The sequence below is a fragment of the Mesorhizobium kowhaii genome, from assembly GCF_042431665.1.
GTDB lineage: Bacteria > Pseudomonadota > Alphaproteobacteria > Rhizobiales > Rhizobiaceae > Mesorhizobium > Mesorhizobium kowhaii.
On sequence record NZ_JBHLYT010000006.1, the window covers coordinates 1 to 448,574 of the forward strand.

The 448,574-nt window shown below is 61.6% G+C and carries 439 protein-coding genes, 2 tRNA genes, 18 pseudogenes and 1 riboswitch (1 of these 460 running past the window's edge); of the genes and pseudogenes, 225 read left to right on the plus strand and 234 right to left on the minus strand.

The features are described 5' to 3' along the window. From ACFFNA_RS05775 to ACFFNA_RS05800, 6 genes and pseudogenes are all read left to right on the plus strand, one after another. A pseudogene (locus ACFFNA_RS05775) lies at positions 1 to 1,380 on the plus strand (calcium-binding protein); the annotation flags it as partial. Between the two features lie 197 nt (positions 1,381 to 1,577). Next, a complete protein-coding gene (locus ACFFNA_RS05780) occupies positions 1,578 to 3,671 on the plus strand; it encodes a CAP domain-containing protein (protein WP_378916419.1) in 2,094 nt (697 codons plus the stop codon). A 167-nt stretch (positions 3,672 to 3,838) separates the two neighbouring features. Further along, entirely contained in the window at positions 3,839 to 5,329 is a 1,491-nt protein-coding gene (locus tag ACFFNA_RS05785; RefSeq protein ID WP_378916424.1) for a beta strand repeat-containing protein, read from the plus strand. A gap of 441 nt (positions 5,330 to 5,770) precedes the next feature. Beyond that, the gene (locus tag ACFFNA_RS05790) at positions 5,771 to 7,261 is read left to right on the plus strand and encodes a beta strand repeat-containing protein (protein WP_378917320.1); all 1,491 of its coding nucleotides are present in this window, start codon (positions 5,771 to 5,773) and stop codon (positions 7,259 to 7,261) included. 17 nt (positions 7,262 to 7,278) lie between these two features. Further along, positions 7,279 to 9,072, plus strand: a complete 1,794-nt coding sequence (locus tag ACFFNA_RS05795) for a type I secretion system permease/ATPase (RefSeq protein ID WP_378916427.1) — start codon at positions 7,279 to 7,281, stop codon at positions 9,070 to 9,072. Then, the gene (locus ACFFNA_RS05800; protein WP_378916429.1) at positions 9,072 to 10,436 is read left to right on the plus strand and encodes an HlyD family type I secretion periplasmic adaptor subunit; all 1,365 of its coding nucleotides are present in this window, start codon (positions 9,072 to 9,074) and stop codon (positions 10,434 to 10,436) included. The genes ACFFNA_RS05795 and ACFFNA_RS05800 overlap by 1 nt, the downstream gene beginning before the upstream one ends. 98 nt (positions 10,437 to 10,534) lie before the next feature. Here the strand turns inward: ACFFNA_RS05800 and ACFFNA_RS05805 are convergent, their stop codons facing one another. The 4 genes and pseudogenes from ACFFNA_RS05805 to ACFFNA_RS05820 all read right to left on the minus strand — a co-directional run bounded on the left by ACFFNA_RS05805 (position 10,535) and on the right by ACFFNA_RS05820 (position 14,075). Beyond that, a complete protein-coding gene (locus ACFFNA_RS05805; protein WP_378916432.1) occupies positions 10,535 to 11,185 on the minus strand; it encodes a class I SAM-dependent methyltransferase in 651 nt (216 codons plus the stop codon). After that, positions 11,185 to 12,930 carry a class I SAM-dependent methyltransferase gene (locus tag ACFFNA_RS05810; RefSeq protein ID WP_378917322.1) on the minus strand — a complete coding sequence of 582 codons (1,746 nt, stop codon included), beginning with the start codon at positions 12,928 to 12,930 and terminating at the stop codon, positions 11,185 to 11,187. Before ACFFNA_RS05810 ends, ACFFNA_RS05805 begins: the two co-directional genes overlap by 1 nt. Before the next feature lie 9 nt (positions 12,931 to 12,939). Further along, a pseudogene (locus ACFFNA_RS05815) lies at positions 12,940 to 13,212 on the minus strand (glycosyltransferase family 2 protein); the annotation flags it as partial. A gap of 14 nt (positions 13,213 to 13,226) precedes the next feature. Continuing rightward, positions 13,227 to 14,075, minus strand: coding sequence for a TylF/MycF/NovP-related O-methyltransferase (locus ACFFNA_RS05820; protein ID WP_378916434.1), 849 nt, complete (start codon positions 14,073 to 14,075; stop codon positions 13,227 to 13,229). Positions 14,076 to 14,128: 53 nt separating this feature from the next. On the opposite strand from ACFFNA_RS05820, the gene ACFFNA_RS05825 reads away from it, so the two are divergent. The 6 genes from ACFFNA_RS05825 to rimO all read left to right on the plus strand — a co-directional run bounded on the left by ACFFNA_RS05825 (position 14,129) and on the right by rimO (position 19,597). After that, positions 14,129 to 15,052 carry a class I SAM-dependent methyltransferase gene (locus ACFFNA_RS05825; RefSeq protein ID WP_378916436.1) on the plus strand — a complete coding sequence of 308 codons (924 nt, stop codon included), beginning with the start codon at positions 14,129 to 14,131 and terminating at the stop codon, positions 15,050 to 15,052. Positions 15,053 to 15,194: 142 nt separating this feature from the next. Beyond that, entirely contained in the window at positions 15,195 to 15,998 is an 804-nt protein-coding gene (locus ACFFNA_RS05830) for a sterol desaturase family protein (protein ID WP_378916439.1), read from the plus strand. A gap of 129 nt (positions 15,999 to 16,127) precedes the next feature. Next, positions 16,128 to 16,826 carry a DUF2161 domain-containing phosphodiesterase gene (locus ACFFNA_RS05835; RefSeq protein ID WP_378916441.1) on the plus strand — a complete coding sequence of 233 codons (699 nt, stop codon included), beginning with the start codon at positions 16,128 to 16,130 and terminating at the stop codon, positions 16,824 to 16,826. A 56-nt stretch (positions 16,827 to 16,882) separates the two neighbouring features. Beyond that, positions 16,883 to 17,290 (plus strand): DUF930 domain-containing protein, encoded by a 408-nt coding sequence (locus ACFFNA_RS05840; protein ID WP_167458769.1) that lies wholly within the window; start codon positions 16,883 to 16,885, stop codon positions 17,288 to 17,290. A gap of 186 nt (positions 17,291 to 17,476) precedes the next feature. After that, entirely contained in the window at positions 17,477 to 18,136 is a 660-nt protein-coding gene (locus ACFFNA_RS05845; RefSeq protein ID WP_111548177.1) for a TerC family protein, read from the plus strand. A gap of 147 nt (positions 18,137 to 18,283) precedes the next feature. After that, positions 18,284 to 19,597, plus strand: a complete 1,314-nt coding sequence (rimO, locus tag ACFFNA_RS05850) for a 30S ribosomal protein S12 methylthiotransferase RimO (RefSeq protein WP_378916444.1) — start codon at positions 18,284 to 18,286, stop codon at positions 19,595 to 19,597. 14 nt (positions 19,598 to 19,611) lie between these two features. Here the strand turns inward: rimO and ACFFNA_RS05855 are convergent, their stop codons facing one another. Continuing rightward, positions 19,612 to 19,950 (minus strand): hypothetical protein, encoded by a 339-nt coding sequence (locus tag ACFFNA_RS05855; protein WP_378917348.1) that lies wholly within the window; start codon positions 19,948 to 19,950, stop codon positions 19,612 to 19,614. On the opposite strand from ACFFNA_RS05855, the gene ACFFNA_RS05860 reads away from it, so the two are divergent. Continuing rightward, entirely contained in the window at positions 19,911 to 20,798 is an 888-nt protein-coding gene (locus ACFFNA_RS05860) for an acyltransferase family protein (protein ID WP_378916447.1), read from the plus strand. The genes ACFFNA_RS05855 and ACFFNA_RS05860 overlap by 40 nt on opposite strands. A 46-nt stretch (positions 20,799 to 20,844) precedes the next feature. On the opposite strand, the gene ACFFNA_RS05865 is transcribed toward ACFFNA_RS05860, so the two are convergent. From ACFFNA_RS05865 to ACFFNA_RS05900, 8 genes are all read right to left on the minus strand, one after another. After that, positions 20,845 to 21,912, minus strand: a complete 1,068-nt coding sequence (locus ACFFNA_RS05865; protein ID WP_111548180.1) for a BMP family ABC transporter substrate-binding protein — start codon at positions 21,910 to 21,912, stop codon at positions 20,845 to 20,847. A 50-nt stretch (positions 21,913 to 21,962) separates the two neighbouring features. Then, complete coding sequence (locus tag ACFFNA_RS05870; RefSeq protein WP_111548181.1) at positions 21,963 to 22,883, minus strand: ABC transporter permease; 921 nt, start codon at positions 22,881 to 22,883, stop codon at positions 21,963 to 21,965. Then, entirely contained in the window at positions 22,883 to 24,013 is a 1,131-nt protein-coding gene (locus ACFFNA_RS05875; RefSeq protein WP_378916451.1) for an ABC transporter permease, read from the minus strand. Before ACFFNA_RS05875 ends, ACFFNA_RS05870 begins: the two co-directional genes overlap by 1 nt. Then, entirely contained in the window at positions 24,010 to 25,587 is a 1,578-nt protein-coding gene (locus ACFFNA_RS05880; RefSeq protein ID WP_167458770.1) for an ABC transporter ATP-binding protein, read from the minus strand. The genes ACFFNA_RS05875 and ACFFNA_RS05880 overlap by 4 nt, the downstream gene beginning before the upstream one ends. 187 nt (positions 25,588 to 25,774) lie before the next feature. Then, a complete protein-coding gene (locus tag ACFFNA_RS05885; RefSeq protein ID WP_378916454.1) occupies positions 25,775 to 26,752 on the minus strand; it encodes a quinone oxidoreductase family protein in 978 nt (325 codons plus the stop codon). Positions 26,753 to 26,775: 23 nt separating this feature from the next. Beyond that, positions 26,776 to 27,597, minus strand: a complete 822-nt coding sequence (pcsA, locus tag ACFFNA_RS05890) for a phosphatidylcholine synthase (RefSeq protein ID WP_111548249.1) — start codon at positions 27,595 to 27,597, stop codon at positions 26,776 to 26,778. Beyond that, positions 27,594 to 28,208, minus strand: coding sequence for a DUF1326 domain-containing protein (locus tag ACFFNA_RS05895; protein ID WP_111548184.1), 615 nt, complete (start codon positions 28,206 to 28,208; stop codon positions 27,594 to 27,596). The genes pcsA and ACFFNA_RS05895 overlap by 4 nt, the downstream gene beginning before the upstream one ends. A 14-nt stretch (positions 28,209 to 28,222) precedes the next feature. After that, positions 28,223 to 29,161, minus strand: coding sequence for a DUF2182 domain-containing protein (locus ACFFNA_RS05900; RefSeq protein WP_378916458.1), 939 nt, complete (start codon positions 29,159 to 29,161; stop codon positions 28,223 to 28,225). 70 nt (positions 29,162 to 29,231) lie between these two features. On the opposite strand from ACFFNA_RS05900, the gene ACFFNA_RS05905 reads away from it, so the two are divergent. Then, positions 29,232 to 30,440 carry a UbiH/UbiF family hydroxylase gene (locus ACFFNA_RS05905; RefSeq protein ID WP_378916460.1) on the plus strand — a complete coding sequence of 403 codons (1,209 nt, stop codon included), beginning with the start codon at positions 29,232 to 29,234 and terminating at the stop codon, positions 30,438 to 30,440. Positions 30,441 to 30,603: 163 nt separating this feature from the next. Further along, a complete protein-coding gene (gene hspQ / locus ACFFNA_RS05910; RefSeq protein WP_027027770.1) occupies positions 30,604 to 30,927 on the plus strand; it encodes a heat shock protein HspQ in 324 nt (107 codons plus the stop codon). Positions 30,928 to 30,997: 70 nt separating this feature from the next. On the opposite strand, the gene ACFFNA_RS05915 is transcribed toward hspQ, so the two are convergent. Continuing rightward, positions 30,998 to 31,627 carry an invasion associated locus B family protein gene (locus tag ACFFNA_RS05915; protein ID WP_378916462.1) on the minus strand — a complete coding sequence of 210 codons (630 nt, stop codon included), beginning with the start codon at positions 31,625 to 31,627 and terminating at the stop codon, positions 30,998 to 31,000. Positions 31,628 to 31,859: 232 nt separating this feature from the next. Here ACFFNA_RS05915 and ACFFNA_RS05920 point away from each other — a divergent pair, with 232 nt between their 5' ends. Both ACFFNA_RS05920 and ACFFNA_RS05925 read left to right on the plus strand, forming a co-directional pair. Beyond that, positions 31,860 to 33,680: an extracellular solute-binding protein gene (locus ACFFNA_RS05920; RefSeq protein WP_378916465.1), complete on the plus strand. Its 1,821-nt coding sequence runs from the start codon at positions 31,860 to 31,862 to the stop codon at positions 33,678 to 33,680. 17 nt (positions 33,681 to 33,697) lie between these two features. Next, on the plus strand, positions 33,698 to 34,381 hold the full coding sequence (locus ACFFNA_RS05925; RefSeq protein ID WP_378916467.1) for a DsbA family oxidoreductase: 684 nt from the start codon (positions 33,698 to 33,700) through the stop codon (positions 34,379 to 34,381). Between the two features lie 38 nt (positions 34,382 to 34,419). Here ACFFNA_RS05925 and ACFFNA_RS05930 read toward each other — a convergent pair whose 3' ends face one another. Beyond that, positions 34,420 to 34,848 (minus strand): hypothetical protein, encoded by a 429-nt coding sequence (locus ACFFNA_RS05930; protein WP_378916469.1) that lies wholly within the window; start codon positions 34,846 to 34,848, stop codon positions 34,420 to 34,422. A 575-nt stretch (positions 34,849 to 35,423) separates the two neighbouring features. Here ACFFNA_RS05930 and ACFFNA_RS05935 point away from each other — a divergent pair. After that, a complete protein-coding gene (locus tag ACFFNA_RS05935) occupies positions 35,424 to 37,316 on the plus strand; it encodes an ABC transporter ATP-binding protein/permease (protein WP_378916471.1) in 1,893 nt (630 codons plus the stop codon). 272 nt (positions 37,317 to 37,588) lie between these two features. Next, the gene (gene mgtE / locus ACFFNA_RS05940) at positions 37,589 to 38,953 is read left to right on the plus strand and encodes a magnesium transporter (protein WP_378916474.1); all 1,365 of its coding nucleotides are present in this window, start codon (positions 37,589 to 37,591) and stop codon (positions 38,951 to 38,953) included. A 72-nt stretch (positions 38,954 to 39,025) separates the two neighbouring features. Here the strand turns inward: mgtE and gor are convergent, their stop codons facing one another. The 3 genes from gor to rpiA all read right to left on the minus strand — a co-directional run bounded on the left by gor (position 39,026) and on the right by rpiA (position 41,868). After that, positions 39,026 to 40,417, minus strand: coding sequence for a glutathione-disulfide reductase (gene gor, locus ACFFNA_RS05945; RefSeq protein ID WP_378916476.1), 1,392 nt, complete (start codon positions 40,415 to 40,417; stop codon positions 39,026 to 39,028). Positions 40,418 to 40,535: 118 nt separating this feature from the next. Continuing rightward, entirely contained in the window at positions 40,536 to 41,150 is a 615-nt protein-coding gene (locus tag ACFFNA_RS05950; protein WP_111548193.1) for a DUF2059 domain-containing protein, read from the minus strand. Continuing rightward, a complete protein-coding gene (gene rpiA / locus ACFFNA_RS05955; RefSeq protein WP_111548194.1) occupies positions 41,137 to 41,868 on the minus strand; it encodes a ribose-5-phosphate isomerase RpiA in 732 nt (243 codons plus the stop codon). The genes ACFFNA_RS05950 and rpiA overlap by 14 nt, the downstream gene beginning before the upstream one ends. A 367-nt stretch (positions 41,869 to 42,235) precedes the next feature. Here rpiA and ACFFNA_RS05960 point away from each other — a divergent pair, with 367 nt between their 5' ends. After that, positions 42,236 to 42,916: a phosphoglycolate phosphatase gene (locus ACFFNA_RS05960; protein ID WP_378916479.1), complete on the plus strand. Its 681-nt coding sequence runs from the start codon at positions 42,236 to 42,238 to the stop codon at positions 42,914 to 42,916. A gap of 143 nt (positions 42,917 to 43,059) precedes the next feature. Then, positions 43,060 to 43,134, plus strand: a tRNA-Val gene (locus ACFFNA_RS05965). A gap of 159 nt (positions 43,135 to 43,293) precedes the next feature. Here ACFFNA_RS05965 and ACFFNA_RS05970 read toward each other — a convergent pair. The 3 genes from ACFFNA_RS05970 to ACFFNA_RS05980 all read right to left on the minus strand — a co-directional run bounded on the left by ACFFNA_RS05970 (position 43,294) and on the right by ACFFNA_RS05980 (position 45,801). After that, positions 43,294 to 44,610: an AIPR family protein gene (locus ACFFNA_RS05970; protein ID WP_378916481.1), complete on the minus strand. Its 1,317-nt coding sequence runs from the start codon at positions 44,608 to 44,610 to the stop codon at positions 43,294 to 43,296. Between the two features lie 20 nt (positions 44,611 to 44,630). Then, the gene (locus tag ACFFNA_RS05975; protein ID WP_378916483.1) at positions 44,631 to 44,957 is read right to left on the minus strand and encodes a hypothetical protein; all 327 of its coding nucleotides are present in this window, start codon (positions 44,955 to 44,957) and stop codon (positions 44,631 to 44,633) included. 490 nt (positions 44,958 to 45,447) lie between these two features. After that, positions 45,448 to 45,801, minus strand: a complete 354-nt coding sequence (locus tag ACFFNA_RS05980) for a hypothetical protein (RefSeq protein WP_378916486.1) — start codon at positions 45,799 to 45,801, stop codon at positions 45,448 to 45,450. 482 nt (positions 45,802 to 46,283) lie between these two features. Here ACFFNA_RS05980 and ACFFNA_RS05985 point away from each other — a divergent pair, with 482 nt between their 5' ends. Then, positions 46,284 to 46,517, plus strand: coding sequence for a GcrA family cell cycle regulator (locus ACFFNA_RS05985; protein ID WP_378916488.1), 234 nt, complete (start codon positions 46,284 to 46,286; stop codon positions 46,515 to 46,517). A 156-nt stretch (positions 46,518 to 46,673) separates the two neighbouring features. Here ACFFNA_RS05985 and ACFFNA_RS05990 read toward each other — a convergent pair whose 3' ends face one another. Together ACFFNA_RS05990 and ACFFNA_RS05995 are read right to left on the minus strand one after the other, a co-directional pair. After that, complete coding sequence (locus ACFFNA_RS05990) at positions 46,674 to 47,249, minus strand: shikimate kinase (protein WP_378916489.1); 576 nt, start codon at positions 47,247 to 47,249, stop codon at positions 46,674 to 46,676. Positions 47,250 to 47,467: 218 nt separating this feature from the next. Next, positions 47,468 to 47,836 (minus strand): annotated as a pseudogene (locus ACFFNA_RS05995) (transposase); the annotation flags it as partial. Between the two features lie 605 nt (positions 47,837 to 48,441). On the opposite strand from ACFFNA_RS05995, the gene ACFFNA_RS06000 reads away from it, so the two are divergent. After that, entirely contained in the window at positions 48,442 to 49,116 is a 675-nt protein-coding gene (locus ACFFNA_RS06000; protein ID WP_111548204.1) for a peroxiredoxin-like family protein, read from the plus strand. Positions 49,117 to 49,166: 50 nt separating this feature from the next. On the opposite strand, the gene ACFFNA_RS06005 is transcribed toward ACFFNA_RS06000, so the two are convergent. Together ACFFNA_RS06005 and ACFFNA_RS06010 are read right to left on the minus strand one after the other, a co-directional pair. After that, positions 49,167 to 49,301 (minus strand): hypothetical protein, encoded by a 135-nt coding sequence (locus ACFFNA_RS06005; protein ID WP_281005005.1) that lies wholly within the window; start codon positions 49,299 to 49,301, stop codon positions 49,167 to 49,169. Beyond that, positions 49,298 to 49,729 (minus strand): hypothetical protein, encoded by a 432-nt coding sequence (locus ACFFNA_RS06010; RefSeq protein ID WP_378916492.1) that lies wholly within the window; start codon positions 49,727 to 49,729, stop codon positions 49,298 to 49,300. The genes ACFFNA_RS06005 and ACFFNA_RS06010 overlap by 4 nt, the downstream gene beginning before the upstream one ends. 96 nt (positions 49,730 to 49,825) lie before the next feature. On the opposite strand from ACFFNA_RS06010, the gene ACFFNA_RS06015 reads away from it, so the two are divergent. After that, complete coding sequence (locus ACFFNA_RS06015) at positions 49,826 to 51,490, plus strand: winged helix-turn-helix domain-containing tetratricopeptide repeat protein (RefSeq protein ID WP_378916494.1); 1,665 nt, start codon at positions 49,826 to 49,828, stop codon at positions 51,488 to 51,490. A 322-nt stretch (positions 51,491 to 51,812) separates the two neighbouring features. On the opposite strand, the gene ACFFNA_RS06020 is transcribed toward ACFFNA_RS06015, so the two are convergent. Next, on the minus strand, positions 51,813 to 53,978 hold the full coding sequence (locus ACFFNA_RS06020) for an adenylate/guanylate cyclase domain-containing protein (RefSeq protein ID WP_378916497.1): 2,166 nt from the start codon (positions 53,976 to 53,978) through the stop codon (positions 51,813 to 51,815). 303 nt (positions 53,979 to 54,281) lie between these two features. Between ACFFNA_RS06020 and ACFFNA_RS06025 the strand changes: the two genes are divergently transcribed. The 3 genes from ACFFNA_RS06025 (at position 54,282) to ACFFNA_RS06035 (ending at position 56,026) form a co-directional block, all read left to right on the plus strand. Continuing rightward, positions 54,282 to 54,539 carry a PepSY domain-containing protein gene (locus tag ACFFNA_RS06025; protein ID WP_378916499.1) on the plus strand — a complete coding sequence of 86 codons (258 nt, stop codon included), beginning with the start codon at positions 54,282 to 54,284 and terminating at the stop codon, positions 54,537 to 54,539. A gap of 159 nt (positions 54,540 to 54,698) precedes the next feature. Continuing rightward, positions 54,699 to 55,439 (plus strand): lysozyme inhibitor LprI family protein, encoded by a 741-nt coding sequence (locus ACFFNA_RS06030; RefSeq protein ID WP_378916502.1) that lies wholly within the window; start codon positions 54,699 to 54,701, stop codon positions 55,437 to 55,439. 104 nt (positions 55,440 to 55,543) lie between these two features. Further along, positions 55,544 to 56,026 carry a hypothetical protein gene (locus ACFFNA_RS06035; RefSeq protein WP_378917323.1) on the plus strand — a complete coding sequence of 161 codons (483 nt, stop codon included), beginning with the start codon at positions 55,544 to 55,546 and terminating at the stop codon, positions 56,024 to 56,026. Between the two features lie 17 nt (positions 56,027 to 56,043). Here the strand turns inward: ACFFNA_RS06035 and ACFFNA_RS06040 are convergent, their stop codons facing one another. Next, entirely contained in the window at positions 56,044 to 57,933 is a 1,890-nt protein-coding gene (locus ACFFNA_RS06040) for a L,D-transpeptidase family protein (protein ID WP_378916504.1), read from the minus strand. A gap of 210 nt (positions 57,934 to 58,143) precedes the next feature. Further along, on the minus strand, positions 58,144 to 58,890 hold the full coding sequence (locus ACFFNA_RS06045) for a 3-oxoacyl-ACP reductase family protein (RefSeq protein ID WP_378916506.1): 747 nt from the start codon (positions 58,888 to 58,890) through the stop codon (positions 58,144 to 58,146). A 100-nt stretch (positions 58,891 to 58,990) separates the two neighbouring features. Between ACFFNA_RS06045 and ACFFNA_RS06050 the strand changes: the two genes are divergently transcribed. Both ACFFNA_RS06050 and ACFFNA_RS06055 read left to right on the plus strand, forming a co-directional pair. Then, a complete protein-coding gene (locus tag ACFFNA_RS06050) occupies positions 58,991 to 59,599 on the plus strand; it encodes a TetR/AcrR family transcriptional regulator (RefSeq protein ID WP_378916508.1) in 609 nt (202 codons plus the stop codon). Positions 59,600 to 59,772: 173 nt separating this feature from the next. Beyond that, positions 59,773 to 60,168: a rhodanese-like domain-containing protein gene (locus ACFFNA_RS06055; protein WP_378916511.1), complete on the plus strand. Its 396-nt coding sequence runs from the start codon at positions 59,773 to 59,775 to the stop codon at positions 60,166 to 60,168. Positions 60,169 to 60,181: 13 nt separating this feature from the next. Here the strand turns inward: ACFFNA_RS06055 and ACFFNA_RS06060 are convergent, their stop codons facing one another. Then, on the minus strand, positions 60,182 to 61,093 hold the full coding sequence (locus tag ACFFNA_RS06060) for an alpha/beta hydrolase (protein WP_378916513.1): 912 nt from the start codon (positions 61,091 to 61,093) through the stop codon (positions 60,182 to 60,184). Positions 61,094 to 61,140: 47 nt separating this feature from the next. Between ACFFNA_RS06060 and ACFFNA_RS06065 the strand changes: the two genes are divergently transcribed. Next, positions 61,141 to 61,593, plus strand: coding sequence for a MarR family winged helix-turn-helix transcriptional regulator (locus tag ACFFNA_RS06065; protein WP_378916515.1), 453 nt, complete (start codon positions 61,141 to 61,143; stop codon positions 61,591 to 61,593). A gap of 20 nt (positions 61,594 to 61,613) precedes the next feature. Here ACFFNA_RS06065 and ACFFNA_RS06070 read toward each other — a convergent pair whose 3' ends face one another. Together ACFFNA_RS06070 and ACFFNA_RS06075 are read right to left on the minus strand one after the other, a co-directional pair. Continuing rightward, a complete protein-coding gene (locus ACFFNA_RS06070; protein WP_378916517.1) occupies positions 61,614 to 62,225 on the minus strand; it encodes a pyridoxamine 5'-phosphate oxidase family protein in 612 nt (203 codons plus the stop codon). A 72-nt stretch (positions 62,226 to 62,297) separates the two neighbouring features. Continuing rightward, on the minus strand, positions 62,298 to 62,651 hold the full coding sequence (locus ACFFNA_RS06075) for a gamma-butyrobetaine hydroxylase family protein (RefSeq protein ID WP_378916520.1): 354 nt from the start codon (positions 62,649 to 62,651) through the stop codon (positions 62,298 to 62,300). 200 nt (positions 62,652 to 62,851) lie between these two features. On the opposite strand from ACFFNA_RS06075, the gene moaA reads away from it, so the two are divergent. The 13 genes from moaA to ACFFNA_RS06140 all read left to right on the plus strand — a co-directional run bounded on the left by moaA (position 62,852) and on the right by ACFFNA_RS06140 (position 72,531). Continuing rightward, positions 62,852 to 63,847: a GTP 3',8-cyclase MoaA gene (gene moaA, locus ACFFNA_RS06080; RefSeq protein WP_378916522.1), complete on the plus strand. Its 996-nt coding sequence runs from the start codon at positions 62,852 to 62,854 to the stop codon at positions 63,845 to 63,847. Between the two features lie 56 nt (positions 63,848 to 63,903). Next, positions 63,904 to 64,377 (plus strand): hypothetical protein, encoded by a 474-nt coding sequence (locus tag ACFFNA_RS06085; protein WP_378916524.1) that lies wholly within the window; start codon positions 63,904 to 63,906, stop codon positions 64,375 to 64,377. A gap of 115 nt (positions 64,378 to 64,492) precedes the next feature. After that, positions 64,493 to 64,852: a hypothetical protein gene (locus ACFFNA_RS06090; RefSeq protein WP_378916526.1), complete on the plus strand. Its 360-nt coding sequence runs from the start codon at positions 64,493 to 64,495 to the stop codon at positions 64,850 to 64,852. A gap of 121 nt (positions 64,853 to 64,973) precedes the next feature. Continuing rightward, positions 64,974 to 65,894, plus strand: a complete 921-nt coding sequence (locus ACFFNA_RS06095) for a DMT family transporter (RefSeq protein WP_378916528.1) — start codon at positions 64,974 to 64,976, stop codon at positions 65,892 to 65,894. A gap of 44 nt (positions 65,895 to 65,938) precedes the next feature. Further along, positions 65,939 to 66,571, plus strand: a complete 633-nt coding sequence (gene mobA / locus ACFFNA_RS06100) for a molybdenum cofactor guanylyltransferase MobA (RefSeq protein ID WP_378916531.1) — start codon at positions 65,939 to 65,941, stop codon at positions 66,569 to 66,571. Further along, entirely contained in the window at positions 66,568 to 67,077 is a 510-nt protein-coding gene (gene mobB / locus ACFFNA_RS06105) for a molybdopterin-guanine dinucleotide biosynthesis protein B (RefSeq protein ID WP_378916533.1), read from the plus strand. The genes mobA and mobB overlap by 4 nt, the downstream gene beginning before the upstream one ends. Positions 67,078 to 67,234: 157 nt before the next feature. After that, a complete protein-coding gene (locus ACFFNA_RS06110; RefSeq protein ID WP_111548219.1) occupies positions 67,235 to 68,020 on the plus strand; it encodes an ABC transporter substrate-binding protein in 786 nt (261 codons plus the stop codon). A gap of 75 nt (positions 68,021 to 68,095) precedes the next feature. Beyond that, on the plus strand, positions 68,096 to 68,815 hold the full coding sequence (locus ACFFNA_RS06115) for an ABC transporter permease (RefSeq protein ID WP_378916536.1): 720 nt from the start codon (positions 68,096 to 68,098) through the stop codon (positions 68,813 to 68,815). Continuing rightward, positions 68,812 to 69,681, plus strand: coding sequence for an ABC transporter permease (locus ACFFNA_RS06120; protein ID WP_378916538.1), 870 nt, complete (start codon positions 68,812 to 68,814; stop codon positions 69,679 to 69,681). The genes ACFFNA_RS06115 and ACFFNA_RS06120 overlap by 4 nt, the downstream gene beginning before the upstream one ends. A gap of 110 nt (positions 69,682 to 69,791) precedes the next feature. Next, positions 69,792 to 70,661, plus strand: coding sequence for an NAD(P)-dependent oxidoreductase (locus ACFFNA_RS06125; RefSeq protein WP_378916540.1), 870 nt, complete (start codon positions 69,792 to 69,794; stop codon positions 70,659 to 70,661). 8 nt (positions 70,662 to 70,669) lie between these two features. Next, complete coding sequence (locus ACFFNA_RS06130; RefSeq protein ID WP_111548223.1) at positions 70,670 to 71,374, plus strand: DNA alkylation repair protein; 705 nt, start codon at positions 70,670 to 70,672, stop codon at positions 71,372 to 71,374. Then, positions 71,334 to 71,915 (plus strand): GNAT family N-acetyltransferase, encoded by a 582-nt coding sequence (locus ACFFNA_RS06135; protein ID WP_378916542.1) that lies wholly within the window; start codon positions 71,334 to 71,336, stop codon positions 71,913 to 71,915. Before ACFFNA_RS06130 ends, ACFFNA_RS06135 begins: the two co-directional genes overlap by 41 nt. A 46-nt stretch (positions 71,916 to 71,961) precedes the next feature. Next, positions 71,962 to 72,531, plus strand: a complete 570-nt coding sequence (locus tag ACFFNA_RS06140; RefSeq protein WP_111548225.1) for a DUF3299 domain-containing protein — start codon at positions 71,962 to 71,964, stop codon at positions 72,529 to 72,531. A 14-nt stretch (positions 72,532 to 72,545) separates the two neighbouring features. On the opposite strand, the gene ACFFNA_RS06145 is transcribed toward ACFFNA_RS06140, so the two are convergent. From ACFFNA_RS06145 to ACFFNA_RS06160, 4 genes are all read right to left on the minus strand, one after another. Beyond that, positions 72,546 to 73,037 carry an Lrp/AsnC family transcriptional regulator gene (locus ACFFNA_RS06145; protein ID WP_006205209.1) on the minus strand — a complete coding sequence of 164 codons (492 nt, stop codon included), beginning with the start codon at positions 73,035 to 73,037 and terminating at the stop codon, positions 72,546 to 72,548. A gap of 109 nt (positions 73,038 to 73,146) precedes the next feature. Then, a complete protein-coding gene (locus ACFFNA_RS06150; protein ID WP_378916552.1) occupies positions 73,147 to 73,872 on the minus strand; it encodes a uracil-DNA glycosylase family protein in 726 nt (241 codons plus the stop codon). Further along, positions 73,812 to 74,423, minus strand: a complete 612-nt coding sequence (locus tag ACFFNA_RS06155) for a glutathione S-transferase (protein WP_378916555.1) — start codon at positions 74,421 to 74,423, stop codon at positions 73,812 to 73,814. The genes ACFFNA_RS06150 and ACFFNA_RS06155 overlap by 61 nt, the downstream gene beginning before the upstream one ends. A 51-nt stretch (positions 74,424 to 74,474) precedes the next feature. Next, on the minus strand, positions 74,475 to 75,095 hold the full coding sequence (locus ACFFNA_RS06160) for a thermonuclease family protein (protein ID WP_111548228.1): 621 nt from the start codon (positions 75,093 to 75,095) through the stop codon (positions 74,475 to 74,477). A gap of 74 nt (positions 75,096 to 75,169) precedes the next feature. On the opposite strand from ACFFNA_RS06160, the gene ACFFNA_RS06165 reads away from it, so the two are divergent. Beyond that, positions 75,170 to 76,690 carry a sensor histidine kinase gene (locus ACFFNA_RS06165; RefSeq protein WP_111548229.1) on the plus strand — a complete coding sequence of 507 codons (1,521 nt, stop codon included), beginning with the start codon at positions 75,170 to 75,172 and terminating at the stop codon, positions 76,688 to 76,690. 32 nt (positions 76,691 to 76,722) lie between these two features. Here ACFFNA_RS06165 and ACFFNA_RS06170 read toward each other — a convergent pair whose 3' ends face one another. After that, positions 76,723 to 77,721, minus strand: a complete 999-nt coding sequence (locus ACFFNA_RS06170) for a nicotinate-nucleotide--dimethylbenzimidazole phosphoribosyltransferase (protein ID WP_378917325.1) — start codon at positions 77,719 to 77,721, stop codon at positions 76,723 to 76,725. Between the two features lie 199 nt (positions 77,722 to 77,920). Between ACFFNA_RS06170 and ACFFNA_RS06175 the strand changes: the two genes are divergently transcribed. Both ACFFNA_RS06175 and ACFFNA_RS06180 read left to right on the plus strand, forming a co-directional pair. After that, positions 77,921 to 78,154, plus strand: coding sequence for a DUF1289 domain-containing protein (locus ACFFNA_RS06175; RefSeq protein ID WP_378916559.1), 234 nt, complete (start codon positions 77,921 to 77,923; stop codon positions 78,152 to 78,154). A 13-nt stretch (positions 78,155 to 78,167) separates the two neighbouring features. Next, positions 78,168 to 78,872: a TIGR02281 family clan AA aspartic protease gene (locus ACFFNA_RS06180; protein ID WP_111548231.1), complete on the plus strand. Its 705-nt coding sequence runs from the start codon at positions 78,168 to 78,170 to the stop codon at positions 78,870 to 78,872. Between the two features lie 16 nt (positions 78,873 to 78,888). Here the strand turns inward: ACFFNA_RS06180 and dusA are convergent, their stop codons facing one another. After that, on the minus strand, positions 78,889 to 79,887 hold the full coding sequence (gene dusA / locus ACFFNA_RS06185; RefSeq protein WP_378916561.1) for a tRNA dihydrouridine(20/20a) synthase DusA: 999 nt from the start codon (positions 79,885 to 79,887) through the stop codon (positions 78,889 to 78,891). A 115-nt stretch (positions 79,888 to 80,002) separates the two neighbouring features. On the opposite strand from dusA, the gene ACFFNA_RS06190 reads away from it, so the two are divergent. After that, the gene (locus ACFFNA_RS06190; RefSeq protein ID WP_378916563.1) at positions 80,003 to 80,437 is read left to right on the plus strand and encodes a hypothetical protein; all 435 of its coding nucleotides are present in this window, start codon (positions 80,003 to 80,005) and stop codon (positions 80,435 to 80,437) included. A gap of 1,048 nt (positions 80,438 to 81,485) precedes the next feature. Here ACFFNA_RS06190 and ACFFNA_RS06195 read toward each other — a convergent pair. Together ACFFNA_RS06195 and ACFFNA_RS06200 are read right to left on the minus strand one after the other, a co-directional pair. Beyond that, positions 81,486 to 81,701, minus strand: coding sequence for a hypothetical protein (locus ACFFNA_RS06195; RefSeq protein WP_378916565.1), 216 nt, complete (start codon positions 81,699 to 81,701; stop codon positions 81,486 to 81,488). A gap of 95 nt (positions 81,702 to 81,796) precedes the next feature. Then, positions 81,797 to 82,000: a hypothetical protein gene (locus ACFFNA_RS06200; RefSeq protein WP_378916568.1), complete on the minus strand. Its 204-nt coding sequence runs from the start codon at positions 81,998 to 82,000 to the stop codon at positions 81,797 to 81,799. Positions 82,001 to 82,441: 441 nt separating this feature from the next. Here ACFFNA_RS06200 and ACFFNA_RS06205 point away from each other — a divergent pair, with 441 nt between their 5' ends. After that, a complete protein-coding gene (locus tag ACFFNA_RS06205; protein ID WP_378916570.1) occupies positions 82,442 to 82,744 on the plus strand; it encodes a hypothetical protein in 303 nt (100 codons plus the stop codon). Between the two features lie 78 nt (positions 82,745 to 82,822). Here the strand turns inward: ACFFNA_RS06205 and ACFFNA_RS06210 are convergent, their stop codons facing one another. Continuing rightward, positions 82,823 to 83,326 carry a hypothetical protein gene (locus ACFFNA_RS06210; RefSeq protein WP_378916573.1) on the minus strand — a complete coding sequence of 168 codons (504 nt, stop codon included), beginning with the start codon at positions 83,324 to 83,326 and terminating at the stop codon, positions 82,823 to 82,825. 83 nt (positions 83,327 to 83,409) lie between these two features. Then, positions 83,410 to 83,814, minus strand: a pseudogene (locus ACFFNA_RS06215) (host attachment family protein). Positions 83,815 to 84,105: 291 nt separating this feature from the next. Between ACFFNA_RS06215 and ACFFNA_RS06220 the strand changes: the two are divergent. The 3 genes from ACFFNA_RS06220 (at position 84,106) to ACFFNA_RS06230 (ending at position 87,459) form a co-directional block, all read left to right on the plus strand. Continuing rightward, positions 84,106 to 84,588 carry a DUF982 domain-containing protein gene (locus tag ACFFNA_RS06220; RefSeq protein WP_378916575.1) on the plus strand — a complete coding sequence of 161 codons (483 nt, stop codon included), beginning with the start codon at positions 84,106 to 84,108 and terminating at the stop codon, positions 84,586 to 84,588. Positions 84,589 to 85,100: 512 nt separating this feature from the next. Continuing rightward, the gene (locus ACFFNA_RS06225) at positions 85,101 to 86,111 is read left to right on the plus strand and encodes a sensor histidine kinase (protein WP_378916578.1); all 1,011 of its coding nucleotides are present in this window, start codon (positions 85,101 to 85,103) and stop codon (positions 86,109 to 86,111) included. Positions 86,112 to 86,469: 358 nt separating this feature from the next. After that, the gene (locus tag ACFFNA_RS06230) at positions 86,470 to 87,459 is read left to right on the plus strand and encodes a methyltransferase (protein ID WP_378916581.1); all 990 of its coding nucleotides are present in this window, start codon (positions 86,470 to 86,472) and stop codon (positions 87,457 to 87,459) included. Between the two features lie 99 nt (positions 87,460 to 87,558). Here ACFFNA_RS06230 and ACFFNA_RS06235 read toward each other — a convergent pair. Further along, positions 87,559 to 87,703: pseudogene (locus tag ACFFNA_RS06235) on the minus strand (FluC/FEX family fluoride channel); the annotation flags it as partial. 92 nt (positions 87,704 to 87,795) lie between these two features. Beyond that, positions 87,796 to 87,857: riboswitch (Fluoride riboswitch) on the minus strand. Between the two features lie 2 nt (positions 87,858 to 87,859). Between ACFFNA_RS06235 and ACFFNA_RS06240 the strand changes: the two are divergent. From ACFFNA_RS06240 to ACFFNA_RS06250, 3 genes are read left to right on the plus strand one after another with little or no spacing between them, the layout of a single operon-like run. Next, on the plus strand, positions 87,860 to 88,081 hold the full coding sequence (locus ACFFNA_RS06240) for a hypothetical protein (protein ID WP_378916584.1): 222 nt from the start codon (positions 87,860 to 87,862) through the stop codon (positions 88,079 to 88,081). 57 nt (positions 88,082 to 88,138) lie between these two features. Then, positions 88,139 to 88,447, plus strand: coding sequence for a hypothetical protein (locus ACFFNA_RS06245; RefSeq protein WP_378916587.1), 309 nt, complete (start codon positions 88,139 to 88,141; stop codon positions 88,445 to 88,447). Positions 88,448 to 88,494: 47 nt separating this feature from the next. Beyond that, a complete protein-coding gene (locus tag ACFFNA_RS06250) occupies positions 88,495 to 88,941 on the plus strand; it encodes a MerR family transcriptional regulator (protein WP_378916590.1) in 447 nt (148 codons plus the stop codon). A 25-nt stretch (positions 88,942 to 88,966) separates the two neighbouring features. Here ACFFNA_RS06250 and ACFFNA_RS06255 read toward each other — a convergent pair whose 3' ends face one another. Further along, complete coding sequence (locus ACFFNA_RS06255; protein ID WP_378916593.1) at positions 88,967 to 89,749, minus strand: sulfite exporter TauE/SafE family protein; 783 nt, start codon at positions 89,747 to 89,749, stop codon at positions 88,967 to 88,969. A gap of 277 nt (positions 89,750 to 90,026) precedes the next feature. Between ACFFNA_RS06255 and ACFFNA_RS06260 the strand changes: the two genes are divergently transcribed. The 8 genes from ACFFNA_RS06260 to ACFFNA_RS06295 all read left to right on the plus strand — a co-directional run bounded on the left by ACFFNA_RS06260 (position 90,027) and on the right by ACFFNA_RS06295 (position 97,807). Continuing rightward, positions 90,027 to 90,569, plus strand: a complete 543-nt coding sequence (locus tag ACFFNA_RS06260; protein WP_378916596.1) for a Chromate resistance protein ChrB — start codon at positions 90,027 to 90,029, stop codon at positions 90,567 to 90,569. 11 nt (positions 90,570 to 90,580) lie between these two features. Beyond that, positions 90,581 to 91,813 (plus strand): MFS transporter, encoded by a 1,233-nt coding sequence (locus ACFFNA_RS06265; RefSeq protein WP_378916599.1) that lies wholly within the window; start codon positions 90,581 to 90,583, stop codon positions 91,811 to 91,813. A gap of 130 nt (positions 91,814 to 91,943) precedes the next feature. Further along, on the plus strand, positions 91,944 to 92,495 hold the full coding sequence (locus ACFFNA_RS06270) for a phosphatase PAP2 family protein (protein ID WP_378916602.1): 552 nt from the start codon (positions 91,944 to 91,946) through the stop codon (positions 92,493 to 92,495). A gap of 66 nt (positions 92,496 to 92,561) precedes the next feature. Next, positions 92,562 to 93,224, plus strand: coding sequence for a flagellar basal body-associated protein FliL (locus tag ACFFNA_RS06275; protein WP_378916605.1), 663 nt, complete (start codon positions 92,562 to 92,564; stop codon positions 93,222 to 93,224). A gap of 125 nt (positions 93,225 to 93,349) precedes the next feature. Then, a complete protein-coding gene (locus ACFFNA_RS06280) occupies positions 93,350 to 95,425 on the plus strand; it encodes a bifunctional DedA family/phosphatase PAP2 family protein (protein WP_378916608.1) in 2,076 nt (691 codons plus the stop codon). A gap of 86 nt (positions 95,426 to 95,511) precedes the next feature. Further along, positions 95,512 to 96,441, plus strand: a complete 930-nt coding sequence (locus ACFFNA_RS06285; RefSeq protein ID WP_378916611.1) for a diacylglycerol/lipid kinase family protein — start codon at positions 95,512 to 95,514, stop codon at positions 96,439 to 96,441. Positions 96,442 to 96,462: 21 nt separating this feature from the next. Beyond that, positions 96,463 to 97,347, plus strand: coding sequence for a metallophosphoesterase family protein (locus ACFFNA_RS06290; RefSeq protein WP_378916614.1), 885 nt, complete (start codon positions 96,463 to 96,465; stop codon positions 97,345 to 97,347). Between the two features lie 160 nt (positions 97,348 to 97,507). After that, on the plus strand, positions 97,508 to 97,807 hold the full coding sequence (locus ACFFNA_RS06295) for a hypothetical protein (protein WP_378916617.1): 300 nt from the start codon (positions 97,508 to 97,510) through the stop codon (positions 97,805 to 97,807). A gap of 95 nt (positions 97,808 to 97,902) precedes the next feature. Here the strand turns inward: ACFFNA_RS06295 and ACFFNA_RS06300 are convergent. Beyond that, a pseudogene (locus tag ACFFNA_RS06300) lies at positions 97,903 to 99,235 on the minus strand (chloride channel protein). 199 nt (positions 99,236 to 99,434) lie between these two features. Next, positions 99,435 to 100,709, minus strand: coding sequence for an MFS transporter (locus ACFFNA_RS06305; RefSeq protein ID WP_378916620.1), 1,275 nt, complete (start codon positions 100,707 to 100,709; stop codon positions 99,435 to 99,437). Positions 100,710 to 100,822: 113 nt separating this feature from the next. On the opposite strand from ACFFNA_RS06305, the gene ACFFNA_RS06310 reads away from it, so the two are divergent. After that, a complete protein-coding gene (locus ACFFNA_RS06310; protein WP_378916623.1) occupies positions 100,823 to 101,143 on the plus strand; it encodes a hypothetical protein in 321 nt (106 codons plus the stop codon). 272 nt (positions 101,144 to 101,415) lie between these two features. Here the strand turns inward: ACFFNA_RS06310 and ACFFNA_RS06315 are convergent, their stop codons facing one another. Then, positions 101,416 to 102,963 (minus strand): winged helix-turn-helix domain-containing protein, encoded by a 1,548-nt coding sequence (locus ACFFNA_RS06315; RefSeq protein WP_378916626.1) that lies wholly within the window; start codon positions 102,961 to 102,963, stop codon positions 101,416 to 101,418. 132 nt (positions 102,964 to 103,095) lie between these two features. Here ACFFNA_RS06315 and ACFFNA_RS06320 point away from each other — a divergent pair, with 132 nt between their 5' ends. Further along, entirely contained in the window at positions 103,096 to 103,560 is a 465-nt protein-coding gene (locus ACFFNA_RS06320) for a cupin domain-containing protein (protein ID WP_378916629.1), read from the plus strand. Positions 103,561 to 103,720: 160 nt separating this feature from the next. Further along, positions 103,721 to 103,925: pseudogene (locus ACFFNA_RS06325) on the plus strand (transposase); the annotation flags it as partial. Here ACFFNA_RS06325 and ACFFNA_RS06330 read toward each other — a convergent pair. The 9 genes from ACFFNA_RS06330 to ACFFNA_RS06370 all read right to left on the minus strand — a co-directional run bounded on the left by ACFFNA_RS06330 (position 103,912) and on the right by ACFFNA_RS06370 (position 111,338). Then, entirely contained in the window at positions 103,912 to 104,274 is a 363-nt protein-coding gene (locus ACFFNA_RS06330; RefSeq protein WP_378917350.1) for a hypothetical protein, read from the minus strand. The pseudogene ACFFNA_RS06325 and the gene ACFFNA_RS06330 overlap by 14 nt on opposite strands. Before the next feature lie 145 nt (positions 104,275 to 104,419). Next, positions 104,420 to 104,653, minus strand: coding sequence for a hypothetical protein (locus ACFFNA_RS06335; protein WP_378916632.1), 234 nt, complete (start codon positions 104,651 to 104,653; stop codon positions 104,420 to 104,422). Between the two features lie 326 nt (positions 104,654 to 104,979). Next, the gene (locus ACFFNA_RS06340) at positions 104,980 to 105,237 is read right to left on the minus strand and encodes a hypothetical protein (protein ID WP_378916635.1); all 258 of its coding nucleotides are present in this window, start codon (positions 105,235 to 105,237) and stop codon (positions 104,980 to 104,982) included. A gap of 150 nt (positions 105,238 to 105,387) precedes the next feature. Further along, positions 105,388 to 106,902, minus strand: a complete 1,515-nt coding sequence (locus ACFFNA_RS06345) for an amino acid permease (protein WP_378916638.1) — start codon at positions 106,900 to 106,902, stop codon at positions 105,388 to 105,390. An 88-nt stretch (positions 106,903 to 106,990) separates the two neighbouring features. Further along, positions 106,991 to 107,854 carry a DUF4118 domain-containing protein gene (locus ACFFNA_RS06350; RefSeq protein WP_378916640.1) on the minus strand — a complete coding sequence of 288 codons (864 nt, stop codon included), beginning with the start codon at positions 107,852 to 107,854 and terminating at the stop codon, positions 106,991 to 106,993. A gap of 4 nt (positions 107,855 to 107,858) precedes the next feature. Next, the gene (locus ACFFNA_RS06355; protein WP_378916643.1) at positions 107,859 to 108,131 is read right to left on the minus strand and encodes a hypothetical protein; all 273 of its coding nucleotides are present in this window, start codon (positions 108,129 to 108,131) and stop codon (positions 107,859 to 107,861) included. 398 nt (positions 108,132 to 108,529) lie between these two features. Then, positions 108,530 to 108,811: a hypothetical protein gene (locus ACFFNA_RS06360; RefSeq protein ID WP_378916646.1), complete on the minus strand. Its 282-nt coding sequence runs from the start codon at positions 108,809 to 108,811 to the stop codon at positions 108,530 to 108,532. Between the two features lie 174 nt (positions 108,812 to 108,985). Further along, the gene (locus tag ACFFNA_RS06365) at positions 108,986 to 110,899 is read right to left on the minus strand and encodes a potassium transporter Kup (RefSeq protein ID WP_378916649.1); all 1,914 of its coding nucleotides are present in this window, start codon (positions 110,897 to 110,899) and stop codon (positions 108,986 to 108,988) included. A 226-nt stretch (positions 110,900 to 111,125) separates the two neighbouring features. Next, positions 111,126 to 111,338, minus strand: a complete 213-nt coding sequence (locus ACFFNA_RS06370) for a hypothetical protein (protein ID WP_378916651.1) — start codon at positions 111,336 to 111,338, stop codon at positions 111,126 to 111,128. A 723-nt stretch (positions 111,339 to 112,061) separates the two neighbouring features. Here ACFFNA_RS06370 and ACFFNA_RS06375 point away from each other — a divergent pair. After that, on the plus strand, positions 112,062 to 112,967 hold the full coding sequence (locus ACFFNA_RS06375) for a LysR family transcriptional regulator (protein ID WP_378916654.1): 906 nt from the start codon (positions 112,062 to 112,064) through the stop codon (positions 112,965 to 112,967). Here the strand turns inward: ACFFNA_RS06375 and ACFFNA_RS06380 are convergent. The 5 genes from ACFFNA_RS06380 to ACFFNA_RS06400 all read right to left on the minus strand — a co-directional run bounded on the left by ACFFNA_RS06380 (position 112,951) and on the right by ACFFNA_RS06400 (position 118,570). Further along, on the minus strand, positions 112,951 to 113,634 hold the full coding sequence (locus tag ACFFNA_RS06380) for a peroxiredoxin-like family protein (RefSeq protein ID WP_378916656.1): 684 nt from the start codon (positions 113,632 to 113,634) through the stop codon (positions 112,951 to 112,953). The genes ACFFNA_RS06375 and ACFFNA_RS06380 overlap by 17 nt on opposite strands. Positions 113,635 to 113,795: 161 nt before the next feature. Then, on the minus strand, positions 113,796 to 115,142 hold the full coding sequence (locus tag ACFFNA_RS06385) for a dihydrolipoyl dehydrogenase family protein (protein ID WP_378916658.1): 1,347 nt from the start codon (positions 115,140 to 115,142) through the stop codon (positions 113,796 to 113,798). Positions 115,143 to 115,161: 19 nt separating this feature from the next. Continuing rightward, positions 115,162 to 116,556: an NAD(P)/FAD-dependent oxidoreductase gene (locus ACFFNA_RS06390; RefSeq protein ID WP_378916661.1), complete on the minus strand. Its 1,395-nt coding sequence runs from the start codon at positions 116,554 to 116,556 to the stop codon at positions 115,162 to 115,164. A gap of 46 nt (positions 116,557 to 116,602) precedes the next feature. Continuing rightward, entirely contained in the window at positions 116,603 to 117,760 is a 1,158-nt protein-coding gene (locus ACFFNA_RS06395) for a patatin-like phospholipase family protein (protein ID WP_378916663.1), read from the minus strand. Between the two features lie 27 nt (positions 117,761 to 117,787). Next, the gene (locus ACFFNA_RS06400) at positions 117,788 to 118,570 is read right to left on the minus strand and encodes a 3-hydroxybutyrate dehydrogenase (protein ID WP_378916666.1); all 783 of its coding nucleotides are present in this window, start codon (positions 118,568 to 118,570) and stop codon (positions 117,788 to 117,790) included. A gap of 258 nt (positions 118,571 to 118,828) precedes the next feature. Here ACFFNA_RS06400 and ACFFNA_RS06405 point away from each other — a divergent pair, with 258 nt between their 5' ends. Further along, entirely contained in the window at positions 118,829 to 119,746 is a 918-nt protein-coding gene (locus ACFFNA_RS06405) for a LysR family transcriptional regulator (RefSeq protein ID WP_378916669.1), read from the plus strand. A 34-nt stretch (positions 119,747 to 119,780) separates the two neighbouring features. Here ACFFNA_RS06405 and ACFFNA_RS06410 read toward each other — a convergent pair whose 3' ends face one another. The 6 genes from ACFFNA_RS06410 to ACFFNA_RS06435 form a co-directional block, all read right to left on the minus strand. Next, positions 119,781 to 120,245, minus strand: coding sequence for a DUF302 domain-containing protein (locus ACFFNA_RS06410; RefSeq protein WP_378916671.1), 465 nt, complete (start codon positions 120,243 to 120,245; stop codon positions 119,781 to 119,783). A 99-nt stretch (positions 120,246 to 120,344) separates the two neighbouring features. After that, positions 120,345 to 121,547 (minus strand): MFS transporter, encoded by a 1,203-nt coding sequence (locus ACFFNA_RS06415; RefSeq protein ID WP_378916672.1) that lies wholly within the window; start codon positions 121,545 to 121,547, stop codon positions 120,345 to 120,347. Between the two features lie 92 nt (positions 121,548 to 121,639). Beyond that, positions 121,640 to 122,119: a cupin gene (locus ACFFNA_RS06420; RefSeq protein WP_378916674.1), complete on the minus strand. Its 480-nt coding sequence runs from the start codon at positions 122,117 to 122,119 to the stop codon at positions 121,640 to 121,642. 192 nt (positions 122,120 to 122,311) lie between these two features. Continuing rightward, a complete protein-coding gene (locus ACFFNA_RS06425; RefSeq protein WP_378916677.1) occupies positions 122,312 to 123,226 on the minus strand; it encodes a LysR family transcriptional regulator in 915 nt (304 codons plus the stop codon). A gap of 232 nt (positions 123,227 to 123,458) precedes the next feature. Next, positions 123,459 to 123,734, minus strand: a complete 276-nt coding sequence (locus tag ACFFNA_RS06430; RefSeq protein WP_378916679.1) for a hypothetical protein — start codon at positions 123,732 to 123,734, stop codon at positions 123,459 to 123,461. Between the two features lie 101 nt (positions 123,735 to 123,835). Beyond that, entirely contained in the window at positions 123,836 to 124,156 is a 321-nt protein-coding gene (locus tag ACFFNA_RS06435) for a hypothetical protein (protein ID WP_378916681.1), read from the minus strand. Between the two features lie 190 nt (positions 124,157 to 124,346). Here ACFFNA_RS06435 and ACFFNA_RS06440 point away from each other — a divergent pair, with 190 nt between their 5' ends. From ACFFNA_RS06440 to ACFFNA_RS06465, 6 genes are all read left to right on the plus strand, one after another. Then, positions 124,347 to 125,231: a patatin-like phospholipase family protein gene (locus tag ACFFNA_RS06440; protein ID WP_378916683.1), complete on the plus strand. Its 885-nt coding sequence runs from the start codon at positions 124,347 to 124,349 to the stop codon at positions 125,229 to 125,231. Positions 125,232 to 125,459: 228 nt separating this feature from the next. After that, a complete protein-coding gene (locus ACFFNA_RS06445; RefSeq protein ID WP_378916685.1) occupies positions 125,460 to 125,729 on the plus strand; it encodes a BufA1 family periplasmic bufferin-type metallophore in 270 nt (89 codons plus the stop codon). A 41-nt stretch (positions 125,730 to 125,770) separates the two neighbouring features. Further along, positions 125,771 to 126,796: an MNIO family bufferin maturase gene (gene bufB / locus ACFFNA_RS06450; RefSeq protein ID WP_378916688.1), complete on the plus strand. Its 1,026-nt coding sequence runs from the start codon at positions 125,771 to 125,773 to the stop codon at positions 126,794 to 126,796. After that, positions 126,783 to 127,568, plus strand: a complete 786-nt coding sequence (locus ACFFNA_RS06455) for an HvfC/BufC family peptide modification chaperone (protein ID WP_378916690.1) — start codon at positions 126,783 to 126,785, stop codon at positions 127,566 to 127,568. Before bufB ends, ACFFNA_RS06455 begins: the two co-directional genes overlap by 14 nt. 11 nt (positions 127,569 to 127,579) lie before the next feature. Continuing rightward, positions 127,580 to 128,056 carry a DoxX family protein gene (locus tag ACFFNA_RS06460; protein ID WP_378916693.1) on the plus strand — a complete coding sequence of 159 codons (477 nt, stop codon included), beginning with the start codon at positions 127,580 to 127,582 and terminating at the stop codon, positions 128,054 to 128,056. A 26-nt stretch (positions 128,057 to 128,082) separates the two neighbouring features. Then, a complete protein-coding gene (locus ACFFNA_RS06465) occupies positions 128,083 to 128,790 on the plus strand; it encodes an NAD(P)H-dependent oxidoreductase (protein WP_378916695.1) in 708 nt (235 codons plus the stop codon). 80 nt (positions 128,791 to 128,870) lie between these two features. On the opposite strand, the gene ACFFNA_RS06470 is transcribed toward ACFFNA_RS06465, so the two are convergent. Then, on the minus strand, positions 128,871 to 129,785 hold the full coding sequence (locus tag ACFFNA_RS06470; protein WP_378916698.1) for a LysR family transcriptional regulator: 915 nt from the start codon (positions 129,783 to 129,785) through the stop codon (positions 128,871 to 128,873). Between the two features lie 119 nt (positions 129,786 to 129,904). Between ACFFNA_RS06470 and ACFFNA_RS06475 the strand changes: the two genes are divergently transcribed. The 9 genes from ACFFNA_RS06475 (at position 129,905) to ACFFNA_RS06515 (ending at position 136,957) form a co-directional block, all read left to right on the plus strand. Beyond that, positions 129,905 to 130,450: a carboxymuconolactone decarboxylase family protein gene (locus tag ACFFNA_RS06475; protein ID WP_378916701.1), complete on the plus strand. Its 546-nt coding sequence runs from the start codon at positions 129,905 to 129,907 to the stop codon at positions 130,448 to 130,450. 222 nt (positions 130,451 to 130,672) lie between these two features. Then, positions 130,673 to 131,182 carry a DoxX family protein gene (locus ACFFNA_RS06480; protein WP_378916704.1) on the plus strand — a complete coding sequence of 170 codons (510 nt, stop codon included), beginning with the start codon at positions 130,673 to 130,675 and terminating at the stop codon, positions 131,180 to 131,182. After that, positions 131,179 to 131,619 (plus strand): GNAT family N-acetyltransferase, encoded by a 441-nt coding sequence (locus tag ACFFNA_RS06485; RefSeq protein ID WP_378916706.1) that lies wholly within the window; start codon positions 131,179 to 131,181, stop codon positions 131,617 to 131,619. The genes ACFFNA_RS06480 and ACFFNA_RS06485 overlap by 4 nt, the downstream gene beginning before the upstream one ends. 38 nt (positions 131,620 to 131,657) lie before the next feature. Beyond that, positions 131,658 to 132,143: a GNAT family N-acetyltransferase gene (locus ACFFNA_RS06490; RefSeq protein WP_378916709.1), complete on the plus strand. Its 486-nt coding sequence runs from the start codon at positions 131,658 to 131,660 to the stop codon at positions 132,141 to 132,143. A gap of 320 nt (positions 132,144 to 132,463) precedes the next feature. Then, positions 132,464 to 133,579 carry a Fic family protein gene (locus ACFFNA_RS06495; RefSeq protein ID WP_378916711.1) on the plus strand — a complete coding sequence of 372 codons (1,116 nt, stop codon included), beginning with the start codon at positions 132,464 to 132,466 and terminating at the stop codon, positions 133,577 to 133,579. Between the two features lie 418 nt (positions 133,580 to 133,997). Next, positions 133,998 to 134,540, plus strand: a complete 543-nt coding sequence (locus ACFFNA_RS06500; RefSeq protein WP_378916713.1) for a cytochrome b — start codon at positions 133,998 to 134,000, stop codon at positions 134,538 to 134,540. A gap of 82 nt (positions 134,541 to 134,622) precedes the next feature. Next, positions 134,623 to 134,949, plus strand: a complete 327-nt coding sequence (locus ACFFNA_RS06505; RefSeq protein WP_378916715.1) for a PepSY domain-containing protein — start codon at positions 134,623 to 134,625, stop codon at positions 134,947 to 134,949. Beyond that, positions 134,949 to 135,614: a response regulator transcription factor gene (locus tag ACFFNA_RS06510; protein ID WP_378916717.1), complete on the plus strand. Its 666-nt coding sequence runs from the start codon at positions 134,949 to 134,951 to the stop codon at positions 135,612 to 135,614. The genes ACFFNA_RS06505 and ACFFNA_RS06510 overlap by 1 nt, the downstream gene beginning before the upstream one ends. Further along, a complete protein-coding gene (locus tag ACFFNA_RS06515) occupies positions 135,614 to 136,957 on the plus strand; it encodes a sensor histidine kinase (protein ID WP_378916720.1) in 1,344 nt (447 codons plus the stop codon). The genes ACFFNA_RS06510 and ACFFNA_RS06515 overlap by 1 nt, the downstream gene beginning before the upstream one ends. A gap of 7 nt (positions 136,958 to 136,964) precedes the next feature. On the opposite strand, the gene ACFFNA_RS06520 is transcribed toward ACFFNA_RS06515, so the two are convergent. From ACFFNA_RS06520 to ACFFNA_RS06530, 3 genes are read right to left on the minus strand one after another with little or no spacing between them, the layout of a single operon-like run. Next, positions 136,965 to 138,476, minus strand: coding sequence for an RnfABCDGE type electron transport complex subunit D (locus tag ACFFNA_RS06520; protein WP_378916721.1), 1,512 nt, complete (start codon positions 138,474 to 138,476; stop codon positions 136,965 to 136,967). Next, on the minus strand, positions 138,473 to 139,189 hold the full coding sequence (locus ACFFNA_RS06525) for an FAD:protein FMN transferase (protein ID WP_378916724.1): 717 nt from the start codon (positions 139,187 to 139,189) through the stop codon (positions 138,473 to 138,475). Before ACFFNA_RS06525 ends, ACFFNA_RS06520 begins: the two co-directional genes overlap by 4 nt. A 31-nt stretch (positions 139,190 to 139,220) precedes the next feature. Beyond that, on the minus strand, positions 139,221 to 140,036 hold the full coding sequence (locus ACFFNA_RS06530) for an FMN-binding protein (RefSeq protein ID WP_378916726.1): 816 nt from the start codon (positions 140,034 to 140,036) through the stop codon (positions 139,221 to 139,223). A gap of 297 nt (positions 140,037 to 140,333) precedes the next feature. On the opposite strand from ACFFNA_RS06530, the pseudogene blh reads away from it, so the two are divergent. The 4 genes and pseudogenes from blh to ACFFNA_RS06550 form a co-directional block, all read left to right on the plus strand. Further along, positions 140,334 to 141,630 (plus strand): annotated as a pseudogene (blh, locus tag ACFFNA_RS06535) (bifunctional sulfur transferase/dioxygenase Blh). Then, entirely contained in the window at positions 141,624 to 141,962 is a 339-nt protein-coding gene (bigR, locus tag ACFFNA_RS06540; protein WP_378916728.1) for a sulfite-sensing transcriptional repressor BigR, read from the plus strand. Before blh ends, bigR begins: the two are co-directional and overlap by 7 nt. A gap of 181 nt (positions 141,963 to 142,143) precedes the next feature. After that, a pseudogene (locus tag ACFFNA_RS06545) lies at positions 142,144 to 142,308 on the plus strand (ABC transporter ATP-binding protein); the annotation flags it as partial. A 284-nt stretch (positions 142,309 to 142,592) separates the two neighbouring features. Continuing rightward, positions 142,593 to 142,692, plus strand: a pseudogene (locus ACFFNA_RS06550) (ribonuclease); the annotation flags it as partial. Positions 142,693 to 142,822: 130 nt separating this feature from the next. Here the strand turns inward: ACFFNA_RS06550 and ACFFNA_RS06555 are convergent. Together ACFFNA_RS06555 and ACFFNA_RS06560 are read right to left on the minus strand one after the other, a co-directional pair. Then, complete coding sequence (locus tag ACFFNA_RS06555) at positions 142,823 to 143,986, minus strand: sugar ABC transporter substrate-binding protein (protein ID WP_378916731.1); 1,164 nt, start codon at positions 143,984 to 143,986, stop codon at positions 142,823 to 142,825. Positions 143,987 to 144,090: 104 nt separating this feature from the next. Continuing rightward, a complete protein-coding gene (locus ACFFNA_RS06560) occupies positions 144,091 to 145,449 on the minus strand; it encodes a sensor histidine kinase (RefSeq protein WP_378916734.1) in 1,359 nt (452 codons plus the stop codon). Positions 145,450 to 145,777: 328 nt separating this feature from the next. On the opposite strand from ACFFNA_RS06560, the gene ACFFNA_RS06565 reads away from it, so the two are divergent. After that, positions 145,778 to 147,277: a sensor histidine kinase gene (locus ACFFNA_RS06565; RefSeq protein WP_378916736.1), complete on the plus strand. Its 1,500-nt coding sequence runs from the start codon at positions 145,778 to 145,780 to the stop codon at positions 147,275 to 147,277. Between the two features lie 107 nt (positions 147,278 to 147,384). Next, positions 147,385 to 147,803 (plus strand): annotated as a pseudogene (locus tag ACFFNA_RS06570) (RraA family protein); the annotation flags it as partial. 774 nt (positions 147,804 to 148,577) lie between these two features. Here ACFFNA_RS06570 and ACFFNA_RS06575 read toward each other — a convergent pair. The 3 genes from ACFFNA_RS06575 to ACFFNA_RS06585 all read right to left on the minus strand — a co-directional run bounded on the left by ACFFNA_RS06575 (position 148,578) and on the right by ACFFNA_RS06585 (position 149,510). After that, complete coding sequence (locus tag ACFFNA_RS06575; RefSeq protein ID WP_378916739.1) at positions 148,578 to 148,820, minus strand: LysR family transcriptional regulator; 243 nt, start codon at positions 148,818 to 148,820, stop codon at positions 148,578 to 148,580. 137 nt (positions 148,821 to 148,957) lie between these two features. Next, positions 148,958 to 149,200 carry a glutathione S-transferase C-terminal domain-containing protein gene (locus ACFFNA_RS06580; protein ID WP_378916741.1) on the minus strand — a complete coding sequence of 81 codons (243 nt, stop codon included), beginning with the start codon at positions 149,198 to 149,200 and terminating at the stop codon, positions 148,958 to 148,960. After that, positions 149,163 to 149,510, minus strand: a complete 348-nt coding sequence (locus tag ACFFNA_RS06585) for a glutathione binding-like protein (RefSeq protein ID WP_378916743.1) — start codon at positions 149,508 to 149,510, stop codon at positions 149,163 to 149,165. The genes ACFFNA_RS06580 and ACFFNA_RS06585 overlap by 38 nt, the downstream gene beginning before the upstream one ends. Between ACFFNA_RS06585 and ACFFNA_RS06590 the strand changes: the two are divergent. After that, a pseudogene (locus ACFFNA_RS06590) lies at positions 149,497 to 149,601 on the plus strand (ribonuclease activity regulator RraA); the annotation flags it as partial. The gene ACFFNA_RS06585 and the pseudogene ACFFNA_RS06590 overlap by 14 nt on opposite strands. A gap of 30 nt (positions 149,602 to 149,631) precedes the next feature. On the opposite strand, the gene ACFFNA_RS06595 reads toward ACFFNA_RS06590, so the two are convergent. The 4 genes from ACFFNA_RS06595 to ACFFNA_RS06610 form a co-directional block, all read right to left on the minus strand. Continuing rightward, positions 149,632 to 150,687, minus strand: a complete 1,056-nt coding sequence (locus tag ACFFNA_RS06595; protein ID WP_378916745.1) for an ABC transporter permease — start codon at positions 150,685 to 150,687, stop codon at positions 149,632 to 149,634. Positions 150,688 to 150,795: 108 nt separating this feature from the next. Then, on the minus strand, positions 150,796 to 152,346 hold the full coding sequence (locus tag ACFFNA_RS06600) for a sugar ABC transporter ATP-binding protein (RefSeq protein ID WP_378916748.1): 1,551 nt from the start codon (positions 152,344 to 152,346) through the stop codon (positions 150,796 to 150,798). Positions 152,347 to 152,449: 103 nt separating this feature from the next. Further along, positions 152,450 to 153,403 carry a sugar-binding protein gene (locus tag ACFFNA_RS06605; protein ID WP_378916751.1) on the minus strand — a complete coding sequence of 318 codons (954 nt, stop codon included), beginning with the start codon at positions 153,401 to 153,403 and terminating at the stop codon, positions 152,450 to 152,452. An 89-nt stretch (positions 153,404 to 153,492) separates the two neighbouring features. Continuing rightward, on the minus strand, positions 153,493 to 154,227 hold the full coding sequence (locus tag ACFFNA_RS06610) for an SDR family oxidoreductase (protein ID WP_378916753.1): 735 nt from the start codon (positions 154,225 to 154,227) through the stop codon (positions 153,493 to 153,495). Between the two features lie 30 nt (positions 154,228 to 154,257). On the opposite strand from ACFFNA_RS06610, the gene ACFFNA_RS06615 reads away from it, so the two are divergent. Beyond that, positions 154,258 to 155,274, plus strand: coding sequence for a LysR family transcriptional regulator (locus tag ACFFNA_RS06615; RefSeq protein ID WP_378916755.1), 1,017 nt, complete (start codon positions 154,258 to 154,260; stop codon positions 155,272 to 155,274). 49 nt (positions 155,275 to 155,323) lie between these two features. Here ACFFNA_RS06615 and ACFFNA_RS06620 read toward each other — a convergent pair whose 3' ends face one another. From ACFFNA_RS06620 to ACFFNA_RS06635, 4 genes are all read right to left on the minus strand, one after another. Next, on the minus strand, positions 155,324 to 156,337 hold the full coding sequence (locus ACFFNA_RS06620) for a zinc-binding alcohol dehydrogenase family protein (protein WP_378916757.1): 1,014 nt from the start codon (positions 156,335 to 156,337) through the stop codon (positions 155,324 to 155,326). Between the two features lie 73 nt (positions 156,338 to 156,410). After that, on the minus strand, positions 156,411 to 157,331 hold the full coding sequence (locus ACFFNA_RS06625) for a sugar ABC transporter substrate-binding protein (protein ID WP_378916759.1): 921 nt from the start codon (positions 157,329 to 157,331) through the stop codon (positions 156,411 to 156,413). A gap of 88 nt (positions 157,332 to 157,419) precedes the next feature. Next, positions 157,420 to 158,205 (minus strand): ATP-binding cassette domain-containing protein, encoded by a 786-nt coding sequence (locus ACFFNA_RS06630; protein ID WP_378916762.1) that lies wholly within the window; start codon positions 158,203 to 158,205, stop codon positions 157,420 to 157,422. Further along, positions 158,202 to 159,254 carry an ABC transporter permease gene (locus tag ACFFNA_RS06635; protein ID WP_378916764.1) on the minus strand — a complete coding sequence of 351 codons (1,053 nt, stop codon included), beginning with the start codon at positions 159,252 to 159,254 and terminating at the stop codon, positions 158,202 to 158,204. Before ACFFNA_RS06635 ends, ACFFNA_RS06630 begins: the two co-directional genes overlap by 4 nt. Positions 159,255 to 159,421: 167 nt before the next feature. Here ACFFNA_RS06635 and ACFFNA_RS06640 point away from each other — a divergent pair, with 167 nt between their 5' ends. Then, on the plus strand, positions 159,422 to 160,306 hold the full coding sequence (locus ACFFNA_RS06640) for a GntR family transcriptional regulator (RefSeq protein ID WP_378916766.1): 885 nt from the start codon (positions 159,422 to 159,424) through the stop codon (positions 160,304 to 160,306). Between the two features lie 70 nt (positions 160,307 to 160,376). On the opposite strand, the gene ACFFNA_RS06645 is transcribed toward ACFFNA_RS06640, so the two are convergent. Then, complete coding sequence (locus tag ACFFNA_RS06645) at positions 160,377 to 160,970, minus strand: DJ-1/PfpI family protein (RefSeq protein WP_378916769.1); 594 nt, start codon at positions 160,968 to 160,970, stop codon at positions 160,377 to 160,379. 166 nt (positions 160,971 to 161,136) lie between these two features. Beyond that, complete coding sequence (locus tag ACFFNA_RS06650; RefSeq protein WP_378916771.1) at positions 161,137 to 161,835, minus strand: GntR family transcriptional regulator; 699 nt, start codon at positions 161,833 to 161,835, stop codon at positions 161,137 to 161,139. A gap of 173 nt (positions 161,836 to 162,008) precedes the next feature. Here ACFFNA_RS06650 and ACFFNA_RS06655 point away from each other — a divergent pair, with 173 nt between their 5' ends. The 10 genes and pseudogenes from ACFFNA_RS06655 (at position 162,009) to ACFFNA_RS06700 (ending at position 170,874) form a co-directional block, all read left to right on the plus strand. Next, complete coding sequence (locus ACFFNA_RS06655) at positions 162,009 to 163,238, plus strand: iron-containing alcohol dehydrogenase (protein ID WP_378916773.1); 1,230 nt, start codon at positions 162,009 to 162,011, stop codon at positions 163,236 to 163,238. Positions 163,239 to 163,296: 58 nt separating this feature from the next. Continuing rightward, positions 163,297 to 164,745: an NAD-dependent succinate-semialdehyde dehydrogenase gene (locus ACFFNA_RS06660; RefSeq protein ID WP_378917327.1), complete on the plus strand. Its 1,449-nt coding sequence runs from the start codon at positions 163,297 to 163,299 to the stop codon at positions 164,743 to 164,745. Next, positions 164,742 to 165,569, plus strand: a complete 828-nt coding sequence (locus ACFFNA_RS06665) for an alpha/beta hydrolase (protein WP_378916776.1) — start codon at positions 164,742 to 164,744, stop codon at positions 165,567 to 165,569. The genes ACFFNA_RS06660 and ACFFNA_RS06665 overlap by 4 nt, the downstream gene beginning before the upstream one ends. A gap of 430 nt (positions 165,570 to 165,999) precedes the next feature. Continuing rightward, positions 166,000 to 166,647 (plus strand): annotated as a pseudogene (locus ACFFNA_RS06670) (NADPH-dependent F420 reductase); the annotation flags it as partial. Then, positions 166,640 to 168,118 carry an aldehyde dehydrogenase family protein gene (locus ACFFNA_RS06675; protein WP_378916779.1) on the plus strand — a complete coding sequence of 493 codons (1,479 nt, stop codon included), beginning with the start codon at positions 166,640 to 166,642 and terminating at the stop codon, positions 168,116 to 168,118. The pseudogene ACFFNA_RS06670 and the gene ACFFNA_RS06675, both read left to right, overlap by 8 nt. 34 nt (positions 168,119 to 168,152) lie before the next feature. Then, entirely contained in the window at positions 168,153 to 168,497 is a 345-nt protein-coding gene (locus ACFFNA_RS06680) for an antibiotic biosynthesis monooxygenase family protein (protein WP_378916781.1), read from the plus strand. Positions 168,498 to 168,504: 7 nt separating this feature from the next. Further along, positions 168,505 to 169,275 (plus strand): type 1 glutamine amidotransferase domain-containing protein, encoded by a 771-nt coding sequence (locus ACFFNA_RS06685; RefSeq protein WP_378916783.1) that lies wholly within the window; start codon positions 168,505 to 168,507, stop codon positions 169,273 to 169,275. 132 nt (positions 169,276 to 169,407) lie between these two features. Further along, a complete protein-coding gene (locus tag ACFFNA_RS06690; protein ID WP_378916786.1) occupies positions 169,408 to 169,752 on the plus strand; it encodes a hypothetical protein in 345 nt (114 codons plus the stop codon). A gap of 82 nt (positions 169,753 to 169,834) precedes the next feature. Continuing rightward, positions 169,835 to 170,623, plus strand: coding sequence for a helix-turn-helix domain-containing protein (locus ACFFNA_RS06695; RefSeq protein WP_378916787.1), 789 nt, complete (start codon positions 169,835 to 169,837; stop codon positions 170,621 to 170,623). Continuing rightward, positions 170,620 to 170,874 (plus strand): YdeI/OmpD-associated family protein, encoded by a 255-nt coding sequence (locus ACFFNA_RS06700; RefSeq protein WP_378916789.1) that lies wholly within the window; start codon positions 170,620 to 170,622, stop codon positions 170,872 to 170,874. The genes ACFFNA_RS06695 and ACFFNA_RS06700 overlap by 4 nt, the downstream gene beginning before the upstream one ends. Before the next feature lie 466 nt (positions 170,875 to 171,340). On the opposite strand, the gene ACFFNA_RS06705 is transcribed toward ACFFNA_RS06700, so the two are convergent. From ACFFNA_RS06705 to ACFFNA_RS06725, 5 genes are all read right to left on the minus strand, one after another. Next, positions 171,341 to 172,396: an ABC transporter ATP-binding protein gene (locus ACFFNA_RS06705; protein WP_378916791.1), complete on the minus strand. Its 1,056-nt coding sequence runs from the start codon at positions 172,394 to 172,396 to the stop codon at positions 171,341 to 171,343. A 2-nt stretch (positions 172,397 to 172,398) separates the two neighbouring features. Then, positions 172,399 to 173,232, minus strand: a complete 834-nt coding sequence (locus tag ACFFNA_RS06710) for a carbohydrate ABC transporter permease (RefSeq protein WP_378916793.1) — start codon at positions 173,230 to 173,232, stop codon at positions 172,399 to 172,401. A 9-nt stretch (positions 173,233 to 173,241) separates the two neighbouring features. Further along, complete coding sequence (locus tag ACFFNA_RS06715; protein ID WP_378916795.1) at positions 173,242 to 174,168, minus strand: carbohydrate ABC transporter permease; 927 nt, start codon at positions 174,166 to 174,168, stop codon at positions 173,242 to 173,244. A 62-nt stretch (positions 174,169 to 174,230) separates the two neighbouring features. Beyond that, on the minus strand, positions 174,231 to 175,493 hold the full coding sequence (locus ACFFNA_RS06720; protein ID WP_378916798.1) for an ABC transporter substrate-binding protein: 1,263 nt from the start codon (positions 175,491 to 175,493) through the stop codon (positions 174,231 to 174,233). A 33-nt stretch (positions 175,494 to 175,526) separates the two neighbouring features. Continuing rightward, positions 175,527 to 176,690 carry a mandelate racemase/muconate lactonizing enzyme family protein gene (locus ACFFNA_RS06725; protein ID WP_378916800.1) on the minus strand — a complete coding sequence of 388 codons (1,164 nt, stop codon included), beginning with the start codon at positions 176,688 to 176,690 and terminating at the stop codon, positions 175,527 to 175,529. A gap of 76 nt (positions 176,691 to 176,766) precedes the next feature. On the opposite strand from ACFFNA_RS06725, the gene ACFFNA_RS06730 reads away from it, so the two are divergent. Further along, positions 176,767 to 177,456: a GntR family transcriptional regulator gene (locus tag ACFFNA_RS06730; protein WP_378916803.1), complete on the plus strand. Its 690-nt coding sequence runs from the start codon at positions 176,767 to 176,769 to the stop codon at positions 177,454 to 177,456. A gap of 145 nt (positions 177,457 to 177,601) precedes the next feature. Then, positions 177,602 to 177,736: pseudogene (locus tag ACFFNA_RS06735) on the plus strand (nucleotidyl transferase AbiEii/AbiGii toxin family protein); the annotation flags it as partial. 6 nt (positions 177,737 to 177,742) lie between these two features. On the opposite strand, the gene ACFFNA_RS06740 reads toward ACFFNA_RS06735, so the two are convergent. Genes ACFFNA_RS06740 through ACFFNA_RS06750 form a run of 3 tightly spaced genes read right to left on the minus strand, consistent with a single transcriptional unit; the run spans position 177,743 to position 180,236 of the window. Then, positions 177,743 to 178,372 (minus strand): SDR family oxidoreductase, encoded by a 630-nt coding sequence (locus ACFFNA_RS06740; protein ID WP_378916806.1) that lies wholly within the window; start codon positions 178,370 to 178,372, stop codon positions 177,743 to 177,745. Between the two features lies 1 nt (position 178,373). Beyond that, on the minus strand, positions 178,374 to 179,321 hold the full coding sequence (locus ACFFNA_RS06745; RefSeq protein WP_378916809.1) for an alpha/beta hydrolase: 948 nt from the start codon (positions 179,319 to 179,321) through the stop codon (positions 178,374 to 178,376). A 36-nt stretch (positions 179,322 to 179,357) separates the two neighbouring features. After that, a complete protein-coding gene (locus tag ACFFNA_RS06750) occupies positions 179,358 to 180,236 on the minus strand; it encodes an NmrA/HSCARG family protein (RefSeq protein ID WP_378916810.1) in 879 nt (292 codons plus the stop codon). Positions 180,237 to 180,345: 109 nt separating this feature from the next. Between ACFFNA_RS06750 and ACFFNA_RS06755 the strand changes: the two genes are divergently transcribed. The 8 genes and pseudogenes from ACFFNA_RS06755 to ACFFNA_RS06790 all read left to right on the plus strand — a co-directional run bounded on the left by ACFFNA_RS06755 (position 180,346) and on the right by ACFFNA_RS06790 (position 190,041). Beyond that, positions 180,346 to 181,242, plus strand: coding sequence for a LysR family transcriptional regulator (locus tag ACFFNA_RS06755; protein ID WP_378917329.1), 897 nt, complete (start codon positions 180,346 to 180,348; stop codon positions 181,240 to 181,242). A gap of 336 nt (positions 181,243 to 181,578) precedes the next feature. After that, positions 181,579 to 182,661, plus strand: coding sequence for a substrate-binding domain-containing protein (locus ACFFNA_RS06760; RefSeq protein ID WP_378916813.1), 1,083 nt, complete (start codon positions 181,579 to 181,581; stop codon positions 182,659 to 182,661). 549 nt (positions 182,662 to 183,210) lie between these two features. Next, positions 183,211 to 184,200, plus strand: a complete 990-nt coding sequence (locus tag ACFFNA_RS06765; protein ID WP_378916815.1) for a substrate-binding domain-containing protein — start codon at positions 183,211 to 183,213, stop codon at positions 184,198 to 184,200. Positions 184,201 to 184,271: 71 nt separating this feature from the next. Then, positions 184,272 to 185,786, plus strand: coding sequence for a sugar ABC transporter ATP-binding protein (locus tag ACFFNA_RS06770; RefSeq protein WP_378916817.1), 1,515 nt, complete (start codon positions 184,272 to 184,274; stop codon positions 185,784 to 185,786). Between the two features lie 7 nt (positions 185,787 to 185,793). Beyond that, on the plus strand, positions 185,794 to 186,792 hold the full coding sequence (locus ACFFNA_RS06775) for an ABC transporter permease (protein WP_378917331.1): 999 nt from the start codon (positions 185,794 to 185,796) through the stop codon (positions 186,790 to 186,792). Further along, the gene (locus tag ACFFNA_RS06780) at positions 186,789 to 187,814 is read left to right on the plus strand and encodes an ABC transporter permease (RefSeq protein ID WP_378916819.1); all 1,026 of its coding nucleotides are present in this window, start codon (positions 186,789 to 186,791) and stop codon (positions 187,812 to 187,814) included. Before ACFFNA_RS06775 ends, ACFFNA_RS06780 begins: the two co-directional genes overlap by 4 nt. Further along, complete coding sequence (locus ACFFNA_RS06785) at positions 187,811 to 188,662, plus strand: sugar phosphate isomerase/epimerase family protein (RefSeq protein ID WP_378916821.1); 852 nt, start codon at positions 187,811 to 187,813, stop codon at positions 188,660 to 188,662. Before ACFFNA_RS06780 ends, ACFFNA_RS06785 begins: the two co-directional genes overlap by 4 nt. Positions 188,663 to 189,160: 498 nt before the next feature. After that, positions 189,161 to 190,041: pseudogene (locus ACFFNA_RS06790) on the plus strand (LysR family transcriptional regulator). A 212-nt stretch (positions 190,042 to 190,253) separates the two neighbouring features. On the opposite strand, the gene ACFFNA_RS06795 reads toward ACFFNA_RS06790, so the two are convergent. Continuing rightward, positions 190,254 to 190,985: a GntR family transcriptional regulator gene (locus ACFFNA_RS06795; protein ID WP_378916823.1), complete on the minus strand. Its 732-nt coding sequence runs from the start codon at positions 190,983 to 190,985 to the stop codon at positions 190,254 to 190,256. A gap of 131 nt (positions 190,986 to 191,116) precedes the next feature. Between ACFFNA_RS06795 and ACFFNA_RS06800 the strand changes: the two genes are divergently transcribed. The 6 genes from ACFFNA_RS06800 (at position 191,117) to ACFFNA_RS06825 (ending at position 197,426) form a co-directional block, all read left to right on the plus strand. Continuing rightward, positions 191,117 to 192,775, plus strand: a complete 1,659-nt coding sequence (locus tag ACFFNA_RS06800) for an amidohydrolase (RefSeq protein WP_378916826.1) — start codon at positions 191,117 to 191,119, stop codon at positions 192,773 to 192,775. A gap of 1 nt (position 192,776) precedes the next feature. Continuing rightward, the gene (locus tag ACFFNA_RS06805) at positions 192,777 to 193,922 is read left to right on the plus strand and encodes an ABC transporter ATP-binding protein (RefSeq protein ID WP_378916828.1); all 1,146 of its coding nucleotides are present in this window, start codon (positions 192,777 to 192,779) and stop codon (positions 193,920 to 193,922) included. Beyond that, positions 193,906 to 194,832, plus strand: coding sequence for an ABC transporter permease (locus ACFFNA_RS06810; protein ID WP_378916830.1), 927 nt, complete (start codon positions 193,906 to 193,908; stop codon positions 194,830 to 194,832). Before ACFFNA_RS06805 ends, ACFFNA_RS06810 begins: the two co-directional genes overlap by 17 nt. Then, the gene (locus tag ACFFNA_RS06815; RefSeq protein WP_378916833.1) at positions 194,822 to 195,628 is read left to right on the plus strand and encodes an ABC transporter permease; all 807 of its coding nucleotides are present in this window, start codon (positions 194,822 to 194,824) and stop codon (positions 195,626 to 195,628) included. The genes ACFFNA_RS06810 and ACFFNA_RS06815 overlap by 11 nt, the downstream gene beginning before the upstream one ends. A gap of 25 nt (positions 195,629 to 195,653) precedes the next feature. Then, positions 195,654 to 196,685 carry an extracellular solute-binding protein gene (locus tag ACFFNA_RS06820; RefSeq protein ID WP_378916836.1) on the plus strand — a complete coding sequence of 344 codons (1,032 nt, stop codon included), beginning with the start codon at positions 195,654 to 195,656 and terminating at the stop codon, positions 196,683 to 196,685. Positions 196,686 to 196,835: 150 nt separating this feature from the next. Beyond that, positions 196,836 to 197,426, plus strand: coding sequence for a cysteine hydrolase family protein (locus ACFFNA_RS06825; protein ID WP_378916838.1), 591 nt, complete (start codon positions 196,836 to 196,838; stop codon positions 197,424 to 197,426). On the opposite strand, the gene ACFFNA_RS06830 is transcribed toward ACFFNA_RS06825, so the two are convergent. Then, complete coding sequence (locus ACFFNA_RS06830; protein ID WP_378917352.1) at positions 197,415 to 197,624, minus strand: hypothetical protein; 210 nt, start codon at positions 197,622 to 197,624, stop codon at positions 197,415 to 197,417. The two genes, ACFFNA_RS06825 and ACFFNA_RS06830, sit on opposite strands and share 12 nt — an antisense overlap. On the opposite strand from ACFFNA_RS06830, the pseudogene ACFFNA_RS06835 reads away from it, so the two are divergent. The 5 genes and pseudogenes from ACFFNA_RS06835 to ACFFNA_RS06855 all read left to right on the plus strand — a co-directional run bounded on the left by ACFFNA_RS06835 (position 197,544) and on the right by ACFFNA_RS06855 (position 203,536). Further along, a pseudogene (locus ACFFNA_RS06835) lies at positions 197,544 to 198,442 on the plus strand (aldo/keto reductase). The gene ACFFNA_RS06830 and the pseudogene ACFFNA_RS06835 overlap by 81 nt on opposite strands. 56 nt (positions 198,443 to 198,498) lie before the next feature. Beyond that, complete coding sequence (locus ACFFNA_RS06840) at positions 198,499 to 199,476, plus strand: bile acid:sodium symporter family protein (protein ID WP_378916840.1); 978 nt, start codon at positions 198,499 to 198,501, stop codon at positions 199,474 to 199,476. Between the two features lie 368 nt (positions 199,477 to 199,844). Further along, positions 199,845 to 200,708 (plus strand): GntR family transcriptional regulator, encoded by an 864-nt coding sequence (locus ACFFNA_RS06845; protein ID WP_378916843.1) that lies wholly within the window; start codon positions 199,845 to 199,847, stop codon positions 200,706 to 200,708. Between the two features lie 72 nt (positions 200,709 to 200,780). Beyond that, a complete protein-coding gene (locus tag ACFFNA_RS06850; RefSeq protein ID WP_378917333.1) occupies positions 200,781 to 202,133 on the plus strand; it encodes a transaminase in 1,353 nt (450 codons plus the stop codon). Next, positions 202,133 to 203,536 carry a glutamine synthetase family protein gene (locus ACFFNA_RS06855; RefSeq protein ID WP_378916845.1) on the plus strand — a complete coding sequence of 468 codons (1,404 nt, stop codon included), beginning with the start codon at positions 202,133 to 202,135 and terminating at the stop codon, positions 203,534 to 203,536. Before ACFFNA_RS06850 ends, ACFFNA_RS06855 begins: the two co-directional genes overlap by 1 nt. A gap of 234 nt (positions 203,537 to 203,770) precedes the next feature. Here ACFFNA_RS06855 and ACFFNA_RS06860 read toward each other — a convergent pair whose 3' ends face one another. From ACFFNA_RS06860 to ACFFNA_RS06885, 6 genes are all read right to left on the minus strand, one after another. Continuing rightward, positions 203,771 to 204,529 (minus strand): SDR family NAD(P)-dependent oxidoreductase, encoded by a 759-nt coding sequence (locus ACFFNA_RS06860; protein ID WP_378916847.1) that lies wholly within the window; start codon positions 204,527 to 204,529, stop codon positions 203,771 to 203,773. A gap of 261 nt (positions 204,530 to 204,790) precedes the next feature. Beyond that, positions 204,791 to 206,383: a gamma-glutamyltransferase gene (ggt, locus tag ACFFNA_RS06865; protein WP_378916849.1), complete on the minus strand. Its 1,593-nt coding sequence runs from the start codon at positions 206,381 to 206,383 to the stop codon at positions 204,791 to 204,793. 44 nt (positions 206,384 to 206,427) lie between these two features. Further along, positions 206,428 to 207,141, minus strand: a complete 714-nt coding sequence (locus ACFFNA_RS06870) for an ABC transporter permease (RefSeq protein WP_378916852.1) — start codon at positions 207,139 to 207,141, stop codon at positions 206,428 to 206,430. After that, entirely contained in the window at positions 207,141 to 207,854 is a 714-nt protein-coding gene (locus tag ACFFNA_RS06875; protein ID WP_378916855.1) for an ABC transporter permease, read from the minus strand. The genes ACFFNA_RS06870 and ACFFNA_RS06875 overlap by 1 nt, the downstream gene beginning before the upstream one ends. 29 nt (positions 207,855 to 207,883) lie before the next feature. Further along, complete coding sequence (locus ACFFNA_RS06880; RefSeq protein WP_378916858.1) at positions 207,884 to 208,732, minus strand: transporter substrate-binding domain-containing protein; 849 nt, start codon at positions 208,730 to 208,732, stop codon at positions 207,884 to 207,886. Positions 208,733 to 208,803: 71 nt separating this feature from the next. After that, the gene (locus tag ACFFNA_RS06885) at positions 208,804 to 209,478 is read right to left on the minus strand and encodes a GntR family transcriptional regulator (protein ID WP_378916860.1); all 675 of its coding nucleotides are present in this window, start codon (positions 209,476 to 209,478) and stop codon (positions 208,804 to 208,806) included. A 435-nt stretch (positions 209,479 to 209,913) separates the two neighbouring features. Here ACFFNA_RS06885 and ACFFNA_RS06890 point away from each other — a divergent pair, with 435 nt between their 5' ends. Then, positions 209,914 to 210,237 carry a hypothetical protein gene (locus tag ACFFNA_RS06890; RefSeq protein ID WP_378916863.1) on the plus strand — a complete coding sequence of 108 codons (324 nt, stop codon included), beginning with the start codon at positions 209,914 to 209,916 and terminating at the stop codon, positions 210,235 to 210,237. A 622-nt stretch (positions 210,238 to 210,859) separates the two neighbouring features. Here ACFFNA_RS06890 and ACFFNA_RS06895 read toward each other — a convergent pair. After that, positions 210,860 to 211,555 (minus strand): NADPH-dependent F420 reductase, encoded by a 696-nt coding sequence (locus ACFFNA_RS06895; protein ID WP_378916866.1) that lies wholly within the window; start codon positions 211,553 to 211,555, stop codon positions 210,860 to 210,862. Between the two features lie 111 nt (positions 211,556 to 211,666). Here ACFFNA_RS06895 and ACFFNA_RS06900 point away from each other — a divergent pair, with 111 nt between their 5' ends. Then, a complete protein-coding gene (locus ACFFNA_RS06900) occupies positions 211,667 to 212,587 on the plus strand; it encodes a LysR substrate-binding domain-containing protein (RefSeq protein ID WP_378916869.1) in 921 nt (306 codons plus the stop codon). A gap of 1,114 nt (positions 212,588 to 213,701) precedes the next feature. On the opposite strand, the gene ACFFNA_RS06905 is transcribed toward ACFFNA_RS06900, so the two are convergent. The 8 genes from ACFFNA_RS06905 to tpiA form a co-directional block, all read right to left on the minus strand. Next, positions 213,702 to 214,430, minus strand: coding sequence for an ABC transporter ATP-binding protein (locus tag ACFFNA_RS06905; RefSeq protein WP_378916872.1), 729 nt, complete (start codon positions 214,428 to 214,430; stop codon positions 213,702 to 213,704). Then, positions 214,430 to 214,987, minus strand: coding sequence for an ABC transporter ATP-binding protein (locus ACFFNA_RS06910; protein WP_378916874.1), 558 nt, complete (start codon positions 214,985 to 214,987; stop codon positions 214,430 to 214,432). Before ACFFNA_RS06910 ends, ACFFNA_RS06905 begins: the two co-directional genes overlap by 1 nt. Positions 214,988 to 215,162: 175 nt before the next feature. Next, positions 215,163 to 215,465, minus strand: a complete 303-nt coding sequence (locus tag ACFFNA_RS06915) for a DUF982 domain-containing protein (RefSeq protein WP_378917335.1) — start codon at positions 215,463 to 215,465, stop codon at positions 215,163 to 215,165. A 254-nt stretch (positions 215,466 to 215,719) separates the two neighbouring features. Beyond that, positions 215,720 to 216,259: a DUF1697 domain-containing protein gene (locus ACFFNA_RS06920; RefSeq protein ID WP_378916877.1), complete on the minus strand. Its 540-nt coding sequence runs from the start codon at positions 216,257 to 216,259 to the stop codon at positions 215,720 to 215,722. A 21-nt stretch (positions 216,260 to 216,280) separates the two neighbouring features. Continuing rightward, the gene (gene pyrG, locus ACFFNA_RS06925) at positions 216,281 to 217,918 is read right to left on the minus strand and encodes a CTP synthase (protein ID WP_111546553.1); all 1,638 of its coding nucleotides are present in this window, start codon (positions 217,916 to 217,918) and stop codon (positions 216,281 to 216,283) included. A gap of 140 nt (positions 217,919 to 218,058) precedes the next feature. Beyond that, positions 218,059 to 219,177, minus strand: a complete 1,119-nt coding sequence (locus tag ACFFNA_RS06930) for a L,D-transpeptidase (RefSeq protein ID WP_378916880.1) — start codon at positions 219,175 to 219,177, stop codon at positions 218,059 to 218,061. A gap of 211 nt (positions 219,178 to 219,388) precedes the next feature. After that, complete coding sequence (secG, locus tag ACFFNA_RS06935; RefSeq protein WP_378916883.1) at positions 219,389 to 219,853, minus strand: preprotein translocase subunit SecG; 465 nt, start codon at positions 219,851 to 219,853, stop codon at positions 219,389 to 219,391. A gap of 171 nt (positions 219,854 to 220,024) precedes the next feature. Continuing rightward, positions 220,025 to 220,792 carry a triose-phosphate isomerase gene (gene tpiA, locus ACFFNA_RS06940; RefSeq protein WP_378916885.1) on the minus strand — a complete coding sequence of 256 codons (768 nt, stop codon included), beginning with the start codon at positions 220,790 to 220,792 and terminating at the stop codon, positions 220,025 to 220,027. 144 nt (positions 220,793 to 220,936) lie between these two features. On the opposite strand from tpiA, the gene ACFFNA_RS06945 reads away from it, so the two are divergent. From ACFFNA_RS06945 to ACFFNA_RS06965, 5 genes are read left to right on the plus strand one after another with little or no spacing between them, the layout of a single operon-like run. Further along, complete coding sequence (locus tag ACFFNA_RS06945; RefSeq protein ID WP_111546549.1) at positions 220,937 to 222,829, plus strand: SurA N-terminal domain-containing protein; 1,893 nt, start codon at positions 220,937 to 220,939, stop codon at positions 222,827 to 222,829. Beyond that, complete coding sequence (gene trpD, locus ACFFNA_RS06950; RefSeq protein WP_378916888.1) at positions 222,826 to 223,836, plus strand: anthranilate phosphoribosyltransferase; 1,011 nt, start codon at positions 222,826 to 222,828, stop codon at positions 223,834 to 223,836. Before ACFFNA_RS06945 ends, trpD begins: the two co-directional genes overlap by 4 nt. Before the next feature lie 3 nt (positions 223,837 to 223,839). After that, complete coding sequence (trpC, locus tag ACFFNA_RS06955) at positions 223,840 to 224,652, plus strand: indole-3-glycerol phosphate synthase TrpC (RefSeq protein ID WP_378916890.1); 813 nt, start codon at positions 223,840 to 223,842, stop codon at positions 224,650 to 224,652. A 2-nt stretch (positions 224,653 to 224,654) separates the two neighbouring features. Continuing rightward, complete coding sequence (moaC, locus tag ACFFNA_RS06960; protein ID WP_378916893.1) at positions 224,655 to 225,137, plus strand: cyclic pyranopterin monophosphate synthase MoaC; 483 nt, start codon at positions 224,655 to 224,657, stop codon at positions 225,135 to 225,137. After that, on the plus strand, positions 225,137 to 226,342 hold the full coding sequence (locus tag ACFFNA_RS06965; RefSeq protein ID WP_378916896.1) for a molybdopterin molybdotransferase MoeA: 1,206 nt from the start codon (positions 225,137 to 225,139) through the stop codon (positions 226,340 to 226,342). The genes moaC and ACFFNA_RS06965 overlap by 1 nt, the downstream gene beginning before the upstream one ends. A 47-nt stretch (positions 226,343 to 226,389) precedes the next feature. On the opposite strand, the gene ACFFNA_RS06970 is transcribed toward ACFFNA_RS06965, so the two are convergent. After that, positions 226,390 to 227,220: a hormone-sensitive lipase gene (locus ACFFNA_RS06970; RefSeq protein WP_378916899.1), complete on the minus strand. Its 831-nt coding sequence runs from the start codon at positions 227,218 to 227,220 to the stop codon at positions 226,390 to 226,392. Positions 227,221 to 227,533: 313 nt separating this feature from the next. On the opposite strand from ACFFNA_RS06970, the gene ACFFNA_RS06975 reads away from it, so the two are divergent. Then, positions 227,534 to 229,159, plus strand: a complete 1,626-nt coding sequence (locus tag ACFFNA_RS06975) for an AMP-binding protein (protein ID WP_378916901.1) — start codon at positions 227,534 to 227,536, stop codon at positions 229,157 to 229,159. Further along, positions 229,156 to 229,992, plus strand: coding sequence for a tryptophan 2,3-dioxygenase (gene kynA / locus ACFFNA_RS06980; protein ID WP_111546544.1), 837 nt, complete (start codon positions 229,156 to 229,158; stop codon positions 229,990 to 229,992). Before ACFFNA_RS06975 ends, kynA begins: the two co-directional genes overlap by 4 nt. Before the next feature lie 63 nt (positions 229,993 to 230,055). Here the strand turns inward: kynA and kynU are convergent, their stop codons facing one another. After that, positions 230,056 to 231,303, minus strand: coding sequence for a kynureninase (gene kynU, locus ACFFNA_RS06985; protein ID WP_378916904.1), 1,248 nt, complete (start codon positions 231,301 to 231,303; stop codon positions 230,056 to 230,058). A gap of 155 nt (positions 231,304 to 231,458) precedes the next feature. Between kynU and ACFFNA_RS06990 the strand changes: the two genes are divergently transcribed. Beyond that, complete coding sequence (locus ACFFNA_RS06990) at positions 231,459 to 232,196, plus strand: GntR family transcriptional regulator (protein ID WP_378916907.1); 738 nt, start codon at positions 231,459 to 231,461, stop codon at positions 232,194 to 232,196. A gap of 379 nt (positions 232,197 to 232,575) precedes the next feature. Then, the gene (lexA, locus tag ACFFNA_RS06995) at positions 232,576 to 233,313 is read left to right on the plus strand and encodes a transcriptional repressor LexA (protein WP_378916910.1); all 738 of its coding nucleotides are present in this window, start codon (positions 232,576 to 232,578) and stop codon (positions 233,311 to 233,313) included. Here the strand turns inward: lexA and ACFFNA_RS07000 are convergent. Next, positions 233,307 to 235,766 carry a ComEC/Rec2 family competence protein gene (locus tag ACFFNA_RS07000; RefSeq protein WP_378916913.1) on the minus strand — a complete coding sequence of 820 codons (2,460 nt, stop codon included), beginning with the start codon at positions 235,764 to 235,766 and terminating at the stop codon, positions 233,307 to 233,309. The genes lexA and ACFFNA_RS07000 overlap by 7 nt on opposite strands. Before the next feature lie 102 nt (positions 235,767 to 235,868). Between ACFFNA_RS07000 and gltX (ACFFNA_RS07005) the strand changes: the two genes are divergently transcribed. After that, positions 235,869 to 237,293 carry a glutamate--tRNA ligase gene (gene gltX / locus ACFFNA_RS07005; protein ID WP_378916916.1) on the plus strand — a complete coding sequence of 475 codons (1,425 nt, stop codon included), beginning with the start codon at positions 235,869 to 235,871 and terminating at the stop codon, positions 237,291 to 237,293. Positions 237,294 to 237,476: 183 nt separating this feature from the next. Then, complete coding sequence (gene gltA / locus ACFFNA_RS07010; protein ID WP_111546539.1) at positions 237,477 to 238,805, plus strand: citrate synthase; 1,329 nt, start codon at positions 237,477 to 237,479, stop codon at positions 238,803 to 238,805. Positions 238,806 to 238,837: 32 nt separating this feature from the next. Here gltA and lpxB read toward each other — a convergent pair whose 3' ends face one another. The 14 genes from lpxB to ACFFNA_RS07080 form a co-directional block, all read right to left on the minus strand. Continuing rightward, positions 238,838 to 240,013 (minus strand): lipid-A-disaccharide synthase, encoded by a 1,176-nt coding sequence (lpxB, locus tag ACFFNA_RS07015; RefSeq protein ID WP_378916919.1) that lies wholly within the window; start codon positions 240,011 to 240,013, stop codon positions 238,838 to 238,840. Beyond that, positions 240,006 to 240,908, minus strand: a complete 903-nt coding sequence (locus ACFFNA_RS07020) for an LpxI family protein (RefSeq protein WP_378916922.1) — start codon at positions 240,906 to 240,908, stop codon at positions 240,006 to 240,008. Before ACFFNA_RS07020 ends, lpxB begins: the two co-directional genes overlap by 8 nt. Then, positions 240,895 to 241,728: an acyl-ACP--UDP-N-acetylglucosamine O-acyltransferase gene (lpxA, locus tag ACFFNA_RS07025; RefSeq protein WP_111546676.1), complete on the minus strand. Its 834-nt coding sequence runs from the start codon at positions 241,726 to 241,728 to the stop codon at positions 240,895 to 240,897. Before lpxA ends, ACFFNA_RS07020 begins: the two co-directional genes overlap by 14 nt. A gap of 13 nt (positions 241,729 to 241,741) precedes the next feature. Beyond that, positions 241,742 to 242,209: a 3-hydroxyacyl-ACP dehydratase FabZ gene (fabZ, locus tag ACFFNA_RS07030; protein WP_111546537.1), complete on the minus strand. Its 468-nt coding sequence runs from the start codon at positions 242,207 to 242,209 to the stop codon at positions 241,742 to 241,744. Further along, positions 242,202 to 243,260, minus strand: a complete 1,059-nt coding sequence (gene lpxD / locus ACFFNA_RS07035; RefSeq protein ID WP_378916926.1) for a UDP-3-O-(3-hydroxymyristoyl)glucosamine N-acyltransferase — start codon at positions 243,258 to 243,260, stop codon at positions 242,202 to 242,204. The genes fabZ and lpxD overlap by 8 nt, the downstream gene beginning before the upstream one ends. A 76-nt stretch (positions 243,261 to 243,336) precedes the next feature. Further along, on the minus strand, positions 243,337 to 245,703 hold the full coding sequence (bamA, locus tag ACFFNA_RS07040) for an outer membrane protein assembly factor BamA (protein ID WP_111546535.1): 2,367 nt from the start codon (positions 245,701 to 245,703) through the stop codon (positions 243,337 to 243,339). Between the two features lie 217 nt (positions 245,704 to 245,920). After that, positions 245,921 to 247,063, minus strand: coding sequence for an RIP metalloprotease RseP (gene rseP, locus ACFFNA_RS07045; protein WP_111546534.1), 1,143 nt, complete (start codon positions 247,061 to 247,063; stop codon positions 245,921 to 245,923). Positions 247,064 to 247,166: 103 nt separating this feature from the next. Next, positions 247,167 to 247,982: a phosphatidate cytidylyltransferase gene (locus tag ACFFNA_RS07050; RefSeq protein WP_378916931.1), complete on the minus strand. Its 816-nt coding sequence runs from the start codon at positions 247,980 to 247,982 to the stop codon at positions 247,167 to 247,169. Continuing rightward, entirely contained in the window at positions 247,979 to 248,713 is a 735-nt protein-coding gene (locus tag ACFFNA_RS07055; protein WP_111546532.1) for an isoprenyl transferase, read from the minus strand. Before ACFFNA_RS07055 ends, ACFFNA_RS07050 begins: the two co-directional genes overlap by 4 nt. 34 nt (positions 248,714 to 248,747) lie before the next feature. Continuing rightward, positions 248,748 to 249,302: a ribosome recycling factor gene (frr, locus tag ACFFNA_RS07060; protein WP_111546531.1), complete on the minus strand. Its 555-nt coding sequence runs from the start codon at positions 249,300 to 249,302 to the stop codon at positions 248,748 to 248,750. Positions 249,303 to 249,412: 110 nt separating this feature from the next. Next, positions 249,413 to 250,135 carry a UMP kinase gene (gene pyrH, locus ACFFNA_RS07065; protein ID WP_111546675.1) on the minus strand — a complete coding sequence of 241 codons (723 nt, stop codon included), beginning with the start codon at positions 250,133 to 250,135 and terminating at the stop codon, positions 249,413 to 249,415. A gap of 162 nt (positions 250,136 to 250,297) precedes the next feature. Then, positions 250,298 to 251,404 carry an aldo/keto reductase gene (locus ACFFNA_RS07070; protein WP_378916936.1) on the minus strand — a complete coding sequence of 369 codons (1,107 nt, stop codon included), beginning with the start codon at positions 251,402 to 251,404 and terminating at the stop codon, positions 250,298 to 250,300. Between the two features lie 20 nt (positions 251,405 to 251,424). Next, a complete protein-coding gene (locus ACFFNA_RS07075; protein WP_378916939.1) occupies positions 251,425 to 251,799 on the minus strand; it encodes a nuclear transport factor 2 family protein in 375 nt (124 codons plus the stop codon). Beyond that, positions 251,709 to 251,954 (minus strand): hypothetical protein, encoded by a 246-nt coding sequence (locus tag ACFFNA_RS07080; protein ID WP_378916942.1) that lies wholly within the window; start codon positions 251,952 to 251,954, stop codon positions 251,709 to 251,711. The genes ACFFNA_RS07075 and ACFFNA_RS07080 overlap by 91 nt, the downstream gene beginning before the upstream one ends. Positions 251,955 to 252,069: 115 nt before the next feature. Here ACFFNA_RS07080 and ACFFNA_RS07085 point away from each other — a divergent pair, with 115 nt between their 5' ends. Beyond that, positions 252,070 to 252,990 (plus strand): LysR family transcriptional regulator, encoded by a 921-nt coding sequence (locus ACFFNA_RS07085; protein ID WP_378916945.1) that lies wholly within the window; start codon positions 252,070 to 252,072, stop codon positions 252,988 to 252,990. A 31-nt stretch (positions 252,991 to 253,021) separates the two neighbouring features. Here the strand turns inward: ACFFNA_RS07085 and tsf are convergent, their stop codons facing one another. The 6 genes from tsf to ACFFNA_RS07115 form a co-directional block, all read right to left on the minus strand. Beyond that, positions 253,022 to 253,945, minus strand: a complete 924-nt coding sequence (tsf, locus tag ACFFNA_RS07090) for a translation elongation factor Ts (protein ID WP_378916948.1) — start codon at positions 253,943 to 253,945, stop codon at positions 253,022 to 253,024. A 109-nt stretch (positions 253,946 to 254,054) separates the two neighbouring features. After that, positions 254,055 to 254,837 (minus strand): 30S ribosomal protein S2, encoded by a 783-nt coding sequence (gene rpsB / locus ACFFNA_RS07095; protein ID WP_023777441.1) that lies wholly within the window; start codon positions 254,835 to 254,837, stop codon positions 254,055 to 254,057. Positions 254,838 to 255,013: 176 nt separating this feature from the next. Further along, positions 255,014 to 255,625, minus strand: a complete 612-nt coding sequence (locus ACFFNA_RS07100) for a LysE family translocator (RefSeq protein ID WP_111546527.1) — start codon at positions 255,623 to 255,625, stop codon at positions 255,014 to 255,016. After that, positions 255,622 to 255,900: a DUF4031 domain-containing protein gene (locus ACFFNA_RS07105; protein WP_378917336.1), complete on the minus strand. Its 279-nt coding sequence runs from the start codon at positions 255,898 to 255,900 to the stop codon at positions 255,622 to 255,624. The genes ACFFNA_RS07100 and ACFFNA_RS07105 overlap by 4 nt, the downstream gene beginning before the upstream one ends. A gap of 59 nt (positions 255,901 to 255,959) precedes the next feature. Further along, complete coding sequence (locus tag ACFFNA_RS07110; RefSeq protein WP_378916952.1) at positions 255,960 to 257,252, minus strand: lysophospholipid acyltransferase family protein; 1,293 nt, start codon at positions 257,250 to 257,252, stop codon at positions 255,960 to 255,962. Between the two features lie 117 nt (positions 257,253 to 257,369). After that, positions 257,370 to 258,197: a cell envelope integrity EipB family protein gene (locus tag ACFFNA_RS07115; RefSeq protein ID WP_378916954.1), complete on the minus strand. Its 828-nt coding sequence runs from the start codon at positions 258,195 to 258,197 to the stop codon at positions 257,370 to 257,372. 139 nt (positions 258,198 to 258,336) lie between these two features. On the opposite strand from ACFFNA_RS07115, the gene ACFFNA_RS07120 reads away from it, so the two are divergent. The 4 genes from ACFFNA_RS07120 to ACFFNA_RS07135 all read left to right on the plus strand — a co-directional run bounded on the left by ACFFNA_RS07120 (position 258,337) and on the right by ACFFNA_RS07135 (position 261,338). After that, positions 258,337 to 258,801 (plus strand): RidA family protein, encoded by a 465-nt coding sequence (locus tag ACFFNA_RS07120; RefSeq protein WP_378916957.1) that lies wholly within the window; start codon positions 258,337 to 258,339, stop codon positions 258,799 to 258,801. Positions 258,802 to 258,815: 14 nt separating this feature from the next. Continuing rightward, positions 258,816 to 259,544, plus strand: coding sequence for a glycerophosphodiester phosphodiesterase (locus ACFFNA_RS07125; protein ID WP_378916959.1), 729 nt, complete (start codon positions 258,816 to 258,818; stop codon positions 259,542 to 259,544). 55 nt (positions 259,545 to 259,599) lie between these two features. Beyond that, positions 259,600 to 260,814 carry a GNAT family N-acetyltransferase gene (locus ACFFNA_RS07130; protein ID WP_378916962.1) on the plus strand — a complete coding sequence of 405 codons (1,215 nt, stop codon included), beginning with the start codon at positions 259,600 to 259,602 and terminating at the stop codon, positions 260,812 to 260,814. Between the two features lie 92 nt (positions 260,815 to 260,906). Next, positions 260,907 to 261,338, plus strand: coding sequence for an HIT family protein (locus tag ACFFNA_RS07135; protein WP_378916964.1), 432 nt, complete (start codon positions 260,907 to 260,909; stop codon positions 261,336 to 261,338). A gap of 83 nt (positions 261,339 to 261,421) precedes the next feature. Here the strand turns inward: ACFFNA_RS07135 and clpA are convergent, their stop codons facing one another. The 3 genes from clpA to ACFFNA_RS07150 form a co-directional block, all read right to left on the minus strand. Beyond that, complete coding sequence (gene clpA / locus ACFFNA_RS07140) at positions 261,422 to 263,890, minus strand: ATP-dependent Clp protease ATP-binding subunit ClpA (RefSeq protein WP_111546520.1); 2,469 nt, start codon at positions 263,888 to 263,890, stop codon at positions 261,422 to 261,424. A gap of 6 nt (positions 263,891 to 263,896) precedes the next feature. Further along, complete coding sequence (gene clpS, locus ACFFNA_RS07145; protein WP_010909565.1) at positions 263,897 to 264,226, minus strand: ATP-dependent Clp protease adapter ClpS; 330 nt, start codon at positions 264,224 to 264,226, stop codon at positions 263,897 to 263,899. Positions 264,227 to 264,523: 297 nt separating this feature from the next. Then, entirely contained in the window at positions 264,524 to 264,853 is a 330-nt protein-coding gene (locus ACFFNA_RS07150) for a phasin family protein (RefSeq protein ID WP_111546519.1), read from the minus strand. A gap of 285 nt (positions 264,854 to 265,138) precedes the next feature. Between ACFFNA_RS07150 and ACFFNA_RS07155 the strand changes: the two genes are divergently transcribed. Further along, the gene (locus ACFFNA_RS07155; protein ID WP_378916969.1) at positions 265,139 to 266,581 is read left to right on the plus strand and encodes a D-alanyl-D-alanine carboxypeptidase; all 1,443 of its coding nucleotides are present in this window, start codon (positions 265,139 to 265,141) and stop codon (positions 266,579 to 266,581) included. Positions 266,582 to 266,628: 47 nt separating this feature from the next. Here the strand turns inward: ACFFNA_RS07155 and ACFFNA_RS07160 are convergent, their stop codons facing one another. The 4 genes from ACFFNA_RS07160 to ACFFNA_RS07175 all read right to left on the minus strand — a co-directional run bounded on the left by ACFFNA_RS07160 (position 266,629) and on the right by ACFFNA_RS07175 (position 270,082). Continuing rightward, entirely contained in the window at positions 266,629 to 267,327 is a 699-nt protein-coding gene (locus ACFFNA_RS07160; protein WP_378916971.1) for a DnaJ domain-containing protein, read from the minus strand. Further along, positions 267,327 to 268,058 (minus strand): vWA domain-containing protein, encoded by a 732-nt coding sequence (locus ACFFNA_RS07165; protein ID WP_378916974.1) that lies wholly within the window; start codon positions 268,056 to 268,058, stop codon positions 267,327 to 267,329. Before ACFFNA_RS07165 ends, ACFFNA_RS07160 begins: the two co-directional genes overlap by 1 nt. 83 nt (positions 268,059 to 268,141) lie before the next feature. Next, entirely contained in the window at positions 268,142 to 268,579 is a 438-nt protein-coding gene (locus ACFFNA_RS07170; RefSeq protein WP_111546515.1) for a DUF1489 family protein, read from the minus strand. Positions 268,580 to 268,678: 99 nt separating this feature from the next. Beyond that, the gene (locus ACFFNA_RS07175) at positions 268,679 to 270,082 is read right to left on the minus strand and encodes an L-serine ammonia-lyase (protein WP_378916977.1); all 1,404 of its coding nucleotides are present in this window, start codon (positions 270,080 to 270,082) and stop codon (positions 268,679 to 268,681) included. Between the two features lie 181 nt (positions 270,083 to 270,263). Between ACFFNA_RS07175 and ACFFNA_RS07180 the strand changes: the two genes are divergently transcribed. Then, positions 270,264 to 270,983 carry a DUF599 domain-containing protein gene (locus ACFFNA_RS07180; protein ID WP_378916979.1) on the plus strand — a complete coding sequence of 240 codons (720 nt, stop codon included), beginning with the start codon at positions 270,264 to 270,266 and terminating at the stop codon, positions 270,981 to 270,983. On the opposite strand, the gene ACFFNA_RS07185 is transcribed toward ACFFNA_RS07180, so the two are convergent. The 6 genes from ACFFNA_RS07185 to ACFFNA_RS07210 form a co-directional block, all read right to left on the minus strand. Then, positions 270,956 to 271,753: a YdcF family protein gene (locus ACFFNA_RS07185; RefSeq protein WP_378916982.1), complete on the minus strand. Its 798-nt coding sequence runs from the start codon at positions 271,751 to 271,753 to the stop codon at positions 270,956 to 270,958. The genes ACFFNA_RS07180 and ACFFNA_RS07185 overlap by 28 nt on opposite strands. Positions 271,754 to 271,782: 29 nt before the next feature. Then, the gene (locus tag ACFFNA_RS07190) at positions 271,783 to 273,348 is read right to left on the minus strand and encodes an amidase (protein ID WP_378916984.1); all 1,566 of its coding nucleotides are present in this window, start codon (positions 273,346 to 273,348) and stop codon (positions 271,783 to 271,785) included. Continuing rightward, the gene (locus ACFFNA_RS07195) at positions 273,348 to 273,803 is read right to left on the minus strand and encodes a GNAT family N-acetyltransferase (protein ID WP_111546510.1); all 456 of its coding nucleotides are present in this window, start codon (positions 273,801 to 273,803) and stop codon (positions 273,348 to 273,350) included. Before ACFFNA_RS07195 ends, ACFFNA_RS07190 begins: the two co-directional genes overlap by 1 nt. A gap of 7 nt (positions 273,804 to 273,810) precedes the next feature. Continuing rightward, complete coding sequence (gene gatC, locus ACFFNA_RS07200) at positions 273,811 to 274,098, minus strand: Asp-tRNA(Asn)/Glu-tRNA(Gln) amidotransferase subunit GatC (protein WP_027029060.1); 288 nt, start codon at positions 274,096 to 274,098, stop codon at positions 273,811 to 273,813. 123 nt (positions 274,099 to 274,221) lie between these two features. After that, positions 274,222 to 274,638, minus strand: coding sequence for a hypothetical protein (locus ACFFNA_RS07205; RefSeq protein ID WP_111546509.1), 417 nt, complete (start codon positions 274,636 to 274,638; stop codon positions 274,222 to 274,224). Positions 274,639 to 274,663: 25 nt separating this feature from the next. Continuing rightward, entirely contained in the window at positions 274,664 to 275,371 is a 708-nt protein-coding gene (locus tag ACFFNA_RS07210; RefSeq protein WP_378916989.1) for a metal-dependent hydrolase, read from the minus strand. A 123-nt stretch (positions 275,372 to 275,494) separates the two neighbouring features. On the opposite strand from ACFFNA_RS07210, the gene ruvX reads away from it, so the two are divergent. Continuing rightward, complete coding sequence (gene ruvX, locus ACFFNA_RS07215; RefSeq protein WP_111546507.1) at positions 275,495 to 276,001, plus strand: Holliday junction resolvase RuvX; 507 nt, start codon at positions 275,495 to 275,497, stop codon at positions 275,999 to 276,001. Here the strand turns inward: ruvX and ACFFNA_RS07220 are convergent. The 3 genes from ACFFNA_RS07220 to ACFFNA_RS07230 all read right to left on the minus strand — a co-directional run bounded on the left by ACFFNA_RS07220 (position 275,919) and on the right by ACFFNA_RS07230 (position 278,639). After that, entirely contained in the window at positions 275,919 to 276,260 is a 342-nt protein-coding gene (locus ACFFNA_RS07220) for a DUF6105 family protein (protein ID WP_378916991.1), read from the minus strand. The genes ruvX and ACFFNA_RS07220 overlap by 83 nt on opposite strands. After that, positions 276,260 to 276,814 carry a hypothetical protein gene (locus ACFFNA_RS07225; RefSeq protein WP_378916994.1) on the minus strand — a complete coding sequence of 185 codons (555 nt, stop codon included), beginning with the start codon at positions 276,812 to 276,814 and terminating at the stop codon, positions 276,260 to 276,262. The genes ACFFNA_RS07220 and ACFFNA_RS07225 overlap by 1 nt, the downstream gene beginning before the upstream one ends. A 196-nt stretch (positions 276,815 to 277,010) precedes the next feature. Then, complete coding sequence (locus ACFFNA_RS07230) at positions 277,011 to 278,639, minus strand: DNA alkylation response protein (protein WP_378916996.1); 1,629 nt, start codon at positions 278,637 to 278,639, stop codon at positions 277,011 to 277,013. A gap of 178 nt (positions 278,640 to 278,817) precedes the next feature. Here ACFFNA_RS07230 and ACFFNA_RS07235 point away from each other — a divergent pair, with 178 nt between their 5' ends. Genes ACFFNA_RS07235 through dprA form a run of 4 tightly spaced genes read left to right on the plus strand, consistent with a single transcriptional unit; the run spans position 278,818 to position 282,842 of the window. Beyond that, complete coding sequence (locus ACFFNA_RS07235; protein ID WP_378916999.1) at positions 278,818 to 279,783, plus strand: aspartate carbamoyltransferase catalytic subunit; 966 nt, start codon at positions 278,818 to 278,820, stop codon at positions 279,781 to 279,783. Continuing rightward, a complete protein-coding gene (locus ACFFNA_RS07240) occupies positions 279,780 to 281,066 on the plus strand; it encodes a dihydroorotase (RefSeq protein ID WP_378917002.1) in 1,287 nt (428 codons plus the stop codon). Before ACFFNA_RS07235 ends, ACFFNA_RS07240 begins: the two co-directional genes overlap by 4 nt. Before the next feature lie 58 nt (positions 281,067 to 281,124). Beyond that, a complete protein-coding gene (plsY, locus tag ACFFNA_RS07245; protein ID WP_111546503.1) occupies positions 281,125 to 281,712 on the plus strand; it encodes a glycerol-3-phosphate 1-O-acyltransferase PlsY in 588 nt (195 codons plus the stop codon). Continuing rightward, the gene (dprA, locus tag ACFFNA_RS07250) at positions 281,709 to 282,842 is read left to right on the plus strand and encodes a DNA-processing protein DprA (RefSeq protein ID WP_111546502.1); all 1,134 of its coding nucleotides are present in this window, start codon (positions 281,709 to 281,711) and stop codon (positions 282,840 to 282,842) included. Before plsY ends, dprA begins: the two co-directional genes overlap by 4 nt. A 39-nt stretch (positions 282,843 to 282,881) precedes the next feature. Here the strand turns inward: dprA and ACFFNA_RS07255 are convergent, their stop codons facing one another. Then, the gene (locus ACFFNA_RS07255) at positions 282,882 to 284,228 is read right to left on the minus strand and encodes a glycosyltransferase (protein ID WP_378917006.1); all 1,347 of its coding nucleotides are present in this window, start codon (positions 284,226 to 284,228) and stop codon (positions 282,882 to 282,884) included. A gap of 308 nt (positions 284,229 to 284,536) precedes the next feature. Here ACFFNA_RS07255 and ACFFNA_RS07260 point away from each other — a divergent pair, with 308 nt between their 5' ends. The 23 genes from ACFFNA_RS07260 to ACFFNA_RS07370 all read left to right on the plus strand — a co-directional run bounded on the left by ACFFNA_RS07260 (position 284,537) and on the right by ACFFNA_RS07370 (position 303,378). Further along, positions 284,537 to 285,220 (plus strand): hypothetical protein, encoded by a 684-nt coding sequence (locus ACFFNA_RS07260; RefSeq protein ID WP_378917008.1) that lies wholly within the window; start codon positions 284,537 to 284,539, stop codon positions 285,218 to 285,220. Positions 285,221 to 285,551: 331 nt separating this feature from the next. Then, a complete protein-coding gene (locus ACFFNA_RS07265; protein WP_378917010.1) occupies positions 285,552 to 286,433 on the plus strand; it encodes a dihydrodipicolinate synthase family protein in 882 nt (293 codons plus the stop codon). 22 nt (positions 286,434 to 286,455) lie between these two features. Then, the gene (locus tag ACFFNA_RS07270) at positions 286,456 to 287,115 is read left to right on the plus strand and encodes a GntR family transcriptional regulator (RefSeq protein WP_378917012.1); all 660 of its coding nucleotides are present in this window, start codon (positions 286,456 to 286,458) and stop codon (positions 287,113 to 287,115) included. Between the two features lie 62 nt (positions 287,116 to 287,177). Then, positions 287,178 to 288,515 carry an ABC transporter substrate-binding protein gene (locus tag ACFFNA_RS07275; RefSeq protein ID WP_378917014.1) on the plus strand — a complete coding sequence of 446 codons (1,338 nt, stop codon included), beginning with the start codon at positions 287,178 to 287,180 and terminating at the stop codon, positions 288,513 to 288,515. After that, entirely contained in the window at positions 288,515 to 289,453 is a 939-nt protein-coding gene (locus ACFFNA_RS07280) for a carbohydrate ABC transporter permease (protein ID WP_378917016.1), read from the plus strand. Before ACFFNA_RS07275 ends, ACFFNA_RS07280 begins: the two co-directional genes overlap by 1 nt. Beyond that, a complete protein-coding gene (locus ACFFNA_RS07285) occupies positions 289,454 to 290,275 on the plus strand; it encodes a carbohydrate ABC transporter permease (RefSeq protein WP_056587473.1) in 822 nt (273 codons plus the stop codon). 39 nt (positions 290,276 to 290,314) lie between these two features. Further along, entirely contained in the window at positions 290,315 to 291,373 is a 1,059-nt protein-coding gene (locus ACFFNA_RS07290; RefSeq protein ID WP_378917018.1) for an ABC transporter ATP-binding protein, read from the plus strand. A gap of 238 nt (positions 291,374 to 291,611) precedes the next feature. Next, positions 291,612 to 292,844, plus strand: coding sequence for a tyrosine-type recombinase/integrase (locus tag ACFFNA_RS07295; RefSeq protein WP_378917020.1), 1,233 nt, complete (start codon positions 291,612 to 291,614; stop codon positions 292,842 to 292,844). A 517-nt stretch (positions 292,845 to 293,361) separates the two neighbouring features. After that, complete coding sequence (locus ACFFNA_RS07300) at positions 293,362 to 293,547, plus strand: hypothetical protein (RefSeq protein ID WP_378917022.1); 186 nt, start codon at positions 293,362 to 293,364, stop codon at positions 293,545 to 293,547. After that, positions 293,544 to 293,765: a hypothetical protein gene (locus ACFFNA_RS07305; RefSeq protein ID WP_378917024.1), complete on the plus strand. Its 222-nt coding sequence runs from the start codon at positions 293,544 to 293,546 to the stop codon at positions 293,763 to 293,765. Before ACFFNA_RS07300 ends, ACFFNA_RS07305 begins: the two co-directional genes overlap by 4 nt. Next, positions 293,752 to 293,958, plus strand: coding sequence for a hypothetical protein (locus ACFFNA_RS07310; RefSeq protein ID WP_378917025.1), 207 nt, complete (start codon positions 293,752 to 293,754; stop codon positions 293,956 to 293,958). Before ACFFNA_RS07305 ends, ACFFNA_RS07310 begins: the two co-directional genes overlap by 14 nt. Then, positions 293,955 to 294,227: a hypothetical protein gene (locus ACFFNA_RS07315; RefSeq protein ID WP_378917026.1), complete on the plus strand. Its 273-nt coding sequence runs from the start codon at positions 293,955 to 293,957 to the stop codon at positions 294,225 to 294,227. Before ACFFNA_RS07310 ends, ACFFNA_RS07315 begins: the two co-directional genes overlap by 4 nt. Continuing rightward, positions 294,227 to 294,403, plus strand: a complete 177-nt coding sequence (locus ACFFNA_RS07320) for a hypothetical protein (protein WP_378917027.1) — start codon at positions 294,227 to 294,229, stop codon at positions 294,401 to 294,403. The genes ACFFNA_RS07315 and ACFFNA_RS07320 overlap by 1 nt, the downstream gene beginning before the upstream one ends. After that, positions 294,400 to 295,680 (plus strand): virulence-associated E family protein, encoded by a 1,281-nt coding sequence (locus ACFFNA_RS07325; RefSeq protein WP_378917028.1) that lies wholly within the window; start codon positions 294,400 to 294,402, stop codon positions 295,678 to 295,680. The genes ACFFNA_RS07320 and ACFFNA_RS07325 overlap by 4 nt, the downstream gene beginning before the upstream one ends. Before the next feature lie 340 nt (positions 295,681 to 296,020). Continuing rightward, positions 296,021 to 296,398 carry a hypothetical protein gene (locus ACFFNA_RS07330; RefSeq protein ID WP_378917030.1) on the plus strand — a complete coding sequence of 126 codons (378 nt, stop codon included), beginning with the start codon at positions 296,021 to 296,023 and terminating at the stop codon, positions 296,396 to 296,398. Beyond that, a complete protein-coding gene (locus ACFFNA_RS07335) occupies positions 296,395 to 297,894 on the plus strand; it encodes a terminase large subunit domain-containing protein (RefSeq protein WP_378917032.1) in 1,500 nt (499 codons plus the stop codon). The genes ACFFNA_RS07330 and ACFFNA_RS07335 overlap by 4 nt, the downstream gene beginning before the upstream one ends. 11 nt (positions 297,895 to 297,905) lie before the next feature. Then, positions 297,906 to 298,196: a hypothetical protein gene (locus ACFFNA_RS07340; RefSeq protein WP_378917033.1), complete on the plus strand. Its 291-nt coding sequence runs from the start codon at positions 297,906 to 297,908 to the stop codon at positions 298,194 to 298,196. Positions 298,197 to 298,207: 11 nt separating this feature from the next. Continuing rightward, positions 298,208 to 299,038 (plus strand): hypothetical protein, encoded by an 831-nt coding sequence (locus ACFFNA_RS07345; RefSeq protein WP_378917035.1) that lies wholly within the window; start codon positions 298,208 to 298,210, stop codon positions 299,036 to 299,038. An 11-nt stretch (positions 299,039 to 299,049) separates the two neighbouring features. Next, complete coding sequence (locus tag ACFFNA_RS07350; RefSeq protein WP_378917037.1) at positions 299,050 to 299,406, plus strand: phage upper tail fiber protein; 357 nt, start codon at positions 299,050 to 299,052, stop codon at positions 299,404 to 299,406. A 122-nt stretch (positions 299,407 to 299,528) separates the two neighbouring features. Then, the gene (locus ACFFNA_RS07355; RefSeq protein ID WP_378917039.1) at positions 299,529 to 301,238 is read left to right on the plus strand and encodes a hypothetical protein; all 1,710 of its coding nucleotides are present in this window, start codon (positions 299,529 to 299,531) and stop codon (positions 301,236 to 301,238) included. Next, complete coding sequence (locus ACFFNA_RS07360) at positions 301,235 to 301,648, plus strand: hypothetical protein (RefSeq protein ID WP_378917041.1); 414 nt, start codon at positions 301,235 to 301,237, stop codon at positions 301,646 to 301,648. The genes ACFFNA_RS07355 and ACFFNA_RS07360 overlap by 4 nt, the downstream gene beginning before the upstream one ends. Then, on the plus strand, positions 301,632 to 302,315 hold the full coding sequence (locus tag ACFFNA_RS07365; protein WP_378917042.1) for a hypothetical protein: 684 nt from the start codon (positions 301,632 to 301,634) through the stop codon (positions 302,313 to 302,315). Before ACFFNA_RS07360 ends, ACFFNA_RS07365 begins: the two co-directional genes overlap by 17 nt. Positions 302,316 to 303,072: 757 nt before the next feature. Continuing rightward, positions 303,073 to 303,378: a hypothetical protein gene (locus ACFFNA_RS07370; protein WP_095081959.1), complete on the plus strand. Its 306-nt coding sequence runs from the start codon at positions 303,073 to 303,075 to the stop codon at positions 303,376 to 303,378. A gap of 152 nt (positions 303,379 to 303,530) precedes the next feature. Here the strand turns inward: ACFFNA_RS07370 and ACFFNA_RS07375 are convergent, their stop codons facing one another. Next, positions 303,531 to 303,773 (minus strand): helix-turn-helix transcriptional regulator, encoded by a 243-nt coding sequence (locus ACFFNA_RS07375; RefSeq protein WP_378917044.1) that lies wholly within the window; start codon positions 303,771 to 303,773, stop codon positions 303,531 to 303,533. Positions 303,774 to 303,862: 89 nt separating this feature from the next. On the opposite strand from ACFFNA_RS07375, the gene ACFFNA_RS07380 reads away from it, so the two are divergent. Further along, positions 303,863 to 304,597: a hypothetical protein gene (locus tag ACFFNA_RS07380; RefSeq protein ID WP_378917046.1), complete on the plus strand. Its 735-nt coding sequence runs from the start codon at positions 303,863 to 303,865 to the stop codon at positions 304,595 to 304,597. Further along, positions 304,594 to 305,004: a hypothetical protein gene (locus tag ACFFNA_RS07385; RefSeq protein ID WP_378917048.1), complete on the plus strand. Its 411-nt coding sequence runs from the start codon at positions 304,594 to 304,596 to the stop codon at positions 305,002 to 305,004. Before ACFFNA_RS07380 ends, ACFFNA_RS07385 begins: the two co-directional genes overlap by 4 nt. 48 nt (positions 305,005 to 305,052) lie before the next feature. Here ACFFNA_RS07385 and ACFFNA_RS07390 read toward each other — a convergent pair whose 3' ends face one another. Continuing rightward, the gene (locus ACFFNA_RS07390) at positions 305,053 to 305,370 is read right to left on the minus strand and encodes a hypothetical protein (protein ID WP_378917050.1); all 318 of its coding nucleotides are present in this window, start codon (positions 305,368 to 305,370) and stop codon (positions 305,053 to 305,055) included. 123 nt (positions 305,371 to 305,493) lie between these two features. Between ACFFNA_RS07390 and ACFFNA_RS07395 the strand changes: the two genes are divergently transcribed. Beyond that, positions 305,494 to 305,766 carry a hypothetical protein gene (locus tag ACFFNA_RS07395; RefSeq protein WP_378917052.1) on the plus strand — a complete coding sequence of 91 codons (273 nt, stop codon included), beginning with the start codon at positions 305,494 to 305,496 and terminating at the stop codon, positions 305,764 to 305,766. Positions 305,767 to 305,948: 182 nt separating this feature from the next. Here ACFFNA_RS07395 and ACFFNA_RS07400 read toward each other — a convergent pair whose 3' ends face one another. Beyond that, positions 305,949 to 306,422: a hypothetical protein gene (locus ACFFNA_RS07400; protein WP_378917054.1), complete on the minus strand. Its 474-nt coding sequence runs from the start codon at positions 306,420 to 306,422 to the stop codon at positions 305,949 to 305,951. Between the two features lie 22 nt (positions 306,423 to 306,444). After that, positions 306,445 to 306,520, minus strand: a tRNA-Lys gene (locus tag ACFFNA_RS07405). Positions 306,521 to 306,824: 304 nt separating this feature from the next. Here ACFFNA_RS07405 and ACFFNA_RS07410 point away from each other — a divergent pair. Next, positions 306,825 to 307,316 carry a BA14K family protein gene (locus ACFFNA_RS07410; protein WP_378917056.1) on the plus strand — a complete coding sequence of 164 codons (492 nt, stop codon included), beginning with the start codon at positions 306,825 to 306,827 and terminating at the stop codon, positions 307,314 to 307,316. A 138-nt stretch (positions 307,317 to 307,454) separates the two neighbouring features. Here ACFFNA_RS07410 and ACFFNA_RS07415 read toward each other — a convergent pair whose 3' ends face one another. The 16 genes from ACFFNA_RS07415 to ACFFNA_RS07490 all read right to left on the minus strand — a co-directional run bounded on the left by ACFFNA_RS07415 (position 307,455) and on the right by ACFFNA_RS07490 (position 324,066). Further along, positions 307,455 to 307,880: a DUF6882 domain-containing protein gene (locus ACFFNA_RS07415; protein WP_378917058.1), complete on the minus strand. Its 426-nt coding sequence runs from the start codon at positions 307,878 to 307,880 to the stop codon at positions 307,455 to 307,457. 30 nt (positions 307,881 to 307,910) lie between these two features. Continuing rightward, positions 307,911 to 309,404: a glycerol kinase GlpK gene (gene glpK, locus ACFFNA_RS07420; protein ID WP_378917060.1), complete on the minus strand. Its 1,494-nt coding sequence runs from the start codon at positions 309,402 to 309,404 to the stop codon at positions 307,911 to 307,913. Between the two features lie 92 nt (positions 309,405 to 309,496). Then, positions 309,497 to 311,224, minus strand: a complete 1,728-nt coding sequence (locus ACFFNA_RS07425; protein WP_378917062.1) for an ABC transporter substrate-binding protein — start codon at positions 311,222 to 311,224, stop codon at positions 309,497 to 309,499. Positions 311,225 to 311,302: 78 nt separating this feature from the next. Then, positions 311,303 to 311,590: a DUF2160 domain-containing protein gene (locus ACFFNA_RS07430; RefSeq protein WP_095085033.1), complete on the minus strand. Its 288-nt coding sequence runs from the start codon at positions 311,588 to 311,590 to the stop codon at positions 311,303 to 311,305. 2 nt (positions 311,591 to 311,592) lie between these two features. After that, complete coding sequence (locus tag ACFFNA_RS07435; RefSeq protein WP_111546477.1) at positions 311,593 to 312,507, minus strand: carbohydrate ABC transporter permease; 915 nt, start codon at positions 312,505 to 312,507, stop codon at positions 311,593 to 311,595. Position 312,508: 1 nt separating this feature from the next. Then, on the minus strand, positions 312,509 to 313,375 hold the full coding sequence (locus ACFFNA_RS07440) for a carbohydrate ABC transporter permease (protein WP_378917065.1): 867 nt from the start codon (positions 313,373 to 313,375) through the stop codon (positions 312,509 to 312,511). Beyond that, the gene (locus ACFFNA_RS07445; protein ID WP_111546475.1) at positions 313,376 to 314,443 is read right to left on the minus strand and encodes an ABC transporter ATP-binding protein; all 1,068 of its coding nucleotides are present in this window, start codon (positions 314,441 to 314,443) and stop codon (positions 313,376 to 313,378) included. Between the two features lie 9 nt (positions 314,444 to 314,452). Continuing rightward, a complete protein-coding gene (locus ACFFNA_RS07450) occupies positions 314,453 to 315,532 on the minus strand; it encodes an ABC transporter ATP-binding protein (protein WP_378917067.1) in 1,080 nt (359 codons plus the stop codon). Positions 315,533 to 315,574: 42 nt separating this feature from the next. Beyond that, positions 315,575 to 317,095 (minus strand): glycerol-3-phosphate dehydrogenase, encoded by a 1,521-nt coding sequence (glpD, locus tag ACFFNA_RS07455; protein WP_378917069.1) that lies wholly within the window; start codon positions 317,093 to 317,095, stop codon positions 315,575 to 315,577. 126 nt (positions 317,096 to 317,221) lie between these two features. Further along, positions 317,222 to 317,989 carry a DeoR/GlpR family DNA-binding transcription regulator gene (locus ACFFNA_RS07460; protein WP_111546472.1) on the minus strand — a complete coding sequence of 256 codons (768 nt, stop codon included), beginning with the start codon at positions 317,987 to 317,989 and terminating at the stop codon, positions 317,222 to 317,224. A 127-nt stretch (positions 317,990 to 318,116) separates the two neighbouring features. Further along, positions 318,117 to 319,529: a pyridoxal phosphate-dependent decarboxylase family protein gene (locus tag ACFFNA_RS07465; protein WP_378917071.1), complete on the minus strand. Its 1,413-nt coding sequence runs from the start codon at positions 319,527 to 319,529 to the stop codon at positions 318,117 to 318,119. Positions 319,530 to 319,639: 110 nt separating this feature from the next. Next, positions 319,640 to 320,371, minus strand: coding sequence for a proteasome-type protease (locus ACFFNA_RS07470; RefSeq protein WP_111546470.1), 732 nt, complete (start codon positions 320,369 to 320,371; stop codon positions 319,640 to 319,642). A 31-nt stretch (positions 320,372 to 320,402) separates the two neighbouring features. Then, positions 320,403 to 321,197 (minus strand): transglutaminase family protein, encoded by a 795-nt coding sequence (locus tag ACFFNA_RS07475; RefSeq protein ID WP_111546469.1) that lies wholly within the window; start codon positions 321,195 to 321,197, stop codon positions 320,403 to 320,405. A gap of 85 nt (positions 321,198 to 321,282) precedes the next feature. Next, positions 321,283 to 322,224 carry an alpha-E domain-containing protein gene (locus tag ACFFNA_RS07480; protein ID WP_111546468.1) on the minus strand — a complete coding sequence of 314 codons (942 nt, stop codon included), beginning with the start codon at positions 322,222 to 322,224 and terminating at the stop codon, positions 321,283 to 321,285. A gap of 21 nt (positions 322,225 to 322,245) precedes the next feature. Beyond that, positions 322,246 to 323,658: a circularly permuted type 2 ATP-grasp protein gene (locus ACFFNA_RS07485; RefSeq protein ID WP_167458630.1), complete on the minus strand. Its 1,413-nt coding sequence runs from the start codon at positions 323,656 to 323,658 to the stop codon at positions 322,246 to 322,248. 171 nt (positions 323,659 to 323,829) lie between these two features. Continuing rightward, complete coding sequence (locus ACFFNA_RS07490; protein WP_095085044.1) at positions 323,830 to 324,066, minus strand: Lrp/AsnC family transcriptional regulator; 237 nt, start codon at positions 324,064 to 324,066, stop codon at positions 323,830 to 323,832. A gap of 264 nt (positions 324,067 to 324,330) precedes the next feature. On the opposite strand from ACFFNA_RS07490, the gene ACFFNA_RS07495 reads away from it, so the two are divergent. Beyond that, the gene (locus ACFFNA_RS07495; protein ID WP_378917074.1) at positions 324,331 to 324,750 is read left to right on the plus strand and encodes a DUF4864 domain-containing protein; all 420 of its coding nucleotides are present in this window, start codon (positions 324,331 to 324,333) and stop codon (positions 324,748 to 324,750) included. A 12-nt stretch (positions 324,751 to 324,762) separates the two neighbouring features. On the opposite strand, the gene ACFFNA_RS07500 is transcribed toward ACFFNA_RS07495, so the two are convergent. From ACFFNA_RS07500 to coaD, 8 genes are all read right to left on the minus strand, one after another. Then, positions 324,763 to 325,488: an SDR family NAD(P)-dependent oxidoreductase gene (locus ACFFNA_RS07500; RefSeq protein WP_378917076.1), complete on the minus strand. Its 726-nt coding sequence runs from the start codon at positions 325,486 to 325,488 to the stop codon at positions 324,763 to 324,765. A gap of 72 nt (positions 325,489 to 325,560) precedes the next feature. Then, complete coding sequence (tgt, locus tag ACFFNA_RS07505; RefSeq protein ID WP_378917078.1) at positions 325,561 to 326,691, minus strand: tRNA guanosine(34) transglycosylase Tgt; 1,131 nt, start codon at positions 326,689 to 326,691, stop codon at positions 325,561 to 325,563. Then, on the minus strand, positions 326,684 to 326,953 hold the full coding sequence (locus ACFFNA_RS07510) for a hypothetical protein (protein ID WP_378917080.1): 270 nt from the start codon (positions 326,951 to 326,953) through the stop codon (positions 326,684 to 326,686). The genes tgt and ACFFNA_RS07510 overlap by 8 nt, the downstream gene beginning before the upstream one ends. After that, the gene (gene queA / locus ACFFNA_RS07515) at positions 326,943 to 328,031 is read right to left on the minus strand and encodes a tRNA preQ1(34) S-adenosylmethionine ribosyltransferase-isomerase QueA (protein WP_378917082.1); all 1,089 of its coding nucleotides are present in this window, start codon (positions 328,029 to 328,031) and stop codon (positions 326,943 to 326,945) included. The genes ACFFNA_RS07510 and queA overlap by 11 nt, the downstream gene beginning before the upstream one ends. Then, positions 328,031 to 328,480 (minus strand): DMT family transporter, encoded by a 450-nt coding sequence (locus tag ACFFNA_RS07520; RefSeq protein WP_378917084.1) that lies wholly within the window; start codon positions 328,478 to 328,480, stop codon positions 328,031 to 328,033. Before ACFFNA_RS07520 ends, queA begins: the two co-directional genes overlap by 1 nt. A 12-nt stretch (positions 328,481 to 328,492) precedes the next feature. Beyond that, a complete protein-coding gene (locus ACFFNA_RS07525; RefSeq protein ID WP_378917086.1) occupies positions 328,493 to 329,005 on the minus strand; it encodes a peptidylprolyl isomerase in 513 nt (170 codons plus the stop codon). 27 nt (positions 329,006 to 329,032) lie between these two features. Then, positions 329,033 to 329,527, minus strand: coding sequence for a peptidylprolyl isomerase (locus ACFFNA_RS07530; protein ID WP_378917337.1), 495 nt, complete (start codon positions 329,525 to 329,527; stop codon positions 329,033 to 329,035). Positions 329,528 to 329,639: 112 nt separating this feature from the next. Continuing rightward, positions 329,640 to 330,140, minus strand: coding sequence for a pantetheine-phosphate adenylyltransferase (coaD, locus tag ACFFNA_RS07535; protein ID WP_378917088.1), 501 nt, complete (start codon positions 330,138 to 330,140; stop codon positions 329,640 to 329,642). A 194-nt stretch (positions 330,141 to 330,334) separates the two neighbouring features. Between coaD and ACFFNA_RS07540 the strand changes: the two genes are divergently transcribed. Continuing rightward, positions 330,335 to 330,487, plus strand: a complete 153-nt coding sequence (locus ACFFNA_RS07540; protein WP_111546456.1) for a hypothetical protein — start codon at positions 330,335 to 330,337, stop codon at positions 330,485 to 330,487. 56 nt (positions 330,488 to 330,543) lie between these two features. Here ACFFNA_RS07540 and gyrA read toward each other — a convergent pair whose 3' ends face one another. Continuing rightward, complete coding sequence (gene gyrA, locus ACFFNA_RS07545) at positions 330,544 to 333,348, minus strand: DNA gyrase subunit A (protein WP_378917090.1); 2,805 nt, start codon at positions 333,346 to 333,348, stop codon at positions 330,544 to 330,546. A gap of 210 nt (positions 333,349 to 333,558) precedes the next feature. Here gyrA and ACFFNA_RS07550 point away from each other — a divergent pair, with 210 nt between their 5' ends. Both ACFFNA_RS07550 and ACFFNA_RS07555 read left to right on the plus strand, forming a co-directional pair. After that, the gene (locus ACFFNA_RS07550) at positions 333,559 to 335,259 is read left to right on the plus strand and encodes a SulP family inorganic anion transporter (RefSeq protein WP_378917092.1); all 1,701 of its coding nucleotides are present in this window, start codon (positions 333,559 to 333,561) and stop codon (positions 335,257 to 335,259) included. Beyond that, positions 335,256 to 335,876, plus strand: a complete 621-nt coding sequence (locus ACFFNA_RS07555) for a ParB-like protein (RefSeq protein WP_378917094.1) — start codon at positions 335,256 to 335,258, stop codon at positions 335,874 to 335,876. The genes ACFFNA_RS07550 and ACFFNA_RS07555 overlap by 4 nt, the downstream gene beginning before the upstream one ends. A 154-nt stretch (positions 335,877 to 336,030) precedes the next feature. On the opposite strand, the gene ACFFNA_RS07560 is transcribed toward ACFFNA_RS07555, so the two are convergent. After that, complete coding sequence (locus ACFFNA_RS07560) at positions 336,031 to 336,861, minus strand: helix-turn-helix transcriptional regulator (protein WP_378917096.1); 831 nt, start codon at positions 336,859 to 336,861, stop codon at positions 336,031 to 336,033. An 85-nt stretch (positions 336,862 to 336,946) separates the two neighbouring features. Between ACFFNA_RS07560 and ACFFNA_RS07565 the strand changes: the two genes are divergently transcribed. The 3 genes from ACFFNA_RS07565 (at position 336,947) to ACFFNA_RS07575 (ending at position 338,766) form a co-directional block, all read left to right on the plus strand. Beyond that, positions 336,947 to 337,483, plus strand: a complete 537-nt coding sequence (locus ACFFNA_RS07565) for a hypothetical protein (RefSeq protein ID WP_111546452.1) — start codon at positions 336,947 to 336,949, stop codon at positions 337,481 to 337,483. 32 nt (positions 337,484 to 337,515) lie between these two features. Beyond that, the gene (locus tag ACFFNA_RS07570) at positions 337,516 to 337,893 is read left to right on the plus strand and encodes a VOC family protein (protein WP_378917098.1); all 378 of its coding nucleotides are present in this window, start codon (positions 337,516 to 337,518) and stop codon (positions 337,891 to 337,893) included. A 243-nt stretch (positions 337,894 to 338,136) separates the two neighbouring features. Next, complete coding sequence (locus ACFFNA_RS07575) at positions 338,137 to 338,766, plus strand: MarC family protein (protein ID WP_013531832.1); 630 nt, start codon at positions 338,137 to 338,139, stop codon at positions 338,764 to 338,766. A gap of 26 nt (positions 338,767 to 338,792) precedes the next feature. On the opposite strand, the gene ACFFNA_RS07580 is transcribed toward ACFFNA_RS07575, so the two are convergent. Genes ACFFNA_RS07580 through ACFFNA_RS07590 form a run of 3 tightly spaced genes read right to left on the minus strand, consistent with a single transcriptional unit; the run spans position 338,793 to position 340,221 of the window. Then, entirely contained in the window at positions 338,793 to 339,218 is a 426-nt protein-coding gene (locus tag ACFFNA_RS07580) for an OsmC family protein (RefSeq protein WP_111546450.1), read from the minus strand. Positions 339,219 to 339,267: 49 nt separating this feature from the next. After that, complete coding sequence (locus ACFFNA_RS07585) at positions 339,268 to 339,672, minus strand: DUF2306 domain-containing protein (protein WP_378917102.1); 405 nt, start codon at positions 339,670 to 339,672, stop codon at positions 339,268 to 339,270. 27 nt (positions 339,673 to 339,699) lie between these two features. Further along, on the minus strand, positions 339,700 to 340,221 hold the full coding sequence (locus ACFFNA_RS07590; protein ID WP_111546448.1) for a single-stranded DNA-binding protein: 522 nt from the start codon (positions 340,219 to 340,221) through the stop codon (positions 339,700 to 339,702). 213 nt (positions 340,222 to 340,434) lie between these two features. Between ACFFNA_RS07590 and ACFFNA_RS07595 the strand changes: the two genes are divergently transcribed. From ACFFNA_RS07595 to ACFFNA_RS07635, 9 genes are all read left to right on the plus strand, one after another. Continuing rightward, positions 340,435 to 340,824 carry a cupin domain-containing protein gene (locus ACFFNA_RS07595; protein ID WP_111546447.1) on the plus strand — a complete coding sequence of 130 codons (390 nt, stop codon included), beginning with the start codon at positions 340,435 to 340,437 and terminating at the stop codon, positions 340,822 to 340,824. Positions 340,825 to 340,868: 44 nt separating this feature from the next. Beyond that, positions 340,869 to 341,183: an ArsR/SmtB family transcription factor gene (locus ACFFNA_RS07600; protein WP_111546446.1), complete on the plus strand. Its 315-nt coding sequence runs from the start codon at positions 340,869 to 340,871 to the stop codon at positions 341,181 to 341,183. A 32-nt stretch (positions 341,184 to 341,215) separates the two neighbouring features. Beyond that, positions 341,216 to 341,716, plus strand: a complete 501-nt coding sequence (locus tag ACFFNA_RS07605) for an SRPBCC family protein (RefSeq protein ID WP_378917105.1) — start codon at positions 341,216 to 341,218, stop codon at positions 341,714 to 341,716. A 24-nt stretch (positions 341,717 to 341,740) separates the two neighbouring features. Further along, on the plus strand, positions 341,741 to 342,346 hold the full coding sequence (locus ACFFNA_RS07610; protein ID WP_378917107.1) for an ATP-dependent Clp protease proteolytic subunit: 606 nt from the start codon (positions 341,741 to 341,743) through the stop codon (positions 342,344 to 342,346). A 192-nt stretch (positions 342,347 to 342,538) separates the two neighbouring features. Further along, entirely contained in the window at positions 342,539 to 342,859 is a 321-nt protein-coding gene (locus ACFFNA_RS07615; protein ID WP_378917109.1) for a hypothetical protein, read from the plus strand. Positions 342,860 to 343,564: 705 nt separating this feature from the next. Next, positions 343,565 to 346,486: an excinuclease ABC subunit UvrA gene (gene uvrA, locus ACFFNA_RS07620; protein ID WP_378917111.1), complete on the plus strand. Its 2,922-nt coding sequence runs from the start codon at positions 343,565 to 343,567 to the stop codon at positions 346,484 to 346,486. A 34-nt stretch (positions 346,487 to 346,520) separates the two neighbouring features. Continuing rightward, positions 346,521 to 346,991, plus strand: coding sequence for a GNAT family N-acetyltransferase (locus ACFFNA_RS07625; RefSeq protein ID WP_378917113.1), 471 nt, complete (start codon positions 346,521 to 346,523; stop codon positions 346,989 to 346,991). Positions 346,992 to 347,015: 24 nt separating this feature from the next. Further along, the gene (locus ACFFNA_RS07630; protein ID WP_378917115.1) at positions 347,016 to 347,822 is read left to right on the plus strand and encodes a DUF72 domain-containing protein; all 807 of its coding nucleotides are present in this window, start codon (positions 347,016 to 347,018) and stop codon (positions 347,820 to 347,822) included. Between the two features lie 179 nt (positions 347,823 to 348,001). Next, positions 348,002 to 349,150, plus strand: a complete 1,149-nt coding sequence (locus ACFFNA_RS07635; protein WP_378917117.1) for a GGDEF domain-containing protein — start codon at positions 348,002 to 348,004, stop codon at positions 349,148 to 349,150. Positions 349,151 to 349,201: 51 nt separating this feature from the next. On the opposite strand, the gene ACFFNA_RS07640 is transcribed toward ACFFNA_RS07635, so the two are convergent. The 6 genes from ACFFNA_RS07640 to urtA form a co-directional block, all read right to left on the minus strand. After that, positions 349,202 to 349,378 carry a hypothetical protein gene (locus ACFFNA_RS07640; RefSeq protein ID WP_111546440.1) on the minus strand — a complete coding sequence of 59 codons (177 nt, stop codon included), beginning with the start codon at positions 349,376 to 349,378 and terminating at the stop codon, positions 349,202 to 349,204. Between the two features lie 375 nt (positions 349,379 to 349,753). After that, a complete protein-coding gene (urtE, locus tag ACFFNA_RS07645) occupies positions 349,754 to 350,449 on the minus strand; it encodes an urea ABC transporter ATP-binding subunit UrtE (RefSeq protein WP_378917119.1) in 696 nt (231 codons plus the stop codon). Positions 350,450 to 350,518: 69 nt separating this feature from the next. Continuing rightward, entirely contained in the window at positions 350,519 to 351,265 is a 747-nt protein-coding gene (urtD, locus tag ACFFNA_RS07650; RefSeq protein ID WP_378917121.1) for an urea ABC transporter ATP-binding protein UrtD, read from the minus strand. A gap of 6 nt (positions 351,266 to 351,271) precedes the next feature. Continuing rightward, entirely contained in the window at positions 351,272 to 352,504 is a 1,233-nt protein-coding gene (urtC, locus tag ACFFNA_RS07655) for an urea ABC transporter permease subunit UrtC (protein WP_378917123.1), read from the minus strand. Beyond that, a complete protein-coding gene (gene urtB, locus ACFFNA_RS07660) occupies positions 352,501 to 354,117 on the minus strand; it encodes an urea ABC transporter permease subunit UrtB (protein WP_378917125.1) in 1,617 nt (538 codons plus the stop codon). The genes urtC and urtB overlap by 4 nt, the downstream gene beginning before the upstream one ends. A 115-nt stretch (positions 354,118 to 354,232) precedes the next feature. Further along, positions 354,233 to 355,543: an urea ABC transporter substrate-binding protein gene (gene urtA / locus ACFFNA_RS07665; protein ID WP_111546437.1), complete on the minus strand. Its 1,311-nt coding sequence runs from the start codon at positions 355,541 to 355,543 to the stop codon at positions 354,233 to 354,235. A gap of 313 nt (positions 355,544 to 355,856) precedes the next feature. Here urtA and ACFFNA_RS07670 point away from each other — a divergent pair, with 313 nt between their 5' ends. Beyond that, positions 355,857 to 356,264 carry a hypothetical protein gene (locus tag ACFFNA_RS07670; protein ID WP_378917127.1) on the plus strand — a complete coding sequence of 136 codons (408 nt, stop codon included), beginning with the start codon at positions 355,857 to 355,859 and terminating at the stop codon, positions 356,262 to 356,264. 121 nt (positions 356,265 to 356,385) lie between these two features. Next, positions 356,386 to 358,246 (plus strand): annotated as a pseudogene (locus ACFFNA_RS07675) (PhoX family protein). 155 nt (positions 358,247 to 358,401) lie between these two features. On the opposite strand, the gene ACFFNA_RS07680 reads toward ACFFNA_RS07675, so the two are convergent. The 3 genes from ACFFNA_RS07680 to ACFFNA_RS07690 form a co-directional block, all read right to left on the minus strand. Then, positions 358,402 to 359,973, minus strand: coding sequence for a GMC family oxidoreductase (locus tag ACFFNA_RS07680; protein WP_378917129.1), 1,572 nt, complete (start codon positions 359,971 to 359,973; stop codon positions 358,402 to 358,404). Positions 359,974 to 360,020: 47 nt separating this feature from the next. After that, on the minus strand, positions 360,021 to 360,551 hold the full coding sequence (locus tag ACFFNA_RS07685) for a gluconate 2-dehydrogenase subunit 3 family protein (protein WP_111546433.1): 531 nt from the start codon (positions 360,549 to 360,551) through the stop codon (positions 360,021 to 360,023). Positions 360,552 to 360,719: 168 nt separating this feature from the next. After that, entirely contained in the window at positions 360,720 to 361,115 is a 396-nt protein-coding gene (locus tag ACFFNA_RS07690) for a VOC family protein (RefSeq protein WP_111546432.1), read from the minus strand. 329 nt (positions 361,116 to 361,444) lie between these two features. Between ACFFNA_RS07690 and ACFFNA_RS07695 the strand changes: the two genes are divergently transcribed. Further along, positions 361,445 to 361,750 carry a ribbon-helix-helix domain-containing protein gene (locus tag ACFFNA_RS07695; protein ID WP_111546431.1) on the plus strand — a complete coding sequence of 102 codons (306 nt, stop codon included), beginning with the start codon at positions 361,445 to 361,447 and terminating at the stop codon, positions 361,748 to 361,750. A gap of 93 nt (positions 361,751 to 361,843) precedes the next feature. Here ACFFNA_RS07695 and ACFFNA_RS07700 read toward each other — a convergent pair whose 3' ends face one another. Beyond that, on the minus strand, positions 361,844 to 362,557 hold the full coding sequence (locus ACFFNA_RS07700; RefSeq protein ID WP_378917132.1) for a purine-nucleoside phosphorylase: 714 nt from the start codon (positions 362,555 to 362,557) through the stop codon (positions 361,844 to 361,846). Between the two features lie 87 nt (positions 362,558 to 362,644). After that, a complete protein-coding gene (gene cckA, locus ACFFNA_RS07705) occupies positions 362,645 to 365,218 on the minus strand; it encodes a cell cycle histidine kinase CckA (protein WP_111546429.1) in 2,574 nt (857 codons plus the stop codon). 223 nt (positions 365,219 to 365,441) lie between these two features. On the opposite strand from cckA, the gene ACFFNA_RS07710 reads away from it, so the two are divergent. Then, complete coding sequence (locus tag ACFFNA_RS07710) at positions 365,442 to 366,191, plus strand: hypothetical protein (protein ID WP_378917134.1); 750 nt, start codon at positions 365,442 to 365,444, stop codon at positions 366,189 to 366,191. Positions 366,192 to 366,362: 171 nt separating this feature from the next. Here ACFFNA_RS07710 and dksA read toward each other — a convergent pair whose 3' ends face one another. Further along, positions 366,363 to 366,779, minus strand: a complete 417-nt coding sequence (gene dksA / locus ACFFNA_RS07715; protein WP_095085082.1) for an RNA polymerase-binding protein DksA — start codon at positions 366,777 to 366,779, stop codon at positions 366,363 to 366,365. Between the two features lie 342 nt (positions 366,780 to 367,121). Here dksA and ACFFNA_RS07720 point away from each other — a divergent pair, with 342 nt between their 5' ends. The 4 genes from ACFFNA_RS07720 to ACFFNA_RS07735 all read left to right on the plus strand — a co-directional run bounded on the left by ACFFNA_RS07720 (position 367,122) and on the right by ACFFNA_RS07735 (position 370,963). Continuing rightward, positions 367,122 to 367,625, plus strand: coding sequence for a SixA phosphatase family protein (locus tag ACFFNA_RS07720; RefSeq protein ID WP_378917136.1), 504 nt, complete (start codon positions 367,122 to 367,124; stop codon positions 367,623 to 367,625). A gap of 63 nt (positions 367,626 to 367,688) precedes the next feature. Beyond that, a complete protein-coding gene (locus ACFFNA_RS07725) occupies positions 367,689 to 369,167 on the plus strand; it encodes a YcjX family GTP-binding protein (protein WP_378917138.1) in 1,479 nt (492 codons plus the stop codon). Next, positions 369,164 to 370,273 (plus strand): YcjF family protein, encoded by a 1,110-nt coding sequence (locus ACFFNA_RS07730; RefSeq protein WP_378917139.1) that lies wholly within the window; start codon positions 369,164 to 369,166, stop codon positions 370,271 to 370,273. Before ACFFNA_RS07725 ends, ACFFNA_RS07730 begins: the two co-directional genes overlap by 4 nt. A 135-nt stretch (positions 370,274 to 370,408) precedes the next feature. Further along, complete coding sequence (locus tag ACFFNA_RS07735) at positions 370,409 to 370,963, plus strand: hypothetical protein (RefSeq protein WP_111546424.1); 555 nt, start codon at positions 370,409 to 370,411, stop codon at positions 370,961 to 370,963. Positions 370,964 to 371,095: 132 nt separating this feature from the next. On the opposite strand, the gene ACFFNA_RS07740 is transcribed toward ACFFNA_RS07735, so the two are convergent. After that, positions 371,096 to 371,362, minus strand: coding sequence for a hypothetical protein (locus ACFFNA_RS07740; RefSeq protein WP_056582264.1), 267 nt, complete (start codon positions 371,360 to 371,362; stop codon positions 371,096 to 371,098). Positions 371,363 to 371,608: 246 nt separating this feature from the next. Here ACFFNA_RS07740 and ACFFNA_RS07745 point away from each other — a divergent pair, with 246 nt between their 5' ends. Both ACFFNA_RS07745 and ACFFNA_RS07750 read left to right on the plus strand, forming a co-directional pair. Next, positions 371,609 to 373,444, plus strand: coding sequence for a monovalent cation:proton antiporter-2 (CPA2) family protein (locus ACFFNA_RS07745; protein ID WP_378917141.1), 1,836 nt, complete (start codon positions 371,609 to 371,611; stop codon positions 373,442 to 373,444). 14 nt (positions 373,445 to 373,458) lie between these two features. Continuing rightward, positions 373,459 to 374,004: a DUF924 family protein gene (locus tag ACFFNA_RS07750; RefSeq protein WP_111546422.1), complete on the plus strand. Its 546-nt coding sequence runs from the start codon at positions 373,459 to 373,461 to the stop codon at positions 374,002 to 374,004. Positions 374,005 to 374,031: 27 nt separating this feature from the next. Here ACFFNA_RS07750 and folK read toward each other — a convergent pair whose 3' ends face one another. The 3 genes from folK to folP are packed head-to-tail and all read right to left on the minus strand — an operon-like array spanning position 374,032 to position 375,742. After that, complete coding sequence (gene folK, locus ACFFNA_RS07755) at positions 374,032 to 374,544, minus strand: 2-amino-4-hydroxy-6-hydroxymethyldihydropteridine diphosphokinase (RefSeq protein WP_378917143.1); 513 nt, start codon at positions 374,542 to 374,544, stop codon at positions 374,032 to 374,034. Continuing rightward, complete coding sequence (folB, locus tag ACFFNA_RS07760; protein WP_056582260.1) at positions 374,528 to 374,887, minus strand: dihydroneopterin aldolase; 360 nt, start codon at positions 374,885 to 374,887, stop codon at positions 374,528 to 374,530. The genes folK and folB overlap by 17 nt, the downstream gene beginning before the upstream one ends. 3 nt (positions 374,888 to 374,890) lie before the next feature. Next, positions 374,891 to 375,742: a dihydropteroate synthase gene (gene folP, locus ACFFNA_RS07765; RefSeq protein WP_378917145.1), complete on the minus strand. Its 852-nt coding sequence runs from the start codon at positions 375,740 to 375,742 to the stop codon at positions 374,891 to 374,893. Between the two features lie 139 nt (positions 375,743 to 375,881). Here folP and ACFFNA_RS07770 point away from each other — a divergent pair, with 139 nt between their 5' ends. Both ACFFNA_RS07770 and ACFFNA_RS07775 read left to right on the plus strand, forming a co-directional pair. Further along, the gene (locus tag ACFFNA_RS07770; protein WP_167458647.1) at positions 375,882 to 376,499 is read left to right on the plus strand and encodes a DUF922 domain-containing Zn-dependent protease; all 618 of its coding nucleotides are present in this window, start codon (positions 375,882 to 375,884) and stop codon (positions 376,497 to 376,499) included. A gap of 230 nt (positions 376,500 to 376,729) precedes the next feature. Beyond that, positions 376,730 to 378,181, plus strand: a complete 1,452-nt coding sequence (locus tag ACFFNA_RS07775) for an MDR family MFS transporter (RefSeq protein ID WP_378917147.1) — start codon at positions 376,730 to 376,732, stop codon at positions 378,179 to 378,181. Positions 378,182 to 378,253: 72 nt separating this feature from the next. Here ACFFNA_RS07775 and ACFFNA_RS07780 read toward each other — a convergent pair whose 3' ends face one another. From ACFFNA_RS07780 to ACFFNA_RS07790, 3 genes are all read right to left on the minus strand, one after another. Then, on the minus strand, positions 378,254 to 379,282 hold the full coding sequence (locus ACFFNA_RS07780) for an NAD(P)/FAD-dependent oxidoreductase (protein WP_378917149.1): 1,029 nt from the start codon (positions 379,280 to 379,282) through the stop codon (positions 378,254 to 378,256). A 186-nt stretch (positions 379,283 to 379,468) separates the two neighbouring features. Beyond that, positions 379,469 to 379,789: a 2Fe-2S iron-sulfur cluster-binding protein gene (locus ACFFNA_RS07785; RefSeq protein WP_111546418.1), complete on the minus strand. Its 321-nt coding sequence runs from the start codon at positions 379,787 to 379,789 to the stop codon at positions 379,469 to 379,471. Between the two features lie 98 nt (positions 379,790 to 379,887). Continuing rightward, positions 379,888 to 380,256 carry an Hpt domain-containing protein gene (locus tag ACFFNA_RS07790; protein ID WP_111546417.1) on the minus strand — a complete coding sequence of 123 codons (369 nt, stop codon included), beginning with the start codon at positions 380,254 to 380,256 and terminating at the stop codon, positions 379,888 to 379,890. A gap of 269 nt (positions 380,257 to 380,525) precedes the next feature. Here ACFFNA_RS07790 and ACFFNA_RS07795 point away from each other — a divergent pair, with 269 nt between their 5' ends. Continuing rightward, entirely contained in the window at positions 380,526 to 386,888 is a 6,363-nt protein-coding gene (locus ACFFNA_RS07795) for a kinesin (RefSeq protein WP_378917151.1), read from the plus strand. Positions 386,889 to 387,059: 171 nt separating this feature from the next. On the opposite strand, the gene ACFFNA_RS07800 is transcribed toward ACFFNA_RS07795, so the two are convergent. The 4 genes from ACFFNA_RS07800 to ACFFNA_RS07815 all read right to left on the minus strand — a co-directional run bounded on the left by ACFFNA_RS07800 (position 387,060) and on the right by ACFFNA_RS07815 (position 391,139). Then, positions 387,060 to 387,668, minus strand: coding sequence for an ABC-type transport auxiliary lipoprotein family protein (locus ACFFNA_RS07800; protein ID WP_378917153.1), 609 nt, complete (start codon positions 387,666 to 387,668; stop codon positions 387,060 to 387,062). Between the two features lie 77 nt (positions 387,669 to 387,745). Beyond that, positions 387,746 to 389,119, minus strand: coding sequence for an MlaD family protein (locus tag ACFFNA_RS07805; protein WP_378917155.1), 1,374 nt, complete (start codon positions 389,117 to 389,119; stop codon positions 387,746 to 387,748). A gap of 14 nt (positions 389,120 to 389,133) precedes the next feature. After that, positions 389,134 to 389,949, minus strand: coding sequence for an ABC transporter ATP-binding protein (locus ACFFNA_RS07810; protein WP_378917157.1), 816 nt, complete (start codon positions 389,947 to 389,949; stop codon positions 389,134 to 389,136). A 2-nt stretch (positions 389,950 to 389,951) separates the two neighbouring features. Further along, positions 389,952 to 391,139, minus strand: a complete 1,188-nt coding sequence (locus ACFFNA_RS07815) for an MlaE family ABC transporter permease (protein WP_378917158.1) — start codon at positions 391,137 to 391,139, stop codon at positions 389,952 to 389,954. Positions 391,140 to 391,217: 78 nt separating this feature from the next. Here ACFFNA_RS07815 and dgcA point away from each other — a divergent pair, with 78 nt between their 5' ends. Continuing rightward, positions 391,218 to 392,201, plus strand: a complete 984-nt coding sequence (gene dgcA / locus ACFFNA_RS07820) for an N-acetyl-D-Glu racemase DgcA (protein WP_378917160.1) — start codon at positions 391,218 to 391,220, stop codon at positions 392,199 to 392,201. On the opposite strand, the gene ACFFNA_RS07825 is transcribed toward dgcA, so the two are convergent. Together ACFFNA_RS07825 and ACFFNA_RS07830 are read right to left on the minus strand one after the other, a co-directional pair. Further along, positions 392,172 to 393,386, minus strand: coding sequence for an MFS transporter (locus ACFFNA_RS07825; protein ID WP_378917162.1), 1,215 nt, complete (start codon positions 393,384 to 393,386; stop codon positions 392,172 to 392,174). The genes dgcA and ACFFNA_RS07825 overlap by 30 nt on opposite strands. A 125-nt stretch (positions 393,387 to 393,511) precedes the next feature. Next, positions 393,512 to 394,327: a UDP-2,3-diacylglucosamine diphosphatase gene (locus ACFFNA_RS07830; RefSeq protein WP_111546660.1), complete on the minus strand. Its 816-nt coding sequence runs from the start codon at positions 394,325 to 394,327 to the stop codon at positions 393,512 to 393,514. Positions 394,328 to 394,447: 120 nt separating this feature from the next. Between ACFFNA_RS07830 and ACFFNA_RS07835 the strand changes: the two genes are divergently transcribed. The 3 genes from ACFFNA_RS07835 to ACFFNA_RS07845 all read left to right on the plus strand — a co-directional run bounded on the left by ACFFNA_RS07835 (position 394,448) and on the right by ACFFNA_RS07845 (position 399,002). Beyond that, on the plus strand, positions 394,448 to 395,227 hold the full coding sequence (locus ACFFNA_RS07835; protein WP_111546659.1) for an SDR family oxidoreductase: 780 nt from the start codon (positions 394,448 to 394,450) through the stop codon (positions 395,225 to 395,227). 175 nt (positions 395,228 to 395,402) lie between these two features. After that, positions 395,403 to 397,727: an NADP-dependent malic enzyme gene (locus tag ACFFNA_RS07840; protein ID WP_378917164.1), complete on the plus strand. Its 2,325-nt coding sequence runs from the start codon at positions 395,403 to 395,405 to the stop codon at positions 397,725 to 397,727. Between the two features lie 75 nt (positions 397,728 to 397,802). Beyond that, complete coding sequence (locus ACFFNA_RS07845) at positions 397,803 to 399,002, plus strand: DUF2865 domain-containing protein (protein WP_378917166.1); 1,200 nt, start codon at positions 397,803 to 397,805, stop codon at positions 399,000 to 399,002. Here ACFFNA_RS07845 and gltX (ACFFNA_RS07850) read toward each other — a convergent pair. The 5 genes and pseudogenes from gltX (ACFFNA_RS07850) to ACFFNA_RS07870 form a co-directional block, all read right to left on the minus strand. Continuing rightward, complete coding sequence (gltX, locus tag ACFFNA_RS07850; protein ID WP_378917168.1) at positions 398,920 to 400,293, minus strand: glutamate--tRNA ligase; 1,374 nt, start codon at positions 400,291 to 400,293, stop codon at positions 398,920 to 398,922. The two genes, ACFFNA_RS07845 and gltX (ACFFNA_RS07850), sit on opposite strands and share 83 nt — an antisense overlap. 285 nt (positions 400,294 to 400,578) lie before the next feature. Then, on the minus strand, positions 400,579 to 401,760 hold the full coding sequence (locus tag ACFFNA_RS07855) for a hypothetical protein (RefSeq protein ID WP_378917170.1): 1,182 nt from the start codon (positions 401,758 to 401,760) through the stop codon (positions 400,579 to 400,581). Positions 401,761 to 402,056: 296 nt separating this feature from the next. Beyond that, positions 402,057 to 403,862, minus strand: coding sequence for an ABC transporter ATP-binding protein (locus ACFFNA_RS07860; RefSeq protein WP_378917172.1), 1,806 nt, complete (start codon positions 403,860 to 403,862; stop codon positions 402,057 to 402,059). Between the two features lie 432 nt (positions 403,863 to 404,294). Continuing rightward, on the minus strand, positions 404,295 to 405,971 hold the full coding sequence (locus ACFFNA_RS07865) for an NAD+ synthase (RefSeq protein WP_378917174.1): 1,677 nt from the start codon (positions 405,969 to 405,971) through the stop codon (positions 404,295 to 404,297). A gap of 122 nt (positions 405,972 to 406,093) precedes the next feature. Beyond that, a pseudogene (locus ACFFNA_RS07870) lies at positions 406,094 to 406,810 on the minus strand (DNA-3-methyladenine glycosylase I). Positions 406,811 to 406,900: 90 nt separating this feature from the next. Here ACFFNA_RS07870 and ACFFNA_RS07875 point away from each other — a divergent pair. Next, positions 406,901 to 407,464 (plus strand): DUF1003 domain-containing protein, encoded by a 564-nt coding sequence (locus ACFFNA_RS07875; protein WP_378917176.1) that lies wholly within the window; start codon positions 406,901 to 406,903, stop codon positions 407,462 to 407,464. Beyond that, the gene (locus ACFFNA_RS07880; protein ID WP_378917178.1) at positions 407,461 to 408,048 is read left to right on the plus strand and encodes a DedA family protein; all 588 of its coding nucleotides are present in this window, start codon (positions 407,461 to 407,463) and stop codon (positions 408,046 to 408,048) included. Before ACFFNA_RS07875 ends, ACFFNA_RS07880 begins: the two co-directional genes overlap by 4 nt. Positions 408,049 to 408,212: 164 nt before the next feature. On the opposite strand, the gene ACFFNA_RS07885 is transcribed toward ACFFNA_RS07880, so the two are convergent. The 3 genes from ACFFNA_RS07885 to ACFFNA_RS07895 all read right to left on the minus strand — a co-directional run bounded on the left by ACFFNA_RS07885 (position 408,213) and on the right by ACFFNA_RS07895 (position 409,697). Beyond that, entirely contained in the window at positions 408,213 to 408,800 is a 588-nt protein-coding gene (locus tag ACFFNA_RS07885) for a hemerythrin domain-containing protein (RefSeq protein WP_378917180.1), read from the minus strand. 40 nt (positions 408,801 to 408,840) lie between these two features. Continuing rightward, complete coding sequence (locus tag ACFFNA_RS07890) at positions 408,841 to 409,200, minus strand: diacylglycerol kinase (RefSeq protein ID WP_111546402.1); 360 nt, start codon at positions 409,198 to 409,200, stop codon at positions 408,841 to 408,843. A gap of 80 nt (positions 409,201 to 409,280) precedes the next feature. Next, positions 409,281 to 409,697 carry a GFA family protein gene (locus tag ACFFNA_RS07895; protein ID WP_111546401.1) on the minus strand — a complete coding sequence of 139 codons (417 nt, stop codon included), beginning with the start codon at positions 409,695 to 409,697 and terminating at the stop codon, positions 409,281 to 409,283. Positions 409,698 to 410,111: 414 nt separating this feature from the next. On the opposite strand from ACFFNA_RS07895, the gene ACFFNA_RS07900 reads away from it, so the two are divergent. From ACFFNA_RS07900 to ACFFNA_RS07910, 3 genes are read left to right on the plus strand one after another with little or no spacing between them, the layout of a single operon-like run. Beyond that, positions 410,112 to 410,639, plus strand: coding sequence for a hypothetical protein (locus tag ACFFNA_RS07900; protein WP_378917182.1), 528 nt, complete (start codon positions 410,112 to 410,114; stop codon positions 410,637 to 410,639). Continuing rightward, positions 410,636 to 411,163: a GGDEF domain-containing protein gene (locus ACFFNA_RS07905; protein WP_378917184.1), complete on the plus strand. Its 528-nt coding sequence runs from the start codon at positions 410,636 to 410,638 to the stop codon at positions 411,161 to 411,163. Before ACFFNA_RS07900 ends, ACFFNA_RS07905 begins: the two co-directional genes overlap by 4 nt. Positions 411,164 to 411,219: 56 nt before the next feature. Then, a complete protein-coding gene (locus ACFFNA_RS07910; RefSeq protein ID WP_342633876.1) occupies positions 411,220 to 411,453 on the plus strand; it encodes a hypothetical protein in 234 nt (77 codons plus the stop codon). A 64-nt stretch (positions 411,454 to 411,517) separates the two neighbouring features. Here ACFFNA_RS07910 and ACFFNA_RS07915 read toward each other — a convergent pair whose 3' ends face one another. After that, positions 411,518 to 412,891, minus strand: coding sequence for a class II 3-deoxy-7-phosphoheptulonate synthase (locus ACFFNA_RS07915; RefSeq protein WP_378917186.1), 1,374 nt, complete (start codon positions 412,889 to 412,891; stop codon positions 411,518 to 411,520). Between ACFFNA_RS07915 and ACFFNA_RS07920 the strand changes: the two genes are divergently transcribed. After that, positions 412,848 to 413,087 carry a hypothetical protein gene (locus tag ACFFNA_RS07920; protein ID WP_378917353.1) on the plus strand — a complete coding sequence of 80 codons (240 nt, stop codon included), beginning with the start codon at positions 412,848 to 412,850 and terminating at the stop codon, positions 413,085 to 413,087. The genes ACFFNA_RS07915 and ACFFNA_RS07920 overlap by 44 nt on opposite strands. 75 nt (positions 413,088 to 413,162) lie before the next feature. Here ACFFNA_RS07920 and mfd read toward each other — a convergent pair whose 3' ends face one another. Together mfd and ACFFNA_RS07930 are read right to left on the minus strand one after the other, a co-directional pair. Next, on the minus strand, positions 413,163 to 416,660 hold the full coding sequence (gene mfd / locus ACFFNA_RS07925; RefSeq protein ID WP_378917188.1) for a transcription-repair coupling factor: 3,498 nt from the start codon (positions 416,658 to 416,660) through the stop codon (positions 413,163 to 413,165). A 71-nt stretch (positions 416,661 to 416,731) separates the two neighbouring features. After that, on the minus strand, positions 416,732 to 417,019 hold the full coding sequence (locus ACFFNA_RS07930; protein ID WP_095085128.1) for a succinate dehydrogenase assembly factor 2: 288 nt from the start codon (positions 417,017 to 417,019) through the stop codon (positions 416,732 to 416,734). A 92-nt stretch (positions 417,020 to 417,111) separates the two neighbouring features. Between ACFFNA_RS07930 and recG the strand changes: the two genes are divergently transcribed. Continuing rightward, positions 417,112 to 419,220 (plus strand): ATP-dependent DNA helicase RecG, encoded by a 2,109-nt coding sequence (gene recG / locus ACFFNA_RS07935; protein WP_378917190.1) that lies wholly within the window; start codon positions 417,112 to 417,114, stop codon positions 419,218 to 419,220. Here the strand turns inward: recG and ACFFNA_RS07940 are convergent. From ACFFNA_RS07940 to ACFFNA_RS07955, 4 genes are all read right to left on the minus strand, one after another. After that, positions 419,172 to 419,927 carry a DUF502 domain-containing protein gene (locus ACFFNA_RS07940; protein WP_378917192.1) on the minus strand — a complete coding sequence of 252 codons (756 nt, stop codon included), beginning with the start codon at positions 419,925 to 419,927 and terminating at the stop codon, positions 419,172 to 419,174. The genes recG and ACFFNA_RS07940 overlap by 49 nt on opposite strands. Positions 419,928 to 420,102: 175 nt before the next feature. Further along, entirely contained in the window at positions 420,103 to 421,926 is a 1,824-nt protein-coding gene (gene glmS, locus ACFFNA_RS07945; RefSeq protein ID WP_378917194.1) for a glutamine--fructose-6-phosphate transaminase (isomerizing), read from the minus strand. A gap of 175 nt (positions 421,927 to 422,101) precedes the next feature. After that, positions 422,102 to 423,460, minus strand: coding sequence for a bifunctional UDP-N-acetylglucosamine diphosphorylase/glucosamine-1-phosphate N-acetyltransferase GlmU (gene glmU / locus ACFFNA_RS07950; RefSeq protein ID WP_378917196.1), 1,359 nt, complete (start codon positions 423,458 to 423,460; stop codon positions 422,102 to 422,104). Between the two features lie 147 nt (positions 423,461 to 423,607). Further along, a complete protein-coding gene (locus tag ACFFNA_RS07955; protein WP_378917198.1) occupies positions 423,608 to 424,354 on the minus strand; it encodes a cytochrome c biogenesis CcdA family protein in 747 nt (248 codons plus the stop codon). A 176-nt stretch (positions 424,355 to 424,530) separates the two neighbouring features. Between ACFFNA_RS07955 and ACFFNA_RS07960 the strand changes: the two genes are divergently transcribed. From ACFFNA_RS07960 to rpmG, 8 genes are all read left to right on the plus strand, one after another. After that, the gene (locus ACFFNA_RS07960; RefSeq protein ID WP_378917200.1) at positions 424,531 to 424,908 is read left to right on the plus strand and encodes a COG4315 family predicted lipoprotein; all 378 of its coding nucleotides are present in this window, start codon (positions 424,531 to 424,533) and stop codon (positions 424,906 to 424,908) included. Between the two features lie 369 nt (positions 424,909 to 425,277). After that, entirely contained in the window at positions 425,278 to 427,914 is a 2,637-nt protein-coding gene (gene topA / locus ACFFNA_RS07965; protein WP_378917202.1) for a type I DNA topoisomerase, read from the plus strand. Between the two features lie 6 nt (positions 427,915 to 427,920). Beyond that, positions 427,921 to 430,227 (plus strand): ribonuclease R, encoded by a 2,307-nt coding sequence (gene rnr / locus ACFFNA_RS07970; protein WP_378917204.1) that lies wholly within the window; start codon positions 427,921 to 427,923, stop codon positions 430,225 to 430,227. An 11-nt stretch (positions 430,228 to 430,238) separates the two neighbouring features. Further along, on the plus strand, positions 430,239 to 430,673 hold the full coding sequence (locus ACFFNA_RS07975) for a DUF983 domain-containing protein (protein WP_208647134.1): 435 nt from the start codon (positions 430,239 to 430,241) through the stop codon (positions 430,671 to 430,673). Between the two features lie 85 nt (positions 430,674 to 430,758). Beyond that, positions 430,759 to 431,499 carry an NUDIX hydrolase gene (locus ACFFNA_RS07980; RefSeq protein ID WP_111546389.1) on the plus strand — a complete coding sequence of 247 codons (741 nt, stop codon included), beginning with the start codon at positions 430,759 to 430,761 and terminating at the stop codon, positions 431,497 to 431,499. A 23-nt stretch (positions 431,500 to 431,522) separates the two neighbouring features. Continuing rightward, complete coding sequence (locus ACFFNA_RS07985) at positions 431,523 to 432,695, plus strand: MFS transporter (protein ID WP_378917206.1); 1,173 nt, start codon at positions 431,523 to 431,525, stop codon at positions 432,693 to 432,695. Between the two features lie 117 nt (positions 432,696 to 432,812). Then, positions 432,813 to 433,271, plus strand: coding sequence for a YqfO family protein (locus tag ACFFNA_RS07990; protein ID WP_378917208.1), 459 nt, complete (start codon positions 432,813 to 432,815; stop codon positions 433,269 to 433,271). 154 nt (positions 433,272 to 433,425) lie between these two features. Continuing rightward, a complete protein-coding gene (rpmG, locus tag ACFFNA_RS07995) occupies positions 433,426 to 433,593 on the plus strand; it encodes a 50S ribosomal protein L33 (protein WP_006201775.1) in 168 nt (55 codons plus the stop codon). 71 nt (positions 433,594 to 433,664) lie between these two features. On the opposite strand, the gene ACFFNA_RS08000 is transcribed toward rpmG, so the two are convergent. The 9 genes from ACFFNA_RS08000 to ACFFNA_RS08040 all read right to left on the minus strand — a co-directional run bounded on the left by ACFFNA_RS08000 (position 433,665) and on the right by ACFFNA_RS08040 (position 443,815). Next, positions 433,665 to 434,732 (minus strand): ABC transporter ATP-binding protein, encoded by a 1,068-nt coding sequence (locus tag ACFFNA_RS08000; RefSeq protein WP_378917210.1) that lies wholly within the window; start codon positions 434,730 to 434,732, stop codon positions 433,665 to 433,667. 4 nt (positions 434,733 to 434,736) lie between these two features. Beyond that, entirely contained in the window at positions 434,737 to 435,585 is an 849-nt protein-coding gene (locus ACFFNA_RS08005) for a carbohydrate ABC transporter permease (protein ID WP_013895215.1), read from the minus strand. Continuing rightward, positions 435,585 to 436,508, minus strand: coding sequence for a carbohydrate ABC transporter permease (locus ACFFNA_RS08010; RefSeq protein WP_111546385.1), 924 nt, complete (start codon positions 436,506 to 436,508; stop codon positions 435,585 to 435,587). Before ACFFNA_RS08010 ends, ACFFNA_RS08005 begins: the two co-directional genes overlap by 1 nt. 238 nt (positions 436,509 to 436,746) lie before the next feature. Continuing rightward, the gene (locus ACFFNA_RS08015; RefSeq protein WP_111546384.1) at positions 436,747 to 438,024 is read right to left on the minus strand and encodes an ABC transporter substrate-binding protein; all 1,278 of its coding nucleotides are present in this window, start codon (positions 438,022 to 438,024) and stop codon (positions 436,747 to 436,749) included. Between the two features lie 29 nt (positions 438,025 to 438,053). After that, positions 438,054 to 439,241 (minus strand): PLP-dependent transferase, encoded by a 1,188-nt coding sequence (locus ACFFNA_RS08020; protein ID WP_378917213.1) that lies wholly within the window; start codon positions 439,239 to 439,241, stop codon positions 438,054 to 438,056. Further along, positions 439,238 to 439,972, minus strand: coding sequence for a FadR/GntR family transcriptional regulator (locus tag ACFFNA_RS08025; RefSeq protein WP_378917215.1), 735 nt, complete (start codon positions 439,970 to 439,972; stop codon positions 439,238 to 439,240). The genes ACFFNA_RS08020 and ACFFNA_RS08025 overlap by 4 nt, the downstream gene beginning before the upstream one ends. 128 nt (positions 439,973 to 440,100) lie before the next feature. After that, positions 440,101 to 441,579 (minus strand): FAD-dependent monooxygenase, encoded by a 1,479-nt coding sequence (locus tag ACFFNA_RS08030; protein ID WP_378917217.1) that lies wholly within the window; start codon positions 441,577 to 441,579, stop codon positions 440,101 to 440,103. Positions 441,580 to 441,991: 412 nt separating this feature from the next. After that, positions 441,992 to 443,365 (minus strand): PleD family two-component system response regulator, encoded by a 1,374-nt coding sequence (locus ACFFNA_RS08035; RefSeq protein WP_378917219.1) that lies wholly within the window; start codon positions 443,363 to 443,365, stop codon positions 441,992 to 441,994. 33 nt (positions 443,366 to 443,398) lie between these two features. Continuing rightward, positions 443,399 to 443,815 carry a response regulator gene (locus ACFFNA_RS08040; protein WP_281004968.1) on the minus strand — a complete coding sequence of 139 codons (417 nt, stop codon included), beginning with the start codon at positions 443,813 to 443,815 and terminating at the stop codon, positions 443,399 to 443,401. Between the two features lie 179 nt (positions 443,816 to 443,994). Here ACFFNA_RS08040 and ACFFNA_RS08045 point away from each other — a divergent pair, with 179 nt between their 5' ends. Both ACFFNA_RS08045 and ACFFNA_RS08050 read left to right on the plus strand, forming a co-directional pair. After that, positions 443,995 to 444,294 carry a DUF3572 domain-containing protein gene (locus ACFFNA_RS08045; RefSeq protein WP_378917221.1) on the plus strand — a complete coding sequence of 100 codons (300 nt, stop codon included), beginning with the start codon at positions 443,995 to 443,997 and terminating at the stop codon, positions 444,292 to 444,294. Next, a complete protein-coding gene (locus ACFFNA_RS08050) occupies positions 444,291 to 444,944 on the plus strand; it encodes a hypothetical protein (RefSeq protein ID WP_378917223.1) in 654 nt (217 codons plus the stop codon). The genes ACFFNA_RS08045 and ACFFNA_RS08050 overlap by 4 nt, the downstream gene beginning before the upstream one ends. Positions 444,945 to 444,955: 11 nt before the next feature. On the opposite strand, the gene ACFFNA_RS08055 is transcribed toward ACFFNA_RS08050, so the two are convergent. Together ACFFNA_RS08055 and ACFFNA_RS08060 are read right to left on the minus strand one after the other, a co-directional pair. Then, positions 444,956 to 446,494: a hypothetical protein gene (locus ACFFNA_RS08055; RefSeq protein WP_378917225.1), complete on the minus strand. Its 1,539-nt coding sequence runs from the start codon at positions 446,492 to 446,494 to the stop codon at positions 444,956 to 444,958. A gap of 186 nt (positions 446,495 to 446,680) precedes the next feature. Beyond that, positions 446,681 to 447,256, minus strand: a complete 576-nt coding sequence (locus ACFFNA_RS08060) for a GNAT family N-acetyltransferase (RefSeq protein WP_378917227.1) — start codon at positions 447,254 to 447,256, stop codon at positions 446,681 to 446,683. Between the two features lie 65 nt (positions 447,257 to 447,321). On the opposite strand from ACFFNA_RS08060, the gene ACFFNA_RS08065 reads away from it, so the two are divergent. Continuing rightward, on the plus strand, positions 447,322 to 448,574 hold the 5' portion of the coding sequence (locus ACFFNA_RS08065) for a DNA polymerase IV (RefSeq protein ID WP_378917229.1). 76 nt of this gene lie beyond the right edge of the window; the window shows 1,253 of its 1,329 coding nt (coding positions 1-1,253); the start codon lies at positions 447,322 to 447,324; the stop codon falls past the right edge of the window.

The following is a 448,574-nucleotide window of genomic DNA, read 5'->3' on the forward strand; positions in this document are numbered from 1 at the left end:
ATCATCAATGGCAACAGTGGCAACAACATCATCGATGGCCTTCTCGGCGCCGACACGATGAGCGGCGCGCAAGGCAACGACACCTATTATGTCGACAATGCCGGCGATCATGTCATCGAGGCCAATGGTAGCGGCACCGACAATGTGCAGGCCTACGTCTCCTTCAGCCTCTCCGGTCAGGAACTGGAGAATCTGGCGCTGCGCAGCGCGGCTTCCATCAACGGCACCGGCAACTCCATCGCCAACATCATCACTGGCAACAGCGGCAACAACATCATCAACGGTCTTCTCGGCGCCGATACGATGAGCGGCAGCACCGGCAGCGACACCTACTATGTCGACAATGCCGGCGATCATGTCATCGAGGCCAATGGTGGCGGCACCGACAATGTGCAGGCCTACGTCTCCTTCAGCCTCTCCGGCCAGGAGCTGGAGAACCTGGCGCTGAGAGGTGGCGCCTCCATCGATGGCACTGGCAATTCCATTGCCAACATCATCACCGGCAACAGCGGCAACAACATCATCAATGGCCTTCTCGGCGCTGATACGATGAGTGGCAGCACTGGCAGCGACACCTACTATGTCGACAATGCCGGTGACCATGTCATCGAGGCCAATGGCGGCGGCACCGACAACGTGCAGGCCTATGTCTCCTTCAAACTCTCCGGTCAGGAGCTGGAGAACCTGGCGCTGCGCAGCGCGGCCTCCATCAACGGCACCGGCAACTCGATCGCCAACATCATCACCGGCAATACCGGCAACAACATCATCGACGGCCTTCTCGGTGCAGATACAATGAGCGGCGCGCAAGGCAATGACACTTACTATGTCGACAATGCCGGCGACCATGTCATCGAACTCAATGGCCAGGGCACCGACAATGTGCAGGCCTATGTCTCCTTCAACCTCTCCGGTCAGGAGCTGGAGAATCTGGCGCTGCGCAGCGCGGCCTCCATCAACGGCACCGGCAACTCGATCGCCAATGTGATTACCGGTAACAGTGGCAACAACATCATCAACGGTCTCCTCGGCAACGACACGCTATCCGGCAGCACCGGCAACGATACCTTCGTCTTCACCTCGGCGCTCGACGCATCGACCAATGTCGACCACATCACCGACTTCTCGGTGGTCGAGGACGCCATCCAGGTCGACAATGCCATCTTCGCAGCGCTTGGCGGCAACGGCACGCTGACGGCGGACCAGTTCATCAAGAACACCACCGGCCTTGCTGGTGACGGCAACGATCACATCATCTACGAGACCGACACCGGCTGGCTCACCTATGACAGCAACGGCAGCACCGCAGGCGGCTCAACCCACTTCGCCACGCTGGCCGCCAATTTGGCGCTGACCAATGCCGATTTCGTCGTGGTGTGATCCGCTCGAAAGATAGAGCTCCCCACGCAATCGCAGGCGCCCGATCACGGCGCCTGCGATTGCATGGGCATGTCTCCTGCGCCTGCGGTTCAAGCGTTGAACGGCACCGGTTTTTGAACAGTCTCGCTCCGAGCCGACTGGCGTTTCGGCAGTATTTTGACTAATAATACTCGGACAATACCAAATGGAGAAAGGCAGTGGCCAATCAGAGTGCTGTCGAGCAGGCAATCCTGGAATTGGTCAATCGAGCGCGGCTCGATCCCGCCGCGGAGGCCGCACGATACGGCATAAGCCTCAATGAGGGGGTCCCGTCCGACGAGACCATCTCCACAGCGATGAAGCAGCCGCTGGCAATGAACGACACGCTGCTCAGCGTGGCGCGTGCTCATAGCCAGGAGATGATCGACAACGACTATTTCGGGCATAACGATCTGGGCGGCCACGATCCATTCTACCGGATGACGCACGCTGGCTATAACTGGGACACCGCAGGCGAAAACATCGCGTTTCGATCTACTTCCGGCTCCGTCACACCGGCGATGTCTCTGCAGCTTCATCAGGATCTGTTTGTCGATTCGGGCATCACTGGCCGTGGCCACCGCGTCAATTTGATGGATCCGGACTTCCAGGAAGTTGGTGTCGGTCAGGCCCAGGGCATCTATCAGGGCCTCAACGCGACGATGCTGACCGAAGATTTCGGCCGGCCAGGCGCCAACCACCAGTTTCTCACCGGTGTCGCCTTCAACGACACCGTGACTGCCGACCAGTTCTATTCGATCGGCGAAGGGCGCGCCAACATAACGGTTTCCGTCAGCGGTGGTCCAAGCACGATCGGCGGCAGCGCCGGCGGCTATTCCGAGGAGTTGACGGCCGGTCTCAAGACCATCACGTTTTCGGGCGGCGATCAGGTGACAGCTGCGGTTCTCACCGCGACGATCGCGGCCGGCTTCAACGCCAAGATCGACCTGATGGGTCAGTCGACAATCCGCACGTCGGTATCGGTGACGGCGGTGAGCGGCATTTCATCTATCGTCGGACTTGGCACGAATGCCTTGACGCTGACCGGCGCTGACGGCACCCAAGCCATCTATGGCGCCTCGGGAGGCGACCACTTGGACGGCAAAGGCGGCAATGACACGCTGGATGGCAAGGGTGGCGCCGACACCATGTATGGCGGGGCGGGCAACGACGCCTACTATGTCGACAATGCCGGCGATATCGTCAGTGAAAGCACTGCCGGCGCCAACGGCTCCGATACCGTCAACGGCTACATCTCGATCAATCTCAGCGACGGCAACCACTTCACGGGCAATATTGAGAACGTCGCACTGCGCAGTGCGGCCTCGATCAACGCCACTGGCAACAGCCTGGCCAACGCGTTGAACGGCAATTCGGGCGTCAACACGCTGACCGGCCTTGGCGGCAACGATACGCTGGACGGCAAGGAAGGTGCCGACACCATGCAGGGCGGCATCGGCAACGACACCTACTATGTCGACAACGCCGGGGATCATGTCATTGAGGTCAACGGCCAGGGCGCCGACAATGTGCAGGCCTATGTCAGCTTCAATCTGTCCGGCCAGGAGTTGGAGAGCCTGCAACTGCGCAGCGCCGCGTCCATCAACGGCACCGGTAACTCGATTGCCAACATCATCAATGGCAACAGTGGCAACAACATCATCGATGGTCTTCTCGGCGCCGATACGATGAGCGGCGCGCAAGGCAACGACACCTATTATGTCGACAATGCTGGTGATCATGTCATCGAGGTCAACGGCCAGGGCACCGACAATGTGCAGGCCTATGTCAGCTTCAACCTTTCCGGCCAGGAGCTCGAAAACCTGCAGCTGCGCAGCGCGGCTTCCATCAACGGCACCGGCAATTCGATTGCCAACATCATCGCCGGCAACAGTGGCGCCAACGTTATCAACGGTCTCCTTGGCAACGACACGCTGTCCGGCAGCACCGGCAACGACACCTTCGTCTTCACCACGGCGCTCAACGCCTCCACCAATGTCGACCACATCACCGACTTCTCGGTGGTCGACGACACCCTCCAGGTCGACAATGCCATCTTTGCAGCGCTTGGCGCCAACGGCACGCTGACGGCCGCACAGTTCATCAAGAACACCACCGGCCTTGCCGGCGATGGCAACGACCACATCATCTACGAGACCGACACCGGCTGGCTCTACTACGACAGCGACGGCAATGCGGCGGGCGGCTCGACCCACTTCGCCACGCTTGCCGCAAACCTCGCGCTGACAAACGCCGATTTCGTCGTGGTGTAAGGAGGTGTGCCGGTCCGTCCCAAGCGGACCTGGCCGCGGCCAAAGTCCATCGCAACGATTCCGTCCCTACCCTCGCCGGCTAACTGCAAGTAAAAACGGTCAGTTGTACTGCTTCAGGAAACCTCGTAAGTATACGGTGGGGTATTAATCTTGGGTGGGAGAACGTCATGGCTGTGGTCAGCGGTGGTACGGTTTTTGGACTGAATTTCGATACGCTGCAGGTGGGAGCACTGCTCGACTACGACTTCGAGGACCCGCAGCCTCTATATGCAAGGTTTTTTGACGACGCGTCGAATTACACGCTCTTTCAGGGCTCTGGATTCACTTATAACGCCGGCGTCCCTACTGGTGGAACGGTCACATCCGTCCGGTATGTGGTGGCTGGCGGCACGGTGCTGCAGATCACGGGCCTGAACGTAGCAGCCGCCGACGTTGTGGGCTTCGTCCTGACCAATGACACGATGGGCCTGCTCGATCTTGCGCTGGGTGGCAATGATACGCTGAACGGAACGCCGCTGCACGACGTGCTCTATGGGTTCGGCGGCGCCGACACCATCAATGCCGGCGCCGGCGCCGACACGATGAGCGGTGGCACCGGCAGCGATACGTATTGGGTCGACAATGCCAGCGATCTTGTGATCGAGGCCAATGGCCAGGGCACCGATACAGTCAACAGCACGATTTCCTTCAATCTCTCCGGTCAGGAGCTGGAGAACCTGACGCTGAGAGGTGCCGCCTCGATCAATGGCACCGGCAACTCGATCGCCAACATCATCACCGGCAATTCCGGCAACAACATCATCAACGGGCTCGGCGGCATCGACACGATGAGCGGCGCTCAGGGTAGCGACACCTACTACGTCGACAATGCCGGCGACCATGTCATCGAGGCCAACGGCGGCGGCACTGACAATGTCCAGAGCTATGTTTCTTTCAACCTCTCCGGTCAGGAGCTGGAGAATCTGGCGCTGAGAGGTGGCGCCTCGATCAATGGCACCGGCAATTCGATCGCCAACATCATCACCGGCAACAGTGGCAATAACATCATCAATGGTCTCGGCGGCGCCGACACAATGAGCGGCAGCACCGGCAACGACACCTACTATGTCGACAATGCCGGCGATCATGTCATCGAAGCCAACGGCGGGGGCACCGACAACGTGCAGGCCTATGTCTCCTTCAACCTCTCCGGTCAGGAGATCGAGAACCTGGCGCTGAGAAGCGCGGCCTCGATCAACGGCACCGGCAATTCCATTGCCAATGTCATCACCGGCAATTCCGGCAACAACGTCATCAACGGCCTCCTCGGCAACGACACGCTGTCCGGCAGCACCGGCCATGACAGCTTCGTCTTCACCACGGCGCTCAACGCTTCGACCAATGTCGACCGCATCACCGACTTCTCGGTGGTCGACGATACCATCCAGGTCGACAATGCGATCTTCGCAGCGCTTGGCGGCAACGGCACGCTGACGGCGGAACAGTTCGTTAAGAACACCACCGGCCTTGCTGCTGACGGCACCGATCACATTATCTACGAGACCGACACCGGCTGGCTCTACTATGACAGCAACGGCAGTGCGGCGGGCGGCTCAACCCACTTTGCCACGCTGGCTGCCAACCTCGCGTTGACAAACGCCGATTTCGTCGTGGTGTGAGGGGAAGGATTACTTGGCTCGATGCGAGTATGGCACTCAATATAAACGAGCATCTGGCTTTGAATATTAAGATGAATGGCCGAAAATGAGCTCAATCAACGTTGATCTAAATTTAGATGCCGCCAATCAGCTATTGACGATAGACGCATATATATTTGTGATCCGTACATTGATCCAGGGAACGGGGGATCGTACGGCGAATTATATTGGACATTTTCTGCAGCTGGTCACTCTGACGGCGGTAATGGCTTTGAGCAGGTAAGTATCCACGAACCAGATATTGCGATAACTTTCGGATACCAATCCATCGAAATTCGAGCGAACAACTTTTTAGGCGGCGGCGTAAGTTGGTCAGCCGATCTTCAAAATTACACTCAAGCTGAGTTCGGCGCCGCAATATTTGGCTATGACGGTGACGCTCCGTTTTCCACCAGAATTGACATCGCATATGGAAGCGCCTTTGCGGATTTCTTCAGCCTCGGCCAGAATGATGATATCGCCTATGGTGCTGCCGGCAACGACATTATCGACGGCGGCGCGGGCGCCGATACCATGCAGGGCGGCATCGGCAACGACACCTACTGGGTCGACAATGCTGGAGACCGGGTGACCGAGCTCAACGGCCAGGGTGCCGATACAGTCAACAGCACGGTTTCCTTCAATCTCTCAGGCCAAGAGCTGGAGAATCTGGCGCTGCGCAGCGCGGCCTCGATCAACGGCACCGGCAATTCCATTGCCAACGTCATCACCGGCAATTCGGGTGTCAACATCCTGATCGGCCTCGGCGGCGATGACACGCTGGACGGCAAGGAAGGTGCCGACACCATGCAAGGCGGTATCGGCAACGACACGTACTTCGTCGACAACATCAGCGATCATGTCATCGAGGCCAATGGCCAGGGCATCGATACAGTCAACAGTACGATTTCCTTCAATCTCTCCGGTCAGGAATTGGAGAACCTGTCGCTGATAGGCGCGGTTTCTATCAACGGCACCGGCAATTCCATCGCCAACGTTCTCAATGGCAACGCTGGCGCTAATACACTTGACGGCCTCGGCGGCAACGACACGCTGGACGGCAAGGAAGGTGCCGACATCATGCAAGGCGGCGTCGGCAACGACACGTACTTTGTTGACAATGCCAGCGATCATGTGGTTGAGGCCAACGGCCAGGGCATCGATACAGTCAACAGCACGATTTCCTTCAATCTGTCCGGTCAAGAGTTGGAGAAGCTGACGCTGACAGGTTGGGCTTTCTTCATCAACGGCACCGGCAATTCCATTGCCAACGTCATCACTGGCAACAGCGGCAACAACATCATCGACGGCCTTGGCGGTGCCGACACGATGAGCGGCGCTCAGGGCAGCGACACCTACTACGTCGACAATGCTGGTGATCATGTGGTTGAAGCCAACGACCAGGGCGTGGACAATGTGCAGGCCTATGTCTCCTTCAACCTTTCGGGTCAGGAGTTGGAGAACCTGGCGCTGCGCAGCGCGGCCTCGATCAACGGCACCGGCAATTCCACTGCCAACATCATCACCGGCAATTCGGGTGCGAATGTCATCAACGGCCTCGGCGGTAACGACACGCTGTCCGGCAGCACCGGGCATGACACCTTCGTCTTCACCACGGCGCTCAACGCCTCGACCAATGTCGACCGCATCACCGACTTCTCGGTCGTCGACGACACCATCCAGGTCGACAACGCCATCTTCGCAGCGCTTGGCGGCAACGGCACGCTGACGGCCGACCAGTTCATTAAGAATACCACCGGCCTTGCCAGTGACGGCAACGATCACATCATTTATGAAACGGATACCGGCTGGCTCTACTATGACAGCAACGGCAGTGCGGCGGGCGGCTCGACCCATTTCGCCACGCTGGCCGCAAACCTGGCGATGACGAATGCCGATTTCGTCGTAGTCTGAACGTTAAGCGGGGGCACGTGGCAATTCAGATACAGAACCGTGGCGGCTCCGGTGCCGGCCCAGCGGGATTGTCCGCGCCCAGCCGCGCGCTAAGGTCGTGCGCCGCGGCATTGGTTTGCGTTGCCGTTTTCTCGGGAATGATCAATCTGCTTGGTCTGACCGGCTCGCTCTACATGCTTCAGGTCTATGACCGCGTCCTGCCTTCGCACAGCATTCCAACCCTGACAGTGCTCTCGATCGCCATGGCGGGTCTTTATATCGCCTATGGTTTGCTTGACCTCCTGCGGCTCAGGCTCCTTGCACGGATCGGCAGGCGTTTCGACACAAGCCTGCAACCCGCCGTCTTTGCTCTCTCGGTCTCGCTCCCTCTCAGGTCCGGTCAGGAAGGCACACGGCTTCAGCCGATCGGCGATCTCGACCAGATACGCAGCTTCATCTCGGGATCGGGACCGACAGCATTCTTCGATTTACCCTGGCTGCCCTTCTATCTGATCGGCATCTTTTTCCTCCACCCGCTGCTTGGAGCACTTGCGACGGCCGGCGCGATCGTGAGCGTATTGCTGACCCTGGTTGCCGAAGGGCTGAGCCGCGGACCCGCCAAACGAGCGATGGAATCGTCCATTTCCCGCAAGCAGCTTTCCGATGCCGGCCGCCGGAATGCGGAGGTGGTCCGCGCGCTCGGCATGGGACGTCGCATCGGCAGTCTCTGGCAGGACCGGAGCGAAGCGTATCTTGCCAATCAGTTGCGCATTTCCGATGTCGTCGGCGCGACAGGGACCGTCTCGCGTACGTGGCGAATGATCCTGCAATCGCTGATGCTCGGACTTGGCGCTTACCTGGTGATCGAAGGTGAGGCATCGCCTGGCATCATGATCGCGACGTCGATCATGCTCGCCAGGGCACTGTCGCCCGTCGATCTCGTCATTGCCAACTGGCGCTCATGGGTTTCCACCAGACAGAGCTATGGCCGGCTCAAACAGATGCTGCGCAATGCCGATGCGCAAGAAGCGCCTCTTACGCTTCCGCGGCCTCGGGAGACGCTGTCGGTCGAGGCTATTTCGGTCGGTGCTCCCGGCCAGCAAAAGCCAATCATCCAGAATGTGGCGTTCTCCTTGCAGGCGGGAGCCGGGCTAGGCGTCATCGGAGCAAGCGCGTCAGGCAAATCCACGCTGGCACGTGCGCTCGTCGGTGCATGGACCCCTCTTCGCGGCACTGTGCGTCTTGATGCGGCCGCACTTGACCAATTCGATGAAGAAGCACTTGGACGCGACATCGGATACCTGCCGCAGGACATCGAGTTGTTCGAGGGTACAGTTGCCGAGAACATCAACCGTTTCAACGCCAATGCGAGCGCGGATGCCGTCGTTGCGGCGGCCGAAGCTGCCGGGGTCAAACAGATGATCCTCCGGCTGAGCGACGGTTTCCAGACGCGTATCGGCGAAGGCGGCTCCGCGCTTTCCGGAGGCCAGCGTCAGATGGTCGGCCTGGCGAGGGCATTGTATGGCGATCCGTTCCTCGTCGTACTGGACGAACCGAATTCCAATCTGGACGGCGAAGGCGACATCGCCTTGGGCACCGCCATAAGGGGCGTGCGCGATCGAGGTGGCATCATCGTCGTCATCGCACATCGCCCCGCAGCGCTGGCGAATATCGATAACGTGCTGGTCATGGCCGGCGGAACGGTACAGGCGATGGGACCGCGGGACGAAGTGCTGGCAAAGATGACGCGCCCAGCCAATGTTCGGCCGGAACAGAGCCCGGGCGGCGAACGTGCACCAACTGTCGTGACCTTGCATGACAGGCGGCCATGATGAGCCACTCGCCCATGCAAACGGCCGACACGGCGCTATCGCACGCAGCAACCCTGCCCGCATTGCGACGCCCGTCGATGCGCCACGACGGAGTTCGATCGACCATTGGATCCGGCCTTATCGTTGTCGCGGCCCTTGTTGGCGGCATCGGCATCTGGGCCGGGACCACATCCCTTGCCGGTGCGGTTATCGCCAACGGAACTGTGGTGGTGGAATCGAATGTGAAGAAGGTGCAGGAGCAGACTGGCGGAACCGTCAGCAAAATCCTTGTGCGAAATGGCGACAAGGTTACGGCCGGCCAGGTCCTGGTTCGCTTCGACGATACGGTGGCACGCGCAAATCTCGGCATTGTCGGCCAACAGCTGGACCGCGCACGGCTGCAAATGGCCCGCCTGGAGGCAGAGACCATTGGCCGCGATGAGATGATCATCCCGGACGATCTGTCCGCCCGGGCCAGCGATCCCGCAATGGCAATCCTCATCGCGGGTGAAAACGCGCTGCACCAAAGCAACATGACGCTTCTGGAAAGCCAGAAGGCGCAGCTTGGAACCCGCAACGATCAATATCGCGAACAGATCGAAGGCCTCAAAGCCCAGCGCGCCGCAGCCCTGGAAGCTCTTGACCTGGCAACCAACGACCTCGCCATCATCCAGGATCTCTATGCCAAGAGGTTCGCGTCGTTGGATCGCCTGACCGCTTTGAAGACGCAGACGATCCAGCAAAAGGGCGAGGCCGGAAGACTCCTGGCCGCGATCGCCGAAGTAGAAGGGCGCATCAGCGAGAACGCGCTGGCCAGGATCCAGCTCGACAACGACTTTCGCAAAAGCGCCAATGCCGACTTGCGAGAGGCCGAAGGCAAGGAGGCCGAACTGGTGGAGCGCAAGCAGGTGGCCATAGATCAACTGGGCCATATGACGATAAAGGCCCCGCAATCAGGCGTCGTGCAGGAACTTGCGATCCACACGGTTGGCGGCGTTGTCGCGTCCGGCGAGACCATGATGCTGATCGTGCCGCAGACGGACGATCTGGTGATCGATGCCCAGGTTCCGCCCTTGCGCATCGACGATGTCAGCCTTGGCCAGGCAGTCGTCATCCGCTTCTCGGCCTTCGATCGCAACACCACACCGGAGTGTCATGGAACGGTGGATCGTATCTCCCCCGATCTGGTCAAGGACGCAGCCAACAAGACTGCCTACTACGAGGCCCGCATCAACATTACAGACGAGGCGATCTGCCTGAAAACGGCAACCCGGCTCATTCCGGGCATGCCTGCCGAATTGCATATCCAGACCGGTGACCGCACTGTCTGGTCTTATCTGATGAAACCCATCACCGATCAGCTTTCCCGGGCCTTCAAGGAATAATTGGCCCAAGATCGTCGGCGCGATTACTTCCGTTCGGACCCCACCTTAAGCGCGAAGCACCGAGAGCCAACGGTTTCAGACCAGCCCGTGAACGGATTCTAACCCTGTCCTGTCAAGAGGGACTGACGTTTGCCCTGCGGCCGTTTTTCAAAGACGACAATGCTGTCATAAACACAGATCGAGTCTGTTGCATTGGTGAAGGCGCTCGGCGGCAAGGCGCCGCGCGCGTGATGCGCGTTGATCTCGTCGAGCTTTGCCTTGGCGAATTCCATGAACGATCCCGGCTTGCGCAGCCCGCCGCCATAGTCATCCCAATAACTCGTATGCGTGTCCTCGACGAAGTACACCCCGTTCGGCTGCACGTGATTGTAGAGATGCTCGAATGTCGCGATGACATGATCCATCATGTGGCTACCATCATCGATGACGATGTCGATGGGACCATACTTCTCGACGATCCGATCGAGCAGTTGAGGGTCGTCCTGACTTCCGATGAAGACCTCAACCCCTTCGGACTCATGCGCCTTGCATGCAGGATCGATGTCTATTCCGACGATTCGCGCGCCCTCGCCGAAATAGGCACGCCACATCTCAAGCGATCCTCCCTTGTAGACGCCGATTTCAACGACGACCGGCCTCCGGTTTCGGAACCGTTCGAAGTGGCGCTCGTAAACGTCGAAATAGTGCAGCCACTTGTACATCTCCTTGCCGCTGTTGTTCAAAAAGTACTGATGCAGGAACCCGCCCATCATAGCCTCTTCACCAGCTTCGCAATTTGCCGCCGCCAGCTGCGTTGATTGTGATTGCCACCTGCTTTGCCGACGAGGTTGGCTCTGAGCCGCGCAAACACCGGCTCCCATTCGTTTGCAACCAGGCTAAGCGCCTCGCCAAGGTTTGCCTCGATCGCGGCAAACTCCATCTTTGCAAAGCGTTGGCCCGCATCGACCATCCATGAACGATCGTATCCGCCCTTGCCGAAGCCGGATATGACGGTGAGCCCGGTCCACGGCGTGGCAATGGTGAACACGTCGAGGTCCGGCCGCAGCGACTTGAGCGCCGGTACCAATTTCCAGACATCGCCGGTGTGGAATTGCGTCGTCGGCGGAACCCTTTGCGTCGCTTCGTCCAGGGCGGCGGTGTCGTGCACGAGCAGAACCGAGCCGGCGTCGCAATAGCGTTCGAGGTTCGCAAAATCGCGCAGCACCTGGTCGAAAGTGTGTAGACCGTCGATGAACCCGACGCCGACCGGGCGGCCGGCAAGCAAGGCGTCCGCTCCACCGCGATCAAAGAAGGCGTCACTCGTCTCCGGAAAAATGTGCGTCTCCGCGCCGAGCGCCACGGTGGCGCGTGGGTTGGGATCGATGCCTATTGCAAGGGTTGGTGCCTTGATCTTGGAAAGCGATACACCGTCAAAGACGCCTATCTCCACCACGACAGCGGGCTTCAGCTCTGCGTAAAGACGCTCCAGCCAGTCGTAATAGGAAGGCCCCGACATCCGCATACTGGCCAGGCCGGTATGGGCACCCACGCTGTCAGCGGCAAGCGCCAGTGCCTTGCGGTATTGACTATCAGCCGTTTCGTTCTCGCCGATGACACGGTGCGCATCGCCGATCGCCGTAAAATAGGCGGCATCCCGATCCTCACTGTACCGCGAAAGAAGGCCGGCGGACAAAAGCAGGCGTGACGTTGCAAGCTCGGCGGGTGCATGGCTGCTTGCCATGCGAGCGATGTCTGCCGCCGCCTTGTAATTCCCGCGCTCGAACTGGGCCTTGGCCAACTCGACGAGTGTCGCGGCTGCCTGGTTCGTCGGCGCGGGTTCTTCCGATGCCTTCAATGGCGCCCTGAAGCCCGCCGCCGTGGCTGGCCCGACGCCGTGCGGGGACGCAATCAGGGCGCGGGCAAGGTGCGGTGCAAGCGCTGGAGGCAGCGATCCCACGAACGCCGAGGGGGCGTGAAAGGTAAAGTCCTCGCGACCCCTCAATGCATCCCTTTCGGCCTTCCAGAGGAGCCAGTGTTTGGGCTGTTCGACGCTTGCGTTGGTGGCGACGCCCCCGTGCAACTGGTGAAATGTTGCCTCCCCCAGAGTGAGGATGAGCTGTGCCCGCGGCATCTCCATCGCTCGTTCGAGCGTATCGATGTTGACGAAGCCGCCTCCCGGATAGCTGAAGCGCTCATCCATGCCATCGATCGCCTGCCAGTTCTCCCGGCTCATGAACAGAGCATTGGCTTCGGATATCGGCGTGAACCACGGATCGACCGACGACTCATCCATCGTCCCGATCTCGAACAACCGATATCCATCTTCCGGCCATCGGATCGATTGCAAAAGCGAATCCTCTATGGCCTTCGTATAGCCATTGCCACGCGCATGCACCTGGGAGTCGCTGCCAAGATACCAACCAGGCGCGGCCACGACTGCCGTCGGAGCCATGCCCAGGCCGATGCGAGCGAAATGCACCAACCCGGGCGTCACGATCCGCGCGCCGTCGATCATCACGCCGATCTTGTCACCCCTCGCCTCGCTTATCCCGCGATTGACGGCAGCCGCCGGCGATGGCAATGCGTCATCGATGCGCAGCAGGCGAAAGTTCGGCCCATAGTCCGCGACCAGGCCCTCGCCAACGGCCGGTGATGATCCGTTATCGACGACGATGACCTCGTAATCGTCCGTCGTCACGCCTTGCTGATAGGGCGATGCGAGCGAAAGCAAGGTTCGCGGCAGTTCTCGGGGAATGTTGTAGGCGACAACGACGACGGACAGGTAGTTCGTTTTCATCGCGCTTCCGTGGCTCAGTTGTCAGCCATTGGCTTCTGCCACCAACCGCCTGTCCAGTCTATCTCGTGGAGCTCGGCTTTGATGCCGTTGCGCGCGCGGTAGTCCTCGACCGCCTGCCGGCATGGCGGAAGCGCAAGGTCGTCGATGATCGCGAAACCGCCGGGCGACAGTCTTGGATAGAGCGCTTCGAGGCTGTCGGTGGTCGATTCGTACATATCGCCGTCCAGTCGAATCAGGGCGAATGGACCGGCTTTCAGGCCAGGCAAGGTGTCCCCGAACAGGCCTTTGACGAAGACCACCTGGTCGTCCAGCAGGTCATAGGCGGCAAAGTTGGATTCGACCTGTGCCTGATCAATCGCCAGCTGGCGGAATTCGTGCAGCCTGTCACCCTGGTCGGCCGGAAAATTCTCGGGATCCGGCGGTGGCAAACCGTCAAATGAGTCCGCAACGTACACCTTCCTGTCCTTGATCCCGTTGGCGGCCAGCACGCCTCTCATGAGGATACAGCAGCCGCCGCGCCAGACGCCGGTCTCAATGAAATCCCCAGGCACGTTCTCATCGATGGCGCGCTGGACGAGATCGCGCACATTTGTCAGACGCCTGACGCCCGCCATCGAATGAGCAACCGTCGGCCAATCGCGACCCACGAGGCGATCCTCGCGATTGAAGGGGGTCGACTCTCCCATTTTCGAGGGATCGATCACCTGCGAACCAGAGCCGTAGATTGTATTGGCGATGATCTTGATCAGGAGATCTGTATAGAGGCGATTCATCGTCGACCTTTCAAGGCGCGTAACAGTTCCATATCGAAATACGCTGTTGCGGATATCCAAACGAAGTGCAACAGGATTTGCACGATCCAACCAGTCGCGCCATGCAAGCGAGCTGCGAATAACTGTCTAACGGAGCCCCCTGGATGCTAACCGCCAATCAAGCGATGGGCATGATCGAGACGCTCGACATTGCTGTTTTCCAGGTCAATACCGGAAGCACGCTCAGTGACCGCACAAGTTTCCTGCGCGTGCAGAATTTTGCTCGATCGATGCTCGGCCGCTACGTCTATCTCGAGGTTGGCTCGGATATCGGCGGCAGCCTGTTACCGCACCTGATCGATCCGGCCTGTGAGGCGGCGATATCGGTCGATCTGCGGCCAGCGACCCAGCCCGACGAACGTGCCGAGGTTTTTCACTACCCCGACAACACGGCGGCCCGGATGATCGCCTTGCTGTCGGACAGGCTCCCGCCCGCCGCAATGGCCAAACTGACCACCATTGATAGCGACGTCTCCGCGGTGCCTCCCGAGTCGATCGAGCCCAAGGCGACGCTCGCGCTGATCGACGCAGAGCACACCAACACGGCCTGTTTTTCGGACTTTGTCGGCGTTCTGTCGCTTATGAAACCGGACTGCATCGTTTCCTTCCACGACGCCAACCTGATCGCGGACGCGATTGTCAATGCGGAGCGCTTTCTCGATCGTCTCGGCATTACGCACGAGACGGTTTTCCTTCCAGACACCGTGGCCGTGATGGGCCTCGGCAGGCTCGCATCCGCGGTCCGGGATCAGCTCCAGCCTCACGCATTGGACCGGGAGACTTCCCTGGACCGATGGCAACGGCAGCTATGGTCTCATATAGCCAGCGTGCACTCGCGCCAAAACGATGCCGAGTTGGAGCACCTGCGCTCGGACAATTCGCGGCTGGTCGAGGAGATTAAACGTGCGCGAAAGGCGAGCCAGGAGGCGCAGGCTCGCCAGGACGCCATAACGTCCAGCACGACCTGGCGTGCATCCGCCCCAGTAAGGGCGGTGGTCGATCGCATCAAGCGCGGCTTGGCGCGGTAGAGCAATTCCAGGAAAAGTGTGAAGCGGTTTTCCCGGGATGCTGAAAGACCGCTTCAGCCTTTGGAAAGGGAGATGTGGTTCTGATCAGGAGCTGGAGCGCAAGCGGCGCTCTGGCGAAAGACAGGGCAATAGAGGCGGGTGAATGGATATCTTTGGTATCAAGGCGCTGTTGATCTGCGCGCTGATCTTCATTCCGTTCGAAAATCTGTTTGCCGAGCGGCCGCAGAAGATCTTCCGTCAGGGCCTGGCTGTCGATGTGATCTATGTGCTGTTCAACAGCTTCATCATAAAGGCAGCCGTCGTCATGATGGCCGCCAGTATCCTCGGCGTCGCTGCAATCCTTGTCCCGCAATCGATAACGCAGGCCGTCGGAGGCCAGCCCATCTGGCTGCAGGTTGCGGAAATCATCCTGATCACCGATACCGGCGTCTATTGGGCACATCGCGCCTTCCATAAAATCCCTGCGCTTTGGAAGTTCCATGCCGTTCACCACGGCATCAAGGAGTTGGACTGGCTCGGCGCTTTCCACTCTCACCCGATCGACATCATAGTCACGAAGGCAATATCGCTAACGCCGATCTTTTTCCTTGGGTTCTCCGAAGCCTCGATCGCCGTCTTTTCATTGATCTATTTTTGGCACACGATGCTTGTCCATTCAAACATGCGGATCACGTTCGGCCCTCTGAAGTGGCTGATCGCCAGCCCGCAGTTCCATCGCTGGCACCATGCCAACCAGCGTGAAGCATATGACAAGAACTTCGCCGGGCAGTTGCCCTTCCTCGACGTGATGTTCGGTACCTATAATGCCACCGGCAACAAGGTGCCGGAGAAGTACGGCGTCGATGATCCGGTCCCTTCCACCTATTTTGGTCAGATCGGCTATCCGCTCCTGCCCCGCGGGCAGCTATCGAATCCAGCAGCACCGAGCACCGAAGCTGACGCCTGACATCGTATGGCATCGGGACAGGTTTGCTTCCACCAATCGGGCGACTTCAATCGGATTGCTGGGCGCGCTCCCTCCGGCTGTGTGCTGGCAGGAAGGCTTTTTGCGCCGAATCGGCTAAGCCTCTTGGGTATGAACGAGACCTCACTTTATGCGCCGGTGAAGCGGTTCCTCGAAAGCCTCGACTTCGTCGTGAAGGGTGAGATCGGTGGCTGCGACATCGTTGCGCTGCGCGACGGAGAGCCGCCCATCGTTGTCATCTGCGAGCTGAAGCTGCAGTTCAATCTTGAACTTGTGCTGCAGGGCGTGGACCGTGCGACAGCCTGCGACGAGGTGTGGCTGGCCGCGCGCCTATCGGCCCGGGGCAAGGGACGCGAAGGCGATGCCCGGTTTCGCAATCTCTGCCGCCGGCTTGGCTTCGGCCTGCTTGGCGTGACCGCGGCTGACCGGGTCGAGGTGCTTCTCAGCCCGATCGCCATGGCGCCGCGCAAGAATGCGCGCCGGCGCTCTCGCCTGGTCGACGAGCATCAGCGCCGTCGCGGCGATCCCGTTGCGGGAGGAGGATCGCGCAATCCGATCATGACCGCCTATCGCCAAAGCGCCCTCGCCTGCGCCGCCGCCATGGCGAATGGACCCAAGCGCCCGCGTGATCTGAAGGCGCTGACGCCCATTGCGCCGAAAATTCTGCGGCACAATGTCTATGGCTGGTTCGCGCGCGTCGATCGCGGCCTCTACGATCTCACGGATGCCGGCCGTGCCTCGTTGGTCCGTTGGCCGCAGCCGTCGCACGATGAATCTCGACACGCAATTTTGAACGCATCGACCATCTGATTGATGATTCCTGGAGGGTTCGAGGCCCTCCCCTTGGTTGATTTTTCCGACAAAATATGATGCTTGTCCCGCCCATGAAGAAGCTCTGCATGACGGCCCTGGCGTCCGTGACACTGGGTTTTCCGGCCAACGCAATGGACAATGCCTTGCGCGCCGGCCTGTTAAAACTCGATCCCCAAACCCGTCTTGAACAGCGTTGTGACGCCGAAGTGCTCGACCGGATCACCCATGACGATCGCAAGTTCAAGGCGGATCGCGTCGTCGCCTACGCCTTCGCGACGCCCGAGATGGGCGCTGATGCAATCAGAAGCCCGGGTGCCGCGTTTCGCAGCAAGGGACAATGGTACCGGCTGAAATTCAAGTGCCAGACGGCGCCCGACCATATGCAGGTTTTGCAGCTCCGCTATCGGATCGGCGACGAGATTCCGGAAGCCGATTGGGCAAAGTATAATCTCTACGATTGATTTGTGGTCGGCCATGGTGGTTCTGCCCGGCTGTCGGCGAGCGCCACGGATCCTCTAATGCGGCTTCGGCACAAGATAGTTTGGTCAGGTCGTCGCGAGTGGTCCCTTGACGCCAAGGGACCACCAAGTTAGGGCCGGTCTGGATAATCGACGAACACTCGGCGAACCAGCAAGGGCTTCCGGTCGATGGACATTTTCAGCGCTGCCAGCCTGACGGCCCTGCTCCAGGTCATCGCCATCGACCTGGTGCTGGCTGGCGACAATGCGATCGTCATTGGCCTTGCTGCTGCCGGCCTGCCGGCCGAACAACGCAAGAAGGCGATCCTCATCGGCGTGCTGGCGGCAACGGTGCTGCGCATCGGCTTTGCCGCTGTTACCGTCAAGCTGCTGGCGATCGTCGGCCTGCTGCTGGCCGGCGGTATTTTGCTGCTGTGGGTCTGCTGGAAGATGTACCGCGAGCTGCGCACGTCCCATGCCGATGAGCTGGAAGCGACCGAGGCGCTGTCGAACTCCGATCTCAACAGCGACAACAGAGTGGCCGGCAAGACGAAGCGCAAGACGCTCGGCCAGGCAGCATTGCAGATCGTCGTCGCTGACGTGTCGATGTCGCTCGACAACGTGCTGGCGGTCGCAGGTGCTGCGCGCGATCATTTCCCGGTGCTGGTCATCGGCCTCGTGCTGTCGATCGCGCTGATGGGGCTCGCCGCGACTTTCATCGCCAAGCTGCTGCATCGCCACCGCTGGATCGCCTATATCGGCCTGCTCATCATTCTCTATGTGGCGGTGGACATGGTTTATCGTGGTGCGATGGAAGTCTGGCCGCATGTAAACAACGTGGTCAGCTGAGGCGCCTGCCCGCCGCTTCTTCGATCCGGAAAAGCATGTTCCGCGGCGCAATCGCTGTGCGTTTTGCCGCATCGAAGGCGTGCCCATACCAATGCCGCAATAAGTGTGGTACTGCGCCGGCAATCCTGAAAAGCCCGGAAACCCTATATGTCCGCTCCTCGCGTGAGTTTTGTCAGTCTTGGATGCCCGAAGGCCCTTGTGGATTCGGAACGCATCATCACGCGCCTGCGCGCCGAGGGCTACGAGATCGCACGCAAGCATGATGGTGCCGATCTTGTCGTGGTCAACACCTGCGGCTTTCTCGATTCCGCCCGCGACGAGTCGCTCAACGCTATCGGCTCCGCGCTTTCGGAAAACGGCAGGGTCATCGTCACCGGCTGCCTTGGTGCAGAGCCGGACGTCATTCGCGAGAGGCATCCCAATGTGCTGGCGATCACCGGGCCGCAGGCCTATGAGAGCGTGATGGCTGCCGTGCATGAGGCGGCGCCACCTTCGCACGATCCCTATATCGACCTGCTGCCGCCACAAGGCGTCAAGCTGACCCCGCGCCACTACGCCTATCTCAAGATTTCCGAAGGCTGCAACAACCGCTGCACCTTCTGCATTATCCCGGCGCTGCGTGGCGACCTCGTCTCGCGGCCCGCGGCCGATGTGCTGCGCGAAGCCGAGAAACTGGCCAAGGCCGGCGTCAAGGAGATCCTCGTCATCTCGCAGGACACCAGCGCCTACGGCATCGACATCAAGTACCAGACCAGCATGTTCGGCGACCGCGAAGTGCGGGCGAAATTCCTCGATCTTTCCGAGGAGTTGGGCAAGCTCGGCATCTGGGTGCGCATGCACTATGTCTACCCCTACCCGCATGTTGCTGACGTCATCCCGCTGATGGCCGAAGGCAAGATCCTTCCTTATCTGGACATCCCGTTCCAGCATGCTTCGCCGCAGGTGCTGAAGAACATGCGTCGGCCCGCCCATGGCGAAAAGACGCTTGAGCGCATCCGCGGCTGGCGCGAGGTCTGCCCGGATCTCGCCATCCGCTCGACCTTCATCGTCGGCTTTCCCGGCGAAACGGATGATGATTTCGAAATGCTGCTCGACTGGCTCGACGAGGCCAAGATCGATCGCGCCGGCTGCTTCAAATACGAGCCGGTCCGGGGCGCCCGCTCCAACGATCTCGGTCTCGAACAGGTTCCGCAGGAGATCAAGGAAGCGCGCTGGCACCGCTTCATGCAGCGCCAGCAGAAGATCTCGGCGACGCAGCTGGCCAAGAAGGTCGGCAAGCGCCTGCCGGTGCTGATCGACGAAGCGCACGGCACATCGGCAAAGGGCCGCACCAAATACGACGCGCCCGAAATCGACGGCTCAGTGCATATCCAGTCACGCCGTCCGCTGCGTGCCGGCGACATCGTCACCGTCAAGATTGACCGCGCCGATGCCTATGATCTCTATGGTTCGGCGGTCTGACGGGGCCGTATTTACTACATCTGGCGATAGTTCAGCCCTCCTAACTCGTTCAGCCGCGATCCGCAGTATGGTTTCCAGACCATAAATGCGGAAATTCGGATGGACGTCAGACCTGCCAGGCAGGATACATTGCGACGCTGGACCTGCTCAGGCTGGCGGCGGCGCTGGCTGTCGTGGTCTTTCACTATTTCTTTCGCGGCGCCGCCGCCGAAGGCTTCCTCGGCGAGGGGTATCCACTTGCCGCACCGTTCGCCATTCATGGCTACCTCGGCGTCAATCTGTTCTTTCTGATCAGCGGTTTCGTCATTGCCTGGTGGCGGAAAACCGTCGCTGGGACCAGTTTGCGATCGCACGTTTCGTTCGCCTCTATCCGGGCTTCCTGCTCTGCATGACGATCACCTTAGCGATTGTCGTCTTTGCCGATACACCGCTGCTTCCGGCCTCTTTCGTCCAGTATGCCGCCAATCTGTCGATGTTCGCGCCAGCCTTCGGCCAGCCCTTCGTGGATGGCGTCTACTGGTCGATCGTTCTTGAACTGGTTTTCTACGGTTGGGTGACGCTGGCCCTGTTCACCGGGCTCTTCCAGAGACGCAAGCTGGAATTGATCTTCATCTGGCTGGCGATCTCGGCCTTGAACGAATTCTTCCTCGGCAGCGGCGCGGCAAGGCTGCTGTTCATCACCGAGTTCGGGCCGTTCTTCGCCGCAGGCGTGCTGGTCCACCACCTCCACGCACATGGACGTTCCCTGCCTGCCTTGCTGCTGCTTGCAGCATCGTTCCTGATCTCATGCGGCACACTATCCGTGACGCAGCACTGGATGCAGGACCACTATGGCATTGCCGTTTCGTCGGCCAATCTCGTCGTCGCCAATGTCGTCATGCATGGCGCGCTGATCGGCGCGGTCCTGCGCCATCGTGTCCGGTCATCGGCCCTCACTCTGGCGCTCGGCGGGCTGACCTATCCGCTCTATCTCCTGCACCAGAACATCGGTTATCTCGCCATCAACGCCGCGGTACCGCTGGTCGGCAAATGGTTTGCCGCCGTTGGCTGCATCCCACTCATGCTCATTGTCTCGTGGGCGATCTGGCGCACCTGCGAACGACCGGCGCAGCGGCTGCTCAGGATTTGGCTCGGCCGCGCGGTCGATGTCGGGTTGGCGAGATTTCGTCGCACCCAAGCCGGGACGCAACCTGCCGAATGAAAAGGGCGCCACGCGGCGCCCTTTCCTCTTGGTCTCTCGCGCCGCTTTACTGCGGCAGCTTGTCGTCGACGCCCTTCACATAGAAATTCATGCCGAGCAGCGTGCCGTCATCGGCGACCTCGCCATCCTTCAGCCACGGCGTGCCGTCCTGCTTGGCGATCGGTCCGGTGAAGGGATTCCAGCCGCCGGCAATCTTCTTTGCGGTGGCTTCCGCCATCGCCTTCACGTCGTCGGGCATGTTGGTGAAAGGCGCGAGCTTGACCGCGCCGTCCTTGATGCCAAGCCAGACATTGTCCGGCTTCCAGGTGCCGTCGAGGGCTGCCTGGACCCGGCTGATGTAATAGGGACCCCATTCGTCGGTGAGCGAGGTCAGCGCTGCGTTCGGCGCGAACTTGATCATGTCGGAGGACTGGCCGAAGCCGTGCAGCTTGCGCTCTTCGGCCACCTGCAGGGCAGCGGTCGAATCGGTGTGCTGGACGACGATGTCGGCGCCCTGGTCGAACAGCGCCTTGGCGGCGTCGGCTTCCTTGCCCGGATCGAACCACGAGTTCACCCAGACGATCTTGGCCTTGAAGTTCGGGTTGATCGACTGTGCGCCGAGCATGAAGGAATTGATGCCCATCACCACTTCGGGGATCGGGAAGGAAACGATGTAGCCGGCGACGCCAGCCTTCGATTCCTTGGCGGCGATCTGGCCGAGCACATAGCGGCCTTCATAGAAACGCGCATTGTAGATGCCGAGATTGTCACCGGTCTTGTAGCCGGTTGCGTGCTCGAACATCACTTTGGGGAATTTCTTGGCGACCTTCACTTCCGGGTCCATGAAGCCGAAGGAAGTGCCGAAGATGATCTTGCAGCCCTCGCGTGCCAGACGCTCGAAAGCACGGTCGGCATCGGGGCCCTCGGAGACGTTTTCGAGATAGGCGGTTTCGACCTTGTCGCCGAGCGCCTTCTCCACCTCGAGACGGCCCTGGTCGTGCTGGTAGGAATAGCCGAAATCACCGATCGGGCCGGTGTAGACCCAGCAAGCTTTCAATTTGTCGGCTGCCTCTGCGGACGCTGCCAGCGAAAATGCCGCTGTCGTGGTCATCAGGGCAATAAGCAGTTTTTTCATTGTGTTACCTCTCTGTGTTAAGCCTTGGAGCTTCCCGTCTGTTTTTATTGTCAACGATCCGGAACGAATGGCTGCCCCAAGGAAGCCGGCGTGTTCATCATCGTCAGACGCTTGTTGCGCGAGATTAGAACGAGAACCACGACGGTTGCCAGATAGGGTAGCGAAGAAAGAAACTGTGACGGAACTGGAATGCCAAAAGCCTGTGCATGAAGCTGGCCGATCCACACCGCGCCGAAGATGTAGGCGCCGGCCAGCACCCGCCATGGCCGCCACGACGCGAACACCACCAGTGCCAGCGCGATCCAGCCGCGGCCGGCCGTCATGTTCTCGACCCATTGCGGCGTGTAGACCAGCGACAGATGGCCGCCGGCGAGACCGGCACAGGCGCCGCCGAAGATCACCGCGAGATAACGATAGCGGATGACGTGGATGCCCAGTGCATGGGCTGACGTATGGCTGTCGCCGATCGAACGCAGCGTCAGCCCTGTGCGGGTCTTGAACAGGAACCACATGACGGCGGCCGTCAGCGCGATCGAAATGTAGAAGATCGGGTCCTGCCCGAACAGCAATCTGCCAATGACGGGGATCGAGGTCAGGCCGGGAATATCGAGGTTGGGCAGCCGCTCGCCGGGCTGGCCGACAAAGCTCGTCCCCATCATGCCGGAGAGGCCGAGGCCGAGCAGCGTCAGCGACAGGCCGGTCGCCACCTGGTTGGTGGCCAGCGACAGCGTCATCACGGCAAACAGCAGCGAGAACACCGCGCCCATGGCGATCGCCGCCAGAAGGCCGATCCAGGGTGATCCCGTTAGATAGGTGGCGCCGAAGCCGCCGACGGCGCCCATGATCATCATGCCTTCGACTCCGAGATTGAGCACGCCGGAGCGCTCGACCACCAGTTCGCCGATCGCCGCGATCAGCAGGGGAGTCGCAGCGGTAGCGATGGTCAGAAGGATGTTTACGGTGATGTCCATCAACGGGCTTCCTTCAACTTTGGCGCGGCTTCGAGTTTCGCAGCACTTTCCGGTTTGGTCAGCGCCAGGCCGATCAGACGAATGCGGTAGTGAATGAGCGTGTCGCAGCCGAGCACGAAGAACAGCAGCATGCCCTGGAACACCCGCGCCACCTTGTCGGAGATGCCGAGCGCGCTTTGCACTGCTTCACCGCCGAGATAGGTCAGCGCCAGCACCAGGCCGGCGGCAACGATGCCGAGTGGGTTGAGGCGGCCAAGGAACGCCACGATGATGGCGGTGAAGCCGTAGCCTGGCGAAATGACGGGCTGCAGCTGGCCGATAGCGCCCGAAACTTCCGAGATTCCGGCAAGGCCGGCCAAGGCACCCGACAGCAGGAAGGCGAAGAACACCATGCGGTTGAGGCCGAAGCCGGCGAAGCGCCCTGCCCGTGGGCTTGAGCCCAGCACGCGCACCTCAAAACCCTTCAGCATGCGGCTCATCAGGATCCAGATCAGCACGGCAGCGATCAGCGCAAAGACAAATCCCCAGTTTGCCCGTCCGGCATCCGGCATCAGTTCCGGCAGGACGGCCGAGTCGTTGAACTGAATGGTCTGCGGGAAACCATGGCCCTGCGGATCGCGCCACGGTCCGCGCACCAGCCAGTCGAGGAAGAGCTGGGCGACATAGACCAGCATCAGGCTGGTCAGGATCTCGTTGGTGCCGAAGCGCGTCTTGAGCAGAGCCGGGATCGCCGCATAGGCAGCGCCGCCGACCATGCCGAGCAACAGCATCAGCGGCAGCACCAGCGGGCCTTCGAACTGCGGAAACAGCACCGGGATGATCGAGCCGGCGATGCCGCCCAGGATGAACTGGCCTTCGGCGCCGATGTTCCAGATGTTGGCCTTGTAGCAAACCGACAGGCCGACAGCGATCAGGATGAGCGGCGCCGCCTTGATCGCCAGTTCATGCAACTGCCAGACCTGGCTGACCGGCTCGATGAAGTAGATCCGGAACGCGGTCAAAGGGTTGACTCCGAGCAGCGCGAACATGATGGCGCCGGCGATGATCGTCAGCGCGAAGGCGATGAACGGCGACAGGGCCGAAAACAGCACGGAGCGCTGCGGGCGTTTGACGAGTTCGAGGCGCATCATGCCGTCTCCAGCGTATGTTCGGCGTGGCCTGGTTCGGCGCCGCCCATCAGCAAGCCAACCTTCTCGAAGGTCGCCTCGGCGATCGGCAACGGCTTGGACAACTCGCCATTGTGCATGACCGCGATCGCATCCGATATCTCGAACAGCTCGTCGAGATCCTGGCTGATCACCAGCACCGCCGATCCGCTGCGCGACAGTTCGATCAGGGCCTGCCGGATGTGGGCGGCAGCACCCGCGTCGACACCCCAGGTCGGCTGGTTGACCACCATGACGCTAGGCCGGCGGTCGAGTTCACGTCCGACGATGAATTTCTGCAGATTGCCGCCCGAAAGTGCCGCGGCCTCCGGATCCGGCGCGCTCTTGCGCACATCCATCGCCTCGATGATGCGTTGGGCAGCGGCGTAGATGGCGCCGCTCTTGACCATTCCACCGGTGCCGACAAAGGCCTTGCCGTCGGTGGCATGGCGCGACAGCAGCAGGTTTTCGGAAAGCTTCATGCGCGGCGCGGCACCATGGCCGAGGCGCTCTTCCGGCACGAAGGCAGCCCCCAACAAGCGGCGTCCGGTGATGGTGAGGCCGCCCGCATCCTTGCCGCGAATGCGCACGGAGGCGGCATCCTGCTGCAACACCTCGCCGGAGACGGATTCGAAGAATTCGCCCTGGCCGTTGCCGGCGACGCCCGCGATGCCGATCACCTCGCCGGCGCGGACGTTCAGGCTGATGCCCTTGAGCGGTATCGAGAACGGCGTTGCCGGCTTGCGGCTGAGGTTGCGGATTTCGAGCAGCGGCTGCGCGGTTTCGATCCCATCGACCGGCGCACGCACCACGGCCTGCACTTCGTTGCCGACCATCATGCGGGCCAGCGACGAGGCTGTTTCCTCCCGCGGATTGCAGTGGCCGACCACCTTGCCATGTCGCAACACGGTGGCGCGGTCGCAGATGCGTTTGACCTCTTCAAGCCGGTGCGAAATGTAGAGGATGGATTTGCCTTCCGAGCGCAGACGCTCCAGCGTCTGGAACAGCTTGTCGGCTTCCTGCGGCGTCAGCACCGAGGTCGGCTCGTCCAAAATGATGAGCTGTGGCGTTTGCAGAAGGCAGCGGATGATTTCGATGCGCTGGCGCTCGCCGACCGACAGGTCGCCGACCAGAGATTCTGGATCGAGCGGCAGGCCGTAGCTGTAGGAAAGCGCTCTCGCCTTCGCCGCGATGCTGCTGATCGGCGAACCGTCATCCAGCGACAGCGCGATGTTCTCGGCCGCGGTCAGCGCCTCGAACAGCGAAAAATGCTGGAACACCATGCCGATGCCGAGCTTTTTCGCCACGCCCGGGCTGGAAATCCTGACGGCCTGGCCGTTCCAGAAAATCTCGCCGGAATTGGGCTCAAGCGAGCCGAACAGCATCTTGACCAGCGTCGACTTGCCGGCGCCGTTTTCGCCGAGCAAAGCGTGGATTTCACCCCTGGCGATGTCGAGATCGATATGATCGCACGCCGTCAGCGTGCCGAATATCTTGGTAAGGCCACGGACCTCGAGCAGGTTCGTGGCATCCTGATTTGCACTCACAGTGCCTCCCATCTGGTTAGCCAGATATGTTCTGTGTTCCCGCAAGCATGGTAGGCGCGGCCTGCTCTCATCGGAAAGCGGCACGCGTCTTGAAAGAGCTTCAAGAATTTCAGCGGAAATTCAAGGGATAGCAAGGCAGAAGGGACCAGGGTGTGTTGATATTCAGGGCAGGCCGGCATCACCTGAATAGCTACACACCCTAAGGGATGAGAATGGTGGTCCCTGTCGTCCTGCGGCCTTCAAGGTCGGAATGCGCCTTGCCGACGTCCTTGAGCGCATAGCGCTGGTTGATCTTGACCTTGACGGCACCACTGAGCACGACCTCGAACAAGGCGGCGGCTGAAGCATCGAGATCCTCGCGTTTTGCGTTGTAGACGAACAAGGTCGGCCTTGTGGCGAACAGTGAGCCCTTCTGGGCCAGCAACGACATGCTGAACGGCGGGATCGGTCCCGAGGACTGGCCGAAGCTGACGAACATGCCGAGCGGCCTCAGGCAGTCGAGCGAAGCCGGAAACGTGTCGTTGCCGACCGAATCGTAGACGACGTCGCATTTGCGGTCGCCGGTGATAGCGGCGACGCCGGCGACGAAATCCTGTTCCTTGTAGTTGATGACATGGTCGAAGCCATGCGCCTTGGCGAGCTCGATCTTGTCGGTTGAGCTGGCGGTGCCGATGACGGTCGCGCCGAGATGTTTCGCCCATTGCCCGAGGATAAGCCCGACGCCGCCGGCCGCGGCGTGAAACAGGATCGTGTCGCCTGCCTTCACTTTGAAAGTCCGGCGCAGCAGGTATTCAGCGGTCATGCCTTTCAGCATCATTGCGGCCGCCTGTTCGTCGCTTATGCCGTCCGGAATCTTCACCACCCGGTCGGCGGCAATCACGCGTTGTTCGGCATAGGCGCCGACATTCGTCGAATAGGCGATCCGGTCGCCCGGCTTCAGCCAGTCGACGCTTTGGCCGACCTCCAGCACGACGCCGGCAGCCTCGCTGCCCGGAATCAGCGGAAATCCGCCCGGCGGCGGATAAAGGCCCGTGCGGTGATAGACATCGATGAAATTGAGGCCGATCGCAGTATGCCGGATCAGGATCTGCCCTGATCCCGGCCGGCCGGGATCGGCGTCCTCATAGGTCAGGACTTCCGGGCCACCATTGGCGTGGATGCGGATCGCTTTGGACATGGGCTGGGCTTCCTTGGGGCTAGTCAGGCTTTTTTGGCACCGAGATTTGGAAAGAACTGCATGACGCCACCGATGCAGGCAAGGTAGAGCCCGGTAATGGTGATGCCGATCTTGGTGAAGGTGCTGACCTGCTCGCCCAGCACGCCGATCTGATCGTAGAAGGCAGCCAGTGCCGCCTGCGCCAGCGCCAGTGCGCCAAAAGCGCACCACAAAAGTGTCATCGCGAGATTGATGCGCCGCAGCCGCACCACCCGCACCGGATGGATGAAGTTGATCGGCACGAAAGTCAGAATGCCGGCCACCACCACCACCGCGAACGAAACCCATTGTCCCGGCTCGATGACGAACAGCGTGAACACCACCATGTTCCAGACCACAGGGAATCCCTTGAAGAAATTCTCCTTCGTCTTCATGCCGGTGTCGGCATAGTAGATGGCGCTTGAGACGACGATGATCGCCGCCGACAGGAATGACAGTCCCTCGCCCATGAAGCCGCGCTGGTAAAGCGCGAAGGCCGGGATCAGGACGTAGGTCACGTAGTCGATGATGTTGTCGAGCACTTCGCCCGACCAGGTCGGCAGGATCTCCTTGACCTCGAGCTTTCTGGCGATCGGCCCGTCGATGCCGTCGACGAACAATGCCAGCCCCAGCCACCAGAACATCGCGGTCCAGCGCTCTTCGCTCGCCGCCACCAGCGACAGGAAGGCCAGAAACGAGCCCGAGGCGGTCAGCAAATGGACGGAGAACGCCCTCGCCTGCGGCCAGGTGACTTTCTTCTTCGGTCGCGGAATACGATCAGTCAACTTCTTGGCCGTGATCTTCCTGGCCGTTGTGTTCTTGCTCACGGGCCCCGCCAATCCAGCTTGCAGATTTCGGCCGAACGGCCAGCGAAATTCCAGTTGCGGCCGAAAGCCCGCATCTTGCTCTTGTCGGACCTGGCAACGATGATCTCAGGCGCAATCCAATATTCCGAATTGCTGATCACCGTATCCTTGTCGCGGTCCTTGCCGGGGATCGGTGTCACCGCCCCGTCGATGATCTTCGGTATCTGGAAGATGCGTGTCCTGTCACGCGTCTCATAGGTGATCGGCACTTGTTCGACACCGAGGAATTTGCCGACAAGGATGGAGAGCAACGATGTGGTCCCGCCCGCCTTGCCGGTGAAAATCTTCGTCAACGCCTTGACCGCGTAGACCGAGGCGCGCTTGTCGATGAACAGGCCGGCGGTCCAGTTGCCGCGGCTCATATAGCCGGGGATTTCCATGATCAGTCCGAGATTGAGCCCCGACAGGTCGACGTCGCCGAAATGGCCGGCATCGATGCGAAACCCCGCCCAGGTCTGGCAATAGCCTTCGGTCGGTGGATGATTGCCGAGCGACAGCACGCAAGGGCAAAAGACCGTGCAATTGCAGGAGAGTACGAGCTCTCCTTTCATCGCCCAGCTCTGATCTGCCATCGATTTCCCCCCACTCATAGCGAGACTACTAGCAGCGCTGCTGCCCAGACAAGCAGTATCGCACCGGCCAGCCGGGTTGGAACCCTGCTCGCCGTTTGTTTTTCGATCAGGGTGAACAGCCCGATCAACGCCATCCAGAAGACGTTCATCACCCCGACGTCGAACATCACCAGCATCAACGCCCAGCAGCAGCCGAGGCACCACAGGCCTTGCGCGACGCCAAGCCGGAAGACGCGGATGGGCCTCGCGCTCCAGTTCGCGAACAGGATCGAGAACGGGTTCTTGCATTTCTTCAGACAGGCCTCCTTCAGGCCGCTGAACTGGTAGAGGCCCGCAATCAGCAGAGCGAGCGCGCCGGCAATGCCGACGACCGGGCCGAGCATCTCACTGGGCGAGGCGAACGCGTGACTGGCAAGGGTCAGCGTTGCGAACATCGCGGAGGCAGCGAGCCAGACACTGAGGTAACCGGCAACCAGCACCAGCGGATGAACCACCGGCTCGCCCTTGATTCGAGCCGTGTCGGCGATCTCGCAATAGGTGCGGATCATCGGGGCGGCCGAAGGCAGCATGGTCGCGATCGCCATCAGGAACCACATCAAGACGAGTGCGCCTGCCTGCACGCCGGCACTTCCGTCCAGCGGCGCGGGCGAGAGGCAGAGCGCAAAGAACCGCTCCAGGAAATCCGGTAACGGCAGTCGCGGCAGGTTGCGCAGGAGAGCGTCGCCAGGGCCGCCGACGCCCGCAATCCGCCCCTGGGCGCCGCGGATTGCCATCGCGGCAAGGAACAGCCAGGCAAGCAGGATACAAGCGCCGACAGCGACGTTTACCGTCAAACGGGGACTGCGCGCGATGTTCGCCATGGCGCGGCCGGCGCGATCGAGATGGTTGAAATCGTCTTGCTGGCCGGTCATGACATCCGAATGGGCCGAATCGCCGCGTTGATCAAGCGGCATGAATTGACCTATATGCTCATCGACTGGCAGGTCGGGTGGACCGCCTCGCATTGCAAGCCGGAAGCCGATCTTGGAGCATCAGGAAACTGCGCGGATACTGGTTGCTGGCACGGGGCCGGCAGGGCTGATCGCGGCACTCGCTTTCGCCGATGCCGGTTTCCCGGTGACGCTTGTCGGGCCCGAAGCTTCTGCCCCTGATGGCCGCACGACAGCCCTGATGAACCCCGCCTTGCAGGTGCTTGCGCGGCTGGGCGTGCTCGAAGACATCAAGCCCAAGGCGGCGCCTCTGAAAGTGATGCGCATCGTCGACGCGACCAGCCGGCTGATCCGTAGCCCCGTCGTCACCTTCCGTGCCAGCGAGATTGGCGAGGACCAGTTCGGGCTGAACCTGCCCAACAGCGTCCTCAATCCCGCACTCGCCGGCACAGTTGCCACGCATACCGGCATCGAATGGCGACGGTCGATGGTGGCGAACTGGCATCTCGATGCCGAATATGCCCGTGCCGTCCTGGCCGATGGCAGCACGGTGGATGCTTCCCTGGCGGTCGCCGCCGACGGACGGCTGTCGCCGGCGCGCCAGGCCGCCGGCATCTCGACCTCGGCTCGCCCTTACCCGCAGGCAGCTTTTGTCCTCAATTTCCGTCACAGCGGCGATCATGCGTTCACCTCGACCGAATTCCACACCGAGACCGGTCCGTTCACGCAGGTTCCGCTGCCCGGCAATCGCTCGAGCCTTGTATGGGTGGTGAAGCCCGAGACCGCAACGGAACTCGCCGCATTGGACGATGCAACGCTTTCGCTGCGGGTCGAACAGCAGATGCAGTCGATGCTGGGCCGGGTGACGGTCGAGCCGGGCCGGCAGATCTATCCGCTTTCGGCGGTGACGCCGCTGCGTTTCGCACGGGAGCGCGTGGCGCTTGTCGGCGAAGCCGCCCACGTGTTTCCGCCGATCGGCGCGCAAGGCCTCAATCTCGGTATCAGGGATATCGACGATCTCGTTGGTATTGCAGGTGAAAATCGTACTGACCCCGGCGCTGCCAAGGCCCTTGCAGCCTACGATTTCAAACGCCGCCCCGATATTCTGGCGCGCAGCAGTGCGGTCAATCTGCTCAACATGTCGCTGCTTTCCGACCTGCTGCCGGCACAGATGGCCCGTGTTGCCGGGCTCGGCGTGCTCGGCGGCTTCGCGCCGCTTCGCGCCTTTTTCATGCGCGAGGGGCTTCGTCCCGGCAGCGGCTTCGCGGCGCTGGCCGGCGGCCTGCGAAGGCCGGCGCGCTGATAGCCATTCTCTGGACATCCCGGCAGTCTGCCTCATCGGCGATCGTCGACATCAACCTTTGCGCCGCGCCCTGCGTAGCTTCAAGGCGCGCTCAAAACGCTTCGGGATTGAATTGACGCCCGGTCTGCGCCAAATAAGTCTAGGGAATTCAGTGGTGAGTATGATGAAAACAGCCAAATTCGCGATCGGACAGGTGGTTCGCCACCGGCTGTTTCCCTTCAGGGGCATCATTTTCGACGTCGATCCGCAATTCGCCAACACCGACGAATGGTACGAAGCCATCCCCGCCGACGTGCGCCCGCGCAAGGATCAACCCTTCTATCATCTGCTCGCCGAGAATTCGGAAACCGAATACATCGCCTATGTCTCCGAGCAGAATCTGCTCGAGGATCAGTCGGGCGAGCCGGTCCGGCATCCGCAGATCAAGGAGATGTTCGACAAGAAGCCGGACGGTCGTTACGAGCCGAAACGGCAGTCCAGGCACTGACCGGCCAAACGACAGGTGCAAAAAAAGCGGGGCATGACCCCGCTTTTTTAGGCCGGCAAAAATCGGCCGATCAGTTGGCGGTCTTCGCCTTATCCTGCTCGTCCTTGAGCTTCTTGGCGAAATCCTGGTTGTTCTTGGCGACGAAGTCCTGGAGCTTCTTCTGCCGGTCCTCGATGTCGGACTGCTTCAGCGGCGGGCCGTCATAGGCGCCGCTGAAGCCCTGCAGGGCGACCTTGATCGGATTCGGCTGATTCTGGAAATTGACCGAGGTCAACGTGATTGCCTGGCCCTTCTTGAACGCGGCGACAAGCTGGTCCGTCAGCGGCACTTCCGCCACGCAACGATCGGGGAAGCAGATCACATAGTCGAGCTTCTGCGCCTTGCCGGTGTCGATCTGCAGGCCGATGCCGGGAGGCACCAGACGACCGGTCGGGACCGTCACCTGGAACACCTTGCGGTTCACCTTGCCCTTCAGCTCGATCAGGCTGACGCCGGTGATCAGCTGGCCGTTGCCGGCGGTGGTGATGTTCTGGACGTTGCAGATGTCGACGTCTTCCTGCTTGGTGCAAGCCTTGAACCAGCCTTGCGGAATCTGCTGTTGCTGCTGTGCGGAAGCAGCGGGAAGCCCTGCGCCCAGAAAGCCGACCACGCCAGCGGCCATGACCGACAGGCGGTACGCGTTGCTGTTCAGGCTCGTCATGTCGTGCACTTCCTCTCAAATGATCCCAGGACCGGCTTCTTCGCGCCGTGTGGTCCAGCTACCTGTTGCCAAAATGAGGCAACAGAATGACTTCGGGGGGCGTGTTACACTGCAAGCGATGTCGAATCCAGCCCGCCACTTGTAATTCTTGATGACGCCATTGGCCGGCACGCAGCTGCCTCATGCTAGGGTGCGCACCGAATCATCAAGCCGACCCAGTAAGGAGACGGTCATGGGCCGCGTTCTTGTTTGGCTGATCACCGCGATATCGTTTCTCGCCCTTTCGCATCAGCCGGCCGCGTCGGAGCCGAAGCACGCCATCGCCATGCAGGGCGAACCGGCCCTGCCACCCGACTACACGCATTTCAACTACGTCAATCCGGATGCGCCGAAGGGTGGCTCGATCACCTATTGCGTCGTCGGCAGTTTCGACAATCTCAACCCCTTCATCCTCAAGAGCCTGCGCACGACGGCGCGCGGCATGATGGACCAAAACTACGGCAATCTCGTCTTTGAGCCGCTGATGCAGCGCAACTACGATGAGCCCTTCAGTCTGTACGGCTTGCTTGCGGACACCGCCGACATGGATCCCGAGCGCAAGAGCATCGAATTCCATCTCAACCCGAAAGCCAAATGGTCCGACGGCCAGCCGGTGACGCCGGAGGATGTGCTGTTCACCTACGATGTCTATACCGACAAGGGCCGTCCACCCTACAGCGCCCGGATGAGCCTGATCGCCAAGCTCGAAAAGACCGGCGACCACAGCGTCCGCTTCACCTTGAACGACAAGGCCAATCGTGAGACGCCTTTGATCATCGCGCTGACGCCGATCCTGCCGAAACATGCCTTCGACAAGGAGACGTTCGACAAGACGACGCTGAAGCCGTTGATCGGCAGTGGCCCCTACACCGTTGCGCAGGTACAGCCTGGCCAACGCATCGTCTTCAAGCGCAACCCCGATTACTGGGGCAAGGACGTCCCGGCCAAGCGCGGTTTCGACAATTACGACCAGATCACCATCGAGTATTTCCTCAATGCCAACGCCAAGCTCGAAGCGTTCAAGAAGGGCCTTTGCGCCATCGACGACGACAGCGATCCGGTCAAGCGCGAGCGCGATCTCGATTTTCCAGCCTTCCACAAGGGCGATGTGGTTGCCGAAACCTTCGACACCGGCATTCCGCCCGTGGTGACCGGTTTCCTGTTCAACATGCGGCTGCAGAAGTTCGCCAACCCGGTCGTGCGGCGTGCACTCGGCATGCTCTACGACTTTGAATGGGCCAACAAGAACCTGTTCGGCGGCAAATATGCGCGCGCGATGAGTTACTGGCAGAATTCCGAGCTTTCCGCGCTCGGTCATCCGGCCGACGACAGGGAAAAGGCACTTCTGGCGCCCTACCCCGGCCGCGTGCCGGCCGATGTCATGGATGGCACGTACCGGCCACCGGTCACCGACGGATCAGGTCAGGATCGCAAGGTGCTGAAGGCGGCCTTCGAGCTGCTGAAAAGCGTCGGTTACCACGTGCAGGACGGGACAATGCTCGATCCCGACGGCAAACCCTTCGGCTTCGAGATTCTGGTCGCTTCGCAGGACGAGGAGCGCCTTGCCGGCATCTACCAGCGCACACTGGAGAAGATCGGGATCGATGTGACGATTCGCAGCCTCGACGGCGACCAGATCCAGTCGCGCAAGCAGCGCTTTGACTTCGAGGCTCTGATTGGATCAAGCGGCTTCAACAACTCGTTGTCGCCGGGCATCGAACAGCTCGGACGCTGGGGATCCGAGGCGGCCAAGGCCGAAGGCTCGTTCAACCTGGCCGGGGTCGCCGATCCGGCGGTGGACGCTGCGATTGACGCGATGCTGCGAGCCCGGTCGAAGGAAGATTACGTCGCCGCGGTCCGCGTTCTCGACCGGCTGCTGATCTCCGGCAATTACATGGTGCCGACGCAGTACAACACGCAGCAATGGATTGCCTATTGGAACTATCTGGACCATCCGCAAAAGACGCCCATATTTGGGTATCAACTGCCAAGCTGGTGGCGCAAGCCGAACTGAGGATTCAGGAGATCGAGATGAGCGAACTGAACGCCATCACCGTCGATGTGGTGTCCGACGTCGTCTGTCCATGGTGCTTCATCGGCCAGAAGCGGCTCGACAAGGCGATCGCCGCTGTTGGCGACGGCACCGAGGTGCATGTCCGCTGGCGGCCGTTCCAGCTCGATCCGACCATTCCGCCGCAAGGCAAGGATCGCCACGAGTATATGCTGGCCAAGTTCGGTAGCGACGAGCGTATTCGCGAAATTCATGCCCGCATCGAGCCGCTGGGCGAAGCCGAAGGCATTTCCTTCGCGTTCGACGCCATCAAGGTGGCGCCGAACACGCTCGACGCGCACCGCCTGATCCGCTGGGCCGGTGCCGCCGGCGAAGCCGCGCAGAACCGGCTGGTGCGCCGTCTGTTCCAGCTCAATTTCGAGGAAGGCGCTGACATCGGCGACCATACCGTGCTGATCGAAGCCGCGCGCGGGGCCGGCATGGACGCATCCGTGGTTGCCACGCTTTTGCCGACCGAGGCCGACGTCGAGGCGGTTCGCACCGAGATCGCCACCGCGTCGCGCATGGGTATATCAGGCGTGCCGTGCTTCCTGCTCGAGGGCAAATACGCGGTCATGGGCGCACAGGACGCCGACACCCTGGCCGATGCCATCCGTCAGGTGGCGGCTGCCAAGGCGCGCGGCGAACTGGAAAAGGTCGGCTGAGACCGGCCACGCTCCCATTCAGTGGCAAGAACAGGTTGTCATTTCACCGCCACCTTGGCCTTGCTGATAAAAAATCCATGGCCGTTTGTGGCCGTGCAGGTCAGGCCCTTGGTCGACGATTCGCACGAGAACGGACCAGCGCTCCAGCTTTTGCCGTAAGCGAGCCTGGTGACATCGCTGCAGCAAGGCTGCTCGCCGGGGTTCTTGATCAAAGTGGCCGGCCCTTTGGGACCCAGGATGATGGTGACATAGCTCGGTTCGACGCGGGAGCAGCTGAGTTCCGGGCCGCCGTCCTGCGGCTCATAGGTGCTGGTGCCGCCCTTCGGGGTGTAGATGCAGCCAATATTGCCGGACGGCGTGTTGAACTCGATCTGGCCCTCAGCGCCCGCCGGAATGCTCTGCTCGGCGGCATGCGCCAGGGGCAGCCAGGCGAAGAGGGACAGGACAGCGGCCGCGCGTACAAGCATTGGAGAGCTTCCTTGTTGGAGAACCGGACATGCATGGGTGCCGACAGTGCCCGGCAAGGTTCAATCCCGAACGAGGGAATTGTCAAACGATGCCGCCGCAACGACCATTTCCAGTCACTTTTCAGCCTCCGGCAAGGTTAGACGGCAAGCCTGGCGAGGTCACGAACGGCACATTTTCGGAGATCCCGGTCAGTCCGCAGTGAGAAAAAAGACCGGTCCATTCGATTTTCGAGTTCACAAACCCGTGTGAAAACCTTCCCTAAGGGAAACCTCGCCCTCGACCGCCCGCCTCCATCAACAATTTGAAATCAATAGCGATATTCCGCTTTTTCCGATCGGTTTGACGGCGTTTCAGCGCCGCAACCTGTTGCCTCATGGCAACGGCCGCCAGGGTAATCCCTTTGGCCAGCTTTAAAAATTAATAGAAAATGATCAATTGGTGTTACCATCCGTAACAAAACAAAAAAGGTTTAGGCGGGATCGTGATTCGGGTCGGTAGACCATCGCAAGAGTCAGTACCGGAAAAAACACCTCGTGATGGCGCAAGGCCATCGCTTCTGACGCCGGTATCGTCGATGCGCAGCTTCTGGGGACTGATGCGGGCCTACTGGGTCTCGGACCGGTGGAAGGAAGCTTGGACGCTGACGCTGGTGATCGCGCTGCTCACGGCGCTGTCCAGCAAGGCCGGTGTCTGGTTCGCCGAAGCCTCCGGCGAGCTGGTCAACTCGATCGCGTTCTTCCACGACGCCGCCAACACCACGCCGCTTCGCACGTTGCTGGTCAATGCCGGCATCCTCGTTCTGCTGGTCTTGCTCAAGGACGCCGGCTTTACCGGCATCCGCAATCTTGTCTCGGCGACATTGCACCGCAAATGGCGTGGCTGGCTGGACAGCCGCTTCAACGAAGCATTGCTGGACACCAATCATACGCATTTCCATGCCCAGCATGCATCGACCGGCAGCGGCACGCCGGCCCCCGACAACATCGACCAGCGCGTCCAGGAATCCATCAAGGACATGACCGGCGGCGCCATCGGGCTGGCCATGGGCGTGCTGGGCGTCGCCACCTCGCTCTATTTCGTCGGCCAGAAGCTGCTCGAAAACTCCGTCGAGGTGAAGGGGCTGGAGTTCCTCGGCAGCTATGGCAGTGCCATCCTCGCCTTCCTGGCAGTCGCCACCTATGTGCCGCTGAACACATGGATCGCGGTCAAGCTCGGCGGCCTGCTCGAGCGCCTCAACGTCAGGATGCAGCAGGCCGAAGGCAGCTATCGCGGCGAGCTGACGACGTTCCTGCGCCGTAGCTTCCATGTCGCGGCGTCTCAGGGCGAAGGCGTGCAGAGGACCATGCATGGCCGGCTGTATGTCGACATCGACGGCACATGGACGCGGCTGAACATCGTCAACACCGTCTACATGTCGTTCGAGCTGATCTACAATTTCATCGGCGCCCGCATTGTCGCCTACGGACCCGGCCTGGTGCCGTTCATCCACAACGGTCTCGATCTCAAGGGCTACATAACCGGCTCCGAGCTGGTCAATTCGCTGATTGGCCAATGTTCGTGGTTCATCCACGTCATGCCGGCCATCGCCACGCTGCGTGCCAACAGCCAGCGTGTCACAGAGCTCGCCAATGCGATCGAGAATGTGCAGCATCCGCAGGAGTTCTACAGCCAGACAGGTCGCTCCGACTTCCACTATGCCGCACAGAACCCGGTTTTCGGCCTGACCATCCAGAAGCTCGAACTGGCGCATCAGGGCGAAGACGCCTCGCCGTTCCTCAGTGCCGCCAATTTGCGCTTCCGGCGCGGCGAATGGACGTTTCTGAAAGGCGAATCCGGTTGCGGCAAGACTTCGCTGATCAAGGCGATCAACGGCCTGTGGCCCTATGGCCATGGCACCATCGTCTTCCCCGAGGGGGTGAAGAGTTTCTATGCCGCCCAGGAGGTCAAGCTGCAGCCGGTATCGCTGAAGCAGCTGGTCTGCCTGCCGGGCTCCGAACACGACCACAGCGACGCGCAGGTCGCGGCGGCGCTGTACAAGGCCGGCCTTGGCGACTTCATCTCGCATTTGGCCGAAGGAAGCCGTGACGGCAAAAGCTGGGACCAGGTTCTGTCGGGCGGCCAGAAACAGAAGCTGGTGGTGGCACGCATCGTGCTGCAGCAGCCAGGGCTGCTGTTCCTCGACGAGGCGACCGGCGCGCTCGACCCGGAGGGCAAGATTGCTTTCCATCAGGCCATCAAGGACAACTGCCCCGATGTCACGGTGATCAGCGTCATGCACGAGGCGGTGGCGCCGAGATCGATGACCGGCAGCGAATTCTATCACAGCATCGTGGCGATCGCCGACGGCGTCGCCACCAAGAAGCCGCTGGTTCCGACCCTGCCTGTCGAACTCACCACCATTCTCGCCCAGCCAAGGCCGGTCGAGGACAAATGGCTGCGCTTCTCGCGCCGGCTGAAGCAGAAGTAACGACGCTTTGATCTCGGCCGGCCGTGTCATGCGGCGGCCGGTGATCACAGTCTCGCGATTGGTGCCGTTCGGCACCGTTTTCCATCCTCACTGCGATTGACTCGGCAAGGCGCGCTCCTATGTTGCGCCCGCTTGCAGATAGTCAAACGCGAACCCGCAAGCGGAAAGGTCACCGCGCCATGCCTGGCGACAGTCACAGTCGAACGCAACCGCCGTCCGCCTAGACGTGACCTCACATGGTTCATGTCCTGCCGGACGGCAAGGAGTGAACCATGAACGAATTTGCCCCGGTGGCGAGCGACGAAGCCGTCGCGATCGCCCGTATCCTAGCCAACGATCACGTTGCCGACATTGTCGAGGCCCTGAACGGGGAGCCGCGAGCAACCGCGACGGAACTGCTGTGTGAAGTGACGTTCGAGAGGTTGGTCGAGATCTTCGACCAGCCTGAACTCGACGGCGCGCCCGAACTCATGGAGGCGCTGCCGCGCGCCAAGGCGGGCAAGCTGCTCACCGCCATGTCGGTCGACCGCGCCGCCGACATCCTGCGCGAGCTGGAGGAACCGGCCCGTTCCGAGCTGCTCGGCGGGCTTGCGCCACCGCTGCGCGCCACGCTGCTTGCCATTCTCGGCTATCCCGAAGGCAGTGCCGCGTCGATCATGACGACGGAGTTCGTCAGCGTGCCCTCGGACTGGACCGTAGGCCGCACGCTCGACTACATCCGCAAAGTCGAGCGGACGCGCGAAACCGTCTACGCGATCTATATCGTCGATCCGGAAACGCACCTCCTGGTGCGGTCGACCGGCCTGCGCCGGTTGATCACCGGTGAGCCGGAGGACTCGATCATGACGGTGGCGCCGGATCGTGCGCCGGTGACGGTCACCCCACTGACCGATCGCGAAACCCTGGCGCAGACGATCTCGAAATACGATCTGCTCGCCGTCCCGGTCGTCGACCACGGCAAGATCCTCGGCATCGTCACCATCGACGACATTATCGATACGATGATCGAGGAGACGACCGAGGACGTGCACCGTTTCGGCGGCATGGAGGCGCTGGACGAGCCGTACATGAAGATGAGCTTCCTTGCGATGATCAAGAAGCGCGGCGGCTGGCTGTGCGCGCTGTTCATCAGCGAGATGCTGACGGCCAACGCCATGCAGAGCTATGAGGGCGAGCTGGAAAAGGCGATCGTGCTGACGCTGTTCATCCCGCTGATCATGAGCTCGGGTGGCAATTCCGGCTCGCAGGCGACCTCGCTGGTCATCCGGGCGCTGGCGCTGCGCGAGATCGGGCTTGGCGACTGGTGGCGGGTGGCGCTGCGCGAGCTGCCCACCGGTCTCGTGCTCGGCGCCATGCTCGGCGTGGTCGGCATCTGCCGCATCGCGCTCTGGCAATATATGGGCTTCTACGACTATGGGCCGCACTGGCCGCTGATCGCCACGACGGTCGGCGCGGCACTGGTCGGCATCGTCACCTTCGGCTCGCTGTCGGGGTCAATGCTGCCGTTCGCCCTGAAACGCATCGGCTTCGATCCAGCCAGCGCGTCGGCCCCGTTCGTCGCCACGCTGGTCGATGTCACCGGGCTGGTGATCTATTTCGAGGTGGCGCTGGTGATCCTGCGCGGCACGCTCCTCTGAGCAGTTCCTCTTATCTCCGCCGTGGCAAGGAGGACCTTGCCGCGGCGGAGATCTGTGGTCCGGCGTTTGCCGCTAATCCACGCGCTGGCCGTCCTTCACCCGATAAGTCGGCTTGTACATGGTGACGAGTTCTTCCGCCGCCGTCGGATGCACCGCCATTGTGCGGTCGAAATCATCCTTGGTCAGCCCGGCCTTCAGCGGAATGCCGAGAAGCTGCGCCATCTCGCCGGCATCCGGCCCCAGGATGTGGCCGCCGAGCACTCTCTTCGAAGCACCGTCGACCACCAGCTTGATCAGCATCTTCTCGTCGCGGCCGGACAGCGTGTGCCGCATCGGCCGGAATGTCGCGCGGTAGATCTCGATGTCGGGGAAGCGTTTGACCGCATCATCCTCCGACAGGCCGACCGTGCCGATTTCGGGCTGTGAAAAGACGGCGGTCGCAATCGTGTCGTGGTCGGGCGCCGTCGGATTTCCCTTGAAGGCGGTTTCGATGAAACACATCGCCTCGTGGATCGCCACCGGCGTCAGCTGCACGCGGTTGGTGACGTCGCCGATCGCCCAGATGTTGTCGATGTTGGTGCGGGAGTATTGGTCGACCGCGATCGCACCGGTCTTGGTCATCTCCAGGCCGATGCCTTCCAGACCCATATTCTCGGTGTTGGGGATGCGGCCGATGGCCAGCATCACCTGGTCGACCGTCAGCACCTTGCCGCCGGTGACGAGCGCGTCGAGCCGGCCGTCCGGCCGCTTGCGCACCCATTCGGACACGGAATGGCAGAGGATCTTTATCCCCTTCTTTTCCATCGTCTCGTGCAGCATGCGCCGCAGGTCCATGTCGAAGCGGCTGAGGATCTCCTTGCCGCGATAAACCAGCGTGGTGTCGACGCCGAGGCCGTGGAAGATGTTGGCGAACTCGACGGCGATGTAGCCGCCGCCCTCGATCATGATCGCCTTGGGCAGCTTCTTGAGATCGAAAGCCTCGTTGGAGAAGATGCAGAGTTCATGGCCGGGTAGCGCCGGATGCGGCGCCGGGCGGCCACCGGTGGCGATCAGGATCTGGTCGGCGGTGACGGTGCGATCGTCGCCCAGGAGATGCACGACATGCGGGTCTATGATCATGGCGCGCGAGTGAAAGGCCTCGCCGCCGGCGCCCTCGACATTCCTCTGGTAGATCGCCTCCAGCCGGCTGATCTCGCGATCCTTGTTGGCGACCAGCGTCTGCCAGTCGAAACTGGCCTCCGGCACCGTCCAACCGTAACCGGCGGCGTCAGTGAAATGTTCGGGAAATTGCGAGGCATAGACGTAGAGCTTTTTCGGCACGCAGCCCCTGATAACGCAGGTGCCGCCATAGCGGTACTCCTCGGCGATGCCGACGCGCTTGCCGAGTGCCGCCGCGACACGCGCCGCTCTCACCCCGCCCGAGCCGCCGCCGATGACGAAAAGATCGTAGTCGTAACCGGCCATGTAGCGGCTCCTCAAAGCTTCAGAAATCCACAGACAGGTAGGCTGCCAAACACCAAAAGAAAAGCCCGGACAAGCCGGGCTTCATCGATGGCTGCGAGGCCGTTTTAAAAACGCAGGATCAGTTCTGCGTGTCGTCTGCCGGGGCCGAACCATCGGCGGGTGCGGCGCCATCCGCAGGCGCAGCACCGTCCGCGGGCGCTGCGGCATCGGCAGGGGCTGCCGGCGCCTTGGCCTTGGCGGCCGCGGCCAGCGTTTCGCCAACCTGCTGGGCGAGATCGCGGGCGACGCCGTTCTGCCAGATGTCGGCTGCCTTGACCAGGTCGCGGGTCACCGTTGGGCCGCTATCGAGCAGCTTCTTGCCCGCATCGGAATTGTAGAAGGCGGCGATGTCGGTCAGGTCCTTTTCGGAGAACACTTTTGCGTAGGCGAGTGCGGCTTCCTTTTCGAGGTCGGCGCGGCGCGAGGCCAGCGCCAGCGCCTTCTCGTTGATCGTCTTGCCGATCAGTTCCTGCATGTCCGGGTTCTTCTGGATGAGCTGCGATTCGAGCGCGGCCGCGGCCTGCGGCAGGATGTTGTCGAACGGGTCGGTCGCGTGGATCGCCGCGACCGCAGCGCGGGCGGCCTTCAGGTGCGAGTCCGTGACATCCTGAGAAAACGCCGGCGAAGAGAAGGCCAAAACAGCCGAAGCCGCCAGAACGGCGCAAAGGCTGCGAACCCGGTTATGCAACATCATGATCGATAGAACTCCCTGGTTTTCGGGCGGCATGGACAGTTTGGATACCGTCGCCGCCGGCGATGATGGCCGCTGACGCCAGCCCGATGAAAAGACCATGCTCGACCACGCCCGGAATGGCGTGGAGAGCATTCGAAAGCGCTCTTGTATCCGGAATGCGGCCAAAAGATGCATCGAGGATAAAATGGCCGCCGTCTGTAACAAAAGCCTGGCCCCCCGTCATCCTCAATATGACCGGACCGGAAAGGCCGAGCTTCTCAGCCGCGGCGCCAATCGCGATTTCGGTTGCGCGCAGGCCAAACCGGTTGACTTCGATCGGCAGTGGAAAACGGCCGAGCGTCTCGACCATCTTCGACCGATCGGCAATCACGATCATGCGTTGGGAAGCGGCTGCGACGATCTTCTCGCGCAGCAGCGCGCCGCCGCCGCCCTTGATCAGGGTCAACTCCGGATCGACCTCGTCGGCGCCATCGACGGTGAGATCGAGCTCAGGCGTTTCCTCCAGCGTCGACAGCGGCACGCCAAGCTCGCGGCACAGCAACGCGGTGCGCTCCGACGTCGGCACGCCGATGACGGTCATGCCAGTGGCAACCTTGCTCGCAAGCAGCCGCACGAACTCTTCGGCGGTGGTGCCCGTGCCGATGCCGAGCCGCATGCCGTCGCTCACATAAGCGAGTGCTGCCCGTGCGGCTTCAACCTTCAACTGTCTTGCATCCATGCCGCTTGCTGCCCCGGAAACCTAGCGTTTCGGGCTCCTAGCATTTTTGCCGGTCCGGTCAAAGCCTTTGGCCGCGGCCTACTGCTGTTGGCGAGTTGCATGTTGTGCACGCGCAGTCAGGGGCAATGCGTGGGCAGCTCCGATAGGAATTTTTTCTTGACCTGGTGACGGCAGCTATACTACATATCTGTCCATGGTGCTGATTTGCGCCAACGACCCGCCGCCGTGGCGGGTTTTTCATTTCTGGCGGCTCGCCGCGAAATGCCCGGTGGGCCTGCTTGCTCTCGCGAGCTTGCCCAGCACGCTTGCCTTGACGCGCCGCAGCCGCTATCGCCTGCCCCATGCAAAAACCTGCGCAGGACAGACCATGACTCGCCCGATCATCGTGTTCGACCTCGATGGTACGCTGATCGATACAGCGCCGGACCTGCTCGACAGCCTGAACCACAGCCTTGCCGCCAGCCAGATCACGGCGGTCGACGAAGCCGGCTTCAGGCGCTTTGTCGGTCACGGTGGCCGGGTGATGATCGAACGGGCGCATGCAGCCCAGCAGCGATCGCTCGATGTCGAGGAACACGACCGGCTGCTGAAACTCTTCCTCGACCATTACACCGACAACATCCCCGGCAAATCGCGCCCCTACCCCGGTGTGATCGAGGCGATCGCACGCTTCGAGAACGCCGGCTATCTCCTGGCCATCTGCACCAACAAATACGAAGCCAACTCGCTGGCGCTGATCGAGGCGCTCGGCCTGACGAAGCATTTCGCCGCGATCGCCGGCCAGGATACGTTCGCGTTCCGCAAGCCCGATCCGCGCCATCTGACTGAAACCATCAAGCTCGCCGGCGGCGACCCGCATCGCGCCCTGATGGTCGGCGATTCGCAGACCGACATTGACACCGCCAAGGCCGCCGGCATTCCAGTGGTGGCGGTCGATTTCGGCTACACCGACCGCCATGTGCGCGAATTCGAGCCCTCGGCGGTGATCTCGCATTTCGACGCGCTGACCCTCGATCTGGCGCAAAGGCTGATTGCCGCCGCTGGATAGTGAGGGGAAAGCGGCCGGGCGTCACATCGGAAACAGGCCCGAAAGGGCGACAATCCGATCTGTGTCGGATCGCCGGACACCGTCTTGACTTCCCGCACCCGCCTCCCTTATATCGCGGCTCGCTTGGCCTTAGGGCAACGAGCGGGCGATTAGCTCAGCGGGAGAGCACACCCTTCACACGGGTGGGGTCGCAGGTTCAATCCCTGCATCGCCCACCATCTGCTTTCATGGAATTGGCATCGATCCCACCCGATCTTCACGGCGCCTCCGAATGCCGTGTGTTCGTCGGCAGCTGCTACCCGTAAGAATATCTGGTATTCCGCTTCAAAGGGACTGATGGCGGCGGATGGGAAAAGTGACGGAAGAAAACGCTGAGGTTACGGCCACAACTCCTTGAAAGGCTTGATAAATTTTCGCGCAATAAACTTCATGTGGGATGCAACCAGAGTCTTTTTGATTTGGGCAACCCACGCCGAATCGCGGAGCTTGTCGCGATAGTCGAAATCGTCGCCGACGTCCTTCAGTTCCTCATTCAAGTCACTGATAACGTCGGAAACGATGGCTTCAATTATTTTACGAAACACACCTCTATGGTTCTCGTCGCGAACTAGATTTTCAGGCTTTGAAAGCAGGCCGACCGCCAATTCGTCTCGATCAAGAATTTCTCTAACAATGTAGAGAAGGATGTATTGGGTCAGGACGTATCGTGCAAAAAGCTGATTCTCAAGCTGAGGAAGGTGCTCTCTGATCACCTCAATTATCACTTGGCAAACGACGATTCTATCTGCAGAGACCTCGGGGCGGCCGAACAGGTCACTGTGCTTGTCTTCGAAAACCTCATACTTTCGGTGCGTTGCCCATGGCTCTTTCAGGTCGAACGCCATAAGGTAGAGACCGGCATTTTCGTTTGAAACAATAGTACCCACTCCGAGGGCCTCGCCTCTCTTAATCTCGTAGACATATTGACCAGCGTATTTAGCCTTAAACTCATTCTGGAGACGAATCTGGGGCTGTGTGTTGGCTTTAAAATCGCGGGCGCGCACCCCGTTCTGGTTGTTTGAAAACGCGGTAATCATGCTCGCTTCGGTTGAGGCGGGTTTCATCTGAATGAATTTTGCCAGGATGCGAAGGTCGTCGGTCAGAGCGTTGCTATTGTTGTAGAGCGCGCTAAGGCTTTGACAGCCGTTGACGACGTAATAATCTGATACCTTGATGCTATCATTATCAGTTTGCAATTTTCCTGCGATAACTGTGATACCGTTGTGGAACAGAGGAAACAGCTTATGCCTCGCGCTATCGCGGATGCTGCTGACGATTTCCTTATTAATCTTCGTCCGGCCCAATGGGCCGCGCACGTTGTAGGCAAATAGAGACTGATCATCGATTCCTTGCAACTTAATCAACTCCGTAGCTTTTACGGGCGCAATGACTGCCTTGCGGTCGGCGTCGACCACATATTCCGTTACATTGTAACCGAATATGTCGAAAGCCGCCTCAGCGTGGACTGGTAGGTCTCTCTTATCCGAGATGTAGCTTGAGACCAGCTTTCCCTTTCCCACAAAGGAGATACCTTCTTCGGCGTCCAAGAACGCCTGCCCATTTGCGTCAATGTCTAGGTTGGCCAGGAATTCTCCCCGCAGTTCATGGGTGGAGAGCTTGTTCACAAGGTCAAGCCGCTTGATAAGCTTGGCCACTTGAGCTTCACCCGCCGCAGCTAGTAAGCTCTGGATTTTTTTTCGATCGTGTCGAATTGCCCAAGCGTTCCCGCGAATGTCTTGAGGGCCGCATCGCCAACAGTTGAATTTGATTTTTGCGAGATCTTCGACTGAAAGATTGTGATCGTCTGATCGTTGTCGTTGACATAAATCCCATCAACTCCCTTGTCGTTAGACTGGTCGCATACGGCGTCAACCGCCTCCAGGGAATCGAGACGGTAATAGTTTTGTAAATACCAAATCAGGAAGGATGCGCTCTCTGAGCGATTAGGGTCTAGATGCTCAGGGAAGAGATCAAGCAGCTTGGGATAGTCGACATCAATCATTTTCAACTCCGGCCAAGTTGCTTGGCTTGCCTCGATCCAGCGGCCTTATACGACAAAACATGGGGCAGCATAACTGTAGTTCGGCATGTTTCCGATATTTGGCTGTTGACGACCAAGATACGTAGTTTCAGCATTCGGATATGGATGCCGCCAATCGTGCCACCTTGACCGCTTAGCATCCCTTGGCTGTGTCATGGTGTTCCCTGATACTGGGAACGGTTCTGCTTCCTGGCCTAAATCCACTATCCTCGCGACGGGCTTGGGGACGGGCCAACGGCGTCGAGTGTCGACTAGTACTTCAAATTGCCCGACGGTCACTGGCGCGTAGACTGCCGCGGAGTACCCATTATGAGTTGCCCCAGCCGGTGGACGCTGCAACCCGCCGAAAATCCAGGATTTTTGTGATGTAGGCTCCCCACGCACGGGTGGGGTCGCAGGTTCAATCCCTGCATCGCCCACCAAATTCGTATATGCGCCGGTCGAGCCGTGATCAGTGCTTCATCGAGTGCAGGATGGCCTGCATGTGCTCTTCCAGGTCGAGTTCACCCCGAGCCTCAGCGGTCAACAGGTACTCGGCCTTGGCCCGGCGGTCGCCTCGACTGATCGCCGGATAGGAGCAGATGGCCAGCAATGCGTCCTGTTCAATCCGGTCTGCCCTCTTGCGTTCGTGGCTGCTGCTGCCGGCTTGATGAACAACCCTGTGAAGCCCGACATAGCTGGCTTCATGGGCTCCGATCAGCGCCCGCAATTCGGGTGAGGCACCTTCCCCTTCAGCAAACGTCGGTTCAACGACCGAGGCCACGGCGGCGAACGCAAGAAGTGTACGGCGGGTGATTTCGGGCATGCCTCATATCCCTGCTGTCTGATCATGAAGGCACACCGTAGCACCAGCGCAACGGTTCGGAGAGATGCGCTGGGACGCGACCACGCTGTCTGCTGACAAAACTGTCTGCTGACAAAATGTATTCGCTCCCGCAGCGCGCCCTCCTGGGGCTGGCCGGTTGAGGGCCCTGAAAACCGAAAGCACGCAGCGCGTTGGGCCAGCCACCCCTCACCCCGCCTGCCGGATTAAGCCGGGGGCGGAGCGATCAGTGGGACGACAACATCGCCCGCCGGGGGCCTTCGCGCTGGCAACCGCACCCCAGCGGCAAGTGTGTCCTTAAGTCGCAACAACCGGCTTCCGAATGCAGGCCCCGGGGCTTCATTGACGCTGCAACCAACACCATATGATGGTCCATAGCCCTCCGAAACGAGAGAAGCTCGCCCTGACGCTGTCGCACTGCGGCCGTCAGCCGGCAATGGCCATGAACCAGGAACCAGAAAACCATGCCTGAAAATATCAGACCAACTTCGAGAGACGTCCCCCTCATTCAGCTAGGCGTCTATCAGTGCCGCTTCCCGGTGAGCGAAGACCCGTCAGTACCCGGCGGTTACCGTTTTTGTGCCGGGCCAACTTCGCCGGATCGCGTCTATTGCGATCACCACCACAGCATCGTGACCGCCGTCGACCCTCGTCGAACCCGTTCAGGTCTCCAGCCCGCTCAACGACGCGCCGCATAGGTTACGTTTTGGTGGGTTAAGTCCTCCGCACGCTGGCGGGGGTCTATTACGTCGGCCCCTCAACCAGCATTCGCCCTGAAGGCCGAGCCAGGTACAGGACGCATGTCGGCTCTGCCTTTATAACTTGTGATGTCCCGGTTCGATAGGTGCAAGCGATTAACTCACCGGCGGCGCTTGGCTGTCGAGTATGCGGGCAATCTGCTCACAGGTCTCATCGACACTGTAGCCGTCGGTGTAGAACGTTGCCGTCGCCAGTGACGCGTTTGACGGGTGCTCCAGGAACGGCCGGTTTAATGCGACAAAATCCGCCCTTTCGTCTTCCGGTACCTCAGCCCTAGCGCATAAGATGTCCAGCGAGCGCTCGATATCTGGCGAGGGCAGCAGATAAACGACATGTGAAGCGCGCTTGACCGCGGTCTGGACGCGCGCCAGAAGCACGTCGTCCTCATAGACCGAGTGACCTGCGCCGAAGTCGATGATCGTATCCGGATAGTCGAGAAGCACCTGCTCCACCGCATACGCCTCGAACGGTTTCCAGTAGTCGAAACGTGCACGCCGGCCCATTGCCTTGACACGCCGCCTCTCTTCCCGCCGGTCATAGCCGATCTGGTAATAGTATCCCCAACGTACGAGATCGAGCGGGATGTTGCGCAGTGACAAACGGTCGGAGAGGCGCTCCGCAATCGTGGACTTGCCGGAGCAGATCGGCCCTATCAGCACCAAACGTGTCATTCTAAACCGGCATCCACCCGATGATCGGCTTGTTGCTGTGAAATTGCCACCATGTGCGTGCATTGGCAAGCCCAGACCGTCGCCACCTCGTCGCCACCGGGGCCGCCTTGCGACGACGTGGGTGGCTACGGTGCTTTCCATGCCAGGGATGTCGATTTCGTCTTCACAAGGCGTACCTGCCCCGTGGTTTCCGCTGGTAGGCATGACAACCGGGCGGCTCACGCCGGCGCTGGATCAGGGCGCGGCCGCAGTTCGGCGATCAGTCGCAGGATCTCGGCGAACAGCATCCTCGGCACGGCGACCTCGCCCATCTGGAAGGCGACATAGCGGCCGTGGCTGACGAGCTTGGCGCCGATCTTGATCAGCTTCTCCCTCAGGCTGGTCAGCGACCAGTCGTCTATCGGCTCCGGCGTTGCCAGCGTGCGCAGGAAGTTGCCGAGATTGTAGGCGAGCGCATGAAGCTGAAGCCGCACGGCATTGGCAGTGAACGTCCGGCACGACAACCGTGTCCAGTTGATCGCGCCTTTGCCTTCCTTGATCCACTGCTCGCAGGTGCCGCGCTGATTGTAGAAGGCGACAACCCGCTCGGCCGGGCGAGACAGTAGCCCGACCAGCGCATGTCGCCCGTTCTTGCCCGTGCGTGTGTCGGCGAGCCTGTCGCCCGCCATCGCACTGAGACCGAGAGCGTCGTCGAGTTCGCGATAGGCCAGCAATCCAGCATTGGAGGTGATCCGAGAACGATGGAACTCAAGCTTCACACGGCGGTCGAAATCGAGCCTGAGAGGCCCGTCGGCTGATTCACCCGTTGGGTTCTCCATGACGGCCTCGCACGATCCAGATTAAAGTATTGATATTATATCTGAATCGCTGCCGGGCCGCAGTAATTACCCGCTCATCCGGCGAATGCGGGCCTTGCGCCGGCGAGTTCGCGATGATCCCGGCACGGTAAACCGGCAGCCCGACAGCCTCGATTCCGACAACATCGCGGACGAGGCCGTCCGTGATGAAGACGCGAAAATGGCCGGAAATCAAGCTCGGAAAGTGCCGACACCAAGGTAGCGCCGCAACGTCCGCCCATCTCTGTGCTATATTGCAATTTCAACACGCACAGGAAGTGTGTGCCGAACACGGGCTGGAGCCGTAAGTACCGCCGCGCTTTCGTTACTGGATTGACCCGCGAGGAGGATAAAGCATGTCTGACCGCGCCGACGTAGGCCCTCTGCAACTGGGCGAACGAGCGCCCAATTTCGTACTCGACGCAATTACTCGCGAGGGCAAGGTAGCTATCGACGATTTCCGCGGCGAGAAGCCAGTGCTGGTTGGGCTGTATCGAGGTCTGCATTGTCCGTTTTGCAGGCGTCATATCGCGACGGTTTCGCTGCTCACACCAGCCCTTAACGCAAAGGGCATCGAAAGCCTCACGGTGGTGAACACGCCCATCGAGCGGGCGCGCCTTTATCTCCGGTACCATCCGATGGTTGGTTTGCTTGCTGCATCCGATCCGGAGCGCGTTTCACACCGCGCCTTTGGATTGCCCAATATGCAAATAACTGAGGGCGAGAGCGCATTGCCGCACAAGGTCTCAATGAGCGATGTGAAGGCGATGCGGCTCAACGTGCCAGGCGAAATGCCTGAGCCGATGGATCCGTTTGCCACGCTCGAATATCTGAACAAAAAAGACAATTACGATATCACTGAAGCGGACCAGCAAATGATGGCGACCGGCGTGGGCCAGCTCATGGGCCAGTTCCTGCTCGACCGCAACGGCGTCGTTCGCTGGACGTTCTCCGAGGTTTTCGATGGCGGCTTGGGCGCCCACCCGAACTCTGAGGCGATGATGTCGGTCGCGTCGCATATTGGTCAGTAGCGGCGCAGTGCGCTGAGCGGGTGCACGGATAGCAGGTGTTATGCAACCCGTTAGTTCGAGCCGGGGTCGACGCGCTTCGGCGCGAAGCGTTTCACCCACTCGTCGATGGTGATTTGGCTATCATCGGCCCAGCCGCATGGAATTTTCTGTTTTGCAGCTATGTTGCCAGTGGGGACGGGCTTCATCGAGCACTCGTCTCACCGGCCATTTGCCTGACAGGTCGCTGACCGCTTCGTACGTTAGCCACTGATGCGTAGTCGCAGTAATGGAAGGTGGCGAGATAGCCGGGGAGTGCGGGCATGAACTCCTGTTGATGGGTCCAAGCTCTGCATTCGGCCATGGAAGTCATGGGTTTCACGTGGGGGAGCCTGATTAGCTTCCCCTGGTTGGTCAGATGGATTGTGACAGCGATGGCGGTGAACATGGCGCGGTCATCCATCGACTTAAGGCTGGCGACATAATAACCGCCGGGGTTGGGACGCACGTCATCCCTTGAGGCGGCCTCGTTGACATGGTCAGAGCCGCAGAGTTTCGCGATGCGGGAATCCGCTTCCGCAGCCGTTTGCGCTGCCAAAGGAAGAGCGAGAGCGATGATGAGCTTGGTGCGTTTCATGTTATCCTTCTTTCCAATCCGGTGCTGCTAGGATCGCTTGGAAGCGAAGGCCGAAGGCCGAATTGGCTAGGCTAGGAAGCGCGCCAGGAGGGTGAAATGTCCCGAACGGCTCCTGAAATTGAGGCGAAATCTGCTGAAACGATCACGTTTCGCGGTTTTGTCTTCCTGACGAAAAGCAAAGAACTCCGAACCGTCGAAGGCAAAGCGGTCAATCTTCGCAGCCAGTCCGCCGAGGTGCTCTCTGTGCTCGCTTCGCGACCGGGCGAAATCGTGTCCAAGGATGCGCTGATGCAGGCGGTTTGGGCCGATACCTTCGTGACCGACGACAGCCTCACCCAATGCATTGCCGACATTCGCCGCGCGTTGGGGGACGACACGCACGTGATCGTTGAAACCCTCCCAAAGAGAGGCTATCGGCTGAATACCGATCCATCCGACGCGGCGGACCCAAACGCCGGCACGGCACGTGCCAAGACACGATTCTCGCAGCGCGGCTTCATTCTGGTCGCAGTCGTTCTCGTTGCGGCATTGATCGGCGCATACTACGGCGCGGAAATATGGCGAGCCGCTCCGGCTCGTTCGAGCGACATGCCCAGGATTGCGATCCTTCCCTTCGACGACTTCAGTGCAGGTGGGGACAAGGGATATCTCAGCGATGCCGTCGCCGAGGGGATCATCACCGAGCTTGCGCGGAGCAAGAGTTATGCCGTCATCGCCCGGAACTCGAGCTTCAGGTACCGCGGCCAGCCGGTCGACATCAGGCAGATCGGAGATGAACTCGGCGTCGACTACGTGCTCGAAGGCAGCCAGCAGAAGATCGGAGACCGGCTGAAAGTGACCGCCCAGTTGCTGAATGCGCATGACGGATCGCATGTCTGGGCCAACAGCTACAACCGGGAGATTGGCGACTTTTTCGTCGTCCAGGAGGAAATCATCCGCACGCTTGCGGATCGGGTCGGGTCGAGCATCCAACGCCCCCTGCCAACGAGCGACGCCGCCCGGGTCAGCGCGCTCAGCTATGTCCAGATGGGGTTTGCCGAGAACGAGCATTTCTCTGCCGCGGGGAACGAGTTGCTGCGGCAGTTCAGCCTCAAGGCGATCGAAGCGGATCCGAACGCCCAGTTCGGCTATATCGGGCTGGCCTGGTCCTATCGCAATGACGGGCTATTCTGGCACAAGCAGGAAAATAACCCCGACGAGGCGTTGAAGCGCGGCGCTGAGTACGCCGACAAGGCCATCCTGCTCGCTCCGGACGATGCCGAGGCGCATCATATCCGCGCCCAAATCCATACCGAAGCCGGAGAGATGGAGGAGGCCATTGCGCAGTACGATCAGGCGATCGCCCTGAACCCCAGCGCCTCGAATATCCTCGAGGGCAGTGCGGCCCCGCTGCTCTTTGCCGGCCGCACCGACGAAGCGATCGATCGGATCAAGCAGGCTATGGGCATCGATCCTTTCTACCCTGACTGGTTCAACTGGGACATGGGCTGGGCGCTCTATGAAAAGAACGATTGCGGGGCTGCGCTGACGGCGATGCGGAAAATGTCCAGAATCACGAGCGCCGCACACCGAATGCTTGCGGGGATCTACGCTTGTCTGGGAAACCAGCGGGAGGCAAAGGAAGCACTTGCGGTTTTCCTTAAGGACTCGCCCGGCGACTCCATCAGCAAACAACGCAAGCAGTGGGAGAAGAATTACACCGTCCCCGGAGCCCTCGACCGCTGGATCGGACACATGCGGTTCGCGGGCTTGCCGGAGTAGCGGCCGACCGTATGCCGCCCGGCAGAGGCCAATTGGCCGCAAAAACCGTTGAAGCCTTTGTTTTGTGGGCGGTGGTTGCCCTCAAAGCAAGATCATCCTTCACAGGAATATTGGATGCGGGAAAGTCGGCAATGGGGCCGACTTGCGCCATAGTGCGCTCGCCCTCCCCGCGGGCACAACAGGCCGCAGACAACCAGAAGGTCGCGCCGGACTTAACCTTGGGGGCTGGGGAACTTCGGGCGTGGGCCGGCGCGACCGGAGCCCCAAAGGCTCACTTGTGCATTGGCCACAGCTAATACTCTCCGGCAGGTCCCGGGTGGTCTTATTTGACGGTCGAAAACTCAAAACGATCGAAACGGAAGACTGCCGTATACTCGTTGCGTCGCTCCGGCGTCCCGGCAGGATTGCGGAAGATCGCGCCGCAGGTTGTCTGAACTTTCGGAAAGGCGTCGCACAGGAAGTTCTGCTGCACCCAGCTGGTTCCTTTATCTATCCATGCGCCTCCCCCGCGCAGGTCACGACCGAGGATGAGCGACCTGATCTCCGAACCGGTAAGCCGGTCCTTTGCATCCAGATCGACCCCTTCCGGCAACTCCGGCAAACCGGCCTTGTCCAGGCCGTCCAGCAGACGCCCGATGTCAGCCGGGTTCTTGAACACAAAATACCTCTGCGTGACCAGCTGATTTGCCCCTCCATCCTTTCGTTCCAACATGACGTTCCTTAGCCTGTCACTATAGGCCGCGACCTGGTCACTGCGCCCGAGATGTGCGTAGGCCGAAACCAGCACCTGCAGGCCGTAGAATTTCGGCCATGGATCGGGCGATTGGAGATCGATCCTTTCAAGGTAGTCGACAGCTTCCTCGAAACGACCCTGGCCAAATTCAGCCAGCCCAGCCTGGTAGTACCGATGGTCATTGCCGCCTGGGTCGACACGGTTGGCCGCGACGAGATAGTCGCGCGCCTCGTTCGGCCTGCCATTGAAATTCAGGGCTTCTGCCAGCCCGACATAGTTCAGGGGATCGCTCGGGTCGAGCGCCACTGCCTTGAACATAACCGCGACTGCCTCGTCGGACCGGTGCTCGCGAACCAGCAAACTGGCGACGAGCTGATAGTAGGAGGGCGAAGGATGCTTGGCCGCCTCCTTCAGGTACTTGTAGACGTTGTAAAACGCCACAGATTCCGAATAGGCCAAAGCCTTGACCCGTGGCCCGTCCATGTCCCAATAGGCCCACGCGAGCGAGGCTGCCGCCGCGCCGAAATTCGGATCGAGTTCCAGCGCTTGCTGGAAAAACCTCACCGCCTGCGCAAACTCGTCTGGAGTATTGCGACGATTGTAGATTTCCATGCCCTGGAGGTAAGCTTCGTAGGCTGCAGGATTGCGCGTGCCGCCCGCGACATCTGCCTTGCCTTGGTCGCTGACGAGACGGAGCTTGAGCGCGCCTGCGATGCTGACGACGACCTTGTCCTGCAGCGCAAACACATCCGTCCACTGGCCGTCGAAACGTTCTGCCCAGAGATGACCGGTGGTCGAGCCGTCGATCAATTGCGCGTTGATACGCATGTCGTCGCCGACCCGACGTATCGAGCCCTCCAGTATGTACCGGACACCAAGCGCTGCGGCGACCTCAGCGGGTTTAGTCTCCTTGTCCTTGTAGGGGGAAGCCGCGTTTCGCGATACGACGAACAGGCCGGGCACGCGTGCAAGTTCTGTGGTCAGGTCCTCGGTGAAACCGTCAGCCAGATAACCTTGCGCCTTGTCGTCGCTGAGATTGTCAAATGGAAGCACGACGAGGGATGGCCGGGTGTCGGCTTTCGCATTGGCCGTCAGAGCGGTGGGCGGAAGCGGTGGCTCCCACGGTCGCCACCACGCTGCTGCAAGGCCGACTGCGACAACAAGGACCCCAATAGCGACGGCCAGATTGCGCCTGAAGCGTGGGTGTCGATTGACAGCCATGGGCTTTCCCGCCACCGTGGGATCGAGCAGCACCCGGTACGCCTGCACCGGTTCGGCGATGTTCTTCAGCTTCTGTTGGCCCATCGGCTCAAAGCCGAAAGCCAACTTCTTCTCAACCTCTTTTGCGACCTTTGCCGAGACACAGATGCCGCCAGGTTCCGCTAGTTGTTGGAGCCTGGCAGCGACGTTGACGCCCTCGCCATATCGGTCCTCGCCCTCGACAATCACCTCGCCGAGATTGATCCCGATCCTGACGCGAATCCGATGATCCTCGGAAACGGCGGCGTTGCGTTCCGCCAGGGCGTGCTGCAACGACACGGCACATTCGACCGCGTCCACGACGCTGCCGAATTCGGCCAGCAGTCCATCGCCCATCAGCTTGAAGATGTGGCCGTGGTGGCGGGCAATCTCAGGCTCGAACAGTTCCTTGCGTCGAGCACGAAGGCGCTCGAACGTGCCGGCCTCGTCGCGTTCCATCTGGGCGGAATAGCCCACAACATCGGCAGCGAGAATGGCAGAAAGCTTACGGTCCATCGATCTGGCCTGTCCCACGTGGAGTATAGACCTGGTCACACTGAAATGAAACGACCGACCTCTCTAGCGTCCGTCGCCGGTGTCTCGGGATCATCCAGCAAAAAGCCTGGATGAAACGCGCAGTTCGGGATGGAAAGCACCGGGCAGCCCGCAAACCGGTGGACTAAGATCCGTCGATATTCAGCCGGCCTGCAAACGGTAGCTGCCTGCGCTTCCGACAGACCTAGAATCGTCATGCATTCCAGCTGCGGAACAAACCGGCATGGCAGCGAGTTTCTGTCCGACGAAAGTTGAGGGAAAGCCATGTCCAGATTTTTGCTGGCGACAAGCGTCGCCGTTCTTCTCGCCGGCGGGCCGGCCCTTGCCGCGGATGAGAGCCGGCTGCCGCCGCCCAATGCCAAGAAGCTGTCGGAGATCCTCGCCAAGGTCGAACAGCGCGACGGCTTTCGCTATGTGAAGGAGGTCGACTGGGACAGCGGCGCCTACGTCGTCACCTACTACACATCGGACAAGGCGAAGGTCGAAATCACCTACGATCCCGTGACCGCCGAGCCAAAATAGGACGGCTGCAGGCGTCGTACCCGACGCGAATGCGCCGACCCGTTCTCGCGCATTCTCATTGGCCAGCGGGCCCTCGCCTAAAATTGTCCATTCTTGGCGTATGATGTGGAAGCCAGGGCGTGGGCTGCGCCTTGGGCAATCCTTGGCTTGGGGGCACTGATGCGATCTTCCGTTCGAACCTATCGCCTGCTTGTGCTCGCCACCATCCTGGCCGGCGGCATCCTTGGAACCGCTCCGGCGCGGGCCGACGGACCATCTTTCGACTGCCGCAAGGCAAGCCTGCCGGCGGAAAAGGCGATCTGCGCCGATCCGCAGCTGTCGGCCATCGATCTGCTGGTTTCCAGGGCATTCAAGGATTTCGAGCCGGCGTTCGGCGGCGACAAGCGCATGATCGCCCGCGGGCTGATTGCCGACCGCAATGCCTGCGGGGGCGATACCGCCTGCATCGTCAGCGCGCTGAACAACGCGCTGCAAACCTATGGCAATGGGCCGTCATGGGTGCAGGACTACAACACCGCCTTGATCGGCAAGAAGGCGCTGGAAGCCGCCGCGCGGAACCCGAATGGGGCTGACCAGCCCCTGCCCTCGACAATCGGGCAATGCGCGTCCACCCATATCGAAACGCTGACCACGCGGCTTGGCGACGATCCGCTGGCAACAGCCAGTCCCGAGGCAGGCAGTGCCGCGACATTCACCAACGGCGGCACCGCCGTCTCCTATGATCGCGAGCCTGGTCTGGCCGCGTCGAAGGTCGGCGACGCTGCCGTGATGTGCCTGATCTCGATTCCCAGGGATTGCCCCAAGGACGATGAACGCGGCCGCGTCTACTACGGCATCGATCTCGCCATCAAAGGATCGTGGGCGCTGCCGGACTCGCAACACATGTGCGGCGGCGCCTGAATTAAACCTGCTTCATGTTCGGCGACAGCTTGCCAAGGGGGCGCCTCCCCTTGCGTCAGCCTCGCTTTGATGGCTGACTGCGGCTCATGGGCGCCGCATGGGGGATGGGCATGGCGACGGCGAAGCATGTGCTGAAGCGCATATTGATGATGTTGGCCGGCTACCTTGTGTCGGTGCTGGTCGGCTTGATCGCCGTCGTGGCGATCTACGCCGCGCTCAGTTCCTTGCCCAACGCGCCCGCCTATTTCGACGTCATGGGTGTCACGCCGATCGCGGCCTTGGTGGTGCCGCCGCTCGGCATGTTCATCTATTTCCTGACCATTGTTGTGACCGCGCTGCAGACGCTCATCTTCGCGCTGATTGCCGAGCTCTTCTCATTGCGCAATGTCCTGCTGCACATGGTATTCGGTGCCGCGGCCGCCGCCGGCGGCTTCTTCCTGATCTGGCCAAGTTCAGCGGAGGACATGGACCCCGAGCGCTGGGCCGACATCGGCATCATCGCCGCTGCCGGCCTTGTCGCCGGATTGGTCTATTGGCTGATCGCCGGGCGGGACGCCGGTTTTCGGCGACCGCTGTTGGAGCGTTAAAAACCGAAGGCCCTTGCTCAACTCGACGGTGAGCGAACCGCCTCGGTGGCGTCCAATGCCTGTTTCAGCCGCGAGTCGCGATCGTAGACGTCGCCGAAATATTCAACCTTGCCGGACATATCAGGCCAGGCGGTGAAATAGGCGACATAGACCGGGATCTTGCGCGTCACATCCTCGGTCGAGTGTCCGTGCTTCAGCTTCTCGGCGATATAGTCGACCGAGGTGCCGAGCACCGCCGCCGCCATGCCGCGCGGATCCTGCAGCCGCACACAGCCATGGCTGAGCGCACGCATGTCCTGCTTGAAGAACGATTTCTGCGGCGTGTCATGCATGTAGATCGCATGCTTGTTGGGGAACAGGATCTTCAGTTCGCCCAGCGCATTGGCCTCGCTCGGCTGCTGGCGCACACTGTAGGGAATGTTGGCGCCATAGGCGCCCCAGTTGACCGCCGACGAAGGGATGCGCTTGCCGCGCGTGTCGGTCACTTCGTAGCCGGCCCGGTCGAGATAGCCGGGATCGCTGCGCAATCTGGGCAGCATCTCGTTGACGATGATCGACTGCGGCACGCCCCAATAGGGATGGAAGTCGACCTGCTTGATCTGGTCGAAAAAGAAAGCGGTCTGGTTGGTGACCCGGCCGACGACAACGCGCGTCTTCAGCTTTTCCTCGCCATTGTCGATGTAGCTCGCGGTGAAGGCCGGCTGGTTGATGAAGACCCGCGGGCTGCCGAGATCGGAAGGCAGCCAGCGCAGTTCCTCCAACGCCACCTCTACCTTCAGCAGCCTGTCGGCCTTGGACGTGCCAGCCAACAGGGCAACAGTGCGCGGACCGATGACGCCGTCACCCTTCATGCCCTCTTTCTGCTGCACAGCCTTGATCAGCGGCACCAGTTCGGGAACATAGACCTCGCTGGTCGCCAGCCGTGACAGGATCTCGCCATAGGCGCCGCCCATCTCGTCATCGAGATTGCGTGCGATCAGGGTCAGCAGCTTCGGCAGCTCGGGGCTGGTTTCGCCCGGCTTCAGCAGCAGCTTGGGGTCGACGACGATTTCGTTCTCGGCGCTGGCCTGCAGGGACTCCAGTTCGACGCGCAGCGCCTGGTATTCCGCATTCTGCGGATGCCGCGATTCGAGATAGGTGCGCACTTCCTGGGTATGCGCCAGCGTTTTCAGCACGGCTTGCAAGTCGAGCGGCTTGGCCGGGAAATCATAGTAGCCGGTCATGCGGTTGGGCTCGACGCGGCCGTTCTGGGCATCATGGGCATAACGCAGCACGCGCGCCGACAGCGCCATCTCGAAGCGGACAAGCTCTTTCAGTTGTGCATTGGCGTCGGCCGGCGACGCGCTGGTGGCGGGCACGTCGACCGTGTAGTCGGCGGGTTCAAGGCCGTAGCTCGCTGCCTCGCCGAGCACCCGCACCGCATCCTGCGCGCGGCTGTTGAGGCTGGTTCCGGTCACCCAGATGAAATCCGGATTGGCCGAGTAGTAGGCGATCAGCGCCTTGGCGATGTCCGGCTCGGCATAGAGTTCGTAGTCGCTCAAGCCGGCAACCGCTTCACGAAAAGCAGCGCCCGTGGCTGACGGCACGAAAGCGGCGTCCTGCGCGGCCGCCGGCAGTGGTGCCGCGGCCAGCGCCGAAAAGTCGATGCGCACCAGCCGATCGGCCTTGTAGGTGTAATAGGACGGGCCGCTGATTTTCACACCGCCACCGCCGCCACCAACACCCGGTGCTTTCGGCTTGTGCTTGGGTGGTGGGGGCGGAAACTCGCCTTGCGGCTCATGCCTGATGCCGCCGCCGAAAAGCATTTCGAAGAGCCCCTGCGCGCCTGCCTGAGGCACGCCGAAAGCGAGCGTCGCCGTGATCGCCATCAGCGGCATCACGGTTGCTTTTTTTCCGAGGAATTTCATGGATAACCCGCTCCGGTTGTAACCGGCTCCCGTTCCGCACCGCTAGACGATCTCGCGCACCGCATGGCGGATGTAAGGCGCGACTATACTGATTCATACTGATTTCGTTAAGCTTTCATAAATTTCCGAACGCCTGTTGCAGAACGGTTTCACAACATCGTGACGGCTGGAGCGGATGTCTCCGCTCCAGCCGGGGAAATCCAATGCGGATCAGGCATTGGCGCCGCCGTCGATGGTCAGTGCCGCGCCAGTGACAAAGCGGCCTTCCGGACCTGCGAGCCAGGCGACCATGCTGGCGATGTCCTCGGCCTTGCCAAAGCGCGGCGTCGCCATCTTCTGGCGCTGGTGCTCGGCATGCGGGCCATCAGCCGGGTTCATGTCGGTATCGGTCGAACCGGGGTGAACGACATTGGCGGTGATGCCGCGCGGGCCGAGGTCGCGCGCCAGCGCCTTGGTCAGGCCGACCAGCGCCGCCTTGCTGGCCGAATAGGCGCCAAGACTGGTGTCGGTCACCCGCTCGGCAAGATTGCTGCCGATCGAGATGATCCTGCCGCCCTCGCCCATATGCGCGGCCGCCGCCTTCGAGGCGATGAACGGGGCTCTGACATTGACCGACATGGTCTCGTCGAAATCGGCGAGCGACAGGGTGTCGATGGGTGCGGCGCGCCAGATGCCGGCGCTGTTGACCAGGATGTCGAGCCGACCGAATACGGTCACGGCGTCATCGACGGCCTTCTCTATCGCCACGGCATCGCGGTTGTCGGCCTTGATGGCGATGGCGCGCCCACCCTTGGCCTCTATCTCGGCAACAACCGAGCGGGCCTGCTCCTCGCCATGCACATACGTCAGCGCGACACTGGCGCCATCGGCCGCCAGCCTTCGCGCAATCGCCGCACCGATGCCGCGACTGCCGCCGGTGACGAGTGCGGCCTTGCCGTTCAAGCTGCTGGATGACATTTGTTTCTCCATTTGTGTAATGATCGATACATAAATAACTGTCAGCCTTGCCCGGCTGCGTCAACTGATTTATGTATCGATCGACACAGAAAAGAGCGTCATGTCGGAACGAGGCCGCCCCCGCACCTTCGATCGAACCGCAGCCCTGCGCTGCGCGATGGAGGTTTTTTGGGCCCGCGGTTACGAAGGCGCATCGATGAGTGATCTGACCGCCGCCATGGGCATCAACTCGCCCAGCCTCTACGCCGCCTTCGGCAGCAAGGAGGCGCTGTTCCTCGAGGCGACGGATTTTTATTCGCGCACCGAGGGTGCCGACATCTGGCTGGCGCTTGAGGAAGCACCGACCGCGCGGCTGGCGATCGAACAATTTTTATGCTTGACGGCGAAAGCCTATGCGCAGACGGATCGCCCGCAGGGCTGCCTGATAACGCTCGGCGCGCTGCACCAGGACTCCAGCCGCGGCGCCATCTGCGACGATCTGCGCCGTCGTCGCGCCGAGAATCATGCCGCGCTGCGGAAGCGTCTCGAACGCGGCGTTGCCGAAGGCGAACTGCCGGTGAGCTTGGACTGCAGCGCGGCTGCCACCTTCTACGCCACGGTTCAGCACGGCATGTCGATCCAGGCCCGCGACGGCGCCTCGCATTCGGCTCTCCTGGCAACCGTGGCCGGCGCGATGGCGGCGTGGCGCACGATGGCCGGCACGGACTGAGCGTGACAAACGCCGGCCATTGTGCTGCAAATCTAAGCAGGTTCCGCAAAAGTGTCCCACGGTTTTGCGATCAGACCCTGCGAAAAACAAGGGAATCTAAGCAGACTTCGTGGGGCATCCCACGAATGCCTGCTTAGACAGCCAGCCAAATGCGCGGTCGGGAGGACAAGCCTGTGAAAAAGGGGTATCGCGAACTGCTGGATGAGGCGAACGCCGAGATCGAGGTGGTGTCGCCGGAGGAAGCGGCCGGGCTGCTTGACGATGAAGACACCATCTTCGTCGACCTGCGCGATCCGCGCGAGGTCGAACGCGACGGCAGGGTCCCCGGCGCCAAGCATGTCACCCGCGGCATGCTGGAATTCTGGATCGACCCCGAAAGCCCCTATCACAAGCCGTTCTTCGCTTCGGGAAAGAGCTTCGTCTTCTTCTGCGCCGGCGGCTGGCGTTCGGCGCTGGCCACCAAGACGGCACAGGATATGGGCCTGTCGCCGGTCAAGCACATCCTTGGCGGCTACACCGCCTGGAAGGCCGCCGGATTGCCGGTCGAGCCGGGCGAGAAGAAGAAATAGCTTCGATCGCCGCTCAATGCAGCAGCGACGGCTCCCGATGCTCCGCCACAAAGCCGACCGCGCGTCCGACCACGCCCTTGTCTGCCAGAATGCGGCGGTGACCGAGCCCATCGGCCCAGTAAACCCGCACATGGCCGCCGGCGCCGGCATAGCGTGTTGCATGATCGGCCGGAACTTCACGGTCGTCCGGTGCGTGGATGACCAGGGTCGGCACCGGCGCGTGGGCGAGCTGGCGGTCGCCGGTGAATTCGTGCAACGGCCGGCCGGAAAGATGTTCGACACGGTCCGCCATGGCGGCCTGCGAGCGTGGGCCGACATTGAGCATGCGGCTGAAATCGGCGAAGATCGCCGGCAGGGAACTGGGCGCTGCGATCAGCACCAGGCGTCCGGCCACCAGCGGCGGGATGTTCTTGACCGAACCGGCGATGGCATTGGCGGCGACGGCACCTCCGAAGGAATGGCCGACCGCTGCCACGAACGGGCCGAACCATTCGCCGGCAACCCGCATTGCATCCACGGCGTTGACCATGGTCAGCCGTCGGCCCTGCGACTGGCCGTGGCCCGGCAGGTCAAGCGAAACCACCCTGTAGCCGGCGGCGCGATAGCCTTCGATCAGCGCACGCATATATTCGGTGCGCGAACGCCAGCCATGGACGACAAGCACCGTGCCGGCGGCCGTCCTGCCCGGCTCCGGACGGAATTCGTGCACCATGACGCAGCCGGTCGCCGTCTTCAGCCGGTGATGGCGCGCCTCCGTCATGAACTCTGCCGCGCGGTCGACGGCGCGGCGCTCGCCATCGCTGAGTGCCTTCACGTTCGGCGTACGGCAGAACAGTTCGAAAGCCGCGCGCCCGGTCAGGCGCGGCGCAATACGTTCGGCCGCACCAAACACGCCCCGGATGACCTTCAGCCCGATTGATGCCATAGTGAGAATCCATCCATACGTTCAAGCATGAACATAATAGTTCAAAGATGAACAATAAACAAGAGTTACCTTGGGACAACCCACGTTTTCGCAACTGGGTCGCGGTGGCGCGCGCCTGCCATGTGCTTGAGCGCACGCTGGCGACAAAACTCGCGCCGCTCGACCTGAAGCCGGCGCAGCTCGACGTGCTGATGAACCTCTATCGCCACCCCGGCATGTCGCAGCACGACCTTGCCCGCAAGCTGCTCGTCGGCCGCTCCAACATCACCATGCTCTTGCCGCAGCTGGAGGCGCGTGGCCTGCTGCGCCGCGAAGGCGACGAGAAGGACAAGCGCATCCTGCGGCTTGCCCTGACCGAGGCCGGCGAGGCGCTGCTGATGCAGGCGCTGAAAGTGCACATGGCGTTGATCGAGAAGGCGATGAGCCAGTCGACACCGGAACAGTGCGACATGATCGGCGAGCAGATGCGCAAGATTTATGATGTGCTGAAAGACGCCTAGCCGCCCTTTCAGCCCTGAGCTTACCACATCGTCTTCTTCGCCCGCTCCGGCCATTCCTTGTCGTAGGTTTCGCCGTCGATGTTCTTGCGGCTGGTGACTTCCAGAATCTGTCCGGGCGTCGGCAGCGACTTGGGGTCGACATGCCTCGCCGGGTTCCAGAGCTCGGAGCGGACAATGGCGCGGGCGCATTGGAAATAGACCGAATCGACATCGACGACTGTAACCGAGCGCGCCGCCTTGCCGTCCACAGTGAATGACGCGCACAGCGTTGTATCCGTCGTGATATGGGCGCGGCCGTTGATGCGCAGCGTCGTGCCGGAACCCGGCACGAGAAACAAAAGACCGACGCGCGGATCGCGGATGATGTTCCTGAGCGAGTCGGCGCGGTTGTTGCCGCGACGGTCCGGCATCATCAGCGTTTTCGGATCAACGATGCGCACGAAGCCGGCGAGATCGCCGCGCGGCGAACAGTCCAGCCCCTCCGGTCCACTGGTTGCCAGCGCGACAAAGGGCGAGGCCTGGATGAAGGCTGCGTATTCCGGAATGACGTGGTCGAGTTCCTTGACCAGTGAGGCTTCGCCCGGAACGCCATAGAGCGCCTCGATCTGCTCGACCGTGGTGATGACGGACATTGTCTTCGTCTCCAAACCTTTGCCGGCGCTACCCCACTTCGATGACGTTTTGACGACAGCGACGGGATCAGTCTAGCGGTCCCGGCTCAAGCCTTTTTCCGCAAGCTCGGCGAGATAGGCATTCCAGCGCTCGTCCTTCTCGTGGCCGAGCGTGTGCAGGTAATTCCAGGTGAAGATGCCGGTATCGTGGAAATCATCGAAGGTGATGCGCACTGCGTAGTTGCCGACCGGCTCGATCTTCAGGATCGCCACATTGCGCTTGCCGGGAACCGTCACCCGCTGGTCCGGCGAATGGCCCTGCACTTCGGCCGATGGCGAAGCGACACGCAACAGCTCCGCCGGCAGTTCGAACGGCCGATGATCTGGAAAGGTGACGGACAGCAGTTTGCGGTCCTTCGAGACGCGGAGTTCCTTGGGTGCGGTCATGGTGTTCGATCCCGTAGCAATCCACCCTTCCCTACGCTGCTTCGCCAGAAGGGAAAAGGCCGTTTGGGGTGAGCCGACATGCGATGTCGGCCAGGGAATGTTACCAAAGATCGAGACGCGGTATCTTGAATGGCCGGCCGGATCGTATCACATAGCGGTATATAACGATGCCGCTCAGGGCCAAGGGAATTGCTTGCAGCATGAACATGATCGATCCTTTTGGTCGCACGATCAGCTATCTCAGAGTGTCGGTCACCGACCGCTGCGATTTCCGTTGCACCTATTGCATGGCCGAGGACATGGCCTTCCTGCCGAAGAAGGACCTGCTGTCGCTGGAAGAACTCGACCGGCTGTGCACGGTCTTCATCGAAAAAGGCGTCAGGAAATTGCGCCTCACCGGCGGCGAGCCGCTGGTTCGCAAGAACATCATGCACCTCGTGCGCCAGCTGTCGCGGCATCTCGACAGCGGCGCGCTGGAAGAATTGGCGCTGACCACCAACGGCTCGCAGCTGTCGCGCTTCGCCGCCGAGCTTGCCGATTGCGGGGTCAAGCGCATCAACGTCTCGCTCGACACGCTCGATGCCGACAAGTTCCACAAGATCACCCGCTGGGGCCATCTCGACAAGGTCATGCAAGGCATCGATGCCGCACAGGCTGCCGGGCTGAAGGTCAAGCTCAACGCTGTGGCATTGAGGGATTTCAACGACGTCGAACTGCCAGAGATGATGCGCTGGGCGCATGGCCGCGGCATGGACCTGACGGTCATCGAAACCATGCCGATGGGCGAGATCGAGGGCGACCGCACCGATCAATACCTGCCGCTGTCGCTGCTGCGCGCGTCGCTGGAACGCCAGTTCACGCTGACTGACATTCCCTTCAAGACCGGCGGCCCGGCTCGCTACGTGCATGTCGCCGAGACCGGCGGACGGCTCGGCTTCATCACGCCGATGACGCATAATTTCTGCGAAAGCTGCAACCGCGTCCGGCTGACCTGCACCGGCACGCTCTATATGTGCCTCGGCCAGGAGGATGCCGCCGACCTGCGCGCGCCCTTGCGTGCGTCCGAAGGCAATGAACTGGTCGCCGCGGCAATAGACGAAGCGATCGGCCGCAAGCCCAAAGGCCATGACTTCATCATCGACCGCCGCACCAGCCGCCCTTCCGTTTCGCGGCATATGAGCGTCACCGGCGGCTGACCTTTTCGCAAAATTCATGCAGGATCGCCTCCGGGTCATTGGCTTCGAGGCGAGATATGCTGAGTCGTTCCTCATTTCTGGCGGTTATCGCAACAATTGCAGCGACCAACGCCGTTGCCGCGCCATTCACCTATGTGAATGAACGCTTCGGCACCGTCTGCACCTTTCCCGACGACATCTTCACCGACCGCCAGCCTGAACCGGACAATGGTGACGGCCAGCAATGGCTGAGTGCCGATGGCGCCAGCCTGATCTGCTCGGGCATCCTCAACATCGACGATGACACGCCCAAGGGTTTCGTGGCGGCCGAGAAAGCCAGCAGTGAACCCGGCTACAAGGTCACCTACAGCAAGGCCGGCAAGGACTGGGCGGTGCTGTCGGGCTTGAAGGATGGGAACATTTTCTACGAGCGACGCCTGTTCGGCCGGGATGGCGTCATCCGCACGGTCTGGATCGAATATCCGCTCGCCTCGAAATCGAAATACGATCCGCTTGTCGGCGCCATCGCCGGCAGCCTCAAGGCACGGTGAGCATTTCCGCCACACAACGACAATATTGCTGAGCGCAGGCGCCGGCCGGATTTACCGTTGGCTTGTTGCGCCCTAGCCTGCACATCGCGATTTTCGCTCCGTGGGGGATTAAAACATGCGCAAACTCGTTCTTGCTCTTGCATTGCTCGGCATCACGGCCCTGCCCACCGCGGCCCAGTCGATCGGCGGCACCTATACCGTCGCCGGCACCAACTTCGACGGCTCGGCTTATGGTGGCGAGGCAACCATCACGCTGACCAGCGCAACGACCTGCACGATCCACTGGGAGACGGGCGGCTCATCTTCCGACGGCATCTGCATGCGCAACGATGACGCCTTCTCCACCGGCTATGTCATGGACAAGGACATCGGCCTCGTCGTCTACAAGGTGATGGACGACGGTTCGCTGCACGGCCTGTGGACGATCGCCGGCAAGGAAGGCAACGGCACCGAGGTGCTGACACCGAAGAAATAAGGTCTGCCGCTGTTGCCGGCGATAGTCTGGGCCACGGACGATCCTGTGGCCCAGCCCTTTGCTGTTGCTGTTTCATGCCCGACTGCTACAGGCTTGATGCAAAGCAGAACCGGTAGTCGTCTTGCCCCTCTCTCCAAATCTTCGCGGCGCGTTGTTCATGGTGGTGGCGATGGCCGGCTTCACCCTCAACGACGCCATCACCAAATACTCGTCGCAATCGATGAACATGGCGCAAGTCATGCTGATCAGGGGAGCGTTTGCGACCCTGTTCGTTGGCTCGCTTGCCTGGCAGCGCGGTGCTCTTGTCCGGCTACGCTCGATGCTGGACCCAATGGTGGCGCTGCGCGTCCTCGGCGAAGCCGGCGGCACGGTGACGTTCCTGATCGCGCTCGCCCATTTGCCGATCGCCAGTGTCTCGGCTGTCCTCCAGGCGCTGCCGCTGGCGGTCACGATGGGCGCGGCACTGGTCTTCAATGAGGGCGTTGGTTGGCGGCGCTGGCTGGCCATCGCCATCGGATTTGCCGGTGTGCTGGTCATCGTGCGGCCAGGTTTTGAGGGGTTCAGCGTCTACTCGCTGGTGGCGCTGGCCTGCGTTGTATGTTGTGCGGTACGCGATCTCGCCACCAAGCGGATTCCCAAGGCCATTCCGACGCTGCTGGTGTCGACCGCCACCGCGCTTGCCATGACAGTCCTGGGAGCCGCGTTGCTTTCGCCGATGGGGGGCTGGACGCCGATGACGGGGAACAGCACGGCCCTGCTGGCGCTGGCCGCTGTGCTGGTGCTCATCGGCTACCAATTCATCATCATGGCGATGCGAGCGGGCGACATCTCCTTCATCGCGCCGTTCCGCTACACGGCCCTGATCTGGTCGATCCTGCTTGGCCTGTTCGTCTTCGCCGACGTCCCCGATCTGCCGATGATCGTCGGCGCCACGATCATCATCGGCTCCGGCCTCTATGCGCTCTACCGTGAGCGGGTCGTCGGCCGGCGGAAGATCGTCGCCGAAAGCACCGGGCCAACCATGGTCCCGGACGGAATCTAGCCGGCTCTTGTGATTTCCGACGGCTGGCGTACACGCTCGATGGCATGAAGCGAGATGTTGCGGGGATCATTCTGGCCGGCGGCCAGTCAAGACGAATGGGCGGTGGCGACAAAAGCCTGTTGCCGCTTGGCGGCGGTTGTGTGCTTGACCAAGTCGTGTCGCGCTTTGGCCCACAGATCGACCGTCTGGCGCTCAGCGCCAACGGCGATCCGGCGAGGTTTTCCCGCTTTGGACTGCCGGTGCTTGCCGACACCGTCACGGGCTTTGCCGGACCGCTTGCCGGAATCCTGACCGGCCTCGAATGGGCAGCCGCCAACACGGCTTGCACGGCAATCGTCACCGCTGCCGGCGACACGCCCTTCCTGCCGCTGGATCTTGTCGAACGGCTGGCGGCCGCCGCCGATCAACGTTCCGGTTCGATTGCCGTGGCTTGCTCGGCCGGCAAGCGGCACCCGACCTTCGCGCTGTGGCCGATGGACTGTCGCGGCGCCTTGCGGCACTTTCTGGTCGATGAGGATATCAGGCGGGTTTCGGCCTTCATCGACCGGCATGATTTTGTCGAGGTGGAATTTCCGGTTCCGCTATCCGCAGGCCAACCAGTCGACCCTTTCTTCAACATAAACGAGCCTGACGATCTTGTTCAGGCCGAACGTCTGTTGCAAAGCATGAAGCCATGAACAGACGCGCCTTCGGCATCACCGGCTGGAAGAATTCCGGCAAGACGACACTGACTGAAAAGCTGGTCACCGAACTTGTCCGGCGCGGCTGGAAGGTGTCGACGGTGAAACACGCCCATCATGACTTCGACATCGACAAACCGGGCGCCGACAGCTTCCGCCATCGGCAGGCCGGCGCCACCGAAGTCGCGATCGTGTCCGGCAATCGTTGGGCGCTGATGCACGAACTGCGCGGTGAGGATGAGCCGAAACTTGAGGCGATTCTGTCACGGCTTGCCCCTTGCGATCTGGTGCTGGTCGAAGGCTACAAGCGCGAAGCCCACCGCAAGATCGAAACCCGCCGGCTGGACGCGAAGGACCGCACGCCGCTTTCAGCAACGGATCCGAACATCGTCGCCGTCGCCGCCGATTTTGCGGCCGAACGCGAGCCCCTGCCGGTGTTCGATCTCAACGACGTCGAATCAATAGCCGACTTCATTGAGCGGGCCACCGGGCTCGTTGCTTGAGAGCTAACGCAGCGGCAGAATAGTCTTGCCCATTTTTGTGGTTTTGCAGTTGCTTTTTTCTTGGAAAGAGTGGGAGTATCGCGCCAGCGGGCGGTCAAAAGCACCGCCCCACAGAGCCGTTAGGAACGACGGCCGGGACCGTAAAGAGAGGACTATCATGCGTATTGCACTGCGTATCGCGCTTGCCGCATCGGCTGCGCTGCTGACGCTCGGCGTAGCCCAGGCCCAGGAAAAGACCCTGAGGATCGGCACCGAAGGCGCCTACCCACCCTTCAACAACCTCACCGCCGATGGCCAGCTCGTCGGTTTCGACATCGACATCGCCAAGGCGCTTTGTGACCAGATGAAGGTCAAGTGCACCTTCGTCGCCCAGGATTGGGACGGCATCATCCCCGCTCTTCAGGCCGGCAAGTTCGACGCCATCGTCGCCTCGATGTCGATCACGCCGGAGCGTAAGGAGAAGGTCGACTTCACCAACAAATATTACAACACGCCGTCGGCCCTGGCCGTGCCTAAAGACAGCACGCTGAAAGGCGTGACCAAGGCAGATCTCGCCGGCAAGACCATTGGTGTCGCCACCACGACCACGCATTTCAACTATGCCTCGAAGACTTACACCGACAGCACCATCAAGGGCTATCCGAGCAGCCCCGAGGAGCAGGCCGATCTTGCCAATGGTCGTCTCGACGCCATCGAGGACGATATTGTTGTGCTTCAGCAGTGGCTGGATTCGCCTGATGGCGCATGCTGCAAGATTCTCGGCCAGCCGTCGCCGCAACCGGTCGACATCTTCGGACCGGGCGCCGGCATTGCCGTACGCAAGGGCGAGACCGATCTCGTCAACAAGTTCAATGCGGCCATCGATGCTATTCGCGCCAACGGAAAGTACAAGGAAATCAACGACAAGTACTTCAAGTTCGACGTCTTCGGCGCCGAATCCTGATAATATGACAAAGGCGGCGGGGGTCTCCCGCCGCCTTCCGGTCTTCTGTGATCGCCGTGGAGACAAGACCAGTCAATGCCAGCCCAGAGCTTATGGACACTTCTCAGTTGGGGACCCGATGGCTGGCTTGATGATATCGCTTATGGCGCACTGGTCACCGTGGCGCTTGCGCTCGCAACACTGCCGATTGGGCTGACGATCGGTTTTTTCATAGCACTGGCCAAACAGTCCGAAGAACCTTCGCTGCGCCTTGCCGCCAACATCTACACCACGGTCTTCCGTGGCCTGCCGGAACTGGTGACGCTTTTCCTGTTTTTCTTCGGCATGCCAATTCTGCTGCAGCACCTCATCCGATATTTCCGGCCCGAAGCGACCATCGATGTCAACAGCTTCGTCGCCGGCATGATCGTGCTTGCGCTGATCTTCTCGTCCTATGCCAGCGAGGTTTTCCTGTCGGCCTTCCGCGCCATACCGAAAGGCCAGTATGAGGGTGGCTATGCCATCGGCCTTTCCAACTGGCTGACCATGCGCAAGGTGATCTTGCCGCAGCTGCTCCGCATCGCATTTCCCGGGCTCGAAAACTGCTGGCTTAGTCTGCTCAAGGACACGTCGCTCGTGTCGGTCGTCGGTCTCGCCGAGACGTTGCGCAATGCCGGTGTGGCGGCTCGCGTCACCAAGCACTCGTTCATGTTTTACAGTGTGGCGGCCCTGGTCTTTCTCGGCCTGGCAGTCGTGTCGTCCTTCGCCACCAGCGCCATCCTGCGCTCGCTCGGTCGACGGGAGGCGCAACGATGAGCGCCACAGCCACCATGGTCGAACGGCCACCGCCCCGGGCGCGGGGCTGGCCGCGTCCCCGCATCGCAGGCTATGCGCTCGTCTGCATGTGGATGGCCTTCGGGCTGGGCATCGTTGCCTATCTGGTTCTTGCCTGGAATCCCGCCTTCTTTGCCAAGTATGCGCCGGCCTATCTGAAAGGGCTTGGGGTCACCCTGTCGCTGGTCGCCATAGCGATGGTGCTTGGTGCGATACTGTCGGTCCCCGTCGCTTACGGCCGAATGTCCAGCAACCGGATCCTGTCCGGCCTCGCCTATTGCTATGTCTACTTTTTCCGTGGCACGCCGCTGCTGGTCCAGACTTTTCTCGTCTATTACGGCGTCGGCTCTTTCCGGCCGCAACTCAGCGAGTACGGCATCTACCTTCCGGTCTTCAGCGATGGGCTGACTCTCGCCCGATTCACGCTTTGGGATTTTTTCAAGGACGCATTCAACTGCGGCGTCTTTGCCTTTGCGCTCAACACCGCCGCCTACCAGGCCGAAATCCTGCGCGGCGCCATCGAGAGCGTGCCCAGGGGCCAGTGGGAAGGTGCTGCTTCCCTTGGCCTGCACAAATTGCAGACGCTGCGCAAGATCATCCTGCCGCAAGCATTGATTGTCGCCTTGCGGCCTTATGGCAACGAACTCATCCTGATGATCAAGGCTTCGGCCATCGTCGCCATCATCACCGTCTACGACCTGATGGGCAACGCAAAGCTCGCCTTCGCCAACTCCTTCGACATTCAGGCGTATATCTGGGTCGCCGTCGTCTACCTCGTCATGGTCGAGATATTGCGCCATGGCGTTGAATGGATCGAGCGCCGGATCACCATCCACCTGAAACGCTGACTGATTCCATCTGCCTGCACCAGTCGATCAGCCCACAGGCGTCTTGACGAATTGGGCGTAGGGCCTAGAGCTTTCGCAGCAAATTCCGTTTCCGTCTGAAGGGCAAGCTCATGGCATCTGTGGCATTTCTCGGTCTTGGCGTGATGGGCTATCCAATGGCCGGGCACCTCAGGAACAAGGGGGGCCATGACGTCACCGTCTACAACCGCACCAAGGCCAAGGCCGAGCAATGGGTTGGCCAGCATGGCGGCAGCCTGGCGCTGACACCGGCGGAAGCGGCCATGGGCAAGGATTTCGTCTTCTCTTGCGTCGGCAATGATGACGATCTGCGTTCGGTGACGACAGGTCCCGAAGGTGCCTTCAAATCGATGAAGAAAGGTTCGGTCTTCATCGACAATACCACGGCCTCGGCCGAGGTCGCACGCGAACTGGCCGCGGCCGCGGAAGCGGGTGGCTTTTCGTTTCTCGATGCGCCGGTCTCCGGCGGCCAGGCCGGCGCCGAGAATGGCGTGCTGACCGTCATGGTCGGCGGCGAGCAGGAAGCTTTCGACAGGGCGAGGCCCGTTATCGATGCCTATGCCCGCATGGTCGGCTTGATGGGATCGGCAGGTGCTGGCCAGCTCACCAAGATGATCAACCAGATCACCATCGCCGGCCTCGTCCAGGGTCTGGCCGAAGGCATTCATTTCGGCAAGAGGGCCGGGCTCGACATCGAGAAGGTGATCGAGGTGATTTCCAAGGGTGCTGCCGGTTCCTGGCAGATGGAGAACCGGCACAAGACGATGAATGCCGGCAAATATGATTTCGGCTTCGCTGTCGACTGGATGCGCAAGGATCTCGGTATCTGCCTGACCGAGGCCGACCGCAACGGCGCCAAGCTGCCGGTGACCGCACTTGTCGATCAATTCTACAAGGATGTGCAGGCGATGGGCGGCAAGCGCTGGGATACGTCCTCGCTGCTGGCGCGCCTGGAAAAATAGGGGTCGCGATGGCCGAGCTTTCGCCCCAGTCCAGTGCCGACGAAATCGTCGCGCATCTGCGCTCGATCGGCTCGGAGGAAAATCGCCGTGGCATGCTGCGCTATGGCATCAAGATCGAACGTGCGCTCGGCATCCCGCACGGCGTGCAGCGGCAGATTGCCAGGAAAATCAAGCGCAACCATGAGCGCGCTTTCGCGCTGTGGCAGACAGGTATCATGGAGGCGCAGTTCATCGCTTCCGTCACGGCCGACCCGAAGCGGTTTTCTGCCGCGGACGCAAGGCAATGGGCGTCGAGTTTCGACTCCTGGGACATCGTCGATGGCGTCTCCGATCTCTTCGTCGACACCGACGCCTGGAAAGAACTGATCGGCGAGTTCGCGGCCGATGAACGGGAATTCGTTCGACGCACGGCCTTTGCCATGATGGCCTGGTCTGTCGTCCACCGGAAGAAAGAGCCGGAGGCGACCTTTCTCGCCTTCCTGCCGATCATCGAAGCGCATGCCACCGACGGCCGCAACTTCGTCAAGAAGGGCGTGAACTGGGCCCTTCGTTCGATCGGCAAACGATCGATGGAAATGCACGGTGCTGTCCTTGCTGTCGCCGAAAGGCTCGCGCAATCGACCGACAAGACGGCGCGCTGGATCGGCAAGGATGCTGTGAAGGAACTATCGGATGCCAGGACGCTCGAGCGCCTCGCCGCCAGGAAAAGCTGACGGACGTGAAATCCGCTTCACGGAAGTGACGCGCTCGACACGCGCCGATTTCGAAAACCTGTTCGAACAGCCGGGCGCACCGAAATATTGCTGGTGCATGGCCTGGCGCCATCTGCCCAGCCGCGAGCATGTCCACAACGACGAGAAAAAGCGGGCCATGATGGCGATTGTCGATGCCGGCACGCCGGTCGGCATCCTCGCCCATCTTGACGGCAAGACCGTCGGTTGGTGCTCGGTCGCGCCACGCCAGGCCTATCGCAGGCTTTCACGCCAACAGGACGACAGCGAGGCCGATATCTGGTCGATCGTTTGTTTTTACGTGCCAAGCGCCTTGCGCGGCGCCGGGTTGGCCGCCGCACTGCTAGACGCGGCCATCAACCACGCCTTCGCCAAAGGGGCCAGCACGATCGAGGCCTATCCGGTCGACCAGGCATCGCCGAGCTACAGCTTCATGGGTTTTCGCGACATGTTTGCGGCGCGCGGGTTCCACGAGATTGGCATGGCCGGTTCTCGCCGACATGTGATGCGGCTCGAGCGTTGACGTCATTGGTAGCGGCGTCTTTACTCCAGACCAAAGGAAGCGGCCAATGAACAACCATATCGGATCAACCATAGCGCTCGCAGCCGCGCTGTTTGTGTCCATTGCCACCGATGCCTCGGCCGAGACCGCACACATATTCTGGAAGGATCTGCGCCCGGCGACACAAACCGCCGCCGAAAACGTCGGGCTGCCGATGATCGCGGCCAAATTGCCCGACCATGGCGAGACGCTGTCTCTTGATCTGCAGGACAAGACCATTCAGCTGGCCGGCTATGCACTGCCGGTCGACCGCGACGGCGACCTTGTCTATCAGTTCCTGCTGGTGCCGTGGACCGGCGCCTGCAGCCACATGCCGACGCCGCCGCCCAACCAGATCGTGCTGGTCACGCCGGCTCGCCCCTACAAGATGTCGGAAGCCTACCAGCCGGTCTCGGTTACCGGTGCGCTGAAGCCGGATATGGAGAAAAGCCAGCTGTTCATTCTCGATGGCGTCAGCGTCATCCAGTCCGGTTACACCGTGCGCAAGGCCGATGTGGTGAGCGTCGACAGCGTGCCTGACACGATCACGCTGCCGGTGAACTCACCCTGGAGTTTCCTCAACAAGAAAAAGAACTGATCGGTCCCGTCAGCTCAAGCGGCGTTGGCGCCCGATTCCTTGTCCAGCACCATGTAATCGAGCGGGATTTCGGTCGTGTATTTGATCTGCTCCATGGCGAAGGACGACGACACGTCGCGAATCTCGATCTTGGCGATCAGCCGCTTGTAGAAGGCATCGTAGGCGGCGATGTCGGGCACCACGACGCGCAGGAGATAGTCGACATCGCCGCTCATGCGGTAGAACTCGACCACTTCGGGAAATTCCTGGATGACCTCGGAAAACCGCCGCAGCCATTCATGGCTGTGCGAATTGGTGCGGATCGACACGAAGACGGTGACCCGCACATTGACCTTTTCATGGTCGAGGATGGCGACGCGCCGCTTGATGACGCCCTCTTCCTCAAGCTTCTGGATGCGCCGCCAGCAAGGTGTCGTCGACAGCCCGACTTTCTTGGCAACGTCAGCGACCGCGAGTGTCGCGTCCTCCTGCAAAAGGCGGAGAATTTTTCTATCGAGGCGGTCCATCTTTTTCTCTCCGGGGGAATAGATTGGCTATATTCCGCCTTATCAGGACCTTTCACAAGAAAGAAATTCTGCCAATTGAGCAAAAAGCGAGTGATTTCTTGCTGAAAGGTCAATCGAGACGATAGCGGATTTCCGATCTCAGGAATGGCAGCAAATCCATTTCAAACCATGGATTCTTCTTCAGCCAGCCGCTGTTGCGCCACGACGGATGCGGCAGTGGCAGCACTTTGTGACCGCCGGGCGCATTCCAGATGGCTCGCCAGTCCATCACCGTTTCCGTCAGCGAGGGCCGGCGCGCCGCACCCATGTGCCAGGACTGCGCATAGATGCCGATCGTCAGCACCAGATCGATCCGTGGCATCAAGGCCATCAAGGGCGCGCGCCAGGCCGGCGCGCATTCGCGCCTTGGCGGCAAGTCGCCACCCTTGGCATCCTGGCCGGGAAAGCAAAAGCCCATCGGCACGATGGCGAATTTCTCGATGTCGTAGAATTCCTCGCTTGTCACCCCGAGCCAGCTGCGCAAGCGGTCGCCGGAGGCATCGGTGAACGGCATGCCTGTGATATGCACCTTGGTTCCCGGCGCCTGGCTGGCGATCAGGATGCGGGCGCTGGACGATGGTCGCAGCACCGGTCGCGGTTCGTGCGGCAATCGCTTGCCGATCGGATTTTCGACGCAGATGCGGCAAGCGCGAACCGTCGCGGCGAAGCTTTCGAGCGCATCCTCGTTGACCATGATCTCGTCCGAAAACCGGCTTCCATTTTTCGGGATCATGGCTAGGCGGCGGCGCTCGGTCGGCTGGAAACTGCCTGATGCCAGCGCAACGCATTGGCGCATTCGTCCGGCACCTTGATGCGTGCCGGCTTCATGAAGTCGATGGCGATCAGGCCAGTGATGTCGGCAATCGAGTAGCTGTCACCGGCGATGAATTCCCGGTTGCCCAGCTCATCGTCCAGCAGCCTGAGGAATTCTACGGCCTTGGGCTTGTTGGCCTCGCCCCATTCGGGAATCTGCGGAATTTCCCATTCCTTCATCGCCGGATGGATGTGACGGAAGGCCTGGGCGACGCAACTGAGCAGGTTGAATTCCATCCGTCTCTGCCACATCTCGACTTGCGCCTTGCCGAGCGCGCCACGCCCGAACAGGGCCGGCTCGGGATGCAACTCCTCGAAATAGCGACAGATGGCAACGGATTCGGTGAGGATGGTGCCGTCGTCGAGTTCAAGCACCGGCAGGCGTTGCAAAGGGTTGCGCGAACTGACCGACTGCTTCCTGTGCTCCAGCGCGCCCATGTCGATGGGCACCAGCGGAACCGCGATGCCTTTCTCGGCCAGGAAAACGCGGACCCGCCTCGGGTTGGGTGCGCGGCCGCCATCGAACAACTTCATTCCCATCCTCCCGGTTTCCCAATAACTATAGGGTTCAGCCCCTTACGGGCTTCACCAGAACCGAAAAATCTCGCGCACGGCATCGCCGATCGACGCCAGCGTGCCGTGTTTTCTCTCAACGACTTCGCCGTGATGGCTGTCGCGCCAGTCCTGCGGCTGGTCGAACGTACCCGCCCAGATGCCAGCCTTTCCTGCGCGGGCGACGGCCTCCTCGCTCTTGAAGTCGCCAAAGGCAACCGCCCAGCCCGCCTCCACCTGCGCACGGTTGAGGTCCTTGCCGCCGGCGGTGCAGTCGCCAAGCAGCCGGCCGTAGCGATCACGCTGCCAGCCGGTACAGGAGACGGGTCTGCCGGCGATCAGCCGCACCAGCGACTGGCGCGCCAGCGTGCCGCAGGAATAGTCGGCGCCATTCCTGCGGCAGGTCTGCGTATACTCAGGGGCATCGATGCCGCGCATGCGGATGCGCTCGGCGCCAAGCGTGATCGAATCGCCATCGTTGACGATTGCCGCACCCTCGGTCTTGCGTGTCTCCACCCTGTCGAGACGGGCCGCCAGCAGGATCAGCAGCCCGAGAATGATGACGGTAAGCCCGTAATCCAGCAGCCGGCGCCACAGGCTTCGGGGTGGCGCAACGTATCGCCGGCGCGGCCCCGGGCCCCATGAACGTCTCATATGGCAAACGGTTGGTTAATCATTCGAACGTAGCTTAACACTTGGAAACCGCTGCTCGCATAAATTGAAGTTTCATGCCCTTGCAACGCTCGAACACAGCGGACAAGTTCATTGTGGACCGCCGGAAACCTCATCGCAACAGCGATGTCGCGCGCGCGGTGCGCAAGACGCGCGACCGTCTTTCGCAGCAGGCCGGCAATCCTGATTTCGATCGCGAACTGCTGAAGCTCCATGCCCGCGCGATGACCAGCGGCGCCATCGCCATCCCGCTGCTCGTCCTGGCGATCGCGGCAGCCGGCCGGTTCACCGGCGTCGGCAATGAAATCGGGCTCTGGGCACTGTTCACGCTCGCCTGCTACACCATCGTTACCTTCATGGCACGGCGCATTGAGCGTACTGAAGCTTCCGATCTCAACCCCTTGCGAACACAAAGAGAATTGCTGATCGGCCACTTCCTGTGCGGGCTCGGCTGGGGTTGGTTCGTTTGGCTTGGCTGCAGCACTTGCCAGGTCGACCAGTTCCATGTCGTCAAGGCGGTGGTGCTGCTGGTCGCCATGGCGGCGACCGCGGTGATGACCTCATCCTTGAGCGGCGCCTTGCTGGCGACCTTTGCCGTTCCGGTGGCGCTCTACGCCTATGCCGGCGTCAAGCTGTGGATGCCGGTCGGGGCGATCATGGCTGGGCTGCTGGTCGTGTCGCTGCCCTTCTTCGTCTATGTGGCTCGCCACCTCAACCGCGCGTCCCTGATGCTGCTGTCATTCCGCTCGGAAAAGGATGCGCTGGTCGCCGAACTGGAGACGGCGAAATCGATGTCGGACGAGGCACGGCGGCGGGCGGAAGACGCCAATCTCGCGAAATCGCGGTTCCTCGCTTCGATGAGTCACGAACTGCGCACGCCACTCAACGCCATTCTTGGCTTCTCCGAGGTGATGTCGAACGAAGTGCTCGGACCAATGAGCAATCCCACCTATCGCGACTATGCCCATGATGTGCACGAATCCGGCCAGCATCTGCTCGACCTCATCAACGAGATCCTCGACCTGTCGCGCATCGAGGCCGGCCGCTACCAGCTCAACGAGGAGCCGGTGATGCTGCTCAACATCGTCGAGGATTGCTGTCACATGATGGAATTGAGGGCGCGCAACAAGGATATCCGCGTCGTCCAGGATTTCGAGCATGAGTTGCTGCGCCTGTTCGCCGACGAGCGGGCAGTGCGGCAAATCACGCTCAACCTTCTGTCGAATGCTATCAAGTTCACCGCCACCGGCGGTGAAATCCGCGTTCGCGTCGGTTGGACGGCCGGTGGCGGACAGTACATTTCGATCAAGGACAATGGTCCCGGCATCCCCGAAGACGAAATCCCGGTGGTGCTGTCGGCCTTCGGCCAGGGCTCGATCGCCATCAAGAGCGCCGAGCAAGGCACCGGGCTCGGCCTGCCGATCGTGCAAGGGCTGCTGGCCATGCATGGCGGCGAGTTCGAACTCCATTCCAAGCTGCGCGAAGGCACCGAGGCGATCGCCATCTTCCCGCTGAGCCGGGTGATGGAGGAATTGCCCGCGCTGCCGACCGCGGCGGTGGCGGCGCGGCGGCGGTAGCAGACGTCGCCCGGATACGGCGTGCCTGGCGCCTAACCCCGAACAGCCGCCGCCATGCCCGAACTGGTCAGCGCCGCCGCCTTGACCAGACCTGCGGCAAGAGCGGCCCCTGTCCCTTCGGCGTGGCTGATGCCCAGATCGAGCAACGGCTGAAGACCGAGGCGTTCGGCGGCGCGGGCGTGCGCGGGCTCTGGCGACAGGCTGGCAAGAAGGCAATGGTCGAGCGCTGCGGGGTTGGCGGCATGGAGCACCGCCGCAGCGGCCGTTGCCGCAGATCCGTCGAGCAGCACCGGAATCTTCTGCATCCGTGCGGCGAGGATGGCGCCGGCAATCGCCGCGAACTCACGGCCACCGACCCGGCGCAGCGCCTCAAACGGGTCGCCGAGATGGCCACCATGAAAGGCCATCGCCGCATCGACCACCTCCGCCTTGCGTGCCTGCATCGCCGCATCGGCGCCCGACCCCGGGCCGACCCAGTCGGCGCCCCTGCCCCCGAACAGCGCCGCAAACAAGGCAGCAGCAACGGTGGAGTTGCCGACGCCTAGATCGCCGAGGCAAAGCAGGTCGGTGCCGCCGGCGATCGCTTCCATGCCGAAGGCCATGGTGGCGGCGCAGCCGCGCTCGTCGAGAGCGGCATCCTCGGTGATGTCGGCGGTCGGGATGTGCAGGGCAAGATCGAAAACCTTCAGCCCGAGATCATTGGCGATGCAGATCTGGTTGATCGCAGCGCCACCGGCGGCACAAAGCTCGACCGCGTTGGCGGTCGCCGCCACCAGCCGTGGCGAAATGCCATGCCTGATAACGCCATGGTTGCCGGCAAAGACCGCCATCAGCGGTCTTGTCACCGCGGGTGGAGCACGGCCACTCCATGCGGCCAGCCAGGCGGCGATGTCCTCGATACGGCCAAGCGAATTGCTGGGCTTGTCGGCCTTGGCAAACAGCGTGCGCACACGGGCTTCGGCTGTTGTGTCGGCTGCTGGCAAATTGGCCAAGAGGTTGCGAAAATCATCGAAAGGCAGCGCGCTGGTCATGTCGTCGGCGATCATTCCCTGGAGTTGGTGAGCGGCATAGCCGCCTTGCGCGGTTGGCACAACCTCTTGGATCATGCTCCTGCATTTGCCGCAAAGGTCGCCCAGAAGGGCGCAATCGCGAGGGCTTGCATTGGCTTTGCGGTTGCACCATGTGGAGATGGAACAAGGGATTCCGGATGGAAACCCTCAAGAGAAAGACGTGACGGCCATCGAATCCCCGTGCATCCTGGTCTGTTCGATCGACATGAAAACCGGCTTCTGTTTCGGTTGCGGCCGCACGCGCGAGGAAATCGGCGCCTGGATCGCAATGACGCCGGAAACGCGCAGCTCCGTCATGGCTGAATTGCCTGCCCGGCTGGACACGGTCGAGCGTCGGCCGCGCCGGGAAACGCGCCGCACCCGCATGGCGCGCGAACGCGACGTGCTTTCGTGAGGCGAGCACACAGATGAACCGGCTGTTCTGGATACTGATTGCCATGATCGGGGTGGGAGCAGTCCTGCTCATGCTCAACGATTCCGGCGGCAGCACGCTCGGCGTCGAGAATTACGACTTTGGCCGGCTGATCTGGCTTGGCGCCTTCGGCGCCCTGATCGGCGCCGGCCTGCTTCGCTCGGGCAGGCCCTTGGGCGCCATGGCCCGCAACCTCGGCGCCTGGGCGGCCATCGCGCTCGCGCTGATCGCCGGCTATCAGTATCGCTACGAGCTGCAGGATGTCGCCAGCCGGGTGACCGCGGGCCTCGTTCCTGGCAGCCCGCTGGCTCTGGGCGTCGAGGACGGCCACGCCACGGTGACGCTCGACAAGGCGGATAATGGCCATTTCGAAGCGCGCATCCTGGTCAACGGCAACCCGGTGCGGGCCGTGGTCGACACTGGCGCGACCAGCACGGTGCTGACCTCCGAGGACGCCCAGGCATCCGGATTCAATCCAGCGGCGCTCAACTACACCATACCGGTTTCGACCGCCAACGGCATGGCGCGCGCTGCGGCCGTGAAGACCGATCAACTGGCGATCGGCGGCATCGTGCGCAGGGACATGCCGGTGATGATCGCGGCACCCGGCATGCTCAGTCAGAGCCTGCTCGGCATGAACTTCATCGGCTCGTTGTCGGGCTTCGATGTGCGCGGCGACCGCATGATCCTCAGGGATTGACCCCGACCCGAACGCCTCAGGCCGCTTCGGCCGCCGCTCCACCGAACTCGACGGCGGCGAAAGCCGTCTTCAGCACGTCCGGTCCGGCGCCGGGCCGAGTCGCGTCGGTGGACAGGATCTGGCGGTAACGGCGCGCGCCGGGCAAGCCATGGAACAGACCGACCATATGGCGGGTGACATGGCCAAGTCGCCCGCCCTGCTCGATATGGTGGGCCGCGTAGTCTGCCATGGCATCGATCAGCACGCCGAAATCGAACGCGTCGGACTTGACGCCGTAGAAGGCGGCGTCGACGCCTGCCAGAATGCCGGGCGTGTGGTAGGCGGCGCGGCCAAGCATGGCACCGTCGACATGGTCGAGATGCGCCCGCGCCTCTTCGATCGACTGAATGCCGCCATTGATCCCAATGAATTCGTTCTGTTTTCTGGCCTTCAACCGATAGACGCGGCCATAGTCAAGCGGTGGGATGTCACGGTTTTCCTTGGGGCTCAGCCCTTCCAGCCACGCCTTGCGCGCATGCACCCATAGCGCGTCGGCGCCGGCTTCGAAAACACCGTCCGCCAGCGCATCGAGCGCCGGCTCCGGATCCTGCTCGTCGACACCGATGCGGCATTTGACGGTGACGGGAATCGTCACCGCCGCTTTCATCGCGGCGACGCAGCCGGCGACGAGATCAGGCACTTTCATCAGGCAGGCGCCGAAGGTGCCCGACTGGACGCGGTCGGACGGGCAGCCGACATTGAGGTTGATCTCGTCATAGCCAAAGGCCTCGCCGATGCGCGCCGCCTCGGAAAGCTTGCGTGGATCCGAGCCACCGAGTTGCAGCGCGACCGGATGTTCCGCCGCATCGAAGCCAAGCAGTCGCTCGCGGGCGCCCTGGATGACCGCATCGGCCACCACCATCTCGGTGTAGAGCAGCGCACGGCTCGTCAACTGGCGATGCAAGAACCGGCAGTGCCGGTCCGTCCAGTCCATCATAGGTGCAATAGCCAGGCTATGGTCTTGATTTTTCAGCATTTTTTCTTTAACATCAAATTGTTAGAACCTGCCGAGTGCACACGAATTTACGCCAGAATACGACCCGTTTCGCCACGTTTCGATCTCTCAGTGCACACGGAGCGCACACGAGAAAATGGCCACCTACACAAAACTCTCGTCCGGTTCATGGCGTGTCCAAGTCCGTCGCAAGGGTCGCTACGTCAGTGAGACCTTCCTGCGCCGAGACGACGCACGACGTTGGGCAACCGATGCCGAACGGCAAGTCGATCGTGGCGAGACGCCGACAACGTCCCGTGTAGCGCGCCTGAAGACCTTCGGCGAACTCATCGACCTTCATATCGACGACATGTGCGATGTAGGCAAGTCCCCTCTCCGCTCCAAGGCCGCGACACTCGACATGCTGCGAAGACATCTTGGGAAGTGCAATATGGCAGCTCTCGATCGCGAGCGGCTCATTCGTTTCGGCCGCGAGCGCGCCGCTCAAGGTGCCGGACCGGTGACGCTCGTCGGCTGGCTTGCCACTGCGGTCATGGCCGTGGCTGCGGTGGGCCTCTTTGCGACGTGGTAATATGGGGCCCCGCCTCGCTGTTCGAAGTCTTGCGCGCGTTGCGTGGCCATTTTTTGTTCAGCGGAATGAATACCTCCGTGCCGCCCTCGCCAGTTGCGGCCATCCCACTCGTTTCATTGATCGTCATGGTTCTATTTCTTTCCCGTTACATGCCGAAGGCATGCCGCTCGGCATGCCTTCCAGGGGCGCGTGAGCGCGCAGAAGAGAGGGGGTGAATGCCCGGCGAGCGGAGCTGAGCTGCGCGTCGAGCGGGGCGGATGGGATCAGTTCAGAAGATGACGGGCCAATGCCCCCTTGCGAGCGGGGCGGCCCCGCTCTGAAGTAGGCGGCAATCAGGGGCGAAGGTCGCCCCAGCACAACTATTCGTCATGTCCGGCGTCGGTTCGCCGACGCCGCAGGCGATGAAAAATGGGAGAACTCTGAAGATCCCGATGTGCTGTGACGGCCAGCAGAACGGCGAACAACAAAACCAGCGCAAACGCTAGCCCAAAAACGCCCATCGCGATCTCTCCTTAGAACCCACAGAACGCTCTGCCGGTCGTAAGGTTCATCTTGAAAGCGCCTCGCCTGTTACTTCGCGAAGGATTTTCCGCGCCACGTATTCGGCGGAGGCGCCATTTCATGGCACTGAGCAAGCGTTTCCAGGATCCTGCCAAGATCACGGGGATTGGCTCGACGCCCACTGCCCCGGCATCTACCAGATGGACATCGCACCGCAGAGCGGCTGGCAAAGCTGTGTTTCGTCCAGCGAATGGTTGATAGGCATTCATTTAACTGCATGAAGTCGCAGTGCCGTGTGTCGCCGAGTGTTCTACGTCTATGAAGGCTTCCGCTTGTTTCCAGCGGCTGAAGTTGCAAGAGCCTGGCAGACTCTTGATGGCTGACAGAGACGTTGATGCGTCGTCATTCCACAGCCCATAGGGCTGCCGTCAGCTACTCTCTGGACCAAGCTCAGACCATGGTCACTTGATGCATTTGCGCTGTGAGGCACGCATCGGCGCGCTCGCCGCGGCAAATTCGACCAGAAGCGAAAATACGTCCGATGGGACTACTTCTTCACGATATTGCCGTGGTTCAGGTCGAAGGCCTGCGTGTCTCGGGCCTGCTTGTGAAAATCATCCTGCAGTTCTCCCCATTCCCCGAGATAAGCGCCACACTGGCTACAATGAATGGCCGTGTGCTCCTCTGCGTTGTTCGGGATGTCCATCAGGATCGTCCCGCACGCTTTGCAGTCCAGTTTGTGGTCGAGCCGCTTGCTGTCCATCGGTGCTGCATATCCTGTCGGTCAACAGCATTTTATCCGCAGGCTTGCACACCGTCCAGCCGTTCCAAGAGTTTTGGCCATAAGAGGCGTAACGCCTAAGCTTGGCGACGTTCTCCCGTCTCAAGCGCCGCCCACAGTTCCTCAAGGCTATTCGCGCCGTTCGCAAATGCTGACATGACCAGCCAAGCGGCATCGTCACGGCCCTGCTCGTCCGAAATACCATGGGTGAGGCAATACTCCTCCAGAGCTTGGCGAAGCATGCTAAGCTGTTCCGGTTCCGCTATTCCCGTGAATGGCATGGCCAACTCCCCTTTTGCGCTAGGGCGAAAGCGATCGACTCTTTCAATCGCCCCTATGCCGTTCGAAAGCAGGCGACGGCCCATTAGACAAAATCGGCCAGACGCGTCTATTAACAAAGACGTATGAACCGACCCCTTGTGGTAGGGCCACCCGATGGCTGACGAACCCGTTTCGCAAAAGAGCGAGGGACGGCCCGTAGTTCCCCGTCTTGTCAAAGGAACAGGCATTACTGAAGCGGAAGCTCGCGAGCTTGTCAGCTTCCGGGTCGCGCAAATTGGTCATCGCTCATGCGAGAAACCCGGCTGTTAATCCGCAAGCCTTGAATTTAGAACTGACCAGTACGGGAAGCCCGCCATTGTTGACTCGGCCTGTGCCAAACGCGTAAGTCCCGGATTGCGCATCACGTCCAAGGCGCAGCTTTTCAAATTGAAGGTATCAAAATGGACGATAAATATGCCAATGCGCGAGAGCACTTTTTCGCGGCAATTCGCACGCTAGCAGCCTCTGCCGACGCCATACAAACGCGATTGATCGACGCAAATGTGAACATTTTGCACGTCACTATCGATGAATTCGATGGTGACCGGGAGCTCAAGATCAAGTTTGCAAAGATACTGGATCTTCTGGCGATCGATCAGGATGATATGGAGGCCGTGGCTGTCGAGACAGCCGCGCATATGACTGACTTTGAAGCGGTGAAAGTCGCGGATCTGATTTGCGATTTTTATTACGAGCTCACATAATAGTCGGCGCGTTGGGCAGACCGGCGTCAGTCCCGTCTTCCCACTACCGAGGCGACGGGGCTTGGCCAGCCAAACACGCTAGGAGCGGCTGAGATCAATCCGACTGATTACAATGGTCTTGCCGGTCGATGGGTCTTTATCGATCGTCGTCAAGCGCATCCCATTCTCGCCAACTTTTTCCAGCGTCAGCTGGGCGGCACGGTCGCCATTGACTTCTTTTGCCCCATGGATGCCGAGAACCAGTGCGTTGCCTGAGCGATTGCCACTGAGGCCAGCCGGACCCGCGCTCGATCCGGTGTATATGCCCGTATAGGTTTTGCCATCCGTCTTCACGTTGGCGCCGATCGCCCGCGAGAAGACCACATAACCTGTACACTTGCCGTTAAGCGCCAAAGAGCTTTCCGTTGCGTCAGATGCAAATTTGCAGTTGATTTTGATGGGTTGGGAATCGGCGTCGACCTTGACCGTGCCCTTGCCAGCCCAGCTTCCGGCAAACGATTTCAGAAAGGCGCCGTCAGCGGCCTGAGCAGGCGCTCCAATGCAAAGCACTGCTGCGGCCAGCCATCCAATGGATTTTGTCATGATAAAGTCCTTCAATTCGGCGCAGGCGCGAGGACGATCATAGCGCAGGCGCGATGCAGATTTGAGTTCTGTCGATTATGCGTCTAGGCGCTGGCAACTGCCTTCTCTACCTCCTGGGCCGAATGGCCCGTGAGATCCTTGGCGATTTCGCCAATCAGCACGTCCGATAGTTTCTGATGATAGTGCTTGCGCAGTTCGCCAAGTGTTCGAGGAGCCGCGACGATGATCAGGCTGGCGATTTGTCCGCCGAGGACCTGTCGGTTGAGCAGCTCGGCGGTTCCGGCTGCGAAACTGTCCTCTTCGATCTGACTGTTGTCTGGGTTCGCGGCGCTGCTCTAATGGCGCGCGCCGGATCCCTTGTTCTCGTTTGCCACGTCGTCGACCACCGAGGCCGTCAGCTTTGGATTGGCCTCGTCTCCTGTGTTGCGAAATAAGTTCAACCGTTCGCCATCAGCGACTGCAACGGTCACGCCCTTGGGAATATCCATGTGAAATGCTCTCCGAAAATTGCGTCAGTCCTTTGGCTAATTGGTTTGGAGGCCTGCTGCCGTCACTCTTAACGCCCAAGCCGCCAGTGGATGCTTGGGTCTGGGCCTTTCGTCGATGCCCGGCCGACTAGGGGCCCCGCCGACCGGCCGCAAGCCCCCAAACAGCATGGGGCTTCATTGTGAGATCGGGCATCAGCTGCCTGATGTCGGATAGGCCGCATTACAGGTTGCGTTGGAACGAATGTTGTCGCGCACCGTTCGCTGAGAGATGGTGGGGACAGGGGTGACGCGATGCACGATGCTTTTTTCAGGGTCCCAGTGACCGTTGAGTTGCCAAATGGGGAACTTCGCAAGCTGTCCAGTGCGTCCGAGGCTGCGATCTTACTGATGGAGAAGTGGCCGGAAGAGCACGGCTCGATATACCGAGATGCGTTGCAGGCATGCACAGGCTCACTGGCTTCGGAGGACGATGTTGAAAATGCCCGGCAGGCGTTTTTGGCGGCTGCGGAGGAGGCAGGGCTGACCGTGCAAGGCGTGCATCACAATGAGGACGCTCCATCGCCGCGTTCGGTAGAACAGCCAAAATCCTCATACATCGCCGACGAGAAACGACGGGATCGTGGGCACAGGGAGGAGCAAGAAGACTTTCTCATCCGTTTCCTGGCGCGCGAAACCGGGATTACGGAAGCACAGGCGCGCGAGCTGATCGATATGGTCGGTACTGATCGTGGATCACTGCTGCGAGAGGCCAAAATATTGAAGGCTCAGCGCTGAAACGCCGGAATCTGGCAATCTTCCGGAAGGAACGCGCCGGTTAGGCTGATGATGAGGATGCTGGACAGCCCCACAACTTAGGTAGGTTGGCGTTCAGTGCCTGATGATGTCGTCGTGCAGTGACTTAGCCGTTTGATTGTTGAACGCCGAGGTTCCCTCGGCCGGGTCGAAACGCGTTGCGCTCGCAGTCACGTCAGGTGCCTCAACGACCGCCAGGAAAGCCGTTCATTGACTGACCAAGTATACCGGCAGTGAATTTTCATCGCCCTTGTTAAGGGTGCGCCGGCTTTCGCTCAAGCAGGCGTGACCGGACCCGCATCGCCACCTTGGCGCGAGCACCAAGTTTGATTTGAGACTGCGGGCGAACCCGCCGTGCATATGTCGGGATCGCGGCGCTAACACTCGGCATATGATCTGCGATTTTTCTCATATGCTGGATGAATTAAGCTAATGGAACCGCCAGTTCTGGTTTGCAGCATCAGAGTTTGTCCTTCGACCCTTTGCGAGTTTCCATGACGACAACCGCGGAACATCTAAAACCCCTCCTTTGGGAACCCAAGAACCTGATCCGAGCCGTCGAAGCGGCAGGCGTGACCCTGTGGTCTTGGAACGTGGACACCGATGCGTTGGCCATGGATGACCGCGCTTATGACCTCTGGGGCATACCGCGCACGACAGACGTCAAGTTTGAAGACCTTTCTGCCCACATCCATCCTGCCGACCGCGACCGAGTGCGGGCGGCCTTCAACGCCACGCGAGCGATTGTCGGCCCCTATGAGATCGACTTCCGGATCATGATCGGCGACGAACTCAAATGGATTTCGGCGCGCGGTCAAGGCGACGACGAAGGGATCGTCCAGCGGCTGATGTTCGGCATCTTCATTGATGTGACCGGCCGCAAACAGGCGGAAGAAAGCCGCGAGCTTCTGGCCGGCGAAATGAGCCATCGCGTCAAGAACCTGCTCACCATAGCCTCCGGCCTTACTGCCATTACCTCGCGTTCGACGACCACCACCAATGACATGGCGCGCGAGCTTACACAGCGGCTGACTGCCTTGGGACGGGCCCATGATCTGGTGCGGCCGGTTCCCGGACAGACCGAGGCCGCCTCGGCGCTGCTTGGCGACCTGCTCACGGTCCTGCTTGCGCCTTATGACGATCTGGGAGCGTTCAGCGGCCGCATCAGGGTGTCGGTACCAAGGATGAGCGTCGGGGAATCATCGGCAACTATCCTGGCGCTTATCATCCATGAACTTGCAACCAATTCGCTCAAATACGGTGCCTTGTCGGCTGAGGAAGGGACGCTGGATGTATCGTGCTCGGCGCAGGATGACGCCGTCACCGTCGTCTGGACAGAAAGTGGCGGACCGCTCGTTGAGACACCTGCAGGTCCGCCTGGCTACGGCAGCAGGTTGGTCGAGCGCAGCGTAACGGGGCATCTGCGCGGCTCGATCGCTTATGACTGGTCAAAACAGGGCTTGGTCGTCACGCTGAAAGTCCAGCCGCAGCGCCTCGCGCAATAACTGCGCGCTCGCCTTCAAAGGCCGAAGCTGGGTGATCGAGACCGACCTGCCCACGACGCCATGGAGGCGGAAGAACTGGCTGCTGGCCATTTCAAGTTGAGACCAGGTCGCGTAAACTTGCCGCTATGGCTGCGTTGTCATACGGCTTGGCATAAAACAGGCTCCCTTTCGGAAGGTCCGGGGCAATCCTGGGCGCAATTGGCACCGAAATAACGGGGCCAGGGGTTTTGTTTCAATTGGGCTTTTGCAAGATAAGGGCCCGCCCAGAGCGACCTAGGGGCTACCCGGCATTCAAGCAGGGCATGCAGGACTCATCATTCGGGGCCTGCTAAACTTCCGCGCATAGCGGAGAGATGTCATGCTCAACCCATCACAACAGATCATGAGGCTTGGATTCGGATTCGCCGTGTCACAGGCGCTGCGCGTCATTATCGAACTCGGCATCCCCGATCTCCTTGCTGTCAACGAGCAATCGGTGGATGAACTAGCTGCTGCCACTCAGTCAGATGCTGACGCGCTTTATCGTGTAATGCGACTTCTCGCGCCTGAAGGGGTCTTTAGGGAGGTACTGCCTCGTCATTTCGAGTTGACGGAGGTTGGTGCCGTGCTGCGCTCCGATCGGCCGGGTCCCCGAGACTTCGTCCGCATGATCAACAGCGAGGCCTATCTTGCCTTCGAGCAGCTCCTGCATTCTGTCCGCACCGGAAAGCCAGCCTTCGACAAGGTGTTCAGGAGCCCAAGGTTTGACTGGCTGTCGGAACACCCGGAGCAGGCTGCCTTGTTTCAGCGTGCCATGGTCGCCTTGAGCCAAGGCAGCAACGAGGCCGTTGCCGAAGCTTATGACTTCAAGCCGTTCACGCGCGTCGTCGACATTGGCGGCGGGCATGGCCAGCTTCTCTCGGCGATCCTGACCCGCAACCTTCATTTGAGCGGCGTACTTTTCGATCTGCCTTCGGGCGTCGCGGCAGCACGCCAGGGTGCCGGGGGCAACCTGCCGCGCACCGAATTTGTCGCCGGTGATTTCTTTGAGAGCGTTCCTGCTGGTGACGTGTATGTCATCAAGAAGGTCATTCACGATTGGGATGAAGGGCGTGCCGCGGTGATCTTGCAAAATTGCCGCAAGGCAATGCTGCCGAATGGGAAGGTGCTTGTGGCCGAGACGCTCGTGCCGCCGGGTGACGAACCGAACCAGATCAAGGGTATCGACGTGGTCATGCTCGCCGTCACTGGCGGCCTGGAGAGAACGCAGGCCCAATATGCGAACTTGTTCGACGCCGCTGGGCTGCGCCTTGAACGAGTGATTCAGACCCAAGGACCTATTTCCATCCTCGAGGCGTGCCCAGCCTAATCAAAGAAAGCCCTTCCCGGCTGCTCTCACACGACGTCCGGTTCCGCCCAATAGGCCGGCCGGGTCTTGGCCAAAGGAGACCCGACCAACACCATACTGGAATCGATCGTTGGCCAAGTCAGCGTTCCGAAAGAAGCCGATTAGAAGCGGTCCCGTGATATTGATGATGATCGTGCCCCAAGGCAGTTGGCCCCCCGATCGGCAGCGCCAGGACCGAAATAACATAGCGCGCGAGCGTTCCCAGCGCGCCAACGGCCCCTACCGCAAGATCCGCTTGTTGGCGCGAGCTGCAGCCCGCCGGTGCGGCGGGATGAGGGCGGATCCCCCTCCGCGATTGTCGCGGTAGGAGTCATCGGCCTTGTCGGCGGTTTCGGGAGAACTCCATTGCCGGGGAAGCGGAATGCCAGGCCAGCACGGCCAGGATGACGACCGCAGCGTGAGCAAGCGCCGTCAGCGAGGCCAGGCCTGCGACGCTTGCGTTCAACCGAGCGAGTTGCAGGAACACCTCGCGGCCATCGAGAATGGCCGCGACACCCGCCAGCAGAATGGCCAGCAAGAGCGTCGCGTTGCCAAGCCGCACAACGGCACGAAAGCGCATGACAGCGGCGGCGAGCAAGATTGAAATGCCGGCGAACCCCCATGTCAGCCAGGGGTTTTCGAGATTGAAGCCAAGGACCGTTTGCTCGGCGTGACCGCCCGTTTCGCCCGCCTCGATGTGACTGAGGGTTTCGCCGGCCTTGGCGCTGTCACCACCTTGTCTGGCATTCGAGCTTTCGGCTGCTTCATCATGGCCGCCCTGCTCCTGGGACCCGGCAGTTTCGTTATGCGCCGCCATGCTCGCAGGCTCCCGATGCCCGCTCCCTTCCGTGAAGACGGCGGCAGTGAAGAGAAGTGCCGAGATCGCCAGCATTGCCGACGTCCAACGGACGAGGACGACTCGATTTTCGAAAAAATCCATCAACAAGATTCCCCTTTCACACCACCATGAAGGAGCGTACTCCTTCAAGTAACTTGAGGTTCAAGGGATATTTTGCGATGAACCTTCACGTCCGCGTACTCACCATCGGCGCCCTTGCAAAGGCCGCCGGCGTCACGACGCCCACCATCCGCTACTACGAGGAGATCGGCTTGCTGCCTCCTGCCCATCGCACGGCGGGCGGTCAGCGTACCTATGACGACGACGATCTGGCCCGGCTGACTTTCATCAAACAGTGCCGGGACTTCGGCTTCGGCATCGATCAGGTGCGCATCCTCCTGGAGCTATCGATCAGCACTAGCCGCGATTGCGTCGAGACGCGCGACATTGCCCAGGTGCATCTTCACGAGGTGCGACAGAAGCTCGCCGAACTGCGCTTGCTCGAACGTCGGTTGGAGAGCTTCGTGACCCGCTGCACCGTCGCCTGTGCCGGCGGTGCCGGGCAGGACTGCGTGATCTTCAAGGATATGGCGGCGCCCTCCAAAGCCGGCGGCTGTTGCGGCTGATAAGCCAGTTGTCCGCAGGGACTGGCTAGCCATGCTTCCAAACCTTCACGGCCGAAATCACCAGGATCACAGCAAGGGCCGGCAGCAGGAATGGGCTCGGCACCACACCAAGCAGTAGGCCGCCGATGAGCGTGCCGACGATGGAGCCCGCCGCCATGACAAGCAAGAACGTCTTGTTCCGGCCGAGGACGGAAAAGCTCTGGTCTCGACTGTACCGGGTGAAGCCTACGAGCATGGTCGGCAGGCTTACCGCAAGGGAGAGGCTCCCAGCCAGTTTGATATCGGCGCCGAACAGCAGCACCAATGTCGGGATAAGCAATTCACCTCCGGCCACCCCAAGCAGTGATGCCACGACGCCGATGACGAACCCGGCGGCAATGCCAGCCACGGCCTGCGCAACCCCGTTCAAAAGGGGTGCGCCCGACCTCGCATCGTGGCCGAACATCAGAATCGTGGCGATAACGACGAGAAGAACGGCTATCACGCGATAGAGATTTTCCGACTTGAGGCGTGTTGCCCAGCCTGCCCCGAGCCACGCCCCGAGCAGGCTTCCAGCTAGCAAGTTCAGAATTATGGTCCAATGCACAGCGATTTCGGTGAACGGCACGGTGCCGGCGCGAAAGGGCAGCGCAGATGCCACAACCACAAGGCTCATCGCCTTGTTGAGGATCACGGCTTCCAGCGCGGCAAACCGAAACGCCCCGATCAGGAGCGGCAAACGAAACTCTGCGCCGCCAAGGCCGATCAATCCGCCCAGTGCGCCAATGATTGTCCCGCCACCGAAGGCCAGCGCCTTGTTTTGTGCCACGCCCAATTCCCAACCGTTCTGGGCAACATGGCATAGGCCGCAATATTCGACCATACATATCGGTTGAGGCATTAGACCGAGAACCTTCGCGGCGGAACAATTTGGCGATACCCGATCGAGCCGCCTGGGTGCGCCGTCTTTCGTCCGGCTCGACAAGGGTGACCTCGTAACCGGCGATCCGGCACTGGTGCGCCGCGTCATCTGCAAGCTTCCAAAGGTAGCGCGAATGCCATCGGTTTCCGTTGATTTGTTACGGTCGTTGCGTTAACTTGAAGCAATGATTGTTCCTACTTGGCTTCTTCTCACGTACAAAGTACCGCCGGAGCCGGCCACAAAGCGCGTTGCCCTGTGGCGGCGGCTAAAGAGCATGGGCGCGATCTATCTACAGAACGGCGTGTGCCTGCTGCCGAAGACCGACGATCACGTCCGCCGGTTGAAGATGCTTGAGAACGACGTTTCCGAGATGGGTGGCGAATCCGTCATCTTGGAGACCATCGCCCTCGACAGGGCCCAAGAGGACAAAGTGGTGTCCCGCTTCAAAGCGGATCGTGACGACCAGTATCGTGAGTTCCTCGGTCGGTGTGCCGATTTCGAAACCGAGATCGCCAAGGAGATCGCGATCAACAAATTCACCTACGCCGAGCTCGAAGAGGAGGACACCGATCTGAAGAAGCTCCAAGGCTGGCTGGCGAAGATCAAAAAGCTCGATTTTTACGACGCAACCTTAGCCAGCGAAGCCACCGAGCGGCTAAGAGGCTGCGAGGTGCTGCTCGACAGCTATGCTCAGCGCGTTTTCGACGCCCATGACGAGAACCGATAAGGACCTCGGCTGTGACGACGGGATTCGAAACGGACAGGATATCAAGGCGCAAAGCGATCTGGCGAGAAATCCCGGCAGGAATATGGGCGCTCGGTTTCGTATCGCTGCTGATGGACGTCTCCTCGGAGATGATCCATGCCCTGCTCCCCGTCTATATGGTGACAGTGCTCGGCACCTCTGCCCTCACTGTCGGCATGATCGAGGGCGTCGCCGAAGCGACGGCCTCGATCACCAAGATGTTCTCGGGAGCGCTGAGCGATTGGCTCGGCAAGCGTAAACTTCTAGCCGCACTCGGGTATGGTCTGGCGGCCTTCACGAAGCCGATCTTTCCGCTCGCTCCTTCGGTCGGATGGCTGATCGCGGCGCGCTTCATCGATCGTATTGGCAAGGGCATCCGGGGTGCACCGCGCGATGCACTCGTCGCCGATATCAGCCCGGCTCATCTGCGCGGCGCGAGCTTCGGCCTGCGCCAATCCCTCGACACAATCGGTGCGTTCTTCGGTCCGCTTCTCGCCATCGCCCTGATGTGGCTGACCGCCAATCAGTTCTCAGCGGTGTTCTGGATTGCGGTCATTCCGGGCTTCCTCTCCTTCGTCCTGATCCTTGTTGCGGTCCGGGAACCAAAACGACCCGAAGGCTTACGTCGGATCCGCATGCCCTTCAGCCGCAGCGAACTCGGCCGCCTCGGCGCGGCATATTGGTGGGTAGTGGCCGTCGCGGCCGTCTTCACCCTGGCGCGCTTCAGCGAGGCCTTTCTTGTGCTCCGCGCGCAGTCGATCGGCCTGCCGCTGATGCTGGTTCCGGCTGTGCTGGTGATAATGAACATTGCGTACGCGATTTCCGCCTATCCCGTTGGCGTTCTGTCTGATCGCATAGACCGCGTGACGGTTCTGATCGTTGGCCTGTTTCTACTCCTCGCAGCCGATCTGCTTCTCGCCTTCGCGCCGGGAGCAATCGGACTTGTCCTCGGAGTGGTCCTCTGGGGGCTGCACATGGGCTTCACTCAAGGATTGCTGGCAACGTTGATCGCCGATGCCGCTCCGGCGGAATTGCGTGGAACCGCCTTTGGCATGTTCAACCTCGTCACTGGGCTGGCGCTCCTCATTGCCAGCGTGACCGCAGGGGCCCTCTGGGATGCGACGGGGCCGCAAGGCACTTTCCTCGCAGGCGCTGTCTTTACCTTGCTGACCTTGATCGGCCTGCTCCCTGTTCAAACGCGGTTGGGTAAGCGGGAGGCGTCATGAGAATGCGCTGTCTCGCGGCTTCAAGGGTGCGCGTCACGGTTCTTGAGCCTGACGAGCCGCAGAATCGCGAGGCGATGAACCTCAAAGTGACAGGTACTAAGTCGGGACTCATTTTCGGAATGGAATGGTAATGGAGAATTTGGATGCGCAGGTCACGGGCTGGATCAACAGCCTTTCAGGGCACAGCAATCTGATCGATCTATTCATGGTCGTTGTCACGCAGGCCGGCGTTCCCTTGTTGATCCTTGCCGTTGTCGCGTCTTGGTGGTGGGGTGGCAGCGTACGATCCGAAAGGCACGTAGCGGTCGCCTGCGGCCTGTCGTTCCTGGTCGGATTGGCCCTCAACCAGATCATTCTGCTCCTTGTCCATCGCATGCGCCCCTATGATGCCGGTGTTTCACACCTCCTGATAGCGCCCAGCGCCGATCCGTCGTTTCCATCGGACCACGCCACCGCCAGCTTTGCCATTGTCTTCAGCTACGTGTTCAACGCACGTATCCGCAAGGCACTGTGGTTCTTCGCTGCCGCCCTGCTCCTTGTGATTTCCCGTGTCTATGTCGGGACCCATTATGTCGGCGACATCCTGGGCGGTATCGCGACCGCGCTTGTCGCCGCCGGACTGGTCCGGATCGCTTATCGGGAGGGCACCCGCATCGATCGATGGGTGACCGGAATTCTGTAAATGAGCGTCAGCGAAATTCGCCATGTCATGGCAAATGCCGCAGCCCAAAGTTGAGAAGGCCCAAAAATGTCGCGCGAATCCTTTTCACGGAACCTGTTTAACCGCTCCAGCGTGCTTGGCCGTATCTTTGCGCTATTGATCCCGTCGCTCGTGACGCCGGTTTCCACCAGTGCCGCTCTCGAAACGACGTCACTGGGGCTCGCAGATGCGACGGTGCTGATCATACGCCATGGCGAAAAGCCTGATAGCGGGACGGGGCTGTCTCCTGCGGGCGAGGCACGCGCACAGGCCTATGTGGGTTATTTTCAGCATCTCATGCTCAATGGTGTCGCGTTTCGCCCCGACACGCTGATAGCGACCGCCGATTCCCCAAACAGTGCGCGCGAGCGTCTGACACTGACGCCCTTGAGCCAGACGCTTGGAATTCCCATCGATCTGAGATTCAGCAACAAGGACCTTGCAGGCCTTGTTCATGTGTTGACGAGCGAAGCCCACGGAAAGTCCGTGCTGATTGCCTGGCATCACGGCACGTTGCCACAGATCATAGAAGCGTTGGGTGGTGACCCTCACATGCTGCTACCCGACGGTTACTGGCCTGACAACGTTTTCGACACTGTCGTTGTGCTTCGCTACGACCATGACGGGAAATTCATTCCTGGCTCCGAGCAGCTCATTCACGAAGATTTCGCAAATCCGCCGGGGCTGATCAGTGGTGCAAACTCCCAATGAACACCTGCACCATCAAAAGCGCCCGCCGCTGTGGTGCCCCATTCAGTAGACCGTCCCGGCAACAATCGGATACGATCGAAAGAACAGCGTGGCTGCGGAGTTTCGGCCAGAATGAGGGACCATGAATGTCCTTTTTCTCGGCGCTCACGGATTACATCGCTTCGCACCCGCATCTCGCGTACACGGCGATCTTTCTGCTGGCTCTGTCGGAGTCCATTCCCATCATCGGCGCCGTGGTTCCTGGAACGGCCATCATTGTCGGTCTTGCCGCTCTTGTCCCGAGCGGCGTGCTGACGCTCTGGCCGATGTTGATCGCAGCCTTTCTAGGCGCGATCGTCGGCGACGGCCTGTCTTTCTGGCTGGGCCATCGCTACCACCGTGAAATCCTGCTGCGGTGGCCGCTCAACCGATATCCCGAACTCATCGCGCGCAGCGAGGCGTTCTTCGAACGGCACGGCGGCAAGAGCGTCTTTCTGGCGCGCTTCACGCCTGGCGTCCGCGCTTTTATTCCGCTCGTGGCAGGCATGTTGCAAATGCCGGTCCGCCGGTTTTACTACGCCAACATCCTCTCGGCGCTTGCTTGGGCGCCTTCGCACATCCTGCCTGGGGTGTTCGTTGGCGCATATTTCAGCGTTGCCGGCGCCGCCGCAGGCCGGCTCGCGGTGCTCCTTGTCGCGGTGATCGTTGTCCTGTGGGTCATCGTTTGGGTTGTGCGTCACGCGGTACGCCGGGGTATTCCCATCCTTCTGGCCAATCTGGAGCGGCTGCGAGGCTGGGCGGGTGCCCGCGACACCTGGACGAGCCGTCAAATCCGCTCCTTGCTCGATCCGGCCCAGAAGGAAACGAAGATCCTCGCGGCGCTGGCACTACTACTCGTCGCCGCCGCCTGGACCTTCTTCGGCATCCTCGAGGATGTCGTGAGCGGCGATCCATTGGTACGCACCGATGCCGCAGTCTATCGCATCCTTCAGGACCTGCGAACGCCCTGGGGCGATTCCTTGATGGTGGGGTTCACGGAACTGGGCGACACTGTGGTGGTGACCGCGATTGCCGTTGTCGTCTTCCTGTGGCTGGCCTGGAAACGCGCCTGGCGCACGGCCGCTTACTGGGCGGCAGCCATTGGCGGAGCCGCGGCCATCAACACGGGCATCAAGGTGGCCCTCCATCGTGCGCGTCCCAGCGAGAACCTGTATTCCGGTTGGAGTGATTTTTCCTTTCCCAGCGGCCACAGCACCGAGAACGCCGTCATGTACGGCTTCCTGGCCTTCCTGATCGCTCGGCGCGTCCGACCGGCTTGGGGTCTCCCGGTAGCCCTCGCGGCGGCCGTTTTCGTGGGTTTGATCGCCTTCTCCCGGCTCTACCTCGGCGCGCATTGGTTTTCCGACGTGGCGGGCGGGCTGGCATTCGCGACGGCATGGCTGGCACTGCTCAGCATTGCCTACTTGCATCATCAGCCGTCCGAAAAGGGCGGCGGAGGCCTCTTGATCGTGGCTTGCGCCGGCCTGGTCGTCGCAGGCGGTGCCAATGTCTATCGCCGTCACGCTGCAGACATGGAGCGCTACGCAGTCCAATATGAGGCACCGTCGATCCTCGTGGCCGAATGGTGGACGCAGGATTGGCAGCAATTGCCCGTGCAGCGGATCGATCTCGCAGGCGAGGCCGAGGAACCGTTGACATTCCAATGGGCAGGCAGCCTGGAACGCCTCGAAGCCGATCTGGCGCAAAAGGGCTGGCGCTCGCCGGCTCCGTGGACGTTGACCGGCGCTCTCGCTTGGTTCACGCCGCGCCCCGATCCGATGGCCCTGCCAACGTCGCCCTATATGGAGCGCGGGCGCTTGCCGAGCCTGACGCTGGTCCATCCGCGCGGCGAGATGGGCGGGACCGGTTCGCGCTTTGTGCTTCGCGTGTGGGCGACCGACATTGACCTGCGAAACGGACATCTGACGGAACTCTGGATCGGGTCCGTTGTCGACGAGAGGCTGGGCAATCGCTTCCCGCTCTTCACGCTGGCACAGGCGCAGCCCGACGCGAACGGGCCTCGCGACCTTCTTGCTGCGTCTCTCGAAACCGGCCGCCTGGTAACTCGGCCCGATCGAAGTTCAACCCCCGTTTGGGATGGCCAAGTTCTGCTGGCACGCGACGAAAGTAATCCGACCAATCCAGGAACGGGAGCTTTGCAGGGAGGCGCTGCAAGCCGCTAACCCAGAGGACTCCTGGAAGTGACACCTCGCAATTATCAGATGCATGACTAGCAGATACCAGTTTCACCCCTTTGCAAGTGGCACATATGACAGTTTTGGTTCTCCTCAATGCAGGGGCTGGCTCGATCAAGGGCGCAGACAGCGGTGACTTGGAAAAACGCCTTCGTAGTGGATTCCAAGCGCGAGGGATCGAGACTGAGGTGCGCCTTGCGGAGGGCCGCGAGATCGCGGAGATGGCCCGGAAGTTCGCAGTCTCGAAGTCTCGTGGCAAGAAGTCGCGGATGCTCGTGGTCGGTGGCGGCGATGGCACTATCGGTTCCGTGGCTTCGGCAATTTCGGGGACGAATGTTGTGATTGGCATCCTGCCACTAGGCACCCTCAATCATTTCGCCAGGGATCTTGGTTTGTCGAACGATCTGGAGGCGGCCATGGACGCCATCGCGGCGGGCCACGTGCAGAAAATCGATGTTGCGGAGGTGAACGGCCGGGTCTTCATCAACAACTCGTCCATCGGCATCTATCCGTTTCTTGTCGCCGAACGATCCGCAGAGCAAAAGCGGAGAGGGATGGGAAAGCTTGCAGCTCTCGGCCCGGCGCTGCTCTTGACGCTCAAGGCATCATCCTGGCAAAGGGTCAGAATCTCAATCGACGGCAAGGGGCGAGAACAGCGGACCCTCTGCGTGTTCGTTGGCAACAATTTCTACGATTTGAGCAATCTCGGCCACCGCAGTAGTCTCGCGTCTGGTGAACTGTGCGTCTACGTCGTGAAGCGACAGTCCTGGTGGGGACTTGCGCTACTACCCTTCAAGGTCGCCTTCGGTTTGATCGACCCAGTCCACGATGTGGAACTATTCCGGTTGCAAAGTCTTGAGATCAGGGCGCGCCGAGGACACATGCGAATTGCGATGGACGGTGAAACCGTCGAGGCGACAACTCCGGTGCATTATCGGATACGGCCTGGTGCACTGCGGGTTCTCGCACCCGTCTTGACGAAGGCCACCTCTCGAAACGCCTGATGCTGGTGAGGTCTCGGCTTGATGAAGACGATTGCCCATCTTTCCGACCTGCATTTTGGTAGGATTGACCAGGCAGTATCCGATGCACTCGCTGCCGAGGTTCGCGCAGCCGACCCTGATATTGTTGTCGTCTCGGGAGACATGACGCAGCGCGCTCGCAAGAAAGAATTCGTGCAGGCACGGGCATTTCTCGACACATTGCCATACCCGCAGCTCGTCGTGCCAGGTAACCATGATGTCCCGCTCTACAACCTGTTCGCGCGCGCCTTCACGCCGCTGTCGCGTTACAAGCGCTATATCACGGCGGATACCGACCCGTTCTATGCCGATCCGGAGTTGGCCGTCGCTGGGATAAACACCGCTCGGTCGTTAACGATCAAGGGAGGCCGTATCAACGGCGAGCAGCTCGCGTGGGTGAGACGAAGTTTTGCCGATCAGCCGGATGAGACGACACGGATCGTGGTGACACACCATCCCTTCGAAGGGGCCAGTGCGAATGACGATGACGGTATCGTAGGGCGGGCGAGGATGGCGATGGGAGTATTTTCACAAAGCCGCGTCGATGTGATCCTGTCGGGGCATCTGCATCTGAACCGCATGGGTTCGAGTGCGGTCCGATGCGATATCGAAGGCTACTCCGCCCTATTGATCCAAGCGGGCACAGCGATTTCCTCGCGCCGCCGGCAAGAAGCAAATTCTTTCAATCTCATTCGCATCGAGCGGCCAGAGATCCATTTGGAGTGTCGGGCATGGGACCTCGACAAAGTGAAATTCGTCAGATCGACGAGCAAAAGCTTCCGGCTCGGACGGTCAGGCTGGGCGCCAACAGGTGGGACAACTACCCCTACGCTCGTACAAAACGTTGACGACGGGATTGTACGGGCCGACTATCGGAAACACGGATAGCCGCGCGCAAATGTGAATTTCTTCGAGTCAGGCACGGCTAGCGACCTAGCGGGTTTCCAACCTCACCATCACGATCTCGTGTGAGCGAAACTTTCCTGCTTGTCGGTGCGAACCAGAAAAGGGGCTCACCGCGCCGCTGGTGCAATTTATGGAGGACGCAATGCACTCACTCAAACTGGTCGCAATAGCCGGTCTCGTCGGCCTATTCACATCTCAAGCCTTCGCCGAGGACGCGATGGGGACGATGACAATGATGAAAGGCGGTGAAGTGATGGCCATCATGCCCGACGGGCATATGGGCACCATGATGCCCGACGCAAAGATGGGCGCCGAAATGATGAAGATGGCGAAGCCGATCAAGCACTGCATGATGATGATGACGGACGCCAAGGGCAAGGCATTCATGATCGATACGTCTTCGAAGAAGGCTCAGGCCGAATGTGAAAAAATGGCGATGTGACAACGGAAGTTGCAACGAGCTAACCGCCGGCTTCTGCCGGCGGTTAGTACTTAGCGAACCATGATTGATGGGCGCGATGCACCTCGCTGTAGCGTCTACGTCTTGGCGACAGCGGTCGGGTCTGCTCGCCGTCGCCTGATCGCTTCGGCGATGAAGACCCGCGACAATGCGTGATAGAGCGGCTCGTGCGAGATCATGCGCGCCGTGCCGTAGCCCAGCATCGACGCGCACATCAGCGCGATGACGTTGTCGTGGTTGCCTGTCATCTCGAGGATGATGACGAACGCCGTCATAGGCGCCTGAACCACACCGGCGAAATACCCGGCCATCCCGAGCAGCGCCGCGACACCTGTGCTGGCGCCGAATATCAGGGCGAGCGAACTGCCGATGCCGGCGCCCACCGCGAGGGACGGCGCGAAGATACCACCGGGAATGCCTGATATCATCGAGAGCAGCCCGGCCAGGAATTTCACGCCAAAGAAGAACCAGGGCAGCGGCGTGCCCTCCACAGCACTACGCGCCTGGGCGTAACCAGTGCCGAAGGTCAGGCCGCCCGAGGCGATTCCGATGATCGCAACCGCCAGCCCACAAACGGCAGCGACCAGCAGCGCACGCCACAAAGGCTGCAATGCGTTCCAGCGCCGGATCTGCCGTGTCACCTTTAGCGCCAGCAGCGAGAACAGCGCACCGAAACCGCCTCCGATGACGCCGCAGGCAATCACCAGGGGCCAGTCGGCGGCAAAGGAGATCGTCTCCTTCGACACGCCGAAGTAGGTGTAGTTGCCGAGCAGTCCGAGCGAAGCGAGACCGGCCAGGATCACAGCTGTCAGCACCAGCCCGTTGGTGCGCGCCTCGTAGGTGCGGCCCATCTCCTCGATGGCGAAGACGATGCCGGCAAGCGGCGTGTTGAAGGCGGCCGCGATGCCGGCTGCCGAACCGGCGAGGATCAGGCCGCGCGCCTGTGCCATGCCACCCCAGCGCGCCACCTGCAGCATCAGCGACGCGCCGACCTGCACGGTCGGGCCCTCGCGCCCGATGGAGGCGCCGCAGAACAGGCCGACGATGGTAAGCGCGATCTTGCCGACGACCAGCCGCAGCGAGAGAATGTGGCTGCGGTCGTCGTCGTCGCGCAGATGCCGGGCGGCGATCGCCTGCGGAATGCCGCTGCCTTGGGGCCAACCATGCGCAGACGACGAAACCGAGCGGCGTGATGGCGAGCGGCAGGTAGCTGCGCCAGCCGCCGTGATTGCCGATGATGACGTGGAAAAGGCTTTGCGCCTTGTCGGCCATCACCGCGAACAGCACGCTGATCAAGCCAATGGCAATCGCACCGGCCCAGAACACCAGGCGGGGCTGCCAGACGCGTCGTGAGCCCCACATCGCGCGCGAACGCCGCAGCATGGGATATTTTCGCGATGTTCCGGCCATATCGGTCCCTACAATGTGGTGCTCGACCTAACACACGCACGAGGTCGATCAAGTCTGCATCTCAGACCGTCGTGCGGGGCTGGCTGCGCATCACGCAGAAACGTGCGTGTTCGTCACGCGCGCGTCCAGCAGGCTGAAGGGCATGAAACGGATGCGTCGGCTATGATCCTATTCTTGCAAGCCGGCAAGGCGCATAGAGTTACCGCTTGCCGCCAGCCATTTTTGCGGCGACGGGCAGGCGCCTCAAGGCAAGCATTGCTGCAGCACCGGTCAATGGTCCAGGAACCAGAAGCAGGAACGCCCAACGCCACCCGCCAAGCAACGCCGCGACATGCGGAACCAGCCAGATGACCAGCACGGTGAGGGCAAAGCCAAGCCCAAGCTGGACCGACAGCGCGGTGCCGACAAAGCGCCGGTCGCCAAGCTCGGTGACCGCCGCCGAAAACTGTGCGGAATCGCCAATGATCGACACGCCCCAGACGACAATGACCAGGACGAACAGCCAGAGAGGTCCGTCGAAGACAAAGCCGATGGCCAGCGCGCAAAGCCCTGACACGATCATCAACCCGGCCGTGGTCAGGCTGCGGCCGAAGCGATCGGACAACACGCCACCGAGCAGGCAGCCGCCCACGCCGGCGGCAATTGCGCAGAACGTCAGCAGCGACGCCAGAGCCGACGAAGCATGCTGCTGCGCCTCAAGCGCCGCGCGGGCATAGGCGAGCAGCCAGGCCCACATGGCATAGAGTTCCCACATGTGGCCGAGATAGCCGATATTGACCAGCACCAGCGGCCTGTCACGGAAGATCGCGCCGATCTGGCGAGGATCGAAGACCGTCTTGCCGAACGGATACGGCCCTTCGCTGGCGAAGAACCAGAATATCGCGGCACCGATGAGGGTCGCAACGGTTGCGGCCAGCACCACCAGTTGCCAGTCGAGCGAACCGCTGAGCGCCCGGAACAGATGTGGCAGCGAGGAACCCAGCGTCAGCGCGCCGATGACGGCGCCGAGTGCCAAGCCCCTGCTCCGCACGAACCATGTCGAGACAAGCTTCAACGCTGGCGGATAGACGCCGGCAAGCGCGATGCCGGTAAGGATACGCGCGGCGACGAGCCCGACCGGCCCCGGCTGCAACAGCAGGCAGGCATTGGCGGCAGCGGCCAGCAAGGCGGATACCGCCATCAGCCGATTCAGCCTGACGACATCGGGCAGATTGACGAGGCTGGACGCCAGCGCGCCGGTTACGAAGCCGATCTGCACGCCATTGGTCAGCCAGGCCTCCATTGCTCCGGTCAGGTGCCATGCAGCCTCCAGTTCGGGCGTGATCGCGGTCGCCGAAAACCACGTGGTCAGCGACAGGACAACAGCGATGCAAAGAAGGCCAAGCACTCTCCAGCGGTGCGCGTCTTCGGCAAAGGTCGCCTGGGTCGTGCCATGAGAACTCCGCCAGAGCATCATTTTCAGGCGTTCAGACATGGGATACTTTCGTGATGTGCCGGCCATGTAACCTCCAAGTCGCGAACCATCCCAACTTGCATGCGTCCTTGGGGTGCGCGATGCTAACAGGTATGGTCAGAAGGAAGTCAGTCTTGAAGCGCCTCGTCGCAACCTGCGTGATAGGGTTGTTGGCCTATCCTGCGTTAGCCCAGCATCAGATGAGCAGGGAAGAGACGATCGCGCAAGTTGCGACCGACGTTGCATTTATCGAGGAGACGCTCCCGTCGTATCAGATTTCTAATGGCGAAGTCGCTCCAGAGGAGCTCCGTGAGAACCTCCAAAAGGCCGTTACGAGGGCGATGGACCTTCGCGATAGACTGGCTTCCAATCCTTTCGTTCGGGTCTCGGGAATTTCGGTAGGATTCCCTGCTGGCTTGACCATCCAATTGTCATTTCCGGATCAAGCTCCCTGATTTCGCAGCCGCAAAAAGCCTGATTAGGGCCGGCCTCTCGGTAGAGCGGAAGGCAATCTGTGGTTGGAGACCCGTCTGGTGCCGCTTCCAGTCGCGCTGCAGTTCAGGCAGCCAGGCGCGAGTTCACAAATCCCACTAATCCGTAGATCAACCCTGGCTCAACAATCCATTCATCCATTGCAGTCAATTGTGCGATCGCTGAGCAGGCGGCCGGCAACGCTTGGTAAAAAAACTTTCGGGACCGCCAAGGCCGGAATACGGCAATTGAATCCTTACTCCGGCAGCCCAGCGGCGCTGAGTGCCTCAGCCATGGAGGCCGCCAGAGCTGGCGCACAGTTGACGCCGGAGAATTGCCGACTGTAGCGGAACGTGGGGTGCAATTCGAGAACCCGCCCCGCGGCCGCCCTCGCCTCTGCCAGGCGCCCAAGTTTGGCAAGCGCTGCGGCCAATTGCACGTAGGTGATGCTGTGGACCGGATTGGCCCGGATGGATTTATGGGCCGCGCCGGCCGCATCCTCGTATCGACCAGCACGAAAGTAGCCAAGCGCCTGCGCGTCGTAGGCTGCAAAGGCCCACGGATCGAATGGGCTGAGGCGGATGCCTCGCTCGCTCCAATCGATCGCACGCTCCGCCTCGCCGGCCCAGCCAGCGACAACACTTCCGAGAATGTAGGTGAGCGCGCAGGAGGGGCTCAACGCCAATGCTGCCTCGAAGGCCGCGAATGCGCCACCGCGGTCGTGGCCGTCCATGCCGACGGAAAAGCCGGCCAGTGTCAGGGCTCGAGCATCGTCTTGGCCAAATGTCATGGCGGCGTCGGCATGACGCAACGAGGCTGCCCGATTTTCTTCCCTAAGGCCGACACGCAGAAAGAGGCAATGGTGGCACATGGCGGCGTTCGCGTGTGCCAGCGCGTAAGTCGGGAGCAGAATTAGCGAGCGCTCAAGGCATATTAATGCGCGCGTGACCTGCTCCGGCATACCAGAGTCGACGTCAGGTTGCGCCTTGAGCACGAGCTCGTATGCGTCGAGGCTATCCGGCCGCCTACGCCTGACGCGCTCGATCTCCGCACGCTGAAGCCCTGGCTCCATCGCGGCAACGACCGAGGAGGCGATCTCGTCCTGCAGTGCGAATACATCACCGAGCTTGCGATCGTAGCGCTCCGACCAGACCTGAGCGGCGCTCGTCGCGTCGACGAGCTGGCAGTTGATGCGCACGTGATCGGCGATCTTGCGCACGCTTCCCTCCAGCACGTATCTCACGCCGAGTTCCTGGCCTACCTGTCTGGGGGCAACCATGCGCCCTTTGTAGGAGAAGGTCGTGCCGCGCCCGATCACGAACATCCATTTGACCCGCGACAAGCCGGTGATGATGTCGTCGACCATGCCGTCAGTAAAATGGGCTTGCTCGGGTTCATCGCCCAGATTGGCAAAGGGAAGCACCACGATGGAGGGTTTGACCGGCAACGCCAGAGATGGAGGAGGCTCTTCGGTGCCAACGTCAGGTTGGCGGGATACGACCGGCGGGCCGACGTACCTGTAGCCCCGACGCGGCAAGGTCTCGATCCACCCTGCGCCGCCGGCTTCTTCCAGGACTTTGCGGATTGCGGCGATTTGGACCGTCAGGTTGCTGTCCTCGACCGCGAGTCCCGGCCAAGCGGTCTGAAACAGCAGCTCCTTCGCGACCGGCTGGTTGGCCCGAGCAAGTAGCAACTGAAGCAAGGCGGCGGCACGATGGCCGATTCCAGTGGACTCTGATCCACGCATCAAGATCCCGAAACCTGAGTCGAGATGAAACGGGCCGAACTCGTAGATCGCTGACATGGATCGAACAACTGTCATTCGGAAACGTTTCGCAACATTTTCGCAGGCCTTTCACGACATGTCGAGCTGGCAGGATGCACTCTACGGGCGACTCCTCGATGACGGAGCTCACAGCAAGCAGGGAGTTGCGCCATGCCCGCAAATGCAGTGATCCGGCGGCCAAATGATTTTACGGGCGTAACGCTCGCCGGCCAGCCGATGGCCTTCCTCGTGACCGGAAAGCACACCAAGCACACGAGCATGTTCGACTGGACGATACCCGCACGGTTCTCCACCGGCCGTCACGTCCACCGCGTGCAGGAGGAAACTTTCTATGTTGTCGATGGCGAGTGCGAATGGCAGATCGGCGATGAGACCGTCCAAGCGGTTCCCGGCACATTCGTGTCCATCCCGCCGGGCGTGCCCCATGACATCGCCAATGCGACGGACAAGCCGGCGCGGGTGATCATGACGGTCTCGCCACCTGGGCATGAGCATTATTTCGAGGAGCTTGCCGAGATGGTCTCGCGATCTGGGCCACCGGATCCGAAAGCGATCGGAGAGCTTCGCCGTCGCTACGATACCGAGCAAATCTCGGCACTTCAGACCCATAAGTGAACGATGAGTTGCAGAGCAAATACGTGAGGCACGTTAAACCATGTCCGCTTAGGGCTCCAGAGCGAAAGTAATCTGAGCGCATTACCGGCTCCGCGACGGGTCGTTGCGGGTTGATGGTGCGACAATGGACGTGATTCAAGCTCCGAAACTGGGGCTTCGAATCGTGCGCTATGAACTCAGCGACTATGAATGGACCGCCGTAAAGCCGGTGCTGCCTAACAGGCCGCGTGGCGTGCCGCCTGTAGATGACCGTCGCCAACTCAATGGCATCTTCTGGTCCCGCGTTCGTGTGCACCGTGGCGCGGCCTGCCAGCGAACTATGGCCATACACGACCTGTTACAATCGCTTGCCTAGAAATCGGAGAAGGTCCCGTCGTCAAATTCAACCGAACGTGTGCAGATTTTCGCGATCACATTTTCCGATGCAGTTGCTTCCAAGAGGTCGCCTGCAATCATCGCATCTTTCATGGTTTTCGTCTCACCAGCGGCAATCTTGATATCGGGATCGAGCTTGAGGTTGGCAAGCTCGCTTCCTTCAACACCTTCAAAGACCAGCGTGGCATCGATCGACCGGGTCGATTTCGACATATCGCTTCGGAAAGCAAATTCGATGTAGGGACCCAGCTTGCCGGGTTTTGAAGACCAGCTGATTAAGACAAGCTTATCCGGATGCCCGATCTTGCAGTCCTTGGCAGCAGCCGGAAGCGCACTCAATGAAAGTACGGAACCGATGACCCCCAAACATGCCAAACTGTGACAGACCGGACGGTATGAGACATCGTTTCACCTCTCAGCCGAGACCGCGAAGCAAGAGGTCACGATGGGTCGGCGTAACAAAGCTATGGACCCCCGCACGGTACTATTGATATTGCTGCGCTGCGAAATCGATGGACGGGGAGACCGTTGGCTCGATGCCCTGATACCATTCAATGCCGAGCACGACGATGGTTACGACAAGGATGCGAGCGAAGATAATGGCATTTCTGCGAAAGTCGGCGGACCTGCCAGAAGGACGTCGGTTAAAGCCAGAAATTTGAAAGAAGTTGTCGTTGGCATACGAGATCGGTTCTTTTTGCGTGAACGTATCAATCATTCTCCCCTTCGACCGGTTTTTGATAGCTTCGCCAGTTCGACACACTGGCCCTGTCCAGCCACGGGCCTGCTGCCGATTTGTACGATTTCTAGCCACTTAAGAACTGGCTAGCCAAAAACCATGTACAGGGCAATCAAAGACGCTATCAAAAGGACAAGAACCGCATCGATACCTAGTCCCCGGTCTTGCTCCTGGTTGGTTCTACTCATGGCACCCGACCATTCGTTGTTGCCTGGAGGTCGATTGTACCGCAAACGATCCTGCATCGCTACCATGTAGGCATTCACCGGTTTGGCTCTATCCGGCGGTAGATAGCTGCAAACCGGTTAATCCCCGTAATCACTGCAGAAATCAGGTGCCTCACCTTGCATCAAGTCGCAGCCGCTTACGATTTTCTCGATGATGGTTTGACAGGAATCCTCGGGATTGCAGGGCGGGTGGGCATCTGGCGACGCTTGGAGGCACTGGTCGACGTAGGCTTGCGCCTGCTCCTCTCCTGCATCTTTCCGGCAGCTTTGCGCCATCGCCGTACCCACCCCAAAAAAGATGAAAGCAGATGCCACCCCAAGCTTAAGAGCGTGCATGGAAAGCTCCTTTCGGGCGAAACTCTGCCGTGGGTTCGACCAACTGCGGGCTCCGATAGGGCCGGCCCTCAAAAAAAGCGGGGAGTTCGTGTAGGTACCCCCGCGCGGGTTCATGTCCGCGCGAGCGCGGTTTTTTCTCGATTGGCACCGCTACATGGAGGCAGCACCCTCGCGCTGCTTGACGGCGAACTCCTCCTCCGGCGAATAGACCAGAGTCTTGCGGCCATAGGCGCCAAAATAGACAATCGCCAGCGCGTACCAGACCGCGACGCCGATGATGCCCTGCCGGTAGAGTGGGTCGGTGAGTTGGAAGGCGATGGTGATCAAGGCGATGATCACGGTGAGCCATGCGCCGAGTACGCCGAAGGGGCTTTTATAGGGCCGTTCGATATGCGGGAAGCGGCGGCGCAATTGCAGGAATGTCAGCCCCTGCAGCAGGTATGAGAACATGGCGCCAAACACAGCCATGTTCAAAAGCGTGCCGCCAATATAGGTGCCGGCTGCCTCGCCGCCCTGGGCGAACCAGATCACCGCCATCACCAGGAAGCCCACTAGTGAGCCCGCGGCAAGCGCAACGTTGGGCGTCTTGTGCTCGCCATGGGTCACCGACAGGAAGTGCGGGAAATAGCCGGCGCGGCTGAGCGAATATATCTGTCGCCCATAGGCGAAGATGATTGAATGAAAGCTCGCCACCAGCCCTGCGACAGCGAACAGCGCGAGGATCTTCGCCCAGCCCGTTCCGTAGATCGCCCTGAAGCCATCGAGGATAGGCTCGCCGGAGGTTCCGTAGGCAAACGCCCCATCAGGCAGTGCCGGGTTGATAATCAGGATCAGGAAGCCCGTCGCCAGGAGGGTGAACATGCCGAGCATGATGCCTTTCGGCATATCGCGCTTGGGGTCGATTGATTCCTCCGAGGCAAGTGGCAATTGCTCGATGGCGAGGAACAGCCAGACCGCGAAAGGCAAGGCTGCGAAAATGCCCCTGAGACCGAACGGCAGAAACGGTCCGTGCCCGTCCGGCAGCGCCATAGCGGTTCCGTCGGGTGCAATCCCGATGTTCATCGCATTCTTGGCGAAGTTGAAGTCACCGGATGCCAGCGCGCTGATGAAGAAGAACACCAGGATTGCCAACGCGATGAGCGTGACGATGACCGTTACCCCGAAGGAAAGTGCAACACCCCGCACGTTCAGCCCAACGAAGACCAAGTAACCGATGAGCCACCAGATCGGCTGCCAGGCATCCGGGGTGCCAGTGATGGCCGTCATGTAGGTGCCGATGAAATAGACCACGACCGCCGGCGTGAGCACATATTCGATGTTCTCAGCAATGCCGGTGATAAAACCGCCCCACGGACCGAACGCCGTGCGCGCAAAGGAATAGGCGCCGCCTGTGTGCGGCAGCGCGGGGCTCATTTCGGCAATCGAATAAGTCAGGCCGAGATACATGATGGCGATCAGCACAGTCCCAATGAACATGCCGCCCCAGCCGCCGACGGCGAAACCAAGGTTCCATCCTGAAAAGTCGCCCGAGATGACGGCTCCGACGCCAAGTGCCCACAGCGAGAACACGCCGGCATGGCGCTTCAGCCCGCGTTTTTCGAAATATTCAGCACCAGGGGTGTGATAGGAGACACCACCTTCATGCTTCTTGGTTTCTCCAGCCATCGGTTGTCCCCCTTGTCAATTCACCGGCTGTTCCAGCAGGCGGTTGGTTCGCGGACCTTTGCTATGTTTCGTTCCCCTGGGTTTAGCTTTACGGCCGAACATTCGCTCCGTCCCGGAAATGCTGACGGTCAAGGGCCAGGGCTAAAAAACGCCCCACGATATCGACCAACGTGGCAGGCGCCGACGGACGTTCATCGGGGTCGAATGCGAGTCCAATGGCGGCGCCCTGGCCCTCCGCCGTTGCTACAGGCCAAAAGTCAAAGCGCGACGCCAACGCCGGGTAGACTCCGGCGGGCGAGAAAAGTCCCGTGGCCAACGACGATCGCACGGCCTCGATCTCTGCCTCCTGAGGCTCGATATCGCCGACTCTTTCGACGGAAGCGTCTTTGCCCTCAACGACGAGAATGACCACGACTGGGACTTGGAAGAGCGCTGCAAGGGCTTGGGCAGTAATCGAGACGATCGCCTTCGTATTGTCGGCGGCCACGACGTCACGACTATAGCCTTGCAGCACGGTCGCCTGCCTTCTCAGGAGCGCCGCGTCGGTTGCCCTGCGCCGGGAGGTAAAGGCAACGGCACTCACGATAAGTCCGACGACAAAAAGCAGTCCGATCGCCCAGACATTTGCCGGGTCGTCGACGATCAGCGTATAGCGAGGCTCGGTCAGAAAGAAATTGTAGGCGAGAGCCCCAAGTATCGCCGAACAGAGGGAGGGGCCTAAGCCTAAGCTAATGGCAGCCACGATCACCGGCACCACAAATACGAGGGAGATGTTCGGGATCGCCACGCGGCTGTCGACGCCGACAGCCACGACCGCCGCGACGGCTGTCATCGCAAACGAAGCAAGGTATCGTACCGTGGCCGCAACCTCCCATAGTGCGGAGCCCAAAAGCGGATTGGCATCCGGCAACAGCGCGATGTCTCCTCGCAGCTTCGATGTCGCGCCGGCCATTGCTTCAACGCTCCCCGTCCTTTGATCTGTAGATCAATCCTGGCTCGACAATCCATTCGCCGGGAGAAAGCGTTTCGACATCGTAGCGCCCATCTCCAAGGCGCGGCGCAAGTCCGACGTAGTGATAGTGGTCGCCGAAGGTGTCTATGACAGCCGAAAAGATTGGTCTGTCAGCAAGGTATCCGACGACTTGGCTTTCACCAGGTCGCTCGGCAGCGGGTGCGGCGATCCTGAGTATATAGTATTCGATCGGAACGCTTCTTGCACCGAGACGCATCGGCCTATTCCTCATTAAAGGAACGCAATGAGGCAGTATGCTCGCGTGGGCCCGATAAATCCACCCCACATAAATGGGGCGTTGATAGCTATGGCTTTGCCATCTGGTCCTACGTCAACTGATCCAGAGTAGGTTTCCTTGAACACGTGATTGGCTGATCTGCCTCGAGAGCGAGAAGCTCAGGATTGGGTCTGCCCCCCTCAGAGGTGCCACTGGTACTCGAAAGGAACGGACAGGACGATCGCGTCAACGGACCAAATACCGCACGTCTGGGCAGATTCCGACACCAATCACAATGAGGGGGCAGCACCCTTAAACGCCAAGAGGTCACAGACATTGCGCTCCAACGACGCAGCTTGCCTCACATGATTTGCGAAAAACCAATGCTTCAAGGCAAATCAACCAAGAGCGATTACCTTGTAGATCAGCAGGGCCACGACCGTCGATATCGTCACCACGAGGCCGGTTTTGTCGAGATGCAGAAAATGAAGAGTAACAACAGCGAGTGCCGCAACTGCAGCGACGAGAGCCCCGATCACAAATGGGCCAACCTGTACGTCGGTCAGGCGATCACCGACAGCATAGTGAAGACGAAGCACCTCGCCGAGTGAACGGATTACGATAACGAGCAGGAGTCCGACAGAAATTTGGGTCATTCGTCGAATGGATGGCATGGTCATGACTCACCTCAACGCCAGGAGGATCAAAAGGATTCCGATTACTGCAACACCCCAGCCAAGCGATCTGACGCGCTAGACGCCCGACACGCTTGAAAACGACATAGGCGGGTCTAGCATAGATGTAGAGCTGCGCGTGCTCGTGCTCCAGCGATAGACGCGGATGCGGCGACTGAACTAGACCGCCATTTGCGTACCGATCTCCACGACGCGACCCGTCGGAATCTGAAAGTACTCAGTTGCGTCGGCAGCCGTGCGCGCAAGATTGATGAAAATCTTGTCCTGCCACAGCGGCATGCCGGAATTGGGCGAGGCCTTGAGCGAACGCCGCGACAAGAAGAAGGACGTCGTCATGATATCGAACTTCCATCCCTGTTTGCGGCAGATCGCCAGTGCGCGCGGGATGTTGGGCTGTTCCATGTAGCCGAAGGTCAGCGTCACCCGCATGAACAGTTCGTTGATCGTTTCCATCTTGACGCGGTCGCTGTCAGGGACGACCGGCTGCGGCGCCGTGACCACTGAAAGAATGACGTTCTGCTCGTGCAGCACCTTGTAGTGCTTCAGGCTGTGCAGCAGCGCCGTCGGCGCGCTTGTCGGATCGCTGGTCAGGAATACTGCAGTGCCTGGAACGAGATGGGGCTTCTTCTTCAGAAGGTTGCCGGCCAGCAAATCGAGCGGGATCTCGTTCCTGCGGGTTTTTTCGAACAGATAGCGGCTACCGCGGATCCAAGTTGCCATGATCAGTCCCATGATCCCGGCAGCCGTAATCGATACCCAGCCGCCTTCTAGGATCTTGACGACATTGGCGAGGAAAAACCCCGTATCAATCGTGCCGAACACAATGACCAGTGCTACCGCAACCCTGAGCTGCCAGTTCCACATCCATCGCATCACGACGAACAGCAGGATCGTCGTCATCAGCATCTCACCCGTTACGGATATCCCGTAGGCCGAAGCCAGTGAGCTGGAACTGCCAAAGCCAACCACCAAAACCATAACCGCCATGGCGATAAGCAAGTTGACGCGTGGCATGTAAATCTGACCCGACTGCATTTCCGACGTATGCTGAACCTCAATTCTGGGCAGAAGGTTGAGCTGTACGGCCTGCCTGGTCAACGAAAAAGCGCCAGAAATCACCGCCTGGCTGGCGATCACGGTGGCAGCTGTTGCCAACCCGACCATTGGTATCAGCGCCCATTCCGGCAGCATCTGGAAGAACGGATTGTGCGGGTTCCCGCCATTGGCCAGAACGAATGCACCTTGCCCGAAATAGTTCAGCAAAAGGCATGGAAACACTATGGAGAACCAGGCAAGTACGATAGGCCGGCGCCCAAAATGGCCAAGATCGACATAGAGGGCTTCCGCGCCCGTGACTGCCAGGAAAACTGCGCCGACCGTCACGAATACACCGGCCGGCTCGCCGGCGAGATAGGCTATCGCATAGTATGGATTGATTGCGAGTAGCACCGATGGGTCATCGATCAGATGCGAAAGCCCGGCAATACCAAGAGCAATAAACCAAACTGCGGTCACCGGACCGAACACGGCTGCCACTTTGCCGGTTCCGAGGCGTTGAACTGAAAACAGGACGGCCAGGATGACCAGTGTTACCGGAACGACGTAAGGGGTCATCGCAGGCGTTATTACCTCGAGCCCCTCCACCGCAGAGAGAACCGAGATTGCTGGTGTTATGATGGAATCGCCGAAGAAAAGAGCCGCACCGCAGATGCCGATCACGAGGATTATCCGTGCACCTTTCGGATAGGCGGTTCGGGCGAGCGACATGAGCGATAGCGTGCCGCCTTCACCCTTGTTGTCGGCCCGCAGCACGAAGGCGACATATTTGATTGTCACAATGATCGTCAACGCCCAAACGATGAGGGACAACACACCGAGCACGTCGGCACGCGATACCGGTCCCTCAGTCGCATGCAGCGCTTCGCGAAATGCATAGATAGGGCTGGTGCCGATATCTCCATAGACAACGCCAAGGGCTCCAAGCATCAACAGCTTGGTACTTTGTGCCTCAGGTTTGGGGGGATCGGCGTTTTCTTCTGGCCCCGCGCCGTGACCAGTGTTGGCAAAATCCATGAAATGTCGTCCCCTGGCGCTTTGCTCTGCGTTTGCCCACGCGAGCAGCCGGCCCAAAAACACTGCTACCTCTTGCGGGCATGCGACACGCTGGACTCTTCGCTGTCAACCCATTCTGCGACAGTCGCTTCGGCCTAGAGTCGCCGTCTTCGACCAAACGCTTGCCAGGATGAACGGGCTGCGGCGGCGCGACCGTCCAAGTCTTAGTTCACCTTCCGATCAGTCCCTAAAGGCTGAGGTCCTTATGCTTGTTCTCAGCGATAAGTTTGAGGATTTGCCTTCTGACCAGCTCGCGTGCTTCTGACCGGACGAACGGCATCAGGAGTTCAACCGTCTCCTCCAGCTTCTCTCGATCGTCTGCATGAGGATCGGTCAGGTAGTGACCGTGCTCGTAGATGTTATCCGATAGCCTTTTGTTCAGGTCAGAGAAAAATCCCATCGCCCTGTTCTCCATATTCCGCTTTACCTCAGGTGGTGATCCAGATGGATATCTTCCACACGGTCCAGCCGACTGTCCGACATCAGCGCTTCTTGAGGTCACGCTCACCGCAAGGGCGGGCCGCCTGTCCAAATCGGTAGGCCGTAGGCTGACCAGCCTCCGCGCCGACTATATCATCTTGGACGATCCTTTGAAGGCAGAGGCTAGCTGGCCGTGTCTGGGCGTGCCTTCGGAGGGCACTGCCTTTCCCAGATTCGTTTAGCGCTCTCCCGCTACCAATACGGTCATCTAACGAACTGATATTGTTACGGATTTTTTGACGAGAGAGTTCAGGACGGCGCCCTAGGCAATCTTGATTTCTCTCAACTCATTGATAATAAATACGTTTCGCCTCGGGGGTTCAAAACCCCGCCGCTACCATACGGCTTACTTGCAATCACGACTGACTTTGCAGGCCCCAGCCTGCCTTGAAAGGAGGTCTCGATGTCACGAGGCATCTGCACAGCTGAGCACGACCTTCGGGACCTCAAAGTTGGAATCCAGGCGAGGATGTGACAAGAGTCACCGACAACCCGCTGGCCAAAGCCGGCGGCACTTCAGAGCCCGATTGCCCCGTTTCGCCTCCGCAAGCCCTCCGCCTTTGCCTTAGCGTCCTGTTGCGTTAGCATAGATAAAAGCTAGCTATGCCTGACGAATCGGATTTCGCTGAGGGGGCGAAAGTTCATGGAGATGCAGCAGGTCCGCTATTTTCTGGCCCTGTCCAGCACACTGAACTTCACCAGAGCGGCTGAAGAGTGCAACGTCACCCAGCCTGCGCTGACACGCGCCATCAAGACGCTTGAAGACGAACTCGGCGGCGAGCTTCTTCGGCGCGAGCGCCAGCATTCCCACCTGACCGAACTTGGGCGACGCATGCTGCCATTGCTGCAGCAATGCTACGACGCAGCTAGTTCCGCCAAATCGCTTGCCAAAGCTGTGCAAAGCAGCGACGTGGCGCCTCTCAACGTCACCATCTCCAACAGCGTCAACATAGCGCTTCTGGTTTCGCCATTCAGCGAGCTTTTCCGCGCCTATCCGGGAGTGCACCTCAAGATCAGCCGCGGCTCGCCGACGACGGTGGTCGAAGCGCTGAAGAATGGCGACGTCGAACTGGCGGTGGCTGGCCCACTCGGGCCGGCCTGGGATCGGCTCGACACCTGGCCGCTTTTTCAGGAGGAAATCGAGCTGGTGGTGAATTCCGATCACCCGCTTGCCCGTCGCAACGAATCCGACGTTGCCCTCAGCCAGCTTACTGCAGAGCCGTTCCTCAGCCGGATCGATTGGGAGACAAGCGAAGAACTGTCGCACTGCCTCGCTGCGAAAGGGCTGACGCCACGGACCGCGCATGAAGTCGAGACCGACCACGATCTGCTGGCGCTGCTGGAGGCCAACGCCGGTGTGGGCTTCGTCTCGGCGACAGCGCCTCGGTCGGCAAATATCCGCAGGCTCAAGCTGCGGGACGTCGAAATTTCGCGGATCGTCTCGATCTATGCGGTCGCCGGTCGTCACCGTTCGCCGGTCGCCACGACACTGCTCAATCTGTTGCGCTCGACGGACTGGTCACCCTTTGGCGTCAGCGAGCCCGCCTGAGCGCCGCAATCAGATCGTCGATATCCATGCGCCGACGGTAGTCGGGGTCGACGAACCGATCTGTGATCAACCCGTCCGTGCCAACAATGAACGTCGCCGGGATCGGCAGGAACCAGCTGGCATTGCCCTGGTAATTTGGCAGATCATAGGCAACGCCCATCAACCGCTCCATCTCTGCCCCGATCCAGATCGCGAGATTGAGCGAAAGGGCATAGCCATTGTCCATGTCGGTCAGGAATGGAAACTCGGCGCCGACGGCCGCTTTCATGGCCTTCGCGAATTTGCGCCGTTCGGGCATGATTGCGACCACCTGGCCGCCCAGCGCTGCGATCTCCTGATGGGCTTCGACGATGCCGATCGCGTTCAACCGGCAATAGGGGCACCAGTGACCACGCTGGAAGGTTATGACGGCCGGGCCCTGTTGCAGGATGCTCGCGAGACTGATCAGTTTGCCGTTGTCGTCAGGCAGCAGGAACGCCGGCATCGGGTCGCCGGGGGCTGGCGAGATCGCCCCTGCCCCCTGGTCCTGCAAGCGTGCTACCAGACGGTCGACCGCATCGGCAAAATCGGCATTGAGGCGGCGGACGGCCCTTGCGATCACGTTCAGCCGTTCGTTCAACGGCGCATCAAGCTCAATGGCCGCCTGGACGGATTGTTCGAACGTCATATTCTCGCCATCGGCAGCCATTCGGGCACTTTCGCATTTCGCAGCTAGCCTATCATCGAAAACACCCGGCCGCGGCCATGCCCTTTGTGCATGATTTCGATAAGCTGCATGCATTCTCGCATCCGACGGTCGTTGTTTGTTCGCATCTCGTCCCGAATTCGTTACATCATGTTCCTGATGTCGGCGGAAAATGTCGGGAAACTGTAGACCGCATCGGACAATTGCGACGCCGTAATGCCGTGCTTCATCGCGAGCGCAAACAAATGGATCAGCTCCTCACCCGCGTGCCCCACCATATGGGCACCGAGGATCTTGTCTGTCGTCGTCTCCACGATGATCTTCGACCACGCCGCAGTCTCGGCATGGGTTCTGGCTGACAGCCAGTCCTGCATGTCATTCGCGTAAACCTTGACGGCGAACCCCTGCTCCCACGCCTTGGCTTCGGTCAGCCCGACGCTGGCGACGGCCGGGATCGTGTAGACGGACGCCGGTATCTGGGCGTAGTCCGGCCGGTGGATGGGCCCGTCGACAATATTGCGACCGACGAGTGTTCCTTCATAGGTCGCTACGGGTGACAGTTGTGGTGAATTCCACACGGCGTCACCGCAGACATAGACATCCGGATTGGAGCGCGAGCGCAGGTGCTCGTCGATTTCAATGCGCCCTTCCCGCTGCACGACAACGCCCGCGCCAAGATCGAGTTCATCGACATTGGCAACCCGCCCTGCGCCGTTCACCACCCGATCGGCGTCTATCGTGGACTCGCTGCCGTCGATCGCGAAGGTCACGCGCAAGCGTCCGTTGATGCTGTCGATCCGCTTGACCAAGGCACGAGTGAACAGCCGAATGCCGATGCGCTCGCTCTCATTGCGGATCTGCGTGACAGCGTCGGCGTCGAGGCTGCCGAGCAGATGCGGCAGCGCCTCGAGGATCGTCACCTTGACGCCGGCACGCGCATAAACGTGACCGAGCTCGAAGGCGATGACGCCACCGCCAACAAACACGACATCGCGAGGCAGCACAGGATCATTCAGGACATCGTCCGAGGTGGTCATATGTTCGGCCCCCGAGATAGGCAACGATCGGGGCTTCGAGCCGGTTGCGATCACGATCTTCTTCGCTTCGAGCCTGCGTCCGTCGACACTGATTACATGGCTGCCAATGAACGCAGCCTTGCCGAAAATGACATCGACGCCACGCTTGGCCATCACCGCGGCGAGACGATCCGGAATGTTGCGTATGATGTCCTTCTCGCAGGCAATCAACGCCGCCCAGTCAAGCTCCGGTTTGCCGACAGCGATCCGATGCTGGCCGGCGCGCTCGATATCGTGCAGTGCATGCGCGGCTGCAACGAGAACCTTCTTCGGCGTGCATCCACGATTGGGGCAAGTGCCGCCGAGATCGCGCGCCTCGACCATCGCCACCGACAGGCCGGCCGCGCGTGTCGCAACCGTCACGCCCATGCCGGCATTGCCGCCGCCGAGGATCACGACATCGTAGTTTTCCACCGTCTTGCCCTCACGAGATTCAATGCAGCTTGACCCGAGGCTTGGTGCGGCGCGCGAGGATCGCGGCGATCGTGTCCAGCGCGGTCTTAAACGTCCCGTGCACAGCCTTCAGATGCATCTTGTAGAGAGAGCGATACATCAGTCGGGCAAGCAGACCTTCGATCTTCAATCCGCCGATCAGGCTGCCGAATGCACCATAGTCTGCGAGCGAAACCAGTGAGCCGTAGTCGCGGTAGCGGAACGCCGGCGAGTGTTGTCCCTTGACGCGCGCGGCTATGACCTTGACGAGGTGGTCGGCCTGCTGATGGGCGGTCTGCGCGCGTGGTGGCAACGGGCTATCGTCGCCAGGGAGAACGCAGTTGGCACAGTCGCCAATGGCAAATACATTCTCGTCGCCCTTGGCCCGTAGCGTATCATCGACAATCAGACGATTGATGCGGTCGGTCTCGAGACCGTCCAGATGGTTGAGGAAATCCGGTGCCTTGATTCCGGCGGACCAGACGACAAGCTCGGCGGCGACAAAAATCCTGTCGCCGAGCCTGACACCATCGGCCGTCACTTCGGTGACCTTGATCCCACAGCGTATCTGGACTCCGAGGTCGCGAAGCAGACGCGCGGAAGCACGCGCCATGTGCTCTGGCAAGGCCGGCAGGATGCGCGGCCCCGCCTCGATGATCGTGATGCGGATCAGCTTGTCGAAATCGATGTTGTCGAGGTTGTGCGAAGCGATCTCCCGCATCGACTTGTGCAACTCGGCCGCCAGTTCGACGCCTGTGGCTCCAGCGCCGACGATCACGCAATGAAGCTGCCCTGGCGACAACTGATCGTATTGCGCGTTGGCCCGCAGGCAGGCGTCAATCATGCGCCGGTTAAAGCGGGCGGCCTGGCTCGCTGTATCGAGCGCAATTGCGTTCCGGAGTGCACCCGGCGTGCCGAAGTCATTGCAGACGCTGCCGACGGCCATTACAAGCGTATCGTAGCCGAGCACCCGCGGCGGGATGATCTGTCGGCCATCGTCGTCGAAACTGGGTGCGACGAAGACCTGGCGCTTGGCACGGTCGATGCCGACGACCTCGCCAATCCGGTATCGATACTGGTGGCGGCTGGCATGCGCGATGTATTCTATCGCGTCCGTCGATGCGTTCAGGGTGCCCGAGGCAACCTCGTGTAGCAGTGGCTTCCACACATGCGTGCGGTTGCGGTCGACCAGGGTGACCGAGAGCTGCCGCTTGCCGAACTTGCGGCCGAGACGTGTCGCAAGCTCCAGTCCGCCGGCGCCGCCTCCGACGATCACCACGCGATGCAGCGACCGATCCGTATGCGATGGCGTTTCCGCGATTTTGCGGAAAAGCGCAGCGTCGTTGGCGAGCACCGCTTCTGGAACAAGCCGCATCCCGGGAGTGATGATTTGCATCGGGGTCTCCGTAACTTTGTCCAGCGCGACTGCGCGCTGGAACAATTCACTCTTGCGACTCGTGGATCACGATGCCCTGCAGCATGTCGACGTCGCATTCCCACGGCTTTTCCGAGAGGACGCGCTGCCCGTGCTCGTATCCAGCCTGCCAGCGCGTGCGGATACCTGCCCGAGTGAAGTCGATGTCCTTGGTGTGGTCCTCGCCATCGAGACGCGGCGAAAGCAGCCTGACCAGGTGCATGACGGATGGGCAGCCATAGGAGGCCAATTCCTTGAACATCGGGTCTTCGCGCCGTTCGTCGGGGACGAGCTTCCCTAATTCGCGCACGACGTGTCGCAGACGATGCAATTGCTCCTGCCGGGCCACATGGCTTTTGCCGCGGCTGGCGTATTGAAGGTCCTTCTGCCGCCCCATCACCTGCCAGATCGACTTCGGCTCGGTGCCGCGGGGTTGCCACATGTTGACCGCGAAGATCAGGGCGTCCCGGCGCGGACGTTCGTCCAGAACGACCTCGATCGGCGTGTTCGAATAGATACCGCCGTCCCAATAGGGCTCGCCGTCGATACAGACCGCCGGAAAGGCCGGCGGCAGGGCGCCTGAAGCCATGACATGCGCGGATGAGAGGCTCATCTCGCGCGTGTCGAAGTATTTGAGTTCGCTGGTGTTGACGTTGACCGCGCCAACAGTGAGCCGCGTTTGACGCCGATTGAGGTAGTCGAAGTCGATCAGGTCATTCAGCGTCCGCTTGAGCGGATCAGTGGTGTAGTAGGAGGCGTTCTCCACACCCACTTCGCGGTTGACCGCGAACATGGCGCTTGGGTTCGGCTCGAAGAAGCCCGGTATGCCGCGCATCACCGTGCCCATATTGGCAAAGATGTTGCTTGGAACCATCATCGCGAAAAACTCGTCGAGCGGGCTGCTGCGGCTGACGCCGTCCCAGAATTCCCGGAGCTTCGGCAGCCGATCCGTCGGCTCGTTTCCCGCGATCAGCGCGGCGTTGATGGCGCCGATCGACGTGCCGATAACCCAATCCGGTTCGATGCCGCCCTCGACGAGCGCCTGGTAGACGCCTGCCTGATAGGCGCCCAGCGCGCCGCCGCCCTGAAGGACAAGCACTGTCTGGCGCTTGGCAGGATTGTCCGCCTGGCGGCTGGCCTCTGTAACTGCTTCGGATATAGGCGGATTTCGGGAGATCTTGTTCATGAGCTTTTCGCTCCTCATTTTCGGGGTTCAGTGCGCCGTCCAGCCGCCCTCGATCGGCATGATGGCGCCGGTGATCGAGGCCGCATCGTCGGAAGCCAGGAACACGCAGAGTGCTGCAACCTGGGCAACGGTCACGAACTGCTTGGTCGGCTGTGCCGCCAGAAGCACGTCCTTGATCACCTGTTCCTCGGTAATCCCCCGCGCCTTGGCGGTGTCCGGGATCTGCTTTTCGACCAGCGGGGTGAGAACGTAACCGGGACAGACAGCGTTGACGGTGATGCCCTGCTCGGCGACTTCCAGCGCGACCGTCTTGGTTAGCCCGGCAACACCATGCTTGGCGGCGACATAGGCTGACTTGTAGGGCGAGGCGACGAGAGCGTGTGCTGAGGCGACATTGATGATGCGGCCCCATTTTCGCTCTTTCATCGCGCGGAGCGCACGGCGGATCGTGTAGAAGGACGACATCAGGTCGATGGCGACCACCGCCTCCCATTTTTCGATCGGAAACTCATCGATCGGCGCGACATGCTGGATACCGGCGTTGTTGACCAGGATGTCGACCGCACCGAACTCGGCGATCGCCTTGTCCATCATCGCGGTGATTGCGTCGCCCTTGCTCATGTCGGCGCCGTCATAACGAACGGTCACGCCATGCTCGGCGGCAATCCTTGCCCGCAGTTTCTCGATCTCCTTGGCATCGCCGAAACCGTTGAGGACGATGTTGCAGCCTTTAGCGGCAAACGCTTCGGCGATCCCTTGGCCGATGCCGCTGGTGGACCCTGTGATAAGCGCGGTTTTTCCTTTGAGCATGAAGGTGTCCTTCGATCTGGGCGATAGCGGGCCATGACTGCCCGCCGCCGTGTCGTTTCGGAGTGCTTTCTGTTGATGAAAAGTATGACCGCTCGTCCGAAGCATCGGAAATGCCGTTGGAACATGGATTCGATAGCCGCCAATCAGAGCCGGCCTCGTTCCCTTGGCGGAGCAGGTTGCCTTGTTTGACGCAACGGCAACCGGTATGCTGCGCCATTAAGGCAGGGACGCTGCGATGCGCGTGTGTGGGAGCGTGCAGTGGAGATCAGCCAAGTCAGGTATTTTCTGGCCGTTGCCCGGGAACTGAATTTCACCCGGGCCGCCGAGTTGTGCAATGTCACCCAGCCGGCACTTTCGCGCGCCATCAAGCTGCTTGAAGACGAGTTCGGTGGCGAGCTTTTCCATCGCGAGCGGCGCAACACCCACCTGACCGAGCTCGGCCGTATGGTCGAAACCTATCTTGAGGGCGTGTTCGAGAATTCACAGCTCGCCAAGCAGATCGCCGACCAATACGTGCACATGAAGAAAGCGCCCCTCAAGGTGGGCATCATGAGCACGATCGCACCGGACGAAATTGTCGAACTGATCTCGTCCGTGCGCACCCGCCATCCCGGGGTGGAACTGCACCTTTGCGACGCCGACGCCACCAGCTTGCGCCGAAGGCTCGTGGCGGGAGATCTCGAAGTGGCGATTTACGCGTTGCCTTCAAACACTCCAGACGACGAGGTGCATACCTTGCCCCTTTTCCGCGAACAGATGGTGATGGCCATCCATCCCGAGCACCGGCTGGCCAACCAGCAATGCGTTCGTGTGAGGGACATGAACAGCGAAAGCTACATTCACCGCAACAATTGCGAATTCGCCGGCTACGCCGATGCCATACTGTCGGAACAGGGTGTGACGGTCAGTCCGGTCTATTGGAGTGACCGGGATGACTGGACGCTGTCGATGATTGCGGCCGGACTGGGCTTCGGTTTCATGCCACAGCATTCCGTCAACCATCCAGGTGTCGTCGGCCTACCCATCACCGAGCCGGAATTCTGGCGCGAGGTCAATCTCGTCACCGTGCGCGGCCGCAGGCATTCTCCGGCGGTCGGCGCACTCGTTCGAGAGGCAGTGCAGAAGAAATGGTTCGGGGAGCCGGCGAGCACCTTGCCCGCCGCTGCCGCCGAATAACCCCGACACTGAAACCGGCTGACATCTTGGCCGCTCAGTTCTTCTTGATCGTCGATGTCACCGACTGGATGACTTCAGTGGCCATCTTGAACTGAGAGACGCGATCCGTAATGCCGTGGCGCTTGGCGATCCAGTCGAAATCGGTATAGGCGGCATAAACTCCGCCGTCGGCCGTCTGATAGACGAGCACGCGCACCGGCCAGTCGAGTCCGGCTTCGGGATTGGCCGTGATGAAGGTCGTGCCGAGGGCCGGATTGCCGAACATCACCAGCCGCGACGGTTTGACATCGTTGCCTGCTTTCTTGCCAAGCTGCGCCTGGTCGATGACCCCGAAGAACATGATTCCTTTCTTGAGGACATCCTTCTTGATGCGGGCAACAGTTTCAGCGACGGAATAGTCGCTCTTCACGGTGACGACGCCATCCGAGGCGGCGGCAGGGACGATGATCGCCACCAGCATGGCAGCGCCGGCGATCAGGGTTTTCAGATAGATGGTCATGTCAGTCTCCTTCGGTTTGTTGTGATGTTCAGTTGAGCATTGGAATTCACGGCGCCTTGCTCGTTGGCGCGAATTTCTTCCGCCCGCCGTTCGTGCCGGTCAGACTGTCGGCGTCTTCAGCACCTGCGCGACAGCAATCGCACAGGCAAGCACCGCGACAAGCACCGCCACACATGCGGTCCAGCCAACCCGGTCATAGATCTGGCCGAGCACGAAACTGCCGGCTAACCCGCCCGCATAGTAGGACGCGAGGTAAATGCCGCTTGCCGCGGTACGATCACGCGATGCGGTCCGGCTTACGTGGCCGGTGGCTATCGCTTGCGCCAGGAAGGTGCCCACGGCGATCAACGTCATGCCAAGAAGAACAACCGGCAGACTGGTCGTGAGCAGCAGAAACAGGCCGGCAATTGCCACCGCAAGCGTGGTGCCAATCCCCACCCTGGGGCCCAGGCCGGCAGCAACGCGTCCGGCCAGCGGCGTGGTCAGCATGGATGGCAGGAAGACGAAATAGACCAGGCCCAGCGCCATTGGCGACAAGGAGAGCGGCGCGGCAACCAGCTGGAAATTGACGTAGGTGAAGGTGCCGATGAAGACGAACAGAATGAGAAAGCCGACGGCAAAACAGGCGCGCAATTCGGCATGCATCAACTGGCCTTTCCAGGCCGAGCGCGAGGCTCCGCCGGCAGCGTCCGCGGGCATCATTTCAGACGTCTTTTGTAGCGTGAACCAGACCAGCGCAGCGCCAATCAGGTTGAGAGCTGCGAAGGTGAGGAAGTTGGTCGAGATGCCGAACGTGTCGGCGACGGCGGCCGACATCAGCCGCCCGAAGAAATTGCTGGCGACATTGCCAGTCACGTAAGCCGCGAGCGCGCTGGTCGTCTGTCGCGCTGAAAAGTGTTCAGCCAGGTATGCCATCGTCAGCGTAAAAGCAGTCGACATGCACAGGCCCTGCGCAACCCGCAGCAAGGCAAACACGATGATGCTGTCGGTCTGCGAAAGCAGCGTCGTTGGTATCGCCAGGACGGCCAGACTGATCCAGATGCCGTTGCGGCGATCGATGCCGCGCCCGAAAAGAGCGACAGCGATGCCGGCCACGGCCATGCCGAATGTGCTGGCATTGACCGCGAAGCCCATCGTGGCACGGCTGACGCCGAACTTGATGACCAGCGACGGCAATATGGCCTGGGTGGCGAAGAGATCGACAAGCGTCAGGAACGCAATCAGCGCAACCAAGCCGAAACGCCGGCTGTCTGCAGCAACCATTCGGAGCCGCGTTGGTTCAGTCAATTCACTGGTCGTCATGACAGGGCTCCGTGGCCACACGTCCTCAGGCGGCTGCCCAAGGACGTGCTTTCAATTGTCGGTAAAGGGAGGACGTCGCCAAAAAGTGCGGCTTACATCATATGGTCTTCGTGCATCGCCGGCGGCAGGACGTCGGCCGAATAGAGCACCGCGGGCACCTTGCCATTGTTCTTCCACCAGTGGGCGAGCTGACCGAACTCGGCGGTCACGTCGCCGGCCGGGTGCTCGATCCCAACCTTGCAGGTGCTGCGATATTCGGTGATCGAGCCCTCGACCACCAGGATGTTGGCCGGGCGGACGTTGTGCTCATGCCACGGCACGACACCGCCGGGCTGAACGACGAGCTTGCGAAGACGCAGCATGTTGCCCTTCCAGGCCTCGCCCTTTGGGCTGAGATCGATTGCCGAAAGCACATCGTCGGTCACGCCAACCGGCTTGCTGGGATGCTCCTGTATGTCCGTGGTCGCGGTCTGGCCGGCCGGGCAGTCTCCGGCGAAGGCCGGCGCAGCGGATGCCGCGGTCGCCGAGAGCAGCCCCAGCGCAAATACCAGATTGAGTTTCTTGGTAGCCATTTCGTATTTCTCCTTTGTCGGTGCCCAAACGCGGGAGGCGGGGCATGACAGGGAGAGTGACCGGCTCATGGACGAAAGAGAAATGCTGCCTGGCTTTCAATTCGATACCTGAAAACTATCGTGGCCATCCGCACAGGCATGCAAAGGAGCCACGGCAACGGGTCCCGAGTATGAAAAATCTTCGGCTATGTTTCACGCAGCGGTTTTACGCATTGCCAGTGGTATGGCGCTGGTCGTCCAGCCATGCGCCTTGACACTGCTGACGAAGGCCGAGGCAGCCGGCGAGAACCTGCGCCCTGCGACGACCACCAGCGATACCTCCCGCCAGACCTCGGGATCGACAACCGGTCGCACCTGCAAGCCGGGGATCACCGCGCTGAACTCGGGGATGAAGCAGATACCCAGTCCTCCGGAAACCATGTTCTGGATCCAGTCCTCGCGCTCGCTGGAGTAGGAGATCCTGAGCTTGACGCCGCGATCGTTGCAGAGACCGGCAAGATGATCGCGATACTCGCAATTCAGGCGCCTCAGATAATTTTCGCCGTCGAGCTCGGAAATGGCAACATTGTCGTTGCGGGCCAGTCGATGGCCGTTGGGAAACGCCAGCACGAACCGCTCCCGATAGAGCGGGGTAACATCGAACCGATCCGGAAAACTGTCGCTTGACGCCATGATGGCGACGTCGATCTCACCGGATTCGAGAAGTTGAGAAAGCGAGGCCGGAACACCCTCCACCAGCTGGAGCTGGATGCCCTGCTGGCGCCTGTTGAAGTCGGCCAGCAGGCCGGTGAAGCGACGCGGACCGATGGTGCACATAACGCCGACCTTGAGGTTCGCATTTTCCAGGCAGAGGAAGCGGGATGCCTCTTGCCGCACGCCGGTCAGTTCGTCGAGTATCTGTTGGAAGCGGGGCCGCAGCAGCACGCCCAGATCGGTGAGATGGGTCAGGTTTCGCTCGCGGCGAAAAAGCAAGCCGCCGACCTCGTCCTCAAGCTGCTGAATTGCGCGCGACAGCGCTGGTTGGGTGACATTGCATTTCTCGCCCGCGCGCGTGAAATTTCGTGTCTCGCACACGGCGAGGAAATATCGGATGTGGTGAATGTCCATGCCGGCTCGTCCCTCAACTGCATATGATGCATTTGCTGACTATGGACCGTGCCGCAAACCATTCCGCCGCGCCAATGCAGGGCGGCTATGAAGTCGATAGCGTCCCGTCATGGCAGGGTAATCGTGCCTGCGGACTTCGGTTGGAGCGCACCCTCCAGTAACGATGATGGCGAGCAATTTGTTCGCCATCATGTCGACGCCTGGCGAAGCCTTAGACGGCCCAGCGGGCAGCTCAGTTGGCGCCGCCGAGCGCCTGCAGATTGGCGCAGAATTCGGCGTGAGGCTTGCTCATCGCGGCATCCTGGCATTCCTTCATCATCGCGCCCTGCTTGTCCTTGTCCATCGCATCCCAGGCGGCCTTGAATTCGGCCTTGGGCTTCATCGTCTTCATGCCGGCGTCGGTGAAGAACGGCTGCATATTCGACGGTTCATCGAGCGCGCCGGCAAACGCGACGCCGCTCAGAACGGACAGAGCAAAGGCGCCGAGGCAAATAGCTTTGATATTCATGGTAGGATCCTTGTCTGGAGTTGAGCAATCGTCCCATCGACGACTGCGGCAATGATCGGGAGGAATTAGAAACTCTGCGGACGCTGTCCGGCGCGTTGCAGCTAGTTGGTGCCGCCGAGCGCCAGCACGTTTGCGCAGAACGGCGCATGCGCCTTGCTCATCGCCGGGTCGTTGCACGCCTTCTTCATTGCGGTCCGATCGCTCTTTGGCATGGCAAGCCAGGCCATCTTGAAATCAGCCATCGGCTTCATCTTTTTCATCCCGGCATCTGTGTAGAAGGTCGGGAATGACGCCAAATCACTGAGCGGGTCGGCAGCAGCGGCCCCGGAAGAAAGACCGAGAGCAACTACCGCCAGACAGACAGTTCTAATTCTCATGACACGATCCTCTATGCGCTGAACAGTTGCCCAAGCGACCGTCAAGGCGCTGGCTCAAAGCAATCAAAATCGCGTTGTTTTGTTTGCCTTGGCGAACCTTGCCGCCCACGCGCGATTGCAGCCAATGCAATCTGCCTATGGAGTTCATGCCACCTTGGCATTTCGCAACAAAAGACAGGTAGGGCAGTCTCTTCATCAATCGCCGTCGCTTGGCGTTTTGGGATGGAGACCAGAGATGCATGTCAGAGCCAGAACCGAAATCGGGCACAACATCGCCGTCATGGCTGATGCCAACCCCTTGCTGAACGGGATCGCCAGTGCGCGCAGCACACAGTCCATCGACATTGTCCTGACGAGTGAAACACACGGCGCCTTTGTCTGGGGCGTGCTCGACCGCTTTCTGGACGAGCCCGGCCTCTCCTTCGGCAACATCACCGCGTCCGGCTTCGGCGCGATTGAAGCAGCGGTTCTGGCCTATGGCCTGGCCCTTGGCGGGCAACGTGGCGCTCGGACGGCGCTCACCAATTTCTGGCGACGCGTCAGTCACGCATCGATGTTGACAGCCAATATGGCCAATCCCCTGAGATCGATACTGGAGCAGTCCATCGACATTACGGAGATCCGCAAGAAGGGCTGCCCTGTGAAACTCAGTATCCTGGCTTCGAATGCGCTCACCGATGCCGCAAAGGTGTTCACCAGCGATCAATTGTCGATCGACGTGATCCTGGCGGCGGCCACAATCCCATTCCTCTTCCCGGCCGTGGAGATCGACGGCGAAACCTATTGGGGGGACAGCGACCGTTCGACTTTGCCATCGGTTCAGTCGGTTGAGGCAGACCGTCTGCTGATTATCGCCGGCCGGCCCTCAGGATTTCTGACACCGTGCGCGGATCGCCGCCCCGCTGCCAATCATGGTCTGCTGAAGTCCACGCTGATCCAGTATATCTTCGACAGTCAGTATCGACCCGGCGCCCCGCTATTCACAAGACCCTGGATCGACTGGGGTGAACTGACCGACATCCGTGACAGAGGACGGCAACGAGCCGAGGACTGGCTTCTCGCCGATCAAGTCCTCGTGGGTGACCGCTCGGCCCTCGACAGCAAAAGCCAATACGCCTAGGCGCCTCCCCCCGCCTAGCCGCGCCTGCCTGCCCCTTCTCCAACGCAGGCGCCAAGCCCTCCGGTTCCCCGCCGGAGGGCTTTTTGCTTGGTGCCGCTTCAACATAGTGGCGGCGTATCAAATCCATGCCGAGACAGCATTTCAGCTTGGGCGGCCGATCGAGGACACTGCTTGCAGACAGGCCGCAAGGTCAGTCTTTCCCTCGAAACGCAACCAGGAGACACGTCTGTGATCAACACCAAAACCCTCATCGGATCGGCTCTCGCAGCCGCCACGTCGCTCGCCGCTACGGCCGCCTATAGCGGTCCCGCCGCCCAGCCTAACTTCTCGTTCGAGAAGTGCTACGGCGTCGTCAAGGCTGGCCAGAACGATTGCCAGACCGCGACGCATTCCTGCGCCGGCACTTCCACCGCCGACAACCAGCCGGATTCCTGGCTTTACGTGCCTGCCGGCAGTTGCGCCAAGATCACCGGCGGCAGCGACAAGCCGAAAGCCTGAGCGATCCAGAACTTCGAGCCAACCCTGGAAGGAGCCGACCGATGTCCCGTGCATTTCAGTCTCTTGCGATCCCCGCCACAGCGGGCATCGGTCTGCGATCTCCCCACATCGGCGAGATGCTGACCCGGCGGCCTTCTGCAGGCTGGCTCGAAGTTCATGCCGAAAACTACATGGGCGACGGCGCCGCCGTCGAAGCGCTGGAACGACTGCGCCAAGCCTATCCGCTGTCGGTGCATGGCGTTGGCTTGTCGCTGGGCAGCGCTGGAGGAGTTGACCGTGATCATCTGGAGCGACTGCGCAGGGTCTGTGAGCGCTTCCAGCCCGATCTCGTTTCCGAGCATCTTGCCTGGAGTGTCGCAGACGGTGCCTATCTGAACGATTTGCTGCCACTACGCTATGACGAAGACGCGCTGGGGATCGTGGCACGTAATGTCGCGACCGTCCAGGACACGCTAAAGCGGCAGGTGCTGATCGAAAATCTGTCCGCCTATCTCGCCTTTGCGGACTCCTCGATGAACGAGGCTGAATTCCTGACCGAGCTCGTGGCGCGGAGCGGCTGCGGTCTGCTGCTGGACGTCAACAACGTCCAGGTCTCGGCGCACAATTTGCAATATGACGCCAAAGCTTTCATCGATTCGCTGCCAGCCGCGGCAATCGGCGAGATCCATCTTGCCGGTCACGCGACCAATCAGGTCGGGGCCGACACTGTGCTCATCGACGATCATGGCTCGCGCGTGCCACCTGTCGTCTGGGCGCTCTATCAGCATGCCATAAGCCGGCTCGGACCACGCCCCACGCTGATCGAATGGGACACCGATGTCCCGGTTCTCGATGTGCTCCTTGGCGAAGCCATGTGGGCCGACATGCTCACCGCTTCGATCATGTTCAACCGCAAGCAGGCTGCGAGACAAGCCGAGGCAGCCAAACCCCGACCGATGTCCCTCACCCCCTTCGAAAGCGTGGGGACCAGCATGCCAGTGCTAGCAGCATTCGCTGCCGCCAAGGCCGGAGCAGCCATACCGGTAGCGTTGACGCCAATGGAAGGAGGATACGATGTTGCCGCTTGAAAACCTGCAGACCACCATCGCGCGCTCGGTGCTTGCCATCGAACCAATGGTATCCGTGAAAATGCTGACCGCCGGCAAAGCCGATCCACTGGCCCGCCTGCGCATCTACCAGAACAACACGCGCAGTTCCCTCACCGCGGCGCTGATGGCGGTGTTTCCCGTCACCGTCCGCCTGATAGACGAACGTTTCTTCCGTTACGTGGCGAGCGAGTTCATTCGACGGTATCCGCCGGTTGAATCGCGTCTTTCGCGCTATGGAGCCGGCTTCCCGCGCTTCCTGAAGACGATCGACACGCTGTCCGACATGCCTATCGTCGCGGAAACGGCGCGGCTCGAATGGGCCATAGCGGAGGCGCTCGATACAGCGTCGCTGCCGCCCCGCAGCCTCGCAGAATACGACAACACCGACCTTGGGCTGTCACCGGATATCCTGCTCCAGCCCTCACTGCGACTGATCGTCTCGCACTGGTCGATCCTGTCGGTATGGATGGCGCATCAACAGGAGACGGCGGTCGACGAAAACATCACCTGGACAAGACGCCCCGAACGCGTGGCGTTGTGGCGATCGGGGAACTACGTGCGGCTTTTTCTGCTCGACCGCGCTAGCTTCGCCTTCTGGCATTCGCTGAAGCACTGTTTCGGCCTCGAGCATGCCACTGGCCGTGCCTTGGCGCTCGACCCGGCCTTCGACCTAGTTTCAGCCCTTCTGCGGCTGTTCCGCGACAGGCTCGTCACCAACGTGCGGGTCGCCGCGAATTCCCCCTCAAACTGACGGAGACAGTCATGACCGCAATTTCAGATCATTCCTCGACTAACCCAGGCGGCCTTGTTGGCGTCTACAGGCGCATCATCAAGTTGCCCGAACGCATTCCATTCTCGCTGATCCAGCTCGCGGCCCGGGTCGCGGTCGCACATGTGTTCTGGCAATCCGCGCAGACCAAGCTGGCATCCTGGCCAGTGACACTGCAGCTGTTCGCCAACGAATACAATCTGCCGTTCGTCGACCCTTCGATCGCAGCGCCACTGGCGACTGCCGCCGAACTTACAGGCTCGGTATTGATTTTCTTAGGGCTGTTTTCGCGTCTCGGCGCGCTGATGCTGCTGGGTGTCGTGTCGGTAATCCAGATCTTCGTTTTCCCGGAGAACTGGGCCGAGCATTTGCTGTGGGCCTCGCTGCTGCTTCTCGTGCTGACGCGTGGCGCTGGTGTGTTCTCGCTCGACTATGTCGCAGAGCGGACCTTTTCGGCATCTAGGGAATGAACATCTCGACCGAGTAGGAAAGCGCGGTGCGCATCTTCATCGTTCATGCCCACCCCGAGCCCAACAGCTTCAACGGCGCCCTAACGCGCGCGGCGCAGGGGGCGCTGTCTTCGGCGGGGCACGAGGTCGTTATTTCCGATCTCTACGCAATGGGCTTCAATCCAGTATCAGATCGCCGCAACTTCACGACCATAGGCGACGCGAGCTACTACCGCCAGCAGTCTGAAGAGGCGAATGCGGCTGGCCATGACGGATTCTCTCCGGATATCCAGGCCGAGATGGACAAGCTTTTCTGGTGCGACGCCTTAATCTTTCAGTTTCCGCTCTGGTGGTTCGGGCTGCCGGCGATCCTCAAGGGCTGGGTTGACCGCGTGTTCGCATCGGGTGGCCGCATCTATGGCGGCGGCAAATGGTATGATCGCGGCGTCCTGGCAGGAAAGCGCGCGATGTGTTCCGTCACGATCGGCGGACCGCCGCCGATCTATTCCGGCCGCGGACTGAACGGCCCAATCGCTGAAATCCTGTTCCCAATCAACCACGGGATGCTCTACTTCGTCGGCTTCACGGTGATCGAGCCATTCCTCGTGCATGCACCAGCGCGCATCAGCGATGGCGAGCGCCAGGCGTGCCTCGCTCGTTATCGCGAACGCGTCCTCAGCCTCGTGTATGCCCCCACGATCGCCTATCCGAAGCTCGCGGACTTCGACGACACCTATGTCTTGAAATCGATGTGAATGAAGCCTCCTGCAGTTGAGCGGGACACGTGGAGCCTTCACCCGCGGGATTACCTCGTGCATCGATTGCGGATCGGCCATCAGACATGCTTTGGCGGCAGAAGGGCCTTGCGCAAACGCGGGGCCACAAAATCAAGAAAGGATCGCATCTTGAGTGGCAAAAGCCCCTGACCTGCATGGACGAGGCTGACGCCGAGGGGTTCCGGCTCGAACTCTTCGAGAACGGCCACCAGCTTTCCCTGTTCGATCGCCTTTGCCGCCTGATAGGAGAGCACCCTGGTGACGCCTACCCCAGCCACGGCCGCGTCGATCGCGGCCTCGGCGGTATTCACGGAAAGGCGTGAGCGGATGGCAACGGTCTGCTCAGCATTCGAACCTGGTGTGGAAAAACTCCAGGATGTAGCGGACCCCAGAACATCGAACGTGACGCAAGTGATTGTGGAAAGATCGCCCGGCGCCTTCGGCAAGCCATGGCCAGAAAAATAGGCCGGGCTGCCGTAAACCACACTGCGCACGGATCCTACGCGCGTCGCCACCATGCTGCTGTCTGGCAAAGGGCCAATTCGTACGGCCATATCGACATGATCGTCGATGAGATTCACATTGCGATCTGACAGCACCAACCGCACATTGATGTCCGGAAAGTGCGAGAGGAAATCATTTATCTCCGGTAGCACATGCAGCCGTCCGAATACTACCGGTGCGGTAATGATCAGATCGCCCTTTGGCGCATTGTATTCGCCGGATGCGGTTCGTTCCGCCTCGCCCACCTGCTCCAGGATTCGCTTGCAGGCGGCGACATAGGCGGCTCCGCTGTCGGTCAGGATAAGTCGGCGTGTCGATCGCACGAGCAATCGGGTGTGCAGATAGGCCTCCAACTCCGCAACTTTGCGACTGATCGTTGGAAGGGGTGTTCCAAGTTTGCGCCCCGCCGCAGAGAGACTGCCGGTTTCGACGGCGGCAATCAAAATTGACATGGCTTCGAGACGGTCCATGTGCCAGCCCTTCCACATATTGAGAGGTCATATCTCTTAGGTATCCAATACTCTCACCTTCTGGAAGATCATAGGTAGCTCCCTGTCGCACCGACATCATCGAACAGGAGAGATATGAAATGTCCCGCATTGCCATCCCAACCCGCGAAGCAGCCCCGGTCGCCTCGCAACCCATTCTCGACGCCGTGAACAAGCAGCTTGGAGTCGTTCCCGGCCTTTTCCGCCTCGTTTCGATAAGCCCTGCTGCTCTGGCGGGCATGACCAGCTTGTCCGGCGCGCTCACCAGAGCATTGGACGTGAAAACCCGCGAGCGCATTGCGTTGGCCGTTGCCCAGGTGAACGGCTGCGACTACTGCCTGTCAGCTCATACCTATCTCGGCCTCAACCTGGCAAAGATCAGCCCCGAGGAGATCGCGCTCAACCGCAAGGGCACGTCGAGCGATCCGAAGGCTGACGCGGCGGTGCGTTTCGCGGCCAGGGTAGCCGAGACCCGCGGCAAGGTAAAAGACGCCGACATTGCCGCCGTGAAACTGGCGGGCTTTACCGAGGCGCAAGTCATCGAGATTGTCGCCGTCGTCGCCGAAAACTTCCTGACCAACCTCATCAACAACGTGGCCGAGACCGATATCGACTTTCCTGTCGTTCGCGCCGCCGAAGCCGCCTGACCGACCACGCTTTCCACTTATGCGTCCGGCCCGCCGCTCGAGGCTGGTCGGGCGATTTTCGGTTCTGCTCTCGCCGAGCCATTACCGAGGCACCGGTAACGTTGCTGTGAGGCCGTAACGATCAGTCACTGCGGGGCGAATGACAGACTGTCAGCCTAGTCCGTCATCTCGGGCTTTTCCAGGTGGCGCCGAACTTCAGGCACCCCGCGCACAGAAGAAAGTATGCCGGCAATGCATCTCCGTGGACATGTCGCAAAGATCACTCTCTCCTCCTCCAGCGCTGCTGCCGGATGGGCGCCATTGCCGATAAGGTTGATCGTGGGCTTTGGCTTTCTGGCTCATGGCTACGCGAAACTCAGCAGGGGTCCGGAAAACTTTGGCGTCGTGCTTCAAACGCTGGGGGTTCCGGTACCGCAATTGCTGGCCTGGCTGACGACGCTGGTTGAGCTTGTTGGCGGAACTGCTATCCTCGTGGGCGCATTTATTCCGCTCGTCAGCGTGCCGATGGCGATCGTGCTGCTGACCGCATTGTTCACCGTCCATTCCCAATATGGATTCTTCTCGGTGAAGTTTGCCGAAGTAACGGCTGCCGGGGTCCGGTTCGGGCCAGTCGGCTACGAAATCATTCTCCTCTACCTGGCCGGCCTTGCAACACTTGCAGTCGGCGGTCCTGGCCGCTTGTCGCTTGAGACGGTCTTGCTAGGAGCCAAGGGAATCGAACGCTCAAGATGACCATCCTCGCCCAACCCCAGCACGATCTTTCGGCGATAGAAATTGATGTCATTGAAGGCAATATCTACGCCTATAACCGGCATGCAGTAGGGCGCGATGATGCCCGGGGCCTTGGCTTTGTGATCCGAGACGAGGCGGGACGCATCGTCGGCGTTGCTACCGGATATTCCTGGGCGGGCACCTCCGAACTCAAGCAGATGTGGGTCGATGAGGCATATCGTGGACGCGGCTATGCGCGAGAATTGTTGAACGCCTTCGCCGCCGAGGCTGCCATTCGAGGTGTTCGGCGGATCTGGGTACAGAGCCACGATTTCCAGGCGCCAGGAATGTACGAAAAGGTTGGCTTCGTGCGTGTAGCTGAGTTGGCAGAATGGCCCGAGGGACATTCCAATGTCGTTCTCTGCAAAATACTAAAAGCCACGCCTGTAACCGCATGACTACCCTTCGAATTGCGCAAGAGGTTGACTCGGAAGCCTTGCCCGACATCGAACAGTCGGCCGGTGAGGCCTATCGCGGGATTGCGGAGCTGGCGTGGATTGCCGATGACGAAAACCAGACCGTCGAGCGGCACCGCGAGTTGATCGCCAAGGGCACATGCTGGGTCGCAGTGGAACATGAGGACCGGCCGGTCGCATTCCTGAGCGCGGAGATCCAGGACGATACATTGCACATCTGGGAGCTTGCCGTCCGCCTTGATCGACAGCGGTCGGGTATCGGACGCGCCTTGATCGAGAAAGCAATCGCGGATGCGAGGGAGCGCCGCCTTGTTGCGCTCACGCTGACGACGTTCCGGGATGTGATCTGGAACGCGCCGTTCTACCAGAAGCTGGGATTTCAGGCGCTGGACGATGCGCGGGCCGGAGAAAGGCTTCGTCAAATACTGCGTCGGGAGATTGAACACGGTATGCCGGCAAGCCAACGTTGTGCCATGCGCCTCGTTCTGAGCGAGGTTGCGCACTAAATCAGCCTTAGTTGTTCTCTCTGCCCATTACATGTCCAACATGTCCCAAGCGCGTTGCGGACCATGCAATCCGCTTCGGCTCAAACCTTCACATTCGAAGTGGGTAGTGGCGCCCCGAGATTGGTGCAGTCATGCCCAACACCGTAGAAAATATCGCGGGCTTTCCGAATGGGGGGAAAGGCGGTAGCGCTCTTCCGACTCGAACCCGCTGACACTTTTGCGAATTGGTTGCGTATCAGACAGGACTCCGAGGCATAGCGAAGATTGCTATAGCTCACCACACATGGCATCATGAGTTATAGAAAGGTGCTCTATAACTCATGCTATGGAATTGGGAGCAGGCTGACTGGCCGCATTTTACTTACGATAAGAAGGCATTGGAACCGCTGGAAAGCGAGTTCCTGCTGCGATCGGGCGAGTTCCTGGGCGTCTTTCGTCATGTCGATGCCAACGACCGCGACCAGATCCGCATCGACCTTATCAGCGAAGAGGCCTTGAAGACATCCGCGATTGAAGGCGAGTACCTCAACCGCGAGAGCTTGCAATCATCCCTGCGCCAGCAGCTTGGACTCGGCAGCGAGGCCAGGCGCATCCCGCCTGCCGAGCGCGGCATCGCTGAAATGATGGCCGATGTGTATTTGCATTTTGCAGAACCGCTCTCGCATCGCGTCCTCTACGCATGGCACAAGATGGTGATGTCGGGTGAGCGGCGTGTCGAGACCATCGGCAACTATCGCCAGCATGCCGACGCCATGCAGATCGTTTCCAATCGGCTGGATAAGCCTAAAGTGCATTTCGAGGCGCCGCCCTCGGCGCGGATGAAACCCGAAATGGACGCGTTTGCTGCTTGGTTCAACAATACATCGCCCAAAGGCAAGACACCGCTTCCTGCATTGACGCGTGCCGGTATCGCGCACCTTTATTTCGAGAGCATTCACCCATTCGAGGATGGCAACGGCCGCATAGGGCGTGCCCTCTGCGAAAAGGCGCTGGCGCAAAACCTGGGCGAGCCCAGCCTCATCGCTTTGGCGTACACGATCGAACGCCACCGCAAGGCCTATTACGACGGCCTGGAGGCCAGCAACAAGAGGAATGCGGTTACGGATTGGCTGCTCTACTTCGCCAACACGATCCTTGAAGCGCAGCGCGTAACACTCGCCCGTGTCGAATTTTCCGTCACCAAGGCCAAGTTTTACGAACGCTACCGGGGTCAGTTCAACGAGCGGCAGGAAAAGGTCATCGCCCGGATGTTCCGCGAAGGTATCGACGGCTTCAAGGGTGGTCTCAGTGCCGAAAACTACATCGCCATCACACAGGCATCACGCGCGACCGCGACAAGGGACTTGCAGGATCTGGTTGCCAAAGGCGCGCTAACAAAAACCGGGGAGCGTAGGCACACGCGCTACGCACTCCAGGTTTCGGATCCTGCTAGATAGATAACGACAATGGTGGCCCGGATGGCGCCGTCTTTTCAAGAAAAACAATCCGTCAGCGTGCGGATCAATCTTCAAGTGTCGTGTTTTGGGCCAATAACAGACCGTCCGGTTCTGGAACGAACTAGCCGGAAAGGTGCCAATCCGCTGGCCGAACCTCATCTTGGCCGTTGCAAATCTTGCATAGACGAGGAGAAGCGTAGGCGCGTGGTGTTGAGCCAGAAACGGAAGCGCTCCAGTCGTGCGGAGCTTCCACTGTCAGCGTACTGACAGGTCGCCTGATGCACTCAGGCTGTCTCGCTGTCAAACCGGGGAATGTCACCTGCGCGTATGGCGGGAGGACTCCTTCATCGCCGCATCTTGAACAAAGGTTTGACACGATCGCCGCTAGTTTCAAAATGACAATGACTGGAATGTTCGGATGAACCCTGCCTACGCCAACTCCCAGAAAGCCATTCACTGGGTCGTGTTTCTGCTGGTCGTCGGCCTTTATGGCCTGACCTACGTCGCCGATATCTTCCCACGCGGTGATCCCGGTCGCGCGTTCGTCTGGTGGCTTCACATTTCTTTTGGGCTGCTGCTTTTCGCGCTGGTTGTCGTTCGCGTCGGCCTGCGGCTGGCGCTGGGAACGCCGGGTCTGCCGCTGGAAATGTCACAGCTTGAACGACGGGTGGCCAAGGTCGCTCACCTTGCCCTCTACGCTCTGCTCGTGGCTATCCCTGTTCTCGGCACCCTGCTGACCTGGTACCGGGGCGATGCCTTGAGCTTTTTCGGCCTTTTCACCATCCCGACCCCCGTTTCTGCGAACCGTTCCACGGCCGGTTTCATCAGGGAACTGCACAGCCTTTGCGCCAATCTGATTCTTATCCTAGCCGGATTGCATGCCGTTGCCGCCCTTTGGCATCATTATGTCTGGAAGGACGATGTGCTCAAGCGAATGCTGCCGGGGACAAGTGGCTCCTGATCGCGGTTCGGTCTACACCGGTCAAATGCAAGCAGCGTTGTGGCGTTTGCAGTGGTTCCGGACTCGGACGCATGATCCCTGGATGAAATCGACACTGAAGTTGCTGGCGATAGTGGGCCTGTACGGGCTCGTCGTGGCTTGGCCGCACGCCGCGCGCGCAGATGTCGATGATGACGGCGATCATGATCGGGCGCGCGACCTTTACGAACGCGGAGAAATAAAGGGCCTGTCTGACCTCTTGGAGCTCGTTCACGCCGAGGCTCCCGGCGACATCGTGGCCATCGATTTTATCCGGTTAGGCGACAGGTGGGTCTATCGGTTCCAAATCGTTGCCGCCGACGGCCACCGCAGGGTCGTCGATGTCGACGCTGGCGCCGGGGTACTGATGCACAGCAGGGGCGGCGGCTGATGAAGGTTCTTCTCGCCGAGGACGAACCCCGTATTGCCGGCGACATCGCAGCGGTCCTCAGGACGGCTGGAATGGCAGTCGACATCGTGCGCGATGGGGAGGCCGCCTGGTTCGCGGGCGACGTCGAAAATTACGACGCGGCGATTCTGGATCTCGGATTGCCGAAGCTTGATGGCCTGACGGTGCTGAAGCGCTGGCGGCTCAATTCGCGCCGTTTTCCAGTCCTGATACTGACGGCTAGAGGGCTGTGGACTGAGCGCGTTGAAGGCATCAATGCAGGCGCTGATGACTACCTGCCGAAGCCGTTTGAAATGGAAGAGTTGCTGGCGCGGCTCCGCGCGATCTTGCGCCGCTCAGCCGGCCAGGCGGCGCCAGTGCTGAAATCCGGGCCTTTGGTCCTGGACACGCGCCAGATGCGTATTTCGTTGCGCGGCGTCCCCGTCGCGCTATCGCCGCTGGAATATCGGCTGACGGCGTTCCTGATGCATCATGCCGGGCGCGTGGTGGCGCCGACCGAACTCGCCGAGCATCTCTATGATTCGGGCAATGATCGCGATCCCAATGCAATCGAGGTCATCGTCGCGCGCCTGCGCCGCAAGCTTGGCAACGATGTTATCGAAACGCGGCGCGGGTTCGGATATTTCATGCCCGACGTGCCGTTCTGATGGGCAACTCGATCCGTTTCAGGCTCTGGTCGGCTGCAACCATATCGATCCTCATCGCCCTTGCCGTCGCCGGGGTCGGGCTGCGCTATCTGTTCGAACTGAATGTCGAACGGCGCATCGTCAGCGAGCTGACCATCGATCTCAACGAGCTGATCGGCGCGACCAGCTTCGCGGCCGACGCCCGGCTGTCGGTCGAGCCGGGCCTGACCGACCCGCGCTTCGCCAACCCGCTGTCCGGTCATTACTGGCAGGTGGAAGACCTGGCCAGCCACACTCTGGTCCGCTCACGTTCCCTGTGGGATGCAACGCTTGTTTTTCCCAATCAGGGGACCAGCGGCGAGCTGAGAAAGATCGAGGAGCTCAAAGGTCCGGGCGGCGAACTGACCATTGCCGTCGAGCGCACTATCACCGATGCCGACGGCCGGTCCTTTCGCGCCATCGTTGCGGAAGACCACCACAGCGTCGAAGTGTCGGTGCGCGAATATGTCCGCGATCTTGTGCCGGCACTCATCATGCTCGCCGCCGCTCTCATGGCAGCCTTCTTCGTCCAGATCACCGTTGGCCTTGCGCCGCTGGAGAACCTGAGGGTCGCGGTTCGAAATGTGATCGCACAGCGAACCGCGAGGCTTGACGTTGCGGCGCCGAGCGAGGTGCAGCCGCTCGCCGACGAAATAGACCGCCTTCTCGATGCGCAGGAGAAGGCGCTCGCACGAGCCCGATCTCGCGCCACCGACCTGGCACACGGCCTGAAGACGCCGCTGCAGGTGCTGTCGGCTGACATTCGGGCCTTGCGCAAGAAGGGCGAAACCGAGCTCGCCGACGAGATCGAGAAGAGCACCGGAGCGATCCGTCGCCATGTCGAGCGGGAACTGGCTCGCGCCCGGCTCGCGCCCGGCGTTTCCAGCAAGGCATCGTGTCGGGTCAAGGAAGCCACGGCGGGCGTCATCGCTGTCGTCAAGCGCACACCGGGCGGCAGGCAGCTCGCGTTCGTAATCGACGTCGCGGATGATTTCACGGCGCCGGTCGATGAAGGCGATCTGTCGGAGATCCTGGGCAACCTGGTGGAGAATGCGGCTCGCTTCGCAAGATCCTCGGTACACGTCAGCGCATTTGCAACGGTCGGCGAGGTGAGCATCGCCGTCGCCGATGACGGCCCGGGCATTCCCGATGCGGACCGGGAATCCGCCCTGTCGCGTGGCGTGCAACTGGACAGCAAGGGCGGCAGCAGCGGGCTCGGCCTGGCAATTGTTACAGATATTGTCGAAGCCTATGGCGGTCGCCTGACAATGGCCAATGCCGATCCCGGCCTGGTCGTGACCATGGCCTTGCCTCGGCACGGCTAAGCGGTTCTCAGCCAAAGCCGGGGAAGTAGTCGACCTTTATCCTGGAGCGACGAACGCCCATGGCTAGCAGCTTCTTGCGCAACGCCTTGACCATGGCCTGCGGGCCGGAAATGTAGAATATCCGCTCCATGTAGTCCGGGATGGCGAGGCGCACCAGCCGCGAGTCGATGTAGCCAGGATACTGCCCGCGCTCGGCTCCCTGGGCAACGGCGAGCACCGTCCTGACGCCCAGTTCTCTCTTTGCTGTGTCGAGGACGTCGCGATAGGCGATGTCCTGCTGGGTCTCAGCTCCGTAGAGGACGACGATCGGTCGCTTTTCGTGGACGTCGACGAGATATTGCAGCATCGAGCGGAATGGCGTGATGCCGATGCCGCCGGCCAGGAAGGCAATCTTGGTTTCGGGATCGGCCGGCAGGGTGAAGTCGCCGGCGAGCTGAGAGGCGTGGATCGTGCTGCCCGGCTTCATCGCGCCCAGCGCCTGCTTGAAGGCGCTCGATCGCGGATAGAACTTGACGCCAAGTCGTACGGATTGCTCCGTGGGGGCCGATGCGACCGTGAAATAGCGACGGTTGCCGCGATTGTCTGAACGGCCGAGACCAAGTGTCCATTCAAGATACTGGCCTGCCTCGAAGGCGAGCTTACGCGGTGAGCTGAAGATGAAGTCGTAGCTGTCGACGGCCGATTGTTCTATGCGTTCGAGCGTTAGCACGAAGCGTCCCTTAGGGCTCACGGCGTATGCAAAGAGATTGCCCGTCAGAAGCGCCAACTCCGGCGTGAAGTAGAACGAACCGACATGGATGTTGGGCGCAAACAGGAAACCGACGATCGCGGCGAAGGCGATGCGCGGTAAGCGCGTCGTCGGCGCCGTCATCGGCTCGGTCAGCATCACGAAGGCGAAGACCAGCAGCGGCGACGAGCCTAGCGTCTCAGTCAGTGCGGTCGCGTATTGCGACGGCTCGGTCGTCGAGAGGGTCATCGCCAGCGCGACGGCCACGAACGTGACGACGAGATCAAGCCGGCGCAGCTTGCGCACGATGAGCAGGCCGCCGCCGAGTATGACGGGAAGCAACGGCAAATTGCCTCCAACCCACCAAGTGGCCGACTGGTCAAGAAGCAACGCGGTCAGCGCCACGCCCAGTGCCGCCGGATTGAACAGGTGCTTCCTGCCGATGGCGAGGATGAACTTGGATGAGATCGCCCAGACGCAGGCGAACACAACCGCGCCGATCCCCTTGAGGTCGGTGGCTGCCACAGGATCAAGGATGAGCGCCAGGATGAGGGCGGTGATGTAGACAGATTCGTTGTTGGCCGGAACCTGAAATACAACAGCGAAAACCCTGTTGGTGATCCAGCAGGCGGCCAGCATCAATCCTGTCGTGAAGGTCAGCGCGACCGGATCATGCGGCACGAGCTTGAAGAAGCCGAGCACAAGGGCCGTACCCAGCAAGGCGATCAAATAGTAGAGGACCAGCCGGTACATGGTCTGGTGGTCGAGAAACCGATCGATGGCCGTGATCATGATTGGCAAAAGGCTCCGAAGCCGCTTGTCGGTGTGGCGCGGCCGTTATCGGCCACGACGTAACCCTCGAGGCCCGGCGTCTGTTCGAGAAAAAGAATGCCATCCAGGCCCATGGCGAAAGCGGCGGTGGCGAAACGGTCGGCCTCGAACACATCCGACCCGATGACGGTCAGGCTGACGATTTCGGTGATCGGGCCGCCAATCCCATGCGGATTGTAGATGTGCTGTCCGCGTACATAGGTGCCTGACGTGGCGACGCCGTGCCCGCGCGGATAGACGATCTTGATGATCTCGTCGGCATTGAACGGGTTGCGGATGCCGACGCTCCAGTCGAGGCCCGACGAATTCCTGCCGCAGGACTCGATGTCGCCGCCCGCCTCGATGAAGAAATCGCCAACACCAGCCCTGCGAACGATCCCGGCGGCATTGCGGATGGCCCAGCCCTTGACGATGCCGGACGGGTCCAGCGAACCGTCAGGCTTGCGGATATCGAAAAACCCGTCCGTCTGGTTTTTCGTCTGCGCCGCGAGAGCCATCACTTCCATCATCTCGCCGCTCCAATCGCGGACCGGAAGGTCGCCACGGTTGATGGCCGAAATCTCGCTGTCTGTCCTGTAGGTGCTGAAGCGTTGGTCGATGCGCTCGAAGTAGTCGAAGACCGTGTCGACAAATGCTCCGCCCGAGGCGCCGCCGATGTCGACGGTGATGGGCATGCCCATCAAGATCCTGGTGTCGCGCATGGAACTAGGACGATGCTTGCTTCAATGCGCCAGCGAGCGACTGCCTGAAGGCCCTGCTGGTCAACGTTGCGCCCGAAATGATGTCGACATTGGCGCTCTGCGCGGTGACCGCTTCGTCACGCAGCATGGGCAGTGCTTGTCTGTTGATGTTGATCGAGGTGCGGCGGTCACTCGGGTATTTAAGTACCTTCAGGGATATGAGACGGCCGCCTTGGATGGATGCCTGAATCTGGATGAGGCCGTAATAGGCATCGGTTACAGGGCCGGTATAGGTGCCATCAGCAAAGCTGTGCACCAGCTTCATGCCTGCCTTAATGACGAGGGTTGGCGCTTGCGGATAGTTTGGCCTTGGCTGGGCAACGGGAATGTAGACCGCTGGCGTTATGGCAAAAGAGGCTGCCTGAAGGGGGGCATCGTCGACAAATTGGGGCGGCGTCAGCTTTGGCGGCGGAATGGGCGTCTCCGAAGCCCGGGGACCGCTGACGGCAAGCGTATGAACTTCGGCGACAGGCGACTTCGAGGCTTCGGGGATGGGCGTGGCGATCGCAGTCTTGGGTTCACTTCCAGACGGGCCTGGTCGGGTTGCGTGCGGCTCGATCCGCTCGCCCGGCTGATTAATCGCGGGCGCGGACCAGGCAGGCAACACAGCGGCTGCTGCCGCAGCAGGCACCGGACCGCCGGGATGCAACAAGTTGATCTCGGCGGTATTAGCCGAACCCGCCGTATCAATAATCTCGCCGGCGGGGCCGTCGCCAGGTTTGTCCAAGACATAGGCGCCTGAAGACGCGATCACGAAAAGTGACAAAGCGATCTGTTTCATTGGCTTCGTTTCCAATTTTGTCCGTCGCAGGCGAGCCAGCTTCCCGGAAATTCGGCACAATGTCTCACGGCGCAGCTGACAATTGGCTGTCAGTCCTTGGGTTTCTTCACTTCTGGAATCGGGAGAGCAGAATTGGCACTCTGATAGGCCACTTTTTGCTGACTTGGGGGCCGTTTGAAGCTCCTCTGGAGCCATTGCAGGCGATTGAGGTTGGATTCGCACAAAGCGTACCTGTTGACACGGCAATCATTATACATTATATGCAACTATATATTAATGTAGATGCAGGCGACCAATATGAATATGATGCGTGTAAATGACATGCTGGCCGTGGGCCCCCAACCCTCGAATCTGCGAGGTCCGGTCGCTTGCCGACCATGGGTTAGTGGGGCTGATCAACGCTCGCCCTGACAGGGAAGAGCCCGCCCAGCCTGGACACGACGCGGAGCGGGAGGCTGCCGGTCATGCCGGTGTTTCCTACACCTTCATACCCGTCACAATGGCGACCATCACAGAGGCGGACGTCCGGGCCTTCCAGGCGGCTATGGTCGATGCCGGCGGCGCGGTCTTTGCACATTGCAAAACCGGCGCACGTGCTCTGACCCTGCATGTACTGGGCGAGGCACTCGATGGCCGTATGTCGTCCGTGGAAATCACGAATCTTGGGCAACGGCTGGGAATCGACCTGGGCGCTGCGTCCCGATGGCTCGAAGCGCACAGGCAACTCCGACCGGAAGTTAAGGGGTTCTTCGACCCCCGAACATGGAGCGTGCAATATGTGGTTTCAGATCCTGATACCCGGAAATGCGCCATTATCGATCCGGTTCTTGATTTCGACGAGAAGTCCGGAGCGACCACGACGCGTAGCGCCGACGCGGTCCTGTCCTATGTCGCGGAGAACGGGCTGAGCGTTGAATGGATCCTCGACACTCATCCTCATGCCGACCACTTTTCGGCCGCGCACTACCTCAAGCAGAAGACGGGCGCGCCGACCGCGATAGGAGCGCGGGTGGTCGATGTCCAGCGCTTGTGGCAAGGCATCTACAACTGGCCAGAACTTCGTACCGACGGTTCGCAGTGGGACAGGCTGTTTTCGGATGGCGACACTTTCAAGGTCGGTTCCATCGCGGCGCGCGCGATGTTTTCGCCCGGCCACACCCTGGCGTCGATCACCTACCTGATCGGCGATGCGGCTTTCGTCCATGACACCATCTTCATGCCCGACAGCGGCACGGCCCGCGCCGATTTTCCCGGTGGGGACGCTCGTGCCTTGTGGAAATCGATCCAGAACATTCTGGAGCTTCCAGACGAAACCCGCCTGTTTGCGGGCCACGACTACCAGCCGGGTGGACGCGAGCCGAAGTGGGAGAGCACGGTCGGCGAGCAGAAGCGCGCCAATGCACACCTGGCCGGCGTCAGCGAAGAGACCTTTGCCGGACTGCGCGTGGCGCGTGACCGTACGCTGCCGATGCCGAAACTGATCTTGCATGCCTTGCAGGTCAACATCCAGGCGGGGCGTCTGCCGGAGCCGGAAGCAAACGGTGGGCGTTATCTGAAATTTCCCCTGGACGCACTGGAAGGAGCAGCATGGTGAGCGAGATCCAGCCTGATGCCGTGGACATGTCGCCTGCCGCCATGGAATCCCGCGCCGGCGAAGTCGCGGCCTTGTTGAAGACGCTGGCGCATCCGATGCGGCTGATGCTCGTCTGCACCCTTGTCGAAGGGGAGCAGTCGGTCGGTCGGCTGGAAGAAATGCTCGACATCCATCAACCGAGCCTTTCCCAGCAGCTGACGGTGTTGCGTGACGCCAAGATTGTAGAGACGCGGCGCGACGGGAAACAGATCTTCTACCGGCTGACCGCCGAGAAGGCCGCTCAATTGGTCGCGGCGCTTTACACGATCTTCTGTTCGGAAGGTCGGCCGTGACCTCTTATCTCGTTTCCCTCGTGGGTGGGGCTCGGATCGGCCTTTCATCGGTGATGCTGCTGGTCCTGAACGGCAGAACCGCCGGCATAAGCGGTACCGTCGGCAGGCCTGGCGACGGACCAGATCATGCGCTTCCTCGGTCGGCATTTCTTCAAATACGAGAGAAAGTCCTGACATGCAGATGCATCCCAAGCTGAAGATCTCGCATCTGCACAAGTCGTTTACGAACGGACGCTCAACAATCAAGGTGCCCGACGACATAAACATCGGAGTCGGCGACAACGAGTTCGTCTCGCTGGTAGACGCCTCGGGCTGCGGCAAGAGCACGCTGCTGTCGATCATCGCCGTCACTTGATCGGCCAGTTGGAAAGATCAGCGAAGTCTGCCATTGGCGCCGAGATACCATTCTGGTCCGCGAGGCCGCTCTCGATCATTGCGAGGATACTGGACTTTCCCGCACCCCAATCGCTATGAACGCCTAAGTGCCAGTTCAAAATGAGACCTCATCCAAGACAACGCAGGCGGAAACGGCAGTCGAATTGGTGATGGGTAAGGCGGCTAGGTCCCGGCTTGCGCCGGGCAAGAGCGAAGCGCCAGTGCCGAACTAATCATCGTCATTTCGGCAACCCGATGGAGCACCAGACGGCGATCGACTCGACCACGGGTCCGGCGCTTCCCATGGGAGAGCGTGGTGCAGTCGTCGCTGACATTGGGAAAAGTTGCGGACTGATACTGCGCATCTGCCCGATCCACCATCGTTCAAAAGATGCAGCGCTCGAATGAGCAGGCTCGATTCACAACCGCAACGTTCGAAGCGTGCTTGAATTTAATGCGACAATGATAGCGTTAAAACGGCAAGGCTACTTCTGCTCAGACGACCAAGGGAAGTTCACGTATTGGTCGCGCGTGTCGTAGCAAATGTTTCCGTACATCTTGAGGTATGCGTCCCGACGCATCTGGTCGGCATAAACGGGCGCCGGGTCAGCCAGATCAGCCTCGTACTGGCCAATGTTGCCGCTGGTGAGCGCGATGGGGAGGATGTCCATCGCTTGCGGGATACTTTTGCCTTCGAGCCAGTCGGCGGCAAACTCTCCCATGGCATAGCCGAAGACTGGCGAGGAAAGCGAGATGCTTGCCTTGTAAGGGCTATCGACTTTCTTGATTTCGGATACAGCCTCGGGCTCGCCGTCGATCCCGCCGAGGAATTGATCGGGTCGATCCTTTCCGGCCTCGCGGAGGGCTTGCAGAGCGCCCAACACCACTGCGTCGCCGCCGAGAACGACGTCGATCTTTTGGTTAGCAAGAAGAATGGTTTTCATAGTGGCCAGACCGCCTTCTTTTGTGACGGGCTTGGGAGCAATATCGGCGATGATTGTCACCCCGGGAAGTTGGTTGAGACCATCGCGCATGGCTTCGAACCGCGGTGCCAAGAACTCCATCGTGTCCTGGGTCAGCAAGACCACATTGGCCTTGCCACCGAGCTTGGCGTTGATATGGGCGATAGCTGCATCCGTCAGCACCTTGCCCGTTGCATATTGCGGGGCATTGAGCAGCAACGTAGCCGGTGGCGGCACGATGGTGCCAATAAAGGCTCCCGACCAGATCGCCTTCTGAAGCGGTTTGGTAAGGGCTGCCGGGTCCGGCGATGTGGCAACAAGCCCGCCAATTTTGGCGGTGAGAAAGGATTGTATGTGCTCAACGGCCTTCGCTGCATCGTTTTCCGCTAAGACTCTGCGATACTCCAATCCGCGATCTTTCGCAGCCATCGCGAGACCGTGGTCGACTCCTTGCAGGAAGTCGCGCTCATTTTCCTGCACATACGCGAGGGTCTTGGTAAGGCCGGGCGGCGGGTTGCATGCGTGCGCCTTGGGATCGAAGGACGGGAACACGGTCCGCTGCGTAATGCCCGGTCCGCCTTCCTGCGCGTTCGCAAGGGTAAGGCCGCCCGCCATTACCGTCATCACGAGGGCAATGCGCGACGCGACCAGCCAATCCCATGGGACCCTGGCTCGATCGGATGGCATTACAGCTCCCTCCCTTGGTTGCCGACTGACACGAGTCGTGGAATCAGCCAAGCCACGCTCCACATGTCAACGCATTCAAGTGTTCCACCTTGTGCGCTCGCGGTCTACTGTACTGACGCGGTTCGCCTTGGTTTCGTCGAGAATACCAAGTGGGCAGCGGTGCCGGGTTGAAGCTGTCGATAGTCGATCTTGGCGCCTAGGCTGATGCACATGGCATTGACAATTTTACTGCCGACGCCCGTGCCTTTTGCGGGTGCGCCATCAGCCCGGCCAACTCCGTCGTCCTCGACCACTAACTCCGCCCGCTGCCCGGCCAGCTTTTGAAGCCGGACACGGATTTCTCCAACGCCGTCCGGATAGGCATATTTGAAGGCATTGGTGACGAGTTCGGTTACCACCACGCCGAGGTTGATACTGGCATCGGTTTCGAGCTCGACCGGCTCAATCTCAAATAGCAGATTCACGCCGTGACTTTGGCTGCGCAAGGAGGTGCGGAGGTGATCCAGTAGCCCAGTGAGATACTCGTCCAGTGCAACTGAGCGCACGTCGCTGGAGCCGTAGAGCCGCCGGTGTACAAGCGAGATCGCAAAGATGCGATCCTGCGTTTCGGCGAGCGCGTCCTTGGATGCACGATCCCCCAGAGCCTTTGACTGCAGGTTCACCAACGAAGACACCAGAGCCAGGCTATTGGCGACCCTGTGATTGACCTCGGACAGCAGGACTTCGGCACGATCGCGGGCTTGTGCCAAATCCGTTGTACGAGCGGCAACGCGCTGTTCAAGTTCGCTGTTGAACAAGTTGACCTCGTCGCCAGTCCTACGCAGTTCCTGTGTGTAGCGGGCGACACCATAAGCTGCTCCAGCAACCACGGCGACGATGACAAGCGCGCCGATCGCTGAAACCAGCCGAAGCAATCCGGTATTGGCGCGTTGTTCAGCGACGCCGGACGTCAGGCGGTCGTCCGCACTTCCAATGATCCCAGAAAAAAAGACATTGGCTTCGTCAGTAAGGGCTTTCCCTTTGTTCGTACGGACAATCGCCAAGACTTCGTCGTCACGCTGGTCTCGTTTGAGGGCTATCGTCCTATCGAACTCGTCGAACTTGGTGGTGAGAATTGATGACAGTCGCTTGAGTGCCAAATCCGAATTTGGGTAAGAGAGCAGCAGGGTCTGCAACGCCTGCAGATGACGTTGCGCCTGGGTCTTTGCGGACTGATAGGGTGCGAGATAGATCTCGTTTCCGGTGATAATGAAGCCCCGTTGACTAGACTCTGCCGTCTGCATGGCATTTCTCAATTCGACGGCCGCCACCCGCGTGTCGCGGGCAGCGATAGCATCGTCAAAATAGGATTGCGCCCTCTCGCCCAGCCAAAAGTTCATCGCGACAATAGCCATCAGGGCCAGAAAGCCGACTAATAACGCAGTCGAGGTGAATCGTACGAGGTGGCGGCCGGAAATGGGCATTGGGACTACTCCTGCCCGATTTCTGCACGATGCGCCATCATGTAGTGAGTGCTAATCAACCGTCTCGAATGACGCCCGTCCGGCGATTGGGACCAAACTTTTTAAGCGCCCCACCAGCAGCAGCCCGATTGCCGTGGAGATCAACTGCCTTGATCGTGTGCAGCGAAGCTTTCGTTAACATGGATGTCGTGGGCGCGTTCATAGCTCGGGAACGCTTAGCGGCCTTCTGAAGTCCCATCGCGAACGCGAGGACATCGCTGCCATAGACATATCTGCCTCACGCGCTACTTGCTTTGTAGAGCTGGGCCTTAGGGGCGAGAACGCTTTCATGCACGACGACAGCGGCGCTGATTTCCTAAGAGGCGGTGGGGAAATGGGAGCCTACATGCGCTCTCACGACTGGGCGTCCAGTCCAGTTGGAATCCCGGAACAATGGCCTCAGAGCCTGCGAACTGCTGTTAGAATCCTCCTTAACACCGGTCATCCGATGTATATTTTCTGGGGAGACTCAGGGATCTGTTTTTACAACGACGCCTATCGGCTATCGATAGGGACTGAACGCCATCCTTCGTCGCTTGGGCGGCCCGCTCGCGAGGTATGGGAAGAAATCTGGCCGATCATCGGGCCTCAGATTGCACAAGTAATGGAGGGGCGGGGTGCGACCTGGCACGAAAATGCCCTCGTTCCAATCACCCGCAACGGCATTCGGGAGAATGTCTATTGGACTTATAGCTTTGGCCCCATCGATGACGTCGACGCCAGGAACGGCATCGGGGGCGTTTTGGTCATCTGCTCGGAGACAACTCCGCAGATCGTTGCGGCAGAGAGGTTGGCTGCCAGCGCCAAGCGGCTACAGATGGCTCTGTCAGCCGGCCGTGGTATCGGAACTTGGGATTGGGATGTCCAGAAAGATCGAGTGGTGGCGGATGAGCGATTTGCCCGGCTGTATGGCGTAGACCCCGTCAAGGCTGAGGCTGGGGCGCCGATCGCGGAGTTCTTCCGCGCGATCCATCCAGCGGATTTGCCGCGTGTTCAGGAGCGTGTGGGTCATGCCTTGAGATCTGGCGGCTTGTTTAGCGAAGAATACCGATTGTTGCAGGCGGGTGGCACCGAGCGCTGGGTGCTCGCCGAGGGGAGTTGTTCGCTTGACGCTGATGGGGAGCCGCTATTGTTTTCTGGCGTGAGCTTCGACATAACCGACCGTAAAGAGGCAGAGCAGCGAATTCGTCTCTTGATGCGGGAAGTCAACCACAGGGTCAAAAACCAATTCTCAGTCATCCTGTCGATGATCCGTGAAACGACAAAGAGAGCATCATCCGCAAAAGACTTTGAAGCCCAAATTCGCCGGCGCATTACCGCTTTGTCCGAGTCCCATGACCTTCTGGTGATGGGCGATTGGCGAGGGTCGGAGATCAACGAATTGCTCGCAGCGCAGATACGGCCTTTTGGTGCGCGAGACCAGGTTCAATTCTCAGGGCCATCTGTCGTGTTGTCCGCGAGCGCTACGCAATATCTGGGTATAGCGTTTCACGAACTCGCCACCAATTCCGCCATCCACGGCGCACTGGCACGGTCTACAGGCAAGGTCATGGTAACCTGGGACGTGGGCTCGACATCCGGTTGCGCCCCGCAGTTGACGCTATTGTGGAAAGAGACCGGCTATGCTGTTGAGACAAAGCCGGTTCACAAGGGTTTTGGAACTGTGGTGCTGGAGCGGGTAACACCGCAGGCTGTTAGCGGCAGTGGGTCTCTCGACTATTCGGACGGCTTGACCTGGACGTTGGTCGCGCCGCTCGCCGCCATCGGTTCCACAGTCCACACAGTCTAAACCGGCGGTGGCCATCCTCGCTTTTGCTCAAATGCTTGACCAACGACCGAGTATCCCATCGAATTCATTGGTCGGCCGGCGCAGCTTCGTCGGAGCCGTTGGAAGCCGTCGCCCTCGCACACCCGACCTCGCCGTGCGAGGACGGCTATTTCGGCGACCTGCTGGCCGAGTCAGCCAAGGCACAAGGCATCAGAGGCGTGATCATCGACGCCGGCTTGCCGGTCCGGTCGAAGGCAATCAGCGCGCAGGGCACCGCCAAGGAGACGCTCGGCAACGTCCAGGTGACGATCGTCTGCGCCGGTGCCCACATCAGGCCGGGCGACGTGATCGTGGCCGATGACGACCGCGTGTGCGTGGTTCCGCGCGAAACCGGTCCATCGAAATCGCCCCCAAGCGCGAGGCGATGGAAGAAGAAAAGCGAAGCCTCTACGCCACGAGCAAAATGAGTCTCGATGTCAACGACATGCGCGAGCGTTTGCAGCGCAAGTGCCTCATCTACGAACAGGGACCGCCTTGCCGGTTCTGATCGCTCAGCCCGTGCAGCGAAGCCTAAACTGGCCGTTTGATGAGTCGGGGGGTAAGGCGGTAGTGCTCTACCGACTCGAACCCCAGATGAAGTGTCTCGATCAGGTTTGCGCCGCAGCTGATTCAGACACTCCAACTTCCTTCATAAGCCCGCGCAGTTCGGCTGGAGGGGCAAGGCAGAAAGTTCGAAAAGATTCCAGGAACCCAAGGCAACTGGACGCCGCGGCGGACAATGAGGTTCACGGATATCTCGGCGAACATCCGCATTGGAACGGTCAATATCGTCGGCAGAAAAGCGTCCGAAAAGGGCTGTCGGCGACTCTGTCGTGGGAACGAAAAAAGAAGAGAAGCAGAACTTTCGTGTGCGATTTTTGCACACAACATCGTGTAACTAGCTGATTATATTTAACTATCCGCCCCATCCATCATAGGTGCAATGGCAATTATTCGCTCTATCTTATTCATTTCATTATCTTTTTTAAGTCTCAGTCCGTCCAATGCCCGGTTGGAAGGATTGGCAATTTGGCTTGATACACCCGCCCAAACATAGCCCAATTTACGATTATTCCGCAGCAACGGAAGGCCACCCGGCTTTATCTAAGGTCTCATTGCACACATAGCGCACACGAAAGCGGTTGGTCTAGGATCACTCCAGAGCAACCAGCGACACTACACAAAGTTTGAAGCTAGATTGTCGACTGGGTCGGGATAGGAGACAAGGCACAGGCACAGGCACAGGCACAGGCACAGGATCGCCCTCCCCGCCTTTGAATATCTATTGAGCGAGCGTCTTGAGGCGACCTACGTCATCAGCGGCCTCGGCCGGCAGCCAGTCGTGGAACTTCGTGATTTTGGGTAGCATCGACGTCGCCTTGGGGCAGACGATCCAGTAGGTCTTGGACAATCGCAGAGCCGTGGCGAATGGTCTTACGAGGCGCCCGTTGATGAGGTCCCAAGCCTCCAGCTTGGTGCGGGCGAGTGCGACACCCTGGCCGTCGACAGCGGCGTCTATGACCATGCTGGCGCGGTTCTCGGGATCAATGACGTTTTCCAGGAGTCGCCCATCCTACGATTGCACTGGCACCGAATTGCCGGCCACTTTTGTGGATGACTTTCTCACCGCACATTTAAGGTGCGCGGCCCGAACTTTCGCAATCATGTCTTTACCGCTTCCGGATGGGCCGCGCGAAAGGCTGGCAGTTCCGCACAACTGGAATCGATCGCCCGAATGCGGGGCATGTCCTTGAGATCGACACCCCAGCGCTCAGCATTGTAGACCTGCGGCACAAGGCAGAAATCCGCCATGGTCGGGCTGTCTCCATGACAGAATCTGCCAGTCGAGGGATGCGTGAGCAGGGTTTCAAACGCGCGAAGCCCCTCCGTGATGAACTTCAGCATCCAGGCACTGCGGACTGCGTCGCCGCCTCTGGAGGTGCTGAAGACTGTCAAAGCGAATTTGCGCGTTCTCGTACGACTTCAGCCAGGGCGCCTGACCCCAACCAGTCAACGCAAACAAATACGTGTCCGCGACCGTGAATGTGTCGCCCATAAGAAACGGCTTGTTTGCGAGATGTTCATTAATCCACGCGTAGCGCTTCTCCAGCTTCGGCCTGGCGATCTCGAGGTAGTCGCCTGCAGCGTAGAAGAGCGGAATGAAGCCCTTGTGGATTTCCGTTGAGAGGAAGGCGAGCATCAGGGTGAAGCTCATGGAGGGCGGATCGTTGCAACGCTACTATCCGCTGCACCCAAGTGCGAGCGATGAGTACGAGGCTTGGCGGAAAGCCAACCCCAAATCGTGAAACGGAATACCAGTACTCTTCCGCGAGCATCTATTTCACGGGATGGGGCATCGCGGCTCTACCTTCGGCGGCAGCGAGCCTGCTCCGCATCACTTCGCGGCGCTTTCGGAACTCTGTGTATTCCTGGTCGGCAAGCACCCCGACAAGGATCACCGAGCCACTCACCGCAAAATTGAGCGAGGAGGGAATGCCCAGAAGATTGACCAGGTTCTGCAGCACCTGCAGCAGGATCGTTCCGAGCACCACACCAATGATCGAGCCCTCGCCGCCACGTAGCGAGAACCCTCCAAGGACGGCGGCAGCTATCGCGTAGAGCTCGTAGAAATTGCCGTGCGAGCTCGGCAGGATCGAGCGTGTGTACATGGCGAGAAAGATGGAAGACAGCGCCGTCAGCCCGGCGCAGATAACATAGGCGCAGATGATAACCCGGCCCGTACGGATTCCGGAGAACCGCGCGGCCTCTTCGTTTTTCCCGACAGCGTAGAGATACCGTCCGAAGGCGGTGCGGTGCAGAACCACCCACATCACCGCCGCCAGCACGAGCAGAAAGACAAAGGAATGCGGAATGGCAATGGACGTGTAGGCGTTGTTGGTAAGAACCGCGACCAGGTCGGTGCGGCCGGTAGTGAGATATTCCAGATCCTCGAACCGGGTTTCGTAGGCAAAACCGGCCGTCGCATCCTGGGTGTAGAAGCGGGCGATCCCGCGATAGATCAGAAGCCCACACAGCGTCACGATGAAGGGCTGCAGGTGTTTCTTGGTAATGAGCAACCCATTAATCAGACCTACCAGGAGCCCGATGCACACCACGATCAGCACCGCCAGCGGCCACGGCACCCCGCGATTGGCTATGAGGTCTACGAATATGACGCCAAGCAGCGCAATGACCGAGCCTGCGGACAAATCGATGCCGCCGGTAATGATCACCAATCCCTCGGCAATTGAAAACACACCAAAGAGGCCGACAAGATTGGCTGTGTTGGCGATGTTGATTGGCGAAAGAAAGCGTGGGTTTATGACAGCCACGACCGTACCCACCACCATGATGAGGACAAAAAGCCCTGCGTCTTTTTTGAGATTCAGCATTGATCGTCCCCACGAATTGTCCCGGAAGCGCTTTTGCGAGCGCCATGATTGTGGCTGTTGGCGAGATCTTCCGTTGGAGGCTGCAACGAAAGCCAGATTGGCTTGCTGTCAGCGTTGCCAGTCTCCAACCGCGAGCCTGAGGATGTTTTCCTCGCTGCACTGGTCCCGAGCGAGAATGCCCGAGATACCACCCTGGTGCATGACCGCCACGCGATCGGAAACCCCGATCACTTCCTCCATGTCCGAAGAGATCATCACGACGGCAACGCCGGCATCGGCAAGCGAACGCATCAGCCGATAGATTTCAGATTTGGCACCGATGTCGATGCCGCGAGTCGGCTCGTCAAATATGATGACCCGCGGCTTCATCCCCAGCCATTTGGCAAGGACAACTTTTTGCTGGTTCCCCCCAGAGAGCGAGCTGGTGAGCACCCCGACATTCGGTGCGCGAATGTCGAGTTCGCTGCGGCTTCGCTCGGCCTGTTCCCGCTCTGCGGCGTTTGATACCGTGATACCTCGCACATAGGCGCCAAGGTTCGGCAGCGTGATATTCTGGGTAATCGCGAGATCGAGCAGCAGGCCCGTCCGCTTGCGATCCTCGGGAACAAGATAGACGCCGGCCTTCACCGCTTCGGCGGAAGATGCAAAGCGCACCGGCACGCCGTCGAGGAAAACGGTGCCGCCTTCGTTGCGATCGACACCGAACAGCGCATGCGCAAGTTCGGTTCTGCCCGCGCCAACCAGCCCGGCTAGGCCGAGGATTTCGCCGCGGTGGAAATCAACACTCACTTGCGAGAAAGGGAAAGTGTTGGTCCTGAGGTTCTGGACGGAGAGTGCCACCTCGCCGCGTACCTTCGCCGGCGCGTCATAACCGACCTTCAGGTCGCGGCCAACCATCAGCTTGACCATCGCATCATGGGTGATGGCCTTGCCTTCGAGGTGGCCTACGAGATGGCCATCACGCAGCACGATCACACGGTCGCTGGCCTGCACCACCTCATTGAGCCGGTGCGAGACAAACATCACCGCGATGCCATTGGCCTTCAGCCCGGAAATCACCTTGAGCAGCTTCTCGGTCTCGGCGACAGGCAGGCTCGATGTCGGCTCGTCAAGGATCACCAGCCTGGCGTTCAGGCTCAGCGCCTTGGCGATTTCGACCAGTTGTCGCTGGGCCAGAGAAAGGCTGGAGACCGGAGCGGATGAGGGGAAGTTGGCGCCCAGCCGGTCAAGGTAGGGCCGAACCATCGCATGCAGTTTTGCATTATCGATGATGTTGAGGAATCCGTGGGTCCGAGGCTCCCGGCCCACAAAGACATTGGCGGCGACGTCAAGATTCTCGAACAGGTTCAGCTCTTGGTGGACGAAGGCGATGCCCGCATCCATCGACGCTGAAATCGCCAACGCCGGGTGGGTTACCCCGTCAATTTCGATGAAACCACGATCGGGCGCAACAATGCCGCCCAGAATCTTCATCAGGGTGGATTTGCCAGCCCCGTTTTCGCCAACGAGACCTATAACCTCTCCAGGCCGCACCTCCATCGAAAAGTCGGACAGCGCCAGGACGCCGGGATACGATTTCGAAATCCCGGCGAGCCTCAGGAACGGTTCGTCCAATTGCGTGGCCTCAGGCGAAACGGGTGTCGGGAACGCATCGTTCAAGATGGAGTGCCCGCAGTCCCGGGAGGTCCTGATACTGCCGAAGCGCAAAGACGTATCAGAGCTTTGTTGGACTGCGGGCCCCAGATTCGCTGGCATTTCAGCTTCACTGGGAACTCAACTTCGCCTTGAGATCGGCCTTGAACTCATCAACATTGTCCTTGGTGATGATCTTTCCAGGGATGATGTCGACGCCGTTGGCCGGTACAACCGACTTGTCGCCGTTCAGGTAGGCCGCAAACATTTTGCTGCCTTGGTATGCCCATTCGAAGGGCTGCTGCACGACCGTGCCGGCGAAGGAGCCATCCTTGACCGCGCCGAGCGTAATCGGATCTTCGTCGAACGCGATAACGGTAATCTGGCCCAGCTTGCCGTTGTCGCGCAGCGACTCGTAAATCTTCGGCGGGTTGTAGGAATAGAAGCCAACCATGCAGTCGATTTCCCCATGCGCGACCAAAGTGTCGTCTACATTGGCGCGGGCGCGGGTCTGATCGTGGTCGTCGGTTCGAACGTCGACCAGTTCGATATTGTGCGGGCCGGCTACGGCTTTGAAACCCTCGATGCGCTCACGGGCATTGTCAGCACCGGTGTTGCCGACGAAGCCCATGCACTTGCCGCCTTTGGGCATTGCCTTGACCGCGACTTCGCCGGCATTCTTGCCGAGCTCGGTGTTGGACGAACCGATATAGAAAACGCGCTTGGAATCCGCTGCGTCGCTGTCGAACGTGAAGAGCGGCAGTTGCGAGCCGATCTTGTTGAACGCATCGGTCTGTGTCTTCGGGTTGAGTGGCGACACGGCAATCGCGTCGGCACCTGCCGCGGCCAGATCCTCGATCAGGCGCTGCTGGATAGCAGCGTCCGCGCGTTCGGGATATTTCCATTCGAGATCGAAATCAGGCAGTTCCGTCTGCGCCTTGCGCATACCGGCTTCCGCAAGCTTCCAGAAATCCGATGCCCCGTTCGGGACCCAGACAATCATCTTCTTGTCTCCAGCCCAAGCTGCACTGGAAAACAACAGGGCAACCGCTGCGCCCGCAGCGACGAGACTCTTGTATTTCATGTCATGCTCTCCCCTTTTATAGAACCGGCTTAAGTGCCGGCGCTTCCTCCAAATCGGTCCGGCGTGTACCCGGTTGGCATAGGCTCACGTCAAGTGAGCGCCTCCGCCATCGTGCGCATCTGAACCTGAATGATGCGCGAGCCCGCCGGTTGAGTGCAGGCGAAGAGCACGGCTGACGCGACGTCGTCCGCTTCCAGCATCTGCGATTCCCGGACGCTTGCGTCCGTACGCCCCTTGCCGATCGCGAATTCTGTCTTCACGCCGCCGGGACAGATCGTGCCCACCTTGATTCCATGGGGCCGCAACTCCTTGTCCAGTCCCTGCGCGAGGCCGACCTGGGCAAACTTCGTGGCGCAATAGACGGCCTCACCGGGGAAGCCGTAGACGCCTGCCATCGAGGAAATCATCAGGACGATACCTCCGCGCAGTTCGATCATGACGGGCACGACATGGCGGGTAAAAAGGAATGTGGAGCGGACATTCACGTCCATCATCTCGACGTAGTCCTCAAGACTGGTGTCGATCAGCGGCTTGTAGTTGCCGACGCCAACATTGTTGATGAGGATATCGATGCGGCCGAACGCCTTTTTGGCTGCCGCTACAGTGTTGACCGCCGTCGCCTCGTCACGCGCGTCGCCGATGACTGCGAACGCGTCACTGCCGAGCGCACGGATTTCCTCGATTAGGGCATCGAGCCGCTCGCGCCGGCGCGCGGAAAGAACGAGGCGAGCTCCTTCGCGTGCCAAGCTACGCGCGCTTGCCTGCCCGATGCCAGAACTGGCACCCGATATGATGGCAACCTTGCCTGCAAGTTTCCCCGGCACAACAGCTCCTCTTCTTGATCTGAATTCGCGGTGCGCGACATCGGCTTGCCAGAGATTTATCTCAAGCTCAAAAGAAGCATGATCTACCGTTGTTTATGCGTCCAACAGATAGTACAGATCGCATCGATCTACTGCGTAGATAAATGGAGAGACAGGATGGAGTTGCGACAGCTCCAGCATTTCATCGCCGTCGCCGAGGAGCGGAGTTTCACGCGCGCGGCAGAGCGGATCCACATCGTCCAGTCGGCCCTGTCGACCTCGATTCGAACACTCGAGGAAGATCTCCAGGCGCGGCTTTTTGTGCGCAGCACGCGACAGATTCAGTTGACGCCTGCGGGGCAGGTTTTCCTGGAAAAGGCGCGCGAGGTCCTGAGGGTGATCGATGTCGGTCGCGAATCCGTCGCGGATATCGAAGGCCTGCGAAGCGGCTCGCTTTCTATTGGCACCGTCCACAGCCTGCCGGCTTTTCTCGATTTGCCATCCCTCATCTCGCGCTTTCACGGCACGAACTCCGGAATAGAAGTCCGCCTGAGGCAAGGTGATCCTGCAGGGCTGATGGGACAGCTTCGAGCCGGACAGTTGGACCTTGCCTTCCTGCCGCTGCTTGATCCGCCCGACGACATTGTCACCAGGATGGTCGCCTGCGAGGACATGGTTGTCGCCGCACCTCCGAACCATCCGCTCGCCGGACGGCGTGAGGTGAGCCTTGACGAACTGGTTGGTTACCCCTTCGTGGATTTCGAGATTGGCTGGGGCACTCGACCTCTGATCGATAGAGCGTTCGGCCTGGCTGGCTTCCAAAGGCGAACCGTTTTCGACGTCACGGATGTCGAGACGATCATCGACCTGGTCAGCAAAGGTCTTGGTATCGCCCTCTTGCCCGAAACGATTGCCGAGATGCGCACACCCAGGATCGCCATTTCGGAGATGGCCGAGCCCGTCATCTGCTGGGAACTGGTGGTGGCTCACTTGCGCGGTGAAGGGTCGGCTCCAGTCAACGGCGCTGCACGGGCCTTTCTCGAGCTTCTCACTTTCTTCGAGACGTAACGCCAAGCAGGCGTGCTGGCGCCAGGCTAGGGTCCGAACTTTTGGTCGGCTAGAAGGCAATCACGGCCTTGATAAGCCCCGACTTCTCATGTGCCCAACGCGAAATATCGTGCGGACTGTTCTGAAGGGTCGTGTGGTGCGTTATGAGCTTGGCCACGGGAATGGCGCCGTCGTGCATCGCCGCCATGACGTGGTCAAAGTCGACGCGAAGCGCGTTGCGGCTGCCGATCAACATCATCTCGCGTTTGTGGAATTCGGGGTCGGAGAAGCTGATCTCGTCCTTGATGACGCTTACCATTATCAAGGCGCCGCCATGGGCCACGTAGCCGAACGCGGCTTGTATCGAGGCCTTGCTGCCGGTCGCATCGAAGACAAGGTCGAAGCAATCGTTATCGGTTCGCTCCAGCACCATGTCGGCGGGTGATGCCGAAGCAGCATCCATGACGGGAAAGCCGAGTTGACCTTCGGCGAAGTCGAGCCGTTCCCTGCTCATGTCCATGATCGTCACCGCTTGGCCGGCAATACGCGCAAACAATGCCGTACCCAGTCCGATAGGCCCGGCGCCGATGACCAGCGTACGCACTCCAGCAGCAAGCCTGGAGCGCCTCACCGCGTGGGCGCCGATCGCCAGGAATTCGACAGCTGCCGCGTCAACGAGCGACAGACCCGCGACCGGATAGAGGTTGCCCGCCGGTACCAGCAATTCTTCACACATGCCGCCGTCGCGATGAACGCCCAACACTTCGATCGATACGCAGCAATTCGGCTTGTCGTGACGGCACGCAATGCATTTGCCGCAGGCAAAATAGGGATTTACGACGACCCGCTCGCCAACCTCGATGGCGACGCCTTCGCCTACCGAGGTAACGGTGCCAGAGAGTTCGTGGCCCATGATGCGCGGATAGGCAAGGTAGGGATGCTTGCCTTCGAAAATGTGGTAGTCGGTGCCACAGATGCCGACATGGCTGATGCTGACCAGCGCCCATCCGACGACCGGCCGGCCGGGCGCGGCGCGATCTTCGAAGATCAATTCGCCGGGCTTTCGGCATACGAGCGCTTTCATGCGGACCATCTTCCTGAAATATTCCAAAAAAGGACCCGGCGGCTGGGATGACCGCCGGGCCAAGGTGTGGGGCCTATTCGAAGTCCTTGACGTTCTGCAGCGTCACGAGGCCGGCGCCGGTATCCACATTGGCCTCGACAGCCTCCCCGCGGATCGCCTTGACGACAGTGTCGATGCCAAGCTCGCCCATCTTTGCCGGAAATTGCGCAACGCTGGCATCTTCCGCGCCCGACTTGATCGCTTCGATCTCACCGCAGCAGGCGTCGAAGCCGACCAGGATGATCTTGTCGTTGGCAATGCCGGCATTGCTGATCGATTTGACGGCGCCCGGGATTGGCGGGCCACAAGCCGAGTAGATCGCCTTGAGATCGGGATTGGCGGTCAGGATGTCTTCGGTCACTGACGTACCGAGTTCGAGCGTGCAATTGGTTGCGCCCTTGCCGACGACCTCGACCTTGACGTCGCCAAGGCCCTCCATCATGCCGGTGACACGGTCGTCCAGCGCCGGCACACCGGGGACACCCTGCAGGATGCCGATCTTGTCGCCGCTCTTGAGCACGGTCTTCAGGTACTCTCCGGCGATCTTGCCGCCATTGAGATTGTTGGTCGAAACCAGTGCTGTCTGACCTTTCCAGTCAGGAATGCTGTTGTCGACCAGAACCACCTTGATGCCGGCAGCGACCGCCTTGTCGAGTGCCGGCGCAACGGTCGGATCGACCGGAGTGATCGCCAGTCCCTTGACGCCTTGGGTGATCATGGATTCGATCAGCGCGATCTGGCCTTCGATGTCGGTAGCCGCCTGGCCCTGGCCGGTGACCAGCTCGATCTCGGGATGAGCGGCCGCGTATTTCTTGGCGGCATCCTCCATGGTCGAGTAGAACGGCACCGGGAATTTCGTAATCAGGCCGACCTTGATCTTGTCGGCGGCCGAAGCCGGCATCGCAAACGCAACGGCGATCGCCAGCCCAGCGAACAGTTTTGAGTTCATTGGCATTCCATTCCTCCCTTGGAATTGAGGCGTCTTCCGGCGGAAGCCGCTTCAGGCATTTGCGAACCGGAACGGCTCCCAAATTTCGAACGGATCAGGCTCCAACGATCATGGAAACCAGCTCCTGCTTGTTGTCCTTGGTCGGCACAAGTTCACCAACCTTGCGGCCCTGGCGAAGCACCACGGCGCGATCGGCAAGCTCGACGACATGTTCCATATTGTGGGTGATCAGGATGACGGCGTTGCCCTGGTCGCGGAGCGCTGCGACCAGGTTGAGCACTTGGCGTGATTCACGCAGGCCAAGGGCGGCGGTCGGCTCGTCCAGAATGACAACCTTTCGGGCGAACACGGTCGACCGGGCCACGGCGATGGCCTGCCTTTGACCGCCCGACATCATGGCGACGACGGCGTCCAGCCGCGGCAGCGTAACCTTGAGGTTTGTCAATAAAACGCGGGTCTCGGCGTCCATCTTGCGCTGTTGAAGAAATCGCAGGCCGCGTGGAAGCCATTGCGGCCAGGCCAGTTCGCGACCGGCAAAGAAGTTCTGTCCCGGCGTCAGATTGTCGAACAGCGCCAGATCCTGGTAGACGGTCTCGATGCCGGCAAAGCGCGCATCCGCCGGCGAGCGGATCTGCGTTTGCACACCGTCGAGAACGATGGCGCCGGTGTCGAGTTGATGGACGCCGCTGATACACTTGGTCAACGTCGACTTGCCGGCCCCGTTGTCGCCGAGAAGCCCGAGGATCTCGCCGCGTCCGACCTCGATGCTGACATCGTCCAGCGCCACAACCGAGCCGAAGCGCTTGGTGGCACCACGCACCGCCAGCACTGGATAGTCAGCGGTGGCCGCATGATCGACGTTGGCCGCAACAGCGCTCATGACTGCCTCCCGGCCTGCATGACACGCACACGCCCTTCGAGATAGTTGCGCAGCACGTCGGACTCGACGGCTATGACGATGACGACGCCGATGACGATGAGCTGGAAAAAGACGTTGACGTTGAGCAGGTTGAGCGCGTTGCGGATGACGCCGATCATGATGGCGCCGATCAAGGCATGGCCGAGATGGCCGCGGCCGCCGAGGAAACTGGCACCGCCGATGATCACCGCCGCAATCGTATCCAGTTCAAGCAGATTGCCGAACAAGGGCGACCCGGCGTCGGTACGGCCGGTAAGAATGACGGCACCAATGCCAGCGCACAGCCCCGAGATCACATAGACCGAGACCAGGACCCAGGACACGGGAATGCCCATGCGCACGGCGGCGTCGGGTCGACCGCCGACGGCGTAAATCCACCGCCCCCAGACCATGGTCTTGGCCATGACCAAAAGGACTGCGGCAACGCCTGCAACGACAAAGACCGATCCAGGCAGACCCCAGACCGCCTCGCGGCCAAGCGCATCGATGGCAGGCGGCATTCCCGGGATGGCGCGCCCATCGGCCAATTGGAGCGCCAGGCCCTTGGCGATGCTCAACGTCGCCAGCGTGATGATGAAAGGGTGCGGTAGCCGGCCGAAGACATAGAAGAGCCCGTTGATGGCGCCCACCGCCGCACCGCAGCTAACCATGACCGCGATCACCACGAAGGCGGGAGCGCCGGCATGAAAGCTGAGCGCGCCGACGACGGAAGCCAATGCAAGGTTCGAGCCGACGGAGAGATCGATCCCGCGTGTCAGGATGACCAGATGCTGGCCCATCGCCACAACCGAGATGACGGCGGTCTGGGCGAGGATGTTGCTGAGGTTGCGCCCTGTCAGGAAATAGGGCGACAGAAAACTGAGAACGATGATCAGCAACAACAGGATGACGACCGGACCAGCGCTCAGCAAGGCCAGACCAAGAGCAAGGCCGGGAACGGCTTCCTGCTTCCTGGGCGCTGTCAATGCGGCCTCGCCGACAGTGGTGCCGGTGGTTCCCGTTTCAGGCAAAGATCCCCTCCCCGCCGAGGCCCTGTGCGAGCCGCGTCGTTAAAAATTCAGATCGTACTTGGTTCTCTTCTTATCGATAAAAAACAACGAGCGCGTCTGGGTCAAGTTGTTTTTTATGGATAAAGTTCATGCTAGAAAGGACAAGGTATTGTTTGGAGGAAGGTGGGATGAGAACCGACACCGTCTACAAGAAGGCCTTCAATCGAACTGCGATTATGCTGCGCGATGGACAACTGGCCGGGGAACTCCCCTCCGAGAATGAGTTGAGACGGCTGATCGGCGTCAGCCGCACCACCATCCGAAAGGTTCTGCAAGAACTTGGTCGCCGCGAACTCGTTACTGTGCGCAACGGCATCCGGGTGGCAGGACAGGCGGTCGACGAAATTGACTGCTATCCCGACGACGAAACCACCCCGCGTGCCAAGCATGTCGAACAGCAATTCATGGAGTGGATGCTGCGGGGTGACACCAGACCCGGCACCAGCATCAACGAGCTTGAGTTGGCGCGGCAATTCGGCGTGGCGACCAACGGTATCAGGGAGTTCCTGATCCGCTTCAGCCGGTTTGGGCTGATCGAGAAGAGGCCGAATACGGGCTGGCTTTTCAAGGGCTTCACCGAGGATTTCGCACTTGAGCTGTTCGAGATCCGGGTGATGTTTGAGCTGCGCTCGGCGCATCTGTTTTCACGGCAGCCCGACACGTCTCCCCTGTGGGACAAGCTCGCCGTGCTCAAGATTGCACATACCGAACTGCTGAAGCGAATTGAAATCCGCTTCCACGACTTTTCCGGCCTCGACAACCGCTTTCATCGGCTCGTAAACGAGGCTTCGCCGAACCGCTTCATCGACGATTTCTACGATATCATCAGCTTCATTTTTCACTACCACTACCAGTGGAACAAGCAGGATGAAAAGCAGCGCAACCAGGCTGCAATCCTCGAGCATGTTGCCTATATCGATGCGCTCGAAAGCCGCGATTCCGAGCGTATCAAGCAGGCCTGCCAGGCACATCTCGCTTCGGCAAAGGCAACGCTGATGCGTTCCCTGATTTGATGAACGCGGAAGTAGCCGCGCCATTGGGGGAACCGACGCATCCCGTCAGGAATGCGTCGGGACAAAAGGCTCAAGCGTGGCGGATTTCCGTCCCCAGCACCTTGAGGCATTCGCGGATGAATGCCGCCAGCGCCGTCCAACCTTTGGCGGAAACCATCGTCCCATCCACATAGGCATCGGTGGGAGACAGATCGACGTAGGTGCCGCCAGCAAGCGTCACCTCCGGCTCGCAGGCGGCGAGCGCTGCAACCTTCTTGCCACGGACGACGCCGTCGACCGCGATCAGAATCTGGACGCCATGGCAGATCGTGAAGATCGGTTTCTTGGCCTCGTGGAAATGACGCACCATTGCCTGTATCCGCTTGTCGGTGCGGATGTATTCAGGGCCACGACCGCCGGCGCAATAGACAGCGTCGTACTGGCTAAGCTGCTTCTCAGCGTCGGCAAAGGTCTTGTTGATCAGCGCGTTGTGACCGGGCTTTTCGGTGTAGGTCTGATCGCCTTCGAAATCGTGCAGCGACGTCTTGATCATGTCTCCGGCGCTTTTGTCTGGGCACACGACATGAACGGTGTGCCCCACCGCTTCCATCGCCTGCTGATAGACAAAGATTTCATACTCCTCGGTGAACTCACCGGTCAGCATCAGGATTTTTTTGGCAGGCATGGGTCTTCCTCTCGGCTTGCTTCAGGGCGAGGTGCACTTCGCGCCTCGCTCCCTGGGGATCGAAATCGGGTCAGAACGGAGTCAGGGAAACATTCCTTGGCATTGGCCTGGGTGATCAGCGGCGCGTCGGACCTGACGGTGCCCCGGACAAGCGACATCGCGATGGCTACTCGAACGCAGGCAGGAGCCGGTCCCGCGAATTCTCGATGTGCACACGCATGGCTTTCTCGGCAGCGTCCGGATCGCCCGCGGAGAAGGCAGCGAGAATGGCCTCGTGCTCGTCGAGCGCCTCTTCGGTCACCCGCGAGTGATACATCAAGCGGAAGATGTGGAAGTGGGTGTGCTGGTGGTTCAGCGTCTCGCGAATGAGCTCGTTTTGAGCGAACTCGACGATCTTGTCGTGGAAGATCGCATCCTGACGGGCGAAGTTCGAATAGCGCAGGCGTTCGTCTTTCCCCACCCGGCGGGCCATGACGCCAGCCGCCTCCTGCAGCACGGAAAGGCGCTCATCGTCCAGTGTAGCGGTGGCTTTGGCCGCCGATGCAGGTTCAAGCAGAAGACGCAGCTCGTATAGCTCGTCAAAGCGCCGGCGGGTGATTTGCGGGGCGGCCCGATAGCCGATCAGGTGGGTCTTCACCACCAGGCCCTCCCCCTCCAACCGGCCAAGCGCTTCGCGAATGGGGGTATGCGAGACGTTGAATTCCTTCACGAGATTGTCGACGGTGATGCGCGATCCCGGAGCAATTCTCAAAGACATCAGTTGCGCGAAGATTGCCTCGTAGACATCGCCAGCCAGGCTGTTGGCGCGCTGGATGCGCCCCGTCGCACGGGCTTCATTGTCAACCGTCAGGTCGGTGTTCTGCATCGTTAGCCTCTTGACAGAAGCACCCACTAACACGATGCTCCGCGCAATTCAATCCTATATCCTATACGATTTAATAAGGGTATCCAGATGAGAATGACCCGGAGCGCCGAAGCCGGCCTTTGGAACGAAGCTAATCCTCTTGGCTCCCAATTCGTCTTCGAAGGATCCTGTGCATGAGCTTGTTTGCTGCCGCACGCCTGCCGCGCGAGATTCTGTTCGGCAAAGGTCAGCGCCATGCCCTGCCTACGGTTGCCGCCAAATATGGGCGCCGCGCGTTCGTCTGTACCGATGAGCGCTTCGCGGCGACATCGCAGTTCGCGGAAATTCTTGCTGGCTTGCGGGCGGCCTCGATTGACACGCTGGTCTACGACCGAACACTGCCTGATGTGCCCCGCGACAGCGTCGCCGCCTGCATCGCACAGGCGAAGGATTTCAAGCCGGATATGGTGATCGGAATCGGCGGCGGCAGCTGCCTCGACATGGCCAAATGCGCAGCACTTCTGCTCAGCCATAGCGGCAAGATCGAGGACTACTACGGCGAGTTCAAGGTACCAGGCCCAACCCTTCCCGTGATCGCAGTGCCAACAACGGCCGGGACAGGCTCCGAGGTAACCCCCGTCGCCGTGATCTCCGACCCGGATCGGACGCTGAAAGTGGGTATTGCGAGTCCTCATCTCATCGCCGTTGTGGCGCTTTGCGACCCGGATCTGACGGCGACCTGTCCACCGTCCTTGACGGCGATCGCCGGCGCCGACGCGCTGACGCACGCAATCGAGGCCTTCACAGCGGTCAGACGTGGCGCCGATCCTCATTTGCCGCAGCAGCATGTCTTCGTCGGCAAGAGCGCTCTGACCGACCATTTCGCGCTTCTGGCCATCAGGCTGCTGGGCCGCAGTCTCGAAAAGGCTTATCGTGACGGATCGGACGAGACGGCGCGCGCCGACGTCATGATGGGAGCGCTGGCCGCCGGTTGCGCCTTCGGCACGGCGGGAACGGCCGCCGCCCATGCGGTGCAGTATCCCGTCGGCGCGCTTACCCACACTCCGCATGGTCTGGGCGTCGCCACCATGCTGCCCTATGTGATGAACTACAACCTTGCCGCCGCGGCCGCGGAGATTGCCGAAGTCGGCACCGCTCTCGGCCTTTCCCCCCAGAGCGGCGGCGACGCCGATGCATTGGCGCACGCCACCATCCGGGAGGTGAGCCGGCTGTTTGGCGCCATCGGCATCACACCGACATTGGCCGAACTGGGTCTCCCCGAAGACAAGATCGACTGGACGGCTGAGCAGGCCCTCGGCATCGACCGGTTGATCAAGAACAATCCCCGTCCCTTCGACCTCGCCGAGATGCGACGGCTGGTCAGGGCTGCTTATGACGGTGACATGTCCGCCACCATGATGTGATCGACCAGGAGCTCATCCAATGAACATTGCCGCAGGCATATCCGACGAGGATCAAGACATGTTCGACTACGCCACGGTCTCGCCCGGCCTCTACATTGGCGGACGCTGGCGGCCCGCATCGGAGGGCCGCGTGATCGAAGTGGTCGATCCATCGACCGAAGCTGTGATCGCCGCAGTTCCCGATGCCACGCTCGACGACGCCGCCGCCGCAGTCGACGCCGCCGCGAAGGCAGCGGCCGGCTGGCGCGAGACCCCGCCGCGCAAGCGTTCGGAAATCCTGCGGCGCTGCTTCGAACTGATGACCGAACGGGCGGAGACGTTGGCTGCACTGATCTCGCTGGAGAACGGCAAGGCGCTGCGCGATGCGCGCGGTGAAGTCGCCTATGCCGCGGAGTTTTTTCGCTGGAACGCCGAGGAGGCGGTCCGCATCAGCGGCGAGTTTGGCCTTGCGCCCTCGGGCGCAAACCGGATCATTGTCGACTACCAGCCCATCGGTATTTGCGTGCTCGTCACGCCATGGAATTTCCCGGCCGCCATGGCGACACGCAAAATCGCCCCGGCGCTCGCAGCCGGCTGCACGGTGATCCTGAAGCCCGCCAGCGAGACGCCGCTGACGGCCTATGCGCTTGCAGCGCTCTACGAGGAAGCCGGCGTGCCGCCTGGCGTCGTCAACGTCCTGACGACCTCGACCCCCGGGCCGGTGACGGCGGCCATGCTGGCCGATCCACGCGTGCGAAAACTGTCCTTCACCGGCTCGACCGGCGTCGGCCGCGTGCTCCTTGCCGAGGCCGCAAAACACGTCATTTCCTGTTCAATGGAGCTTGGCGGCAACGCACCGTTCATCGTCTTCGACGACGCCGACCTGGAGGCTGCGCTCGACGGTGCGATGGTTGCCAAGATGCGCAATGCCGGCGAAGCTTGCACGGCGGCCAACAGGCTCTACGTCCAGGCCGGCATCCATGATGCCTTTGCGGATGGGTTGAGCAAACGCATGGGTGCCCTCATCATTGGACCCGGCACCCATTCGCCGACCGAGTGCGGTCCGATGATCACCAGGAAGGCCGTGCACAACATCGACCGGCTCGTCCAGGACGCGGTTTCCCGTGGCGCGAAGGTTCTGTGCGGAGGAGCGATCGCCGAAGGCAAAGGTTACTTTTACCCGCCGACGGTGCTTCGCGATGTGTCCTCCCACGCCGCAATGCTACATGAGGAGATATTCGGTCCGGTGGCGCCGATCATGCGCTTCGACAGCGAGGCGGATGCCATCGCCAAGGCCAATGACACCGAATACGGTCTGGCGGCCTACATCTATACGCGTGACCTGGCCCGAGGGATGCGTATGGCATCGAAGATCGAGTCCGGCATGATCGCGCTCAACCGCGGCCTGATGTCGGATCCAGCGGCGCCTTTCGGCGGGGTCAAGCAGAGCGGGCTGGGCCGCGAAGGCGGCCAGAAGCATGGCATAGCCGAGTTCATGGAGGCGAAGTACATCGCCGTGACCCTGTGAGCAGACATCACGCCAAAGATCCGTTTCGCATTCGCGATCATGTGGTCGAGTTCGATGACATCGTCGCCGAGATCGTTCGCAGAAGCGAGGACGCCAGGGCGAACGTTCCAATGGTAGCCGATGTCGCTTACGGAGATGACGCCACCGAGACCTTCGATCTGTTCTTTCCCGAGGGCAAACCGGACCACCTGCCGGTGCACATGTTCATTCACGGCGGCTACTGGCGGATGTTCTCCAAGCGTGACTATTCCTATATCGCCGAGACCGTTACGAACGCAGGTGCCATCGCGGTCATTGTCGACTATGCGCTGATGCCTGCGGTGAGGATGGCGACGATCGTCGACCAGGTACGCCGCGCCAAGCGATGGGTGCTCGACCATATCGCGGACCATGGCGGCAATCCCGGCATGCTGACCGTCAGCGGTCATTCCGCCGGTGCCCATCTGGCGACGATGCTGTTCAACGATGACAGCCGATCATCAAACATCAAAGGCGCGCTGCTGCTCGGCGGCTTGTACGAGTTGAAGCCTCTGCAGACTTCCTTCCTTGCCGCCGAGATCGCCATCACGGATGAGGAGGCGGCCAGCCTGTCGCCGCTGACACATCGCTTCGATCCCTCTGTAGAGGTCGAGATTGCAGTTGGAGCCGAGGAAACGCTCCCGTTCCACAGCCAGGCCGAGGCATTTGCGAAGCATCTGCGAAAGCAAGGGCTGGCAGTCTCTCAAACCGCCCTCTCCGGCGCCAATCACATGAGCAGCGTCCGCGACCTTGGTGTGAGTGGAACCGAGGCATCGGATCGTTTGAACAAGCTCATCGCTACATAGAGCCTCATCGAGACATTCGAACCGCTAAGTATGTGTAGTTACGGATCAAACAGGAAGTGAAGATTGGCAGACACCGAAGGCCGGTGCATGACGCATTTTTGCCGCGGCATGCGAACATGGCGCGCTCGGCGAACGCCCCTAAACGTACCGCGTAAAACGGCTTTGTGGCTGACTTCTGGGACATTTGCGACATTGCAGCTTCGTCGCCATCACGATGTGGACTCAGCGTGGGTCAACTGTGGGCCGAAGCATATTTCTCTCAATGATTTCAACGGCTACCTAACTGGCTTCCCAGTCCCGCCTTCCGACGCTTCCTCCGAATCCCGACCGGCGTCGCGGAAGAGGCGCTGCCCGAACGTGCAACGGCGCTTCGTGAAAGAAACCCGGCAAGCGCTGCGCTAGACGGTACCGGGCCAACAATCGGGAGACAGAGATGAAGGTTGCGATCATCGGACCGGGCGCGATCGGCCGGGCCCTGGCAAAGCGGCTCGCGCTTGCCGGCCACGATATCCGCCTGAGCTTCAGCCGCGACGAGGCCAAGCTGCGCGTGATCGCCGAGGAGCTGGGGGTCGCCTTCGGCTCTCCCGCAGATGTGGCGGCGTGGGCCGACGTAATCGCCCTCACCACGCCCTGGTCGGCGCTCGACGCCGTCATCGCCGCGCTTGGAGACGTGTCGGGCAAGATCATCTGGGACAACAGCAATGCCATCGCGGCCGATCTCTCGGTAATGCTGATCGGCACTACCACCTCGGTGGGTGAGGAAGTCCAGAAACGCTCGCCGGGTGCGCGGGTCGTCAAGTGCATCCCTACTTTCGCCGAATTGCTCGATGCCGACGACCCGCAGCTCAACGGGGTCCCGGTGACGAGCTATGTTGCGGGCAACGATGCCGATGCAAAGGCAGTCGTGTGTCAGTTGCTCACTGACCTGCCAACCATGCCAATCGACGTCGGTGGTCTCGCCGCTTCTCGTCTGATCGAACCGATGCTGCTGTTGCTGGTCCAACTGGCTTATCTGCGCGGCATGGGGCCGATGATCTCTTTCAACCTCGTGCGACGGGAGGATCCCGCACATGGCTGACCCCGATAGCCCGCGCCGCAAGTCCATTCCGCCCGGGCAGTTGCTGATCGACGGCCGATGGCGCGACGCGGCGAGCGCCGAGACATCGACCAGCTTCGATCCCACGACCGAAGCCGCGATAACCACCGTCGCCAAAGCCGGCGCCAGCGAGGCGGGTGACGCCGTCGCTGCCGCGCAGCGCGCTTTCGAGCAAGGACCTTGGGCGCGCATGCATCACGAAGAGCGTGCGAAAGTGCTGTTCCGCATCGCCGACCTGATGGATGAGCGCGCCGAGGACTTCGCAATCCGCGAGGCGATGGACATGGGCATGCCCTATCGCGATTTTCGCGATACCATCATGCCGCATTGTTCGGGGCTGTTCCGCTTCCACGGAGGGCTGGCGATGAGTGCGATGGATGGCGCCTATCGCACCAGCTACGAACCTGACGTCCGCATCCTGACCCGGCGCGAACCGCTTGGCGTGGTCGCTGCGATCACGCCGTTCAATTTTCCCCTGGCCTTATCCTGTTCGAAGATCGCTCCGGCTCTCGCCGCTGGCAATACGATCGTCCACAAGCCCGCGACCGATACGCCGCTGACCGCGCTTGCGCTTGCGCAGGTGATCCTCGACGCGGGCGCCCCGCCGGGCATCTATAATCTCGTTACGGGTCCGGGCGGGGTCATCGGCGACGCGCTGGTCAACGATCCCCGGGTCGACAAGATCGCCTTCACCGGATCGACCGCGGTGGGCCAGGGCATCATGCGCGGCGGTGCCGCGACGATGAAGCATCTGACGATGGAGCTTGGCGGGAAGAGCCCCAACATCGTCTTCGCTGATGCCGATATCGATGCCGCGATCCAGGCGGCCTTCTGGGGCATCTTCTGGAACAAAGGCGAGGTCTGCGTCGCCGGATCGCGCCTGTTGGTCGAGCGCGCCTGCTATGACGAGGTCGTCGAGAAATTGAGCACGATGGCGAAGTCCGCGACGCTCGGCGATCCGCTCGATCCTGCGACGATGGTCGGGCCGATCGCGTCGCGCGGCGAGTATGAAAAAATCCTGGAATATGTCGCTGAGGGCAAGCGCACCGCACGGCTGACTGCGGGTGGCAGCACACGCCAGGTCGAGGGCAAGGGCCTCTTCATCGAGCCGACCATTTTCGCCGACGCGACCAACGAAATGAAGATATCGCGAGAGGAGATTTTCGGTCCGGTCTTACCGGTGATCCCGTTCGAGGGTGAGGATGAGGCGATCCGCATCGCCAATGATACGAGCTACGGTCTCGCCTCCGGGATCCAGACGCGCGATCTCGGCCGCGCACTGCGGCTCGCCGACCGGATCAAGGCGGGCACGGTCTGGCTCAACTGCTGGCATAAATATCATCCCAACGCGCCGTTCGGTGGCTTCAAGATGAGCGGCTATGGCCGCGAGCAGGGCCGCGAAGCGTGGGAAAGCTACACCCAATACAAGACGGTCTGGGCAAATCTCGCCTGAACAGACACCTATCAATCCAACGAGAGGATCCGACATGGCCTATCTGACCACCATCGACGTCATGGGCATCACGCCGAAGGAATATCGGGCGATTCTTGACGAGATGGACGTGGAGCGCCGGCCCGAACCGGGAATCTATCTGCACCTGACCGCACCGATCGAGGGCGGCTATCGCGTCTTGGAGGTGTGGGACCACCGCGAGGGATTCGAGGCTTTCATGCAGGCGCGGCTGGCGCCTGCGGCGAAAGCGATCGGCTTGAACCGCGAGATGAAGCTCACGATCGAACCGCTCTCCAACATCTTCGCTCCGAGACTGGGGGAATTGCCCGCCCTGGTCGAAGATGCGTTTCTGCGTCCTGGCGCGCCGATTCCGGCCTGATATCGCAATGTCGGTCCGCGATCCCAATCCACTCGATTCCCGCCACCCGAAACGGGTGGCCATTGTCCTCTCCAGCCCTGCCATATCGACCACAACCGGCTGGCCCGTCGGTTTCTGGTGGTCCGAGTTGACCCATCCCTGGCTCGCATTCCGCGAGCGCGGATATGAGGTAGTACTTTACTCGCCGGCGGGCGGCCGGTGCGAGGCGGACTCGCTCAGCGATCCGCGCGATCCATCGCGCTATTCAGATACCGACCTGATCTCGCTGGGCTTTCTTTCCACGCCCAAATTGGCCGCACTAGTGGAGGCTACACGTCCGGTAAGCGAATTGTCCGTGGACGGCTTCGACGCGATCGTCGTGGCGGGGGGCCAGGCGCCGATGTTCACGTTCGAAAAGGCGACGGAATTGCAGCGCCTGTTCGTCGCCTTTTTCGAAGCCGGCAAGGTCGCCGCTGCCTTGTGTCATGGCGTGGCGCTACTTCGCTATGCGCGTCTCTCGTCCGGCGAGGCGCTGGTGAAGGGACGCACCGTCACGGGGTTCGCCAACATCGAGGAGGATTTCGCCGACCAGGCGGTCTGGGAGATGGGAGCGCTGACGCGCGGCACGCATCTCATGCCGTGGCGGATCGAGGACGAGATGCGCGCACTCGGGGCGAATTACGTGCAGGCCGGTCTGTGGCGCGACTTCGCCGTGCGCGACGGCAATCTGATCACCGGGCAGCAGAATTTCTCCGGGGCTGCCACCGCCCGCCTCGTCATCGAGGCGCTCGGTGGCTGAAGATCCGCAGCCGGCCACCAGGATCGAGGAGATCGAAGGCGCGGAGATTGCGATCCGCTTCGGGCCGTGGGAGACGCCGCCGACGTCGACAGGCTCCAGTCCGTCGCCATGTTCAACAAAGGAGTCCGAAACATGACCGTAGTGACCACGCTCGATATCGCCGGTCTCACCGCCGAGGAATATGGCCGCATCCTTGATCGCATCGGCGTTGAAAGGAGGCCTGCCGGCGGCATCTACCAGCACCTGGCACCCCCGATCGACGATGGCTTTCGCATCATCGAGATATGGGACGACGCAGAGGGGCTTGAGCGCTTCCTGCGCGACACCTTGTTTCCGGCAGCACAGGATCTGCGAATTCAGCGTGAAGTTGTGGTTACGACCCGGACGTTGCACAATATCTTCGTGCCTCGCATTGGCGAGCTGAGCGAGCTGGCCGACCAGGCTCCTGGCGGACCGGCGAACAGGGCGAAGAGCTAGATGTCGCGAATCCCGCAATGCCGCCGAGCGTCGAACGCTTCATGAACCTGGCGCTTGAACTTTGGGCGCCACGGTGGTGAGCGTGGCAACTGCCGCAAGGATGTTCTTTCCCGCCGGCGACTACCACCACCCGCCGACCGGAATCGTCCAGCTGCGCGTGATCCGCGGCGGCTCGTCTTATGCGGAGATCGACCTGGGCGCGGGCCTGCGGCGCGTCTTCACCCGCCCGGGCGACTTGCTGCTCAGCCTTCCCCATCGCGCGACACGATTCAAGATCGAGGAGCCGCGCGAACTCACGATGATCACTGTCGACCCGTCGCTGGCGCGGGAGCTTCTGATGTCCGCGGGCGGGACCATCGACGAACTGGACATTCTGGATCGCCCGATGCGCGACCCGCTTGTGGCTGAATTGTGCCGGCGGCTGGAGAGCGATCCACCCGCTAACGGGGTGGTCCGCGAATGGGCGTTGGGCCTGATCTTCGCGAACCTGCTCCGACTGGGTCGCGCATACCGGCGACGGCAGAAGCCGAACGTGCTGACCTCCGCCCGGTTCGATCGGGTGCTTGCCGCGATTGATGCCGAGCTGGAGGGCAAACTGTCTGTCGATCGCTTGGCCGAACTGTCGGGCATGCCGCGGCGCGCTTTCACCGCCGCGTTCAGAGAGGCTGCGGGGCTGCCGGTTCACCAATTCGTTCTGCGTCGCCGCGTCGACCGAGCGGTCCAACTCCTCGAAAACAGCGATCTGCCGCTGGCCGAGATCGCGCATCTCACGGGTTTCACGCACCAGGCACATATGAATCGCGTCGTGAGCAGGTTGAAAGGTCTCTCGCCCGGCCGGCTGCGGTCTCGCGGGCGCGACGAGGAACCGTGACGCAGAAAGGACTGTCGATGCTCAAGCGCCCCATTGCTGAAATGCCGGATTTCGTGCGCGCCGAACTGGAGGCCGTCGGCCTGATGCCAGCGTTCGAACAGCGGCCGCCCTATCAACGCAACGACTATTTGCATTGGATTGCACGCGGCAGCCTCCCGGAGACGGGCCGCAAACGTCTCAATCAAATGATCGATGAACTGGAGCAAGGAGGAATTTACATGGGAATGCAGCATCGACCGAGTAAAAAGTAGAAGCTGGCGAGAGAGTTCTCACCTGGCTGTATTCTCAACGACCTCGTTTCTCGGGCGCCGCAGCCCCGGAGGCAACAGGTGCGACTACGTGTTGTCACGCTAAATGTCTGGAACACGGAAGGGGATGGACCCGTCCAGAGATAATCAATCGTGCGTTGCGCGCGCTCGACCTCGATTTAATCACATTGCAGGACGTCGTGCAGACCTGAGCTCGTCGTCGACCTTGAGATCGAAAAGAACGAGTGATCGCATTGAGGCTCCGCATGGTCGGATTTGAGCGCAAGTGGACAGACAGTTTCGCGCCTCATTCCGGGCGACATCAGCTCGCGCGGGTCGGCTTGACCAGAATGTGGACTTGCAGAGCCGCGCCCGCCAACGCGACCGGCCTGTGCGGGTCCGGCGGCGCCAATCCGTGCTTCGGCGTATCATCGGCTCGACCGTGAGTTGAACGACATGTTCTGGCCGCTCAGCGGATGCGCTCACCGCTTCCCCCAAAGAGCCGGGCCGACGTGGGCGCGAAATGGAGCGTGATCGTGTCGCCTGTCCTGGGCAGAGACGACCGGCGCTCCGCGATTATCGTTTCCCCGGTTGCCAGCGTTGCGTGGAGGTAGCAGGTGGATCCCAGTGCCTCCACGAATTCCACGGTCGCCTGCAAGCCGATGCCGTCTTGCAGGTCGAGGTGCTCGGGCCTGAGGCCCACCTGCAGGGTCGTTCCAGGTTCGAGTTTGGTCGGCACCGGGCTGGGGAATTCGATACCTCCCGCTAAGAGCCGCCCGCCGGCTTGCACGGTGGCCGACAGAAAATTCATTCGCGGAGAGCCTATGAAGCCGGCGACGAACGCATTGTCGGGATCCGCATACAGGCCGAGCGGGGTTCCAATCTGCTCGATGCGCCCGTCCCGTAGCACCACGATTCGATCTGCCATCGTCAGAGCTTCGGTCTGATCGTGCGTGACATAGATCATCGTGTTGCCAAGCATGTTGTGAAGCTTGGAAATCTCGACCCGCATTTGCACCCGCAACTCAGCGTCGAGGTTGCTAAGCGGTTCATCGAACAGAAACACCTTCGGGTCGCGGACGATGGCTCGGCCGATGGCGACACGTTGACGCTGTCCTCCGGACAGTTGCGCCGGCTTGCGCTGCAGATACTCCTCGAGGCGCAGGATCTTCGCCGCCCTCGCGACCTTTTCGGCAATTTCCGTCTTGGGCCGATGCGTCATGCGCAAGCCGAAGCTCATATTGTCCATCACCGTCATATGCGGGTAAAGCGCATACGACTGGAACACCATCGCAAGGCCGCGGTCGGACGGCTCCGCGTCGGTGACATCGGTCTCACCGATGAAGATCTCTCCGCTGCTCGTCTCCTCGAGGCCAGCAATCATCCGCAACAGGGTCGATTTCCCGCAGCCAGACGGACCCACGAACACGGTGAACTCGCCTTCCTCGATCGCCAGCGAAACGTCGTGAACGACCTCGGTTGCACCAAAGCTTTTGCTGACGCGTCTAAGTTCAACACGCGCCATGACTAGCCCTTTACCGCGCCAACGGCGATGCCGGAAACGATCCGCCGCTGGAAAATGATGTAAAGGATTACGATCGGCGCTGCCGCAATTACAATTCCGGCCGTGAACAGCGGAATCTGGTCGGAATACTGACCCTTCAGAGCAGAAATCCCCACCATGAGTGTGCGGTTCTTCTGCATCGTCAGCAAGGCTATCAGGACGTCGTTCCAGCAGTTGAGGGTGTTGAGAATGCCGAGCGTTATCAGCGCCGGCATCCCCAAGGGTACCATGACGTGCCACCAGACCTGCAGCAGACTGGCCCCATCGATACGCGCCGCCTCGATCAACTCGCGGGGCAGCCCGGAATAGAATGCCGTCATCATGTAGACCGAGAACGGCAGAAAGAATGCCGTGTAGGACAGGATGAGCCCGATATGAGTGTTGATCAGGTGCAGGCCAACCATGGTGCGCATGTAAGGCACGAGCACAACCTGCACGGGGATCATCAGCGATGACAGGATCACGACGAATAAGAAGCGCCGATAGGGAAAGCGCAGCGACGCGAGTGCAAAGCCGGCAAAGGACGAGACGACCGTCAGTAGGATCACCGCGCCAACCGTCGCAATCACCGAATTGAGGAAATACTGGTCGAGATGCGACCGCGTCCAAGCCTGCGCGAAATTGTCGAATGTCGGCTGCATCGCCAGCCCGAAGCGGTCCAGCAGATAGTCGTGCCGGGTCTTGAGCGCGTTGTTGACCGCGAAGAAGATTGGATAAAGACAACTCAGCGCCAGCAATCCCATCGGGATCGCCGCAATCCTGAGGGCCAGCCTCTGCCGTTTTCCTGCCCCAGCCACCGCGATCCCTCAGAGGTTTGCGTTACGCGACAACATGCGGATCTGCAGCCAGGCGAGAACACCCGTTACGGCAAACAGGATCATCGAAAGAGCCGCGGCGTAGGCAGGCTGGTTGAGCCGGCCCTGCGCGGTCCAGATCAGATATTCGGGCACTGTTGTCGACGTGCCGGGTCCGCCACCAGTCAGCACGTAGATCAGCCCGAACATCGATGTCAGCAGGCCGATCGTGGTGATGACCGTCGAGAACTCTATGATCGGGCGAAGCTCCGGGATGATGATATGCCACCAGATCTGCCACATCTTGGCGCCTTCGAGCCGCGCCGCTTCAACCATCTCCTTGGGCACGGTCGACAGGCCGGCAAGGAAGATGAGAACGCCCATGCCGAAGGTCGACCACGACTGGATGATGAGCGTCACCGGCAACGCCGTACTGGAGCGACCGAGCCAGTCCACGCCGGGGATGCCCAGTATCTTGAGCGCACCGTTGAGGCTTCCATTGAAACCCAGCACGATGCTGAAAATGGAGCCGATGATTACGCTCGAAAGGACGGTGGGAAAGAAATAGACGGAGCGGAAAAACCCGCGTCCCGGAACGCCCTGGTCAATCAGGATCGCCAGTATCATCGGGATCGTCACAAAGAACGGTACTGCAAGCAGAATTGCCCCAGCGTTGACCATGGAGGAGCGGAAATTCGGATCGTTGAGTGCCCGCAGGTAGTTGGCCGCGCCGATGAACTCGCCGGGGTCGGTCGCGGTGGCGCTCGTCAGCGAGATGCCGAAACCCCAGAACAGCGGAATGATGCGAAATACCAGCACCAGCAGGAGAGCCGGAGCCAGGAACAGCACCGCCACGCGTGCCTCGGCTCGGCGGCCGCGATGGGAGCGCAAGCGGACCCGTGGGCCTACAGCGGTCTCGGGTAACGAACTGTCGGTCATGATCGGTCACTAGGCCTAGGAGAATTGGGGAGCACCCGAGCGCTCCCCAGACTGTTCCACTATTATTGCGGCTTGGCCTGCGCCTGGACCTTGTCCAGAGCAGCCGCCGCGGCGTCGACCGTTGTATCGCCGTTGAGCAGCGATTGGCTCTGGCGATGCCATTCGTCGAGCTCGGCCGCCGACGAGTTGGCATGGGTCGTCGGCACGGCGCTGGTTGCCAGCCAGCCCATGATGCGCTTGAGTCCTGGGCTGTCGATGCCGGACGTATCGACCAGGGTGTTTGCCGGAACGATACCCGCGTCTTTCACCAGATAGGTCAGCACTTCAGGCGAAGACAGGGTCTTCACCGCATCGAGAGCGAGCTTGATGTTCGGCGAGTCCTTGTTCACGCCGTAGCCGACGCCGCCATCGAGCGGCACGCCCGGTGCGCCTTGGTGCTGATCGGCGGCGACTGTCGGCGAAGGCATGGGATAGACACCGACATTGTCGACGCCCATATCCTTCTCGAACACCTTCCAGTGAGCAACGTTTGACAACAGGCCCCAGACGTTGCCCGCCCCGCCCTGCGAGAACAGCGTGAACTCGTCCATGAACATGGTCTGTGAGTTGCCGCCTTCCTGGTACCAGCCATCCTTGGCGGTATCCACCCAAGTCTGCAGGATTGCCTTCACCGGCGCATCCGACCAGTGGAGCTTGCCGGTCAGCCAGTCGGCCTGTTGCCGCGCGGTCAGCGACTGGTTTGCCATTTCCGACAGGAAGAATTCGGCTTCATAGCCTTCCTTGTTGGCCATCATGAAGCAGGCGGTCTTGCCCTGCGCCTTGAAGGTGTCGCAGACCTTGGTCATCTCGGCCCAGCTCGTCGGTGGCTTGTCCGGATCGAGACCAGCGGCCTTGTAGAGCGCCTTGTTGTAGTACACGACGTGGCCCTGCAGGGTCGTCGGGATGAAGTACAACTTGCCATCGGAGGCAGTAAATGCCGATTTTCCGACCAGCTTGGAGATGAGGTCGGGCAGCTTGTCATCGAGCGGGATCAGGCCGCCTACCAAGTTCTTGGCTTGCGCACCGCCATTGGCCCAGATCACATCCGGGCCTGTTTTCGAAGCGAGCGCCGTACCCAGCAGCGTGTAGTATTCGGCGTCGGGCTGCGACAGGAAAGTCAGTGTTGCGCCTGGATGAGCGGCTTCGAATGCAGACTTGGCATGATCATAGTATGAAGCATTGCTGGGCTCGTCGACGTTCACGTCCCATACGGTGATCTCCTGTGCCAACACAGGCGAGGCCACCATAATGGCAGCGACCGCTGCCATCAGTCCTATTTTATGCATTTCGGTCCTCCTGTTACCTATTGCTTTTTCATTTCATCCCGCACTCGTTGCGAGGCTTGGCTCCCGAACAGTCCGAGGACGGGTCGGTGCGGCACCAAGCTCGGCGCGCGACAGGATTTCGGGGCGCACCCATTCGCGACGGGCGGCTTCTGACAGCACCAGGCCATGGCCAGGACGGGCGGGCGCGTAAGCCCAGCCGTCGCGGATCTCCACCGGCTCCTCGATCAGGTGTTCAAAGTTCTGGAACGAGTATTCGAGCCATTCGACCTCGGGTAGCGCGCAAGCCATGTGGACGCCGACCTCGAGGAAGGTATTTCCCAGCGATACCGGAATGCCGAGTTCCGCTGCCAGCCAACCGATCCGCATGACGTCGGTGACCTGGCCGTGTACGTTGAGTATATCGGTGCCGCCAGCCAGCATGAGCTGGCGTTTGCCGGCGGCGTCGAGATACTCGCCTGAGTTGATCAGGGTCCAGGGAACGCACTGCCGAAGGAGGCGAAGGCCATCGAAATCGTTGCGAAGGATCGGGTCTTCGACCCACAGCAACTCGAAGCCCGCCTGGTGAATGGCCTCGAGCTTGACGACCGCCTCCTTGCTACCCCAGGCTTCGTTGGCGTCGATCATGAACTGCGCGCCCGGCCGAACCGCTTTGGTGACCAGGTTGAGCCGGTGCAGGTCCCGATCGAAATCGGGGTGTCCAACCTTGATCTTGAACGCCCGGTAGCCCAAGGCATCGGCGTTCTCAAAGAACTCCACGAACTCGTCGTCGCTGAGGTGGAAGTCCAGGCCCGAGGCATAGGCGCGCACCTTGTCCCGTCGCGAGCCCAGCAGTGTGTGCAACGGCATGTCGAGCTGCTTGGCCGCGAGATCCCAGACCGCGACCTGGACGGCCTCGTGGAACGGCAGCGTGAAGGAACGCTGGTTTCCGCCGCGAGGGCGGCCGACCCGATGGGCAATCGAGAGCGGGTGGTGGCCCTCAAGACCCGGCCAGACCTCAGCCTCGAACACCCGAGTTATTTCGCTTACAGCCGGCAAAGCGTTGAAAAGAGCCTGGACGAAGCCGAGGCCGCGATTTCCGTCCTCGTCAATCAACTCGAGCGAAGCGATGTTGGCCTCGTCCGCGCGGACTTGGCTGTCGCCAATGACACGGTCACGGGCAAACTGAAAGCGGGTGAGTTCGAACGAAGAAATACGCATATTGATCTATCAATCAGTCACACTGATATATGACTTCGATCAGCTAATAGACCAATATCTTGGAAAGGAAAAGAGGGTGTCAGCCAAGAATCCGCGCAAAGCGGCAGTTGCATTTGGAGAGGGGACGCGTCTCAGCGACGTGGCGTACGGACGCATCTTCGATATCTTGTACGACCGCAGGTTGCCCGCCGGCGCCTTTGTATCGCAGGCCCAGTTGGTGGAACTAACCGGCGTGCCTGTTGGGCCGCTACGCGACGCATTGCGAGCGCTCCAGGCCGAAGGGGTCGTCACGATCCATCCGCATGCCGGCATCCAGTTCGTGAAGCCAGGGATGGAGTTGACGCGGTCGACCTACCAGTTCCGCGGCATCATCGAAGCCGCCGCTGTTGCCGTCTTCGCCGAGACCGCACGTGACGGCGAAATCGCCGAACTGGCGCTGCAGCACCGCGATGTCGCAGCGGCGCTGGAAGGCGACGGACTTACGCATGCAAATATGCGCGAGCTCGAGAAACTCGAAGAGCTGCTGCACGGCTCAATCGTCGCGAGCCTGAACAATCCCCTCATCGACACGAGCTACCGACGGATCAGGAATTACCTGAGGCTGCTGCGCCTGGATCGCAAGATGTCGGTTCCGCTCGCATTGCGTTCCTTGCGCGAACACCAGGAGATCATCGAAGCGTGCCGGAAGCGCGATGCATCAGGCGCGGTCGAAGCCATCAAGACCCATTTCGCCGCAGCGTTGCAACGCAACCTGGGATTGTACTAGCGCCCCAGAATCGCGCCGCGTAGGCGAGCGATCGCGAGCTGACCCTCCTGGCGCTAAGGCGCGTGTCGCGATCAATTGAAGCGTTCGCAGTCTGATTTCGATGGCCATGACCGACGCGACGGAATCAGACGAGCGAAGGGGGAGCATGCAACAGACATTCATTGAAATCCTTCGCTCGAGCGCCGACGACCGCCGAGCGCTCTTTTCGACGGTGGCCGCTCATATGGAGACACGGGCGGAAAACCTTGAGAAGGATCTCTATGTCTGCTGGGTGCTCGACTGACTTTCACCAACTGATCAGCGGTGATTTGCGCAGCCACGTATCCGCAGTGAGTTGCTTGACGACGAAATCCGCGACATCGGCTCGCGCGATCGTCCCTCCATGGACGCCTGACAGGTCGGTCAACGCCTTGATGCGACCGCGCGCTGGCTTGTCGTTAAGAACCGTCGGTCGAACAATAGTCCAGTCGAGCGTGCTGCCCCTGATTGCATCTTCCTGGCGATCCTTGTCTTCATAGACCTTCCGCAGCATCAGGGGCAGGAGCAGCCGGTCGAAGAAGAAGCCGCCATGGCCGCGGCTGTCGCCGGCACCGAGGCCCGTGATGCATACCAGACGGCGGATGTCCTGCCGCTCCATGACGCCGACCAGCGCGCGCGTCGCCGTCGAGAGCATGGTCACCTCCCGGAACGGGCTCATGGCAGTGCCCAATGAACTGACGACGGCATCACAACCCACGATGGCCCTGGTTAGCGCGGCGGCATCGCGGGCGTCGCCTTCGACGAGCTCGACGCCGGTCAGGTCCTCGGCCTTTGCCTTGGAGCGAACGAGGGCCACGACGTTGTGTCCCTCCGCGATGGCCTTGGCGACAATCAGCCGGCCGGTTGCGCCTGTGGCGCCCAATACCAGAATTTTCATGTCAAACCTCCGAAGGTGTGCTGATGGACGGCGAGGCATCGATGAGCCGCTGCCGGAGGAAGTCACCGATGGCGTCCACCGACTGCTCGGCTGCGAGAAAGCGGCCGATGGAGGACTGGAAGACATGTGGCATGCCCTCCCACACCGACAGCGTGACCTCCACGCCTGCCGCCCTCGCCCGGTCGGCGTAGCGGCTGGAGTCCGTGAGCAGCACTTCGTCGTCTCCGACATCGATCCGGATCGGCGGCAGGCTGTTGAGTTCGGCGTAAAGCGGCGAGGCCTTGGGGTTCGTGGCATCCTGGCCTTGAAGATACATGTCCGCGAAGCCCTGGAGCACGCCGCGCGTGAAGATCGGGTCCGCCTCTGCCCTCGTCTCGAAGCTGTCGCCGGTGAGCGCCAGGTCTGTCCAAGGCGACATCACCGCCGCCCCGACCGGCTGCACGGTTTCCTTCGTCTTGTCGGCAGTGATGGTCGACAGCAGCGACAGCGTCAAACCACCGCCGGCAGAGTCGCCTACAACCACGATCCGTTCGGCACCCACCGCAACGAGACCGCGATAGGCGGCGATGGCATCGCCGATGGCTGCCGGGAACGGGTGCTCGGGCGCGAGCCGGTAGTCCGGGACGAAGGTATCGGCGCCAACGCGTGCGGCGATCTGGCCCGCGAAGTTGGCGAGCCCCTTGGCTGAGCCGAGCACATAGCCCCCACCATGAAGATAGAGCATGCGCGCGCCCGGTCGTGCGGTCGGCACTCGAAGCCAGAAGCCCGCAATGCCGCCGACCGTCGCGGCCTCGACCCGGACATCCGCCGAGGCGGGTGTTGCGGCAAGCATGGCGTCGAACATCGGCCGCGCCTCGGGCCCGAGTTTCTCACCCTTGTGGGCCGAGGCGGCCTGTCGCATCGCGGCTACCGCGGGAGCATCTTCAGGCGAGAGGGGATGGGTCGTCATCATGGCAGGTCTCCGTGGTTGGGGGTAAGCGCTGGCTCAGCCCTTCGCCCATTGCGTCGCGGCATCTTTGGCAAAAGCGGCATAGGAGCGGGGGGCGTGGCCGAGCAGTTTGGTCAAGCGCTCGATGTCGTCAGTGGTCGCCACCGCGCCTTCCGTCTGATAGCGGCTGAACATCAGGCGCAGGTCGAGCGCATGCCAGGCCGGCAGCATGGTCTTCGTGCGCTGCTCCATGACGACGAGATCGTCGCCGCCATGGCGGATCGCGCGGCCGAGGGCTTCGCTCCAGATGGTGGCGATACCTTCGCCGGTCAGGCTGTCTGGACCAACCAGGGCGTAGGTCTCGCGGCCGAGTGGCGCTGCTGCCTGCTCGCGGCGCACCAGCTCGATCGCGGCAGCCTCGCCGATGTCGCGGATATCGACCATCGAGACGCCTTTCTTGCCGATCGGCGAGCCATAAATGCCGGTCTTCAGAAGTCCGTCCTTCTGACGAAGATCGTTCTGGATGAAGTAGGCGGGACGCAGAACCGTTACGGGCAGGTCAAGCGCCTCGATCATCCGCTCGACCGTGTACTTGCCCGCAAAATGCGGCACGTCGGCATAGCCGACGCCGCCGAACACCGAGAGATAGACGATGCCCTTGATGCCGGCCTCGCGGGCAGCCGTCAGGGTCAGCATGGCCTGTGTCAATTCATCGGCGACGTTCGGGGCGAGCAGGAACAGGGTGGTGACGCCTTGCAGTGCCGCGCGGACCGAATCCGGATCGGCGAGGTCACCGCGGACCGCCGTCACGCCAGCGGGAAGCTGCGCCGTCTCAGGTGAGCGCGTCAAGGCGCGGACCTCCACGTTGTGCCCCTGCAGGTGGGCCAGGACCTGGGAGCCGATCGTCCCGGTGCTGCCGGTTACCAAAATAGCCATTGTGAAAACTCCTTGTGATTTCTGTTCTGTCCCGAGGAAGATAGACGTTCCATCCGTGAGCGGGAGATGGCATGATCGAGATAGGCTGTCTCAATATCGGAACATCACGATGAATTTAGAGGCCCTGGCTGACTTCAACCTCGTTGCCGCCCATGGCGGTTTCGGCCGTGCCGGTCGCGTTTCAGGGCGATCCAAGGCGACGTTGTCTCGCCATGTGAGCGAACTCGAACATAGCCTTGGTGTGAGGCTCATCGAGCGTGGATCCCAAAGTCTGCGACTGACTGACGAAGGACGAGCGCTTCACGAGCGCACCGACGGGTTGCTGTCGGAGATCGTGGAAGCCGGGGAGGCAATCGTTCTGGGCGCGTCCACGCCCCGGGGCAGGCTGAGGGTGAGCGCTCCCGTGGTTTTCGCGCATGTAGCGCTTCCCACGATCGGCACCCGTTTCGCTCTCGCCTATCCGGAGGTCAAGCTTGAGATTGTTGCCGAGGATCGCAAGGTCGATCCGGTCGAGGATGGCTACGACCTTGTGATCCGGATCGATCCTTCACCGGATGAACGGCTCATCGGTCGCCGTTTTCTCAATGACGAGCGCCTGATCGTTGCCTCACCAGACATGCCGCGCCCTCAGCCGGCGCCGGGCGGTGGAATGAATACCGTAAAGGCGGTCTTGCTGAGCGCAACTTCGCTGGACGTTGTCTGGCGCATGAAATCCGATCTTGCGGACGAAATCCTTTTGAAGCCTGAGCCGATCCTGCGCTTCTCTTCTCTGCTGATGGTGCGCGATGCCGTTCTGGCAGGCGCGGGCGCTGCATTGCTTCCGAAGCTTCTTGTCGCAGGCGATATCGAGGCGGGCCGGATCGCTTGCTGGGGAACTCATGCCGGTCCGTCTGTGGAAATCTGGGCGCTCCAGAGCTCGCGACGTCTTGTCGGTGCGAAGGTTCGCGCTTTCCTGGATGTGATGGAGAGGGCGTTTCCGACCAAGATTTTCGTTGCGGCACCTTGAAAAAGAACCCGTGCTGCCGGCCAACAGCGTTGGGGAAAGAGGCGGCACCGGACAGATGAGACGAACGCGCATCTCTTCGAGGCTACCCGGCCCCGCTTGCTCAGGCACGGTTAAACTATCTAGAAAGGTGGCGCGCGACAAAGCATTTCGGACAGGAGAGCCACCATGAAATCAGCACAATCGGACCATTGCTCACCTCCGTGGGCCTGGGCGCAGGACCTTGCTAACCCATGGTGTTCGTTACACGTGGACGTCTGCCCACGTCTGATCTAACTAGGCGATGATGCATCCAAGGCACGCAGCTTCCGCTGCGTTACTGAAGCGGGGGCATCCCAAATGGCGAAGAAGTCTTTGCGGCGAAAAACCACGATTTACGATATCGCCTTGGCTGCCAAGTCATCGCCGACGGCGGTCAGCTTGGTCCTCAACGACTCTTGGCAGCAGCACCGCATCAAGGCGGAGACGGCGGCAACGATACTCGACTGGGCCGAACGGCTTGGCTACGCGGTCAATCTCAAGGCACGGGGGCTGCGGCTATCTCGGTCGGGATTGGCCGGAATGATTTTGCCGCATTACCGCAATCGTTTTTTTGCCGGCCTCGCGGAAGCCTTTGAAGCGGAAGCGCGCGTCCGAGGGATGTGCCCAATTGTGGTCAGTACGCATAGAAATCCGGACAACGAACTCAACGTGACGGAAACGCTCCTGGCGCAGCAGGTCGAATTCCTCTTCATTGCGGGAGTTCGTTGCCCAGACCCACTTAATGATTTGTGTCGCGCCGCCGCCGTACGCTGCATCAATGTCGACTTGCCGGGCTCCCGAGCGCCCTCGGTCGTTTCCGATAATTACGGCGGCGCGAGAGCGTTGACCGAAGTCGTGATCAGCAAGCTAAAGAAACGGGGCAGCGCGACCAACGATCTGTTTTTCTTCGGGGGAGTTCATGACGATGACGCTACGCGCAGCCGATTGCTTGGCTTCAACGACGTTCTGGCAGCGCACGGGATTGCTCGCGGACCTAGAACTGTCGATTGCTGCGGGTACGCGCCCACCAATGCTGCTCGGTCGCTGGCCGCACGATACGCTGAGCTAGGACATTTGCCATCTGGCATGTTCATCAACGGTGTGACCGCGCTGGAGGGGGCCTTACGGTTCCTATCGACGTTGGCTCCAGGTGAATTGAAACGGATTGTTGCCGGGAGCTTCGACTGGGATCCATTCGCCGCATATCTACCCTTCGACGTAACAATGGTACGTCAGAATGTCGAAGTCATGATTGCCGAAGGCTTCAAGCTTCTCGAGAACCATTCCGTGGACCATTTTCCGCTCGTGACGGTGCCAACCAGTTTCGGCAGAACCGGCGAGCATGAAGGCGCACAGGAAGACTGGGATTCCACGCCCAATGGCGATCCCGGCTCCAGATAGAACGCCGGCGGAATGGCCCGGTAGTCACGATGGCGACGTGCGCCACGCCGGCGTCCCCCAGCGCTTGCGCGTAGCCGGCTCCGAAAGAGTGCATCAATTGCCTGGGTGCAGATCAAGCTGACCGGGAGCTTTCGAGCGGCCGGATGAACGGATGGTGCATCGCTAGCAGCTCCGAAAGCAATGTCCAGAACTCCTCGTCTCGCTAGATAGCGGATTGCATCGTCACCGGACGGACCCCTGACTTCCTTGCACTTGGCGTCTCCTCCCCAGCGGGTTCGGGTGTGGCTCTTTCTGCCCGGTCTTCTTGCTGCACTTGGGATGCTGACAACCCCGTTGGGGTTCTACCAAAAAATGCCTTGCTAAATCTATTTAGCACCCTTGACCCAAAAGGATCCAGGCCTTCTTATGTTGCATGAGGAGGGGCGCTCTGGGCTCGATCAGTTCCAGAGCGTCAGCGGAGGTGCTGTTTGCTTCTCCGCGCGAGCGCACAGGAAAACCGAAATTTTACAGTTCCAAAAACGCGCGTGAGAAAATGCAAGGGAGGAAGCAATGTTAGGAAAAACGATACTTGTTGCTGCACTGGGTGCAGCACTCTGTTTCACCGCAATCGATGCACAGGCGAAAGACGTCAAGGTAGGAGTTGTCGTGAAGATCGGCGGCATTCCCTGGTTCAACGCCATGGAAACGGGGATCAAGGAAAAATCCAAGGAACTCGGCGACGACGGCTTCATGGTGGGGCCGACCAGTGCCGATCCGGCGCTTCAGGTGCGCGCGATCGAAGATCTCATCGCTCAGGGCGTCAATGCCATCGGTGTCGTGCCGAACGATGCCAATGTGCTCGAGCCGGTGCTGAAGAAGGCCCGCGATGCCGGCATCAAAGTCATCACCCATGAATCGCCCGATCAGGTGAACGCCGATTGGGACTTCGAGATGGTGTCCGCAGTCGGCTTCGGCGAGGCGCATGCGAAGCTGTTCGCCGACAAGATGGGCGGCAAGGGCAAGTATGTCGTCTATGTGGGCTCGCTCACGGTGCCGGCGCACAACGCCTGGGCCGATGCGGCCATCGCCTATATCAAGAAGAACTATCCGGACATGCAGATGGTCGGCGATCGGTACGGCGTTGCCGAAAGCGCCGACGACAGCCGCAAGACGGCACTCGACGTGCTCGCGGCCAATCCGGATCTCGGTGGCTTCCTGACCTTCGGGAGTCAGGGCCCGATTGGCGTCGGCCGTGCCCTCGACGAGCAGAAGCTCGGTGACAAGGTGGTTCTCGTCGGTTCGTTCTCGCCCAGCCAGGGCAGCGCGATGTTGAAGTCCGGCACCATCGACGGCGGCTTCATGTGGAATCCGCTCGAGGCCGGCAAGGTGTTCGTGACGCTGGCCGATTATCTGGTGGGTGGCGGCAAAGTCACCGATGGCATGACGATCGAGGGTCTGGGTGTCGTGCACCCCGACTTCAAGACTGGCACGATCATCGTTGACGCGAACCAGCCAATCACGGTCGACACGGTTGATGGTCTGGCGGCCCTCGGGCTGTAAGCGGCGGACCAGGGCGCCGGGGTATCGTCCTCGATCCCGGCGCCTCTTTCCCTACCAACTAGGTCCAGTCGATGAGTTTTGCCGTGTCGACGGAGGAGAAGCGGGCAGCCGTTCTCTCGCTCCGCAATGTTAGCGTGACGTTCGGTGGTGTCAGGGCACTGCAGGATGTCAGCTTCGAAGTGCTGCCTGGCGAAGTGCAGTGCATTGCCGGCGAGAACGGCAGCGGCAAGAGCACGCTCATCAAGGTCATTACGGGCGTCTACCAGCCGCTCGCGGGCGCGCAGATCGCCTTTGCCGGCAAGCCCGTCGACGTCATGTCGCCCGCCGCAGCGCGCGCCGCCGGCGTCGAGGTGATCTGGCAGGACCTAGCGCTCTTTCCCGAAATGACCGTCGCCGAAAATGTCGGCATCCGCTCGGTACTCGGCGCCTTGCCGCGCATCGTCAACCATGGCGCCATGCGCGACACCGCGCGACGCCTGCTGGCCCGGCTCGGCGCCGATCTCGATGTCGATGCGCCGCTGCGCACATTCGCCATCGCGCAGCGCCAGATCGTCGCGATCGCCCGGGCCCTCGCCGGCGACGCCAAAGTCATCTTCATGGACGAGCCGACGTCTTCGCTTACGCAGTCCGAGACGGATCGCCTGCTCGATACCGTTCGTACGCTCGCCGCCGGCGGCGTGTCCATCGTCTTCGTCAGCCATCGGCTCGCGGAGGTGCTCGAAATCTCGAGCCGGGTCACCGTGCTCCGTGACGGCAAACTGGTCGGTGTCTATCCGACTGAGGGCATGACGCAGTCGCGTCTTACCGAGCTGATGACCGGCAAGACTTTTGACCAGGGCGTGCGGACGAAAGACCATTCTGCTTCGCCGGTTGTGCTCGCTATCGAAGGGTTGACGCGAGCCGGTGACTACGCCGATGTTTCACTGACCATACGGCGCGGCGAAACGGTTGGTCTGACTGGCCTGTTGGGTGCCGGACGGACCGAACTGGCGCTCTCGATCTTCGGCATGTTGCCTCCAGATAGAGGGCGCGTTTTATTGAACGGCAAAGCGCTTAGCCTCAGGTCCAACCGCGATGCAATCCGTGCCGGTATCGGCTACCTCTCGGAGGACCGTCTGGCGCTCGGATTGATCCAGCAGCAATCAATCGCCGACAATCTCGTCATTTCAGTGCTCGACAAGGTGCTCGAACGTGGCTTCATCTCCTTCACCAAGAAGGACAAATTGGTGACCCGCTGGATCGACGAACTGGCCATTAAGATCGACCGGCCGACCGATGCCATCTCGACGCTTTCGGGCGGCAACCAGCAACGCGTCGCAATCGCGAAGTGGCTCGCCGTTGGGTTGAAGCTCATCATTCTCGATGCGCCGACGGTGGGTGTCGATGTCGGTGCCCGCGCTGGCATCTTCGAGATCGTGGCGCGGCTTGCTGAGGCAGGGCTCGCGATCCTCCTCATCTCGGACGAAGTACCGGAGGTCTATTTCAACGCCGATCGCGTGCTGCACATGGTGGCCGGCCGCATCGTCACCGAATATGATCCGAGTGCCGTCTCGCTTAGCGATCTGGAGGCCGCGGTCTATGCCTAGCCTCAATATCCCCAAGCTGCTCCGAGCCAATCCGACCGAGACCTGGCTGATCATCGTTCTATTGATCATCTGCGTCAGTCTGTCGCTAAGCAGCGACAAGTTCTTCACCATCGCCAACCTCTTCAACCTGCTCAACACCAGCTCGACGAACCTGATCTTTGCGGTGGGCCTGCTGGTGGTGCTGATCGCCGGCGGCATCGACATCTCGTTCGCCGTCGCGGCATCGGTGGTGCAGTATGTGGTGGCTGTGGCGCTCGTCAGGATTGGCGGCGGCGACTGGCTCATCGGCATCGGTTTCGCGGCCATCGCAGGCATCGCGCTCGGCGCCGTCAACGCAGCCTTGATCTACTACTTCCGCATCATCTCCATCGTCGTCACCATCGCGACTTTCAACATCTTCTTCGGGCTCCTGATGTTCGTCACGCGCGGCGTGTCGATCTACAATTTGCCCGAGTGGTGGACGCATCGCACGATGCTGATCGAATTCCAGCAAGACAACGGCAACTGGACCGGCTTGGCCCTGCCCGTCGGCATCATGGCGATCTGCGTGATCGCCACCTGGGTATTGATCCGGCACACCAGCATCGGCCGGCAGCTCTATGCGTTCGGGGACAATCCCGAGGGGGCGCGGCGACTCGGCATCAACATCGCCGCCATGCACTTCATCGCCTTCGGCTGGCTCGGTTTGATGGCGGGCATTGGCGGGCTGGTGCAGGTGCATTACGCGCAGGAGGTAGTTCCCAATGCGCTGATCGGCCGCGAACTCGACGTGCTGGCGGCCGTGGTGCTCGGCGGCGCGCGTCTCGGCGGCGGGCGCGGCACGGTGCTCGGCTGCATTCTTGGCGTCCTGCTGGTCTCGGTGACGCAGAACGGGCTCAACCTGCTCGGCATTTCGCCCTACGCCTTCAAGATGATCATCGGCGCAATCATCCTCATCGCCATCAGCCTGTCGAATGCCCCGCTCGGCCGAATGTTCGTGGCCCGGCGGCAACGGAGCGGAACATGAGCGAGAGCGTCGCCCCGGCTACTCCGCCCCGGCAGAGTCTCCCCAGGCAGCTGGTCGCAAAACTCGGTACCGAGAACATCGGTTTGCTGCTGGCTCTCGTCGCCGTCATTGTCTTTTTCGGCGTGCTATCGCCACGCTTCCTGTCGATGGCAACTTTCGACTCCGTCGCGTTCCAGCTTCCCGAACTCGGCCTTCTCACACTGGCAATGCTAATGCCGATCATCTCGGGCGGCATCAATCTGGCGGTGACGTTCACGGCCAATCTCTGCGGTCTCACGCTCGCCTGGGTCCTGCATGCCAATGGCGGACCGGACGCGAGCATCTACGCCTTCGTGTTGGGCTCCGTCCTCGCGGTGGCCGTCGGCGCCGGCAGCGGTTTCGTCATGGGTCCAGTGATCGCCTATACCGGCGCGCACCCCATTCTCGTTTCGCTCTCGATGATGATCTTCCTGCGCGGGCTGGGCGAGTTCTTGACGCGCGGCGCCGACATCTCTGGATTCCCGGAATTCATCCAGCCGCTCGGGCACGGCTATGTCTTCGGCGTGCCGATTCCGCTGCTGATCCTGATCGCGGCTGTGATCGTCTGGCATCTGCTGATGACGCGCACCCGGCTCGGCTTTTCCAACTACATGGTTGGCTCCAACATCGAAGCCACGCGCTATTCGGGCATCCCGACGCGACGGGTGATCACGCTGATTTACGTCCTATCCGGCGCCATGTGCGGCATTGCCGGCATCATCATGCTGTCGCGCTTCAACTCGGTGCGTGTCGGGCACGGTGAATCCTACGTACTGATCACGGTGCTCGCCTGCTTCCTTGGCGGCGTCAATCCGTTCGGCGGTTTCGGCAAGGTGGTGTCGGTGTTCCTGGCGCTTATCATTTTGCAGCTGCTGTCGTCGGGTCTCAATCTGCTCGGCGCCAGCCAGCATCTCGCCACCGCCATCTGGGGCATCATGCTCGTCGGCGTCATGATTTTGCGATGGGTTGCGGGGCAACTCACTTTTCTGAGGATCAGGCGATGAAGGGCTTTGGCGTTCATACCAGCATGTGGACCAGCGGCTGGACTCCGGCGGGCGCGGAACACACCCTGCAGGCGATCAAGAAATACAATCTCGATTTCATCGAGATCTCGATCGCCGACCCGCAGTCAGTCGATGCGATGCATACGCGTAAATTGCTCGCGGCAAATAACATGCAGGCCGTGTGCTCGCTCGGCTTGCCCGAACGCGCCTGGCCCTCGGTGCGTCCCGACGCCGCCATCGAGTTCCTCACCCTCGCCATCGACAAGACCGCCGACATCGGCGCCGAAGCGCTGTCCGGAGTAACCTTCGGCGGCATCGGCGAGCGAACCGGCGTGCCGCCAACCCAAGGCGAACTCGACAATATCGCGCGGGCCATGACGGCGGCCGCCAAATACGCCAAGTCGCGTGGCGTTGAGATCGGCATCGAGGCGGTCAACCGCTACGAGAACCACCTCATCAACACGGCGGCGCAGGCCGTCGCGCTGGTCGAGCGCATCGGCATGGACAATGTCTTCGTCCACCTCGACACCTACCACATGAACATCGAAGAAAAGGGCATGGGCAACGGCATCATCACTGCCCGCGAACATCTCAAATACATCCATCTGTCGGAATCCGATCGTGGCACGCCCGGCGAGGGCAACTGCCACTGGGACGAGACTTTTGCGACGCTTGCCGCCATCGACTTCAAAGGTGGGCTGGCGATGGAGAGCTTCATCAATATGGATCCCCTATTGGCATTTGGACTAAGCGTCTGGCGCCCAGTCGCCGACAGCGAAACAGTCGTCATGGGTAACGGCTTGCCCTTTCTCAGAAACAAGGCGCGGCAATACGGGTTGATCAAATAAAACGCGCGGACAGCGCGTCGGAGGCACGACAAAGGCTGCCTTTGCCAGCGCTTTGCTTGTCGATGCCAGCATGGGCGCGTCCAAGAGCGCGATCAAGCTCAGGCTCAACTCAAGCAAAGGCGTGCCCGTGTTGAACAGCTTCTGGCGCAATATGGCGATACGCTTGTTCGAAGCGAGCAGACCGGGCACCCAATCAGCCTCTGCATTGAGGTTGATTCAGCGGGGCCGGACACACTCACGCCTGTCGCGGACGACTTTTCCGATCGGCCATTGGTCATGGAAGAGGTGGAGACACCTAGCGCGGAACTGCAAGATGCCCTTGCCGCGGCACGCGAGCGTGGCAGGCTGCGCGCAGGCGACATTCTGGGCGCCTCCGACATGCTGAGTGCTGAAGCCTTTGCCAAGATGCTGGGGACCACGCGCGTAACCGTCAATACCAAGCGCCAGAGTGGCCAGGTTCTTGGGTTCGATGGTGCGAAACGCGGTTTCCGCTTCCCCATCTGGCACGCTGATTTCGTGATCGTCGCGCGCCACGGAGGGTTCGGCCGCGCGGCACGTGCGGCCTCGCGCCCGAAGGCGACTCTGTCGCGACGGGTCGCGGAACTGGAAGCGAGCCTTGGTCTGAGGCTTCTCGAACGGGGCGCGCGGACACTCAAACTGACAGAGGAAGGGCGTGCACTGTACGAGCGGGCGGGCCAGTTGCTGACCGAACTCGACGAGACCGCAGCCGCGATTGCCTCAGGCGGACAAAAGCCACGAGGCAAGCTGCGGATCAGTGCTCCACTGCTTTTCTCTCAAACCGCGATGGTTAAAATTGCCGCCGCATTCGCCCTGAGATATCCGGAAGTGAGGCTTGAGGTCTCCACAGAAGACCGTGCCGTCGATATGATCGAGGAAGGGTTCGATCTGGTGATCAGGGTTAACCCGGATCCAGATGAGGCCCTTATTGGACGAGCCTTCCTGCATGATCGATTGGTGGTCGCCGCGAGCCCGGATCTCACTCGACCCACTGGGGACCGTACCGCACCCGCTATCGTGCGATCGGCAGGCGATCGACTGGCTTGGCAAGTCAAGGTCGCCGCTGGCCGGTCCTCAATCATGGTCGAGCCAATCCTGGCACTTTCATCGCTTGTCATGGTGCGGGACGCCGTGCGGGCCGGTGTTGGCGCCGGCCGCCTCCCGTTATCGCTCGTCAGCCACGATCTAGCGGACGGCACGCTGGTAAATTGGGGCGATATTGACGGGCCTGATATTGTCCTTTGGGCGCTCACCCCTCCAAGCGGCTACTGAGCGCCCGGGTGTCAGCGTTTCTCAACTATCTCAAAGAGGCCTTCCCGATGGGGACGCCTGATGAATTGGCCGCCTATATCGGCAAGTAGGTTGATCTTGCGCCTCAGGAGCGCTGACCCGTCATGCACACGAACGTGGGTCCACGCTCAATCATTGAGGTCGGGCAGCAGCTGGAGCGCTGTTCGGCCAGTTGTCGGCCATTCATGTCGGGCATGACCACGTCAGCTAAAAGCAGTCGTACGTCAGGGTTTTCGTAAAGCATCCGCAACCCGGTGCTCCCGCCATCCGCGGCCGTGCGGACTTAAACAGCCAGACCCGGTCGCGTCGGCGACTCGTCGTTTCGGGATAGATACAGGTCGCGCATATCGCGCTGTCTGAGCATGAGGTCCAGGATGCCATCCCTCGATTGCCGGATATGACGGCGGGATTCGCGGCAGGCTGTGTTGGCGTCCCCGGCAGCGATCGCTTCGACAATCATGTGATGGTCGTCACGCGCCGCCTTCCAGTCATTCAACTGGGACAATTCCATCCAGACATAGACCTGGCACTTGTCCAAAAGTCCGTTCAGTATTTCCGCGAGCATGGGGTTGGCGCTAAATCGCGCGATTGCGCGATGGATTTCCATGCCGGTCTGCATCTCTTCGAGCCGGGCACGGGGAGATGGGTCGGTTTGCGCCAGGCGCTCGCAGTCCGCGACAAAGCCGCGAAGCATTTCCACTTCATCAGGGGTAATACGGGCGATCGCCAAAGTCGTCGCATAGGAGTCTAGCTCAGCCCGGATGTCGAACACATTCCGCAGCATCGTTTCGTCAAATTGAACCACCGCAAATCCCGTGCGGGGACGTTCGACAACAAGCCCGTCGCGCTCCAATCGATTAAGTGCCTCGCGCACCGGCGTCCGGCTCACCTGAAGCTGTTGGACAAGTTCGAGTTCGGTAATTCGGCTGCCCGGTGAGAGCTGCCCCGTCACGATCATCGCCTTGATCGAATCGTAGGTCGACTGACGCAAATGGCCGCGGGGAACTTCGTTCATGGGGGCTCCTAACACCACAAGCGTCAACGCGGCAATGGATACCGGTTGACTCGCGCTTTCGCAAGCGCATAATGTATACAACAAAGTATGCTGGAACTGTAGTCAACTTCTGCGATTGGGGAACGTCATAGATGCGAGCGGACATAATCGTCACCAATGCAAGGATCCTGACCATGGACCCCGCCAGGCCGGCGGCCTCTGCCATGGCAGTCGCAGAGGGACGAATTCTCGCTGTTGGCGATGCAACCGAGGTCCTGCCACTTGCCGGCGATTTGACGCGGATAATAGACGGTGCCGGTCGAAGCCTGCTGCCAGGCTTTATCGAAGCGCACATGCATGTGTTTGGCGGCGGCGCCACCCTCAATGACCTGTTGCTGACGGGAATGAAGGGTAAAGCCGCGATCCGCGAAAAAGTGCGAACTCACGCTGCGGCAAATCCGAACGCAAAGGTCCTTTATTGCCAGGGTGCCGACTATGACATGCTTGATGGCAGCCCGATCGACCGGCATTTCCTCGACAGCATCCTCGATGACCGGCCCCTCGCCTTCGTGGCCTTCGACCATCACACGATGTGGACCAACACCATACTGCTCAAGGAAGTCCGGCTTCTCCATGGAAAGGCACTGGGCCCTGGCAACGAGGTGGTCATGGGCCAAGACGGCTTTGCTACCGGCGAACTGCGCGAAGTCGAGGCCTTCGGACCGGTAGATGTTTATGCTGGCACCTTTCGTTCGTCGCTGGGGCTCTCCACGGGAGGCGAGCCGCCCGAACCGCCAACGCCAGAGGAAAGGGCGCTGGACCGTGCATCCATAAGCGCCGGCCTGGCCTGGTGCGCCAGGCACGGGATCACATCGATCCACAACATGGACGGAAATCTTTACACACTGGAGTTGCTCAACGAGATCCAGGAACAAAGCAACCTGATCTGCCGTGTCAAGGTGCCCTTCCACTTCAAGAACTTCATGACGGTCGACATGCTGGAAAAGGCGTCCCGCATGAATGACGACTATCGCGGGGACTGGCTGAGTTCCGGTTTCGTCAAGGCGTTTTATGACGGCGTGATCGAAGGCTATACCGCCTATTTCGTCGATGGCTATGCCGACAGGCCCGACTTCACCGGGGAACCACTCTTCACGCAAGCCCAATTCACGGCAATGGCGATCGAGGCGGACCGGCGCGGTTTGCAGATCGCCGTGCACGCGATCGGCGACGGAGCGGTGCGCGCTGTCTTGAACGGCTATGAAGCCGCCATGGAGGCCAATGGCTCGCGGGACGCGCGCCACCGGGTCGAGCATATCGAGGTCATCCAGCCCAACGACATTCCGCGCTTTGCAGCCCTTGGCGCCATCGCATCGATGCAGCCGCCCCATCCCCCAGGCGTGATGGATTTCTCCCTTGAACCGGGCAAGACCCGCATCGGGCCCGATCGCTGGCCGCTGGCCTATGCCTGGCGGACTCTAATGCAGGCGGGCGCCCATGTTGTCTTCGCGTCGGATTGGCCGGTGGCGCGGATCGATGTCTTGGCTGGCATCCACGCGGCCGTCAACCGCAAGCCCTGGGCGCCGCATTTGCCCGACCAGACCTTCACCCTTCACGAGGCGATTGCCGCCTATACGATCGAAGGCGCCTATGCCGAACATGCAGAGGACCGGAAGGGACAACTCAAACCCGGTCATTTCGCCGATTTTGTCCTCCTGTCCGGCGATATCGAGGCCGTTTCACCCACGGAGATCAACAGCCTCTCACCGGTACTGACCGTGTGCGGCGGCCGCGTGACCTTCGAGGCCTGAGATGCTGGCATCGTCCCACCCCACCCAACCGCAAACCGAGGGTCCTAGCTTTGCGGTCCAGGCGGTCAGCCTGCACAAGAGTTACGGTACCGGCGCCTCGACTTTTCTGGCGCTTGACGATGTGTCGATCGACATTGCCGAAAACGAGTTCTTTACATTGCTGGGTCCGTCCGGCTGCGGAAAAACCACGCTTCTAAGACTGATCGCTGGGTTCAATTTTCCGACCAACGGACAAATCCTGCTCCGCGGCAAGGACATTGCGGCGCTTCCGCCGTTTCGGCGGCCAATCAACACGGTTTTCCAGAACTACGCACTCTTTCCCCACATGTCTGTCGCCGAGAACATCGGTTTCGGGCTGAAAATGCTGGGCTGGACGAAGTCCAGGATCGCGGATCGCGTGGCCGCGATGCTGAAACTCGTGCGGATGGAAGCGCTTGCCGACCGGCGGACCAGCGAGATCTCCGGCGGGCAACAGCAGCGTGTCGCCCTCGCCCGCGCTCTGGCTCCGCAACCGGAAGTGCTTTTGCTGGATGAGCCGTTGTCGGCCCTGGACTACAAGCTGAGAAAGGAGATGCAGGTCGAATTGAAGCGGCTCCAGACCGAAACCGGCATCACGTTTATTTTCGTGACGCACGATCAGGAGGAGGCGCTGGCGATGTCCGATCGGATTGCCGTCATGAACCGTGGACGGGTGCTCCAGGTTGGCCGTCCCAGGGAAATCTACAACGCTCCGGTGGACAGGTTCGTCGCCGACTTCATCGGTGAATCGAACATTCTGAGCGGCAGGCTTGTCGGGCAGGCCGCGCCGGATGCTCACCGGGTCAATATTGCTGGCACTGTCACCACCGCTTACGGCAAAGCCGAAACTTCCGGCGACGGCACGGTTCAGGTCCTGATCCGCCCCGAACATGTCGACGTCCTCGACTCCCCGTCATCGGACTGCATTCCCGCGGTCATTGAGGGCGAGGTTTTCGTTGGGACCGACACACGCCTTCAACTGCGCCTGAACGATGGATCGACTTTCACGGCGCGCCTGACCAACAGCCCGGAACAAGAGAAAATCATGACGTCTGGCACGCAAGTATGGCTGCGAATTCATGGCCATTGCGCACGGCTGCTCGGAGGCGATCATGTCCAGCAACACTGAGATGGCGGCTACACGCGGAGCTGCCGAAAGCCGGCGCCGCTGGTTGCTCAAGGCGCCGGCCCTCGTGACCATCATGATCGCCTCTGTCGGCCCGCTTGCAGTGATGCTTGTCTATTCGGTGATGGCAAAGGGCGACTTCGGCGGGGTCGCACTCGGTCGGTTCAGTCTCGATGGCTGGATGAACGTCTTTGTGGAGCGGGATCCGTTTGACGACGTGCTCGTATTGGCCGATGCCAATCTCGCCATCTTCTTGCGGTCCATCAAACTGGCACTGGTGACGACGCTGGCCACGCTGCTCATCGGCTTCCCCACCGCCTATTATATCGCGACCCGGCCCGAGCAGGTCCGGTCGCAATGGATGCTGCTGATCACGATCCCCTTTTGGACCAATCTCCTGATCCGCACCTTCGCGATCATGGGCATCCTGTCCAATCAGGGGCCGATCAACAATATCCTCATCTGGGCCGGATTGATCGACAAGCCCATGCAGATGCTGTTCACGGACGGGGCGGTTCTCCTGGGACTCGTCTACGTCTACCTGCCGCTCATGGTGCTGCCCATCTATGCGAGCCTAGAGCGGATGGATTTCAACCTTGTAGAGGCAGGATACGATCTCTATGCGACGCGCCCGAAGGTGCTTTGGCATATCGTCATTCCCTCCTGCAAGCCGGGCCTGATCGCCGGATCGATCCTCGTCTTCATCCCCGCAATTGGTGCTTATGTGACGCCGCGCGTCCTGGGCGGGGGAAAGAACATGATGATGGGCAACCTGATCGAACTGCAGTTCGGTCAGGGTCGGAACTGGCCGCTGGGCGCAGCACTATCCATCTGCCTTCTGCTGATCGTGACAGTAGCGCTCATCGTCTACATCCGCGGAAGTTCCGCCAAGGAGAATGCGCATGGCCGCTAGTCAGCACGCATTCGATCTGAAGGCGCAGCCAGGCTTCGGCATTGTTGCCCGAACGGCGATCGTCGCTCTCTATCTGCCGATCCTCATCCTCGTCGTCTTCGCCTTCAACGCGACCTCCTCGCTCGGTGTCTGGGGCGGCTTCTCCCTCGGCTGGTTCGTCAAGGCCTGGCACAACGACCTGATCATCAATGCAGCCCTGTTCTCTTTGTTTCTCGCGACCGTGGCCGGCGTGGTGGCGACGGTCATGGCCACGATGGCCGCCATCGCCATGACCCGGACCGACGCCTATCGCGGGCAGTTGATCTCCTACGCCCTGATCAACCAGCCTCTGATCGTTCCTGAAATCGTAACGGCCATCTCGCTTCTGATCGTGTTCGCGGCGGTCAAGTCGGCAACCGGCTACTCGGGTACCGGCTATCTGGTCCTGGCGCACACGGCCTTCTGCATCCCGTTTGCCTATCTGCCGATCCGCGCCCGGCTGGAAGGCATGGATCTGACCCTCGAAACCGCGGCCGCCGATCTCTATGCGGACCCGTGGAAGACCTTCCTGCATGTGACACTTCCCAGACTGGCGCCCGGCATCATAGCGGGTTTCATGCTGGCCTTCGTCGTTTCCCTGGACGATGTCGTCATCACCGATCTTGTGAAGTCCGGCGGACAGGAAACCCTGCCGACCTACATGCTGGGTCAGATCCGTCGTGACATGACCCCCGAAACCAATGCCGCCGCCACCATGCTCCTGGTGCCTTCGATCCTTCTGGTGACGGCCGTGCATCTGATCAATCGAAAAAAATAAGCAACCTTACAGAGGAGTGACAAGCATGCGATCCATATTGACGACGCTGACATCGGCGATGCTGCTCGCGGTAACAAGTTCGGCGGCCCTCGCCGAGGAAGAACTCAGCCTCTACAACTGGGGCAACTACACCAGCCCGGAACTTCTGGAAAAATTCAAGAAGGAAACCGGCATCAAGGTCACAGTGACGGACTACGACTCCAACGACACCGCGCTGGCCAAGGTCAGGGCGGGCGGCTCGGGTTTCGACATGGTGGTTCCGTCGGCCAATTTCGTGCCGATCTGGATCAAGGAGGGTCTTCTCCTTGAATCCCGGCCCGACCAGATGCCGAATTTCAAGAATGTCGACGAACGCTGGGTGAATGTCAGCTGGGATCCGGGCCGTCATTATTCCGTGCCGTGGCAGTGGGGTACGGTTGGGCCGGTCGTTGCCACTTCCGTCTACAAGGGTGACATCAACACCAGCGCAATCTGGCTCGATCCGCCGGAGGAACTGAAGGGAAAGATCAATGTCGTGCCCGAGAAAAACGATGTTCTCTATTCCGCCATCAAGTACATGGGCGGTACCTGGTGCACCGGGGACAAGGTGCTCCTGAAGAAGCTTCGAGACAAGCTGCTAGAAGCCAAGAAGTCCTGGGTCTCGATGGACTACGGCATCGAGAAGATGGACAGCCGCGATACGCTGGCCCAGCTTTACTACAATGGCGCCGCATTCCGGGCGCGGCAGGTCAATTCAGATATCAGGTTTGGTTTCTCCAAAGAGGGATACTCGCTGTTCATGGACAGTGCGGCAATCCTGGCCGACGCGCCGCATCCGGAAAATGCCAAGAAGTTCCTGAACTTCATCATGGCGCCCGAAAACGCGGCCCTGATTTCGAACTTCGCGACCTATGCCAACGGCATCAAGGGCTCGACCCAATTCATGCGTGACGACATCAAGGCCGCGCCCGAGCTGAACATTCCAGCGGAGTATGTTGCCGCCGGCGGCTGGCAGGAAGTCTGCCCAGCCGAGGTGGACGAACTCTACACCAAAATCTGGACCGAGCTGTTGAAGTGATGTGCGTGCTCCGGCGGAGGCCCATTCTCCGCCGGAGCGCCCCGAACTCACTTGTCCAGGGCCCTGGCAGACATGCGTGACTTCCAGTTACCCGGGCGTTCAGCCCCAACCGGATGCCGGGATGGAACGGGCTTTAGAAAAGGAAAAATCATGGCGCGCGCAATCCTCGTGGTCGATGTCCAGAAAGTCTACACCGACCCGGCTTCGCCCTTGCATTGTGTGGAGAATGCCGAAGCAATTGCCAATATCAATGCCATCATTTCTGCGGCGGATGCTGCGGGCGAGCTGATCGTTCACGTCCGCCACGTTCATCGCGCGGACGGGACGGATGCCGGCCGCATGTTCGATTTCACCGGCGAGACGGGAGAACTCGGCTTTGTCGCGGGCACGGACGAAGTCGAAGACGACTCAAGGCTCAGGATCCCGGCCGATGCCCTGACGATCAGCAAGCAGCGTTATTCCTGCTTCGTGGGCACGGGCCTGGACCGGGTTCTGCGGGAAAGGTCGGTGGACCGGATCGTCGTGACCGGCTTCATGACGAATTTCTGCTGCGAGGCCACGGCAAGGCATGGTCATGATCTCGACTACTTCGTCGACTTTCCCGTCGATGCGACCGGCTGTCCCGATCTGTCCGAAACCGCGACGCAGAATGCGATCAAGGCGGCCACCGCCGCGACACTGGCTGCCGGCTTCGCCAGGGTGATGACGACCGCAGAATGGCTCGCCGGCTCAGCAGCCTGACCGACAGGCCGGAAACGCGGCCGGTTGGCTGCACTGCCTAAATCCAACCCCCTCATTGATGTCGGAAAAACCATGATCAAACGCACGCTTGGCCAATCCGGCCTTTCCATCGCGCCCCTGGTATTTGGTGGCAATGTCTTCGGCTGGAACGTCGATGAGAAGGCGGGATTTCGTCTGCTCGATGCCTTTGTCGATCACGGCTTCAACGCCATCGACACGGCGGATGTCTATTCCAACTGGGCGCCTGGCAATTCAGGCGGTGAATCCGAAGCCATGATCGGCCGCTGGCTCAAGGCTCGGCCGGGCATGCGCGATCGGGTGGTGATCTTCACCAAGGTGGGTTCCGACATGGGCGGACCAGGCCGGAAGGGATTGTCGCGGCGGTGGATCCTTGAGAGGCAGCCGGCCACTCCCTCCGCAGGCTCGGAACCGACGTCATCGATCTCTATTTCGCGCATAGGCCGGATACCGAGACACCCCAGGAAGAAACGCTCTCGGCCTTCGGCGCGCTTCTTGAGGCCGGCAAGATCCGATCGATCGGCGCGTCTAACTTCGATGCGGACCAGTTGCGGGCGGCCCTGGCCCTGTCCGGTAGCGGCTTGCCCCGCTATGCGGTCTTGCAGCCTGAATACAATCTTCACGACCGTTCGGGCTTTGAAGGGCCGCTGCAGGACCTCTGCCTGCGGGAAGGCGTCAGCGCAGTCACATATTTCAGCTTGGCCTCGGGTTTTCTCAGCGGAAAGTATCGCGACAAGGCGGATTTGTCGAAGTCGGTCCGCGGAGAGGACGTCGAGAAGTATCTCACGCCGCGCGGCTTCGCCATTCTGGACGCCCTTCAAGCGGTTGCGGCCAGACACGGAGCAAGCCTCAGCGAGGTCGCACTGGCCTGGCTGATGGCGCAGCCCGGGGTGATCGCGCCGATTGCCTCGGCAACAAAGCCCGAGCATATCGGCAGTTTTGCTCGTGCTGCAGGTTTGGAGCTTGCCGCGCAGGAATGCCTGCAACTCGCCATCTGATGCACTGCCTTGCGACCCCCATTGCCAGGCGGCACCCCTAAGGTTCGGTCACCATGATGCTGAGGAGTATTGAGGCGGCGCTGAAGCGCGTGGGCCTGGATCGCTACCTGATGATCCTGATCCTGACAGTGATCCTTGCCGCCTTCTTTCCCGCCCGGGGCGGCTTCGCAACGGGGCTTTCAAAGGTATCCTTCTGGGCGGTTGCGCTGCTGTTTTTCCTCTACGGCGCCAAGCTTTCGCTGTCGGCCACGATGGCTGGCCTGATGAACTGGAAGCTTCAGGCAGGATGTCTGGCCTGCACCTATGTCCTGTTCCCAGTGCTTGCAGCCGGCCTGTTCGGCGTCTCGCAAACCTGGTTTCCCACAGCAATCGGCATGGGGTTCCTCTATCTCGGCTGCCTGCCATCCACGGTGCAGAGTTCAATTGCCTTCACCTCGGTTGCGGGCGGCAACGTTGCCGGCGCCTTGTGTGCGGCTTCGCTTTCGAACCTGATCGGCGTGGTGCTTTGCCCGCTCCTGTTTGCCGTGATGCTTCACGCCGCTGCCGGTGAAGGCGACCCGTCCGCTGCGGTCTGGAAGATTGCACAGCAGATCCTGCTGCCGTTTCTGCTGGGGCAATTATCCCGGCCGCTGCTGGCGGATTTCCTGACCCGAAACAAGCAAGTGACCATGATCGTCGATCGTGGCTCGATCCTGCTGATTGTCTATTCCGCCTTCTCGGCCGGCGTTGTCGCCGGGATCTGGCACCGTCTTTCCTGGTCGGACATCAGCATCCTGATCGCTCTTTGCATGCTATTGCTCGGCGTTGCGCTGGCAATCGTCGCCACCGCCGGCCGGGTTGCCGGAATGCCAAAGGTCGACCGTCTGGCGCTCTTGTTTTGTGGTTCGACCAAGAGCCTCGCCACCGGCTTGCCGATGGCCGGCATCCTGTTTCACGCCGACCAGATCGCGCTCGTCGTGCTGCCGTTGATGTTGTTTCGCCTGATTCAACTATCCGTGCTGGCCGTCGTCTCCCAACGCAGTGCCGCCAATTGAAAGTCAGTGGCGGTCCTAAAAAAGTTTTGGGCATGCGGCGGCGCGCCGCGCTCGCAGGGCGTCAAAACATTCGGTCGGAAATTCCCGATGGAGTTTTCGCGAACCGCACTTATTGTGATCACGATTGCTGTCATATTCTGCCTTATCCCTGGCTGAATGCGATCGAATTGATATAGAGCTACACCAAACTTAGGTCATCATTCTGCCTGTCGAAAGAACGCAATGCCATGTTATTCCTGGGTTTTACGGAGTTTCATGGAATGCTGATCCTTAGGTCACCTTTGAACTCGCACAGCTTGCAATGCGAAAAGAGGCACTATAATGTGATCACGATTTGACGCAAATGGCCGCCTATCCGGGCAGCCCAGGTGCCTGCCCAAGACATTGAATCGCGCGTTGTGGTCAATTTTGAATTGGCGGGAGCCCTCAACGAAAGATGGGACAAGATGAGCAATAGGAACCCCAACCCGTCTGACCGAGAGGCGGAAGGCGTGACGACGACAGGGGACGCCAACCACACGGAGGATCATGCACCGCCCGAACTGACGATGCAGGACCGTGCTTATCGCGCACTGCGCCACGCGCTGATCGTCGGGAAACTCCCGCCCGGCAAGGGGATAAGCCTTCGGATAATGGCAAAGGACCTCGGCGTTGGCGTCATGCCGATGCGAGCCGCAATTGCTCGACTTTCGGCTGAAAACGCCGTCAGGGTTCATGACAATCGGCGCGTTTCCATTCCGGAAATGACCGCGGAGCGCTTCGATCAACTCATGCAGGCGCGCTTGCTTCTTGAGCCGACTTGCGCCATGCGCGCGCTCAACGCGATCGACGACGCCGCCCTTGCTCGCATTCGCACTTATGACGACCAGCTGAACACCAGCTATCAGAACGGCGACGCGGAACTGTACATGGCTGCCAACCATGCATTCCATTTCGAGATCTACCGCGCGGGCCGGTCGGAGATCCTCACGCATCTCTTGGAAAGCGTCTGGATGCAGTTCGGTCCGTTTATGCGCAAGGTCTTCGATATGGTGGACACAGCGCGCCTGACGGACAAGCACGAGATCGCGATCGACGCCATCGAGCGGCGCGACGTCACCAGACTGAAGCTAGCGATCGAGGCTGACATCCTCGACGGCATGGATCTGCTCGGGAAATCTATCTTCACACAGGCGGCAGATGGCCCGCCGTCCATAGGCAGGTCGCGCCGGTCTGCCGCCGCCGACGTTTAGGCTTGACCACATCAAGGGAGAACCCACATGGCATCCTCAATTTCCGTCGGAGCATCCTCGAACAACAGGTCGATGCGGGTCGCGCTCGATGAGCTCCTGACTGCCGAGAATAAAAGATATAGCGACCAACGTCCTCTCTCCTCGGCCCGAGCCTCTCGCAATTCGACTAGTGGTTTCACGGGTGGAGTGCCGCTCCACTGGATGCGGGACTGGCCACAGCCCTTCCCGATGGTCATCGATACTGCCCGGGGCAACCGGCTACGGGACATAGATGGCAACGAACTCGTCGATTTCTGCCTCGGCGACACTGGTGCAATGTTCGGCCACGCCCCGGCTCCTGTCATGCAGGCTCTGCGCCGACAGGAGGACCGTGGCCTGACCTACATGCTGCCATCAGCAGATGTCGAACGGGTCGGCGAGCTTCTCTTCGAACGCTTCGGCCTGCCTTGTTGGCAGATGGCCGTGACAGCAAGCGACGCCAACCGCTTCGCCCTGCGCGCCGCTCGTGCTGCAACCGGACGCAAGCGCATTCTCGTCTTTGACGGATGCTACCATGGAACTGTCGAGGATACGTTGGTCGACCTTGTCGATGGCAGAACTGTAGCCCGGCGCAGTCTGGTCGGACAGGTGCAGGACCCCAGCCAGACCACGGTGATGATTGCCTTCAACGACCGAGCTGCTTTGGAATCTGAACTGTCCAAGAACGACATTGCCTGTATCATCGCAGAGCCGGTCATGACGAATTGCGGCATGATCCTTCCCCAGCCCGGATTCTGGGACTTCCTGCGCCAGGCCACCCGCAAGGTCGGGACTCTGCTGCTGCTCGACGAGACCCATACGATCTCCACGGGCCCTGGGGGATACGGCCGCGCCTACCATCTAGAGCCGGATCTCCTCGTGCTTGGAAAGCCGGTGGCCGGCGGTGTTCCAGCGGCTGTTTGGGGCATGACGCAGGCAGTGAACAACCGTCTGTTCGCTGCGCGCCCCGAATCCGAGCACGGCCATTCCGGCATAGGTACAACGCTGGCGGGAAGCGCGATGCAGCTTGCCTGTGTGCGCGCCACGCTCGAAGATCTGATGACCCCCGAAAACTACGAAAAGATGCTTTCAGGTGCGAAGCGTCTGGAAGCAGGCATAGAGGACTTCATAGCAAAGCACGGTCTTGCCTGGCATACGGCGCGGGTCGGCGCACGGCTTGAGGTCGTTTTCAGCCCTTCCCCCGTCATCAATGCCGCCGAGGCGCGCGCTGCATCGGATTCGACCCTGGAACGCTTCCTGCATGTCGCGCTTCTTAATCGCGGATTCCTGCTCACGCCGTTCCACAACATGATGCTGGTCGGTCCCGATACGACCGAGGCCGACACCACTGCCTTCCTCGCCGCCTTTGGGAACGTTTTGAACCTATTGCCCTTGGAGGCAGAATGATGAGAAAGATTGCCGCTCCCGCAACGACGACCGCGCCGGAAACGCGTGCTTCGGCGGAAGAATTGCGAGACTTCCTGAAGGCTCATCCCGAGATAGAGGCTTTCGATCTTATGCTGATCGATCCCAACGGGATCGCGCGCGGCAAATCGGTCCGGCGCCACGAAGTCGAAGCAATCTGGGAGAACGGACGCAACCTGCCAGGATCCATCCTCGGACTAGACGTGACAGGCGAGGACGTCGATGAAACCGGTCTTGTCTGGTCGGACGGCGACGCCGACCGGTGTGGCTGGCCGCTCCCCTCCTCGCTTGCGCCATCCCCCTGGACCGATCCACCGAGGGGGCAGTTCCGGGTCGCCCTGCACGAGATGGATGGACGCCCCGTCTGGGCCGATCCCCGCCATGTGCTTCAGCGCCAGATCGATGCACTTGCGGCGCTCGGCTTGAGATCCATCGCCGCTTTCGAGCTGGAATTCTACTTGATTGACGCGCACAGGGAGTCGGTCAGGCCGCGGCCGGCTCGCCTTCCGCTGACCGGTACTCGCCCCTTCGGGACCAACGTGTACTGCGTAGAGGAACTCGATCGGCTGGAACCATTTAGCCGCGATCTTTACCGGGCAGCAGCCAAACAAGGCCTCCCCGTCGAGACATTGATCTCGGAATATGCACCGGGCCAGTTCGAACTGACACTGCACCATGCCGACGTCATGCAGGCAGCGGAAAACCTCGTCGCGCTGAAGCATCTTCTGCGCGGCGTGGCGCGTCGACACGGAATGCAGGCCTGCTTTATGGCGAAGCCCTTCGCCGACCGCGCTGGATCGGGCATGCACATGCATGCGAGCTTTTGCGATCGCGATGGCCGCAATCTTTTCGCCGATCGTGACGGCGAACTGTCACCGGCATTACTTGCGGCCGTTGGCGGCCTGCTCGACTCGATATCCGGCAGCATGCTGGTCATGGCGCCGCATCACAATTCCTGGCGTCGCTTCTCCGCCCAGAGTTACGCACCCACGAGTCCCAACTGGGGGATCAACAATCGCGGGGTTGCAATCCGCGTGCCCGCCGGCTCACCAGCCGGTCGACATCTGGAGCAGCGCCTGGCCGGAGTCGATGCCAATCCTTTCCTGGTTGCTGCCGTAACCCTTGCCGCAATGAAGCGCGGCCTGGAGAATGAAAGAGATCCTGGGCCGCCGGCCGAAGGCAACGGTTCCGCCGTCGGAGACGCACCTTCCCTGCCCCGCAATTGGACAGACGCAATCGATGCTGCGTACGGCTCCGATTTCCTGAAGGACGCGCTTGGAGCGACGATGCATCACGTGTTTCTGGCCGTTAAGCGCTCTGAGGCCGCCCGCTTCGCGGCTTACGTCTCCCCACTCGACTATCAACTCTACCTTGAAGCCATATAATGTCGCTGATTGCACCGGATCTCGTCGGGCCGGACATTCGGCTCTACTTCTGGGCGCACGCGGCGGAAGCTGGTCGAGATCACCTGCACTGGCTCAACGCCAATCGCCGAGGAAGGCGTAAGGCGGGTCGCCCCTTCTTTCGACCGCTTTCGTCAATGGCTGAACGCGGCCGATGCTGTTTCCAATGTTTTCCATAACCTGCGATCCGATCGTGAACGACCGGTGGTTTCGGAGTCAGCCCTTGCGCTCCTGAAGGCTGTTGCCGCCGTCGACCACCAGCAGGGCGCCGTTGACGTAGCTCGCGCCTTCCGATGCCAGGAACACCACCGCTGCGGCAACCTCGTCCGGCCGCCCGGCCCGCGCCGGTGGCGTGTGCAGGGACGCTTGCCGCTCCATTGCGCTCGACGAGCCCGTTTCGATCCAGCCGGGGGCCACGGCATTGGCCGTGATACCGCTTTTTGCCACTTCGAGCGCCAGCGTGCGCGTCAGGCCGACCATGCCGGCCTTGGCGGCGGAATAGGCTGATGTGCCTTCGAAAGATACCAGCGGTCCGGTAACCGACGCTACATTGACGATGCGCCCATAGCCCGCTTCGACCATCGCCGGCAGAAACGCGCGGGTGACCAGGAACGCGGTCTTCAGGCTGATCTCGATCCCTTGGTCCCAGTCGGCCTCGGTCATGGCGAGAAATGCCTTATCGACCGAGGGCGATGCCAGCGAGCCCATGCCGGCATTGTTGACCAGGATGTCAACGACGCCGACGTCAGCCCGCAGCCGGGCGACATCGGCGGCCTTGGTGAGATCGGCGACCACGGCCCGCGCATCAATGCCTTCGGCGCAAAGCTCGGCGGCGCGATCGAGTACGCGGGCACTGGCGCCGTTGAGGAACACGGCATGGCCTGCATGGCCGAGCTGTCGCGCAATGGCAAAGCCGACGCCGTCAGCCGCACCCGCCCCGGTGATCAGCGCACGCTTGGTGGTAGAAGAAGGCATGGTCAAATGAGACTCCGCTGGTTCGCCGTCGCGGTCTTACCACGCACTTTGGCGACCGTGCTTTGAAGATTTGCTCTGCAACGTTCCGCGCCGCTTTGCGTTCTCGAAATGCCGAAGCCGGCCGCTCAGGTGTGTCCGCTCTGCTGCCAGAAGCTTTCTCCTCAGACTTCATCCGACGAGGATGAGACCACAGGTCCAATATGCGAGGTGGCCGGGCAGTGACCCCGACCTTTGTCACTCGTCCAACGCCCGTGTGGCGTTCTAAATACCGATTGCGCAGCCGTCCTTGCGTGGGTCTGAACCGCCCTGCAGCGTCCCATTCATCCAGTCGATCATGATCGCCTGGGCGCCGCCGATCGGTCCCTGCGCCGGGACGATGCAGAACCTTCGGCGGATCAGTTCTTGCTGAACCGTGACTGGAAGGGTGTGCTCGACCTCTACGTCCATCGTGCCCGGAACAGGGAAGACCCGGGGCAGATCGATCGCTTGCTGAATATCGAGGCCAAAATCGAGAACCTTTGACAGGAAGTGAGCGTGACCCATCGCCTGATAGGCGCCACCCATTACGCCGAAAGGCATGATTGCGCGCCCATCCTTCACCAGCATGCCCGGAATGATGGTGTGTAGCGGGCGCTTGCCTGATTGGATGACGTTGGGGTGGTTGGGATCCAGCGAAAAACTTATGCCGCGATCGTGGAATATCACGCCTGAGCGCGGCGCGACAATGCCGGTGCCGAAACCATCATAGATCGAGTTGATGAAACTGACGGCGTTGCGATCCTTGTCGACAACGGAAATATAAACCGTGTCCCGATGCACAGGCATATCGAACGATGGGAGATCCGCTCGTGCGCGCCCAAGGTCGATCATGCCAGCCAGACGATCCGCCGTCGCGTCGGAAAGCAGTTGCTCGACCGGCACCGCCACCTTGGCTGGATCGGCGAGCAAAGCGTCACGCGCGGCATAAGCGAGCCGCGTCGCCTCGATCTCGATATGCAGCCGGTCGGCCGATTGCGGATCACCCTTGGCCTCGAAGCGCGACAGGATATTGAGGATCATCAGCGCGATGACGCCCTGACCGTTTGGTGGGCATTCGTAGACGTCGTGGCCGCGAAAGCTTGTCTTGATCGGCGTCACATACTCGCCCCTGGCGCCCATAAAATCATCCATTGTGTGCAAACCGCCAAGGCTGCGCAGACGCGAGACCATGTCCTCGGCAACCTCGCCCCCGTAGAAGGCGTCACGCCCGGCCGCCGCGATCTTGCGGAGTGTTGCGGCGAGCTCGGGTTGGCGGTGGGTCTCGCCCACCCTTGGCGCCCGGCCATCAGGGAGAAAGATGCGTTTTGCGGCAGGATCGGCGGAAAGCAGCCCCGCCTCCTCCTCCCAATCGGAATGCACGCGCGGCGAAATGGCGTAGCCGCTTTCGGCGAACTCGATCGCAGGCGCGAGTAGCTTGCCCAGCGGCAATTTTCCATGATCGGCGTTCAGTTGGGCCCAGGCGTCAACGGCACCGGGAACCGTTACCGCATGCGGCGACTGGCGCTCGATTTCCGTGATGCCCTGGGACGCATACCAATCGGCTGTTGCGGCCGCCGGGGCACGGCCGGATCCGTTATAGGCGATGATCTCGCTGGACCCTTCTTTCGACATCAGTACGAAACAGTCTCCGCCGATGCCGGTCGATCCCGGTTCGACCACGCACTGTACGGCGCTGGCGGTGATGGCCGCATCGAGTGCGTTGCCGCCCGCCTCCAGAATCCGAACGGCTGCAAGCGTGGCCGACGGATGGGACGTCGCAGCCATGCCATGCCGTGCGACCACGACCGAACGGTTTGGTTTCTCGAAATCCCTCATATGCGAAAAAACTCCCTAAAACGAATTCTGTGACGGCTAGCCAATCACGCTGGACTGGTCGCAAGGCCCGATGCGGGGCGCAGATGCCGTGACAGATTGTATTCGAGCCGGCCCAGCGTCCGGGTGATGATAAAATTGAGGATCAGGTAGATAGCGCCGGCGCAGACGAAAACTTCCATGGCCCGGTAGGTTTGCGAGATGATGCCCTGGGCTATGCCGGTGATTTCCATCAGCGTAACGATGGATGCAAGTGAGGTTCCCTTGACCATCAAAATGATTTCATTGCCATAGCTTGGCAAAGCCTGGCGCAGTGCGATCGGCAGGACGATGCGGCGCAGCGTCATCAGTCGCGTCATGCCAAAGGCCTGTGCCGCCTCAATCTGGCCCGTCGGCACCGACTGCATGGCGCCGCGGAGGATTTCACTGCCATAGGCCGCGGTGTTGAGGGTCAGCGCCAGGATGGCGCACCAATAAGGTTCGCGGAAAAGGCCCCACAGACCGAGTTCCTGCAATGTCGGCCGAAACTGGCCAAGGCCGTAGTAAATCAGGAATATCTGGACCAACAAGGGCGTGCCGCGAAACATCGCGACGAAACCCTTGATCGGCCAGTCAATCAAAGGCTGGCGGAGGCGCTGGGCCAGCGCCAAAGCCAAGGCGAGGATGGCGCCGAGCAGGATGGACGTGCCGGCAAGCTCAAGCGTCAGCGGCAGGCCGGCAAGCAGCTTTGGCAATATTTCAGCGAAAAAGGCGAAATCCATCACACCCTCCGAATGCCCCGAAGGGCGCGGCGTTCAGCGCGCTTGAACAGCAATCCCGTCGCTGAGGCGATGGCCAGGTAGAGCGCGGCGGCAGCCGTGTAGAAGAGAAAAGGCTCGCGGGTCGATCCGGCCCCGATCTGTGCCTGACGCATCAGTTCGACAAGCCCGATTACCGAAATCAGTGCTGAATCCTTGAGCACCAGTTGCCACACATTCCCTAGGCCCGGGATGGCGTAGCGCATAAGCTGGGGTGCGATCACCCGGCGCAACATGAGTGCAGGCGGCATGCCATAGGCGCGCGCTGCTTCGATCTGGCCGCGGTCGATGGCGATGTAGGCACCGCGAAATACCTCCGCCTGATAGGCACCCGAAATTATGCCGATTGCCGTCGTGCCGGTGGCGAAAGCGGGTAATCCGAGGAAGCCCTGGGCGCCAAACCAATGGCCGACCGCAGTCAGCGCCATGCTACCGCCGAAATACAGGAGATAGATGGTCAGGAGGTCGGGCACTCCCCTGAATACCGTGGAATAGGCATCGGCGAGCAGGCCGAGGGAGCGCGACCCGCTGACCCGGGCCGCAGCTGCCAAAGCGCCGATCACCGAGCCGACCATAAATCCGGCGACCGAAAGCAGAAGCGTTACGAGGGCAGCGCTGAGCAGCGCCAACGCCCAGCCGCCGTCGCCAAACCCTAGCAGACGAACGCTATCCAGCATTGGCTAGTTCGCGCTCCGGGAAGGGCATCTCACTTGGGCGGCGTGACGTCGGCCTTCAGCCATTTCAGCGAAAGCTTTTTGATGGTGCCGTCGGCGATGGCTTCATCGATCGCCTTGTTGAACATCGCCTTGAGCACCGTATCCTGCTTGCGCAGCCCTGCCCCGGTGCCGCGTCCGAAAACCCCGCCGAGAAAGCCGGGACCAGCGACCGTGTAGCCTGAGAATTCGGGCTTGGCCAATGTTGCCGCCAAAGCGGTCTGCTGTGCAAACAGGGCATCCACACGGCCGGCCGCGAGATCGAGGTCGTGCTGTTCCGTGGTTTTGTACTCGCGGATTTCGACGGCGCCATCGAAATACTTTTTCAGGAACTCAAGGTTCGCCGTCGCAGCCTGGACGCCGACGATCTTGCCGGCGATCAGCGGCTTGATCTTGTCGATCGCCGCCTTGGCAGGGGCCTCGTCTTCCAGTTTTATCTTCTCGGTCGAACCGGCCAACGCACCGAGCGGGCTGTCCTTTGCCACGGCGAATCCGGAAGGATCGATGGCATAGGGTTGAGTGAAGTCGATGACTTCAAGTCGTTTGTCGGTGATGAACATGCTCGCCATGATGACGTCGAACTTGCCTACCGTCAGCGCCGGGATGAGCCCGTCCCAGTCCTGCGTAATGATGGTGCATTCGACTTTCATACGCTCACAGAGATTTCGCGCGAGCTCGACCTCCATGCCATCAGGCTTTCCATCAGCGGTGGTAAAGTTCCAGGGCGCATAGGCGCCCTCCGTCGCTATGGTGATCTTCTTTGGCGTATCCTCGGCTGAAGCCGACAGCGCGGCAGCTAAGCTCAATCCGGCAGCAAGACATGCAATGGGTAATAGTTTCATGGTTCTGTTCCCCTTTTTTCCGGCCCTGCGAGGGCACTTGTAGAAATCGAGCATCTTCTAGCCCGACTGCCTCAAGGTCGGCTCGGGCTCGCGAACTCGGCCAGCAGCGGCGCCGTGTCGAGAATGTGGCTGCGCATCACCGCTTCGGCGGCTACGGCATCGCCGCCGCGTAGCGAATCGATCACGGCCAAATGCTCCTCCGCTGCGCTGAGCGGCTTTTCGACATAGTCGAACCAGATGCGCAGATAGGGTTCGATGGTCACATGCAGTGATGCTATCTGGCGTATAAGCTTAGGGCGGCCGCTGAGATTGCAGATGTAGCCGTGAAATTCCTGGTGCCTTGTTACCCAATCGGCTCCGCCGGCAGCGCCACTGCGCTCCATACGGGCCAACAAGCGCTCAAGTTCGGCAATGGTTTCGGCGTTCATCCGAGGCATTGCCAGGCGAACGGCAAGCCCTTCCAGTACCGAGCGGATCTCGAACGTCTCGTAGATCTCGTCCAGCGTCAGACCAGCGACGATACAGCCACGATTTGGGCGGATCACAACCAGCCCTTCGAGCGCCAGCCGCTGGAAGGCCTCCCGCACAGGCATCCGGCTCATACCGATCTCGGCCGCGATCTCTTCCGGGATGAGCCGGTCGCCTGCACGGTAACGCCCGAGGCGTATTGCAGATTGCAGATGTAGAAAAGCCTCCTGCTCCGCAGTGGCCGGCGTCTGGGCGTAGGGAACTGCTGAATGGCTCATCTAGGGATCTTTTTTGCCGAAGTTTCTGATCAACGCGAAATTGGATTTTTGTATCCACAAATACAATGGAGTTTTCTCGCGCAGTCAAGGCAAATCGGCAAGAGCTCTTGGAGGCCGGCGCGGTTCGAGAGAGCCGAGATCGGTGGCAGGAGCGCTTGGCGATCTCCCGGCCCCAGCTCTTGATCCTTCCCTGCCCTTGAAGCGCGTCAGCAATCCTGATTCCAGGTAAGGCGGTCATCGTGATGGATTGAGGGAATTGCTGAATGAGCCTGGTTCCGGATAACTTCGGATCGAAGCGCTGAACGTTGAGGCGGGAAGCCTTGTCGCCGAAGGACATCCCCACTTCGTGAACCCGAAACTTTATGGAGAATTTCAATGACGCGAATACTATTTGTCGGCCAGAAACCTGAAACAGTCGACTTTTCGGACCCGTCCTTGCCCCCCGGCTTCAATGCCGAAAAAATCAACGCCGGGATCGCTTTAGGCGTGGCAAAGATTGAGGAGCGGGGATGGCAGGCCGATACCTGCATGATCACGCCCGATGCCGCCGGATTTGCCGAGCTCAAGGGAGCGCTGGGCGATGCTGCGTATGATTGCGTTGTGATCGGAGGCGGCCTCAGGCTGCCGCCGAAGAGCCTGTCGCTGTTCGAAACCGTGGTGAACATCATCCACAAGGCGGCGCCGAACGCTGCTATAGCCTTCAACACGAGACCCGAGGACACCGCAGATGCCGCCGCCCGTCAACTCCCCACGGGTTGACCAGGCCTGCTGCGGATGAAGTTGGCAGATAAACCGAAGTGCTTCGATTGCTACGGCACGCTGGTCCAATGGCACCGGCCTTGCGTGATGGTGTCGGCACTGTCCTGTCAGACAAGCTGGGTCGCCGCTGAACAGACCGAGGTGGGTGAGACGGTCGACATGCCGCGAACCCTGTCGATGGAGCAGCAGCAGCGGCCTCCATATCGCGACTACAAGACTGTCCTGCGATCCAGTTTGGTCGAAGCGATGGCTAGACGGGGTTGTCGCCCTGTTCGGGCGACGGGGAGACGCCCGGGAAGGCCTGCCGAAACAGGCCTAGCCCGGTATGTGATCGGGATTGGCCGTGGGTGATGAGGATCGCACGCACCGGCTTGCCCACCGCCTTGACGGCCGCCACCGCCTGCGCAGCGTGGCCGAGATCGCGCTGAACGTGGATAACGACGAGGCCACCGCCAGGCGTCTCAATCCAATAGGTGTTGACGGGTCCGCTCCCTGGATAGGTCCAAACACGGGTCCAGGCCGGCAACACTGTTTGGGCTGACGAGCTGTCCTGCGCTATGCGGGCGCGCAAGTCGCCATGGTCGCCGCGGCCAGGAAGGCTATCCAGCTAGACCAAGAGCGCCTAAGCCGGCGAGCCGTATGTGCCGGGGCTGTTGGGCGTGGCGCGCCACTCGGGCTGACGTTCGGGGTTCGCCTCGGCGAGCGCGCTACGGACGCCCTGGACGCCATAGTCCTTGAGATAGCCCGGCGAGCCCGGTTGCTGACGCCAGGATTCCGCGATAGTGCCGGCGTCCACTGCGTCGAAGCCGATCCCGTCGATAAGCGCCATCGCCTTGGACTTGGTCCTGGCGTCATCGCCCGCCACCGCCAGAGCGACACGGTCCGCGGAGCCCGCAGGCTTGGCGCCCGGTTGGAGATGGGTCGCTTCTATCGTGTTGAAGGCTTTGATCACCGGGCGCCCAAGGTGCTGCTCAACCCATTCGCTTTCGGTGTTCGCGTCCTCAATTCCGTCCAGACGACCATCGCGCTGTTGTGGGTAATAGTTGGTCGTGTCGATGACGACGACGTCGGCGGGCGTGGACGCGAACAGTTCGCGGGGCAGACTAGGGATTTTGTTTGTAGGCACGGCGACGACCACGACGTCCTGGCCGCGGACAGCATCTTCAATCGCAGTGGCCCGCGCGCCGGTTTCCGCCGACAGGTCTGCCAAAGACCCTGGTCCGCGCGAATTGGAGATCGTGACCTCGTGCCCTGCGGCCCGGAAGAGACGGGTGAGTGCGCTGCCGATATTGCCAGCGCCAACAATGCCGATTTTCATGTCTGTGCCTTTCGAAGATGTGGGGTTGAGAATGCTGACAAGCTATATGGACCCTTGCATTCGATCGATAAATGGCGCCATGAACCCGGCTCTCCCAACCAGGAGTGTGGAATGGATCGTCTCGCCAGCATGGCAGCATTCGTGAAGGCGGCAGAAAGCGGCTCCTTTGCAACAGCGGCATCGGCGCTCGGCATCTCGCCGCAGATGGTGGCCAAGCACGTCACCTATCTGGAGGCACGCTTGGGGGCGCGCCTGCTCAACCGCACAACCCGAAAGCAAAGTCTGACGGTGATCGGCAAGTCCTATTACGATCGATGCAAGGTGGCGCTGGCCGAGGTCGATTGGGCGGATGCAATTGCTGATGAGGCCAGGGGCAAACCGCGAGGGCTCTTGCGCGTCAATGCGCCGGTTTCATTCGGAGCTCACTGCGTGACACCTGTGGTCGCACGATATTTGACCAGCCATCCCAGTGTCGATGTCGACCTGGTTCTCAACGACCGCTTTGTCGACCTTATCGACGACGGGTTTGAGGCGGTGTTCCGGATCGGTCCTCTCGGAGAATCTAACCTCGGAGCGATCGAGCTCGCACCCTCTCAGACTATCGCATGCGGGTCGCCTGCATACCTGAAAGAGCGAGGGATGCCATCGACCGTATCGGATCTGGCCAATCATGAATGCCTGCTCTTCGGCAACTGGCCCGAACCAACGTTCAGCGACTGGCTCTTTGTACGGGACGGTCTCACCTCAAAGGCGCTGGTCCACGGCCGTCTCAAGGTCAACAGCCCCGCTTCGTTGCTAGAGGCGACGCTCGCAGGTTTCGGCTTGGCGCTCATCGGGGAAGAGGCGGTGCGCACGCACCTCGCGACTGGGCGGCTCGTCCGAGTGTTGCCGAACTACGAAACGCCTCCGCGTCCCATTCATCTGCTGTTCCACCCTGATCGGCGACAAACGCCGAAGCTCAAGAGCTTCATCGAAATGGTGGTAGAACAGCTAGGATCTGGCGAAGCAGCTGGCCACGGACAACAGCCCTAGCCGGCACGGCGATGGCGCATGGGCTTCGATTGCAAGCAATGAGTGGCCTGATTGCCATTGCATCCTTCATTGCAACGCACCGGCCCGTGGGTGCGGGAATGCTTCCGCACAATAGAAAATCTCCCGAGTTTTCAGATTTCTTTTCTTGCTTGGCACCACACGGAAAACGACCGATTTCCGTACATCGCCGTAAGTGACGCCCGGATAACGATCCGAGAATGGTTTTACGTGCGGAAATCATGTGCGGAATTCTATTATGCGGATAACGCTCCACCAGCCAAATCGAACAGACCCTCATATGACCGTAAATTCCACCCCGTCGGATTTCTTACGTGGGCCTTCTGGAGTGACGCCGACAATTTTGACTCCAAGATGCGATGTCTCGTCAAATTTTTCCTAAAGCCGAATCCGATATTCGAATTTCTCCCGTAAGCGCATGTAATTCGGGCTGGGACGCGACCCAGAAAAAAGCACGAAAAGCTTCCAGGAACCCCAGGCAAACTGGACGCCGCTGCGGACGATGAGGTTCACGGATATCCCGGCGAACATCCGCATTGGAGCGGTCAATATCGTCGGCAGAAGAGCGTCCGAAAAGGGCTGTCGGCGGCTCCGCCGTGGGAACGAAAAAAGAAGAGAAGCAGAACTTTCGTGTGCGTATTTTGCACACAGATGCCCGTAACTAGCTGATTTTATTTATATATCTTCCCTATCCATCATCGGCGCTATGGCAACTTTGTGTCCTAACATACTAATTTCATTATCTTTTTTCTGTCTCAGTCCGTCCAATACCCCGTTGGAAAGACAGAACAATTTGGAAAGAAGCGCGCAGCCGAACGCAACCGGATTTACGATTTTGCCGGCGCAAACTGAAGGCTATTTAGCATATCACGCCGCTCACTGCACACGTGGTGCACACGAAAGCTTCCGTCGTCGTCACCGGCCAGATCATCGACCAGACGACCATCAGGAACTGCGCGTCCTCGCCCAACAAGGTCTTCAATGTCCAGGTCGCCCGCCCGCCTGAGGGATATAGCCGAAGCGTTAACCGGTGTGCAAAAAGCATGAGGCGGTGGTTCGTTCGTGCAGTCCAAGCCTTGGCGGCTCTACCAGCTAGCTAGGCAGCAACGCCGCCCAAATAGGCGCTGATGACCGCTTCATTGCTCGCTAGATCGCTGCCAAGGCCCTCAAGAACGATGCGCCCGGCTTTGAGCACGTAGCCGTAGTCGGCGAATTTCAAGGCGACTTTGCTGTTCTGCTCCACAAGCAGGATGGTCACGCCTTCGCGATTAAGGCGCTGGACGATGTTCATGACTTCCTTGATCAATTGCGGCGCCAAGCCCATTGACGGCTCATCGAGCAAAAGCACCTTGGGTGCGGCCATCAGGGCTCTGCCGATCGCCAGCATCTGCTGTTCTCCTCCGGACAGGTTCCTTGCGTCGCCATTCTGCCGGCGCGCCAGGATGGGGAAGAGCTCAAAAACATGATCAAGCCGCCGGCGCCGCTCGACATCGTCGGCAAGCGTAAACGAACCAAGGTCAAGGTTCTCCTTGATCGTCATGTCGCCGAAAATACGCCTCCCCTCCGGGACGTGGACGAGCCCGCGATGCGGCAGACGGTGGGCAGGGACCTTGGTTATGTCCTCGCCCAGGAAGCGGACACTTCCAGACGACGCTGCAATGAGGCCGGACAAGGTGCGCAGCGTGGTGCTTTTGCCGGCACCGTTCGCGCCAAGCAGCGCCACGATCTGACCGCGTTTGACCGAAAGGCTGACGCCGTGAAGCGCTTCGATGCCGCCATAGCGCGTGACGATTCGATCGGCGGAAAGAACAATGTCGGGCTCCATCAATCCTCCGCACCGAGATAGGCTTCGATGACCCTGGGGTCCGCGCGTACGGCCTCTGGCGTTCCATCGGCGATCTTCTGACCGTAGTCGAACACCACGATCTTTTCCGACACCTGCATGACCAGGCCCATATCATGCTCGATTAGCAGGACAGTTACACCGGTCTCGTCGCGAACGCGGCGGATGAGGTGCACTAGATCCAGCTTCTCACGCTCGTTCAGGCCGGCAGCGGGCTCGTCCAGCAGGATGAGCTCAGGCGTCGACGCCAAGGCTCTTGCAAGTTCGAGTCGTCGTTGATCACCGTAGGAAAGCCCCCCGGCAAGACGATGCGCATGCTGCTGGATGCCTACGAAATCGAGCCAGCGCATCCCGGTCGTGCGGATCTTCTCCTCCTCGCGCCGCTGTGACGGCAAGTGCAAGATCGCCGACACAATGCCGTGGCGGCTGCGGCAATGCTGGCCCGACATGGCGTTTTCCAGAACGGTCATTTCCTTGAACAGCCGGATGTTCTGGAATGTGCGGGCAAGGCCGAGCGCGGTGATGCGATGCGGCGGCAAGCCGGTAATCGGCCGGCCGCCCAGTCTGGGCTGTGGGTGATCGACCGATATTCCGTCACTTGAGAAGGGTTTGAGCCGGCCAACCTTCGATGCGCGTCATTCCAGAGCGCAGCACAAACAAAACCCCGCGCCGCCACGGCGCGAGACCTTGCAAGACCGCCAAGAGAACAGGCGCTTACCGCCTCAGCGCATACACCTTGGCTTCGCCTTCGCCGCCTAGGGGCAATGCCATGTCGTCATCGAGAAGGCGCGTGATGCGGGCAAAGCCTGTGAACGCTTTTCTTGCTTCCTCGGCCGACATCTGGCCCGACAAGGCGGCCGAGCAGCAATTCAGCGCGCACTGATAGACCGGACCGCGCCGTCCCGTCGGCCATTTCCGCAAGAACACCATGGCCTCGGCAACACTATCGATTTCTTCAGCAGGATGTCCCTGCCCGCGCGAAATCCGCACGGGCGAAAAGAAATGCAGATAATCCATCGTTTCCTCCCGGTCGACCACCGCACGGTCGAACCCAATGAAACGCGCCATCCGCAGGTTGGTTCCGTGCAAAGAAGCGGAATTTTGAATAGTCGCGATACGCGGAAATTCGAATCACTCGACCGACGAATGCAAACCGGCCCACCATCGCGTCCGATCGATAGTCGCGGTTCTCATTGAATATCTTAAGGCCAAAGCCGGCAAATGGATTGCTTGTCGGTTCCCCTGCGGGCGGCGCAATGCCGCCCCGGACCCTACCCGCCGACCATCTCGGCCAGTCTGCGCACCGTGTTCCAGTTGCGCGACGTGCCGATGCCCAAACGCTTGTGGCTGGTTGCCGCAAGTAGCCGCGAACTAGGCCTCTCACGCGAAAAGACAACCCAGATGTCGCCGCCGACCGACAGCACCTTCTCATGCGCTGCGGCATAGGCTTGGAGCGCCGCTACAGCATCCACGGGCGCGGGCTTGCGCATCACGCGCACTGCCACCTGGTCGCCGGCTTCGGCGGACTCGCCCGGGAACGGATTGCCAGCGGCAAGCGACAGCCAATCCTCGGCACCGCGCACGATGATGTCGACATGCTTGCCGAAGGCTTTTTCGAACGCCGCCTCCAGCCGCCTTTCAAGCGCGGCGATGGAGGTCTCTTCTGTCTCGAAGACCAGATTGCCGGTTGCCACCAGCGTACGAACTTTCTTCAAGCCGAGACCTTCTGCCATCGCCTTGAGGTCGGCCATGACGACCCGCCGTCCCTCGCCCAGGATGATGCTGTAGAGGAGCGCGACATAGGTCTGCATCGCCCGGCCAGCCAGTGGCCGTTACACCAGCCGGCTCTGTTCCACCGCCGCCTCGATGAAGCTGGCAAACAGCGGATGCGGGTCCAGCGGCCGGCTTTTCAGTTCCGGATGATACTGCACGCCGATGAACCAGGGATGGTCGGGGTACTCGACCGTTTCCGGCAGCACGCCATCCGGTGACATGCCGGCAAACACCAAGCCGCAATCCTCGAGCCGCTCCTTGTAATCGACATTGACCTCGTAGCGGTGGCGATGGCGCTCGGAAATCTGCGTATCGCCATAAATCTCGGCGATCTTGGAACCCTTGGCGAGATCGGCCTGATAGGCGCCGAGCCGCATCGTGCCGCCGAGATCGCCGGTTTCCCGGCGCTTCTCCAGCATGTTGCCTTTCAGCCATTCGGTCATCAGCCCGACGACCGGTTCATCGGTTGGGCCGAATTCGGTCGATGAGGCGTGCTCGACGCCGGCCAGCGACCGTGCCGCCTCGATGCAGGCCATCTGCATGCCGAAGCAGATGCCGAAATACGGCACCTTTCGCTCACGCGCGAACTTCGCCGCCAGGATCTTGCCTTCGGAGCCGCGCTCGCCAAAGCCGCCGGGAACCAGAATGCCATGCACCTTTTCCAGCCAGGGCGTCGGATCTTCCTTTTCGAAGATCTCCGATTCGATCCAGTCGAGTTTGACCTTGACGTGGTTGGCCAGGCCGCCATGCGAAAGCGCCTCGATCAACGATTTGTAGGCATCCTTGAGGCCGGTATATTTGCCGACCACGGCGATGGTCACCTCGCCTTCCGGATTGTGGATGCGGTTGGACACCGCCTGCCAGGGCTCCATGCGCGGCTTCGGCGCCGGATCGATGCCAAAAGCGGCCAGCACTTCCGAATCAAGCCCTTCCTTGTGGTAGGCCATCGGCACGTCATAGATATGCGGCACGTCGAGCGCCTGGATCACGGCACTTTCGCGCACGTTGCAGAACAGCGACAGTTTTCTGCGCTCTTCCTTGGGAATGGCGCGGTCGGCGCGAACCAGCAGGATGTCCGGCGCGATGCCGATGCCGCGTAGTTCCTTGACCGAATGCTGGGTCGGCTTGGTCTTCAGCTCGCCCGCCGTCGGGATGTAGGGCATCAGCGTCAGATGCACGTAGACAGCGTTGTTGCGCGGCAGGTCATTGCCAAGCTGGCGGATCGCCTCGAGGAACGGCATAGCCTCGATATCGCCGACCGTGCCGCCGATTTCGCACAACACGAAATCATAGTCGTCATTGCCGTTGAGGACGAAATTCTTGATCTCGTCGGTAACGTGCGGGATGACCTGCACGGTGGCGCCAAGATAGTCGCCGCGTCGCTCGCGCTCGATGATGTTCTTGTAGATGCGGCCGGTGGTGATGTTGTCCTGCTGGTTGGCCGAGCGGCCTGTAAAGCGCTCATAGTGGCCAAGATCGAGATCGGTCTCCGCACCGTCGTCGGTGACGAAAACCTCGCCATGCTGGTACGGCGACATCGTGCCCGGATCGACATTGAGGTAGGGATCGAGTTTTTTGATGCGTGCGCGATAGCCTCGCGCCTGCAAGAGAGCCCCAAGGGCCGCTGCAGCTATGCCTTTTCCAAGTGAGGAAACCACGCCGCCTGTGATGAATACATATCGCGCCATGGGAGTCATCGCTTAACGCGGCCGGATTGATTCCGCCAGAGAAAAAACCACCGCGAAGGTTTTTTCCCAAGAAGGCGCGATACCCCTGGGGGCAAGTCAAAACAAAAGGGCCGGCAAGGCCGGCCCTTTCGGCATGATGGATGCAGGCGTCAGATGATAACGACCTTGGTGCCTACCCTGACGCGGCTGTAAAGGTCCATGACGTGCTCGTTGATCATCCGGAAGCAGCCGTTGGAGGCGCTGGTTCCGATCGATTGCGGCGCGATGGTGCCGTGGATGCGCAGATGCGTGTCCTTCTTGCCGTCATAGAGATAGATGGCGCGGGCGCCGAGCGGGTTCTGACCGCCGCCAGGCATGCCGTCCTTGTATTGGCCATAGTGCTTCGGCTCGCGCTTCTGCATGTCCAGCGTCGGGATCCAACGCGGCCATTCCTGCTTGTCGCCGACCGCAACCGTGCCCTTGAACTGCAGGCCCTCGCGGCCGACCGCAATGGCGTAACGGCGAGCGGTTGAGGACGATTCGACGAGATAGAGGCGGCGGGCGCTGGTGTCGATGACGATGGTGCCGGCATCGTAGCCGGTGAATTCCACGTCCTGAGGCACGAACTCCGGCTTCACCTTGAACTGCTTCTTGGCTTCCTTCTTGGCGAGAGCCTGGTCAAGAGCCCGCGTCTCGGGGAGATATGAAATCGAAGAAGAAGAGATGGTGCCGCCGAAGAGGCCGGCGAACAGACCGCCGCTCGGCTGCTTCTGGCCAATGACCTCGCTGCGCAGCTCACCGTTGTTGCCGGTCAAAGCGACATTCATCGCTTCGGCCGGGACCGGCTCAGCCGACTGGATCGGCTCGATCGGTACAATCGGCTCGATGATCTTGACAGTCTTGGCAGGCTTGGCGTCGGCCACTTCGGCCGCCGGCGCGCTCTTGCCCCTCTTGGCGAGGAACGCCTGCCGTTCCGCATCGGCCTTGGCCTTCGCCGCTTCGCGCATCGCCAGCTTCCTGGCTTCGAGCGCCTTGGCCTTGGCGGCTTCCTTGTCGGCAACGATCTTGGCCTCGATCTTCTTGATCTGGGCGAGATCGTCCGGTGTCGGGGTTTTCTTCTTCTTGAGAAGCTTCAATTGCGCCGCATCACTCTTGACGGCGACGTTGATGGCACTGGTTGTGTCAGCCGATTGATGTGCGGCCATATTTGCCGGCATGCCGGCGAAAGCCGGGGAACTCATGCCGAGTACGGCGCAGAGTCCCATGAAAATGAAGCTGCGAAGCTGCATGGCGAAGATCCGATCGTTCTATGCTTGTTGCCCACGGCGGCGCCCAGCGCCCCCCAAGGGCGCCGGAAATGCCGCGCGCAATCTATAGTCGAACAAGCGCAGACGCCTCAAGCGTAACGCCACATTGCAAGCACTCGAATCTGCGTGATCGTGCTGCATTTGCCGCGACTGTGTTCAAACGACAACAGATCGCGGCTTCAGGCGCTGGAGACTATTGGTTCGGGACCTGCGGGGTCGCCGGTGCAGTGGGGGTGGTGCCGTTGGTGGCCGGCTGAGTCGAACCGGCGGCAGGCGCCGTGACCGGGGGCTTTGCCGCGGCGTCGTTGCCGGACGGCGGTGTCGGCGCGGTGCTGCCGGCGGGCGCCGGGGTGGTCGTCCCGGGCAATTGGTTGAGCACGCCCTTGCCGGCACCGTCAGATGTCGCGGGCACGCGGTCAAGGATGTCGATCGGCTTCTCGCCGTAGCGGGCGACGATCGACAGTGTCAGCGACGTGGCAAAGAAGGCCGCCGCCAGGATCGCCGTCGCACGCGTCAGCGCATTGGCAGCACCGCGCGCGGTCATGAAGCCGGATCCGCCGCCGATGCCAAGGCCGCCGCCTTCGGAACGCTGCAGCAGCACCACGCCGACAAGGGCGAGCACGACCATGAGATGGATGACGATCAGTACGGTTTCCATAGTTTATCCTGGCAAGGCCTTGCCCGGCCGCGGACACGACCGGTGAATTGGAGGCGGCTCAATACAATGCTTTGATGGCATTTCCAAGCCCGCGGCCGGAATATGGGAAGCAACGCGTCCTTTGCAACAATTTCCGGCGCCGTCCACCCCGCCCGTTGCGGCCGATATCTCCTACGAGATGTTGCGATAGGCCTCGGCGATGGCAAGGAAGTCCGCCGCTTTCAGGCTGGCGCCGCCGACCAGTGCACCGTCGACATTCCCGACGCCGAGCAGTTCGACGGCGTTGGAGGGCTTGACCGAGCCGCCATAGAGAATGCGCATCTTCGCCGCCACGCTGCCGAGCTTTTCCGACAGCTTTTCGCGGATATGCGCGTGTGCTTCGGCCACATCGGCCGCGGTCGGCGTCAGGCCGGTACCGATCGCCCACACCGGTTCATAGGCAATGATGGTGTTGGACGGGGTGGCGCTTGGCGGCACCGAGCCGGCGACCTGCCGCGACAGCACGTCGAGCGTGGCGCCCGCTTCACGCTTCTGCTGCGTCTCGCCAATGCAAATGATGGCCACAAGCCCGGCGCGCCAGGCGGCCGAGGCCTTGGCCTGGACCGTCGTGTCATCCTCGCCCGCTTGCTCGCGGCACTCGGAATGGCCGACGATGACATGGCTCGCGCCGGCATCCTTCAGCATTTCCGCCGAGATGCACCCGGTGTAGGCGCCGCTTTCCTTGGTGTGGCAATCCTCGCCGCCGGCATGGACCGGCGTGCGCGACAGAATCTCGGCGGCGTGAGCCAGCAGGGTTGCCGGAACGCAAACCAGCGCTTCGGTCTCGGCATCAAGCCCACTCATGAAACCGTTGCCAATCATCCTGAGCTCGTTGAGCGAGGCGCTGGTGCCGTTCATTTTCCAGTTGCCGGCAACGAGCGGTCGAATTCCTGGCGTCATGGGTTTGCTTCTCCGGGCGATATTCGGCTCTCGCCCTCACTACCAAAATCAGGCCACAAAGCAATCGACAGTGGACCGGAAGGGCGCTATTGCGCTTGTTTCAAACTCGGCGCATGCGAAAATGCGCATAAATCGGAATTGTCCATGCTTGGTATATTGAGAAACGCGGCGGGAACCTGGGTCGCGAAAACGCTGCTTTCGCTGCTTGTGGTGAGTTTCCTCGCATGGGGTATATCCGGGCGACTGATGGGCGGTTTTGCCGGCCACGATTCGGTAATAATCGCTGGCGGCACCAAGGTGTCGATCAACGAATTCCGTCTCGCCTATGACCGCCAGCTCGCGGTCATGTCGCAGCAGTTCGGCCAGCGTCTTACCCACGAACAGGCAAAGGGGCTCGGCATCGACAACCAGGTGCTGGCCCAACTCGTTTCGGGGGCCGTTCTCGACGAACAGGCACGCAAGCTGGGCCTCGGCCTCTCCAAGGACCGGCTGGCCGAGCTGACGCGCGAAGATCCGGCCTTCAAGGGCCCTGGCGGTCAGTTCGACAGGCGAACCTTCGACTATATGTTGCAGCAGATCGGCATGCGGCCCGAGGATTATCTGAAGAACCGTGCCCAGGTGGCGGTGCGCCAGCAGATCGTCGAGGCGGTCTCGGATGGCCTCAAGGCGCCGGACACTTTCTTCAAGGCGGTCGCGCTCTATCGCGGCGAAGACCGCACCATCGACTATTTGACGCTGCCCAAGGCACTGGTCGAGCCGATCGAGGCGCCGTCCGCCAGTGTGCTTTCGGCCTATTTCGACGCAAACAAGAAGACATACGCGGCACCCGAATACCGCAAATTCTCCTATGTCCGCCTCGAACCGGTCGACATCATGGATACGACCGCCGTCACCGACCAGCAGGTCAGCGACGACTACAACAAGAACAAGGCGCGCTACACGACGCCGGAGCTGCGCACCATCGAGCAGCTTGTGTTCAAAACGCCTGACGCGGCCAAGGCCGCGCTCGATTCGCTCAAGGCCGGCGCCACCTTCGACAAGCTCGTCACCGCGGAAGGCAAGACCCCGGCCGATACTTTGCTCGGCACGCTGGCCAAGGACAAGATCGCCGACAAAGCGGTCGCCGACGCGGCCTTCGCACTCAATGCCAATGAAGTCAGCCAGGTCGTGCAAGGTGCCTTCGGTCCGGTGCTGCTGCGCGTCACCGAAATCAAGCCCGAGGTGGTGAAGCCGCTGGCCGAAGTGTCCGACCAGATCCGCAAGGACCTGGCGCTGGGCGAGGCAAGCCGCATCCTTCTGGATGTGCGTGACAATTATGAAGACACCCGCGCCGCCGGCGGCTCGCTGGCCGACGCCGCCACCAAGCTGAAGCTGAAGGTCGTCACCATCGACGCCATCGATCGCAGCGGCCTGAGGCCTGACGCAAGCATCGTCAAGGACCTGCCGCAATCGCCGGAGCTGATCAAGGCTGTCTTCGACGCTGAACCCAACACTGAAAACGACGCTTTGACCACGGCGGACAACGGCTTCGTTTTCTATGAGGTGGCTTCCGTCACACCGGCTCGCGACCGCACACTGGACGAGGCTCGCCAGAAAGTCGTCGCCGACTGGACCGCGGCCGAAACAACCAAGCGGCTCGCCGCCAAGGCAGACGAGCTTGAAAAGCGGCTCAAGGCCGGTGTCACGCTCGACGTCATCGCCGGCGAACTGAAGCTGGAAAAGCAGACCAAGCGCGGCGTCAAGCGCGAGGCCGACGATGTCGACTTCGGCAAGGAGGGTGCGGCAGCCATGTTCGGCGTCGGCGAAGGCGGCACCGGGCTGATCCCCTCGCCCACCGGCGACGGACAGATTCTGTACAAGGTCGCCGAAGTCTTCGAGCCCGCCGGGGCTGACGCCAGCTCCGTGCCGGACGACGCACAGAAATCCTTCACCTCCGGCATGTCGGACGATCTGCTCGACCAGCTGGTGGCGCAGTTGCAGACGCAATACGACGTTCGCATCGACCAGGCCGCCGTCGCCCAAGCCTCGACAAGATGAGCGCGCTGAAAACCCATATCGCCAAGGTCGCGACCGGAAGCGCGCTTTCCTTCGAGGAAGCGCGCGAGGCCTTCGATATCATCATGTCGGGTGACGCAACCCCCGGCCAGATCGGCGGCTTCCTGATGGCGCTGCGCGTGCGCGGCGAGACGGTGAGCGAGATTTCCGGCGCCGTTGCCACCATGCGCGCCAAGATGCTGCGTGTCGACGCGCCCGACGGCGCCATCGATATCGTCGGCACCGGCGGTGACAATTCCCACAGCGTCAACATCTCGACCGGGTCGGCGTTTGTTATCGCCGGCAGCGGTGTGCCGGTTGCCAAGCACGGCAATCGTGGTCTGTCGTCGCTGACAGGGGCCGCCGACGTGCTGATCGCGCTCGGGATCAAGATCGATATCTCGCCGGAAACGATCGGCCGCTGCATCCATGAGACCGGTCTCGGCTTCATGTTCGCGCCCGCGCACCATCCGGCGATGAAGCATGTCGGTCCGACCCGCGTCGAGCTCGGCACCCGCACCATCTTCAATCTGCTCGGACCCCTCTCCAATCCGGCTGGCGTCAAGCGGCAGATGGTCGGTGTGTTCCTGCCGGAATGGATCCTGCCGGTGGCCGAGACGCTGAAAGCGCTGGGCGCCGAGCATGCCTGGGTTGCCCATGGCGACGGCTATGACGAGATCACCACCACCGGCGAGACGCAGGTCGCCGAACTGATCGGCGGCGAGATCCGCAGCTTCACGTTGACCCCTGAAGCGGTCGGGCTGGCGCGCCACACCAAGGACGAATTGCGTGGCGGCGACGCGGCCTACAACGCCCAGGCATTGCGCGATATGCTGGGTGGCGCTGCCGGCGCCTATCGCGACACCGTGCTGATGAATGCCGGCGCCGGACTGGTGGTGGCGGGCAAGGCGACGACGCTTGGCGACGGCATCGCGGCGGCGGCGCAAGCCATCGACAGCGGCCGGGCGTTGCAGGTGCTTGACCGGTTGATCGAGATTTCGAACGGATAGAGCGTGTCTGACATTCTTCGCAAAATCGAGGCCTACAAACGCGACGAGATCGCGGCGGCAAAGGCACGCGTGCCACTGGCCGAGATCAAGGCGCGGGCTAAAGATGCCGACGCACCCCGCGGCTTTCTTACGGCGCTCGAGACGAGGCGCAAATCCGGCGCCTTCGCGCTGATCGCCGAGATCAAGAAGGCAAGCCCCTCCAAGGGCCTGATCCGCGCCGATTTCGACCCGCCGGCATTGGCGCAGGCCTATGCAAAAGGCGGGGCCGCCTGTCTTTCGGTGCTGACCGACGCGCCGTCTTTCCAGGGCGCGCCCGAATTTCTCACCAGGGCGCGAGCCGCAGTCACCCTGCCCGCTTTACGCAAGGATTTCCTGTTCGATCCGTATCAGGTCTACGAAGCCCGCGCCTGGGGCGCGGACGCCATCCTGATCATCATGGCCAGCGTCGACGACGCCCTGGCGAGCGACCTCGAATCGACGGCGTTCGAACTCGGCATGGATGCGCTGGTCGAAGTGCATGACGAGGCCGAGACGCAGCGCGCGCTGAAACTGTCGTCGCGGCTGATCGGCATCAACAACCGCAATCTCAGAACATTCGAAACCAGCCTCGAAACTTCGAAGCGGCTGGCGTCGATGGTGCCGGCCGACCGCTTGCTGGTCAGCGAGAGCGGTATTTTCTCGCACGACGATTGCCTCAGATTGCAAAAGAACGACATCGGCACCTTCCTTGTCGGCGAAAGCCTGATGCGGCAACAGGACGTCACCACGGCGACGAGCCTGCTCCTGACGGGCAAGGCGCCGGCAGAGGCCATCTGACGATGACGGCCGCCCTCACCCATCTCGGCACGCAGGGCGAGGCCAACATGGTCGATGTCGGCGACAAGGCGGAGACGACGCGTACCGCAATCGCCGAGGGTTTTGTCGCGATGCGCCTCGAGACGCTGACCATGATCCTCGAAGGCAACGCCAAGAAGGGCGATGTGCTCGGCACCGCGCGCATCGCCGGCATCATGGCGGCGAAGAAGGCGCATGAATTGATCCCGCTCTGCCATCCGCTGCTTCTGACCAAGGTTTCCGTCGACATCGAGCCCGACCATGCTTTGCCCGGCCTGAAGGTCACCGCGCTGGCGCGTGTCACCGGCAAGACAGGCGTCGAGATGGAAGCGCTGACCGCCGCTTCAGTGGCCTGCCTGACCATCTACGACATGGCCAAGGCGGTGGACCGCGCCATGATCATCTCCGGCATCCGGCTGGTCGAAAAGACCGGTGGCAAGTCTGGCGACTACAAGGTGGGCGCCTGATGGCGCTGGTTCCGGTCGCAGAGGCGCTCGAACGCCTGCTTGAGGGTGCGGCACCTTTGGCTGGCGAAGAGGTTCCTCTCCTCGAGGCCGTGGACCGGGTACTGGCCGAGCCCGTCATCGCGCTCCGGACACAGCCACCTTTCAATGCCTCGGCCATGGACGGCTACGCGGTGCGTGCTGCCGACGTGGCGTCGGTGCCGTCGCGACTTTCCGTGATCGGCATGGCGCCGGCCGGGCGCGGCTTTGACGGCACTGTCGGCATGGCACAGGCCGTGCGCATCTTCACAGGTGCGCCGCTGCCTGACGGCGCCGACACCGTCGTCATCCAAGAGAATGTCAGGGATCTCGGTGGTGGCGATATCGAAGTGACCCAACCGACGGCGGAGTGGCGCAACATCCGCCGCGTCGGCCTCGACTTCTCGAAAGGCGATATCCTGCTGGAAAAGGGCCGCGTGCTCGACCCGGCGGCATTGTCGCTGGTGGCATCGGCCAACCATCCCCGGGTCAACGTGGTGAAACGGCCACTGGTCGCCATCATCGCCACCGGCGACGAATTGTTGCCGCCCGGCAGCGAACTCGGGCCGGACCAGATCATCTCGTCCAATGCCTATGGCGTCGCGGCGGCGGCACAGTCGGTCGGCGCCCGCGCGCTCGATCTCGGCATTGCCGCCGACCGCAAGGAGGCCATCGCCGCGCTGGTGCAGAAAGCGGTCGCGGCCGGTGCGGATGTCATCGTCACGCTGGGCGGCGCCTCGGTTGGCGACCATGATCTGATCCATGACGTGCTGACCGGTGAAGGCATGCAACTCGGCTTCTGGAAGATCGCCATGCGCCCCGGCAAGCCGCTGATGTTCGGCCGCCTCGGCGATATCAGGTGCATCGGCCTGCCCGGCAATCCGGTGGCAAGCCTGGTTTGCTCGCAATTGTTCCTGAAGCCGCTGCTGGCGCGGCTCGGCGGCCGCGAACACCGCCAGGACATTCGTCCGGCGCGATTGGGCGCCGCAATGCCGGCCAATGACTTGCGCCAGGACTATGTGCGGGCGGTGGTCCGGGACGATCACGGCGCGTTGGTGGCAACGCCGTTCGGCATCCAGGATTCCTCGATGCTCAGAATGCTGGCCGACGCCAACGGGCTGATCGTGCGGGCACCATTTGCCCCGGCGTCGGCCGCGGGTGAAGCCTGCAGCGTGCTGATGCTGCGCTGACGATTCGCCAAACAAGCCATTGATAAGAAACGAAAATAAACTCGGTACTATTCCGAGATCAAGGCATGGGTCAGCGGATGCGCCGGATCGGCAAGACCGTCGACGATGCTGTAATGGTGCCGGTCGGGCTCGACCACGGTGCTGGTCGCCGCGCCGAGGCCGGTCCAGATATTGGCAAGCAAGGCGTTCTGGCGCAGGAATTCGGCACGTTCACCACCACCGGCCCAGCAGGTGATGCGGGCACCATCCATCGAACGCAGCAGCGCCGGGCTTTCGGCCAGTGCCTCGGGCTCGTCGATAGCCAGTGTCGCGTTCATCTCGGTTTGCATGATCGGGCGGAGGTCGTGGACGCCTGAAATCGAAACGACGTGGCGTATGCGCCTCGCCACATCAGCCGCCAGCGGTGTGGTTGTCGTCACCATGCGGCTGGCGAGATGGCCGCCGGCCGAATGGCCGGTCAACATCAGCGGCCCGTCGACCAGTCCTGCCGCCTTGCCGATCGCCGCGCCGATCTCCTGGACGATGCCGGCGATGCGGATTTCCGGACACAGCGTGTAGGAGGGCATCGCCACCGCAAAGCCGCTGCTGACCGCGCCGTTGGCGAGATGCGACCAGAAACTCTTGTCGAACGCCATCCAGTAACCGCCATGGATGAACACCACCAATCCCTTGGGCGTAGTGCTGGGAAGAAAGAGATCGAGCCGATTGCGCCGCCCGCCGCCATAGGCGATGTCGAGCCGTGCCCGGCCCTCTGCCGAAAGCGCGTCACGAAACGCTTGCGCTGGCTCTACCCACGCGGCCGGCCAGCGGTCGCTGCCGGCGATGTTCGCGCCGTTGGCATAGGCGTTGTCCCAATCGGCAATGCGATGTTCGAGCATCTGCACCCTCCCCCGAAACGGCATCGTTTCCCCGCTAGCAATGGCCACCGCCACGCCATGCGTCAATGCTCCAGGACAAAAACATTTTAGGCTTGAAACAAATTTCGACTGGTGCGATCCTGCCCTGACGAACAGCCGACAATGGGAGGTCTGCTGGGCTGCCCAAACCTGCAGATGTCCGCCCTTCGGGTGGCGCGTCGTCGAGCAAGGTGCCTCTGGCGGCACGAAGCCTCCCCTAGAAGCAGGAATTTCAAATCCACCACCAGCCAGAAGCCTCGTGCACTGGCCAGGCAGCAGACAGGATAGCGGCGACATGCTTGGGCCTTCAGCGCATATCGACACGTTCACGCGCGATCACCTGCCGCCGCCCGAGCAATGGCCGGACTTCCTGCTCGATGGTTTCGACTATCCCGAACGTCTCAACGCCGGCGTCGAATTGACCGACAGGCTGGTCGAGAAGGGCCTGGGTGACCACACCGCGCTGATCGGCAATGGCCGCCGCCGCACCTACAAGGAACTGTCCGACTGGACGAACAGGCTGGCCCATGCGCTGGTCGAGAACTACGGCGTGAAGCCCGGCAACCGGGTGCTGATCCGCTCGGCCAACAACCCCGCCATGGTCGCTTGCTGGCTGGCTGCCACCAAGGTCGGCGCCGTGGTCGTCAACACCATGCCGATGCTGCGCGCCGGCGAGCTTGCCAAGATCGTCGACAAGGCGGAAATCACAATCGCGCTCTGCGACACCAGGTTGATGGACGAGATGACCGCCTGCGCCAAGGACAGCGCGTTCCTCAAGCAGGTTATCGGCTTCGACGGCACCGCCAACCATGATGCCGAACTCGATCGCGCGGCCCTCGACAAGTCGGTTGTTTTCAGCGCCGTCAACACCGGCCGCGACGACGTCGCGCTGCTCGGCTTCACCTCGGGCACGACAGGCGTGCCGAAGGCGACGATGCATTTCCACCGCGACCTCTTGATCATCGCCGACGCCTACGCCCGCGAAATCCTCCAGGTGACGCCGGACGACATCTTTGTCGGCTCGCCGCCGCTGGCTTTCACCTTCGGCCTTGGCGGTCTCGCCATCTTTCCCCTGCGCTTCGGGGCGGCGGCGACGCTGCTCGAACAGGCGACGCCGCCCAACATGATCCACATCATCGAGACCTACAAAGCGACCATCTCCTTCACCGCGCCGACCGCCTATCGCGCCATGCTGAAGGCCATGGATGAGGGTGCAGACCTGTCATCGCTGCGCGTCGCTGTTTCAGCCGGCGAAACCTTGCCTGCTCCGGTCTTCGAGGAGTGGACGCAAAAGACCGGCAAGCCGATCCTCGATGGCATCGGCGCCACCGAAATGCTGCACATCTTCATCTCCAACCGCTTCGACGACATGAAGCCTGCGTCGACCGGTAAGCCGGTGGGCGGCTACGAGGCGCGCATCGTCGATGACGAGATGCGCGAGGTGCCGCGTGGCTCGACCGGCAGGTTGGCAGTGCGTGGGCCAACCGGCTGCCGCTACATGGCTGACGACAGGCAAAAGGAATACGTTCGCGACGGCTGGAACCTCACCGGCGATACCTTCAGCCAGGACGAGGACGGCTTCTTCCATTTCGCCGCGCGCTCCGACGACATGATCGTCAGCGCCGGCTACAACATTGCCGGACCCGAGGTCGAGGCGGCGCTGCTGGCGCATCCGGATGTCGCCGAATGCGCTGTCATCGGTGCCGAGGACGCCGAGCGCGGCCAGATCGTCGAAGCGCATGTCGTGCTTGTGCAAGGCGTGGAGCCAGACGCAATGACCATCAAGCGCCTGCAGGACCATGTCAAAGCGACGATCGCGCCCTACAAATATCCGCGATCGGTGAAGTTCATTGCTGCGTTGCCCAAGACGCAGACCGGCAAGATCCAGCGCTTCCGGCTGCGCACGGAGAAAATCAATTGAGCGAGCCATACGATCCGGCCTCCGAAGGCGCACAGATGTCGTTCAAGGAGCGCATGTCCTACAGCGACTATCTGCACCTGGAGAAAGTGCTGGAGGCGCAGACGCCGCTGTCGTCGGCGCATGACGAGATGCTGTTCATCATCCAGCATCAGACCTCCGAACTCTGGATGAAGCTCGCTCTGCATGAGATCGGTGCCGCGATCCGCTCGATCCGCGCCGACCGCCTCGAGCCGAGCTTCAAGATGCTGTCGCGCGTCGCCCGCATTTTCGAGCAGTTGAACAACGCCTGGGACGTGCTGCGGACGATGACGCCCAGCGAATACACCGAGTTCCGCGACGCGCTCGGCCAATCCTCGGGTTTCCAGTCCTGGCAGTATCGCGCCATCGAGTTCATGGCCGGCAACCGCAACCTCGCCATGCTCGGCCCGCACAAGCACCGGCCGGATCTCAGCGGGAAGCTTGAGGCTATCCTGGCCGAGCCATCGCTCTACGACGAAGCGCTGCTGCTGCTCGCCCGCAACGGATTCGACATCGGCGCCGACGCCAGGCGCACCGACTGGCGTGAGACGCGCACCGAGAATGAAGCGGTCCTGGTTGCCTGGCAGACAGTCTACCGCGATCCGCAGCGCTACTGGATGTTCTACGAACTGGCCGAGAAGCTGGTCGACTTCGAGGATTATTTCCGCCGCTGGCGCTTCAACCACGTCACCACGGTCGAGCGCATCATCGGCCTGAAGCGCGGCACCGGTGGCACGTCGGGTGCGTCCTACCTGAAGAAGATGCTTGAGGTCGTCCTGTTTCCAGAGCTCTGGACGGTCCGCACCCGTCTCTGATCTGTCTTTGCTTTGCGTATGTCGTTGTCCCAAAACCGCGGCGCACTTTTGGGCGACACACACTCACGTGACCGCAGCCTTGACCTCGAAGCGCGCGTCCTGCCAGGCGCCGGTGCGCAGGATGTCTTCCAGCACCTCGACCGCCTGCCAGACATCCCTGTAGCCGACATAGAGCGGCGTGAACCCGAAGCGGATGGTCGAAGGCGCGCGGAAATCGCCGATCACACCGCGTTCGATCAAGGCCCGCATCACCTGATATCCGTTGGGGTGAATAAACGACACCTGGCTGCCGCGCTCGTTGCCGTTACGGGGGCTTTCGAGTTCTAGCCCGTAGGCGCTGCACTTTGTTTCGACCAGCTGGATGAACAGGTCGGTCAGTGCGATGCTTTTCTTGCGCACCGCCGTCATGTCGACATCGTTCCAGACGTCCAGCGCGCCCTTGAGCGCCCGCATCGACAACACCGGCTGCGTGCCACACAAGAACCGGCGGATGCCGGTGCCGGCGGCATAGGCCTGTTCGAAGGCGAAGGGCCGCGCATGCCCCCACCAGCCGCTGAGCGGCTGATAGACATCATCATGGTGGCGCTTTGCGGCATAGATGAAGGCCGGCGAACCCGGGCCGCCATTGAGGTACTTGTAGGTACAGCCAATGGCGAAATCGGCATTGGCGCCGTCGAGCTCGACCGGCAAGGCACCCGCCGTGTGGCAGAGATCCCAGACGATCAGCGCACCGGCCTGATGGGCCCTGCGCGTCAGCGCCGCCATGTCGCGCAACTGGCCGGACTTGTAGTTGACATGGTTGACCAGGATGACGGCGACGCGCTCGTCGATAAGCGCTTCAATCTCAGGCGCATCGACGCCCTCTAGCCGCAGCGTCGTGCCCGGCCGCGTCGAGGCAACGCCCTCGGCCATATAGAGATCGGTTGGAAAGCTGGAGCCCTCGGCGACGATGACCGACCGGTCCGGCCTCATCGCGAGCGCCGCATGCAGCACCTTGTAGATGTTGATCGAGGTCGTATCGCAGACCACAGTCTGGCCGGCCGCGGCCCCGATCAGGCGCCCGAGTTGGTCGCCGAGCTCGACCGGCATGTCGAACCAGCCGGCGGTGTTCCAGGCACGGATGAGATCCTGCGCCCATTCCTGTGTCGCGGCCTTGTTCAGTTCATCGAAGACGGCGGGTGAAGCCGCGCCAAGCGAATTGCCGTCAAGGTAGATCACCCCTTGCGGCAAGACGAAGCGATCGCGCATGGAACGCAGCGGATCCGCGGCATCCATCGCCTCGATTGCAGCGAGATCGAGAGTTGCATTCATGGTCGACTATCCCCGCGCATGAGCGTGCTCGATGAACATATCAGGTGAAACCGTTGGGCGATCATGGGCAGTCCCGTGGGCGCTGTCAAACATTATATATAATTTACGCAATGTGAGGCTTTCATATATAATCACCATCCGAGGGATGGACGACGATGCTGGACGACGAGCACTTCTCGAAAACGGAAGCAGCCTACAGGCTGCTGCGTCGCGATATCCTCACCACCCGTCTGAAGCCCGGCGCGCCACTCAAGCTCAGCGCGTTGCGCAACAGCTACGGCATTGGCTGGACACCGTTGCGCGAAGCGCTGTCGCGGTTGGAGGCCGAGCGCCTGGTGACCGCCATCAGCAATCGCGGCTTTGCCGTCGCTCCGGTGTCGCGCTTCGAACTGGAAGACCTGTCACGCGCCAGGTTGGTGGTTGAACTGCCTCTGCTCCAGGAATCGATCGAGAAAGGCGGCCGTGAATGGGAGGACATCGTCGTCGCCGCCCATTACCGGCTGTCGCGTTGCAAGACCGCGGTCGACGACCCGTCCGACGCAGTGGTCGACGAGTGGGATGAAAAACACGAGGCTTTTCACGCGGCACTGCTCAGTGCGGCAACATCCCCCTGGCTGCTGACCTTCCATTCCACGATCGCGGATCAGTTGCGTCGCCATCACCGCTTTCTCGGCCTGGCACCAACCTTGCGGGCGGCCGCCGGCCTGCAGCATGGCTATGAAGAGGCCATGGAGGCGTTGCGCCAGGCTGTCGCGATCGAACATCACACGGCGCTCATGCAGGCGGCGCTGGATCGCAACGTCGAGCGTGCGAAGGCGCTGATGACCGCTCATATCGGCTATACGCTGCATGTCTATGTCCATGCCGGTAAGGACAATATGAACACGCGATGATCTGCCGTTCGACAAGGACAAAGACCAAGGGAGATCTGCCATTTCTCTGACGAAAGTTGGCATTTTGGCTTCGTTTCGTTCACGGCAGCTGAACGAGACGTGAAAGTGGAAATGCCCCCAATCGAGGTCTGTCGGCAGCTGATGCCAAACCTCGCCACGAAGTGGGCCACAGGCCATTAACCAAAACAATTTCAATGCAGGCCAGTGCGCCGCGGCGGCAGGGGGCCCTCGATCGCGGCTCACCGCCGCGCGCCAATGATTTCAGCCGCCTTAACAAATTCATTAAACTTTAAACGGTTGCGGAACACAACTGGAACAGATAGTGTTTGTTCTGGGTTTGTTTTTCCGATTCTGGTTTCAGGTTTCCTGGGGGGTCGCCATGCTGACGCGTAAACAACATGAACTGCTGATGTTCATTCATGAACGGCTCAAGGAAAGCGGCATTCCGCCCTCCTTCGACGAGATGAAGGAAGCGCTCGACCTCGCCTCCAAATCCGGCATCCACCGGCTGATCACGGCGCTGGAGGAGCGCGGTTTCATTCGCCGGCTACCAAATCGGGCGCGCGCGCTGGAAGTGCTGCGACTGCCGGATTCGATCGCGCCCGGCCTCAACGCGGCAAGAAAGTTCTCGCCAAGCGTCATCCAAGGCAGCCTCGGTCAAGGCGGCCTTGGCCGGCAAATCAAGCCAGCGCTTTCGCGGATGCCTTCGGCCGGCAATGACGACGACGTGGTTTCCGCCGTGTCGATCCCGGTCATGGGGCGCATCGCCGCCGGTGTGCCGATCGACGCTATCCAGCATCAGACGCATTCGATCTCGGTGCCGCCGGACATGATCATGGGCGGCGAGCACTACGCCCTCGAGGTCAAGGGCGATTCGATGATCGAGGCCGGCATCTTCGATGGCGACACCGTCATCATCCGCAACGCCGATACAGCCAGCCCGGGCGAGATCATCGTGGCGCTGGTGGATGAAGAGGAAGCAACGCTGAAGCGGTTCCGCCGCAAGGGTGCTTCGATTGCTCTCGAAGCTGCCAACCCCGCCTATGAAACCCGCATTTTCGGGCCGGACAGGGTCAAGGTGCAAGGCAAGCTCGTCGGGTTGATCAGGCGCTACTGAGCAGGGCTTGCAACCGGCTTTTCGGGTTTGCGGTAGGGTGGCAGGCCCCTCGCCTCGCGCGAGAACTTGCGCTGCGTGTGCCAGGGCCGGTATGGCCTGTCCACCGCGAAGCTGATCGTCGCAGGCGTGGTCGCCGATTGGCGATCGAAGAAGACGGCCGCACTACCCTTGCGAGCCAGTTGTCGCTTGGTGATGACGAGCACCAGCGGATCGTGACAGGGGTCATAGGCCGTGGCGTCATTGATGATGATCAGGTCAGCGAGGCTGCAGGCTTTCCAGGCGTCCTTTCGGTCTTCGACATGCGCAATGATCGCGCCGGACGGATGCTTGGCAAGGCAAACGCCTGATGTGCAGTAGAAAGGCGCTCCCGGCGGCAGTTCGGCGGCATCCGCTATCTCGAATTGCCCGTCTCCTTTGCTGAACACCTCCGGCATGACGATGGTTTCGGATGTCAGCGCGCGTTTCCAGTTGTCGACCGTGAATTCGTTCGGGCGTGCCCGGCTGACGGCGAGTTCGCCGTCGCCGATCGGCAGCGCAACCAGCCTGGCGTCCTCCGAGATCAGCACGTCCGGTGGGCGCGTGTCCGAGACGGTCAGCATGCCGGCAAGTGCGAAGGGAAGCGCTGCGAGCCGCAGCCATGTCGTCGCCATCGTCGCAATGACCAAGGCAATCGCCACCAGCAGGACAGACTGCTGCGAAATCAACCCGACTGCGTCGACAGGCGAACGTTCGGAAATCCAGCCCGATATGGCGATCATTGCCGTCAGGCCTTTGCCCATCAGATAGAGGGATGGCCCGTCGAACCCGAACGGCATCAACAAGGCGCTGGCAACGGCCAGGAACATGACGACGGACACGATCGGCATGATGGCGAGATTGGCGAACAGGCTAAGCGGCGAAACCCGCTGAAAATGCCAGATGGCAAACAGCGCAGTGGCGCTGCCGGCGATGATGGAGGTCATGGCAAGGCCACCCATCGCCAACAGGAATTTTCGCGTGAGAAAGCCGGGCAGCGATCGCCGTGGCGGCGGCGGTCTCGTTTTCCCCGCGCGATGATCCGACCAGCCGGCATAGGCACCGACCAGCGCCGCGGTCGCCGCGAACGACATCTGGAAACTCGGGCCGACCACTTCATGTGGCGACACCACAATGACGGCGATCGCCGAGATCGCCAGGTTGCGCATGGTCAGCGCCGCCCGATCGAACAGCACGGCAATCAGCATCACCGCCAGCATAATGAAGCTGCGCTCGGCGGCAACGACGATGCCTGAGATGACGAGATAGGCGGCGATCGAGAAAAGTGCGGCGGCGGCCGCGTATTTCTTGACCGGCCGACGCGCGGAAAAGTCTGGAAACAGGGCGAAGGCGCTGCGCATCAGCATCATGATGGTGCCGGCGACCAGCGCCATGTGTAGCCCGGAAATGGAGATGATATGGTAGATGCCGGTGCGCCGCATCGCTTCGTTGATTTCATCGGGAATGCCGGCGCGCACGCCGACGATCAGCGCCGCGGCGATCTCACCTTCGGCGCCACCGACACTGCCCCTGATATGGTCGGCGATGGCTTCACGGGCATTTTCTATCCCCGAGGCAAGGCGGGCCGACAGCGGCATATCGTTGTCATCGCCGGCGACAAGCTTTGGATTGCCGAGAAAAAACCCGCTGCCGCCGATGCCGGCGAAATAGCTGTCGAAGGAGAAGTCGTAGCTGTCAGGCCGCACCGGGCCTGTTGGCGGCAACAGCTTGGCGTAGCCGGTGACCAGGGAGCCGGCGGTTATCTCTGCCGGGATCTTTCGTGCCGAAAGCCGAACCCGCTCCGGCGCATAACGCAATTTCGGCCTGGCGGTCGACGTCACGTCGATGGTCAGCCGGATGCGGCCGGTCTCCATCCGGTCAAGCGAGACGACGCGGCCGGTCACCTGGGTCGAGATTTCTGAGCCCAGCATCTGCGTTCCCGCCCGCCATGTCTCGACCTTGCCGGCCAGCAGGCCGAGCGTGCACAGCAGCGCAGCCATGAAGCACAAATGGGTTTTCGGCCAGGAACGCGAGACGAACGCACAGAGCCCCGTCAGAACGACGACCGCGACAGGCTTTGCAAAATCAGGCTCCGCGGCAAGTGAAAAATAGCCGATCGCTCCAATCGCCAGGCAGACCGGCACCAGCAAGAAGGCTAAGCCTCGGTCGAGTTCCAGGCCCGCTGCCGTAGCCACGCTGTGGCGCAGCCGAGGCAGTGATATCAGGCCGATTTGCCGGCGCACGCGCACGATCCTGCCAGCTTCGGCAACAGGACCGGGGGCGGAGACATCCGCTTGCAACGGCGGGTTGCCGGGATTCGGCACGAGGGGCGATGGCGGCGGCAGCGGGGCCAGCAGCGGCGCCGCAAACAGGGACCGTTCGCTGACGCCAATGGTGGCGTCCTCGCCCTGATCCGAGCCCCGGCCTCGTCCAGCCATCGGGTCTGCCCCTTGCGCCCTCGACACCCTATGCTACATGAACGCGCAACGCGCGAAAGTCCGCGCAACCGCACCCCGCTTCAGATGGTTTCCGAGAGTTTCATGTCCGACAAGGTCGTCACCCGTTTTGCCCCCTCGCCCACCGGTTACCTGCATATAGGCGGCGCGCGCACGGCGCTGTTCAATTGGCTGTACGCAAAGCACACCGACGGCACGATGCTGCTGCGCATCGAGGACACCGATCGTGAGCGTTCGACAGATGCTGCGACGGCGGCCATTCTCGACGGGCTTTCCTGGCTCGGCCTCAGCTGGGACGGCGAGCCGGTGTCGCAGTTCGAGCGTGCGCCGCGCCACCGTGAGGTGGCCGAGGAGCTCGTGCGCATAGGCAAGGCCTACTATTGCTACGCGACCCCGGCCGAGTTGGAGGCGATGCGCGAGGCAGCACGAGCCAGGGGGCTGCCGCCTCGCTATGACGGCCGCTGGCGTGACCGCGATCCGTCCGAGGCGCCCGCAGGCGCCAAGGGCGCCATCCGCATCAAGGCGCCGACCGAGGGCGAGACGGTGGTGCACGACCGTGTCCAGGGCGAGGTCCGCTTTCCCAACAAGGATCTCGACGACTTCATCATCCTGCGCTCGGACGGCAACCCGACCTACATGCATGCCGTCGTCGTCGACGACCACGACATGGGCGTCACCCACATCATCCGCGGTGACGACCATTTGACCAATGCCGCCCGCCAGACCGTGATCTACGACGCCATGGGCTGGGACGTGCCGTCGATGTCGCATATCCCGCTGATCCACGGCGCCGATGGCGCCAAGCTGTCGAAGCGGCACGGCGCGCTCGGCGTCGAGGCCTATCGCGCCATGGGCTATCTGCCGGAGGCGCTGCTCAACTACCTGGCGCGGCTCGGCTGGAGCCATGGTGACGACGAGATCATGTCGATCAAGGACATGATCTCGTGGTTCGACATCGGCGACGTCAACAAGGGCGCCGCCCGCTTCGACTTCGCCAAGCTGGAGGCGCTGAACGGCGTCCATATGCGCCGCATGAGCGATGCCGATCTGTTCGACATCTTCCTCGCCACTCTGCCCTATCTCGAGGGTGGTCCGGCAATGGCCGCGCGCCTCGACGACAGGAACAAGGCGCAGTTGCTGGCCGCACTGCCGGGTCTGAAGGAGCGCGCCAAGACACTGGTCGAGCTTGTCGATGGCGCCGCCTTCCTGTTTGCCACCCGCCCGCTGCCGATCGACGACAAGGCGGCACTTTTGCTCAACGACGACGCACGCAAAGTCCTGCGTGGCGCTCACGAAGCTTTGAACGCGCTTTCAGGCGACTGGACGGCCACTGCGGCTGAGGCCGCGGTCCGCGACTATGCGCAGGCCGGCGGTCACAAGCTTGGCGCCGTGGCCCAGCCTTTGCGCGCCGCCCTGACCGGCAAAAGCACCTCGCCGGGCGTGTTCGACGTGCTTGCCGTGCTTGGGCGCGAGGAAAGCCTGGCGCGCATAGCGGATCAAATCGATTAGGAGCAAACTGGCCCAAGAAGATTGGCATTGAAAGGCGCGTTTCGCAGTGCAACATTAGGCCCTGGCCCAATCTGGCACGCACCTCCTAGAATGCGGTGGCGAATACGCGCATTGCGGTGATTTCGACGTGTCGCTCTGCAGAATTTGCCTTTGCCGGCATGAGGAAACAAGAAGGAGTTTGCAATGACCGAAGCTGCGAAAAAACTGGATTTGGGCGGCACGACCCAAGGGGCCACGGCAACGCTTGAATTCGCCGGCAAGACTCACGAGTTCAAGGTGCGAAGCGGCTCGGTCGGGCCTGATGTCATCGATATCGCCTCGCTCTACAGCACCACCGGCGCCTTCACCTACGATCCCGGCTTCACCTCGACCGCAAGCTGCGAATCCGAGATCACCTTCATCGATGGCGACGCCGGCATCCTCTTGCACCGCGGCTATCCGATCGACCAGTTGGCCGAACACGGCGACTTCCTCGAGGTCTGCTATCTCCTGCTCTACGGCGAATTGCCGACCAAGGCGCAGAAGGACGATTTCGATTACCGCGTGACGCGCCACACCATGGTGCACGAGCAGATGTCGCGCTTCTTCACCGGCTTCCGCCGCGATGCGCACCCGATGGCGGTGATGTGCGGCGTGGTCGGTGCGCTGTCGGCCTTCTACCACGACTCCACCGACATCTCCGACCCCTACCAGCGCATGGTCGCCTCCATGCGGCTGATCGCCAAGATGCCGACGATTGCGGCGATGGCCTACAAATACCATATCGGCCAGCCCTTCATTTACCCGAAGAACGAGCTGAACTTCGCCGCCAACTTCCTGCACATGTGCTTTGCCGTGCCGTGCGAGGAATACAAGATCAATCCGGTGCTGGCGCGCGCCATGGAGCGCATCTTCATCCTGCACGCCGATCACGAGCAGAACGCCTCGACCTCGACCGTTCGTCTTGCCGGCTCCTCGGGCGCCAACCCGTTCGCCTGCATCGCCGCCGGCATCGCTTGCCTGTGGGGCCCGGCGCATGGCGGCGCCAATGAAGCGGCGCTGAATATGTTGGGCGAGATCGGCCATGTCGATCACATCCCGGAATTCATCGCCCGCGCCAAGGACAAGAACGACCCGTTCCGGCTGATGGGCTTTGGCCACCGCGTCTACAAGAACTACGATCCACGCGCCAAGATCATGCAGAAGACGGCGCATGAGGTGCTGGGCGAGCTCGGCATCAAGGACGATCCGCTGCTCGATATCGCCATGGAGCTGGAAAAGATCGCGCTGACCGACCCCTATTTCATCGAGAAGAAGCTCTACCCGAACGTCGACTTCTATTCCGGCATCACACTGAAGGCGCTGGGCTTCCCCACCACCATGTTCACCGTACTGTTCGCGGTCGCCCGCACCGTCGGCTGGATCGCGCAGTGGAAGGAGATGATCGAAGACCCGCGCCAGAAGATCGGCCGCCCGCGCCAGCTCTATACCGGCGCGCCGGAGCGTGACTACGTGCCGATCGCCAAGCGCTGATCGAGACTTTCCGGATTGAAAAAGGCGCCCCGTCAGGGCGCCTTTTTTATGTGACGAAGCACGACGCCCGCCGCGATCTCGCCGGACGGCTTGTCGGTCGCCATACGTCGCGCGATCTCGGCAAAGCCTTGCTTCTGCCAGGCGCGCATCCCGCTATCGGCGAACAGCGCTTCCAGTTGTCTGGCCAGATTGTTCGACTTGACGTACTCGTTGTAGAATTCCGGGACCAGCGCCCGATCCGCGATCAGGTTGGGCAGCAGCGCCGACCAGACGGACAACAGGTAAGGCGCCACGACACGGGCGACGGGATCGAGCCTGTAGCAGGAGACCATCGGCACACCCGCCAGCGCCAGCTCCAGCGATACCGTCCCGGATGCGATCAGCGCCGCATCGGCCTTGCCGAAGGCCTGCCATTTGCGTTGGGGATCAAGGATGATCTCGGGTTTCTCATCCCACCGCGTGACCGAGGATCTGACCAGGTCGGCGACATGCGGCACGGTCGGCAGCAGCAGCCGCAGCCGATGCCCGCGCGCGTGCAGCATCGACACCGTCTCGCCGAACGGCTCGAGCAGCCGCCGCACCTCGCCGCGCCGCGAACCGGGCAGGACGAGCACCGTCTTGACGCGGTCCGGAGAAGCAAGGTCTCGCGGCAGGTCCTGCGCCTTCGCGGCGCTGAGCACGCCCGCATCATGGGTGAGGCGATGGCCCACATAGGTTCCGGGCGGGCCGCCTAACCGCTCGAGCTCCTTCACCTCGAACGGCAGGATGCAGAGGATATGATCGACATAGGGCTTCATTGCCACCGCCCTGCCCGGCCGCCACGCCCAGACGCTCGGGCAGACATAGTGGATGATCGGGATCGACGGATTGGCCGCACGCACCTTCCTGGCGACGCGCAACGAAAAGTCAGGGCTATCGATGGTGACGAGGCAATCTGGCTTCTCGCCCGCAATGGTTTTGGCCAGTTGGCCAATCCGCCGCATCAGGCGCGGCAGATCGCGCAGGATGGCGCTGAAACCCATCAGGGCAATCTCGCCGGCATCGAATGGCGACACCAGTCCAAGCGCCTGCAAATGGCGGCCGCCGAGACCGACGAGTTGCACCTCGCGCCCGGTAGCCTGCTTGAGCGAACGCACGATGTCGGCGCCAAGCAGATCGCCGGACTCTTCGCCGGCAACGATCGCGATCTTCAATGCCCTGTCAGCCATGATGCGGCTCCGTAGCGGCAGGCAGACCAATGACGAACAGGCCGAGTGCGTTGGCGCGCGCGATGGTTTCAGGGCCTTCGAGAACCAGCGAGCGTCCCGCCTCGACGGCAATGCCGGCAAGCCCGGCCGCATGCACCGCCGCGATCGTCTGCGGACCGATGGAAGGAAGATCCGCTCGCAGTTCCTGGCCAGGCTTGGCGCATTTGACCAGGACGCCGCGGGTCTTGCCCGCTAGACGGCCGTGGCCACGCAACAGCTTCGCGCGATCGAGCAGTCCGGCTGTCCCCTCGATGCCTTCGAGCGCAATGGCCCGGCCGCCGACCGCGATCGCCGCCTGGCCAATATCCAGCGCCCCTATCGCCTTTGCCGCTGCAAGGGCTGCCTCGATGTCACGCCAGTCCGATTTGCGTGGCGTGGCCTTGGTCAGGACGCCTTCGGCGGCGACAAGGTCCGGCACGATTTCATGGGCGCCGACGACCTTTATGCCACGCGCTTCGAGGCCTCTTGCCACGACCTTCAGCAGGCCATCGTCGCCACGCGCCAGTGCCATGACCACCAAAGGGATCACCGCGAGCAGGCTGAGACTGGGGCGCAGCGCAAGCAATCGTGGCCGGCGCCTAATCTCGCCTGCAAGCACCAGATGGGTAATCCGGTGCCGCCTCAACAATGGTATCAGCGAGCCGATACCTTCCAGAGCGAGGCTTTCATGGTCATACCGGGAGAGCTCCGCCATGCGGTCCACCTCGCCTTCCATCAGGATGACAAAGGGTGGATACCCCCGTTCCGCCGAGCCGGCCGCGACTTCGACCGGCAGGCTGCCGCCGCCGGCGATGATGCCGACCCTGGAGCCCGGCGGAAGATCAAGACCCGCTGCCGCGGTCTCAGCCTTCGTCATCGACGTCGTCGCCATCGCCGCCCTTGAGCGACGGCACCGCATAATGCCGCTTGCCGCGACTGGTGATGAAATCGACGATCTTCATGGCGGTTGGCGACGACGCGAACTCGGCCTTGGCGAACTCGATGTTCTCGCCAACGGTGCGAGAGCGATCGAAGATCATCCTGTAGGCCTTGCGCAATAGATGGATTTCGGACCTCGGCAGGCCGGAACGCTTCAGGCCAATGATGTTGAGGCCGCGCAAGCTGGCGCGGTTGCCGACCGCGATGGCATAGGGAATGACATCGCCCACGATCGCGGAGCAGCCACCCAGAAAGGCGTTGTCGCCGACGCGGACAAACTGATGAACCGCCGTCAGGCCGCCAATATAGACGTTGTTGCCGACCTCGCAGTGGCCGCCCAGCGTCGCCCCATTGGCGAACGTTGCATTGTTGCCGACGACGCAATCATGGGCGATGTGGGCGTAGGCAAGGAAATTGCCATTGTCGCCGATCGTCGTCTCGCCGCGGCTGGAATCGGTGCCGAGATGCATGGTCACGCCTTCGCGGATCGTGCAGTTCTTGCCTATGACCAGGGTGGTGCGGCCGCCCTTGTGCTTGGTGTTCTGCGGCGGTCCGCCCAGTATCGCCATCGGGTAGACCTTGGTCGAGGCACCGATGGTGGTCGCGCCCATCACCGACACATGGCTGACCAGTTCGACGCCGTCGCCGATCACCGCCTCGGCGCCGACATGACAAAACGGACCAATGCGCACGCCTTGGCCGATCTGGGCGCCTTCCTCCACGACAGCGGAAGCATGGATAGATGTCATGATTTTCATAAGCATTCGATCGTCAGTCGCTGGTGACCATCATGGCTGAAATCTCGGCCTCGGCAGCCTTGGCGCCGTCGACCATGGCTTCACAAGCGAATTTGAGCAGGTTGCCGCGTTTCTTGATTTTCTTGACATAAATCTTCAACTGGTCACCCGGAACGACCGGTTTGCGGAATTTGGCGTTATCGATGGTCAGGAAATAGACCAATGACGGCTTTTCAGTGCCCAGGCTGCGGATACAGATGGCGCCGGCCGTCTGCGCCATCGCCTCGACGATGAGCACACCCGGCATGACCGGCTGTTCGGGGAAATGGCCCTGAAAATGCGGCTCGTTTATGGTCACGTTCTTGATGCCGACGGCTGACTCGTCGCCATCGATGTCGACGATGCGATCGATCATCAGGAACGGATAGCGGTGCGGCAGGAGCTTCATCAGCCCCATGATGTCGACCGCTTCCAGCGTCGTCGACTCGATCATATCAGCCATTGCCTCCCTCGCCCTGTTTGCGGGTCCTGGCGAGCTTGCGCAGCATGGCTATCTCCCGCATGGCTTCCGCCATCGGCTGTGCCGGATAACCGCCCCAGATCTCGCCCGCAGGGACATTGCTCATAAACCCACTTCTGGCGGCAAGCTTGGCCCCAGACCCGATGGTCAGGTGATCCGCAAGCCCGACGCCGCCGCCCATGGTGACATTGTCACCCACGATCACGGAACCCGAAATACCCGAAAGCCCGGCTATTATGCAATTGCGGCCGATGCGGACGTTATGGGCGATCTGCACGAGATTGTCGATCTTGGTGCCTTGGCCGATGATCGTATCGGACATGGCGCCGCGATCGACAGTGGTGTTGGAGCCGATCTCGACATCGTCCTGAATGACGACACGGCCGACCTGCGGCACGCGTTCGGGTCCCTTGGCGCCGCCGACGAAGCCAAAACCGTCCTGGCCGATCCTGGCACCACCATGGATGATGACGCGGTTGCCGATCAAGGCATACTGGATGCTGGCGCCTGGGCCGACATAGCCGTCGCGGCCGATCTGGCAGGATTGTCCGATGACCGCATTGGGCGCGATGACGGTACCGCTGCCGATCGAAGCCCCCGGCCCGATGACAGCACCTGCCTCGATGACAGCACCTGCCTCGACATGCGCGGTCGGATCGATATGGGCATGCGGCGAGACACCGGTTTCACTGGTCATTGGTCCCGGTGTCGCGGCCGTCGGAAAGAGCAGGCGGCCGACCAGCGCGAATGCCTGTTGCGGACGCGGATGAATGAGAACCGCGATGCCGGCCGGCGCCTTGCTGGCGAATTCCGCCGGACACAGGACCGCGGCCGCCCGCAGCGACGGCATCAGCGCGGAATTGCGTTTGCCATCGACGAAAACGAGCGCATTCTCGCCGCCTTCATTGGCTGGCGCGAGCGCTTCGATCGAAACGTCGGATTGGCCGGAATCGACAAGCACCGAGCCGGTCAGATTCGCGACTTCGCCCGCCGTATACCGGCGTGATGGCGCGAAGAACACCGGATCGGTCATTCCAAAAGCTATATCCAGCTAGGTCGGAACATTTCTCCCGGACCTGAAAAAATCCGGGAGCATCGTTGGCCGTCGATCAGAAACGGGTCGATATGCCGAAGTTGAATTCCTGCACGTTGTCGGTTGCTTCCTTCTTGACCGGGATCGCATAGTCGATACGGATCGGACCGAACGGCGACGCCCACATCAGGCCAAGGCCGACCGAGGCGCGCAGCTTCAAGTCAGTCGAGGTCTGAGCGACAGCCGTGCTGAGCTTGCTGCCATAGAGCGTTGCAGCGTCCGCGAACACAGCGCCGCGCAGGCCGAAGCTTTCCGGAATGACCGGCAGCGGGAACTGGGCTTCCGCCGAGGCGTTGAAATACGTCGTGCCACCGAGATGGTCACCGGTAATACTGTCTGCCGGGCCAATACCGCCATACTCGAAACCGCGGATCATGCGGTCGGTGCTCTGAAACTGGTCGAAGATACGGAGGCCGTCTCCACCATAACCCTCGACATGACCTGCGCCAGCCGAGACGAGTCCAACCAGATCGAACTGCTCCGAAAGAGTCTGGTAGACGCTGCCGCGCCCGGTCACTTTTACGTACTTGGCATCGCCGCCGACACCGGCGAATTCGGCTGTCGTGGTGGCGTAGATGCCTTCGTGCGGGTTCTTCATGTCGTCGATGGTGTTGTAGACCAGCCCGAGGCTGATCGACGACTTGATCCATGGGCTTTGCTCGATGCCATCGAGGATCGCCGTTGAAACACTGCAGCCGGCGTCGGGAATCCCGTCACCATTGGCGTCGCAGCTATCATCCAACTCATATTTTTCTTGCGAGATGTTGTACGCCAGCTGGGTCGATATACTATTGGTGATCGGCAGGCCGAAGCGCACCGTAGCACCCGTGGTATCGCTGTCGTAGTTGTCGTATTCCCGCGTCTGCTTGTAGATGTCAAAGCCGGCGGCGATGCGCCTTCCGAGGAAATAGGGCTCGGTGAAAGACAGGCTGTAGTCGCGCGAATTCTTGCCGCCGCCCGCCGACAGCTTGATGAACTGGCCGCGGCCGAGGAAGTTGCGCTCGGTGACCGAACCTTCGACGGATGGGCCCGCCGTGTCGCCGCCGGTTGAATAGCCGGCGCCGACCGAGAACTCACCGGTCGACTTCTCGACAACGTCGACCACCAGCACGACCTGGTCAGGCTGTGAGCCCGGCACGGTCGAGATATCGACTTTTTCAAAGTAATTAAGATCTTCCAGGCGCTTCTTCGCGCGCTGGATGAGAACCTGATTGAAGGCGTCACCTTCGCTGACATCGAACTCGCGGCGAATGACATAGTCACGCGTGCGATCGTTTCCGCGGATCTCGATGCGCTCGATATAGGCTTTGGTGCCCTGGTCGATGGTGTAGACCACCGAAATGGTGTGGTTCTCGAAATTACGGTCGCCGCGCGGCGTCACCTGCGCGAAGGCATAGCCGGAACCGGCCACCTTCTCGGTCAGCGCGACGATGGTGTCCTCGACGTCCTTGGCATTGTAGACGTCGCCCTTGCGGGTCTCGACCACCGATTCCAGCGACTTGCTGTCGACTTCCGGGATTGTGCTTTCGACGCTGACATCGCCGAACGTGTAGCGGTCGCCTTCCTGGACGGTGATGGTGACCGTGTATTTGTTCGTCGTGTTGTCGAGTTCGCCGACAGCGGACACAACCTGGAAATCGGCATAGCCATGATTGTAATAGAAGCGGCGCAGCAGTTCCTGGTCGGCGCGCAGCTTGTCGTCGTCATAAACGTCGTCGCGCAGGATGAACGAAACCCAGGATGAGCGCTTGGTATTGATCACATCTGACAGGCGGCGGCTGGAATAGGCGCTGTTGCCGACGAAATTGATCGCCGCGATCTGCGTGCGGTCGCCTTCAGTAATGTTGAAGACCACGTTCACGCGGTTGTCGCCAAGCTGCATGACCTGCGTGGTCACAGTCACATCGTCGCGACCAATGCGCCTGTAGGCAGCCTTGACCGCCTCGACGTCGGCATCGAGCGTCGCCTGCGAAAACGTTCCGCGCGGCTTCAGCTGCACCGCCATCGCCAGCGCATTGTCCTTGAGCTTCTTGTTGTTCTGGAACAGCACCTGGTTGACGACCTGGTATTCGGCGACCTTGACCACCAGCGTCGAACCGACCTGGTTGATCTGCACATCCGAGAACAGGCCCGTGCCGAACAGCGCCTTGATCGCACTGTCGATATCGGAACTGGAGAAGGCCTTGCCCGGCTTGATGGTGATGTAATTGCGGATGGTATCAGCGTCGACACGCTGGTTGCCGCTCACTTCGACTCTGCTGACGACAGCGGCTTCGGCCGCCGATGTGGCAACGAACTGCACTGCGAGCGCGCCTGGCACGACAAGAGCCGCGGACAGGGTCACCGCGGACGCGGCGCTCAGAAACTTGGATGCTGCCTTCATCGGGCTTAATAACCTTTTCTCGTAGTCCCCACGGCGAGAAAACCGGACGTGCGGTAATTTCTCCTACCGTATTAACCGGATTTTCCCTACACGCAAGGCTTCTGGTTAATTTGAATTTACTTAACCTCGCGGCGTGGCTTTCGCGTCACTCATATCCCCGTGCATGGTAAACGGCGTCTCAACATCGCCCATGCCAAAGCCAAATTTCTTCATGATTTCAGCATCCAAACAGATCGTTCCAGAAAACGAAACCCATGAAGCACAGCACCAGAAGCAGCCCGGCCCGATAGGCCATTTCCATCATCCGATCCGATACAGGACGGCGAATGACGGCCTCCACCCCGTAGAACAAGAGATGGCCGCCGTCGAGAGGGGGAATCGGCAAAAGGTTCAAAAACCCGATGCCAACCGACAGCAGCGCAACCAGCTGCACGAGCCATTCGAACCCCAGTTTCGCCGCCTTGCCGGCCATGTCGGCGATCTTCACCGGGCCGCCCAGCTGACATTTGTCCTCGCGCCCGACGACGAACCGCTGCAGGAACTGGCCGGTGCGCTGGATGACGTGCCCGGTTTCCTCGACCGCCGCTGCAACTGCCCCGACGGGCGTGTAGGTGACGAGGCGCGGCTGGCCGAGTTCCTTGTTGTTGACGACGCCGATCACGGCGACCTTGACCTTGTTGCCGAGCGCGTCTTGCTGTTCCATCAGCCGCGGCGCCGCGGTCACCGTGACCTCCTTGCCGTCGCGCAGCATGACGAAGGTGATGGTGTCGCCGGCGCGGCCGGAAACCAGGCGCTGGACGTCACCAAAGGTTTCGACCTTGCTGCCGTCGACGCTGACGAATCGGTCACCGGGCAGGATACCGGCTTTCGCCGCCGGGCTGTCAGCGGTCACCTCTGCGACCATCGGCTCCGCTACATAGCGGCCATAGGCGGAAAACAACACGGCGAAGACGACGATCGACAGCAGGAAATTGAACAGCGGCCCGGCGACCACCGTCGCCGCGCGCTTCCAGATCGGCTGCGTGTGAAAGGCGACCTTGCGCTCCTCCTCGGTCAGCGTTTCGATCGCTTCCGAAGTGGGCTGGCTCGAGGTGGCGTTCATGTCGCCGACGAATTTGACATAGCCGCCAAGCGGTATCGCGCACAGTTTCCAGCGCGTGCCGTGGCTGTCGTTGAAGCCGAAGAGCTCCGGGCCGAATCCGATCGAGAAGGCCTTGACCCCGATGCCACACCAGCGCCCGACCAGGTAATGGCCCATTTCATGGACGAACACGACCACGGTCAGCACAAAGAGGAACGGCACGAGCGTGCCGAGGACAAAGCCTTCTGTGCTGAAAAGCGCGTGAAGAATCTCGTTCAAGATAAACCCTCAAATTCTTCCGCGACGCGGTAGCGCCGTGACTGTGGCATCAATCCAGGCGAATCCAAGGCACGGCGCGCATCGGACCCTGAAATGATACCACTCAAACGGGAAACAGACCCTGCGCCGGATGATCGGCGGTCGCCGAAATCCAGCCGATGAAGTATAGGGCGAAAGCCGCCGCGACAAGCCCGTCGACACGGTCCATGACGCCGCCATGGCCCGGGATGAGCGCACCCGAATCCTTGCGGCCGTGGCGGCGCTTGACCCAGGATTCAAACAGGTCGCCGGCCTGGGCGACGATCGACAGCACCAGCGCCACCAGGCCGAGCAATGCCAGATTGCCGACGCCGGCAACCGCGGCCAGGATAAGCCCGGCTACAACACCGCCAACAGCGCCGCCGAGCGCGCCGCTGCGCGTCTTGCCGGGCGAGATCGACGGCGCCAGTTTTGGGCCGCCGACGGCACGGCCAACGAAGTAGGCAAAGATATCGGTGGCCCAGACGACCGCGAACAGGAACAGGATGGCGACGAGGCCTGAACGATCACCATCGCGCAACAGGGCAAGCGACAGGCCGGAAACGCTGGCATAGGCAAGACCGGCCGCATCCCATTGCCCGCTCTTGCGAACCGAGGCGGCAATCGCCGTTGCGGCAACCATGACCACGGCAAGCGGCAGCAGCAACGATCCGGCAAAGCCAACGATCAAGGCGCCAATGAAAACAACCAGCAGCGCTTCCGGCAGGAAACCAAGGCCCGTGGCCTCGGCCGGGCGCGACATGCGTGTCCATTCATAGAAGATCACCGCCGCCATCACGGCACACAGCAACCGGAACGGCAGCCCCCCAACCCAGGTCAAGCCAAGGGTGATGATGGCAAGCACGACTGCCGAAATGACGCGAAGCTGGAGATTGCTCATCCTGCGGCCGGTCGCGAGGCAACGTCCTGCGGGCCAAGTCCCCCGAAACGGCGTTCGCGGCTGGCAAATTCGCGCAAGGCCTCGGCAAGATGCTCGCGGCTGAAGTCGGGCCAGTAGCAAGGCAGGAAGACGAGCTCGCTATAGGCAGCCTGCCACAGAAGGAAGTTCGACAGCCGGAGCTCACCGCTGGTGCGGATGACCAGTTCCGGATCGGGAATGCCTTGCGTGTCGAGAGCGCCGGCAAAGCTTTCGGCGGTGATCGCCTCGCTGTCGAGTTCGCCACGCGCCACGGCTGCGGCAAGCTTGCGCGCCGTGCGCACGATCTCGTCGCGTCCGCCATAGTTGAAGGCGATAACCAGCGTCAGCGCTTCATTTGCGGCGGTCAGCGATTCGGCCTCGTCGAGCAGCCCCCTGATGTCGGATTGCAGCCCTGCCCGGTCGCCGATGATTCTGACCCGCACACCGCTCTGGTGCAAGTCGGCGAGATCACGGCGGATGAACAGTTTCAGCAGGCCCATCAGGTCGCTGACCTCGGACTTCGGCCGCGACCAGTTCTCCGACGAGAAGGCATAGACAGTCAGGAAAGAGATGCCGAGCCCGGGTGCGGCGCGCACCGTCTTGCGCAGCGCTTCGACACCGGCCCGATGGCCAGCAAGACGAGGCATGCCGCGCGCCTTGGCCCAGCGTCCGTTTCCGTCCATGATGATCGCGACATGCGCGGGCGTTGCCATGTTCTCGCTTTCGGGTCAGCCGATGGCCAAAACCCTAAACCTGCATGATTTCAGCTTCCTTATCGGAAAGCAGGTGGTCGATGGTGCTGATCGTTTCGTCGGTAAGTTTCTGGACCTGGTCGGAGCGCTTGCGCTGATCGTCCTCGCTGATGTCGCCGTCCTTTTCCGCCTTCTTCAGGAAATCCATGCCATCGCGGCGCACATGGCGCGCGGCGACGCGGGCGTTCTCGGCGTAGCCGTGCGAGATCTTGACCAGTTCCTTGCGGCGCTGCTCGTTGAGCTCGGGCAGCGGAATCCTGAGATTGGTGCCGTCGACGATCGGGTTGAAACCCAGATTGGATTCGCGGATGGCGCGATCGACCGCGCCGACCATCGACTTGTCCCAGACCGACACCGAGATCATGCGCGGCTCCGGCACCGAGACGTTAGCGACCTGGTTGATCGGCATGCTGGTGCCATACGCCTGCACCTGGATCGCGTCGAGCAGATTGCTGGAGGCGCGACCGGTCCGCAGCGAAGCCAGATCATGCTTGAACGCGGCGATTGCCCCATCCATGCGCCGCTTGAGATCGTCGTACTCACCACTCATCCTAATCTCCTCGACCCGTCTAGCGCGGGTTCACTGCTTCGGGGCAAGGCCCCGTATTCGAGCCTGATTTTCGAAAACCGGCTTCCCTTTTTTCGGGATCAGGCCCCGGATCAATCGTCCGCGACGACCGTGCAGCGGCCGCCGCCCCTCAGAATATCGCCAAACCCACCTTTTTCGTGGATCGAATAGACGATTATCGGAATGTTGTTTTCGCGCGCAAGTGCAATCGCAGCCGTATCCATGATGGAGAGGCCGCGTTTTATGACTTCGCCATGGCTGATGCGCTCGAAACGCGTCGCATTCGGGTCCTTCTTCGGGTCCGCCGAGTAGACACCGTCGACCTGAGTGCCCTTGAACAGCGCGTCGGCGCCGATTTCAGCCGCGCGAAGTGCGGCAGCCGAATCAGTGGTGAAGAACGGATTGCCGGTGCCGCCGGCAAAGATCACCACCTTGCCCTGGTTCATGTAGGCGGTTGCCTGGCGCTGCGAGAAACTCTCGCAGAGTTCGGGCATGGCGATCGCCGAAAGCACCACGGCGTCGACACCGATCTTGTTCAGCGACGTGCGCAGCGCCAGCGAATTGATGACCGTGGCAAGCATGCCCATGTGGTCGCCGGTGACGCGGTCACCGCCCTTGGAGGCAACGGCCACGCCGCGGAAGATGTTGCCGCCGCCGATGACGACGCCGACCTCGATGCCCAGTGCGCGAGCCTCGGCGATATCGGCGGCGATGCGGTCGACGACCGAAACGTCGATGCCGAAATGCTGTTCGCCCATCAACGCTTCGCCCGACGCTTTCAACAAGACACGTCGGTAGAGGGGCTTCACCGTCATCTGGTCCTCGTCATTTTGCATGTGACGCGTTCCGGGTGGCTACCCTCGCGCAGGCGCCGCCCCGAAACAATGGCGCGATGCCGTGTTCCGATACACGAAGGGCGCCGCGATGTCACGCGGCGCCCTAGCCGGAAATTCGAGATCGAGACGCTCTGCCAATCATTAACTCACGCCGGCAAAAGCGCCTTTCATGAGCAGGTCCGGGAAGTAGCCGACCGGCTTGTCGCCGACCGCCTGGCCGCCTGTGATGCCGCCCTGGATTTCCGGACCAAAGAACGAATACGGGAACGGCGTGACCGGCCGGCTGACTGCGTCGAGCCTTGCCAGAAGCTCCCGCGGGATGTCGAAATCCAGCGCGCCGAGATTGTCCTTGAGCTGATCCAGCCTGGTCGCACCGATGATCACCGAGGCGACACCGGGCCTGGTCGCCGCCCAGTTCAAGGCGATTTGGGCCATACCGCGGCCGAGCTCGCCGGCAACCTTCTCCAGTTCGGCTACGATTGCCCAGTTGCGGCCGGTGAATTTCTGGAAGCCGGGATTGGTCGAACCGCGCATCGTCTCCAGCCTGCCATCGGCCTTATTGGTTGGATCTGAACGATATTTGCCACTCAGAAGGCCGCTTGCCAGCGGGCTCCAGACCATGATGCCGGCGCCGTAGCGCGTGCCGAACGGCACGAATTCATGCTCGATGTTGCGCTCGGCCAGCGAATATTCGAGCTGCAACGCCGAAACCGGTTCATAGCCGCGCTGTTCGGCGACGGACTGCGCCCTGCTTGCGTACCAAGCGGGAACGTCGGAGAGGCCGACATGGCGGATCTTTCCGGCGCGCACCAGATCGTCAAGCGTCCGCATCACCTCTTCCGGCGAGGTCAGCCTGTCCCAGGCATGCAGGATATAGAGGTCGATATAGTCGGTGCCGAGCCGCTTCAGCGAGCTTTCGACGGCGCGGATGATGTTCTTGCGGCCATTGCCGCCGGCATTCGGATTGCCCTGCTCGAAATTCATGCTGAATTTGGTGCTGATCACCGCCTTGTCGCGCAGGCCGCGCTCGGCGATGAACTCGCCAAGCCAGGTCTCGGAGGTGCCGCCGGTATAGGCGTCGGCGGTGTCGAAGAAATTCCCGCCTGCCCCGACGTAGGCATCGACCAGGGCGCGCGCCGTCTCCTTGTCGGCGCCCCAGCCCCATTCGGTGCCGAAGGTCATGGTCCCGAGTGCCAGGCGGGTCACTCGCAGCCCGCTGTTGCCAAGGGTGTAGTAGGACATGGTCATGATGTCGTTCCGATCCTTGTTCAATGCAGATCTTGTCCGGGGGTCGTCTTGACCCACGGATTGCCGCGCTCATGCGTCATGCGGAATGTGAAGCCGTCCACTATCCAGCCGGCGCCCGAACGGGTCAGATGGTGTTCGTAGGTGCCCCAGACTTCCCAGAGCGGGTCGCCATTGCCTTCCATCCGGTTCCAGGCATAGGCGTTGGAGAAGACGGTCGCCGCGTTGGCGTCGATGGCGACCTCGTGGTTGGTGCGCAGATGCAGGCTGGTCTTGCTGCCCCTGAGATTCGCTGCCCAGGTTCCGATCAGGTCGTCGGAGGCGATGGTGGCTGTCCGCTCAGGCTGCTGAAGTCGACGGCGACGCGGTCGGCGAAGTAGCTGCGGGCGAGCCGCCAATCCTGGGCATCGACGGCGCGATCGATGGCATCGGCGATGCGGATGACGGCACGCTCAGCAGCGAGCGCCATTTCACGGGATGGTTCGGCCCCGCCGACATCGACAGGCGCCAGCGCAAGTCCCGCCGCGAAGGTAGCGTACTTCAATGCATTCATGTCTCTTCTCCTTTGCGCATCGGCCCGCCGCCGAACGGTTGGCGACAATGTGGGCCAGCGCGCTGGCGTCGAGAAGATTGCATTATATGCATGGACTATGCGATATCGTGCATGAATGGACCGCGATCTGCTCAGCCATCTTCCTGTCATCGTCGCCGTGGCGCGGCGCGGCGGCTTTGCGTCGGCCGCCGCGGAACTTGGCATGAGCCCTTCGGCGGTCAGCCACGCGGTGCGCCTTGTCGAAGAGCGGATCGGCCAGCCGCTGTTTGCCCGCACCACGCGCAGCGTCGCGCTGACCGAGGCCGGCGAAGCGCTTGTGGCGGCGGCGGAGCCTGCACTGAACGACATCACTGACAGGATCGAGCGCATTCGCTCGGTGAAAGGCAGGGCGAGCGGGCTGCTCAAGATCAACGTGCCGCGCCTGGCGCTGCCGCTTGCCCTGATGCCCATCCTGTCGGCAATGGCCGAGCGCTATCCCGAGGTGACGGTGGAGGTGTTCACCGATGAGCGCCTGAGCGACATTGTCGGCGAAGGCTTCGACGCCGGCATAAGGCTGGGCGAGATGATTGCCGAGGATATGATGACGGTGCGGCTGACCGGGCCGTTCCGAACGGTCATCGTCGCCTCCCCCGCCTATGTCGGCCGCCACGGAAAGCCGCGAACGCTGGCTGACCTCTCCAACCACAACTGCATCGGCTATCGGCTGTTGCGATCGCGCGCGCTCTACCGCTGGGACCTGTCCGACCAGGGCAAGGATATCGGCGTCGAAACGCGTGGCAGCGTCGTTGTCACCGATCCGCTGTCAGCGCGCGACATGGCGTTGGCCGGCATCGGGCTGGCCTATCTGTTCGAGCCGCTGGTCCGAGCCGACATCCAGGCCGGACGGTTGGTCGAAATCCTGCGCGAAGCCGCGATCGACGAGCCAGGGCTGTTCCTCTATTTTCCGCGCCGGGCGTCGATGGCGCCGAAGCTCAGGGCCTTCATCGACACCGCACAAGAAATCGGCCGGGCATCCCTGCGGACACCCGGCCGATAAATCTCGTCGGAAGGATAGCAGCCGAGACGGCTTACTTCTTTACCGCCGCCGCGACTTCCGCCGCGAAATCGGTCTCTTCCTTCTCGATGCCTTCGCCCAGCGCAAAGCGCAGATAGGCGGTGATCTTGGCCGGCGCGCCGATGTCCTTCTCGGCATCCTTCAGCGCCTTCTCGACGGTGATGTCGGGATTGAGCACGAAGGCCTGCTTCAGAAGAACGACTTCCTCGTAGAACTTGCGCAGACGGCCTTCGACCATCTTCTCGATGATCGCTTCCGGCTTGCCGGACTGGCGCGCCTGGTCGGAGAAGATCGCCTTCTCGCGCTCGATTGCCGCCGGATCGAGTTCTTCGGTGGTCAGCGCCATCGGGCTGGTGGCGGCGACATGCATGGCAACCTGGCGCGCGAAGGCATTGGCGGCATGCTCGTTGCCAGTGGTCTCGATGGCGACCAGCACGCCGAGCTTGCCGAGGCCATCGGCAACCGCGTTATGGACGTAGGTGGCGACTGCGCCATGCGGAACGGTAAGCTTGGCCGAACGGCGGAAGCCCAGGTTCTCGCCGATGGTGCCGACGGCGTCCTTGATGGTGTCGGTGACCGACTTGTCCGAACTCGGATACTTGGCCGCTGCAACCGCCTCGGTCTTGCCGCCATAAGCGAGCGCGACCTTGGCTACGTTGGCAACGATCTCCTGGAACGCGGCGTTACGAGCAACGAAGTCGGTCTCGGAGTTGACTTCGACGACGGCGGCTTCGCGCGGGCCGGAATCGACGCCGATCAGGCCCTCAGCCGCGGTGCGGCCGGCCTTCTTGTCGGCCTTGGAAATGCCCTTCTTGCGCAGCCAGTCGATGGCCTCTTCCATGTTGCCGTTGGTTTCGTTCAACGCCGCCTTGCAATCCATCATGCCCGCGCCGGTCAAGTCGCGGAGTTCTTTGACCTGTGCAGCCGAAATGCTCATTGTCGCCTCTTTGTTTTAAATGCACCGACGCACCATCGAACCTCGATGATGCGTCTGTTTAGCGTGCCAAAATATGAGAAAGATGAAGGCCGCTAACGGCCTTCGATTATCAAGCTTCGGGGGCTTCCGACGCCGGGGCCGGATCGAGCGCCGGTTCGACCGGAGCTTCAACCGAAGCGCCGATGTCGACGCCGAGCGCGCCCTGCTGGCGGGCGATGCCGTCGATCGCAGCCTTGGCGATCAGGTCGCAATAGAGCTGGATGGCGCGGGCGGCGTCGTCATTGCCGGGGATCGGGAAGTCGATCTTGTCCGGGTCGCAGTTCGAATCGATGATGGCGACGACCGGGATGCCGAGGCGCTTGGCCTCGAGGATGGCGATCGCTTCCTTGTTGGTGTCGATGACGAACATCAGGTCGGGCGTCGAGCCCATGTCCTTGATGCCGCCCAGCGCCTTGTCGAGCTTCTCGCGCTCGCGGTCGAGGTTGAGGCGCTCTTTCTTGGTCAGGCCCTGGGCCTCGCCGGCCAGCATCTCGTCGAGCTTGCGCAGGCGCTGGATCGAGTTCGAGATCGTCTTCCAGTTGGTCAGCATGCCGCCGAGCCAACGCGAATTGACATAGTACTGGGCCGAACGCTGTGCCGCATCGGCGACGATGTCGGACGCCTGGCGCTTGGTGCCGACAAACAGCACGCGGCCGCCCTTGGCGACAGTGTCGGAAACCTGCTTCAGCGCCTGGTGCAGCAAAGGCACCGTCTGCGAGAGGTCGATGATGTGGATGTTGTTGCGGGCGCCATAGATGTAAGGCGCCATTTTCGGGTTCCAGCGGTGGGTCTGGTGGCCGAAATGAATGCCAGCTTCCAAAAGCTGGCGCATGCTGAAATCAGGCAGTGCCATTCTTAGTTCCTTTCCGGTTAGCCTCCACGGACACAGGCATTTTTGGACTTTGTCCTCGAACGCCACCGGAGGTTTCAGCCGGATTTCTCCCGGGCAGACACCAAAGTCCGTGTGTGGAATGAGCGGGCATATAGAGGGGATGCGGAACAAACGCAAGCCGTGTGGCGCTTCACCACTCAGCGTGCGGCAATCAGTGCTCCGGTGCCGATCATGGCGCTGCCGGCAAATCTGTTCATCAGGCGCATGCGTCTTGGCGTCCGGAACCAGCCCGATGCCCGCCCGGCAAGTGCAGCATAAATACCCATGGTGAGGATGTTGACACTGATCACGACGGCGACCACCAGCAGGCCGTCGGCAAGGGTCATGGTGTTGAGGTTCAGGATCAGCGGCATGATCGAGGCATGGAACAGGATCGCCTTCGGGTTGCCCAGCGCGATGGATGCGCCGAGGAAGAACGATCTCGACAATCTCGCCTGCGACGCCTGTGGTTCATCCGGTTGCGTGGCGGCAGCTCGCCACATCCTGATGCCGAGAAAGACCAGATAGGCGGCGCCTGCATATTTCAGCAGGAGAAAAACCCATTCGAAAGTCTGCGCCAACGCCACCAGTCCGAGCAATGCCAGGGTGACCAGCACGGCATCGCCGGCGGCGACGCCAACTCCGGCCATGAACGCACGAAGGAACCCGCGCGAAACACCGTTGGTGATGACCGCGAACATTGCTGGTCCTGGCGTTGCGGCTGCAAGCGTGATCGCGGCGCAATAGGCCAGAAATGCCGTTGGTGTCATGGCCGAGCCTTTCCATTGGGCACCCGCACCCGCCGGAAGATCGCGACGATCTCCTCGCGGCTGCATTCGATGGCGCCGAGCCGCACCGCACGGTCGCGCTCGAAGCCGGTTATGTCATAATGCGGCGCCGATGTCTTGGGCGGTCCCTGGTAGGATGAGCGCTTGACGCCGAGCATTGCTGCAAAGCGATGCAACTCATCAGTGTCGTCGGCCATCAGATGGCACCAGCGATGGCCGGCCCAGTTCCAGATCGCCGCGTCGACATAGACCGCCATGAAGCTTGCCGTCTGCCTTCCATCCTTCACGACAGTCGGCCACACGGCCCGTCTGGATATCAGTGACGATAGAATGGATTCGGGTAGAAAATGAAGCTGCCAGTGGCTGCAAGCTCAGCCACAGTGCTGGCGACTGTGTCCTGCATGCGACGGTGCAACTCGGCAACCGCATCGTCGACCGAGCCGGCATATTCGTGCAGGCCGAGTGGATCCGGCACCCGGATGTGGGCGCGACGCGGCCCGGCCGGCTGCGGAATGAAGCGGTTCATCGTGTCACGCAACCCGCCTTTGCAATAGTCGTTGCGAATCCGCTTCAGGTGTTCGGCTATCTCCTCCTGCGTGATGCGCGGATTGGTCGAGGCCCAGGGCCCGACGCGTTGCAACCTCTGAATTGTATCGGCGAGCGCGCGGACCTTCTTTTGCCCTTCCGCATCGCCGGTGTTTTCGCGCTGCCAGCGACGTGCCCGCCGCAGAAGATCGTCGGTGACGACAGTATCGACCGCGATGCTATCGCCAAGCCGGCGGCCGAGCTTGGCGACCAACGCCTTCTGACGCTCGGCATAGGTCGCGCCTTCATTGGATGACAGGCCCCACACGGCTTCGTCGCGCGTCAGCAGCGTCGAATAGATATGGTGGATGCGCTGCGGCAGCGTGTCGGTCGCGTGGCGTTCTATTTTCAGGCTTTTCTCGACATAGGCGCATTCCTTCGCAAGCGCCGTTTCGACATTCCGGGTGAAGGCAAGTTTCCAGACGACGGGAGCGATCCAGACCTTGAAATCGGGATCCGTGGCCCGACCTCTCGTGAGCGCCTCGAGCCCCATTTCGACGGCACCCGGCAGCAACGGCGCCACGATGTCGGCATGCCAGCCGACGCCGCCTTCGGGATGCAGCAGCACGCCATGGCCTTTCAATGCCCAGGCGACGGAATGTTCCTTGGCTGCCGCGCTGTTGCCGGGAATCTGGGCGATCAGATTGTTGGCCAGCCAGAATTTCTGCATCAGCCGGCCAAGGCCGTTGACGACGCCATTTGTTGCCCAGGAGGCAGCAAGCGGGCTGACCTGCGACACGATCTCCTTGTCGATCATCCAGTCGGTGAAGAACTCGGGATGGTTGGGCGTGATGAAGGTCGCCTTCCCCGCCCCGCAACTGGCCCTCAGCCGCTCGAGGTCGGCGTCGGGAAAGTCGATATGGCGGACATTGGCGACGCCGCGCAGCCCGGCCATGCGGTTGAACGGCAAGATATCGCGGAAGCCCGGTATCCCCCGCAGCATGACGATCCGGTTGACTGAAGTCATGGCCCTGATCAGTGCCGGGTTGGGCCTCGGCGCCACGAAGACATCGATCCTGCTCAAGCTGCTCCCCCCTTGCGTCTCGACGCCGGGGAGGAAGTTGAGAGACGATTGCGGCACGTTCAAGTCGTTCGCCACGACAACGCCGTAACGTGGTGAATCAAATGGCCTGCTAAGGCACTATTTGGTCGGGCAGGTTTTCGACTGGTCGAACAGCGAAAGATTGACCAGCTTGCCGGTCATCGAGAAGTCGCCATAGTCCATGACGAGGTCGCGGGTGATGCCGTTCTCGTGCAGCTTGAAGCTGATCCGGTATTCCGGCACCTCTTCACCTGTCTTGTCGGTGTCGTCGAAATAGGCGATGTCGACCGGCCAGTATTTTTCGGTGGCGAGCTTCGCCAGTGCCGGAGCCTCCGGGTCGGCCTTGTCGGCATCGGTTTTCTTGCCGACGACGACGGTGGTGGTCATCACCTTGTTGGCGTCTTCGGAACCGTCGAAGAGATTGGTTTCGTAGAAGTTCTCGCCTTTTTCGGCCTTGCCGATCAGTTCGACCAGATGCTGGGTCGGGAATTGGGTCATAGCCAGCTCAAGGCTGTTCTTTTCAGGCTTGTCGATATCGACCTTCAACCCCTTGGTCCCTTTCGTGGCGATACCCTTGACCTCCTTGTCGAGGTTCTGGTCGACGAAGGACTTCGTCACGAACGAAAAGGTCTTGCCTTCGGCGTCCTCGAAAGTGGTGGTCTGCTGGTCGGTCAACTTCGTGTTGTCGTTGGTGACGATCTGGGTGACGAACCGGAATTTCACCGTATAGCCTTCACAGGCCGAGCCGTTGAACTCATAGACCATGCGGCCGGATATGCCTGTGATGCCGGATTGATCGGATGCCTTGTTGAGGGTGAGGTCGTAAACGGCGCGGTGGGCTTGCAGCGCCGGCACGGCGAAAGCAGGACCTATCGAGAAGACCGCCGACAGCAGGACGGCATGGAACGCGAGGCGCTTGGCGCGCATGAGGTACTCCGATCGTCGCGGCTGATGGCAGGCCGCAGGGAAAGATGGTCCAGCTTAAAAAAAGTCGTGGCGGAAGCGAGGCAAAAATAGCAATTTCGGCCCCGGCCAGCGCGGCGTCACCAAGCAATAGGGAAATACCATGAGTGAAACAATCGAAAAGCGGCTAAGCGATCTGGGCGTGACGCTTCCTGTCGCCGCCGCGCCCGCCGCCAACTACGTGCCCTATTGCAGGACCGGCAATCTGCTGTTCACCGCCGGGCAGTTGCCGCTCAAGGACGGCAAGCTGCAGGCGAGCGGCCTGCTTGGCCGTGACGTCGACACAGCGGCCGGCAAGGACGCGGCAAAATACTGCGCGATCAACATCCTGGCGCAGGCCAAGGCCGCACTCGGCGACCTCGAGAAAATCCGCCGCCTGGTGAAGATCACCGTCTTCGTCGCCTCGACAGCCGATTATGTCGAACAGCATCTGGTTGCCAACGGCGCCTCCGATTTCCTGGTTGCAGCCCTTGGCGAGCGCGGCAAGCATGCCCGCTCCGCCGTCGGCACCGCCTCGCTGCCGCTTAATGCCGCAGTGGAAATCGAAGCGATCTTCGAAGTCGAGTGAGCCAGGGAACGACCATGACTGACCTATCCTGGCTGACCGCCCGGCCCGTGGCCCATCGCGGCTTTCACGACATGAACAAGACGCGTTGGGAAAATACGCTTTCCGCCTTCGCAGCCGCGGCCGAGCGCGGCTACGCCATCGAATGCGACGTGCACCTGTCGTCGGACGGCATCCCCGTCATCATCCATGATGGCGACCTGCAAAGGCTGACCGGACAGGACGGCTTCGTCTGGCAACGCACCGCGGCCGAGCTCACGGCACTCAAGGTCGGCGGCACATCGGATCACGTGCCGACGCTGCAGGAAGCGCTCGACCTGGTCGATGGCCGCGTGCCGATGGTCATTGAGCTGAAAGGCATCCCGGGCCGTGACGAGGGTCTCGTGGCGATCGTCGGCAAGATGCTCAAGCGTTACAAGGGCAAGGCGGCGATCATGTCGTTCGACCACTGGCTGATCCGCGATTTTCCGAAACACGCACCGGGCATTCCGGCCGGACTGACCGCCTACGGCAAGGACGTCAAGCTGATCGAGGCGCATTTCGCCATGCTGGCGCACGAGATCACCTTCACCTCCTATGCCGCCGGCGACCTGCCGAACCGGTTCGTCAGCTTCGTGCGTGAAAAACTGAAAATGCCGGTCATCACCTGGACCGTGCATGACCAGCCGGCGGTCGACCTGACCATCAAATATGCCGACCAGATGACATTCGAAGGGTTCGAACCCGACCTGGTCAAAGTCGCCTGAAGTCGGTGTCTGAAACGTGACTTGTACCCAGCCAGACGGAGCTTAAATAAGCCGCATGGATCAAGGCGACGACGGCGATGACCAGACAGCGAATGCGGACTATTTGATCCGCGTCGCCGCTGGCATCGGCGCTTTCACCCCGGATGAGTGGAACAGCCTCGGTGGGACCACGCGTGGTGACACAGAAAACGGCTACAACCCGCTCGTTTCATACGCTTTTCTGAGCGCGCTCGAAGAGTCCGGCTGCGCCGTGCGGCGCACCGGCTGGCAAGGTCATCATTTGCGACTGGAGACCGCGCAAGGCAAGCTGCTCGGCGCGGTCCCATGCTATCTCAAGTCGCACAGCCAGGGCGAATATGTGTTCGATCATGGCTGGTCGGATGCCTTCGAACGCGCCGGCGGCCACTACTATCCAAAACTGCAATGCGCGGTACCGTTCACACCGGTCACCGGCCCTCGCCTGCTGGTCACCAAGGGCGAGGATATCGGCACCGTCAAGGCCGGGCTGGCGGCGGGCCTTAAGGCGGTCACGCAAAAACTCGGTGTCTCTTCCGCGCATGTCACCTTCGCGCAGGAGAGCGACGTGGAGGTGCTGGAAGCGGCAGGGTTCCTGCATCGCACCGACCAGCAGTTCCATTTCTTCAACGAAGGCTTTTCAACCTATGACGACTTCCTCGCCACCCTTGCCTCGCGCAAGCGCAAGGCGATGAAGAAGGAAAGGCGCGAGGCGCTGGCCAACGGCATTTCGATCGACTGGCTGACCGGCAAGGACCTCACCGAAAAGGCCTGGGACGATTTCTTCGCCTTCTACATGGACACCGGTAGCCGCAAATGGGGCCGGCCCTATCTCAGCCGCCAGTTCTTCTCGCTGATCGGCGAACGCATGGCCGACGACATCCTGCTGGTGATGGCCAAACGCAACGGGCGCTATATTGCCGGTGCCATCAATTTCATCGGCTCCGACGCACTCTATGGCCGCAACTGGGGCTGCATCGAGGACCATCCCTTCCTGCATTTCGAGGTCTGCTATCATCAGGCGATCGACTTCGCCATCGAGCGCAAGCTGAAGGTTGTCGAGGCAGGTGCTCAAGGTGAGCACAAGCTGGCGCGCGGCTACCGGCCGGTGACCATGCATTCCGCGCACTACATTGCGCATCCCGGCTTGCGCAACGCCGTTGCCGACTATCTCAGGCGCGAACGGCACGAGGTGGAACGGATGAGCGAATATCTGGAAGAGCACACTCCATTCCGCAAGGATCTGGAGGAGTAGCGACCGGGCTGCCCCGATGGCAGGGTCGACGATCGTCTTGCCGACTTTCGACGGCTTCGCTACACGAAAAGGCACAATCCGGAGCGTTCGCCATGGCTGAGGTCGCCTATGACACCGACAACATCTTCGCCAAGATCCTGCGCGGTGAAATTCCCTCGCACCGCGTCTACGAGGACGAAGCGGTCGTCGCCTTCATGGATGTGATGCCGCAGGGGCCGGGCCATACGCTGGTGGTACCGAAGGCGCCGTCGCGCAACCTGCTCGACGCCGATCCGTCAACGTTCGGCCCGCTTTTGACGGTCGTTCAGAAAGTGGCGCGGGCCGCCAAACAAGGTTTTGGCGCCGACGGCGTCACCATCATGCAGTTCAACGAGCCAGCCTCGGGACAGACCGTCTATCATCTGCATGTGCATGTCATCCCGCGCTTCGACGGCATCCCCCTGAAGCCGCACACGGGCGGGATGGAGAAGCCGGAGGTGCTGATTGGGAACGCCGAAAAGATACGGGCGGCGCTGCAAAGCTGACCCCGCACGTCGCTTTGCGACCTGCAAAACCGTTTCCAATGAAAAAAGCCCCGTTTCCGGGGCTTTTTCGACTTTCATCAGGGTCAGTTCTTTCTGGGCAATTGCGGCACGAGGCTGCGCTTGCTGCCATCCTTGCCCTTGGCTTCGGGCTTCTGCGCCACCAGCTTCTTGGCCGCGGGCTTTTTCGCCACGGCCTTTGTGGGCTTCGGCGTTTCTTCCGGCTCTTCCTTCTTCGGCTTCACCGGCGCCTCGTCGGCGAGCGATTCGAGCTTCAGGCCGGTCTCGCCGGTTTCCTTCTTCTCGACGGTGACACGCACCGTGCCGCCCTTCTTGAGTTTGCCGAACAGCACCTCGTCGGCCAACGGCTTTTTGATGTGCTCCTGGATGACACGGCCGAGCGGCCGCGCGCCCATGCGCTCGTCATAACCCTTGTCGGCCAGCCACGCGATCGCATCGGGCGACAGGTCGAAAGTGACGCCGCGCTCGGAAAGCTGGGCCTCGAGCTGCATGACGAACTTCTGCACCACCTGATGGATGACCGGCACCGGCAGCGAGCCGAACGGGATGATCGCATCGAGACGGTTGCGGAATTCCGGCGTGAACAACCGGTTGATCGCCTCGACGTCGTCGCCTTCGCGCTTGGTCGAACCGAAGCCAATCGCCGCACGCTGCGCATCCGACGCGCCCGCATTGGTGGTCATGATCAGGATCACATTGCGGAAGTCGATCTGCTTGCCGTTGTGGTCGGTCAGCTTGCCGTGGTCCATCACCTGCAACAGGATGTTGAACAGGTCCGGATGCGCCTTCTCGACTTCGTCCAGCAACAACACGCAGTGTGGATGCTGGTCGACGCCGTCGGTCAACAGACCGCCCTGATCGAAGCCGACATAGCCGGGAGGGGCACCGATCAGCCGCGAGACCGTGTGGCGTTCCATATATTCCGACATGTCGAAGCGGATCAGCTCGACGCCGAGCGAGGCGGCCAATTGCTTGGCCACTTCGGTCTTGCCGACGCCGGTCGGACCCGAGAACAGGTAGGAGCCGATCGGCTTCTCCGGTTCGCGCAGGCCGGCGCGCGCCAGCTTGATCGCCGAGGTCAGCGCGGAGATCGCGGTGTCCTGGCCATAGACGACGCGCTTCAGTTCGATATCGAGGCCCTGCAGCACCTTCTCATCGTCGGCCGAAACGGTCTTCGGCGGGATGCGGGCCATGGTGGCGATCGTCGCTTCGATCTCCTTGATGCCGATCGTCTTCTTGCGCTTGGCTTCCGGCACCAGCATCTGCGAGGCGCCGGTCTCGTCGATCACGTCGATCGCCTTGTCCGGCAGCTTGCGGTCGTTGATGTAGCGTGCCGACAGCTCCACCGAGGCCTTGATCGCCTCGTTGGTGAACTTCACCTTGTGGAACTCCTCATAATAGGGCTTGAGGCCCTTCATGATCTCGATGGCGTCTTCGATCGTCGGTTCGTTGACGTCGATCTTCTGGAAGCGCCGCACCAGGGCACGGTCCTTCTCGAAGAACTGCCGGAATTCCTTGTAGGTGGTCGAGCCGATGCAGCGGATCGCACCTGACGACAAGGCCGGCTTCAACAGGTTGGACGCGTCCATGGCGCCGCCCGAAGTCGCACCTGCCCCGATCACCGTGTGGATCTCGTCGATGAACAGCACCGCGCCGGGATAGTCCTCGAGTTCCTTGACGACCTGCTTCAGCCGTTCCTCGAAATCGCCGCGATAGCGCGTGCCGGCGAGCAGCGTGCCCATGTCGAGCGCGAAGATGGTGGCGTTGTGCAGCACCTCGGGAACGTCGCCCTCGACGATGCGCTTGGCGAGACCTTCGGCGATCGCCGTCTTGCCGACGCCGGGATCACCGACATAGAGCGGGTTGTTCTTGGAGCGGCGGCACAGCACCTGGATGGTGCGGTTGATCTCGGACTCGCGACCGATCAGCGGGTCGATCTTGCCGGCCTTGGCCTTGTTGTTGAGGTTGACGCAATAAGCGGTCAGCGCATCCTGCTGCTGCTTCTTCTTGCCGCCTTCCTCTTGCGGCTCGGCGCCGTTCTGGCCGCCCTGCTCGTCATCAGCGCCGCGCGGCGAGCGTGTCTCCGACGCGCCCGGACGCTTGGCAATGCCGTGCGAGATATAGTTGACCGCGTCGTAGCGGGTCATCTGCTGTTCCTGCAGGAAGTAGGCGGCATGGCTCTCGCGCTCGGCGAAGATGGCGACGAGCACGTTGGCGCCAGACACTTCCTCGCGGCCCGAAGACTGCACATGGATCACCGCGCGCTGGATGACGCGCTGGAAACCAGCTGTCGGCTTGGAGTCCTCGTCGTAGCCGGTGACCAGGTTGTCGAGCTCGGTGTCGATATAGGTGAGAACTGTGTGCTTGAGCTCATCGAGATCGACATTGCAGGCGCGCATGACGGCGGCGGCCTCGGTGTCGTCGATGAGCGCGAGCAGCAAATGTTCAAGGGTTGCATATTCATGGTGCCGCTCATTGGCGAGCGTCAGCGCCTGGTGAAGCGCCTTTTCCAGGCCTTGGGAGAAAGCCGGCATGTTACCTCACTTCTTCTCCATCACGCATTGCAGCGGATGCTGATTCTGTCGGGCGAAATCCATGACCTGAGACACTTTGGTCTCGGCCACCTCGAATGTATAGACCCCGCACTCGCCCACTCCATGATTGTGAACATGAAGCATGATGCGTGTGGCGGCTTCGCGGTCCTTCTGGAAAAAACGCTCCAGCACGTGAACCACGAACTCCATGGGCGTGTAGTCGTCGTTGAGGATGAGGACCCTGTAGAGGCTGGGCTTCTTGGTCTTGGTTTTGGTGCGCGTGATGACAGCCGTCCCGCGGCCGGCCTCATTGCCGTCGCCGCCGCCGTTTTGCATCCGCGCCACGTGTCTCGTGGCAGTCAAACCGATCGTCACGTATTCCTGCCTCTTTCGAATCCTCATGCGAGTTCGACATGTAGGTGTTCGATGGACGATTTTAAGCCCTTCTGTTTAGCTGACAATATGGCTAGGTGACCAAACTTGGCCGATTTTCGCAATCGTGAAGGGGCGCGAGGCCTTGGAGCGGAAATTGACATGAAAAAACCCGGCCACGCTTCCGCGGCCGGGCTTTGTCCCGGGCCCAAAGGGCCGGATCTGGGTCACATCAGGCGAATTTAATTCGCCCGGGCGAAATTACTTCGCCTTGGCAACGACCGATTCGAACGGCTTGTAGGCTTCCTTGGCGAGTTCGGCATAGAGATCGCCAATTTTGGTGGCCTCGGCGACGAACGCCTCATAGGATTGCTTGGCATAGTCGGACTGGATCTCGATCGCCTTTTCCAGCGACTTGGCCGAAAACATCTTCTCGACGGCGGCGCTGCCGGCTTCGAAGCTCTTCTTGGTGTATTCACCAGCTTCGGTGGCGATCGCCTGCGCGCCCTTGGAGAGCGAAGCGAAGCTCTTCAATCCGGTATCGGCAAACTCTTTGCCGTATTTGCTGAAGTCCTCATAGGTCTGGGTCATTTCACGCATTCCCTTGGGTTGAAGCGTCCTTCTTCGGGGCGCCCTTGTGCAATGCACTCTAATATATTGTGCGCCGCACAAAAGTCAACATTTCGCCGGCGTTCAGACGCCGCCTGCGCAGTCAATGGCTAAAAATCGAATAAAGAGAGCTTCAAGCCCGAAGAAAATGGTGAACGCGGCGGTTACCATAAACGGATTGGTAACGCTGCCCCGGTAGCTTTGGCTGGAAGTGAGGCAGGACCCTTCGCCGCCTCCAACGCAACGAAGAATCCAAGGGAAGTACCAGTGCGTAAGGCGTTGTTGGGCATCGTTTCCAAATCCACCTCCCCTCTCAAAACGATGATGATCTTCGCCCTGGCGTTGACGTTCGTCTGCGGTGACGTTGCTTCATCACTGGCGGCGAGGCAGGCGGCCATTGTCGTGGACGCCAAGACTGGCAAGGTGCTGTACTCCGCGGATGCTAACGGCAGGCGCTATCCGGCTTCGCTGACCAAAATGATGACGCTTTACCTGACCTTCGAGGCGCTGGCGAAGGGCAAGATCAGCAGGAACTCGCAAGTTGTGTTTTCGGCCCATGCCGCAGCCGAGCCGCCGACGAAGCTCGGAGTGAAGGCAGGCGGTTCGGTCACGGTCGAGACCGCCATCCTGTCGATGGTCACAAAGTCGGCGAACGACTCGGCGACCGCGCTCGGCGAAATGCTCGGCGGCAATGAAACCAATTTCGCCCGTATGATGACGGCAAAGGCGCGGGCGCTGGGCATGAACGGCACCGTGTTCCGAAACGCCAATGGCCTGCCCGACCCCGGCCAGTTCACCACCGCTCGCGACATGGCAACGCTCGGCATCGCGCTGCGAGAGCATTTTCCCCAGTACTATGGCTATTTCTCGCAGCGCTCCTTTCTCTACGGGCGTCAGCGCATCAACGGCCACAACCGTCTGCTGGGACGCATCAAGGGCGTCGACGGCATCAAGACCGGCTACACCCGCGCCTCCGGCTTCAATCTCGTCTCGTCGGTTTCCGACGGCAATCGTCGCATCGTCGGCGTGGTCATGGGCGGCACCTCCGGCGGCAGCCGCGACAACCAGATGGCCACGTTGATCAACACCTATATGCCGCGGGCATCAACCCGCGGCGGTGGCGATCTGGTCGCCAAGGCCGGCGGCAGCAACCCGATCACAGCCCTTGCCAAGGTGCTGCTGCCCAAGCACGACGCGCCGACGCCGGACGACAAGCCGGTGGTGGCGCAGGATGATGCGACCCAGGACGATGCCACCGTTGCCGAGGACGCCACTGTAGCGGAAGACAGCACCGCGCAGAGCGAGCAAAGCGAAGAGGCTGCCCCCGTCGTCAAGACCAGGAAAGTCAAGACCGTCATCGTATCGGCGCCTCAGGTGGCCACGGCCCAGGTCGTGGCGGCCTATGCCGAACCGACACTGGCGCCGACGCCGACTGTCGACCCTGTCAACACCGCGTCGGTGCCGTCGGGCTGGGCCATCCAGGTTGCCTCGTCGCCGAAGCAGTCCGAAGCCCAGGCGTTCCTCGACAAGACCACCAAGCAGGCACCCAAGGTGCTGGCCGATGCGTCCGGCTTCACCATCGCCTTCGACAAGGACGGCGTCACCTATTACCGCGCCCGCTTCGGCGGCTTTGGTTCGAAGACCGCTGCCTGGAAGGCCTGCACCGCTTTGAAGAAGAAGAACATCGAGTGCTACGCCGTCCAGCAGTAGGACGGCGTGGACGTTATCTCCCGGAAAAATTCTGCGTCGAAGGAGAACTAATTGTGATTGGAGAGCAAGACGTCCTTGGCTTCATTGATCCGCGCCGCCAGGAAAGACGTGCCACCGACATCGGGGTGCAGGCGCTGCATCAGGCGGCGGTGCGCCTTGCGGACATCCGCCGCGGCGGCCCCCGCTTCAAGACCAAGGACCTTGTAGGCCTCCTCCTTAGTCATGGCGCCCGGACCTGGCGCAACACCCAGCCCTTCGCCACCGTTCGTCTCAGCGTTTTTGCGCCAGACGGGAAATCTGCCGTCAAGATACGTCTCTAGCAGTTGCCGACTCTCCGGATCGCCGGAGAGTTCGCGGTAGAGATGCTGCAATTCCGCCAGCCCCATCGCGCCAAGCATCTTGCCTTCGTGGCGGCCAGCCAGGACCAGTCCTTCAAGGCCGCCAGTATCGTGATCGAGTTCCATTTCAAGTGCTGCGGTGCGCACCGTCGAACGCTTGCCCGGTGCGAGCTTTGCCGTCTGCCGCTTCATCCGCATGGAACCATACCAGGCGATTGCCGCCGACAGAATTATGCCGCCGATGCCTTCGCGCCCGACCACAACCATAGCGATGCCGACCAGCCCCAGAAGGACCGGCCCGAGTGTCTTCATGCCGCTGGCCAATTTTCCTGGGTCGGCACGGAGGAAGATCGTGGCCGCGCCGAGAAGCACCAAAAGTAATGCTACCAATGCGATGATTGCGCCCATCAGTCCCCGCCACCCCGCAGATGCTCGATCATCAGCCGGTCTTCCGGCCTGCCTCTGGCCTCGAGCGCCTTCAGCCCGCCGGTTGCAAACACCGCAACGGCCGAAAGCAGTCCTGCCAGAGTCGCGGCAGCCCGCCGATCAAATCGGAACCAAGCCCCTTTGGACAACCGCGCGATTTCCTTAAACGCCTTTTCTGCGCCGGAATCATGACCTTCCTGGAAGACGAAGACAGGAACGCCATGCAGGCCGAGGCTGCCGGCCTTTTCCGCCAGATCGTCGATGTTCTCTTCCATCGCATCGCCGATATAGACCAGCGCATTGACCTTGGCCTTGGCCGTCTGTTTCAGCGCATGCGCCAGCACCTTGCCGATCTGGGTGTTGCCGCTGCGGCATTCGATTCGCGTCATCAGTTGCTTCAAGGCATTGGTATCGGTCACGAAAGCGGACGAACGGCACTCGCCCAGGCCGCGAAAGTAGACCAGTTGGACGCTGAGGGTTCCGGCCTTGCCGACGGCATCGAACATCTGGCCCTGCAGCTCACAGGCCAGATCCCAGGTCGGCTGGCGGCTCATCGTCGCGTCGAGCGAAAGGATCAGCCTGCCCGAACCCGTCGCCGACGCAGCCAGCGTCCTTGCCTGCCGAACAAAGGTTTCTATCTCGCCGGCATTGGATTGGGGTTTGACCGGCGCAGGATTGACCCTTGCGGGCACGGGCTGCTTCTTGTCGCTCATGAAAACAAGATGTGGCGTTGTTCCACCGCTTGCAAGCCCTGCCTAAGGCAACATTGAGGGCCAGACGCTTGGATTCCTGAGGGTCAGAGCAGGCCGAGATCGGCAAGCTCGCGCCTGAGCTTCGGCGGCATCTCGATCAGTCCGGCCTTGCCCTTGCCGAGATCAGCCGGCGCGTCCGCCGGTTTCAGATAGCGCCAGCCCTGAAAAGCCCGGCGCGGCTGCCAGTCGGTGCGCACGACTTGTGGATCGAGGATCAGATGGCAGCGGCCGATGCCCTCGTCGTCGGTGAATGGCCGGATTTCGGTGATCAACTGGCGGCACTGCACATTGCCCTTTATCACCCAGTAGAGCGAACCGCCATCGGTAACCTCGGCGCCGCGCGTCGGCATCATGCGTGTCGTGTGATACTGCTCGACCGGCTCACCGGAGCGCCGCCGCTCGTCAAGGCGGAAGGCGATCCACTCTTCGAGATCCTCGACGCTGTCGCAACCGACACAGAGTTTTATGAGATTGAGAGACATCGCTTAAGGTTTAGTCCGGTGCGCGGATGCGTCAACGGCCTGATCGACTTCTCCACAGTGCCAGCAGCCAGATACCAAGCCTGTGGTGCCCACAGCCTCTCAGCACTCCACGACATTGACGGCAAGCCCGCCAAGGCTGGTTTCCTTGTACTTTTCGTTCATGTCGAGGCCGGTCTGGCGCATGGTCTCGATCGCCGCATCGAGCGGCACGAAATGGATGCCGTCGCCCTTGATCGCCAGTGACGCAGCCGTCACCGCCTTGACCGCGCCGAGCGCATTGCGCTCGATGCAAGGCACCTGGACCAGCCCGCCGACCGGATCGCAGGTCATGCCGAGATGGTGTTCGAGCGCTATCTCGGCGGCGTTTTCGACCTGTTCGGGTGTGCCGCCCATGACGGCGCACAGGCCGGCCGCGGCCATCGCCGATGCGGAGCCGACCTCGCCCTGGCAGCCGACCTCGGCGCCGGAGATCGAGGCATTGGTCTTGATGATGCCGCCGACTGCGGCGGCCGTCAGCAGGAAATCGCGGATGCTCGGCTGATCGGCCTCGGGATGGAAATGCAGCCAGTAGCGCAGCACCGCCGGCAATGTGCCGGCAGCGCCATTGGTCGGCGCGGTAACGACGCGGCCGCCGGCGGCGTTCTCCTCGTTGACGGCCATGGCGTAGATCGACAGCCAGTCATTGGCGAGCAAGGGATTGGGCTTGTTCTGCTGCCATTGCTCCTGCAGCTTGTCGTGCAGCATGCGTGCCCGCCGGCGCACCTTCAGCCCGCCCGGCATGATGCCATCCTGCGACAGGCCACGGTCGATGCAGCCCTTCATGGCGCTCCAGATGCCGTCGAGGCCGGCGTCGAGCTCCTCGCGCGACATCTGCGTTTCCTCGTTGACGCGCTTCATGTCGGCGATGGAAAGGCCGCTTTTGCCGGCCATCGCCAGCATCTCGACCGCGTTCTTGAAGGGATAAGGCACCTTCTTGCCTTCGGTCGTCACCGACCCCTTGGCCTTCATCCGCTGCAGCTCTTCTTCCGAAACCACGAAACCACCGCCGATCGAATAGTAGATGCGCCTGAGCAGCAGACGGTCGCCGGAATCATAGGCGTAGAACGCCATGCCGTTGGCGTGGCCGGTGAGCGGCGTCTTGCGGTCCAGCACCAGATCGGTGGCCGGGTCGAAACGATAGGACGGGTGCCCGGGCGGTGAAATGCGCTTCTCCGCCGTGATGCGGCTGGCAATGCCATCAGCCTGATCGGGATCGACAGTCTGCGGCGTCAGGCCGGCAAGGCCGAGTATGACAGCACGATCCGAGCCATGACCAATGCCGGTATAGGCGAGCGAGCCATGCAGGCTGGCGGCGAGACGGTCGACCTTGACGCCCGCCGGGCGCGGCCAGTCATTTCCCGCGACCTCGTCGAGAAACCGCGCTGCGGCGGTCATCGGCCCCATCGTGTGCGAACTCGAGGGGCCGATGCCGATCTTGAACAGGTCGAAAACCGAAAGGAACACGCGGCGTTGTCTCCAAGAGTCACGTCGAGGACTACATATAGGAATTCCCAGGATGTTTCCGCTCTTTTGGCAATCGCGGCGCATCGCCTGCCGACCTTGTTTGCTCCGGCAGCGACATAGGTTGTCGATCGCTCTTTGCCGGGCATCGAAGCGATCGCACCGAATGTGATAAATTCAGCCCATGGGCGATTCCCTCGATCTTTCGACAGCCGATCTCGCGGCGCTGGCTTTCTTCCTCGTCGCGTGGCTGCTGCACACGCTTGCCTCCGACGGCAAGCTGGTCAGCCGGATATCGCTGACGACGGCGATGAATGCGCAGCGGCAAGCCTGGATGCGCACCATGGCCGAACGCGAGATCCGCATCGTCGACACCGCCATCATGAGCGGCCTGCAGCAGGGAACCGCCTTCTTCGCCTCCAGCTCATTGATCGCGATCGGCGGCTGCTTTGCCTTGCTCGGCGCATCCGACCGGGTTCTTGAAGTGCTGAGCGACCTGCCCCTGGGCGGCGCCCCGTCGCGCGCGGCCTTTCAGATAAAGGTGTTTGGGCTGGTGCTAATCCTGGCGTTTTCGTTCTTCAAATTCGGCTGGGCGTACCGGCTGTTCAACTATTGCACGATCCTGATCGGCGCGGTGCCGATCCCGCATGGCGAAGCGTCACGCAATCCGGTCAGCGAAACGGCGGTCTGGCGTGCGGCACAGATGAACATGCTGGCCGGAAAGCATTTCAATTCCGGCCTGCGCGGCGTGTTCTTCTCGATCGGCTATCTCGGCTGGTTCGTCGATCCCACGGTGTTCGTGCTGTCGACGCTGTTGCTGCTCGCCGTGCTGGTCCGGCGCCAGTTCTTCTCGGCCGCCAGACAGGCGGTGATCGGTCAGCCGCCAGGCCCTGGAAAGGGTTGATCGATCCGGCCTGACAGCCAGTAGGCAAAAAGCCCGATCCATTCACGGATGGCCATGGTGGTGGCCTGCAGCGAATCGGCGGAATTGTCGCGGAACAGGCCGATGCCTTCCCGCCCTGTGGTGCGATAGTCGACCGGCCAGGGAATTGTTGCAAAGCCGGCCTTGTCGAACAGCGCCTTGGCGCGCGGCATATGGAAGGCCGAGGTCACCAGCAGCCAAGTCTCGCCGGGCTTCGGTGTTACCAGCGCCTTGGTGAAGACGGCATTCTCATAGGTGTTGCGGGACTTGTTTTCGAGGATCAGGCGATCGGCCGCCACGCCAAGTGCGGTGAGCAGACGAGGCGCGGTGGCGGCGTCGCCCTCGCCTTCCAGGAACAATTCGCCGGTGCCGCCGGAGACGACCACCTTGGCGGTTGGAAAGCGCCGGGCGAGAATCGCGGTCTCGACCATCCGGTCGCCGCCGCTGTTCAGCTCATAGCCGCCGCGCACCAGGTTGATGGCGCCTTCGAAGCCGCCGCCAAGCACGACGATGCCGTCGACCCTTTGCGGCAGCGACGGGCGCGCAAAACGCTCCTCCAGCGGATTGAGCATCATGGCGCCGAGCGACGTCCAAGCCGACAGCGCAAGGATCAGAAACGCCAGAACGCTGCCGGTGGCCGCTAGCCGCCGTCGGCCGATCATTGCGGCAAGCAGCCCGGCCAGCAGCAGGAAGATCGTCAGGTTGAGCGGCTGGATGAAGAACCAAAAGATCTTGGAAAGGTAGAAGAACATCGCTCACCCCCGTCGGACGAGCGACATCCTTACCACCACTTCTCCGGCTGAAATGTGCCGGCCGCCTGCTCGATGACGGCAGCGGTCTGGAACAGGGTTTCCTCTTCGAACGGCCGGCCGATCAGCTGCAGGCCGAGCGGCAGACCCTTGGCGTCCAGCCCCGCCGGCACGGCGATGCCCGGCAGGCCGGCCATGTTCACGGTGACGGTGAAGATGTCGTTCAGATACATCTTCACCGGATCGGCGGCCATGTCCTCGTCGGCGATGCCGAAGGCGGCGGATGGTGTCGCCGGGGTCAGGATGACATCGACGCCGGCGGCGAAGACATTCTCGAAGTCGCGCTTGATCAGATTGCGCACTTTCTGCGCCTGCAGATAGTAGGCGTCGTAATAGCCGGCCGACAGCACATAGGTGCCGATCATGATGCGGCGCTTGACCTCGCGGCCGAAACCGGCGGCGCGGGTCTTCTCATACATGTCGACGATGTCCTTGCCCGGCACGCGCAGTCCGTAGCGGACGCCATCGTAGCGGGCGAGGTTGGATGAAGCCTCGGCGGGCGCCACGATGTAATAGGCCGGCAGCGCGTATTTGGTGTGCGGCAAGGAAATATCGACGATCTCGGCGCCCGCGTCCTTCAGCCAGGCAATGCCCTTCTGCCACAGCGCCTCGATCTCTCCGGGCATGCCGTCGACGCGGTATTCTTTGGGGATGCCGACCTTCATGCCCTTGATCGGCTTGCCGATCGCCGCCTCATAGTCCGGCACCGGCCGGTCGACCGAGGTCGTGTCCTTCGGGTCGACGGAGGCCATCGACTTCAACAGGATCGCGGCATCGCGCACGTCGCGGGCGATCGGTCCGGCCTGGTCGAGCGACGAAGCGAAGGCGACAATGCCCCAGCGCGAGCAGCGACCATAGGTCGGCTTGATGCCGACGGTGCCGGTGAAGGCGGCCGGCTGGCGGATCGAGCCGCCAGTATCCGTCGCCGTCGCGCCGGCGCACAGGAAGGCCGAGACCGCGGTTGCCGAACCGCCGGAAGAACCACCCGGCACCAGCTGTGCATTGTCCAGGCTGCGCGCGGTCCTGGTGCCGCCGGCCGATACGAAGCCGCCGTCGCCCTGATGCGTGGTCGGCATCACCACCGTGTCGAGGCGCGAGCGCCGCCACGGGTTGATGACCGGGCCGTAGTAGGACGTCTCGTTGGACGAGCCCATGGCGAACTCGTCCATGTTGAGCTTACCCAGCATGACCGCGCCGTCGGCCCACAGATTGGTGGTAACGGTCGATTCGTAGCGCGGCTTGAACCCATCGAGCACATGGCTGCAGGCCTGGGTATGGACGCCTTCGGTGCCGAACAGGTCCTTGATGCCGAGCGGGATGCCTTCCAGCGCACCGCCCTCGCCCTTGACCAGCCTGGCATCGGACGCCTTGGCCATGTCTCGCGCCTTGTCGCCGGTCACCGCGACATAGGCATTGAGCGCCGGATTGGCGCGATCGATGGCCGCGAGATAGGCCTCGGTGATCTCGGTCGCGGTGATTTCCTTGCCGCGCAGCTTGGCGCGGGCCTGCGAAATCGTCAGCTGGGTCAGGTCGCTCATCAAAGGCTCTTTTCGTAAAACACCGACCACTCGGAATCGGGATAATCCAGCACCGGGCCGCAGCGCGAAAACCCGGCACGTTCGTAGACGGTCCACGCGGCGGGATGACGATCGCCCGTCTCCAGCACCAGGCGCTTCAGCCCTTCATTGCGCGCCAGCGCCTCGACCCGCTCGACGATCCTGGCGCCGATCTTTAGGCCGCGATATGAAGGGCGCGTGTACATACGCTTGACCTCGCCGATGGCGCCATCATGGCGCTTCAGCGCGCCGCAGCCGATGGCAAGGCCGTTGTCGCGGGCGATGAAAACGGTCGTATCCTCACCGGCCATCTGCTCGACCGTCAGGTGGTAGCAATGCTCCGGCGGTGTCAGCTCGAGCAACGTTTCGTTGAGTTCGTTGACCAGTCCGCGCACGTCTTCCTGCAGCGGCGTTTCAATGGCGATCTCGATTGCCATCGGCGCGCTACTCCACGACCTTCGGCACGAGGAAGAAATTCTCTTCGGTCGCCGGTGCATTGGCAACGATGTCGGCGGCCTTGTTGCCGTCGGTGACGACATCCCTGCGCTTCTTCATTTCCATCGGCGTCACCGAGGTCATTGGCTCGACGCCGGAAACATCGACCTCGTTCAACTGCTCGACGAAGCCCAGGATGGCGTTCAGTTCGCCGGTCATGCGTTCGGCATCTTCTTCGCTCACCGCAATGCGGGCGAGACGCGCGACGCGCTTCACTGTCTTGACATCAACGGACATGTTTTGCCTCGGGGAAAACCAGTTCGGGCTATAGCGGCGCCGCGCGCGCGGCGCAACATGCATCGTGCGAGGCCGTGGTGGCGGCCCGGCTCTTCTGCCATCGGTCCGCGGACAAGATGCTGTCTATGGCAGGGCAACGCCCTCGCACAGATAGTAGCTGCCACTGTTGCCGGTGGCCTCGCTTTCGTCATCGGCCGGCCGGACCGAAACGAGATCGATCTGTGTCGGGCTCATTTGGGTCACTGAAAGGACGTCGGGAAAGACGTAACCCGGCTCCTGGCAGATGGCCGTCACCGCCCAGCTGGGCGAAGCTGTCGCCTTGCTGACCTGAACGAACTCGCAATTGTATTCGACGCCCTGCAGGCCGCGCGCCGAAAGCACGATGTTGCCGGCGTCGATCAGCGTCTGCAGCGTAGCCTTCCTCGCCTGCGCGCAAAGCTCCTCGGACTGAAGGTAGACGCCTTCGATGAAACCATCCGCTGCGAGCGCGGGCGACGCCGCGACCAACATGGAAACGCAAAGAGATTGCCTCAAAGCCATGGTTTCATTCCGCTTTAGCCGATTTCTAAATCGTAATCGTCTCACCGATCTTCGGCAATGCCACCTTCACACCGGATCCTTCCAGGCCCGCCTCGAACTTGTCAGCGGTCGGATCGATCATCGGAAACGTGCCGAAATGACAGGGAACCACGGTCTCGAACTTGAAGAAGCGGCGGCAGGCGAGCGCGGCCACCGCACCGCCCATGGTGAAACGGTCGCCGATCGGCACGATGCCGATCTTCGGTTCATGCAACTCGTTGATCAGCGCCATGTCGGAAAAGATGTCGGTGTCGCCCATGTGGTAGAGCGTCCTGTCCCCCGGGAAATGCAGGACGAGGCCGCCGGGATTGCCGAGATAGGTGTTTTGGCCGCCATCGCCGGGGAAAGAGGAGGAGTGCAGCGCCTGGACGAACGTGGTGGTGAAGCCGCCGCAATCGACAGTGCCGCCGATGTTGCCCGGATTGATCTTCGTGTCGCTGACGCCCTTGCCGACCAGGTACATGCAGATTTCGAAATTGGCGACCAGTTGGGCGCCACTTTTGCCGAGCACTTCCACCGCTCCGCTGATGTGGTCGCTGTGGCCATGCGTCAGCAGCACATGCGTGATCCCCTCGGCCGGCCCCTCCCAGCCACCCGTCCAGGACGGATTGCCGATCAGATAGGGATCGATGAGGATCTTGGCATCGGCGGTTTCGATGCGAAAGGCCGAGTGGCCGTACCAGGTCAATTTCATGAATGCTTTCCTCGATTTTTGCCTTGCCAAAGGATAGAACGCCGATGGCCCTGAGATCAAAGGGTTACTCTGTCCGTCGCGCGTTTGGCAAAACACGAGACGTTGAAAGGCGAAGGACGGCCATTGGGCATTATCACGATCGAGGAATTGCCGGCGCGGCTTGCCGGTGGCAAGACGCTGGCAGGGCTTGACCTCGGCGACAAGACGATCGGCGTCGCGGTCTCGGACCAGAGGTTCTCCTTCGCCCATCCGCGCCCGGTCATCATGCGAAAGAAATTCTCGCTCGACGCTGCGGTGCTGCTGGCCTTGCTGCAGAAGGAGAATGCAGGCGCGGTGGTGATCGGACTGCCGATTAACATGGACGGTTCGGAAGGGCCGCGCGCGCAGAAATCGCGCGCCTTCGTCCGCAACATGGCCCAGGTGAGCGACCTGCCCTTCGTGCTCTGGGATGAAAGACTATCGACGGTCGCGGCCGAAAGGACACTGATCGAGATGGATTTCTCGCGCCGCAAACGCGCCGGCAAGATCGATTCGGCGGCAGCCGCGTTTATTCTGCAGGGAGTTTTGGACCGGCTTCAGTCGCTCCACGCATCCGCTCGAACGGAACCGGACCCGCCCAGCGCTGCTTGATCCAGCCGGCGATTTCACGGCGGCGGCGAAACGCCCAGAGCGCCATCAGCAGAAAACCGTCGAAGACGCAGGCCTTTGCCACCATACCAGGGATGGTCGCCGGATCGATACCGAGCATCTGGCCATAGAGCTGGAAGACCAAGTCGTGCAGCTGCCGGCTCAGCATGACATAACCGAAGTTCATGTCGTTGAGCGACAGGTAGAACCAGCCCCAGAACAGCGCCATCGGGGCCGCCCACAATGCGAAGATATAACGCATCAGCGGCCTCCCCCGGGATTCGAGCCTGCCCGCCCCGATATGAGTGAAAGCAGTGAATTGTGGGCCGCGGCCTTTGCCATGCCGTGCGCGGCGGCGCGGATTTCGCCATCGGCCGGAGCGACCGCCGCGACAGACCGTCGCTCGGCAAGCATGGCGACATAGGATGCCAGAAGCGCCGCCAGTTGCACGGCGACAACCATGAACAGCCCGTTGATGCCTTGCGCGGCGCCACCGATGACGATCAGCGACAACACCCCGGACGCCGAGATGAAAGCGATGCGGGCAACGCTGTCGACGCCCTGGCTGGTCGCGTCATTGACCAAGGTTTCGACAAAGGCCCAGAAGAACAGCACCGCCACGACCAGCAATGCGGTGGCGAGCGGCGCCACGACGATGACGTTGTCGAGGTCGACGAAGCGAGTACCCTCTATGGTGGCCCCCAGCACGCCCAGCGCCGCCGCCACACCACGGTTTCCGTCGATGCAGATGAGCGCAAGCAGGGCGAAAACGATCGCCCAGTGCAAGGCCAGAAAAGAGGTCAGTACGTGTCGCATCGGCGTTCCTGGTTCGCAAAGTAGGGAATGGCAATTTGAACCATTCCTTGCTCTCGCCGCGACAGTGGGCTTTGCCGCCCGCCACCGCAACGGAAACCATTTGTTAAGGTTAACGGCGATCAATGACACGCGTGAGGAGGCTCGCCGGCACCTCAAAATGATGGATGGCGCCGGTTTTTTACGCGATGCTCGCGGTTTAATTCACCGGCGGATAGAGCGTGTCGATGATCATGCGCGCGTCGTGGCGCGAATCGAGCATGCCATAGGTGTTGCGCCATTGGCCGGCCAATCGCGTCTCGACGAAGGCGTCGGCGATCCGCCCTGCCCCCAGCCGGCGCAATTCCGCCGCCGCCGCCGATAGAGCCAGCTGTTCGGTAAGCAGCCGGGCCGAGCCGTCGTCGGTCGCAGCAACCTGCATCGCCGCCTTCAGCACGCCGATCGTGCCACGTCCGCCGGCGCCGAGGTCACGGTCGATACCGGCCAGCACATCCTCGAACAGACCAGGCGCGCGGCCGAGCACGCGCAGCACGTCGAGCGCCATGACATTACCGGAGCCTTCCCAGATCGCGTTGACCGGGGCCTCGCGATAATAGCGGGCGAGCGGCGCCTCCTCGACATAGCCATTGCCGCCGAGGCACTCCATCGCCTCGTAGAGCAGCGGTGGTGCGATCTTGCAGACCCAGTATTTGACGACCGGCGTCATGGCGCGGGCGAATGCCGCTTCGCCGCGATCGCTCGCCGCCTCGTCGAAGGATCGCGCCAACCGGAACGACAGCGCGGTGGCGGCGGCGACATCGAGCGCCATGTCGGCCAGCACGCGCTGCATCAACGGCTGCTCGATCAAAGTTGAACCGAACACCTGTCGGTGGCGGGCGTGATGAACGGCCTCGGCGAGGCCAGCGCGCATGATCGCCGAAGATGCGACAGCACAGTCGAGCCGGGTCAAGGTGACCATGTCCATGATCGTCTTCACGCCCGCACCCGGTTCGCCGACCATCTCGCCGATGGCGTTGACGAACTCCACTTCGGAGGACGCGTTTGAACGGTTGCCGAGCTTGTCCTTCAGCCGCTGAAAACGGAAGCCGTTGCCCGAGCCGTCGCCGAGAACGCGCGGCACGAGGAAGCAGGACAGTCCCTCCGGCGCCTGTGCGAGCACCAGGAACGCATCCGACATCGGCGCCGACATGAACCATTTGTGCCCGGTCAGGCGATAGAACCCGCTGCCGGCGCGTTCCGCCCTTGTCACATTGGCGCGCACATCCGTGCCGCCCTGCTTCTCGGTCATGCCCATGCCGAGCGTCAGCCCGGTCTTTTCGACCGGTGGCTTCTGGCTCTGGTCGTATTTGCGCGTCGTCACGCGCGGTGCCCATTCACGAAACAGTTTTGGGCTGGCCATCAAGGCAGCGAGCGAAGCGTTGGTCATGGTGATCGGACACAGATGCCCGGTCTCGAGCTCAGCCGTCAGATAGAACCGGGCGGCACGGACCTGATGGCGGCGGCCGATCTCGGCGTCACCATTTTCCCACACCGAGGAATGCAGTCCATTGGCCACCGAGCGGCGCATCAAGGCGTGATAGGCGGGATGGAACTCGACCACATCGATGCGCCGTCCCTGACGATCATGTGTCCTGAGCTTCGGCGTCTCGACATTGGCGAGGCGGGCCAGTTCCTGCGCCTCCTGCGTCAGCACGAAACGGCCGAGCCCGTCGAGGTCCTTGCGCACCGGATCGGAAAAACGCTCCGCGAGCTGGATCAGCAACGGATCGCCCCGCCAGGCGTTGCCGCCCGTCAGCGGCGGCGGCTGGTTCGTCACGTCGTCGGTCACGCCCAATCCTTTTATCGGTAGAAAGGCCCTTATCGTCAGAAAGCCACGAATCCGAGGCCATCGGCTAGATATAGCCCAAGCTATGCAACGCGCGCGATGAAAATACCGGGGAGAACGGCTCCAATGCAAAGCTGGCGCTTGCAGCCGCAAATTCTCCACCCTATAGCAGCGCCTTGAGATGACCGACGCTTCGTCCCTGCCACTCTACCCTCACCGCCATCTTCTGGGCATCCGCGATCTTTCCCCCGCCGACATCGAGCTTCTGCTTGACCGGGCGGACCGCGCCATCGCGATCTCGCGGCAGTCCGAGAAGAAAACCTCGACGCTGCGCGGTCGCACCCAGATCAACCTCTTCTATGAAGCCTCGACGCGCACGCAATCGTCGTTCGAGTTGGCCGGAAAACGGCTCGGCGCCGATGTCATGAACATGTCGGTGGCGAGTTCATCGGTGAAAAAAGGCGAGACGCTCATCGACACGGCGATGACGCTGAATGCCATGCGGCCCGATATCCTGATCATCCGCCACCAGTCGGCGGGCGCGGCTGCACTTCTTGCCCAGAAAGTCGGCTGCTCGGTGGTCAATGCCGGCGACGGCGCGCATGAACACCCGACACAGGCACTGCTCGACGCGCTGACCATCCGCCGCGCCAAGGGTCCACTGTCGAAGCTGATCGTGGCGATCTGCGGCGACATCCTGCACTCGCGCGTGGCGCGCTCCAACATCATGCTTCTCAACGCGCTCGGCGCGCAGGTGCGGGTCGTCGCCCCGTCGACACTGTTGCCGAGTGGCATTGAGAAGATGGGCGTCACCGTCACCCGCTCGATGGCCGAGGGCCTCAAAGGCGCCGACGTGGTGATGATGCTGCGCCTGCAGCGCGAGCGCATGGAAGGCGCCTTCGTGCCTTCGGTGCGCGAATATTTCCGCTATTTCGGCCTTGATGCTGAAAAACTGAAGGCGGCCAAGGACGACGCGCTGGTGATGCATCCCGGGCCGATGAACCGCGGCGTCGAGATCGCCTCGGAAATCGCCGACGGCCCGCAAAGCGTCATCCAGGAACAGGTCGAGATGGGCGTTGCCGTGCGCATGGCGGTGATGGAAGCGCTGCTCGACCCGCGCCGCAACCACGAGGGCCGCGGCGCATGAGCATAACGGTCTTTGAGCGTGCTCGCATCGTCGACCCCTCGCGCGGCGTCGACGAAGTCGGCTCCGTCATCGTCGATGGTCGCAAGATCGTCGCCGCCGGCAAGGCGGCGCTGAACCAGGGCGCGCCCGAGGGTGCTATCGTCATCGACTGCGCCGGCAAGGCGATCATTCCCGGCCTGGTCGACGGCCGCGTCTTCATCGGCGAACCGGGCGGCGAGCATCGCGAAACCATCGCTTCGGCGAGTGTCGCGGCAGCGGCCGGCGGCGTCACCTCCATCGTGATGATGCCCGATACCGATCCGGTGATCGACAATGTGGCGCTGGTCGAATTCGTGCTGCGCACCGCCAAGGACACGGCAAGCGTCAACGTCTTTCCGGCGGCGGCGATCACCAAGGGCCTCGACGGGCGCGAGATGACCGAGTTCGGCTTGCTGCGCGAAGCCGGCGCCGTTGCCTTCACCGATGGCCGTCACACCATATCAAGCGCGCTGGTGATGCGCCGCGCGCTGACCTATGCGCGTGACTTCGGCGCCACCATCGTGCATGAAACGCAGGACGCCGACCTCGGTTCGTCCGGCGTCATGAACGAAGGCCTGTACGCCAGCTGGCTCGGCCTTTCCGGCATTCCGCGTGAAGCCGAATCCATCCCGCTGGAGCGCGACCTTGCGCTGGCACGGCTGACGCGCGGTTCGTACCATGCCGCGAAGATCTCGACCGCGATGGCGGCAAACGCCGTGACGCGCGCCAAGGCCGACGGCGCGACCGTGACATCAGGCATCGCGATCCACAATCTGTCGCTCAATGAAAACGATGTCGGCGAATACCGCACCTTCTTCCGTCTGACGCCGCCATTGCGCGCCGAGGAAGACCGGCTGGCGATGATCGAAGCGGTCAGGGACGGTACAATCGATATCATCGTCTCCTCGCATGATCCGCAGGATGTCGACACCAAGCGCCTGCCCTTTGCCGATGCGGCAGCCGGCGCCATCGGGCTCGAAACCCTGCTGGGCGCGGCATTGCGGCTCTACCACAATGGCGACGTGCCGTTGCTCAGGCTGATCGAGACGCTGTCGACTGCGCCTGCAAGACTGTTCGGCCTGCCCGGCGGCACGCTGAAGCCGGGTGCGATTGCCGACCTTGCGCTGGTCGATCTGGACGAACCCTGGATCGTCGCCGAGAGCGGCATTCGTTCGCGTTCGAAAAACACCTGTTTCGAAGGCGCGCGGCTGCAGGGCAAGGTCTTGCAAACGCTGGTGGCGGGCCGCACAGTGTTCTCGGTGTGAGCCGGCCACCGCGCATCGCGCCTGATCCGAGCTATCTGGGGGAAATGCGGGGGAAACAATGACTTACAGCCTCATCCCAGCGCTGGTGTTCGGCTATCTCCTGGGTTCGATTCCGTTCGGCCTGCTGCTCACGCGCGCGGCCGGCCTTGGCGATGTGCGCAAGATCGGCTCGGGCAACATCGGCGCCACCAATGTTCTGCGCACCGGCAACAAGGGGCTTGCCGCGGCAACGCTGCTGCTCGACGCGCTGAAGGGCACGGCCGCCGTGCTGATATCTGGCCATTTCGCACCCGAATTGGCGCTCTGGGCCGGCCTTGGCGCCTTTCTCGGTCATCTCTTCCCGGCATGGCTGGGATTCAAGGGCGGCAAGGGCGTCGCGACCTATCTCGGCGTGCTCATCGGCCTTGCCTGGCAGGTGGCGCTGATCTTCGCCGTCGTCTGGCTGGTGATGGCTTTCCTGTTCCGATACTCCTCGCTGGCAGCGCTGACGGCGGCCATCGTCGTGCCGATCGCCCTGTATTTCCTGAGCACGCCGCAGATTGCCGCCCTGTTCGTGGTGATGAGCATCATCGTTTTCATCAAACATAGGGAAAACATTTCACGCCTGCTTGCCGGCACCGAGGGCAAGATCGGAGCCAAGGAGTGAGCGAACCCGCCGCCGGGCCGCGCCTCAGCGACCGGCAGCGGCTGAGCTGGCTGCGGCTGATCCGCACCCAGAATGTCGGGCCCGCTTCCTTTCGCGACCTGATCAATCGCTTCGGTTCGGCCGAGGTGGCGCTGGAGATCCTTCCGGAATTGATGATTTCGGGCGGCGCCAATCGCATTGCCCGCATCCCTTCCGTTGCCGAAATCGAGGCCGAATTGGAGACGGCGCGAAAGGCTGGCGCGCGCTTTGTCGGCATCGGCGAACCCGACTATCCGCCGCTGTTGCGCAGCATGGACAATCCGCCGCCACTGTTGGCGGTCAAGGGCAATGCCGCCGTGTTCCGGCTGCCGGGCGTCGCCATTGTCGGCGCGCGCAACGCATCGCTGGCCGGCATCAAGATGGCGCGCTTGCTGGCTGCCGATCTTGGCCGCGACGGCTATGGCATCGTCTCGGGGCTGGCGCGCGGCATCGACACGGCGGCGCATCAGGGCAGTCTCTCGACCGGCACGATCGGTGTGCTGGCCGGAGGGCTCGACCTGCCCTATCCGCCCGAAAATGCAGGACTGTGCGAAGAAATTGCCGAGCGCGGCGCCGTCATTTCGGAAATGCCGTTCGGCTGGCAGCCACGCGCCCAGGATTTTCCGCGCCGCAACCGCCTCGTCGCGGGCGCGGCCCTTGGACTGGTGGTGGTCGAGGCAGCGCAGCGCTCTGGATCACTGATCAGCGCCAGGCTTGCCGGCGAAATGGGCCGGCTGGTCTTCGCCGTACCGGGCTCACCGCTCGATCCGCGCGCCGCCGGCACCAACGGCCTGCTCAAGGACGGCGCCACCCTGGTCACCGAAGCTTCGGACATTTCCAGGGCGATTGCGCCACTCACCGGCATGCGAGCGCCGGATGTGCCTCCGTTTCAAGACCCGCCCGATTTCTCGGCCACACCGCCGCCCGGCGAAAGCGACCGCGCCCGCGTCATCGAGGCGCTCGGCCCGACGCCTGTGTCGGTCGACGAGATCATCCGCCACACCGGCCTGCATCCAGCTCAAGTGTTCATGGTGCTCTTGGAACTCGACCTCGCCGGCCGGCTCGAGCGGCATGCCGGCGGACATGTTTCGCTGGTGTTCGAAGGTTCCTGAAGGGCAGCGTCGCCCCGCTCAATCCTGAAGCGATCAGCTTCAAACTCGCCCGCGTGCCCGAAGAAGCATTTTTCTTACAAACAGCGGGACCACGCCGTTGTAGAGGCGTTTGCTCTCGTTGACGAAATTTGAAAGGCCAGACAGCTGCTCTTCAAGTCGATGCAATCTAGCCTGGCTGTCCTGGGCCACGCTGTCGAGCGAAGCGGAGACATCAAGGATCGAACCAATTTTTGCAATGTCAGGTCCAATGGATTTGACCTGCTCGCCAAGCTCCATCAACGACGCGGCATTGCTCTCCAGCGTTTTTGTGCTTGATCGCAGCAATTCCACCAGCGCAGTCTGGTCTGGCGCAGTCCGCCATCCATGTATCTCCTTCACGACGGCGGCCCATCTGCGCGGCGCATACGAAACGCCGACTTCTTCGATCCAGCACGCGGTGGCCAGTGAGCGTTCGTCAGCGGTCGCATCCGTATCGGCCTGCATGGCCTGATTGTAGACCCTGAGATGTTCTTCGACGAAGTGCGAGGCATCAGCCACTTCGCGAAAATAGGCTGAAACCTTCGCGGCATGGTCGGCATCGAACCGCGAGATCGCTTCCATCAGATTTTCGACAGTGGTCGGCCTGGTCAGAAGACCAACCCCGAAGTTCATTTGCCGCCATGCCTTCATGTTTGCCGTATCCAGCAAGCCAGCGAAGCCACGCGCGTCGCAGACGACGATCGAGCACCCCACCGCCGCGGCTTCAATAGCCATACGCGCGGTTGCAAACACGATGTCGTATTCGAGCAAATCCTTTTCGAGTTGATAGGAAAAGCGTCCCGTAGCCGGACCCAACTCATCCAGGTGAATGTTGCTTTTCGAGCAGGCTTCGCGCACCGCCTGCTGGTGTGCGAGATGCTTGGTCAGCAGCAGCCCTCTTGCGGGTCTTGAAGGCAGCGGCAGGCGGGGCTTGAAACGTTGAAGGTCGACCGCGTTGTAGATGAGGTCCAACTTGTCCGCCGGCACACCGCGCGACAGGCATTTGGCCTTGCACGCTTCGTCGACCGCGATCCAGCGGCGTATCTGCGGATGAAGCATCGGGGCTTCGACCTCGAGGGAAGCGCTGTGGCAGGAAAACACCGCTGGCACATCGGGAAACCGCGCCAGCGCGGTCAGGCAAGGCGTCAAATGCTGACCGTGAATTATGTCGGGCTTTTCGACGATCTCCGCAATTCGATCCACCACATGGTGTCCGCGTTGGCGCATTCTGTCGGCCATATCGCCAAGGGTTGGAGCCAGCAACATGGTTTGATGACCGGCACGGCGAAGCCCGTCGGCCAGCAATTCGACAACGGCTTCGGTACCGCTGTTATTCGACACGAACAGATTGGTAATGAGAACCCGCAAATGCCGCCTCCTTAGCTGTTTCACAACCTCCGCATTGGCGGCGAGGAAAACAGATGCTAGGCAGCGTTCTTAGTTTGAAGGCATTGACCAGACAAGTTTGTACAGAAATGACCGGCGCCAACTCGATGTTGGGGAACCTCTTTGGTGCCTGGTCGCCTTGGATGCAATCTAGAAGGGGATGTATGCCGAAACCCGGATTGGAGCCGTTTTTTGCCCGAAAAGTTGCAACATGTGCTGATCCTTGCACATCCAGGGCATGAGCTTAGGATTCATCACTGGCTTGAGCTCAGGAAACCACGAATCTACCTTTGACGGATGGTTCGGGCGGACATCACTCTTCCCGAACCCAATATTCACGCGACGTGGTGGAAGCTACTGGCGCAATCGCAGGCGCAGTATTTGGCGATATTCCGGACGCCACCTGGTATAAAGCGCTGTTGGCTGGGGATAGTGGCGTCTTTACCGATGTGCTGTCGAGAATCAGCGTCGATGTGTCTGACATGCAGGACGTGCAAATCGTCTCGGACGCGGTCGATGGCTACAATCCTATGCATGATCTGGCCTATGCATTCGGCAATGCCCTCGACAGGCTGCTGCAAAGCACAAAGCCGGGGCGCAAGCAGCTTTGCTCCGCCGCGGTTCCCAACGTGCCGGGGGTTGTCGAAGTGGAAATCCAACTGGATTCGGCTGCTCGCGCTAGAAAGATGGCTGCGGTCAAAGCCTACACACCATTGGCGGACGAAGCCCGCCAGATTTTGAATCGGGATCCGCAGTGCTTCGACAGGGAACTTCTCATCTCGCAGCACTTTGACTGGGATGCGCCCTGGACGCCGGAGTGGGAGCGAATCGGCAAAGAGCGCGTGGCGAATAAACTTTACGACAGATGCATCACCTACAGGGAAAATGTGCAGCCGGTGGCCCAGCAACTCATGTCGGAAAGCGACCGAAATCACGTGTCGCGTAAAGTCGGGCGTCTGCATTCCAGGGCCTAGCCACGAAATCTCGACCAATACCTGCGCTGATTGTGAAACGATGGTGAGCGCGATGGGATTCAAACTCATCACCCACTCACCACTATCGCGGTGGACGGGATTCTGAGGTTCTAGCGGCCTTGCAAACCGCCGCCCTCGGCAATCGCATCGCCAATCAACTTTGCGCGCTCGGCTCTTGGGCCGGGCTACACGCTCCTGCGGGCTCGAAAAGGCAGATCCGGCTAAGGGGCGGTGTGCGAGCGCCTCATCGAAAAAATTTGGCCAGCCTGATTTACAACTGACATGTTAGTGAGATATCACTGCCTGCGAACTTCTTTTCGGAGACTTGACGGTGACATCACGCTTTGGCCTTTCAGCCGCCCTCACCACGCCTTTTGATGCCTCCGGGCAGATCGCCATCTCCCCCATGGTCGCCCAGGCTAGGAGTTGTCTGGCCGAGGGATGCGGTAGCGTGACGCTTTTCGGCACCACCGGCGAAGGCGCTTCGGTGGGTGCCGTGGAGCGGCGGGCGGTGACCGAAGCGATGCTGGCCGCCGGGATTCTGCCGCATCAGCTTGTTGCCGGCGTGCTGGTCGATGCAGCCGAAGACGCCGCCGAACAGGCCCGGCATGCCTTGCAACACGGCGCCCGCAACATTCTCCTCGCGCCGCCGAGCTACTTCAAGAATGTCGGTGAAGACGGTCTTTTCGGCTGGTTTTCCGCCGTCTTTGCCGCGCTTGGTCCCCTCGCCCGTGGCGTGCTCCTCTACAACATTCCCTCGGTCACGATGGTGCAGCTCTCGCTTGGCCTGATCAGCCGGTTGCGCACGGCCTTTCCGGACGTGGTCGCCGGTGTCAAGGATTCCGGTGGAGACTGGGACTACAGCGCGGCACTGCTCGGGGCTCATCGTGATCTGGTGATCCTGATCGGCGACGAGCGGCATCTGGCACGAGCGGTGCGAATTGGCGCTCAAGGCGCAATCTCCGGCATGGCCAATTTCGCAACGGGCGAGGTTCGCGCCATGGCCGATGGACGCGACGATGCCCGCGTCGAGACCTTCGTGCTCGAATTGCTTAAATATCCGGTCACGCCGGCGGTGAAGGTCATGGTGGCGCGCAAGACAGGCGACGAGCGCTGGCTGGCGGTCCGTCCGCCGCTGGAGCCGATCGCTTCGCAGGGGCAACAGCAGCTTGCGGCCGCCTATGACCGGCTGTTTGCGACGGAAGCGGCCTGACCGGCAAAGGAAGCGCGCTGAAATGGAAGACGGCAGCGAACCGACCACCCTTAGGGAAAAAGCCTATGCCAGCTTCACGCGGCATTTGCTGGCCCGCGACCTGCTGCCGGGCCAGTTCGTGTCGCAACGCGAACTGGTTGCCTTCACCGGATTGCCGCTCGGTGCCATTCGCGAAATCGTGCCGCGTCTCGAGGCCGAAGGACTTCTGACGACGATCCCGCAGCGCGGCATGCAGATCGCCCATATCGACATCAGCCTGATCCGCGAGGCTTTTCAGTTCCGCCTGTTCATGGAACGCGAAGCGGTGGCGCTGTTCACCGCCAGCGCTTCCGATGACGAACTTGCTCGGCTGCGGCGCGAACATGAGGAGATGCTGGCGCAAGCCCTGTCGCAGGCGCCGACGCCCGAAATGGAAGCCAAGGCCCAGAACATCGACTGGGCGATGCACGACACCTTCATCGATGCGCTGGGCAACGAGATCATCGCCAAGGCCTATCTGGTCAACTCGGTGAAGATCCGGCTGATCCATCAGGAGCGCTTCCGCATCGACGGGCGCGTCGTGCCGGTCATGCGCGAGCACCTCGCGGTCATCGAAGCCATGGAGAGCCGCGAGCCGCAGAAAGCGGTCGAGGCGATCAGCCTGCATATCGACAAGGCGCGCCGGCTGGCGCTGCAAATCTGAGGAAGCATGAGCCGCGCCGCGGTCGCGGTGCAATCCACAACGACAGCAACCGGGAGGAAGAAATGTCGTCCAATCTGTTCAACCCAACCAGGAGGCAACTCCTCCAGGGAACCGCGGCACTTGCCGCCGCCGGCATTGCAGGCATTCGCCCGGGCTTTGCCGCCGGTGTCGACTGGAAACGCTTTGCCGGCACGACACTCGATGTCAATCTCGTCAAAAGCCCGCGCAGCGACACCCTTATAAAATATCTCGCCGAGTTCGAGGAGCTGACAGGCATCAAGGTCAATGCCGAGGCAACGCCCGAACAGCAGCAGCGCCAGAAGACGGTGATCGAGCTGAGCTCCGGCAAGCCGAGCTTCGACGTCGTGCATCTGAGCTACCACGTCCAGAAGCGGCAGTTCGAGAAGGGCGGCTGGCTGGCCGACATCGCCGGCTATCTCGCCGACCCCACGCTGACCGATCCGGGGCTGGTCGAAAGCGATTTCGCCGATGCCGGCATGCTGTTCGCCAAGGACGGCAGGGGCGTGCTGCGCTCGCTGCCTTTCTCGGTCGATTACTGGATCCTCTACTGGAACAAGGAGTTGTTCGAGGCCAAGGGCCTGAAATATCCCGAGACGTTCGAGCAGATGGTGGCCGCCGCCGAAGCGCTGACGGACCCCTCGACCAACACCTACGGTTTCGTCGCCCGCGGCATCAAGAACGCCAACACGCCGGTGTGGACGTCACTCATGCTCGGCTACGACATGACGCCACTCGACGGCCAGGGGAAGCTGCGCACGGAATCGCCCGAGGCGATCGAGGCCGCCGGCCTCTACCAGCGGCTGATGACCAAGTCCGCGCCTCCAGGCGTCACCGGCTTCAACTGGGCCGAAGCGCAGTCCGCCTTCCTGCAAGGCAAGATCGGCATGTGGTTCGACGGCGTGGGCTTTGCCCCGCCGATGGAAAATCCGGAAAAATCGCGGGTGGTCGGCAAGGTCGGCTACGGCGTCATGCCCAAGGGGCCCAAGGCGCATGCCGCGGGCACCTTTGGCGACGGGATCGGCGTGACGGCCGCCAGCGAGAAGAAGGAGGCCGCCTATCTGTTCTGTCAGTGGGCAGTGTCGCCGGCAATGGGCGCACGCTTGCTGCAGGCAGGCGCCGGCGTACCGTTCCGCAAATCGGTGCTTGAAGATCCAAAGGTGCGCGAAGGCGTCACCATGCCGGCAAGCTGGCTCGATGCGGTGGTCGGCTCCGGCAATGTCAGCCGGCTGTCGCTGCCGGTCATCATCCCGGTCACCGAGTTCCGTGACATCTATGGTGTCGCGCTGACCAACCTGATCGCCGGTGCTGATCCGGCGCAAGAGCTGAAGAAAGCCACCGAACAATTCCAGCCGGTCCTCGACAGGAGCGAGCAAGGCTGATGTCCGCCACCACCCCAGAACGCACCGGGGTGACGACGCAAGCCATCGAAGGGAGCCAGGCGATCCGGCTGGCTCCCAACTATTGGCCCTTCGTCATTCCGGCGCTCATCGTCGTCGGCGCCGTGATCGTCTTTCCCTGGGCCTTCACGCTGTGGATGAGCGTCAACCGCTGGACGCTCGGCCAGTCGCGAAGCTTTGCCGGGATGGAGAATTATCTGCGGTTGGCTGTCGATCAACGCTTCTGGGAATCGCTTCTCCATACCTTGACCTACACCTTCCTTTCGGTTGCCGCGCCGATGATCCTCGGCACCGTCGCCGCCCTGATCTTCGACGCCAGGTTCCCGCTGCGCGGCCTGTTGCGCGGCGTCTTCGTGATGCCAATGATGGCAACGCCTGTTGCCGTAGCGCTGGTCTGGACGATGATGTTCCATCCCCAGCTCGGCGTGCTCAACTACCTTCTGTCGCTGGTCGGCATCCCGGCGCAGGAATGGATCTTCAACGCCAACACAGTCATCCCTTCGCTGGTTGCGGTCGAGACGTGGCAGTGGACGCCGCTGGTGATGCTGATCGTGCTGGGCGGCCTGGCGTCCGTGCCGCGCGAGCCGTTCGAGAGCGCCGAAATCGACGGCGCCAATGCCTGGCAGCAATTCCGCTACCTCACTCTGCCGATGATCGCACCGTTCCTGATGATCGCGGTCATTATCCGCACCATCGATGCGCTGAAGAGCTTCGACATTATCTACGCCATGACCCAGGGCGGCCCAGGCACGGCCTCGGAGACGATCAACATCTACCTCTACAACACCGCCTTCTCCTACTACGACATCGGCTATGGCTCGGCCATGGCCGTGGTTTTCTTCATCGTCATCGTGGCCCTGTCCTTCATCCTGCTGATGTTGCGCCAGCGCTCCCAGTGGATCGGCGTGGAGGGCAAATAGATGAGTTCACGGCTGCTCAACCAGATCGGGCTGTTTTTCGCGGCTCTGGTCTTTGTCTCGCCGGCGATCCTGTTCTTCCTCTGGATGATCTCGCTGTCGCTGAAATTCGAGATCGACAACGGCGCCTATCCGCCGATCCTGATCCCCGAACACCTCGCCTGGTCGAACTATGCAAAGGTGTTCGAGGAGAACAATTTCCTGCTCTATCTCTGGAATTCGGTTCTGGTGACAGGCACGGCGACGCTGCTGGCGCTGCTGATCGGCGTGCCGGCCGGCTATGGCATCGCACGGCTCAAGGCCGAACGGTCGGCGGTCGTCATCATGATCGCCCGCATGACACCCGGGCTTTCCTATCTCATCCCGCTGTTCCTGCTGTTCCAATGGGTCGGGATTCTCGGCACGCTATGGCCGCAGATCATCATCCATCTGGTGGTGACCGTGCCAATCGTGGTCTGGGTGATGATCGGCTATTTCGAGACCACGCCGATGGAACTGGAAGAGGCGGCCAACATCGATGGCGCCAGCTCCTGGCAGGTGTTCCGGCTGGTCGCGTTGCCCATCGCCAAGCCGGGCATCGTCGTCGCCTTCATCCTGTCCGTCATCTTCTCATGGAACAATTTCGTCTTCGGCGTGGTGCTCGCCAGCCGTGAGACGAGAACGCTGCCGGTCGCCGTCTACAACATGCTCTCCTACGAGCAGGTGAGCTGGGGGCCGCTCGCCGCCGCAGCACTTGTGGTGACGTTGCCGGTGCTGGTTCTGACCATGTTCGCACAAAGGCAGATCGTCGCCGGACTGACCGCCGGCGCCGTCAAGGGCGGCTGAGGCACAGTCCGACATCAAACTTTTTTCGAGGAAAACCCAATGGCATCGGTCACAATCAACAACGTGCAGAAAGCCTTCGGAGCCGCCAAGATCATTCACGACGTCAGCGTCGATATCGCCGATGGCGAGTTCGTCATCCTGGTCGGCCCGTCGGGCTGCGGAAAGTCGACGCTGCTGCGCATGATCGCCGGACTTGAAACGATCTCGGGCGGCAAAATCGCCATTGGCGACCGCATCGTCAACAATCTTCGGGCACGGGACCGGAACATCGCCATGGTGTTCCAGAACTACGCGCTCTATCCGCATATGACGGTGGCCGACAATATGGGCTTTGCCCTGAAGATCAAGAAAGCCGATCCGGCCGACACCGCCAGCCGCGTCGGCAGGGCCGCCGGCATTCTCGGCCTGGACAAGCTGCTTGACCGCTACCCGCGCCAGCTTTCCGGCGGCCAGCGCCAGCGCGTCGCCATGGGCCGTGCGATCGTGCGCGACCCGCAGGTTTTTCTGTTCGATGAGCCGCTGTCCAATCTCGACGCCAAATTGCGCGTCCAGATGCGCGGTGAGATCAAGGCGCTGCACCAGCGGCTGGGCACCACCACCATCTATGTCACGCATGACCAGATCGAGGCCATGACCATGGCCGACAAGATCGTCGTGCTGCACGACGGTCTTGTAGAGCAGATCGGCGCGCCGCTCGACCTTTACGACCACCCGGCCAATCTCTTCGTTGCCGGCTTCATCGGCTCGCCCGCCATGAACTTCATTGCCGGCCGTATCGAGGAAGGCGTGTTCCGCAGCACCAGCGGACTGACGCTGCCTCTGCCGGAAGGCATCCACCCGGCGCATGCTTCAGGGGGCGACCTGGTCTACGGCATCCGCCCGGAACATATCCGTGCGACGGCCCAGGGCATCCCAGGCAAGATCACGCTTCTGGAAGCGACGGGGTCGGAAATCTTTGCCAAGGTGGATTGTGGTGGCGAAGAGATCTCCTGCCTTTTCCGCGAGCGGCTTGTGCTGAAGCAGGGCGAGCAGGTGCGCATCGAGATCGACCGCGCCTGCGCTCATCTATTCGACGCCAAAACCGGTCGGCGACTGTAGGATTGCAGCCACGGGCCGGAACTGTTGGTGAGCGCGATGGGATTCGAACCCATGACCTACTGATTAAAAGTTCATTCCGAGCCCTTTTGCCAAGCCCTTGCTTTCGTTCGATATTCGCCATGTCCGCACATTAAGGTATTGATTCAAAAGGGACATGTTTTGACAAATCATGACATTATGCGACAATGCCCGCACAACAAAGACCGTCGATTGGACGGACACAGTGCGGACACGGAACATGAAGCTCACGGACACTCTAATCGACAAACTGCCCCTGCCGGCTGCCGGCAACAAGATCACCTATGATGATGACGTGAAGGGCTTCGGCATCCGCGTCACCGCTGGCGGTGCGCGCTCGTTCATTCTGAATTACCGCACCCGGAGCGGCCACGAGCGGCGATATACGATCGGCTCCCGCCCTGATTGGAAAACCGGTCCAGCCCGTGAAGAGGCGAAGAACCTCAAAAAGCAGATCGACGTCGGCGCCGATCCCATGGGCGAGGTTTCAGCGGCGCGGGAGGCAAAGACCGTCGCCGATCTCTGTGACCGGTTCGAAAAGGAACATCTCAGCAAGAAGCGGGACTCGACCGCTCGGGACTACAAAGCCCTGATCAAGAACCATATCCTTCCGGCCCTCAGAAACAAGAAAGTGGCCGAGGTCGAGTTTACCGACATCGACGGGTTGCACCGGAAGATTTCAAAGACCGCCCCTTATCTGGCAAATCGGACAGTCGCGGTGCTGTCCAAGATGTTTGGCCTCGCCATCAAATGGCGGTGGCGCACCGACAATCCGGCCAAGGGCATTGAGCGCAACGACGAGCAGAAGCGCCATCGCTATCTTTCCCCGGCCGAACTTTTGAAGCTCACCGAGGCGCTGACCACGCTGGAGGATCAACAGGCGGCGAACATCTTCCGGATGTTGCTGCTCACTGGCGCGCGCCGTGGCGAGGTTCAAGCTGCGACGTGGGACCAGTTCGATCTCACCGATGGCGTATGGACCAAGCCTGGAGCGACCACGAAACAGAAGACCATGCATCGGGTTCCCCTCTCCGCCCCTGCCCGCCTGTTGCTGACTGATCTGCAGAAAACGGCCAAGCCAGATGCCGTGTATGTGTTCCCCGGTCGCGGCGCCGACCATCGCGTCGAGATCAAGAGCGATTGGCGCGACCTATGCATCGCCGCCGGCATCGTAGCGCCTGAAACCGTGCTCGACGCCAAGGGCCGCGAAACGATCGTGGTGAAGCCCTCAGCCCGCATTCACGATCTACGCCACACCTATGCCAGCGTGCTCGCCAGTGCCGGCCTATCCCTGCCGATCATCGGGGCATTGCTCGGACACTCCCAGCCGGCCACTACAGCCCGATACAGCCATCTTATGGACGATCCGCTGCGGCAGGCCACCGAGCGCGCTGGCTCAATCGTCATGGCCAAGGATAAGGGCGCGGAAGTCATCTCCATCAAAGGGGCCTGACGCCTTCAAAGACAGTTCGTGACACGGGAGACTTGCACGAGAACAAAACAAGCCCTATAAGTGCCGTATCTGGTTCGTTGGATGACGGCCAGATTGCTAGAGCCGGATAGCTCAAGCCCCAAAGCGGGGCGTACGGGATGGATGTCCCAGGTCTTCCGGCAGTCTCAAAATCAAACAAAGCCGGAAGCACCACGCGGAAAATTTAACCCCGCGCTGCGCCCGGCTTTTTGTGATGATTCCGAAAGCCCGCTGCGAGCGCCTACGATGGGAGCTTGCCGGTGATTACTCCGAGCAATAGCGATTCCTCGCATGAACGTATCCTGGGCGGCTATCTGGATCGCGCGGCCCTTGCTGCGGAACTTCGCGTCAGTCAACGCACGCTAATCCGCTGGCAGCACCAGCCGGAAGGCCTTCCCTATGTCGAATTGGGCGGGCGCATTCTCTACCGGGTCTCTTCGGTCCGCTCTTGGATCGAGGGTAAGGAGACAAAGCCCAATCCGCGCAGGAGGGCCGCGTAATGACCGGCCTCGACCATGAACACAGCGCCGCGATCGATACGGCTGCGGAATGGCTCGCCAAGAGTTCGCGCGACCGTATCCGGCGTCCGATCATCACCGAGTTGCGAGAGAGATACGGCCTTAGTGTCGCCGAGGCATGTGAAGTCTGTCGTGAAGCCAATTTGCGGAGGGCTCGCGCAGCATGAAAACCCCGATGCACTTCGATGAACAGATCGACGCAGAATCGGTCGCAAGGTTTCTCACAAAAAGATGGCGCGACGGGTTGAGGCAACCGCGTCTTGGGCAAGAAGCCCATGATGTGTTTCCGGGCCTGACCCTGGCTCAATTCAACAGAGCCGCAACCATCGCATGGGAAAGCCTCACGGCAGATGAACGCAAGGAGGCTGCCAATGAGGCCTCCTGAAAAGCAGAAACCGATCGCGGGCAAGGCGACCGGCTTCCAAAAAATCGAGCAGCTTCCCGGCGTGTTCGACAATTCGGAAGATAGACAAAATGCCCGCCTTCTGCAAGCGCGCCGCATCCATCGGCGGTTCGCCATCTCGTGGCCGTTGGCGAACGCGGTCGCCGAACTCGCCTTCGGGAGGGTGCCGGCATGACAATCCGCCCCAACCTCCCAGCCGTCGAAGATTTGCACATCGATGCCGCAGTCCGTCATTTGTCCGCAGCGCGAAATCATCTTCAGTGCGCCGTGATCGGCTTTGACGATGCTGGCTACGAGCACGACCCGACCGCGCGGGCATACAGCTTGGTCGCGGCCATCGTTGCCGAGTTCAAGGGCAGGCCGTCGCCTGTGCCGCCGCCGCCCCCTCTCTACATCGTCAACGCCGCCAAAGACTATCGTCGCCAGGCGCGGAGGACCTATTGATGAGCGACCTCCGACCCGATCCCGTCGACGACGCCATGATTTGGGCAACGGCGCACTGGTGGACAGCGGCACGCCCGCTGCTCCCGGTGCTGGTGCGCAAATTCAAAATCTCGGACCAGGAAGCGATGCAGGCCATTCGTGCTGCCTCCGATGTCATCACGAGGCGCCCGACATGAACGAGATAGATGAAGTTTTCGCCGGCAAGGCCGTCCCGCGTGGCAACAAGATTGTACCGATCGCCGAGCACAGGCAGAAGCGCGGGCGGCGCGGCACAAGCCCTGCATGGCTCGACGATTGCATATTGCGCCCCAACGGCGCCCCGTTTCCCATCCTGGCAAACGCGCTGATCGGCCTTCGGGCAATGATGCCCGACGCCTTCGCCTATGACGAAATGTTGTGCATGACTGTGCTTCGCCGCCCGCTCGACGAAGATCCGTCTTTTCAGGTGCAGCCTATCACGGACTCGGATATCAGCATCGTGCAGGATCGCCTACAGCACGCCGGACTCTCTCAGCTAAGCCGGGACGTCGTATATCAGGCCGTCACGCATCGCGCCCATGAATGCCGGTTCCACCCGATACGGGACTGGCTTGACAGTCTGGAGTGGGACGGGACTGAACGGTTGCCTTCCCTGTTTCCCGTGTACCTCGGCGCCGACGCATCGGCCTACACCGCTGCCATCGGGCGCATGTTTTTGATCTCGATGGTGGCACGCATCTACAGGCCTGGGTGCAAGGCCGATCACTTGCCGGTTCTGGAGGGCAAGCAGGGGACTATGAAATCCTCCGCATGCCGGGTTCTTGGCGGCGAATGGTTTTCCGACGCACTCCCCGACATCAGCACCGGCAAGGAGGCCTCGCAACATCTGCGGGGCAAGTGGTTGATCGAAGTCGCCGAGATGCACGCGATGGGCAAAGCCGAGGCAACCATGCTCAAGAGCTTCATCAGCCGCGACACCGAACGCTACAGGCCCAGCTATGGCCGCGCCGAAGTCATGGAGCCGCGCCAGTGCATTTTCGTGGGCACCACCAACCAAAGCGCCTATCTCCGCGACCCGACAGGCGGGCGCCGGTTCTGGCCCGTCAAGACAGGTCGCATTGACGTCGACGCACTGGCCAGCGACCGCGACCACCTCTTTGCCGAGGCCGTGGCACGTTTCCATCGCAATGAGCCATGGTGGCCGAACAAGGACTTTGAGGCCAAGCACATCGCGCCCGAGCAGGAGGCCCGTTACGAAGGCGATACCTGGGAAGAGACCATTCGGGATTTCATCGCGACCCGTAGCAAGGTGCTTGTGGGCGAGATCGCCAAAGAGGCGCTGCATTTCGAAACCAGCCGGATCGGCCGCGCGGACCAGAACCGTATCATCGCCGTTCTGGAGCAAATCGGGTGGGCGCGGCAACCAAAGGACTGGAAAGGCAACGTCCCATGGGGGCCAGCACCAAGAGCTTGAGCACCACGGATGACGGACAACCACGGACGATATTTACATAGAGGACTTGGGGCTCTGTCAGGTCTTCTATGGAAAATCATCCTTGGTCATCCGGTTATCCGTGGTTTCGCATCCTGAAATAGGGCCACAGACATCGCTGCCCGCCCTCGCCTTTTCTGGCTCAATACTCGGTCCCGGCCTCGCCATTCTGGTAGCGTGACAGCGCGTGACACTGATTGATTATCAGTAGACAATTTATGACAATACATTGTTATTGCTTGCTTTTATTTGCAAACAAGATGAGCGTGTCCGCACTGTATCCGCAGTCGAGGTCAGAAAATTGCTCACAGAAGCCGCCGACATGGAAGCCGAAAGCCAGGCCGCTACCCCATCGAAGGGTGGCAGTAAGGCGCGCCTCGTTACGTTCGATGATCTCGACAAGCGCACGAAGGCCGCTCAACAGGCAATTGAGTTTCGCGATGTCTTGATAAGCGAACGCGGCGGCGATGACATCGGTGCGCTTCGCATGGCCATCATTGAAGACGTGGCCTGTACCTCCGCCATGATCCGCGATGCGCAAGTGCGATGGCTTCGAGGCGAACAGATCAGCCTGTCAGAGCTTGCAACCCTGCTCAATTGCCGGCGCCGCGATGCCGAGATGATTGGCATCGATCCTGCACCGCGCGACGTGACGCCCTCCCTATCGCAGTACATCGCCGGCAAAGGTCAGGCCGCATGATCTGCGATATCGATACAGCGATCTCAGATCCCAAACTGCTTGGTGCAGCACTCGGCGACATCACGCCATGGCAGACATGGCGCACCATTCTCAAGGCTGCCTTCGGAATGGCGCTGACCACGAGCGAGGCAGCGGTATTCGATCGCCTTTCAGGAGGCCGCAGGGCGCCTACCAAGCGCGTTCAAGAGCTTTGGGTGATAGCAGGGCGACGAGGCGGCAAGAGTCGCATGGCTGCGGCTGTGAGTGCCTACCTCGCAGCGTTCGACGATCACCGGGGCAAGTTGGCCGCTGGTGAGACCGGCTATGTTATGGCTCTGGCGCCGTCCAAGTCGCAGGCTCGCACCGTATCTGGCTACGCCGAAGGGTTCTTTCAGCAGAGTGCTATCCTCCGTGAGCAGATTGAGGCCACCACTGCCGAGGAGATCAGGCTCAAGGGCAATGTGGCGATTGGGGTGCATACGAATAGCTTCCGAACCGTTCGAGGACGGACGCTCTTGGGCGCTGTGTTCGACGAGTCGGCTTTTTGGCGGGACGAGACGAGTGCCAGCCCCGACGTCGAGGTCTACCGGGCGATCTTGCCTGCCCTAGCCACCACGGGAGGGTTGCTGGTCGGCATCTCCTCGGCCTATCGCAAGATTGGGCTGATTTATACGAAGTTTCGAGACCACTTCGGTCAAGATGATCCTGACATTTTGGTTATCCGAGCAGGAACGGAAGACCTAAACCCGACGATCGACAAGCGCATTATTGAACGCGCTCGAAAGGCTGACCCAGAGGCGGCTTTTGCCGAATGGGATGGCGAGTTCAGGAACGATCTTAGCTCGTTGCTTGACGACGCCTCGATCGACGCGGCGATTGACCCGGATCGCCCGATGGAATTGCCACCTCGCGACGGCGTTAAGTACGTCAGCTTCACCGATGCTAGCGCCGGTCGGCACGATAGCTTCACCATCTGCGTTGGACACACGGAGAGCGATCGCTTCATTGCTGATGTGGTCCGGGGCCGTCGCGCACCGTTTGACCCGAACGATGTCGCGAAAGAGTTCGCCGGGATTGCCAAGGCTTACGGCTGCAGCGAAGTGGTCGGGGACAACTTTGCTGGGGAATGGGTCGTCCAGGCATTTAAGTCGGCCGGCATTGGCTACAAGCGGGCTGATCATCCGAAATCTGTGCTCTATCTGGAATCGCTCTCGAGCTTCATGCGCCGCGCGATCTCAATTCCAAATCATAGCCAACTGATCCGTGAGTTGCGGCTCCTGGAGCGACGCACCTCACGCTCCGGTCGGGATAGCGTGGACCACCCTCAAAGCGGTGGCGCAGATGATCATGCCAACGCACTGGTAGGGGCGCTGTGGTCATCCACGAATAGGCAGACGGCGCCCACGGGCTACTCCGTTTCCTTCAGCCGCACCGCCGGACCTTCCGCGTATTCCGTCTCAATGGGTGGGAACAGCCCTTATGACCTCCTAGACCGCGCACTCGCGTCCAAATCCTGAAAGGAACAATAATGAAACCGGACGAATTCCTGACCCAGCACAGCGAGGCCGGCGCCGCGTATGCGTCGAGGCTGGCCGATCTGAAGGCCGCCTACATCGAGTTGTCCGCATTCGACCGTGCAGCCAGCAACGGCGCTGTTGTGAGCCTCCTGCCACCGCAGACCATCAGGAGCTTTGTCGGTTGCCCCACTCACATGCCGGACATGCTGCGCCATCCGCTGTTCGCCGATCAGAACGGCCCCGATTGGAAGCCAGAAATCGATGCACGCGCCGACCAACTCATCCACGCTGTTACGGCCTGAAAGGAACGATCATGAACCGCATCGAAACCCTGAAATCCCGTTGGCGCCCAGAGTGGTCCGAGCGTTCCGACCTGGCGAAGCTGAACGGCTCTTTTCAAAAGTCTCTGCACTTCATCGAGTCGTTGCCGACGCATCGCGCAAAAATCTCCGGGCCGGGCACGCTTTCGCCTAAGGGCATCAATGAAACCGTCCGCGCCGCCGCAGCAAAGGACATCGTCCCGGATCTCCGCCGCGCAAGCTGGGAAGCCGAGAAGGCGACCAACAGCATCAAAAATCAAAAGCTCGCCCTGGCCGTTCCGAAGCCGGACAAGACCGACATTGCCGGCGCGATATTGCGCCAGGAAATCCGGACGATGCTGCGCGGTTTAGATCACGGGGACCGCGTGAGGCTCGTTATGACAGATCCCGAATTTCTGGCCGCCAGCTTCGAAGGCCCGGCCGCCCTTTCCGGTATGACGCCGGAGTTTCGTGCGGATCTTCAGCGGCGCATGATCGAGGAAAAGCACGGTCCGGCGATCGAGGCGATGAAAGAAACCGAGGAGGCGATCGCGGTTGCCACGGCGGCCATCGAGATGGCGGTCGGCACCGTGAGGACGGAATGCGGCTTCGGCGATGGTCCCGACTTTCAGTTCGATCGCTGGATGGCAACGGCCAGCGCCGCCGTCGAGCAGGAAATCGCGGCTGAGAAGGCCAAGATGGAAAAGCCCGCCACCACGGAAATCGTGACCAGGTCGTCCGGCAAAGACCTCGCCAGCGACATCGATAAGATGTTCGCGGGCCTGGAGACATACCAATTCATCGATGGAAAGCTGACCTCGGTCGAAACTCAAGCGGCAGCCTGAGGGAGATGGGCATGACAGCGCTTCCCATTTCCGGCCGAGAGGTCATCTATCTCCCGGCCTGGAGCGCGCTCTCGGTCACCGTTTCCGGCGGCGCGGGCTCGGGCAGCATCGAGCGTCTCGGCAATAACCCCGGCGAGCAATCGTTTGGAGAGATGACACTCACCGCCAACACGACGGTCGGCCCATTCCCGGTCCAGACGAGGCATCTGCTGAGGTGCGTCCCGGCCGCCTATCTTAGTTACGACATCGCCCCGTCCGATTTCCCGGCGGTCACCTCGGACGTCGAGCGCATCATCAAGCTTTCACAGGCTGAGTATGACGCGCTCTCGCCGCCCGACCCCGCCACGCTCTATCTGATTGTCGGCTGATGGTCTGGTTTGCAACACCGGGAATGTCGAACGTCGGCTCGCATTGGTCTTTCGGCCCGACCACCCAGGAAGCGACCAAGCAGCCCGAGCCTGTTGCGGCGACGCCGTTCTCGTTCTCGTCAGTGCTTGGCAGGCAGATACCAATCGTCATCGGCACCGGCAAGGTCGACGGCATCCCGGTTGTCGGAGGAGCATCGACCGTCACCACGATCACCGGCTATACCCAGGTCAAGCTGCACACGCTACAGAGCCTGGACCAAGTCGGCGGCACGGCGTGGCTCAACGATGATCCGTTTTCCCGTGTCGCACTTGTTCCGATCCAGGGATCATCGCAAGTTGCGGCCTTAGGCTATCTCTTGGCCTATGATCCCTTTGGCGACGGCTACACCCTGATCCGCGTCGAGGTAAACGATGAGGTGATCTATGATGCCGAGCAAGGCATCGGCTCATCCGATCAGTTCAGGTTCTATGGCGGCCAGCACACCGCTGTTGATCCGATCACCGCCAATGCCATAGGTGCGGATGCCGGTGCCTGGCAGAATTTCGCCATGCTCTATCTCGACGGCTTCGCGGCGACGAGCCCGCCGACCGTCAAGTGCGTGATTTCGAACGCGGCGACCGAAACCGGGGGAAGTGGAACCATAGCGTGGACCGGCACGCCTCCAAGCGGAATTCTGGACGCCTTCCCGCATGGGTCTGCCTATGATCCCGCCGAGGGCGTCATCTATCAGATCCTCGAGCCAACCGACATTCCGGGGCTCGCCGGGGTCTGGCTTGCCGTTCTGGACATCGATTCGAGGCTGGAGCTCTACCGTGTGCCGCTGGAAGGCTCCGCGCCCTATACGGCGGGACCGGATGTCGTCGACGGTCAGTTGAGCGTTCCCATTGCCATGAACGGGACCGGGCTGGTCTTCGTCCACCTCGACACGCTCGTTACACCGAAGCTGACTGCGGTCTACGACGCCGCCTCGGGCCATCTCATCGCCTCCTACATCGACCCCGTGAACATGGAGTGGCTCACCGTACAGCAGTTCGGTCAACTCTGGGTGTTCATCGGTCACAACTTCGATGCCGGCACCGGGGTCACTGGTATTTTCGATCCCGCCAAGGGGACATTGGAGGTCGACCCGGAAGGTTTCCCAGGCCGATACTCGGTCATCAACGGTAGGGTCACATCGGAGTTCACGTCCTTCTTTACCGCCACGTCGAGCTTTACGGGCGATGCAGACATCTATGAGCTTCGCTTTGACGGTGATGCCTGGACCTCCACGCTGCTGCAGTCACTCACTGGCTTGTCTGGATTGTCGGCGTCCGTTCTCTGGTTTGACCCGGCGACCGGCTATCTTGTCGTTGGTTACATCCTGGCCGACCCGATCTTTCGTTGGCTCTACCTCAACCCAGACACCGGCGCGGTGATCGATACCTTCGACACCGCCAGGATGGGCACCAATGTTTCTTTTCAACTGCCCCGCTTGCACAACCGCCTGATCAGCCTGCCTGGCTTTGTGCTGATGCTTTGGTCAGACGGTGATCCCGATACGCCTGCTTATGAAATCATTTCCCTGAATATTCAGGAGAAGACGATTTCGACCTTTGCTTCTGAAGTGATGCCGCCGGTTCCTACCGACTCTCGATTTATGTATCTGATCGCGGACCAGGCCAAGGCGCTCTGGATGAGCGCCCTTGGGGAATATGTCTGGACCGTGCATCGGCAGCCGAACACGTTGCCGGGTTCGATCACGCTGCAAACCATGGTCACCAAGGTCATGTTCCTTGCCGGGTACCCGCCCGAGGAGCTGACGTTCGAATCCTTCGAAGGGATATCTTTATGATGCCGCTTGCGCTCAAGTCGTTTCCAGACGATCCGGCCAGGGTCCCGAATATCTACGGCGTCCGTGGTGCCGGCGATTGCATGGAACCGCTGATCCCCGAGGGCTCGGATCACTGCTTCACGAAGCTTCAGGTGCCACAGGCCGGCGATGTCGTCGCCGTGTGGTTCGCGCCGCACGTCTTCACCAGCGGCGGCCACGTCCGCTGCAAGCTCTTGGTGGCCTCAGACGCTCAAACGGTCGATCTGGTGATGCTCAACCCGTTTACACGCGTCCGCTTTCAGCGTGTCGACATCCTCGCAATGCACAAATGCTTCGCCATCAGCGAGCCCAACGGCCAAGCGCATTGGATGCACGAGCGCCTGCAAGGCCTCACCTTACACCGGAGAACCACCAATGTTCTTTCTTCGTAGAGCTTACATGGGGTCAAACTTCGCGGCCATGTCGCCGCCGTCCGGATGGGTTCCGCCCGTTGGTATCGGGGATTGGAGCCTAGATTTCCTCAATGAGGTCTACACCAAGGACGCATCGACCGTTGCTATCGCCGATATCATCGACAAGCCGGCAAGGGTTGGTGCCAGCGGGCTCGAAATCCTTGACGATGATGTCGATGGCGTCGTCTCGTCGCTCGGTGACCTGCTCACCGACTACCAGCTTATGGACTGGACCGTCGTCATCGAATGGGAAGAACTGACCACCGATGGCGCCACATATCTGCTCTATCTGGCCGACGTTGATGACGATCACTCTCTCCTGGTGTCAAAAAATACCTACCTTACCGATCTCAGGACGGTTCATGTCCATGAGGGAAGTTTCAACATAAGGGACGTTGGGATCAACACCTCGCATGGTCCCGGTGTCCACAAGATCGCGGTGACCAGGACCAACGCGTTTATCAGCATGTCGTGTGACGGCAGCTCCGTGGTTACACAGGTGGTCGCGCCAATTTCCATGAACCCGATGGCGACCGCTTCATTCGGCGGCGATCCGATCGACCAGTCCTACAATGGCACCTTCATCCGCACGTTGCAGTTGATGGCACCGCAAGCCGACGCTGCCCTGCCCGGGTTGAGCGCATGATGCCGGCGCTCGCCTTCATTGCCTCATGCGCCGTCGTGCTGGCGCTGGCTTGGCCGTTCTGAAGAGGCGGCCCGGCTGTGGCGGTGCGTTACCAACAACCGGGCCAACCTTGGTGGCACGTTCCAATGGGTGACTAAAACGGCAACCAAGTCCCTCCCGCCGGAGAGTTCACGTCCAGCCGCCTGATGGTGTCCCAAGATTAGCGGCAACGCAAATACGCCTTTGGTGTAGGAGAGCGGCGAAGGGAAACGCTCGCTGGCGGGGCGCCCCGCTTCTGACAAATGACCAACTTTTCACGGTCGCTCGAAGTCGCTCAAGTAAGCAATTGCCAACAAATTAACGCGACACCGACAACGCCGAAAAGCACGAGCCCAACGAAATTCATCCAGAAGATTATGGGGGTGTGCGTTGCGTAGGATCAGTCGATTGCCGCGAGCACGAAATGAACCGTCGCGAAACATTAGGAACACCTGACGGGAACTGACCAAAAGGATCGCGAGCCCCCCGAGGAAAAGCAAGACCTTGACCATTGTTCGCCCCAATCTTCGCCATGCCAATGCCGATCGCTAATACTAGAAAGCCGGGCGGGAAACGGTCGGCAGATAGCGTTTGTCCCGCAGGTACGTGGTCAGAACCTTCTCGACCATCGACGACACAGAACGCATGTCGTCCTTTGGCGAGGCCAACGGCAGAGGGCTTTTCATATCGGTTGGTCAAGTCTACACCATCGGTCGGGCGAAAACGCTGGTGGGGCGCCATGAAGCCGATCGCGATTGCAATTCCGTTACTCTTCCTCGTGGTGCAGGCTCAAGCGCAAGAGCGCAGGGATATCGCCGGCCTGAGTTGCGCCGAAGTTCAGGCACTACTGAAGCAGGACGGCACCACCGTCATTCGCTACCGCTCCATATTCAACCTCAGCCTGACGCGCTACGACCTCTATGTCAGCGGGCAGAAGCAATGCGGTCCTGGCGAGGTGGCTACTGGCGCAGGCGTGCCGACGACCGACACAGATTATTGCCCGGTCCATAAATGCATTGCGAGCAATCTCTTCGTGGCAAGGTAGCCGGCCGTGGCCGGTCGAGTTGGGGGAGGTCGTCAGCCAAACCCCTACGAGTCCGCGACCTTTGCGTATGTCTGTCGGCACATCACCGGCTGTAGGTCCGTGGAGCCCAATCCCGTGGAAAGCGTGTTCCGATGTGAAATGGCAGAACAAGGTCATCGCTTCCTAAGCCTCACACCAGCACCGCCGCCATTCTCGGGGATGAACTCGACGCCGGCCGCTTCGAGAGCCGCGCGGATGGCGGCAAGATTGTTTGCCATGCCGCCAGCGTGGCCTTGGCTGCCCTCCATTCGTTTGAGGGTCGGAACGGAAATGTTCGCCCTGTCAGCCAAGTCGGCTTGAGTAATCCCCATAAGGGTGCGTGCGGCGGCGATTTGTCGACCGGTCAGTTTATCCATTGGTATCACAATTGTCCTAAAGTATTGACTATTGGCTTGCCGTGAGCCATTGGTATCACGTTGACACGCTAATCTCAACGGAGAAACCAATGCCGAACACCCATGTTCCGGCAGCAGGCGAAGCCATGCCTGCTGCCGAGGAAATGAAGATCATCACCGGACGGTTTTCCCGCCGGCTCATCCTGGCGGGGATTGCCTCTCTGCCCGCCCTGGGAGCCGCTACAGCAGCCGTAGCCAGGCCAGAGGCCGTCAGTCCCCATCCCGACGCCGAACTGTTCCAGCTAGAGCGGGAGATTGACGCGCTCAAGGATCGGATGGACAAGCTCGAAAAGTCGCAAAGACGGTTGTGCCGGAAGGCCGAGAAAGCAGCCGGACAGCAGCCGCTCCGTCCCTCCGATTGGGAAAAACAGAGGCCGTCCTTGCCGGAAGATCTGAAGGCAATGCGAACAAAAGCGCAAGATCATGTCACGTTCGGCGATGTCTTGCGGGGCGCTGAATGGGAGCCACCGGCGGTGCGCGCGTGGTATGCGGCCATTGCAAGCGAACGAGCCGCGATCAAGGCCGCCTGGGACCAATTCTCGGGGCGTCTCGACGAGCAGCACCGTCTGCTAGGCTATGACGCCAAAGAGGCTGAGTTCGACGCCGTCTGCAGCGAACAATGGGACATCGGCCGGCGCATCTTTGCCACTCCCGCCCATACGGTCGAGGGAATGGCCGTGAAGCTCCGGGCCGGGGAAAGCCTTGGCCTTGATACCGAAGCCTGTAACGACACGATCACTTCGATCTCGGCCGACATCAAGCGCCTTGTAGGAGGTGCCGTATGAACGCGCCCGTCACTCTCAAGCCCTTGGGAATGCCGAAGGGGATGGAGCCCCGTCAATGGCGCCAGTCCGTCGAGAAGCGCCTGAATGACCTCCTAGACCGCGCCATGAGCCTCATCACAGCGCTCGACCTAATGGAGGCCGATTGCGACCTTGAAGACGGTGCCGACGCCGAACCATGGCTTAGCTGGTGTGAGCGAGGCCCGCAGACTGTGTTTGCCTTCCATGACGGCAGGGGAAGCCCCTACGACGATCGGGAACTGGACAGCAGCGACGACGAGGACGACGGCACGGAGGAGCCGACGCTAGGGGCGCCGAACCGTTGCTGCCAAGAACATTGGGCGGACGGTGCGCGCGGCGATCACGAGCGCGAGGAATGCACCGATCGGGAACTGGTGCTCGAATATTAACCGGGAATTGGTTTACGACAAAGGCCCGGCGGCTTCGGCTTCCGGGCCTCAAGGCTCCAAGGGCACCTCGTACCCGCATTCGCGACACTTGAACAAATCGTTTTTGTCGCCGCTCCCTTGATTGCTCAAGGGCTCCTTCTTTGCACGCAATATCCAGCAGCGCGGGCATTGTGGCGTCTCGTCAATGATGGGCTGATACCTATGCACGCGGCTAGCCGCAGAGGCAGCGTTGTCCACGTCGGATTTTAGCTTTGCCCCAATTTCATCGTGAAGGGCGAGCTTGCGCCGTAATGCTCCGGCCCGCCTTTCCTCGGCGAAAGCCAACTCGCCGGCCTCGTGCTCGATCGTCTCCCTAAAACCGACCATGTCACATCCCATGTCGCGTGGACCTGCCGATAGTGGCAGCGGTGCAAATCAAACGAGCTTGCATCAAAGGATGGCATAGTAACATATTCCGGCTGCGGCACCGTTCAATCTGGAGGCCGCGCCATGCCCGAAAAGACCATCGCAGAAGCTATCAGCAGCGGCGAGCGGCTTTACGTCAATTGCGGGCATCCTATGTGCCAGCACTCCCACCAAATCGACCTTGCGTCATTGGGCGCCCGCCTGGGGCTCGACCACGGCGCCATGCATTGGGATCTGGTGAAGGTGTTCCGGTGCGAGCGGTGCCAGACGGCAGGGCGAGATCGCCGGCCGGTGTTTTTCACCTGTGTTCCGGACTATGCGGGAATCGATGCGCGGCGGAACGGCAGAGCGGTCTGACTTTCAGTGCCGCTGCCGCTGCCTCACGGTGGCGGGCTTTCTCTATCTTGTGGCAGAAAAGTCACGCAGCTTGAATATGCAGAGCTTCAACCAGCGCGAGCTTATTATCCAGCTAAGCGAGGCGTACCGTTGTTCACGGGCAAAGGGGAGCTCGTCCTCCCGAACTAGCGCCCGCTGCCCTCTCAGGTGGCGGGCTTTTTCAATTGCCCATCGTCGGCTTCTTTGAAGCCGCAGATCTTGCAATGGTAAGCATGGTCTGGCTCCTCCACGAAAAGGAGCCACTTGATAGCGCCGCGTTCCTGCCAACAGATTGGGCAGGAGTAATCGCTTCCGTACTTCGGCTTGTAAATTTTTAGGCGCTCGGCAGCCATATCTGACGCCTTGAGATGCTCGGACAACTCAGCCAGACTTTTGTAGGTTTCCGCGATTTGGTTTCGCAGTGTTTCTCCGTGCGCGGCCTGGGCGAGTGCTTTTTCCTTCGCGCGAATAACGAGTTTCGCAGCAAACCCTTGCATAGCAACACCTCGCGTCCGTGTCGGACCTGCCGATAGTCGCAGGAACTTCGACGAAATCAACGCATGCCCCTGCCCTATTTTGCGGACACTGAGCGGACACGGATTAGCGGACACGGAAATTGTCGGCGCGACCTGCTGCATGTAGTTGATTTTCTTGAGGTTTTGGTGAGCGCGATGGGATTCGAACCCATGACCTACTGATTAAAAGTCAGTTGCTCTACCGGCTGAGCTACGCGCTCCCGCGGGCTCCAAAGGCCGCCCTCGAAATTGCGCGGAACATAGGGAGAGTGCCTCGACCGGTCAACCGGAAAAAGAGTATCGCCAAGCCAAGCTTTCCCAGCAATGCCATGTCGTCCGTCTGGCCACTTCGACCAGGACGTCGAGAGCCGTCCAGAGCAGCCGAATGAACGGCCCCTGCTGCCATTGCCAGGCCAAAGAAATATTACAAATCAGCAACTTGATATTTTTGCGCGGAACAATTGCTAGTCTCGTCCGTTCTCCCACCACAAGGGACGTCAATCACCCTTTCGAAGGAGAAGAAGAATGAACAAGATCGTATCGGGTATACTGGCGACCACTCTGTCAGTTTCGTTTGCCGCGGCTGCCATGCCGGCCAATGCCGCTGAGATGTTCGTGCCGCAGGCACCGGAGGCCTCATCAAATATCCTGAACGTCGAAGCCCGCAACGGCGATAGGAATTTCCAATGGCGTCATAACCGCCATGGCAACCGCAATTTCGGCAACCGTCGTAACTTTGCCCGAAACAACGATGGCGGCGCCTATTGGAATGGTCATCGCGGCTATCGCGAATACCATCGCGGCTATCGTCGCCATGGCGACAACTGGTTCCCGCTGGCTGCCTTCGCCACCGGTGCCCTGATCACCGGCGCGATCATCAACAACGAAAACAACCGTGTCTACGAAGGCAACTCGCATGTGCAGTGGTGCTATGATCGCTATCGCAGCTACCGCTCTTCGGACAACACGTTCCAGCCGAATTACGGTCCTCGCCAGGAGTGCCGTTCCCCCTACTGATCACGGGTGAGTACCAGTAACTGATAGTGTCGCGTGGAAAGGTCCGTGCCATGGCGCGGGCCTTTTTCGTAAGCAATGGCGACCCAGGATCAGCCTGCCCAGCTGACGCTCTTGAAGATGAGATAAAGCGCACCGCCTTCACCACGCGGTGAGCGGTGCTCCAAGGGCATCGCAAATTCGAACCATTGCACCGGTCAATTCCCAACCGAGCGCTTCCAGGTCATTATCCGCATCCGTCACGTAAGCCTGAGCCAGCGCATCAATGCTGTTCTTCTCGCCGAAGGATCGAACGAGCTTTGCGTCAGTGAGGAGATCGTCGGGTAAATTTGAATTTGCCCAGGCCCACAGCCAGTTGTCTGCCTTGGCGCTCGTGGAGCCGGCAATCTGGATCTCGGTGATCACCTTGACGGCCCCGTCTTTGGAAAACAGGAGCCTGCCGGTCGTCATGTCATAATCGTAGCGTGACCAACTGCCGAGGCGGAATTCCTTATGCAAGCGGTCATTCTTGGCATGCAGTTGCTCAACGGCCTCGTCGCGCCAAGCAGGATACCAGTCTGGCTTCATTTCCCCTCGCCCTAAGAATCTGATGCGGATTTATTGCACGCTCAGCGTCCTGCGCACAGCATCGCGCCAGCCGGTAAGCTTGGCGGACCGTGTCGAGGCATCCATGTCCGGCTGGAAGCGCCGTTCGAGTGCCCAGCTTTTCGCGAATTCCCGCGCCTTCGGCCAGACGCCGGCCTTTGAGCCGGCCAGCCATGCGGCGCCGAGCGCGGTCGTCTCCAGAATGGTCGGGCGATCGACCGGCGCATCGAGGATGTCAGCCAGGCGCTGCATGGTCCAGTCCGACGCCACCATGCCGCCATCGACCCGAAGCACGGTCTTTGCCGAAGCGCCCTTCCAGTCCTTGCGCATGGCATCGAGAAGATCGCGCGTCTGGTAGGCGACGGCTTCAAGCGCCGCGCGTGCAAACTCCGCCGGACCGGAATTGCGCGTCAGCCCAAAGATGGCGCCGCGTGCCTCGGCATCCCAATGCGGTGCGCCGAGCCCGACAAAGGCCGGCACCAGATAGACATTTTGCGTCGGATCAGCCTCGGCCGCCAGTTTGCCGCTCTGCTCGGCCTTGCCGATCACCTTGATGCCATCGCGCAGCCATTGCACGGCAGCACCCGCAATGAAGATTGAGCCTTCCAGCGCATAGGTCGTCTTGCCGTTCAGCCGGTAGGCAATGGTGGTCAGCAGCCGGTTCTTCGAGCGGACCAGGTCGCTGCCAGTGTTGAGCAGCGCAAAACAGCCAGTGCCGTAGGTCGACTTCATCATGCCCGGCTCGAAGCAGGCCTGGCCAATGGTCGCGGCATGCTGGTCGCCGGCAACGCCGAGGATTCTTATCTCGGCGCCGAAGAGATTTTTCTCCGTGATTCCATAGTCATCGGCACAGTCTTTTACCTCAGGAAGCATTTTCGCCGGGATGTTGAGAATCGACAGCAACTCGTCGTCCCAGGCATTCTCTGCGATGTTGTAGACCAGCGTGCGCGAGGCGTTGGTGGCGTCCGTGGCATGGACCTTGCCGCCGGTCAGGCGCCAGATCAAAAAACTGTCGATGGTGCCGGCGAGCAGCTCGCCCTTCTCGGCACGCCGCCTTGCTCCTTTGACCTTGTCGAGCATCCAGGCGATCTTGGTGCCGGAGAAATAGGGATCGAGCAGCAGGCCGGTCTTGCGGCTGAATTTCTTCTCAAGCCCCTGCTTCTTCAGTTTCTGGCAGAGCGTCGCTGTGCGCCGGTCCTGCCAGACGATGGCATTGTGGATCGGCTTGCCGGTCGCCCTGTCCCAGATGATGACAGTTTCGCGCTGGTTGGTGATGCCGATGGCCGTGACATCCGCAGCGGCGTGGCCGGCCTGCTTCAGCGCAGCCTTCACCGTGGTCACGACGCTCGCCCAGATTTCCTCGGGGTCATGCTCGACCCAGCCGGAGGCCGGATAGTGCTGGGTGAATTCCTTCTGCCCGCTGCCAGCAACCTTCATCTGACCGTCGAACAGGATCGCCCGGGTCGATGTCGTTCCCTGGTCGATTGCCAGCACAAAACCGCTCATTCAGATGTCCTCCACCTTGATACAAACAGGGGAGACGGCAACATGCCGCCTCCCCCAATGTCACACGGGCGCGAACGCCCGCATAGGACAGCCTATTTCTGCCAGCTCTTCACCAGTTCGTCGTAGTTGATGGTGATCGGCTTTTCCTTCTCGTTCTCGATCTTGAGCTGAGGCGCGAGATTGCCTTTCTTGACCGCGTCGGCGTTCCAGTAGGCGAGGTCATGCTCTTCGGCCATCTTCGGGCCGATATCGCCCTGGACGCCCGACTTCTCGATGCGGCTCATGACCTTTTCCTGTTCGCCGCAGAGCGAGTCCATGGCTTCCTGCGCGCTCTTGGCACCCGACGACGCATCGCCGATCGCCTGCCACCAGAGCTGTGCCAGCTTCGGATAGTCAGGCACGTTGGTGCCGGTCGGCGACCACTGGACGCGGGCCGGCGAGCGATAGAACTCGATCAAGCCGCCGAGCTTCGGTGCACGCTCGGTGAAGCTCTTGTCATGGATCGTGCTCTCGCGGATGAAGGTCAAGCCGACATGGCTCTTCTTCACGTCCACGGTCTTCGAGGTGACGAACTGCGCGTAGAGCCAGGCGGCCTTGGCGCGGTCGGTCGGCGTCGATTTCATCAGCGTCCAGGAGCCGACGTCCTGATAGCCGAGCTTCATGCCGTCCTTCCAGTAGACGCCATGCGGCGACGGCGCCATGCGCCATTTCGGCGTGCCGTCGTCGTTCAACACTGCCTTGGCGCCGGCATCGACCATCGAAGCGGTGAAGGCGGTGTACCAGAAGATCTGCTGGGCAACTGCGCCCTGCGCCGGAACCGGTCCGGACTCAGAGAACGTCATGCCCTGGGCTTCCGCCGGTGCATAGGCTTTCAGCCAGTCGAGATATTTCTGGATCGAGTAGACAGCGGCCGGGCCATTGGTGTCACCGCCGCGTGCCGTGCAGGAGCCGACGGGCCGCGAATTTTCGTCGACCTTGATGCCCCATTCGTCGACCGGCAGACCGTTCGGAATGCCCTTGTCGCCGTTACCGGCCATCGACAGCCAGGCGTCGGTGAACCGCCAGCCGAGCGACGGGTCCTTCTTGCCATAGTCCATGTGGCCATAGACCTTCTTGCCGTCGATCTCACGGCCGGTGAAGAATTCGGCAATGTCCTCATAGGCCGACCAGTTGACCGGCACGCCGAGCTCGTAGCCGTACTTGGCCTTGAAGTCCGCCTTGTTCTTCTCGTCGTTGAACCAGTCGTACCGGAACCAGTAGAGGTTGGCGAACTGCTGGTCGGGAAGCTGATAGAGCTTCTTGTCGGGCGCCGTCGTGAACGAGGTGCCGATGAAGTCCTTCAGGTCGAGGTTCGGGTTGGTGACATCCTTGCCGTCGCCCGACATCCAGTCGGTCAGGTTGCGCACCTGCTGGTAGCGCCAGTGGGTGCCGATCAGATCGGAATCGTTGACCCAGCCGTCATAGAGGTTCTGGCCGGTCTGCATCTGGGTCTGGATCTTCTCGACGACATCGCCTTCCTGGATGACGTCATGCGTGACCTTGATGCCGGTGATGGCGGTAAAGGCCGGCGCCAGCACCTGCGATTCATACTGGTGCGTGGCGATGGTTTCGGAGACGACCTTGATGTCCATGCCGGCGAACGGCTTGGCTGCGTCAATAAACCATTGCATTTCGGCTTCCTGGTCGGCGCGCGAAAGCGTCGAGAGCGGACCTATCTCCTTGTCCAGAAAGGCTTTTGCCTCGTCCATCCCGGCGTAGGCGTTGCCCACGCCGAGCAATAGGACAAGGGCAGTCGTTGATGTTAAAAATTGCCGTCGCATAAGTTTCCTCCACTGTTTCAGGTTCAAGTGCGATCTGGAGCGGCCGCCGGCACGCGGTCGCTCCAACAGTTTCCCCCTCTATACGTAGCGGAACACGCCGATGGCGTAGACCACGGAGAGAGCGAGAGCCCACCAGAGACTGGGTCCGACAAGACCCAGCCAAGCGAGATGGATAAACGCGCTGCCAAGCAGCGATAGGAAGAGACGGTCGCCGCGCGTCGTCTCGAAGCGCAGGATGCCAACGCGCGGATTGCCGCCCGGCGAGGCGTATTCCCACACCGCCATGCCACACAGCAGCAGAAGAATGGTTGCGAAGAAGGCCGCCGTCGGCCACGTCCACGCCATCCAGGAGAGGTCGAAGTTCATTGTCATACCCTCCCCAGGGCGAAGCCCTTGGCGATATAGTTGCGGACGAACCAGATGACGAGCGCGCCGGGGATCAGCGTCAGCACACCAGCCGCTGCAAGCAGGCCCCAATCCATGCCAGCGGCGGAAACCGTGCGCGTCATGGTGGCGGCGATCGGTTTGGCGTCGGTCGTGGTCAGCGTGCGGGCAATCAGCAGTTCGACCCATGAGAACATGAAGCAGAAGAAGCAGGCGACGCCGATGCCGCTGGCGATCAGCGGCATGAAGATCTTGACGAAGAAACGCGGGAACGAATAGCCGTCGATATAGGCGGTCTCGTCGATTTCCTTCGGCACGCCCGACATGAAGCCTTCAAGGATCCACACCGCCAAAGGCACGTTGAACAGGCAGTGTGCCAGCGCCACCGCGATATGGGTGTCGATCAGGCCGAAGGCCGAGTAGAGCTGGAAGAACGGCAGCGCGAACACTGCCGGCGGCGCCATGCGGTTGGTCAAAAGCCAGAAGAACAGATGCTTGTCGCCAAGGAAGCGATAACGCGAGAAGGCGTAGGCCGCCGGCAGCGCCGCAGCCACCGAAATCACCATGTTCATCACCACATAGGTGATCGAATTGATGTAGCCGGAATACCAGGAGGCATCGGTGAAGATGGTGACGTAGTTGGCGATCGTCGGGGCGTGCGGATAGAGCGTCAGCGAGGAGACGATCTCGGCGTTGGTCTTGAAGCTCATGTTGATGAGCCAGTAGATCGGCAGCAAGAGAACGATGATGTAGACCGTCGGCACGATCCACCACCAGCGCGATTCCTCGCCGCGACGCCGCATCAGCCGGGCGACCTCATCCTGCGACAGCGTGCTGGCCAGTTCTCCCGAAGCTGTCGTCTCGTTCACTCTGTCCGCTCTTTCGTTGGCGCCGCTCATCTCAGCGCTCCGCGTCGTAATTGGTCATCACGGTGTAGAACACCCACGACAACAACAGGATGATGAGAAAGTAGACCAGCGACATGGCAGCCGCCGGGCCAAGGTCGAACTGACCGAGCGCGGTCTTGACGAGGTCGATCGACAGGAACGTCGTCGAATTGCCGGGACCGCCGCCGGTGACGACGAAAGGTTCGGTGTAGATCATGAAACTATCCATGAAGCGCAAAAGCACGGCGATCAAAAGCACGCGCTGCATCTTCGGCAGCTGGATGTAGCGGAACACCGCCCAGCGCGAAGCACCGTCGATCTTGGCCGCCTGATAGAAGGCATCGGGAATGGAAACCAGGCCGGCATAGCACAGCAGCACGACCAGGCTCGTCCAGTGCCAGACATCCATGATGATGATGGTGACCCAGGCGTCGAACGGATCCTGCACGTAGTTGTAGTCGATGCCGAGCGCGTTGACGTAGTAGCCGAGCAGGCCGATGTCGTTGCGGCCGAAGACCTGCCAGATGGTGCCGACGACGTTCCACGGGATCAGCAGCGGCAGCGCCATCAGCACCAGGCAGACCGGCACGCCCCAGCCCTTCTTCGGCATGTTGAGCGCGATGAAGATGCCGAGCGGCACTTGGATCGCCAGGATGATGAACGAGAAGATCAGGTTGCGGACCATCGCTTCCCAGAAGCGGCTGGAGGACAGCAGTTCCTCGAACCATTCGGTGCCGGCCCAGAAGAAGACATTGTTGCCGAACGTGTCCTGCACCGAATAGTTGACGACCGTCATCAGCGGAATGACGGCCGAGAACGCCACCAGCACCAGGACCGGCAGCACCAGGAACCAGGCCTTGTTGTTCCAGGTCTTTTCCATCTATGCCCCCATCTCGACGCGCCAGGAATCGGCATAGATGTTGATGCCGGCCGGATCGAACCGCACTTTCGGTTCGGCCGGCACGGTCTCGTCCTCGCCGATAACCGCCGCGATGTCGCGGCCTTCCAGCTTGGCCCGCACCACCTTGTGGCGTCCGACATCCTCGACCTTGCTGATCGAAACGGCCATGCCGTCGCGGCCAAGCCGCACATATTCGGGACGGATGCCAAGCTCGATGGCGCCACTGTCTGCCTTCGGCGCGCCCGGCAGTTCGATCCGCTGCGAGCCGAGCGTCGCCGTCTTGCCGTCGATTGCCACCGGCATGACGTTCATGCCGGGCGAGCCGATGAAATAGCCGACGAAAGTGTGGCGCGGCCGCTCGAACAGTTCCGCCGGCGTGCCGATCTGCACGATGCCGCCATCATACATCACCACAACCTGGTCGGCGAAGGTCAGCGCCTCGGTCTGGTCATGGGTGACATAGACCATGGTGTAGCCGAAGCGGCGGTGCAATTGCTTCAATTGCGAGCGCAGCACCCACTTCATATGCGGGTCGATGACGGTCAGCGGTTCATCGAACAGGATGGCGTTGACGTCTGAGCGCACCAGTCCGCGGCCAAGCGAAATCTTCTGCTTCTGGTCGGCGGTCAGGCCCCTCGCCTTCTTCTTTGCCCAGGACGCCAGATCGATCATTTCCAGTGTCTCGCGCACCTTGCGGTCGACATCGGCTTCCGGCACGCCGCGGTTGCGCAGCGGGAAGGCCAGATTGTCGTAGACGGTCATGGTGTCGTAGATGACCGGGAACTGGAACACCTGCGCGATGTTGCGCTCCTGCGTCGACAGGTTGGTTACATCCCTGCCGTTGAACAGCAATTGGCCATGCGAGGGATGAAGCAGGCCCGAGATGATGTTGAGCAGCGTGGTCTTGCCGCAACCGGAAGGGCCGAGGAGCGCATAGGCGCCGCCATCCTCGAACGTGTGATGCACTTCGCGCAGTGCGAAATCGGCATCCGTCCGCGGGTTCGGCAGATAGGAATGCCTGACATGATTGACGTCGATGCGCGCCATATCGCCCTCCTATGCCGCCAGCTTCGGCGCGCTGACGGCGCGGCCGTGCTCGTCGAAAACCATGATGTGGCGCGGATCGATGAACACCTCGACCACCTCGTCGGGCTCGAAATGGCGGATGCCGTGGGTCAGCATGACCCAGCGCACGTCGGCGAAGTCGAGATGGATGAAGCTCTCCGACCCGGTGATTTCGGTGATCGTGACCTTTGCGCGCACCGGCACGGCCAAGGCATTGGGCCGTTCGAGCGACAGATGATGCGGCTGGAAGCCGATCGTATAGTTGGCATCGGCAATGCCGGAGAGCTCGGCAGGCACCGGCAGTTTCACGCCGCCGTCGAGCAGGAAATCCGGGCCCTTCTTGGCCAGCACGATGGTGTTGAGTGGCGGATCGGCGAAGGTCCTTGCCGTCACCAGATCGGCCGGCTTGCGGAACACGTCGATGGTCGGGCCGAACTGGGTGATGCGTCCTTCGGAAAGTGTCGCCGTATTGCCGCCGAGCAGCAGCGCTTCATGCGGTTCGGTCGTGGCATAAACGAAGATGGTGCCGGCGGCGGCAAAAATCCTCGGCAGTTCGGCGCGTAGTTCTTCGCGCAATTTGTAGTCGAGATTGGCAAGCGGCTCGTCGAGCAGCACCAGGCTGGCATTCTTGACGATGGCGCGCGCCAGGGCGGTGCGTTGCTGCTGCCCGCCCGACAGGCTGAGCGGCGTGCGGTCGAGATAGGGCGTCAGCTTGAGCAGGGCCGCGGCCTCGCGCACTTCCTTGTCGATCTTGGCCTGATCGGTGCCGGCCACCCGCAGCGGCGAGGCGATGTTCTCGTAGACGGTCATCGCCGGATAGTTGATGAACTGCTGGTAGACCATGGCGATCTTGCGCTTCTGCACCAGCACGCCGGTGACATTCTGGCCGTCGAACCAGACCGAACCGGAGGTCGGCACGTCGAGACCGGCCATCAGCCGCATCAGGCTGGTCTTGCCCGAAAGCGTGGGCCCAAGCAGGACGTTGAGCGAGCCGCGCTGAAGCGTCAGCGACACGTCGCGGATATGCTCGACCGCACCGACCATCTTGGTGACGTTTCTCAGTTCCAGCATGACGCCTCCTCCCAGGCTTTCTGCATCAGCTCAAAACCCTCTTCATTCGGCAGCTGCGACATGCCGCCGGCTTATGCCGCGCATGAATTCGTCGAGCGATGCCACCTGCTCACGGCCGAGATGCAGGCCGCGCTTGGTCCTGCGCCATAGCACATCCTCAGCGGTGACCGCCCATTCGTTTTCAACGAGGTAGCGTATCTCGGCCTCGTAGAGATCGGCACCGAAATTGCGGCCGAGATCGGCATTCGATTTGGCCAGGCCCAGCAGAACCTGCGCACGCGTCCCGTAAAGCCGGGTCAGCCGGCGCGCCAGGCGTGCGTCGAGGAAGGGATAGGCCGATTTCAGCTTTGCCACTTGCGCGTCGAAACCTGTGGCCGGGAAATCTCCGCCCGGCAGCGGCGCGTTTGCCGTCCACGGCTTGCCACGCTTGCCGAGGAAACCCTCGATCTTTTCCAGCATCGATTCCGACAGCCGGCGATAGGTGGTGATCTTGCCGCCGAACGCATTGACGATCGGGGCCGCGCCCTCGCCGCCATCAGCCTTGATCACATAGTCGCGCGTCGCTTCCTGCGCCTTGGAGGCGCCGTCATCGTAGAGCGGACGGACGGCGGAATAGGTCCAGACGATGTCGGAGCGCTTGACCGGTTGCGCGAAATATTCGCTTGCCGCGGCACAGAGGTAGTCGATCTCGGTGTCGCTGATTTTCACGTCATGCGGGTCGCCGGGATAATCCTGGTCGGTGGTGCCGATCAGGGTGAATTCTTCCTCGTAGGGAATGGCGAAGATGATGCGGCCATCCTTGTTCTGGAAGAAATAGGCGCGCGGATCGTCGAACTTCTTGGAGATGACGATGTGGCTGCCTTGCACGAGGCGGACATTGTGCACATCGTTGAGGCCGACGACGCCGGAAAGCACGTGATCGACCCACGGTCCGGCTGCATTGACCAGCAGCCTTGCCTTGATCTCCTCGGTCGCGCCGGTCTGCAGGTTCTCGATCTTGATCGTCCACAAACCGTTTTCGCGGCGCGCGCCGACCACTTTCGTGCGGGTGCGAACGGTTGCGCCGCGATCGGCGGCATCGCGCGCATTCAGCGCCACCAGCCGCGCATCATTGACCCAGCCATCTGAATATTCGAAGGCCTTTTTGAACAGCGGCTTCAAGGGCTTGCCGGCCGGATCCCTGGTCATGTCCAGCGTCCGGGTCGCCGGCAGCAATTTGCGCCCGCCAATGTGGTCGTAGAGAAAGAGGCCGAGCCTGATCAGCCAGGCCGGACGCAGGCCCTTGGCGTAGGGCAGCACGAAGCGCATCGGCCAGATGATATGCGGCGCGTTCTTCCACAGAACCTCGCGCTCCATCAGCGCCTCGCGCACCAGGCGGAATTCATAGAATTCGAGGTAGCGCAAGCCGCCATGGATCAACTTGGTCGAGCCTGAGGAGGTCCCGCTGGCGAGGTCGTTCATCTCGGCGAGAAAGACGGAAAAGCCACGCCCGACAGCATCGCGGGCAATGCCGCAACCATTGATGCCGCCACCGATGACGAAGATGTCTCGGATTGCGTCCACAAAGCCCTCCCCCGATTTCGCATTGCAGCATTTTTAGGTTTTTACGAAACCGTATCGGGATTATTTCGAAATAGGAACGAATGTCAAACGAAATATCACAGGCCCGTGATGATATACCGAAGCCGCTTAGCCAAGCGACGTCTCGATCAGTTGAACCTCGGCCTCCTGGCAGATCTTGCGCACCGACGGGATGTCGCAGCGGTCGGTGATGAAGGTGTTGACCTGCGACAGATGGCCGATGCGCACCGGCGCGGTGCGCTCGAATTTGGTCTGATCGGAAACCAGGATGACATGACGCGCATTGGCGATGATCGCCTGCGCCACCTTGACCTCGCGGAAATCGAAGTCGAGCAAGGCACCATCATGGTCGATGGCCGATGCGCCGATCACGGCATAGTCGACCTTGAACTGCCTGATGAAATCGACTGCCGCTTCGCCGACGACGCCGCCATCGGAACCGCGCACCACCCCACCGGCGATCACCACCTCGATCGACGGATATATGCGCATCCTATTGGCAACATTGATATTATTGGTGATGACCATAAGCCCGCTGTGATCGAGCAATGCCTTGCTGACCGCCTCCGTCGTGGTGCCGATGTTGATGAACAGCGAGGCATTGTCGGGGATCAACCTGGCTGCCGCGCGGCCGATCGCTTCCTTCTCGTCGGCGGCGATCTTGCGCCTCGCCTCATACTCCATGTTCTCGATGCCGGACGGAAACAACGCACCGCCATGGATGCGCGAAAGCAGCCGCTGATCGCACAGGTCGTTGAGATCCTTGCGTATGGTCTGCGGCGTCACATTGAAGTGGGTGGCCAGATCATCGACCAGCACGCGACCATGATCCTTGGCCATCTGGATGATTTCGGCATGGCGTGGCGACAGATACATGGGCGAGCTCCCGTTTTCGTTTTTCTTGTCTATAGTCGAAAACGAAACCAATGAAAAGGCATAAGCCGGCTAATGAAATCGACACGACTGCAAAGGCAAACGCCAGCGCACTCGCAGCTTGGCCAGCTCAGGCCAAGCCGCGCGCGATTTCGGTGATGACGACGAAGGCGGCATCGACATCGCCGGCGGTCGCCTCGAACTGTCCGACCTGGAACCGGATTGCCATTCGTCCATCGACTCTCGTCTGCGTCAGGTAGATGCGGCCATCGTCGTTGATCGCATTGACCAGCCGCAGATTGTGCTCGTCCGCATCGGCGCCGGTTGCAGCCTTGTGCCGGAACGAGAACAGCGACAGCATCGGTTCGCTGACGATCTCGAAATCCAGCTCCTTTGCCAGCCGCGCGGCAAGGCCTTCGCTCCAGGCGACATGGTTGCGGATCATCGTGCGCAGGCTTTCCAGGCCATGGGCGCGCAGCAGGAACCACAATTTCAGCGCGCGGAACCGCCTGCCGAGCGGTACCGACCATTCGGAATAGTTGATGATGCCGTCATGGCCGTGGGTTTTCAGATAGTCCGGCTTGATGGCCAGCGTCCGCACATGGCTTTCGGGATCGCGCAGGAACTGGATCGAGCAATCGAACTGTGCGCCCAGCCATTTGTGCGGATTGAAGACCACGGAGTCCGCCGCTTCGACACCCGCCCAGAAATGGCGATACTCGGGGCAAATCATCGCCGAGCCGGCCCAGGCCGCATCGACGTGAAGATAGAGGCCATGCCGCCGCGCCACCTCGACAACCGCGGCGATGTCGTCGGTGCCGCCCGTGCTGGTGCCGCCAACGCAAGCGATGATACCGGCCGGCAGCATGCCAGCTTCCCGGTCAGCAACGATTGCCGCCTCAAGCGCTGCCGTGTCCATGGCGCGAAAACGGCCACCGACGGGAATGCGCACAAGATTGTCCTCGCCGATGCCCGAGACCCAGATCGCCCGGTCGATCGAAGTGTGCACCTGGTCGGAGGAATAGATGCGCAATCGCGCCTGCCCTGCCAGGCCTTGTCTGTTGCCTTGCCAGTCGAGCGCCAGCTCGCGCATGGTCAGCACCGCGGCCAGTGTCGCCGACGAGGCCGAATCCTGGATCACTCCGGAGAACCCGTCCGGCAGGCCGAGCGCCTGGCGCATCCAGTCGACAGTGCGCGTTTCGAGCTCGGTCGCCGCCGGCGACGTCTGCCAAAGCATGCACTGTGCGGCCATCGCCGAGACCAGATATTCCGCCACCACCGAGACCGGCGCCGCATTGGCCGGGAAATAGGCGAAGAAGCGCGGATGCTGCCAATGCGTCATCCCCGGCAGAATCTTCTCTTCGAAATCGGCAAAAATCCTGTCCATCGGTTCCGCATCTTCAGGCGGCGCAGCCTCTATGCTCCTGAAGATGTCGCCCGGCTCGACCAGCGGCCGCACCGGGCGGTCGCGCAGCGTGCTGCGGTAATCGGCACCCCAGTCGGCGGCGCGCCGCGACCATTGCCGGAAATCATCGTTGTCCATCGTGTCCTCCCGACAGGATCTCTCGCCGCCACCCGTCACGGCTGGCTCTTCAAGATCCGATATTATTTAACGTGTGAAATATATGCAACCGCCAGCGAATGCCGCGCGCCCTACCCCGGGAAATCGGGCAGGCTGGCAAAAGCTGTCTTCAGCGCACTCGACCAGCCATCCGAGATCGTGCGGTAGTACTGGTCGTCCTGGCCGATCCGCTTCTTCAGCCCAACCTTGAAAGCGTCTTTTTCCAGGAAGAGCAGGTCAAGCGGCAAGCCGACCGACAGGTTCGACTTCAGCGTCGAATCGAACGACACCAGAAGCAGCTTCACCGTCTCGGCGAGGCTCATCGTCTTTTCGTAGGCGCGGATGATGATCGGCTTGCCATATTTGGTCTCGCCGATCTGGAAGAATGGCGTGTCGTCGGTCGATTCGATGAAATTGCCTTCGGGATAGATCATGAACAGCCGCGGCTCGCTGCCCTTGATCTGGCCGCCGAGGATGAAGGAGGCATTGAAGTAGGAGTCTGCCTTTTCGCCGGCTGGTGACGAACTGGCGATGACCTCCTTGACGGTATCGCCGACCAGCCGCACCGTCTGATACATCGACGGCGTCTCCAGAAGCGTGGCGTGACGATCGGCAATTGCCTTGGTGCGTTCGTCAAGCAGGCTGACCACCGCCTGAGTCGTCGCCAGGTTCCCGGCCGACATCAGCACGATGACGCGCTCGCCCGGCTGCTCCCAGACATGCATCTTGCGGAAGGTGGAAATCGAATCCATGCCGGCATTGGTGCGCGTGTCCGACATGAACACGAGCCCGCGATCGATCTTCAGGCCGACGCAATAGGTCATGGAATCTCTTCTAACGGCAATCCTAAGGGGATTACTGCTCTACCGTGACGGTGACCGCAAGCTGTTCTTCCGCCTGTCCCAGCCGAATTCCCGACACCGGCGTGGCGTCGCGGTAGTCGCGGCCGGTTGCCACTTTTACATAGCGTTCGTCTGGAGAGATGCCGTTGGCGGCATCGAAGGCAACCCAGCCGAGACCCGCGACATGCGCTTCGGCCCAGGCATGGCTTGCGGCCTGCTCGACAGTCGCATCCAGCATCAGATAGCCGCTGACATAGCGGGCCGGAAAGCCCATGGCGCGCGCGGCGGCTGCAAAGATATGGGTGTGATCCTGGCAGACACCGGTCTTCAGCGCCAAGGCTTCCTCTGCCGGCGTCGCCGCATTGGTGGTACCGGGCGTGTAGGCGACGCGCTCGCCGATCATCGCCATCAGCCGGTGCAGCCGCTCGATGTCGGTGCCCTTGCCGACCGCGGCGGCGAGTTCGCGAACACCGCTGCCGATCGCCGTCAATGGCGTTTCATGGCTGTACAGCCAGAGAGGCGTAAAGCCCTGGTGCGGTCCGGAGACGCCTGCGGTGTCGCGCGTCACCACTTCGCCGGCCGCTTCCACGGTGATGAAGTCGCGCTCGCCCTCGACGCTCAATAGCCTTGTGTCATTGCCGAAATGGTCGACAAAGCGAACCTCTTCGCGCGCGCCCTCGATGGCCAGCGCCCAGGACAGAACGGTCTGCGTCGAGCCGCTGACCGGAAGCAGCCGCAGCCGCTGCAACAGATAGTGCACCGGTGCATCGTAGCGGTATTCGGTCCGGTGGGTGATCTTCAGCCGCATGTTTGTTTTCCGTTTACGAGCATGATCTCGTCCGAAAACCGGTTCCCACTTTTCGCTATCGGGGTCCTTCGGTTCGGGATCATGCTCAATTAAACCGATAATCTTGTGCGATCTCGTCGCCGAGCCTGGTGTTCTCACGAATGAAATTGGCCAGGAATTCATGCAGGCCGGCGTCGAATATGTCCTTGATCGACCCGGCTCGCAGCATGGCCTGCGTCTTGTCGGCCGTCGCATGGCAGGCATGGCGTTCGCCATAGTCGTCGCCGAGAAATTTCAGATGTTCGGCCAGAAAGCGATAACAGAAGGTCAGCGAGCGCGGCATGCGGACATTGAGGATCAGATAGTCGGCAATGTTGGTCGGCTTGTAGTCGGCCTCGTAGACCCAGCGGTAGGAGCGGTGCGCCGACACCGAACGCAGGATCGATTCCCACTGGTAGTTGTCGAGCGTCGAGCCGACCCAGGAGATCGACGGCAACAGCACATAGTATTTCACGTCGAGAATGCGCGCCGTGTTGTCGGCGCGCTCGACATAGGTGCCGAGCTGCGAGAAATCGAAGATCTCGTTGCGCAGCATGGTGCCGTAGAACGAGCCGCGGATCAGTGCCGTCTCGCGCTTGATCGCATCGAGAACGCTGGGCAGGTCGCGCTCGTCGATCGGCCTTGCCAGCATCCGCTTCAGCGACATCCAGGCTTCGTTGATGCTTTCCCAGGTCTCGCGTGTCAGCGCGGTGCGCACCATGCGGGCATTGTTACGAGCCGTCTCGATCGCCACCATCGTGCTCGACGGGTTCGACGTGTCGCGCAACAGGAAGTCAGCGACATTGGCGGCGGTATAATCCTGGTATTTCTGCGTGAAGGCGACGTCGGAGCCGGCGCTGAGCAGCACCGAATTCCATTCTTCCGAGGCACTTTGGGTGCGCGTCAGCGCCATGCGCAGGCCGGCATCGACAAGGCGTGCCATGTTCTCAGCCCGCTCGATGTAGCGGTTCATCCAGTAAAGTCCGTTGGCGGTCCGGCCTAAAAGCATCCAAAAACCTTCAAATGAAAATCAATCATCCAGCACCCACGTATCCTTGGTGCCGCCGCCTTGCGAAGAATTGACGACCAGCGAGCCTTCCTTCAGCGCGACGCGCGTCAGCCCGCCGGGCACGATCTGGATGCGGTCGGAAACCAGCACATAGGGCCGCAGATCGACGTGGCGCGGCGCCAGGCCCTTGTCGGTCAGGATCGGGCAAGTCGACAGCGCCAGCGTCGGCTGGGCGATGTAGTTCGACGGTTTTGCCGCGAGTTTCTTGGAAAAATCCTCGCATTCCTTCTTGGTCGCCGCCGGCCCGACCAGCATGCCGTAGCCGCCGGAACCGTGGACCTCCTTGATCACCAGCTCGTCGATGTGCTCGAGCACGTATTTCAGGCTGTCCGGCTCCGAGCAGCGCCAGGTCGGAATGTTGCCGAGGATCGCTTTGCGGCCGGTGTAGAATTCGACGATCTCGGGCATATAGGAATAGATCGCCTTGTCGTCGGCGATACCGGTGCCCGGCGCATTGGCAATGGTGATGTTGCCGGCGCGGTAGACATCCATGATGCCGGGTATGCCAAGCGCCGAGTCCGGCCGGAACGTCAGCGGGTCGAGGAAAGAATCGTCGACGCGGCGGTAAAGCACATCAATCTGCTTGTAGCCTTCGGTGGTGCGCATCGCGACATGGCCGTCGATGACGCGCAGATCCTGCCCTTCGACAAGCTGCACCCCCATTTGGTCGGCAAGGAAGGCATGTTCGAAATAGGCGGAGTTGAAGCTGCCGGGCGTCAGCACCGCGATGGTTGGCGTGCCCTTGGTGCTTTGCGGCCGCACCGCCGCCAGCGACTGGCGCAGAAGCTGCGGATAGTTTTCCACCGGCCGCACCTTGATCTTCTGGAACAGCTCGGGGAACAGCTGCATCATCGTCTCGCGGTTCTCCAGCATGTAGGAGACACCGGATGGCGTGCGTGCATTGTCCTCCAGCACGTAGAATTCGTCCTCGCTGATGCGGACGATGTCGACGCCGATGATGTGGGTGTAGACGCCGGCCGGCGGCCTGACCCCGATCATTTCCGGCAAAAACGCCTCGTTCTTGGCAATCAATTCCCTGGGAACGCGCCCTGCCCGCAGGATCTCCTGGCGATGGTAGATGTCGTCGAGGAAGGCGTTCAGCGCCTGCACGCGCTGCTCGATGCCTTGCGTCAGACGCCGCCACTCATTGCCCGAGATGATGCGGGGAACGATGTCGAACGGGATCAGCCGCTCGGAGGCTTCCTGCTCGCCATAGACGGCGAAGGTGATACCGGTCTTGCGGAAGACGCGTTCGGCGTCCTGCATCTTCTCGGTAAGCCTGGCCGGATCCTGCTCCTTCAGCCAGCGATCATAAGCCGAATACGGTCTTCTCAATCCGGAAACTTCCGGAAGCATTTCATCGAACGCTGCCAATCGCATACTCCCCTGTGACACCATTTCACTGGCGTCGCCGGAGAAAATCAAGCGCAATCGGTGATTTGAGGGATACCGACGATCAGTATGTGGCGGCTGCCCAAAATTGAGGCAGCTGAAATATGACCTTGGTCAGGCTTTGCCTTGTGGCCGAGCAGGTGCGTTCAGTGGCTAGAAGGCGCGGAACGTGACGACGGTGAACGTGTCCTTGATACCAGGGAGAATCTGCACCTTCTCGTTGACGAAATGGCCGACATCTTCCTCGTCGTCGACATAGAATTTGGCGAGCAGATCGTAATTGCCGGCAGTCGAGTAGATTTCCGAGGCGATCTCGGCATCGGCAAGCGCGCTGGCAACCTCATAGGATTTGCCCAGCTCGCATTTGATCTGCACGAAAAACGCCCTCATGGCTTCGTCCCTAAACGTCCAAGTCCAAGCGGCCCTTCTGACAGACTGGAGGCGGGCTTTCAAGCGTTGGAATGCGTACTTAGCCGACCTGAGGCTGGGCTACGGCTTCCCACAGCGCCGCCACCGACAAGACGCGCTTGAACCGAGGCGAGATGAATATTCGCCATCACTGAAACCGTGAAGCGCCGCCAAGCGTATGTTAAAATGCCTCTTGGAACAGTTTTGGGGAGAGGCAGCTTTCTCACGGGGCAACGGAGACAGGCCATGCGCCGCATGTTTTTAGCATTCGTGTTCGTTCCACTCATCCTGGCCTCGTCGGCGTTTGCCGGCGATGCCGAGGTCAAGGCGGCGCAAGCAGCCATCGACGGCCAGTTGAAAGCGTTCATCGCCAATGACGGCGCCACCGCTTACAGCTTCGCAGCACCCAACGTGAAGCAGATCTTCCCGACCGTCGACACCTTCATGAACATGGTGACCAACGGTTATCCGCCGGTGCGCAAGCCGCAGACCTATTCTTTTGGCAAGGTCGAGGAGACGAGCCCGACATCGATCGTCCAGCAGGTGCTGATCGTCGGCCCCGACGGTAAGGACTACGAGGCTGTATACACGCTGCAGCAACAGCCCGACGGCACCTTCCAGATCACCGGCTGCAGCCTGCGCGCGTCGAATTCGCTGAGCACCTGAGCGGGAAAAGTCTTAGTAGCGTGCCCTGCCGCCCGACATGTCGAAGACGGCTCCGGTGTTGAACGCGCTGGCGTCGGAGCAAAGCCATAGCACCAATGCCGCCACTTCATCCACCGAGCCAAGGCGCTTGAGCGGACTGGCATTGATCATGCCATTCACGACATCGTTTCCAAGGCGCCTGATCAACTCGGTATCGATCGGCCCCGGTGCCACGCAATTAACGCGGATGTCGGTGTCGCAGACCTCTCGCGACAAGGCTTTCGTGAAGGCAATGACACCCGCACTTGCCGCTGAATAGGCTGCCAGGTTCGGCAACCCCTCCTTGCCCGCCAGCGAACCCATATTGATGATCCGACCGTTACCGGCCCTGCGCATGATCGGCAGAACCTGGTGCGTAACCTCGAAAACGCCGATCAGATTGACACCGATGATGCGTTGCCACTCGACCGGATCGAAGGCCTCGAAGCCACCGTAGTTGCCTAGATAGCCCGCATTGTTGATCAGAATGTCGATCCGGCCGTTGTTGGCCACAACCTCGGCCAGGGCGTCTTTTATCTGCTGCGCCTTCGTCACATCGACTGCCTGGCAACGCGCCCCGTCGACAGGTACCGGATCAGCATCCCATATCCAGACCTCGGCACCGGACTGCACCAACTGCGCAACAACGGCCTTGCCGATGCCTCTTGCGCCGCCAGTAACGATCGCGGTCTTGCCGCCAAGGTCGTATGTCACGGTCATGGCTTGACCCCCACCGGACTTTGCGTCCAGACAATCGATCAGTCAATCGTCGTCAACCGGTGTTTGGATCGTTCAAAGGACGGGAATATCGCCCTTCACCCAAGCATCGGATATTGCTGCTGTACTATTCTCGAACGTACCGACTTCGATCGCGGCGCGGATGTCCTGCATAAGCTTCTGATAATACGAGAGATTGTTCCAGGTCAAAAGCATCGCACCGAGCGCCTCCTGCGAGCGCACCAGATGGTGCAGATAGGCGCGTGAGTAATCCCGGGCTGCCGGGCAGTCGCTTTCCTCGTCGAGAGGGCGCGGATCGTCGGCGTGGCGGGCGTTGCGCAAATTGACCTTGCCGCGCCTGGTATAGGCAAGGCCGTGCCGGCCGGCCCGCGTCGGCATCACGCAGTCGAACATATCGATGCCGCGCGCCACCGATTTCAAAATATCGTCGGGCGTGCCGACGCCCATGAGATAGCGCGGCTTGTCCGCCGGCAGTTCCGGACAGGTGATGTCGAGCATCTCGAGCATCACCGCCTGCGGCTCGCCAACGGCCAGGCCGCCAACCGCATAGCCCTTCAGCTCCATCGCGCTCAGTGCCTGCGCCGATCGCACCCTCAGTGCCGCGTTGTCGCCGCCTTGCACGATGCCGAACATCGCCTTGCCCGGCTGGTCGCCGAACGCCGTCTTGCAGCGCTCGGCCCAGCGCAGCGACAGCTCCATGGCGCGCTCGATCTCCTTCATCTCGGCCGGCAGCGCTGTGCACTCGTCGAGCTGCATCTGGATATCGGAATCGAGCAACCCCTGGATCTCGATCGAACGCTCCGGCGACATCTCGTAGGCGGCGCCGTCAATATGCGAGCGGAAGGTGACGCCCTTTTCGGTCAGCTTTCTCAGCTTCGACAGCGACATCACCTGGAAACCACCGCTATCGGTCAGGATTGGATGCGGCCAGCGGGCGAACTCATGCAAGCCGCCGAGCCGCGCCACGCGCTCGGCGCCCGGACGCAGCATCAGATGGTAGGTGTTGCCGAGGATGATGTCGGCGCCAACGCCGCGCACTTGGTCCATGTACATCGTTTTGACCGTGCCGCCGGTGCCGACCGGCATGAAGGCAGGCGTGCGGATTTCGCCGCGCGGCATGTCGATCACGCCGCGCCGCGCCTTGCCGTCCGTCGCCAGAACCTTGAAGCTGAACGGCTTAGCCATTGAATTCCTTGTCATGAACCGGTGCGCCAGGTGCCTGCTTGTCGAGCGACTGGCGGTATTGGATGCAGCCACGCATGAATTTTGGCCAGGGCGGCACGGCGATCGATGGCTCGGTCTTCTCCGGCAGCAAATCCCACAGATTCGGATGATACCAGCACAAATCATGGCCGGTGGCGTCGCGATGCTGCCGAATGCCGGTGCGCAATTTTTTCACTTCCGCGATCAGTGCATCGCGGTCCAGGCTCTTGAGATCATCGTCCATCGCTCATCTCCGCTCGATAAAGCAGGCTTGCGTCTCCATAGGAGTAGAATCTGTAACGGGTCTCGATGGCATGCGCATAGGCCGCACGCATCGTGTCGAGACCACTGAAGGCCGAAACCAGCATGAACAGGGTCGAGCGCGGCAGGTGGAAATTGGTCATCAGCATGTCGGCGGTGCGAAAGCGATAGCCGGGCGTGATAAAGATGTCGGTCGGGCCGGACCACGCGGCGAGCGTGCCATCCTCACCTGCGGCACTCTCCAGCAAGCGGAGCGACGTCGTGCCGACAGCGATGATGCGCCCGCCCCTCGCCCTGACCGCGTTGAGTGCGTCGGCGGTTGCCTTGCTAACCGAACCGGTCTCGGCGTGCATCTTGTGGTCGGCGGTGTCGTCTGCCTTCACCGGCAGGAACGTGCCGGCACCGACATGCAAGGTGACGAAATGGCGCTCGACACCCTTGGCGTCGATTGCCGCAAAAAGCTCCGGCGTGAAATGCAGGCCCGCCGTGGGTGCGGCAACGGCGCCTTCCTCCCTGGCATAGATGGTCTGGTAGTCAGCCCGGTCGCGTTCGTCGTCGTCGCGCTTCGAGGCGATATAGGGGGGCAGCGGGATGTGGCCGACCGCGTGCAGTGCCTCGTCCAGGAAGGGCCCCGACAGGTCGAAGCCAAGCAGCGCCTCGCCGCCCTCACCTTTCTCGATCACGGTGGCGTCGAGCTGGCCGAGGAAACAGGAATTGCCGTCATGGCCGAAATGGATGCGGTCGCCGGCGGCAATGCGCTTGCCCGGCCGCATGAATGCCAGCCAGCGGTCCGGCGCCATGCGCATGTGCAGCGTGGCTTCGACCTGTGCCTGTGCCTCACCGCGCCGTCGGATGCCTTTGAGCTGCGCCGGAATCACCTTGGTGTCGTTGAACACCAGCACATCGCCGGCCCTGAGCAGGGACGGTAGGTCGCCAACCGTCCGGTCGTCGAGCCCTTCGCCAGGCTTGACCAGCAGCATCCTGGCGCTGTCGCGCGGCTCTGCCGGGCGAAGCGCGATGCGCTCCTCCGGCAGGTCGAAGTCAAAAAGATCGACGCGCATCAGTAGAGCCGGACGAGCAGCGCTCCGGCCAGCAGCAGCACCGCGCCGGCGACGCGGCCGAGCGAGATTTCACGCACCGCGACGCCGAGGAAGCCGACACGGTCGATGAGCATGCCGGCCAGCAACTGGCCGGCCACCAGAAACGCCATCAGGGCGGCGGCGCCGATGCGCGGCGTCAGGATCGTCGACAGCGTGACATAGAAGCCGCCGAGCATGCCGCCGGCGACGAACAGCCACGGTGCCGGCGCCTTCCAGTCGAGCGTGACGTCTTGCAGCTTCACCACCGTGACAGAGATGATGCCGAGCACGACCGCGCCCGACAGGAACGAAAACGCAGCCGCCGCGACCGGGAGCCCCAGGCCGCGCGCCAGCTGCGAATTGATCGGCGCCTGAATGGCAATGAAGGCGCCGGACAGGATGCCGAAAAGCGACCAGACGACGCCCATCATTGTCGTTTTACCTTACTTGACGTCGGCCGCGACCTTCAGCGACACGATCTTGTCGGGATCCGGCACCGGCTCGCCGCGCTTGATCTTGTCGACATTGTCCATGCCTTCGATGACCTGGCCCCAGACCGTGTACTGGCGGTTGAGGAAGGCGGCTTCGTCGAAGCAGATGAAGAACTGCGAATTGGCCGAGTTCGGGTTCTGCGAACGGGCCATCGAACAGGTGCCGCGGCCATGGTTGGCGTTGGAGAATTCGGCTTTCAGGTCCGGCTTGTCGGAGCCGCCCATGCCAGCCCGGGACGGAGCAAAAGAGGGCTTGCTCGAATTGCCGAACTTGACGTCGCCGGTCTGCGCCATGAAGCCGTCGATGACGCGGTGGAAGACCACGCCGTCATAGGCGCCTTCGCGCGCCAGCTCCTTGATGCGGGCGACATGGCCGGGCGCCAGGTCGGGGAAAAGTTCGATGACGACCGTGCCCTTGGTCGTTTCCATGATGAGCGCGTTTTCGCGGTCCTTGATCTCGGCCATGTCAGATATCCTTTTGAGAAAACAGAGTTATTTGTCGGCGGCGATGCGCACCTTGATCATCCGGTCGGGGTCGGTGACCGTGCCATTGTCCGCTTCGTCGCCCTTCTTGATGTGGTCCACCAGCTCCATGCCGCTGACGACGTTGCCGACGATGGTGTACTGGCCATCGAGCGGCGGCGCCGGCGCGAACATGATGAAGAACTGCGAATTGGCGGAGTTGGGGTCCTGCGAGCGGGCCATGCCGACCACGCCGCGCTTGTAGTGTTCGGTCTGCGAGAATTCGGCTGGCAGGTCGGGCTGGTCGGAACCACCGGTGCCGACGGCCTCGGCGCTAAAACCCTTCTTCATGTTGCCGAACTTGACGTCGCCGGTCTGCGCCATGAAGCCGTCGATGACGCGATGGAAGGCGACGTTGTCATAGGCGCCCTCGCGCACCAGCTTCTTGATCTGCGCGACGTTCTTGGGCGCGAGATCGGGTCGAAGTGCAATGGTGACGTCGCCATCCTTCAGCGTGATGATCATTGTGTTTTCCGGGTCGGCGGCGAAAGCCGAGACCGATGCGGTCACAAGGCCGGCAAGCACAATGAGGAGCGAGGCAAGCTTTTTCAGCTGCATGGATTTTTCTCCGGAGTCTTTATTTCGCGAATTTGGCGGTGAGCGCACCGGCAACCGCCGCCGGCACGAAGGGGCGGATGTCGCCTCCCATCGAGGCAATCTGGCGGACAAGTGTGGCGGTAATGGTGCGCACGGACGGGCTGGCGGGCAGAAATACCGTCTGCAGTTCAGGCGCCATGGTCTCGTTCATGCCGGCCATCTGCATCTCATAGTCGAGGTCGGTGCCATCGCGCAGGCCGCGGATCATGATCGAGGCGCCCTGCTTCCTGGCCGCATCGATGACCAGCCCGTCGAAGGCGACGACCTTGATGCGCGCGCTGTCGCGGCCGAATAAGGTGTGCGTCGCATTCTCGATCAGCTTCACCCGTTCCTCAAAGGAAAACAGCGGCTGCTTGCCCGGATGGATGCCGATCGCCGCATAGACGACGTCGGCCACCGCCAGTGACGCTTTCAGCACGTCGAGATGGCCGTTGGTCAGCGGGTCGAAGGAGCCGGCATAGAGAGCGATGCGTTCAGTCATGGCTGGTGCTTCTAGCGAGCCTCTCTCGCAAAGGCAAATCCGATTGGCGAGCGGGTCGTGAACCTTTTCCGCCGCATGAACGACAGATGAACACGCTGATCACGAAGCCTTCACGCAGCGTTCACTAGGTTGCACCTTAATAAGATGAAACCAAAATCCCATATGTTCGTTGTTAGGCGCAGGAGAACACACACATGCTGATCTACATGCTCGCCACCGCAATGACCGTCGCCATGCTGATCGCCACCGTTTTCGGCTTGCATCAGGAGGCTCAGCGCGTCCGCATCAAGGTCAACACCAGGCGCTTCGAAGGTTTTGGCCCCCGCAAGCCATATCGCCACTACTAAGTTCGTCCTAACTTGCTGCCGCGCCGGCCGATGGGCCGGCGTTGCTTTGTCAGAGCCTATTCTATGACACCCGGGCCGGCGTCCGCGGCCGGAGTGGACTCAGCGCCGCCCTCGATACCGTCCTCGGCTTCCTCGTCCGCCTGCGGTTCCGAAATCCGCTCGACCGAAACCACCTTTTCGCCTTCAGCCGTGTTGAAGATGGTCACGCCCTTGGTGGCGCGGCTGGCGAAACGGATGCCGTTGACCGGCACCCGGATGACGGTGCCGCCGTCCGACACCAGCATGATCTGGTCGTCATTGCCGACCGGGAAGGTCGCCACCAGCCTGCCGATCTCGGCTACCTTCGAAACGTCGGTGGCACGGATGCCCTTGCCGCCGCGCCCGGTCACCCGGAAATCATAGGAAGACGACCGCTTGCCGTAGCCATATTCGGTTACCGTCAGCACGTACTGCTCGTGTACCTTGAGATTCTCGTAGCGCTCGTCGGAGAGCTCCGTCTCCTCGCCGACCTCTTCGTTGGTCAGCGCGATCTCTTCCTCTTCGCCGGCCGCGATGCCGGCTGCAAGCCGCCGTTCGGCCGCAGCCCGCTTGAGATAGGCGGCACGCTCCGCCGGCGGCGCATCGACATTCTCGATCACCGCCATGGAAATCACCCGGTCGGTGTCGGCCATGGCGATGCCACGCACGCCGACCGAGTTGCGGCTCTGGAAGACGCGCACGTCGCCGACCGAAAAGCGGATGCACTGGCCGGAGCTGGCGGTCAGGAGCACATCGTCATTGTCGGTGCAGGTCTCGACGCCGAGGATCTCGTCGCCCTCCTCCTCCAGCTTCATGGCGATCTTGCCGTTGCGGTTGACCTGGACGAAGTCGGAAAGCTTGTTGCGCCGCACGGTGCCGCGCGTGGTGGCGAACATCACGTCGAGCTCGCCCCAACTGGTCTCGTCCTCGGGCAGCGGCATGATGGTGGTGATGCGCTCGCCCTGTTCCAGCGGCAGCATGTTGATCAGCGCCTTGCCGCGCGATTGCGGGTTGCCGATCGGCAACCGCCAGACCTTCTCCTTGTAGACGATGCCGCGCGAAGAGAAGAACAGCACCGGCGTATGCGTGTTGGCCACGAACAGCCGGGTGACGAAATCCTCTTCCTTGGTCGACATGCCCGAGCGGCCCTTGCCGCCGCGGCGCTGCGCCCGGTAGAGCGACAGCGGCACGCGCTTGATGTAGCCGGAATGGCTGACCGTCACGACCATGTCCTCGCGCTGGATCAGGTCCTCGTCTTCCATGTCCGCGCCACCGTCGGTGAGCTCGGTGCGGCGTGGCGTGCCGAACTCGTCGCGCACGGCGGCAAGCTCGTCCTTGACGATCTGCTGGACGCGCGCGCGCGACGACAAAATGTCCAGATAATCAATGATTTCGGCGCCGATCGTGTTCAACTCGTCGGCAATTTCGTCACGGCCAAGCGCGGTCAGGCGCTGCAGGCGCAGTTCGAGGATGGCGCGCGCCTGTTCCTCGGAGAGGTTGTAGGTGCCGTCCTCGTTGATGCGGTGGCGCGGATCGTCGATCAACAGGATCAGCGATTCGACGTCGCCGGACGGCCAGCGCCGCTCCATCAACTGCTCGCGCGCCGTCTGCGGATCCGGCGCGGTGCGGATGAGCTTGATGACCTCGTCGATGTTGGCGACGGCGATGGCGAGACCGACCAGCACATGGGCGCGGTCGCGCGCCTTGCGCAGCAGGAATTTCGTCCGCCTTGTGATCACTTCCTCACGGAAGGCGACGAACGCCCGCAGCATGTCGGTCAGCGTCAGCAGTTCCGGCTTGCCGCCGTTCAGCGCCACCATGTTGGCGCCGAAAGAGGTCTGCAGCGGCGTGAAGCGGTAAAGCTGGTTGAGGATGACGTCGGCGACAGCATCGCGCTTCAGCTCGATGACGACGCGGTAACCCTGGCGGTCGCTCTCGTCACGGATGTCGGAAATGCCCTCGATGCGCTTGTCGCGCACCAGTTCGGCCATCTTCTCGATCATCGACGACTTGTTCACCTGGTAGGGAACCTCGGTGATGATGATCGACTCGCGGTCGTTGCCGCGCGCCTCGATGTTGACCTTGCCGCGCATGACGATGGAGCCACGGCCGGTCGAATAGGCGCTGTAGATGCCGGAACGGCCAAGCACGATGCCGCCGGTCGGGAAATCCGGTCCCGGAATGATCTCCATCAGCGCCGGCAGGTCGATCGCCGGATTGTCGATGATGGCGATGGCGCCGTTGCAGACTTCGCCGAGATTGTGCGGCGGGATGTTGGTCGCCATGCCAACGGCGATGCCGCCGGAACCATTCACCAGCAGATTGGGGAACCGTGCCGGCAGAACCTTGGGCTCGCTGCCGGACGCATCATAAGTGTCCTGGAAATCGACGGTGTCCTTGTCGATATCCTCCAGCAACTCATGCGCGACCTTGGTCAGCCGCGATTCGGTGTAACGCATCGCCGCCGGCGGATCGCCGTCGATCGAGCCGAAATTGCCTTGTCCATCGATCAGCGGCACGCGCAGCGACCAGTCCTGCGCCATACGCACCAAGGCGTCATATATGGAGGCATCGCCATGCGGATGGTATTTACCCATCACGTCGGCGACCGGGCGCGCCGACTTCACATATTTGCGGTTCCAGTGGTAACCGCTCTCATGCGAAGCGAAGAGAATGCGGCGGTGCACCGGCTTCAGGCCGTCGCGCACGTCCGGCAGCGCACGGCTGACGATCACGCTCATGGCGTAATCGAGATAGGAGCGCTGCATCTCCTCGACGATGGATATCGGCTCGATGCCGGTGGGGCCGCCGTCGGCGCCGCGCGGGGTCTTTTGGTCGGTCAAATCGGATCACAATCTAATCAGGAATCACTTGCTGCTTATATAGGAAGCAAGCCCGAAACTCCAACATCCGCGACACTTTTCCAGTGTCAATTTTGGTGGTAATTTCAAAAGGATACCACTGATTGCGACGATATGGCCAAGGCGGTTTCGCCGCCACCGAGGCAAAAGCCTGCAACGGACCGTTTTCCCCAAGCGAAAGCCACGAGCGCGATGAATTGGACCCCTTGGCTGCCCTTGCGAGCACTGAGCGGTTGGACACCAAGGGACCTCAACCGCGATCTGGTCGCGGGCCTGACACTGGCGGCGATCGCCATTCCCGAACAGATGGCGACCGCCCGCCTTGGCGGCTTTGCTCCCGAGATCGGCTTCTTCGCTTTTGTTGCCGGTTCGGTGGCGTTCGCCCTGTTCGGTGCCAACCGCTACCTGTCGGCCGGCGCGGATTCGACCATCACGCCTCTGTTTGCCGGCGGCCTCGCTGTGCTCGCCGCATCCGGGTCGCCGCATTATCTGGCGCTGGCTTCCATGCTGGCGCTGATGGTCGGGCTGATCGTGACCTTGAGCGGCGTCTTTCGCCTTGGCTGGGTTGCCGACCTCTTGTCGGTACCGGTCACGACGGGTTTTCTCGCCGGCATCGCCGTCCATATCATCGTTTCGCAATTGCCCGGACTGCTCGGCCTACCCGGGGAGAACGGTGAAACCGTGCGGCGCATCGGTGAGATCGCCGGCAACCTGCATCTCACCAATCCCTGGAGCCTCGGGCTCGGCCTCGGCGTATTCGGAACCGTGTTCTGCGCCGAGCGCATCAGCGCCCGCATCCCCGGCGCGTTGATCGGCATGGTGCTCGCCACCTCAGCGGTTGCCGTCTTCGGCCTTAGGGATCGCGGCGTCGAGGTGCTCGGCGCCTTGCCCGATGGCCTGCCGCAGGCCGGCCTGCCGTTTGTCAGCCCTGGCGATGTGCAGGCGCTGGTCCCGCTGGCATTGCTGATCGCCATCGTCGTCATGGTGCAGACGGCGGCCACCTCCCGCTCCTTCGCGCCGCAACAGGGCGACGCTCCTGACGTCAATCGCGATTTTGTCGGCGTCGGTGCCGGCAGCATCGCGTCAGGCCTGTTCGGCGCCTTTGCCGTCAATGCCAGCCCGCCGCGCACGGCAATCGTCTCCCAGTCGGGCGGCCGCTCACAGGTCGCGGGCCTCCTTGCCGCGGCCATCGTGCTGGCGCTCGGTGCTTTCGGCGGCGGCCTGCTTGCCGATGTCCCGCAGGCCGCCCTTGCCGGTGTTCTGCTGTTCGTCGCCCAGCACATTCTGCGCTGGAAGGTGTTCGCCAACGTCTACCGGCAGGCGCCGGTCGAATTCGCATTGATCCTCATCACCATGGCAGCCATCGTCGTGCTGCCCATCGAGACCGGCGTGGCGATCGGCATCGGCCTGTCGCTGCTGCACGGAATCTGGAGCGCAACCCAGACACAGCCGATCGAACTGGAACAGGTGCCGGGTACTTCGGTGTGGTGGCCACCCGGCGAGCCGGCAGCTGGCGAACAGCTCCCCGGCGTGCTCGTCGCCGCATTCCAGGCGCCTTTGTCCTTCGTCAATGCCGACCGCTTCAAGCGCGGCCTTGTCGATCTTGTCGATGCCAGGAGTGAGAGCGTGAAGCTGGTCGTGCTGGAGGCCAGCAACATCGTCGAGATCGACTACACAGCAGCGCAAGCCCTGGTCGAAACCATCACCCATTGCCGCAAGGCGGGCGCGATCTTTGCCATCGCGCGGATGGAATCGCTGCGTGCCCAAGCGGCGCTGGCACGATTTGGCATTGCCGACCTGATCGGCCCGCAGCGAATTTTTCACAGTGTCGATGCCGCCATCAGGGCGCTCGGTCCGGACCAGCAGCCGCAACAACAGGACGAAGCCAAATGACGACCCAGCGGGAACCCTTGTTGACCCCCGTCGCAGTAGAAGATTTGCGGCCGACGCAGATCACTGTCGGCATGCGGGAAGTCGCCTTGAAGCGCCACATGATCCGCTCGCAAAGCGCCTGGAAGACCGGCAGTTTTCTTGGCAGCCATATGGTCCCTGTCGTGCTGGGGCCAAAGAAGCGCAACTACGTCACCGATCACCACCATCTCGCCCGCGCCCTGCTCGAGGAAGGCATCAGGGATGTTCTGGTCACGGTGATCAGCGACCTGTCGGGCCTCGACAAGGACGCCTTCTTCGTCGTGCTCGACAATCGCGGCTGGATGCACCCGTTCGACGAGAACGGCAGGCGCCGGGGCTATGACGCCATTCCCAAAACCATGGCCGAACTTGTCGACGATCCCTACAGGAGCATGGCGGGCGAACTGCGCCGGCAAGGTGGTTTCGCCAAGGACACCACGCCGTTCAGTGAATTCCTGTGGGCGGATTTCCTGCGCCGGCGCATCGACCGGGATGGGGTGGCGAAAAATTTCGACAAGGCCATGAAGGACGCCCTGACGCTGGCCAAGGGCAAGGACGCCGACTACCTGCCAGGCTGGTGCGGGCCGACATCCGACTAAGCTGCGTTGATATTCAGGTGATGCCGGCCTGCAAACGCCGGTTTCCTGCGCTTCCGGTGCTCACGTACTTTAAGTACGCTCCGCTCCGGTTCTCGAAAACCACCGTTTTCGGCTCGGTCTGACCTGAATCTCAACGCACCTTGTGCTGCAAGCGTTAGCGGGCCGCCCCTCGGCGGGCGCGGTACTGGCCCGGCGTCTCGCCCATGACGCGCCGAAACCGACGATTGAAAGTCGACAAATCGTTGAAGCCTGCGTCAAAGGCGATTGCCGAAACCGCATCGTCTGACATGCGCAGCCGCACCGCCGCGCGGTGCAGCCGGGTCTTGAGCAGGAACTGGTAGGGCGTCATGCCCGCGACCTGCCGGAAAATGCGCAGGAAATGATAGGGGCTGGTCGCGGTCTCATCGGCAAGCGCTGAAAGCGAGACCGGCCTGTCGGCATCGAGTTCGATCCGCCGCACCGCTTCGGCAACCCGTTTCTGATCGCGGCGGCTTGGCGCGCGCCTGACAGGTGTGGAGCCAGAGACCGTTGCCACCGCAACCCCCGCAATGCGCAGCCCGAGTTCCTCGAAGGCGTCGATGTCGGCCATCTCGCGAGCGGTTTCCGCCTCGGCGAGCAAGGACGCCAGGGCCGGCAAAGGCGGCAGGCGCGGCGCCTCGAAGGCCAGCTTTTTCGCGCCCGGCACGCCAGCCACGATCCGTTCCATGTAGGTCGGCCCGAAATGGAACGAGAGGCAACGGTCGCCGCTGCCATGTTCATGCCCGCATTCGTAGCATGTGGCGGGATTGCCGAGCAGGAGCGCGCCGGGCGCCAGCAGCGCCGTGCCTTGTTGCGCGCGATAGCGGAACGTGCCGCTGGTGACCGCGGCGACGCAGAAATCCCGATGCGCTTCCTCGAACGGCCGGTCACCGGCGCCGGCCGTGCAGATCACATCCGCCACGTGCCAGCCGGACCCGGATGCGAGAGTGTGCGTGGTCGCTGTCATGACCGAAATATAGCAATTTATCCCAAGCCCAGAACCCCATCAGGGCCTACTCCTCGCGGTCTCCTGACAAGAAGAGGCCGGAGCCATGTATGACCAATCCTCCTTTGCAGAAGCCTTGCACAATCCCGGGCCAATCGACGGACTTACCGAGAAACTGAACCTTTACGGCCGCTTCGTCGGCGCCTGGACGTTTGACGCCTCGCGCCATCTCGAGGACGGCACGGTGCTGACCGGGCGTGGCGAGGTGCATTTCGGCTGGGTGTTGGAAGGCCGGGCGATCCAGGATGTGTGGATCCTGCCCGCGCGTGACGCCGGCCCCTCGCCCTCGCTCGGCAAATGGACGTTCTACGGCACGACATTGCGCCTCTACGACCCCACCGAGGACGCCTGGCACATCTTCTGGAGCGACCCGCGCAACCAGTATTACAGCCGCCAGCTTGGTCGAGCCGAGGGCGATACGATCGTGCAAGTGGGCGCAGATGGCACCGGCTCCTCGGTGCGCTGGAGCTTTTCGCGGATCACCGAGAATTCCTTCCGCTGGCTCGGCGAGCGCTCGCACGACAACGGCGCGACATGGCGGCTGGAAGTCGAGTTCCTGGCGCGCCGAACGGCAACAACTTGACGCGACAAGATATTGTAACAATGGAGAAAAACATGTTCGATCATATCTCGATCGGTGTTCGCGACACCGCCGCTTCCAAGCGCTTCTACGATGCTGCGCTGAAGCCGCTCGGCTATACCTGTCTCAGCCAGTCACCGGGTTCGTTGGGTTATGGCGCGCAAGGCGTCGCGCTGTGGGTCAACGATGCCGCGCGGCCTGTGCCATCAGACGCAAAATCCGGCCTGCATTTCTGCTTCGCGGCGCCGACGCGGGCCAGCGTCGACGCCTTCCATGCCGGCGCCTTGCGTGAAGGCGGCAGCGACAACGGCGCGCCGGGCCTGCGCGCCGACTATGGCGAGAATTATTACGCGGCGTTCGTCATCGATCCGGACGGCTATCGCGTCGAGGCCTATTGCGGCGCTGTCGGCTAAAGCATTCCAGGAAAAGTGTAAAACGGTTTTCCGTCCGGAATTGCGTCAAGACAAAGGAAAGCAATTCCAGGAGAAGTGTGAAACGGTTTTCCCGGGAAAAGCGCATAGCGCTTTCCCTCAGGGAATTGCGTCAAGACAAAGGGTTGTCGAAGTCTCCGGTTTCGTCCTCCGACGGTTCCCACCGACCGGGCTTTGCTCTACCAATATCCTGGTGCGGGCACGGCCCGGCGGGAGGGGTCTGAGATGCCGAGCTTCGACAGCCTGTTCAACGCCTTCGTCACCATTCTTGTGACCATCGATCCGCCCGGGCTGGCGCCGCTGTTCCTCGCCGTGACACGTGGCATGAACCGCGAGGAGCGCCAGCAGGTTTCCGTCCGCGCCTCGATTATCGGTTTTCTGGTGATGGCGCTGTTTGCGGTTGCCGGCGCCTCGATCCTGTCGGTGTTCGGCATCACGCTGCCGGCCTTCCGCGTCGCCGGCGGTTTTCTCTTGTTCTTCATCGCCTTCGAAATGGTGTTCGAGCGCCGGCAGGACCGCAAGGAGAAGATCGGCGACGTCGCCATCACCAAGGACATGATCCACAACATCGCCGCCTTCCCGCTGGCGATCCCGCTGATCGCCGGCCCCGGCGCCATTTCGGCGACGGTGCTGCTCTCCGGCTCGTTTCAGGGCTTTGCCGCGCAGGCGGCGCTGGTCGGCATCATCTTCGTCTGCCTCGCCATCACCTATCTGGTGTTCGTGCTGTCGGAGCGCATCGACCGCATCCTCGGCCAGACCGGGCGTTCGATCCTGACCCGGCTGCTCGGCGTCATCCTGGCGGCGCTTGCCGTGCAGTTCGTCGCCGATGGCATCAAGGCGCTGATTGCGGGATAGCGCGCGACAAGCCGCCGAAGCCGGCCCTACTTCGCCGTCGTATCGACGACTTCGAAATCGTGGGTAATCGTGGCGGTCTTGGCCAGCATCGCCGAAGCCGAGCAATATTTTTCGATCGAAAGATCGATCGCCCGCTTGACCTTGTCGCTGGAAAGCGACCGTCCCTTGACGACGAAATGCATGTGGATGCGCGTGAACACCCTGGGCTCGGTTTCGGCCCTGTCAGAGTCGAGCTCAACCACGCAATCCTCGATCGCCTCGCGGCCTTTCTCGAGGATATGGACAACATCATAGGCCGAACAGCCGCCGGTGCCGATCAGCACCAGTTCCATCGGGCTAGGCCCTGGTGTTTTGCCTTCCGGCCCGAGCGCGGTTCCCAGCACCACCTTGTGGCCGCTGCCGGACTCGCCGACGAAGGTGCGCTCTTCGACCCACTTTACGCGTGCTTTCACCTGAGATTTCCTTTCACTTGAGGCCATCCACCTCAAGGATCAAATAGGGTCATGGTCCGGCTCGCGCGACGCCAAAGACGACATCGTGCATGACCCTGCTCGGCAACAGCGTGAAGATGCCGGCGCCGACCAGCGCAAAGACATACAGCGAAATCATGACCTTGGCGACGCGGTGATTGTGGGCGTGCCACACCGCCAACGGTACAGTCACCAGCACCAAGATCGACAGGAGATGGATCGGACTGAAAGGGCCGATGAGGCGGATCTGATGAATCCAGAAACTCGAGACGGCGATGACCAGCATCAGCGCGGCCCAGACATAACCCGCGATGCGATGGCGCGGCGTTCCCTTCGGCAGCACCAGCTGCGTGGCCCCTATCGCCAATGCGGCGAAGGCCGCAAAGGCATGCCAGGGAATCGGAGAAGGGGCGGCAAGCAGCGGTTGCAGCGACATTGCCGCCTCTCCGGTGGTTGATTGTCCTCAGAACGGGATTTCGTCGTCCAGTTCGCGCGACGAACCGCCGCCACCGCCGCTCTTGGCACCGCCGCCACCGCGATTGAAGCTTTCGCTCGGGCTGGACTGGCCGAAATCGGAACCACGGCTGCTGCCGCCACCGGCATAACCGCCGACCTGGCCGCCCTCACCCTGTCCGCGCGCGTCGAGCATCTGCAGCTCGCCGCGGAATTTCTGCAACACGACTTCCGTCGTGTACTTGTCGTTGCCAGTCTGGTCCTGCCATTTGCGCGTCTGCAACTGACCCTCGACATAGACCTTCATGCCCTTCTTCAGATACTGCTCGGCCACCTTGGCGAGCTGGTCGTTGAAGATGACGACGTTGTGCCACTCGGTCTTTTCCTTGCGCTCGCCGGAATTCTTGTCGCGCCAGCTTTCCGACGTCGCAATGCGGATGTTGACGACCGGCTCGCCCGAGTTCAGGCGACGGACTTCCGGGTCCGCACCGAGGTTGCCGACCAGAATGACCTTGTTGACGCTACCCGCCATGATATTTCTCCGCGCTCATCCGAAACAAATTTTTGTCGCAGCACCTTACAGGCTGCGGACAATCGCCGCCTGCTAAGGCTGGCTTTTCCCACAAGGTTTTTGTTCCCTGTTCGTTCTACGATGCAGACGACGTTCTGTCAATGTTTGTCAGCAGGATGTAGTGTTCCGGACTGAAAACTTCCATGAAATCGGGAATGGGTCGGGGGCGATCAAATGAAGTCCGTCACACATGAGGACCAGCAGCGCGAGCAATGGCGAGCAGGTGTTGAAACGCGTATGCATGTGTCGGCCAGCAACGGTGCATCGCAACTTTGCATATTCGAGCAATGGGTCGAGCCCATGGTCGGCGCCCCAACGCATTGGCATCCCGTCGAGGAAGTGCTGACCGTTATCGCCGGCAGGGCCGAGATGTGGATCGACGATGAGCACAACGTCCTGACATCGGGCCAGTCTCTCGTTGTTCCTGCGAACAGGAAACACGGGTTCAAGAACGTCGACACAGGACCGCTTCACATCCACGCTGTGCTTGCGTCGCCAATCTTCGAGGCAACGTTTGATGGACCTGCCGGGGTAGTGAGGCGCTGGCTTCCGACAATCTCGTAAAACAGCGCTTGCCAAATCAATAAGTATCGACTTATGCTTTCGTCATGATCGAAGCAGAGATTTTCCGCGCCCTTGCCGACCCGACGCGCCGCGCCGTCTTTGAGCAGCTCGCCGCTGGCGAAATGACCGTATCGGAATTGCGCAGCGGCATGACGGTGTCTCAACCCGCGGTGTCGCAGCATCTGGCGGTGTTGCGCGGCGCTGGCCTGGTGGTCGAGCGGCGAGCTGGCCGCAACGCCTATTACCGCGCCGATCCACAGGGGCTTGCCCCCTTGCTCTCCTGGATCGAACGCTACCGGACCTTCTGGCCGGAGCGCATCGAAAGGCTGAAGGCGGTTTTGAAGGACATGGATCAATGAAGAACATAAGATCAATGAAGAATATGGGATCAATGACAGACCAAAGCCACGCGGACTCTGAGACCGCGCCTGACGCGATCGAATTTGAATGCGACCTGGCGGAGCCGCCGGAAAAGGTGTGGCGCGCGCTGACCGTGCCGGAGCTGCTCGCCGCCTGGATGATGCCGAACGACATCAGCCCCGAGACTGGCAGCCGTTTTGCCTTCGCCGGGCCGGACGCGTCGATCGAATGCGAGATCATCGACGCCGAACCCGAACGGCTGCTGCGCTATTCCTGGCGCGAGCGGCCGCAGCCAGGCGATGCCGCGCGGCAGGATCCGCTCGACAGCCCACTGGACAGCATTGTCACCTTCACACTCGCCCGCACTGTTTCCGGCGGCACCCATCTGCGCATCGTCCATGACGGTTTTGCCCGAACGGCGATGCCTGAGGTTGCCATGACGGGCGCCGGCTGCCGGCTTTCGCTGGGGTTGCGCAATCCAAGACAGCCAATCGCCGCGAACACGCCTTTGCTGCTGCTGCGCGCGGCCTGAACAACGAAACGGACGGAGACAAACATGAGCGACCTTGCCAATCTGGTACCGATGGTGATCGAGCAATCGAGCCGCGGCGAACGCGCCTTCGACATTTTCTCGCGGCTGCTGCGCGAGCGTATCATTTTCATCAACGGCGAGATCAACGACGACATCTCGGCGCTGGTCTGCGCGCAGCTGCTCTCGCTGGAATCGGACAATCCCGACAAGGAGATTTCGCTCTACATCAACTCGCCCGGCGGCGTGGTGACCAGCGGCTTCGCCATCTACGACACCATGCAATACATCAGCTGCCCGGTGTCGACGGTGTGCATGGGCTTTGCCGCGTCGATGGCCTCGTTCCTGTTGATGGCAGGCACCGCCGGGCGTCGCATTTCTCTGCCGAACGCCACCATCCTGCTGCATCAGCCGCTGGGCGGATTCCAGGGTCAGGCCTCCGACATCCAGCGCCATGCCGAGCGCATCGGCCAGACAAAACGGCATATGGCCGAACTCTACGCGCAGCATTGCGGCCGCACCTATGAAGAGGTCGAGCGCACGCTGGACCGCGACAACTTCATGACGGCCCGCGAGGCTCAGGCCTGGGGCCTTGTCGACCATGTTTTCGATACGCGCAAACAGGCCGCGTGAGGCTAATGCATGTCGCCCAAAAGTGGCCTCGGTTTTGGGAGAACGACATGCATAAAAACAGACTACCTAAAGCGCATCGCCTGAATCCAATCAATCGCGATGCGCTTTAGGCCAGATCGGATTCCTGCCGGCTGTCGAAGATTTGACGACGCCGGTCTGGTCCGGTCGGCGACACGCAACTATAACTGGGCGATGACCGACACTCATCCGTCCAGAACATTGCACCGCGTCGTCGCCGTTGTCGTGTTCACTGCCGTTGTCGTGATCGCTCTTGCCGGCCTCATGAGCGGCACGGCACTTGCCGACGACAGCTCACCGCCGGCGCGGAAAGGCGCCCTGCCCGGTGTGACCGGCGACTATCGCATTGCCAAGCCGGCTCCCCAGCCCGAACCCGACGACGCATTCCCCAGCAATGGGAACGGCCAGTTCAAGATCGGCGATACGGATGTGAGGATTTCCGGCAGCATCACCGTGGATGTCGGCACTGGCGCAATCGGGCCGCCGCGTCGTTGATGTTGATATTGCGTGGCCGCGTACCACGCCGCACACAAAAACGGCCCCGCCGTGCTTTGCGCAAACGGTCGGGGCCTTTTTTGGATCTCAAATCCAATTTTTGCCGGGAGTGTACTGCCGGCGTTTGATTTCGGATGCTTCGCGGCATTCAGCCGTCGATCCGACTAGCAGTCTCTAATTTTTGTGGGACATGGCAGGTCACGGTTTGTCGGGTGGCGAAAACGCTAAACCCTGGCACTTATGCCTGCCGCGGCTCCAGTGACAACTGGAACCCTAGGGGACGATCCGGTGGCGTCATAGCTCCGCTCCTTTGTCCGTTGCAACGTTGTCGTCCCGAAGCACAAATCGCAAATGCCTGCGGCGTCTCGCAGGCCGCCCCCTGGGCGGCGAGGCCATCGAAAGACAGCCGGCTTCGTTTGACTTTTTGGAGACTGCGCCCCTGAGTCGGTGGCGTCAACCATCAATAGCCGGTTACCGAAAAATGTGATCGTTGGGAGGTTACGTACAAGTCAGTTTTTGCACAGCTTTGTCAGGAGCGTGTTCGGCCTTTGTTCTTTCCGCTTGCCCGTTCACGTGAAAGACGGTTAAACGCTTTTGTCGGGAATTGTGGCGTCTCTCGACGTGGCGGCAAAATTACCTACATAGGGGATGGCCGGGAAAACCCGCCATTCCAGGAAATTCCAGATTCTGAGGCGGCGACCGGCGATGGCCGACCATAAATATCTTTCTATTCGCGGGGCGCGCGAACACAATCTGAAGAATGTCGATCTCGATCTGCCGCGTGACAGCCTGATCGTCATGACCGGCCTGTCCGGGTCCGGCAAATCGTCGCTCGCCTTCGACACCATCTATGCCGAAGGCCAGCGTCGCTATGTCGAGAGCCTGTCGGCCTATGCGCGGCAATTCCTCGAAATGATGCAGAAGCCGGACGTCGACCAGATCGACGGCCTGTCGCCTGCCATCTCGATCGAGCAGAAGACGACCTCGAAGAACCCGCGTTCGACGGTCGGTACCGTCACCGAAATCTACGACTACATGCGGCTTCTCTTCGCGCGCGTCGGCATCCCCTATTCGCCGGCCACCGGCCTGCCGATCGAAAGCCAGACGGTCAGCCAAATGGTCGACCGTGTGCTGGCGGTCGAGGAAGGCACGCGCCTGTTCATCCTGGCGCCGATGGTGCGCGGCCGCAAAGGCGAGTACCGCAAGGAATTGCTGGAACTGCAGAAGAAGGGCTTTCAACGCGTCAAGGTCGACGGTGTCTTCTATGAAATCGCCGACGTGCCGGCGCTGGACAAGAAGTACAAGCATGACCTCGACGTCGTCGTCGACCGCATCGTCGTGCGCGGCGATCTCGCCACCCGGCTTGCCGACTCCATCGAGACGGCGCTGAAGCTCGCCGATGGGCTGGCGGTGGCCGAATTCGCCGACAAGCCGCTCGACGCCAGCCAGACCGGCGAGGATTCGGTCAACAAATCGAAGAACGAGACGCATGAGCGCATCCTGTTCTCGGAAAAGTTCGCTTGCCCGGTCTCCGGCTTCACCATTCCGGAAATCGAACCGCGGCTGTTCTCCTTCAACAACCCGTTCGGCGCCTGCCCGACCTGCGACGGTCTCGGCAGCCAGCGCGCCATCGACGGCAATTTGATCGTGCCGGACGAAAACATCTCGCTGCGCGATGGCGCCGTCAGCCCGTGGGCGAAGTCGACCTCGCCCTATTATGCGCAGACGCTGGAAGCGCTGGGCAAGGTCTATGGCTTCAAGCTCGGCGACAAATTCAGGGATCTGACCGACGAGGCGAAGGAAGCCATCCTGCGCGGCACCGGTGAGCGCGAAATCACTTTCCAGTATGATGACGGGCTGCGCTCCTACAAGACGACCAAGACTTTTGAAGGCGTCATTCCCAATCTCGAGCGCCGCTGGAAGGAGACCGAATCCGCCTGGATGCGCGAAGAGATCGAGCGCTTCATGTCGGCGACGCCTTGCCCGGTCTGCAAGGGCTATCGGCTCAAGCCCGAGTCACTGGCCGTGAAAATCGCCGGCAAGCATATCGGCGAAGTCACCGAGCTTTCCATCCGCAAGGCCGACCAGTGGTTCACCGACCTTCCGGCGTCGCTCAACGACAAGCAGAACGAGATCGCCGTGCGCGTCTTGAAGGAGATCCGCGAGCGGCTGCGCTTTCTCAACGATGTCGGGCTCGATTACCTGACGCTGTCGCGCAATTCCGGCACGCTGTCGGGCGGCGAGAGCCAGCGCATTCGTCTGGCCTCGCAGATCGGCTCCGGCCTCACCGGCGTGCTCTACGTGCTGGACGAGCCGTCGATCGGCCTGCACCAGCGCGACAATGCGCGGCTGCTCGACACGCTGAAGCACCTGCGCGACATCGGCAACACGGTGATCGTCGTCGAGCATGACGAGGACGCCATCCTGCATGCCGACTATGTCGTCGACATGGGTCCGGCCGCCGGCATCCATGGCGGCGAGATCATCGCCCAGGGCACGCCGCAGCAGGTGATGGCCAATCCCAATTCGATCACCGGCAAATATCTGTCGGGCGCGCTCGAAGTGGCGACACCCGGCGTGCGGCGCGAGGCGAAGAAGAGCCGGCGGCTAAAGATCGTCGGCGCGCGCGGCAACAATCTGAAGAACGTCACCGCCGAAATCCCGCTCGGCACCTTCACCGCCGTCACCGGCGTGTCGGGCGGCGGCAAGTCGACCTTCCTGATCGAGACACTGTTCAAGGCCGCGTCGCGCCGCATCATGGGCTCACGCGAGCATCCGGCCGACCACGACCGCATCGAGGGTCTCGAATTCCTCGACAAGGTCATCGACATCGACCAGTCGCCGATTGGCAGGACCCCGCGCAGCAACCCCGCCACCTACACCGGCGCCTTCACGCCGATCCGCGACTGGTTCGCAGGGCTGCCCGAGGCCAAGGCGCGCGGCTATCAGCCCGGCCGCTTCTCCTTCAACGTAAAGGGCGGCCGCTGTGAGGCCTGCCAGGGCGACGGCGTCATCAAGATCGAGATGCACTTTTTGCCCGACGTCTACGTCACCTGCGACGTCTGCCACGGCAAGCGCTACAACCGCGAGACGCTTGACGTGCTGTTCAAGGGCAAGTCGATCGCCGACGTACTCGACATGACGGTCGAGGAAGGCGTCGATTTCTTCGCCGCCGTACCCGGCGTGCGCGACAAGCTCGAAACGCTGAAGCAGGTCGGCCTCGGCTACATCCATATCGGCCAGCAGGCGACAACGCTGTCGGGCGGCGAGGCGCAGCGCATCAAGCTCGCCAAGGAACTGTCGCGCAAGGCGACCGGCAAGACGCTCTACATCCTCGACGAGCCGACCACCGGCCTGCACTTCCACGACGTCGCCAAGCTGCTTGAAGTGCTGCACGAATTGGTCGACCAGGGCAACACGGTGGTGGTCATCGAGCACAATCTCGAGGTGATCAAGACCGCCGACTGGGTGCTCGACCTCGGCCCCGAAGGCGGCGACGGCGGCGGCGAACTGGTCGCCTCCGGCACGCCGGAAGCCATCGTGCGCGAAAAGCGCAGCTACACCGGCCAGTTCCTCAAGGAGCTTCTGGAGCGGCGCCCCGGAGGCAAGCGCGAAGCGGCGGAGTAATGGCCGGACCGGCTGGCGCTGGGGAGCTTTTGAAATGACACTCCGAAGAGCGCTTGCGGGTGATCTCCAGACGGTCGTCTCGCTGACGGAAGCCGCCTACGCGCCCTACACCACTCTGTTCGGCACGCCGCCGATCCCGGTCACCGAAGATTATGCGTCGAGGATTGAACGCGGCGAGGTCTGGGTTTTGGAGAATGGCGGTGAGTCCGCTGGATTGCTCACTTTGGAACGGCATGACGACCACGCGATGATCTTCTCCGTCGCCGTCTCCCCTGCTTTCCAGGGCAAGGGCTTCGGCATCACCCTGCTCAAACACGCGGACGAACAGACCCGGCTGTGGGGCTTGCCTGAACTGCGGCTTTACACCAATGCCAGGATGGAGCGGAACATCGCGCTCTATCTGGCCTATGGTTTCCACGAAACGGGTCGCCGGCCCAATCCATACCGGCCAGGATGGGTGCTCGTCGACATGGCCAAAGCCGTCGATGAGATCACGACGGCCTGATTTTCTGAACTCGGGAGGATGACTATGAGCAAATCGGGAACAATCCGCTCCGGCATGGGCGGCTGGACGTTCGAGCCCTGGGACACGTCCTTTTATCCCGAAAAGCTCTCCAAGGCGAAGCAGCTGCAATACGCCAGCCGGCAGGTGCCGAGCATCGAGGTCAACGGCACCTATTATTCGAGCTTCAAGGAGCCGACCTTTGTCAAATGGGCCAGCGAAGCGCCGGATGGTTTCGTCTATGCGCTGAAGGGCAATCGCTTCGTCACCAACCGGCGCGTGCTCGGCGAGGCTGGGGAATCGATGACGCGTTTCCTCGGCTCGGGCGTGGCGGCGCTCGGCGAAAAGCTCGGGCCGATCCTGTGGCAGTTCGCGCCGACGAAAAAATTCGATCCGGACGATTTCGAAGCCTTTCTGAAACTACTCCCCGAAAAGCAGGACGGCGTTGCCCTGCGCCACGCGGTCGAGGTGCGCAACGACAGTTTCATCGTGCCGGAATTCGCTGCCCTGGTCCGCAAATACAAGGTGGCGATCGTCTATGCCGACCACGCGAAGTATCCGGCGATCGCCGACGTCACTGGCGATTTCATCTATGCCCGGCTGCAGACCGGCAGCGACGACAACCCCGACTGCTACACGCCCAAAGGCCTCGACGAATGGGCCGCGCGTGCCAGGACCTGGGCGGAAGGCAAGGTGCCGGCCGACCTGCCGCGCGCCGATCCCGCCACCGAAGCACCGGTGCAGCCGCGCGACGTGTTCGTCTACTTCATCACCGAGGGCAAGGTGCGCGCGCCGTTCGGCGCGATGGCACTGATGCAGCGGGTGGCCGACTGAGAGCGCCAGCATAGGACTTTTCATACGCTAAGCGCGTCTCATACGCGTTTTGCGCGTAGCAAAGTGTCCAATCGTGGTAATTTCGGCACCGTCGTAACCTTATCGATACCTCCTTGCTGCATGAATCCAGCCGGGCCAAGCCGCAGAGCTGGGATCGCCGCCGGCAAGGAACGAGGGGCATGTCGCTCGACTACACTTCACTTCTGCTGGCTGTCGGTTTTTCCGCTACCTGCCTGAGCCTGACACTGTTTGGGATGTGGCTGACCGCTCGCTCGGAGAAATTCCTGCTGACATGGGCGATCAGCCTGCTGTTGGTGGTCGGCGACATTTTTGCCTATGACGCCTATATCGACATGCCCGGGCGTCTGCTTGGCATCGCGGCCCTTGCCCTGCTCCTGCTTGGTTTTTCGGCCATGCTCGGCGCTGCCTACCAGTTCAGAACCGGCGCTTCGCCGGTCCCGAGAACGGTGTTTGGCAGCATCGCGCTGGCCGTCGCGCTCCCTCCCATGGCGCTTGGCTATGACGGTCTCGGTTTCATGTTCGAGAACCTGTTTGCCGCCTTGCTTCTGTTCGCAACGGCGTTCGAATACTGGAAGGGCCGCAACGAAGCCCCAGCGCTCACGATCGGCATCACCGCACTCTATTCGGCGACGGCCACGTCCTTCGCTCTCTGCGCCATGGTTCTCGCCTGGGACGGAAAGCTGATCCTCGGGCATGCGCCAAGCAATTGGGCCGAGGAGTTGAGCCTCATCATCGTCATCGCCAGCATGACCGGCATCGGTGCGCTGTCACTGGCGCTCAATCAGGGGCGCCTGGCCAGGCATCACCGCCACAACGCCCTGACCGATCCCTTGACCGGCCTGCTCAACCGCCGCGCCCTGTTCGACATGCATGGCAATGCACCGGTCGGCGCTTTCACCGCTGTGGTCGTGTTCGACCTCGACGGCTTCAAGGCCATCAACGACGAATTCGGCCACGCCGCGGGCGACGAGGTGCTGAGGGTGTTCGCCAGGGAACTCGCCGGCAATCTTCGCCCGGCCGACGTCGCCGCGCGCATGGGCGGCGAGGAATTCGCGCTGGTGCTGAAGCGGACCTTGCCCGAAACGGTTGAGGCCACCGCCGAGGCGATACGGGCTGCCTTCGCCGCGTGCTGCATCGAAACCGAGACGGGTCCCCTGACATGCACGGTCAGTGCCGGATTTGCTTTCGGCACCAAGGAGGGCCTCAGCTTCGACAAGGTGCTCAGCGCCGCCGACAAGGCGCTCTACGCCGCCAAGCGCGGCGGCCGCAACCGCGTCACCGCCTCGGCATTCCGGCGCGCGAGCTGACCACGGGCATCAATACCGCGTCTATGATTGCTGGAACGGGCGAAGCGGCTTCTATGCGGCCATGACAATTTCGTTGAAAGCATCGAGATCGACGTAGAAGACCTTGGTGATTTCCTCGATCAGTTCGTCGCGGTCGTACCCCTGGGACCTCAATATGTTGATGGCGGTGATGATATCGACGCGCTCGGTAAGCCGCCGCTTCTGGTAGTCCTCGACGTAACGTTCCATGGCTGTCCCTTAGCCTGTGTGCCCAAACGCGTTGAACGACAATCAGATCGCAGGAGGGAAGCTAGGAATGCTGGCTTGCGTGGAACTTGCCCGGCCTTCGCCGCGCCCCTCGATCTGCGATAAACCAGACTGAAACGGAAGCGGCCGACTCACAAAAGCCAAGAAAAAGACTAGCACGCAGCCGCCAGTGCGCCAGAGACACGGATGACTGGATCGAAGAAATATTGGACTTGCGAAAGACTTCGGAGCGTCACCTGAAGTCAGTACTGATTCTAGTGCATGTCGCCCAAAAGTGCGCAGCGGTTTTGGGACACGACATGCACAGAAGCAAAAAACTAAAGCGCGTCGTTTGAATCCGTTTGGATGCGACGCGCTTTAGACGGTCAGGAATTTGCGGACATCGGCCCTGTCGAGATCTTCCGCCGGGCCGGTATGGACGATCAGGCCGCGGTCCATGATGTTGACCTCGTCGGCAAGCTCACGGCAGAAATCGAGATATTGTTCGACCAGAAGCACGGCGATGCCCGCCTGGTCGCGCAGATAGCGGATCGCGCGACCGATATCCTTGATGATCGACGGCTGGATGCCTTCGGTGGGTTCGTCAAGCACCAGCAGCTTCGGCCGCATCACCAGCGCCCTGCCGATGGCGAGCTGCTGCTGCTGGCCGCCGGACAGGTCGCCGCCACGGCGGCCAAGCATCTGCTTCAGCACCGGGAACAGTTCGAAGACATGGGCGGGCACGTTGCGGTCGGCACGCTTCAGCGGCGCGAAGCCCGATTCGAGGTTCTCCCGCACCGTGAGCAGCGGAAAGATCTCCCTGCCTTGCGGTACGAATGCGATGCCCGACCGGGCGCGGTCATACGCCGCGCTCCGGTCGAGCGCCTTCCCCTCGAAGGCAACGCTTCCGCTCGTCAGCCGGTGGTGGCCGACGATCGATCTCATCAAACTGGTCTTGCCGACGCCGTTGCGGCCGAGCACGCAGGTGATCTTGCCGGCGCCGGCCTTCAGCGACACGCCGCGCAGTGTCTGGGCAGCGCCGTAGTGGAGCGTGGCGTTCGAAACTTCGAGCATGTCAGCGCCTTCTCCAGAACCTGAGGAAGGACAGATCGAAGCGATGGAATTGAACCCGCCAGACCATGCTCATCTCCCCAGATAGACTTCGACGACGCGCTCGTCGGCCGAAACGAAATCGAGCGTGCCTTCGGACAGCACCGAGCCCTCGTGCAGGCAGGTGACCTTGACGCCCAGTTCGCGCACGAAATGCATGTCGTGCTCGACCACGATGACCGAATGGTCGCGCGCAATCTCCTTAAGCAGCCGCGCGGTTTCCTCGGTCTCTGAATCGGTCATGCCGGCGACCGGCTCGTCGACCAGCAGCAGCTTCGGGTCCTGCGCCAGCAGCATGCCGATCTCCAGCCACTGCTTTTGCCCGTGGCTCAAATTTGCTGCCAGTTGATCGCGTTTGTCGCCGAGCCGGATAATGCCGAGAATGTCGTCGATCTGCCGCGCTTCGGCGGCCGAGCGGCGATGGAACAGCGCCGGGAAGATCGAGCGTGGCCCCTTCAGCGCCAGCATCAGATTTTCCTCGATGGTGTGGCTTTCGAAGACCGTCGGCTTCTGGAATTTGCGGCCGATGCCCATCATGGCGATCTCGGCTTCATCATGCTTGGTCAGGTCGACCTGGCCGTCGAAGAACACCTCGCCCTCGTCGGGCCGCGTCTTGCCGGTGACGATGTCCATCATCGTCGTCTTGCCGGCGCCGTTGGGGCCGATGATGGCGCGCATCTCGCCCTTGTCGAGCACCAGCGACAGGTTGTTGATGGCGCGAAAGCCGTCGAAGGAAACCGAGACGCCGTCGAGATAGAGGATCGTGTTCGACTTGCTCATCGTCGCTCACTCCGCCGGCTGCGGTTCGGGGCTGGACGAGGACCAATCGCCCGGCTTTGTCGCCGCACTGCGAACGATCTTCCGCGGCGGCGGGACGACAGGGTCGGTGCCGGCCTCCTCGGCCAGCGATGCCGCACGCAGCGCTTTGGCGTTTCCGCGCCAGGAATCCCACATGCCGACGATGCCTTTGGGCAGCAAAAGCGTGACGGCGACAAACAGGCCGCCGAGCGCGAACAGCCAGAATTCCGGCAGCACGCCGGTGAACCAGGATTTGCCGGCATTGACCAGCAGCGCGCCGATGATCGGCCCGACAATGGTGCCGCGCCCGCCAACGGCCGCCCAGATCACCACCTCGATCGAATTGGACGGTTCGAACTCGCCGGGATTGATGATACCGACCTGCGGCACGTAGAGGGCGCCGGCGATGCCGGCCATGACAGCCGATACGGTGAAGGCGAACAGCTTCACGTTTTCCGCCCGCCAGCCGAGGAAGCGGGTGCGGCTCTCGGCGTCGCGCACCGCCATCAAGAGCTTGCCGTATTTGGAACCGACGATCGCCCAGGTGACGAAGACGGCAAGCGCGAGCATCAGCGCGCTGGCGGCGAACAGCGCCGAACGCGTTGCGTCTGCCTGCACGTTGAAGCCGAGAATATCCTTGAAATCGGTGAGGCCGTTGTTGCCGCCGAAACCCATGTCGTTGCGGAAAAAGGCGAGCAGCAGCGCATAGGTCATCGCCTGGGTGATGATGGAGAGATAGACGCCGGTGACACGGCTGCGGAAGGCGAACCAGCCGAAGACGAAAGCGAGCAGGCCGGGCACCGCCAGCACCATGATCGCAGCGAACCAGAAATGGTCGAAACCATACCAGAACCACGGCAATTCCTTGTAGTTCAGGAACACCATGAAGTCCGGCAGGATCGGGTTGCCATAGACGCCGCGCGTGCCGATCTGGCGCATCAGATACATCCCCATCGCATAGCCGCCAAGCGCGAAGAAGGCGCCGTGGCCGAGCGAAAGGATGCCGCAATAACCCCAGACCAGGTCGAGCGCTAAGGCGAGCAGCGCATAGCAGAGATATTTGCCGGTCAGCGCAACGATATAGGACGGCACGTAGAAGGCGCCGGTTGGCGACACAGCCAGGTTGAGCAGCGGCACGATGATGGCCACCGCCAGCAGGATGAGAATCGTGATGGCGATGCGGCGGTCCGCGCCCGCGGCGAAGAAGCGACCGGTGATCATGCTTCCACCGCCCTGCCCTTGAGCGCGAACAGGCCGCGCGGGCGCTTCTGGATGAACAGGATGATCAGGACCAGCACGACGATCTTGCCGAGCACGGCGCCGGCATAGGGCTCAAGAAACTTGTTGACGATGCCGAGCGAGAAGGCGCCGACCAGCGTGCCCCACAGATTGCCGACACCGCCGAAGACGACGACCATGAAGCTGTCGATGATGTAGCCGCGGCCGAGATTCGGCGAGACATTGTCGATCTGACTGAGCGCGACACCGGCGATACCGGCAATACCGGAACCCAGCGCGAAGGTCAGCGCGTCGACCCATGGCGTCCTGATGCCCATCGAGGCGGCCATGCGCCGGTTGGCGGTGACGGCGCGCATCTGCAGACCCCAGGGCGTGCGCTTCATCACATAGAGCAGCACGGCAAAGACGGTGAGCGCGAAAACCAGGATCCACAGACGGTTCCAGGTGATTGCGAGCTGACCGACATTGAACGAGCCCGACATCCAGGCGGGATTGCCCACTTCCTGGTTGGTTGGCCCGAAGATGCTGCGCACAGCCTGCTGCAGGATCAGCGAGACGCCCCATGTCGCCAAGAGTGTCTCCAGCGGCCGTCCATAGAGAAAGCGGATGACGCCGCGCTCGATGGCGAGACCGACAAGCGCCGCGACGAGAAAGGCGAGCGGCAGCGCGATCACCAGCGACCAGTCGAACAGGCCGGGAAAGGATGTGCGGATAACCTGCTGGACGACGAAGGTCGTGTAGGCGCCGAGCATGACCATCTCGCCATGCGCCATGTTGATGACGCCCATGACGCCGAAGGTGATGGCAAGCCCGATCGCCGCCAGCAGCAGCACCGAACCCAGCGAAATCCCGTACCAGATGTTCTGACCGGCATCCCAGAATGCCAGCGTCGAATTGATGTTACGAATAGCCCCCGTCGCCGCGTCCTTGACCGCGCCCGAGGCGTTCGCTTCGACCGAGGTGAGCAGCGAAACCGCATCGCGGTCGCCACGTGCACCAATCAGCGCGATGGCCGCCAGTTTGTCGGCATCCGGCCGGTCGGAGACCAAGACAGAGGCGGCACGAGCCTGTTCGAGCAGGGCCTTGACGCTGGCCACGGTCTCGCTGGCGATCGCGGTGTCGAGCGGCCCGATGTTTGCGGCATCGGGTGTCTTGAACATGGTGTCGGCGGCGGCGATGCGCACGGCCGGATCCTTGGCGCCGAGCGTCAGCGTTCCCAGCGCATCGCGGATGACGCGGCGCAGCGTGTTGTTGACCTTGATCTTGGTGATGTCGTCCTTGGCGGCATCCGCCGACTTTTCGCCGCTCAGCGGATCGAACAACTCAACGCTGTCACCTGCTTCCTTGCCGACGAAGACCAGCGAATCGGCCTTGCGGATATAGAGGTTGCCGTCGGCGAGTGCCGCAAGCGGCCGTTCGACCAGGGGATCACCCGTAGCCGTCAGGTCGTGAACGACAGCCCCCGTCTCCGAAAAGCCCTTGGCCGTCGCGAATTTGGCGATGATGCCACGCAGATCGGCTTCGCCAGCACCCGACGACGACAGCGTCGCCAGCAGGAACAAAAGCGTCAGGCCAATCGCACGGAACAGGTTCATCGGCTTCAGGCGACCCTTGCAGGTTGAATTGGGCGTCCGGACGGCGGAGGAAACCGTCCGGACGCTGGCGGTCATAGGTCGTGGACTTAACAGCCCAGACCTGGACCCGGGAGGATCAGTTTGTGCCCTTGCCGCCGCATTTGCCGGTGGCGACATTGAAGTTGCCGCAGGACAGAGGCGCGCGCCAATCGGAGATCAGGTCCTTGGAGTCAGGCAGGTAGTCGGACCATTCGTCGCCCATCACCAGGCCCGGGGTGCGCGAAACCGTCTCGAACTGGCCGTCGGCCTGGATTTCACCGATCAGCACCGGCTTGGTGATGTGGTGGTTCGGCATCATCGTCGAATAGCCGCCGGTCAGGTTGGGCACCGAAACGCCGATCATGGCGTCGATGACCTTGTCCGGATCGGTGGTGCCGGCCTTCTCGACCGCCTTCACCCACATATTGAAGCCGATGTAATGGGCTTCCATCGGGTCGTTGGTGGTGCGCTTGTCGTTCTTGATGAACTTGTGCCAATCGGCGATGAACTTCTTGTTCTCGGGCGTGTCGACGCTTTCAAAGTAGTTCCAGGCGGCGAGATGGCCGACCAGCGGCGCGGTGTCGAGACCGGCAAGCTCTTCCTCGCCGACCGAGAAGGCCATGACCGGGATGTCCTCGGCCTTGATGCCCTGGTTGCCGAGTTCCTTGTAGAACGGCACGTTGGCGTCGCCATTGACCGTTGACACGACGGCGGTCTTCTTGCCAGCCGAACCGAATTTCTTGATTGCGGAAACTTCGGTCTGCCAGTCGGAGAAGCCGAACGGCGTGTAGTTGACCATGATGTCTTCCGCCGCGACGCCCTTGGCCTTCAGATAGGCCTCGAGGATCTTGTTGGTGGTGCGCGGATAAACGTAGTCGGTGCCTTCGAGCACCCAGCGCTTCACCGAACCGCCATCCTCGCTCATCAGATAGTCGACCGCCGGAATGGCCTGCTGGTTCGGCGCCGCACCCGTGTAGAACACGTTGCGCTCGCTTTCCTCGCCCTCATACTGGACGGGATAGAAAAGGATGTTGTCGAGCTCGCTGAACACCGGCAGCACCGATTTGCGCGACACCGAGGTCCAGCAGCCGAACACCGCGGCAACCTTGTCCTTGGAGATCAGCTCGCGCGCCTTCTCGGCGAACAGCGGCCAGTTGGAAGCTGGATCGACGACCACGGCCTCAAGCTTCTTGCCGAGCAGGCCGCCCTTGGCGTTCTGCTCGTCGATGAGCATCAGCATGGCGTCCTTCAGCGTCGTCTCCGAGATCGCCATGGTCCCCGACAGCGAATGGAGAATGCCGACCTTGATCGTGTCGTCAGCCGCCCTGGCGGGTGCGGACATCAACAGGCCGGCGGCAACGACGCTGGCCGAAAACATTTTTGTTATTGTCGAGAAACTACCCCTCATGCCTAACACTCCCAGGCTGGTTGATTGCACCGCAACAATGCAATGCAACCCCCATGCCAATCGCTGGAGAGATGCCAAACAAGGGACAATAACTCAATATTATCAGTCGTTTGATATATTAGCTTTATGGAAACAAAGAAGGGCGGTTAAAAATTGATTGAGAGAAATTTGCGCAGCGCACACGGACTTTGCCTAATTTTCGCCCAAATTGGCAAGGTGCCTAGTTTTTGATCTTCATCGGCAGATCGTGGACGACAAATGTTGCGGCTCAGCGCAAAAGTAGGGCAAGGTCGCTCCTCAAACGAGCGACGTCATGGCATCCGGCATTTCACGCATTTCCATCGGCATATTGCTTCTGGCGGCAGCGACCGGCACAGCACGAGCCGATTTCAGCGACGGCAAGATGCCCGACGGCGTCTACCACTGCGAAGTATACCTGCTTGGCATGTTTCTCAACCTCGGCGACATCACCATCAAGGGCAATGTCTACAGCGGCCCGGTCACCTTCGGGACCGCCCAGCAAGGCTACAATTATCAGATGGATGCAAACGGCGTGATCTCGTGGCTGGGACCGCTGGGTGGCTATACCGCCGGCGGCAACGCGCTGTCGCTGACCCAGGCGACGCTGGACGGCCAGAGTGCACCCTCCTTCGACATCATCATGAAGCAGCCCGACGGTGCGTTCACGGCCTCGACCTGCACCAGGGGAGCCGGCCAGTAGGCCATTCCCGGGCAATGGCCGCCGCCTCGGCGGGCCTGCCCGTCTCTCATGTCATCTGGATGTTGCCGAAACTGGATAGGCAGCGGTGCGCCGTCACCATCCACCTTGAGAGGCAGACACAATGGCCAACTCCCCGTCTTCATCCTCCCCTGTCATTCGCGACGTCATAGCCGAGCGCGTCTCGCGCCGTACCCTCCTGAAGGGCAGCCTTGCATCTGGTGCGCTGATTGCCGGCGGCAGCTTCGTCGGTTCGTTGTTTGCCGGCGAAACACATGCCGCGGCTGCGCTTTCCACACTCGGCTTTCCCGAGCTGAAGCGCGTCTATGACAAGACCCACGCCGCCGCCGAGGGCTATGAGACCACGATCGTCGCACGCTGGGGCGACCCGCTTGTGGCCGGCCTGCCGGATTTCGACGGCAACAAGATCGCCGCCGACGAGCAGGAGAAGCGCTTCGGCTACAACTGCGACTACATCGCCTTCCTGCCGCTGCCGAAAGGCACGGTGAATTCCGACCACGGCTTGCTTTGCGTCAACAACGAATACATTTCGCCCAACGTCATGTTTTCCGGCATGACCGAGGATGACGCCGGCAAGACGATGAGCAAGGAACAGGTCGATCTCGGCATGGCCGCGATGGGCCACTCGATCGTCGAAGTGCTGTTGAAGGACGGCAAGTGGTCGCTGGTCGAGGACAGCCCGCTCAACCGGCGCATCACCGCCAACACCGAAATGACCGTCTCCGGTCCGGTTGCCGGCCATGCCTTGATGCAGACATCTGCCGACGCCACCGGCACGAAGGTGCTCGGCACCAGCTATAACTGCAGCGGCGGCTTCACCCCGTGGGGCACCGTGCTGACCTGCGAGGAAGGCGTTTCCGACCTGTTCGGCGGCGATCCGAAGAAGGCGCCGACCGCGGACGTTCTCGACCGCTATGGCTTCGACGGTTCCGACATCTATGGCCGTGGCCGCTTCCATGACCGCTTCAATCTCGACAAGGAGCCGAACGAGGCCAACCGTTTCGACTGGGTGGTCGAGATCGACCCCTATGATCCCCAGTCCAAGCCGGTCAAGCGCACGGCACTTGGCCGCATGTCGCATGAGGCGTCCACGGTTGTCCTCAACAAGGACGGCCGCGTCGTCGTCTACATGGGCGACGACGACTATTTCGAATACATGTACCGCTTCGTCTCGAACAAGGCCTACGATCCGGCCAAACCGGCCTCTGGCAACGACCTGCTGGATGACGGCGTGCTTTCGGTCGCCCGTTACGACGCCGACGGCTCCATGACCTGGCTGCCGCTGGTCCACGGCCAGGGCAAGCTTACGGCAGAAAACGGCTTTGCCGATCAGGCCGAAGTTCTGCTGAAAACACGGCTCGCGGCGGACACACTTGGCGCGACACCGATGGATGACCAAAAACAAGAAGCGCGACCAGTCGAAGGTCAACCCGGCCAACACGCGTCCGGAAAACCTCTGGGGCCACATCGTTGAACTGATCCCGCCAGGCGGCCGCGGCACCGACGCCGACCACACGGCCGACCAATATGCCTGGGATCTGTTCGTGCTGTGCGGCAATCCCAAAGATGCCGCGGTCGGTGCGACCTTCCACCCGGACACATCGGACAATGGCTGGTTCGTCTGCCCCGACAACATCACCTTCGATCCCGCTGGTCGGCTCTGGGTGGCGACCGACGGCGCCAATGATTTCGACCTGCCGGACGGCGTCTATGGCGTCGACACGGAAGGCCCGGCGCGTGGCCTGCCGAAACTGCTGTTCACTTGCCCGCATGGCGCCGAAGCAACCGGACCCTGCTTCACGCCCGACGGCACGACCTTGTTCCTGTCGGTCCAGCACCCGGCCGAAGATGCCGAGACGCTCGACAAGGTGCAGACTTTGTGGCCCGACTTCAAGGACGGCCAGTTGCCGCGCCCTTCGGTGGTCGCCATCCGCCGCAAGGACGGGCAGCCGGTCGGCGCCTAATGCATGTCGCCCAAAAGTGGCCCCGGTTTTGGGAGAACGACATGCACAAAAACCAAGGCGAAAAAAGGCGGAACGCGCGTTACGCGTTCCGCTCAGAGGTCCGGGAGGACGCTGAAGTTTGCACCGCCCCGGTTACGGGGCGGTGTGTTGCCGGCTCAGATCGTCTTGGCCGACATCTGCGTGGCGATGTAGTCGGCCTGGCGGATCGCCAGCGACACGATCGTCAGGGTCGGGTTTTCGGCGGCACCCGTCGTGAACTGGCTGCCGTCCGACACGAACAGGTTCTTGATGTCGTGCGTCTGGCCGTGCTTGTTGACGACACCGTCGGCCGCCTTCTCGCTCATCCGGTTGGTGCCGAGATTGTGGGTCGACGGATAGGGCGGCGTCGGGAAGGTGCGCGTAGCGCCGACCGCCGCGTAAAGCGCCGAGGCCTGCTTGTAGGCATGGTTGCGCATCGCGGTGTCGTTCGGATGATCGTCGAAATGCACGTCGGCGATCGGCATGCCGTGCTCGTCCTTCATGTCGGCATGCAGCGTGATGCGGTTCTCCGCGCGCGGCATGTCCTCGCCGACGATCCACAGGCCTGCCATATGGTCGTAGTGGTCGAGCGCCGTGGTGAAGGAGCGGCCCCAAGCCCCCGGATCGAGGAAGGCCGCCATGAACGGCAGGCCGAGCGACAGCGTCTCGAACTCGTAGCCGCCGACGAAACCGCGTGACGGGTCATGGCGCGCCTCGTCGCGGATGATGCCGGCCATGGTGGTGCCGCGATACATATGCACCGGCTTGTCGAAGATGGCATAGACCGAGCCCGTGGTGTGGCGCATGTAGTTCTTGCCCACCTGCCCCGACGAGTTGGCAAGGCCATCGGGGAATTTGCCCGACGCCGAATTGAGCAGCAGCCGCGGGCTTTCGATGGAGTTGCCGGCGACGGCGACGATGCGGGCCTTCTGCTCCTGCAGCTTGCCGTCCTTGTCGGCGTAGACCACGCCGGTCACCTTGCCCGAGTCATCATGGTTGATCTTGACCACCATGGCGTTCGGCCTGACCTCGAGATGGCCTGTCGCCTCGCCCTTGGGGATCTCGGTGTAGAGCGTCGACCATTTGGCGCCCCATTTGCAGCCCTGGAAGCAGAAGCCGGTTTGCTGGCAGGACATGCGGTCGTCGCGCTCGACCGAGTTGATCGCCATGTTCCCAGTGTGGCATTCCTTGTAGCCGAGCTTGTCGGCGCCGGCCTTCAACACCTTGAAATTGTTGTTGCCCGGCAATCTCGGCCAATCGTTGGTGCCGGTGACGCCCATCTTGGCTTCGGCCTTGGCATAGTATGGCTCCAGCTCGGACAGCGTGATCGGCCAGTCGAGCAGGTTGGCGCCCTCCAGTTTGCCGTAGGTCGAAAGCGTCTTGAACTCGTGTTCCTGGAAACGCAGCGACGCTCCGGCCCAGTGCGTGGTCGAACCGCCGACCGACTTGACGATCCAGGCCGGCAGGTTCGGAAAATCCTTGGCCACACGCCAGTCGCCGGAGGTGGTGCGCTTGTCCTTCCAGGCAAGCTGGGTGAACGAATCCCACTCGTCGTTGACAAAATCCTCGTATTCGTGACGCGCGCCGGCTTCCAGGATGACGACGTCGACACCCTTCTGGGCAAGTTCGTTGCCGAGCGTGCCGCCGCCGGCGCCCGAGCCGATGATGACGACCACGCCGTCGTTGTTCAGATCAAATGCTGCAGCCATGGTTTCCTCCCATGATTTTCTGTTTGCGGGTTCAAGAACGACGGGGCTCAGAGCCACTCGATGTCGTTGAAACCGCGCGCGATGTAGCCGCCCTTGGAAAAGGACTCGCCCTCGTAGCCGAAGATCGGCCAGACCTCTTTCTGGTTGTAGAGGCTGACGACGAGGCCACCACGGATGGCCTGGAAGAACGGCGTTGCCTCGACCTGCTTCAGCACCGCGACGCGCTGGTCCTCCCAGCCAAGGCCCCGGTAGCCTCCATCCCCTGACTTCTTGTCGAGGTCGGCGATGCCGTCTTCGATCATCGTCTTGTAGGCGGCGTCCTTGCCGGCCTGCTCGTCATGGCCTTTCACGGCAATGGCGTAATTTTTGTCGGGAACCTGATCGTGCGGATAGATGTCGCGCGCCATCTGGATCAGCGTCGCCATGGTTTCGGGCTTGAGCGCCGATGTCTCGAGCCCCCAGGCATGTTCGGGGCTGATGACCGCGCTGCCGGAGATGACGAGCAGCGCGCCGATGCCACCGCGTTTGAGAAGCTCACGACGTGAAAGTCCAGGCTTCCCGTCATAGATCGTGACCATTTATTCCTCCCTGCTTGCTATTTGCGCCTCTTGAAGCGCGTCACAATTGACGAGCCTCAAGACCTTGTTTGTGCATGTCGTTATCCCAAAACCGCTGCGCACTTTTGGGCGACATGCTTGAGAGCGCCGTTGCTGGCACCGCACCTGCCGGTGCGGTCGCACTGTCCCCTATTTGAAGCGACCTCCGCGTTGCAGAACCTCGATCTTGTAGCCGTCCGGATCCTCGATGAAGAAGAAGCGGGCGATCAGCGATCCGTCATGGTTGAACTCGACGAGCTTCTTGGGGTTGAGGCCGAGCGCGCCGAGCCGATCATGTTCGCTGTCGAGGTCGGCGACCGAGACCGCGAGGTGACCGTAACCATCGCCAAGTCCGTAAGGCTCGATCCGACCCTTGTTCACGGTCAGTTCGAGTTCGAACCCTGACTCGGCATTGCTGAGGTAAATGAGTGTGAATGTCTCGAAGTCCAGCCTGTCGGCGACATCGAGCCCGAAGGCATTCCTGTAAAAATCGATGGATCGGGCCTCATCGAGAACCCGGATCATGGAATGGATCGCTTTGGCCAAATCAGTCTCCGCCCTGGTCTGGAACCGATTATGGGCGGCGCGGGGAAAAAATGGTGGCAGCCGGTTACCACGCCCAAAACCGTGAACTGGCTTGCCTAGTGCATGTCGCGCAAAACTGGCCCCGGTTTTGCGAGAACGACATGCATGAAGACAAACACCTAAAGCGCGTCGCCTGAATCCGTTCAAACGCGATGCGCTTTAGGGAACAGGGACGAAAGTCCGATTGCCGTACCGGCAATTTTGCCCGAGAATGCGGATGGGGACAGGTCGAGCGGTATCAGGCTGCACGCCTGCCCGCCCAAGACCAACAAGCATGGGAGGTTTGTCGGATGTGCAGGGTATTTGCGGGCCAGGACCCCGAAGGCTATCGCCAGATCAACCGGTCGATTCGCATCGACGGCCACTCGACCAGCATCCAGCTTGAAGCGACATTCTGGGCGTTGCTTGATGAGATCGCGGAAAACCAGGGCCTGACGACGCCGAAATTCATCTCGAAGCTTTACGACGAAGCCATCGAGATCAACGGCGCCATTCCAAACTTTGCCTCGATGCTGCGCACCACCTGCGCGCTCTATTTGCGCGGCCATCGTCCAGGCATGGATGAACAGATGGTGCCGAAGCGGCAAGCCGCCTAGAGCAATTCCAGGAAAAGTGTGAAACGGTTTTCCCGATTGCGTCAAAACAAAGGGATAGAGCGGTTCGGCGTTTCCGTGAAACGGTGAACCGCCCTAGCCTCCTTCCACGGCGACAGCGAGCGCCAGCCGGCTCATATCGGTGAACAGGTCCTGGCGCTCGGAGTAGTCGGTCAGTTCCCCGGTCTCGATGTTGTCGACCACCGTGCAGATCGACAACGCCCGAGCCCCGAAATGCTCGGCGATGCGATAAAGCGCGCTGGTTTCCATATCCACGGCCAGAGCTCCGGCTGCCTGCGCATCGGCAAAACGGCCGCGTCCTTCCGGGTGATAGAAGATGTCGCTGCAAACCGTCAGGCCGGCACAATGGTCGATGCCGAGTTCGGCTGCCTTGGCCAGCGCACAGCTGAGAAGTGCGGGATCCGGACCGGCGACGGCTTTGTAGAGGCCGAAGACCTGACCGCTTTGAGCGCTTTCCGCCTGCGCCGATTGCGAGATGACAAGGCTGCGCAGCTTGGCCTTGGCGGTCAGGCTGCCGCAGGTGCCGGTGCGGATCAACGTCCGGGCACCATAATAGTCAAGCAATTCATGCGCATAGATCAGAAACGACGAGACACCGATGCCTGTCGCCTGGATGCTGATGGGTTTGCCGCGAAACAGTCCGGTAAAGCCAAGGGCGTCGCGTCGGCGATTGATGCAGCGCGGCGCTTCCAGAAAAGTTTGCGCCATCCATTCGGCGCGCTGCGGATCACCCGGCAGCAACACCGTGTCGGCGTAGGCACCCTTGTCTGCTTCGTTGTGTGGCGTCAACCGCTGCTCCCCCAAGCCCACTTGCCGTTTCACCCGCAATCATGGCGTTGTCACGGCGTAGCGCAAGGGAAAGAGCATCAGAAAATTCTAAGACTCCAGCACATCCTTGACGATCGTCGCCAGTTGCTTGAGCGAAAACGGCTTTGGCAGGAAGCCGAAATGCGCATCTGCCGGCAGGTTTCTGGCGAATGCGTCCTCGGCATAGCCGGACACGAAGACGAATTTGATGTCCGGCTGGCGCTTGCGCAATTCACCAAGCAGCGTCGGCCCATCCATTTCCGGCATCACCACGTCGGAGACGACGATGTCGACCTTGCCGCCCAGCGCCTCGAACACTTCCAGCGCCTCGACGCCCGAGGATGCCTCGTGCACGGTATAGCCGCGCGATACCAGCGCCCGCATGCCGCCCATGCGCACGGCGTCCTCGTCCTCGACGAGCAGCACCGTGGCCGAGCCGGACAGATCCTTGGCCGCATCGGCAACCTTCGCCGGTGCCGCCGGCAGATCGTCGGGCTCGCCTGCTTTTTTCGCTTCCGCGATATGACGCGGCAGGAAAATGCGGAAAGTCGAGCCCTTGCCGACCTCGGAATCGCAGAAGATGAAGCCGCCGGTCTGCTTGATGATGCCGTACACCATCGACAGGCCAAGCCCGGTGCCCTTGCCGACCTCCTTGGTGGTGAAGAAGGGCTCGAAAATCTTCTTGAGCACGTCTGGCGCGATGCCGCTGCCGGTATCCTCGACTTCGACCACGACATAGTCGGCCGGGGTGAGTTCGCGGTAGGAAAAGGCCTTGCATTCCTCGGTGGCCACATTGCGCGTGCGCACGGTGAGATCGCCGCCCGCCGGCATGGCGTCGCGCGCGTTGACCGCAAGATTGACCACCACCTGTTCGAACTGCCCGATATCGACCTTGACCGGCCACAGGTCGCGGCCATGGTCGACCTTCAGCTTGATGTCGTTGCCGACAAGGCGAGCCAGCAGCATCCTGAGATCGGCCAGCACGTCGGTCAGGTTGAGCACCTCCGGCCGCAGCGTCTGCTTGCGCGAGAAGGCCAGCAATTGCCGCACCAGCGAGGCCGCCCGGTTGGCATTCTGCTTGATGTTCATGATGTCGGGGAAGGATGGGTCCGACGGGCGATGGTTGGTCAACAAAAGGTCGGACGCCATGATGATGGCGGTCAGCACATTGTTGAAGTCGTGCGCGATGCCGCCGGCGAGCTGGCCGACCGCCTGCATCTTCTGGCTTTGCGCCATCTGCCCTTCGAGCGCTTTTTGCTCCGTCGTTTCGACGGCGTAGACGATGGCCGACTCCTCGGCGCCCTCGCCGCCGGTGCCGTCGGCGACCGCGTTGACGTAGAAACGGATGTGCCGGTCGTCGTTGCCGGGCAGCAAGGTGTCGATCGGCTCGATGTCGGCCTGCCGCTGCTGCGCCTTTTCGAAAGCCGCGGCGAAGGCCGGCCGATCGCGCTCGTGGATCACCGTGTCGAGCCGCACACGACGATCGACGGCGTCGCGGTCGACGACCGACGAAAACAGCGACAGGAAAGGCGCATTGGTGCGCAGGATGCGCCCGCTGTGGTCGACACCGGCTATCGCCATCGGTGTCGAGTTGAAGAAGCGGGTGAAGCGCACTTCCGAAGCGCGCAGGTCGGCCGAGGCGTCCTCGCCCTGCGTGCGGTTGAGCACGATCGTGCGCGTTGGCCCGTTGAGGCCTTCGCGGCTGGCCGAAACGCGGTGCATGAAACGCACCGGCAGTGCTTCGCCCGTCATCGTCGTCAAGTCGAGATCGATGACCGCGTTGCGTGTCGTTCCGGGGTCGGCCTTGACCGAGCGGACCAATGCCATGCCGTCGCCGGCCACGATCTCCGGCAGGGTGACGGAGCCGGGCGTGAAGCTGGTAAGGTCGATGCCCAGCCATTCGGCAAGCGTGGCGTTGATGTAGGTGACGCGACCGTCCTGGTCGGCCGAAAAGAAGCCGGCTGGTGCGTGGTCGAGGTGATCGATCGCCTTCTGCAGGTCGAGGAAGAAACGCTCCTGCTCGGCCCGCTCCTGCGAGATATCGGCAAGCTGCCAGGCCAGCATCGGCAGCCGCTGGCCCGGAATGCTGAAGGCGCGGGCACGCGCCCGGTACCAGCGGGCGCCGGGCTCGGCGCCCGGCCGAATGGACTGCGCGAGACGAAACTCGCCGTCGCCCGGCTGGCCGTCGCGCAGGCCGGACGCCAGCCGATAGATCGTCACCGAGGCTTCGGGGACATCCGAGAGCAACCCCTCGACCGTCTTCAGGTCGGCCGCCGACGTCGCTCCGGTCATGTCGGCATAGGCCCGATTGGCGTAGACGACGCGGCCCTTTGTGTCCGTGACGAGAAGGCCCTGCGACATCGAATCAACGAATGCCTTCGACAGTTCGTCACCGGTCGAGCGTGGCGTGATCTGCACGAAGCCGATCGCCGTGGCGAACAGGAAGCCGACACCGATCATCGCCAGCACACCGAGCATGCCAAGCAGAAAAGGGTCGCCGAGGCGCTCGCGGAAAAGGCCGAAGACGATCGCGGCCCCGGTCAGAACGACGATGAAGATGATGAGCCGGGTGACCGCGCCCGGTCGCGTATTCTGGTCGACGATCGGTACCGGATAGAAATCGCCGCGCGCTTCCTTGGCCATGTGCCCCCTGCTCGTGAATTCCGGTGTTCCGACACCCGCCCCTAGCGGGTTGAATCACATTCTCCTAGTCCGGAAAAGGCCTGGGCGGCAAATGTCGGATAAAAATGATATCTTCCGGCCTTCGGAGTTTTCAAGCTGTTCATCAAGCGCGAAACGCAACTTGCGGTGGCCCGCCGCAACGGTCTAGTGTCGCGTCACTTCCAAGGGCAATCAGGTAAAACCAATGCAATGGCTGGATAGCGTGGCGGGCCCCGGTTATGCCGCAGCACTGTTGTGGACGTTTGCAGCGCTCGTCCTGCTGGTCATCGTTCTGGTCATCATCAAGCTCGTGCGCAATCTGACGTTCGGAACCTTCGTTGCCGGCGGCAGGAACCGCAAGACGCGGCTGGCCGTCATGGACGCCACCGCCGTCGACAGCCATCGACGGCTGGTGCTGATACGCCGCGATGATATCGAACATCTGCTGCTGATCGGCGGCCCGACCGACGTTGTCGTCGAACGTGACATCCGGCTTTCGGCGCCACGCCGTCCGGCGCTGACCGGAGATGGCGGCTTGCAGCCCGTCCCGGCCGCCGCGGCCCCGGCGGCGAGACCGCGGGCGCCTCACTCCGCTCCGCCGCCGCCGGTGAGGCAGGCACCTGCTCCGCAGCCGGTGAACGCGGCGCCGCCCGCACGCCCGCGTCAAACAGCGCCGGCGCCAACACCGGCGCCAGCACCGAAGCCGCAGAGTTACCAGCCGGCCAATGTCACGCCGGTGCCCGCCTATGGATCCGCGAATGCCAATGCTGTCGGGCACGCGCCGCCACCGCCAAGGCAGGACAGCATAGACGATACGCTGATGAAGGAACTCGAAGTGTCCCTCGACCAGCCGCGCTCGAGCGGCCCGGTGAGCAAACCGGTGCCGAAGGCGCCGCCGTCGCTCGACGACGAAATGACGAAGCTTCTGGGCGAACTCTCCAGCCAGAAGAGATGATCAGATCCTGATCTGCCCCGCCAGTCGGGAAATTGGACCGGTCAAGGTCCTGGGCGTGCATTCGCCTGTTCGGACGGATGCGTGGCGCGCCAACAAAAATGGCCGGAAAACCGGCCATTTCAACGTCAGCGTCACTGCAAACTGTCTTGAGCGCAGCCCTTGGCCGATGCGTCAGTCGTCGCGATAGACCTTTTCGCGGCGCTCATGCCGCTCCTGCGCTTCGATCGACAACGTCGCGATCGGACGGGCATCGAGCCGCTTCAGCGCGATCGGCTCGCCGGTCTCCTCGCAATAGCCGTAAGTGCCTTCGTCGATGCGCTGCAGGGCGGAATCGATCTTTGCAATGAGCTTTCGCTGACGGTCGCGGGCCCTGAGTTCGATAGCGCGGTCAGTTTCCGAAGACGCGCGGTCGGCAAGATCGGGGTGGTTGGCGTTTTCCTGTTGCAGGATTTCGAGTGTTTCGCGCGCTTCCCGCAATATGTCATTCTTCCAGGTGACGAGCTTTTGGCGGAAGTAGGATTTCTGCCGCTCGTTCATGAACGGCTCGTCTTCGGAGGGTATGTAATCGGCGGTAACGATGTCGTTCATTCGACTCACCCAAACTGCCCCAAATTTTGCGCCTATATATTCGCGGTCCGACGCCTGCACAAGCGCAATCGGCCGCCGTCTCACGCAATTGTTAAAGTGCGGTGGCTGGCGCCTTTGCAGCAGCGGATGGTCGTTTTGATACCAAACTCCGCTCCGACACTTTGGATCCGGTGCAACATGCTTTTCGAACATCGGCGTGATCTTCGGGCCGAAGCACAGGCGCCTTTTGCGGCGCCGCACCATGGGTGATTCGCTGTGTTTGAAGAACACGGGCCATTGTGCGCAGCACCTTTCTCGTGGCTAATCCCTAGAGTTTCGGCATTCGGCGTCAGCGGAGGTTGGGTGAGCACGCTTTATCTGTTGCGACATGCCAAGGCCGGCTGGGCACTGCCCGGCATGCGCGATTTCGACCGCCCGCTCGACGCATCCGGCCGCGCCGATGCCGAAATGATGGGCGCCGCGATGCGGTCCCGCTGCTATGTTCCGGACCTGACCCTCTGCTCCAATGCCAAGCGCGCCAAGGAGACGCTGGAAGGCCTGGCCGGCCAGACCGACACCGGCCGGGTTCTGTTCTTCGACACGCTCTACAGCGAAGACGCCGCCGGTTACCTCCGCCTCATCCGCGACAATGGCGGATCGGGTTCGATGCTGGTCATCGGCCACAACCCGATGACGGAAGATCTCGCCATGGCGGTTTCGGGCGACGGCGACGAGACGGCGCGGGCAACGCTCAACCACGGGTTCGCGACCATGGGCCTGGCGGTCGTCCGCTTCGACGGCGATCTCGCAAAAGCCGCCCAGAACGCCGGCTATCTCGAAGCGTTCCTGACGCCGGCCGATCTCTGAAGCCATTTCAAAGCCGGGTTCCACAGCCTATATCGGACGGACCGAAGCCCGAGAGATCATATTTTGGCATCATCGCTGACCACCTTCACCGACGAGGCGAGGATTGCCCTCGATACGCTGTCGGGCCGGGCCACCGGGCTTTTTTCTCCATCGCTGCGATTGGGTGTCACGGGTCTGTCCCGCGCCGGCAAGACAGTGTTCATATCGGCCTTTGTCCACAATCTGATCCATGGCGGGCGCCTGCCGCTGTTCGAGGCTCAGAAATCCGGGCGCATCGCCCGCGCCTTCCTCGAACAGCAGCCCGACGACGCCGTGCCGCGCTTCCAGTATGAGGATCACATCGCCGCACTGGTCAACGATCGCGCCTGGCCTGATTCGACGCGCGCCATTTCGGAATTGCGGCTGACCATCGAATATGAATCGGCCTCCGGCTGGAGCCGCATGTTTTCCTCCGGCAAACTGTCGGTCGATATCGTCGACTATCCCGGCGAATGGCTGCTCGACCTGCCGTTGCTCGGCAAATCCTTCGCCGATTTTTCCCGCGAAGCCTTCGAAATGGCCGTTTTGCCGGTGCGCGAGGACCTGTCGCCGGCCTGGCGGGCGCTGTCGGCGGAGATCGACCCGAACGCCGATGCCGACGAGATGACGGCGCGCCGCCTGGCCGAAAGCTTCGCCGCCTATCTGAAGGCGTGCAAGCTCGACGAGCGGGCGCTTTCAACCTTGCCGCCCGGCCGCTTCCTGATGCCTGGCGATCTCGAAGGCTCGCCCGCACTGACCTTCGCGCCCCTGGCTGGGCTCGGCGACAAGCGTCCGCGCCCAGGGTCGCTGCACGCCATGATGGACAGGCGTTATGAGGCCTACAAGACGCATGTCGTCAAACCGTTCTTCCGCGAACACATCACGCGCCTCGATCGTCAGATCGTGCTGATCGACGCCATGCAGGCCCTGAACGCCGGCCCCGACGCCATGGCCGACCTGGAGCGCGCGGTGACAGAGATCCTCAGTTGTTTCCGTCCCGGTCGGGGCAGCTTCCTCACCGACCTGTTTTCGCGGCGCATCGACCGCGTCCTGGTTGCCGCGACCAAGGCCGACCATTTGCATCACGAAAGCCATGACCGCCTGCAGGCGATTGTGCGGCGGCTTGCGGACCGCGCCGTGGCACGGGCGAATTTCACCGGCGCCGATGTCGATGTGGTCGCCATGGCGGCGGTGCGCGCGACACGCGAAGGCACTGTCAAACAGGGCCGAGAGACGCTTCCCGTCATCATCGGCACACCGATCGCCGGCGAGAAGATCAACGGCGAAACGTTTGATGGAAAAACGGAAACAGCCATATTTCCCGGTGATTTACCGGAGAATATTGATGCGGTGTTCGATATTTCGGGACCCGATCACAAGCAGGACGCTGTGGATCCGGCAATCCGCTTCGTCCGTTTCCGTCCACCAAAGCTCGAACGCACCGCCGAAGGTGTCACGCTATCGCTGCCGCATATCCGGCTCGACCGTGCCTTGCAGTTCCTGATTGGAGATCATCTGGCATGACCGCGCCCCGCAAGCCGGCCGCATTTCGTATCGAGCCGGAAGCCCTACCAACACAAGAGGCGCCTGAGGCGCGCCGTGCCCAGGCCGGCACCCGTGCCCAGGCCGACGCAGAGCGGAAGCCCCGCGCGATGAAGACCGATGTCGCCATGGTCATCCCGGCGGAAGTCGATGTCTTCGACGAACCCGACATCGTTACCGCCGAACCACCGCCGGCGATCGCCCCCAGAAGGCGGTCGCTGCTTGGCAGCATCTTCTTCGGCGCCTTTGGCGTGCTGGTTTCGCTGGCTGTCGGCCTGTGGACCGATCAGCTCATACGGGACCTCTTTTCGCGCGCCGAATGGCTGGGCTGGCTGGCAGCCGGCATGGCAGCCATCGCCTTGCTGGCACTTCTGGTCATCCTCATCCGCGAGTTCCTGGCAATCGCCCGCCTCGCCGAGGTCGAAAAGCTGCAGAAGCGAGCCCTCGATGCCATTGCACGCGACGATCCCAAGGCGGCACGATCGGTGGTCGACGAGTTGTCGGCCTTCGTCGCCGCCAAGCCCGAAACCGCGGCCGGCCGGCGCGCGCTGGCCGAACTGCGCGGCGAAATCATCGACGGCGGCAATCTGGTGCGCCTGGCCGAAGCCGAAATTCTCGGCCCCCTCGATGCCAGGGCAAAGGTGATGATTCTCGAGGCCGCCAAACGCGTCTCGCTGGTGACGGCGGTCAGCCCGCGCGCGCTGGTCGACGTCGCCTATGTCGTGTTCGAGGCCGGACGCCTCATTCGCCGCCTGTCGGAACTTTATGGCGGGCGGCCGGGAACGCTCGGTTTCTTCCGTCTGGCGCGCAGCGTGCTGGCGCATCTGGCGGTCACTGGCTCGATCGCCGTCGGCGACAGTTTCGTCCAGCAGATCGTCGGCCACGGCCTGGCGGCGCGCCTTTCGGCCAAGCTTGGCGAGGGCGTCGTCAATGGCATGATGACGGCGCGCATCGGCATCGCGGCGATGGAGACGGCGCGTCCCCTGCCCTTCAGCGCCGCGAAGCGTCCGGGACTGGGCGATTTCCTCTCGGCGCTGACATCGTTTGCAACCAGGAAAGGTGCTGAAACAACCTCATCCGGCAAGTGAACCGGACTGCAGCATTTGGACCTTCGGAATTGTTACCGGACTGCTTTCCGGTGGGCTCGTAGTGACGAAGCATTAACCAATCTTGTTCATGGTCAGACGGGTTCCAAACAGCCTCTTTGTTGCCGGGTGTCGTCGATGAAAAGTGTAATTCTGTCCAGCGTCTTGCCGCTGGCAACCGTGATCACAGCACTCGTCGGTATTGCCGGAGCGGCTTCCGCAGCGGAACCGGACAAGCAGTTCTTCCAGTCGGCCGAAGGCAAATGGATCGGCCCCGGCGAAATCGTCGCCGGCAAATACAAGGGCACCAAATTCAACTGCAGCTTCACCGGCTCGACGCCGGACGGCAAGGTCGGCATGTCACTCGACGGCGGTTGCCGGGTCGGCATGTTCACCCAGCAGATGTCGGCCAAGATCGAGCGCAAGGGCCGTGAGGGCTACAAGGGCAGCTTCATGGGTGGCGCGACCGGTTCCGGCCTCGACATCATCGGCGGCAATGTCGTCGATGCCCGCAAGGTCGTTTTCACCATCAACCGCAACCAGCTGCGCGGCGTCATGCAGGCCCGCATCCCCGACGACAATTCGATGACGGTGACCATTGCGGTGCGCGTCGACGACCAGTTGGTGCCGGTGATCGGCATGAGCCTGAAGCGCGTCGATGCCGTCGAAGTCGGTTCCATCGCGCCGAACTGAACAATCACCGATCCCTGATGCATGTCGCCCAAAGTGGCCCCGCTTTTGGCGGAACAACATGCACAAAAACAAAGACAAAAAAGGCGGCGACCCAACGGTCGCCGCCTCGTTTAAACCGCTTGAACCAGGCGCTTAACCCTTGATCGCGGCCGTCACCTCGTCATAGGCCTTGCAGGCGTCGGCCAATGTCGTGGCGCCCTGATATTTGGTAGTCACCGCCTGCACCTTGGCCGTCAGATCAGCCGCCTTGGACGGGTCCTTGGTGATCGCCTCCTGCAGCGCGGCAGCCATGTCCTGCGCTTTCTTGGTTGCGATCTCGGCCGTGCACTCAGGCGCCTTCGAGCAAGCCGAACCGGCAAGCACCGCCAGGCCGACGGCAACAAACAAAAACTTCTTCATGTCAGTCATCTCCTCAAAAGGGCTCGACTTGATCGTCGCTCACCCTCCAATGGCCGAAGCCGAGCGTCCTTAGCCTTCGATTGTGGCAAGATGCAACGCGGTCCCGGCGTCAACTTGTATTACGCGCCTGCAACATCGCCGGTGATCCGGATTCGGGCTGTTCGATCCCCACCGAAGCCCCTATCTTCGCCCCTTGTCATAGAACTCCGAAATCGGAATCGGTCCTCAAACGAGCGGAATGGTGGCATGGCTGTAGAGGCATCGAGCAGGGATCTGGTTCAGGTGGTAGCGCTGCTTGCAGCCGGCGTCGTCGCCGTTCCCATCTTCAAGCGCATGGGCCTCGGCTCGATTCTCGGCTATCTGGCCGCCGGTGTGGTGATCGGCCCGTTTGGTCTCCGCGTCTTTTCCGAATCGGAAGCCATTCTTCATGTCGCCGAGCTTGGCGTGGTGATGTTCCTGTTCATCATCGGACTGGAAATGCAGCCGTCGCGACTGTGGGGTTTGCGCCGCGAGATCTTTGGCCTCGGCGCACTGCAGGTCGGCGTCTGCGCGGTCTTGCTGACCGCTGTTGGCGTGGCGGGAGGGTTTCCAATCTCGCAATCCTTCGTCGCAGGCGCCGGCTTCGTGCTGACCTCGACGGCGATCGTCATGCAGCTTCTCGAGGAACGCGGCGAAATCGCCGAGCCGAAAGGCCAGCGCATCGTGTCGGTGCTGCTGCTCGAGGACCTGGCCATCGTGCCGCTGCTGGCCCTGATCGCGTTCCTGGCGCCCGGCGGCGCCGACACCAGCCTGACGGAGCGCGTCACCGAGGTCGGCATCGGCCTTGCCGCGATCGTCGGACTGGTACTGGCAGGCCGTTATCTGCTCAATCCGTTCTTCCGCATCCTGGCGGATGCGCGTGCCCGCGAGGTGATGACGGCTGCCGCCCTTCTGGTCGTCCTCGGATCGGCGCTCGCCATGCAGCTCAGCGGCCTGTCGATGGCGATGGGTGCATTCCTGGCCGGCGTGCTGCTGTCGGAATCGACCTTCCGCCATCAACTCGAAGCCGACATCGAACCCTTCCGCGGCATCCTGCTCGGCCTGTTCTTCCTCGCCGTCGGCATGTCGCTCGACCTGCATGTGGTGGTCGCGAACTGGCGGCTGATTGCCATCTATGTCGTCGCCTACATGGTGATGAAGGCGCTCGGCATCTACATCGTCGCCCGGGTCCTGAAAACCGGCCATCGCGAAGCGCTGCAACGTGCGGTCTTCATGGCGCAAGGCGGCGAATTCGCCTTCGTGCTTTATTCGGCAGCCGCCGCGGTCGGCATCATCGACAACCAGGCCAACGCGACCCTGACGGCGATCGTCATCATCTCGATGGTGCTGACGCCGCTGGCGATCATCGCGCTGCGATATCTCACGCCGCGCGACGAGCAGTCGCTCGACGGGGTCGACGTCGCCGATGGCCTGACCGGCAGCGTGCTGATCATCGGCTTTGGCCGCTTCGGCCAGATCGCCAGCCAGCCGCTGCTGCTGCGCGGCATCGACGTGTCGATCATCGACAATGATGTGGAGATGATCCAGGCGGCGGCCGATTTCGGCTTCAAGGTCTATTATGGCGACGGCACACGACTCGATATCCTGCGCGCCGCGGGTGCAGGCCGGGCGCGCGCCGTGCTGATCTGCGTCGACAAGCCTGATGTGGCCGTTCGCATCGCCCAGCTGATCAAGGCCGAATTCCCACTGCTCACCGTGCTGGCCCGGGCTTTCGACCGCGGAACAGCGCTGCAGCTCATTCGTGCCGGCGTCGACTTCCAGCTGCGCGAAACCTTCGAATCGGCGCTGGTTTTCGGAGGCTCGGCGCTGGAGTCGCTCGGCATAGATCCCGAAGACGTGGCCGAGGTGATTGAGGATGTGCGACGTCGCGACACCGCCCGTTTCGAAACCCAGCTCGCCGAAGGTGTTCGCGCCGGACAACGCTTCTTGAGGGGCAATATCGGCACGCCCATCCCCACACCCCTCACCCAGCCGCGCCGTACCGGCCAGGCACTCAATGAAGAGACGGCCGGTGTTTTGCACAAATCCGAACCCGCGGATTGAACAAGGAATTATGCATGGAATTGGACAGCAGAGCCCTGTCGGTCACCAAATTCTGGCGCGACGCCGGCGAGGATGCATGGTTCGAGAAGAACGAGGCTTTCGATGCCGACTTCCGCAACCGCTTTCTCGATCTGCACTACGCAGCCGCGCGGCGTGAATGCGACGACTGGTCGGCACACGCCGAAGGCTCGCTGGCGCTGATGATCCTGCTCGACCAGTTTCCGCGGAACTGTTTTCGCGCCACCGGCCATATGTATGCGACCGATCCGCTGGCCAGATATTTCGCTGCAAAGGCGATCGCGGCGGGCCATGATCTGGCGCTCGACGAGGACGTCCGCGTCTTCCTCTATTTGCCGTATGAGCACTCGGAGCTGCTCGCCGACCAGCACATATCGGTCGAGCTGACGCGGGCCAGGGCCGAGCCCTATCTGAAATACGCCGTCGAGCACCGCGATATCATCGAGAATTTCGGCCGTTTCCCGCACCGAAACAGGATGCTTGGCCGCGAGACCACGCCGCATGAGCAGGGGTTCCTGGATGGCGGCGGCTTCTCCGGTTAAAAGGCCCTGCTGCCGCCTCCCCAAGCGTCAGACCAGCCACCAATCGCGGCCGGATGGCAATCGCTCGATACCGGAAGTGTCGACCGCGACCAGCCGGTCCGCAACGCTGCGGCCACCGACAACCAGGCCCGGCGCGATCTCTGCCAGCGGCGCCAGCACGAAGGCGCGCTCCAGCATGCGCGGATGCGGCACTTCCAGTCCCGTCTCGTGAATGACGCGGTCGCCGAATACCAGAATGTCGATGTCGATCAGCCGCGGCCCCCAGCGCTCCTCGCGCACCCGCTTCAGCCGGCGTTCGGCATCGAGACAAAGGTCGAGCAAGGCGCGTGGCGCAAGTCCGGTGGAAATTGCGGCAGCCGCATTGAGAAAATCCGGCTGATCGAGCTTGCCCCAGGGTGGCGTGCGATAGAGCGAGGACACGCCGGTAACGCGCGTATCCGCGTCGGCATCCAGCATGCGCAGCGCCGCGCCCATCGATTTCGCCGGGTCGCCAAGATTGCCGCCAAGGCTGAGATAGACGGTGCTATTCGGGCCAGACAACGGTCACCTCGACGTAATCGAGCACACCGGGGACTGGGGCGTTGGGCTTGCGCACGGTGATCTCGGCCTTTTTGATCTGCGGAAAACGCGCTGTCAGCGCACGGGCCACCTCGAGCGCCAGGGATTCGATCAGAAAGCGGCGCTGCCCCGTGATGATCTTTTCGATCACCGTGAACGCGATACCGTAGTTGACCGTGTCCTCGATGGAATCCTCGACAAGCGCCCGGCCGGGATCAACGGTAAGAGCGGCATCGACATAGAAGCGCTGGCCGAGCCTTTCCTCCTCGTCCAGCACGCCGTGCCGGGCAAAGAATGCGCAATTCTTCATGCGGATGACATACATCGCTCAGTCTTTCGCCCAGTCGGTTTGACGCGCCAGCATAGCATCTGCGAGCGCCAGCGCGTCCACGTTGAATGCGACATCATGGACGCGAAACAGATCGGCGCCCTTGAGCCGCAGGATGACGCTGGTCGCCGCTGTTCCGACACCTCTGTCAGCCGCGTCGCGGCCGGTGACGGTGCCGATGAAGCGCTTGCGCGAGGTGCCGGCCATCAGCGGCAAGCCGAGCGCACTGAGCTCGGAAAAGCGAGCCATCAGATCGAGATTTTCCTCCGCCGTCTCCTTGGCGAAGCCGAATCCGGGATCGAGCACGATATGGTCGTCGGCAACGCCATTCTGACGGGCGATTTCCAGCGATTTTCGCAGGAACGCCAACTGATCGGCAATCACGTCCGGCAGCTTCTCGCGGTCCCGCCCGGTATGCATGATCACAAGCCCGGCGCCGGCGTCGGCGGCGACACGGGCAATGTCGGGCTCGCGCTGCAAACCCCAGACATCGTTGACGATATGCGCGCCGGCGGCCACCGCGAGCCGGGCGGTGTCGGCGCGATAGGTATCGACCGAAATCAGCACCTCGCCGGAGCTTGCCAGCGCTTCGATCACCGGCAGGATGCGGGCCTGTTCGTCGCTCGGCGATATCGCGGCGGCACCCGGGCGGGTCGATTCTCCGCCGACATCGACGACCAGTGCCCCTTCCCCGATCATGCGCCGTGCCTGGACCAGCGCCTTTTCGGGGGCGTCGAACAGACCGCCGTCGGAAAAGCTGTCGGGCGTGACATTGAGGATGCCGACCACCACGGCCTTGCCGCCAAGGTCGAGATGGCGTCCATGCGCCAAGTGCCATCGCCTAGCTGTCATTGCTCAGCAACCATAGGCTCATCAACCAAGAGGCTCATCAACGAGGTGTGATCCGCAGCGGATCAATTCCGTTGCGCTGGCAACGGCCGTAAAGCAAGGTGATCGAAGAGGCAACATGATGAAACGATCCATGCTTGGCATGAAACCATCCCTGCTCTGTGCGCTGCTGCTTGCCGCCACTGCCGTCCCGGCCGGTGCGGCCAATCTCGTCAAGACGTACAGCTATTTCGCCATCGGCGGCAGCACCCTCGACGACATCGAGGCACAACTCTCCAAACGCGGGCCGGAGGTGAAAAGCACGGGCACGCGGCACCCGGGCGCCACGCAGATGGCCTTCACCACCCGAATAAGCTATGCGAAGACATCGAACTCCTGCCGGATCGCCGACGCGGTGGTGACCGTCAAGGTGAAGGTGATCCTCCCCGAATGGCGCCGTCCGCGCAAGGCCGATGCCGATGTCAGGCTGTTCTGGGACACGCTGGCCGCCGACATTAAGCGCCATGAGGAGCGCCATGTCGAGATTGCCAAAAACCATGGCCGCGAACTCGAAGAGGACCTGAAAGCCGCCTACCCGCAAAAGAATTGCGACGCCGCCAAGGCCAAGGCCGCCGAAATCACCGCGGCCGTTCTTGCCAGGCATGACCGGGCACAGGTGCAGTTCGATCGTGTCGAAAGCGTCAATTTCGAAAGCCGCATCCTGCGGCTGCTGCGCTATCGCATCGAACGCATCGAGAGTGGTCAGCTGCCGCCGGCCTGACTCGAAAACCAGCGGCGCCGGCGAAAGCCAAATTCACTGAAGCGTAGTGCCAGCTTCGAAAAACTTTCGGGCGCCTGTCGAAATCGGCCTATACGGGACGACATATATCAGGCTCGCCAGGCACGGGCTTCAAAACGCCAATGCAATCAAAATGGTCAAAGGACCGGACAGGGCCGAACAAGGCCGGTCAATCGCAAGCTTACGGGGACCAGGCTGTCGACAAGCAAACGATGGTGGAAACCGGCACGCCACTGACCGAAACCGAAAAGAACGCCATCATCGCCGGCGTGCTCCTGTCGATGCTGTTGGCGGCACTTGATCAGACCATCGTCGCACCTGCCATGCCGACCATCGGGCATGCGCTCGGCCATGCGCAATATCTACCATGGATCGTCACCGGATACCTCTTGACCGCGACCGCCATGGCGCCGCTCTACGGCAAGATTTCCGACGTCTATGGCCGCCGGCCAACTGTTTATGCGGCAATCCTGATCTTTCTCCTGGGATCGCTGGTCAGCGCCATGGCCCCCAACATGTTTGTGCTGGTTGTCGGACGGGCGATCCAGGGCGCTGGTGGCGGCGGCCTGTTCACCTTGACGCAGACCGTCATCGGCGACCTTGTGCCGCCACGCGAGCGGGCGCGCTACACCGCCTGGATCTCCGGCACCTGGGCGGTCGCCAGCATCGCCGGGCCGCTGCTCGGCGGTACATTTGCCGAACATCTCCACTGGTCGCTGATTTTCTGGATCAACGTTCCGCTCGGCCTGCTGGCCATGGCGATCATCAACAAGCCGCTCAAGAAGCTGCCGATCGCCGCAAAGCAGCATCGCATCGACGGCCTGGGCGCGCTGCTGCTTGTCGCGGCCACGGCATTGCTGCTGCTGGCGCTCAACTGGGGCGGCAGCGAATATCCATGGCTGTCGCGCGAAATTCTCGGGCTGTTGGCCGCTTCAGTGGTTTTCTGGGCTGCTTTCGCACTGCGTCTGCTGCGCGCGGCTGAACCACTCATCTCGCTTGAGGTGCTCGGCAACCCAGTCGTTCTCGCCGGCACCTTGTCTGTGTTCCTTTTGCAGGCCGCCAACATAGGTCTGGCGGTCTACCTGCCTGTCTATCTGCAGTCGATCGTCGGTCTCTCCGTCAGCGAGTCGGGTCTGGCGATGCTGGGCCTGCTGCTTGGCACCGTGGCCGGCGCGACACTCAGCGGGCGCATGCTACAGCATTTCACCCACTACAAGCGGATCGCGATGGTTGGTGTGCTCTTTGCCATGATATGCCTCGGCCTGCTCGCTTTTGTCGCCGGGAACGCCTCGCTGCTGGTTGTCGAGATCCTGACGATCTGCGTCGGTCTGGGCAGCGGAACGACCTTCCCGGTTGCCACCGTATCGGTCCAGAACGCTGTCGATCGCGCGCACCTTGGCGTCGCAACCGGCGTGCTCACCTTCCTGCGCTCACTGGGCAGCGCGCTGGGTGTCGCCATGCTCGGCGCTGTCGCCCTTGGCTACGGCCTGCCGCTTGCCGGTGAAGGCACGCTGGCCATCGGACAGGTTATTTCAGCCGCGCCATTCGAGATGATCTTCCTTGTCGCCGCGGCGACGCTGCTCATGGCGCTGGTCGCACTCGGCCTGATGCCCGAAATACCGCTTCGCGGTCAGGCCGAGCATGCACCGGTGATGGCGGAATAGGGCAATTCACGGTTTCGGCCAGGAATTGTGCGGAAACAGACGGCTGGCGCAACGCTGAGGTGGTCCGGCGGCTCAGCCGACGACGCCGAGTTTCTTCTGCAGGCTGGTCGACGAGGTCGTGTACTGGAACACGATCCGCTCGCCGGGGCTGATGATGCGCTTGGCAGCCTGCGCCATCAGCGCCACCTCGTGGAAGCCCGAAAGGATCAGCTTCAGCTTGCCGGGATACCAGTTGATGTCGCCGACCGCGAAGATGCCTGGCACCGACGTCTGGAACTTCTCGGTATCCACCGGAATGAGGTTCTCGTGCAGATTGAGCCCCCACTCTGCGATCGGCCCGAGCTTCATGGTCAGGCCGAAGAACGGCAGCATGCGGGTGCAGGGCACCTCGACATCTCCGTCCGGCCCCTTGATGACAGCCGATGAGAGCTGGCCGTCCGCGCCGATCAGTCCGGTCACTTGCCCGACCTGGAACTCCAGCTGCTTCATCTCCTGCATGGCATACATCTTGTTGACGCTGTCGGGTGCGGCGCGGAATTCGGGCCGCCGGTGCACCAGCGTCACGCTCTTCGCCACCGGCTGCAGGTTGAGCGTCCAGTCGAGTGCCGAATCGCCGCCGCCGACAATGACAAGGTCGTGGCCGCGAAAATCGTCCATCCTGCGTACCGAGTAGAAGACGCTTTTGCCTTCATAGGGTTCAATACCCGGGATCGGCGGCCGCTTGGGCTGGAAGGAACCGCCGCCGGCGGCAATCACCACCACCTTGGCCTCGAACACCTCATTTTCGTCGGTGGTGACGCGAAAGCTGCCGTCCTCCAGCTTTTCCAGGCTGGAAACCATGCGGTTGTAGGTGAAGTCAGGCTTGAACGGCGCGACCTGCTCGAGCAGTCTGTCGACCAGCCCCTGCGCAGAGATCGAAGGCCAGCCTGGAATGTCGTAGATCGGCTTTTCCGGATAGAGTTCCGCGCATTGGCCGCCCGGCCGGTCGAGGATGTCGATCAGGTGGCACTTCATGTCGAACAGACCGAGCTCGAACACGGCAAACAGGCCGACCGGCCCTGCCCCGACAATGAGGACGTCTGTCTTGGTGATGTCGGTCATGCGGTGTGCCTCGCTGCGCATGACCCCGAAAATCGGAACCGATTTTCGGAAAGGATCATGCGCCAAATAAAAGTGCTACAGCGTCCTTTGCGCGCCCAAGAGGACGCGCGGCGCTGTAGCGGAAACCGCGTGACACTGCATGAGCAATGCGCCGCTGCCAAGCAGCAGCCGGCAAAAATCGGTGTCTCAGCCCTGGCGGGCCGGCACCCGGACGACCAAACCGTCCAGCGCGTCGCGCACCTTGATCTGGCACGACAGCCGCGAGTTCGGCTGGACCTCATAGGCGAAGTCCAGCATATCCTCTTCCATCGCTTCCGGCTCGCCGACTTGCGCCGTCCAGGCCTCGTCGACATAGACATGGCAGGTCGCGCAGGCGCAGGCGCCGCCGCACTCCGCCTCGATCCCCGGCACCGCGTTGCGGATCGCGTTCTCCATGACCGTCGAGCCGTTTTCGGCGTCCATGTCGAATTGTGTGCCGTCATGGGCGATGAAAGTCAGCTTGGTCATTTGTCACCTGAAGGAGTCTCGCCCGAGATAATCACTCCGGCAGACAAGTCAACTGCGCGCGAAAGCGCCGCTCGGTGACGTTTTTCCGCAAACCGGGTTCAGCGACTGATGGCGGCGATGAAATCGCGCACTTCGTCGATCAGGACACCAAGCCGCCCGAGCGTCTGGTTGTCTTCCGGCCGGTGCTCGATCTCGGTGGCGCAATCGGCGATGGCAAAGGCACCGACACCCCGTGCCGAACCCTTCAGCCCATGCGCCAGCAGAAGCCGGTCCTTGATGTCGGCATCGACTATTTTGTCGCGCACCGACAGCGCCTGTTGTACAAACAGCGCCAGCACCTCTTGCTCGAGGCTGCGGTCGCCCATGGTCTGGCGGGCAAGATGTGCCAAATCGACCGGCCGCGACCGCCTGGGTCCGGATACGTCGCCCCCGGGCATTGAGAAGGCAATGCCGCTTTCGCCACGCATGAACTCGAACTCCGTTTCTTCGATCGCCCAAAAAGCTAGGCGATTCCAGTGGACAACGGGTTAATGAGTGGCCTGGAAAAATGTTGCGAAAGCGGCGCCCAAATCACGCTTCCGTTAACCTTATATTTAAAGTTTTACGTATCTCGCGGAATGCATGTTTTCTTTACCCCCCTGTGTCATTACGATACGAGGGGTCCATTTTCAGCCTCCTGCGCGGGGTACGACAAACACAATTATAAGCCCGCGGCAGCTAGTACAGGGTAGAAGGCATGGCAAAGAAACCAACGACGACGAGAACTCTCGACAACGACGTGGCCAGGGAACTCGAAAAGGCGCTTGATCTAGACCTCAGCAGCGATACCGGCGACGGCGAGCTCGACATCGCGGCTTCGATGGAAGATCTGGAAGCGCAGATATCCCAGGCCGCCGACGAACTGGCGCGCGAGGGACGCAACGAGAAGCCGGTGCCCGCGGTCAATCAGAGTCAGGCCGCGCAAAGCCAGCAGTCCGCGAAACCCGCGCCCCAGCCCAAGCCTGCCGAGTTGCGCCCCGTCGAGACACGCAATGGCGCCCAGCCCGCCGGTTTCGCGCCGGCCAACGACGATCGCCAGAAGGACTATAAGACGCTCCTGCACAGCCTCAACAGGCGTGCCTCGAACACCATTTACTGGGTCGTTGCCTTTGTCTCGCTCGCCTGGTTCGCCGGTGCAGGCGGTCTGGCCAACCTCCTTTTCGGACCGAGCATCTGGAGAATCCGCACGCTCGACCAGTTTCTTGCCCGTCCCGAACTGATCGGCCTGGCAGTAGCGGCGATCGTGCCCGTCATCCTGTTCTGGGCCTTCGCGGCAATGATTCGCCGCGCCCAGGAAATGCGCATCGCCGCCCAGTCGATGACCGAAGTGGCCTTCCGCCTGACCGAGCCGGAAAACCTTGCCCAGGATCGCGTCATGATGATCGGCCAGGCCGTTCGTCGCGAGGTTGCCGCCATGGGCGAAGGCATCGAGCGCACGCTCGCCCGCGCCGTCGAACTGGAAACGCTGGTTCACAGCGAGGTCAACCAGATCGAGCGCTCCTATTCGGAGAACGAATCCCGCATCCGTTCGCTGGTCGACGGGCTCGGCAGCGAGCGTGAAGCCGTTGTCAGCCACGCCGAGCGCGTCCGCGCCTCGATCACCGGCGCGCATGAGACGCTGAAGGATGAGATCGGCGCTGCCTCCGACATCATCCGCGACAGCATCCTCAATGCGTCGACCAAGCTGTCGATGACGATCACCAATTCCGGCGACACGCTCATCGACCGCATCAATGAAAGCTCGATGTCGATCTTCGATTCGGTGGAAGGCCGGCTCGATACGATCACCGACAAGCTGTCGACCTCGGGCGAGGCCTTCGCCAGCCTTCTCGACACCCGCATCGCCAAACTGACGGACACCACCGACGGCCTGACGCGGTCGTTGACCGATCTGCTCGACGATCGCACCACCGGCATGGTGTCTCTGCTTGGCGGCGCCGCGCGCACCCTCAATTCCGAATTCGAGGCCAGCCTCAACGGCATCGAGCGGACGCTCGCCGAGCGCGGCCAGGCGCTGATCAGTGAGTTCCAGACTCGCGCCGAGGCACTGGACACCGGAACGCAGAAGCTCAACGCGGCGCTCGAGGCCCGCGCCCGCCAGATCAACGAGACGCTGGTCGAGCGTGCCCGCGAAATCGCGCACACCTTTGCCGAGAGCAAGGACACGCTGTCGGCGATGATCGATCAGGGCAAAACCCAGATCGGCGCCGACATGGCCGACATCGTCACTTCGACCTCCTCCATGCTCGAAGCCCGCGCCAGCGACTTCGCCGGCCGCATGGAAGCCGCGCGTCATGTCGTCTCTCGTTCCTTCGATAGCGACATCCAGCGGCTCGCCGACGCTCGCGTCGGCATCGAGGAAGCCGTCGAAAACCACAGCCGCAAGCTTTCCGAAAGCCGCGAGCGCATGGCCGAGGCCATGCAGGCCGACCTGGCAAGGTTCGACGAAGGCCGCGCCGGCATCGATGCGGCGGTGACCGATCAGGTGCAGAAGCTGGCCGAAGGCCGCAGCCTGATCGCGCGCGCCCTCGAAGAGGACCTGCGCAAGGTCAATGAATCGCGGGCGGCCATCGATGCGTCGCTCGGCAGCCATCTTGAAAGGCTGGAAGAAGGCCGCAACAGGCTCTCCAATGCCTTGAATGAAGACTCCGGGAAACTGGTACAAACTCGTACAATCATTGATGAAATGGTTGCCGGACACGTCGGCAAGCTTGCCGAGGGTCGCAGCATCCTGTCGCGCGCCCTGGAAGCCGATCTCGGCAAATTGTCCGACAGCCGCGCCAGCATCGACGGGCTCGTCGCCGGCCAGGTCGAGAAGATCGCCGAGGGTCGCGCCGTGCTCGCCAAGGCGCTGGAAAACGACATCACCGGCATCAAGAGCCTCATCGAAGTCCATTCCGCCAAGCTGGCGGACGACCGCACGCAGCTTTCCCATTCGCTCGACAACGATCTGTCCAGCATACGCGGCCTGATCGACAGCCATTCGGGACGGCTGGCCGAGGATCGCAGCCTGCTGTCGCAGACGCTCGAGGCTGATCTTGCCAAACTGGCCGACAGCCGCTCCAGCATCGATGGGCTGGTTGCCGGTCAGGTCGAGAAGCTGGCCGAAGGCCGCGACATTCTCAAGCGGGCGCTGGAATCCGATCTGAACACGATCAAGGGCGTCATCGCCAGCCAGTCGGAAAGGCTGGCCGAGGATCGCGGGCAGCTTTCGCGGGTGCTGGAAACCGACCTGCAGAATGTGAACAGCGTCATCGCCGACCACATGAACAAGCTGGTTCAGGATCGTTCGACCTTGTCGAAGGCCCTTGAAGACGACCTCGCCAAGCTGGCGGAGAGCCGCTCCAGCATCGACGGGCTGGTCGCTGGTCAAGTCGAGAAGTTGTCGGAAGGCCGCGACATCCTGCGGCGTGCCCTGGAAGCCGACCTCAATGCGATCAAGGGCACCGTTGCCGACCAGTCGCAGAAACTGGTCGATGACCGGGCACAGTTCGCCCGTGCGCTCGAGGCTGATCTTGAAAGCGTCAACGGCCTGGTCAACAACCACGCGGAACGGCTTGTCGAGGAGCGCTCGACCCTGTCGAAGGCGCTCGAAGACGATCTTGCCAAGCTGGCCGAAAGCCGTTCCAGCATCGACGGGCTGGTTGCCGGTCAAGTCGAGAAGTTGTCGCAAGGCCGCGACATCCTGCGGCGCGCGCTGGAAGCCGACCTCAATGCGATCAAGAGCACCGTTGCCGACCAGTCGCAGAAACTGATCGATGACCGGGCACAGTTCGCCCGGGCACTTGAGTCTGATCTCGAAAACGTCAGCGGCCTGGTCAACAACCACGCGGAAAGACTGGTCGGGGAGCGCTCGACCCTGTCGAAGGCGCTCGAAGACGATCTCGCCAAGCTGGCGGAAAGTCGTTCCAGCATCGACGGACTGGTCGCCGGCCAGGTCGAGAAGCTCGCCGAAGGCCGCGATATCCTCAAGCGTGCGCTGGAAGCCGACCTGCAGAAGCTTTCCGCAAGCCGCAGCGATATCGACGACATCATCGCCGGACATGTCGGCAAGCTATCGGAAGGCCGCAATATGCTGGCCCGCGCGCTGGAAGACGATCTCGGTAAGCTCGCCGAGACCCGCCAGGACGTCGACCGCTCGCTGTCGGGCCATATCGACCAGATCGCCGCCAGGAGCACCGATATCTCTGCGGCGATCGCTGCCGATGTCGAGAAGATCGAGCAGGCGTTCAGCCGCCAGACCGGCGTCATCGAGGAGCGCGCCGGCACCATGGAGCGTGCGCTCTCGACAGGCGTCGACAACGTCCGAGCCGTGCTCGAGAAGAGTGCGGTCTTCGTTGCCGGCGCGTTGCGCGAAAAGGTCCTGGAGGTCACCAGCACGCTGCATGAGCAGGCCGGTGCTGCGTTCAGTGACGCCGACCGCAAGATCGCCGAGCGCGCCGAGCAGACCTCCGCCGCCCTGCTGGCAAGGGCCGAAGACATCGCCCGCACCTTCGAGGAGGCCGATCGTCGCCTCCACGCCCGTGCGGAAGATACGTCGAGCGCCTTGCTTGCCCGCGCGGATGACACCTCCAGCTCGTTGCTGGCCCGTGCCCATGAAACCGCTGATCAACTGGCTGCTCGTGCAAGCGAGATCGCCGGCAGCTTCGACGTAGTGGACCAGAAGCTCGCCGCCCGCGCCCAGGAAACCGCCGATCAGTTGACCGCCCGTGCAAGCGAAATTGCCGGCGCATTCGATGCGGCAGACCAGAAGCTGGTCGCCCGCGCTGTCGAAACCGCACACTCGCTGGCCGCCCGCGCCGGCGACATCCTGCGCAACTTCGAAGGCGCCGATCAGCGGCTCGGTGTGCGTATCGGCGAATCGGCCGAGGCGCTTGCCGCACGTGCATCGGATCTCGGCCGTATCTTCGATGCCGCCGACCAGCAATTGGTCTCGCGCATCGCCGAAGGTTCGGAAGCGCTGTCGAGCCGTGCCTCGGAAATCGGCCGCATCTTCGACGAAGCCGATCAGCGTCTGGTGTCGCGCATCGCCAGCAGCTCGTCGACGATCGGCGAGCATACCGAAACCATCGTCGGCGCCTTTGCCGACACCGAGCAGAGGGTCGCCGAACGCGCAAGGCGGACCGGTCAGGAAATGGCCGTGCATGCCCGCGAAATCGAACAGGCACTTGTCGGCGCCGACGAGCGCCTCGCATCGAGCGCGGCGGCTGCGGCGGCCCGTGTCGAAGAGCAGGTCTCAGGCGTCGAGAACCGCCTCGCCTACACGGCCGAGACCATGGGCCAGAAGATCCACGAGCAGGTGGCGAATGCCGAGGCGCAACTCGTCTCGCGCGCCAATGTGATCGCGGAGACCTTCACCGCGGTTGGCCAGCATATCGGCCAGAGCACCAACGATGCCGCCAAGACGATCGGCGCCAACACACGCGAGCTCAACACCATGCTCGCGGCGCGTTCGGCCGAAATGTCGAAGATCCTCGACGAAACCGCGCGGCCGCTGGTCGAGCGCTTCGCCCAGGGCGGCTCGGAACTGCAAAAGAGCATGGAAGAGGTCACCGAACGCGCCACCGAGAAGCTGCGCAGCGAGAATGCCGCACTTGTCAACGCGCTCGCCAGCCGCACCGCCGAGACGTTGTCGGCGGTCGAGGGCGCCCGCTCGTCGCTGTCCGACAGCGTCGCCGACCTTATTGGCCGCATGACCACGTCCAGTTCGCAGCTCGGTCAGTTGATCGAGCAGGCCGCGGTCAATCTCGGCCAGGTCGACGAACGCCTGAGCGGCAGCACGCAAAGCTTCGCCGCCACCACGGAGAAAGCCGCGCAAACCTTCGCCAGCTCGGCACGGCTGGTCGATTCGAACACGACAAGGCTGACGGAACTGTCGTCGTCCACCTTGCGCGAGGTCGCTTCGATCGCAACCAAGTTCGACGAACACAGCCGCCTGCTGTCCAGTGCCTCGGACCTGCTGAGTTCGGCCCAGAGCAACCTCGAGCACACGCTCGAAAGGCAGTCGTCGCTCGAGGATCTCGCCGTCGGCCTGGTCAAGAAGTCGGAAGATCTCGAAAGGGTCATGCGCTCGTTCGAAGATCTCGTCGGCCAGACGCTGCAGAACGCCGAGGGCAAGACGATGGAGTCGGCCGACAAGATCCGCAACGCCATCACCGATGTCGTCGATTCGGCGACCAAGCGCTTCGCCGACGCGACCGAGGAGATGCGGCGCACCGCGGGCTCGATCAAGAGCGAGCTCGACCTTACCCGCGCCGAGCTCAAGAAGGGCGTCATCGAGATGCCGGAAGAGGCAAAGGAATCGACCTCGGCCATCCGCCGCGCCGTTTCCGAGCAGATCAACGCCCTGAAAGAGCTTTCGGACATCGTTGCGAAGTCCGGTCGCGGCGGCGGCGATGCCTCCGAGCAACGCAATCTGCGCCCGGCGCCACAAGCGCCGGCCGCACGCCCTGCCGAGCCACCGCGGCGCGCACCGGCACCGCAGCCGGAGCTGCGCACACCACAGGCCCCGTTGGGCGGCGCAGCACTGCGCGGCACGCTCGACATGGAGCGTCCAGCCGAGGCGGCACCGCGACAGCGTGCTGACGCCGGCGCACGCACACCACAGGGCGGCTGGGTGCGCGATCTCCTGACCGGGGCATCGCGCGAAGAGGACGCCAGGCCGGCAACGCCCGCGGAAGCACCGCGCGCGGCTCCTGCCCAGCGCTCGCCGCTGCATGTCGTGGAATCGCTGAACTCGCTTTCCGTCGACATCGCGCGAGCCATCGACCACGACGCCTCGATCGAGCTGTGGAACCGCTACCGGCGCGGCGAGCGTGACGTCTTCACCCGGCGGCTCTACACACTGAAGGGCCAGCAGACGTTCGACGAGATCCGCCGCAAGTATCAGGCGGAGGCCGAGTTCCGCACCGCGGTCGACCGCTACTGCGACGATTTCGAGAAGCTGCTCAAGGATGTCTCGCGCAACGACCGCGACAACATCATGGCGCAGACCTACCTGACATCCGATACCGGCAAGGTCTACACCATGCTGGCCCATGCCAGCGGCCGCCTGCATTGATCATCCGATAGGGCAAAAGACAAAAAGGCGGGAAATTTCCCGCCTTTTTCTTTGCTACCGATTTTGCGACGTTGGCGCGTCTGCGGCGGCGCGTCCCTTGCAGGGCCTCAGACATCAGAGCCTCGGCATCAGCGTTATCGGAAACGGTGCGCGATCAAGCGTTTACGGCGATCAGATGACCGAATCCGTCCAGCGCACGATCTGCTTGGCGGCATCGCCGAAAGCACTGTCGAGCGCACTGACATAGGCAGGATTGCCGCTGCCCGAAACCGGTGCGGATGCGGTGAAGCTCTTGGAGGCACGCACCTCGCCATTGCGGTCGTTGAGGATACGCACGAACAGGTCGACCTCGGCGTGCTCGCCGCCGTCGACCCGAACTTCGAAAGACCGGACCTCGACGATCACCTGATAGTCGATCGCCAGGCCCTCGCCCGGCTTGCCGACGCCGGCAAAGCTGCCCGAACGCTGGAAGGTCTCGGCCAGCCGCGCCTGCACGATCAGCGGCAGCCGGTCGGCCCATTGCGCGCCCTTGAGATACTGGATCGAGCGATCCGATGGCTTGATGACGATGTTCTGGCTGTCCAGCGCCTTGAGCGCCGACGGCTGCGCGATCAGGATTTGTCGGCGGCTATGGCCATGCGCGTCGACCGACGGCGCCGACAGCTCGAACGTATCGAGCGGCGCAGGCTTGCCGCCCAACACCGCGCAGCCGGCCAGCGTCAGGGCAAGCAGTGCCGCAGCCGATGTCAACCCGCCCGTTCTCACCCACACAGACTTCACGCGATCCCCGTTGTCCCCGGATCGTAAGATCGACCCGCTTTCGCGGCTCATGTTCTTGGGGCGCGCCGAAGCCGAAGTCAACGCCGCGCCCTGCCATCGAACTGCCGAACCTCGCCATCGCCACCCGAAAGGATGCGCTGCGGATTGCGGCTGAGATCCGTTACGGCCTCCTCGATGCGGCTGATCGAACGGCGGCTGTCCTGCACCAACGCCTCGACATTCGAAAGCCCCTGGCCCGAAAAACGCGCCAGATTGTCGGTGATGACGCCCAGCCGGGCATTCAACGTGTCGGCAACCTGCTTGAACGACTTCAGCGTATCCCTGGCGTCGGCCATCACGCCGTTGGCCTGCCCCGACCCGAGCAAAGTGTCGACCTTGGCGAGGATGCCGTCGACACGCACAGAAGCGTCGTTGAGCCGCTGCGCGAGTTGCTTGGCATCCTTGATCGTCTGGTCGATATCGTCGGCCCGGTCGGCGAACTTGTCGGTCACCTCAGCGATGTCGGCGGCGGCCTTGTCGGCGTTTTCGCTGGCTTTCTGGATGTTGGCCAGTGCGGAGCGGACCTGCGCTGGATCGATACCGTCGAGCACGCCATCGACCTTGGCCAGGGTGCCTTGCGTCTGCTTGGCGAAATCGTTGACGGACCCGACCGCCGTGTCGACATTCTTGATCACGCCGTCGAGCTGCGTCGACGTTTCCTTGAGATTCGCGGTTGCCGTATCGACGTTGGCGACGATGCTCTTGATCTTGTCCTTGTCGACGGCGTTGAGCAGACCTTCCGCTGCTTTCAGCGTGCCGTCGAGCTTGCCGGAAACGCCTTTCAGCTCGTCGGAGAGCGTACTGACACTGGATAGGAATTTGTCGATACCGTCCGAATTCTTGGCCAGCGCATTGGAGAATGTCTGCGCATTTTGCACAGTCTGCGTCAGCGGCCCGCGAACGTCCTTGGTGAAGCCTTCGAGCTCCGTGAGCACCTTGTCGGCGCGGGTGAAGATGTTCTGCGCAGTCTGCAGCAGATTGGTCACGGCGGAGGGGTTGGCGATGATCTCAGCGACCTTGCCTTCCTTTTCGGCCTGGTCGAGGAGCTTTACTTCCTTGGGGTCGGCGCCCTTGAGTTCAATATTGGCCTGTCCGGTGAGGCCGGCGAGGCCGATATCGGCCTGCGTCGACTTGGTGATCGGCGTCAGGCGATCGATCTCGGTGTCGGCGATGGCGACTGTCGGATTGTCGACGTCGATATAGACGCGCCTGACATCACCGACCTTGACGCCGTTGAACAGCACGAAACTACCGCGGCCAAGCCCGGAAGCCGAGCCTGGAATACGCACGCGCAGCAACGTGGTCTCGCCCTTGTCGCCGATCGCCGCCGTCCAGTAGACGAAGGCAAACGCCGCCAGGATCGCGGCCAGCGTGAAAATGCCGACAATGACGTAGTTGGCTCTGGTTTCCATTGTCCCACTTATGGCTATGCGCGCGCCGCAAGATCAAGTTGCCGGGCGCGTTTTCCGCGGAAATAGGATTTTACCCACGGCTCCTCACTCTTCAGCATGTCGTCAATGGTGCCTTCGACCAGCACTTTCTTGTTGCCGAGCACGGCCACGCGGTCGCAAGCGGTGAAAAGCGTGTCGAGATCGTGCGTCACCATATAAACCGTCAGATCCATCGTATCGCGCAGCTTGACGACCAGTTCGTCGAATTCCGCCGCACTGATCGGATCGAGGCCGGATGTCGGCTCGTCGAGGAAGACGATATCGGGGTCCAGCGCGAGCGCCCGTGCCAGCGCCGCCCGCTTGATCATGCCCCCGGAAAGTTCGGACGGGAATTTCTGCGCGGCGTCCGGCGGCAGCCCGACCAGCTCGACCTTGAGCATCGCCAGTTCGTCCATCAGCTTTCGCGGCAGGTCGAGATATTCGCGCATCGGCACCTGGACGTTTTCCAGCACCGTCAGCGCCGAAAACAGGGCGCCGTGCTGGAACAGCACGCCAAGCCGCATATCGATGCGCAGGCGCTCCACATCGCTCGCCTTCCCGACATCGACGCCGAACAGCTTGATCGTGCCCGACTGCTTGCGCGTCAGGCCGAGAATGGTTCGCAACAGGACGGATTTGCCGGCACCCGAGGCACCGACAAAGCCAAGGATCTCGCCGCGCCGGATATCGAGCGACAGCTTGTCGAGTATGAGCTTGTCGGCGAAGGAGACGGTGATGTTGTGTGCGGTCAGCACGATGTCGCTCTCGCCCGTTTGGTCCGCGACCGCCTTTGTCCTGCTGCGCACCGCCATTTTCAGAACTCGATCGCTGCGTAGAAGATGGCGAAAAGCCCGTCGAGGATGATGACGACGAAGATCGACTTCACCACCGAGGCGGTCACGTGCTGGCCGAGCGATTCCGCGCTGCCGCCGACCTTCATGCCTTCGACCGAGGCAATCGTGCCGATGATCATGGCCATGAACGGCGCCTTGATCAGGCCGGCGAAAATGGTGCTGAGATCGATGGCGACGCGCAGCCGGTCGATGAACGCGGCTGGCGCGATATCGGAGTACAGCCAAGCCGCGACGATGCCGCCGCCGAGTGCTGCGAAATTGGCGATGATGGTCAGGCACGGCAAGGCGATGACCAGCGCCACCAGGCGCGGAAAGACCAGCACGCCGATCGGGTTGAGGCCGATGACCTTCAGCGCGTCGACCTCCTCGCGCATCTTCATCGAGCCGATCTCGGCGGTGATCGCGCTGCCGGAGCGGCCGGCGATCATGATCGCCGTCATCAGCACGCCGAGCTCGCGCAGGATCAGCACGCCAACCAGGTCGACGACGAAGATATCGGCGCCGAAATAGCTGAGCTGATAGGCGCCTTGCTGGGCAACGATGGCGCCGACGATCGCCGACATCAGCACCACCACCGGTATGGCGCCGACGCCCATGCGGTCGATCTGGTTGAAGATCGCCGCCGGGTTGACGGCGTGGCCACGGCCGAGCTTCATCTGCGCGCCGCGGATGGTGGCGCCAAGGATGTTCATCGAGGCGAGGAAGTCGTCGCGCATTTCGTAGACGCGCCGGCCGACCGCCTCCAGCGCGCGAATGATGATGTTGGGCGGACCGGCGGCGCTGGATTCGGGTTCGCGCCGAACGGCCTCGCCCACCGCGTCGAGCAGGATGGTAGCGATCTCGCTTTGGCCTTGCATGCTGACCTTGACGCCCTTCTTCTCGAAGGCACTGACCAGCCGGTCAATCAGCCAGGCGCCGGCGGTATCCATCTTCTCGATATTGGAAAGATCGAGCGCCAAGGTCTTGAAACCACTTCGTTTCTCGATCTTGCGCATGTCGGCGTCGATCAGCGCGACGGTCCGTGTCGTCCAGATTCCCGAGAAGGCGCAGCCGAGAACGCCGTCCTCCTCGCCGATCGCCACGCGCGGTTCGTGGTCAGCCTCCCCCGCGGTCGTGCCGCTTGCGTCGCGCTTGCCGATGGTCAACATGGCGTCCTGTTTAGCCTGACGAAACCAAGCTGTCGATTTGCCGACTCGCCCGTTGTTGCATAGCCGGAGCAGAAAAATATGGCGCGTGTCATTTCTGTTGAAGCAGAACGTTTCCCGATCGCCGGAACCTTCACCATTTCACGCGGTTCCAAGACCGAAGCCGAAGTCATCACTTGCACGATCAGCGAGAACGGCCACACGGGTCGTGGCGAATGCGTTCCCTATAAACGCTATGGCGAGACCATGGACGGCGTGAGCGAGGCGATCGAAGCCATGCGTGAGCGGATCGCCGGCGGCATCAGCCGGAGTGCCTTGCTCGAAGCCATGCCGGCCGGAGCTGCCCGCAACGCCATCGACTGCGCCCTGTGGGACCTGGAGGCAAAGATCAGCGGTACATCGGTGGCGGCTGCCATTGGCGCCATTTCGCCACGAGCGCTTGAAACGGCCTACACGTTGTCGTTGGGCGAACCGGAGGCGATGGCGGCGCAGGCGCGCGCCAATGCGGCGCGGCCGCTGCTCAAGGTCAAGATCGGCGGCGACAACGACATCGCCCGTATCCGCGCCGTCAGGCAAGCCGCACCCGACAGCCGCATCATCCTCGACGCCAATGAGGGCTGGACCGACGACAACATCGTCGCGAACCTCGCCTTCGCCGCCAAGCAGGGCATCGCGCTGATCGAACAGCCGCTGCCGGCCGGCCACGACGAGATCCTGCGCCATATCGCGCACCCAGTGCCGATCTGCGCCGATGAAAGCGTGCATGAGGCCGGGAATCTCGAAGCGCTTGTCGGCCTCTACGATGCCGTCAACATCAAGCTCGACAAATCGGGCGGGCTGACAGCGGCATTGGTGCTACGCGATCGCGCCCGCGAACTCGGTTTCGGCGTGATGGTCGGCTGCATGGTCGGCACGTCGCTGGCGATGGCGCCGGCCGTGTTGCTCGCCCAGGATGCCGATTTCGTCGACCTCGACGGTCCGCTGCTGCTTGCCCGCGACCGTGCGCCTGGGCTCGTCTACCACGGATCGCTGGTGTCACCGCCTGATACGGCGCTGTGGGGCTGAGCGCGCCGCAAGCCCGATCAGCCCCAGTCCGATCAAGGCGATCGGGATCATGGCAAAGAAGCCATCGACGCCGAAACGGTCGTAGAGCGGGCCGGACGCCAGCGTCACCACCGCCATGAAGAAGCCGTTGGAGAAATAGGCGATGCCTTGCGCAGCACCTGTACGCTCCTCGGAGACCGTTTCGCCGATCATCTTCTGCAGGCCGATCAGCACCAGCGCCACCGAGACCGAATGCAGCGTCTGGACGCCGAAGAATCCGGCAACGCCGAGGCCGAGCGGCCAGACAAGCGGAAAGGCGATCCAGCGCACGATGGACCCGATCCCCGCCATTACCATGATCGAGACGACCGAGAACGAGCCGAAAAAGCGGGTGAACATCATGAACATACAGACTTCCGACACCACGCCCCACGCCCACAAAAGGCCGACGATCGAATCGCTGAGGCCGATCGATTTCCAATAGATGGAGACGAAGCCGTAGAGGAATGCGTGGCTGGCGGTGATGACGCCGACACCGATGGAAAAATACAGAAAATATGGGTTGAGAAGCTTCGGTGCCGCGTGCTGGATGTCGGTGGCCGACAGCGGCGAGGCACGTCGCGGACGGCCGAGACGCGGCGCCAGCAAGCCGGCGGCAAGGGCAGCGGCAAGCGATACGAAAATGATCACCGGAACAGCCCCGGAACCGGTTGCCGACAGGATGAAGCCACCGGCGACATTGGCGAACAGATAGGAGATCGAGCCCCATTTGCGCATGCTCGTATAGTTCGAGCCAAAGCGGCGCACACCCGACAGCGCCAGCGAATCGGCGATCGGCGAATGCGGCGTCCAGACAATGGTCAGCGCCAGTGAAACCGCCAGCACCATGGCGTAGGTCGGCGTCAGGAAATAACCGGCCGACAGCAGCAGCGACGCCGCCACCAGCGCGACATAGACATCGGCGCGATCCCTGGCCCTGTCTGCCAGTGCGGTCAGCAACGGCGTCGTCACCACGCGCAGGAACATCGGGGCCGCCAGAATGACGGCGATCTGCTCGGCGTGGAAACCCTTGGCCTGCAGCCACAGCGGGAAATAGGGCAGATGCGTTCCGAGCGGCACGAACAGCGTCGCGAAGATCAGGCTCATGCGCAGTTCGAAATGGCGCGGCTTGACGAGTTGTTCGGGCGAAAGCGGCGGCAGCGACATGAATCGATCCAATAACGCTGCACTCGACCGGACGGCAACGTGTGTCGATCCCTTAACATGGGCGAAAACCGGACGAAACCGGTTGGCCTAATCGATTAATCCCAAAATCCGCGGCGCGTGCCGCGTCAGGCCGCCTGCCCGACCCGGTCTTCGAGGAGCAACGGGATAAAGGGTTCGTCCGGCGCCTCGGGCAGCACCTGCGCCCAGGTCAGGATTTCCATCCGGCCGTCAAAATGCTCGACCACCGCCGTGCAGCTTTCGACCCAGTCGCCGGTGTTGATGTATTGGACATCGCCAAAATTCTCGATGGCAGCGTGATGGATATGGCCGCAGATGATGCCGTCGACATGCGACCGGCGCGCCTCTTCCGCAAGCATGGTCTGGAACGAGCCGATGAAGTTCACCGCCTTCTTGACGTTGGCCTTAGCCCATGACGAGAACGACCAGTACGGCAGGCCGAGCAGTTGGCGCAGCCGCGTCACCACGCGGTTGACCAGCATGGCCGCGTCATAGGCGTGGTCGCCGAGATAGGCGAGCCAGCGCGCATTGTGGACGACGGTGTCGAACTGGTCGCCGTGGATGACAAGCAGCCGCTTACCGTCGGCGGTCTCGTGGATGGCGCGGTCGGCAACGACGATGCCGCCGAAATGCACGCCCTGGAACTGGCGCGCGAACTCGTCATGGTTGCCGGCGATGTAGGTGATGTTGGCGCCCTTGCGCGCCTTGCGCAGCAATTTCTGCACGACGTCATTGTGGCTTTGCGGCCAGTGCCAGCTCCGCCGCAGCCGCCAGCCATCGACGATATCGCCGACCAGATAGATGATATCGGCGTCGTGATATCTAAGGAAATCGATCAGGAATTCGGCCTTGGCCGCCTTCGAGCCGAGATGAACGTCGGAAATGAACATGCTGCGGAAAGTGCGGGGCTCTTGGCCGGACATCGCGATTTCACCCTTGCTTTCGCGCAGGCTATGCCCCGATTCATGCAACAACCGTATGACGGTTGCGATTGGTCCAGCCGAAGGACTAGCTTGCCGGCGGCTCACAAGGAGAAAATCATCATGGATCTCGGCATTCGCGGAAAGAAGGCCATCGTCTGCGCTTCGAGCAAAGGGCTTGGGCGTGGTTGCGCCATGGCACTGGCCGAGGCCGGCTGCGACATCGTCGTCAACGGGCGCAATGCCGAGCTGGTGGCCAAGACCGCCGCCGAGCTGCGCGAGCGCTACGGCGTGACGGTGACCGAAGTCGTCGGCGACGTCTCGAAGCCGGAGGTGCAGAAGGCGTTGCTCGCCGCGTGCCCCGAACCGGACATCCTCGTCAACAACAATGGCGGCCCGCCACTGCGCGATTTCCGTGAACTCGATCGCGCCAAGATCCTTGAAGGCGTGACCCAGAACATGGTGACGCCGGTCGAGCTGGTTCAGGCCGTCATCGACGGCATGGCGGCGCGTGGCTTCGGCCGCATCGTCAACATCACCTCGCTGTCGGTCTACGTCCCCATCCCCGGCCTCGACCTGTCGTCCGGCGCGCGCGCCGGCCTGACCTCGTTCCTCGCCGGCGTGGCGCGAACAGTGATCGACCGCAACGTCACCATCAACAACATGCTGCCGGGCAAGCTCGACACCGACCGGCTGCGTGGCCCGCATGAGGCCGGCACGCCAGAGGATCCAGCGGCCGCCGCCGCGCGCAAGACCCGTATCAGCGCCGATGTTCCGGCCAAGCGGCTCGGCACGCCGGAGGAGTTCGGCCAGATCTGCGCCTTCCTGTGCTCGGTCCATGCCGGTTATCTGACCGGTCAGAACATACCGGTCGACGGCGGTCTCTACGTCAGCGCCTTTTGATAGACGCGCCTGCGCGCAGCAGGACTCATATGCGATGAAATCGGCATAAGCATTTGATAGATAGTGATTTTTGACGCGCCGCCGGGTAAAGCTGCCGGCGCGTCATTTAGCGTCGCGAAAAACCTTGGCCGCATGCTAAAAGGAATCTTCAGGCAGATTTCGAGGGAGTAGCCGCATGGAAGGCGAGACCAAAAAGACGGCACGTTCGGACCTCGACGAAGCCGCCCTTTACTTCCACAAGTATCCAAGACCGGGAAAGCTCGAGATCCAGGCGACCAAGCCGCTCGGCAACCAGCGCGACCTCGCGCTCGCCTATTCGCCGGGCGTCGCCGCCCCTTGTCTTGAGATCCGCGACGATCCGGCGACCGCTGCCGACTATACGGCGCGGGCCAATCTGGTCGGTGTCGTCTCCAACGGATCGGCCGTGCTCGGCCTCGGCAACATCGGTCCGCTGGCTTCCAAGCCGGTGATGGAAGGCAAGGCTGTCCTGTTCAAGAAGTTCGCCGGCATCGACGTCTTCGACATCGAGATCGACGCGCCGGGCATCGAGCGCATGGTCGAGACGATCTCGGCGCTGGAGCCGACCTTCGGCGGTATCAACCTCGAGGACATCAAGGCGCCGGAATGCTTTGAGGTGGAAGAGCAATTGAAGGCCCGCATGGGCATTCCGGTCTTCCATGACGACCAGCACGGCACCGCCATCATCGTCGCTGCCGCCGTGCTCAACGGCTTGGAATTTGCCGGCAAGACCATCTCGGACATCAAGATCGTCACCTCGGGTGCTGGTGCTGCCGCCCTTGCCTGCCTCAACCTGCTGGTCTCGCTTGGTGCGCAGGTGGAAAACATCTGGGTCACCGACCGTTTCGGCGTCGCCTACAAGGGCCGCGTCGACGAGATGGACCGCTGGAAAGACCCCTATGTGAAGGACACCGATGCGCGCACGCTGGCCGATGTCATCCCCGGCGCCGACGTCTTCCTCGGCCTCTCGGCGGCAGGCGTGCTGAAGCCGGAACTGCTGCAGCACATGGCGCCGAGGCCCCTGATCCTGGCGCTGGCCAACCCCAATCCGGAGATCATGCCGGAAGCGGCGCGCGCCGCACGTCCCGATGCGATGATCTGCACCGGCCGTTCTGATTTTCCCAATCAGGTCAACAACGTACTGTGCTTTCCTTACATCTTTCGCGGTGCACTCGACTGCGGCGCCAGCGCCATCAACGAGGAGATGAAGATGGCGGCGGTGCGGGCGATCGCGGCCCTTGCCCGCGAAGAACCCTCCGATGTCGCGGCGCGCGCCTATTCCGGCGAGACGCCGATCTTCGGGCCTGACTTCCTGATCCCTTCGCCCTTCGATCCGCGCCTGATCCTGCGCATCGCCCCGGCGGTCGCCAAGGCGGCCTGCGACACCGGCGTCGCGACACGGCCGATCACCGACTTCGCCGCCTATATCGACAAGCTCAACCGCTTCGTCTTCCGCTCCGGCCTGGTGATGAAGCCGGTGTTCTCGTCCGCCAAGGCATCGACCGCCAAGCGCGTCATCTATGCCGATGGCGAGGACGAGCGCGTGCTGCGCGCCGCCCAGGTGGTGCTCGAGGAAGGCATCGCCGAGCCGATCCTGATCGGCCGCCCGCACGTCATCGAAGTGCGCCTGAAGCGCTACGGCTTGCGCATCAAGCCCGGCGTCGATTTCGGCTTGATCAATCCGGAGGACGATCCGCGCTATCGCCATTATGTCGACCTCCTGATCGAACTCGCCGGCCGGCGCGGCGTGACAACGGAGGCCGCCCGCACCATGGTGCGCACCGACAACACGGTGATCGCCGCGCTCGCCCTGAAGCGTGGCGATGCCGATGCCATGGTCTGCGGCCTCGAAGGACGTTTCGAGCGGCATCTGCGCAACGTCACCCTGATCATCGGCCCCCGCCTCGGCATCAAGGACCACGACCTGTCGACGCTTTCGATGCTGATCTCGCAACGCGGCATCATCTTCCTGACCGACACGCACGTCACCGTCGACCCGACGGCCGAGGAGATCGCCGAGATGACGGTCCTGGCGGCGGAAGAAATCCAGCGCTTCGGCATCGAGCCGAAGGCTGCGCTGCTGTCGCATTCGGATTTCGGCTCGCGCGATTCGCCGAGCGCGCTCAAGATGCGGCAAGCGGCGGCGATCCTGGCGCGCATCGCGCCGGAGCTGGAGTGCGACGGCGAGATGCATGCGGACACAGCTTTGTCCGAGCACCTGCGCCAGCGCGTCTATCCGCATTCGCGGCTGAAGGGCGAAGCCAATCTGCTGGTGTTCCCCAACCTCGATTCGGCCAACATCACGCTGACCGCGCTCAGGACCATGATGGACGCGCTGCATGTCGGGCCGATCCTGCTCGGCACCGACATGCCGGCGCATATTTTGACGCCGTCGGTCACGTCGCGCGGCGTGGTCAACATGACGGCGCTTGCCGTGGTTGAAGCCGCCCACAAGGCACAAGCGGTCGTCAATCTGGGCTGAACACGGATTTCGCGGTAAACTGCAGTTAACCGCGAAGGCGGTAGCCTTGCGGACGGACAGGCGGAGTTTGGGCGGATGGCAAGCGGAGGGTGGAAGCAGGCGCATGCTGCCGTGCTGCTTGGTCTCTTGCTGTCCAGCAGCTGGGTAGTCGAGCCACAGGCCGCCTCGCGGGTCTGCCGCCAGTTGGAAGCCGATCTTGCCGCTGCCTCGCGCGGCGGCGGTGGTGGCCCGGCACTGATCCGGAAATACGACGCAGCCATCGAAAGGCAGCGCGAACAGATCTCGAGGGCCCGCAGCCAATCCAGCAGCGCCGGTTGCGGCTTTTCGCTGTTCAGCCGCAACGTCAGCGAATGCGCCGGGCTCAACGCCACCATCGACCGCATGAATGCCAATCTCGATGGCCTGCAGGCCAAGCGCGCCCAGCTCTCCAGCGGTGGCTCGCGCCGCGACCGTGGCCGCATCCTGGCGGCGCTCGACGCCAAGGGCTGCCGCGACGACACCGTAGCACCGCGGCGCGCGCCCCTGCAGGAAGCGAACCGCGAAGACGGCAACGCAAACCTGTTCGACCAGCTTTTCGGCGGCAACAGCCAGCAGCTCGATGCGCTCGATGAGCCTGACGATCCCGGCGAGGAGCGCAACGTCACCCGGGTGCTCAACCGGCCCGGAGTACCGGATTTTCCGAGCATCGGCGGCGAGTTCCACACCATGTGCGTGCGCACCTGCGACGGCTACTTCTTCCCGATGTCGAATGCGGCTTCCACAAGCGATTTCGAACGCGACCAGAAGAACTGCGAATCGAGCTGCCCCGGCACCGAGATGCAGGTTTTCTATTCGCGCGGCATGGATGACGATTCGGCTGACATGACGTCGTCGGTCACCGGCCGGCCCTACAGCGAATTGCCGACCGCCTATCTCTACAAGCAGTCCGACATGCCGCGGCCGCCGGCTTGCGGCTGCAACGCCGCGCAGAATTTCCAGATCATCGCCGGCAACCCGCCGAATCCTGAGCAGTCGCAGCCCGAAACGGACGCGGCACCGCTCATTCCGGTCCCGGTTTCCAAGCCCGATCCGGGTATCGATCCGGAAACCCTGGCCAATGTGGAGGGCGGACTTGACCGCGAGGCGATCAAGCGGCTTTCCGCCAAGCCGGTGACGTCGCCGGTGTCGGCCTTGCCACCGGAACAGCGTAAGGTCAGGGTCGTCGGGCCATCGTTCCTTCCCGACCCATCAGCGGCAATAGATCTGCAAGCTCCGGCCCCGAAGGCAGTCCGGTAAGGGCGAGCCTGAGCGGCATGAACAGCGCCTTGCCCTTGCGGCCGGTCGCTTCCCTGATCTTGCCCGTCCAGTCCTTCCAGACTGTCCCGTTCCAGGGTTCCTCCGGCAGCAGGTCGAAGGCCTGACCCAGGAAATCGCGGTCGTCATCGGAAAATTCCGGCCTCTCCTGCGGGCCCTCGCGCAGGGTACGCCACCATCTCGCCGCATCGGCCAGCCTGTCGAGATTGCCGCGTACCGCCAGCCAGAATGGTTCGGCCTGGTCACCCGAGACACCGAGCACGATCAGCCGGTCTTGCGCCTCGGAGAACGGCATATGGTGCAACAGCGACCGGTTGAGCACGAAGAGCTCGTCCGGATCGAACTTGGCCGCGGATTTCGATGTCGCCGCCGGATCGAAGCGTTCGGCAAGTTCGGCCATCGTCGGCACCGCCGCGACATTCTCCGAAGTGCCGACCAGCACGGCAAGCGAAGCGACGGCCATCGGCTCGATGCCGTCCTCGCGCAGGCTTTCGATGGAGAGCGCCCCGGTGCGTTTCGACAGCCCCTCGCCCGATGCCGTGGTCAAGAGGTTGTGGTGGCCGAACACCGGCGGCTCGGCAGCCAGCGCCTGGAACAGGGCGATCTGCACGCCGGTGTTGGTGACGTGGTCGTCGCCGCGGATGACATGGCTGACGCCCATCTCGATGTCGTCGACCACCGAAGGCAGCGTATAGAGATAGGTTCCGTCCTCGCGCACCAGAACCGGGTCGGAAAGCGAGGCAAGGTCGACGGTTTCCTCGCCGCGCACCAGATCGTTCCAGTGGATCTCGGTGCGTTCGGGCTGCTGCGGATCGCCAGAGAAATTGGGCAACAGGAAGCGCCAGTGCGGCCTGCGGCCATCGGCCTGGTATTCGGCGATCTGCTCCGGCGAAAGCGCCAGCGCCTCGCGGCCATAGACCGGCGGCAGGCCCCGCGTGCGGCGCACCTTGCGCCTGAGGTCGAGCTCCTCCGGCGTCTCGTAGCAGGCGTAGAGAACGCCGGCCGCCTTCAGCCTCTCGACCGCCGCGTCATAGACCTCGAAGCGCCGCGACTGGTATTCGGTGGCATCCGGGAAAATGCCGAGCCAATGCAAATCGTAGAGGATGGCGTCGGAGAATTCCTGCTTCGAGCGGGCAATGTCGGTGTCATCGAAACGCTGGATGAAGCGGCCCTTGTTGTTCATGGCAAACAGCCAGTTGAACAAAGCGGTGCGCGCATTGCCGATATGGATGCGGCCGGTTGGCGACGGTGCGAAACGAACGGTAACTGTCATGAGCGGGGCGTACCGGATGCTTTTGTGATTGACAAGACGCGCCCCCCGCGCGGTGCGGCAGACATAGAACAGGACGCGTGCAATGAAAAGACCGGGGCGGCGTGCGCCTCGGGCGGCGCATAGGCGGCGGCCAGTCCGGCGGCGCCCACCATGACCGAGCGCAACCAGCCGGTGGAAGCCGACGCCGGCCGAGATAATGATGCCGCTCGGTCCTGCCGCCATAGGTCAACTCGTAGCGGGCCGAGACATGCGTGCTGGCGCCGACGAACAGGTCGTTGAAGGCGATCAGCGGCCGAAGTCGTCGGAACTGAGGCGGGTCCAGCGGTCGCCGATCAACCCACCGATAAAGATGTCGCCGGAGCGGACGGCTTCCGTGACCTCAGCAATTCGCGAGCGGACCATCGTCCCCCCGGCATAGCGGAAGAAGACATTCTTGTAGCCGAAGAGTTGAGGCATGAATCTGCTCTGCGTCTGCCCGGTGATGCCCACGCAACCCATATCCCACGCGGCCGCGATAAGGCCATCCAGAGTTGCGCCCCAGTGAGATCCGGACGCCTGGATTTGCAACAGGCTCGCGATGTCGCCAGCTTGACCGTAGAAGGCATAACAACCGAGCATTTTGCCCGTTTCGTCGTAAGTCCCACCGAAATGAAGTGGGCCGTCGGCCCGCTTCTCGGCCGCCAGCGCAAGCAGCCGTGGCAGCTCACCATCCTTCCAACTCGGCCGAAGAGAGTAATCGGACAGGAGGGTCGGCAGCCGCTCGGCAAATTGCGCGGCATCGATCGGCTCACGGTGGACCCGCTGCGACGATGAAAGCTGGACGGGGGACCCGAACCTTCTTTTCGCAAGAGCATCGAAAGCTCTCGCGCAGGGATCGAGTGCCAAGCGAGGCAGGCCGGGCCATTTACGGTGCAGTGCGGCGGCGGCCATCGCGGCCGGCCGGAAAATACAGGTCCATCCCAGACAATGCACCGGCAGGAGCTGATACTTCATCGGGCGCGCGAAGGCCAAAGATGTCCGGTTGGCCGAATCGGTCAGATGCAGATCGAATTCGCCTTGATGCACGGCTCGCAGCAATTGCGGTCCGGCCGAGCCGTCATCGGTGCCGGGGTCGGCCATGAGCGGACCGATGATCGCCGCATTCAATGCCGCTCCGTTGAGCTCGTAGCGGGCTTTCAGGACGCCGAGGAACCCACCCAGACGACCCTGCCGGTTGATCTGGACAAGAGCGTTGCTCGCACCGGACTGGCCGGCAGGGTCAAGATAAATCTCTCTCATATACTCGGCCGTCTCCGCGATCGCGCGATCGAGGAGATGACGCCGCCGCCGGCGAAACTTCGTCAGGAAGAGTGCGGCGACGCGCTCGAGATCTTCGGCAGCGAGCGGCCGAACCGAACCGTGTTGAGATTCCAGCACCGACGGCGCAGCCACCTTTTCCGGACCGGCATTTGCGGACACAAGATGCATCGTGAAGCCTGTAGAAGGTCGTCTGCCGCAGGGTGAAATCCAGCACAGGTTAATCGGATTCCAGGATATGCATAGACCGTCTTTGGGTTGCCTGGAGTAAATGTATACAAACCAGTGGTAGAAACAACGTAAACAAGACGTCTCAAAACTCAGGATCTGGAAAAACACTGGATGCCGCTTCGCGTCACTCCAACCGACTGACGAAAGGGGCGCGCTGTTGCAACCGCAGAGTTGACAGGCGGCTCATAGCGCCTCTGACTGAAGTGGCCTCCGGCCGAAGCCGGAGGCCACTTCAGTCAGATGACCAGGCCCTTGGTCAGTTCGAGTGCCTGTCGTTCGAACAGGCGGCGATAGATGCCGCCCTTCAGCCGGATGAGCTCGTCATGCGAGCCTTCCTCGACGATTCTGCCGCGATCGAAGACCAGCAGCCTGTCGAGCGCCCGCACCGTCGAAAGCCGGTGCGCGATGACCAGCGTCGTGCGGCCGACCATCAGCCGTTCCATCGCCTGCTGGATCAGCACCTCCGATTCCGAATCGAGGCTCGATGTCGCCTCGTCGAGGATCAGGATGCGCGCATCGGCAAGGAAAGCGCGCGCGATCGCCACGCGCTGACGCTCGCCGCCCGACAGTTTCACGCCGCGTTCGCCGACCAGCGTCCCGTAACCCTTCGGCAGGTTGGCGATGAAGTCGTGCGCACTCGCCAGCCGCGCGGCATGCTCGATCTCATCTTGCGTCGCTGTCGGCCGGGCATAGGCAATGTTCTCGGCCAGCGACCGGTGGAACAGGATCGGTTCCTGCTGGACGATGGCGATCTGCCCGCGCAGCGACGCCTGCGCCACCTGCGAGATGTCCTGGCCATCGACCAGGATTTTTCCCGCATTCACGTCATAGAGCCGCTGGATCAGCTTGACGAAAGTCGTCTTGCCCGAACCCGAATGGCCGACGAGCCCGACACGTTCGCCCGGCGCGATATCAACCGAAAAGTCACGGTAAAGCGCCAATCGGTGACTGCCGTAGTGAAAGGTGACGTTGTCGAAGCGGATAGCCCCTTGCTTGATCCGGATCGGCTTGGCGCCAGGCCGGTCCTCGATGCCAAGCGGTTCGGACTGGAAATCGACCAGTTCCTCCATGTCGTTGATCGAGCGTTGCAAATTGCGGATATGGGTGCCGATATCCCTCAGATAGCCCTGCAGAACGAAAAACGAGGTCAGCACGAAGGCGACGTCACCGGCGCTCGCTTGCCCCCACGACCACAGCATCAACGCCAGGCCGATCACCGCGGCTCTCATGACCAGCAGCAGCGCCCCTTGCGTGGTGCCGTTGATGGTGCCGCGCACCCAGGTGCGCCGCGTGCGCGCACGCCATTTGGCGACGACCCGGGCAAGGCGGCGCTCCTCGCGCTCCTCGGCGCCAAAACCCTTGACCACGGCGTTGCAGCTGACTGCGTCGGCCAGCGAACCGCCGAGGCGCGTGTCCCAGGTGTTGGCGAGCCTTGCCGCCGGTGCGACATAGCCGAGCGACAGCATCGCCGTCACCGTGATGAACAGCACCGAGCCAGCAGCAACGACAGCACCCATCAGCGGCCAGAACCAGCCAAGCAGCAGCGTCGAGCCGACCAGCATGACGACCGACGGCAGCAGCGCGATGAGGATCGTGTCGTTGAGCAGGTCGAGCGCCCACATGCCGCGCGTCACCTTGCGCACGGTCGAACCGGCAAAGCTGTTGGCGTGCCAGTCGGTGGAAAAGCGCTGGACGCGATGGAAGGCGTCAGCGGCGATATCCGCCATCATCTTCAGCGTCAGCTCGACGATCGCCATGAAGGCAAGGTTGCGCAGCACGACGCCGGTCAGCGCCAGGGCCAGCAGCATCGAAAATGCCGTCATCGCGGCATTCCAGGCAATTGCGTCGGCGCCGGCGCTGCTGGCGACGGCGTCGACCAGCCGACCGGAATAGAGCGGCGTCAAGACGTCGGCCAGCGTCGACAGCAGGAAGCCGCCCATGATGAGCGAAAGCCGCCACGGCTGACGCCGCCAATGGGTGAGCGTGAAACCAAGAACGCTGCGAAAGGCGCTCGCGCGCAAATCGATTCTAAAACGAGCCATGATGTCATTCGGGCGCAAACGAGCCCGATCCCAGTAAAATCGAAAATTGAAGAAGCCGCGCAAGGGGCTAATGATGGCCCAGAATGCGGAGTGGCATATTTGGCGTCTCGCCCGTAATCGGGCGGCGACCGGCATCGGCATAAGCCTGTGCTCAATCCGGCATAGGCGCGAGGACAAAACCCTCGCGGAACGCCGGATGAGACCTAGGCTTCGCGGCCTCGCATTACCATTTGAAATACTGCCATTCGGACCTCCCGCAAGTGAATCGCGGAACGGTCCTTATAGAGACGCCACGATGCATCGCCAAGATCGGCTCACGCCAAAAGTCTATCTGCCCCAAGCACTGAGGTTATTTTGCAACAACAGGCTGATGTCGCCCCGGCTGCATGTTCTTCATCACGGAGTGCGATCGAGCCGGTCCACGACCGGTATCTAGCCGCGATCCCTGAAACGGTTGGTGATGGGATAGCGTCGGTCGCGGCCAAAATTCTTCCTGGTGATCTTCACGCCGGGTGCAGCTTGCCGGCGCTTGTATTCGGCGATGTAGAGCAGGTGCTCGATGCGTGTCACCGTCGCCCGGTCGTGACCGCGTGCGACGATGTCGTCGACCCCCATCTCGTTCTCGACCAGGCATTCGAGGATATCGTCCAGCACCGGATAGGGCGGCAGCGTATCCTGGTCGGTCTGGTTCTCGCGCAATTCCGCCGACGGCGCCTTGTCGATGATGTTCTTGGGGATCACCTCGCCGGAAGGCCCGAGCGCGCCCGGCGGCACGTGGCTGTTGCGCCAGCGCGACAGCGCGTAGACCTGCATCTTGTAGAGGTCCTTTATCGGATTGAAGCCGCCGTTCATGTCGCCGTAGAGCGTGGCATAACCGACCGACATCTCGCTCTTGTTGCCCGTCGTGACGACCATCGAGCCGAACTTGTTGGAGATCGCCATCAGGATGGTGCCGCGCGCGCGGCTCTGCAAATTCTCCTCGGTGATGCCTTCCTTGGTGCCCTCGAAAAGCTGCGTCAGCGTGTGCAGGAAGCCCTCGACCGGCTCGAAGATCGGCACGATGTCATAGCGGCAGCCGAGCGCGCGGGCGCAATCCTCGGCATCTTTCAGCGAGTCCTTCGAGGTGTAGCGGTAGGGCATCATCACCGCGCGCAGGCGTTCCTCGCCAAGCGCATCGACGGCAAGGGCGGCGCAGATCGCCGAGTCGATGCCGCCGGAAAGGCCGAGCACGACATTCTTGAAACCGTTCTTGTTGACGTAGTCGCGCAGGCCAAGCATGCAGGCGCGGTAGTCGGCCTCCTCCCTGTCCGGGATCTTCGACATCGGCCCTTCCGAGCAGACCCAGCCGCCATCCGTTCGTTTCCAGGTGGTAACGTCGACCGCCTCCTCGAACTGACTCATCTGGAAGGCCAGCGTCTTGTCGGCGCCGATGGCAAACGACGCACCGTCGAAGATCAGCTCGTCCTGGCCGCCGAGCTGGTTGGCGTAGATCATCGGCAGCCCGCATTCGATGACCTGGCGAATGACGACCTGGTGGCGGACATCGATCTTGGTGCGATAATAGGGCGAGCCGTTCGGTACCAGCAGGATTTCGGCCCCGCTTTCGGCCAGCGTCTCGCAGATGCCGACATCGCCCCAGATGTCTTCGCAGATCGGAATTCCGATCCGCACGCCGCGGAAATTGACCGGCCCCTGGATCTCGGGTCCGGCCTGGAAGACGCGCTTCTCGTCGAATTCGCCGTAGTTCGGTAAATCGAGCTTGTAGCGCTCGGCGATGATCTTGCCGCCATCGGCGAAGATGATCGAATTGTGCGTGCCGCTCTTGCGCTTCAGCGGCGTGCCGATGATGACGCCCGGGCCGCCATCGGCGGTATCGGCGGCAAAGTCCTGTGCCGCCTTTTCGCAGGCTTTCAGGAAGGCCGGCTTCAGCACCAGGTCCTCCGGCGGATAACCGGCGAGGAAAAGCTCGGTAAAGAGCACGAGATCGGCACCCTGGCGGGCGGCATCCGCCCTCGCCTCGCGCGCCTTGGCGAGATTGCCTGATATGTCGCCGACAGTCGGATTGAGCTGGGCGACGGCGATGCGCAGGATGTCGAGCTTCTTGGTCATGCCTGCTGACTTAGCGCGGCAAAATTCGCCGGGCAACGGCGTTCGTTTGGACCAATCCAGACCGAATGTCATATGTCATTCGTGTCCAGACCGAGTGTCAGATCATAGTGGGCGACCAGGGATCAGTCGTCGCCCATATATTCGCGCAACGCTTCCGGCGAATGGTTGTCGCCGATCGACATCGCCAGGATGCGCGAAATATGCCGGCGCGGCAGACCCGTGTCCGCCGCCCACTGATTGATCTGCCTCTGGATCTTGTCGAGATCCTTCTTCGAGGTCGGGCTTTCGGCGATGTCGAGGCCGGCGTCGCGCAGTGCGGCCGCCATATCACCCGAAATGACGAAGGCATCCCAGCCCAGCCAGCGCAAGAAATACTGGCCCGTGTTGCCGCCGAGCCGGCTGCCATGCTTGCCGAGATACGCCATCAGGCCGACCTGATCGTCCGCCGGCCAGTCGGCAAGGAATTTGCCGAAACCGCCATATTCCCCAGACACGCGCTCGACGAAGGCAGCATTGTCGCGCACCGATCTGATCTTCTACGGATTGCGCACAATGCGCTGATCGGAAGCCAGATCGTGCCAGAAATCGTCGGGCTGGAACAACAGCCGCTTCGGCTCGAAGCGGAGGAAGGCCTCTTCGAAGCCCGGCCATTTCTGTTCGATGACGCGCCAGACGAAACCGGCGGCAAAGACGCGCTCGGCCATCGTTGACAGAATACGGTCATCGGTGATGTCAGCCACGGCGGCACTGTCGGGCGCCGGCCCCAAAAGCGACGAAAGCTCTGCCTCGCCGCCCTTGCGTTTTGCCGCACGCAGGCGAATTTTCTGAAAATCGGCCATCGATCCCTCGCTGTTCGCCACAATGTAACACTTCCCGTGAGAGCCGGCAGCCTCTACCTCTTATGGCAAGCCAAGACCCTGGAGACGGCCATGAACAAGACGATCGACGACCTGGCGAACCGCTGGCTCAAGCGACGGCCGGACGGCCTCAGCCAGCTCGAAAGCCGTGTGCTGCAATCGACACTCGAACGCACCACCATCTCGCGGGACACCAACAAGGCCGTCGCCTTCCATCAGACCTTTGGCGACCGCCTTGCCGATACGATTGCCCGCATCGGCGGCTCGTGGTCCTTCATCCTGACCTTCATCGCGTTCCTGATCCTGTGGACCGTTGGCAATGTCTGGCTCCTGTCGCGCGACGCCTTCGACCCCTACCCGTTCATCTTCCTCAACCTCGTGCTGTCGATGGTCGCCGCCTTGCAGGCGCCGGTGATCATGATGGCGCAGAACCGCCAGACCGAACGCGACCGCATCGACGCCGCCCACGATTACGAGGTCAACCTGAAGGCGGAGATCGAGATCATGGCGCTGCATGAAAAGCTGGACGAACTCCGCCACGGCCAGATCCTCGGCATGCGCGACGAGCTCGTGCGACTGGCCGACCTCGTCAAGCGGATCGACGAAAGGCTTTCGCAGCAGCAGCCGTCTTCATGACCGAAACGATCCATCACCTCATCGAACAATACGGCCTGCTTGCCGTCTTCCTCGGCTGTGTCGCGGAAGGTGAAAGTGCGGCCATCCTCGGCGGCTTCTTCGCGCACCAGCAAGTCTTCGTGCTGTGGCATAGCGTCCTCGCGGCCGCCCTTGGCGCCTTCGTCGGCGACACCTTCTTCTTCATTCTTGGACGAAGCTTTGCCGACCATCCCTATGTCGTCAGATTGCGCAAGCGGCCCGGCTTTCGCCGTGCCTTTCGCCTGCTCAACACCCATCCCGACATTTTCGTGCTGTCGAACCGCTACGCCTACGGCATGCGCCTTGTCGGCGGCATCGCGGCCGGCCTTTCCAACATCGCGGCGCTGCGTTTCGTCATCCTCAACGCCATTTCATCGGTGATTTGGGCGGTGCTGTTCAGCACGATTGGCTATGTCTTTGGATTGGGGGCCGAACACTTCATCGGCCAGGCGTTGATGCGTCACGAGCGGTTGCTGGTCGGGCTTGGCATCGGTCTGACGGTGGCGATCCTTGCCTGGTTCGTCGCCCGGCATGTCGCCAGGAAAGAACGTGCCAGGGAGAGTTGAGGTCTTTAGAGCAATTCCAGGAAAAGTGTGAAACGGTTTTCCGTCCGGAATTGCGTCAAAACAAAGAGATAGAGCGGTTCTGCGTTTCCGTGAAACGATGAACCGCTCTAGTTTGCATGCATGTCGTTGTCCCAAAACCGCTACGCACTTTTGGGCGACATGCATCAGTCGATACCGAGCGCCTGATCACCCCGATCGAGGATCAGCGGGATGATCAAATCTTCCTCGTCGGCAAGATGCCGGGTCAGCATGTCGATCAGCCGGCTGTTTTCGTCGGCATAGGCGTCGGCGGCGAAGCGCTGTCTGTCCTCGCTCTCCTGAAGCGTCTTGATGAAGGCGTTGGCGGCCTCGGCATTGCGCTCCAGTCCTTCATGGATGGTGTGATGGTCGGCATCGAGGATCTCGAAACCGCGCTTCAGCCGCGTCTCCGCCTTGGCGAAGACCGGAAAATAATGATGATCCTCGACATTGTGGTGACCATCGAGATTGCCGAGAAAATGGTTGAGGCGTGGCGCGAACCAGCGCGCGAAGTCGGGCGCCGTCAGCCTGCCCTGGCGGTAGTCGCCAATGCCGTTGGCCAGCATGCCGCCGAGTTCGCGGAACATGTCGTGCCGCTGCAGCCACATATTGGCGATGCCGTGGATGTTGGCGTGGCCCTGCCAGTTTTCACGCGGGTATTTTTCGGCCAGCCAGCGCAGATCGTCCGGCAGGCCGGCTCGCTCAAGCAGGGGGAAATCAGCGGCGTCCGACATGACAGTCTCCTTTGGTAACCGTCATATAGGAGCTGGTACGCTAGATCGGTAGACCGGCGATCCGTTCGATAATGGCGATGCCCCAGACGCCGGCGACGATGATCACCGAAATCAGCACCGCCAGCGAACCGCAGTCCTTGGCCAGCTGGATATCGACATTGAACTCGCGGCTGAAGGCGTCGCAGGCCGCCTCGATGCCGGTGTTCAGCACTTCGACCATGATCAGCAGCAGCACCGCGCCGATCAGCAAGGCATAGCCGCGCCACGAAATCGAAACGAACCAGCCGAGCGGCAAGGCGAGCGCGAGCAGCATCAGCTCCTGCTGGAAAGCCTTCTCGCTGACGGCCAGCTTGCGAAACGCCCGCACCGAATTGAAAAAAGCGTCGATCAGCCGCTGCATGCAAAACCCCTTTCCGAATCACCGGCACGGATAATGCAATGGCTGGCCAGATCAATGGAATAAGGCGACTTGTCCAAAATTCATTCAGCGACCGGTATGACGGGCGTCGACTTTTCAAACTGCGGCAGCCCGTCGTCGATCGAATAATAGTCGCCCTTGTCGCCGACGAAGATATGGCATTCGCCCTCAAGGCCCGTCGGCCTGTCGAACGATCCGGCCATGACCGAAATGTAGTCCTGGTCCCGCGGCTTCCAGAACAGCACCGACCCGCATGCCTTGCAAAAACCGCGCCTGGCGAAGGAAGATGCTTCGTACCAGGTGATGCTTTCGCCACCCTCGATCACGATGTCGGCGTCTGCAACATTGGTCGCGGCATAGAAATGTCCGCTCTGCTTCCTGCATTGCGAGCAATGACAATAGACGACGCCGCGCAGCGCTCCGCGCGTTCTGAAGCGAACCGCTCCGCACAGACACGATCCTCGGTGGCTGTCACTCATTACGACCCTCCTTGAAGAAACTCTGCCTCAGCATCGTCGTCAGGATTCCAGCTTTGCGGCAGCCATACGCAAGCAAATGCGACATTTGCTGGTGTAGCGAAACCGAAATTCAGTTTCATTTTTAGCAGCGTGATGCGCGAATTTCGCATTCAAAGCCACCAAACTGGCGTTCATCCCGGATTGTTGGTGCGCAAATTGATGCTTCTACAGCCTCAGAGAGAGAAAAACTGTGGAACCTCAGCGAATTAAGGAAACTTTAGCGCTCACGCATTTATGGTCATGGTAAGCGAATGTCGCAGGTGGGGACGCGTCTGTTCGCAAGTTGTTCTGGACTATCAGGTAGCCTTCCCCGGTCGGCGACAAATGGAATCCGCAAATTCTGCCGCGGAATCCGAGGGGAAGAGTGATCAGAACATGCAGCCGGCAGTTGTCCCGACCGAACGAAGCACCGATATCGCGGCCAATGTCGTCGCCACAATGCGCCAGTTGGGCGTGCTCGGCTTGCCGCGCAATTACGAGATTTTCTACGAGGCGCTGAGCGGCACCAATCGTGAACTCAGCCTCGCCGTCGTTTCGCTGAGCAACCGGCCGACACAGGATGATCTGGACCAGATCGGCCGCGCCTTTTTTGCCCACAACCATGGCCCCGGCATCGTCGAGCATGCCAGAGAAGTCATTGCCAGGGAGCTCGAGGAGGTCGCTTCGCTGCTGAGGAGCGAGCGCAGCCACATCGAGAAATACGGCAGGATCCTCGATGAAACATCGAGCGGACTAAGCAACCGCAGCCTTCTCTCTCAGGATCTTTTGCAGAAGATCGCCAACGCCATGACGATTGCCACCAATTCGACGATCGACCACGGCCGGCAGGTCGCCTCGACGCTCAGCGACAAGACGGCAGAACTCGAGAGGAATACAAGCGGCTGGCCGACACCGATCCGTTGACCCATATCTGGAATCGCCGTGCCTTCGACAAGGAAATCACCAGGATCTACAACAGCAACAAGGGCATCCTGTTCAACGCCTTGATCCTTGCCGATATCGATCGCTTCAAGGACATCAACGATCGCTACGGCCATCCGGTCGGCGACAAGATCATCCAGATCATCGCCGACATTTTCCAGACCAGCATTCGCGGCGACATGTTCGTCGCCCGCACCGGCGGCGAGGAGTTCGCGCTGATCATCGAGGGCGCCAGCGAGGACGCCACCTACGAGATTGCAGAGCGCATCCGAGCCCTGATCGAGCAGACACCCTTCACCAGCAGCCAGACCGGCACCAACTACGGCACCGTCACCGTCTCGATGGGCATCTGCATGGCATCCGAAGCCGAGGGGCCCGAGGACCTCTACACCAAGGCCGACCGGGCGCTCTATCGCTCGAAAGTCAGCGGCCGCAACCGCGTCACCAAGCACTCGACGATGGCCGGCCGCGCCGGCAAGAGCTGGCTGCTCTACAAGAAGGACTGAGCGTGCCTCGTCTATCGCCGCCACGGATTGTGTGACGCTACCCCTTTCCATGTGAATTGGAGGCGATCCGCTACCGTTCCGCGCGTGACCCAAAGGGCGCCAACATTGCGCTGCTGACCTGCCGCGGCTTCGCCAAGGCCAAGCCAATGGGGCCGCAGACCTGGCGCATCCGGCTCGGCGCGTTCGGCGTGCAGGCGATCTGCGAATTTCCGGAAAAGCGCATCGAGTTTTCCAGAACCGCCTTTGCCGATCCCCGTCTCGTTGGCCTGCGCTGGGAACGCGGGCCCTGAATAAAAAGAAAAGCGCCGGATTTCTCCAGCGCTTTTTCTGTCGACGTTCAGGCCGAAATCAAGCTTAGCCGTTAACGGCCTGCTTGTGCTGCACCGGGTGGCTCTTCTTCAAGCGATCCGAGACCAGGAAGGCCAGTTCGATCGCCTGGTCGGCGTTGAGGCGTGGATCGCAATGGGTGTGGTAGCGATCCTGCAATTCCTCGGCGGTGATGGCGCGGGCGCCACCGGTGCATTCGGTGACGTTCTTGCCGGTCATCTCGACATGGATGCCGCCTGGATGCGTGCCTTCGGCGCGATGCACCTCGAAGAAGGTCTGCACCTCCTTCAGGATGCGGTCGAACGGCCGCGTCTTGTAACCGGCAGCCTCGATCGTGTTGCCGTGCATCGGGTCGGACGACCACACCACGCTGCGGCCTTCCTTCTGCACCGCGCGAACCAGCTTCGGCAGATGGTCGGCGACCTTGTCGGAGCCGAAGCGCGCAATCAGCGTCAGCCGGCCCGGCTCGTTTTCGGGGTTGAGCAGATCGATCAGTTCCAGCAATCCATCCGGCGTCAGCGATGGGCCGCATTTCAGGCCGAGCGGGTTCTTGATACCCCGGCAATATTCCACATGCGCATGGTCGGGCTGGCGGGTGCGGTCGCCGATCCAGATCATGTGACCCGACGTGGCGTACCAGTCGCCAGAGGTCGAGTCGACGCGGGTCAGCGCCTCCTCATAGCCGAGCAGCAGCGCCTCGTGGCTGGTGTAGAAATCGGTCTCGCGCAGTGCGTAATTGGTTTCCGAGGTGATGCCGACGGCCTTCATGAAGTCCATCGTCTCGGTGATGCGGTTGGCGAGTTCCCCGTACTTCTCGCCTTGCGGGCTGTCAGACACGAAGCCGAGCATCCAGCTATGCACATTCTCCAGGCTGGCATAGCCGCCCTGCGCGAAGGCGCGCAGAAGGTTGAGCGTCGCCGCCGACTGGCGATACGCCATCTCCTGGCGGGCAGGATCTGGTATGCGCGACTTGGCGTCGAATTCGATGCCGTTGATGATGTCGCCGCGATAGCTGGGCAGCGTCACATCGCCCTTGGTTTCGTTGTCGGACGAGCGCGGCTTGGCGAACTGGCCGGCAACGCGGCCGACCTTCACCACCGGCTGCGCGCCGGCGAAGGTCAGCACCACCGACATCTGCAGGAACACGCGGAAGAAGTCGCGGATGTTGTCCGCGCCATGTTCGGCAAAACTTTCGGCGCAATCGCCGCCCTGGAGAAGGAATGCATCACCGGCAGCGACCGCCGCCAACTGCTTCTTCAGCTTGCGCGCCTCACCTGCAAAAACCAGCGGCGGAAAGGTAGCGAGCTGGGCTTCCGTGTTCTTCAGCGCGGCAAGGTCCGGATAGGTCGGAACCTGCTTGATCGGCATCGTTCTCCACGAATTCGGCGACCATTTTGTCATCGCTGCACCCAACGCTCTTTCCGAGCAATTCCAGGAAAAATGTGAAACGGTTTTCCGTCCGGAATTGCGTCAAACAACAAAGCAAGCGCCATCGCCCGCCAATCCACCCCATTTGGGGATCGCGGCTCAATACACGAAGCCGATTTCCTATTCTAGACCGGATTTGGCCGCGTGGCGAATGCACGCGCGTCGTTAAGGTGTGTTGAGATTCAGCACCGGAAGCGCAGGAAGCCGCCGTTTGCAGGCCGGCCTACCTGAATATCAATACACCTTAAGCTGCCTTCTCAACGAGCCGCGCCAACTGCGTCATGACGACCGCCGAACCCGCCAGCCGCTTCTCGGCCGTCGGCCAGTCGCGCGCGAAAACGACGCTGTGGTCGGGCCGGATCTTGGCCAGCGAGCCCTGCTCGCCGATGAACTGGACCAGGCCGACCGGATTGGAGAATTCGCGTTTACGGAAATGGATGACGACGCCCTTCGGCCCGGCGTCGAGTTTTTCGACATTGGCCTTGCGGCAGAGCGCCTTGATGAAGACGATCTTCAGAAGATGCTTCACCTCTTCCGGCAACGGGCCGAATCGGTCGATCAGCTCGGCGCCGAAGGCGTCGATCTCCTCGGTGTTTTCGAGGTCGCCGAGGCGGCGGTAGAGCGCCAGCCTGAGCTGCAGATCCGGAACATAGCTTTCCGGGATCATCACCGCCGTACCGACGGCAATCTGCGGCGACCAGCCGCCATCCTGGACTTCACCGGAATCCTTCACCTCGGCGACGGCCTCCTCCAGCATCTGCTGGTAAAGTTCGAAGCCGACCTCCTTAATGTGGCCGGACTGCTCTTCGCCGAGAAGATTGCCGGCGCCTCTGATATCGAGGTCGTGGCTGGCCAGTTGGAAGCCGGCGCCCAGCGTGTCGAGCGACTGCAGCACCTTCAGCCGGCGCTCGGCCGTGTCGGTCAGCTTGCGGTTGGCCGGCAGCGTGAACAGCGCATAGGCGCGCACCTTCGAGCGACCGACGCGGCCGCGCAGCTGGTAAAGCTGCGACAGGCCGAACATGTCGGCGCGATGCACGATCAGCGTGTTGGCGGTCGGGATGTCGAGGCCGGATTCGACGATGGTCGTCGACAAAAGCACATCGTACTGGCCGTCATAGAAGGCATTCATGATGTCGTCGAGTTCGCCCGGCGGCATCTGGCCGTGGGCCACCGCCACTTTCAGCTCCGGTACGGATTCTCTCAGGAAATCATGGATCTCCGCCAGATCGCTGATGCGCGGAACGACATAGAAGGAGTGCCCGCCGCGATAGCGCTCCCGAAGCAGCGTCTCGCGGATGACCAGCGGATCGAAGGGCGAGATGAAGGTGCGCACCGCCATGCGGTCGACCGGCGGCGTGGCGATCAGCGACAGCTCGCGCACACCGGTCAGCGCCAGTTGCAGCGTGCGCGGGATCGGCGTCGCCGACAGCGTCAGCACATGCACATCGGTCTTCAGGTCCTTCAGCCGCTCCTTGTGCTTGACGCCAAAGTGCTGTTCCTCGTCGATGATCAAAAGGCCAAGGTTCTTGAACGAAATCGAGGCGCCAAGCAGCGCGTGGGTACCGACGACGATGTCGGCCTGCCCCTCGGCGATACCTTTCTTGGTCTCGGCCAGCTCCTTGGCGCCGACCAGCCGCGATGCCTGGGCAACGCGAATCGGCAGGCCGGAAAAGCGCTGCGAAAAGGTCTTGAAATGCTGGCGCGACAACAATGTCGTCGGCACCACCACCGCCACCTGAAAGCCTTCCATCGCCGCGATGAAGGCGGCGCGCAGCGCCACTTCCGTCTTGCCGAAGCCGACATCGCCGCAGATCAGCCGGTCCATCGGCTTGCCAGCCGCCAGATCGTCCCTGACCGAGTCGATCGCCGTCTGCTGATCGTCGGTCTCCTCATAGGGGAAGCGGGCGGCAAACTCGCCATAGAGGCCATCGGCCGGCACCAGGGCCGGGGCGGCGCGCATCTGCCGTTCGGCGGCGATGCGGATCAGTTGCCCGGCCATATCGAGCAGGCGTTTCTTCAGCCGCGCCTTGCGCGACTGCCAGGCGCCGCCGCCGAGCTTGTCCAGCGTCGCCCCGGCCGAATCCGAGCCGTAGCGCGACAGAAGCTCGATGTTCTCGACCGGCAGGAACAGCCGGTCGTCGCCGGCATAGTGGATTTCGAGGCAATCATGCGGCGCGCCAACCGCTTCGATGGTGCGCAGGCCAACGAAGCGGCCAATGCCGTGATCGGCGTGGACGACGATGTCGCCGGCCGACAGTGCCGAAGCTTCGGCGATGAAGTCGGAGGCCCGCTTCTTGCGCTTCGAGCGCCGGATCAGCCGGTCGCCGAGAATGTCCTGTTCGGCGACGACGACCAGTCTTTCGGTCTCGAAGCCGGATTCCAGCGGCAGCACGGCCAATGCCGCCTGCCCCGGCTCGAGCTGTTCCGCTTCCGCCAGCGTGTTGACCTGCTTGAGATTGCCGAGATGGTGTTCGCCAAGGATTTGGCCAAGCCGGTCGAGCGAGCCTTCTGTCCAGCCGGCAATGACGACGCGGCGGCGCGCCGCGCGCTCGTCGGCGATATGCCTGACTACTATGTCGAAGACATTGACGCTGGGGTCGGCGCGTTGCTCGACAAAGCTGCGGCCGTGGCGCGAACCGGCATGAAAAACCTTCTTGGCGCCGGCGTCGGGCGCATCGAACGGCGTAAAATCGATCGCTTCGCGCGGCCCAAGCGAGGCAATCAGGTTTTCCGGCGAGAGGTAGAGCAGGTCCGGCGGCACTGGCTTGTAGGGCACTGCGTCCTTCAGCGCGCCCTCGGCCTGCTTCTTGCGCGCCTCGTAGTGATCGAGGATCAGCGTGTGGCGCTCGGCCAGCGCCTCATGCGCCAGATGATCGAACACAACAGGCGTGTCCGGCAGATAGTCGAACACGGTCTCCAGCCGTTCGTAGTAGAACGGCAGCCAGTGCTCCATGCCGGCGAAGCGCCTGCCCTCGCTAACCGCCGCATAGAGCCCGTCGTCGCGCTGGGGTGCGCCAAAGGCTTCGATATAGGAGCGTCGGAAGCGGCTGATGGTTTCGGGCGTCAGCGCCACTTCGCTCATCGCCTGCAGCGCCATCGACTTGCGTTGACCGGTGGTGCGCTGGGTGGCGGCATCGAACACGCGGATCGATTCCAGCGTGTCGCCGAAGAAGTCGAGCCTGAGCGCTTCGGTCCAGCCGGGGGCGAACAGGTCGAGAATGCCGCCGCGCACGGCGAATTCACCGACGCCGCGCACCGTCGGCACGCGCTCGAAGCCTGATGTCTCCAGCCGCGACACCAGCGCGTTCATATCGATCTGGTTGCCGGGCCTGGCATGAAACGTCTGTGCCTCGACCAGATCGGCCGGCGGAATGCGCTGCAGCAGCGCATTGGCGGTGGTGAGGATGACGGCGCGGTGCGGCTTCTTCGCCAGCGCAATCATGGCGGTCAGCGCATCGAGGCGCTTGGCGGCCGCGTCCGACCCCGGCGAGACGCGGTCATAGGGCAGGCAATCCCAGGCCGGCAGTTCCAATACGGGAAGGCCGGGCGCCGCGAAGGACAACGCCTCGATGATCGCCGGCAGGCGCTGGCCGTCGCGCGCCACGAACAGAACAGGCTTGTCGGGCGCGATCTCAAGTGCCGCCTGCACCAGCGCAAAGGCTTCGTAGCCGTCGGCGACGCCATCGACAATGAACTGGCCGGCGCGGCCTTTCGGCAGGCCGATTGTGGGAATGAGGCTCATGAAATCACGGTCTTGTTTGTCGCAATTCCGGACGGAAAACCGCTTCGCACTTTTCCTGGAATTGCTTGTGTTCAAAATGTCATGGAATGGCGGAAAGCCAGGATCTTTTGCAGGACGGCACAATCGATATCCCGGGGAACCGGGCGTTCACCGGTGACCATGGGCAGGAATTCGGTGTCGGGAATGTCGAGGAGCCTCTCATATTGGTCGATTTCCTCGCCGGTCAAGGCGCCGATCTCGGCGTCGGCGAAGGTGCCGAGGATCAGGTCCATCTCGCGCATGCCGCGGTGCCATGACCGAAACAAAAGCTTGCGACGGCGGGCGTCCAGCCCCTCGCTTGATCTCGTCGTCCCGGTCATTGTGCCGCATCCTCACTTGCTGCGGCGCATATAGCGTGGATAGAAGGGGCTGTCAGCCTTGCGCTGCGGCCATCGCGACATAAGCTGACATCATGCGTCCTTCCATCCTCGATCCGTTGTTCGTCCCGATCACCTCGCTGGCCGGCGTCGGGCCGAAGGTTGGCGCGCTGATCGAGAAAGTGGTCGCGGCCGATCTCAGTGATCGCGCCGCACGCGCCGGCGACCTTCTGTTCGTGCTGCCGCACACCGTCATCGATCGCCGCAACCGCCCGGGCATCGCGCTCGCCGCCGAAGGCGCGATCGTCACCCTCGAGGTGCGCATCGACCGCCACCAGCCGCCGCCGCGCGGCAACAGGTCGGTGCCCTACCGGGTCTACGCCCATGACGACACCGGCGAGATTGCACTGACCTTTTTCCATGCCCATGCCTCCTATCTCGAAAAGGCGATGCCCGAGGGCGAGCATGTCGTGGTCTCGGGTCGCATGGAATGGTTCAACGGCCGCCCGACCATGGTCCACCCCGACCACATCGCGCTGGCCAGCGAGGCGGAAAACCTGCCGCTGGTCGAGCCGGTCTATCCGCTCACCGCCGGGCTCTCGGGCAAGGTGCTGCGCCGGGCGATCGGCCAGGCGCTGGCGCGCTTGCCCGTATTGGCTGAATGGCAGGACGGCGCCTTCATGCGCCGACACACCTTTCCGGCCTTTGGCGATGCGCTTGCCCGCATCCACAATCCGGCCGATCCGATCGACGTTTCCATCGATGGCGCAGCATGGCGGCGCCTCGCCTATGACGAGTTGCTGGCGGGCCAGGTCTCGCTGGCGCTGGTGCGGGCAAAAATCCGCCGCCTGTCCGGCCGTCCTCTGGTCGGCGACGGCAGCATCGTCGAGAAACTGCGCGCTGCACTCCCCTACTCGCTGACTGCGAGCCAGGAATTCGCGCTCGCCGAAATCAATGCCGACCTCGCCGATCCCGAGCGCATGCTGCGGCTCCTGCAAGGTGATGTCGGCTCCGGCAAGACAGTTGTCGCGCTGCTGGCCATGGCGCGTGCGGTCGAGGCCGGCGGCCAGGCGGCACTGATGGCGCCAACCGAAATCCTGGCGCGCCAGCATCTGGCGACGATCGCGCCGCTTGCCGCCAAGGTCGGGCTGCGCATCGCCATCCTCACGGGCCGCGAGAAAGGCCGCGAGCGCACTGATACGCTGTCCGGCCTGGCGAGCGGCGAGATCGACATCGTCGTCGGCACCCACGCGCTGTTCCAAGAGACGGTCACCTTCCACGACCTGGTCTTCGCCGTCATCGACGAGCAGCATCGCTTCGGCGTCCACCAGCGGCTCGCCATCACCGCCAAGGGCGACGCGCCCGACATGCTGGTGATGACGGCCACACCCATCCCGCGCACGCTGGTGCTGACCGCCTTCGGCGACATGGACGTGTCGAAGTTGACGGAAAAACCGGCCGGCCGCCAGCCGATCCGCACCGTCACGCTGCCGCTCGAGCGGCTCGATGAACTGGTCGGCCGCATGGTCGACGCCGTCGCCGGCGGCCAGAAGATCTATTGGATCTGTCCGCTGGTCGAGGAATCCGAAGAGATCAAGCTGATGTCGGCCGAGGATCGTTTCGCGTCGCTGAAACCGCTCTTCGGCGATCGCATCGGCCTCGTCCACGGCCGCATGAAGGGCGCCGACAAGGACCAGGCGATGCGCGCCTTCAAGCAGGGCGAAACACGCATCCTGATCGCCACCACGGTGATCGAGGTCGGCGTCGACGTACCGGACGCCACCGTCATGGTCATCGAACATGCCGAGCGCTTTGGCCTCGCCCAGCTACACCAGTTGCGCGGCCGCGTCGGGCGCGGCGATATCAAGTCCTCCTGCGTGCTGCTCTACAAGGACCCGCTCGGCGAGACCGCAAAACGCCGGCTGTCGGTCATGCGCGAGACCGAGGACGGTTTCCTGATCGCCGAAGAAGACCTGAAGTTGCGCGGCGAAGGCGAATTGCTGGGCACCCGCCAGTCCGGCACACCTGGCTTCCAGGTGGCGCGTATCGAGGCGCATGCGGACCTTTTGGAGGCTGCCCGCGACGACGCCAGGCTGATCCTGTCACGTGACCCGGAGCTGCAATCCGAGCGTGGCGAGGCGTTGCGCCTGTTGCTTTACTTGTTCGGACGCGACGAAGCCGTCCGGCTCCTGCGCGCCGGCTGAGCCAAGGCGGCAACCGACGGGTTGGCAAGCACTCCATCGATCGGCTCGCCGTTCACGACGACCATTTGTTTGACCTCGGGCGACACCAGCCCGGCGGAGACGATCAGCTTGGCGCCGTCCTCGATCGTCATGTCGAGCAGCACGATGTCGGACTTCGGCACATACATGAGAAAGCCAGTGGTTGGGTTCGGCGTGCATGGCATGAACACGGCGATCAGCGGATCGCCTGCCTGATCGAGCTTCTGGTTGATCTCGGTCTCCTTCTCGCTGGCGACGAAAACCAGCGACCAGACGCCTTTGCGCGGATATTCGACCAGCCCGACCTGGCGGAACATGTCGCCCTTGTTCGACAGCACGGTCTCGAAAATCTGCTTCAGCGAACCATAGATGCCGCGCACCAGCGGCATGCGGCCAAGCAGGCGCTCGCCGAAATTGACGATAGCGCGACCGACAATGTTAGCCGTCAGGAAGCCGATCAGCGTGATCAGGATCAAAGCGACGATCAGCCCGAACCCCGGAACCGGAAACGGCAGGTAGCTGTCGGGGCTGTAGCGTGCCGGAATATAGGGTTTTACCCAGGAATCGACCCAGCCGATGAACGACCAGGCTATGTAAGCGGTGATCGCCAGCGGCGCACAGACGACGAAGCCTGTGAGGAAATAGTTCCTCAGCCGGGTCATGCCGGAGGTCTTGGGAGCATCGGACATGGTTCACCGAGGGCACGGGTTGCGCCGCAACATTAGATCATGATCCCGAAAAGTGGGAACCGGTTTTCGGAAAAAGATCATACTCAAAAAGAAAAACAGCCGCTGTGATCCAAATGCCATCACAGCGGCTCTGTGAACCGGAATGCGCTTTGGAACTGCGAAGTTTTAAAGGCCCCTATTCCACCGTCACCGATTTCGCCAGATTGCGCGGCTGGTCGACATCGGTGCCCATGAACACGGCAGTGAAATAGGCGAGCATCTGGATCGGCAGCGCGTAGATGATCGGCGAGATAATTTCCGGCACGTCCGGCAGCACGATCGTCTCCATCGTCTTGACGCTCGTAAGTGCCGCACCCTTGCTGTCGGTGATCAGGATGATCTTGCCGCCGCGGGCCGCCACTTCCTGCATGTTCGAGACGGTCTTTTCGAAAATCCGGTCGTGCGGCGCGATGACGATGACAGGCATGTTCTCGTCGATCAGGGCGATCGGCCCATGCTTCAGCTCGCCCGCTGCATAGCCCTCGGCGTGGATATAGGAGATTTCCTTGAGTTTCAGCGCGCCTTCCATGGCCAGCGGGAAATTGGTGTCGCGGCCGAGATAGAGCACGTTCTTGTAGTGCGCGAGGTCGCGCGCGATCTTTTCGATCTGATGGTCGAGCTTCAGCACCTGGTTGGCGTAACGCGGCGCTTCAGAGAGTTCTCGCACAAAGGTCTTTTCCTGCTCGCGCGAGATCATGCCGCGCGCCACGCCGGCGCGCACGGCAAGCGATGCCAGCACCGAAAGCTGGCACGTGAAGGCCTTGGTCGAGGCAACACCGATCTCCGGGCCGGCGAGCGTCGGCAGCACCACGTCGGATTCGCGCGCCATGGTCGATTCGCGGACATTGACGACGGCGCCGATCTTCATCCCGGCCTTGCGGCAGTAGCGCAGCGAGGCCAGCGTGTCGGCGGTTTCGCCCGATTGCGAGATGAAGAAGGCGGCATCTTTCGCTGACAGCGGCATTTCGCGGTAGCGGAACTCCGAGGCGACATCGATGTCGACCGGCAGCCGCGCGTAGCGCTCGAACCAGTATTTGCCGATCAGGCCGGCGAGATACGCGGTGCCGCAGGCCGAAATCGCCAGCCGGTCGATCTTGGCGAAATCAAACGGCAGGTCGAGCGGCTTGGAGACGCCACCGACGAAGTCGATATAATTCGCCAGCGTGTGCGAGATCACCTCGGGCTGTTCATGGATTTCCTTCTCCATGAAATGGCGCCGGTTGCCCTTGTCGACCATGAAGCTGGTCGACAGCGACTGCTGGCGCTTGCGCTCGACTTGTCTGCCATTAATGTCGAAGATCGTGACGCCTTTGCGGCGCACCACCGCCCAGTCGCCATCTTCGAGATAGGTGATCGAATTCGTGAATGGCGCGAGCGCGATGGCGTCTGAACCCAAGAACATCTCGCCATCGCCATGGCCGACGGCCAGCGGCGGGCCGTTGCGGGCGCCGACGATCAGGTCCTCGTCGTCCTTGAACATGATCGCCAGCGCAAAGGCGCCTTCCAGCCGCTTCAGCGCCTGGTGCGCGGCCTCGACCGGCTTCAACCCCTTGGCCAGGGCGCGCGCCACCAGATGGGCGACGACCTCGGTGTCGGTCTGCGAAGAAAATTCGTAGCCGTCACGCTTCAACTCGTCGCGCAATTCAGCAAAGTTCTCGATGATGCCGTTGTGGACGATGGCGACGCCATCGGAAAAATGCGGGTGCGCATTGGTCTCGTTGGGCACGCCATGCGTTGCCCAGCGCGTGTGGCCGATGCCGATGGTGCCATCAAGCGGATCGTCCTTGAGCCGGCGCTCGAGGTTGATCAGCTTGCCTTCCGCGCGGCGGCGGGCAAGCTCACCATGTTCGATGGTAGCGACACCAGCCGAGTCATAGCCGCGATATTCGAGCCGTTTCAGCGCGTCGACGATGAGCGGCGCAACCTGCGAGTGGCCGACGATTCCAACGATACCGCACATGCAGACAGTCCCCAATTCCCCATGGAAAACCAGCACTATTTAGGGATGGCCGGCCTGCCGCGAAAGTCACATTGCATTTCGTCCCATGTAACGGAACGCTTCTGCAGGCATGCACCATGACAGACCGCTCTTGCAATCCGGTTACTGCAATCGTTCGGTTTTTTGCCGGCCGGTTTTACTTTTTCTTCGCAGCCGCGGCCGAAGCAAAGCGCTCGCGCAATTCCTTGGCCTTGCCGGGGATGGTCTTCTGGCGGGCGCGGCCGAAGGCCAGCGCATCGTCGGGCACGCTTTCGGTGATGACACTGCCCGAGGCGATATAGCCGCGCTTGCCGATCGACACGGGCGCCACCAGCGAGGAGTTCGAGCCGACAAAGGCGCCTTCGCCGATGTCGGTGAAGAATTTCGAATAGCCGTCGTAATTGCAGGTGATGGCGCCGGCGCCGATATTGGCGCCCGCGCCAACGCGGGCATCGCCGATATAGGTCAGGTGGTTGACCTTAGCGCCTTCCTCGATAGTCGCCTGCTTGACCTCGCAGAAATTACCGACCTTAGCCTTGTTCCTGAGATCGGCACCCGGCCGCAGCCGAGCGAATGGTCCGACCTCGCAATTCGAGGCGATGGTGGCGCCTTCGAAATGGCTGAAGGCATGGATCTTGGCGCCCGTGGCGATTTTCACGCCTGGGCCGAACCAGACATTGGGCTCGACGATCGTGTCGGCGCCAATCTCGGTATCGTGCGAGAAATACACGGTCTCCGGCGCGATCAGCGTCACGCCCGACAGCATCGCCTCATGGCGGCGGCGCGCCTGCCAGATGCCCTCGGCCTGCGCCAGTTCGGCGCGGTTGTTGATGCCGAGTGCGCTTTCAAAGCTGGCTTCTGTGGCAACGACATCGAGGCCCTGTCCGCTGGCAATCTCGACGATGTCGGTGAGATAATACTCGCCCTTGGCGTTCTTGTTGCCGACAGCATCGAGCAGCGTCAGCGCCTGGCTGCCGGCCACCGCCATCATGCCGGCATTGCAGAAGCCAATCTTCCTTTCCTCCGCGCTGCAGTCCTTTTCCTCGCGGACGGCGATCAGCTTGCCGCCTTTTTCGATCAGCCTGCCATAGCCGGTCGGATCGGGCGGGCGGAAACCGATGACCACGACGGCGGCACCTTCGGCCAGTTTCAGCCGCGCCACGGTGAGCGCGTCGGCGTCGATCAGTGGCGTGTCGCCGAACATCACCAGGATATCGTTATAACCCTTTGATATCGCATCGCGAGCGGCGAGCACGGCATGCGCGGTGCCAAGGCGCCTTTCCTGCACGAAGGTCTCGGCCCTCGGTGCGAATTTTTGTGCCGCCTTGCGCATCTCGTCGGCGCCATGGCCGATCACCAGCGCCTGGCTGCTGGCACCGGCGGCTTCGGCCGCCTTCACCACATGGGCGACCATCGGCAGGCCGGCAATCTGGTGCAGCACCTTCGGCAGCGCGCTCTTCATGCGCGTGCCTTCACCGGCGGCGAGGATGACGGACAGGCAGGATCTCTGGCTCATGGATGAACAACCATATGAAAAGGGTTGGGAATCAAGACAGGATAGCAGTGGCGCCATGCTGCACCAATGCGGTTAAATTCCGGTGAGATGGCGCTGACTCCCGGCCTGCGGGTCCGCAGCGCGCATTTCGCATTTTGGGCAACGAGATTATCCCAGCCGCCCCAGCACCGGGAAATTCTCCAGCAGCCAGTAGGATGCGGACTGCGCGCCACCGGTGAGGAAAAGCACGCCGGCGACGACCAGCAGCGCGCCGATCGCTTTTTCGACGCGGCCGAGATGGACACGGAATTTGCCGAGGAAGCGCATGAAGGCGCCGGAAAACAGCGCCGCGATCAGGAACGGGATGCCGAGGCCAAGCGAATAGGCGGCGAGCAGCAGCGCGCCCTCGCCCACTGTCTCACGGCCGCCTGCCAGCGTCAGGATCGGCCCCAGCACCGGGCCGATGCACGGCGTCCAGCCGAAGGCGAAGGCCAGTCCCATGACATAGGCGGCGATCGCACTTGCCGGTTTTCCCCGCGACTGGAAGCGCGCCTCGCGTGACAACAGAGGAATGCGCAAGATGCCGAGGAAATTCAAGCCCATCAGGATGATGAGCACACCGGCGCCCATCGCCAGCTGCTCCTGCCAGACCCGCAGCCAATGGCCGATGGTCGACGCGCCGGCACCGAGCGCGACGAACACGGTAGAAAAGCCAAGCACGAAGGCGATAGAAGAATAGAGCAGCGCACCGCGCGCGCCTTCCCGGGCTGTTACACCCGCATTGCCGCGAAAATCGTCGACCGAGACGCCGGCCATGTAGCAGAGATAGGGCGGCACCAGCGGCAGCACGCAGGGAGACAGGAACGAGATCGCTCCCGCCCCGACCGCGCTGACATAGCCGATGTCCAATGCCATTCCAAAACTCCGACTGCCCCGGCGCCGATATAGGCTCGACGTTGCTTCTCCACCAATCACCATTTTGTGGCAAGTCGTCGCCGCTTGCGCGGGCCGGGGAAGAAACGACGGCTCGCAGGCGTTGACACAGCGAGGCCGCGATTTCCCGCGCGTCTCCAGATATCAGGGAGATTTCCATGAAAACCATAACCGTAGGGCTGGCCGCGCTTTTGCTCAGCACCGCCGCATCCTTCGCCGCCGACGCGTGGAAGGAAGCCGAGGTCAATGGCACCAAGATCTACACCGACGCCAATGGCATGACGCTTTATTCCTATGACAAGGATGAGAAGGGCAAGACGAATTGCTACGACAAATGCGCCACCAACTGGCCGCCGCTGAAGGCCGAGGCCGGCGCCAAGGCGGACGACGAATGGAGCGTTGTCGACCGTACCGACGGCACCAAGATGTGGGCCTATGACGGCAAGCCGGTTTACACCTTCGTCAAGGACAAGAAGGCTGGTGACATATCCGGTGATGGCGTCGCAGGTGTCTGGCATGTCGTCAAGGCCGACTAAAGTCCCCAATCCGGGTCCTGCCGCTGGCGGGACTTCGGCTGGCCGCCGGATATCCCCCCAACAGCCCGGCGGCCAGCATCAATGAGCCTGTCAGAGCATCGACCCCTGCGATACCCAGCCCGCCTTCCGCGACTCGGCGGAAAAATGAAACCGGGCAGTTTCCGCTGACTCGGAACCACCATCTCCCCAAGCCAAAATTCTGTGATTTTCTCCATACACTCTAAGAGTGTATTGCTGCGGACAGCCCTGCAATTTGGCCGCTTCCCCTTGACCCGATGCAAAAGCGCGGCCATGTGAGCGACAAATAGAACGAGATTTCGTCGCGCGCAGCGGAATTCTTCTGCCGCATCACAGCTGATATGAGACCTCATGGACGTCGTCGTCGTCGAATCGCCGGCCAAGGCAAAGACAATCAACAAATACCTCGGCAAGAACTACAAGGTTCTGGCCTCGTTCGGCCATGTCCGCGATTTGCCGGCCAAGGATGGCTCGGTGCGCCCGGACGAGGATTTCGCCATGTCCTGGGCGGTCGACACCGCCTCGGGCAAGCGCCTCGCCGACATCGCCAAGGCGGTCAAGGATGCCGACGGCCTGATCCTCGCCACCGATCCGGATCGTGAAGGCGAAGCGATTTCCTGGCACGTGCTGGAAGTGCTGAAGCAGAAGCGCGCGCTGAAGGACAAGCCGGTCAGCCGCGTCGTCTTCAACGCCATCACCAAGTCATCGGTGCTGGAAGCGATGGCCAATCCGCGCCAGATCGATGCGCCGCTGGTCGATGCCTATCTGGCGCGCCGGGCGCTCGACTATCTCGTCGGCTTCACACTGTCGCCGGTGCTGTGGCGCAAATTGCCGGGCGCTCGTTCGGCCGGCCGTGTCCAGTCTGTCGCATTGCGTCTGGTCTGCGACCGCGAATCCGAGATCGAGCGCTTCATCCGCGAGGAATACTGGCAGATCGCCGCCCTCCTCGGCACGCCGCGCAACGAGAATTTCGAAGCGCGGCTGACCGCCTTCGATCGCAAGAAGCTGCAGAAGCTCGATATTTCCAACAAGGCGCAGGCCGACGACATCAAGTCGATGCTCGAAGGCGCGACCTTCAAGGCGGTGTCGGTGGAAGCCAAGCCCACCAAGCGCAATCCCGGCCCGCCCTTCACCACTTCGACCCTGCAGCAGGCCGCCTCATCGGGCCTCGGCTTTTCGGCCAGCCGCACCATGCAGGTGGCGCAACGCCTCTATGAAGGCATGGAGATCGGCGGCGAGACCACCGGCCTGATCACCTATATGCGAACCGACGGCGTGCAGATGGCGCCGGAGGCGATTTCGGCTGCCCGCGACGCCATCGTCAAGGAATTCGGCCCAAAATACCTGCCGGAAAAGCCGCGCCAATATACCGCCAAGGCCAAGAACGCCCAGGAAGCGCACGAAGCGATCCGCCCGACGGATTTCATGCGCACCCCGGCATCGGTCAGGCAATATCTCGATTCCGACCAGGCGCGGCTCTATGAGTTGATCTGGAAGCGCGCCATCGCCAGCCAGATGCAGCCTGCCGAGATCGAACGCACCACGGCCGAGATCGAGGCGGTCAACGGAACCCGCACAGCGGAGTTGCGCGCCATCGGTTCGGTCGTTCGCTTCGACGGCTTCATCGCCGCCTACACCGACCAGAAGGACGACGATTCGGAAGACGAAGAAAATCGCCGCCTGCCCGAGATCCGCGCCGGCGAGCAGCTTGCCCGCCAGGCGATCAACGCCACTCAGCACACCACCGAGCCGCCGCCGCGCTACTCCGAAGCCTCGCTGATCAAGAAGCTGGAAGAGCTCGGCATCGGCCGGCCGTCGACCTACACGGCGATCCTGAAGACGCTCGAGGACCGCGACTACGTCACCATCGACAAGCGCCGGCTGGTGCCGCAGGCCAAGGGCCGCTTGCTGTCGGCCTTCCTCGAAAGCTTCTTCAAGCGCTATGTCGAATATGACTTCACCGCTTCCCTAGAGGAAAAGCTAGACGAGATTTCCGACGGCAAGCTCGCCTGGAAGGACGTGCTGCGCGACTTCTGGAAGGATTTTTCGGGCGCCGTCGCCGACATCAAGGAGCTGCGCGTCACCGACGTGCTCGATGCGCTCAACGAGGAACTGGCCCCGCTGGTGTTTCCGACGCGTGAGGACGGCTCCAATCCGCGCATCTGCCCGAAATGCGGCACCGGCAATCTGTCGCTGAAGCTGGGCAAGTTCGGCGCTTTCGTCGGTTGCTCGAACTACCCCGAATGCTCCTTCACCCGCCAGCTTGGCGACGCCGCCAATCCCAATGGCGAGAATGGCAATGGCGATGACGGCACCAAGGTCATCGGCAAAGACCCCTATACGTCAGAGGAAATCACGCTGCGCAGCGGCCGCTTCGGCCCCTATCTGCAGCGTGGCGACGGCAAGGAAGCCAAGCGTTCCAGCCTGCCCAAGGGCTGGACGGCCGAAACCGTCGACCACGAAAAGGCGCTTGCCCTGCTGTCGCTGCCGCGCGATGTCGGCAAGCATCCCGAATCCGGCAAGATGATTTCGGCCGGGCTCGGCCGCTACGGTCCGTTCGTGCTGCATGACAGCACCTACGCCAATCTCGACAGCATCGAGGACGTGTTCTCGATCGGCCTCAACCGCGCCGTGTCGGTGATTGCCGAGAAGCAGTTGAAGGGCAAGGGCGGCCGCAACGGCGGCACACCGGCAGCTCTGAAGGAGCTTGGCGACCATCCCGATGGCGGCGGCAAGATCGTCGTACGCGACGGCAAATACGGGCCTTACGTGAATTTCGGTAAGGTCAATGCCACCCTGCCCAAGGGCAAGGATCCGCAATCGGTGACGGTTGAGGATGCGCTGGCACTGATTGCTGAGAAGGAAGCCAAGGGTGGCGGCGGCAAGAAGCCGTTCCGCAAGGCGGCCGCGGCCAAGGCCCCGACAACCAAGAAAACGGCAGCCAAGAAAGCGCCGGCCAAAAAGCCGGCCGCGAAGAAAAAAGGGTAGGACAGCGTGGCGCGCAGGATCACCGGTAGAACCCACGGCGATCCGCGCACCGCCGACACGAGGGCCAAGGTCAAGGACGACTATCGGCCGTCACGTGACGAAATCCTGCGCTATATCGCCGAAAATCCCGATCGCGCCGGCAAACGCGACATCGCCAAGGCGTTCGCGCTGCGCGGCGACGACCGCATCTGGCTGAAGGATATTTTGCGCGACCTGCAGGACGAAGGCGTCCTGACCAAGGAGCGCAAGCAACTGGCCCGCGTCGGCGCCCTGCCCCATGTCGCCGTGCTCGATATTTTTGGCCGTGACGGCGATGGCATTTTGCTGGCCCACCCGGCGGAGGCCGTCGGCACGGGCGAGCCGCCGGTTGTCTCCATTCGGATATCGCGCAGCGGCAGCGGCCCGGCGCCCGGCATCGGCGACCGCGTGCTGGCAAAAACCTTCCCGACCAACGAAGCGACAGGCCCCGCCTACACCGGGCGGGTGATGAAGATCTTCGAGAAGCGCACCGATGCGGTTCTCGGCGTCTTTCGCATCCTGCAGGACGGCACTTTCCGCATCGAGCCGGTCGAGCGGCGCCAGCCCGAACTGATCGTCGACAAGGAATTCCAGAACGGCGCCAGGAACGGCGACCTGGTCGAGGTCGAGCCCGCGCGCGCTTCCCGCTATGGGCTGCCGAGAGCCAAGGTGCTCAACGTGCTGGGTTCGCTGACCAGCGAAAAGGCGGTCTCGATGATCGCCATCCACGCGCATGACATTCCGCATATTTTTCCGGCCGACGTCATCGCCGAGTCCGAGGCGGTCAAGCCTGCGACGATGGATCACCGCGAGGACTGGCGCGACCTGCCGCTGGTCACCATCGATCCGGCCGACGCCAAGGACCATGACGACGCCGTCTTCGCCACCCCCGATCTCGATGAGAAGAACCGGGGCGGTGTGGTCGCCACGGTGGCGATCGCCGATGTCGCCGCTTATGTCCGCTATGGCACTGCACTCGACCGCGAGGCTCTGAAACGCGGCAATTCGGTCTATTTTCCGGACCGCGTCGTGCCGATGCTGCCCGAGCGCATCTCCAACGATCTCTGCTCGCTGCGCGAAGGCCAGGACCGGCCGGCGCTGGCCGTGCGCATGGTTTTTTCGGCCGACGGCCGCAAGCTCCGGCACTCCTTCCATCGCGTCATGATGAAGTCGGCGGCAAAGCTCGCCTACAGCCAAGCCCAGGCCGCCATCGACGGCGTGCCGGACGACAAAACCGGTCCGATCCTCGACACCGTGCTGAAGCCACTGTGGGACGCTTATGCGATCCTGAAGCGTGGCCGCGACGGTCGCCAGCCGCTCGAGCTCGAGCTGCCGGAGCGCAAGATCCTGCTCAAGCCGGATGGCACCGTCGATCGCGTCATCGTGCCAGAACGGCTTGATGCTCACAAGCTGATCGAAGAATTCATGATCCAGGCCAATGTCGCCGCGGCCGAGACGCTGGAGGCGAAGAAGCAGACGCTGGTCTACCGCGTGCATGACGCGCCGTCGCTGGCCAAGCAGGAATCGCTGCGCGAATTCCTGCAGACGCTTGGCCTGTCGCTGGCGCGCGGCGCGCAGATGCGGCCAAGCCAGTTCAACGGCATTCTGGAGGGCGTGCGCGGCGCCGACAATGAAGGCCTGGTCAACGAGGTGGTGCTGCGCTCGCAGAGCCAGGCCGAATATTCGCCCAAGAACATCGGCCATTTCGGCCTCAACCTCAGGCGCTACGCGCATTTCACCTCGCCGATCCGCCGTTACGCCGACCTGATCGTGCATCGCGGACTTATTGCCGCACTCGGCCTCGGTCCGGGCGGGCTGACGCAGGACGAAGAGGCACGCCTCGAAGACGTTGGCGTGCTGATCTCAGGCACGGAACGGCGCGCAATGGCGGCCGAGCGCGACACCGTCGACCGCCTGATCGCCGCCTATCTCGCCGAGCGCGTCGACGACCGCTTCGACGCCCGCATCTCCGGCGTCACCAAATCGGGACTATTTGTCCAATTGCCGCAGTATGGCGCGGATGGTTTCATCCCGGTGTCAACATTGAATGGCGATTACTATATATACGACGAAACGGCCCGCTCCCTGTTCGGAGAACGCTCGGGCAAAGGCTACCAGCTCGCGGATCGCGTCGAGGTCCGGCTGGTCGAGGTGGCACCAATGGCCGGCGCGATGCGCTTCGAGATGTTGACCGACCCGAAGCCTTTGCCGGGCTCCAAGCGGTCGTTTCACAAGGCCAAAGGCCGCGCCCGCGCGTCGCAATCGCGACTAGGTTCGCGCGGCAGGAGAAGATGATGGCAACAGCCATGGAAGAACAGGTTTTCGGCGGCGAACATCACTCGGGCCGGGCCGCCCGCCCGCTGTGGACGGCGATGAAGCGCGGCATGCTCGGCCGTTGCCCGCATTGCGGCGAAGGCAAGCTGTTTCGCGCCTTCACCAAGACCGTCGATAAATGCAGCGTCTGCGGCGAGGAACTGCACCACCATCGCGCCGACGACCTTCCGGCCTATCTCGTCATCGTCATCGTCGGCCACATCGTGCTTGGCGCCTTCATGGCTGTCGAGGCGACATCGACCCTGTCCACCTGGCAGCATATCGCCATCTGGGTACCGCTGACCATCATTTTGGCGGTGGCGCTGCTACAGCCGGTCAAGGGTGCCGTCATCGGACTGCAATGGGCCTTCTATATGCACGGATTCGGCGGCGAGCAGGACGTGATCGAGCCCCATCCCGGGGTTTAGGTCAAAGTTGGCTACGCTCGCTGGTGCAACATACCGACGTGAAAGGCCACTTTCGCTTGCCAGAAGTTTCCGCTAGGTCCTGCGCATGGACGGTATGACCAAGGCGGAAGTCGACAGGATCGAGCGGAGCATGATCGCTCATAGCGACCAGCCAATTCGCCCGCGCGACGCGGCGACCCTGATCCTGCTCGACCGCGAGGGCGATGAGGTGCTGGTGCTGATGGGCCGTCGTCATGCCGGCCACGCCTTCATGCCAGGCAAATTCGTCTTTCCCGGCGGCCGCACCGATCCGGCCGACAGCCGCATCGCGGTCGCCGCCGCATTGCATCCGGAGCAGGAAGCAAAGCTCATCGCCGGACCGGGCCGCACAAGTGCTGCACGGGCCCGCGCCATTGCCTTGTCGGCCATCCGCGAGACCTATGAAGAAGCCGGGCTGCTGATCGGCCGCAAAGGTGTTTTCGCCACCGCCAGACCCGATTGGCAGGGCTTTGCCGAACACGGCGTGCAACCCTCTCTCGACATGCTGCGCTTCGTGGCGCGCGCCATCACGCCACCGAACCGGGTGCGCCGCTTCGACACACGTTTCTTCAGCGCCTGGCGCGACGATGTCGCCGTCGAACTGCCGGGTGGCGGCCCGACCAACGAACTCGAAGAGCTGGTCTGGCTGCCGCTGGCCAAGGCCAGGGAAGCCGACATCCCGGATATCACCCGAATGATCCTGGACGAGCTGGAAAAGCGCCTCGCCCATGATCCGCAGTTGCGCCCAGGCGGTCCCGTGCCCTTCTACCGGCTTGTCCGCAACCGCTTCACCCGCGAAATTCTGTAGAACATCGAGTATTCAGACATCCCATGACGGTCGATACCCAGGGCGACGAACGCGTACACTGGCTGCCGATGGTGGCGGCGATCTCGTCGATCAGCGTCGTCGGCATCGCCATCGGCCTCGGCATGCCGCTGCTCAGCGTCATTCTCGAAACGCGTGGCCATTCGGCTTCGATGATCGGCCTCAACACAGCCGTCGCCGGCCTGGCCTCGATCGCCGGTGCCCCGCTGGCCACGCCGCTCGCCATGCGCTTCGGCGTTGCCTGGACGATGATTGCCATGATTGCCGCCGGCGCCCTGGCCTTCGTCGGCTTCCACTTCGCGCCGGATTTCTGGATGTGGTTTCCGCTGCGCATCGTGCTGCACATCGCGCTGACGGTGCTGTTCATCCTGTCTGAATTCTGGATCAGCACCTCGGCGCCGCCGCACCGGCGCGGCCTTGTCCTCGGCATTTACGCCACCGTTTTGTCGCTCGGTTTTGCCGCGGGGCCGTGGCTGTTCGCCCATCTCGGCAGTTCGGGCTTCAGGCCATTCGGCGTTATCATCGCATTGGTGACGCTGGCCGCCATACCGGTGCTGGCGGCCCGCAACGAGAGCCCGACCATCGCCTCCGATGGCGAAACCAGCAATTTCCTGCGCTACATCTGGCTGGTGCCGTCGGCGACCGCCGCCGTGCTGGTGTTCGGCGCCGTCGAAACCGGCGGCTTTGCGCTGTTCCCGATCTACGGCAACCGCATCGGCTACTCCGAGGCCGACGCAGCCCTTCTCCTGACCATGATCGGCCTCGGCAACGTGCTGTTGCAGATCCCGATTGGCATGATCAGCGACCGCGTCAGCGATCGTCGCTATCTGCTGATTGCCTGCGCCACTGTCGGCCTTGCCGGCACGGTCTTCATGCCCTTCTTTGCGCAGAATTGGCACCTGATGGCGGCACTTCTGTTCGTCTGGGGCGGCGTCGTCGCTGCCATGTACACGATCGGCCTTGCCCATCTCGGCTCGCAGCTCTCCGGCCACGAGCTGGCGTCCGCCAACGCCGCCTTCGTGCTTTGCTACGGCGTCGGCATGGTGCTCGGCCCGCAAGCGATCGGCATCGGAATGGATGCGTTCGGTCCGTCCGGCTTCGGCTGGTCGCTCGGCCTGTTCTTCGCCGCCTACATCGGCCTGGTCAGCATCAGGCTGATCCGCAATGTCCTCCTGTAGCGATACCTCTGCGAACCCTGCATTTCACGCGGCGCGATGACAGGCTGCTGACAGAACCATGTCAGCAGCCCCCGGTTATAAGGTTGCCTCAAAACACCTGAAGTTGAGGATACTCCCATGATCGACAGCGGCTTTGAAACCACTTCGTTGCGAATGACACTGCTCTTGCTCGTGACCTTCCAAGCGCCGGCCGCCGATATCGACCGCATCATGGATGCGGTGGTGGCGATAGCGCCGTTGGCGATGGGCAAATATGACCGCAACGCCTATCAGTCGGCACATGGCATCGAACGCTACAGGCCGCTCGACGGTGCGGCCGCCGGCGCCGAAACCGAGTTGCGGCGACGCCCCGGCACGGTCGAGGTTTCGTTCGAATTGCCCGACGACCAAGCGCTGGCCGCGCGCGTTGTCGAGGCAATTTTCCAGGCACACTCCTATCAGGAGCCGGTGATCCGCATTCAGCCGATCCTTGCCAGCCGTTCCAAGGGGCTGGACGACCGCGCCAATCCGAATCGCTGGTGGAACACGACCGGAGACTGGAAGAAGGTTGCGGCGCCCGCGAGAGAAACCGTATAATTTAAGGCCACTGGCCAGCTGCGGCTGGTCGTATGAGCTCCGCTGGGCTTGACTTTCCGGGCACGTTCTTTATGTGTCGCGCCAAGTTTCCCGCGTCCGGGCGTTTTCCCGTGCTCCAGCGGCCAAAACCCCACGAACATAACGGACTGAGATCATGGCCAAAGCCGCAAACATCAAGATCAAGCTTCTGTCGACCGCCGACACCGGTTTCTTCTACGTGACCAGCAAGAACAGCCGTACCAAGACCGACAAGCTGTCGTTCCGCAAGTACGACCCGGTCGCCAAGAAGCACGTCGAATTCAAGGAAACCAAGATCAAGTAATCTGGTTTCTCCGAGAATGCCGAACGCCGCCCAATGGGCGGCGTTTTTGTTTTCATGGTTGGCCGCAGGCCTTACCCGATGCGATCGCCGCTTTTCGGATCGAACAGATGCAGTGCCGCTGGGTCGGCCGACAATCGGACCACGTCGCCGGGCTTCACGCCGGCACGGCCCATGGCAAAGACGCAAAGCTGCTGGTCGGCCAGCTTGACGTAGAACTGCGTCGAAAGCCCGAGCGGCTCCACCACACCCACCTCGCCTTGCAATTCGCCGTCGTCGGCCAGCCTGATATGCTCGGGCCGCAGGCCGACGGTGATGACGTCACCGTCCTTTAGCGGCAGGCCATCCGGCAGCCGCAACGCCTGGCCGTCGGCCAGCACGGCCTCCGATGTGCCGCTCTTGCGAACGGTCGCCGGCAGGAAATTCATGCCCGGTGAACCGATGAAGCCGGCGACGAACATGTTGGTCGGCCGGTCATAGAGATCGAGCGGCGCGCCGACCTGCTGGATCAGCCCGTCATGCATGACGACGATCCGGTCGGCCATGGTCATGGCCTCGATCTGATCGTGGGTGACGTAGACCGAGGTGGTCTTCAACTGCTGGTGCAGCGCCTTGATCTCGGCGCGCATATGAACGCGCAGCTTGGCGTCGAGGTTCGACAGCGGCTCGTCGAACAGAAACACCTTGGGATCGCGCACGATGGCGCGGCCCATGGCGACGCGCTGGCGCTGGCCGCCGGACAATTGCCGCGGCAGGCGCTGAAGAAAGGTGTCGAGCCCGAGCCGCTTGGCCGCACCGTCCACCCGCGCGTCGATCGCCGGCTTCTCGGCCTTCCGCAGCATCAGGCTGAAGCCCATGTTCTTCGACACGTCCATATGCGGATAGAGCGCGTAGGACTGGAACACCATGGCGATATCGCGGTCCTTCGGCGCGACATCGTTGACCAGCCGCTCGCCGATGCGGATCTCGCCGCCGGAAGCCTCCTCCAGCCCGGCGATCATGCGCAAAAGCGTGGACTTGCCGCAGCCTGACGGGCCGACCAGGACGACGAACTCGCCATCGGCGATTTCAAGGTCGACCGCATGCAGGACACGCACAGCGCCATAATCCTTGCGAACCTTTTCGAGCGTAACAGAGGCCATCGATCTATCCTTTGACGGCGCCGGCGGTCAGGCCGGTGACGAGATAGCGTTGCAGGAAAGCGAAGAAGATGCAGACCGGGATCAGCGCCAGGATCGACGCTGCCATCATCTGTCCCCAGTCGACGGCGAACTTGCCGATGAAGGTGAGCAGGCCAACCGCGAAGGTCTTCTGGTCGTCGCTGGAAATCAGCATCAGCGCGAACAAGAGCTCGCTCCAGGCGGCGGTGAAGACGAAGCCCAGAGTCGCGCCCATACCGGGCAGCGTCAGCGGCACGATCACCTTGCGCATCGCTTGCGCGCGTGTGCAGCCGTCGATCATCGCCGCTTCTTCCAGGTCCTTCGGGATGCCGTCGAAGAAGGATTGCATCAGGAAGGTGGCGAAAGCGGTGTTGAAGGCGGTGTAGATGATGATCAGCCCGGTCAGGCTGTTGATCAGGCCGATCTGCCCCATCACGCGGTAGATCGGCGGAATGACCATCACCAGCGGAAACGTCTGGGTCAGTAGCAGCATCAGGGCCAGCGCCGCCTTGCCGCGAAAGGTGAAACGCGACATGGCGTAGCCGGCGAGCGTGGCAATGACCGTCACCAGTGCTGCAGTCGACACCGAGACGATGACGCTGTTGAGGAAATAGCGCGGGAAATCGGTGGCCTCGAGCACGGTGACGAAATTCTGCAACGTCATCTGCGACGGCCAGAAGGTGATGCCTTCGGAATAGAGAAGCCGCTCCGGCGTGACCGAGATCTTCAGTGTCCAGTAGATTGGGAACAGCGCAAAGATCACGTAAGCCGCGATGGCGGCGTAGAGGCCGATGCCGCCGAAAAACCGTTGCGAGGCTGAGCGTCCTGCGATCATCAGACGTGCCTCACCAGGGAGCGGCGGATGCCGATCAGTGCAATCGCATAGGCAATGAGCAGGACGAGCAGCAGCACGGCCACCGCCGAGGCATAGCCCTTGTCCAGCGATTTGAAGGCGCTGACATAGATGTAGACCGGCACCGTGTTGGTCGAGCCGGCCGGTCCGCCCTCGGTCATGACGAAGATCAGGTCGGCGAAGGTGGCGATCCAGATGGTGCGCAGCATCACGGTGATGGCAATGGTCGGCGCCAGGAACGGCAGCGTCACCTTGGTGAAGCGCTGCCATGGCGAAGCGCCGTCGATCGCCGCCGCCTCATGCAATTCCGACGGGATCGACTTCAGCGCCGCCAGCAGCGTGATGGCGAAGAACGGAATGCCGAACCAGACATTGGCGATGATCGGTCCCCACATTGCGGTGGCGGGATCGGAGAGAACATTGGTCGGTTCGGCTTTCAGCCCCAGCGCGAACAGCCAGTGCGGCAGCGGCCCGACGATCGGATTGAACAGCCAGGCCCAGGTCAGGCCCGACAGGAAGGACGGCACCGCCCAGGGCAGGAACACCAGGGCCTGCACCACCTTGCGGCCCGGGAATGGCTTGTCGAGCAGCAGCGCCAGGCCAAGACCGAGAAAGAACTGGAAGAACAGGCTGGTGACGGTCCACCACAGCGTGTTGACCAGCGCCTGCCCCAGCACCTGGTCCGACAGCATCGCCTGATACTGCCCGAGCCCGACAAATTCCGACTTGAAAGCCGAGAATTTGCGGAAGGAGTAGCTGATGCCGATGACCAGCGGCACCAGAAGCACCACGATCAGAAGGATGATTGCCGGGCTGAGATAGAGCCAGGGTTCGATAGCGGCGTGTGATAGCCGCCTGCGACGCGGCTTGCCTGCGGATCGTATTTCGGACACGGCATAGGTCATTGGCTGTGGATCGGCTCCGGGAAGCGTTGGGGCTGGTGAAAAGCGTCCTTCCCCCCGTTCACGGGGAGTTGAGGAGCGGTCCACGCAGCGGACGAAAAGCCAATTGCTTGGCTTTTCGAGCGACGAAAGCCGGCAGGCAGATGAGGGGCAGCGCTAAGCTGGCAGAAGCCTGTGCCGCCCCACATCCGGCCCTATCGGGCCACCTTCTCCCCGTGGAACGGGGAGAAGGGAAGAAAAATTACTTCTTGTTCTTCGCCAGCCAGTCCTGCTGTTCTTTGGTCAGGAAGGCAGCCCATTGGTCGGCGACATCCTTGGCCGTCTTCTGGCCAAGCAGCACTTCCTGGAAGTTCTTGATCGCCACCTGGTCGACGAAATTGCCGAGATTCTCCAGATGGGTCGGCGGCGTCACCATTTCATATTTGGAGGTGTCGCTCAGCTCCGTGAACCAGCCCTTGAACTGCTCGGTCTTGAAGTGAGCATCCTGGTCGGCGCCGTTGTGGATCGGGACGACGCCGACTTCCTTGGCCCATTCCAGATTGTCCTTGGGCGAGAGCAGTGTTGCCATCAGCTTCCAGGCGTCGTCCTTGTGCTGCGAGTTGGCGAACATCGCCCAGCCGGCATAGCCGAGCGTCGGATAGGACTTGCCACTCGGCCCGACCGGCAATGGCGCCACGGCGAAGTCGTCGGCGCTCATCTTGTCGGCGATACCGAGCAACGCGTCCGGATCCTGGTTAAGCATGGCGCAGGTACCGGAGTAGAAGCCGGTGACCGTCTCGTTGAAGCCCCAGCTCACCGCATCCTTCGGCGCCAGGCCGTCCTTGTACATGTCGGCCAGCATCTGCAGACCTTTCACCGAGCCTTCGTCGTTGATGGTCGAGGTGCCATCCTCGTTGAAATAGCCGCCCTTGCCGGCGGCGATATTCATGAACATGTGCATGCCGTTGAAGGCGCCCGGTCCCCCGCGCAGGCAGTAGCCATATTTGCCGGGCAGTGCCGAAATCTTCTTGGAATCGGCGATGAAATCGTCGAGCGTCGCCGGCGGGCCGTCGAGGCCTGCCTCCTTGAACAGCTTCTTGTTCCAGAACAGCGCGTTCACATAGTAGCCGTAGGGGATCATGAACTGGGTGTTGTTGACCGTCGAGCCGAACTGCTTGGCGCGGTCGCCCAGCGTCTTGGCGTCGTCCCATTTGGCCATGTAGGGGCCGAGATCCTCGAGCTGGGCATTGTTGGCGTAGAGGCCCATCCAGCGTTCCGGCATCTCGACCACGTCGGGCGTATCGCCGGCCTGCACCATGGTCAGGAATTTCTCAAAGGCCTGGCCCCAGGGCAGCGAGATCAGCTCGACCTTGACGCCGGGATTGGCGGTTTCGAACTCGGCGATCTGCTTCTTCAGGAATTCGGTGCGCGGCGGGCTGGTAATGACTTCGACCATCTTGAGGGTCGAATCGGCCAGCGCGCTTCCGGCGGAAATCGCCAGCCCCGCAACGGTGGCAAGCATGACGGTCAGTTTTTTCATGTTCAAGACTCCCATTTTGAACCCGCTTGTTATTTTCTGGCTTTTTCGAAGGCTTGGGAGACGTCCGCCCACAGGTCTTCGACACTCTCCAATCCGACACTGAAGCGGATGGTTCGGGGGCTGACGCCGAAGCGCGCCATCGAATTCAGGCCCGGCGTCTGCTCCAGCGACGCCTTGGCAGGCACGATCAGGCTCTCATGCCCGCCCCAGCTGACGCCGATGCGGAAATATTTGAGCGCATCGACGAAGACGGGGATGTCGATATCGTCCGTCACCTCGAACGAGAACAGCCCGGCATAGCCGGCCAGCGTCGCCTTGCCCGGGTGGTTCGAATAGGCGGGATGATTGACGCGCTCGACATTGGCATGCGCCTTGAGCCGTTCGGCGATGGTCAGGCCGCTCTTCATGTGGTGCGGCAGGCGCAGCGGTAGCGTGCGCAGGCCGCGCAGCAGCAGCCAGGCCTCGAACGGCGACAGCTTGCCGCCGAGATAGGAGTAGGTCTGCTCGTTGATGTGCTTGATGTGAGCGGCGGAGCCCGCGACCACGCCGGCGACGGTGTCGCTGTGACCACCGAGATATTTCGAAGCCGAATGCAGCACCAGGTCGACGCCGTGCGCGATCGGCTTCTGGAACACCGGCGTCGCCCAGGAATTGTCGATGCTGGTGACAATGCCCTGCTCTTTGGCCAACCGCGTCAGATGCGCGATGTCCTGCAGCTCGAACATCATCGAGGTCGGGCTTTCCAGGTAGAGCAGCTTGGCGCCGGGAAGCGCCGCGGCAACCGCATCCGGGTCGGAGCCATCGACATAGTCGACCTTGATGTTGAGCCGGGGCAAAAGCCGCTCGAACAGCCGGTAGGCATCGCCGTAGCAGTTGCGCACCGCCACGATGCGCTCGCCGGCACCGACGAAAGCAAGCACGGTGGCGCTGATCGCAGCCATGCCGCTGGAAAAGCCGCGCGCGGCCTCAGCGCCCTCGAGCGCCGCCACCCGCGCCTCGAACTCCATCACGGTCGGATTGTCGCCGCGCGAATAGATCGGCTGCTTTCGTTTGCCAGCAAAGGTGTCGGCCATCTCGGCATAGTTGGCAAAGGTGAACAGCGAGGTCTGGTAGATCGGCGGCACCACCGCGCCGCCCGGGAATGGCTCGTCATGCGCCAAGAGCGTTGCCGCCTCGGCGAGATAGTCGTGATCGAAACCGGATGGATGCTCGTTCATGTCTGGCTCAAAAGTTTGAGTTTGGCCGCACCACGCTTCAGATCGTCCTCGACGGTGGCGATCAGCTTGAGCGCCTCGGCGCGGGCGCCCTGCGGGTCGCGCGCGGCGATGCATTCGTAGATGGTGCGGTGATAGGGAAAGCTGGCATGGCCGAAGTCGCGCACGCCGAGCGGATGCTCCCAGAAGCGGTGGAACAACTCGTGCATGGCGGCGATGATCTGCTCGAACAGCGGGTTGCCCGAGACCCGGTAGATCGCCTGGTGGAACTCCCAGTCCTCTTCCGACGACATGCCATCGCGCGTGCGAAACGCCTGCTCCATGATGTCGAGCTTGCGCGCGATCTCGGCGATGTCGGTCTGGCTTGCACGCTCGGCACAGAGTGCGGCGGCCTCTGCTTCCAGCGCGCGGCGGATTTCCAGCGTCTGCATCAGGCTGGTGAAATCATTGCCGCCCGCCAGTGTCAGCGGCATATGCAGCATGTCAGGTGAAACGGCCGCCTTGAGATAGGTACCGCTGCCTTGCCGGCGCTCGACCAGACCGAGCCCTTCCCACCGCGTCAGCGCCTCGCGCACGGTGTTGCGGCTGACTTTCAGTCGTTCGGCCAGAATACGCTCGGTTGGCAGTCTCTCGCCAGGCTGCAAGGCTTCGGCGCGAACAAACCCCACCAACGCCTTCAGCACGGCGTCATCGCGCGCCGTCGTTTGAATGGGTGGCAGGCTGTTCTGGTCCACGCTCTCTCCAAGTGGTCCAATGGTCCAACCAATTTCTGCACATGAGAGACATCCTGTCAATCGGTTGTCAGTAGACTGTCCCGCCGCAAGTTGCGGAGGGACGCTTTTCAAGGGTTACGTGAGCCGCCTCATTGTGTCCGCGGCCCCGCGGCAGGCGGTCCGAACCAGGCGGTCAGCGCCTCAGTTAGGCCCAGATGGGTTAAGTCCCCCACCCAGGCTACATATCCGTCCGGTCGGATCAACACGGCGGCCGGCGCGGTGACTGGACCAAGGACCGGAAGCTCCCAGGTACCAGCATACCCAGCGTCGATCTGCCGGACCCGATCCGCCCACGGAGCGATGTCGAAGTCGCCAAGTTCTCCGAAGTTGAGGAGCACCGACCGGGCGTGGTGCAGCAGGGTAAAGACCCGCAGCGGGCCGTTGGCGGTGAGCAAGTCGAGGTCGGGCATGCGCCGCCCCAGCAGAGGATGCCCTTCGCCGAGGTCGTAATGAACGCCCAGACCGGACATCTCCGCGGCGATTCGTCTGCGAGGCTCATCCATACCAAGCAGCTCGGAAACGATATCGCCCATGGCCTTGCTGCGGTCGTCCGTGCGACGAAGCGCGACCTGCGCCATGGTGTTGTGCAACACGCGGGCGGCGACCGGATGGCGCTCGGCGTGATAGGTATCGAGGAGGATTTCCGGCGATGTCCGCTTGACCACCTGGGCCAGCTTCCATCCCAGGTTCACCGCATCCTGCACACCGATGTTGAGCCCCTGCCCGCCGACGGGAGGATGCACATGCGCGGCATCGCCGGCCAACAGGACGCGTCTGTCGCGGTAAGTCGCAGCCTGTCGCGTCATGTCGGTGAACCGCGAGATCCAGGTGGGCCTGTGGACCCCAAAGTCAGTACCGTAGACGGCAACCAGCGCCTCGCTGAGATCGCGTAGCGTGGGTTCGCCGCCGGTCTCCAGTTGCTGCTCGGTCAGCACGACGCGCACTGTCCCGCCCTCCCCAATCTTGCCCAATCCATGAGTTCCGAAGGCGTTGTTGTGAAAGCCCCACGGCGGCTCCTCCGACATCTCGACCTCTGCGATCATCCAGCTCATCGTCGGATCCCACCCGGCGAAGTCGATGCCCGCTGCTTTGCGGATGACACTGCGTCCTCCGTCGCAGCCGACGAGATATTCGGCCGCTAAATGTTGGCCGTCGGACAGCTCGACGCCGACGCCGCTATCATCCTGCGCGAAACCCGTGACGTCCAGGCCGCGATAGATCGGCACCGCCAGTTCGCCGACCCAGTCGGCCAGTATGCGCTCGATGTGGTTCTGCCACAGCCCGAGCACGTAGTTGTGCCGCGTTGGAAAATCGCTGATGTCCAGCGGGACCATGTGGAAGCGCACAGCCTGCGTCACCTGTCCTCGCGACAGGAACCGGTCGGCGATCCCACGCTGATCGAGAACCTCGATGGTGCGGGCATGCAGGCCGCCCGCGCGCGCGCCAACAAGCTCCTGGTTGTCGCGCCGCTCGACAATGGCGACGTCAACGCCCGCCAGCGCCAGTTCACCCGCCAGCATCAACCCCGTCGGGCCGCCTCCGGCGATCACCACCGCATGATCGGTCATTACAGGCACTCCCGTCCCGTACCTTTGGTTAGGCCGACGGTTTTACGGGAGGAGCCGGGTCTTGCCGCAAGCCCCTTGTGCGCCATATGTATTCCGTGCCTTGGCACGGAGCTCTGATGTTCTGTCTGGAGAAGGGGGCCGGTCGGCGTTTGGCAGCGGTACGAGGAGGCCACTATGTGCCAGCGCCGGCCGGCCGACCCCACGGACCCAGGAGATGCGGCGGACCTGAGCATCATGGGGTATTTCTAGGGATCGAGCCGGATGTCTGTCCTCGTGCCGGCTTCGTCTTGGCCTGCACACTTGCGCAAGAGCTTATGAAAATCAACCATTTCTTAACCAAAGCTCGGGAATCGCTTGGATTAAGGTAAACGGGTAACCCTGTCGGGTTGACTGGATAATCGGGGCTGGACGGTCACGCCGCCTTGGCGACGACGCGGTTGCGGCCGCCGCTCTTGGCTTCGTAGAGCGCGAGGTCGGCGCGTTTCATCAGCGCCGCCACCGTATCCATCCCCTTTAGCACCGACGACACGCCGACGCTGACCGTGACTTCGATCGTCTTGCCGTCCGGGCCGATGGCAAAAGGCGCCTGGGCGATTTCGGCGCGAATGCGTTCTGCCACCTTCTCGGCCACCGAACCCTCAGTGTCCGGCATCACCACGACGAACTCCTCGCCGCCAAAGCGGCAGGCAAGGTCGATACCGCGGACGTTCTTGCGCAGCCGTCGCGCAAATTCCCGCAACACCTCGTCGCCGCCGTCATGGCCGTGCGCGTCGTTGATCGACTTGAAACGGTCGAGATCGGTGATCATCACCGACAGCGGCCGCCGCCGCGCCACGGCGCGATCGAACAGCGTCTGCAGATGGCTGTCGAGATAGCGGCGGTTGTGCAGCCCTGTCAGCCCGTCGGTCACCGCCATTTCGATGGTTTGGGTGACGCTGGCGCGCAGCTGGTCGTTGTAGCGCTTGCGGCGCACCTGGGTGCGCAACCGTGCCGTCAGTTCCTGCTGGTCGATCGGCCGCATCAGATAGTCGTTGATGCCGAGCTCGAGGCCACGGATGATGCGCTCCTCCTCGCCCGCCTCCGCGAGCAGGATGATCGGGACGAAACGGGTGCGGTCGAGAGACCGCAACTGCGAACAGAGCCGGAGCGGATCGAAATTGGCAAAGGCCGTCGAGATCATCACGCATTCGTAGGACGTCTCGGCGGCCTGGAAGAAGCCGGCATGCGGATCGCTTGTGACGTCGAGGTCGGCGCGGTCGCGCAGCATCTTCTGGATGCGCTCGACCGAGGATGTGCGCTCGTCGATCAAAAGCACTTTCGGCGCCGTGTCCTCGGAGGCGAAATTGCGGCTCAGCAGTTCTTCGATGCCGATGTTACGCGTCGTCGAGGCGCGCAGCCGCAACTCATCGGTCAGCGACTTCAGCCGGACCAGGCTCTTGACGCGCGTCATCAGTTGCAGGTCGTTGACCGGCTTGGTCAGGAAGTCGTCGGCGCCGGCTTCGAGCCCGCGCACGCGGTCGGAGACCTGGTCGAGCGCGGTGATCATCACCACCGGAATGTGCGACGTTGCCGGGTCGCTCTTCAGCCGCCGGCAGACCTCGAACCCGTCCATGTCGGGCATCATCACGTCGAGCAGCACGACATCGACCTTGCCATTCTCGCAGGTCTCGATGGCATCCGGCCCGTTGGTGGCGGTCAGCACCTCGAAATATTCGGCCAGCAGCCGGACCTCCAGCAGCCGCACATTGGCAGGGATGTCGTCGACGACGAGGATCCGTGCAGTCATTTCACAAGGCTCCGGCTCGGCTGAAAGGGCACATTACGCATCGCCCAAATAGGATTTGATGGTTTCGATGAAACGCGGCACCGAGATCGGCTTGGAGATATAGGCCTCGCAGCCACCCTGGCGGATGCGTTCCTCGTCACCCTTCATTGCGAAGGCGGTGACCGCGATGACCGGGATGACGTGCAGCTCGTCGTCCTCCTTCAGCCATTTGGTCACCTCCAGCCCCGACACTTCAGGCAACTGGATATCCATCAGGATGAGATCCGGCCGGTGCTGGCGCGCCAGATCGAGCGCTTCCAGACCGTTGCGGGTGCGCACGGTCTCGTAGCCGCTCGCTTCGATGAGGTCCCGAAAGAGCTTCATGTTGAGCTCATTGTCCTCGACGATCATGACCTTCTTCGGCATCGATATCCCGTCCCGGCCGTCCTTCCGCTCGAAGGCGACCGTCATGCGTCCATCTCAAGACGCACCAAACCCTGCTTCACTCTACGGCAATATGATTGACGAAACGGAAATCCGTGGGGCAAAAAGCTGTCTGGATTCCACCTCGGGCGCCGCTCTAATGGCTTGCCGCAAGCATCTCTTGCCATTACTGCGGGAGAGACTCATTCCACACACCGAAGGTAGTGATGGCAAACGCAGCGTCAATGCGCGAAGAAGCGGAAAACATTGCCGTGAAGGCCCTGGGCTTCGTCGCTTCCGATCCGGAACTGTTGCCGCGCTTTCTGGCGATCACCGGCATCGAGGCGCATTCGATCCGCAAGGCCGCCGGCGAACCGGGATTCCTGGCCGGTGTCCTGCAGTTCATTCTCGCCCACGAGCCGACGCTGTTGCGCTTTGCCGAGGAAACCGGCACGCCACCGGCAGCGGTCGGCAAGGCCTTGCGGGCGCTGCCGCTGGGCGACGACGACCATGAGCATTCCATATGAGCGATGATCCCGAAACCGCGCGCCAGATCGAGGAACTGGCGGCCGATAACCGTCCGCTGCTGGTGCTCGACGTCGACGATGTGGTGCTCGAATTCATCCGCCCCTTCCCGAATTTCCTCAAGGCGCGCGGTTTCGGCCTGACGCTGGCCTCGTTCCGCCTGACCGGCAACATCGCCGAAACGGCAAGCGGCCGCCTGATCGAACAGCCCGAAGTCACAGCACTTCTGGGCGATTTCTTTGATGCCCAAGCCGACTGGCAGAGCATCACTGACGGCGCCGCGGATGCCTTGGCGGGACTGGGCGATCGCGCCGAGATCATTTTGCTGACGGCCATGCCGCACAAGCACCGTGCCGTGCGTCGCGCCCATCTCGATGCCCTCGGGCTGAGCTACCCGCTTCTGACCACTGAAATGGCCAAGGGACCGGCAGTGGCCAGGCTGCGCGGCAAGACCGGCCGGCCAGTGGTCTTCGTCGACGATCAGCCGCACAATCTGGCGTCGGTGCGGATATCCGTCGCCGACGCCAGTCTGTTCCATCTGATGGCCGACAATTCGCTGCGCGCATTCCTGCCGCCGGTGCCGGACGACATCATCGTCGTGCAGGATTGGCACGAAGCCGCGCCGAAGATTGCGACCGCGCTGGGGCTCTGAAAGCTAGCCTATCAAGGGCTAAGTTTCGCGCCCGCCCCGCCGTTGGCATTTCCGCCGCTGTCGTCCCCGCTGTCATCGTCGCCGCTGTCACCATCATCGACGCTGTCGTCCACGGCCGGATCGGCCGGCTTGACCATGACGCCGTTGACAATAACCGAACCGTCGGCCTTGGCGTTGACGACCCATTCGATGCGTCCATCGGGCAGCGTCTTGCCAAAACCCTTCACCATGAGAGCGGCAGGTACGTATTGCGCCACCTCCGGTTCCGACTTTGCCGCAGTCTGCAGGCCCTCGACGAGCTTGTCGAAGCCGGTGACGTCGACGGTCACGCTTGCCTCCGGCTTCTCGCCGGGGAAGGTCATCTCGCCTTCCAGAGCGATCTCCGTATCCTTGTTCTTCACGGTGCTGTGGCCGATGACGACCTTCGGCGTTTTGGCCATGAAGTCGGCTTTGAGCTTGTCGCCGAAATCAGCCGACAGCGGCGGATCCTGATTGAGATCAAAGGCTTCGATCGCCTTCTTCGCCATGCTGTCGAGATCGATGTTGGCGCCGCCGAAGTTCAGGTCGACATCGGTGGGCAGCAGCGCCACGCTCCAGCTTGGCAGAAGCTGTTGCGGCACGGTCAGCCCCGACGCCTTGATGGCATAGGTGATCTTGCCGTTCTGGGCGACGCCGTCGGACCCGAACGCAGTGCTGAGCTGCGTCGCGCCGAAATTGCCGACCGGGCTTTCCACTGTGAAATCCTTGAAGCCGTAGGTCCCCTCGACATGCTCCCAAACCGGCAAGGCTGCGAGCAGAAGCGATTTGAGTTGCGCCTGGTTTGCCTTCAGCGTCGCCTCGTCTTCATTGGCCACGACAAATGCCAGGAGATCGAGCAGCGGCTTTGTCCGCACCCCCGTGCCGCTGGCCTCGACCGACAGTTCCGGCGATTTGACGTTGACCGGGAATTTCAGCCCGCTTTCGGGATCGTCGAAATTGATCGTTTCGACGAAATCAGACACCTTTTGCGAGGTTGTGAAATCGACGCCGCCGGTCGCGGACTTGGTCGCCGCGATCGTCGCAGTACCGGCGCCGGTGCTCGCTTCCATGTGCTGCTTGGCATCCTTCGATGCCATCGTCATGCCGGCCATCGAGCTGGTGCCGCTGGTGAAGGCCGCCAGGTTGGGGTCATAGACGCCCGAACCCTTGCCGTCCTTGATCGAAAACTGCGTGCTTTGCAGACCCTCAGGCCCGTTGAACTCGAAGGAGGCGCTCTGCGAAAAATCCATCGAGACATCCCAGGATCCGTCGCTGCGCGGCTTGACCATCAGGGCGTCTAATTTCAGCAGCTTCTGATCGAGCAATGATGCGGCAAGCGCCTTGAAATCAAACGCGATCTTGTAGGCGTCGCCCTCGAGCGAAACCTTCAGAATGCCTTTGTCGAGCGCCTGTTTGCCGACATAGCGGGACAGGTCCTCCGACAATTGCTTCGCGCCCTGGCTGTCGACGGTCTGGCCGAAAGCAGGCGCGCTCAATGCAAGAAGGAAAACGAATGGCAGGGCACGGTTCACGCGAATTCTCCGTTTGACCTAATGCATGTCGCCCAAAAGTGGGCCCCGTTTTGGGAGAACGACATGCATAAAAACAAAAACCTAAAGCGCATGCGCCTTTAGAAGGAACGCCTCGTTCGTCTGGTATGAAATTACCGCTGCAACCGCAAGGTAAGATCAACAACGCTGCCAAGGCGGAAAGGGTGGTTATAGCACAAGCCGCATCAACGGCCTGCCGGCCTTGCGCTCGACAAGCCGCTCGAAACCGGCCTTCTCGAAGACCCGCGACGAGCCGACGAACAGGCCGATCGAACGCGAATCCCGGGACAGGTCTATTGGGCAGGCCTCGACCAGCCGGGCACCGTTCCTGCGGGCGAAATCGACACCCCCTTCGACCAGGCGATGCGTGATACCCCTGCCGCGCGCCTTGGTGCGGATGAAGAAACAGGAGATCGCCCAGACGGCCGGATCCATGGCGTCAGCGGGATCGACGGGTGCCGAGCCCCTGCCCTGATTGTTCCATTCGGGCACGTCGGCGCGGGGTCCGATCTGCATCCAGCCGACCGCCTTGCCGTCTTCGAATGCCAGCAGGCCAGGCGGCGGGCCGGCTTCAATGCGCGCCTTGATGTGGTCCTTGTTGCGTTCCCGGCTGCTTTCGCGGCGCACCGCCGGCGCCAGCCGGAAATGCGTGCACCAGCAGCCATAACAGGCGCCCTGCTTGCCGAAGAGGTCCTCGAAATCCGCCCAGAGTTCGGGCGCCAGCGGCGCTATGGTCGTGCTCATGAGTTCTCCCCAGGCCAGCCTTGTCGCAGGCCCTGCACTGTCGTACCATTGCTTCTGTTCTCTTTATGTTCGCAGCGATGGCGGCCCCTGTCAACAATCCCGATCACGGTTTTTGCCGCGACTGCCTGACGTTTCAGCGCAGCCAGACGCGCCGCTGCGAACGCTGCGGCAGCCCCCGGCTGGCGCGCCATCCCGAGCTCTACCGGCTGCATCTGGCCCATATCGATTGCGACGCCTTCTATGCGGCGATCGAAAAGCGCGACAACCCGGCGCTCAAGGACAAGCCGTTGATCATCGGCGGCGGCAAGCGCGGCGTCGTCTCCACCGCTTGCTACATCGCCCGCATCCAGGGCGTGCGCTCGGCAATGCCGATGTTCAAGGCGCTCGAAGCCTGTCCCGAGGCGGTCGTCATCAGCCCCAATATGGAAAAATACGTACGCGTCGGCCGCGAGGTGCGCGCCATGATGCAGGCGCTGACGCCGCTGGTCGAGCCGCTGTCGATCGACGAGGCATTTCTCGACCTCGCCGGCACCGAACGGCTGCACGGTCTGCCGCCGGCAGTGGTGCTCGCGCGCTTCGCGCTGGCGGTCGAGAAGGAGATCGGCATCACTGTTTCGGCCGGCCTGTCCTACTGCAAGTTCCTCGCCAAGATAGCGTCGGATTTCCGCAAGCCGCGGGGCTTCTCGGTCATCGGCGAGGCCGAGGCGGTCGGCTTCCTGGCAGTGCAGCCGGTGACCATGATCTGGGGTGTTGGCAAGGCGTTCAACGCCACGCTGGAGCGCGACGGTATCCGCACCATCGGTCAGCTGCAGCAGATGGATCGTGGCGACCTTATGCGCCGTTACGGCACGATGGGCGACCGGCTCTACCACCTTTCGCGCGGCGAGGACGTCCGCCGCGTCGATCCCGACCAGGATGCCAAGAGCGTATCGGCCGAAACCACCTTCGACACCGACATCGCCTCGCTCGATGAGCTCGTCGCGGTGCTGAGGGGGCTTTCGGAGAAGGTCTCGGCACGACTGAAGAAGTCCGGCATCGCCGGGCGCACCGTGGTGCTGAAGCTGAAGACCCAGGATTTCAAGCTGCGCACGCGCAACCGCCAGCTCGGCGACCCGACCCGGCTCGCCGATCGCATCTTTCAGACCGGGGTGGAGCTTCTGCGCAAGGAAACCGACGGCACGAAATATCGGCTGCTCGGCATCGGCGTCAGCGACCTCTCGGACGACGACAAGGCCGACCCGCCCGATCTGGTCGACGTCCAGTCGCGCAAGCGCGCCATGGCCGAAGGCGCCATCGATGCCCTGCGCGACAAGTTCGG

Bases quoted from the DNA above. Each gene is read 5' to 3' on its own strand.
- urtA (WP_111546437.1), bottom strand. From the start codon at position 355,543: ATGAGGGGTAGTTTCTCGACAATAACAAAAATGTTTTCGGCCAGCGTC.
- ACFFNA_RS07805 (WP_378917155.1), bottom strand. From the start codon at position 389,119: ATGGAAACCAGAGCCAACTACGTCATTGTCGGCATTTTCACGCTGGCC.
- ACFFNA_RS07560 (WP_378917096.1), bottom strand. From the start codon at position 336,861: ATGACAGCGACCACGCACACTCTCGCATCCGGGTCCGGCTGGCACGTG.
- ACFFNA_RS07555 (WP_378917094.1), top strand. From the start codon at position 335,256: ATGACGACCCAGCGGGAACCCTTGTTGACCCCCGTCGCAGTAGAAGAT.
- ACFFNA_RS05840 (WP_167458769.1), top strand. From the start codon at position 16,883: ATGATGCTTGTCCCGCCCATGAAGAAGCTCTGCATGACGGCCCTGGCG.
- ACFFNA_RS06675 (WP_378916779.1), top strand. From the start codon at position 166,640: ATGGCTGACCCCGATAGCCCGCGCCGCAAGTCCATTCCGCCCGGGCAG.
- ACFFNA_RS06190 (WP_378916563.1), top strand. From the start codon at position 80,003: ATGGCCACCTACACAAAACTCTCGTCCGGTTCATGGCGTGTCCAAGTC.
- ACFFNA_RS06915 (WP_378917335.1), bottom strand. From the start codon at position 215,465: ATGGATTATCTGCATTTCTTTTCGCCCGTGCGGATTTCGCGCGGGCAG.
- ACFFNA_RS07955 (WP_378917198.1), bottom strand. From the start codon at position 424,354: ATGGCATTGGACATCGGCTATGTCAGCGCGGTCGGGGCGGGAGCGATC.
- lpxD (WP_378916926.1), bottom strand. From the start codon at position 243,260: ATGACCGATCCGGTGTTCTTCGCGCCATCACGCCGGTATACGGCGGGC.
- mgtE (WP_378916474.1), top strand. From the start codon at position 37,589: ATGAACGAATTTGCCCCGGTGGCGAGCGACGAAGCCGTCGCGATCGCC.
- ACFFNA_RS07130 (WP_378916962.1), top strand. From the start codon at position 259,600: ATGGATCAAGGCGACGACGGCGATGACCAGACAGCGAATGCGGACTAT.
- folP (WP_378917145.1), bottom strand. From the start codon at position 375,742: ATGACAGCTAGGCGATGGCACTTGGCGCATGGACGCCATCTCGACCTT.
- moaA (WP_378916522.1), top strand. From the start codon at position 62,852: ATGAACATGATCGATCCTTTTGGTCGCACGATCAGCTATCTCAGAGTG.
- ACFFNA_RS06085 (WP_378916524.1), top strand. From the start codon at position 63,904: ATGCTGAGTCGTTCCTCATTTCTGGCGGTTATCGCAACAATTGCAGCG.
- ACFFNA_RS06975 (WP_378916901.1), top strand. From the start codon at position 227,534: ATGCTTGGGCCTTCAGCGCATATCGACACGTTCACGCGCGATCACCTG.
- ACFFNA_RS07435 (WP_111546477.1), bottom strand. From the start codon at position 312,507: ATGAGCGGCGCCAACGAAAGAGCGGACAGAGTGAACGAGACGACAGCT.
- ACFFNA_RS05925 (WP_378916467.1), top strand. From the start codon at position 33,698: ATGAGCGAACTGAACGCCATCACCGTCGATGTGGTGTCCGACGTCGTC.
- ACFFNA_RS08060 (WP_378917227.1), bottom strand. From the start codon at position 447,256: ATGAGCACGACCATAGCGCCGCTGGCGCCCGAACTCTGGGCGGATTTC.
- ACFFNA_RS06090 (WP_378916526.1), top strand. From the start codon at position 64,493: ATGCGCAAACTCGTTCTTGCTCTTGCATTGCTCGGCATCACGGCCCTG.
- ACFFNA_RS06585 (WP_378916743.1), bottom strand. From the start codon at position 149,510: ATGAGCTTCACCCTGATGCTCGCCTTCCTCTCAACGGAAATCCACAAG.
- ACFFNA_RS07615 (WP_378917109.1), top strand. From the start codon at position 342,539: ATGACCGACACTCATCCGTCCAGAACATTGCACCGCGTCGTCGCCGTT.
- ACFFNA_RS06010 (WP_378916492.1), bottom strand. From the start codon at position 49,729: ATGAAACGCACCAAGCTCATCATCGCTCTCGCTCTTCCTTTGGCAGCG.
- ACFFNA_RS07815 (WP_378917158.1), bottom strand. From the start codon at position 391,139: ATGTTGACCATCGGCAAGCGCGACGCAAGCGGCACGACCGCGGGGGAG.
- ACFFNA_RS06045 (WP_378916506.1), bottom strand. From the start codon at position 58,890: ATGTCATCCAGCAGCTTGAACGGCAAGGCCGCACTCGTCACCGGCGGC.
- pyrH (WP_111546675.1), bottom strand. From the start codon at position 250,135: ATGACGGTGAAGCCCCTCTACCGACGTGTCTTGTTGAAAGCGTCGGGC.
- ACFFNA_RS07135 (WP_378916964.1), top strand. From the start codon at position 260,907: ATGGCTGAGGTCGCCTATGACACCGACAACATCTTCGCCAAGATCCTG.
- ACFFNA_RS05990 (WP_378916489.1), bottom strand. From the start codon at position 47,249: ATGACACGTTTGGTGCTGATAGGGCCGATCTGCTCCGGCAAGTCCACG.
- ACFFNA_RS07915 (WP_378917186.1), bottom strand. From the start codon at position 412,891: ATGACAAAATGGTCGCCGAATTCGTGGAGAACGATGCCGATCAAGCAG.
- ACFFNA_RS06075 (WP_378916520.1), bottom strand. From the start codon at position 62,651: ATGACCGCACCCAAGGAACTCCGCGTCTCGAAGGACCGCAAACTGCTG.
- ACFFNA_RS07885 (WP_378917180.1), bottom strand. From the start codon at position 408,800: ATGTCGGACGCCGCTGATTTCCCCCTGCTTGAGCGAGCCGGCCTGCCG.
- ACFFNA_RS06440 (WP_378916683.1), top strand. From the start codon at position 124,347: ATGCATGTCAGAGCCAGAACCGAAATCGGGCACAACATCGCCGTCATG.
- gltX (WP_378917168.1), bottom strand. From the start codon at position 400,293: ATGACAGTTACCGTTCGTTTCGCACCGTCGCCAACCGGCCGCATCCAT.
- ACFFNA_RS06895 (WP_378916866.1), bottom strand. From the start codon at position 211,555: ATGAAAATCGGCATTGTTGGCGCTGGCAATATCGGCAGCGCACTCACC.
- ACFFNA_RS08035 (WP_378917219.1), bottom strand. From the start codon at position 443,365: ATGACTGCACGGATCCTCGTCGTCGACGACATCCCTGCCAATGTGCGG.
- ACFFNA_RS07375 (WP_378917044.1), bottom strand. From the start codon at position 303,773: ATGGATAAACTGACCGGTCGACAAATCGCCGCCGCACGCACCCTTATG.
- bufB (WP_378916688.1), top strand. From the start codon at position 125,771: ATGTCCCGTGCATTTCAGTCTCTTGCGATCCCCGCCACAGCGGGCATC.
- ACFFNA_RS07445 (WP_111546475.1), bottom strand. From the start codon at position 314,443: ATGGCGCGCATCGACGTCAATCATGTCAGGCATTCCTATCTGCCGAAC.
- ACFFNA_RS07345 (WP_378917035.1), top strand. From the start codon at position 298,208: ATGAACCGCATCGAAACCCTGAAATCCCGTTGGCGCCCAGAGTGGTCC.
- lpxB (WP_378916919.1), bottom strand. From the start codon at position 240,013: ATGGCTGACAGGGCATTGAAGATCGCGATCGTTGCCGGCGAAGAGTCC.
- ACFFNA_RS06275 (WP_378916605.1), top strand. From the start codon at position 92,562: ATGTCGCGCGAATCCTTTTCACGGAACCTGTTTAACCGCTCCAGCGTG.
- ACFFNA_RS06505 (WP_378916715.1), top strand. From the start codon at position 134,623: ATGAAATCGACACTGAAGTTGCTGGCGATAGTGGGCCTGTACGGGCTC.
- ACFFNA_RS07395 (WP_378917052.1), top strand. From the start codon at position 305,494: ATGCCCGAAAAGACCATCGCAGAAGCTATCAGCAGCGGCGAGCGGCTT.
- ACFFNA_RS08005 (WP_013895215.1), bottom strand. From the start codon at position 435,585: ATGATCGCAGGACGCTCAGCCTCGCAACGGTTTTTCGGCGGCATCGGC.
- ACFFNA_RS07120 (WP_378916957.1), top strand. From the start codon at position 258,337: ATGAGTGAAACAATCGAAAAGCGGCTAAGCGATCTGGGCGTGACGCTT.
- ACFFNA_RS07210 (WP_378916989.1), bottom strand. From the start codon at position 275,371: ATGAAATTGACCTGGTACGGCCACTCGGCCTTTCGCATCGAAACCGCC.
- mfd (WP_378917188.1), bottom strand. From the start codon at position 416,660: ATGAGCCTCATTCCCACAATCGGCCTGCCGAAAGGCCGCGCCGGCCAG.
- lexA (WP_378916910.1), top strand. From the start codon at position 232,576: ATGCTGACGCGTAAACAACATGAACTGCTGATGTTCATTCATGAACGG.
- ACFFNA_RS05830 (WP_378916439.1), top strand. From the start codon at position 15,195: ATGGATATCTTTGGTATCAAGGCGCTGTTGATCTGCGCGCTGATCTTC.
- ACFFNA_RS06595 (WP_378916745.1), bottom strand. From the start codon at position 150,687: ATGCTGAATCTCAAAAAAGACGCAGGGCTTTTTGTCCTCATCATGGTG.
- ACFFNA_RS07150 (WP_111546519.1), bottom strand. From the start codon at position 264,853: ATGACCCAGACCTATGAGGACTTCAGCAAATACGGCAAAGAGTTTGCC.
- ACFFNA_RS06705 (WP_378916791.1), bottom strand. From the start codon at position 172,396: ATGGCGCGTGTTGAACTTAGACGCGTCAGCAAAAGCTTTGGTGCAACC.
- ACFFNA_RS08040 (WP_281004968.1), bottom strand. From the start codon at position 443,815: ATGACGGTCGCCTTCGAGCGGAAGGACGGCCGGGACGGGATATCGATG.
- ACFFNA_RS06785 (WP_378916821.1), top strand. From the start codon at position 187,811: ATGAAGGGCTTTGGCGTTCATACCAGCATGTGGACCAGCGGCTGGACT.
- dksA (WP_095085082.1), bottom strand. From the start codon at position 366,779: ATGAACGACATCGTTACCGCCGATTACATACCCTCCGAAGACGAGCCG.
- ACFFNA_RS06685 (WP_378916783.1), top strand. From the start codon at position 168,505: ATGTCGGTCCGCGATCCCAATCCACTCGATTCCCGCCACCCGAAACGG.
- ACFFNA_RS07830 (WP_111546660.1), bottom strand. From the start codon at position 394,327: ATGTCCGGCCAAGAGCCCCGCACTTTCCGCAGCATGTTCATTTCCGAC.
- ACFFNA_RS06140 (WP_111548225.1), top strand. From the start codon at position 71,962: ATGAACAACCATATCGGATCAACCATAGCGCTCGCAGCCGCGCTGTTT.
- ACFFNA_RS06965 (WP_378916896.1), top strand. From the start codon at position 225,137: ATGGCGCTGGTTCCGGTCGCAGAGGCGCTCGAACGCCTGCTTGAGGGT.
- ACFFNA_RS08030 (WP_378917217.1), bottom strand. From the start codon at position 441,579: ATGACCGATCATGCGGTGGTGATCGCCGGAGGCGGCCCGACGGGGTTG.
- ACFFNA_RS06680 (WP_378916781.1), top strand. From the start codon at position 168,153: ATGGCCTATCTGACCACCATCGACGTCATGGGCATCACGCCGAAGGAA.
- ACFFNA_RS07670 (WP_378917127.1), top strand. From the start codon at position 355,857: ATGGCATCCGGCATTTCACGCATTTCCATCGGCATATTGCTTCTGGCG.
- ACFFNA_RS06150 (WP_378916552.1), bottom strand. From the start codon at position 73,872: ATGCGCCAATGCGTTGCGCTGGCATCAGGCAGTTTCCAGCCGACCGAG.
- ACFFNA_RS07750 (WP_111546422.1), top strand. From the start codon at position 373,459: ATGGAATTGGACAGCAGAGCCCTGTCGGTCACCAAATTCTGGCGCGAC.
- ACFFNA_RS06210 (WP_378916573.1), bottom strand. From the start codon at position 83,326: ATGACAAAATCCATTGGATGGCTGGCCGCAGCAGTGCTTTGCATTGGA.
- ACFFNA_RS05930 (WP_378916469.1), bottom strand. From the start codon at position 34,848: ATGCTTGTACGCGCGGCCGCTGTCCTGTCCCTCTTCGCCTGGCTGCCC.
- clpS (WP_010909565.1), bottom strand. From the start codon at position 264,226: ATGCAAAACGGCGGCGGCGACGGCAATGAGGCCGGCCGCGGGACGGCT.
- ACFFNA_RS05935 (WP_378916471.1), top strand. From the start codon at position 35,424: ATGCGCAGCTTCTGGGGACTGATGCGGGCCTACTGGGTCTCGGACCGG.
- ACFFNA_RS06250 (WP_378916590.1), top strand. From the start codon at position 88,495: ATGAACCTTCACGTCCGCGTACTCACCATCGGCGCCCTTGCAAAGGCC.
- ACFFNA_RS06500 (WP_378916713.1), top strand. From the start codon at position 133,998: ATGAACCCTGCCTACGCCAACTCCCAGAAAGCCATTCACTGGGTCGTG.
- fabZ (WP_111546537.1), bottom strand. From the start codon at position 242,209: ATGGCTGATATGATCGAGTCGACGACGCTGGAAGCGGTCGACATCATG.
- kynU (WP_378916904.1), bottom strand. From the start codon at position 231,303: ATGAATGCAACTCTCGATCTCGCTGCAATCGAGGCGATGGATGCCGCG.
- ACFFNA_RS07835 (WP_111546659.1), top strand. From the start codon at position 394,448: ATGGATCTCGGCATTCGCGGAAAGAAGGCCATCGTCTGCGCTTCGAGC.
- urtD (WP_378917121.1), bottom strand. From the start codon at position 351,265: ATGAGCAAGTCGAACACGATCCTCTATCTCGACGGCGTCTCGGTTTCC.
- ACFFNA_RS07575 (WP_013531832.1), top strand. From the start codon at position 338,137: ATGCCGAGCTTCGACAGCCTGTTCAACGCCTTCGTCACCATTCTTGTG.
- ACFFNA_RS06575 (WP_378916739.1), bottom strand. From the start codon at position 148,820: ATGGTCATAGACGCCGCTGTCGACGGCCAGGGTGTCGCACTCGCCCGC.
- ACFFNA_RS06065 (WP_378916515.1), top strand. From the start codon at position 61,141: ATGAACAATAAACAAGAGTTACCTTGGGACAACCCACGTTTTCGCAAC.
- ACFFNA_RS06470 (WP_378916698.1), bottom strand. From the start codon at position 129,785: ATGGACCGTCTCGAAGCCATGTCAATTTTGATTGCCGCCGTCGAAACC.
- urtC (WP_378917123.1), bottom strand. From the start codon at position 352,504: ATGATCACCGGTCGCTTCTTCGCCGCGGGCGCGGACCGCCGCATCGCC.
- ACFFNA_RS06510 (WP_378916717.1), top strand. From the start codon at position 134,949: ATGAAGGTTCTTCTCGCCGAGGACGAACCCCGTATTGCCGGCGACATC.
- ACFFNA_RS07960 (WP_378917200.1), top strand. From the start codon at position 424,531: ATGAAAACCATAACCGTAGGGCTGGCCGCGCTTTTGCTCAGCACCGCC.
- ACFFNA_RS07865 (WP_378917174.1), bottom strand. From the start codon at position 405,971: ATGACCAAGAAGCTCGACATCCTGCGCATCGCCGTCGCCCAGCTCAAT.
- ACFFNA_RS06130 (WP_111548223.1), top strand. From the start codon at position 70,670: ATGGCCGAGCTTTCGCCCCAGTCCAGTGCCGACGAAATCGTCGCGCAT.
- ACFFNA_RS07635 (WP_378917117.1), top strand. From the start codon at position 348,002: ATGTCGCTCGACTACACTTCACTTCTGCTGGCTGTCGGTTTTTCCGCT.
- ACFFNA_RS05880 (WP_167458770.1), bottom strand. From the start codon at position 25,587: ATGGGAGGCACTGTGAGTGCAAATCAGGATGCCACGAACCTGCTCGAG.
- ACFFNA_RS06565 (WP_378916736.1), top strand. From the start codon at position 145,778: ATGCACGACGACAGCGGCGCTGATTTCCTAAGAGGCGGTGGGGAAATG.
- ACFFNA_RS06825 (WP_378916838.1), top strand. From the start codon at position 196,836: ATGGCGCGCGCAATCCTCGTGGTCGATGTCCAGAAAGTCTACACCGAC.
- glmS (WP_378917194.1), bottom strand. From the start codon at position 421,926: ATGTGCGGTATCGTTGGAATCGTCGGCCACTCGCAGGTTGCGCCGCTC.
- ACFFNA_RS07685 (WP_111546433.1), bottom strand. From the start codon at position 360,551: ATGGTCACGATCTATGACGGGAAGCCTGGACTTTCACGTCGTGAGCTT.
- ACFFNA_RS06365 (WP_378916649.1), bottom strand. From the start codon at position 110,899: ATGGATTTTGCCAACACTGGTCACGGCGCGGGGCCAGAAGAAAACGCC.
- ACFFNA_RS06800 (WP_378916826.1), top strand. From the start codon at position 191,117: ATGCGAGCGGACATAATCGTCACCAATGCAAGGATCCTGACCATGGAC.
- ACFFNA_RS07595 (WP_111546447.1), top strand. From the start codon at position 340,435: ATGAAGTCCGTCACACATGAGGACCAGCAGCGCGAGCAATGGCGAGCA.
- ACFFNA_RS06395 (WP_378916663.1), bottom strand. From the start codon at position 117,760: ATGAACAAGATCTCCCGAAATCCGCCTATATCCGAAGCAGTTACAGAG.
- ACFFNA_RS07320 (WP_378917027.1), top strand. From the start codon at position 294,227: ATGAGCGACCTCCGACCCGATCCCGTCGACGACGCCATGATTTGGGCA.
- ACFFNA_RS06760 (WP_378916813.1), top strand. From the start codon at position 181,579: ATGGCGAAGAAGTCTTTGCGGCGAAAAACCACGATTTACGATATCGCC.
- ACFFNA_RS06400 (WP_378916666.1), bottom strand. From the start codon at position 118,570: ATGCTCAAAGGAAAAACCGCGCTTATCACAGGGTCCACCAGCGGCATC.
- ACFFNA_RS08020 (WP_378917213.1), bottom strand. From the start codon at position 439,241: ATGAACGAGCATCCATCCGGTTTCGATCACGACTATCTCGCCGAGGCG.
- ACFFNA_RS07895 (WP_111546401.1), bottom strand. From the start codon at position 409,697: ATGAGTGACAGCCACCGAGGATCGTGTCTGTGCGGAGCGGTTCGCTTC.
- ACFFNA_RS06145 (WP_006205209.1), bottom strand. From the start codon at position 73,037: ATGGACCGCCTCGATAGAAAAATTCTCCGCCTTTTGCAGGAGGACGCG.
- ACFFNA_RS07080 (WP_378916942.1), bottom strand. From the start codon at position 251,954: ATGAATGCATTGAAGTACGCTACCTTCGCGGCGGGACTTGCGCTGGCG.
- ACFFNA_RS06900 (WP_378916869.1), top strand. From the start codon at position 211,667: ATGGATCGTCTCGCCAGCATGGCAGCATTCGTGAAGGCGGCAGAAAGC.
- ACFFNA_RS06715 (WP_378916795.1), bottom strand. From the start codon at position 174,168: ATGACCGACAGTTCGTTACCCGAGACCGCTGTAGGCCCACGGGTCCGC.
- ACFFNA_RS07740 (WP_056582264.1), bottom strand. From the start codon at position 371,362: ATGAAGAAGTTTTTGTTTGTTGCCGTCGGCCTGGCGGTGCTTGCCGGT.
- ACFFNA_RS06120 (WP_378916538.1), top strand. From the start codon at position 68,812: ATGAGCGCCACAGCCACCATGGTCGAACGGCCACCGCCCCGGGCGCGG.
- ACFFNA_RS06335 (WP_378916632.1), bottom strand. From the start codon at position 104,653: ATGATTGATACGTTCACGCAAAAAGAACCGATCTCGTATGCCAACGAC.
- ACFFNA_RS07240 (WP_378917002.1), top strand. From the start codon at position 279,780: ATGAGCATAACGGTCTTTGAGCGTGCTCGCATCGTCGACCCCTCGCGC.
- ACFFNA_RS07500 (WP_378917076.1), bottom strand. From the start codon at position 325,488: ATGACCGTGACATACGACCTTGGCGGCAAGACCGCGATCGTTACTGGC.
- ACFFNA_RS07190 (WP_378916984.1), bottom strand. From the start codon at position 273,348: ATGAGCGACCTGACCCAGCTGACGATTTCGCAGGCCCGCGCCAAGCTG.
- tpiA (WP_378916885.1), bottom strand. From the start codon at position 220,792: ATGACGCCAGGAATTCGACCGCTCGTTGCCGGCAACTGGAAAATGAAC.
- ACFFNA_RS06525 (WP_378916724.1), bottom strand. From the start codon at position 139,189: ATGCCCATCACCGTCGACATCGGCGGCGCCTCGGGCGGAGCATTTGTC.
- ACFFNA_RS06040 (WP_378916504.1), bottom strand. From the start codon at position 57,933: ATGAAATTCCTCGGAAAAAAAGCAACCGTGATGCCGCTGATGGCGATC.
- ACFFNA_RS06945 (WP_111546549.1), top strand. From the start codon at position 220,937: ATGCTTGGTATATTGAGAAACGCGGCGGGAACCTGGGTCGCGAAAACG.
- ACFFNA_RS06690 (WP_378916786.1), top strand. From the start codon at position 169,408: ATGACCGTAGTGACCACGCTCGATATCGCCGGTCTCACCGCCGAGGAA.
- ACFFNA_RS06455 (WP_378916690.1), top strand. From the start codon at position 126,783: ATGTTGCCGCTTGAAAACCTGCAGACCACCATCGCGCGCTCGGTGCTT.
- ACFFNA_RS06660 (WP_378917327.1), top strand. From the start codon at position 163,297: ATGTTCGACTACGCCACGGTCTCGCCCGGCCTCTACATTGGCGGACGC.
- ACFFNA_RS06315 (WP_378916626.1), bottom strand. From the start codon at position 102,963: ATGTCAGCGATCTACGAGTTCGGCCCGTTTCATCTCGACTCAGGTTTC.
- ACFFNA_RS05960 (WP_378916479.1), top strand. From the start codon at position 42,236: ATGACTCGCCCGATCATCGTGTTCGACCTCGATGGTACGCTGATCGAT.
- ACFFNA_RS06460 (WP_378916693.1), top strand. From the start codon at position 127,580: ATGACCGCAATTTCAGATCATTCCTCGACTAACCCAGGCGGCCTTGTT.
- ACFFNA_RS06625 (WP_378916759.1), bottom strand. From the start codon at position 157,331: ATGCCAATGAACTCAAAACTGTTCGCTGGGCTGGCGATCGCCGTTGCG.
- ACFFNA_RS06860 (WP_378916847.1), bottom strand. From the start codon at position 204,529: ATGCCTTCTTCTACCACCAAGCGTGCGCTGATCACCGGGGCGGGTGCG.
- folB (WP_056582260.1), bottom strand. From the start codon at position 374,887: ATGTATGTCATCCGCATGAAGAATTGCGCATTCTTTGCCCGGCACGGC.
- ACFFNA_RS07785 (WP_111546418.1), bottom strand. From the start codon at position 379,789: ATGACCAAGCTGACTTTCATCGCCCATGACGGCACACAATTCGACATG.
- ACFFNA_RS07160 (WP_378916971.1), bottom strand. From the start codon at position 267,327: ATGGGCGCAATCATCGCATTGGTAGCATTACTTTTGGTGCTTCTCGGC.
- ACFFNA_RS07410 (WP_378917056.1), top strand. From the start codon at position 306,825: ATGAACAAGATCGTATCGGGTATACTGGCGACCACTCTGTCAGTTTCG.
- ACFFNA_RS06875 (WP_378916855.1), bottom strand. From the start codon at position 207,854: ATGCTGGATAGCGTTCGTCTGCTAGGGTTTGGCGACGGCGGCTGGGCG.
- ACFFNA_RS07050 (WP_378916931.1), bottom strand. From the start codon at position 247,982: ATGAGCAATCTCCAGCTTCGCGTCATTTCGGCAGTCGTGCTTGCCATC.
- ACFFNA_RS07325 (WP_378917028.1), top strand. From the start codon at position 294,400: ATGAACGAGATAGATGAAGTTTTCGCCGGCAAGGCCGTCCCGCGTGGC.
- glpK (WP_378917060.1), bottom strand. From the start codon at position 309,404: ATGAGCGGTTTTGTGCTGGCAATCGACCAGGGAACGACATCGACCCGG.
- ACFFNA_RS06340 (WP_378916635.1), bottom strand. From the start codon at position 105,237: ATGCACGCTCTTAAGCTTGGGGTGGCATCTGCTTTCATCTTTTTTGGG.
- ACFFNA_RS06430 (WP_378916679.1), bottom strand. From the start codon at position 123,734: ATGAATATCAAAGCTATTTGCCTCGGCGCCTTTGCTCTGTCCGTTCTG.
- ACFFNA_RS06370 (WP_378916651.1), bottom strand. From the start codon at position 111,338: ATGGGATTTTTCTCTGACCTGAACAAAAGGCTATCGGATAACATCTAC.
- gor (WP_378916476.1), bottom strand. From the start codon at position 40,417: ATGGCCGGTTACGACTACGATCTTTTCGTCATCGGCGGCGGCTCGGGC.
- ACFFNA_RS06060 (WP_378916513.1), bottom strand. From the start codon at position 61,093: ATGGCATCAATCGGGCTGAAGGTCATCCGGGGCGTGTTTGGTGCGGCC.
- ACFFNA_RS07280 (WP_378917016.1), top strand. From the start codon at position 288,515: ATGTCCGCCACCACCCCAGAACGCACCGGGGTGACGACGCAAGCCATC.
- ACFFNA_RS06285 (WP_378916611.1), top strand. From the start codon at position 95,512: ATGACAGTTTTGGTTCTCCTCAATGCAGGGGCTGGCTCGATCAAGGGC.
- ACFFNA_RS07085 (WP_378916945.1), top strand. From the start codon at position 252,070: ATGGACCGCGATCTGCTCAGCCATCTTCCTGTCATCGTCGCCGTGGCG.
- ACFFNA_RS07275 (WP_378917014.1), top strand. From the start codon at position 287,178: ATGTCGTCCAATCTGTTCAACCCAACCAGGAGGCAACTCCTCCAGGGA.
- ACFFNA_RS05980 (WP_378916486.1), bottom strand. From the start codon at position 45,801: ATGCCCGAAATCACCCGCCGTACACTTCTTGCGTTCGCCGCCGTGGCC.
- ACFFNA_RS07565 (WP_111546452.1), top strand. From the start codon at position 336,947: ATGTATGACCAATCCTCCTTTGCAGAAGCCTTGCACAATCCCGGGCCA.
- ACFFNA_RS05870 (WP_111548181.1), bottom strand. From the start codon at position 22,883: ATGGACATCACCGTAAACATCCTTCTGACCATCGCTACCGCTGCGACT.
- ACFFNA_RS07590 (WP_111546448.1), bottom strand. From the start codon at position 340,221: ATGGCGGGTAGCGTCAACAAGGTCATTCTGGTCGGCAACCTCGGTGCG.
- ACFFNA_RS07775 (WP_378917147.1), top strand. From the start codon at position 376,730: ATGGTGGAAACCGGCACGCCACTGACCGAAACCGAAAAGAACGCCATC.
- ACFFNA_RS07460 (WP_111546472.1), bottom strand. From the start codon at position 317,989: ATGTATCTGTCGCCACGCCATGCCGAAATCATCCAGATGGCCAAGGAT.
- ACFFNA_RS06005 (WP_281005005.1), bottom strand. From the start codon at position 49,301: ATGAAGCCCGTCCCCACTGGCAACATAGCTGCAAAACAGAAAATTCCA.
- ACFFNA_RS05865 (WP_111548180.1), bottom strand. From the start codon at position 21,912: ATGAAAAAACTGCTTATTGCCCTGATGACCACGACAGCGGCATTTTCG.
- queA (WP_378917082.1), bottom strand. From the start codon at position 328,031: ATGCGCGTCGATCTTTTTGACTTCGACCTGCCGGAGGAGCGCATCGCG.
- ACFFNA_RS06360 (WP_378916646.1), bottom strand. From the start codon at position 108,811: ATGACCATGCCATCCATTCGACGAATGACCCAAATTTCTGTCGGACTC.
- ACFFNA_RS07880 (WP_378917178.1), top strand. From the start codon at position 407,461: ATGACCGAAACGATCCATCACCTCATCGAACAATACGGCCTGCTTGCC.
- ACFFNA_RS07630 (WP_378917115.1), top strand. From the start codon at position 347,016: ATGAGCAAATCGGGAACAATCCGCTCCGGCATGGGCGGCTGGACGTTC.
- ACFFNA_RS07980 (WP_111546389.1), top strand. From the start codon at position 430,759: ATGGACGGTATGACCAAGGCGGAAGTCGACAGGATCGAGCGGAGCATG.
- ACFFNA_RS07640 (WP_111546440.1), bottom strand. From the start codon at position 349,378: ATGGAACGTTACGTCGAGGACTACCAGAAGCGGCGGCTTACCGAGCGC.
- urtE (WP_378917119.1), bottom strand. From the start codon at position 350,449: ATGCTCGAAGTTTCGAACGCCACGCTCCACTACGGCGCTGCCCAGACA.
- ACFFNA_RS06905 (WP_378916872.1), bottom strand. From the start codon at position 214,430: ATGGAGCCCGACATTGTTCTTTCCGCCGATCGAATCGTCACGCGCTAT.
- ACFFNA_RS06160 (WP_111548228.1), bottom strand. From the start codon at position 75,095: ATGAGACGTTCATGGGGCCCGGGGCCGCGCCGGCGATACGTTGCGCCA.
- ACFFNA_RS07930 (WP_095085128.1), bottom strand. From the start codon at position 417,019: ATGACCGGGACGACGAGATCAAGCGAGGGGCTGGACGCCCGCCGTCGC.
- ACFFNA_RS07020 (WP_378916922.1), bottom strand. From the start codon at position 240,908: ATGACGAAGGCTGAGACCGCGGCAGCGGGTCTTGATCTTCCGCCGGGC.
- ACFFNA_RS07795 (WP_378917151.1), top strand. From the start codon at position 380,526: ATGGCAAAGAAACCAACGACGACGAGAACTCTCGACAACGACGTGGCC.
- ACFFNA_RS06195 (WP_378916565.1), bottom strand. From the start codon at position 81,701: ATGGACAGCAAGCGGCTCGACCACAAACTGGACTGCAAAGCGTGCGGG.
- ACFFNA_RS07335 (WP_378917032.1), top strand. From the start codon at position 296,395: ATGATCTGCGATATCGATACAGCGATCTCAGATCCCAAACTGCTTGGT.
- ACFFNA_RS07330 (WP_378917030.1), top strand. From the start codon at position 296,021: ATGGAAGCCGAAAGCCAGGCCGCTACCCCATCGAAGGGTGGCAGTAAG.
- ACFFNA_RS05950 (WP_111548193.1), bottom strand. From the start codon at position 41,150: ATGATGTTGCATAACCGGGTTCGCAGCCTTTGCGCCGTTCTGGCGGCT.
- ACFFNA_RS07900 (WP_378917182.1), top strand. From the start codon at position 410,112: ATGCAGCCGGCAGTTGTCCCGACCGAACGAAGCACCGATATCGCGGCC.
- ACFFNA_RS06920 (WP_378916877.1), bottom strand. From the start codon at position 216,259: ATGCAGACCTATGTCGCGCTCCTCTACAGCATCATCCTGGGCGAGGGA.
- ACFFNA_RS06530 (WP_378916726.1), bottom strand. From the start codon at position 140,036: ATGAAACAGATCGCTTTGTCACTTTTCGTGATCGCGTCTTCAGGCGCC.
- ACFFNA_RS06200 (WP_378916568.1), bottom strand. From the start codon at position 82,000: ATGCCATTCACGGGAATAGCGGAACCGGAACAGCTTAGCATGCTTCGC.
- cckA (WP_111546429.1), bottom strand. From the start codon at position 365,218: ATGGCCAAGGAAGCGCGCGGCGATTTCTATCCGGTACCGATCGTCGAC.
- ACFFNA_RS07570 (WP_378917098.1), top strand. From the start codon at position 337,516: ATGTTCGATCATATCTCGATCGGTGTTCGCGACACCGCCGCTTCCAAG.
- tsf (WP_378916948.1), bottom strand. From the start codon at position 253,945: ATGAGCATTTCGGCTGCACAGGTCAAAGAACTCCGCGACTTGACCGGC.
- ACFFNA_RS06645 (WP_378916769.1), bottom strand. From the start codon at position 160,970: ATGCCTGCCAAAAAAATCCTGATGCTGACCGGTGAGTTCACCGAGGAG.
- hspQ (WP_027027770.1), top strand. From the start codon at position 30,604: ATGAAAACAGCCAAATTCGCGATCGGACAGGTGGTTCGCCACCGGCTG.
- ACFFNA_RS07480 (WP_111546468.1), bottom strand. From the start codon at position 322,224: ATGCTTTTAGGCCGGACCGCCAACGGACTTTACTGGATGAACCGCTAC.
- ACFFNA_RS07380 (WP_378917046.1), top strand. From the start codon at position 303,863: ATGCCGAACACCCATGTTCCGGCAGCAGGCGAAGCCATGCCTGCTGCC.
- ACFFNA_RS06305 (WP_378916620.1), bottom strand. From the start codon at position 100,709: ATGTCTGAACGCCTGAAAATGATGCTCTGGCGGAGTTCTCATGGCACG.
- ACFFNA_RS06380 (WP_378916656.1), bottom strand. From the start codon at position 113,634: ATGACGTTCGAACAATCCGTCCAGGCGGCCATTGAGCTTGATGCGCCG.
- ACFFNA_RS07710 (WP_378917134.1), top strand. From the start codon at position 365,442: ATGCAATGGCTGGATAGCGTGGCGGGCCCCGGTTATGCCGCAGCACTG.
- ACFFNA_RS07295 (WP_378917020.1), top strand. From the start codon at position 291,612: ATGAAGCTCACGGACACTCTAATCGACAAACTGCCCCTGCCGGCTGCC.
- ACFFNA_RS06770 (WP_378916817.1), top strand. From the start codon at position 184,272: ATGAGTTTTGCCGTGTCGACGGAGGAGAAGCGGGCAGCCGTTCTCTCG.
- ACFFNA_RS06030 (WP_378916502.1), top strand. From the start codon at position 54,699: ATGCGATCTTCCGTTCGAACCTATCGCCTGCTTGTGCTCGCCACCATC.
- ACFFNA_RS06155 (WP_378916555.1), bottom strand. From the start codon at position 74,423: ATGAAGTTGTTCGATGGCGGCCGCGCACCCAACCCGAGGCGGGTCCGC.
- ACFFNA_RS06480 (WP_378916704.1), top strand. From the start codon at position 130,673: ATGCCGGCAATGCATCTCCGTGGACATGTCGCAAAGATCACTCTCTCC.
- ACFFNA_RS06840 (WP_378916840.1), top strand. From the start codon at position 198,499: ATGCTGAGGAGTATTGAGGCGGCGCTGAAGCGCGTGGGCCTGGATCGC.
- ACFFNA_RS07205 (WP_111546509.1), bottom strand. From the start codon at position 274,638: ATGGCTTTGAGGCAATCTCTTTGCGTTTCCATGTTGGTCGCGGCGTCG.
- ACFFNA_RS06375 (WP_378916654.1), top strand. From the start codon at position 112,062: ATGGAGATGCAGCAGGTCCGCTATTTTCTGGCCCTGTCCAGCACACTG.
- ACFFNA_RS07100 (WP_111546527.1), bottom strand. From the start codon at position 255,625: ATGACACCAACGGCATTTCTGGCCTATTGCGCCGCGATCACGCTTGCA.
- ACFFNA_RS06240 (WP_378916584.1), top strand. From the start codon at position 87,860: ATGCCAGGCCAGCACGGCCAGGATGACGACCGCAGCGTGAGCAAGCGC.
- ACFFNA_RS06475 (WP_378916701.1), top strand. From the start codon at position 129,905: ATGTCCCGCATTGCCATCCCAACCCGCGAAGCAGCCCCGGTCGCCTCG.
- ACFFNA_RS07220 (WP_378916991.1), bottom strand. From the start codon at position 276,260: ATGCGTTATATCTTCGCATTGTGGGCGGCCCCGATGGCGCTGTTCTGG.
- ACFFNA_RS07625 (WP_378917113.1), top strand. From the start codon at position 346,521: ATGACACTCCGAAGAGCGCTTGCGGGTGATCTCCAGACGGTCGTCTCG.
- ACFFNA_RS07550 (WP_378917092.1), top strand. From the start codon at position 333,559: ATGAATTGGACCCCTTGGCTGCCCTTGCGAGCACTGAGCGGTTGGACA.
- ACFFNA_RS06515 (WP_378916720.1), top strand. From the start codon at position 135,614: ATGGGCAACTCGATCCGTTTCAGGCTCTGGTCGGCTGCAACCATATCG.
- ACFFNA_RS07305 (WP_378917024.1), top strand. From the start codon at position 293,544: ATGAAAACCCCGATGCACTTCGATGAACAGATCGACGCAGAATCGGTC.
- ACFFNA_RS08000 (WP_378917210.1), bottom strand. From the start codon at position 434,732: ATGGCCTCTGTTACGCTCGAAAAGGTTCGCAAGGATTATGGCGCTGTG.
- ACFFNA_RS06810 (WP_378916830.1), top strand. From the start codon at position 193,906: ATGTCCAGCAACACTGAGATGGCGGCTACACGCGGAGCTGCCGAAAGC.
- bigR (WP_378916728.1), top strand. From the start codon at position 141,624: ATGGTGAGCGAGATCCAGCCTGATGCCGTGGACATGTCGCCTGCCGCC.
- ACFFNA_RS06930 (WP_378916880.1), bottom strand. From the start codon at position 219,177: ATGCAGCTTCGCAGCTTCATTTTCATGGGACTCTGCGCCGTACTCGGC.
- ACFFNA_RS06740 (WP_378916806.1), bottom strand. From the start codon at position 178,372: ATGAAAATTCTGGTATTGGGCGCCACAGGCGCAACCGGCCGGCTGATT.
- ACFFNA_RS07300 (WP_378917022.1), top strand. From the start codon at position 293,362: ATGACCGGCCTCGACCATGAACACAGCGCCGCGATCGATACGGCTGCG.
- ACFFNA_RS06870 (WP_378916852.1), bottom strand. From the start codon at position 207,141: ATGGATTTCGCCTTTTTCGCTGAAATATTGCCAAAGCTGCTTGCCGGC.
- lpxA (WP_111546676.1), bottom strand. From the start codon at position 241,728: ATGAAAATCATGACATCTATCCATGCTTCCGCTGTCGTGGAGGAAGGC.
- ACFFNA_RS07840 (WP_378917164.1), top strand. From the start codon at position 395,403: ATGGAAGGCGAGACCAAAAAGACGGCACGTTCGGACCTCGACGAAGCC.
- ACFFNA_RS07810 (WP_378917157.1), bottom strand. From the start codon at position 389,949: ATGGCGGTGCGCAGCAGGACAAAGGCGGTCGCGGACCAAACGGGCGAG.
- mobB (WP_378916533.1), top strand. From the start codon at position 66,568: ATGAACAGACGCGCCTTCGGCATCACCGGCTGGAAGAATTCCGGCAAG.
- ACFFNA_RS07770 (WP_167458647.1), top strand. From the start codon at position 375,882: ATGAAACCATCCCTGCTCTGTGCGCTGCTGCTTGCCGCCACTGCCGTC.
- plsY (WP_111546503.1), top strand. From the start codon at position 281,125: ATGACTTACAGCCTCATCCCAGCGCTGGTGTTCGGCTATCTCCTGGGT.
- ACFFNA_RS07735 (WP_111546424.1), top strand. From the start codon at position 370,409: ATGAAAAGTGTAATTCTGTCCAGCGTCTTGCCGCTGGCAACCGTGATC.
- ACFFNA_RS07450 (WP_378917067.1), bottom strand. From the start codon at position 315,532: ATGCTGGAACTGAGAAACGTCACCAAGATGGTCGGTGCGGTCGAGCAT.
- ACFFNA_RS07055 (WP_111546532.1), bottom strand. From the start codon at position 248,713: ATGGCAACGCCCGCGCATGTCGCGATCATCATGGACGGAAACGGACGC.
- moaC (WP_378916893.1), top strand. From the start codon at position 224,655: ATGACGGCCGCCCTCACCCATCTCGGCACGCAGGGCGAGGCCAACATG.
- ACFFNA_RS05920 (WP_378916465.1), top strand. From the start codon at position 31,860: ATGGGCCGCGTTCTTGTTTGGCTGATCACCGCGATATCGTTTCTCGCC.
- ggt (WP_378916849.1), bottom strand. From the start codon at position 206,383: ATGAGGGATTTCGAGAAACCAAACCGTTCGGTCGTGGTCGCACGGCAT.
- ACFFNA_RS07730 (WP_378917139.1), top strand. From the start codon at position 369,164: ATGACCGCGCCCCGCAAGCCGGCCGCATTTCGTATCGAGCCGGAAGCC.
- ACFFNA_RS06170 (WP_378917325.1), bottom strand. From the start codon at position 77,721: ATGACCAGCGCGCTGCCTTTCGATGATTTTCGCAACCTCTTGGCCAAT.
- ACFFNA_RS06115 (WP_378916536.1), top strand. From the start codon at position 68,096: ATGCCAGCCCAGAGCTTATGGACACTTCTCAGTTGGGGACCCGATGGC.
- ACFFNA_RS06025 (WP_378916499.1), top strand. From the start codon at position 54,282: ATGTCCAGATTTTTGCTGGCGACAAGCGTCGCCGTTCTTCTCGCCGGC.
- ACFFNA_RS06495 (WP_378916711.1), top strand. From the start codon at position 132,464: ATGCTATGGAATTGGGAGCAGGCTGACTGGCCGCATTTTACTTACGAT.
- ACFFNA_RS07165 (WP_378916974.1), bottom strand. From the start codon at position 268,058: ATGAGCGACAAGAAGCAGCCCGTGCCCGCAAGGGTCAATCCTGCGCCG.
- ACFFNA_RS06415 (WP_378916672.1), bottom strand. From the start codon at position 121,547: ATGACGACCAGTGAATTGACTGAACCAACGCGGCTCCGAATGGTTGCT.
- ACFFNA_RS06855 (WP_378916845.1), top strand. From the start codon at position 202,133: ATGAGAAAGATTGCCGCTCCCGCAACGACGACCGCGCCGGAAACGCGT.
- coaD (WP_378917088.1), bottom strand. From the start codon at position 330,140: ATGACTGAACGCATCGCTCTCTATGCCGGCTCCTTCGACCCGCTGACC.
- ACFFNA_RS06805 (WP_378916828.1), top strand. From the start codon at position 192,777: ATGCTGGCATCGTCCCACCCCACCCAACCGCAAACCGAGGGTCCTAGC.
- ACFFNA_RS07000 (WP_378916913.1), bottom strand. From the start codon at position 235,766: ATGGCTGGACGAGGCCGGGGCTCGGATCAGGGCGAGGACGCCACCATT.
- ACFFNA_RS07430 (WP_095085033.1), bottom strand. From the start codon at position 311,590: ATGAACTTCGACCTCTCCTGGATGGCGTGGACGTGGCCGACGGCGGCC.
- ACFFNA_RS06520 (WP_378916721.1), bottom strand. From the start codon at position 138,476: ATGATCACGGCCATCGATCGGTTTCTCGACCACCAGACCATGTACCGG.
- ACFFNA_RS06410 (WP_378916671.1), bottom strand. From the start codon at position 120,245: ATGACCATCTATCTGAAAACCCTGATCGCCGGCGCTGCCATGCTGGTG.
- ACFFNA_RS07475 (WP_111546469.1), bottom strand. From the start codon at position 321,197: ATGCGGCTGAAGATCACCCACCGGACCGAATACCGCTACGATGCACCG.
- ACFFNA_RS06110 (WP_111548219.1), top strand. From the start codon at position 67,235: ATGCGTATTGCACTGCGTATCGCGCTTGCCGCATCGGCTGCGCTGCTG.
- ACFFNA_RS06560 (WP_378916734.1), bottom strand. From the start codon at position 145,449: ATGCCCATTTCCGGCCGCCACCTCGTACGATTCACCTCGACTGCGTTA.
- ACFFNA_RS07695 (WP_111546431.1), top strand. From the start codon at position 361,445: ATGTGCAGGGTATTTGCGGGCCAGGACCCCGAAGGCTATCGCCAGATC.
- ACFFNA_RS08045 (WP_378917221.1), top strand. From the start codon at position 443,995: ATGGCAAACGCAGCGTCAATGCGCGAAGAAGCGGAAAACATTGCCGTG.
- ACFFNA_RS07975 (WP_208647134.1), top strand. From the start codon at position 430,239: ATGGAAGAACAGGTTTTCGGCGGCGAACATCACTCGGGCCGGGCCGCC.
- recG (WP_378917190.1), top strand. From the start codon at position 417,112: ATGCGTCCTTCCATCCTCGATCCGTTGTTCGTCCCGATCACCTCGCTG.
- ACFFNA_RS06295 (WP_378916617.1), top strand. From the start codon at position 97,508: ATGCACTCACTCAAACTGGTCGCAATAGCCGGTCTCGTCGGCCTATTC.
- ACFFNA_RS07315 (WP_378917026.1), top strand. From the start codon at position 293,955: ATGACAATCCGCCCCAACCTCCCAGCCGTCGAAGATTTGCACATCGAT.
- ACFFNA_RS06485 (WP_378916706.1), top strand. From the start codon at position 131,179: ATGACCATCCTCGCCCAACCCCAGCACGATCTTTCGGCGATAGAAATT.
- dusA (WP_378916561.1), bottom strand. From the start codon at position 79,887: ATGCTGAAAAATCAAGACCATAGCCTGGCTATTGCACCTATGATGGAC.
- ACFFNA_RS06035 (WP_378917323.1), top strand. From the start codon at position 55,544: ATGGGCATGGCGACGGCGAAGCATGTGCTGAAGCGCATATTGATGATG.
- dgcA (WP_378917160.1), top strand. From the start codon at position 391,218: ATGGCGCGTGTCATTTCTGTTGAAGCAGAACGTTTCCCGATCGCCGGA.
- ACFFNA_RS06820 (WP_378916836.1), top strand. From the start codon at position 195,654: ATGCGATCCATATTGACGACGCTGACATCGGCGATGCTGCTCGCGGTA.
- ACFFNA_RS06220 (WP_378916575.1), top strand. From the start codon at position 84,106: ATGCACGATGCTTTTTTCAGGGTCCCAGTGACCGTTGAGTTGCCAAAT.
- ACFFNA_RS06015 (WP_378916494.1), top strand. From the start codon at position 49,826: ATGTCCCGAACGGCTCCTGAAATTGAGGCGAAATCTGCTGAAACGATC.
- ACFFNA_RS07185 (WP_378916982.1), bottom strand. From the start codon at position 271,753: ATGTTCTTCTACCTTTCCAAGATCTTTTGGTTCTTCATCCAGCCGCTC.
- ACFFNA_RS07125 (WP_378916959.1), top strand. From the start codon at position 258,816: ATGACTGACCTATCCTGGCTGACCGCCCGGCCCGTGGCCCATCGCGGC.
- ACFFNA_RS07520 (WP_378917084.1), bottom strand. From the start codon at position 328,480: ATGATGGGCGTCGTCTGGTCGCTTTTCGGCATCCTGTCCGGCGCCTTC.
- ACFFNA_RS07105 (WP_378917336.1), bottom strand. From the start codon at position 255,900: ATGGCGGTCTATGTCGACGCGGCGATCTGGAACTGGGCCGGCCATCGC.
- ACFFNA_RS07370 (WP_095081959.1), top strand. From the start codon at position 303,073: ATGAAGCCGATCGCGATTGCAATTCCGTTACTCTTCCTCGTGGTGCAG.
- clpA (WP_111546520.1), bottom strand. From the start codon at position 263,890: ATGCCGGCTTTCTCCCAAGGCCTGGAAAAGGCGCTTCACCAGGCGCTG.
- ACFFNA_RS06205 (WP_378916570.1), top strand. From the start codon at position 82,442: ATGGACGATAAATATGCCAATGCGCGAGAGCACTTTTTCGCGGCAATT.
- uvrA (WP_378917111.1), top strand. From the start codon at position 343,565: ATGGCCGACCATAAATATCTTTCTATTCGCGGGGCGCGCGAACACAAT.
- ACFFNA_RS07225 (WP_378916994.1), bottom strand. From the start codon at position 276,814: ATGCGACACGTACTGACCTCTTTTCTGGCCTTGCACTGGGCGATCGTT.
- ACFFNA_RS07365 (WP_378917042.1), top strand. From the start codon at position 301,632: ATGTTCTTTCTTCGTAGAGCTTACATGGGGTCAAACTTCGCGGCCATG.
- topA (WP_378917202.1), top strand. From the start codon at position 425,278: ATGGACGTCGTCGTCGTCGAATCGCCGGCCAAGGCAAAGACAATCAAC.
- ACFFNA_RS07170 (WP_111546515.1), bottom strand. From the start codon at position 268,579: ATGTCTCTCAATCTCATAAAACTCTGTGTCGGTTGCGACAGCGTCGAG.
- rimO (WP_378916444.1), top strand. From the start codon at position 18,284: ATGTCCGCTCCTCGCGTGAGTTTTGTCAGTCTTGGATGCCCGAAGGCC.
- ACFFNA_RS07385 (WP_378917048.1), top strand. From the start codon at position 304,594: ATGAACGCGCCCGTCACTCTCAAGCCCTTGGGAATGCCGAAGGGGATG.
- pyrG (WP_111546553.1), bottom strand. From the start codon at position 217,918: ATGACTCCCATGGCGCGATATGTATTCATCACAGGCGGCGTGGTTTCC.
- ACFFNA_RS07890 (WP_111546402.1), bottom strand. From the start codon at position 409,200: ATGCAGCGGCTGATCGACGCTTTTTTCAATTCGGTGCGGGCGTTTCGC.
- ACFFNA_RS06345 (WP_378916638.1), bottom strand. From the start codon at position 106,902: ATGGCTGGAGAAACCAAGAAGCATGAAGGTGGTGTCTCCTATCACACC.
- gltA (WP_111546539.1), top strand. From the start codon at position 237,477: ATGACCGAAGCTGCGAAAAAACTGGATTTGGGCGGCACGACCCAAGGG.
- ACFFNA_RS06720 (WP_378916798.1), bottom strand. From the start codon at position 175,493: ATGCATAAAATAGGACTGATGGCAGCGGTCGCTGCCATTATGGTGGCC.
- ACFFNA_RS06580 (WP_378916741.1), bottom strand. From the start codon at position 149,200: ATGCTGAAGTTCATCACGGAGGGGCTTCGCGCGTTTGAAACCCTGCTC.
- ACFFNA_RS08015 (WP_111546384.1), bottom strand. From the start codon at position 438,024: ATGAAAAAACTGACCGTCATGCTTGCCACCGTTGCGGGGCTGGCGATT.
- ACFFNA_RS07180 (WP_378916979.1), top strand. From the start codon at position 270,264: ATGGGCGATTCCCTCGATCTTTCGACAGCCGATCTCGCGGCGCTGGCT.
- ACFFNA_RS07440 (WP_378917065.1), bottom strand. From the start codon at position 313,375: ATGGAAAAGACCTGGAACAACAAGGCCTGGTTCCTGGTGCTGCCGGTC.
- ACFFNA_RS07530 (WP_378917337.1), bottom strand. From the start codon at position 329,527: ATGATCATCACGCTGAAGGATGGCGACGTCACCATTGCACTTCGACCC.
- ACFFNA_RS07465 (WP_378917071.1), bottom strand. From the start codon at position 319,529: ATGGACAACGATGATTTCCGGCAATGGTCGCGGCGCGCCGCCGACTGG.
- ACFFNA_RS06795 (WP_378916823.1), bottom strand. From the start codon at position 190,985: ATGAACGAAGTTCCCCGCGGCCATTTGCGTCAGTCGACCTACGATTCG.
- ACFFNA_RS06970 (WP_378916899.1), bottom strand. From the start codon at position 227,220: ATGCTCGAACATCGCATTGCCGATTGGGACAACGCCTATGCCAACGGC.
- gltX (WP_378916916.1), top strand. From the start codon at position 235,869: ATGTCCGACAAGGTCGTCACCCGTTTTGCCCCCTCGCCCACCGGTTAC.
- ACFFNA_RS07610 (WP_378917107.1), top strand. From the start codon at position 341,741: ATGAGCGACCTTGCCAATCTGGTACCGATGGTGATCGAGCAATCGAGC.
- ACFFNA_RS07585 (WP_378917102.1), bottom strand. From the start codon at position 339,672: ATGTCGCTGCAACCGCTGCTTGCCGCCCCTTCTCCGATTCCCTGGCAT.
- rpiA (WP_111548194.1), bottom strand. From the start codon at position 41,868: ATGGATGCAAGACAGTTGAAGGTTGAAGCCGCACGGGCAGCACTCGCT.
- ACFFNA_RS06725 (WP_378916800.1), bottom strand. From the start codon at position 176,690: ATGCGTATTTCTTCGTTCGAACTCACCCGCTTTCAGTTTGCCCGTGAC.
- ACFFNA_RS05805 (WP_378916432.1), bottom strand. From the start codon at position 11,185: ATGGGCGGGTTCCTGCATCAGTACTTTTTGAACAACAGCGGCAAGGAG.
- ACFFNA_RS06320 (WP_378916629.1), top strand. From the start codon at position 103,096: ATGCCCGCAAATGCAGTGATCCGGCGGCCAAATGATTTTACGGGCGTA.
- ACFFNA_RS05825 (WP_378916436.1), top strand. From the start codon at position 14,129: ATGCTAACCGCCAATCAAGCGATGGGCATGATCGAGACGCTCGACATT.
- ACFFNA_RS07115 (WP_378916954.1), bottom strand. From the start codon at position 258,197: ATGCGCGCCAAGCGCCTCGCGTTCCATGCCGTCCTGCTGTCGGCGGTC.
- ACFFNA_RS07680 (WP_378917129.1), bottom strand. From the start codon at position 359,973: ATGGCTGCAGCATTTGATCTGAACAACGACGGCGTGGTCGTCATCATC.
- ACFFNA_RS06750 (WP_378916810.1), bottom strand. From the start codon at position 180,236: ATGGCTATTTTGGTAACCGGCAGCACCGGGACGATCGGCTCCCAGGTC.
- ACFFNA_RS07605 (WP_378917105.1), top strand. From the start codon at position 341,216: ATGACAGACCAAAGCCACGCGGACTCTGAGACCGCGCCTGACGCGATC.
- ACFFNA_RS05875 (WP_378916451.1), bottom strand. From the start codon at position 24,013: ATGATGCGCCTCGAACTCGTCAAACGCCCGCAGCGCTCCGTGCTGTTT.
- ACFFNA_RS07990 (WP_378917208.1), top strand. From the start codon at position 432,813: ATGATCGACAGCGGCTTTGAAACCACTTCGTTGCGAATGACACTGCTC.
- ACFFNA_RS06745 (WP_378916809.1), bottom strand. From the start codon at position 179,321: ATGACGACCCATCCCCTCTCGCCTGAAGATGCTCCCGCGGTAGCCGCG.
- ACFFNA_RS05885 (WP_378916454.1), bottom strand. From the start codon at position 26,752: ATGTCCAAAGCGATCCGCATCCACGCCAATGGTGGCCCGGAAGTCCTG.
- ACFFNA_RS06850 (WP_378917333.1), top strand. From the start codon at position 200,781: ATGCGGGTCGCGCTCGATGAGCTCCTGACTGCCGAGAATAAAAGATAT.
- ACFFNA_RS06620 (WP_378916757.1), bottom strand. From the start codon at position 156,337: ATGAAAGCGCTCGTATGCCGAAAGCCCGGCGAATTGATCTTCGAAGAT.
- rpmG (WP_006201775.1), top strand. From the start codon at position 433,426: ATGGCCAAAGCCGCAAACATCAAGATCAAGCTTCTGTCGACCGCCGAC.
- ACFFNA_RS07310 (WP_378917025.1), top strand. From the start codon at position 293,752: ATGAGGCCTCCTGAAAAGCAGAAACCGATCGCGGGCAAGGCGACCGGC.
- ACFFNA_RS06605 (WP_378916751.1), bottom strand. From the start codon at position 153,403: ATGAAATACAAGAGTCTCGTCGCTGCGGGCGCAGCGGTTGCCCTGTTG.
- ACFFNA_RS06425 (WP_378916677.1), bottom strand. From the start codon at position 123,226: ATGGACATTCACCACATCCGATATTTCCTCGCCGTGTGCGAGACACGA.
- ACFFNA_RS05895 (WP_111548184.1), bottom strand. From the start codon at position 28,208: ATGGCAGATCAGAGCTGGGCGATGAAAGGAGAGCTCGTACTCTCCTGC.
- ACFFNA_RS07070 (WP_378916936.1), bottom strand. From the start codon at position 251,404: ATGACCATGTCCTACTACACCCTTGGCAACAGCGGGCTGCGAGTGACC.
- ACFFNA_RS07425 (WP_378917062.1), bottom strand. From the start codon at position 311,224: ATGCGACGGCAATTTTTAACATCAACGACTGCCCTTGTCCTATTGCTC.
- ACFFNA_RS08010 (WP_111546385.1), bottom strand. From the start codon at position 436,508: ATGACCTATGCCGTGTCCGAAATACGATCCGCAGGCAAGCCGCGTCGC.
- ACFFNA_RS07495 (WP_378917074.1), top strand. From the start codon at position 324,331: ATGCGCCGCATGTTTTTAGCATTCGTGTTCGTTCCACTCATCCTGGCC.
- ACFFNA_RS07490 (WP_095085044.1), bottom strand. From the start codon at position 324,066: ATGAGGGCGTTTTTCGTGCAGATCAAATGCGAGCTGGGCAAATCCTAT.
- ACFFNA_RS05985 (WP_378916488.1), top strand. From the start codon at position 46,284: ATGCCTGAAAATATCAGACCAACTTCGAGAGACGTCCCCCTCATTCAG.
- ACFFNA_RS06555 (WP_378916731.1), bottom strand. From the start codon at position 143,986: ATGCCATCCGATCGAGCCAGGGTCCCATGGGATTGGCTGGTCGCGTCG.
- ACFFNA_RS07470 (WP_111546470.1), bottom strand. From the start codon at position 320,371: ATGACCTATTGCGTCGGCCTGAAGATCGATCGCGGGCTCGTGTTCATG.
- ACFFNA_RS07415 (WP_378917058.1), bottom strand. From the start codon at position 307,880: ATGAAGCCAGACTGGTATCCTGCTTGGCGCGACGAGGCCGTTGAGCAA.
- ACFFNA_RS06765 (WP_378916815.1), top strand. From the start codon at position 183,211: ATGTTAGGAAAAACGATACTTGTTGCTGCACTGGGTGCAGCACTCTGT.
- ACFFNA_RS05800 (WP_378916429.1), top strand. From the start codon at position 9,072: ATGAGCCACTCGCCCATGCAAACGGCCGACACGGCGCTATCGCACGCA.
- tgt (WP_378917078.1), bottom strand. From the start codon at position 326,691: ATGGCTAAGCCGTTCAGCTTCAAGGTTCTGGCGACGGACGGCAAGGCG.
- ACFFNA_RS07235 (WP_378916999.1), top strand. From the start codon at position 278,818: ATGACCGACGCTTCGTCCCTGCCACTCTACCCTCACCGCCATCTTCTG.
- ACFFNA_RS07540 (WP_111546456.1), top strand. From the start codon at position 330,335: ATGCTGATCTACATGCTCGCCACCGCAATGACCGTCGCCATGCTGATC.
- ACFFNA_RS06755 (WP_378917329.1), top strand. From the start codon at position 180,346: ATGAATTTAGAGGCCCTGGCTGACTTCAACCTCGTTGCCGCCCATGGC.
- ACFFNA_RS06990 (WP_378916907.1), top strand. From the start codon at position 231,459: ATGCTGGACGACGAGCACTTCTCGAAAACGGAAGCAGCCTACAGGCTG.
- frr (WP_111546531.1), bottom strand. From the start codon at position 249,302: ATGAGTGGTGAGTACGACGATCTCAAGCGGCGCATGGATGGGGCAATC.
- ACFFNA_RS07285 (WP_056587473.1), top strand. From the start codon at position 289,454: ATGAGTTCACGGCTGCTCAACCAGATCGGGCTGTTTTTCGCGGCTCTG.
- glmU (WP_378917196.1), bottom strand. From the start codon at position 423,460: ATGAGCCAGAGATCCTGCCTGTCCGTCATCCTCGCCGCCGGTGAAGGC.
- ACFFNA_RS06050 (WP_378916508.1), top strand. From the start codon at position 58,991: ATGTCGGAACGAGGCCGCCCCCGCACCTTCGATCGAACCGCAGCCCTG.
- ACFFNA_RS06650 (WP_378916771.1), bottom strand. From the start codon at position 161,835: ATGCAGAACACCGACCTGACGGTTGACAATGAAGCCCGTGCGACGGGG.
- trpD (WP_378916888.1), top strand. From the start codon at position 222,826: ATGAGCGCGCTGAAAACCCATATCGCCAAGGTCGCGACCGGAAGCGCG.
- ACFFNA_RS07845 (WP_378917166.1), top strand. From the start codon at position 397,803: ATGGCAAGCGGAGGGTGGAAGCAGGCGCATGCTGCCGTGCTGCTTGGT.
- ACFFNA_RS07360 (WP_378917041.1), top strand. From the start codon at position 301,235: ATGATGCCGCTTGCGCTCAAGTCGTTTCCAGACGATCCGGCCAGGGTC.
- ACFFNA_RS07195 (WP_111546510.1), bottom strand. From the start codon at position 273,803: ATGGCAATCGAGATCGCCATTGAAACGCCGCTGCAGGAAGACGTGCGC.
- ACFFNA_RS07270 (WP_378917012.1), top strand. From the start codon at position 286,456: ATGGAAGACGGCAGCGAACCGACCACCCTTAGGGAAAAAGCCTATGCC.
- ACFFNA_RS06125 (WP_378916540.1), top strand. From the start codon at position 69,792: ATGGCATCTGTGGCATTTCTCGGTCTTGGCGTGATGGGCTATCCAATG.
- ACFFNA_RS06640 (WP_378916766.1), top strand. From the start codon at position 159,422: ATGAGAACCGACACCGTCTACAAGAAGGCCTTCAATCGAACTGCGATT.
- ACFFNA_RS05915 (WP_378916462.1), bottom strand. From the start codon at position 31,627: ATGACGAGCCTGAACAGCAACGCGTACCGCCTGTCGGTCATGGCCGCT.
- ACFFNA_RS06135 (WP_378916542.1), top strand. From the start codon at position 71,334: ATGCCAGGACGCTCGAGCGCCTCGCCGCCAGGAAAAGCTGACGGACGT.
- ACFFNA_RS06280 (WP_378916608.1), top strand. From the start codon at position 93,350: ATGTCCTTTTTCTCGGCGCTCACGGATTACATCGCTTCGCACCCGCAT.
- ACFFNA_RS07340 (WP_378917033.1), top strand. From the start codon at position 297,906: ATGAAACCGGACGAATTCCTGACCCAGCACAGCGAGGCCGGCGCCGCG.
- ACFFNA_RS06780 (WP_378916819.1), top strand. From the start codon at position 186,789: ATGAGCGAGAGCGTCGCCCCGGCTACTCCGCCCCGGCAGAGTCTCCCC.
- ACFFNA_RS05835 (WP_378916441.1), top strand. From the start codon at position 16,128: ATGAACGAGACCTCACTTTATGCGCCGGTGAAGCGGTTCCTCGAAAGC.
- ACFFNA_RS07600 (WP_111546446.1), top strand. From the start codon at position 340,869: ATGATCGAAGCAGAGATTTTCCGCGCCCTTGCCGACCCGACGCGCCGC.
- ACFFNA_RS06290 (WP_378916614.1), top strand. From the start codon at position 96,463: ATGAAGACGATTGCCCATCTTTCCGACCTGCATTTTGGTAGGATTGAC.
- ACFFNA_RS06655 (WP_378916773.1), top strand. From the start codon at position 162,009: ATGAGCTTGTTTGCTGCCGCACGCCTGCCGCGCGAGATTCTGTTCGGC.
- ACFFNA_RS06350 (WP_378916640.1), bottom strand. From the start codon at position 107,854: ATGGCCGGCGCGACATCGAAGCTGCGAGGAGACATCGCGCTGTTGCCG.
- gatC (WP_027029060.1), bottom strand. From the start codon at position 274,098: ATGTCCGTTGATGTCAAGACAGTGAAGCGCGTCGCGCGTCTCGCCCGC.
- ACFFNA_RS07525 (WP_378917086.1), bottom strand. From the start codon at position 329,005: ATGGCCGAGATCAAGGACCGCGAAAACGCGCTCATCATGGAAACGACC.
- ACFFNA_RS06815 (WP_378916833.1), top strand. From the start codon at position 194,822: ATGGCCGCTAGTCAGCACGCATTCGATCTGAAGGCGCAGCCAGGCTTC.
- ACFFNA_RS06270 (WP_378916602.1), top strand. From the start codon at position 91,944: ATGGAGAATTTGGATGCGCAGGTCACGGGCTGGATCAACAGCCTTTCA.
- ACFFNA_RS05845 (WP_111548177.1), top strand. From the start codon at position 17,477: ATGGACATTTTCAGCGCTGCCAGCCTGACGGCCCTGCTCCAGGTCATC.
- ACFFNA_RS07510 (WP_378917080.1), bottom strand. From the start codon at position 326,953: ATGGACGATGATCTCAAGAGCCTGGACCGCGATGCACTGATCGCGGAA.
- ACFFNA_RS06355 (WP_378916643.1), bottom strand. From the start codon at position 108,131: ATGCGTCTCGGTGCAAGAAGCGTTCCGATCGAATACTATATACTCAGG.
- ACFFNA_RS07825 (WP_378917162.1), bottom strand. From the start codon at position 393,386: ATGTCGCTGCCGCCGCTTTCGCCCGAACAACTCGTCAAGCCGCGCCAT.
- ACFFNA_RS06225 (WP_378916578.1), top strand. From the start codon at position 85,101: ATGACGACAACCGCGGAACATCTAAAACCCCTCCTTTGGGAACCCAAG.
- ACFFNA_RS07390 (WP_378917050.1), bottom strand. From the start codon at position 305,370: ATGGTCGGTTTTAGGGAGACGATCGAGCACGAGGCCGGCGAGTTGGCT.
- ACFFNA_RS06165 (WP_111548229.1), top strand. From the start codon at position 75,170: ATGCCCTTGCAACGCTCGAACACAGCGGACAAGTTCATTGTGGACCGC.
- ACFFNA_RS06390 (WP_378916661.1), bottom strand. From the start codon at position 116,556: ATGCAAATCATCACTCCCGGGATGCGGCTTGTTCCAGAAGCGGTGCTC.
- ACFFNA_RS07860 (WP_378917172.1), bottom strand. From the start codon at position 403,862: ATGGCTCGTTTTAGAATCGATTTGCGCGCGAGCGCCTTTCGCAGCGTT.
- ACFFNA_RS07400 (WP_378917054.1), bottom strand. From the start codon at position 306,422: ATGCAGCAGGTCGCGCCGACAATTTCCGTGTCCGCTAATCCGTGTCCG.
- ACFFNA_RS06000 (WP_111548204.1), top strand. From the start codon at position 48,442: ATGTCTGACCGCGCCGACGTAGGCCCTCTGCAACTGGGCGAACGAGCG.
- ACFFNA_RS06020 (WP_378916497.1), bottom strand. From the start codon at position 53,978: ATGGACCGTAAGCTTTCTGCCATTCTCGCTGCCGATGTTGTGGGCTAT.
- ACFFNA_RS07780 (WP_378917149.1), bottom strand. From the start codon at position 379,282: ATGACCGACATCACCAAGACAGACGTCCTCATTGTCGGGGCAGGGCCG.
- bamA (WP_111546535.1), bottom strand. From the start codon at position 245,703: ATGAAGGCAGCATCCAAGTTTCTGAGCGCCGCGTCCGCGGTGACCCTG.
- ACFFNA_RS06420 (WP_378916674.1), bottom strand. From the start codon at position 122,119: ATGGCTACCAAGAAACTCAATCTGGTATTTGCGCTGGGGCTGCTCTCG.
- mobA (WP_378916531.1), top strand. From the start codon at position 65,939: ATGAAGCGAGATGTTGCGGGGATCATTCTGGCCGGCGGCCAGTCAAGA.
- ACFFNA_RS05975 (WP_378916483.1), bottom strand. From the start codon at position 44,957: ATGATTGATGTCGACTATCCCAAGCTGCTTGATCTCTTCCCTGAGCAT.
- ACFFNA_RS06230 (WP_378916581.1), top strand. From the start codon at position 86,470: ATGCTCAACCCATCACAACAGATCATGAGGCTTGGATTCGGATTCGCC.
- ACFFNA_RS06260 (WP_378916596.1), top strand. From the start codon at position 90,027: ATGATTGTTCCTACTTGGCTTCTTCTCACGTACAAAGTACCGCCGGAG.
- ACFFNA_RS07940 (WP_378917192.1), bottom strand. From the start codon at position 419,927: ATGTCCGATGCTCCCAAGACCTCCGGCATGACCCGGCTGAGGAACTAT.
- ACFFNA_RS06880 (WP_378916858.1), bottom strand. From the start codon at position 208,732: ATGAAACTATTACCCATTGCATGTCTTGCTGCCGGATTGAGCTTAGCT.
- ACFFNA_RS07745 (WP_378917141.1), top strand. From the start codon at position 371,609: ATGGCTGTAGAGGCATCGAGCAGGGATCTGGTTCAGGTGGTAGCGCTG.
- ACFFNA_RS07290 (WP_378917018.1), top strand. From the start codon at position 290,315: ATGGCATCGGTCACAATCAACAACGTGCAGAAAGCCTTCGGAGCCGCC.
- ACFFNA_RS05810 (WP_378917322.1), bottom strand. From the start codon at position 12,930: ATGATCGACGGCGCGCGGATCGTGACGCCCGGGTTGGTGCATTTCGCT.
- ACFFNA_RS06070 (WP_378916517.1), bottom strand. From the start codon at position 62,225: ATGTCCGTCATCACCACGGTCGAGCAGATCGAGGCGCTCTATGGCGTT.
- ACFFNA_RS07875 (WP_378917176.1), top strand. From the start codon at position 406,901: ATGAACAAGACGATCGACGACCTGGCGAACCGCTGGCTCAAGCGACGG.
- ACFFNA_RS06630 (WP_378916762.1), bottom strand. From the start codon at position 158,205: ATGAGCGCTGTTGCGGCCAACGTCGATCATGCGGCCACCGCTGACTAT.
- rpsB (WP_023777441.1), bottom strand. From the start codon at position 254,837: ATGGCACTGCCTGATTTCAGCATGCGCCAGCTTTTGGAAGCTGGCATT.
- ACFFNA_RS05785 (WP_378916424.1), top strand. From the start codon at position 3,839: ATGGCTGTGGTCAGCGGTGGTACGGTTTTTGGACTGAATTTCGATACG.
- ACFFNA_RS07985 (WP_378917206.1), top strand. From the start codon at position 431,523: ATGACGGTCGATACCCAGGGCGACGAACGCGTACACTGGCTGCCGATG.
- urtB (WP_378917125.1), bottom strand. From the start codon at position 354,117: ATGAACCTGTTCCGTGCGATTGGCCTGACGCTTTTGTTCCTGCTGGCG.
- ACFFNA_RS05900 (WP_378916458.1), bottom strand. From the start codon at position 29,161: ATGCCGCTTGATCAACGCGGCGATTCGGCCCATTCGGATGTCATGACC.
- ACFFNA_RS06180 (WP_111548231.1), top strand. From the start codon at position 78,168: ATGAACCGGCTGTTCTGGATACTGATTGCCATGATCGGGGTGGGAGCA.
- ACFFNA_RS06885 (WP_378916860.1), bottom strand. From the start codon at position 209,478: ATGAGCCATTCAGCAGTTCCCTACGCCCAGACGCCGGCCACTGCGGAG.
- ACFFNA_RS07350 (WP_378917037.1), top strand. From the start codon at position 299,050: ATGACAGCGCTTCCCATTTCCGGCCGAGAGGTCATCTATCTCCCGGCC.
- ACFFNA_RS07790 (WP_111546417.1), bottom strand. From the start codon at position 380,256: ATGCGTGGCGAAAGCGGCATTGCCTTCTCAATGCCCGGGGGCGACGTA.
- secG (WP_378916883.1), bottom strand. From the start codon at position 219,853: ATGGAAACCGTACTGATCGTCATCCATCTCATGGTCGTGCTCGCCCTT.
- ACFFNA_RS07855 (WP_378917170.1), bottom strand. From the start codon at position 401,760: ATGCATCTTGTGTCCGCAAATGCCGGTCCGGAAAAGGTGGCTGCGCCG.
- ACFFNA_RS08050 (WP_378917223.1), top strand. From the start codon at position 444,291: ATGAGCGATGATCCCGAAACCGCGCGCCAGATCGAGGAACTGGCGGCC.